A 461,373-nucleotide genomic window follows, 5' to 3' on the forward strand; every position below is an offset into this window, starting at 1 on the left:
CTACCGGAATCATTTCATTTATCATATAAAAGTCATGGATTGTTCTTAATGCTATTTCCTGTCCACCGTTTCTATCTCCTCCAATCGTTATGCCCATTCCAATTTTACCATTTAAAACCTTTGGATTTTTTGCAACTATTGCCCTACTTCTATCCATCATAGTTTTTAGCTGTCCAGTGATATTGCCCTGATAAACCGGAGCTCCCATTATTATTCCATCCGCCCATATTAAATTTTCATAAACTTCATTCATATCGTCCTTATGAATACAGCCCTCTTTTTTTCTTATACAGTAATCGCAATGCATACAGAATTTTATTTCTTTCCGAGCAACTGAAAAATACTTAATTTCGCATCCTTTTTCTTTTAAATAATCCAATGCATAATTCACTGCATAATTAGTACCCTGTAATCTTGGACTTCCACTTATGCCAAAGATTTTCATTATCTCACCATTTAAATATATAAAAAAATAAAAAAATAAAATAATATATTATTTATATTATAATTCTTCTTTTTCCTTCTTTTCGATTACACATTTATTGGATAGCTTTATAGCCAAATCCTCAAAATCTTTTATTGGAAAATCTGAATCAAGCATTAATTTAACTAATTCTCCTGCTTCGATATCCCCACAAGGCAATGATAAACCACAAGGTAGTGCATTTGCTAATTCAACTTTACTTTTTATTGGAAATACGGCTTTATTTTTAAAGAATTCAGCTAATTTTAATTTAAACTCTTGAATATCTTTTAACGGTTCATACAATGGATGGTTTGTTGTTATCATATCTTATCACCAAATAACTATTATTATTATTATTATTATTATTATATAATTTTTGTAATCTGTATTTATAAAATATCTTTTGATAATTTTTTTCCAAATTCATGACATTTTTTAATATGCTCTTCTTTTGGAACAAATTTACATTTTAAACATTCATCATCTATAATCTTAAAGTTTAATTTTTCAAAGGATTTTTTTATAACTTCTGTTGCCATTTCCATCCATCCGTAGGAGCCAAATGCAGCCGCTATTTTACCATCTGGTTTTAACCCTTCTAGGTATGCTAAAAACATTGCAACAGGAGGATACACATTTGAGTTTAATGTTGGGGAGCCGATTAAAATATATTTTGCATCTAAAATCTCCCTCATTATCGTATTCATCGGAGTTCCGGAGATGTTATAAATTTTTACTTCAACCCCATTATCTAGCAATCCATTTCCTATGGCATGTGCTATTTTTTTGGTTGAATCGTACATGCTATCATAAGCTATAACTGCCTTATTTTTACACTCTCCAGACGACCACTCCAAATATTTGTTTAAGATTTTTTCTATTTCTTCTTTCCATATTATTCCGTGGGAGGGGCAAATATATTCAATATCTAAATCATTTACAGTATTAACTGCGTTGGGTATGAGCATTTTATATGGCAATAATATATTTGCAAAATATTCCTTTGCATCTTCAAAAATTTCTTCAATATTTCCAAGTTCATAGTCAAATCTTTCTGATGTTGCTACATGCTGTCCAAAAGCATCATTCGAGAATAAAATTTTGTCCTCAATGCAGTATGTAACCATATTATCTGGCCAATGAAGCATCGGAGTTTTTATGAATTTTAAAGTTCTTTTTCCAATGTTTATCTCATCGCCAGTATCCGCTATTACAAACTCCCAATCATCTGTATTAAATTGAAGCTCCAAATGTTCCTTCCCTTTCTCATTTGTAATGACCTTTGCACCAGATAATTTAACAATTTTATCAATACATCCGCTGTGGTCTTTTTCTGCATGATTTGCCACTATGTAATCAATGTCCCTTGGGTCAATCACTGTTTTAATACCACCTATTAACTCTTCAAACATATAATGTTTTGCAGAATCGATTAAAACATTTTTTTCATCCACTATTAAGTATGAATTATAGGAGCTCCCCTTTGAAGTTTCATATCCATGGAACTCTCTAACTTCCCAATCCACTGAACCACTCCAATATATGCCATCTTTTATTTTAACTACCATGAATATCACCTTGTTGCGGAGCTCCCTACAATATTTAGTATTCATAATATTACAGGGAGCTCCCAAACATAACACACTATAAATTGTAAATAATTATAATATAAAAAAAATAATATAAATTATAATTAAAACTTAATTACATTAAAACCTTCATCTAAATATTTCTTTAAGCTTATATGCCCAAATAAATCATTTTCAACGGTTAGATTATCTTTTATATCGCCCAATACGCCAAACATACTTGCACAGGCTTCACAAACTACAAAATTATCCATTAATTGTTTAGCATGGTTTGAAAATGGGTGTTCTTCATTTAACAAATCCTTCGCCCAATTAACTCCTTCGCCCTCAAATATTATTTTTACATCTTCTCCTTTTTCCTTCATTTCATTTGCAAATAATAGCACATGCAACATCAAAGGCATATTTGGCTTATCGTTGTGAGTGTAAGAAAACACTAAAAATGCATTTTTCATAATATATCGCCCCTTTAATTATTATTTAATTATAATTAGTATTTTTCACACAATATTTCAAAATACTTCGCTGGATGACTGCAAGATGAACATTCTTTTGGTGGTTCATTTCCTTCATGCGTATATCCGCACTTCCTACAAACCCACTCAACCGGTTCATTTTTCTTAAAAACTGTTCCATTTTCAACTTCTTTTAATAATTTATTAAATCTATTCTCATGATGATTTTCAGCAATTGCAATTGCCCTTAATCGTTCTGCAACATCATTCAATCCTTCTTTTTCTGCTATTTCAGCAAACTTCGGATACATTTCAGTATGTTCAAAATGTTCCCCTTCAATTGATGCCATTAAATTTTCAGCAGTATTTCCTAAAACAGTTGGAACTTCAACATCATTTACAGTTATTGAATTCCCCTCAATGTTGTATTTATTTTTTAATTCGGTAATTAAATAGAACAGCCACTTAGCATGTTCCCTTTCATTCTCAGCAGTTAATAAAAATATCTCGGATATTTGCTCATATCCCTCCTGCTTTGCAATTTTTGCATAGCATGTATATCTATTCCTTGCCAAGCTCTCCCCAATATATGCCTTTATTAAATTTACAATTGTTTCGTCCATATTTATACCTCAGTCCAATCCACATATTCCCAAAAAATTACAGAGTAATAATCTGAATATAAAATAAAAAGTAGGATAATTAATTAATTTATTCCAATTTTTTACAGCAAAGCCACCAATCAAGGCATTCTATTTCTCCTTTTTCAGCGGCTTCCTTTCTACTCTTCATTTCTTCAACCGTGGAAGCAGGGGGGACTATTACTTTATCCCCAATAATCTCATTGTTGGGCCAGTTTGCTGGAAGCGCCACTCCTTTATCGGATGTTTGAAGTGCTTTAACTAATCTTATTATTTCATCGATATTTCTTCCAGCTTCCTGTGGATAATATAATATTGCCCTAATTGCTCCCTTATCATCTACAATAAATACAGCTCTAACTGTGTTATTACCTTTATATGGGCTCACCATACCTAATCTTTCAGCCAACTGTCCCCTATCATCTGCGACTACTGGGAATTCAATATCAACATCCAAATTATCCTTTATCCACTCAATCCATTTTAAATGGCTGAATACCTGGTCTATACTTAAACCTATTAATTCAGTATTTAGCTCCTTAAATTGGTCATATCTATTTTGAAATGCCACAAATTCAGTGGTGCAAACTGGTGTAAAGTCCGCAGGATGACTAAATAAAACAAACCATTTACCTTCAAAGTGTTCCGGTAATTTTATTGCTCCTTGTGTAGTTTTAACTTCTACTTCAGGGAATTTCTCACCTATTAATGGCATTTTATATTCTCCAATGCAACATATATCTTCATGCATAATTTATCCCCCCAATATTTTTATGTTTTTTAATTTTAATTAAAATTTACTTTCATTATTCGGTGTCCTTGCAACCAATTTTGGGTCATAACCTTGACATCCACATTCCGGAGTATAACAAGTTACATCATAAAAAGTGCAAATTTCGCCACAATTTGGGCATTTTTCAGGCACCTTATTGGCCTCGGCCTCGAATAAGTATCCACAGTTGGAACATTTCCACCATGCCATAATATCACCTACATTTTAGAATATTAATTTTTAGTAATTAATGAAACATAGACCCTTTGACCCAAATCTTTGTCGAGCATAAACAAACCTCTTTTGTCCCCACCTAATAACTTTAATTTATCTATGATTTCCAAGAATGAAGATTCTTCCTCTACTTGTTCATCTATATACCATTGAAGCATATTAATTGTAGCATAATCCTTTTCAGAAACTGCTAAATCCATTAGGTTATTTATTGATTCGGTTATAATCTGCTCATGCTCGTAGCCATTCTCAAAAACTTCCAATATTGATAACCATTTATTTTTTGGTTTTTCGATGGTCACCAATTCAATTTCTCCCCCTCTTTCAAGCACATAATTATAAAATTTCATGGCGTGGTCGAGCTCTTCTTGATACTGAACTTTTAGCCACTGTGAAAACCCTTTTAATCCCTTGGATTCAGTATAGGCAGACATAGATAAATAAAGATACGCTGAAAACAGCTCTTTATTTATCTGTTTATTTAATGCCTTCAATATATTGTCTTTAATCATAAAATACAACTCACCTACTCAAATTTTCCCTAAGATAGTTTTCAAGTTGCTCAATTGAAGGAGCTCCCAAAAATGCAATTTCCCCATTTATGACGATAGTCGGAACTGTCATTATATTGTATTTCTCTACGGTTCCCGGGTCTTCTGTTACATCGATATATTTTACTTCAATGTCGTCACAACTTACCTTTTTTACAACTTCTTCAACTACTTTTTTAGCAGTAGGGCAGTGAGGACATTGAGGGGAAGTAATTACTTCTACTAACATTTTTCTGCCTTTTTTAATAATAAATACCAAATAATTAAATTTTCCTAAATGCACTTTTACTTAAACCACACTGCGGACATTTGAATGTATCGGGCAAATCTTCAAACTTGGTATTTGGTGTTATATTTTGGGAAGGTTCCCCAACAGATTCATCATATATCCATCCACACATACATTGATATTTTGTCATATTATCGCCCCATATTTTTAATTATAATAATATTGAATATCCATTGACCTCATTATTCTATTTTTATCTCTTTTTCATATTTCCATATGCCGTGAAGATTGCAATATGCATATGCGGTTAATTTCATTACAGTACCTTTATGACCTTCTGATGGAGCTTTTATATGAAATACTACTTCAGGTTTAGCATATTGTGTCAAATCTGCTCTTGCCAAAGGAATATCTCCTATCCTAAGTCCCATAAATTGAATAAAATGTCCGTCATCCATTGGATGTTCGACCCCTGCGGTATGAATTTTAACCTCAAAAATTTCCCCTGTCTTTACTGTATCTTTACACTCAATCATTGGAGTGTGTTTTTTTTCAAAATCAGTTCCTTCTACCATGGTTTTTGCATCAGTGCAACTCATGCTATCTCCTGTTTTATTTTTTTAATCTATATTAAATAAATTATGCAAATGAATATGTATAATATATTTAATAAATATTTAACTATTCGAATTTCGTTATTAACCATTCGAATTTCGTTAAATATTAAAAAATAATACTATTAAAGTTCATACAATATTTTCATAGCTTTTGTGAATGCAGGCATACCCGAAGTAAGAAGCACCACATTTAAAACATCACATATTTCATCTTTTGTAATGTCAAGCTCAGCCATTCCACTTTTCATCTGTTTTTTAGTTGATTTTTCATCCCCTGTTGATGCCGCAATACCAATTGCTATTAATTTCTGGGCTTTATAATCTAAAACCTTTCCAGAATACACTGCATTGTTTAATTTAACAATTGATTCATACAACTCCGGACAGTCCTCTTTAACATGCTTCATTCCTTCTCCCACAAAGACTTCATTTTTCATTTTATCCCCTCGTTTTATTTTATTTTAATTTTTTTTATTATATTCAACATATGCTTTTATTTTTTGGTATTTATATAATTTTTGATATGTGGCCATATAAACTTTATACTATTAGAAAATCTAAATAATAAATTATAAATATTAATATAATTAAAAATGCAGTATATATCATAAATAAGGTGAAATTGTGAAAAAATACATGCCCATTATGGCCCTACTCGGGGTAATTTTATTTTTGAGTATCAGCGGATGTATTAATGACCAAAGTCCTACGGTTATATCATCAGAAGGACCTCCCACAGAAGAAAAAGTTATTAATATCTATGCTGCTTACGGTGGATTAGATACGATTGCAGAAGAATTTGAAAAAGATACAGGTATAAAAGTAAATTATGTTTCAATGTCCTCGGGAGAAGCGTTATCTCGGTTGATGGCAGAAAAGAACAATCCTTCATGTGATGTATGGTTCGGTGGAGGTATTGATGCATTTATAAAAGCAAAAAACGAAAAATTATTAACCTCATATGAATCGCCAAATGCAAAATATATAGATAGTAAATTTGTCGATGAAGAGCATTATTGGACTGGTGTATCCCTTGTTACAATTGGAGTTTTGGAAAATACCCAATTAATTAAAGATAAAAATCTTCCAGAACCAAAAACATGGGATGATTTGATAAAACCAGAATATAAAGGAGAACTCATAGCATCAAATCCAACAATATCTGGAACAGCATATTTCACAATATGTGGAATACTTCAAATGAAAGGAAAAGATGAAGGTTGGATATATCTTGATAAATTTTATGGAAATACTCCATTTTTAACAAAAAGAGGTTCTGGACCTAGCAAAAAAGTTATTTCAGGCGAATATGCTTATGGAGTAGCTCCTGACCCTCATAGTAAAAAAATAAAAAATCCTGACCTACCTATAAAAGCCATATATCTTGACAAGGTGGTTTGGTGGCCTTCACCAGTTGCAATAATTAAAGACAGTAAACATCCAAATAATGCAAAGACATTTGTAGATTGGGCATTGTCAGAAAGAGGACAGAAAATTTTAATGAGTGCAAGTCCAAGAGTTCCTGTAAGAAGCGATATAAAAACCCTTGAAGGAGTTCCAAATCCTAGTGAATTAGATTTCATAGATATGGACTTTGTATATTGGGGGGAGCATAGGGATGAAGTATTAAATGAGTGGAAAAATAGATATCAATCAATAACAACACAATAAATTATTATTATGTATGGTTGCATATTACAGGGAGCTCCCATGAGGAGTTAATTGAATTCTTTTTTCAATTAATATATATCTATATCTTATACATAATATATTTTCTTTTTTGGTGTTTGTATGGGTTATTATAAAAAATTTAAAAAGATGACTGATATAAAATTTAAAAAATATTTGCCCCATATGGTAGGATTTATTTTTTTAATAATATTTGTAATATTTCCGGTATCTTCCGTTCTTTTACAGTCATTTTATGATAATGGATTTACATTGAAATATTATATAGAATTTATTAAAAGTCCATATTATTACGGTATTTTAAAAAACAGTTTAATGGTGGCATGTTTATCAACTACATTGTCATTATTTATGGGATTATTGTTTTCATTGCTTATCTTTAAAACAGATATTAAAGGAAAGATTTTTTTAAAAATTGCAGTATTGCTTCCAATAATTACTCCGGGATTTATAGATTCACTAGCTTATGTGTTTCTATTCGGAAGACATGGGTTAATAACCCATGGGCTTTTGGGATTGGAACCAAATATATATGGCTGGAAAAGTGTGGTTGTCCTTCAATCGATTGATTATACCACCACTGCATTTTTAATAATGTCTGCTGTTTTATTGGGCATATCTTCTAACTTAGAAGATGCAGCTCGAAATTTAGGTTCCAGCGAATTTAAGGTGTTTAAAAATATCACATTTCCTCTACTTCTACCGGGAATATTAAGTGCCGGGCTTTTAATATTTATGAGCTCTATGGCAGATTTTGGAACTCCAATTATAGTCGGTGGAAATTTCAACACTCTTGCAACAGCTTCTTATTTTGAAATAATAGGCAACTTTAATACGGCCATGGCTTCAACATTGAGCGTAATCTTGTTAATTCCTTCTTTAATATTGTTTACATTATACAATAGAATTTACAAAGAGCATGGTCAAAAAACCACAAAAATAAAACCTTATTCAGTAAGTGGTAGCTCCAAACTATTGTTATCCGTACCTCCCGCAGTTTTTGCCATTGTAGTTTTTATGCTGTTTTCAGCAGTATTTTTAGCCGCATTTACAAAGAGTTTCGGATATAATTACACATTTACATTGGAGTATTTTGTAGAGGCATTAAATAAAGGCATGCCTGCATTAAAAAATACTATAATATTTGCACTATCATCAAGTGCATTGGTTGGATTGATGGGCATGATTTTTGCATATATAATTGTAAGAGATAGATTTTTTGGGAGAAAAATGCTGGATTTAATAATATTAATTCCTTTTGCCATTCCCGGAACATTTATTGGTATTGGTTATCTATTGTCTTTCAATACTCAACCCCTGTTATTGACCGGGACTGCTTTAATTATTATTTTAAATTGTGTTGTTAGAAAACTTCCATTTTCATATAAAACTGGATATGCCACACTCACCCAAATAGAAAAATCCATAGAAGAAGCATCTCTTAATTTAGGTGCAGATAAATTAAAAACATTTTATATGATTGTTTTGCCGATGTTAAAGCCTGCAATAATTTTCAGCATGATATATACATTTATTGCCACGGTAAAAACTTTGGGTTCGATTATATTCCTCATAACTGCAAACACAAAGGTTTTATCTGCCATGGTGTTTGAAGCCACCATTAACGATGACTTTGGAGTTGCAGCATGTTATTCTTTAATGATGATAATTTTATCAGTTATCGGAGTTTTATTAATCTGGAAACTAAAAGGTAAAAATTTTATTGCCGATTAATACCTGCCCCATAAAAATACTTCATAAATCCCAATTTTAATAAAGGTGATAAAATGGCTGTTCTAAAACTCGCCAATGTATCAAAGGCATATTCCAATACAAAAATTTTGAACAACATAAATTTTGAATGTGAAAATGAGCTCATCTCATTGCTGGGGCCAAGTGGGTGTGGGAAGACCACCTGCCTAAGGACAATAGCAGGTTTTGAAATACCCAGCAATGGAAAGATTTTTTTAAATGGGAATGATATTACCAATATTCCACCAAATAAGAGAAATATAGGCATGGTATTTCAAAGTTACGCACTTTTTCCCCATCTAAATGTTTATGAAAATGTAGCCTATGGTTTAAAAATTAAAAAATTAAAAAAGAATGAGATAAAAGAAAAGGTTAAAGATGCATTGAATATGGTTAATTTAGAGGGATTTGAGAACTACAATATAAATGAGTTAAGCGGTGGGATGCAGCAAAGGGTGGCAGTAGCCCGGGCATTGGTAATTGAACCAGAAGTATTACTACTTGATGAACCCCTTAGCAATTTGGATGCAAAATTGAGAATAAAAATGAGGAGGGAGTTAAAAAAACTTCAAAGGGACTTAGATATACCTTCCATATATGTTACGCATGACCAGGAGGAGGCACTGACAATATCTGATAGAATAGGCGTTATGAATAACGGCAAAATTGAACAGTTGGATAGGCCTGAAAATATATATACCTATCCAAAAACAGAATTCATCGCAAACTTTATAGGAAATATAAATGAAGTTTCAAAAAATATCCTAACTTATTTAAATATAGACTATGATAAGAAATATAAATATTTTGTGAGACCCGAAAATGTAGTTGTGGGAAAGGGAGATTTTACTGGAAAAATAGTAGATATTGAATATCTTGGCAACCTTGTAAGATATGCCATAAAATATGATGATAATATTATAATTTCTGAAATTCACAATACAAAAACGATTTTAAAAGAAGGGGACGAAGTTTCATTTAATATCGAAAAAGACGATATTTTAAAATTAACTCATAAGATTTAAAAATTCTCCTATCCGTTTTTTATAGGTGTTATTCTTATTTTTAAGTTCAATTGTATTTTATGTTTGTCTTATTATGGTTAATATCAATAACACGGTTAAATAATAAAATAAGATATAAATATAAATAGGTAATGTAATATAACTATATACGCCTCCAATAAACCGACCTACATGAAGCCTGTGGATTACCTTGCTGTGATAGAGGGTTCGAAATTGGAGGTACAATTTTATTACACTCTCGACATGGGTTAGCTACCTGATGTGGCGTATGCTTAGAATGAAGGATCAGTGTTAATGTCGGGAGACAGCTATTCAATATCTAACAGGTACTATTCAATACTATTTAACACATTACATAATTTTAATTGTTATCAATATTCGAATTTTCGAGTGTAGTGTGTGATTATTTTTATACTTTATTTGCATGTTAAAAATATACAATAATTATAAATAACATTTGAACAAATGTTCAATTGAACTGGTGATATAATGTCTTATATTTGTGAAGTTTACAAAGAACATTTAGGTGAGTAAAATGTCAAAAAAACTTAAATTGAAAGGTTTAGATTGTGCAAACTGTGCATATAAGATTGAAAATGCCTTAAAAAAAGAGGGGTTTGAGTCTGCATCAGTTAACTTCGCTACCGGTGAGCTCACCATTGAAGGGGATATAGAAAAAGCCAAAAATATAGTGAAGAAAGTTGATTCAGGGGTTGAAGTAATAGAAAAAGAAGAACATCACCATGACTGCCATGATCACGGTGAAGATCCAAAGAAAATGCTTTACTTCATAGTTCCATCGTTAATTCTTTTTGTAATTGGGGTACTACTTAGGTACTACTACAACTACGACAATATTTTTGTATTTGGAATATTTGTCGTAGGCTATATGTTAGTAGGGTGGAAAGTTCTAAGGAACGCTGTTGTAAACTCCATCCACGGAAATGTCTTTGATGAGAACTTTCTTATGACAATAGCCACTTTAGGAGCCTTTGCTATTGGAGAATATCCTGAAGCCGTAGGTGTTATGCTCTTCTATATGGTGGGTGAGTTCTTCCAGAACTTATCAATAAATCGTTCTAGAAAATCAATTAAAGGGTTGTTAGCATTAAAGGCAGACTACGCAAACTTAAAGATTGGAGATAAGACAATTAAAGTTAAACCTGAGGATGTTAAAGTTGGTGATCTAATCTTAGTAAAACCTGGAGAACGGGTACCATTGGACGGATTGGTGATTGAAGGTTCATCAACTGTTGACTCTTCAGCACTAACTGGTGAAAGTATACCTAGGGTAGTCAAAGAAGGAGATGAGCTCCTATCAGGAATATTAAACTTAAATGGTCTTTTAACAGTTAAGGTTGCAAAGGAGCTCAAAGAATCGACGATTTCAAGAATCTTTGAACTAGTTGAGAATGCAAGTGCAAGAAAAGCAAAAACAGAGCGTTTTATTACCAGATTTTCCAGATATTATACTCCAATAGTCGTAGGTTTAGCAGTACTGATAGCCACAATCCCACCCCTGGTTTTTGGAGAACCTTTATCCAATTGGGTATATAGGGCATTGGTACTATTGGTTATATCCTGCCCCTGTGCATTGATGCTTTCAATTCCTTTAGTCTACTTCGGAGGAATTGGAAAGTCTGCCAGAGAGGGGATACTCGTCAAAGGTTCAAACTTTCTCGATGCACTGGGCAAAGCTAGAATTGTGGCATTTGATAAAACAGGGACTTTAACAAAAGGAGTATTTAAGACGGTACAGATAGTCGCAAAGAACAGCTTTAACAAAGATGAAATCTTAAAATTTATGGCACTGGCTGAAGCTCATTCAAGTCATCCAATTGCAAATGCACTAAAAGAGGCTTATGGAAAAGAAATTAATGAAAACGAGATTAAAGAACATGAGGAAATACCAGGGTATGGAGTTAGAGCCAAAATTAATGGAAAAGAAATAATGGTTGGAAATGATAGGCTTTTGCATAAATTTAACATCGAACATGACACCTGCCATGTAAAAGGTACGGTTGTCCATGTGGTTGTTGATGGAGAGTATGCAGGTTACATAATAATATCCGACGAGATAAAAAAAGATGCTTTAGAAACCATACAGGAGCTCAGAAAACTTGGAGTTAAAAAGATTGTAATGCTTACCGGTGACAGCAAGGATGTTGCAGAAGAGATAGCAAAAAAAATCGGCTTAGATGAGTTTTACGCTGAACTGCTACCTGAGGATAAGGTAAATATTATCGAAAAGCTTGGGGCAGAGAAAGAAAATGGTACCGTTGTTTTCGTTGGAGACGGAATAAACGATGCCCCAGTTATTGCAAGGTCAGATTTAGGTGTTGCAATGGGAGCTCTGGGAAGTGACGTTGCCATAGAAACAGCAGATATAGTTATAATGGACGATAAACCTTCGAAGCTACCTTTAGGAATTAAAATATCAAAGAAGGTACAGAATATAGTTATGGAAAACATAATCTTAATTTTAATCGTTAAACTGTCATTTGTACTACTCGGAGCTCTTGGACAGGTCACAATATGGGGGGCCATATTTGCAGATGTTGGAGTTGCACTACTCGCAGTTTTTAACTCGATGAGGATATTAAAATAGAGAAACTTAAAGTATTTATATAACTATTTTTATTCTATTATTCTTATTCACTACTACTGCATAATTATTAATTAGAATATACTCATGTTACTTATGAGAAGATAAAACCGATAATAGTTGAAGACAGTGGTTTTTTTGTTGAAGAGCTCAATGGGTTCCCAGGTACCTATTCAAAATATGTTCAAGAAACCATAGGAAATGAAAGAATTTTAAAACTTCTCGAAGGTAAGAAAAACAGAAATGCCTATTTTAAAACTGTTATTGGATACTGCGATGAAAATGGAGTTAAATTATTTAAGGGAATTGTAAGATGAAAAGTATCAGAGGAAATCAGAAGTAAAGGATTTGGATTCGCCTATGACAGTGTATTTATTCCTGAAGGAGAAGATAGAACTTTTGCAAAAATGACTGCCGAGAAAAAAGTGGAATATCACATAGAAAAAGAGCTTTTGAGGAATTTAAAAAACATTTAGGGGGCTTAAAAAAATAACGAAGTTATCATTTATGCATCTTTTTTTCCATTCTTCGCATAATTTTTTGTTTATATTTAATTTTTTCAGCAAATCACAATTACCCTTTAAAATGTGTTTTTTAAAATAATTATAATCAATATCATATTTCTTTTTCAAAAAATAATCAAGATAATCATATATTTTTAAATTTTCTTCAAGGGATATGTTGTATTTTAATCGTATATTATACTTCCATAAGTTATCAATTTTTATATGCAGGCCATAACCCAAACAAAAAGAATATTCTACTCTATTTTTTGGTTCAAAGAATTCAAAAACATTGTTGTCATAAAAATGCGTAATCCTCCTCTCTAATTTAGAAATATGGTTTATATCTGGAATTATGCAGCCAAAATAAAAGTTGTCCAAATCAATATTATTTATTATTTTATTTATCATTTTTTTATTATTATTTACCGTATTAAAATCTGTGATTTTATAATTTTCCAAAAATCTTCGATTTTTGTCTCCCAACGGTTCCAAAAATCTTCGATTTTTGTCTCCCAACGGTTCCAAAAATAATTTTCCAAAAATTAAATGGGCATGTGCATTAGGCATTTTTTTCACGCATTATTCTTTTAAATGCTCAATATCATCATCATCATTTGGAATATATTTTAGGATGGAGCTCCCACTTCTCAAACCATAAAGCAGAGCTCTGTCAGTATAGTTCAAAATAACATTCATCAAATCTTTTGAAAATATCCTTAAATGACCTTTTGAGCATGCTATTTCGTTAAATTCTTTAACATCATCAAATCGGACATTTTTTCCAACAACCACAATGGGAACGCTTTCCCCTGAATGAATAAGACTTCCAACAGATGGTGTTGAGTGGTCGGCGGTAATTACTATTAAATTTTCATCCAAATTAATGTTTAAAAGTGGGGCTAAATATTTATCAATCTTTTCAATTACTTTAACTTTATTCATAGGATTTTTTGTGTGTGCAGCTTCATCTGTTTCTTTTGTATGAATATGGACAAAATCATAATCCATTAAATTTATTCCAGTATTTACTGCATTTTCAAAGTCCCCAATGGCCATATATTCCATTTTCAAAAGTTTTGATAGTCCTTTAAAAACAGCACTATCTGCTATAATAATTCCATTCATGCCCCATTTTTCTTTAAATGGTGGAACGGTTTTATATTTTCCAGCCCATTTTGTCAGTAGAAAGTTTGCAGGTTGTTTTTGTTTTCTCTTTCTTTTAATATTTATATCGTGGTTTTCAAGGATTTTATGGCATTTTAATAGATATTTATTTAATGCATTGCATGTGCTTTCCGCTTTTCGATATTCTATATCATTTTTACATAATTCATTTACAGGTGATACTTTCATTACATGCCTATCTTTATAAAATGGGTCAGAATCAGAAATTTTATCAGAAATCCACCCATTTTCTTCTTTTATTTTTAATATAAAATGCACATCATAAGAATATTTTAATTTAAATTCATACCCTTCGACAAAATTTGGCAGTGAATCTATTAATTTCCTTATATCTTCCAGAGGCATATTTTTTGTTCTTCTGTCCCTCACATAATAACCCTTTTCATCATATTTCACAAATCCAAGAGATGCCCTTAAATAAATAGCATTATCTTCCATCCCCATATCTTCCCCAAGTGCCTCAATAACCCCCCTTCCAGGAAAATCGTTAAGAGAATACCCCCATAGTAAAAAATGGGCAACCTCAGTTCCCAATGGAATACCATCCTTATATGGAACCATAAGTCCAGTCATGCCTTTTTCTGCAAGTTTATCCAAGTTTGGAGTTTTGGAATATTCAAGTGGTGTTTTTCCGCCTAAAACTTCCGAGCTCCTATCACCCAACCCATCGAGTAATATTAAAATAGTTCTCATGACATCACCAAAATTAAAAAATTTCTAAAATTTTAAATAAAGTTTTTTACAATCTCAATGTATCTAAAATCCCCTTCATAGCCTTTTTTTATAATTTCAACCGATGATGGATATATAAATTCATTTAATATATTTAATATGTTTTCCTTATCAAAGATAACTTTACCATCCTTATCTCGGTAATTTCCGCTAAATACACATGAGAATTGATTTTTACCCTGTTCCCATTTATAGCCAATAATTTCTTTTATCCTATCTCCTTCCCTTATATCCTTTACAGATAATAGGAGCTCTACGCCAAAATTATCGCATAATTTATGGTATGTCTCTAAAACATCTGTAAATTGGTCGATTTTAAAATCTTTATTGTGATGGATTCTTTCACCACTTATTATTTTCTCACCCAACTGTTTTGCGAGGGGGATTCTTATAATTCTTAAATATGAATGACATCCAATACATGGAGTATAATAATTATATTTTTTTAGTATCTTTACTACAAATCTACCATTAATGGCATTCCATAATTTTGGCTCAAACATAAAATGAAGCGGTAAAAGTGTTTTATTTTTATATAGTTTATTTATCCTTTTGTTCAGGAGCTCCCAATTTTTATAAAATATATCTACCTCCCCATAATCTGTTCCTGTAAATGCCACTATTGGAAGAACAACATTTATGTCGTCATTTTCCATTGCCTTTATTATTGCCGCGGCACTATCTCTCCCTGAAAATTCCCCAATTACTATATTTTTTAAATCTATGCGCCTATTATAGATTATATTCATAGTTTCTTTTGAGAGCTCCAACTCATTAAATGACTTTTTGAAATCAATAAAATTATCTTTATAACCAACTGTGTTCAAGATTTCACCCTATCTTTCTATTATTCTTAATCCTCTCTATTTGTGGTCATTTAAATAATTTTTCAAAAGATTTTTTGTAGATATAATTTCATCCAGTTTCATAAGTTCAATGAGCCAGAAATCGCATTTATTGTCTAATAGTTTGTCTAAAACAGGTTTTAAATTATCCAAATTATCTGGTGCAATATGCCCAATTTTATCTTTTTCGAGCTCATACATGTGAACATTATATATTCTATCAGAAAATAGATCAATAAATTCTATCCTATCTTCATAATTTGTATGGCCGATGTCAAAAGTTATATTGCAGTTGCAAATATCTGCCATTTCAACCAGGTTGTTGGGATTTGATGAAAATCCAGTCCTTAAATTTTCAATGCATAATTTTATATTGTTCCTTTTTGCATAATTGCTTATTTCCGATAAATTATTTATTAAAGTATCCTGATCTGGCTCTCTTCCATTGTGCAAATGAATTGTTAGGTAATCATGCCCTTTTATTTCATCAATTACATTTTTTAATGCCCCTAAACAAGTTTTATTTTTATCTGCTGGATTCCCCAAATCGATTATTGGTGCATGGAATCCTATTATATATTCGTTTTTTATTATTTTTGGACAGTAATGAAGTCCCCAATCAATGCATTTAAAATTTATATCCGAGTTTTGGGTCGAAGTTTCAACCAAAGAATGCCAAGGGGCCTCTCCTAACTTTGAACGCATACAAACACCGAGCATAAAATCACCGTTTAAATATTAATCTTAATGTTGTGTATTAGATTATATAAACATTATCATTAAAAAAATTAATGTTGTAAATTTAAATCTTTGGATTATATTGTTGAAAACATAAAAAAGATGGATAGATTAATATTAAAAAAGAAAAAATAATTTAATTGTTCACTTATTCGATGTTTGAAATAACAATTTTTGTTAATATCATACTTAAATAAGCCGCTCTCTTTGGTTTTACGATTATTGAGGAATGATTATCTTCCCTATGGAATCCTATTAATATGGATGCTGTCCTTTTTTCATCTGCGGGTAAAATTGCAATTGAAACTCTCCTACCATCATTTACAAAGCAGGTTCCGATATCTTGAATTTTCTGTAATTTAATGCCTTCTCTTTTAAATCTCTTATTTATCATTTCTGCTTCGATTACTCCACTATTTACTAATACGGAAAGTAAAGAAGCTGTTTCCTTGTCCATATTTACGCTTTCTATTTCTTTATCGTCTTCATCCCTAAGATTTAGTATAATAAGCCCTTCTTCGTATTTAGGAACTAATATTTTCCCCTGAGCACCTGATATATGCATTCCCTCACCTGCGGATGTTTTCTAATTTATTGTATGGTATATATATTGTATTTAATATATATTAATAAATATAACCTAATGTTTATTATAATATTTATAGGTTATAGTTTAAATATAAATATACCGAATAAAGCATGTTCAAAAAGTCTGTTTTAATAATCAATATATATGTATTGAATATATGAAAACCATCATACTTAAAATATTAATATATTTTAGATAGATTATAATTTACTAGTAATAATATAGAATATATGATAATATGATACATAAAAAAATCTCAATAATGGAAACAAATATAAATTTAAAGGTAGATGATGATAAATATATAAATCTTGCTAAAAACACCATTTTAAGGGAAAGGGCAAATATTCAAAATTATATATTGGATTATCCTGAATTTTTAACGAGCTATACTCCCATAAAGGTTAGCCCCGATGCACCAGCAATAGTAAAAACAATGGCAAAGGCGGGAGAAATTGCAGCCGTTGGACCAATGGCATCGGTAGCAGGAACCATAAGTGAATTTATTGTAAAAAATGCCGTAGAATATGGCTGTAAAAATATAATCTCTGAAAATGGGGGGGATATTGCACTAAAAACTGAAAAATCCGTTGTAGTTGGATTATATGCAGGGAGCTCCCCACTATCATATACAATAGGATTTAAAATAAACGAAGATAAAGCCAATAATGGATATGGAGTATGCACCTCCTCAGGAACTGTTGGGCACTCCGTAAGCTTTGGAAATGCCGATGCCATAGTAGTTTTTGCAAAAAAAGCATCAATTGCAGATGCATCGGCTACAAGTATAGGTAATTTTGCTGTGGGAGCTCCTGACGATGCCATAAATAAATGCCTTGAAAAAGCCGAAGATATTGAATATATTGACGGTGTTTTTGTGGTGATGGGAGAATTTGCAGGTAAAATGGGAAAAATACCACAAATGGTTAAAACGGACGAAAAAATTGTAAAAACTTCAATGGGAGAATATTTTGATATGATATAATTTTGAAATAACCATATGTACTATTTCCACAGTAAATATTGGAGCTCCCATTATAGTTAATCTTCAATAATTGTCCTTTATTTGTCTTATTAGTGTAATTTATTTATGTATCAGAATATGGCAGATAAATTAGCTTTTAATGGATAAGTTAATGAAATAGACCGAAGATTAACTATCAGTTAATCTTCAATAATTGTCCTTTATTTGTCTTATTAGTGTAATTTATTTATGTATCAGTAATATGGCAGATAAATTAGCTTTTAATGGATAAGTTAATGAAATAGACCGAAGATTAACTATCAGTTAATCTTCAATAACTGTCCGTTATCCGTCCTAATTATTGGGTACATTTACCCGTTTTTAGCGTATAATATATGAGGATTTTGTCCTTTTTAATTATGGTATTACGAGAAATCGTCCGAAGATTGACTGCAAATAATAAATAAATGTAAAATCCTTCGGTTTTTAAAGAATTATTTTTTTATCCATTAATTTTTTAATTATCTCTTTATGGACTTCCTCAACTGTTTTATTGTCTGTATTTATTAAAATATATCCGTTTTTTGGTTCAAATAATCTTTCATTTATAATATTCATATATTTTTTATTTACTTTTTGCAATATTTCTTTATTTTCAAATATTTCTTTACTGTCCCTATCCCCCATTCTTTTTAATGATTCTTCAATAGAAACATCTAAATATATTAAAACATCAGGTATTTTTGCAAATCTGTTTATACTTGCAATAAAATCAATATCAATACCTTGAATCGATTGATAAACCATGGAGGAATAAACATATCTATCACAAATTACCATATTTTCTATCAATTTGTGCTCTATTTCTTTAATATGTTCCACCCTATCTCCTGCAAAAAGTAAAGCCAACGATTCCTTTTCGCAGTTTTTACCGCCCAACACCTTTCTAATTAATTGACCTATTTCTCCATTTGTAGGTTCGCAGGTATAAATTCCATTTAAATAATCGGCTAATAATTTTGCCTGAGTGGTTTTTCCGCTTCCATCAATTCCTTCAAACACTATAAATTTGTTCATAATAACACCAAAAACAACAATAACAAATAATCATATTAATTTCGTAATAACACCAACAATAAAAAAAAGTAAATTATAATGAATAATATTAATAATATCTAATATTATTTATAGTAATATCTATATGTTATATTATAATTCCTTTAATAATTCAATTTCTTTATCTAAATCAACAGATTTTACATTTCTTACAGAGAATTCAAGGTCATTATATCCAGTTTTAGCCAATCCAGAAAATACAAATTCACTTCCCAATATATTTTCTAAAATATCTAAATTAGCATCTTTTAACTCATTTAGTGGCGTATTTGTTAATTTTGCCACAGCAGAGCCATATAATTTGCAAGATATGTTGCTTGTTCCATCATCCACTGTAATAGTTGCAGTAATTAATTCTTTTGGAGATACCTCTCCACATTCTTCACAATCATAAACTCCTTCGACTAATGCCACTCTTTTATTACAATTAGGACATAAATATAGCACTAAATTTTGTTTTCTGTAATCTACGACAGCCCCCCTAATTTCCGTAGTATCTTCCTCTTGGAGCTCCTTAATAAATTTCCTACTGGTTTTTATATCGACGGATATTCCCTCTGGATTAATTATTAATTTTCCAATTCTACCAATATTTAGGTCGTAATAGTCCCCATTTTCTTTAACATATCCCCTTACTACTTTTATTACATCTCCCTCTTTAATTTCTAATTCAGCATCACTATCCCATAGAGTTAATCTAATTTTACCAGTTTCATCCTCTAACATTAAACTTCTAACTTTTCCAGTTGAGCCATTTCTTCTTTCAAATGTCCTAAGGTCGTATAAATCTGATACCTTACCAATTACAGAAATATCATTCCTTTTTTCTTCATCTAAACTAAATATATCTTTTATTTTTATAATATTTTCAGAATATTCGGGAGCTCCCACAGTTTCATCTTTAATTATTTCAGTGCCATATTGTGCAGACAAAGAAGCTATAATTTTTCCTTCGTAATTTTCGTAGGTTTTTACCTTACAATTTGTAATTTTTACTCCGTCTCCTTCTTTAATCGAAGCTTCTTTTATTTTATTCATGGCATTTCCCCAGAAAGCCACACCAATAGTCCCAGTGCTATCTGTAATTGTAATTTCTTGAACTTCCACATCCCTATCCCCAAAATTAACGGTTTTTGGATTTGATATATTTATTATTCTTCCCTTTACATTTACAATTTCCCCGTTGCAATTTGGTAAATTTTCAATGGTTTCATCTTTTGCCTCAATTTCCTCAACTTCTGCCTTTCCTATAATTTTAATATTATTTACATTAATGTCAAGTCCCTCTCTAAATCCTTCTTTAACCATTCCTTTTACTTCTACGATATCACCTTTATTTAGGTTTATTTCGGTGTTATCGTCCCAAAGGGTTCCCCTAATTGTGCCAGTTTCGTCTTTTAATATAAATGATTTTACTCTACCGGTTTCGCCGTTTCTTTTTGGAAATTCTCTTACGGCATAGCATATTGTAATCTCCCCCTTAATTGTGGCAGGATTATTTGCTTGGAGCTCCCCTATTTTATAATAATCTTTTACTATGGGATACATGGATTCGTCATAATCTCCTATTTCTATTTTTTCAATTTTTGTATCGGAACCACTATTTAATTCAATTCTATTGTTCCATTGTCTTGAAAAGGCACCTGTTATTTCTATTACATCTCTTATTTCCAAGTTATCTACTATGTTGGCTTTATCATTCCAAAGAGTTAATCTAATGGAGCCCGTATTATCTGCAATAACTATACTTCTAACAGTCCCAGTTGTGCCATCTTTTTTATTAAATTCTCTTAAATCAGTCATATCTATAATTTTTGCTGTTATTTCCACATTTGACTGTCCTTCGGAGATATCTTTAATTAAAAATTTACATTCTTCCTCATCATATTCTTCTTCAATATTAATCCCAATGTCCCTTGCTATTGTATTAATTGCGGCGTCTTCTCCGATTAATCCGCCATGTTCTTGGATTATACTGTCTATTTCTTTAGCCAATTCCTCTTCGGATATTTTTTCTAGTATTTTTTGTTTTATTTTATCAATATTCATAATTCCACCAAATAATTTAATAATATAAATAATATAATAAAAGATTATAAAAATATAGTATAAATATACTATAAATATAATATATAAGACAATAGATCAATAATAAATAAGAATATAAGATATATTGAATATAAATTATACATAAGATAATAATTATATTATGTTTTAATATATATAATGATATTTTATATAATCTTTATATAATATAGTGATTAAGTCTTATAAAAAATCTATAAAATATTAATATTATGATTAACTACAAAAATAAATTAAAAAAATCGATGTGATATTATGATTCAAAAATGTATCGTTTGTGGAAAGGAATATGATATTGACGAAATTATATATACTTGCGAATGTGGCTCATTGTTGGAGATAATCTATGATTATGAGGCAATAAAAGAAAATATATCAAAAGAGGAGCTCCGGAAAAGAAGAATAGGAGTATGGAGATATTTAGAATATTTGCCAGTGAAAGACCCTAAAAAGATTGTATCGCTATGGGAAGGTGGAACTCCATTATATAAATGTGATAATCTTGCAAAAAAATTAGGATTAAAGGAGTTATATGTTAAAAATGAAGGAGCTAACCCAACAGGAAGTTTCAAAGACAGAGGTATGACAATGGGAACAACACGAGCAAATGAGCTTGGAGTTGAAATAATAGGTTGTGCATCTACTGGAAATACTTCGGCATCATTGGCAGCATATACAGCAAAATCTAATAAAAAGTGCATTGTATTATTACCTAGTGGAAATGTTGCACTTGGAAAACTTGCTCAGGCTATGTTTTATGGTGCAAAAGTTATACAAATCAATGGAAACTTTGATGATGCTATGGATATGGTTAAAGAATTGGCATTACAAGGTAAAATATATTTATTAAATTCAATAAATCCATTTAGATTGGAAGGTCAAAAAACCATTGGATTTGAGATTTGCGACCAGTTGGATTGGGAAGTTCCAGATAGAGTAATACTTCCAGTTGGAAATGCGGGAAATATAAGTGCAATATGGAAAGGATTTAAAGAATTTAAAGAAACAGGGATAATAGATAAATTACCAAAAATGACAGGAATTCAAGCGGAAGGAGCTAAACCAATCGTAGAAGCATTTAAGAAAGGAGTAAAAGAAATAATTCCAGAAGAGCACCCAGAAACAATAGCTACGGCAATTAGAATCGGAAATCCTGTAAATTATACAAAAGCAATGGATGCAATATACTCCTCGAATGGATTTGCTGATTCAGTGAATGATGAGGAAATAACAAAAGCTCAAAAATTGCTTGCTCAAACAGAAGGAATATTTGTAGAGCCTGCATCAGCGGCATCAATAGCAGGACTTATAAAATTAATAGAAACAGGCGTTATTGACAAAAATGAAAAAATTGTATGTATCACCACAGGAAATGGATTAAAAGACCCAGATGCAGCAATAAGGGTAAGCGATAAACCTATTGAAATTGAATGTGATATGGACATATTAAATGATGTAATTAATGAATAAATATGCAATAAAATTAATTATATAATATAAAATAATAAAAATGAAAAAAATATATAATATATTATTTATCCTATATTATTATATATTTATAGTCTGTTCGAGAACTTTTTATGATAACGAAGAGACATTATTCTATATTTATTATAAGATTTATCTAATTATAATAAATATCGTAAGATGGCATCAGACATTTAAGAACTCACTTTCCGAACAGAATATATATTAACATTATTCAAAGATAAAAGGCGATATAATGGATAAAACAATAGAAGGAAAAGTATGGAAATTTGGAGATAATATCGATACAGATGCAATATTACCTGCAAGATACTTAGTTTATACCACAGAAGAAGAATTGGCAAAATTTGTAATGGCTGGAACAGACCCAGAATTTGCTGAAAAAGTGGAAAAAGGAGACATCATAATAGGGGGAACAAACTTTGGCTCTGGTTCAAGTAGGGAACATGCACCAATGGGATTAAAAGGAGCAGGTATATCTTTGGTAATAGCTGAAAGTTTTGCAAGAATATTTTACAGAAATTCAATAAATATCGGGCTTCCATTATTGGAATGTAAAGACATCACAAAACATGTGAATGAAGGAGATGTTTTACAAATAAATTTAGACGAAGGAACCATAATAAACAAAACAACAGGAAAAGAGTTAAAAGGTCAAAAACTTCCCGAGTTTATGATGGATATACTTAATGATGGCGGATTAATGCCACATTTAAAAAAGAAGTTATCGTCTAATGAATAAATAACTATATTATTTTTTTATATGGTGGAGCTCCCGAATATATATACCATATTTTTTAATTTTTTAAATTGGTGATTAATTAATGAAAAAACATTTGAATAAACATGGCAAAAAATACCAAGCCTTTTTTGCCATTGGAATATGTTCAATGCTGTTATTTACTGGATATTTTTATAGGGACCCCGATAGAACAATGCCCATTCAAGATAATATTTGTATATCTCCTGCTGATGGGAAAGTTATGTATATTTATGAATATAATGGTTCTCCAATATTGTTTAAAGATGGAAATAAATATGTGTTAAATAATATTTCAAAATATTACCCAAATGGTTGTGTTGTTGTCGGTATTTTCATGTCTCCATTTGATGTCCATTATAACAGAGCTCCGATGAATGGAACTGTAATATTAAATCATCATGTTGATGGAGGATTTTATCCTGCATACGATGAAATAAACTCAAAAAAGAACGAAAGAAATATAATCATTATTAAAAATAAATATGGCGAAAATATAGGAGTTGTGCAAATTGCAGGTATTGCAGCAAGACGAGTAGTTTCTTATGTTAATGAAGGAGATACCGTAGAAATAGGTCAAAAAATAGGTCAAATAAAATTAGGTTCTCAAACAGCAATTATACTTCCAAAAGATAAATACAATATAACTGTAAAAATGGATGAACAAACCTATGCAGGAGAGACCATAATTGCCAAAAGAATAGCCAATTAATATAGTAAGTTCAATAACTCTCTTCCTTATCCGTCCAATTATTACGAATTTCTTAATTTATAAATTTCTTAATTTATAGGCATATGGTAGAGATTTTAGTTTAATATGATATCTAAATTTTTCTCTAAAAAATTTATACGACCTTAAAAATTCCTCCGGAATTTTGGGTCGTAAAAACTCCTTCGGAGTTTTGAGATGGTTTAGTGAATAATACCGAAGATTGACTATATATAGTGTTTTCAGAACGAAAATTCAAACATTATATTTATAAATTATTTTTATATATTTGCTTTTTTTAAATATTTACTATAATTAATAATTTAATTTTTTAAAGTGGGATATTATGGAATTTACAAACGAAATTAGCAATTCTTTGAGAGTTACAAAAGATGAGCTAATTAATACAATACTTGAAAAAGTATATGATATAAGAAAGGAATTGAATTTAAACCATTGTGATATTAATATTGTGAATATAGAATTAAAAGATATAAACAGTAGTAGTGGCGACAATGATAAAAATAATAAAAATTGTTATTTAACAATATATGCCCACACTCGTTCAGATAAATCTTCATTAATAGGTCCGGGGGGATGGGTGATCGGAAAATTGAGAGAAGAATTAAAAGAATTAATTGATAAAAATTTAATTATAATTGTGGAAGATTATGGAGATAAAATAATAAACAATGAAAAAAAAGAAAAAGCCTTAAATTATTTATTGAATATTGGATTAAATAAAGGAGACAATATTGCCGTGCTTGTTCAATGTGAATATGACATTTCAATTATTGATTATTTAAAGAATTATTATACCGTATATGCCCTGTCTTTTGAGGCTGGAACTTTTGTTCTACCATATAAAAATAAGAATATTATTAAGGATTATTTGATATCCAATAAAATACCTCATAAATTTATATCCTGTAAATTAGATAAATCTATTTTATCGTTATTATCCGATGAATTCCCCTGCGATTTAGCCTGTAATAGTTTGATAAATTATGCTGTTGAAGAATGTAAAAATAAAAATATAAAATATTTTATTAATAATCATGGTAAAAATAAATATGATAAAAAATATAATATACGAATCATAAATTTCTTGGAGCTCCATCCATTTAAAAAGTCTTCATTTAAAAATTATTTAAGCTGCCCTTTAATGATACAATCATGTAAAAAGAATAAAAATACCAAAATAAAGTTAATAAATAAAGTAGTGAGCGATACATATGATGGATTAATGGAGCCAACAGGGAGCTCCGAGAAGATTATGAAAATATTAAATTTGTAGTATAATAATATAAATATAATATAAATATGTATTAATACATTATTTACTTTTATTATTAATCATTTGGTGAGTATATGATAATCACTGTGGCGTCTGGAAAAGGAGGTGTTGGAAAAACCACCACCACAGCAAATTTAGGGGTTGCCCTTTCAAAAATAGGAAAAAATGTCCTAATAGTAGATGGAGATATTTCAATGGCAAATCTTGCCCTAATATTTGGATTTGAGAAAAAAAGACCCTCCTTGCATGAAGTTCTTTCTGAGGAATGTGAAGTTGGAGAAGCAATATATAAACATAATTCTGGAGTATCTGTTTTACCTGCTAGTTTATCTATTGAAGGATATAAAAAATCGGATTTGGACATATTTCCGGATGCAATTTCGGAGGTTGCCGACGATTATGATTATGTGTTAATTGATGCCCCAGCAGGATTAAATAGGGATATGGCAATACATCTAGCAATTGCTGATAAGGTTCTTATAGTTCTAACACCTGAATTATTTTCAATAGCAGATGGATTAAAGATAAAACAAAGTAGCGAAATGGCGGGGACTTCAATAATTGGCGCTATTTTAAATAGGACTGGGAGAGATTATGGGGAAATGAAAATTGATGAAATTGAAATGATTGTTCAGGAAAAAATTATATGTGCCATACCAGAGGATGGAAATATAAGAAATTCCACCCTTAAACGAAGAAGTGTAATAGAATATGACCCAAACACCCCCGCATCAAAGGCATATATGGAGCTTGCACTAAAAATAACAGGTTCTTATGTAAGCGTAAATAAAATAGAAGAAATATATAATGAAAATTTGACTTCCAAAATAAAAAGATTTTTTTCAAAATTTAAAAGATAGTTACAGTCTGTTCGAGAACTTTTTACATCTCAAAATCGCAAAGCGATTTTTACGATTTTAAAAAAGCAAAGCTTTTTTATAACAATATCAATTGTATATAGTCAATCTTCGGTCTTTTTCACTAAACCGTGTGCTATTAAAAGATAAATTACACAGGCCCATAGGAACAAACTTTCTGGAAATACCATATATAGTAAAAACCGAAGGTTTTTACATAATGGTTATTATTTATTGGGAGCTCCCAATAAAAGTTTTATAATATTAATAAAAATAAAAAAATATATGGATTTAGTTAAAATTAAGGTATAATATGATAGATTTAAATGATGAAGCAGTCGATTTTAAAATAGTATTAATTGGTCCCGAAAATTCAGGTAAGTCCGCAATAATAAATTCCATTTTTGGAAAATATATTTCTACGGTTTCGGAAGTAGGTGGCACAACCAAAATGCCCATAAAAAAATTTTGGGGCCAGATTAAAATAGGAAAATCCAAGAAAAATCCAAAATTTGCAAAATTATCATTTGTAGATTTAGGAGGATTATATGCGGGTGAAAAAAAATCCCCCATAATGGTGGGCAGAATATTGGATGAAACATACAAAGAAATAGATAATGCCCATTTAATAATTCATGTTGTTGATGGTAAAAAGGGACTTTCAAAAAGTTTTGAAAAACTCCATCATTTACTTAAATATAGATACCAAAAACCAATTATAGTAGTTATATCTAAAAGTGATTTGATAGATGCCAATAATATCAATGATTTAAAAAATCATATCGAGAAACGATTGGAAAATAAAACCATAATTACTTCAACAATAACATACCAAGGCATAACTGAATTACTTAATACCATAATAGAATTATTAAAAAAATAATATTAAAATAATACACATATAAATAATGCTAATATATAAATAATATTTGATAAATAGGATAAAATATAGTAAATCTGCAATTCGTGGCACATACTAATATTAATAATAATTAGTTGATAATTTAGTTATATTTTATGAATAAAGTGGGTAAAATTTAGAGATAATTTTGAGATTTACGACCCCTATTAACACAAATATCTGCTGATTTACTATATGCATATTGTGATATAATATGGGGGAGCTCCCTTAGGTGATAGTATGTTTGAATCGTTAAAAGAAATATTCCAAGGAAAAAAAACAAAATCCTCAAATTTGACATATGGTGTTAGTTCAATTGAAGATTATGAATATGATGAAATACCTGTTCAGATTAATGACGATAGCAATATTATAAAAATGAAAGCATGTGATCTTGAAGATTATAGGGATGCTACTGATATAACAGTATTGGTGGAAGCTGGTTACATTGTCATTGCAAATACTATTGATATGGAAAGAGATATGAATGAAGATTATGCTGCGGTATTAAAATATTTACAGGAAAAAATTGCAGAATGCGATGGCAATATTGTTATGTTAGCACCTAAAAAAATAATGGCCGTTCCAAAAAATGTGGTAATTGAAAAATTAATTAAGGAACCGGAGGATTTAAATAAACCATCTCAAAATGCTGAATCCAGTAGCAGTATTGGGGAATCCAAGAAATAAAAAATGGGGGGAAAATATGGAGGATATTCATATAATGGAAGCACTTGGAAAATCAAAAATAGTAGTAAAAAACGGAAAAGTCGTTGAAGTGGGCGAACCTTTGATAAAATACTGTCCATTATTTGCAAAGCACAGGGGCATAAATGAATTAAATAAAGATACAATTAAAGAAAATATTGAATTTAGAATAAAAGAATTTGGATTATTTACCGAAAATAGAGTTGTTGAAACCAAAGAATATGTCGTGGGTTTTGGAACATCTGAAATATTCTTAACTGCTTTAAAAAATAAATTACTTGATGCCGTGGTAATTGTTAGCGATTGTGCTGGAACAATTATAACTGATAATCCATATTTAGTTCAAGGACTATGTGGGCGAATATCTGGCATAATAAAAACCACACCAATTCCAAAAGTTATTGAAAAAATAGAAAATGCTGGAGGGGTTGTGCTAAATAAAGAAAATGCAGAAATTAACCAGTATAAAGGAGTTAAAAAGGCATTGGAATTAGGCTATAAAAAAATAGGGGTAAGCATAGGTAATTTGGAGGATGCCAAAAAAATTAAAGAGTTGGAAAACCAAATAATTACTAATGCCGAATGTTCTATAAAGGCTAAATCCGACCCAGTTCAAGATGTAAAAATAATAACTTTTGGAGTTCATACAACAGGATATAGCAAATTAGAATTTAAAAAATTTGTCAAATATTTTGATTTGACAACATGCTGTGCTTCAAAAGGTGTTTTAGGGGCAGTTAAAGGTCATGTAAAGATTCAAGTTGGAAAATCCGTTCCGATATTTGCACTTTCTCAAAATGGGAAAGAATTAATAATAGAACGAATGAAAGAATTGGAACGACCATTATTAATTACACCAAATGATGAATTGCCTGTGGTCAAGGGAGATTTTTATATTTAAATATTTATTTTTAATATATTATTACTATTTTCCTATTTTTCTATTTATATATTATAAATTTAAAATAATAAAAAAATAAAACAAGATAAACAAAAATTATTAAATTATTTGCTAAAAATATATTTAAATACTGCTTTTTGGGCATGAAGTCTATTTTCGGCTTCATCATATACAACGGATTGTTCTCCATCGATTACCTCGTCAGTTATTTCCATACCCCTATTTGCAGGTAAACAGTGCATAACAATAGCATCTTTTTTAGCATAACTTAAAAGTTTTTCATTTATTTGATATGGAGGGAATATTTTTAAAACTTCATCGATATTTTTATTTTTATCACTCATACTAACCCATACATCAGTATAAAGCACATCGGCATCTTTTGCACAGATTATTGCATCATCTGTTATAGTTATACTACCCTCCCCCTGTTTATCTATTATTTGTTGTGCCATTTTAACAAATTTTTCATTTGGTTCATAACCTTCGGGAGTGGCAACAAATATATCCATACCCATAATGGCACATCCTAAAATAAGGGAATTGCAAACATTATTTCCATCTCCGAAATATGCAAATTTAAGACCACTTAATTTATTTTTATGTTCTTTGATTGTTAAAAGGTCAGCTAATATTTGGCATGGATGAGATAAATCACTTAAAGCATTTATAACTGGAACATTTCCATATTTAGTAAAGTCTTCGAGTGTACTGTGTTCTTTAACTCGGGCAACAATTACATCTACAAATCTACTTAATACTTTTGCCGTATCTTTTGTGCTTTCTTTCTTACTCACATGAGTTTCCCCCGTGTTTAATGTTAAAGAATGCCCACCCAATTCATTTACAGCAATATCAAAGCTTATTCTCGTTCTTGTCGATGGACTTTCGAAAATCAATGCTACGGTTTTTTCTTTTAAAATATTTTCTGATTTTCTATTTTTTTTAAAATATATTGCATCATTTAATATATTTTCAATATCTTTTCTTTCTAAATTTTCAAGAGTTAGGAGATGCACGGTATCACCAATAAAAAGTATATCTATTACGGCAGGTTCAGGAATTTTTTAACTTCAAAATATTTTATATTATTGATATTTTATGCCGTTATAGCAGATATGGATAATATATAATATTAAAGGAACTGACATTTTGAACATGCTATATACGCCGATATTCTCGTAATATAATTTTATAAAATAATATATTTATAAAATAATGAGATGGTATATTTATATAATATAGTATTTAAACCATATAGTATATTTGGGAGCTCCCTGTTAGTAAAATATTTTATTATCTTTTTAACTCAATAAATTCTCCCTTACTTAATGAATTAACTTCTTCATCCGTTAGTTTTTCATCAATTACCCCATCTCCGATTATTAAACTATGTCCAGTAGGGTCTTCAATTATCAAGGTTGCAGTTTCTTTCCCCTGTTTTATGGCCTCTAATTTTTTAGCAATTTTTTCGGCCTGTTTTTTTTCGGCCTCTGTTTCAGCCCCTCTTGATAACATCATTAAAGATTCTTCCAATCTATTTAATACCCCCTCTACATTGGATACATACCCCTGAGATGCCGCTCCTGGTTTAACTTCAAACCCTAATTCTGGAATTCTTATAAATCCTGTGGAGCTCCTTACCACTCTTTTATTTAAATCTTCTTCATCCTGTATTTTTAAAATATATCTTTTTGGTTCCTTAACATCTGTTGGCATTATATCGCTATTTTTGTAATTACAATTACTGCATATCATTGTAGTTTCAAGAACTTTTCCAATATATGGAATATCTAATTCATTAACTATTATTTTTAATGAATCCTTTGAACCACATATTGGACAATCTATTGTATTCACTGATTTCACTGTTTCACTTGTTCCCAATTCCATGATTTCACCTTTTTTTATTGTGTATCAATTATATTATATATTATGGTTAATCTTAATTAAATGTCCTCATATATTTAATATTCATGGCCATTCATTGTCCACCCTAAGTTATTAAATAAAATCTCTTCGAGATTTTATACAAAATCGAAGATTTTATAAACAAAATCTTTTAGGAGTTCATACCAAAGCATAACTTTTGCAAACAAAATCCTTTTAGGATTTTGTACAAAATCGAAGATTTTGTAAATAACTTTCTTTATTTTTAGTAATATGGAGATTTTGCTTATGGTGGTATGGTAATGAAATTGTCCGAAAATTGACCATAAATGTTCTAATATATTAATCATATTCACTATGTTTTTAATTAAATCATAATAATAATATTATATACTTTATATATGTTATATGGTGCAAAACTATATATATTATATCCACTATGAATAATATTATTCCTATGTGATACTTAATTATTAATCATTATATATGACGGAAGTTATATTCCTGTTGTGGTAATATGTATGAAAAACTCGATGTTATTGAACATGCCATTTTATTAAATCCAGAATATATAAAAATATTCCGAACAAAATTAAAAATAACCCAATCAAAACTTGCGGAAGAAAGTGGCGTTAGTCAATCGCATTTAAGTATGCTTGAAAAAGGAAAGAGAGAAGCCACAAAATCTAATGCTGCCGCCATAACGCTGGGATTATTAAAATGTAGTAATATTTGGGAAAATGAAGACCCAATATTATATTTATTGGATATTCTATCACTAACAAAATTTGAATCCACAATAATTAATTTTATTATAGGGCTTGTTGGTGATGGCAAAAATAATAAAAACAATAGATTTTATAAATTAATTGACGGTTATCCTGTTGTAATTATTGACAAATATTATTTTACCGAATATATGAAAAAAAACTTAAAGGTAATAGATATATTAAGTATTGAGTTTCAAAGGGGGAAAATTAAAGGAAAGGGACAATATTCTGATAGCAAACAGGCAGATATATCATTAGATTGTTCAGAAATAAGGCGACTGGAAACAAAAATATCAAATAGTATTGGTAAGAAGATAATTATACAGATATTTCCAAAAGAGGAAATTCCTCCTATTTATTCAATTAAAAAGGATAGTATTATAATTCATTGTTGGTGACGGTGATATTGTGGGCGATATTATGGGAGCTCCACTATTTAATAATTTAATTTATTATGGTGGGGCCATTATTGTATCAATAATTATTGGTTTATTGTTAAGATTGCCATTAAAAATAGATATTGATTCATTTGAAGCAAATGTCATTTTTCCAACTGTATTTATTGCATTGGGATTATGTGCATTGGTTGAATTTTTGTTTGGCTTAAATCTTATAATGGGTATAATTATTGGATTTATTTCGGCATTATTTTCAAAATATTCGATGAATATATTTTCTGGTGTAGATTATGGAAGTAATTGAAATAATAACTAAACTTATCTATGTATTTATGGCAGGAATTATTTGCTGGTTGAATTTTGTTGTGGTAGATACCATATTTGGACTACCAAAAAAACCGGGCGTTGCCGGTGCCGGCGTAATAGGTAATAAGTTGGCAAAAAGTGGAGGAAATATTAATGGAGGTTATTTTATGGGAAATATTGTATGTTCTCCCGACGCCTCAGCTGGAACCTTAATGGCTAGTATATTTTATTATTTAATGGGTTTTGAAGGAGGACTTATAGCCTCATTATTTGTGTATATCGGCAATAGATTATGCAATGACCCAGGATATGCTGGAACAATTGGAACCATAACTGCCACAATATTAATATGGATATTCTCTGATGCCATTGGCATTATTGAGCCCCAATATTTCATAGCTGGAATGGTGTTTGCAATATTTACAATTCAAGGAGCTTATCCAGTGATGGCATCGAAATTGCTGGGCTCAATAGCTAAAAAGATGAGGGTGGTATAATGGATATTGCCTCAATTACAATTGAAATTATTGCTATTATTATAGCTGTTAAAGTATTTATTACTCGAAGTAGGGCTTTGAAATTGTTGTATATCTGCAATTTAAATTTTTGTATTGCAGGTTTAATAGCTTTGTATATAAAAAGCCCAATGGGAGCTCTTGTAGCTATGGCATATTTTGTGTTTTCCACAATTTCCTCCAACGCCATTGCCCATAGTATAGGAGAAATTAAGAAAATAAAATAGATAAAATAAATTATTAGTGCGAAAAGAAATAAATTATAAATTTACCTTAAAACAATAAACGGTGATTTTATGGAAATTCTACCACTTGTAGCTTTATTCTGCTGTGTTTTTGGTGGAATTGGTGTAATTCTCCATACAGATATACTTAATAAAATAATTATGTTTGCCTTTTTAGAGGCCGGACTTATTGGACTTGTGGCTTCATTCTATTATTTGGATGTGGCAATGGTTTCTTCCATATTAGAGCCAATATCTACCATAGTATTACTACTTGGAGCAATAAAATATACTTATCTTATAAAAACTAAGAAACGATACAGCTCGGAGCTCCCTATACTTTCTAAATAAAAGGTGAGTGTTATGATACCTGATTTAATCACCCTTACGATGTATTGTGGATATATTATGCTAATTGGGGGCACAATGGGTGCAATATTTGGACCCCAAGCTAATGACCCATTTAAGAAACTTCTAAATATGGAAGTGCCTGCCATGGGTGTAGCGTTGATATTATTATCTTATAATCACACGCTGGCACTTATGACATTTCTTACAGTAAATACGATACTTATAATAGTATTTGTTAGAGCAATAATTAAAAATGAGGAAATAGGGAGATAATTATGAACCTAAATCTTGGTAAATTATTAAATTATATATCTAAACCCTCAGTAGTCCCTCGAATGTTTGCGGGATTTTTGTGTATTATCATGTTTGTTGAATTTTTTGCTCCAACTTCATTAAATGATGACCAGCTATACCCAAAAGCCCTTCCTCAGGAGCAAATATTCAAATCCTCATTGGCACCTTATGATAGGGGAGGAATACCATTAGAACAACCTGCAAATATCAAATCCCAATATCCACAGTTTGAACCAACAATTGGAAAAATAACGGCATATTTATCTCCACTGTCGATATGGATAGCAGAAAAAACCCCCTATTTGGGAACTACCATTGTAGCAACACCAGGGGGAATTATTGATGAGATATTATATTATACAAGGGGATTTGATACAATATTAGAATCTTTAACTTTATTGATTTCATTTATGATATTTAGCTATATCTACCTCGGTAGAAATGAGGTGGAATAATGGATATTACGCTATTATATAACAGCACGGTATTTACAGGTTTTATTGTTGGAATACTGTCTTTATTTGCCATTTCCAGCAGTGGAAAAAATAATAATTCTGATTTAGATATGGTAATTTATACCAATATCGTAGAATGTGCCATGGTGGTAATTATAGCCGCAGTAGGAACAGACCTTGCAGAGGCCCTTATACTTCCAGGTCTTGTTATTGGAATGGCAGAATTATTGGCAGTTTCCGAAGTTTTAGTTAATAGAAATGAGCACAGACAAAAAGATAAAGAGATTATAGAAATTAATCAAAGATATAATTTGATTAACAAAAATAACATAAAACAACATAAACTTCTTGAAGAATTTTTGGCCAAGGATGAAGCTCATGCAAAAATATCCATTAATAAAATGGAAGTTCTATATACGGCACCTAAATTTATGGCAATTGTATTGGTAGTTTATGGTGCAATATTAACAGGATTTACGGGCGGAGCAGTTATTGCATGTGGATTGTTATTCTATCTATTGTCCCAGAGAGTTTTAGAAAAAGAAGTTCCATTCCCTAAATTAAAAGTATATTGGGAGGGCATCTCTGGATTTTCTGGAATTATGTGGGCAATATGGATATTTGGTTTTATTGGATTGTATTTATTCCCACAACATTATATATATTTCTTATTAATTGCAGGTTGTGCATTAGCACTTAAAGTTGGCTCAAAATTGGGATTAATGGGAGATTTATTGGATAGGTAAATAACATAAAATAACGGCATATGGACGATATATATTAAATTGGTGATTATATGTTAGAATCAATTGCTGGGTCGTTATATGGATATATCCCTTTTGGAGATATTGTATTTTATATGACGGATTTTTCAATGATTGCATTTGTTGTTGCATTATTTTTTACAATAATTGTAGCACTTACAAAACCCGAAAAACAAATAGAGGCACAAATTGGAGAATTGGGAGATAAATTTAATACAGTATCTTTAAAAGAGATGAAGGCAAGGCGATTAATGGCAGTTATTTGCGGAATAACTACGGCATTTGCCATGCTAACTGGTGATGTGTTTAATTTTGCATTATTCTTAGCTGTAATTGGTATGGCAAATATTGGTATAGTTTCGGCCGTAAAAAAAGAATGGGTATTAACGGCGGCTTTCAATTATGGAATAATTGCAATGATATCTACGCTACCATTATTTGGGGCTGCATCCATTATTCTTGCAAAAACTGGTACGCTATCGATATTTGAATTATCTCGCCACCCCTATGACATATTTTATCAAAAAATTCTTTATGCAGTGGGCATGGTTGGAGAAACTGGTATTGCTCCATTTTATGCAGCTAAGGCTGAAATGTTTAGAGCTCCGGGAGCTCCCTATATTTTAATGATACATTTATCCTCGTTGCTTGTAATAGTTAGAACAGCGGAAATATTACTTAATATATAATTGGTGATTAGATATGACACCAGAGAACAAAAGCGGAATAATATCCATAATTATAGGAATTATTGGATTGGCTATTATAATATTGTATTCAAATAGTGCATTTATTACCTATATGGGGACTGCCCTATTTGTTCCATTTATAATATATGGCATTGGAATAGGATTGAATCCCCCAACAAGAAGAAAAAAAATTGGACAATTGCCATTTAGAGGGTGGTGATATTGAGTGCAATGACTACTACAACAATTATGCAAATTATAAGCGCTTTGAGTTATGGACTATATGCCTTTTTAGTTGGTGGATTATTATTGGGATTCCACAGAAAAATATTGGCAAGAGTTCATGGGAGACCAGGACCTCCAATATTGCAGTATATAATTAATGTTTTCAAATTTTATATAAAAGAGATAACTTTCCCCATTACTTCTGCCAATCCACTATATTTATCTGTGGCATTGATGGACTTAATGGTATGGCTAAGTGCCTTATTTGTGGCTGTGGTATTTAACTATTCATTATTAATTATTGTTGGGTTGTATGTCCTTCAAAAAATAGTTGAACATGGATGTGGGCTTAGTAGTGGTTCGCCATATGGAAAAATTGGAGGAGTTAGAAGTGTATTTTCTGCCGCAGCAGAGGTTCCATTGTTTGCCGTTGTGGGTATCATATTTATATTAACAAATTCCCTATTGGTCGGAGATATATTAAATTATCAAGCAATAAATGGGCCATTATTATTTAAATTACCACTTGCGGCATTTGCATTTTTTGTATTATTGGTATCAAAAGCCCCAACTAGTCCGTTTAGTATAGTAAAAGATAAGGCAACGGTTAGCGGATATATTACGGAGCATTATGGAACTCTTGAATCCATTATATTAATGTCTGATGCTATTGCTTGGTTTGTTCTACTGTGGTTATTTATAGCACTATTTATAGGTCCCGTTATAATTATGAGTCCAATTTTAACTCTCATAGGAATGACAATATTAACATTTATAATATCTATGATTTGTGCCACCACCCCATTATTGACTCCAAATCATTCAGTTATGATTCAGATATTAATTGCATCACTAACAATAATAGACTTGCTTTATAGGGCAACTCACTAATTGGTGATATTATGAAAAATTATATTTATTTATTATTAATTTCTTCAATTGCTATTATTGGAGTTCTTGTAGCAATAAACCTAATCCAAGTGAGTATTTTGCCTGTTTTGGTATTATTTTTAATAGGATTAATATTAACGATGATACTATTGGCAGGAAATAAAAAAATATCCCACATAATTGAACAGGTGGAATTATTGTTTATGTTTGGGGTATTTGTTGGGCTACTGTATGCAGGATATACAATATTTACAACTGGAATAATATTATAATAGATTATAATGTGGATAAATAGCTCTAAAAACAGAAAATAAAAAAATAAAATAAGAATAAAAATAGGAGTAAAAATAAAAATAACAACACACAACCGATACAGGTGGTTCTATGAATGAAGTGCCATTTCATTTATTATTTGGTGCAATAGGGCTTGTAGTCGGGGGATTCGTTGGATTAAATTATAGCTACAACAAATATAATCTCCCCTATGCAATAAAAAAAATTGATTCGTTGGCATTAATATGCTCCATAAGTGGAGCAATTATATTATTAGTAAATCTTCCATATTATTTAAATTACATAATAGGAGCTCCCTTACTTGGAATACCTTTTGGCATGAGACCGGGATATGGCAATATTGAGTTGTATGTTGGACTTATAATATTAACTATCGGAATCCTATTAAAATCATTGTTATTATAAAAGTGATATTATGGACTACGATTTAAAAACTAAACCCAAATCAGAAGATTTGGAATTTCCTAGCGGAAATAAGGAGAAAAATAAATACAAAGAACATTTAGAGCAAAAATATAACGCCATTAAAGGTAATAGATATATTATGGAAGATGTTATAGTTCCCATTGCAAATGCTCTAAAATTGCCTATTGATGATGTCATTGACATATTTGTAAATAAATATGATGGAGCTGGACTATATGAAACCCATGCCTACGGGGAACAGGCAAGAATGGGATGCTTAGGGCGAAAAGTAGATATTGATTTAGGGCTTTGCTGGGTTTGTGATTTCTTTGGTTTAATATCTAAAAAAGATGCCGACTTAATAAGAAAAAAAGTTGTAGAAGATACCATTATGAAAAAAATACCCTATAAAACAGCACTAGAAAATGGTAGAAAAATGGTTGTAGAACTGTTGAAATAACACATATATATGTGGTGTAATTATGATAAAAGAGTTTTTTAGAAAACGGTCAATAAACCTCTGTATAGTAAATACTGGTGGTTGCAATGGTTGCGATATAGAACTTGTATCCACACTTGCACCTCGGTATGATATAGAACAATACGGTGTTTATGTCCATAACAATCCACGGGAGGCCGATATATTAGTAATCACTGGACCAGTTACTCTCCCATGGAAAGATAAACTTGTAGAAATATATGAAAAAACACCAGAACCAAAAATTGTGGTGGCAGTTGGTGCCTGTGCATTAAGTGGCGGGATATTTAAAGAGGGCCATATATATGGTCCAGTTGATAAATTTATTCCTGTTGATGCTAAAATTGTAGGTTGCCCCCCAAGACCTTCTGAAATTATTGAAGCAGTGCTAAAAGTGGCACCCGATGCCCTTGCAGCAAAAGGAATAGCTCTTAAAAATGCTAACAAAGTAGCAAATGTAGAGTAGCATATAAAATGGTATTGATAAAATATATTAAGAAAAATTAAAAAACTGTGATAATATGAATGTAGTGCCAGTAGGACCGATACACCCGGTGCTAAAAGAACCCATAAGATTAAAGTTAATAGTTGAAGGAGAAAAAGTAATTGGTTCTGAGCTTGAAATGGGGTATGTTCATAGGGGAATTGAAAGGATAATGGAGGGAAAACATCACCTAAAAGGTATTCACCTTGCTGAAAGGGTGTGTGGTATTTGTTCATATATTCATACATACACCTTTGCAGAGTGCATAGAAAATTATTCAAAAATAGAAATCCCCGATAAAGCAAAATATTTAAGATTAATCACTTGCGAATTGGAACGGATACACAGTCATTTAATTGCATCCGCAGTTTATAATATTTCTATCGAACATGAAACTCTTGCTATGTGGGGATTAAGTGCAAGGGAGCATGTTATGGATTTATTAGAGATGATAACTGGGAACAGAGTAAATATGGGCTATAATTTAGTAGGTGGTGTTAGGGCCGACATAAATAAAGAAATGATTGATAAAATCCATAAAAAATTAAATGAATTAAGGGAAGACCTTAAAAACCTCGTATCAGCATTTGAAACTGGTCCATTGATTGGATTAAGGGGCAAAGGAATTGGGGTTTTAAAATATGCAGACATTATGAAAACTCGTGCAGTTGGTCCAGTGGCAAGAGCTTCGGCACTTCCAGAATGTGATTGGAGATTAAGACATCCAGTATATAAAGAACTCAAATTTAAGCCGGTTTGGTTTGAAGATGGTGACAATCATGCTCGTATGGCAGTTAGACATCATGAAGTATTGTCAAGTATTGATTTAATAGAGCAAGCTATTGAACTATATAATGAATGTTCTGGAAGAGTTAGGGTAAAACCAGAAATTAAAGGGGGAGAAGGAGAGTGGAGAAATGAGGCCCATAGGGGAGAGGTATGTTATAAAATAGCCACTACAAATAATGGATTAATTAAAAGAATAATGATAAGAACCCCCACTGTGATGAATCTTGAAGCCATGAAAATAATGTTTAAAACTTGCCCAACTATCTCTGATGCTGTAACAACATACACATCAATAGACCCCTGTATATCATGCACAGAACGAACCATTGTATTAGAAGATAAAAAAACTGGAAAAATTAATAATTATTCATTTAATATGCTTTAATTAAAAACTAAAAAAGAGTTGAGATATTATGTCCTCCTCATTGTGGTATCTTTACGAGTTTGTAAGAAAAAAATGGATATCTAACTTCACCTGTGCTAAAACAGATGTAGAAAGCACAATTCCACAGAAAAGATATAGAAAAATACCTGTTATGGTGGAGCTCCCTGAGAAATGTATAAGCTGTGGAGCATGTGCTGGTGCATGCCCATGTTTTGCTATCGAAATGGTTAAAAATGATGAATATAATAAGGAGCTCCCTGTAATTGATGATGATTCATGTATAACATGTGCGTTATGTGTGGAATCATGTCCAACAGGAGTATTAGATATTGGAACAGTTAAGGAAGATACGGACGGTAGAGCTTTCAGTGTTCCAAAATATACAAATTTAATAATTGATGAAGAATTATGTGTTAACTGCGGATTATGTAAAAATGCATGTCCAGTTGATGCCATAGATTATAATGAAAAAACCCATTATATTATTGATAATGACTGTATTGAATGTATGGAATGTATTAAAGTATGCCCTGTTAAAGATGCTATAAAGACATACGACGAAAAATTGTTGAAAGAAAAATTCGATAAAACTCAATATTTAAAATATGATAGATTGACTAAATTAGATAATTTTAATGAAGATATTGAAGATGGCAAAAATAACAACAGTGACAATAATATCGACAATAATAGCAATGATAACAACAATGGAGATATGGACGCAGATACCACTGCTGATATTACTATGAATAACGAGGATATGCCAAGAATAGTAAAAAGCCTATGTATTAGATGTTATAATTGTGTAGATGTATGTCCAGATGGAGTAGATTTAGACAATTACACAGTGAATACCGATAGTTGGGAGGATATTTGTTTAGCCGTTTGTCCCACAACTGCCATGAGAATTGGGGCCGTAGAAAAAATTTCTAAAATAACAGATAAATGTTATATTGTCAATGAAGATGCCTGTATTGGCTGTAGGATTTGTTATAAAGTATGCGGTGTAGATGATACAATAAATATATCTTCTGAAACCCGTATGCCATATATTAATCCCAAATTATGCGTTAGGTGCGGACTTTGTTATAATGAATGCCCTGTTAATGCAATAGATTTAACAGATACAAAAATTGTTGAAAATACCTGCGAAGTAAGAAAAGCAAAAGATGAATTCAGAAATGTCATAAGGCAAGATTTAGATGAGTTTTCAAAGAAATACTTGGCATCTAAATTGGAAATTAATAAAACAATGGAAAAAACCATTAATAAATCTATTACCTGACAATGGGTATTTATATATAAATTTAAAATAACAAATATAAAAATGATTTTTATGCCGACAAATACTCTAAGCATAGATAAAGTGATAAAAAAACACTTTAATAATTTGGAAGTAGATATTCAACTGGAAACACCTTTGCCAAAACGAATGATTAAAATAGATGATTCGGTATGTATTTGCTGTAATATTTGTACAGAAGTATGTCCCGTTAATGCTATGGATGCCAGAGTGTTAAATGCTCCACGAATCAGCAATAAATGTGTATATTGCGAAATGTGTAAAGAAGCATGCCCAGTTGATGCCATAAACATTACTCGAATAGCCGGTAAATTCAATGACAATAATATTATATTAGAGGAGTCCACGGAATACAAAGAGTTAATATATAATCAAAAAAAATGCCTTGCCTGTATGGTTTGTTTAAAAAACTGTCCGTTCTGTGCCATCAGTAAAGCAGGACCAAAGGTAAAATTTAATATGAAAAAATGTAAATTATGTGGGCATTGTGGAAAATTATGTCCTCCAAAAGCTATTAAATTTAAATTATTATAATAATTTATTTTAATATTGCCTATTATATATGTATATTTATAGTAAGTTCAATAACTGTCCCTTATCTGGCTTATTATTGGTAATGGGGTATAGATTAGCTTTTAATCATAGCATATTTATGAAAAAGGCCGAAGATTGACTATATACGCTTTGGAGCTCCCTCTGGATATATACAATTTCTGTTATTAATTCTATTTATTAAATTATTAATGTTTATTTAGGTGGGATTATGATTACTATAAAAAAACCACTGGATGAAATTATAGATACCATCTCTGAAAAAGTAGGTGGTGACAATAAATCATTTAAAGGGATTTTAAAAAATTCAAATGTCTCTGAAAAATATATATGCATAGTGCCCGATGACTGCATAAGATGTAATCTATGTTATATCGAATGTCCAGTTGATGCCATAACAAAACCAACCGTAAGAAAACCTGCGGAAATTATTCCTGATAAATGTGTTAAATGTGAAATATGTGCTATGACTTGTCCAGTTGATACAATAAAAGTATTGGATGCCAATGCCAAAATTGAAAACCATAGCGTAGTTTATACCATTAAGGAACAAGATACAGAACATAGAACCATAAAATTAAATAACTATCATATTGATGTTGAAAAATGTATATTTTGTGGATTATGCGATAAATTCTGCCCCACAAATGCCATAACTGTGGAAAGACGAAAAAGTTTTGATATTGATTTAAATAAATGTGTGGGCTGTAATGCCTGTGCCAGCGTATGCCCTAAAAAAATTATAACTGTTGATAATGAGTTAGGGGAGCTCCCATTTAATAAATCAATTAGTGTGGATAATGATGTATGCGTTAAATGTCTTGTATGTGTGGAAGAATGTCCGATTAACATAATTAAGGAGATAGCCGAAGGAGTAGAAATAGATAAATCAAATTGTATGTATTGTGGAAGATGTGAAGGGTCCTGTCCAGTTCATGCAATTGAAATTAAAAATAAAGAATAATGATTAAAAATAAAATTTGGGGGAAAATTATGAAAGTAAAAGATTTAATGGACACAAATATTTTAAAAATTTATCCTGACTTCACCGCAAAAAAAACTGTTGAATTAATGTATAAAAGAAAAAGATTCAGCACAGCAGTTCTTGACGATGAGGATAGGTTAATTGGGTGGATTATGTCTCTTGATTTGGCAATACTTGATGATAAAACCATTTTGATAAAGGATATCATGCACCCATTGGATAAAATAATAACGCTGCATGAAAATGACCCTGCACGAGATGCCGTTGTAAAAATCGTAAAGCATAAGGTAATTAGTATCCCTGTGCTAAATAATGAGAGAAATGTTATAGGAATGGTTAGAAACTGCGATATAACAAAAACTCTTGCAAAATTATATGATATACCACTTGATAGTTTGTTTAAAACACTCCAAAAAGAGATAAAGGGCATAACTTGGGAGGAACTTATGGATGCCTCAACAATAATTACAAAACAAACCACCAACGAAGAAATTACGGCCGAAGAATATGAAAAAAAATTAAAAAATACCACCTTTGGTCAGGCAATATGGGCATGCGGAGGGCTGGAAAAATTCTTCGCGGGATTAATTAAAATTGGGGAAGTGGCAATAGCAAGAAAAATAGCAAGAAGAAAATAATTTGTATTATTTTGATTTATTTATTATTTTATATAAATTATTACATAAAACACCTATTTCTTTTAAGGATAGCGTATATACCTTTTTACCCAATAAATCATTAAATTCCATTATTTCATTTGAATTTAATAATTCTTTTAATTTATCCCTATCCATGTTAATTTCATGTGCCGAATGAATAAGTGCCTTTTTTGTATTTTTATTTCTATGCTGAAACAATGCCCTATTAAATCCATCAAAAAATTCCCAATTGTCTATATTATGTATTGGTTCATTTTTTTTAGTTATTTTTACAATTGCAGAATCTACCTTTGGTTTTGGAGAAAATGCAGAAGGCGAAACTTTACATACATAATCCACGACAGCCCTATATTGCACGGAAACACTTAATCTACTATATTCTTTTGTTCCCGAGGGAGCTCCCATTCTTTTAGCAAATTCATATTGATACATCAAAACAGCAACTTCAAAATCACAATCTAACAATTTAAATGTAATTGGGGAAGATATTTGATATGGTAAATTTGCCACAACTTTATTAAAGCCCAATTCCTTTAAATTAACTTTTAAAGCGTCATTCCAAATTATTTCAACATTGGGATATTCTTTAATTATATCTTCCCAAAATATTTCTAATTTTTTATCTAATTCGATAACTATTACTTTTTTACATTGTTTAGCCAATTCTTTTGTTAATATTCCTTTTCCCAATCCAATTTCTAAAACTATATCATTTTTATTTATATTGGCTGCATTAATTGCCTTTTTCACTATATTTTTATCTTTTAAAAAACATTGTCCTAATTTTTTATTTTGCTGCATAATTCCACTAAATACCTTGATAAGTTAATTATTTGTGTTTATAAATAATAATATATAATATTACTTTTATAATAATATATGTAATTAATATTTGATTAAATAAATAATATATGGATCATTGTTATTCTTTTGGTGATAGGATGGAAAAAATGATAAAAAAAGCAGTTATACCGGCGGCGGGATTTGGAACAAGATTATTGCCCCTAACAAAGGCAAAACCAAAAGAGATGTTATCAGTAGTGGATAAACCCATAATTCAATATGTAATTGAAGATTTGGCTGATGCAAGCGTTGATAATATATTAATAGTTACAGGAAAGGGAAAAAGTGCAATAGAAAATCATTTTGATAGAAATTATGGGCTTGAAAATAAATTAAAAGAAGGCGGGAAAACAGAATTATTAAATATTATTGGTAAAATAGATAATTTGGCAAATATATTTTATACCAGACAAAAACAACAAAAAGGACTGGGGGATGCCATATACTGCGGAAAAGAATTTGTCGGAAAAGAATATTTTTTAGCACTTGTTGGAGATACAATATATACTGGCAATGTAGTTCAAAAAATGCTTGAAGTGTATGAAAAATACAGATGTTCCGTAATTGTTCTTGAAAGAGTGCCAAAAGAATTAGTTTATAAATATGGGGTAATTTCTGGAAAAGAAATTGAGGAGGGAATATTTGAATTAGATGATTTAGTTGAAAAACCATCTGTTGAGGGAGCTCCCTCAAATTTAATAATCACGGGGGCATATTTATTATCGCCAAAAATATTTGACCATTTGGAAACCATTGAAATTGGTGCTGGAGGGGAGCTCCAATTAACCGATGCAATGAAATCATTATTAAAAGAGGAAAAAATAATGGGTGTTGAGGTGGATTGCACCCGATATGATATAGGAGATATTGAGGGATGGTTAAAGGCAAATGTTGAAATTGCCATGGAAAAAATTCCCAATTTTAAGGATTATTTAAAAGAAGTTGTTAATAAATAATATTCATTTGGGCAGTGTTATGGGAGCTCCCGTGATGCCATAACAAATAATATAATTATTTTTAAAAAAGGTGAAATATTGAAAGTTCTCATAACTGGTGGAGCAGGATTTATTGGAAGTCATATAGTAGATAAATTTTTAGAAAATAACCACGAGGTTGTAGTTTTAGACAATTTAACCACGGGCAATTTAGATAATATTAAACGAAATAATGATAATATTGAATTTATAAATAAAAGCATACGAGATAATGATTTAAATTTTGAAGATATTGATGTGGTAATACATCATGCTGCACAAATAAATGTTAGAACCTCTGTTGAAAATCCTGTTTTAGATGGAGATATAAATATTTTAGGATTAATAAATATTTTAGAGAAGATAAAAAAATATGGGGTTAAAAAAATAATATTTGCATCTTCGGGAGGGGCTGTTTATGGGGAACCAGAATATATGCCCGTTGATGAAAATCATGTCGGAGCTCCAATGAGTCCTTATGGAGTAAGTAAATTTTGTGGGGAAGAATATATAAAATTATACAATAGATTGTATGGCATTGATTATACTATTTTGCGATATTCAAATGTATTTGGGGAACGGCAAGACCCATTGGGTGAAGCCGGAGTAATCTCTATATTTATCGATAAAATGGTTAAAAACGAAAAAGCCACAATATTTGGAGATGGTGGCCAGACAAGAGATTTTGTTTATGTTGGTGATGTGGCAGAGGCAAATTTAAAGGCCTTGGATTGGAAAAATGAAATTGTAAATATTGGAACAGGAATAGAAACCTCTGTAAATGAATTATATTCAGTAATTGCAAATGAATTAAATTATAATGATAAACCAATATATGATAAACCAAGAGAAGGAGAGGTTTATAGAATTTCATTGGAGATAAATAAGGCTAAAAAATTAGGTTGGAAACCTATTGTTGATTTAAAAGAAGGCATAAAAAGAACTGTTGAATGGACGAAAAATAAATAATATAAAAAAATATCGATAATATAAAATTCCCAAAAAAGAGGAATAAATTTCTACGAGGTGCAAAATGAAAGGTATAGTTTTAGCAGGAGGTTCTGGGACTAGGTTATATCCCATTACATATGCAGGAAATAAACATTTAATGCCACTATATAATAAACCAATGATATATTATTCACTGTCAATTTTAATGCTATCTAAAATTAAAGATATTTTAATAATTACAACGCCCAATGACATATCACAATATAAAAAATTATTGGGCAATGGGGCGCACTACGGAATAAATATACAATATAAAGAACAGTCTGAACCAAAAGGACTTGCAGATGCGTTTATTATCGGAGAGGACTTTATTGGGGAGGATACCGTATGTTTGATACTTGGAGATAATATGCTATATGGTAGTGGATTAACTGGATTTTTAATTGATGCGAAAGAAGAAATTTCAAAAAATGGGGGTAGTATTGTATTTGGGCAATATGTAAAAGACCCAGAACGATATGGAGTAATTAAATTTGATGAGCAAGGGGAAATTGAAGAAATTATAGAAAAACCAAAAAATGCTCCATCAAATTATGCTGTTATAGGTCTTTATTATTATGACAACAAAGTTATTGATATTGCTAAAACCATAAAACCATCTAATAGAGGAGAATTGGAAATAACTGATGTAAATAATGAATATTTAAAAAATAAAAAATTAAGCGTAAAATTATTGCCAAGAGGAACGGCATGGTTTGATGCTGGAACTCATGACAGTTTTTTAGAGGCAAGTAATTTTATATCTGCTGTTGAAAAAAGAATGGGATTAATGGTTGGATGTTTAGAGGAAATAGCATATCATAATGGATGGATAACAGACAAAGAACTTTTGAACTTAGCCGAACCGTTGATGAAAACAGAATATGGGAAATATTTAGAAAAACTTGTTAATGAGAAATAATATTTGTATAATTTATATTTTATTTTATAATTTATTTGGTGAAATAATGAAAATAGTAATTACTGGGGGAGCAGGATTTATTGGCTGCAATTTTGTTAGAATGATGGTAAATAAATATCCCGATTATGAAATTAAAGTTTTAGATAATTTATCCTATGCTGGAAGCTTGGATAATTTAAAAGATATTTCGGATAAAATAGAATTTATTAAAGGAGATATCACCAACAAAGAGGCCGTAGAAAACTCATTAAAAGATGCCGATGCAGTTATACATTTTGCAGCTGAATCTCATGTTGATAATTCTATTGAAAATCCAGAAAATTTTGTTAAAACCAATGTATTTGGAACATATAATCTATTAGAATGTGCTAGAAAAAATGATATTGATAAATTTTTACATATTTCCACAGATGAAACTTATGGAAGTATTGAAAGAGGTTCCTTTAAAGAAACCGATAGATTAGATCCTGCATCACCATATTCTGCTTCAAAAGCAGGTAGTGATTTATTAGTTAGTGCATATCATACAACCTATGGATTAAATACATTAATTACTCGTTCAAGCAATAATTTTGGACCATATCAATATCCTGAAAAACTTATACCAGTTTTAATAAAAAATGCGATATACAATAATCCCCTTCCAATATATGGAGATGGATTAAATGTTAGGGATTGGATTTTTGTAGAGGATAATTGTAGTGGTGTTGATGTGGTGTTCCACAAGGGGGAAATTGGAGAGGTATATAATATAGGAGGGGGCAACGAAAAAACAAATCTTGAAATCACCAAATTAATATTAAAAGAATTAAATAAGCCAGAAGAATTAATAACATTTGTGAAAGATAGATTGGGGCATGATAGAAGATATTCGATAGATACAAATAAAACAAAAGCTCTTGGATGGGAACCTAAATGGGAATTTGAAGATGCATTAAAATATACTGTAAAATGGTATTTGGAAAATAAATGGTTTTGGGAATAATTAATTTTTACCCAAAATTATTTAATTTGGTGGAATTATGGAAAAAATAGCAATTATTGGTTTGGGAATGATTGGATATGAAATCACTAAAAAATATAATGAATTGGGATATGATACACATATTATAAATCGTAGTGATAAAGGTTTTTTTAAAAATAATGATAATATAACTAATCATTTTGTAGATATTACCGACGAAAATAAAATAAAAAAAACCATTGAAAATATAAATCCTGATTTTGTTGTAAATACGGCGGCATTTACCAATGTGGATTTATGCGAAACTGAGAAGGAGCAGGCATATAAAACCAACGCTCTTTCTGTTGGATATGTGGGAGCTCCCTGTAAAAAATTAAATATTCCATTGTGCCATATATCCACTGACTATGTTTTTGATGGGGAAGATGGTAATTATGTGGAAAATGATGAAATAAATCCAATAAACTATTATGGATATACAAAAGCTGAGGGGGAAAAGATTTTAAATGAATTAAATCATGATTTAACCTCGATTGTTAGAATTTCAGTTCCTTACTGCATAAGTCCTGTTAAAGTCAATTTTTTTATGTGGGTATTGGACATGCTTAAAAAAGGAGAGGATATGAATATTTTGATTGACCAGTGGAATACCCCAACATTCATAAATGAATTGGTTGATGGTATTGTGATAATTCATAAAAAAGATGCTTCTGGGTTGTTTCATTTTGGAGGTGGCGAAAAAGTAAGCAGATATGAATTTGCCTTAAAGGTTGCCGAAATATTTGAAATGGATAAAACCCCAATAAATCCTGTTGAAAGCTCTGAAATGAATTGGAAAGCAAATAGACCAAAAGATACGACTTTAAATAATGGTAAAATCGAACGAAAATTAAAAATAAAATTGAAAACTGTTGATGAATGTTTAAAGGAAATTAAAGGGAGCTCCTATAAATTTATATCGGAGCTCCACCACTAAATCACAACTATTATATAACATGTCCAACATATTTGACATAATAACGATAGGGTGTCAAATATGATAGACAAAAAAATAATATTTGAAGAAGTAATATTAGATAATTTGGAAAAAGCTAAAAATACCAAAATAATCAATAGGGATATAAATATACCATTACTATCAAATAAAATAAAAGCAATTTATGGAGTAAGAAGAAGTGGAAAGACATACTTCTTATTTCAGATGATAAACAGCAATTATAACAACGATTTTATATACATAAATTTTGAAGATGAAAGATTAATAAATATTACAGTAGATGAATTAAATGATTTCTTAAAAATAGCACTATCTATAAAAGATACAAAGAATTTATTTTTTGATGAGATTCAAAATATTAACAACTGGGAGAAATTTATAAGAAGATTGAATGATGAGGGATACAATGTTTTTATTACGGGCTCTTCTTCTAAATTATTATCAAAAGAGATTGCAACATCTTTAAGAGGTAGAAGTTTAAGTAGGGAGATACTTCCATTAAATTTCAAAGAATTTTTAAAATTCAACAATGTCTATTATAAACCATACCTATCTACTGCGGAAAAATCAGAACTACTATCTTATCAAAATAATTTTTTTGAATTTGGAGGTTTTCCAGAATTAACTTTTTTAGATGACGATGGCTTAAAAAAGGAAATTCTTAAAGAATATTTAGATGGGATATTTTATAGAGATATTGTCGAAAGATATAATATAAGAAATATAAAAGAAGTAAGGGTTTTAAGAAATATTTTAATAAATCTCTATTCAAATGAAATATCTGTTAAAAAAATTACAAATTTTTTAAAAGAATACAACACCAAAATTAGTAGGGAAAGCATTTACACATATTTATCTTATTTTGAAGATGCATATTTAATATTTTCATTGGAAAATTTTTCCTACAAAACAAGAACAACTTCAAATTCAAAATTATATATAATTGATGGAATATGGAATTTTTCATTAAATGTTGGCGGTAAAAATAAAGGTAAAATTTTAGAAAATATGGTTTTCTTGGAGTTAAGAAAAAATGGATTTATTGAAAATGAAAATATATTTTATTGCAAAGGTAGAAACTATGAAGTTGATTTTTTAATATTAAATGGTGATGAAAGGGAGCTCCTTCAAGTTTGTTATGAATTAAATGAAATAAATAATGATAGAGAGTTTGGAGCATTTAAAAAGGCAATTAATGATTTAGGGTTGGAAAATGTCAAATTAAAAGTCATTACACATAATGATGAAGGTTTTAAAAATATAACTGTGGGCGATAAAGAATATACTGTTGAAATACTTCCTTTTTGGAAGTGGAGTTTATTTATATTATAATATAGAATATAGTATATTAATAATGATTTAAGAATAATTAATAAAAATATAGTTAATCTTCAATAACTGTCCATATCCGTCCCAAATCATTAAATAAAATCTCTTCGAGATTTTGTACAAAATCGAAGATTTTGTAAATAAATTTCTTCGTTTTTTAGTACTGGATAAATATTTACATATAATAGGCGATTTAGGGAAATATTTCGAAGATTTACTATAAATAAAAGAAAGGTGTGTGATACTATGCCATTTGAATTTATGAAAACCAAAATTTCAGAAGTGATATTAATAAAACCAAAAATTTTTGGAGACGAAAGAGGATTTTTTTTAGAAACATATGAAAAAGAAGATTTTGAAAATGCAGGCATTAAAGGAGAATTTGTTCAGGACAATCATTCTAAATCTTGTCATGGTGTGTTAAGAGGATTACATTTTCAAAAAGAACCTTATGCACAAGCTAAAATAGTTAGGTGTATTAAAGGAGTTATTTTTGATGTTGCTGTGGATTTAAGGGGGAGCTCTCCAACATTTGGGCAGTGGGTAGGGGTTGTGCTGTCAGAGTATAATAAACATCAATTGTATATTCCAAGGGGATTTGCCCATGGTTTTTGCGTTTTAAGTGATGAGGCAGAGGTAGTATATAAGGTGGATAATAAATATGCTCCTGAATGTGAATGCGGAGTAATTTGGAATGATGAAGATATTGGTATTGACTGGCTTATTGATGAACCAATACTGTCCGATAAGGATAAACAATGGCATACTTTAAAGGAGTTGGATGAGAAGGGTGAGCTCTTTTAATTAGAGAAAGTGAAATTAAAGAAATACTATCAATTTTAGAGGGAGAACCTAACTTAATATATTTCATCTACGGTTCTATAAATAGTGGAAAATCTACTTTAATTAGAGAAATTATAACAAATAAGTTGGATAAATCAAAATATATACCATTTTTTATAGATTTTAGAACAAGGAATGTATTAAATGTGGATAACTTTATTGAATGTTTATTTGAAGTGGATGAAAAATCAAAAGTGGATGATTTTAGAGAGTATGCCAAATCATTGGCTGATTTATTGGTTAATGGGTCTGAGGAGTTAAGCAAGTATTATTTGGGAGCTCCCATAAGAATTCCAAAATCACTTTTTGATAAGATTTTTGCTAAAAAAGATAAATCTGGCGATGTTTATCAATATATGGAGTATTTATTTGCTAAATTAAATGAAAAAGGGAAAATACCAATATTGATATTCGATGTCTTGGAAAACTTCGTTTTCCAAAATCTTTGTCGCTCCGCTCCAAAGAATCTCCAAATGATTAAAGAATTAACATTAAATGGAAATAGATTACTATTGTGGAGTTTATTCCAATTCTTAGTGGCATTAACTAAGGTTCAACACTTATGTCATGTATTTTGTTTAAGTTCTGATAGTTTATTTATTGAGTATGTTTATAATACTGGTGAGCTCGAAGGAAGGGCAAAATATATATTAATAGAAGATTTTGATAAAGAAACATCTTTAAAATTTATGGACTTTTTGGCAAAAGAATTATTAAAATCAGAATTATCAAAAGAACAGAAAGAGTTAATTTATTCCTATGTTGGTGGAAAACCCATTGATATAATCTATACAATTAATGAAATGAAATATAGGAAATTAGAAGATATTTTAAATGAAATGTTAAATGATAGTATTCAAAAATTAGACATGCTTCTAAATAAATTAGATTATATAACACCAAAAATATCCATTGAAAATGAAATTATTGAAATTAAGAAAGAAGATGTTGTTAATGCACTAAAATTATTTAAAACTAAATATGAGATTGATAAAAAGGCTATTAGCACGCCTGTATATATTTACTTAATCAAAGAAAATATTTTATTCCTTAATCCACAAAAAGGGATATTAAAACCGCAGTCATATTTGGTATGGAATGCTATTAAAGAGATAGTTTAATTTTTGTTTATAGGAGCTCCGATGATTTTCATTTAGTTTATATAATAGGTGAGCTCTAACATTATGAAATTTTTAATTTTTTATTATGGGAGCTCCTATAAGTGTCTATATATTTTTAAAGATACATTTCCTTTCATTTTGAAAATTGAATAAATTTAAATATGATAACTGTCGTATATACATAATTAGATATAATACTCCGTATGATTAACAATATGATGGAATTTTTTATAACATTTACTTTAAATTAGGCGTAATGGTGAAATCATGAAAGTAGTAATTTTAGCAGGAGGATTTGGAACAAGATTGTCAGAAGAAACTCACAAGATACCAAAACCAATGGTGGAAATTGGGGGAAAACCAATTTTATGGCATATTATGAAAATATATTCTACTTATGGATATAATGACTTTGTGATATGTCTCGGATATAAAGGATATGTAATAAAGGAATATTTTGCCAATTATTTTTTACACAACAGTGATGTAACAATAGACATTAAGAATAACACTATGGAAATACACAACAACTATTCTGAACCATGGAAGGTTACTCTCGTAGATACAGGACTTAATACAATGACGGGAGGTAGAATTAAGAGAGTTGCCAAATACTTGGATGATGAAACATTCATGCTAACTTATGGTGATGGAGTGGGAAATATTAACATAAAAGAACTTGTTGAATTTCACAGAAACCATGGTAAATTGGCAACAGTTACTGCAACACAGCCCGAAGGAAGGTTTGGGGCATTAAGATTAGAGGATAATAAAGTTACAAGTTTTGCTGAAAAAATGGATAATAAAGACAGCTGGATAAATGGCGGTTTTTTTGTATTGGAACCAGAAGTAATTAACTACATAAAAGATGACACTACAATATGGGAAAGGGAACCGCTGGAAAAATTATCAAAAGATGGGGAGTTAATGGCGTATTTCCATAATGGTTTCTGGAAACCTATGGATAAATTAAAAGATAAGATGGAATTGGAAGAAATGTGGAATTCAGGTAATGCACCATGGAAAATATGGGGTGAGTAATATTGTCTAAAACAATATTATTAACAGGGGCCACTGGGTTCTTGGGAAGTCATTTATTGGAAATGTTGGTAAAAGAAGGGAATAATGTTATCATTTTAAAGCGTAGTTTTTCCAATATATCAAGAATTAGACATCTCTTAGGGGATGTTAAGTATTACGATATTGATAAAGTTGAATTAAAAACACCTTTTGCAGAAAATGAAATAGATATGGTAATACATACTGCCACATCCTATGGTAGAAAAAACGAAAAAATTAGTGAAATTGTAGAAACTAATCTAATGCTTCCATTAAAACTATTAGAATTATGCACATTTTTTAATACTGACACATTTTTTAATACTGACACAATTTTACCTAAAAACTTAAATTACTATGTGTTATCAAAAAAGCAATTTTTAGAATATGGGAAAAGAATAAGTGATGAATGTAAATTAAGATTTATAAATATGAAGTTAGAACACATGTATGGTCCAAAAGACGATAATACAAAATTTATCCCATATATAATTGAAAAGATGTTAAAAAATGAGAAAGAAATCAACCTAACAAAAGGGGAACAGAAAAGGGATTTTATATATGTTGAGGATGTAGCTAACGCATATGCAACTATTCTGTCCAAAATAAATAGTTTTGATAAAAAGTTTTATGATATTGAAGTAGGGACTGGTAACCCAGTTAAAATAAAAGATTTAGTTATGCTGATAAAAAATTTATGTAATTCAAATATAAAATTGAATTTTGGAGCAATTCCATATAGAAAAAATGAAATTATGAACTCTGACGCAAATCCTGAATTTTTAAGGAATTTGGGATGGTTTCCTAAGTTTTCATTGGATGAAGGTTTAAGAAAAACAATATCTTACTATCAAAAACATCTGGTGAAGAATGATGAATAATAATGCAAATGATTCTTTGTGCAAATTTTTCAAAGGAAAAAAAATTCTCATTACAGGACATACAGGGTTTAAAGGTAGTTGGCTAACACAGGTTTTATTGAATTCTGGGGCAGATGTTATAGGGTACTCCTTGAAACCAAACACCGACCCAAATTTATTCAATATTTTAAATTTGGAAAAGAAAATAAAAAATTATTTTGAAGATGTTAGGGACTATAGCAAAATTAAAGAAATCATTGAAAAAGAAAAACCGGAAATTGTTTTTCATCTTGCTGCCCAACCATTAGTTAGAGATAGTTATGATGATCCACTATTTACCTATGAAACAAATGTGATTGGAACTGCAAATATCCTTCAAGCTATAAAAGAGACTAAATGTGTTAAATCAGCGGTAATAATAACCACAGACAAAGTTTATGAAAACAAGGAATGGATTTGGGCATATAGGGAGAATGATGAACTTGGAGGGTATGATCCATACAGTACATCAAAGGCATGTGCTGAATTGGTGGTTAGGTCATATATAAGAGCATTTTTTAATACAAAAGATTATGGAGATAGACACAACACATTAATAGCATCTGTAAGGGCAGGGAATGTAATAGGGGGAGGAGATTGGTCAAAAGATAGATTGATTCCAGATATTATTAGAGCAATATTTGAGAAAGACGAACAAATAATCATAAGAAGTCCTGAAAGTATAAGACCTTGGCAGCATGTGTTAGAACCTTTACTGGGTTATTTATTATTGGCACAGCATCTCTACAATGGAAAAAAAGAATTCGTCGGTGCGTGGAATTTTGCACCAAATGAAGAAAACTTTATAAATGTTGAGAAATTGGTGAAAAAGGGAATCGAGATACTTGGAACAGGAAAATATACTGTAAAACGGGATGATAGCAAGCATGAAATGAAAATTTTAAAGTTAGATGCCACAAAGGCTAAAACTTATTTAAAATGGAAACCTGTATTGAATATTGATGAAACATTGAATTGGACTTTTGAATGGTATAGGAAATATTACGATAATGAAGACATATCATCATTTACAAATAATCAAATAAATTCGTTTTTTGATAGGTGGAAAAATGTCTGATGAAATTAAAAATAAAATTTTAGAATTGGTAAAGGAATATTACGTTAAATCCTATGAAAAATTACCTGATAATAAAGTCCCAGTCTCCGGGAAAGTTTATGATGAAAAAGAGTTGCAAAATTTAGTTGAAGCTTCATTAGAAGGTTGGTGGACAGAAGGTAAGTGGAACTCATTATTTGAAGAAAAATTAAAAAATTTCTTAAATATAGATTATGCTCTAACAGTAAATTCAGGCTCATCTGCAAATCTTATTGCACTTAAAACATTAACATCTATAAAATTAGGGGATAAGCAAATTAAACCTGGCGATGAAATAATTACAGTAGCAGCCGGATTCCCAACAACTGTTAATCCAATTATCGAAATTGGTGCAACTCCTGTTTTTGTAGATGTTGAGTTAGGGACTTATGATGCAAAAGTAGAGGAAATAAAAGAGGCAGTATCTTCAAAAACAAAGGCCATATTTATGGCACATACTTTAGGGAATCCATTTAATATTAAGGCAATTAAAGAAATTTGTGAAGACCATAATTTATGGCTTATTGAAGATAACTGCGATGCTCTCGGTTCAAAATATGATGGAAAATATACTGGAACATTTGGGGATTTAGCAACATTGAGTTTTTACCCTGCACACCATATCACAACAGCAGAAGGGGGGGCAGTTTTGACAAACGACCCACAACTGTATCAAATATCCCGTTCAATAAGAGATTGGGGAAGGGATTGTTGGTGTCCAACAGGAAAGGATAATACTTGTGGAAGAAGATTTAATTGGCAGTTAGGAAAATTACCTTATGGTTATGACCATAAATATATTTATTCCGAAATAGGATATAATTTAAAAATGACTGATTTGCAGGCATCAATTGGTGTGGCACAGATGGATAAATTAGAATCATTCACTAAAAAAAGAAAAGAAAATTTTGAATATTTATATAACAAATTAAAAGAATTTGAAGATTATTTCATTCTTCCTAAGGCAACTGAAAATTCAGAACCATCATGGTTTGGATTTTTACTAACTATAAAAGAAGGTAGTAATATAAATAGAACCAAATTTATGCAGTATCTGAATGATAATGGTATTGGAACAAGATTGTTATTTGGTGGAAATTTAACAAAACAGCCGTATTTTATCGATTATCGTGTTAAATATAGACAAATTGGAGATTTAAAAAATACTGATATTGTAATGAACAACACATTTTGGATTGGTGTTTATCCTGCACTGGAAAAGGGACATTTGGATTATGTTTATGATGTGTTTAAGAAATATTTAGAAAGGTGAAAAAAATGAAAATTCTTATAACGGGAGGATTAGGATTTTTGGGGAGCAATCTTTCACATGAAAGTATAAACCGCGGATATGAGACAATAATAATGGATAATTTTTTTAGAGAAGGGACTACATTAAATTATAACTGGTTAAAGGAGCAGGGGGATTTTACCCTTGAAAATAAGGACATACGACAGTGGTATGATATAGAAGAAATGATAAAAAAATATAAACCAGATGTTGTGTTCCATACAGCAGGTCAAGTTGCAATGACCACATCATTGAATAATCCAAGGTTAGATTTTGAAGTTAATGCATTGGGGACTTTTAACTTACTTGAAGCAATTAGAAAATACAGTCCAGAAACTATGGTATTATTTTCTTCGACAAATAAGGTTTATGGGGATTTAGAATATATCAAATATGTGGAAAAAGAAACAAGATATATTGCCCCAGATTATCCAAATGGATTTGATGAGAATTTATGTTTAGATTTCCATTCGCCTTATGGATGCTCAAAAGGAACAGCAGACCAGTATTTATTAGATTATAATAGAATGTTTGGCATAAAAACAGTTGTTTTTAGGCATTCTTCAATGTATGGAGGAAGGCAATTTGCCACCTATGATCAAGGATGGATTGGATGGTTCGTTAAAGAAGCATTAAGGATTAAGAGCGGAGAAATTGAAGGTGTCGAAATACATGGGAATGGAAAACAGGTGAGGGATGTTTTACATGCTGATGACATGGTAAATCTGTATTTCAAAACTGTTGAAAATATTGATAAATGTGCAGGTGAAGCGTTTAATATTGGTGGGGGGATGAACAATAGTTTATCTTTGTTGGAATTATTTGGATTTCTGGAAGATGAACTAAGTATTAATATAAATATAAACAAAAAGCCTTGGAGATGCAGTGACCAAAAGGTATTTGTTGCAGATGTTGGAAAAATAAATAAATATGCTGGATGGAAACCAAAGATATCTAAGGAAGAAGGATTAAGAAAAATGATTAAATGGTGTGAGGAAATTTTGGGTGAGTAATTATGACAGATAAACCACTGTTATCAATTTGTATTCCTACATATAATAGGGCTGAATTTTTAAAGGATGCATTAGATTCAATATTGAGGCAGATTAACGAGAACAATAAAGATAAAGTAGAGATTTGTATATCTGATAATGCTTCTGAGGATAATACAGAAGAGTTAGTTAATGAATATCAAAAGAAATCACAAATTCCTATAATTTATCATAAAAATGAAAAAAATATGGGTGCTGATTATAATTATTTAAAAGTTGTTGAAATTGCTAATGGTGAGTATTGTTGGTTATTGGGCAGTGATGATATTATTGAAGATGGTGGAATTGATACTGTTTTGGAGGAGATTGAAGGGAATGGGGATGTTGTGGATATTTTTATCGTAAAACAGAAAGGATATGATAAAGAATTAAAGAAGAAAATAAACCTCCGTTCTCCATTAATTAATGATGATGGAAATGATGTACTATTTAATAACTCAGTTAATGCACTAAATAGAGTAGAATTATGGGATTGGGGCTATATCTCAGCAATGGTTATCAATAGAAAAAAATGGTTATCCATTAAAGGATATGAAAAATGGATAGGAAGTGCTTATGTTCATGTTTATATTATTTATTCCATGATGAAGCAGAGTTCAAAAGTTAAATTTATTAATAAATACTTAGTAGGTTGGAGAAGTGATAATGACAGTTTTTTAAATGAATTAAAGGAATATGGTAGATTTAAAATAGATTTAAATTACATATCTATTGCAAAAGAAGTTTTTGGTAAAAATTCCGAAGAATATAAAATAATTGAAAAAATGTTAATTAATACACCAGTATTATCTGGAAGAATAGTATCCTTCAAGTTAAGTGGGTTATCATATAATATATATATCAAAATGTTTAAAGACCTCTATCCCATAGGTCATAAATACCCGAGATTTTGGGTATGGTATATTCCATTATTTTTAACCCCATCTTTTGTATATAAAATTGTGCGACCCATAGTAAAAGGAATAAAAAATACAAAACATAAAATTTAGAGTATATTAAAAAAGGGGATACATTTGGGTACTATAAAGATAATAGCTAAAAATACAACAATATTGTATATTTCCGAAGTTCTTAGCAAATTTTTAGGATTTTTATATGTAATGTACATGGCAAGATATTTAGGGGCAGAAGGATATGGGATCATATCTTTTGCCATGGCATTTACAGGAATATTTGCCATATTTATGGATTTTGGAATAAATCAGCTGAGTATTAGAGATATTTCCAGAGATAAAACAATTACTGAAAAATACTTAGATAATATACTAATGTTAAAGGTTATAATTGGTATTATTGTATATTTATCAATTATAATCATAATGAAAGTTATAGATTACAATACTACAACAATATTTGTTGTATATATTATTGCATTAAGTACTTTATTTAATTCATTTAACCAAACTATTTACTCAATATATCAATCTTATGAGAAAATGGAATACATGGGTATCGGAAAAATTTTGAATAGTATTTTAATGTTCTCGGGTGTATTTTTAGCTGTCTTTTTGAATTTGGATATTGTAAAATTCGCATATATTTACCTAATGGCATCAATAATAAACTTTATATATTGTATATGTGTATTATCTATTAAGTTTGTAAAACCAAAATTAAGTGTAGATTTGAAATTTTGGAGATGGCTTTTAAAAGAGGCGATACCATTTGGATTGGGCGGGATTTTTATAAGCATATATTTTAATATAGATTCAGTAATGTTATCTGCAATGAAAGGAAATATATATGTCGGATGGTATAATGCACCTTATAAATTAATATTAATTTTATTATCGGTTCCTGCAATATATACTGCATCAATACTGCCCACAATATCAAAGAATTTTAATAATATTAATAATTTAAAAAAAATATATTCTACATCCTTTAAATTTCTATTTTCAATGTCTTTATTGATATTCGTTGAAATATATTTATTTGCCGGCGATATCATAAATTTTATTTATGGGATAGATTATAAGCCATCTGTTACGGCACTAAAAATTTTAATATTTGTAATACCTATAATGTATCTTACATATTTATCAGGTAGTTTTCTTAGCGTCACAGGCAAACAAAAATATTTATGCAATGTTGTAATGTTAAATGCAATATTTAATGTCTTGCTGAATTATTTATTAATTCCTCGGTTTGATATTTTGGGTGCATCGCTTGCTACTGTATTAACTGAGTTAATTGGATTATTTTTAATGGTATATTGTATAATTAAATATTTTTTTAAATTATCTGCTATTGATTTGATGCTAAAGCCATTATTTTGTGGAGGGCTTGTATTTTTAATAAGTTATATGTTAAAAGAGTCTGTTGATTGGATATTTTTAAGTATTTTTGGGAGTTTAGTTTATGGGGTAATGTTAATTGTTGCAGATAAACAGATTAAAAAAATAGTATTTGATTTATATAATGAATTTAAAGCTAAAATTTGAATTAATTTGAAAGGAAAATTTGGCTACCTTTATTATCGTAGATTTTGTTTTTACCTCTTAACAGGGGTTTTACATCCGAAAAATTAAAATAATACCATATCATCGTATAACGATTAATATCAAATCCTATATTTTTAATATTTGCATACTTCAGCCAAATGTAAGTATTACTTTCTATATTTTTTATGTGTGGATTTAATCCAATTATTTTTAAAGACCTGTCTCCATAATTGTCAAATGTGGCTCCAACAGATGACGGCAATTCATTATTACGAGAAATATTCTTTTTTCCATACGCAGATGCCCATTTTGCCGCATGTACATCATAAACATCTGTTAATAGCCTATAAAATGCTGATTTGTCTTCTAAATTTCCAAAATTATCTATGGATTTTTGACTTAATGCTATTGATCGCGGATGATTTTTTGTAATTTCTTGAATAAATCCAACATTTAGTAACATTAAGATTATTATATAAATATGCATAATCTTTAAAATATTAGTTGTAGTAATATCTCTTTTAAACCCCTTTAAAATCAATTTAATAAAAAATATGCCTCCTATGGAAAAAAATGGTGATGTAGCCACCAGTGACAGTGTAAATAGTCTATCTGGTCCCATAACTGCAAAAAATGGTAAAACTATCGCCGCCACTAAAATTGCTAAAAAATATAATGAAATTCCAATATATATTAAACCAAATTTAAATTTCGATTTTTTATTAAATAGATTTAATAGGCATTTGATCATTCCCAATATTATAAAAAATGCTACTCCAAAGTTCATATATTTTCGAATTAACAATAACCCGGATACTTGTTTAGTCATCATGTATGCCCCTCTTGATGTATCAGGACTTAAAAATTCTGTCCAAATTGAATTTAAAACATTATTTCCAATACTTATTATTGTACAAAATAATGAAGAATCAGATATATATACATACCAGGACAAGTATAATGTGACATATATTCCAACTAATGAGAAAACCTCTTTTAAGTTATTATTATTTTTATTATATAATCCGGGAATCTTTAAAAACAAAGCAGTAAATAATAATCCTGCCATAAATATGGATGAAGTACCATAATGGGACCAAACTATGCTAAATCCAATTAAAATAGTCAATATTTTTTTTTTAAATTTATTCATATTATTGTATATTGTAATAATAAATAGTATTATGAAAAATTCTGCCATAAATTGCTTAGTAGTAATTGCAAATATCATTATATACCCCATGCTATTTATTATCAGAGAAGATAAAAATGCAATTTTGTCAGCTAAATATATTTTAACAAATATATAAATTGCAACAGGGAATGTAGAAATCCATAGTGGAAATATTACCTTATAAATCCAAATTAAATTAAGGCCACAAATGAAACATATTAATGGTGTGAATATCTTACTGCTCAACACTGAATTGTAATTTCCAAAATTATTATAGTTCCAAAACCCATTTTCTATTGTCGTTTCAGCACCATACATTTCACCATCATAATTAAGCGCATAAGGTGTTATCAACATTATATGCCATACTAATGCAATAGTTATTATCCAAATAGCATAAGGATAATATTTTTTATCAATCCAATTTGTAAATCCGATAATTAAAGCAACTAATGCAATAACAACAATCATAATCATTAACAAAATATTGTTATGGTAATAATTTACCAAATAGGTTCCAAATATTGCCATAAATGGAATTAAACTTAAAAATAAAACCTGTGGATTTAGAATATCTTTTAAATCTATAAAATCGGGATTGTTATAATTTTTATCTCTAAGATATGCAATAATACATAATAAAAACACAACTCCCGCCATAGTTAAAACTATTGGAATTTCTGAGATTGGTTTATCTGTAATACCTAAAATCGGATAAAGCATATTCATTAAAAATCCAACAAACATATCCATAAATAAACTCAGCCCAAGAGCATATAAAAAACTCTCAATACTGTTTAACTTATGCAATCTCAAAATTCTTAATAATAAATAACCTGGAATAAATGACAAATAAATAAATCCTATTAACGGTCTTATAATTGGAGTATTAACTCCCAATTTATTTAGTGCAAATAATCCCAATAAAGATATTTGAAAAAATAAAATAGCCATTAAAAATTTTTTAATCTTCCAATTTTGTAATTTAAATGGATTTTCAAATTTCATGATTATCCCTTAATTTTTTAAATGCCTTAAATATTGTTTCAGGTTTTATATTTTCCATACATATATGTTTATCTGCTAAACACTCAAAACTTTCGCAAGGATAAAAATGACAACTTTTATCTTGAAAAATTATTTTTTTTTCAATATATGGTTCCCATTCATATAAATAGTTAGTACCAGAATATATTCCAATTAATGGTTTGTTAAATGCTGTTCTAACATGGATTGCAAAGGTATCAACACTTATTAACAAATCACACAAATCAATTAATGCAAAATATTCCTTTAAAGATAATTTGCCGGCAATGTTAAAGATATTTTTATTATGCATATTAATGTTTTTACTTATATCGTCATAATCATTTTTTGAACCGCCATAGAGAATTATTATATTTTTATTTTCTTTAATAATTAAGTTATTTAATTTATTCCAGTAACTAAATAACCAATTTTTACATTTATTTCCACTTATAGGATGGCATAATATAACCAAATCTTTATCAAAATTTATAAAATCTAATTTATTCTTTAAACTTTCATAATATTTTTTATCAACTTTTAGCTCCAATTTTCCATTATCAACAGGTAAATTTAATATTCTCAATACATCTAAGTTTCTTTCTACTATATGCTTTGGCTTATTTTCCCAAATAGCTTCTTTATTTAGTAAAAATCCTAATCCTTTACACCCATATCCCATAGAATACTTACCAACTAATGAGACCATAATATTATGAATAGGATTTCCTCTCAAGTCAATAGCTAAATCATATTTTTTATAGTGTTTAATTAGAAATCTTAAAATGTTTTTCCAACCTTCACTATCATTTCTTGATAGCCAGGAAGTATTTAATATCTGAATAGTATCAATATATGGAATACATTCTAAAACATCATTTGTCATTTTTCTGCATAAAACTGTTATTTCGGAATTTGGAAAATTATTTTTTAAATTTCTAAGAAACGAAGATAATAAAACCATATCTCCAATGTGGTCTAACCTTACAACTAAAATTTTTTTTATATTTTCTTTATTAAATTTTTTTCTTTTCTTATAAAAAAATATAGTATCTCCCATACAATCTATAATTTTTATAATTCCCATATATTTTTCTAAATTTTTGGAATTTTTATAAATTCTTTTCATTTTTTCCCCTCATTTCATATTATAAACTTCTTCATAAACCTTCAAATGTTCCTCAGCACATTTTTTCCAACTAAATAATTTAGCTCTTTCTATACCTTTTTTAGATAGTTCTTCTCTTATTCCATCGTTGGTTAAAACTTCATACATTTTATTTGCCAATTCATCAACATCATAGGGATTAACCATTATTCCAGCATCTCCAACAACCTCAGGTAATGAAGAAGTATTTGAAGTAATTACTGGTGTTCCGCATTGCATAGCTTCCAATGGTGGCAATCCAAAGCCTTCATAAAGAGAAGGATAAACGAATAAATCCGCTGCATTATATAAAGCTGGTAAGTCTTCATCTGGAACATAACCAGTAAATATAACATCCTTTTGTAAGTTTAGTTTTTCTATGGTTTCGAAGATGGATTTGTATTTCCAACCTTTTTTACCTGTGATTACTAATTTATGTTTTATACTATGTTTTTTAAGTTTGTAAAGTGCTTTTAATAAGTTTGGAATGTTCTTTCTAGGTTCCAATGTTCCAACATATAAAATAAATGGATAATTTAAATTGTATTTTTGTTTTATATTGTTTATTTCATTTTCTTTTAATGGTTTGTAGTTTTCATTTGCTGCTAAGTGTATTACTTTTATTTTATCTTCTGAGATTTTAAAGTGTTTTATTAAGTCTTGTTTTGTGTGGTGTGAGATTGAAATTATTTTATTTGAAGTGTTCAGGGTTTTTGAGAATAATAATTTATATCTAAAAACTGTTATTTTTGCATATGTTTCTGGAAACTGTAATGGTATAACATCATAAACAGTAATAATTTTCAACTGATTTTTTAATTTAGTGAATAATGATGAGTTTTCGGGACTATGAATTATATCTAAATCTAACTTTTTTTTATTGAGATAATAATTTAAAAACAAATGCCAAAAATAAAAAGGTCTCTTTGGAAATTCTTCAAAAGGATTTTTTATAAAAATTCTATTTAGATCTGGAAATAAATTATTTTCTTCATAATTTATTAAACAAATATTTTCTTTATCAATTTTTGAAAGTTCGTTTATTAGATTATAAACGTAATTTCCTATCCCTGTTAATGGTCTATTTAATCGATCTGAAATAATCCCTATTTTCATTATTCCACCAAATTTTCAATATCTTTAATTAATTTTTCCCAGGAAAATTCTTTATTTTTAATTTTGATATTTTCCGTAAATTTCCTTTCTTTATCATTTTTAAAATAATTGATTATGGCACTAGCCAATTCTTCTGAATTTTCTGACTTAACAATAATGCCTGTTTTATTGTCATCAACAACATCTGGTAACCCACCAACATTGGTAGTAATAACAGGTTTTTCAAATGCATAAGCAGTTTGGATAACTGCACTTTGAGTAGCGGAAATATAGGGTAGAACAACAACATCAGCAGCAGAAAAATAAATTCCAACTTCTTCATCAGGAATATATTTATCAATTATTTTTATATGGTTTTTAATACCTAATTTTTTAATTTCATCAATATATTTGTCCTTATCATCCCAGAATTCACCAACAATTAATAAATTAATATCATCAACTTCGTTTATAATTTTAGGCATGGATTTAATAAGATATATTAATCCCTTATATTCCCTAATGATACCAAAAAACAATATTATTTTTTTATTCCTATCAATGTTTAAAGATTTTCTTGTATCTTCTTTTGATGTCTTTTTTGTTTTAAATATATTATATGTTGGAAGAACGCTTTGTTTTACTTTTGCATTAGGAATTATTTTTTTTAAATTATTATAATCTTCTTTTGAATGAACTATAAAATAATCCACATTTTTAAAAGCCATTTTTATTAAAAACTCATCTATTTTTGTTCTCTCATGAGGTAAAACATTATGGCATATATATAATATTTTTATGTTGGTGAATTTCTTTAATAAGTATGTAATTGTAAAAAATACAAATGTAAAAAATGGATGTACCCATTGAAAAATTACTAAATCAGGATTTTCGTTTTTGATTTTTGAATATGTTTTAATCCAGGTTAATGGATTTATAGTATCTATTATATATTCAAAATTTGTAGTTTCATTTACTTTTATGTTGCTATCTTTATTTATCTGTTCTTTCCCAGGATACAAAAATGATGGATACTGCCTTTTGTAAGAAATCAAAAATACATTATGCCTTTTTGATAATTCATTACATAATGTAGTGTTATAATGGGATATTCCTCCTTTATATGGATATGTAGGACCGACTAAACATATTTTCACAGTTTCACCTTATTTCCTAACCCATGCCTTTAACATCACAGGAAATGCTGTGAAAGGATACTTCAAAACCTTCAACCGAGAAACTCCATGCATCCTTTTTTCAAATACAATTGGAACTTCTTTATATCTTAAACCTTTTTTACCAGCCCTTATTATGATTTCCTGATGAATGCCCCATCTATCAGCATTTAAATCAAGTTGTTTAGCCGCATACTTGCTAACTGCAACTAAACCACTTTGTGAGTCAGTTGTTGGAACTCCCGACATAATCCTTGTTACAGTGGTGGATATGTTGTTGCACATTATTCTAATTTTGTAGTTAATATTTGCCCCATCAGTATATTTACCAATAAATCTTGAACCTACAACTATATCTGCTTCATCATTTATAATAGGTTCGCAAACTGGCAAAATATCTTCCTTTCTATACTGCCCATCGGCATCAAAAATAAAACAAATATCATGCTCAGAATTAATAAAATATTTATAACCTTCCCTAATTGCAACTCCCTTTCCCTTATTCTCTTCAAAGGTAATTACTTCAACACCACATTCCTTTGCAACCTCCGTGGTATTATCGGAGCTCCCATCATCAACAACTAAAATCCCATCAACAGTATCTTTGATATTCTCAATTACCGTCTTAATAGATTCCTCTTCATTATAGGCAGGTATTAATGCTAAAAGTTTCTTATCCATAGTATCATCTTAAAATTTTTAAAAATTAAAAAATATATATCGGAGCTCACATAATTCATTTTAAATCTGAACTAAATAAACTATATATTTAAATTTATTTCAATTTCCCAATTCTTTCCAAATCCTTTTCAACCATCATCTTAACTAATTCTTCAAATTTAACTTTTGGTTCCCATCCGAGCTCCTTCTTAGCCTTTGAATAATCACCAATTAATATATCAACTTCCGCAGGTCTGAAAAATTCAGGATTAACTTTTACCAAAACCTTTCCATTGTTAGCATCTTTACCAATTTCATTAACTCCTTCCCCTTCCCATTCTATGTCGATTCCAACAACCTTAAAGGCATTTTCAACAAATTCCCTAACTGTATGGGTTTCATTTGTTGCTAAAACAAAGTCATCTGGCTTATCGTGCTGTAATATTTTCCACATGCCATAAACATAATCTCCAGCATAACCCCAATCCCTTTTAGCACTTAAATTTCCTAATTCAACAAAATCCTGTAATCCATGAGATATTTTAGCAACAGCCATTGTTATTTTTCTTGTTACGAATTCTGGGCCACGCATGGGGCTCTCGTGATTGAACAGGATACCATTGCTCATAAATAAGTCATAGCTTTCCCTATAATTCTTAATAGTCCAAAATCCTGCCAACTTGGAAACCCCATAAGGGCTCCTTGGGTAAAATGGTGTAGTTTCCTTCTGCGGAATTTCCTGAACCTTTCCATACAATTCAGATGTTGCAGCAAAATAGAGTTTTGAAGATGGTGCATATTCCTTTACTGCATTAGTTACATTTAAAGTTCCACCAATATTAACATCATAGGTAAATCTTGGATTTTCAAAAGAGAATCCAACAAAACTTTGAGCAGCTAAATGATAAACTTCATCAGGTTGCACCGCTTTAACAACATTATCCATGAATAAATTGTCTGTAATATCCCCCCAGTGAATATTTATTTGTTCCAATTCTTCCTTTGGTAGGTGTTCCAAGTTTCCCAAGGAATTTTGGCTATTTCTTCTAACAATTCCATGAACTTCATATCCTTTTTCCAAAAGTAATTTTGTTAAATAGTATCCATCCTGTCCGGTTATTCCCGTAATAATTGCCTTTTTCATACATATCACCCAATAATATTTTTAAATATACCTATTTTCCTTTAACCATTCAACATAATCTTTAACCCCATCTTCAAAATTCCATTTGGGTTCATAATCTAAATATTTTTTAGCATTGGTTAAATCCGCCTGAGTAAAATCTTGATAAAACTCTTCATAAGGGTTGTCAATATATTCAGGTTCGTAATCAAAGCCCAAAACATCATTTAAAACTTCGATAATATGATTAAAGGAAACGGCATTTCCACTACCTGCATTTACAATACAGCTCTCCTTAGCATCCAATGCCAATAAATTTATTTGAACAATATTTTTAACATAAACTTGGTCTCTCTTCTGCTCCCCCCATTTGAATATTCTTGGATTTTTTCCCTCAACCATTTGTTTCGCCAACTGCCAAACCATTGAAGCCATTTTTCCCTTATACTGCTCCCTTGGTCCAAAAACATTAAAATATCTTAAACCAACTATATGGCTGTCAGGATACTTCTCCATATATTTTTTAGCCATGCAGTCGCATATCCATTTTGAAAAACCATATATATTATTTGGTCTTCCAGCATATTCCTCCTTTTGAGGAGATTCAGCATCACCATAAGTTGCCGCAGAGGATGCATAAATGAACTTTATATCATTTTCAACAGAAAAATCTAAAAGTCTTCTGAACCCCTCTGTATTTATTTGCATCATTAATTTTTGGTTGCTGACTGTTGTATCTGTTATAGCGGCCTCATGAAAAATAGCATCAATATCTTTAAATCTATCTAAATCAACATCTAAAATACTATCAGAAACAACATCACCTTCATAACCCAGGAGATTTTTAAAATTCCCACTTGAAAAATCATCTAAAACAACTGTATCATAACCTTTGTCCTGCAATTCCAATGCAATATTGGAACCGATAAATCCTGCACCGCCTGTTATCATAACATTCATTTAATCACCCTATGCTAAAAAAATTAAACTAAATTACAATGTGTTTTATATAATATTTAAAGTTTATCCCTTATATTATAGTTAATGAAAAAGGCAGCCATTTAAAGTTCATCATATCTATTTTTTTTCTATAAAGACGAAATCAAAACCAGCACGAGATTTATTGATAATTTTATAATATATTAATACAATCAAACAATTGTTTGGAAGTATAATTTGAATTAGTCTTCCGTTCCCTGTCATTTCGTATTATTTTTACAGTTTTGCATCCCACACTATTCCCACAAATTATATCGCTTTCACTATCTCCTATCATCCAACTTTTATTAAAATCAATATTCCACTTATCCTTTGCCTTTAAAAGCATTTCATTTTTAGGTTTTCTACAATTGCAAGTTCCATCTAAATGAGGACAATAGTATATATCATCAATTTCAGGCAATAATTTAGTCATATAATTATGCACAATTTTTAAATCATTTTCGCTCATTAAACCTTTTCCAATTCCTTGCTGATTTGTTATTACAATTAATAAATAACCTTTATTTTTAAATTCTATTAAGGCTTCTTTTACTTTTGGTAGCAATTCAAACTCATCAGTGGATTTAACATAATCTCCTTCAAGTTTTTTATTTATGACTCCATCCCTATCAAGAAATATGGCTTTATTTGCTGGATTATTCATTAAATAACTCCTCCAAATTAACTGTTGCAGTTCCTATTTTTCCAACTACTATTGAGCTCGCCTTATTTGCCAATTTAACGGCATCTATTAAATCATGCCCTTTGTCAAGAGCATAGCCAATTGTTGCTATATATGTATCTCCTGCACCAGAAACATCGTGGAGCTCCATGACCTCTGTTGGAATATGATATATTTTTTTATCTTTGGTAATTAGCGTTGAACCTTTTTCACTTCTTGTAATTACTACATTTGCATTATAGTTATCTACAATTTCCATACCTGCTTTTTCAACATCTTTATCGTTGTTTTTTATTTCTCTTCCAACGATTCCTGAAGCCTCTTTTAAATTTGGTTTTATTAAAAACACATTTTTGCACAAGGCAATATTTTCTGGTTTTGGGTCCATTAATATTTTGCCTTTAAATTGTTTTTTTAGGAGCTCCATCAATTCTTCTGTAACTAATCCCTTTGCATAGTCTGAAATTATTAATATATCCGGATTTAATTCTAAAATTTTATCGACAAATAATTTTATATATTTGTTCCCAATATTATGTTTTTCTTCATAATCTACCCTTATAAGTTGCTGATTATATCCCAATGCTACAAACCTATGTTTTACAATGGTGGGTCTTCCATCAGATACAAAAAATGAATTTATATTCATTTTATTACATAATTCCATAATTTGTTTTCCAAAATAATCATTTTTATTATATATGCCCATCAACACAACGGATTCTTTTAACGATACTATATTGTTTGCAACATTTCCTGCTCCCCCAATGGCGTATTTTTCTTCAACCACCTGTAATACTGGCACAGGAGCTTCTGGATTTATTCTTTCAACTTTTCCATAGGTATATTTATCAAGCATTATATCCCCCAAAACACAAATCATTTTTTACCTCCTTTTATAGTTTTTAAAAGTTGTTTCTTAATCAATTAAAATTATTAAGATTTATATTTTTCCAAAACCCATTCAATTACGGTAGTTGTGGAAAATCCTTCAATAAATGGGATTATCTTTATTTTTCCGCCGTATTTTTTAATTATTTTTGATTCGGGTAAATCTTCCACAGAATAATCTCCACCCTTTACATGCACAGCTGGTTTTATAATTTCAATTAGGTCCATTGGAGTATCCTCTTCAAATGGAACTATAAAATCAACCGATTTTAAACTGTCCAAAACATACATTCTTGACTCCAATGGTATAATTGGTCTTTTATCTCCTTTTATATTTTTTATTGATTTATCTGAATTAATTCCAACTATTAATATATCTCCAAATTTTTTAGCATGATTTAAATATTCCACATGTCCTTTATGTAGTATATCAAAACATCCATTTGTAAAAACTATTTTTAAATTTTGATTTTTTAATTCATTTACCATATTATTAAGTAAATTTTTATTTTGTATTATCATAATTTTACCAATTCTTTTTCTACTTCTTCACATATAACATGATATATTGTTAAATGACATTCCTGTATTCTTGGGGTATTATTTGAATTAACTATTAGTGATAAATCAGCACAATCTTTTAATTTCCCTCCGTCTTTTCCAAGTAAAGCTATTGTATATAGCCCCATTTCTTTTGCTTTTTCTATGGCCTTAATAACATTTTCAGAGTTTCCACTTGTGGATATGCCGACTAAAATGTCACCATCATTTCCCAAACTTTCAACCTGCCTTTCAAATATTTTTTCAAATCCATAATCATTACCTATTGCTGTTAATATGGATGTATCTGTTGTTAAGGCAATTGCTGGAAATCCCCTTCGTTCTAATTTAAATCTCCCTACAATTTCTGCTGCAAAGTGTTGAGCATCTGCGGCACTTCCACCATTTCCACATATTAATATCTTATTTCCGTTTTTTAAACTATTTTTAATTATTTCAATAGATTTTTTTAAATTTTCTTCGTTATTTTGTATAAAATTTATTTTAACTTCTGCACTTTCTTTAAATTGGTTATTCATAATATCCACCACATTATAGATTTTAAACATATGAATATATTGACAGTATTTAACCATATGAACGAAATTTTTTAAAAAGATAATATATTTTTATAATGGTTTTAAAATATTCTAAATTAATTTTGGAGCTCCCCTACACACATTTTCCAAACACGCCTCCCCTTATTTTCTACCAAAATCATCGTCAAATCTAATAATATCGTCCTCTTCTAAATATTCTCCCACCTGTATTTCTATAACTTCCAAAGGTATTTTACCATGATTTTCTAACCTATGTTTTAATCCACTTTTTACAAAAATACTTTCCCCACTTCTAACAAGCATTTCATTTCCTTCAATAGTTACGCTTGCTGTTCCTTTTACTACTACCCAGTGCTCGCTTCTATGGTGGTGAAGCTGATAACTTAGTTTTTTACCCTGATGAACCGTGATTCTTTTAATTTTATAAAATAGTCCTTCCTCCAATATTGTATATGTTCCCCATGGACGATATACAGTTGTGTGGAATTGAATTCTATCATCTTTTTTATTTTTTAGGTATTTAACTATATCTTTTACTTTTTGAGATTCCCCCTTATTACATACCAATAAAACATCCTTAGTATCCACCACTATCGTATCTTCAATACCAATTAATGATACAAGTTTTCCGTCTGAGGTATTAATTAAATTATTTTTAGAATCTATGGATATATTATCTCCATATATTACATTCCCTTGGTCATCCTTCTCAAAATATTCATAAAAAGAGTCAAAACTTCCCATATCATTCCAAATAATATTTAATGGAATTACTGCAACTTTATCGGATTTCTCCATAATTCCATAATCCACCGAGATATCTGGAACATTTTCATAAATTTCCTCAACACTATTGAATTTAAAAGCCTCATACACATCTGGACAGTGTTTTTTAACTTCATTTTTAAAAATATTTGCATCAAAAAGAAACATTCCACTATTCCATAAATAATTATTTTCAATATATTGTTTGGCAGTTTTTAAATCTGGTTTTTCTTTAAATTCCCCTACAATATATCCTCCATTCAATTTTTCAGCGGGTTTTATATATCCATATCCTGTATTTGGTTCGGTTGGTTTAATTCCGAATGTAATCATATATTCTTTTGCCAATTCTTGCCCAGACAATACCGCAGATATAAATTCTTCTTCATTTTCAATCAAATGGTCAGATGAAAATACTCCAACTATGGTATTACTATTATTTTCTTTGTTATTTTTGCTATTTTCCAAACCATAATAAATCGCAGGAAGTGTATTTCTACCAATTGGTTCAATTAATATATTGTCCTCATTAAAACCACCATTATTTCCATTGTTATTGATTTCATAACCCAATTCCTCAATTTGCCCCAATACTAAAAATTTATGTTTTTCATTTGTGATTATATATATTTCATCAATATTTGATAATTTTAAACATCTTTCAAAAGTCATTTGAAATAATGATTTATCAAATTTTTTTAATTTTATAAATTGTTTTGGATAGTGCTCCCTACTTAATGGAAATAATCTACTACCCACTCCCCCGGCTAAGATTAATGATTTTATTTTTTGCATTTTTTCACCACGATTATACCGTCTATCCGCATATCGAATTTATATTCTAAAAATAGTTTAATATATATAGTGTTGTGTTTGTTAATAGTCAATCTTCGGACTATCGGGTCTAACAAGGGACAGTTATTGAAGATTAACTATACTCCATATAATTATTATGGAATTTGAAAATATAAAAGCTTTTGCATACAAAAGCTATGCTTTTGTTCAAAATCACAAATCATTTTACAGTCATAAAACGAAATATAAAAAAATAAAAATAAAAATATATTTTAATTTTGTTCTGTATGGGAGCTCCCTACGAAATTTAAAATTTTCCAATAAAATGTTTAATAACATTTATAATTATTTTAACAATTGATATTATTTGCTCAATTGGTGATTTATTATTTTTAACTGCTGTCTCTTCTTTAAGGGCATAATATCCAGATTTTGTTATTTTTGATGTTATGGTATTGTTATTGTATGTATAAGGTATAGTGGTCCATACTTTGGATTTCTCATCATAATATATCATTCGTAATATTTTATCTTTGGTGGTATCTATCTTTATTTTTAGGATTAGAGGTTTGCTAAACTCGGCATCTTTTGGAGATATTAAATATGCCATCGTAGTATTTGGGAGCTCCACCTTATTAATAGATATGTCACCATCTGTGCTAATTTCAGTTTCATCATTTATTATTAACGATGCATTGCCTATTTTTTTTATTACTGTGCCATATATTATATTTGGAGTTGTTGATGGTTTTTTAATACTATTGTTTTCTGATATGGGAGAATTGTTTTCCGGTGTTGAATTGTTTTCTGATATGGGAGACTTGTTTTCTGATATGGGAGACTTGTTTTCTGATATGGGAGCTCCCTGTTTTGGAATAATATAATCCAAGTATATGGTTTTAGTATTTTCATTGTTATATGAGTCTTTTGCAGTTATTTTAAATATATTTTTATTTTCAATTAAATTAATTGTTCCGGTGTATCTGTTGCCATTTTTTGAATAGGTCAATTTATTATTGTTTATATAAATATCAACGGTATAGTTGGAATTATCGTCTATCAATATTTCATAATTTAAATTAGATATATTATATGTCCCCTGATTAGGGGATAGAATTGTTATTTTCGGAGGTTCATTATCTGTGTCATTTATATTATTGACCACAGGCATTACTGGTGGAGCTGGCGTATCCCCTTTGATTATTATTTCTTTATTTACTCCCCCAATACTCAAATATACTGTGGTTCCTTCTGGAATGTTATTTGTTTTGTAGGAATATTTGAAATTCCCATTTTCATCTGCTTTTATGGTTGTAGATGCGATAATTTTTAGTTTTACAGGTTTTGATTGATTTTTAATCTTTCCTCCAATTTTCATATCGTAGGTTCCAGCAGGAACATTTGATTTAGAAACTGTTGCTACGCCATTGCTGTTTGCAGTCGCATCTATTGTAATCCACGCCCCCATATTTACACTTACAGATATATCTCTTACATTTTCTCCAATAACCTTAAATGTATTTGGTGGGGTAGGAATATCTACACCATACATAAGATATCCATAATATGGATATGATACTATTGGATTAACTTCAAACCATGCTTGACAATTTATATCTTCATTTGGATTTGCCATTCCTGTTATTGTTATGGTGTCTCCTACTTTTGGGTTTGAAGGAGTTATTTGAACATCTGAAACTGCTGCATAAATTGGAGAAATTAAAAATCCAAAAATAATAAGCATAAAAAATAATGTTTTTTTAATATAAACCACCCATTATTAACTGTGAATTTATTTTTAATAATATATTATAAAAAATTTAACATATTTATAATTTTACAAAATTTTTAGAAAATATCTATAAAACAAAAAAAAGAAAAATAAATATATTTTATTGCTGTTCTACTGCAACAATCTTTTTATCTACTGTATCGTAGGCTATTCCTATTACATTACTATTAGGTATATTTTGAAGCTTTAATATGGCTGTGCTGTTAGTTGTTGGACTACTATACTTCACTGATGCAGTGCCATTAAATATTGCTTCTGATATGTTTTTCATTTTTTCAGAACTTAATGTTATGAAATCATTGTTTTCCACAATTATTTCGCTTCCACTATTTCCTCCCAATGATACATTAAATAAGTTGTTGTTTGGATTTGTTCCAACCACATTTAATGTTATTCCTGTATTTTTATCTATCATTGCCAATCCATATCTTATATTATTTGAAGGGGTATCATTTATTAAAATATTGTATGTTGAATCATTAGTTATAGGATTTGTTCCAACGAATGTTAATGTCATATTGTATTTCATTACTTCAAATCCACCTACTGCAAGGATTTTAACCTCATTATTGGTAGGCATAACCATATTTCCTTCTGTGATTACTACAACATGGTCTGCATTGCTGTCATCAGCAGAGATGGTAAATGTTGCTTTACCACTTGATACTGTTTCTGTGCTTATATGACTCATGTGTAATGTATCTATTAATCCTGTTGCATCGCCACCCAATAGTTCATTCATATCGTTTCTAAAGGTCTTTCTTGTGGTAATTATATTTAATGAAACATTCTTTCCATTCATATCTGCATTATTGTATGTTATTGTAATGGTATCTCCGTTGTATGCAACTTTATTGTAGTTGTTCATAGCTTCAATAATTGATTTCACACTTACATTATCTTTGAAGTATATTTCTACGGCATTTGTTTTTTTATCTACAACATTTACGGTTGCTGTTATTGTAGGTATGGTTATATTTTTAGTAGTATCGATTGTTATCGTATTACTATTTTGCCCTACAAATTCAATAAATTTACTGTTGCTATTTGCCACAACCTTTATTGCTGGTTTCTCTGCAACTGGCTGAGCTACTGAAACTGTTATTACGGATGAAACATCATATACTCCATCTGATATGGTTAATGTAGTATTATAGGTTCCATCTGCTGGATAGGTTATGTTAATTGTTTTTCCACCATCAAGGTATGAAACACTCTGATTTCCCGGTGCTAACCATGTGAATGTTAAAGGAGCTCCTTCTGGGTCAGATGATTTTGATGCATTTATTAGTATATTTAATCCATCTTCAATATATGTATAAGATATTGTTGGTGGCTCATTTATTGCCTTTACAGTTACCGTAATACTTATCACGGGGTCTTCCTTCATAAATAGTATCAAAATACCATTAGTTGCATCATATTTATAGTATTTTGTTTGATTTCCCGTTCCGTCGTATTCTGGAATGGCCATATTATTTTTAGATATTCCACTTACTGAGTTATTACCGATAGGTATGGCAACTACAACGAATGTATCGTTAGTATTGTTAAATTTAATTTCTGTGTTTATTGTTGATTTATTTGTAGTTTCATCAAATGTGATGTTTTTAATATCGACTGATACATTGTCTACGGCTTTACTTGCAACAACCACTGGTTTTATAAGTGCTTCTGTCAAGGTTGAAGTATTTTGAATTTCTTCTGCCCTATTAAATGCATCTTTAATATTTTCCAAATGAATTGTTGTGTTTACTATTGTAGTCGTATTTGTCGTATTTGTTGTTGGTATTGTAATATCTAATGATTTAGCTCCTACTGTTGTGTTTATAACAAATGCATTGTTTGTAGCATTGTCATCTATTGTAATGCTTGTATTTTCTGCTACTGTTGTATTTACAACCTGTAATGAAACGGAACTATTTCCTGTTGTGGTTATAGTTTCTTGTTTTGGAACTGTAATATCCAATACAAATGTCTTATTTATTTTTGGATAACCATTTAAAGCAAATACAACTTTTGCTTGGTATGATTTTCCATCAGGTAGTGCCGATATATTTGTTATATTATAGTTTATCGTTTTTGCGGTATTTGCCGGGATTGTTAAATTTCCACTCATTGAAACTGCAAGGTTTGCACTTGTTCCCGTGGTAGTATTTGTAATAGATATGCTTGTATTTTGATGATTTGTAATTGTTATTGGTATAACCTCATTTACGGCTCCATTGATTCTTTTTGAAATAGATGCTGGGTCTATATTGAAGTATTTCAAATTTACCTCTTTAGTGGATGGCGTAGATTTCTGGTTGTTATTGTCGTATGCCGTTATCGTGGCAGTATATACTGTTTGCATTAAGTAATTTTTGGATATTGTTGTAGCATATGATTTTCCAGATATGTTTATTTCCCTTTCCGTTCCATCTCCATATTTTAATACAATCTTTTTTAATCCATTATCATCACTTACATTTATTGTATATGATACATCCAATCCATTGGTTGAAACATCAAATTTATTTATTGTCGGTTTATTGTCCTCTTCTGCTGCGGATGGTGCTCCCCCGCCCCCACTTGATGGAGTAGTTTTTATTGTAGTGGCAGACAGTCCAAATTTATTTGCGACATTTGATATAACATTTGAGATAGATGGACTATCACTTGAAATTGAAACCTCTGATGCAAATGTAAGTTTTGAAATTATTTTATCTACTATATCTTCTTTTGGTACTGAAATTGGAGCTATTGCACCTACGAAACCATTACCAAAACTTACTACTGCATCCAATATTGGATTGTTGGTTTTTTCTGCATAAACTACTGCAACAGCTTTGTTTTCAGCGTTTGGGTTTATTTTTGAAACATATGACAGAGCATTTTTTATCACTGTTTCATCATTACCTGATGCAATCATAATATTTGAAGCTCTATTTTGGGCTACTTTTTGAACTGCACTTGGAATGTTCCCCAATAATACTACGGTTTCTGGTTTTATGGATTTCTCCATCGTTTCTATTATTTGATTATCCTTATTTAATCCAGTGTATAATATGGGAGCTCCATAGCTTACAGCCACAGGAATTATTTTTTCATTAAACCCATCTACAACTATTACATTTTTAACCATTTCAGGTTTATCCTGTTTAATTCTATCAAACATCTTTTGTGATGTTTCCACTCTAGTTTCCCCTGCAATTCTTTCCGTTTTTAAGTTTAATGATTTTAAACTATTTTCTACGGATTCACTGACTGCAATCGGTCCCCCGACTATTATTGCCTTATCAATATTTGTTAATTTTCTTTTAGCATCTTCCGATAGCTCATTAGTTGGAGTATATATTAACTCATACCCCATTGCCCTAGCATAAGGTGCTGCAATAACAGCATCTGCTGGCGTAGATACTATAATAGCTATATTATCAGTAGTTGAAGCAAGACTTAAAGGAATTGCCCCAAATACTATCAATAAAGATAGTAATATCGCATGAATTTTCATATTTTCGCCTTCCTTTATTTTTTCGTTATGCATTAATATGTGGCATAGTTATTCATAATTAATATATTCACTCCAATGTATTTATAGTTTTTTGAGTTACCCATATTCCGAATATATAGAGCATACTAAAACCAATTAACACCAAAATTTGTAATAGGTAACTATATTGTAATATCTCTTTATACAGAGTCATTATTGCATATATTAATGGTAAAATAGATATTAATATTAAAAATACTGATTTACTATATGCCTTATTGTATATTATTATTGCCAAGTGGCATAAAGCAAGAAATATAAAAAAATATATATTAATATATGACAGTATATACAATACTCCAAATAGGCCGTCTAAATTAATATTTTTGCTATTATTTTTTGAAAATAATCTGTCTGCTTGTTTAGGTATATTATTGCTAATTACTAATTTTAAGCTATTATATTTAGGATTTAATAATTTATCCAAAAAAATAATATTGGGTATGACAATAACAATAAAAGAGATTATATTCCAAAAATCATAAAATTCATTAATTTTAATAAAAAACCCAATAGACAATAAATACAATACAAATAATATTAATGAGAATTTATATTGTTTCAAGTATGATAATATATATATTATTATATATACAAATGCTATAAAATATCCTTCATAATAATTAACAAGTAATGCCCCAATTATTGCAGAAATTAATGGTGCAATTTCAAATTTCAAATTATCTACAAAACTCTTTGGATTTGGATTTTGTCTTATACCGGAGTTGTAATTGCAAAGCGATTTTGGAGTATTCATAATTTGCCCCCTATTTTATCTTTTGGTCCGATATCTATTGTAGGACATAAATAATTTAATTGATTAATAATTTGTTCTCTTTCAATATATTTTTTATATATTTTTGGAATTGTATCTTTATTTAATTGACTGTCCCCCAAATATAAAATTGAATTTAATGAAATAATATATAAATCTGTATTTTTATTTTTTAATTCTTTATGCAAATTTATTAATTCATTATATCTTAATGCTCCGTCAGTAATGATAATAACATTGCCGCCAACTATATTTTTATTTATTTGATATATTAATTTATTTTCTTTTCGTTTTCTAAAATTTAAATTGGGAAATCCCCTAATAGGTTTTAAATATTTATTTATTGTTTTTTTAACAGAATCTATATTATATACCTGCATCGTTTCTTTAATTGAATTATTGTCAAAAAATATAACGATACATTGTTTTTTTCTAGCTACTACTGAATTTATCATTCCCTGAACTATTGCAGATATATGTTTTACTTTTGATTTGTTTAACTGCAATTCCCGTCTAAATTCACTGCTAACATCTACCAATATATAGGTGGGTGCCTCTTTTTCACTTAAAAATGTTTTAACAATTAATCTATCTTTTTTTGAGGAGGCATTCCAATCAATAAATCTATAATCCTCTCCAACCACATAATCCCTCAATTCTTCAAATTCTACATTTCTAACTCCCATCTTTATATCGTCCAACATTTCTTTTCCAAGCTTAATATTTTTATTTATTTTCATTTGCTTTTTCAAACTATCTATTGAAGGATATACCTCAAAAGCATATTCATAATTTAATTTAATATCTTTGAAATATATATTATTTATATCGGATATTCTAAACTCAAAATCTTTAAAATTGAAACTACCTGTTTTTTTAGGTGTTAGTTTTACCCCATATTCTATTTCTTCCTGTTTATTGACTGTTGTTTTTTCAAAATCCCAATCAAAATAAAAATTATTATTTTTAATTTCAATATTATATGGAATTTTTGAATTATTTTTTATTTTAAATTTTAAATTGATATATTCATTATCAACGAATTCATATTTTGGATTAATCATGGCAATTTCTATTTCTGGATTAAATGATATTCTAATTGTTAATATATACAACAATATACCTATTCCAATCATGACTGGAATTATATTTACATACAAATATCCCTGCACAAATAATAACAATGAAGTAATAACTAATATCTCTTCTTTATTTCCTTTACCCATTTTACCACTATTTTGGAACTTCTATATTTATTATATCTTCCATAATTTTTCCCCCTGTTAATCCTTCCATTTCATATTCTAATTTTACTTTTATCCTATGTATTAACACATATTTAAATAAATATTTAATATCATCAGGTATTACATAATTTCTACCTTCTACGAATGCCAAAGCTTTCGAAGCCATCATTAATTGTTCCGACGCCCTTGGCGATACCCCATATAATAACCTATTATCATTTCTTGATGCATTTGCTATATTGTGTATATATAACATTATTTCAGGGCTCACTTTAACCTTTTTAACACAAATATTGGCCAATCTTAAATCTCTTTCAGAAATTATACTTATTGTATTTTTAAATGTTCCTTCCTGTTTTCTGTTTAACATTTCTAATTCATCTTGTTTATCAATAGCCAAAATATCTATTTTAAACATAAATCTATCCATTTGAGCTTCTGGAAGGGCATAAACACCCTCATGTTCCAATGGGTTTTTTGTAGCAATTACCATAAATGGATTTGGGAGCTCCATGTATTTACCATCTATTGTGATGCTACCTTCTTGCATTGCCTCCAATAATGCCGACTGGGTTTTAGGAGGTGTCCTATTTATCTCATCGGCAAGTAAAATGTTTGTAAATATTGGCCCAGGCCTTAATTCAAAATCTGATTTTTTTTGATTATAAAAATAAAATCCCAATATATCCGAAGGCATGGTATCGGGCGTGAGCTGAATTCTTTTAAAATCTAATCCAAATAATCCTGCAAAGTTTTTTGCGATTATGGTTTTACCAATTCCCGGAAATCCTTCCAATAGCACATTACCATTTGATAATACTGCCACAGTTAATAATTTTATGACTTCATCATTTCCCACTACACTTTTAGTCATCTCTTTTTTAATGGCATTGTAAAATTCTTTTCCATTTATGTCCATTATATCGCCCTTTTAAGTTAATAATTCGTTATATTAATCTTTAATTTTTTGAATCATTTTTGCTAATTTATCGTATTCAATATTATTTTCTTCGGATATCTTTTTTAAATTAATTTTTTTCTTAAATAAAAAATTGAAAATATCCAAATCAATTCGTTTTATTAAATAGAATATTAGCACCATAATTATAAACAGTACAAATTTTGCATCATTTGAAATATTGTTCTGCACATACGATGTCCCAATATCATAAACAGCATTGGTTGAACGATGGGCCTCATCGATGTATATGGTTTTACCTTTGTAATCATTTAATAAATATGTCCAAAAGTCTTTATTGTGGTTTTTCATACCATTTATAAATATATCTGGGTCAGATATTACAATAATTTTTCCATTAGAATAATTAATTTCCTCCATTAGTATTTTGTTTGAAATAGAGCTTGTTCTTATAATCTCCCCATTTTTTGAATCAATATATGATGGTTTGTTTGTTATTATTTTTCCATCAAATCCTTTAATATTGGGGGTAATTAATAAATCGTCATCTTTTAAATAAAATAAATCTTTTGGTTGGTTATTTATTATTTTCACAGGTAATTGTAATTCTTTATATATATTGTTGGTATTTCCTGTATCGTCTGCAATTATAACGACATTGCCCCGGTTTAAAAATTCTTTTATTATAGATATACTTGAATCAGAATATTTGATATCAGAAGCTATTATAATCAATACCCCATCATTAAACTCATATTCTGAATAAGGGAGCATTAATGGAACAGGTTTTCCTGTTGCATATATTATTTTTCCAAATTCAGAGCATCCATTCCATTCTTTATTAAATATATTATATTCTTGGTTGGTTTGAATAAACGGAATAGACAGTGGAAGAGATAATAACGAAATCCCAACAATGGCATAGGATATATATTTAATATAATTATTCATTAAAGTTCCCCCAATATCTTTTTAATTTTTTCAAAATATTCTGTTTTCACAGATTTATCCAATCGTGCTCTTTCATAAGTGATTTTTTCATGTATTGCCGTAATAAAATTTAAGTCAGGATATAATTCAGGATAATTCTCTTTTATTTTAAAAAGGAGCTCCCTTGGAGTTAATTGTTTTGAAATATTATATTTTTTTACCAACTCCCCAAATAATATTTTATATGCCTCTTCAATTAATTCAAATGATAAATAATCATCAATTTGAGTTTCTTCTGCAATATTTAAAGGCTGTTTCCCCGCTTCTTCTTTTTCCGATAAATCAATTATTTTATTATCATTGTCGGAGGATTCTTTATTATTTATTAAATTATTTCTTTTGAAATATATCAATATAATTAATATAATTGCCATTAACATTAATAAATAAGAGAATATCCCAATTCCATCCTCTACGAATAACCTTATTTCATTGGATTTTGAAGGAGCATATATATTGTCCCCGCCATAAGTGGCATAAATTATATAATTTCCAGAATTATTAATTGAAATATTTACATCAAATTTATCTTTTGATTGTATTGTGGCATATTTTGTATTATTAACAAATATATTAATACATTTATAATCATTTGCCCCCTCGGGTCTTTGATTTTGTTCAAAAGACGAAGTCTTTGGTGTGTAAATTTGCCCAACTATTTCTATATTTTCCCCCTTTGAAATAGCATTATTTTTATTATTATTTTTTGTTTCAATTACAATATTCACAGGATATCTTAAAAATTCAACTTTTACGGATTTATTGGATTTTTGATATATTGAAGTTCCATTGTATTTTAACGGTAAATCAGTAATTCCTCCGATATTGGACTGTTTTATTATAGAAAATTTTCCATTATTTAATTTATAATATTTGCCATTCTCCGATATATACCCATCAACTGGATTATCATTTTTATCTACCACCACCCCATTTATTCTGACGGTTTTATTTACGAATGCAATATATTTTGGTTCTGTCAATATGTAGGTGGGAATTTTTGAAACTTCTACAACTACCACATTTGAAGTTAAATTATTTTGTGTATCAAATCTTTGAGATGGTTCAAAATACGAAGTCTTTTGTGTAGCATAAATTTCATAATATCCAGTTTCATTAAAGGAATAATTCATTGAAAATATATTGTCTGTATTATTGACCTCATAAATATTATTTCCTACTGTTAATTCTATTGAAGTATTGGGAGCTCCCCCTCCACCATATATAATTATATTATCAAATAATGCTGGTTTTTCATTTGAAACTTTAATATATAAACCTGTGGAATTAACTGGGAGCTCCATATATCTGCTATCTACAATATTTTTATATTGTTCATATCCCCCAATATATAATTTAATTATGTTCCTTATATTTGAGGTATTAAAATATAGTGTATTATTCTTCTGTTTTAAATTAGAAATATTGTTAATATTATCTAAATTATTGTATAATAATTCAATAGTATCATTTATTTCTACAACTGTTAATTTAGCATTTTTGATACTATTGGTCGTATTTTCATTTAAATCATTGATTAAATTGTAATTTAATTCACATAATTTATTTAAATTATTTGAAAAATTATAAAAAGGACCAATTACCAACATTGATGGAGACGATATATTTTTAGACTGATAATATATAATCTCCTGCTGGGTTAATTTTGTTTTATTGTATACTAAAATAGAATTATTTAAATATGAGGGGTCTTCCTGTACCATCTGTCCAATAATTGTAGAATAATCATTCAATATATCACTGAAATATTGATGAGTATATGAATCGTCTTGTTCTAACAATGAAGGATTTACAGAATTTCCATTTATAGGATTTAATATTATCATTAATATTAAAAAAGCATATATTGTTGTTCGTTTCGAAACTTGTTTTATTGTATTATGCTTTTTTACGCCCAATTTAAATATATTTTTTTTCATACTACCACAACCATAACAATTGAATTACTCTGCCTTATGAAAGGGAGCTCCTCGCCGAAAAATTAAATGGCCTATGGCCAACAATAAATATATTATTATATATTTTATATAATACTAAGTTTATATATATATTATTATATATTTTATATAATACTAAGTTTATATATATATTATTATATATTTTATATAATACTAAGTTTATATTATATATTTTATGCCATTATATTATCATAATATCATACTAACTATCGTGGTGAAATTATTTATAATTACAAACGGAATAATAAAATCATAAGTGGAATATGTATTGCAATTGGAATTTATTTAATATATGAAGGTATTTATTATAATGTAATATCCCATATAAATTTAGGGGTTATAGGAATATTTATTGGACTAATGATATTGTCTTTTGTGCCTTCTAACTTAATTGATATTAAATTATATGATGATTCAATTCATTATTATGGGGAATTTTTTAAAAAATTTATACAAAACAACAATTTAAACGGAAATGCCATATATATTCCCCCATATACAAATTTACCAAATGGTGGTGTATTCATATTAAATGAAGAACATTTTAAAATACATTTGGGCAATTTTGATGAGGAAACATACAAAATTACATCTGGAAATCATTCGGGAATTTTAATTACTCCATTTCCATATTATAAATTTATAAAATCAATAGAGGAATTTTCAAATACTTCTTTTAAAAATTCTGATTTAAATACTACAATATCAATACTATCCTCTACATTAAAATCGCAAGGATTAATTGATACAATAGATTATGATGGTTATGACGAATATGATGAAGTAGATAATGATGAAAGGGAAATAGACAATTACAATACAGATAATAGAAATAACAATAATACTAATAATACTATTACGATAACAATAGAGGATATAAAACTAAAATCATGTTTAAATATGGATGGAAAAACGGCAGGAATTGCATGCCCAATAATTTCATCAATATTATGTTCCATAACTTTAACAACAAATCAACTAATATTACTTGAAGATATCAAAAAAGAAGGAAATTATATAATAATAACAGTTAAAAAAATGGGAACTATTGACGAATATATATGGTGAAAAAATTCCTACACAAAGCTGGCGAATTTTTACGAGAGGTGCAAAAATGCGGGTTAAGGATAGTATTATTTTATATTTCTCGGGATGGGCATTAATAAGTGCATTATTTGCACCATCTGTTGATTTATTTTTTACATTGTTGTTAATCGGATTTTTAATATTTATAGAAATAGGGGATTTTTTTATAGATAATAAAAGTAAAGAAATTTTAAAATCTTTTAAATATGTGTTAATAGCAATATTTGTATTTATTGTTGTGGATAAAATTAAAACCATATTGGTGAAATAAATGAATTTAAAAAGATACTTAGCTAATTTAAAAGAGGGACTGGACTGGAATAATCGAAGTAAATTAAATAAATTTTTAACTATATTTTTTCTTATTTTATTGGTGTCATCATTAATTGCCACAATATATATTATTGAAAATCCAAAACAAACAGAATATTTCACAGAATTTTATATATTGGGTCAAACAGGAAAGGCATATGATTATCCAACCAATTTATTTGCTGGCCAAAATGGAACTGTGATAATTGGTGTGGTGAATCGGGAAGGCAAAGAAATGAATTATACCGTCGAAATTTATTTGGTAAATGCAACATATAACGATATAAATATCACCGAAAATATCACAAATGACACATATGGCACAAACAGCATTATTATAAATAATATAACGAGACTAGATAAATTTGATAATATATTACTATATCCAAAACCAATTGTGGTTGAAGGAAATTGGAGCTCCCAATGGGAAACACCATATATGATTAACATAAATAAATCTGGAAATTACCAATTATGGTTTTTATTATTTGAAAATGAAACATATAAAAATGACAGTGAAACTCAAAAAATATATCATGGCATTAATAACGATATTCTTAGCTTAAAATTAAATATTGAAGTTAAAAAATCATATATGTGGGGTTAATTTATGAAAATTTCAGTAATAGGAACAGGATATGTTGGCTTAATTCAAAGTGTAGGTTTGGCAGAGTTTGGATTTGATGTAGTAGGTATAGATATAGACGAAACTAAGGTAAAACGACTTAATGAGGGTAAATGTCCATTGTATGAAGATGGTTTGGAGGAGCTCCTAACAAATAATATAAATAAAAACTTAAAATTTACAACCTCATACCAGGAGATAAAAGATAGTGATATTATTTTTCTATGTGTGGGGACCCCCCAAGATGAAAAAGGAAATGCAGATTTAAGATTTATTTACTCCGCCACAGAATCGATTAAAAAACAGCTAACAAAGGACAGTTATAAAGTTATAGTTCTAAAATCCACAGTACCAATTGGAACAAATAGAAAAATTAAGGAATCGTTAAAGGATTATATCGTTGATGTTGTTTCAAATCCTGAATTTTTAAGGGAGGGAATTGCAGTAGATGATTTCTTTAATCCTGAAAGAATTGTATTGGGATTTGAAAATTTAGAAAATAAAAAACCAATTGAAGCGATGAAAAAAATATATGGGGAATTTGAAGATAAGGGAGCTCCCATAATTATCACAGATTGGGAAAGTGCTGAAATGATAAAATATGCTTCCAATGCCTTTTTAGCTACAAAAATTTCCTTTGCAAATGAATTATCAAAATTATCCGATGAAGTTGGTGCAGATATAAAAACCATAAGTGAGGCCATGGGAATCGATAAAAGGATTGGAAACAAGTTTTTAAACGCTGGAATAGGCTATGGCGGAAGCTGCTTCCATCCTGATGAAATACTATTTGTGGATTTTGGAGATGGATTAGAATGTATGGCATTTAAAGAACTATTTGACGAGCTCAGTAGAGACAATAATAGAAGTGTGAAAATATTATCCATCAATAAAAATTTAAAATTGGATTTAGCAAATCTAAAATTAATAACAAAAAGAGATTACTCTGATGATTTAATTGTTTTAAAAACGACAATGGGAAGAGAAATAAAAATAACAAAAGACCATCCTGTTGTTGTGTTGAATGGAGATAAACTACATGTTAAATTAGCGGAAAATATTAAAGAAGGGGATGAAATAGCACTACCTAAGGGGGAATTTAATAGTAATAGTAATATTAATAATATAATTACAATCGATATATTGGAAGAAATAAAAAATACCCCATTAATTGAAAAAACATATTTAAATAATAAAAATATGGTGTTAAATGAATTTGAGAATATAAGAGCTCATCTATCAAACAAATATATTCACGATATAAAGAAGAATGGAACCGTAAGAGCAAAGGATATGTTACCAATAAGAAGCATATTAAATAAATATAATTATAATTCAAATAGGCTATTCACCGTTAGAAGCAAATCTACAACAATTCCATCAGTTATAAAAATAGACGGCGATTTTGCTAGATTAATAGGATATTATTTAGCAGAAGGTTGGATTTCAGAGGATGGTAAAAAAAATGGTGCTATTAGAAAAAGAATTAGTTTTTCATTCGGAGCTCATGAGGAAGAATATATCAACGATGTTAAAAATATATTGAATAAATTGGATATAAATTATATCGAAAAAATTAGAAATGGTTCCCATTCCATAATAATATCTTCAAAATTGTTGGCATATATCTTCGAAGAGGCATTAAAATGTGGAAATAATTGTTATAACAAGCAAATACCGCCACAAATATTTAATTCACCATCAGATATTAAATGGGAATTCTTAAAAGGTATTTTAAGGGGAGATGGAGGTATTGTTAAATTAAATAATAACAAGAACCTAAACATTGAATATGGAACAGTCAGTAAAAAATTGGCAAATTCTTTGATGATATTATTACAATCGTTGGGCATAATCACATCATTAAAAAGATGCTACAATAACAAAAGCACAACATTAACCTATATTATAAGGATAAACGGATTAAACCAGGTTAAAAAAATCGGAGAATTATTTGGGGATAAATGGAACAATTACAAAGAAATTGCAGATAATTATGAAAGAAATATAAAACCTATTGGTTATAAAAAATTTGATAACTATGCATCATTAAAGGTTAAATCCGTTGAAAGAGAATATTATGGCGGAGAAGTATATAGTGTAGAAACAGATAATAATTTGTTAATATCTTCTTATGGATTGTTAATTCATAACTGCTTCCCAAAAGATGTTAGGGCACTTATAAATCAGTTTGAAAACCACAATATCTCCCCAAAATTGATTAAAGCCACAGATGAAGTAAATGATGAACAAATAAAATGGTTCTTCGATAAAATTAAAAATTATTATAACAACGATATTAATCAAAAAACCTTTGCAGTGTTGGGATTGGCATTTAAGCCAAATACTGATGATTTAAGAGAAAGCAGAGGTATAAAATTAATTGATTTGCTGTTAGAAGATGGTGCAATAGTTAAGGGCTTCGATTATGTTGAGAAAGCGAGAGAAAATACCATTAATAAATATAAGTTGGATAAATCAAAAGCATTTTATGGATATAATTTATATGTATTAGATGATTTATACGAAACTGTAAAAGATGTTGATGCCATTATAATAACTACGGAATATGATTTCAATGATGAAGATTGGGAAAAAATAAACAAATTAGTTAAGGATAAAGTTGTATTTGATGGTAGAAATATTCTCGATATGGACAAAATAAAGAAATTGGGATTTGAGTATTATGGGGTAGGTAGGAAATGAAATATAAAAATATTTTAATAACTGGAAGTGCGGGATTTATTGGATTTCATTTAAGCAAATATTTATTGGAAAATTATAATAATGTCCAAGTCATTGGGATTGATAATCTAAATAATTACTACAATCCCCTTTTAAAGGAAAAGAGAAATGATATCTTAAAAAATTATGAAAATTACAACTTTATTAAAGCTGATTTTTCTAACTGGAATGATTTGGAAAATAATCTAAAAAATAAAGATATTGATTTAATAGTTCATCTCGGAGCTCAGGCTGGTGTGAGGTACTCTTTGGAGAATCCTTGGGCCTATGAAAAATCAAACCTATTAGGAACGATGAATATATTTGAGCTCGCTAGAAAGCTAAATATAGAAAAGGTTGTTTATGCTTCTTCATCATCAGTATATGGAGGGAATAAAAAGATTCCATTTAGTGAAGATGATATCGTGGATAAACCTGTTTCTTTATATGCTGCAACAAAAAAATCAAATGAATTAATGGCACATACTTACCACCATTTATACGACATTAAGATGATAGGATTAAGATTTTTTACAGTTTATGGGGAGTATGGAAGACCTGATATGGCATATTTTAAATTTGCAAAAAAAATACTGTCAAATGAACCTATTGACATATATAACTATGGAGATATGGAAAGAGATTTTACCTATATATCCGATGTTGTGGACGGCATAATTTCATCAATTGAAAAAGATTTTGATTATGAAATTTTTAATTTGGGAAACTCCCGACCTGTTAAGTTGATGTATTTTGTGGAGCTCCTTGAAAAATACCTTAACAAAGAGGCAGAAAAGAACTTTTTGCCCATGCAAGATGGGGATGTTTTAAGAACTTATGCGGATTTAAATAAAAGCAGTAAATTATTAAATTATAATCCAAAGGTTTCTATTGAAGAAGGGCTGAAAAGGTTTTGTAATTGGTTTTTAGAGAATAAGGAGTGGCTATTGGTGTTGTAAATATGGACTATAAAGAAAGGGCAATAAAAGGTATTAGTTGGAATTTTCTATTATTAATATTGGCGGCTCCCATTGGCTATTTAGTCAGGATGTTATATGCAAATGAAATTCCTAAATTGGAAGTTGGTCTATTTTATGCTGTTTTGGATTTTTGTTGTATGGTTGCTATTTTTAAAGATTTGGGTTTAAGTGCTGCATTAGTTAGGTTTATTCCAAAATTTATACATGAAAAAAGAAATGATTTAGTCAAATCAGCGATAGTAAGTGTTGGTATTTTACAGAGCTCTGTATCGTTGTTAATAACCATTGGAATTATTTTACTTTCTCCTTTAATAGCGAAATATTATATAAACAATCAGGGGCAATTTATAGGGCATTTAGATTTGGTTATTAATGTTTTAATTATTTTGAGTATAGGATATTGGTTTCAGAGTATAATGGATGTCATTAGAAATGCCATACAGGGCTTTCAAAATCAGAAGTATTTTGGAACTAGTAATTTTGTTAAGATTTCTTTAGTTTTGATTTCATCAGTAATATTCATCTATATTTTAGATATACACAATGTTTTTGCTCCAAGTTATGCATACACCATAACCCCAATATTAATGATATTAATCTATGCTTCCATATTTATTAAAAAGATTTTTCCAGAGTTTTTTAAGGGGAGATTTATTTTCTCAAAAAAACTAATTAAAGATTTATTTTCTTATGGGCTACCTGTTATGATGGGTAGTGCAGGGAGTTTAATTTTAGGCTATGTTGATGGAATTTGTTTAACTTACTTTACAGGTTTAAATGCAGTTGCTGATTATAGAAATGTGGCAATGCCTACGGTTAGTATTTTAGGTTATTTTGCAAGTGCTGTTGGTGCAGTCTTATTTCCAATGAGTTCCGAGTTATGGGAAAAGGGGCATAAAGAAGCATTAAGGTATGGAGTTGAAAGGATTTGTTTGTATTCTTTTGTTTTAGTTTTACCGATGGCAATATTGATGGCATATTTTCCAACAGTTGTTGTTAATTTACTATTTAACGCTCAATATTTGCCCGCAGCAGACGCCATAAGAATATTAAGTTTAGGAACCGTTTTTATGACTTTAAATGGGATTGGATTTACAGTATTAAATGGTATTGGAAAGCCTTCATTATCAACTAAAATTTTATATTTTGGGGCGACATTTAACTTAATTTTCAATCTTTTATTAATTCCAAAATTTGGAATTATTGGAGCATCTATAACCACCGTCTTAGGATACTTCATAATGTGGATTTTTCAGATGAAATATTTATCTAAATTTTTAGAGCATAAATTTTTAAATAAAAATTGGATATTAATTATATTCATTGGAATTTTTAGTTTAATTCCAATTATATTCATCAAAGATTTAATCAATAATATGTTTTTAGAGTTGGCTGTTTGCGGAATTGTTTATTTTGGAATATATATGTTGGGAATATTTGGACTAAAAATAATAAATATAAATGAGATTAATGATATTATTGGCAAAATTATAAAGAGGTAAGCAATCATGAAAAATAAAATCCTTGCATTAATCCCCGCAAGAGGGGGAAGTAAAGGACTTCCAAGAAAAAATATAAAACCACTGTTGGGAAAGCCTTTAATTGCTTGGACAATTGAGCAAGCAAAGAATAGCAAGTATGTAGATAAGGTTGTTGTATCTACTGATGATGAAGAAATTGCAGAAATTTCAAGAAAATATGGAGCAGAAGTTCCATTTTTAAGGCCGAAAGAATTGGCAAGAGATGATTCCCCTACAATTGATACAATTATGCATGCAACAAACTGGTTTGAAGAAAGAGGGGAAATTTTTGATATTATTGTATTACTTCAGCCAACATCACCATTAAAAACTACTGAGGATATTGATAATGCAATTGAACTATTTTTAAATAATAAAAATGCTCTATCATTAGTTAGTGTTAAAGAAAATGAACATCCGCCATTTTGGAGTTTTAAAATTGAAAACGACTATATAAAACCACTATTTGGAAATGAATATATTAATAAAAGGAGACAAGAACTCCCAAAATGCCATATACCAAATGGTGCAATATTTATATCCTATATTAAGGTATTAAAAGAATATAGGACATTTTACACTCCAAAAACAATATCCTACATAATGCCACCAGAAAGAAGTGTTGATATTGATAATGAATTTGATTTTCTATTGGCTGAATTTATCTTAAAAAAATAAAAAGTGATACAATGAAAAATTCTGTATATTCCCATCAACTTGTTATATATAAGATCATAAAAAATTTATGTACAAATAAAATATTATATGGCATATTTAGAATTTTAGAAGAAGCCAGATGGGAATACGAATATAAAAGATATCGGGAAAAATACGATATTCATCCAACATTTAGATTCAATGGTCCAGGAATTACTCTTTACGGCAATGGTAAAATAATATTGGGGGAAAATTCATATATTGGTAGATACAGCTCTATTCAATCGGTAGATGGATGTATTGTGAAAATTGGTAATAATTGTGCAATTAGTCATTATGTTATGATTTATACTGCAAATGCTGTTGCTGATCAAGATTTTAATAAGCCCAGAGACCAAAGAAAAATTAAAAAGGGTAATGTAATAATAGAAGATTTTTGTTGGATTGGTGCTCAAACATTTATTACTGAAGGAGTAAATATAGGTCAAAATGCTGCTGTTGTTGGAGCGAATTCTGTTGTTACAAAAGATATTCCCCCACATTCAATTGCAGTAGGATGTCCCACAAAAGTTATAAAATTTAAATCTTATTTAAATGATAAAGACATAATAAAATTAGCAAAAGATTACTGGAACATTTTACATCAAAATCTTAAAAAACATTTACTTACCCAATATGAAGAACTAAATAATTTAGGGGATTAAAATGTGAGACATTCAAAAGGAATTAATTAAAAAGATTCTAAAATATAAAATAACGAGAAAACTAGTAATTAAATATGGCCACACAATAACATGGTTAAAATATGTTAGATATTTTATTAAACCTCCAAAAGTTCCAAAAACTATCTATATTGAGACTACAAATGCTTGTAATTACAGATGTGTAATGTGTCCAAGAGAAACCATGACACATGAAGTAGGGTTTATGGATGACGAATTATATAAAAAAATTATTGATGAGGCATGTAAATTGGGAGTTCAAAGAGTAAGATTGCATTTCTATGGAGAACCACTACTACATAAAAACCTTATTGAAAGAATAAAATATGCAAAAAGAAAAGGACTTTTTGTTGATATCGATACTAATGCAGAACTTTTAACACCAGATTTAAGTGAAAAATTAGTGAATTCAGGAATTGATCAAATTATAATCTCTTTTCATGGATTGACTCCTGAGGAATATAAACATATCACAGGCAGGGACAGTTTTGGAGTTATTACGAAGAACATAACACACTTAATTAAAATTAAAGAAATAAAAAACATTAAAAAGCCAAAGATAATAATCCAAACGACCATTATGGATATAAATTACAAAAATGTTCATAAAGTATTTAATTATTTTCCCAAAGATAAAGTTGAATTTAGTGTAACAAATTGTAATTACAATCCATTATTGATGAAAAATGACTATCGACATATAAAATTTGAATATAACAGAAAAGTTCCTTGCTTATCTCTCTATAATACATTAGTTGTTTCATGGGATGGAAATGTTACTGTATGTTGCTCAGATGTCAATTTTAATCTTTCAATAGGTCACATTGAAGATGGAATTATTAACCTATTTAATAATGATAAGATCAAAAAACTTCGAAAATATCATCTTTTCGGAAAATTTGATAAATTACCATTGTGTAAAAAATGTATTGATCCAATCGCACATTCATTATACATGCCAATAAAAATAAAAGAGAATATAATATGTGGTAAATATGAAAAAAATAAAAATAGAAAATAAATATATTGGTGAAAATGAGCCAGTGTTTATAATAGCAGAGGCAGGGGTTAATCACAATGGAGATATTGAGCTCGCAAAAAAATTAATTGATATTGCATCAGAATGTGGTGCTGATGCCGTGAAATTTCAGACATTTAAAGCTGAAAAGGTAGTTTCAAAAAGAGCTCCGAAAGCAGAGTATCAAACTAAAAATACAGGAACTGATGAGAGTCAGTATGAAATGATAAAGGAGCTCGAATTAACAGAAGATGATTTTTATGAATTATACAAATATTCTAAAAATAAAAATATAATGTTTTTATCTACACCATTTGATTTTGAAAGTGCTGATTATTTAGACGAATTAATGCCATTATTTAAAATATCATCAACTGATTTAAACAATTTACCATTTTTGGAATATATCGCAAAAAAGAAAAAGCCTATAATACTATCCACTGGAATGGGGACATTGGGGGAAATAGATGAAGCTATAAACATCATAAAGAAAGCAAACAATAATGATATAATATTGCTACACTGTGTCACAAACTATCCAGCTAGTTTTGAAAGTTTGAATTTGAGAGTTATTAGAACATTAAAAGAAGCATTTAAACTACCTGTTGGTTTTTCAGACCATAGCTTAGGAATTTATGCCCCAATAAGTGCGGTATCTCTCGGAGCTACTGTTATTGAGAAGCATTTTACATTAGATAAAAATCTACCGGGTCCTGACCATAAGGCATCCCTAAGCCCCGAAGAATTAAAAGAAATGGTAAGTGCAATCCGTTCAATTGAAAAAGCATTGGGAAATGGTATAAAAAGACCCACCTCCGAAGAAGAGAAAATTAAAAAAGTTGCAAGAAGAAGTTTAGTAGCAAATGTTGATATTCCAAAAGGGGCGACAATCAAAAAAGAAATGATAGTCATAAAAAGACCAGGAACGGGGATTGAGCCAAAGTATTTAAATGAAATTATGGGGAAAAAGGTAAAAAGAGATATCAAAATAGATGAGATTTTAAAATTAGGTGATATAGAATGGTAAAAATTTTAAGAACAGCAACTGGATGCATGGCATCGATTAGTTTTATCAATGAATTAATGAAAAAGGGTGTTGAGGTTGTATGTGTTGATGCAAATCCTATTTCTGTTGGATTACATTACTGTAGAAAGAAATATGTAGTTCCAAAAGGAAATGAACCAAATTTTATTCCCGAATTACTAAAAATTTGTAAAAAAGAAAATATAGATGCCATCTTATCAGGTCCAGAAGAAGAAATTATACATATCTCAAAAAATAAAGATATTTTCTTAAATGAGGGAATTTTACCAATTGTATCCGATTATGAAACAATTAAAATAACATCCGATAAGTGGAAGACTTATGAATTTTTTATAAATAACAACATCTCAACTCCAAAAACATATAAATTAGATGAAATTAAAAAAGAAGAAATAAATTTCCCAATTGTCCTAAAACCAAGATTTGGTAGAGGGGGTCTGGGAATATACATCGCAAAAGATATGGGTGATTTTAATTACATTGTAAAGAAATGTAACTCAGATTATATTGCACAGGAGTTCATTGAGGGCATTGAATTCACAATTGATATATTTTCAGATATGGATGGAAATATTTTGTCTGTTGTTCCAAGAAAACGGTTGTCAGTGGAATCAGGCATATCTGTAAAATCTGAGGTAACATACAATGAGACCATAATAAAATATGCAAAAGAAATTGCGGAAAAACTAAATATTAAAGGTCCTGCAAATATTCAATGCATTTTAAAAAATAATAAATCATATTTTATTGAAATAAATCCACGATTTGGTGGTGGCTCAATATTGTCAATAAGGAGTGACCCAACAATAATTGAAAATTTAATAAGAATTGTCAAAGGGGAAAAACCCATACCAAGCAAAGGTTTCAAACAAAACTTACTGATGTTAAGATACTACTCTGAAATTTTTGTTGAGGGGAAACATGAAAGCCATAATATTTGATTTAGATAATACTCTTTATGATTATAGGGATTATTTCTATCAAGTTTTTTTAAAATTATCAGAATATTTTTATAAAAGGTACCAAATTCCAAAAGATGAATTTATTAAAACATCAATGGAGATATTGAACAAAAGAAAAAGCAGATATCCAAAATTATTCAATGAAATATTGAATGTATTAAACATTCCTGAAAACGAAGTTAAGTTTTGTGTTGAGATATTCACTAGTGGAAGATTTCCAATAGTTCCATCTGATGGAGTTTATGAAGTGTTAGATTATCTAAAAAACAAAAATTATTTTTTAGGCATAATTACTGATGGAAACCATATACGTCAAAGAGAAAAAATAAAATCCTTAAAATTTGAAAATTATTTTGATACTGTTGTTTATACAGATATTTTTCAATCTCCAAAACCTTCCCCAACACCTTACCAATATATAATTAGTAAATTTGGTATTAATCCAAAATTATCATATTATGTTGGCGATGACCCTGATGTTGATTTTAGAGGAGCAAAATTCGTTGGATTAAATACTATAAGGGTATTAAATGGAGAGTTTATATATAAAAAGAAAAATAAATTTATAGATTACGAAATAAAGGAAATAAAGGAAATAATTAACATAGTGTAATGTAGGTGGGTCCCCTATGAAAAATAGAAAAATTAAAAAAGTTGCAGTTGTTACAGGAACTCGTGCAGAGTATGGAATTTTGAAACCATTGATTGAAAAAATTAATGACGATAATGACTTAGAATTGCAATTAATGGTCACTGGTATGCATTTGTTAAAAAAATTTGGATACTCTATAAAAGAAATAGAAAACGATGGGTTTCCAATAGCTTCAAAAATAAGAATGTATGATGAAGACTCCCTTGGGGAATTGAGTTATCATGGTGTTTCATTAGGTAGGGCAGTTTCTGAATTCACAAGAGAATTTGTATATCTAAATCCAGATATTGTTTTAGTTATTGGGGATAGATTAGAAGCATTAGCTCCTGTATTATCGGCATCAACTTTAAATATTCCAATTGGGCACATTCATGCAGGGGATAGTACAGACAGTGGACATATTGATGAACAAATTAGATTCGCCATTTCAAGATTTTCCCATTTATTATTTGCACCAACTGAAAAGTGTGTAGAACGTTTAACAAAAATGGGGGAAGAACCATGGAGGGCATATAATGTTGGAGCGTTGGGTTTGGATAGTATTTTATCATACAAGCCATTAACTAAAGAGGAATTATTTAAAAAATTAAATCTTAATGGAGATAATCCAGTAGCAATCATTATATTTCATCCTGTAATTCATGAATACTCAACAATTGACCATCAAATAGAAAGCATTATGAAAGCGGTAATCGAAACAAAAATAAATACAGTAGTTATTTATCCAAATAATGACTTAGGCAGTAAGAAAATTATTGAAATTATTAAAAAATATTCTAATTTTGAAAATATTAAATTATTTGAGAATTTGGAGCACAATATATATATAAGTTTAATGTATCATGCTAATCTAATGATTGGAAATTCAAGTAGTGGGATAATTGAAGCACCATCATTAGGATTGCCTGTTATAAATGTAGGAAGTAGAAATACTGGGAGGGAACATGGGGACAATGTCTTATTTGTAAAACCAGTCAGTAAGGAGATTGTTGAAGCTATTAATAAGGCATTGTATGATATTGACTTCATTGAAAAAGTTAAAAAGAAAAACAATCCCTGGGGAGATGGGAAAACCAGCGAAAGACTGGTTAATATTTTAAAAAATACTGAAATTAATGAGCATTTTATGAGAAAGAGAATCCTATATTAATTAATTGAATTTAAAATAACTAAAAAATATAAAATATAATAGTGGTGATATTATGAAAAATTTTAAAGAAGCATGGGAAAAATTATATGATGAAAATAAATATACTATGAAATTTCCGGATGAACCCACTATAAGATTTTTTGGAAAAATATCTAAGAAAATTGAGTTAAATGGAAAAGGTTTGGATGTGGGCTCAGGAATGGGAAGAAATTGTAGACTCATGTATGAATTTGGTATTGATGCTTATGGTATTGAAATCTCAGAAATGGCGATTAAAAGAGCTAAAGAATATATGAAATTAGGGAATTTTAAGGCACAATTTATATTATATGATGGCATAAGAATACCTTTCGAAGATAGATATTTTGATTATGTAATAAGTCATGGAGTATTGGATTCTATGACATTTGAAAATGCACAAACTATAATTAATGAAATATATCGAGTATTAAAATCAGATGGTTATAGTTGTATAGTGGTGCATAGTGATAAAGATTCTTCATATGGCGAAGGAAAAAAAATAGAAGAAAATACCTTTATTATTAAAGAAGGTTTTGAAAAAGATACTCCTCAACATTATTTCACATTAGATGAAATTAAAGAACTGTTTGGAGAATTTGAAATTATAGATGTTGGATTACATGAAGATATTCAAGTTGATTTAAATACTGGAAACCCGAAAAAAAAGGCTAGCTTTTGGTATATCTATTTGAGAAAAAGGTGAAATTATGAAAATTTTAATCATAGCACCACATCCAGACGATGAGGTCTTAGGTTGTGGTGGAACAATAGCAAAACATTCTGAAAACGGAGATGATGTTTATTTAATAATTGCTACAAAGGCATACACGCCAGATTGGACAGATGAATATATAACAAATAAAGAAAAAGAAATAAAAAAATCAAATGAAATTTTAGGAATAAAAAAAACTTATTTTTTAAATTATCCAACAGTTAAATTGGATACAATTCCACAAAAAGAGTTAAACGATTCAATATCAAAAATAGTTGATAAAATAAAACCAGATATTGCATATATTCCATTTAAAGGAGATTTGAATAAAGACCATCGTTTATTGTTTGAAGCTTCGTTAGTTGCTTTAAGACCATTAAATCATAAGGTTAAAAAAATATTATCCTATGAAATTCTCTCGGAAACAGAATGGGGACAAGAAATAGAAATTTTTAAACCAAATGTATATGTCGATATAACAAAAACTTTTAACAAAAAAATTGAAGCAATGAAAGCATACAAAAGTGAATTAAGGGAATTCCCGCATCCGAGGTCTGTGGATGCAATAGAAACATTGACGAAAAAGAGAGGTTCAGAGATTGGGATTAAATATGCTGAAAGTTTTTACTTAATAAGAGAAATTCAGGGATAACAATGAGATTTAAAAATTGGAAATTTCCAAAAATCGAGCATAATAAACCAACAGAATATAACTGGGTTGTTCAATACCCTGAAAATTTAGAGCTCGGAAAATACACAGATATTGGAGCATTTACATATATAAATTCAAAGTATGGGGTTAAAATTGATGAGTATGTGCAAATAGGTTCTCATTGTTCTATATACTCTGTTTCAACAATAGATAATAAAAAAGGAAAAGTGATAATAAATAAAAATGCAAGAATCGGAAGCCATAGTGTAATTATGCCAAATGTTGAAATTGGAGAAAATTCTATTATCGGAGCATTTAGTTTTGTAAATAAAAACATTCCACCGAATACATTAGCTTATGGCGTTCCAGTGAAACTTATTAGGAAACTAACTGATGAAGAAATTAAAAAGTTATTGAAGGAGATAGAATGAAAATTCCACTATTTAAAATTTACTGGGATAATGAAGATATTAAATCTGTTGAAAAAATTATAAAATCGGGCATGTTTTGGAGCTCCGGTAATGAGATTGAAGAGCTCGAAAATAAGATATCAGAATATATTGGTTCAAAATATTGTGTTACTTTCAACTCAGGAGGTTCTGCACTACATGCTTTAATGAAATCTTATGGATTTAAAGAAGGGGACGAAATAATTGTCCCATCATTTACTTTCATAGCAACAGCAATGGCTCCATTATATGTTGGAGCAAAACCCATATTTGCTGATATTGAAGAGGAAACACTTGGATTAAATCCTGATGATGTTTTAGAGAAAATAACAAATAAAACAAAGGCAATCCTGCCAATTCATTATGGAGGAGTGCCCTGCAAAATAAAAGAGCTTAAAGAGATTGCCGATGATTATGATTTAGTTTTGATAGAGGACGCAGCAGAGGCATTTGGGGCAAAAATTGATGATAAAAATGTGGGAACTTTTGGGGATTCGGCAATATTCAGCTTTTGTCAAAATAAAATCTTTACAACAGGCGAGGGGGGATGCATAACCACCAATAACAAAGAACTATATGAAAAATTAAAGCTTATCGTATCCTATGGTAGAATATCGGAAGGGAATTATTTTGTTGGACAATCAAAAACTGATTATGTTGATATTGGATACAATTGGAGACTATCGACCATTTTAGCATCTCTTGGAATTTCTCAGTTAAATAAAGTTGATAAATTAATAGAATTAAGGAGAAAAAATGCAGAATATTTAAACACTGAGCTCAGTAAAATAAAAGATGTAAATATAATGCCTGTCCCGAATAATTACTTTGCAGTTTATCAGTTATACAGCATTATTTTGAATAATGAATATATTAGGAATGAATTAATGAACTATTTAAAAGAGAAAAATATTTCAACAAAAATTTACTTTGAACCCTGTCATGAATACACTGTATTTAAAAAATTTGTAAATAATATAAACTTACCAACAACACAGCAAATATCTTCAAAAATATTGACACTCCCCATATATCCAAACATGACTAAAAATGAATTAAATTATATCATTGATACAATAAAAGAATTTTTTGAAGGGCGATGACTTATGAATAAATCTCAATTGGAAAATTTAAAATCCTTTTATGACAATAAGGTTATTCTAGTAACGGGAGGAACTGGCTCAATAGGAAAAGAAATTGTAAAAACTTTATTAAATTTTAATCCAAAGGCGATTAGAGTTTTAGATATAAATGAAACAGCACTTTTCGATTTAGAACAAGAACTAAACACTCCTAAAATAAGGGCATTTTTAGGTGATATAAGAGATAAGGATAGATTAAAAAGAGCTGTTGAAGGGGTAGATATAATATTCCATGCAGCAGCATTAAAACATGTTCCCCTATGTGAATATAATCCATTCGAAGCAGTAAAAACAAATGTAATAGGTACTCAAAATTTAATAGATGTTGCGATGGATGAAGAGGTTGAAAAATTCATAACAGTAAGCACGGATAAGGCAGTCAATCCAGTAAATGTTATGGGTGCAACTAAATTATTAGCCGAAAGATTAACCACTTCTGCGAACTTATATAAAGGACATAGAAAAACTGCTTTTTCTGTTGTTAGATTTGGAAATGTTTTAAATTCGAGAGGTTCAATTTTACCATTGTTAAAAGAACAATTAAAAAATGGAAAGGATATTACCTTAACACATCCTGAGATGACGAGATTTATAATGAGTATCAACGATGCTGTAAAATTAGTTTTAAAATCATGCACATTGGCAAAAGGTGGAGAAATATTCATATTAAAAATGCCTTCTGTAAAAATTAAAGATTTAATAGAAGTGGTTGTTGAAGAGCTCGCTCCAAAATATGGATATGATCCAGAAGAGATAAATATTAAAATAATTGGTAAAAGACCGGGCGAAAAATTATATGAAGAGTTGATAGTAGAAGAAGAAATTTATAAATTGGAAGAGTTAGAGGATATGTTTGTTGTTTATCCTTATAAGTCAAATACAGATAATAAAGATAAAAAAATAATTTATGATTCAAAAAATACTAAATTTTTAAGTAAGGGGGAAATTAAGAGAGTATTGTTTGATATTAGATACCTGGGTGATAATTATGAATGATAAGGATACATTTACCAACTACATCATAAACAATTTTCCAAATATAATACCAATTTTATCCAATAACTTTCCATTTAAATTTCCAAAAGTTAAGTATGTTCCTAGTAAGGCTAAATCCAACATAACTATATACAATAGTATAATAAAAGTGTATCTTAATTTGAATGATTTTATAAATAAACTTAGGTCTAAATCCGAATATTTACATGTCACAAAAACTGATGTTATAATAATAGGATACACTGGAAAAATAGTCAATAATCCTAAGGGTATTCCAATCGGAGATTATTCAAACTACTTTATAAAAGATTTCCTTAATAGAAATGATATAAAAACAAAAGAACTATTAATATTTAATTTAAAAGATATCTCAAGAATTATAAATATATTAAATATGCAAAAATATTTAAAACATAATAATAGTGATTTGCTTTTTTTGTTAAAATATCAAACCCCTAAAAAAATTGATCTTGATAATTTAAAGAATATTTGCACAAAATGTATAGAAAATAAATTGTATGAATATATATATTCTGATTTAGAATATTCAGTTATACCTAAGGAAGACCTAAAAAAAAGGATCTCTAACTTAGAGAAATATATTAAATTCATCACATCAAATACATTTGTAAGTTATGTGTTATCCTTAGCACATTCTATAAAATATTATCTTGAGATGTCTTCTCCAAAGATTTTAATAATTAATTCAATAAGTGGTTTAGTAGATAGATTATGTGTGTATGTGGCAAAATATTTGGGTATAAAGATAATATTTTTACCACATGGTATTGGTGAAAATTTATCATCATCCAATTTTATAAATTACTTTAAAATTAATCCTATTCCAATTGATGTATATATCAACCCAACATATGATAAAAAAAATATAACTATAAAATTTAAAAATATAGAAATTTGTAATTACGGGGTAGCAATATATGGGCATACAATTGATAATTATTTTAATGAAATATCATTACCTAAAGACAATAGAAAGCTTACGGTGTTGTATGCTACACAGCCATGGGTTAGAGATGGCATAATTGAGAAAAGAAAATATATTGAGTTTTTGTATAAATTTTTCAATATTCTAAAGCAAATTGATTGTGATATAATCATAAAATTCCATCCACGAGATAACGACAATATTTATAAAAATATACTAAAAAAATTAAATATTAAAAATGTAGAATATAGTTATAAAGCACCACCATTTTTTATTGAAGATATAAAAAAATCTGATGTTTTGTTGACCCATATTTCAGGCATTTGTTATGAGTCAATTTTGGCAGGGACTCCAGTAATTAGTATAATACCTCATGAATTAGAAAAATATTACTATCCTTATGAATCAATTGAGGTTCCAAAATTTACTGAAAATAATCTTAATAAACTAAAAAATTTTTTAAAACAAAAATATGTTGATAAATCATTAAATAATTTACTTGAAATTGAACAAAAAAAAGTTAAACCAAAAATATTAGGTGATGATTCATTAAATTTATTCTTATTTAAAATAAAATCATTATTGGAAAAATGAATGTTATGCAACATTTTTTATAACTCTTATAATCTTATCTACAACAATATCCCAACAATATTCTTTTTTTACTAAATAATAGCCATTTAACCCTATTTCATCCACTTTTTTTTGTGATAATTGTAATATATACTTTAGTTTTTCTGCCAATTCATGACAATTTCCAGGATCTACTAGCCATCCGTTATGATCCTCTTTAATAATATAAGATAACTCTCCAACAGATGTAGCCAACACCGGCAATTTACAAGCCCAAGCCTCTAAAACTGTTAATGGAAATCCTTCATAAAGAGAAGGCAATATAAAGAGATGTGAAGATTCATATTCCCTACTTAAATCGTCTCCAAACATTCTACCTTTAAACACAAATAAATCTTCTAATCCCAAATACCTTATTTTATTTATTAGATTATTTTTTTCATCACCCTCTCCAACAATAACAAATCTCACCTTTCTTGGTAATTCATTCTTAATTAAACTTACTGCATCGACAAGATACATTAAACCTTTTTGAGGATGTAACCTACCAACAAAAAGAATTTTAAAAAATTTATCCTCTTTTTTTGCATTTATGTTTTCAAATTTTTTTAAATCCACACCATTTGGAATATAAATTGGCCTATTTATGTTTTTATATTGTAGGAATTTTCTATCTACTGTTATTTCCACATCATATTTAATAATTCGTTGTAGAAAAACTTCCATTATATATAAAAATTTGCTTTTTAAACCTTTGCCATACATTTTTTTTATAGTTTCTATACCACTTCCATGAACATGATAAACAATGGGAACTCCTAATAAAATACTTAATATTTTTCCAAGAAATCCGGGAAGATTCGCATGAGCATAAATCAAATCATACTTTTCCTTTTTATGGTAATTCAAAATTTCTTTCATCAATTCAAAAATCCATATTATTCTATCCTTAAAACACCAATTCCTTTTTTTGCCAACATGAATGATCCTAAAATTTTCATTTATTTGCTCTATTTTCTCCCCTTCATATCCAACAAGGTTCATAACAAATAAATCAATTTTGACATCATAATCTTTGCTTAACCTTTTTCCTATTTCATAAGCAACAGCTTGCCCGCCGCCCCAAATAGGTTTCCATGCTTCTATAATCATTGCTATTCTCATGTCTAGTCCCCTAAAATATCCAAATATATATTTTCCACATCATGGGTTAATTTTTTCCAATCATATTTTTTAGAAAGTTCCAAACATTCTTTTTGTTTCTTAAAATATAAATCTTTATCTTCTAAAAGCATTTTGATTTTTAATGATAATTCATCAACATTTTCAGGTTCAAATAACAACCCTCCTTTTCCATTTTCAGTAATTTCAACAGTGGGGGGAATGGCAGAATTTACATAAGGTGTTTCAGATGCAACACTTTCTATAGTCACCATTCCAAATCCTTCAACAATACTTGGTAGCGAAAAAATAGTTGAAGATTTAACATGTTTTAGAACATCCTCGTGTTTCTCAACAAATCCTAAAAATTCAATATTATTTTCCAAATGTAGGCTTTTAATCATTTTCCCTAAATTTTCTTTTTCTGGACCAGTACCAATAATTTTTAATTTTACATCTGGAAAATCAGTTTTAATAATATTTATTGACTTAATCAAATCATCAACTTTTTTATATTTAACCAATCTTCCCACATAACATAAAGTATTTTTTTCCTTAGGGACTTTTATTTTTTGATATTCTTCCAAATTAACACCATTATAAACTACGCCTATATTTTTTTCTTTAACCCCTGCTTTTATCAATTTTTCCTTTGTATATTTGCTTACCGCAATAAATTTATCCCATTTTTTTGAGAGAATGTATCTTTCCAGTATCTCGCCAAATATTCCAAAGAATCCTAGGTTTTTTATCCACTCTCCACCAAGCCAAACATCATGATATGTGGCCACTCTCGGAATATTCAACTTTTTTGAGATATTATATGCTACGGGATAAGTAATAAAATTGTATCCCTCTACGATATCAACATCCAACTTTTTTCCAGTTTTTACTGCTTCATTCATAAAACTTAACCTTTCGATGAAACTTCCACCTTGGCTGTATTTCCTCTGTTTTCCGCACCGAATTACACTGATTCCACAAAATTCATCCTTTTGAGATAATCCTTCCTCCCAAGATGTTATAACATATACATTATGATTCTTAGCCAGATTTTTTGCTATATAAAATGCCCTCGCTTCAACACCTCCCTTAACATTGCATTCTTCTGATGAAGGAAAATATTCTGTAATTATTAATATATTCATCAATTTCACCATACCTGATATTTATTAATAACTCATAATATTTGATACATTATATGCCCTTAACAGTATATTATTTACCCTCAATGAATTTTTCAAACATTTCATAATCCCAAGTCCCAAAATATGTATGTTTTCCAGTCAAATTTAAATGATTTAATGTTAAGTTGTCCTTAAAATATAAAAGTTTCGGAGCTCCGGCAAAAACACCAATATTGCCATTATCCACCAATATAAAAAATGGTTTTAAATAATCTATTTTTGGATGGGAATATGCAGTATTTACAATCGTTGGATAATGTTGCCCATCAATAGAGCCAAAAACCCAGCCCTTTATTTTGTCAAATAGTGATTGTTTTATATAAATATATTGACAGGGGAGCTCCCTGCCATTTCGTTCAATAGTGGTGTATCTTATTTTTCTATTATTTAACTCTTTATTAAATAATTTTATGGATTTTGCCAATTTTATTTTATATTTATTTACTAATTCTTCATCGGGCAATTTTTGATATATTACACATTTTTCAATTTCATTGTATTTTTTCAATTTATATAGTGCATTTAATTTTGAAATATATTCTTTTAATTCAATATTATATTTTTTTAAATAATAGCATTTACCAAATATCAATTTTGGAGCATATTTTACATATTCAGCAGGTATATTTTTGGCAATTTCTTTTAATAACAATATTCCCAATTTCTTTTTTTTATCTTTATTTAAATTTATCAATTTATCATTTGGATTAAAATTATTATTTTTTAAAAATAAAATTGACTGGGATTCATTTTTAAACAGTGGAACTTCATTAAAATACAATAAAGACCTAAATAACGGATAGTTTTTTCCATATAATAGCAAATCATTTTTTTCAACAATGCCAATACTTTCAAAATAATCTTTATATTGGAATATATTATTATTTTTATAATAATCACTAAGTATTTTAGAAAAATAAATAACATTATTATCATATTTATTTGAGGATAACTTATATAATATATCGGATAGCATAATACAAACTACTAATTAATATCATTTATAATTTTTGGTGGTAATATGAAATTATTTGGAACATCGGGCATAAGAATGAAAAATCTAACCCCTGAAATCGCATATAAGGTGGGATTTGCAGTATCTCAAATAGCAAAAAATGTTGTAGTTGGGAGAGATACACGAACCACAGGAGATTTAATTAGAAATTCATTATTTGCGGGATTGTTGAATGGAGGGGCCGAAATAGTTGATATAGGTATTGTCCCAACACCTACACTTGGATATAGTGCAAGAAATTACGATATGGGGATTATGATTACGGCATCACATAATCCCTCGGAATACAATGGCATAAAATTATTTAATAAAGATGGGACTTCATTTAGGCCAGAACAAGAGCAGAATATTGAAGATATTATATATAATAAAAAAAACCAAAAGCGAGTTAGTTGGAATTCTATTAAAAAAGTTTGGACTGATGAAAGTGCTTTAAAAAAATATTCAGATTTTATATTGGATAGCGTAGAAATTAATAAAAATTTTTCCGTTGTTGTGGATTGTGCAAATTCAGCTGGTTGTGTAGCTTCACCATATTTATTTACTGATGTGGGAGCTCATGTAATATCTGTAAATGGGCATATCGATGGAAGATTTATTGGAAGAAGTCCCGAACCAAATGAAAAAAATCTTCAAGATACTATGCATATGATTAAAGGATTAAATGAAAATAACAAAGGCAACAAATATATTGGAATTGCCCATGACGGTGATGCCGATAGAATGATAGCAATTGATGAAAAGGGAAGATTAACCGATTTTGATAAATTGTTGGCAGTGTTTTCAAGATACATGGCTGAAAAAACAGGAACAAAAACAATAATTACCACAGTTGATGCCTCAATGGCTATTGAAGAATATCTAAAAGATTTAAATGTAAATGTAATAAGAACTAAGGTTGGAGATGTTGCAGTTTCTGACGAATTGAATAAGCATGATGATGCTATTTTTGGAGGGGAGCCTTCTGGAACTTGGATTCATAAAGATATTCACCTAACTCCCGATGGAATTTTATCTGGTTTAAGATTGTTAGAAATGATGGAATTTTATGATAAAAAATTATATGAATTAATCGATGATGTTCCTTGCTATTCAAATTTAAGAGAAAAACTACCTTGTCCAGATGATAAAAAAATAATCGTTATGGATTTTGTTATTAAAAATGGTGAAAATATATTTGATGCAGAAGTGGAAACAATTGATGGGGCTCGGTTTAGTTTAGATGATGGCTGGGTGCTTATACGACCATCTGGAACAGAACCATTTGTTAGAGTGAGGGTTGAAGCTAAAAATGATATCATTGCAAAAGAACTTTTAGAAAAAGGTATTAAATTAGTTAAAGATGGATTAAATGAAAAAAAATAAATAATATAATTATAATATACTAAATATTATTATTTTTTTTAGAAATATTTTCTAACTTCTTGTACAAATTATTTTTTTCGTCATATATAATCTCCATATGTGGATAAGCTATATTGACATCTGGTTCGGGCCCTATTTTTTCAAGAATTCTCTGCGTAATTTGGGTTTTTATTAGTGCCCATTCCAACGAATTTACTAGATATCTAACTTTTATTTTTATTCCATTCTCAAATAAACTTATACGAATCATGGGTTTTGGATTTGTCTTATTTTTCGCAAATTGTCGGGGTCGCGATTCCCAAATTTTTGCCAATCTTCGCATATCCTCCCCTACAATCCCATCTGCGGCCTCAAAAACTAACTTCTCGGCCTTTTTCCAATTACTTTCGTAAGTAATGGCTATTTCTACACTGTCCCAAATGTAGTGGGAACCTTTTGTATAATTTATTATGGCATTTGTTAATACAAATGCATTTGGAATAACTAAATTTCGTCCTGATGGCTCCATATCCACTTCACTTAAATAAATATGCATGGTGTCTATTTTATAAACATCACCCATACCAACGCCTTTAATATTTATTCTATCATTTATTTTAAATGGTCGAGTTACGACAATATTGACCCAACCTGCAAAATTCATAATTGGTCTTTGTAGTGCAAAAGTAATCCCTGCCCCAATAAGCCCAAGAGACATTATTAATGAACCCAATCCTTGATATAAAATAGATACGGCAACCAATATTGTGGTAAACCATGTAATATACTTGAATACCGACCCCACAACAGGATAATCTCTTAGTTCCCCTTTTTTTTCAAAAAATCTTCGCAGGAGCTCCAAGGATATATCAAGAAATATCATCGTTCCAATAAATAATATTATTAATACCAATATATTACTATAATATTTTTCTAAATTTAACAGATAAGAATATATATTTAGATAGGTTCCCAAAAAATATGCTATAATAATTAATGCAAATATTTTCATTAAAAATTTTAATTTTAATTTGTTGTCCATATTTTTCCCCACGCCTTTTATATTTTATTTATGTATGGTCAAGAACAATTTTTACCACCACAATATTTAACAGAAATAACAAAAAAATACTCTGATTCACGGGTAAGGATTAACATACAGAGCATATATATTTAATATATTTATACCTAAATTAACGAAAAGTGTTCGTCTATTCAGATATATTTTCGCATAAATATTTTAAAGCATCCTCCTCCATAAAGTGCAAATTTCCAGTGAATATTATGCAATGTAATGGAGCTCCGAAATCATATTCCAATAAATCCCCTATTTTTCCATATACCATTTTAGGTTTTAAACTTCCCGCTCTTGCAACAACTACAACCTTTGTATCTTTATTTAATATATTTTCATTTCTTTTTTCTTCAATTTTCAATAATACTTCAAGTCCTTCGTTTGCAGTCATAAATCGTGTGTTATGTGCCTGAATATCCAAAAGACATAGCGTATGATATCCCATTTTTGAGTTTTCTTTTATAACATCGTAGGGGGTTTCAGGGAAATAATTTGGCTCTGGAAATACTATGGAAGTGGTTTTTCCAAATTTATATAATTGTAATCCGGTTATACCAATTGCCGAATATATAGATGGTGCATTTAATATAATTACTTCAATTCCTTTCTTTTTAGCTTCAATTGCAATATCAATATGAGTTGTTGCCACCATTGGGTCTCCTGCTGTAAGAAACATTATATCTTTATCTTTACTTTCATTAATTAACTTTTCTGTTTCTAACTCAACTTTTTCCCTATCCAATATTGTTATTTCTTTTCCAAGTGTTTCCTCTATTTTTTCTATCGTGGTGCCCGTTAAAATAGCAGTATAAAATTCTGCATATATTTTATCTGCCTTTTTAGCAAATTCAACTGTTTTTAGTGTTGTGTCTTTTTCATCATATAATCCTAATCCTGCCAATATAATCATAATATCACCTAAATTTTTATTAATTCAATTGTTATAGTAAATTGACGAACATTTTTCATAATGTTATGTGTAAAGAGAAAACATAATTTCTCCAAATATCAATTCAATATAATTCACGGAGCTCCTGAACGCACTATATATGTTTGAATACATTATATATACATATACATATGATATATGGTGTATATTCCAGTTTGTTTATAATTATTATGCGGCATATACGCTATTATATATATTTATTTGTTAAAATGGTGATACTAATATGGCAAAAGCTACATTTGGCATAAATGAAAATATTGTTAGTTTATTATGTTATTTAATTTGGCCAATTTCTGGGTTAGTTATATTTTTAGTTGAAAAAGAAAATAAATTTGTTAGATTCCATGCCGTGCAGTCTATTATAGTTTGGATAGCAGGTGCAATAATTACTACAATAATATCTGGAGTTGGTGATATATTGATGTTAATTTTGTGGATATTCTTGATGTATAAATCTTACAAAGGCGAATATTATAAATTACCCTACATTGGGGATTTATCTGAAAAACTGATAAAAAAATTAATTTATAAAAATATTATTTAATATATTATCTTTATTTTTATCTTTTTGTTATATTATTTTTAATATTATGAGATACACTAAAAATTAAATAAAAACCGTAGCTTCATAATATATAGTTAATCTTCAATAACTGTTCCTTATCCGGCTTATTATTAAACAAAATCTTTTTAGGATTTTATACAAAATCTTTTTAGGATTTTGTATATTTAATCTACCCTATATCTTACAATGGCACAAACGCCCTTAAAAGCCTTTAAAATTTGATGTCCTTCCTCTGTATCAGTAGATATTATTTTTAAGGTTGAATTTGATTCATCACATAATCTAGCATAGAATTCAATGATATCTTCTTCGCTGTCAATATATAGTGCCCCCTCACAGCGGGGACAGGTTTTTGTTTTTAATATTTCTTCTAATTTCAATATGTCCTCATTTTTTACGGTTTTTTCTTCAACATATTCACAATTATTACATTTTATAGTAATTCGCGAAGTATTGATGCCTTCTGTGATAATAAGAGTATCAACTGCCCCCATTTCAAGATATTTCATTACCTCTTTTTCACCATATACGGCAAGTCCTCCGTCCTCTTTTACAAGCTCCTTAAAGAACCTCTGAACTACCTCTTTTTCCTTCATTAAATCTAAATCCCTCAATAAAGTTGAAGCTTTATCAAGGAGCTCCCTGACACCACTTTCTTCCGTATAACATAAATCAAAAGTTTCAATTATTTTTTGCTTTAACTGGTGGTGTAAATATCCTTTTTCTGCAAATTCATTTTTTGTATTTCCAGGACCGCCCAACAATAATCCGCTTAATTTTTTCTCCTCCAATAATGGAAGGAATATCTCATTGGAATATTCTCCAATTCTAACCATAAAATGGTGTGCAGCATCATCAATTAATCGCTCCAACCTTCGAGCTGACTGCCCTCCTGCTTTAAACTTACCTGGAACTCCACTTGTTAATCTTTTAACAATGGATATGCTGTTTCCTTTTACTATTCCGATTGTGGCTTCATTTCTATCTACAAGAATTACTCCATAAATATCTTTATCTGCCATAAAGTCTTCCAATGGTTCGGTATAAAATTGAGAATCGCATCTATAAATATATGTTTTCACAGGTTCAGGCGGTTCTAAAACATAGGTCTCCATTTTTTCTGTTCCTGGACCACCTCTTGGAATCATTCCTGCAAATATAATTACTCCTTTTTCAAGTGGTTCTTTTAATAATTTTAATCTTTGCAATATTACTTCAATTGCCGACTGGACATTTTTTTTAGTGGTTTTACTTTTGATGTTAGCTGATTGGGATATTTCTTCCCTTAAATGCTGACTTACATCTGAAATTCTCTTTCCTTTCGGAATATACAAACTAATTAATTCTGTCCCTTTTCCTTTTTTATCTTTTAATTCTTTTAGAGCTTTTTTGAATAAATATGTCTCTGTTGAGGAATTACTCATTTAATCACCTGTAATATATTATTATTCTTAAAATTGAAAATATATGATATATTTGGAGCTCCAAATATTAATAAAAATATAAAAATATATTATTATAAAAATATGTGTTAAAAAATGATTTATATTTTTTATTATTTTATTTAATTATTTATCATCTTAATAATTCAATAATTCTTTCCTCTATATCTTCTTTTGGTTTGCCTGTGATACTTGCAAGTCCTTCTGCGAATATAACGGCATATTTCATTACATATTTTCTTTTCTGCTCTTCCTCTTTTTCTTTCCTAATTTTTGAAATATGTTTTTCCATGCCCCTTGCACAAATCATTAAAGCCTGTCTTATTTCGTTAAATATCTCTTCATTTTCCTCTGCACTACATGCTATTGCCTGTTTTCCTGCGGAAGTATATGGTATATGGGTAGATATTAAATTTACAAATACAGTTAATGGGACATCTTCTTCACTCCTAAGTCCGTATCTTCTCCAATTTACACTTTTTACACCACTGGTTAATCCACAGCCAGAGGTATCAAATAACAATGGGACATGGTTGGAAAATCTCATTATTTCCATCTTTCTTCCGGTATCCCCCATTTTTCCAGCATCTCCACCATATGCCAATCCAACTTCCACAGCAAAAGGAACTCCTCCTTTGTATGTTTTAGGTTTTCTTGTTAGCGTGGTTGCAAACTCAGGATTTAGTGTAGATAATGACTTTTTTATATTTTCGTCCCCAATCGGTCTTAACCCTATTGTAGATGGTGCCATAAAGTCCATATCTTGAATTACTCTTACTATTAACTCGGCATTCTTCCAATCCATTTTAGATGGGTTCATTTTCATTACATTTTTTATTTCATTTTTAAATCTGTCTTTTTCTTCGTTTGAAACCATTGCCATATCTATTAGCGTATTTACAAATTCGGAAGGGCTTTTAGTTATGTCCCTTGATTTCTTTTTAAATTCATCCATTAAAGAAGCATTTAAATAATTCTTTTCCGCAAATTCTATAAAGTTTTCAGGTTTCTTTTTAAAGTGTTTTTTAATCTCTTTAATGGTTTCTTCGTCAAGTTTTCCAATTAAATAGTCCATTATTATATATTTTAAATAATGTATTTTTAAATCAGGCAAACTGTCAGGTAGCGTATTTATTATCTCCTCTATGTCAGATATTTCATTTTTATCAACATATTTGTTATATTTGCCATCTTTACCAACATATTGATTAATATTAACATTTAAATAACAATTTACTACAATATCCCAGAATGTGCTACCCCTATAATTTTCAAGAAGTTTATCTCTTAGCATATAATCTTGGAGCTCCTTCAATCTTTTTGAAGTCATTCTTGATAATTCCCCGGTTAGCATACTAGAAATTTTTGTAAATTCTGTTCTTCTTGAAGTATATAATAATTCATCTGGTGTTAATCCATAGGGGTGTGGTTTCATTTCCTCTGGTCTATCCGGTATAATTTCCACAGTCCTATCAAATGTTATGGTCTCCTCTGGGTCTGTTAATACTATTTTAGCATGGGGCGTGGATAAACTAATCCTTCTTAAATATTCAAAAGGACCTTGTTCTCTTCTACTGTATGTTATTTCTTTAAATTCACCTTCTACTTTAATTCCCCTCCAAACTCCGTCTCTTATTTCATGATTTACTACATCTCCTTCGTTTTTTTCAACACTCATTTTTATATCCAATGTGTGGATTTTACCATCTCCTGTGGAGGTAGTAATTCTTAAAGGTTTTCCTGTGGTTATTTGGGCAAATAATAATACACCAGCTGCTCCAATACCTTGCTGACCTCTTGATTGTACCAGCCTATGCATCTTTGAACCTGCGAGCATTTTTCCAAATACTTTTGGAACAAATTCAGGAGGAATCCCTGGACCATTGTCCTCAACAGAAATATGATAATGGTCAGAACCCAGTTTTTTAATTGTTATGTCTATATCCGGTAAAATTTCAGCTTCTTCACAGGCATCAAGGGAGTTTGTAATAAGCTCGTGAATTATTGTTGTCATACTTCTTAATTTTCCACTGTATCCCAACATATGCCTATTTTTCCTAAAAAATTCAGATATTGAATGTTCTTTAAATTCGTCAAATATTCCATCGCTTTCCGTTGCCATGATTTCACCATTAATTATTAAAATTAAAAAATGTTAAAAAAATATTACGATAGCCAATCTTCGAACTTTTTCGCTCAATATTAAATCCAATTATTTAATTATTTAGTGCCCATTGGGACGGTTTTTGAAGATTGACTATAATACACATAATAACTAAATAAAAATATTTTTTAAAATATATAAAGCATATATATTTACAATATATTTAAAGTATGTTGTTGAAAAAAGTAGACAAAAATAATCATAAAAAAGAGGAATTTAAAAAAATATTTATTTAATATAATATTTTTCCAATGGTGGCACAACCTGTTTTTTTCTTGACATAACTCCCTCTAAAAAGGTGCTATTATTTTCTACCGTTGTGTTAAATGCTTTTTCAAATGCTTTATTATCTCCAACTACTAAAACTTCGCTTCCCTCTTTCATTATGTCGGTTATAAGGAATAATATTAAATCATAATTTTCTTTGAATTTTTCTTCAAGTGCTTTGTAAATGTGCTGTTTTTTTGCTTCAACTTCTGAAACATCTATTACTTCAACCTGCCCAATACCTATTTTTTTACCATTGAAATCAAAATTTTTATAATCTAATGATATTATTTCCTCAGGACTCATTTTGCCCACTGATGATTTAGCTTTAAGGAGCTCCATGCCATATTTATTTATGTCATCAATATTTGCTATTTTTGCAAGTTTTTCAGCCAATTGTTTATCTGTTTCTGTGGTTGTAGGGGATTTAAATAAAACAGTATCTGATATAATTGCCGAAAGAAGAAGACCTGCTAAATCAGGCTTTAATTCTTTGTTTTTTCCTCCAATATATGGCATCATATTATTGAAGTATAATTCAGATATAACCGTAGCCGTGGAACCTAATGGCTTTGAAATAAATAATATTGGTTCGCTGGTTGTCATTCCCACCTTGTGGTGGTCAATTATACCAATTAATTTTCCTTCGTCCAAATCTTCTAAACTTTGGGATTTTTCAGCATGATCTACCAAAATAAGTTCTTTTCCTTTTGCTGACTTTATTAATTCGGGTTCCATAATTCCAAATCTTTTTAATATAAATTCAGTTTCGGGGTTGAGTTTTCCCAATCTTGCAGGAGCTCCGTCCATAAAATAAGATAAAACTATTGCCGAACAAATACTGTCTGTGTCTGGATTTGTATGTCCTGTAATATACAACATATTTTCACCATTGATATTTTTTCTATATATTTTATATATCTCATATATTTTATATAAAATTATAATAAATATTAATTAAATAGATAAACATACAACATATACACTATATATTATAAATATTTTGGTGATATAATGGAACAATCAATACAATTCAGAGCAAAAAAAGGAAAATGGACAGTAATTAAAAAAATAAATATTGACGAAAATACAACAGATACAGAAGTTGCAAGATTATTAAATTCCATTGACGAAACAGTTAATAAAAAGGTATATGAGTTTTTACCATTTGATTTGGATAAAATTGAAGAAATTGCTAACGAAATATACGAAAAGAAAAAAGGAAAAGTTAAAGAAGAAGATATAACCAATGCACTTTTAAAATTAAAATCCCCTGCAACAACAAGAAAATTAAATGCCATAACAAAATCAAAAGAGGGAAAGGCAATTGTAAAAATAATATTAAATAATATTGTTTTAGAAAGATTGGGTATAAAAACAAGATTAGAAACTAAATTGATAGATAAATATATGGAGAAAAATGAATAAGTAATAATCTAATTTATAAAATAGGGAGCTCCAAGGAGCTCCCATAAAATAAATAATAATTTTTAATTATTCTAATTCTTTGTATCCTAATGATTTTTTAAGAACATCTACATGTGGCTTTCCATAAGTTACCAATTTTCCTGTTCTCATATCATTTATTACAACAACAGCAGGAGCAAACATTCCTTTATCTATTTTATAGAAGTCGTAGTTTGCTGCTTTAAATGTTTCTAAAAATGGCTTACCGTAATCTTGTGATGAGCATGAAGGAAGTGCTTTACAAAGTGCTTCTACATCATCATTTTCATCACTTTCTATGTAGTAGTATGTTCTACCTCCATATAATACCATATCATTTGTAGCTCCCATCATAGCCAAATCGTCTCCAATAATTGGAGCAACAGGTGCGATTCCAGCTGCAAATTTAACTTTATTAACATCGAAGTGGAGAGCTTCAAGCATTTTATAGGTTCCGTTTTCTACAACTCTACCACTTATTTGTATTGACCCTACAAGTGATGAGGTTGGAGCTACTAAAAGATATACTTTACTTACATCTACACCACATTTTTCAGCAACAAATTCTGCAACTTCTTCATTTGGTAATTGTGATGCTTCCAAACATAAAATAGCAACATCTGCGTTGTCTTCGTAGTTTATTTCTTCGTAGGTTGCTTTTGGTATCTTTGCCAATGCTCTCGCAGGTCCTGAACCCATAGCAAAGAATTTTCCAATGTTAATTGTCCAACCTGCTTTTTGGGATCCCAATGTTGCTATTGCAGGATGTGAGGTTTTAACTTTTACACAAGGTAATACCATCTCATCGGATACGGTTCCAGCTATACTAACTCCAACATGAGCTAATCCTCCTAAACATATTTTTGTAAAGGCTTTTCCTGCCTCTATACTTCCCATAACATTTACTCCACAATCTAAAACTGTTGCCCCATTTTCTAATTTTATTACTTCAATGTTCATTTCTTCCGCTTTTTCAATCATATTTTCTACAATTGGCAAAGATTTTAAATTTACACTTAACATTTTTTCACCAGTTTTATGTTATTGGATATATAATATATAGAGTATGTATTTATAGTAAATCTTCGGTCTTTTTCAATAAACTGTCTCAAAATCGCAAAGCGATTTTTACGATTATATATTATATATTATATATGTATAAATATTTTCCATTAGAAATTTTATTATATTATATAACATATAATATATTTTATATATTCTATTTCTATATTGTATTTATGCATTTTTTACATATTGTATATAATATTTTTATATGTTTTGATTTGATTTTCATGGTGAGAATTTATATGTTAAAAATTATTTATGATGGGATACTAATAAGAGAGGGAAATACAATAACAGAAGCCTCTTCCTCAATAGTATTTATACGGACTAAAAAGAATAACATTATTATAGATACAGCTACAAAGGATAAAAAAGATTTAATTATAAATGAATTAAATAAATTAGGACTGACTCCCGATGACATCACAATAGTAATAAATACCCATGACCATTGGGACCATGTAGAAAATAACGATTTATTTAAAAATGCAAAATTAATAACCTACAAAAATTATAAAGAACTAAATAATGAAGATGAGGAAATTGAAATAGTAGAGACCCCAGGGCATACTTATGATAGTATTTCTGTAATATATGATGATTATATTGTGGCAGGAGATGCAACACCTTTAAAAAATAATATATTGCAGGATATTGAACCAAAATTAAATGTCGATAGTGAGCTTGCAAAGAAAACATTAAAATGGATAAAAAGTTTAAAAAAGAAAATAATTACTGGACACGAAGGGGAAGTAGATTATTATTAATTGGTTATTATTAATTGATAATTAATATACTATTGTCTATCCTAAGTAGTATTTATTAAATAGTGTGTATATTCTCAACTACTATTAAATAAAAACTTTGTATTATGTGGAACTAAATCATATAACATTATGAAATAATAGAATAATAATAATAATAATAAAATAATAAAATAATAAAATATAAAACATATATTAAGAGATACAATAGAGATATAATCTATAAATTATAATTTCGGTGATTAAATGGATGAAACAGTATCAATGAAATGCGGTTTAGAAATACATGTGCAAGTAGATACAAATTCTAAATTATTTTGCACATGCCCTACAAATTACAACGAAGTAGAACCAAACACAAATATATGTCCTGTTTGTATGGCTCACCCCGGGGCAAGACCCATGCCACCAAACAAAAAAGCAGTAGATATGGCAATAATGGTTGCCAAGATGCTTGGTTGTGAGATTGTATTGGATAAAGATATTTACTTCCAAAGAAAACACTATAATTACCCAGATTTGCCAAGCGGATACCAAAGAACTTCTGTTCCAGTTGGGGAGCATGGTAAATTTTTAGGTGTTGGAATTACAGAGGTTCATTTGGAGGAAGACCCAGGACAATATAAACCAGATTTAGGAGTTGTAGATTATAATAGAAGTGGAACTCCACTAATAGAAATCGTATCCGACCCAGATATAAAAAGCCCAGAGGAAGCAAAAGAGTTTTTAAGACAGCTTTTGAGATTATTTAATTATATTGGAAATTTAAGGGGAGAGGGCTCTATGAGGGCTGATGTAAATATATCTGTTAATTATAATGGAGTTCAAGGCAATAGGGTAGAGGTAAAAAATGTTAATTCCATCAAAGGAGTTTATAAAGTTTTAAAATATGAATTTATTAGGCAAAAAAACATATTAAGAAGAGGCGGAGAGATAAAAAGAGAGACTCGAGCATTTATGGAAGCTCAACTTATCACAAAAGCTATGAGAAGTAAAGAAACCGCAGACGATTACAGGCATATTCCAGACCCCGACCTTCAACCCATTGTAATAAATAAGGAATGGGTAAAAACAGTTGAGGAAAAGATGCCAGAAACCCCAATGGACAAAGAAAAAAGATTTGTAGAGCAATATGGCATAAAATTAGAAGATGCTAAGGTTATGGTTGCCGACCTTGCCCTTGCCGATGTTTTTGAAACTGTTGTAAGTGAATTGGGTAAGGAAAAAGAAAATATATCTCTTGCCGTGATTTGGATAAGAAATGAATTAAGAAGGGTATTAGCATATAATAATATAGATTTCCTTGAAAGCAGATTAAAACCAGAACATATAACAGAATTAATACAGTTAATCACCGGAAAAACCATAAGCCAAAAAATTGGTAAGAAAGTTATAGAGATTATGGTAGAAAATAAGGGAGAAAAAACACCAAAACAAATAATTAAGGAGTTAGGTTTAACAGTTATCGATTCTGAGGCCGTTCTTGAAACAGCATGTAAAGAAGCCATTGAAAATAATCCAAAAGCTGTCGATGATTATTTAACTGGAAATGAGGGGGCTCTTAACTTTGTAGTTGGTCAAGTTATGAGAGCAACCAGAGGAAGGGCACAACCAAATAAAGTTGTTGAAATATTGAAAAAATTAATAAATAAATAATTATTTTCTTTTTTACTTTTTTATGATTATTAACAAGGAGCTCCAATATAATCACACTCCAATATAATCACAATATAACTATTGAAATATTCGGGAGCTCCCCACCAAACCCCAATCCACACCACACATAGCGTATGTTATGAACATATTTGATTAGCTTAACAAATTCCTTCGGAATTTTACTTTTGAACACACTATAATTAATCTTTAATATTCCAATCTATATCTAATAATTTACTATATTCACTCATTGCTCTTTTTACATATTCGTCAATATATTTATCCCTATCTTCTTTAAACAATTTACTCCATTTTTCGTCTCCAAATTCTTCCGCACCAAGTGCTATTATGTCTTTAACTCTATTACTTTCTATTTTATGAGGATTTGGACATATTTTTTTATTGTATTCATATATATCTTTAATTAAATTTCGAGTATTTTCCTCTAAATCAAAATCAATACCCATAATTTCATTTACTAAATCTTTAATTACTGGATTTATCCATACTCTATGGAATCTACAAATACCTAAATTTTCAAGGGTTGCCTCCTCCAAAGTTCTTGCAACACTTAATTGAGATAATTTTTCAGGTTCAAAAAATACTCCATATTTATAATGGGTTAAATATTTTCCTTGAATAAGATAGGGCATAAAATTACCAATAGCCCAATACAGCGTTGGAGCCATTTCCCCACTTTTTCCAAATGGGACATAAACGGCATAATCTTCGAATTTTTCCCCTTCTTTTAACCTATCTTTAAATTTATCGTTAAATATTTGAGATGCCTTTCTTTTACCCAATGCAAGTATTTTTCCTATTTCATTTTTTTCAAATGCTATTATATTTACTAATTCCACAGCCTGGGAACTGTTGTAGTTTGAATTATTTAGCATATCTTCCTCAGTTTTAAAATCCGAAGGGCTAAATTTGGGCTTGTTTATTCCAACTTCCTCTGGTTTTAATAGCCCAATATCCAATAACTCAAATACCCATGAGAGGAGCTCCCCCATTTCAATGGCATCATACCCCATAGCATCTATACGATGCACAACTTTATCTGTGGCATGTATATCAAATACCCCTATTTGGGGACCATTTGCACTATATGGTTCATAATCCACTTTTAAACCATCTAACCTATATTTTTTACATAATACAGGACATGGCTCCCCGCAATTTGTCCATTTTTTAGGATTTGTTGATTCTTCGTTGAATTTTCCGACAAAATATGTTAATAATCTTTTATGTAATTCGGTTCTTTCTTCTTTGCCCATATAAATCATTTTCCAATTAAACATTGGTGCTTTATCCTTTAATGATACATAATTACAGCCAAAAGTCCCCCCTGTGTTTATTTCTTTATCAAATCGATATTTTTTAGTGCCTTCGATTATTACCTTTGTGAGTGGCTTTTCATAATATTCTTCCACTATTGCCTTTAATTTACTTTTTAGCTCTTTTTCTTCTTTATTTGATGAATTATTTTTATCCCCACAATATACAACCCCTAATATGTTATGTGCTCGATATAATGCAGAACCTATACCGCCTCTTGCTGCCCAGTCCTCAGAACCTTCAACAAATTTTCCGTTTCTCACTGTTTGAGATAATACTGCACCCATATTTGAGTTAATTGAGGACGGACCTACAATTAATGCCCTATAATTTTTATCTTTGAATTTGTCCAATATGTAGTTATTTAAATCGTAAATATTTGTATAGTTTTTTACATAATCCTCCATATCAATATAATCTATTTCTATGGCATTATTTTCCCCATTTATTACCAATAAACTTGGTTTTTCACATTTTCCAATTATGCCCACATTTTTTAATCCTGTATCTTTAAATTGATATCCTGCTCCGCCCATTGCTGAAAAATGAAATGATTCCCACAATGGAGATTTAAATGAAAATATTAGTCTATTGCCCCCAATTATTGGAAGAACCCCTCTGCCGAAACAAAAAACATTGTTTTCGTCGTATGGATGTAGTTCATATGTTTTGTATTTTTTGTGGAGCTCCATGCCCCAATTTAATGGAAAATATGTCCCATCTATATTTTCATAATTTTTTTCTGAAACATTTATTATAATATTCAAATATACCACCCATTCATTACTATATCTATTTATTATGTATATATATTATTAACAATATAAATATGCCCATATAGTATGTTCAAAAAGTTTGTTCCTTAATATCCTACAATGTTCCTGAACATACTATAAATTTGATGGGTGCAATTTATGAATAATAACGAATTTCGACTATTGTTTAAGCTTTTTGTTTCATTGGTATCATTATCTCTTATTTATACAGTATTTCCGTATTTAGATGTTTTAGCCTTATCCTGTGCATTGGCATATATGTCAAAACCAGTGTATGATAAATTAAAACCAAAATTTGGGAGCTCCATATCTTCAATGATGTGTTTATTGTTTGTCATAGTGCCAATGGTGATTATTGGATTTATTATATTATATCAAATATTGGAGTTCTTACAGTTTTTAAATCTAAATCAATTAGATATACAAAATTTAAATTTAATATCTTTGATAAATTATAAATTAAATTATTTATCCAATATTTTGGGATATAATATACCCATAAAATTGGAAGAAGAAAAATTATCTCAATATATTTCATTAATATTGTCCTATTTGGAACCCCACATATCCACAGCAGTATCTGGATTACTATTATTGCCTGAAATAGCTATAAAGCTCATAATGGGAGTGTTTATAACATTTTACTTTTTAAAAGATGGATACCATATAAAAAATATTGTATTGGACAATATTCCAACAGAATACCAGTTGAAAACTCAATTGTATTTAAAATATCTAAATGAATCCTATCAAAATTTATTTACTGGAACTGCATTAACCTCCGTCGCCATAGTTATTATATCATTTATTGGATATTTTATATTTGGAGTTCAAAATGCTTTATTATTATCCGTGCTTACTGGGATTTTTGCACTGTTGCCCATTGTTGGAGGATGGGGAGTATATATTCCACTTTCATTATATTATTTAATAATAGGAGATTTCGTTACAGCAATTGGAATATTTATATTTGGGTGGGTATTTTTATCCCTTGCTCCTGATTTTGTGATAAGACCCCATATAGTAAAAAAAGAAAGCGATGTTCATCCTGTGGTGGTGTTATTGGCATTTTTGGTTGCCCCTTTGACATTGGGAATTGCAGGATTTGCCATAGGGCCAATATTATTTGGAGCATTTGATGCATTATTTAAAGTAAAATCTAAAATAAAATATGTTGAAAATGAAAAAATAAAGGAGAATAATGCGAGTAATGAGAATGATATAAGCAATATAAGCGATGAGAATAATAGTAAATATGATAATAATAACAAAATAGAAGATAACAGCCAAAATGGAAATAATAAAGATAGTAAAAATTAAAAAGAATAATACAATAATATTAGTGTGGTTCATATTACATATTCTTTAAATATCAACATATAATTTTATGACAAATATATCTATCCATATAATAAATAAAACTTTAAAATTTAATATATTATGAATAATTTGACCCACCCTATTATTATAATTCTATTTAATTTTTAATCCCTTAGAAAAATATATATACTAAAAATATATATATATATATATATATATGTGGGTAAATACCTATCTAATATTAATATTTAAATATCGCATAAATAACCTACACTACACATATATACTTTTTAAAATTTAGGAGGTGAATTCAACGATGTTGAGAAAATCTTTTACTATTTTATTGGCAATTCTTCTTTTAGCATCTCCAGTTAGTGCATTTTTTTCTTTCGATTTTTCAATATCTCAAAGTAGTGCAATTACAGGAGCTACAATTGCGACAGAGGCAATTGCAGATACGATGGTTAGTAATTACATAGATGAAAACCACCCAGAATATTCAGGTGCATATACTGCTGTTTCTTTGATATTTGACCCTATGGGAAAGATAGTTGGTAAATTATCTTCAAATGGAGTAAAATATGCTAATAAATTATATGAATATTCCAAGAAGGCAGATAATGGAAAAAATATTGTAAATTCTGATGATTTAAATAAAATATTTGACAAAGACATAATTGAAGAGTTCGCAAAGAAAGAAAGCAAAGGATATAGTCCAAAGACAGTTGCAGGTAATGCTGTTAATCTCTTAGACGAAGGAGTTGAACCAGAGAATATTAACAAACTGTTTAAAGATGCAGTTAAAAATGATAAAAAACTCGGTTGGATAGATAACAGAATATCTAAACTCAAAGATAAAGGAGTAGAAATAAAAACAACAAACAACATCATCAAAAACAGTGATAAACCAAATAATGCTCTTAAAAAAGCAGTAGATGAAACTAATAAATTATCTAAGATGGGAATATCCAAAAGTTCCATCTCTAAAATAACTAAAAATGCTAACAATATAGATGATTTAACAAAGCAAAGAAAAGTTATTGGAGATTTAAAAAGAAGAAAGATTAGTAAAGAAGCCATAAATAAACTAATAGAAAATGGTTATGATTTAGAAAAATCAAGAGATGTGATTAAAGAGTTAAGAAATAAAGGAATAAAAACTAAGACAATAAATAAACTAATAGAAAATGGTTATGATGTAACAAAATTCAATAAAGAATTTAAAGCTATAACTAACTCAGACCCTAAACTAATGAAAAAATTGGCAAAATACATCAATAGCTGGGATATTAAAAGAATTAATCCATTAGATGTTTCAGGAGGAAGCCAGAAATTGGTTAAAGTGTTTAATGCCAGAGGAATCAGGACAATTGTTAAAGATAAAGATACGGGAGAAATTAGGGGGGAAGTAAATAATTTTGCTGTGCTTAAAGTAGGAAATGATAAATTTGGCTTAAAACATATTATTAATAGACATGAGGCAGATTTTAAAAAAATATTTAATATTAAAGAAGATGATGAGATAATCAAAAAAATAAAAGAAACTCTTGAAAGTCCAAGTGATAAACCGAAATATGGGCTTAACCCAAAAATTGGAAAGTATGGAAAATATGAATACCATATATATAAAAAGTTTGGTGATAATCAATATCTACTTATAGCTCTCGATGATTCTGGAAGTATAACTACTGCAATCCCTACAACTAAATATTCTAAAGTAGAAACTTTTATGGATGGTTTGGAATAAATTAAAAAATAATGAAATTTTTTACATTTAATTTTTTGGTGAAATTGTGGCAATAAACAAATGTTTGATTTTGGAAGTATATCCCTATGAATACGAATTGGGAGCAATACATAGTGGAGATATAGTATTTAAAGTTAAGGATATAGACTTAGAACTTGTGGGATTTAGCATAGATATAGATTTAATAAAATATGCTATGCAAAACATTGGAAAATACATTGAAATGGACATATCAATAGATATCTCTAAAGGCATGAAGAAAATCGATGAAAAGAAAAAAACTATCGAACTATTAAAAAAAGAACCAAGACAGTCTAAATTTATGCCCTCTGATTGTGAATATGGAATTATTGGGAAAATTGTCTCAATGATATATTTAGACTTATCTAACGGAAATAAGGAATATTATAGTAGGATTGACTGTGGATGTTTAGTGGATTATCCGCTTTCTAAATCAGAAATAATGAAATTTGAAACTGGAGAATACAAAATAGGTGATTATGTAATGGTTGAATTAACAAAATTTGATGTTAATTTACCAAATATGTATGACTATAAAATTGTTGTCTATAAATAATACTTCATAGCAGGTCAAAATATATAACCTATACTAAATATAATATCAGTGTGGGTCATATTACATATTCTTTAAATATCAACATATAATTTTATGACAAATATATCTATCCATATATAAATGAAATTTTAAAATTTATAGTGTCCGACATAATAAACTTAACTAATATATGTTTATAACTCATCGTTATCCCTATTTATTGTGTAGAAAGCATAAGTATCCATCCAAGTTTTATAGAATATAATTTAATAGTTAATAAAGTTCCGTATTCAACTATAATTTAGTATGGATATTTGACCTACCCTAGAATAATACAATAATAGTAAATACAATAATAATTATGATTAATAATTAAAATAATTAGAAAATAGAAATAAATAAAAAAATAAGCATATAATTAAATATTATTCGGTATCTCCGCAATTTAAAATTTCATTATTTACTATAAATTTTTTTCCTTTTTTAACTGTATATTTTAACCTATTTTTTAAAGCATTATTTACTAAAAGAGTAGATAACGAAGGATTAGTATCTATACCAATAATTGAAGTTGTAATTCTTGGATTTATTTCTAAAATATATATGTTTTCATTATTTATGATTACATCTACACCAACATATCCGTTAAATCCACCGATTGTTTGAATTGCTTTTTTGCACTGGTTTATTATTTCTTCTTTTAGTGGGTGGTCAATATTTGTCTCCCCTCCACAATAGCATTCTTTAATATATTGTTTATTTAAACATAATGGATATATGGAATGTTCTCCAACGATAAAACTAACAGAATAACTTTCCCCTTCAATAAATTCTTGGATTATGCTATTATTATTTATTACCTGTCGTTCCCCTCCACAACCATCTATTTCCTTAACTATATATTTATCGGGTTGTAATGTTTTTGGTGTTTTTACTGAATCCTTTATTTTTAAGTAAGTTAAATATTTATCTCCTGCTATTTCAACAGCTTTTGATGGAGCTCCTAAATTTATAGTATTTGAACTTTCCAATAATTTTGTTAAATCATATAAAATATTATCACATTCTGGGGCAATAATTAAACCATATTTTAAATTTGTGGTTGGTGAGTTGAGGAGCTCCTTAATTTTTAACTTATAATTTTGTCCTTCCTCTAATGCAATAATATTTAAATTTTTTTCCTGTTTGTAATTTTCCATTATTGTATCATAATATTTTATATCTACAATAGACAATACAGAATAGCCCTGTTTTAAAAAATCCTTTAAAAGTCTATCGAACATTAAACGCCCTTCTTCCAATATATTTTTATCTACAATTTCACCGCTACCTAGGGCATATTCAAAAAAATATATATCCATAATTTCACCATTATTAAAATAGTTATAGTTCGTTCGGGAAAAATATAATAAAGAAATAAATATAGTCAATCTTCGAACTGTTTCACCCTATATTTTGTAAATAGGACTGTGTTATATTACTTCGTCTTATCGCACTTAATTATTTGGGACAATAAAGGGACAGTTTTTGAAGATTAACTATAATTACAAAAAATAAAATATTAATAATAAAATATATTTATTAATGATATCTTTTAATTTCATCAATAATATATCTGCAAGCCAAAAATGCTTCATCTCTGTGCTTTGTAAATACGGTAATGGAAGACACTAAGTCTCCAACTTTTAAAATTCCTTTGTTATGGTAAACTATGGCATCCAGTAACCCAAATTTTTCGATTGCTTTTTGTCTTATTTCCTCAATTATATCATAGTCAATTTTACTTAAATCCATACTCTCCGCAGGAGTTTTTTTTCCTTCTTTAAAATGGTAGTCCCTAACAAATCCACTTAATGAAACAAAACATCCCATTTTTCCATTGTATTCTTTTTTTAATTTTTCCAATTCTTTTTCAAACTCTTCATGGTTTTGATATATCATATTATCCCTCATTTTATTCTTATATATGTATATGTTTATTGTGGTGTAGACTGTATTAAATACCTGTTTTTTTAAGTATATATACTTTATTGATATATTTCGCTTTTACCATATATATTTATTATAATATATCAATTATTGCATTTTTCATAATATTTATATCGGGTTTTACACCAGTCCATATTTCAAAAGATTTTGCACCTTGATAAATTAACATACCAAGCCCATTTATTGTGGCGCAACCTTTTTCCTTTGCCTCTTTTAAAAATAGCGTTTCTTTTGGATTGTATATTAAATCCATTACAACTGCATCTTTTTTGATATTTTGCATGCTTATTGGTGGTTTATTATCGACATTAGGATACATTCCCAAAGAAGTTGTATTTATTATAATATCAAAATTTGCCATGTTGTAATTGTGATTTAATCCCCCATAATATACGGCATTATTTAATTTATTGGACAAATCATTTGCTATTATTTCTGCTTTTTCAACTGTCCTATTTATTATGGTCAAATTATTGTTTTTGGCTAATTCGCAACACACTGCACGAGAAGAACCTCCTGCTCCAATTACTAAAATATTATAATCTTTTACTTCCCCTATTATTTCTTCAATTGATAGCCGGGCCCCTATTCCGTCCGTATTATATCCTATTGCTTTATTATTTTCTATTTTTACAGTATTTACAGCACCAATTAATTTTGCATCGTTGTCAATTTTATCAAGATATTTCATTATTTCTATTTTATGGGGTATTGTGATGTTAAACCCTTTCCAGCCTATGGCTTTTGCACCATTAACCACATCTTTTAAATTTTCTGATTCTACATCAAAAGCCAAATATACATAATTTAAATCTTTATCTTTTATGGCTTCATTATGCATTGTTGGAGATAACGAATGTTCCACGGGATGTCCAATAAGTCCTAATAGTTTTGTTTTTGAGTTTATCATTATTATGCCTTCCTTTCTTTTTATCTATATTATTAGGTTATATTTTTATTATATATATTATATAATACGCCATATTAGGATAAATCAATTTTACCACATATATAATATATTGTTTCCCAAACACATTCTAATATTAGAACAATATACGATATATGATATACGATATACACACATAAAGAATAAAATCATTATTGTTATATAATTTATTTTTATATTTTATTATATTTTTATTCTTTATATTTATTTATGTGATTAAATGGAAGCAATAAAACAAATAAAAATTGGAATTACTGTTATAGGAGTTATTATATTGTTGGCATCATTAGGTTTAATGAGGTATGAAAATTGGGATTTTTTCACTGCTCTATATGTAACAATAATCACAATTACCACGGTTGGATATGGTGATTATGTCCCCCAAACAATTAAAGGAAAACTTATCACGGTTGGATATATAATATTTGGAGCAGGTGCCATGGCATATACTTTTGGGTCTATTGCAGGGTTTTTTATTGAGGGACGATTTAAAGAAATAATATACTTAAAAAAAATGAAGTCAAGGTTAAAAAAAATGGAAGATCATTATATTATTTGTGGATTTGGTAAAATTGGTAAGGTAGTAGCTAAAAAATTTGAAGATGCAAATGTGCCTTATGTAGTAATTGATTCCGACCAATCAATAATGGAGAGTCCATTAGAGCAATATCCTCATTTATCATATGTAATTGGAGATGCTTCCTCGGATGAGATATTAATAAAAGCAGGTGCGCATAAGGCTAAGGGATTAATAACCGCAGTAAATTCCGATGCAGATAATGCCTTTATCACCATATCTGCAAAAGAGATAAATCCAAACATATATATTGTTGCAAAAGCTGATAAAGATAGCTCTGTTGATAAATTAATAAAAGCAGGTGCGGATAGGGCAGTATCTCCATATGACATAGGAGGATTGAGAATCGCAGAACTGTCCCTAAAACCTGAAATTCTTGATTTTGTATCTACTCTTATGGATGCATCACAAGATATGGAAATTGGAAGATATGAAGTATCTCCAAATTCAAAGGTTGTTGGACATTCTCTTTATGAGTGCAAAATAAGACAAACAACTGGAACTACAATTCTTGCCATTAAAAAAATTAAAGAAGATGGCAGTGATGATATTATTATTAATCCAGAGTCCGATGTGATTTTAAAAGAGCATGACATATTATATGTATTTGGAACAAAAGAACAATTAAGAAAACTTAAAGAAATATTATTATAAAATGAAGATAGTATTTAATAATATATATTATTTAAAATAAAAATATAGAGGAGATATAATGAATAATATAGAATCTACTGAATATATTGAATTAAAAGGACGAATTATATCCAAAGGATACATAGAAGCAGAAGCCATAGTTTCAGAGGAATCCATTTCATTTTTAGGGGGCGTTAATGAGGAGGGAGTCATAACTGACAAAGACAGTAAATTAAATGGGCAAACTGTTAAAAATAAAATTTTTGTGTTCCCAACCGGCAAAGGTAGCACAGTAGGCTCTTATGTAATATATGGACTTGCAAAAAACAACATCTTAAAAGGCATAATAAATGCAGATTGTGAGCCAATAGTGGCAACAGGTGCAATATTGGGAAAAATACCTATGGTCGATAAAATAGACATAAGCGAAATAAAAACCGGAGATAAAATAATAATTGATGGGAATAATGGGACAATTAAAATATTTAAAAAATAAAATTTTTTTAAAAAAATATGGAGGGCGTGTAGATATGGCAGACAATAATGATAATAATGGCATAAATAATATAATATTAAATATAGAAAACTTAAATGTCATACTTGGAAATGAAAAAATAGTTGAAGATTTAAGTTTTAAAGTAAAAAAAAAGAATTTTTAACAATAATTGGGCCAAATGGTTCTGGTAAAACCACATTGTTAAAAGCATTGCTTGGAATTCTGCCCCATACTGGGAAAATAGAATGGAAAGACGATGTTAAAATAAGCTATCTTCCGCAACGACTATCTAAAGAAGATTTTGCCTGTGTGCCAATTTCAATTAAAGATTTTTTTAAATTTAAAAATGTTTCAGATAATGTCATTATATCTATGTTGGAATGTGTAGGGTTAGAAAATTGTGAAAAACTTTTAAATGTAAATCCAGGGGAGCTCTCAGGAGGACAATTTCAGAGAATGCTTATTGCGTGGAGTTTAATAGATAATCCCGATGTTTTGCTTTTTGATGAACCAACAACAGGCATAGACATAGGTGGCGAAAAAACCATATATTCTTTGCTATATAAATTTTGGAAAGAAAGAGATTTAACGATATTATTAATTACTCATGATTTAAATATCGTATTTACCTATTCCACAAATTGTTTATGTATTAATAGAAATAAAAAATGTTATGGAGCTCCGAAAGAAATACTGACACCAGAACAATTACAAAAAATATATGGGGCCAATATCAAATTTTATAAGCACACCCATTAATAGAATATAAAAAATTTAAAAAGCGATAATATGCAACAATTTATATTAAGTTTAATCACCGTAATATTTATAGGTGGAATTGCAGGATATTTGGGTTCATTAATGCTAACAAAAAGAATGGCATTAGTTGCAGGACCAATTGGACATTTGGCACTTCCCGGTGTTGCATTGGCTTTAATATATGGGTTTGGTATTTTTTACGGAGCTTTGCTTTCAATAGGGGCAGGTGCATTTATTATATGGATATTTAGTTTAAAATCAAAAATACCTATGGAGGCATTAACGGCAATAGTTTTTGCGTCGGGTGTTGCATTAGGATTTTTATTTTTACCATTGGACCATGCAGAAGAGGCTTTAATTGGAAATATATCAAAAATAACATTATTTGATACAGCATTGGCAGTTTTTTTATCCGTCATTGTATTTTTTATAATTAAAAAAATATACAATAAAATAATATTATCAGAAATATCAAGCGATTTAGCTTTAAGCGAAGGAATAAATGTAAAAAAATACAATTTAATCTATTTAATAGCTATTGCAGTTGTGGCAGCCATGGAGGTTAAAATCGTAGGAATATTATTAACTGCGGCACTTGTTGCAATTCCCGCAGCAACTTCAAAAAATATAAGTAATAATTTAAGTCAGTACTCCATTATAGCCCTTATATTTGGAGCAGTTTCTTCAATGGTGGGGCTATTATTGCATAAAATTATAGGTCTTCCAGCTGGTCCGCTTATTATTTTAACTTCTTTTGTGTTATTTTTAATATCCCTAATGGGAGTTAAAAAATAATATTTATTTTTATATACTTATACACTCAAATATATTTTAAAAATATTTCGATATATTAATTAATCGAAAGTTATAAATATAATGATATTAATAATAAAATTTGCAAATTGTTGTGGTGATAAAATGATTATATGGAATTTAAAATGTCCAAATTGTGGAATGCGGATAAGATATGAAGTAGATGTATGTCCATGTATGGCTTCTGAGGTGGAGCTCCCAAATTGTAATAACTGTAATGAAAAAATGACATATGATATTGCATCATTAAAAGGAAGGAGGAAAAAATAATGGATATAGTCGGAACACTAATTTATGCATTTAATGTTGCTGTTGCTACTCTTGTAGATTATTTAAATTTTAATAGAACCGTAGCTTTAATAATCTCCTTCTTTATTGCAGGGGGCATATCTTCAATGATAAATAAAAATTTCATAATAAAATATTTTGGTTCAGAAACTCCAAAACATATTTCTTATTTGGTCGCATCGGTTAGTGGTTGCCTTCTTGCCGTATGTTCTTGCACAATATTGCCATTATTTGCTGGAATATATAGAAGAGGTGCGGGAATTGGTCCAGCTACGACCTTTTTATTCTCTGGCCCCGCCATAAATGTTCTTGCCTTGTTCTATTCCGCGGCACTTCTTGGTTGGGGAATTGGAGCAATTAGGGGCTCGTTTGCTATAATATTGTCCATAATATTGGGTTTAACGATGGCATTATTATTTAGTTCAGAGGATAAAAAAAGAAAATTCAAAATTTCAGCCGAGGAAATATCAATAAGACCAGCATATCAAACAATAATATTCTTTGGAATTCAGATATTAATGTTATTGGCAATTACGGCATCCCATACACTTATACCTTCCCTAAGTGTTGCGTTGTTTAATATTCCCATATTTGGTGCTGTCCTTGTAAAACATATAATTACAGGGGGGCTATTGATATTATTAATAGGAATTGTGAAATCGTGGTTTAATAAGGAAGAAATAAATAGCTGGTTAAGAGAAACGGTTATATTGGGTAAATTGGTAATTCCGTTATTATTATTTGGTGTAGCTCTTGCAGGGGTATTAAGTGCCTTTTTGCCATCAGAACTGGTAAGTCGATTCGTAGGTGGAAATTCACTATCTGCTAATTTCATTGCATCATTTATCGGAGCTCCGATGTATTTTGCAACATTGACAGAAGTGCCAATTGTAAAATCTTTAATGAGTCTGGGTATGGGGGCAGGTCCTGCTATGGCTTTACTTCTCGCAGGTCCAAGTTTGAGTATTCCTACGATTTTAACCATATCCAGAGTTATCGGCACTAAAAAAGCCCTCACTTATTTAGGAAATGTAATAGTGTTATCAACTATCGCAGGACTTATAACTGGAATGATTTTAGGATAAAATAAAATATAAATTAAAAAAATAAGAAATATATCAATAAAAACAAAATTAAAAAAATAAAAGAGTGATAAAATGAAAATAAGAATATTTGGAACAGGATGTAAAAAATGCACAGAAACATACGAAAATGTTAAAAAAGCTGTTGAGGAGCTTGGAATTGATGCCGAAGTAGTAAAAATAACAGATATAAATGAAATATCTGAGTGGATTTTCGTAGCTCCCGGTGTGGCATTTGATGATTTGGTAGTATTTGAAGGAAAATTGCCAACTGTTGAGGAGGTTAAAAAAGAATTGGAAGATTATATCAAATAAAAATAGTGACAAAAAAGAATAATTTTATTTTAGGGAGCTCCGCGGAGCTCCCTTTTATTTTTTTTCAATTTATATTTATATTATTATATGCAATATTATTTTAGCCCATAAATATAATAATTCAATAAACTAAATATTGTGATATAATGAACCTTAAAGAGTGGAAACCAATTTACAATGAAATAATGGACGATTTTGGATTTAGCAAAGAAAATGACTTAAAAAGTGCATATCTATTGAAAGACATAATAAAAAATACAGGGAATAATATTGAATTATATAATTTAGAAAATATTATAAAAAATAAAATTGTTTATATTTTCGGTGCTGGACCATCATTAAAAAAACATATCAAATCATATAAAAATATAATAAATAGCGAAAAAGAAAAAGATAATATTATAATATCCGCAGACGGTGCAACAAAAGCACTTTTAGAGGAAAATATTATTCCTAATATAATAGTTTCCGATTTAGATGGGGATTTAACCTCTATCATTGAACGAAATAATAATGGTTCTATTGTGGTTGTTCATGCCCATGGCGATAATGTCGAAGCTATAAAAAAATATGCTCCTCAATTGAAAAATATTGTAGGGAGCTCCCAGTTTCCAGAGGAAATTGAAAATTTAATAAATTATGGTGGTTTCACCGATGGAGATAGATGCTGTTTTTTAGCTGAGCATTTTAATGCAAAAGAATTAATATTATGTGGAATGGATTTTGGAGAATATACTACAAAATATTCCCGCCCAAATTTAAAAGAGGATATTGAAAAAGCAGACCCCATAAAAATTAAAAAATTGCAATATGCTGAAAAATTAATCAACTGGTTAAAAGAAAATGGAAATAGCAATATAACATTTATACAATGAATAAATTATGTGGGAGCTCCGATAATTTGTAAAATATAATTTTTATATATAGTCAATCTTCGGGACAATTCCACCAAACCCATATTAAAATACAAAATAACCATAATTAAAAAAGGATTATAAAATATGATATAGGACGGAGTAGGGACAGTTTTTGACTTACTATATTCCTAATTGCATAGAAAACATAATATCCTTTATACAATAATTAACTTATTCTATAAGAAGTCCCCTTCCGTAAGGGATTAAACAAAATCCTTCGGATTTTGTAGCCCTCCGCTTCGCTACGGGAGGATGAATTATGATAAAAACTTTTGGTTTTTATATATTTCCTTCGCTTCGCTCGGAAATGTGAGCAAATATTATTTAGCTAAATACAGAAGAAATATATGGATATAAATGATAATATACTAAGTTTTCTTAAACATGTTGATGAACAATGGTGTAAATAATATATGATGAGAACTTATAAGTTTAGGATTTATCCCTCTAAGAGACTCCAAGAAACAATAGAAGAGCATCTAAACATTTGTAGATACCTCTATAACTATCTTTTGGAACAAAAAACTAAAAATCCGAAACTAAACAAAGGAGATACCCAAAAACTAATAACAGAGCATAAAAAGGAAAATCCTGAACTTAAAAAAGTCCATTCCAAAGTCCTTCAAATTATAAACAATAAACTTTGGGGCAGTCTCAAAGCATTAGGAAAACTAAAACAGAATGGGCATAAAGTAGGTAGATTAAGATTCAAATCATCTAAAAATCACTATAAAACGATAGAATACAATCAATCGGGTTTCAAGGTTGATTATAAAACCAAAAGACTCAAACTGTCCAAGATTGGAGAAATTCATATAAAACTACATAGAAAAATCAAAGGAGTAATTAAAGGAATAATTATAAAAAAAGAACCAACTGGTAAGTGGTTTGCCTTCTTTCAAGTGGAAGAAGAACCTAAACCACTACCTAAAACCAATAAGGTTGTAGGTATAGATTTAGGAATCGATGGTTATGCCATCGATTCAGAGGGGAACAAATTTGAAAATCCAAAGTTTATTGCCAAAACTTTGGGTAAAATAAAAAAAGTCCAAAAGAACCTATCTAAAAAGGTTAGGGGTTCTAATAACTACAAAAAGACCAAATTAAAACTTATCAAGGTTTATGATAAACTAAACAATCAGAAAAATGATTTTCTACATAAATTATCAAGATATTACATAAACAATTATGATAAAATAGTTATAGAGGACTTAAACATTAAGTCCATGATTGAAAACAAAAAAGGTCAGAAAACTCTAAACCGCCATATTCTTGACGGTTCTTGGAAAAAATTCATAAACTTACTTCTCTATAAGGCGGAGGGTGCTGATAGAGAAGTAATACTTATAAATCCTGCATATACTTCTAAAAAGTGTTCCAATTGCGGTTGTGTAGTGGATAGTTTAAAATTATCTAATAGACTCTTTTTCTGTCCAAACTGCGGTTGGAATATTGATAGGGATTACAATGCGTCCCTAAATATATTAAAGTCAGGGCTTGGAGAGTCCGTTGTGCCTGCGGAGGGGAGACCTCTACTCAGAGTTATACCTTATATAAAGGTAATCTCTGGGCAAGTATCCCCTATGAGTCAGGAAGCCCCTTCCGTAAGGGAGGGGTAATTCACTATACAACAATGAATAATTAATAACTAATTTATATTTATCTATAATTTATATTAATTTACGGTGATTTTTTTGAATTCTATAAATGTATTATCCATAGGAGGATATGACCCAACAGGCGGAGCAGGAGTTATAGCAGATGCAAAAACCATCGAAATACTTGACTGTAATCCACTAACAATTACTACTACAATAATACCACAAAACAACCAGAAAGTATATTCTCAATTTAATTTACCAAAGGAGGAAATAGAAAACCAGTTTAAATCAATATTTTCTGATTTTGAAGTATCAACTGTGAAGACTGGTGTAATAAATAAAGATACCATAGATCTAATATTAAAATATCATAAAAAATATAATTTTAAAATTATTTGTGACCCAGTTTTAAAATCCACAACAAACCATAATTTTGTAGATAATGAGTTAATAAAAAAATATTTTTCATTATTTGAAAAATCGTGTATTATTACCCCAAATAAAGAGGAATACGATAAATTAAAGGAGTTTGAAGAATACAATGATTTGAAAAATAAAAACATTTACACACTGATTACCGGCGTAGAAGATAAATTATTATTTAATGATATTGAATTAAGAACCTACGGCGGAAAAAAAATAGACAAAGAATGCCACGGCACAGGTTGTGTATTTTCTTCGGCAATTGCATCATTTATAGCAAAAGATTATGATATCGTAAATGCAATAAGGAGGGCAAAAATCGTAGTTGTGGGTTCTGTAATTTATGCAAATAAAACAAAATACGGTTATAATTCAAATCCAGTTTATATAAATAGGGAAAAAGTTATAAAAAATCTAAATTATGCATTATACCTATTGAATAAGGTTAATTTTGAGGATTTTGTTCCAGAAGTTGGTTCAAATCTTGCAGAGAGCTCCCTATTGCCAAAACGATATAATGATGTTGCAGCCCTTACTGGAAGAATTATAAAAAATAAATTAGGCGGAATATTTGTAGTCGGAGATATTGAATTTGGAGCATCGGAACATATTGCTAAAATAATTCTTGCTGCAAGTAGTTTTGACCCCAAAATAAGGAGCTGTCTCAATATACGATATAGTGAAGATACAATAAACCTATTGGAAGAATATAGTGATTTTTCCATATCTTCGTTTAATAGGGGGGACGAACCTAAAAGCGTATCTTCTATGGAGTGGGGAACTAAATTTGCCTGTGAAAATTATTCAAAACAGAACGATTTCTTGGGAGCTCCCGATATTATATATGATAAAGGAGGAGACGGAAAAGAGCCTATGATAAGGGTATTGGGCAATAACTCCATAGAAGTAGTAAAAAAAGTGATAAAAATTATAAATTTAAATAAGATGCATTGTAAATAATGTATAGAAAATTATATATAAAGAATTGTATGTTAGTTTATTTAATTTATTTAATGGCGCATATCAAGGTGATAATTTGGCAAATATAGTAGTTAAAAAATTAAATTCAACACCAATTGAGGAGCTCCCTGTGGAAATTGTGGAGAGAAAAGGAATTGGGCATCCAGATAGTATTTGCGATGGAATAGCTGAGGCAGTTAGTGTTGCACTTTGTAAAATGTATAAAGAAAAAATGGGGGCAGTATTGCACCACAACACAGACCAGGTTGAACTTGTTGGAGGATATGCTTACCCTTCATTAGGTGGCGGAGACATCGTAAATCCTATTTATGTATTATTATCTGGTAGGGCAACAACAGAAGTATTTGATAAAGAAAAATGCGAAACAATAAGACTTCCAGTTGGAACTGTTGCCGTAAATGCTGCAAGAGAATATATTAAAAATACAATCATAAATTTAGATGTAGAAAAAGATATTGTAGTGGATTGTAGAATAGGACAAGGTTCCGTTGATTTAGTTGGTGTATTTGATAGGGAAAATTCAATACCGTTGGCAAACGATACCTCCTTTGGAGTGGGGCATGCACCATTTAGTACAACAGAAAACCTTGTTTTAAAAACTGAACAATTATTAAATAGTAAGGAAATTAAAAAAGAGATTCCAGCTATCGGTGAAGACATTAAAGTTATGGGATTGAGAGAAGGAAAAAAAATAACTTTAACAATTGCTATGGCTACTGTTGATAAATATGTTAATTCCGTCGAAGAATACGAGGAAATAAAAGCAAAAGCAAAAGCAAAAGTTGAGGAGCTTGCAAAAGAATACGCAGACGGCTATGAAATAGAAGTATTCGTAAATACAGCAGATAGTGATAACTGTATATTTTTAACAGTTAGTGGAACATCCGCAGAAATGGGAGACGATGGTTCAGTTGGAAGAGGAAATAGGGCAAACGGATTAATTACTCCATTCAGACCTATGAGTATGGAGGCTACAAGCGGTAAAAATCCAATAAATCATATCGGAAAATTATACAATATATTGGCAAATATAATTGCAAATGATGTTGCAAAAATTGAAGGAGTAAATGAGTGCCATGTTAGAATATTGAGCCAAATAGGAAAACCAGTAAATGAACCTAAAATATTGGATATAGAATTAATAACTGATGAAGGGTATGATGTGGCAGACATTGAGCCAAAAGCAAACGAAATAGCCGAATATTGGTTAAATAATATTGAAGAAGTAAGAGAAAAATTAATGACTGGAGAAATAAAAACATTCTAAATTAATTAATATATTTTTTATCTTTTATCTTTTTTATTTTTATTTTACTATTTTTTTATATAATAAATATTACTTAAATACTTAAAAAGAGCAATATTACTAGTATTTTAATGATTTTTTTACGACCTTTATTGTAATAATATTATACAATTGTCGAAGTTCCGAAACATTTATATAATATGTGTAATTAATACACATATATAATGATAAATAATGATAAATAGGGTGAAAATGTGGATGAGATAAGACTTCATGGTAGGGGAGGTCAGGGGGCAGTTACAGCCGCCGAAATTCTTGCCATAGCTTCTTTAAAAGAGGGAAAATTTTGTCAAGCTTTTCCATTTTTTGGTCCTGAAAAAAGGGGAGCTCCTGTAACTTCATATGTTAGAATAAGCGATAGCGAAATTAAAACAAGAACTCAAATATACAATCCAAATTATGTGATGGTTCTAGACCCAACAGTTATAAATGACCCTACTGTGGATGTTGTCCAAGGACTGGATGATGGAACCATAATTGTGAATACAAAGGAGCCTATCGAGTTTGAGGGCCAAAATACCTATACAATAGATGCCACCAAACTTGCCATTGAAACTCTGGGGGTTCCAATTACAAATACCGTCATGATTGGAGCATTTTTGGCAATATATGATAATATCTCATTGGATTCAGTTATTTCAATCATATCAGAAAGATTTCCGAAAAAACTTGCTGATAAAAATATATTGGCCGTTAAAAGGGCATATGATGAGATGAAAAAGGTGGTCGTATGACATTAGATTATAATAATATAATCATAGGTGGTGTGCTTCCACCTGGAACAAGCGTAGAAAACAAAACTGGAGGTTGGAGGACCTATAAACCAATTATTGACTACGAAAACTGTAATTCATGTCTTTTCTGCTGGCTCTACTGCCCCGATGGAGTGGTAATTGTTGAGGACGATAAAATAACAATTGACTACGATTTTTGCAAGGGATGTGGAATTTGCGAAGTTGAATGTCCAAAAAATGCTATAAAAATGATAGAGGAGGACTAAAATGCAAGGAATGACCGGACATATGGCAGTTGCCACTGCGGTGAAAAATTCAAGTGTCGATGTGGTGGCAGCATATCCAATTACTCCCCAAAGTGAAATTGTTGAGATAATAGCAAAATTTATTGCCGACGGTGAGATGGATTGCGAGTATATTCCAGTAGAATCCGAACACAGTGCATTGAGTGCAGTAATTGGGGCTAGTGCCTGCGGTGTTAGAACGTTTACCGCATCTTGCGGACCTGGTGTAGCATTATTTCACGAGCTCATCCCATGTGCTTCGGGGCTTAGGTTGCCCATTGTTACGGCAATTACAAACAGGTCTTATTCTGCTCCAATATCAATATGGTCAGACCATATTGATGCCTTAGCTCAAAGAGACAGTGGGGCAATTCAGATGTTTTGTGAAAGTAATCAGGAGGCCCACGATTCTACAATAATGGCATACAAAATATGCGAAAATAAAAATGTGTTATTGCCTGCAATGGTATCTCTTGATGGATTTATATTGTCCCATACTGTTGAACCCGTAAATCCATTAGATAATGAAACAATTAAAAGTTTTCTCCCAGAATTAGATTTAGAATATAGGTTAGACTCTGAAAATCCTTACACAATAGGACCAGTTGGGGGCCCAAATATATACATGGAATTAAAATACCAACAGGAAAAGGCCATGAATAATGCCATGGGCACTATAAGAAAAACATTTAAAGAATTTGAAGAGATTACTGGAAGGAAATATGATTTAATTGAAGAATATCGAACAGAAGATGCAGAAACTGTTATTTTAACGATTGGGGCAATAACTACCACTGCACGATTAATTGTGGATGAGCTAAGAAAAGAGGGGGAAAAAGTGGGGTTGATTAAATTAAAAGTATTTAGGCCATTTCCAAAAGAGGAATTGAAAAAAATACTTTCAAGGTTTGAAAAAATAGGGGTAATTGATAAAAATATAGGCTTTGGTTCGGGTGGAATTGTGGCCCATGAAGTTAAATCCTGCCTTTATGATTTAGATAATAAACCAATCATAAAAAACTTTATTGTTGGACTTGGCGGTAGAGATGTAACTTATGACAATTTTAGAACCATATTTAAGTTATTAGGGGACAATAATTCAAAAGAAATTACTTGGGTGGGTGTTAATCTATGAAAATCACAGATATTCCAAAAGAAGAATATTTAGCACCAGGAGCAAGAGCCTGTGCTGGATGCCCAGAACTTCTTGCTTTAAGGTTGGCTTTAAAAATATGTGGAGAAGACACAATTGTTGTTGCACCTACTGGATGTATGGAAGTTATTACTACAATATATCCTGAAACTGCCTGGCGAGTGCCATTTATACATGTTGCATTTGAAAATGCCGCTGCTGTTGCAAGTGGCATAGAAAATGCCATGAAAAGAAAGGGTAAAAAGACAAATATTGTAGTATTTGCAGGAGATGGAGCTACCGCAGATATTGGTTTTCAATCATTATCGGGAGCCATAGAGCGAGAGCATAATATATTATACATATGCACAGATAATGAGGCATATGCAAATACTGGAAAACAGAGAAGTGGAACCACACCTTATGGGGCATCAACAACTACCAGTCCTGCTGGAAAATACAGTATTGGAAAGCCAGAAGAAAAAAAGAATATGCCTTTTATCGTGGCTGCCCATGGAGCTCCCTATATTGCTACTGCATCAATAGGCTACCCATTTGACTTTCTAAAAAAAGTGAAAAAGGCATTATCAATTAAGGGATTTAAATATCTCCATGTCCATGCCCCATGCCCTACTGGATGGGGATTTCATAGTAAAGATGGAATAAAAATTGCAAAATTAGCTGTTCAATCTGGATTATGGACACTTTATGAAATTGAAAATAAAAAATTTAAGATGAACTATAAAAACAAAAAAATACCTGTGAAGGATTATTTAAATATTCAGAAAAGATTTAAACACCTTTCAGACATTGAAATTGAGCATATACAGAAAAGAACAGATACTAGCTGGGAGGAATTGTTAGAACACAACAATAAAAAAATCTTAATTTAATTATTTCTTATTTATTTAAATATCCAATATTTTGGAAAATTATTTATTATTTACTACTAATTTTTAAGCTCAATACATTTACTCAGGTATTAGTCAATAATGACCATACACGGCACAATATAATATATAATAAAGGGATAGTATGACGAAAGCCAAATTAATTTTAGAAGATGGAACTGTTATGCAGGGCAAAGGATTTGGTGCAGAAGGAGTTGCAGTTGGAGAAATCATATTTTGCACAGGTATGACTGGATATGTGGAGGCATTAACCGACCCATCATATAAAGGTCAGATATTAACCATGACCTACCCGTTAATTGGAAACTATGGCGTAAATGAAGAATGGTTTGAATCTGATGGAATAAAAGTAGGCGGTTTTGTCGTAAAAGAGAACTGTTTAACTCCCAGCCATCATAAATCTAAAAAAAATCTTGATGAATTTTTAAAAGAATATGATGTCTGCGGAATATCCGACCTTGACACAAGAAAATTAACAAAAAAAATAAGGACTTATGGAGCCATGAAAGCAGTTATTGCAGTTGGAGATATCGAAATAGATAATGAAGAATTATTAAAAAAAGTTAAATTGCACAAAAATATTTCAGAATTAAATTTAGTCTCCGATGTATGCGTAAAAAATCCAATAATATTGGGAGGAGGTAAAAAGACTGTGGTTTTAATCGACTGTGGAGTTAAAAAATCCATAGTAAATCAGCTAATTGATAAAAATATAAATTTGGTCATTGTCCCATACAATACAAGTTATAAAGATATATTGGAATATAATCCAAATGGAGTGTTTATTTCAAATGGGCCCGGAGACCCTGCTGTCCTAAAAGAAACAATAAACACCGTGAAAAACCTTATCGGCAAAGTTCCAATATATGGAATATGTTTGGGGCATCAAATAATATCACTGGCACTTGGTGCTAAAACGAGAAAATTAAAATTTGGTCATCATGGATTAAACCAGCCTATTAAGGATTTGGAAAATGGAAGGGTATATATCACTTCCCAAAATCACAACTTTGCAGTTTCTGATTTGCCCGATTGTATGGACATTACACAGATTAATTTAAACGATAACAGCATTGAGGGAATAAAACATAAGGAACTACCAATTGTCGGAGTTCAATATCACCCGGAAGCCAAACCTGGTCCTCATGATACATACGGATTCTTTGACGATTTTAATAAGATTATTAAACAATATTAATATATGTTAATATATAATATTAACTTACATTATTAATTTATATTATATAATTTGGTGGTTTTATGCCAAAAAGAGAAGATATTAAAAAAATAATGATAATAGGTGCTGGCCCAATAATTGTGGGGCAGGCATGTGAATTTGATTATTCTGGTTCTCAGGCATGTAAAGCTTTAAAGGAACTGGGATATGAAATAGTTCTTGTAAATTCTAACCCTGCAACAATTATGACTGACCCCGAGATGGCAGATGAAATATATATAGAACCTTTGGTGCCCGAGGTCGTTGAAAAAATTATTGAGAAGGAACAGCCCGACGCAATACTACCTACCCTTGGAGGACAGACTGCACTAAACTTGGCAGTTGAATTGGCCGATAAAGGAATTCTTGATAAATACGGCGTTGAATTAATTGGTGCAAAATTAGATGCTATTAGAAAGGCGGAGGATAGGGAGCTCTTTAAAGAAGCCTGTAAAAAAGTTGGAGTGGATGTGTTAAAAAGTGAAGTTGCATATACTGTGGAAGAATCCCTAAGTATTGCAGAAAAATTAGGCTACCCTGTGGTAGTTAGACCTGCATTTACCCTTGGGGGAACAGGAGGAGGTGTAGCATTTAATCCAGAGGAGTTAAAATCAATAGCTTCAAAGGGATTGGAATATAGCCTTAAAAATCAAATATTGATAGAAGAGAGCATAATTGGTTGGAAGGAATATGAATATGAAGTAATTAGGGATTTAAACGACAATGTAATTATAGTATGCACCATTGAAAATATTGATCCTATGGGGATACATACAGGAGATAGCATTACAGTAGCTCCAACTCAAACACTTAGTGATGAAGAATATCAATTATTAAGAGACTATTCCATAAAAATCATTAGAGAAATTGGGGTTGAGACCGGCGGAAGTAATATTCAATTTGCAGTTAATCCAGAAAATGGGAGAATTGTGGCAATTGAAATGAACCCAAGAGTAAGCAGGAGCTCCGCACTTGCAAGTAAGGCAACAGGTTATCCAATTGCTAAGGTTGCCGCAAAATTGGCTGTTGGTTTAACTCTTGATGAAATTAAAAACGAAATAACAGGAACTTCCGCAGCATTTGAACCCACAATAGATTATGTGGTTGTAAAGATTCCAAGATGGGATTTTGATAAATTTTCTGGTGTTGATAATACCTTAACAACCCAGATGAAAAGTGTTGGGGAAGTTATGGCTATGGGTAGAACTTTTGAAGAATCATTTTTAAAGGCATTGAGAAGTTTAGACCATTATAATATACAATATCAATTTGATGGAAAAAGATTAAATTATACAAATCCAAAAGGCGGACTAAATAGAATATATGATTTATTTGAGATTTTGAAAATAAAAGAGATAGATGAAGTTTATAAAATAACTAAAATAGACCCTTGGTTTCTGAATAAGATTAAAAATATAATGGAGCTCCGGAGCTCCATAAAAAGTAATACAAATCTTGACTATGAAACACTTTTAAAATTAAAAAAATATGGAATATCTGATAAAATAATAGCCGATATTTCGGGAAAATCGGAGAAAGAGATAAGAAATCTAAGAAAAAAATACAATATAATTCCAAAATACAAAATGGTAGATACCTGCGGTGCAGAATTTGAGGCAAAAACACCATATTACTATTCAACATATAATGACGAGGAGGACGAAATAAAGGAAATAAAGGAAATAAAGGATATTGGCAGTGCAAATAGTAAGAAAAAAATTATAGTATTGGGTTCGGGACCCAATAGAATAGGTCAGGGCATAGAATTTGATTATTGTTGTGTCCATACAATAAAATCCCTAAAAGAGGAGGGTTTTGAAACAATAATGGTAAATTGCAACCCCGAAACAGTTAGCACCGATTTTGATTTGGCAGACAAACTTTACTTTGAACCACTATATCCCGAGGATGTTTTAAATATAATTGAAAAAGAAAATCCTTACGGCGTTGTAATTCAAGTTGGGGGACAAACTCCTCTTAATCTATCGAAATACATTTCTGACAATATGATTGTTGGAACTCCAAAAGAATCCATTGATTTAGTAGAAGATAGAGAGAAATTCTCAAATATATTGAATGAATTAAAAATACTACAACCGCCAAATGGAATAGTATTTGATGAAAAAACAGCCGTAGAAGTGGCTGAAAAAATTGGATATCCTGTATTGGTTAGACCTTCCTATGTGATTGGTGGAAGGGCTATGCATATAGTATATAATAATGAGGAATTAAAAAAGTATATGAAAGAGGCAGTTATGGTTTCACCGGAGCTCCCAATTTTAATTGATAAGTTTTTGGAAGATGCTATTGAAGTAGATGTAGATGCCATTTGCGATGGTGAAGATGTATTTATCGGCGGAATAATGGAACACATAGAAGAGGCAGGAATACATAGTGGAGATAGTGCCTGTGTGATACCCACACAAACATTATCCAATGAAACATTAAATATTATAAAAGATTACACAAAAAAATTATCATTAAAATTAAAAATTAAAGGTTTGATAAATATACAGTATGCCATAAAAGATAATACAGTGTATGTTTTGGAGGCAAATCCAAGGGCTAGTAGAACAATACCTTATTTAAGTAAAGCTATTGGCATATCTCTTGCAAAGATTGCAGCAAAAATCATGGTTGGAAGAAAATTAAAAGATTTAAATGTTGTGGAAAAAATACCCGATAAAGTATGCGTCAAGGAGGCTGTATTTTCATACGGCAAATGGCCAAATGCAGAGATTTCCCTATGTCCTGAAATGAAATCCACAGGAGAAGTTATGGGCATAGATAAGGATTTTGGACTGGCATATTATAAAGCCCAACTGGCTGCTGGTATGGAGCTCCCAATGAATGGAACTGTATTTATAAGTGTAAATGATGATGATAAAAACAAAATAATACCAATAGCAAGAAAGTTTGAAAATTTAGGATTTAAAATAGTGGCAACAGAAGGAACCCATAATATATTAACCAATAACGGAATAGCAGTGGAAAAAGTATTCAAAATAAGCGAAGGGAGACCAAATATAATAGATTTAATAAAATCTAGAAAGATAGATTTAATTATAAATACTCCAAAGGGAAGTGCATCAAAAGAAGACGAATATCTAATAAAAAGAACTGCAATAGATTATAAAATACCATACATTACCACAACCAATGGGGCAAAGGCCACATATAATGCCATTGAAAATATGGGCAATATGGATATTGAAGTGTATAGCATATAGAATAATATAAACAAAAAAAGAAATAAACAAAAAAGAAAGGTGTTAATAATGGAAATAAATATTAACGAAATCTTAAAAAATGAACCATTATACAGTGGAAAGGCAAAATCAATATATGAAATAGACGATGAAAAAGTATTAATTGAATTTAGGGACGATATTACCGCAGGAGATGGAGAAAAGCACGATATAAAAAAAGGAAAAGGTCATTTAAATGCTTTAATATCTTCAAAATTATTCGAACTTTTGGAAGAAAATGGGGTCCCCACACAGTTTATGGAATATGTTGAACCAATATATATGGTTGCTAAAAATGTGGAAATTATATTAATTGAAGTAATTGTAAGAAATATTACAGCAGGTAGTTTATGTAGAAGATACCCATTTGAAGAAGGTAAAGAATTGACCACTCCTATTGTGCAATTTGACTATAAAGACGACGACTATGGGGACCCCATGTTAAACGAGGATATAGCCATTGCACTAAATCTTGCAACTGAGGAGGAGTTAAAAGAGTTAAAAGAGTTGGCACTAATAGTAAATGAAATTCTAAAAAAATTCTTTGACGAAAAGGGCATAATCCTTGTAGATTTCAAAATCGAGATTGGAAGAACAAAAGATGGAAAATTGGTAGTTGCAGACGAGATAAGCCCGGACACCATGAGATTATGGGATAAAGAAACAAAAGATGTTCTTGATAAAGATGTATATAGAAAAGACATGGGCGATGTTGTTGGAAAATACGAAGTTGTAGCAAAAAGAATAGGATGCATTTAAATTAATTAAATTAATTATATTATTATTTTTTTATATCTAAAAAGATGGCTTTATTTTTAAATTGAATGAAAATAGTGTAATATAAAATAGTGTAAGATATTATTGACTCAAAATATATATAATTTTTAACCTATTTTGCAGGAAGTCCCCGTCCGTAAGGGTTGAATAAAAATCCCATGGGATTTTTATAGCTCAAACCTATGGTTTGACAGGATAATTCACCATTGCTAATAGGTTTTAGTGCACAATATTAAAAATTAGGGTAATATTTATATATTAGGTGTAGCATATACACATGTGTAGTTATTACACATTAAGAGGTGATATATTGAATAAAAAGATTGGAGTATTGGGCATGTTCTGTGTGGCACTAACATTGCTATTTGCAGGATGTGTCGACAATCAAACAGTTGATGAATCTACCACAGACGAATTGAAATCAGAAATATCCAAATTAAATGGAGAAATAAACAAATTGAAATCATCTCCAAATATGGTGCCAAATATAAGGAAAAATTTAGAAGGACATTATCCTTCAATAAGTAAAACAGGCACCTACATTGACCCTAACGCAGTAGTTATTGGAAATGTAAAAATCGGAGATGATGTATATGTTGGACCTCATGCACTTATAAGATGTGATGAAATTCCAACAGAAGGAATTATAATTGGCAATAAAGTAAATATTCAAGATGGCGTTATTATACATGCCCTAAGAGGAACAAAAATAGAAATTGAAGATGAGGCTTCACTTGCCCATGGATGTATAGTGCATGGACCTGCTAAAATAGATAAAAATGCATTTATCGCATTTGGTGCAGTTGTATTTGCTGCGGAAATAGGACAAGGTGCATTAATCGGACACAACGCAGTTGTAGATGGAATTGGAGTAGAAGGAGGATTGAAAATACCTGCTGGAAAATTGGTTCCATCTGGGACTGTTGTAATGAAAGATATAGACGGACAAGTAAAAGCATTTTTGCCTGATGGCACAGTATTGACAGATTTAAACGATTTACCTGAGGTAGTGGATTGGTATAAAGCCGTCCCTAAAAAAGTAGTGGATGTAAATATTGAGTTGGCAGAAGGATATTTAAACATGCAGGATTTATATTAATAAAGATATAAAAATAAATAAAATATTAATTTTCTATTTTTTTATTGAAATATATTATGGGAGCTCCCATTAAATAATATATGCTAGAAGACGACAATAATGAAAACTTTTAAAATATCATAGCAAAAAAATGCTTAAAATGTATATTTAAATTAGAAGATTTTTCGAGAGAATATACAGAAAAAACAATACATTTAAATTATTTATGGTTATTTTTTATTTGTAAAACCATATTTACAAGGACTTCAAATGCAAAAGTTTTTTTAGGTTTGACCGAAAAGGGACATTTAGGACTTGGTGCTGATGCCGATATTGCAATATATAAAACACCTGGAACAATGAAAAGAGAAAAGAGAAAATAAAACAATTATAAGTTTTATGCTTCCAGATTAATAAAACATTTCTCCACTTATAAATTTTTTTGTTAATTCATGCTTTGGATTAGAAAATATTTTTTTAGTAGTTCCAACTTCGATAATTTTTCCATCATACATATGGGCGGTGCTATCCGATAATCTTTTAACTTGGAATAGGTTATGTGTTGCTAAAACAATTGTGGTATTATATTTTTTAACGGTGTCTTTTATTATATTTTCGATTAATATGGAATTACTGGGGTCTAAGTTTGCCGTGGGTTCATCCATCAATAAAACTTCTGGTTCAATGACTAATGCCCTTGCCAGTGCCACCCGTTGCTTTTCCCCTCCTGAAAGTGATTTTGCTATTCTATCTTTATAATTAGATAAACCAATATGTTCAAGAATATCTTCTACCTTTTTTTTAATATATTCCTTGGGATATTTTCTAATTTTAAGCCCATATGCTATGTTATTATAGACCGTTGAATTAAACATGACTGGATTTTGAAACACCAGTGTAATTTTTCTTCTAAAATCGATATCCCATTTAACTTCTTTACCTCCTATAAAATATGTTCCATAATCGGGTTTATTAATAAGTGCCAATATTTTAAGTAAAGTAGTTTTTCCTGCACCACTATGCCCCATAATGCAGAAGATTTCTCCTTTTTTAATGTTGAACTCAATATTATTTAGAACTTTTCTTCCACCATGCAATTTTGTGATATTCTTTAACTCCATATAATCTTTCATTAATACCACTTTCTTCTTATTAAATTGGATATCAAATTAACAATAATAATTATACTCATTAAAATTATTCCAAGAGCTATTGCAGTGCTAATATCTGCCCTAACTGTGTGCATCTGTATTGCCGTTGTTAGAATTCTTGTGTTGTAATGTCCCCCATTTACATATATATTTCCACCTATCATTAAAGCTATACCTAATTCAGATATTGCCCTGTTGAATCCTGTGATGGTGGCCAATATAATCCACCCCCAGATTTCTTTAATAATTTGAATAGTAGTTTGAATCTCACTTGCACCAAGGGTCATGCATAACTCCTTAATGTCCCCTTCAACAGACTCAAAGGAATCAATAATTATACTCATAACTATTGGAGTAATAAGAAGAGCTTGCCCCGCAATTATTCCACTTTCAAAATATAGCAAATCGAGAAAGCCCAATGGCCCCTTCGGCACAAAAAAAAGATAGAGCATAAGTCCCCATATCACAGTAGGAATTCCCATAAATGAATTTATAAAATTTTTTATAAAAAATCTTCCTTTAAATTTCTTAAACGCTATAAAAATAGAAATGGGCAATGACCACAATAAAGATAATATTGTGGCACTTCCCGAGATTTTTATGGATCTCCATGCTATTTCCAAAACATAACCGTCCTGTATAAGCACTAATGCGTCCATAAATCCATTTATTAAATATTCAAACATTACATTACACCTTAATATGTTAGCCCGTTATTTCAGTTGAGTCAAATTCAAAGAAATTCCAATTTGTGTCGTATCTGAATTTTGTCGGACATTCTGTGTATTTGCTACCGTCTTTCATAAATCCATACTTTACAATCCACTGGTATATTGGTGCTTCTTTGTTGGTGAGAATTGGAACAGCTGGACTAAATAATGATACTCCAAATTCCTCTTTACCATAATTTCCGATAAAATCTTGTCCTTCATCAGATACAAGCCATTCTGCTAATTTTGAAGATTCTTTAAAGTCTTTACCGTCTATTTGTTTTGGATTTATTAATATTATGGCATAAACATTTGTTAATTCTTCCCCTTTATCGACCAATTTTTCAAGGTTTATTAATCCTTCTTTCTGGTATTTTAAATAGGTTCCTGTATCACTAAGAGTATAGCCCCTCACATTCTCCGAGGTAGTATATTTTAATGTGTCGCCCATGCCTTGACCCGTACTTCTCATCCATCCTTCTTTTTTAAGTTCTTCGTAGTCATAACCTGCGGCGGCCCATAAATTAATCTCTTTTTTGTTGGTTCCTGAGTTGTCATCTCTTGTAACCCATACAGTATTTCCTGCCCTTCCCGCTTCAACTATTTTTTGTAGTGCCTTTTGAGGTTCTAATCCTTTTATGCTCGCAGGGTCATTGTCTGGACCCACAATTATAAAGAAATTGTATGCAAATACCTTTCTATTTACTCCATATCCTTCATTCATGAATTTTTCTTCGGAACCTACTGCATGAACAATTATAGCATCAGATGCTCCACTTTTAGCATCCAATATTGCCCCACCCGTTCCTTTTGGAATGAATCTAACTTCTGTATTATATTTTTCTTTAAATTTTTCAGAAATTGCTTCTGCCAATCCTGTGGCATAAACACTTGTAGTAATAGATAATGTTAATACTTTTGGCTTTTCTGTTTTTATGTTGGTATTGCTATCCGTATTGGTATCGGTATTTACTATGCTGGATTCGGTTGTATCCGCAGGTGTGCCTGAATCCACACATCCTGCCATCATACCTACCAGTAATAATGGTATTAGATATATAACAAGCTTTTTCATAATTTCTCCCTATTTATATTTGTGTATATTACACACTACAAAAAGTTATATGTGTATACTATATATAATTTTTGTTAATTATATTAAATTACTACAAATTTAGGGTTTCAATAATATAAATATATATCGGAACATTATCTTCTGTTCCCTGCATTTATATAACATCATTTATAGAAATATCTAAACTAAAACCACACTAAATCCAAAGCAATAGCTCATATAATATTCCAATGTTTCATATTTGTGGATATATGTTACTATCAACCATTCACATTATTGGAGATATAATTTTTATAGGTCATATTTATCAGAAAATATTAGCTAATTATATTCATTACTACTGTCTTATTATCACGATCATTATAATTTTAATTATTCGGCAACATATTTTTATACAATAAAAAGAGAGAGAGAAAAAATACAATGAACAGGGAAATTTATTTATTCCATATATTCAACCAGCTTTGAAAGATATATTACCCAGCCATCATAAGACATATTTGGATAAGATAAATCAGCATTAGGGTGCATAAATTTGCACAGCGTAATGGTTTTTAAGTGAGGTGCAAAGTTTTTTAATGTAGAAAGACCTTGGGAGCCAATATAATAAGGCACACCTATAAAACATATTAAATCATAATTTCCCTTACCGCAAAAACCATTCCAATTTGAATCTTTTAGATGATTTATTAACTCCACAGCCCCAATATTATAATGGGGTTTAAAATTTAATTTCGAAAGCATAATGTTAGAACCGCCCGTTGATACAACAGTCATGTGTTTTAATTTTGCTATTTTTATTGCATATTCTGCTATCTCTTCGGGTATCACATTTAATAAAGAACCCATGACAAACATGGGATTTTTAGACTGTTTTATTGTTAGTGCAGCTATTTTAGGGGAACAAATTATTGCCTGATTTGGGGAAGATAATGCAGGATTCCATGCAGACATAATATCACCACAAGATTTATATATTGTGTGTATTAATTACACATATATAATGATTAATAATGATATTATATAAAGGTGAGGGTATGTTTCGGGTTGACGGATATAAAAGCAAAAATGTTTCAATTAAAGGATTGAAAATGGATTTTAAAAAAATAAATTTAGATACTGAACATACAAACACAAATTATCCTCCTTCTAAAAATAAAAAAGTTAGTGTAGATTACTCAAAACTTAGGGAGTGGGATTTTAAGTTATTGTCTTATTTTAAACCATTTTATGCTCCATTGTGTAATTTATGTTGTCTATGTACATATGGAAAATGTGATTTATCCAAAAATAAAAAAGGAGGATGCGGTATTAATTTAGAAAAACAACAGGCAAGAATTGTATTATTGGCATGCTGTATTGGGGCATCTACTCATGCCGCCCATGCTAGACATATTGTTGACCACATATTGGAGGAAAATCCAAATTTAAAAATAGATTATGGAAATGCCATAAATATAGTTGCACCTTTATCAACTACCATTACAGGCATCACTCCAAAAACTGCTGATGATTTAGATAAAATATTGGTGTATGTTGAAAGGGAAATAACAAACTTACTGGCTGCCACCCATACAGGTCAAGAGGGTAGTTATTTAGATTTTGAATCAAAAGCTCTTCATGCGGGAATGATTGATAATTTAGCCTTGGAAATAGCAGAATTGGCACAAATAAATTATTATAATTTACATAAGGGTGAGCCCAATACTCCATTAATAGATATTGGATTGGGAGTAATAGATGACCAAAAGCCAATAATATTGTGCATTGGACACAATATAGCACCAGGAGTAGAAATTATTGATTATATTGATGACATGGATTTATCTGAGGATATAGAAGTATGTGGTTTGTGTTGCACTGCAATAGATATCAGTAGATACTCAAAGGAATCAAAAATAGTTGGTCCAATATCGAGGCAATTGATGTTTATAAAATCGGGTATTCCAGATATAGTGGTTTTGGACGAACAATGTATAAGGGCAGATATATTAGAACTATGTGCTGAACAAAATATTCCCATAATTGCAACAAGCGACAAATGTTCATTGGGATTGATTGAAATGACATCCAAAGACGAAAATATTATTATTCATGAGCTATTATCAAATAAACATAAAGGTGCCCTTATAAAAGATATGGCGAAAGTTGGAAAGGTTGCCGTTGGTTTAGCCTTACTGTTAAAGAAAAACCAAAAACCCAAACAGGAACATAGAAACATAGATATTTCTGAACTTATAAATGGATGCACAGAATGTGAATGGTGCAACAGGGTATGTCCTGCCATGCTCCCAATAAAAGAAGCTTTTGTACTGGGTAAAAACGGGGATTTATCCGGGTTTTCAGCCCTTTATGGTATGTGTGTAGGATGTGGAAAATGTATGGGGGAATGTGAGAGGGAGCTCCCAATAATAGATATTATAAGAATAGCTTCAAAAGATAAAATAGCTTCCGAAAGATTTAAAATTAGAGCGGGGAGGGGACCAATTCAAGATATTGAAATAAGAAAAGTGGGAGCTCCCATTGTATTGGGCGATATTCCTGGAGTTATTGTACTTGCAGGTTGTTCCAACTACCATAATGGAGAAAATGAAATAGCCCTTATTACAGAAGAATTTTTAAAAAGAGGGTATATTGTAGTGGCTGCGGGATGTGTGGCCATGGACATAGGACTTTATATGGATAAAGACGGAAAAACACTTTACGAAAAATTCTCTGGCGACTTTGACAAAGGGGGACTTCTAAATGTAGGTCCATGCGTTGCAAATGCTCATGCCATCGGTAGTGCCATCAAAATAGCAAATATATTTGCAAAAATACCCCTTGAAAATAATTTTACAAATGTAGCAGACTATATATTAAACAGGGTCGGGGCATGCGTAATTGCATGGGGTGCCATGAGTCAGAAGGCAGTAGCAATTGCAACCGGCGCGAATAGGTGGGGCATACCTGCTGTGGTTGGGCCTCATTCATCCAAATACAGAAGATTGTATTTAGGAGAATCAGAATTAAGAGAAATTACCGATAAACGAACAAATGAAAAGGTGAAATGCGAACCCGCCCCGTTGCACTTAATATATTGTGCTGAAAGTATGAATGAATGTATGGCAATGGTGGCAAAATCTTGCATAAGGCCTAATGATACCCCAAAAGGAAGATTAATAAAATTAACTCATTATGTGGACATATATAAAAAATACTATGGGTGCCTACCAGATGATTTACACTTATATATTAGAAATGAAAGGGAAATTCCTTATGAAGATAAAAAAGAAATATTAAAATTCCTTAAAGAAAAAGAATGGAATCCAAGAAATGCTCCAAATGAACCTTCCATATTGTAGAGGGCGTGGCTAATTAATCTAACTCTCCTCTATTATCCTTAATTATTTTTAAAAATATTGCATTTTTTTGGCATAATTCTTGACATAACTCACATCCACAACATTTATTTTTATCAATATTGATTAGATCGTTTTCAATAGTTATTGCCTTTGTTGGACATATGTCAATACATATTTTACATAAATTACATTTACTGGAAATGGCTACATCAACATCAATATTATCAGAAATTAATGTTTCCGTAATTGTAGTTACAATGTCATTGTCATCACATACGGTTTTAATAAAAAGAACAGCATCTCGCGGATAAAATTTTTCGGCCGTGACTTTTGCACATTTAACAGCTTCTTTTGCAGGTATCCGTCCAGCCAAATAATGGGTAATTACAGTCCTATCTACATTAAGTAATTTTGCAATCTCTTCATGTGTTAAACCTTTTTCCCGAAGTTTTTTTGCCGTGAGTGCCCTTAAACCTGCCAATATATGTTGAGTCATAATATCACCATTAAATATTAAAATATAAATTTATTATGTAAATCGATGCTCTTGGCATAAATGACAATCCATTAAATGGATAATTATGATATATGGGTCATTGAACATAGGTCATTTATTGTCGATTCACCAAACATACAAATATAGGCCATACGATATATGATAATATATATTATATATTTATCCTCCTTAAAAAATAAAAACTATTTAAAAATTTCATATATCCTACATTCAATTCTTTACGGCTTTGCTACCTTCTCTGGAATCTTTTTATATTATTCCATAATATCGGGAAGCCCATAAATCTGTCATAAGGTCCAACAAGAGGAATATTTTTATTATATTATTTGGTGGCATATATATTTTTGTTCAGATATTACCCTTTATTTGTGCCCTAATTCAAAACCTTTTTCTAGAGCTTTTAAGTTTAATTCTTTAAATTTTGGCGGCACGACATCAAATACGGCATTTTTTAAAGATTCTTTTGATATCGTGTTTGTAATACTAACCAACGCCCCAAGCATTACAACATTGGCAACTATTTTATTTCCAATATCATAGGCCATTTGAGTGGCGGGAATTGGGTATATATTTATATCTTTTCTGTTGGGAAAATTATTCATCATATCTGGGTCATAAATAAGGATTTTTCCAGACTTCAAATCTCTTATATATATGTCCAAAGACTCCTGAGACATTGCAACCAATACATCTAAATTTCTAACTTTTGGATAGTCTTTTGAATTATCAGAGATTACTACTTCTGCGCGGGATATTCCTCCCCTAGCTTCTGGGCCTATTGATTGGGTTTGAAAAGCATAATTATTTTCATACAGTGCTGCCGCCCTTCCCAATATTATACCTGATAAAAGTATGCCTTGGCCCCCAAATCCTGCAAATCTTATTTCTTTTCTCATAATATCGCCATAATAATTAATTTCTTAATTCTTTTAATGTTAATTGGTATTTTATCAACATTTTTCCTTTATTATAGTTAATCTTCAAAAATTGTCCCACATTAGTTCTAAATATTAAGCTTAATGTGGGGTGTTATATATACAGTCCTATCCGTATATCGTAATGCTAAATAGTTCGAAGATTGACTATATTTTATATAATTCATCGGTAAATTCTGGCTGTTCTTTATTCACAAATTCCCCAATCAAAAGTTTTCCATTTAATTCTTCCTCGTTTGATAGATTTTTTGCTTTATTTATCGATATAGTGTTTGATTTAATCAATTTCATAAGCTCTGTGTTGGAGTTCATATTATTCATTCTTCCATAATATGTATAACATTGGGACATTACTTCAATAAATGCTAACCCCTTTGTTTTTATTCCCTTTTTAATGGATTTTACCAATTGGAACGGGTGGTTAGTAGTCCATCTTGCAACATATGAAGCCCCAGAAGCTTCGGCTAATTTACATAAATCAAAAGGTCTTTCTGGATTTCCATATGGCGCCGTGGTTCCTTTTTTTCCAGTGGGCGTAGTTGGAGAAATTTGCCCTCCTGTCATGCCGTATGTATGGTTATTTACACAAATAATTGTAATATCGATGTTTCTTCTACATGCATGTATAAAGTGATTTCCCCCAATAGCCGCACAATCTCCATCGCCAGTAAATGTAATTACATTTAAATCGGGGTCATAAGATTTAATCCCCGTTGCAAATGCAATGGGTCTTCCATGGGTTGTATGCATTGAATCACAATTAAAATATCCGGGAATTCTTGAAGAGCATCCTATTCCTGATGTCATTATTGTATTGTCCATATCCATATTTAAATCATCAAATACCTTGCATGCACAATTTATAATTGTTCCAATTCCGCATCCCGAACAAAACATATGGGGCAATCGGTCTTCTCTTAAATATTTTAAAGCAAAATGTTGTTCCATGATTTACCTCTTTGTTATTATATCAATAATTTCCCCTGGGAGATGTATTTCTCCACCAGTCTTTGGAAGCAATATCACTTCACAGAACCCTTTTGACGCCCTTTCCACTTCCCTCGAAATTTGACCAAAATTCATTTCAGGAACAATAATTTTTTCTGTTTTTTTGGCAATTTCTAATATTTTATTATCTGGGAATGGCCAAACTACCTCTAACCTGAAAAAACCCGCACTAACTCCATTTTCCCTAAGTTCATTTACCGCAGTTTCCGCAGACCTTGACGGAGCTCCATAGGATACCACCACAACATCTCCACAATCATCCATATATTTTTCCTCATAGGATACAATATCATCTAAATTGTCCAATATTTTATCGTTTAATCTTTTGACTAATTTATGATGTTCATTGGGTTTTGATGCTGCATCAGGATATCCTTTTTCATTGTGGGTTAATCCCGTTATATGGGACCTGTACCCTTTACCAAATATGGGCATTTTAGGAATTAAATCCTCCTCCGGATAAAATGGAAGTTTATTAAGTCCCTCTTTTCTTTTAACTATCTCAATTTCTTCTGGTATGGTTAGTTTTTCCCGCATATGTCCTACTATTTCATCACTCATCACAAAGGCTGGGACCCTATATTTTTCAGAAAGATTAAAAGCCTTTATTGTATATTCAAAACATTCTTGAACCGATGATGGTGCCAAGGCAATTATTTGATAATCGCCATGAGAACCCCATTTTGCCTGCATCATATCACTTTGAGATGCCATTGTAGGTTGTCCTGTTGAGGGAGCTCCCCTCTGTACATTGACTATAACAAATGGAGTTTCCGTCATTACTCCATATCCTATATGCTCCTGCATCAAACTAAAACCCGGTCCGCTTGTAGCCGTCATTACCTTTGCACCAGTCCATGATGACCCAATAACAGCTGCTAATGCTCCTATTTCATCCTCCATCTGAATAAATGCTTTCCCAATTTGTGGCAATCTTTTTGCCATTCTTTCGGCAACCTCTGATGATGGTGTAATTGGATAACCTGCAAAAAAATCGCATCCTACGGCAATTGCACCTTCGGCACATGCTTCATTACCTTGCATAAAATAACTACCGGGTTTAAGTTTTCCATTGATATCTAATGTCATTTCTTCACCACAATTGATTGGTCAGGACATATTAATTCACAAATACCGCAATAATTACAATTTTCAATATTTTCGACCATTGATGGATAAATTCCTTTTTTATTTAATTCCTTGGAAACTCCAAATACATTTTTTGGACAGGAATCTATGCAAATATAACATCCTTTGCATAATTCCTCATATATCGATATCATATCATCACCCCAACATAATCTCTAGTCTGTTGTATATTATGTGTATATACTACACATATATAAATGTTATCTTAATTAACTATGGTCTATCTTTGGCGTTTTTCAGCCACATATATTGGGAAAGCTAAATTATAATAAGTTCAAAAACTGTCCCTTTATTGTTCCAAATAATAAGTGCAATAAGACGAAAGGTCAGTAAAAATAAATAATAAGTATTATATTATGTGTATATACTACACATATATAAAATTATATATTATATTAGGGGAGCTCCCGATATGAATATGGCAAAAAAAGCAGTTGATATATTTAAAAATTTGAATAGCAATTCAGAATTGGTATGCCCATTTACCAAGAATTGTTAATACCAATAAATTCAAAATTGATATTCTTGCTGATAAGATAAAAAATTATTTAATTGCATTTAATTTTCTTTTTATTGTATTCTCTTTGTCTATTCTTTCATCAATTTTTAAAGAGCTAACAACTCTTTTTGTATCGCTCAAAACTTCCCGATGGGCCTCTTTAAATGCCTCTAATATCTCGTCCAAATCTCCCTCCAATACGGTCCCCATAGCACTTGGCTCTATTTTTAAATCATATTTTTTAAAAACTTTCAATGCATTTTTAACATATTTTGAAACGCTCGGACCTTCGCCCAATGGAATTATGCTTATTTCTGCAACTACCATTTTACCATCTCTATTTTAATAATAAAAATATTAATTATTATCACACTGTCTTTTTAACTATATTTTACAAATATATTCTTTTTAAATATTAAAAAACGCTCCTGCCGGGATTTGAACCCGAGTCTGCGAATCCGCAGTTCGCAAGCATATCCTAACTAACCCACAGGAGCAACAATTTTAATGCAAAATAAAAAATAAAAATAAATATAACTAAATTATGGTCGGTTCGAGAACTTTTTGCACCAATTGGCGTGTAAAATATATATTGATTTAAATCTCCAATGAAATACTTTGAGATTTTTTGACCTCTGATGAACACAGTTTCCGAACAGCCATTAGTTAATCAACAATAATATATATGTTCTTTATATTTTGTTTTTCCATATTATATAATGTATATGACTATATTTTGACCTTTTTATAAAAATACAGCTAATGCATTTATTCAATAACCATATTTATGTCAATAGTCCGTTGATTACTATGTGTATTGTTATTTATTATATTATCGTATATATACTTATACTTGTGCGATTATTCACATAATTTAACTAATTCCTCTACTAATTCCTTTTGTATTGTTCCTTCATTTCTGTCCCCATATGAGCAGGCCGCCCCTCTAATTCCAACAATATCGCAACCTAATTTTTTTAATATTGCAATTTCTTCTTTTTTTATTGAACCTGCCAATGCACTTTTCAAACCATAGCTCCTGGTTTCTTCGATAAATTCTTTCAATAATTTTTCGTCCAAATGGTCGAACAATGACATGCCATCTTTTAATGCTGTATCGAGCATGGCAACATCACAGCCCGAATCTCTCGCAATTTTTGGTATTATGAGTGGGTCAACAGCTCCAACCCTATATGCATCGGCATAACCTGCTGCAACAACAATTTTATTTTTATCTACTGATTTTACGGCTTTAACAACTTTTTCCATAACATCTACGGCTTCATAATATGTTTTTGTCCCATATAATCCTACTTTTATATAATCTGCACCACTAACAGCAACACCAAGAGCTGCAAGAGATACCGTTCCAGGCTTATATGGAACATCGCCCACAGTAGCACTAACCAGTAAATTTTTTGGAGTTATATTTTTTACTTCTTCTATTACCCATGGGAAATTTGCCCCCAATGAACCCTCAGGAGGGTTCTTTACATCAATTATATGGGCCCCGCCAGCAATAGCTTCTTTCGCTTCTTCGATATTTTTTGGACTTATCAATAATAACATATATTCACCTTTTAAGTATATATTTTGTAATATTTATTATTAATATCATAACATATAATATTTAACGACTATTTATACTAATAGTATATATATTATGCGATAATAGAGATAATACGATGAATGAGATAATGAAATTATTATGTTATATATGTGGTATAAAGTATGCAACCATATATATTGTGTGTTCGAAAACTCAATTCCGAAGCCAAATCCCAAAAGGAATTTGTTAAGCTAATCATAGATTAGTAGCTAAACCAAAGGTTGGGCAAATAAAATTTGCCAAACCATAGGACATTTAAATCAACAGGCATTAGGCAATCAGAGATTGCCTAACCCATAGCGAACAATGTTAGCGAAAGGCCATAAAAACTCAAAGGGTTTTCATTCAACCATAATATAATACTATAAATATATGAATTTATTACTTCAAAAATTCTCGAACATACCATATTAAATAATGGTAGATATTTATACAATATCTAAACCATTTAAAATGGACATAATATTTAGTTAAGCAATGATAATAATATACAAATAATATACAAATTATTTTTATGAAGGTGTTTTAATGGATTTAGCCATTGCCATAGGGTATTTAGCACTGTTGTTTATTTCTGGTTCAATTATCGCTAAAATCGGAGAGAAATTAAAACTTCCAGATATACCATTATTGTTAATATTTGGGTTAATAGCGGGACCTTTTTTAGGCATAATATCCACAGCAGACGCCCAAAATATATTTGAATATGTAGCAAATATTGGATTAATAGTATTGTTATTAGGTGGGGCTCTTGACATGAGGTGGATTGTCTTAAAGAGAGTGTTAAACACAGTTTTAAAGTTAGATGTTATTGGATTAATCGGTGTTTTTGGAATTTCAGGATTATTATTTAATTTTATTTTTAAAATACCATTATTTAGTCCAATTGGTTATTTATATGGTGCTATTGTATGTGCCACCGACCCAGCTACACTTATGCCAGTATTTTCAAAATCAAAAATTGACCCAAAAATAGCTTTAACTCTTGAAGCAGAAAGTGTATTTAATGACCCATTGGGTATTGTAGTTACAACTATAATGTTATCTACGCTAGGTCTTGCAGAGAATTTAAACCCTATTTTGAATTTCATAACTCTTGCAATCGGTGGAGTAGTATTGGGGATAATAGGGGGGAAAATATTTGAAAAAACAGTATTAAAATGTGATTTTAAAGAGTTTGTAGCTCCATTAGGTATTGGGTTATCATTATTGTTGTGGTATTTTGGTGAAGAGCTATTTCCATTATTGTCCTCAGGATACGAAATTAGCGGTTTTATGGCTGTTGCAATAATGGGATTATATTTGGGAAATACACTCACAAAATATGAAAAACAGTCAAAATATATTGAGGAAATTGATGAATTTTGTAGTATGTTATCTACTTTATTTAGGGTATTGATATTTGTATTTTTAGGTGCAAGTATAAGTTTATCGGTATTATCTGAATACTGGATTTTAGGATTATTATGTGCGTTGGGCTCAATATTCATTGGAAGACCATTGGGAGTATTTGCTGCTACCTCAATACCGCCTGCAAGTGATATTAAAGAAAGAATATATTATTCATTGGAAGGTCCAAGGGGCGTAGTTCCTGCGGCACTATCTGCCACCATCTATTCTTTAATAATGACTCACCCCGATGCAATTCCTAGTGCCATCACAGCATACATAGCCCCAGATGCAATAGCTGGTTCAATACTTGTTGCTACCTTTATGACAATACTGTTAAGTGTGGTTTTAGAGGCATCGTGGGCGGAGCTCCTGGGAAAAAAACTATTCAAATATTAAATACATTAAATAATTTATTTTTTTTATCTTTATTTTTATTTTTATTTTTTTATTACATACATCGGTGATTAAATGAAGTTGGACAAATCAAAGCAAAAGGAAATAAATAAAATATGTGTGGTAGGTCTTGGATATATCGGATTACCTACTGCATCAATGCTTGCGATACAGGGGTATAAGGTCATAGGAGTAGATATAGACGAAGAACGGGTAAAAACCATAAGGGATGGAAAATTAATTATAAATGAACAGGGACTTATGACATTATTGACAGGGGCCATAACCTCCGGAAATTTAGTTGTAAAAACTGAACCCGAAGAAGCAGATGTATATATAATATGTGTCCCAACTCCTGCTACGGCTGATAAAAACGGTAAGAAATGTGATTTAATTTGTGTTCTAAGTGCGGTAAATAATATAAAACCATATTTAAAAGACGGAGATTTAATAATAATAGAAAGTACAATACCTCCAAAAACCACTGAAAAAATATACGACGATATATCTAAAAATACAGGTAAAAATATATATATGGCATATTGTCCGGAAAGGGTGCTTCCCGGCAATATATTAAAGGAACTTGTGGAAAATGACAGGACAATAGGAGGAATAAATAAAAAATCCGCACAACTTGCAAAGGAAATATATGCCTCATTTATAGAAGGTAATTTATACATAACAGATTCTACCACTGCGGAAATGGTAAAATTAATGGAAAACACATTCAGAGATGTAAATATAGCACTTGCAAATGAATTTGCAAAAGTATCCACAGAATTAGATATTAATGTATGGGATGCCATCAATCTTGCAAATAAACATCCCCGAGTAAATATATTAAATCCTGGCCCGGGGGTTGGAGGACATTGTATTAGTATAGACCCATGGTTTATTGTAGGGAGCTCCGAGAATGCTGAACTAATTAAGAAGGCACGAAATTTAAATGATGATATGCCTAAATATGTTGCCTCATTGATAATAAAAGAATTTAAAGAAATGGGAATATGCAATCCAAAAGTTGGAATTTTTGGAATTACCTATAAAGGAGATGTGGAGGACACTCGGGAAACACCTGCACGGGCAATAATTGATTATTTATTACAGAATGATTTTGAAGTATCTATATATGACCCATATGCCAAGGATTTTGAATATCCATTAAATACAATAGAAGAAAGCATAAAAAATTCAGATGCCCTTATTTTTTTAACAGACCATAGTGAATTTAAAAATTTTGAAAAAGAAGATATTAAAGAAATATCTCATATGATGAAAAATAAAATTGTAATGGATATGAAAAATACATTAAATCATAATTTATGGGAAGAACAAGGTTTTAATGTTAAATTATTAGGTGATGGAAAATCATGGATTGTTAAGACATTATAAAAATAATATAATATAAAATATTAAAATATATAATTAAAAAATATGGTATAGTTAATCTTCGGTCGTTTTCACTAAACTGTCTCAAAATCGCAAAGCGATTTTTACGACCTCAAAATTCCAGAGGAATTTTTACGATAGGGCAAATAAGAGACAGTTATTGAAGATTAATTATAAATTATGTTGGGTGTAGGTAAATGAAAATAGCAATAATATTAGGAACAAGGCCAGAAATTATTAAATTATCTTCAATTATTAGGGAGCTCCAAAATTTTTCAAAGGAAAATTTTTACAGTTGTAAAACTTGTGAAGCAAATCTAAAACACAATCAATCAAACACCCATAAGGATAATAAAAACATTGAATATTTTATAATACATACAAATCAACATTATTCTAAAAATATGGACGAAATATTTTTTAAAGAATTAAATCTGCCAACTCCGAAATACAATTTAAATGTTGGTTCTGGGACACATGGCGAACAAACCGCAAAAATGATTGACGGTATTGAAAAAATATTAATATCGGAAAATCCCGATGTAGTAATTGTTCAAGGGGATACAAACACAGTTCTTGCAGGAGCTCTATCAGCTTCAAAATTACATATAAAGGTAGCACATGTTGAAGCAGGATTGCGAAGTTATGACCGAAATATGCCGGAAGAAACAAACAGGGTTTTAACAGACCATATTAGTAACTACCTATTTGCACCAACTGAAATAGCAAAACATAATTTATTGAAAGAGGGAATTAATAAAAATGTGTTTGTCGTCGGAAATACTATTGTAGATGCCACAATTCAAAATATAGAAATTGCCGAAAATATATATAAATATAATAATATGTCCATAAAAACCAATATAAATGAAGATTATTTTTTATTAACACTCCATAGGGCAGAAAATACGGACAATAAAGAAAGATTAACAAATATTGTTAATGCCATTATCAAAGCAACGGAGCAATATAATAAAAAAATCATATTTCCAATGCACCCCAGAACGGAGAAAAAATTAAAAGAATATAATTTATTTGAAAATTTACAAAAAAACAGTAAAATAGAAATTATAGAACCAGTGGGCTATTTAGAATTTCTACTTCTTGAAAAAAATGCAAAATTAATATTAACGGATAGTGGGGGAGTTCAAGAAGAGGCCTGTATTTTGGGAGCTCCATGTATAACATTGAGAGATAATACCGAAAGACCAGAAACTATATATATTGGAAGTAATATATTGGTAAATGCCGATATAAATAAAATTTTAGATGGTATCGGCGTAATGGCCAATAAAAAAATAAATGGGAATAATCCTTTTGGAGATGGAAATAGTGGCAAAGCCATCGTTAAAATATTGCTGGAAAATTAATATATGGTTAATTTAAAAAGCCCATGTATTAATTAATCTATTGTTAATAGCAAAATATTTAACTATGGTTAAATTTATTAAGTTATATAAAATATGTGAAATGTAAATAAAACGATAATTAAAGGAAATAATAATAAAGGTGATTAAATGTTTGGATTTGGAAGAAAATTAGGATTTGGAAGAATGGGAAGATGTGGCGGTATGGGTAGAGGATTTAGGCATCAAGCACAAGATAATACCGTAACAACAACGGTGGCCAACACAGAAATGCCATTAAATGAAAAATATGAATATGTTGGAGCTTGTAGATGTGGTTCAGGGGCTCATGCTTACTATAAAGCTATAAATACCGGTGAAATATTGCATGCATCAGCAGTAGCTTATGGGGAAAATACCACGCCAAAAGATACAGAATCAAAAAATACAGTAATATCAGATAGATTAAAACGGCTCGAAGAGGAAATAAAAAAATTAAAAGAAGATTTATAGTAAGTTCAATAACTGTCCTTTATCTGCCCCAAATTAAAATAAATTTCTTTATTTTTAGTAATATGATAGAGAGATTTTAGCTTTAATAGCATCTATAAATTTTTCTCTGAAAAATTTATACGACCTTAAAAATTCCTCCGGAATTTTGGGTCGTAAAAACTCCTTCGGAGTTTTGAGATCGTAAAAATCGCTTTGCGATTTTGAGACAGTTTAGCGAAAACGACCGAAGATTGACTATAAGCAGAAATTAATATAATATATTGGGTGAAATCATTATGGAAATAAAACAATTTAAATGCTCAAAATGTGAAAAAATAATAGAAGTTCCATACGGAACACCTAAACCAGAAACATGCCCTCACTGCGGAGCTCCTTCAACTTTAATCCACAGAATAGACGGAGGGGGAATGGGAATGGGCATGGGACATGGAAGAAGATGCGGATGTAGATAATAATATATTCAATATTTGATTTTTTCTTTTTATTTTTTTTATGTCGTATGTTTTAAAACTCTTTATGATAATAAATAGAATTTCAAAATCTCTTCGAGATTTTTACAATTGTGAAAATTGCCGTGCAATTTTGAGATGTTGCAAATGGATATTATTACAGGTTTTCGGGTATGTATCTTATGTTAACCTTTTTGATTAATAATTTATTTAATTATATATTTAGATTAATGTATAAAATTAAATTTATATATGGTTTGTTATTATATTATGTTAGAGTATTATATTTTTAATATATAAAATAAAATATAATTTATTATTAACAAACTTTCAAACCAGTCTCTCATACAATAATGAAATATATAAAATAGGTGGTTAAATGTCGGAATGCGATGGAAAATGTAATTCATGTTCTTCAGCTAATTCATGCTCAGATACTAAAAAGGCGATGGAAATGCAAAATACAAAAATAAAAGAAAATATGGGCAAAATAAAACATAAAATAGCAATTTTAAGTGGTAAAGGAGGAGTAGGTAAATCCACAGTAACCATAAATTTAGCCGCCGCACTTAGTGCAATGGGCAAAAAAGTAGGGGTATTAGATGGAGATATACACGGACCCAATGTTCCTAAAATGCTTGGTGTAGAACATATGCAACCAATTGGAAACGAAAACGGTATTTATCCAGTAACAAGCCCTGAAGGTATTAAAGTAATATCAATTAGCTACTTTTTACCAGATAGTAAAACCCCAGTAATTTGGAGGGGTGCAAAAATTAGTGGGGCTGTTAGGCAGTTTTTAAGTGATGTAATTTGGGGCGAATTAGATTATTTATTAATAGACACACCACCGGGAACAGGAGACATACAATTAACAATTTTGCAAAGTATTCCAGACATTGACGGTGTGATTACAGTGACAACCCCAGAAGATGTTGCCGTTCTTGATGCAAGTAAATCTATAACCATGGCAAATACGATGAATATACCCATAATAGGAGTAATTGAAAATATGGGTGGTTTCGTATGCCCTCACTGTGATAAGGTTGTGGACATATTTGGAAAAGGAGGAGGAGAAAAAGCTGCCAAAGAGTTGGATGTTAATTTCTTAGGTAGGATTCCATTAGATGTAAAGGCAAGAGAGGCATCAGATAAAGGGGTGCCCATGGTTTCAATGGATTGCACAGCATCAGAAGAATTTAAGAAAATAGTGGAAAAAATAGTGGAAAAAGTTGAAAAATAAAAAATAATTATAATATTAAATTATATTAAAATATAAATATATTCTATTTTATTTTTATTTTTGCATTTCTTTTTTATATGTATATTGTATATGTATATTTCAATATCATATCTTAAAATATAATATTTAAGTATATTAATTATATTAAAATCCAAAATAGTGAAAATATGGATGTTTATGAAGTATTATTCCAAAAATGTTTGGAATATGAAGTAATAATTGATGGTAAAGAAATTCCCCTGTGGAAACTTAAAAAAGAAAATCTTGATAATGCCAATTTTAATGTTAATGTACAGTGGGATAGCCTTCAAGATTTGGCGATAAGTATATATGAATTAAAAAAAGAACAACAAAACTCAAAAGAACTTATAAAATTCCCGATTGAAGAAATATTGGTGGCAATGGCATTTTTAAAATCAAAAACAAAAGGATATTTAATAACTGACGATATTAACAATATAAACACTTGTTTATCTCATTTGAGCGATTTAATAACTGCAAGATTAAATTGTATTTTTAGATATTATTATTTAATGAAAAAACCAGTTAATACAAATATATTCGATAGGGTCGTATTAAAATTCCATCAGCAAAAAAATATAAAAGTTAATAATTTAAATGATTTTCAAAAAATAGTATTTAAACTTAAAAATTTAGATTTTGAATATTGATATTATTTATGGTCAATCTTCGGACGATTTCGCGTACCGTTCCACAATTAAAATGTCAAAATCTCTGTCATATTACTATATAATAAAAAAAGAAATATGCCCAATAATTAGGACGGATTAGGGACAATTATTGAACTTACTATATTCAGGAGCTCCGACTAAAATATGTGATATCATGGTTAAAACAGATATAAAATTAGATTTTGATGAAGAAGAATTTTTAAACAAATATGAAAATAAGATAAAGCAATACATAAAAAATATTCTCTCCTCTAATTCTATAAATAATAACATTTTTGAATTTGATATTGAAGATTTTTTAAGTAGTTATCCGGAAATTTGTGAAATTAATGATATAATAATAGAACAACCAACACAGATCGAAGGAACAATTTTTTATATTTTTAAAGATACATATATGGAGCTCTATGGAGATGATGAAAAAACTTCAAAAGAATTGGAAAAATACCAAATAGCATTTAAAAAACCGCTGGGTTGCGATAAAAAAATAGATGAAATAAACTCCGCAGATATAAATAAATTGGTAGATTTTGAAGGAAATATAATAAAAGCAGCAAAAGTATGTGCATTATTGAAAAAGGCATGTTTTGTATGTAGAAATTGTGGAAATATATCTTATAAAACTATTCATGATTATTTTACATTTCCAAAGAGATTTTGTGATAATAAAAATTGTGGAGCAGAAATGTCATTGGACTTAAACAGCTCTTCCTATATAAATATACAGGAATTGGAAATTCAGCAACCCATAGACATTATGAAAAATCCAGATGACCCACCACGAAGTATAAGGGCATTTCTTGAAAACTCCGACGGAATATACTCTGGAAGGGTGGATGTAGTTGGAACAGTGATGAAAAAATTTACAAAACCAAATATGCCAGTTTTTGAGATATATGTAAAGAGCAACCATATAAAATTAAATGAAAGTTTTCAAAAAATAGAGGTAAGAGATATAATATCCAACACCGAATTAATGGAAACTATGAATGAATTGGGTAAAAAGAAAAATATTGTTGAAATATTATCTCACTATCTCATACCACAAATAAAAGGGTATGAAATGGTTAAAAAATCAATATTTTTACAGCAAATAAAAGGATGCACAAAATTTTTACCAGATGGTTCTCAATTGAGAAAGGATAGCCATATACTTCTTATAACAGACCCAGGAATTGGAAAATCTACAATGTTAAGAAAAATAGCCAGACTATTTCCACAAAACGCTTATGCTTCGGTTACCACTGCAACGGGCGGGGGACTTACGGCTAATGTGGTGAGAGAAAGCACGGAAATAGGAGATGGCTGGGTTGTAAAGCCAGGGGTATTTGTTAGGGCTAATGAGGGAACGGCATGTATTGATGAGCTTACCGTTGAAAGAAATATTATGAAATATATTCTTGAAGCTATGGAATCCCAAACCATACATATTAATAAAGGAGGGATAAATGTAAAATTACCTACAAAATGTGCTGTTCTTGCGGCATGTAATCCAAAACGGGGAAGATTTGATTCAAATTTGGGCGTAATTGAACAAATAAATGTCCCATCCCCTCTTCTTAGTAGATTTGATTTAATATTTCCATTGAAGGATATACCCGATAAAAAAAGAGATGAAGAAATAGCCGAACATATTTTAAATACCCATATTGAAACAGCTACCAAAGATTATAAATTATTAAGCTCGGTAGAAATAGACGGCATTACTGTTAATGAAGAGTTAATAAAAAATTATATAATATATTCTCGGACTTGTGCTTATTTTGAGGAAAACCATTCTTTATTTAGAAGTGATACCGTAGATGAGAAAAAATTAAAAAATCCACATCTCACAAAATCGGCAAAAAAATTAATAAAAAATTATTATATAGATATGCGAAAATTGGGGGAAGGGGACAATCCAATCCCCGTAACCGCCAGACAGCTGGAGGCGGCAATAAGAATATCGGAAATGCATGCCAAAGCAAGACTATCAAAAAAAGTCGAGGAAATTGATGCAAAAGTTGCAATTGGTATTATTGAGGAATGTTTAAACCAAGTTGCATATGACCCCGAGACTGGAAAATATGATATTGGTAAAGCCATGGGACAGCTACCAAAATCAAAAATGGATAAAATGGATAAAATAGTTGATATAATCAGGGAGCTCCAAGCATTATCAGATAACAAATTAGCTTATGAGCAGGATATAACTGAAAAAGCTTTTGAGTTTGGAATATCTGAAAAAGAAGTTGAGGATGCACTGGAAAAATTGAAAAAAAGTGCAGATATTTATTCTCCAAAGTTCGGATACTACAAAGTCTCGTAGAGACTTTGTAGGTCAATAACTCTGAAAGAGTTATTGCAGACTATAAAGTCTCATAAAGAGGTTATAGGTCAATAACTCTGAAAGAGTTATTGCAGACTATAAAGTCTCATAAAGAGGTTATAGGTCAATAACTCTGAAAGAGTTATTGTAGATTATAAGGTTTCGTAATTATTAAGTATTTTTTTAAATTCTTTTTCAACAATATTTATATTATAATTATCTAAATCAATTTTATTTTTAATAGATTTAATATAATTTTTTCGGAGCTCCGAGATTTTTTTAATATTTTCTTTATCAAGTTTATGAGTTTTTATATATTCTCCCATAATTTGCCGAGTAATTTTATCAATATTGTATATTATGTTTTCTTTTTCCGTAATTTCTTTTTTTTCCTTTTTAAATGGTTTATTATCGTTATGTTTTATTTCTAATATTTTTTCAACTATTTTGTTGTAATTTATCTCTTTTGTGGTATCTATTGTTATATCGGGCTTATCCCAACTATATTTAGTGCCAGGCTCATCAAATTTATTAAACATATCAATAATTACTTCATTTGGTATTTTAGCTCCTCTTTGGATATTTCTTTTTAAAATGGTATCTAATGGAGCTTTTAAATAAATCATTATATGATTTTTATTATTTTCTTTGGCAATATTTATTAAATCCCTTCTTTTTGAATTATAATAATTTGTATCATCAACTATAACAGTATAATCCTTTAAAGCATTTTTTATTAAATAATCTGTGGAATTTTTTATAAATTCCTCCTGTTCATTACTCCATTGCGGGAATTGCTCTCTAATTAAATCAGTCCCTAATATAATATTATCTATTCCTTTTTCCCATAATTTTTTAGATAATTTTTTTGAAAATGTGGATTTCCCCGTGCCGGGAAGTCCCGTAAGTATTATTAGCACGATATCCCCGTATTATTCAAATAATTTCAGTTTTATCTTTTTATTTTCATTCATTAAAACAGATACCCTACTATCAAAGGCATCATCTTCCAATTTGTAGAAGCTATTGTTATCCAAAATTTTGCTTAATTCAAGTATTTCCTCATGTTTAAGCATGTCGTCAAGATTTAATCTTTTTCTTGAATATCCTACATTCATATATGATTTTAATTCTATTAAATTAGCATTTGCTTTTTCGTAAATTGGGATAAATTTTTCAATGTCATCGTTATAATCCCTTATAATGGTGGTTCTTAGACAGGTTCTTTTTTTATCATTCAATATGTCAAGAGTATCCATTATTTTATTCCATTGAGTTTCAGTTCCCCTACATATTTTTTTATAGCTATCAAGGTCATAGGCATCGACGGATATATATAATTGAGTTGGATTTATTTCCTCAATAACTTCTGTTAATATACCATTTGACACCACAAATGTAGAAAATCCTTTTTTATGGAATATTTCAATTAGCTCCTTAAAATAGGGATAAATCGTAGGTTCTCCTGAAAGAGATAAAGCCACATGCTTAGGATTTGCCAATTCATTGTATTTCTGTTCCCCAATTCTATCTAATATACCTTTATATCCAGTAATAAGCGTATTATGCATTTTTAATATATTTTCTGCCACTATTTCAGGTTCGTCCCATTTTGGCATTTTATAATTTGAGTTGTTATCCATGCCTATGTCCGAAGGTAAAGCCCTCCAACAAAATATACAACTTTGCTGACACCAAATTACCGAAGGTGTGCATTGAATACATCTATGAGTTGCAATACCATAGAACTTTGATTTATAACAACTTTTATTTTCCAGAAGGGCTTTTTTTACCCAGCCACATAATTTAACTGCTGAATGTTCTTTTATTTGATAGTGTTGTTTTCTTAACACAGTGTAAATTTCATTAGGTATATTTTCGTTTTTTTCCATTTTTTATCACGGCAATATAAATTAATAATAAAAATAATATTATCATGTGAATATATAAAATATATACAGAAATAAAATATAAAACTATAAAATAAATAAAATATAAAAAAACCAAAATTATTTTTATGTCTATTTCAACATATAAAAATAATCATTTAACCAATCTACAACACCTTTTTTAACAAGGTTATTTTCAATGGCATTAATTATTTCATTTACTATATCTATTGGAGCTCCGTTGGTGGTATCAATTTCATAAACCTTGGGGGAGTTATCAAGTGATTCAATGAGGCACACATCTAAACATTCAGCTTCAATATTTTCTTTAATTTTATTAGAGCTATATTTTCTGTTTTTTAATCTCTCCAATATTATTTCAGGGTTGCATCTAAGCACTATCGTATAATCCGCATCAAGTAAATGACTTACATGTCCATCTAATACAATATTTGAATTATTGGTATATTCTTTTTTTAAATATTTTCGGAGCTCCGAAAAATCCACCACAAAAGAGTCCATAGATATATCTTTTTCGATATATAGATTATTATCTTTTACTATTTGGGTTATATCTATGTAATTATAACTAGGGCTATTTTTATTATTTTTATTCAGTTCATCAACCAATATTTTTGATATTGTAGATTTTCCAACGCCGGGTGTTCCTGTTATGGCTATTTTTATTATTTCACCTGATTTTATATTATGTTCAAAAATATATATTATTTAAACGCAATATATTAATATTTATTATTCTGCATTTTTAGAATATCTGTCAAGTTTAATTCCACTCTTAACTGCAATAATTACACTTTCATCTATTTTTCCTAGGGTATAATCCATAGTTTCCAAGTATTTTTTAAAATCAGAAAATTCTTTAATAATAGCCTCTATTGGAATATCTTCCAGGTTGATTATAACTACATCATGTTCTATTATTTTTTTAAGATTGTCAAAATCATCGGGTGCCTTTATTCGTGCCGTGAGTAATTTTGGGGGTATTTTTTCTTTTACTATTTTGATTTTAGGTTTGGATTCTACCTCTGGTTTCTCTTTTATCTCTATTTTAATTTTATTTTTATCAGTAATTTCTTTCAATGGTTCTGGGGCAGGGGGATTTTTTATTACATTTTCTACATATCCCCTATCATTTACCTCCTCAGAAGAATATTCCTCACCAATTACCACATAATCATCATCCACAGGCACCTGAACTGGTGGCCCATCATTTCCAAACAATTTTAGTTTTAATTTATCAATAGCCTTTTTAACCATACTACTTACCTACTTATTTATTTTTAACTTTTATATGATATATTTATAAATATATTTTTAGTGTATATTTAATATATTTTATAACATATATATTATGTATCTTTTTTATATGTTATGTATTTGGTATCCTTTATATATGGTATCCTTATGTATTTGGGAGCTCCCGTAGTAAAAATTATCGATTAACAAATAGTTAATCTTCGGTCTTTTTCAGTTAAATCCATAATAAAGCTAAATTAGTAGCCCCACTTAATATGATAACAGAGGACAGATAAAGGACATTTCTTGAAGATTAACTATAAATACAGAATATATATTATATACTATTAAGTATCCATAAATATAAAGATAATAAAGATAAAAATAAACGAAATATATGCGCCGTATTATGATATACGAATATCAATATTATATGTAAATCTTATATAATTTCAAGGAGGAATATTATGCTATTGACCATTGATAATTTTGATTTTAAAGGAAAAACTGTTGCATTGAGAGTAGATATAAACAGCCCCATAGACCCCCAAAATGAGATAATATTAGATGATGCACGAATAAGGGCATGTTCTGATACAATAACAGAATTATCCAATAATGGAGCAAAAGTAGTAATAATGGCACACCAAAGCCGACCGGGAAAAAAAGATTATACTACCTTGAAATCCCATGCCGAAATACTTTCCAAAGTATTAAATAAAGAAGTTAAATATGTAGATGACATGTTTGGCTCTCATGCCGAGTCTACAATAATTAATATGGAAGATGGCGACATCGTATTGCTTGAAAATGTTAGATTCTATGCCGAAGAAGTTTTAAAAGATTGGAAAAAATGGAAAGACGACACACCTAAAAAACAGGGCAAAACCCTAATGATACGAAAGATACACCATTTATTTGATTATTTTATAAATGATGCTTTTGCAGCGGCTCATAGGGCTCAACCATCTTTGGTGGGATTAGCATATTATGTTCCAGCAATTGCGGGAAATGTTATGTATAATGAAATAAAAACCCTTAGTAAGGTATTAAATAATCCCGAAAAGCCTTGTGTTTTTGTGTTAGGTGGTGCAAAAGCTGATGATAGTATCGAAGTAATTAAAAATGTTCTCAGTGGAAACATTGCAGATAAAATATTAATATCAGGAATTGTAGCGAATATATTTTTGCTGGCAAAAGGCTACGACATAGGAGATAATAAGGCCGTAGTAGAAAGTATGGGATATTTAAATCAAATAGAAATTGCAGAACAGTTAATAGCTACATACGGCGATAAAATTGTATTTCCAATAGATGTTGCACTAAATATCGATGGAGAACGAAAAGAAGTAGATTTAAATCTTAATGAAAAAATAGAATATCCTATTTATGATATGGGTAGTAAAACTATAGAATTATATAATGGCCACATAAAAAATGCTAAAACTGTGGTTGCCAATGGTCCTGCTGGTGTTTTCGAAAATAAAAACTTCATAAAAGGGACAGAAGGTATTTTAAATAGTATGGCTGAAACCGATGCATTTACTATAATTGGCGGAGGACATTTATCTGCTGCGGCGGCGGTTGTTGGATTGGATAAAAAAATGGACCACATAAGCACCGGGGGAGGTGCATGCATTGAGTTTTTAGCAGGAAAAACCCTTCCAGTAATCAAAGTTTTGGAAAATTCATATAATAAATATAGGCAATATGGTAGAAATATATAACTAAAATATGAATAAATTACTATTTTATCATATATATAATATGATAAATATATAACTTAATATTAATATAATTGTTTTATCAATTTTATCAATTTTTTAGAGGAGCTCCATGAATTTAAAAAAATTAGCATCAGAGTTAAAGGAATTTGAAGGCGTAAGTAGGAAAAAAGAAATAAAATCAGTAGTAGAATCATTAAGATATGATGACAGCGAATATTATTTTGATATTATATCAGATTTTGGAGACGATGCCGCAATAATTGGCATAGATGAAGAAAAAGCCATATTATTAGCTGCCGATGGAATTTGGGGAAATTTGTTGGAAAAAGACCCCTATTGGGCAGGTTATTGTGCCGTCCTCGTAAATGCCAATGACATCGCAGCAATGGGAGGAGCTCCCATAGGCATGACAAACATTATAAGCATAAATGATGAAGAAGTTGGAAAGGAAGTTTTAAGAGGCATTAAAGACGGAGTTGAAAAATTTGGTATCCCTATGATTGGAGGACATACTCATCCCGATGCCAAATGCAATGTTCTAGATGTTTCAATTACGGGAATTGTAAAAAAAGACAGCGTATTGAGAAGTGATACAGCAGAAATAGGGGATAAAGTAGTTTTTGCCTATGATTTAGATGGTAAAATACATGAAAAATTTGATTTAAATTGGGACACTACCACAATGAAACCAAAAAAACTTGTAAGAGACCAGTTAAAAGCCCTTGAAATAATCGGAGAAAAAAAACTTGCCACAGCATGTAAAGATATTAGCAACCCTGGAGCTCTTGGAACTCTTGGTATGTTGTTGGAAGTCTCCAAAAAAGGAGCAATAGTGGATATTAATAAAATACCAATGAATAAAGAGGTCCCATTAAACCAGTGGTTAAAAATATATCCTGGCTGTGCCTTTGTATTTACGGCAAAAGAGGAAAACATAGAAAAATTAAAAGAAGTTTTGAAATTTGTAAATATAACTGCGGAAGTTTGCGGTGAAGTAATCGAAGAAAGAAAATTAATAGTTAAAAAAGATGAAGAAGAAGAAATTTTGTTTGATTTTAATAAAGAATATATTTGTGGATGCTAGGAAAAATAAAAAATAAGAGGAGAAATTATAGTCAATCTTCGGTCTTTTTCATAAATATACCACAATTAAAAAGCCAAAATATATTGTTATATTACTAAAAACGAAGTAAATATGCATAATAATTTATGGCACATAAGGACAGTTATATTGAAGATTAACTATGGATGACTTATTGGTGGTAAAATGAAAATAATGATAGATGGAGTATTTTATAATGATGAAATGATTGATTTTAAAAAAATAATGAAAAATCTTGTAAAAGAATTGGGTGATGCCGTAATAGTTAGGTCTTTGGAGCTCCCTGAAATTGGAGCAATTTATGAAGATTCATATTATTATAGATGCGGATTTACATTGGATAAAGAGATTACCGAAAAAATGGATAAAGAAGAATTGGATAAACTAAAAGAAAAAATTATTTCATTATTTCCCGAAAATACCTCTGTCTATAGTTTAATTTGCGAGATATACGAATAGATATACGAATAAATAATAAAATGATAAAATGGATAAGGAAAAACAAACAGTAAAAAAATTTTACGATAATTGGAAAATTGAAAATTTTCCAAAATATATTAATCTTTTAATGGAATTTGAGGAAGATTTATTGATAAATATTATAAATAATTCAGATAATTTTAAAAAAATAAAAAATAATTTAATTTTAGATTGTGGTTGTGGGCATGGTTCCTATTATAATTTAACAAAGGAATATAATGCCATATATTTTGATTTTTCCACAAACTTATTAAAAAAATTTGAAAAAAAACATAACTTAAAAACTAATAAAATATGCGGGGATATTTCTAATTTGCCATTTAAAGACAATTCTTTTGATTTAATATTATGTATAAATGTGCTGGAACATATCAAAGATTACAAAAAAGCATTGATGGAGATTAAACGAGTTTTAAAACCAAATGCCATGGCAATAATCGTTGTAGTGAATAAAGAAAGCTGTATAAATGAAGATATTTTTAATGATTTTGTAGTATATCATAGACCGTTAAAAAAATCAGATTTTAATAATCTAATGGGATTTGACTTAATAAAATGTATATCATTTTATTTTATACCCCCACTATTTAAAATATTTCCCGCATTTATTTTAAAAAGAATATTGTCCATATTTCATAAAGTTGATATTAAATTAAATGAAATATTCAAAAATAAAGGGCAATTTTTGTATATTGAATTAAAAAAGCAGGAGTGATTTATTATAAAATAAATAATAATAGTAAATAATAATTGGTGGATTTATGATTTATTGCTTGGGACCAAAAGGAAGCTATACAGAAGAGGCAGCAGAAATATTTTCAAAAATAATAAAAGATAAAAATATTGAATATTGCAACTCGATATATGAAGTATTTGAACGAGTAGAACAGGGAAATAATAATTGTTATGGGGTAGTTCCTTCTGAAAACTCCATAGAAGGTTCTGTATCTCTTACAATGGATTTACTTTTAGAATTTCCTGTAAAAATATTGGGGGAAGTAGATATAAATATAAATCACTGTTTAATTGGATACAGTAAAGATAAAATTAAAAAAATATTGGCTCATCCACAGGCATTGGCCCAATGTAGAAAATATATAAAAAAACACGATTGGGAAACAGAATCAGTTTTAAGCAATAGTATGGCGGTTAAAAAAGTATATGATATGAAAAACGAAGAATTAGGGGCAATAGCATCAAAAAAAGCTGGAAAATTATATAATTTAAATATTCTTGATACAAATATACAGGATTATCCAAACAACACCACACGATTTATATTAATTGGAAAGGACTGTGAAGATTCAAATGATATATCATTTACTAATAACGACACTACAAAAAAATCTACAATAATAATTGAATTAATCGGGAATAAACCCGGAGCCCTATACAATATATTAAAAGAATTCAATAAAAAAAATATCAATTTAACGAGAATAGAATCCCGACCATCTAAAACAAAATTGGGTAGTTATATATTTTATATTGACTATGAAACACCAGAAAATGAAAAAGAATTAATTAATTCATTGAAAAATTATGTTTCCAATATAAAATATTTGGGGAGCTCCAATATCTTTTCAAAATTTTTATAGTTAATTTTGGGAGCTCCCTTAGAATATCAATTATTTATATTAATAAGTTGCCAATGGCAAGAATTAACATAATTCCCATAAATCCCAAATGAGCCGAATAAATCCCGGTGTTTTGGAATTGGGTTTTTAATATGTTGCATATTGTTCCACATATGGTGAATGGAGTAATTATCTGCAATGCTATTGCCATATAATGTATAATATTATTATCGATAAACAAAGAAGCTACTGTAAATACAAATGCAAGTATAAGGGATGCAAAATGAGGCATTAACCTCATTCCTGTCATTCTAAATGTAGCAAATCCTGAAAGCATACTTCCAAAAATTACGGATAATGATATTAGCGTAATAATTTCATTCATAATATCACCTTATAACCATACTGGTCTAACGGTTGGTTTTGATAAATAGTTAAAGAATGTCGGAGCTCCTGCAATTTCAAATCCATCTTCCAAATTTTTCGCACTTATACCCCTAAATTCTGCACTTAATTCACAGACATATATTTTAATTCCATTATTTAATGCATTTTTAACTAATTCGCTTAATTTTGGGAAAGCTGGATGTTTAACTTTATCGCATTCTCCTTTTTGCCCCATACTTGCACCATCAAGCATTAAAAATATTGTGGGTTTTAACTTCATTTTTAAAGCCACATCTGCCATCATAAAGGTAGAATATGCTTTTTCGGCATTTCCTGTTCCAGTGGTATTTATTATAAATATCTCGTCAATATTAACGGAGGTAGCTCCTTCCTCTTTCTTTTCTCCCTTTTTTATTAATATTTTGTATGTTCCATCAGTTTGTTCCTCAACAGATACAACGACATGTCCCATACTTTTTAATCCTTCGGTCAAATCTACCAAAGCAGGTTTTCCAGCGTTGATTTCAAGGAGCTCCCCTGTTTCCATTTTTTCAAGGATATCGGAAACCATCATTATAGGTCCTGGGCATGTTGCTCCAACTACGCTTATTGTTTTATTTGCCACAATTTCACCCACGAGTATCTTTATTGTATTTCCTTCTTTTTCTATTTTATAGCCTAATTTTTTTATTGAATTTTCAATATCTTTTATTTGATTTTCGCCATCTGTCTCAACAATCAATATTCCGTCTTTCATTTTACTTAAAACAGCATCTACCAATATAGATGGACTTCTTAAACATTTTACAGATATTTTTCTTATCATAACATCACTCCATTAAGTTCTTGATTATGTCGCATTTTGGATATGTTATTTCTATTATTTCATACCCATAATCCTCCAATAACATTTTAATTGTGGTTTTGGTATCCTCTCCCCTACACAAACCACATGCAACTTTTAAATTTTTGTTATTATTATCTATTTTTTTATTTTCGTCTTTGCAAGTTATTATTATTTTCATAATATCTTTTATTACTATATTCTATTGTGTTATGAAATAACACAACCGATAAATATTAAAAAAATAAATTATAATATTAAATTATATTTATTTAATATTATAAACTCAATAATTTTTCTTTTAACTGTTCTTTTTGTGGAGCTCCCATAAATGCCACTTCACCATCTATTACAATAGTGGGCACTGCCATAATTCCATAATCTGCGGCTCTTTTTGGTTCTTCCATAACATTTACATGCTCTACTTCAAAATCTCCCTTAATTTCTGCTAAAACTTCCTCAACTGCTCTTTTAGCTGCCGGACAGTGTGGGCACTGTGGTGATGTGAATACTTCTATTTTTACCATTATTATCCCTCCTATCATTTATTAATTATTATTTAATTTTATGCCTATTTATTATATTTTAATTATGCTATTTAATATTATCCCCAAATTTCTTTAAAGTGCTCTAATGCTTTTATTATATGCTCTAAGTCTGATGGAGGGAATGCGAATACCATTTGATCATCCTTAATTTCTGCGTATTTTCTTGAACCATTACAGCCAAGTGTAGCATTTGATACTCCCCTTATTTTAACTGCGGCTACTGCATCAGCACATAAAGACTGAATACCTGCAAAATCTGCCTGGAATCTACCGCCTCCGACATATAATAATGCTTGAACTAATCTTAATCCTTTTTTAGGTGTTGTAATTACTACAATTGAATCAGGTGTGAAATTAGCTTCATTTAATGGTGCATAAACACCAGCATATTGTGGCTCCTCCACTTTTGGAATTGCTCCAACTGTTTTTACAGCCCCTTCCTCTGTTTCGAAGTTTCCTAATTTGTGGTATAATTTACCTGTTTTTAATGGTTCTGGTGCATCATGGAGAACCCCAATAGCAAAAGCTCCACCTTTACAGGAATGTTTTTCGACTGGTGCATAAAATTTTTTTCCCTCCATTCTTGCAATTTGAATCATTTCGCAATGTCTTGTTGATTCCTCCAATTCTGGTATATTTTCAGGGAGCTCCTCTTTTGATTTTACCAATTTTACAGCAACTGCGGGATATTCTAATCCTACCATTTCTTGAAATTTTTTACCTAATTCCATTAATTCCATAGTATCACCCAATTTATCTATAATATATAATTATTTTTGGAGTATATATATGTTGGCTATTTATGGTTATGTATTTTATCTACACTACTATAAACAACCATCTCATATATAAAGTTTTCGATTTAAATGAGGTTGTCGAAAAATATTAATTATGAATATATAATATGATGGGCGAAACTAATTAAACGAAATCCTTACGGATTTCGTCTATCTTTGGAAGATTGGAAACTAAAGGCAGATTATCTAATGGTGAAAGATTTATAGTTAATATGTACATCGAAACAAACAAGTGAGTTTCGAGCTATAAAATCCGTAAGAATTTTTTTCTTATTTTTTAGTTTCGACTATTCTATTTTATTTTTTTAATCTTTAAAGTAATAACATTACAAGCATTATTAGTAAAATTTTTACAATAATTGATATAGTATAATTAATCATAGCTAATTTTAGACCAAATCTACCAAATAATGCAACATAGGTCCCGATGGAGTGCTTCAAATATATCATAGATATTCCAATTATATTTCCAATTAACAGCGTTAGTAATGCCTGTTTTTCGTTTAGGGCTCCATTTTTTATCAAAATATCTACAGTAGCATATCCTGCGGAGAAATGGGCAAAATTTGCAACTAAAACCATTACTGCTTCTCCCGGTAAATTTAGTATGCCAAATAATGGCGTAAATATCTCTTTTACAATATCCGTTAAACCAAAAGTCATTAGGCAATATATTAGTAATGTAAATATTACAATCATAGGAATTACTTTTTTTAGGAGCTCTACAGATTTCATAACACCTTTCGTAATAACTTCCCTATTGAATATAATTTTTTCATTGTTGTTGGTATTGATGTTTATTGGTTTCCTTTCAAAAAAGATATTTGAATATATAATTCCAATTGAAGCCATTAAAAATCCAGAAAACATATTAAAAAGAACATATATTATTCCTAATTTATATCCGAGAAAGACAATGGCAAGTGGTAGTTGCACCCTAAATATACTTTCTCCCAAAATTATCGGCAATGGGCTTATTATTGCGGTGGCTATTGTCTCTTTATTGTTTATTTTATTATCTTTATAGAATTTGGCAAGCATCGATTTTCCAACTGTTGGATTTATAAAATTCCCCAACAATGCTACTACACACTCCTCAGGTAAATTTGAGATTAAACATAATGGTTTTGTTATTTTCTTAATTATGGATAACAGATTCGTTTCCTCAATGATTCCTGCAATAATAATCCCAACCGATGATAAAATAATTATTTGGGTTAAATAAGATAATATATCCAATGGTATCGCCCTTATGCCTTTTAGTAAATATAAATAACAATAATAAAATAAAAAATAATATGTTGTAAATAAGATTAATTTGCGAATAAAATTAACATTACAATTAGTTCTTCATTTTTTTAATTCTTTCCTTGACTGCCTGCCCAATTTGCATTATTTCTTCATTTTCCAGGGGATTTGGGATTGCGCCCATATCATTTTCATAAATCTTCCTGGCGAGCTCTCTATAAATAGATGAAATTTCACTGTCAGGAGCATATTCAATTACAGTTTTTCCTTCAATCTCACCCTCAGCAATAAGCATGGAATTTGGAATTTTGCCTGTAATCTCAGTTCCTATTTTATTGGCCATTTCTTCAACTAAATCATAAGCATCTAATGAGCCCCTAACATTGTAAATTAATCCTCCCAGCCTACTTCCTCCTTTTTTAGCAAATTCCTTCATGCCTCTGCATATATTATTTGCCGCATACATTGCCATGTAGTCGGAGGAAGTTACAACATAAATTTGCTTAGCCAATCCCATTCTTAAAGGCATGGCAAATCCTCCACAAACAACATCTCCAAGAACATCATAAAGAACTATATCCACGCCTAATTCCTCATATATATCCATTTTCTTTAACAAATCTATTGCTACAATGACACCCCTTCCAGCACATCCGTATCCTGGCTTTGGTCCTCCTGCCTCAATGCAGTATATGCCATTATACCCTTTATGGATGATTTCATCCATTTCAATCTTTTTTCCCTCTATTGCATCCTCTAAACTGAGTTTTTCCATTCCTTTTTCTCTCAGCGTGTCCAATATTGTAGGAATCTCTTCCCCTCCCCTTAAATTTGAAGTGCAGTCGTGTTTTGGGTCGCACCCGATTACCATTACCTTTTTTCCCTCATCTGCAAGTGCCGCCGCTATATTGCATACTGTTGTAGATTTACCAATTCCTCCTTTTCCATAAAATGCTATTTGTTTCACATTATCACCTTAATTCTTATTTTATATAATTACATTAATCTCATTATGATTAGTCCTTACAATCACAATGCCAGCATGTTTGGAATATATCAACAATATCTGCCCAATAGTTTGATAAACTTGGATTTCTCATTGAATACTCTATATTTCCCAATAACAAGTGTGATTTTGGTTCTTTGGAGACAATTTTATAGGTTTCCCTTGCTATATTTACAGAATTGTTGAAGCCCATTTTTGATATTTGCATCATCCGCCTCATATCGAATAATTTTATGCCGTTTCTTAAATATTCAAACATGTTATTTTCCATTCCGCCTACGCACAATTCAATACCATGTTCCTTCATAGCCTTTATTTCTTCCTCAGTAGTTGGATTTATCAATACTTCTGGAGCATATCCTTGATGATTTTCAATAAATCTTGTCATTGAATTGGATATGTGTTTAACAGCATCATCTTTCATCATTAAATTCATTCTTCTAGTTTTTAATATTAAAACAGGGCATTCCATTCCTACGTCTTCAATCAATGTTTGCATTGCCCCTCCATGAACTGAAAATCCACTTGCTATTTTTTTACCTTTTAATTTTTTCCTATATTTTTCAAGTTTTTCATCTGCTTCTTTTTTTCTTTTTTCAATTACATCAGTATCCAAGTCCAGAGCTCCGGCAATAGCATACAAATATTTGGCAAACCCATTTAATGTCGTTAGTGAGTCCTCTATTTTTAGTCGTGGCGGCATAAGATATTTTGTCCCAAATTTCTTCTCGGCATATAATACCCAATCTGCTGGAAAATCTACCAAATTGAGCTCAGCCCTTGGAATGTTTTTTATATCTTCAATGGTGTTGTTGTTGAAATAAACTCCATTAACATGAGCTCCCATCTCTTCCAAAATATCTACAAATTCATCAACTGAATCTGTTCTATGGTATGAAAGTTTGCAAATATTTAAACTCTTTTCAATTTTATCCTGTTCCTCCATTACCTGAGTGGCTAATGAATATAATGCACTTTGCATGCCAACGGGAGCTCTCTTTGCATTCCCTGTGTCGTATATAATCTTTGCATCAATCATATCCCTGACTTCATCCAATGTAATATCGTAATCCTCCCCAATCAAATCTGGGGCACATGTTGATATAATTAATATGAGCTCAGGATGGTATTTTTTATTAACCTCCAAAACCTTTTCTACCAATTTCTCATGACCGCCATAAACTGTATCAACCTCTGTTAAATTTGTGCAAGGTAAATTGTAGGTTATCTCATAAGGTGCAAATGTGTTTATCTTCCTTTGGAATGCACAACCTACTGGTGAATGGAGTATTGGGACACATCCTTTTATTTGGTTTGCAATCCTTAAAGCTCCACAAACCTTCCCAGGAACACCGCTTTGCCTATGCAGTGGAAGGTTTGAGCAAATTCTTATTTTCTGTTCTTTATACTGCATATTGCCACCTATTATGCCTTTGTAATTTCATTTATAATTCTTTCAATAATTGTAGGAGCTCCCCTAAATCCAGCAAGTGGAGTATTATTTAAAGATATTTCATCAACTACTGGATAGGAGAACCTTATTAATGGTATGTTTTTATTTTGTGCCATTTTCTTTTCATAACTGGAACCAAACAGTATCTCAATGTTATTTTCCATAATTTTATCTTCCAGCTCCTTTCTGTCGTCTATAACAATATTTTCCACGATATCCTTAATTTCCTTTATTTTGCTGTTGATATTGTAAAATTTTGAAACGCCCAAGGTATCAATGTCAAACCCTATCTCATCAGACAAAAATTTGGCAAATCCAAATGCCTTATAATCTCCAACTACTGCGGAGCTCATGCCGTAGAATCCTTTTAAATAGAACTGAACCTTTTCAACAGTTTTGATTATCTTCTTCTTTTCCTCTTCAACAAACTCAAAATCAACATTAACATGCTCATTTAGCGAGTTTAAAAATTCCAAGGTCCCATTTAAGCCATATGGATAATCAACAACAACATATGGGATGTCAAATTTCTTTTTCATTAATTCTGCCAATTTAATTCCATCTCCAAAGACGACATTTAATTCAGCATTTGGAGCATTCTTTATGGCATCAAAAGTATCGCAGGTTAAAATAGAATTTATATTAACTCCTGCATTACAGCAAATCCTCCTTATTTCTTCAATATCTTCCTTAGCCTTAAAATCATCGATTTTTATACCAATCAAATTTATTGAGTTTGGAATGGTTTCTTTTTGCTCCATAAATTGAACTAATGATTTTAATGCTTCATCATAACCTGAATATGCCAAACTGTGATATCCTGCTCCGCTAAAATAGATTATATCTTTATCAATTTCATCCTTTGCTAAATTAACAATACTCTCTAAATCTTCTCCTAAAATACCTGATGAACAGCAATCCATAGCAACAATAAAATTTGGTTTAATGGTCTCATATACCTTTTTTATTGCCAATAAGCACTTGTTTTCCGCCCCATAAACCAAATCCCTTTGATGCATTCCAGAAACTGCAATTCTCCAATCGCTGTTATCCTGCAAAACTTCCAACATCATCACACCAGAATGGCATCCAGGTGGTGAGTGTAATATTGAATATCCGTCAAGTATTCCATTGAATGCCCTAATGGCTCCAATCATTCTACAACCCTGCAAAGGTTCCATTGAATCACCAAAATGAATTTTTAGTTTATTAATATTTTAATGTAATTTAACATAAATTATTACATAATATTTATTATTTATTATTTATTACTTGTTATTTATTATCAAATATACATTTATATTATTCAACTATATATCGATAAAATCAAATAAAGAAAAATTAACAAGTTTTTTCGCAAACAATCATTAAATTTATCTTTTCGCAGTCCAGAGTTTCTACTTTAAATGTTAAATTGCATTCATTTGCTATCTCTTTGAATTTTTCCAAATCTATGCCGTTTGAAAAAGGGAGCTCCCTGGCAATTTCTTCATTATAATGGTGGTTGCCAACATTTCCTTCTTTTTTTTCACTTTCAATTAATATCAATTTACCTCCATTTTTTAGAAGTTTAGTCCATCCATTAATGGCTTTTTCTGGATTTGGGAGTGTCCATAATATATGTCTTTCTACAATAGCATCAAAAGAATCATTATCAAAAGGCAGATTTTCGGCATCCCCTAATTTGAATAAAATATCATATCCATTCTCTTCCGCCTTCTTTTTTGCTTTACTGAGCATTCCCTCAGATAAATCCACACCTATAACATCATGCCCGAGCTCAGCCAAAATTAATGATAAAAAACCTGTTCCACATCCGACATCAAGAACCTTTTTTCTATCTCCAAGTATCTCCTGCAATGCACTTCTAACGGCTCTTTTATCTTTCTCCGAGTTTATACCGTGTGCCGATATGTTGTCATATTTTTTTGCATGATTGTCCCATCTTGATTTGATATATTCCTTAATACTCATTGTATCGCCTTTTTATTATTTTTATTATTTTTTATTAATATAAATTAAATTTTATTATATTTTATTATAAATCTTTATTTATTATTATTCCATTACTCTACTTTTTCTTTTCTTGGGTCGAGAATATCCCTTAGTGCGTCCCCAAGAGTATTAAATAATAAAACGCAAATTGACAACACCAAACCCGGATAAATCATCAGCCACGGTGCTGTATCCATGTATGTCATTGATTCTTTCAGCATAAGCCCGAGCTCAGGTGTTGGCGGCTGGACACCCAATCCAAGAAAACTCAAACCTGCAATGGATAAAACAGAGTGTCCTATCATCAGCGTGGCTAGTGGAATTATGGGCATTACTGCATTTGGAAGAATGTGCTTTGCCATTATGTAAAAATCACTTCCTCCAACTGCTTTTGCCAATGAAATATATTCATTTTCCTTTAATGACAAAACCTCACTTCTTACAATCCTTGCATACCCTATCCATCCAAGCAGTGAAAGTGCTAAAATCAGCGTAGCCATGCTCTGTCCAAGCACTGCAATTAAGGTTAATGCAAAAATAATGTTTGGAAATGCCATCAGTGTGTCTATGGTTCTGCTAATTATCTCATCAACAACACCTCCATAATAGCCTGCTATTAATCCGGCTGAGACACCGATGATTAAGGATATTGCCTCAATACAAACAGCTAAAATAAGTGAAATCCTCAATCCATACAATGTCCTTTCCAATAAATCTCTTCCAAAATTGTCTGTTCCAAATGGATGTTCCAAGCTCGATGCTTGGAGTTTTCTATCAAAGTTTATTTCATTTACATCTTTGAATATGTATGGAGAGAGCAATGAAATAATAAATATGACAGCAACACCTGCCAAACATAAAGCAAACTTTTTATTGGCGTTCATTTTTTATACACCTTTATCGTATCTCACTCTCGGGTCTAATATGGCATAAGATATATCCACGATTAAATTAACAAGAACAAATAGAATTCCAAATATAAATACAAGTCCAGAAACCGCAGGATAATCTTTTGCATTGATTATATCGATAAAATAACTTCCAATACCTGGCCATCCAAATATACTTTCAATTATGACGGCACCTCCAAGTAAATAGGCTGTTTTCATCCCCATTAATGTTATAACTGGTAGAAAGGCATTTTTTAATACATGTTTCAATACAACAACCTTATTTGAAAGTCCCTTCGCCCTTGCAGTTAAAATATAATCACTACTCATGACTTCAAGGATGCATGTTCTCAAAACCCTTGCTAGAGAACCTGCCATGCCTAGACCAAGAGCAAAGGAAGGTAGTATTAAACTATCAAGCCCATTATATCCAAATGCACTAATAATTTTAAGTTTAACAGAAAATACCCATATTAACAACAATGCCAACCAAAAGCTTGGGATAGCCATTTTTAATGATGCATAAGCTCTGACTATATTATCAATTATGCCATCTTTGTTAAGTGCAGATAATATACCCATTACAACCCCCAGCACAAAATAAACAGTAGTAGCACCGACCATAATCATAACAGTATATGGAAATCTTGCCATAAACTCATCTATAACTGGCTCGCCATTTTGAAGGGAAACTCCAAAATCTCCTGTTAATGCTTTGCTAAGCCATATTACATATAAATCATAAAAAGGCTTATCTAGTCCAAGTTTTTTCTCATATTCTTTAATTGCATTTTCATCAGGACTGGAATCTGGTGATTTCTGCTCCAATATGATTTCTGCGGGATTCCCCGGGGAAAAGTAAAGTAATGAAAATGAAATCAATGAAACAGCTATTGCCATTGGTATTGCCAAAAATAACCTCCTTAATATAAAATTTTTCATGAGCTCACCTTAAAAAATAAAAAGAGATAATTTGTTTATTTGATTATTTAGTTATTTTTTATTTAATTACAACATTGCTTAAATCAATATATCCCACATCAGCATCAAATCTAAATCCTTCGACATTGTCTTTAAATACAAATGCTCTCGGTCTAACATAAACTCCTGTAGCCGGGCAGAAATCATATTCTATATTCCAGAGCTCATTCCATGCATTTTTAATTTCTTCATCATTTCCAGTGTAGATTATATTAATTAATTCCTTAACTCTGTCATTTACTCCAAATTTACATCCGTAGTTATCATAGCCATCGTCGGTGCATCTCCATTTTAAGTATCTAACCGGTGGAGCTACCCATGGATGACATCTGCAAATATCGAAATCTCCTTTCTTAGCCCTTTCTTTTCTTGCCTTGCTTTCTAAACTTGCAATTTCCACATCAATTCCTAAGTCTTTCAAGTTTTTCTGAATATAAACTGCGGTATCTCTTTCCATCTGTCTGTCTCCTGTTACAAGGGCAAGTTTTAATGGTTTTCCATCCTTATCCAATATGCCATCTCCATCGGTGTCTTTGTAGCCTGCCTCTGCAAGAAGTTGTCTGGCTTTTTCTGGATTGTATGAGTATGGTTTAGCATTTTTTGGACCGTTCTTAAATTCTGGCAATAGTAAATGCCCTGTTGGTTGTGGAATTCCATTGAATAGATTTTTAGATATTCCTTCTCTATCAATTGCATAGGCAACTGCCTGTCTAACCAGCAAACAGCCTTTAATGGTTATATTTATATTTGGTGCATTTTTTTTCATTTCATCTACTAATAATAAAAGGTCTTTAATTTTACCAACTTTATTTATATTTCCTTTGTTTTCTAACTCTCCAATGTTTTTATTATAGACTACCAACTGGTGAATCATAATTTCCTTAACTTCGGTATTATCGTTTAAATATTTTGCCATTTCAATTAATTCATTTTCGTTAAATTCTGGTATATATACACTTCTTACTATGGTGTGGAAATATTTTGAGCTTAATTTGATATTATTTAATATCTTTTCGTATGTATCGGAATTAGCAATAATTTTATGGGTTTCAGGTGTTGAAGCACTTAAACTTATCATAATTATATCTAATCCCAACTCTTTAAATTCTTTTAAAAGATTTTCGTTTAAATATACTCCATTGGTTTGCAAATCGCATCTTAAATTATTATTTTTTGTAAATTCTATTGCTTTTTTAACTTTATTGGGATATGTAAGGGGTTCTCCATACTGGCTTATCGTTATACCTGTGTGTCCCTTTGTATTTGGATTGTTGGGGTCAATTCCATAAATTCCAGATTTTACGCCTACCAATTTAGAATAACAAAAAATACAATTATGGTTGCATTTTTGGGTTATTTCAATGGACGGGTGATGGTGCGGGTCTTTATTATTTAAATCCAATCCTTCACAACCTATGCAATGTTTTGTTATTTTTAAATTTTTTACAATATTTTCTAATTTATCGCAAATTTCATTTCTTAAAACTATTTTCACGGTCTCACGAACTTATTTTTTATATATTATAATTCTCTATAATGGGAGCTCCCCATAATAAATTATTCTTTTAAATGTTTTAATATATGTCCTGTTTCATTTTTAATAATTTTTGATGCTGTTTTACATGCGCCCAATGAACCAGGAATAGAATAAATAATTTTATTTTTATATATTCCTGCGGAGCTCCGAGACAGTACTGTTGAAAATCCAATTTCCTCATAACTTAATTGATGGAATATTATTTTAAATCCTTGGAGCTCCTTATCATATAAATTATTTAAAACATCCGGGGTATTATCTCTGCTGGATATGCCTGTCCCACCTGTGATTACAATACAATCAATATCGCAAAAATCGATTAAATGGTCAATAGTTCCCTCCAACATATTTTTATTATCTGGTATCAGCGTATGGGCAGTAGCATTTAATTCCTTTTTTAAATAATCTCCTGATTTATCGTCAATTTCGTTTCCAACCACTAATTCGTTATATCTGCTATCACTAACGGTTATTATAGCATATTTTACATTTTTTAATCCTTCGTGCATATTATCACTTTTTTATTTTTTTTATAATATTTTATTTAATTATATTATATTTATTATCTCCTCAATACGCATCTGTCTGCTTTTTGTTAATATCTTACTTTTTAATTTATATTTTTCAATAGGGGTTTTAACCAACTCACTAATTTTATTTAATGCCTCCTGCAATGTATTATATTTAAAATATTGATTATTAAAACTTTTTTTAACTCCTGACCTAATCTGCCATACTCCCACAGGAGCATAATAATCTGGTGTGATTTCCCTAAATACTACAATTTTACACTGTCTTTTTCGTTTAACCAAATATTCCATAATGCTAAGACGAGAGGCATAAAATGCCCCTGTTGTTTCTTTTGCATATCCTTTTACCTTTAAATCTTCATAATCCTCCAATACAATTGGGACCCCACTACTGCCACTATCCCCAAATAATGAACCTTTTTGCCAAACTTCCATTAATTCATAGGCATAATAATCTGGCATTAATAATATTGTGTAATTATTTCCAAGGAGCTCCCCATAATATACTTCATAATCATTTATTAATGGATAATCTATTATTTTATCTCTTAAATATTTACCAATGGTATCTTGAACTCCTGTAATGCTCCACCGTGTAGGGACAAGCTTTTTATCAATTCCCAAAAGCCCCGCTGACATTAATTTAACTATATAATATTCGTCAAATCCCCCATAATTATATAATGATATAATTGAATCTACTGCCTTTAACTCATCATTGACTACATAATCACTTTTTTTAGGTATTTTGGGATTTTCTGCCACAACAAACTTTAATAAATCACCTTTTGGAGATATCGGGGGAGCAAATCCACTATGACTTATATTAAAATTTGGTTTCTTTTTTAATGTGATTTCACTATCCACAGGTTTTAAAGACATTGCGAGCTCTTGTATGGATTCCATTGTTCTATTGTTTATATTATTATCACTTAAATTATATTTATTATATTTATTTTCTTTTTGTTTATTGATATTGACATTTGAGATAGTTTCGCCCATTACCAGCATAGAGCGATATTTTATAATTGCTTTAATAGATTTATCCTCCCATTTTAACGGACTATCCATAAATGAAGTATCCCCCTCTATCGGAGGAACTAGAGGACCTATTCTAATATTTGGATAATTATATTCTCCAACAAATATTGAAGGCGGAGAGGCTCCAAATATTTCGGTTTTATTTAATTTTTTATCAAATTTCTTTTTGATGTCCTCAAATGCTCTGAGTTTTTCTAAAATAGAACATTTTGATTTTCCACATAATAGCTTCCTTCCTTTGCATACAGAGCACATTTTTGAATTAAATGCCATATTTTCACTATAATTTCACTATAATTCAAGAGTTTTTCCAGTATGGCCGTAGATAAAATTATCAAGTTTGCTTAATTTCTTTAAAGCCTTAAAGCCGGTGCAGTGCATAGGCATTATAAATTCTAAATCTGAATTCTCAAAATATTCATAAACTGTTTGAATATGATTTTTGGAAGATGTTATTAAATGAAAACCCCCTATAACTCCCCTAATTTTATTTTTATTTATTTTTTTGGCATATTCTACTACATTTATAATTCCACTGTGGGAACAGCCCGTTATAATTACGCCATCTACAATAATAAACATATCATCATATGTAGAATCTATTTCATAATTTGGATTTTTCGATATATTTTTTATTTTATCATTTTTTTGGGAGCTCCCTGTTTCCAATTTTTCATTTTCTTTTAATTTATAAAATAATTCTGGTTCAAAATAGTTGTTTCGTTCAATTTTGCCAGATATTATTAAATTATTATTTTTATCATGATATGGTTTTTCTATTAAATTTAAATAATCATAATTTTTTAAAAACTTTTTTATGTCTTTATCTATTCCAATATATGTCCCATTATTTGAATATCTTTCAAGAAAAGCATCAGGATGGACATATATCGGAATATTAATATCTTCGGTGTTATTAATTATATCTTTTAATCCATCGGTATGGTCATAATGACCATGACTTATAATTATACCATCAAAATTGCTATTTTCATTTAGGAGCTCCATATTTTTCTTTAATATATATGGATTTTGACCTGCATCAAATAGTATTTTTTTATTATCCGACTTTACAAGTATGGATAGTCCGTGCTGTGCAATATATTTTTTGTATGCTGTGTTTTCTACAATAATTTTTATTTCCATAAATATCGACCCAAATAATAATATATTTAATATATCTAACCATATATAATATATAATGTAAATTTATATGGGAGCTCCTTACAGAACAGACTTTTCGAACACACCATATAATATATGAAACCATATAAAATAAATAAGAATAATAAAAATTAAAAAATTAAAAAATAGTGAGATATTATGAAAATTTTCGGAATTGTAGATATATCGACAATAGATTACCCAAAAATGTGCTCCGCGGTTGTTTTTTTATCTGGTTGTAATATGCTCTGTGGATATTGCCATAATTATGAGCATATGTTAGACAATACACGAAACATAGACATGTCCCCCAAAGAAGTATTTGATAAAATCGATTTAATATTTGCAGATGCACTTGTAATAAGCGGTGGAGAACCCACACTTCAACCAGAGGGGGTAAAAGAACTATGCAAACTTGCAAAAAATGAAGGATTAGCCGTGAAATTAGACACAAATGGGACAAGCGTAGATATTGTAAAAGATATTATTGATAATAAATTAATAGACTACATTGCCCTTGATGTTAAATGTGGTTTTGATAAATATGAAAAAATAGCCCGTTATAATGGTAGCATAATTAAAAAAAATATACTTGAAATAATAAACTATTGTATATCAAATAATGTATTTATTGAATGTAGGACCACGGTTGTGCCAGATTTAATGGATAAACAAGATATTGTTGAAATAGCAAAAACTGTAAAGGATTGTAATTTATACGCCATTCAACAGATGGACTGCCATCATAGTTATACAGAGGAATATCAAAAAATGAGGCATATAAAAACAGATGAACTTATGGAGTTGGGAAAAATTGCCGAAAAATATGTTGGTGAAGACACATCCATTATTATAAGATCAAACAATGAAGTATTTAAAGTTAAAACTGGTAAATAATTATATTATTAGATAATATATGATATATAATACTGGGAGAATAGTTAAAATAAAGAAATAAAATTAATAATTATTAAATAATAGAGACATAAAATAATGCGATAAAAAAGAAAAATATAATAAGGTTATATTATGGAAGTATTAAGTAATTGTGTAGGTTGTGGTGAATGCGTAGTATTTTGCCCTGTTGATGCCATAACTACCTATGGAATAGCAATTATTGATAAAGACCTATGCACAGATTGCGGAATATGTGCCAAATACTGTCAAATAGATGCTTTGAAAAATATTTAAAAATAGAATATGTGAAAAAATGATTACAACTCCCCGATATATTGTTATCGAAGAAAATGGAATTAATTTATTAAATGACATACTTTTAAAACTTAATTTAAAAAATCCATTGGTTATTACCGGGAAACGAACTAAAAAATATATATCTAATTTTGATTATTTTTATTATTTTGATTATATTGATATCAAACGAAATGAACCCAATAAAGAATTTATTGAAAATATTTGTAATTTCGACTGTATAATTGGAGTAGGAGGAGGGAAGGCGATAGATGTTGGAAAATACATAGCATATAAATATAATAAACAATTTATTTCCATTCCTACCACAGCATCAAATGACGGAATAGCTTCCCCCATAATATCCCAACAAGGTAAATCAATTACAGCAGAATCCCCCATAGCAATAATTGCAGATTTAAATATTATAAAAAAATCACCTAAACGGCTATTAAGTGCGGGAATGGGAGATATAGTATCAAACATTACAGCAGTTCTTGATTGGAAGTTATCCTATAAAGAAACAAAAGAACCATACAGCGAGAGCTCCGCAATATTTTCAAAAACCATTGCAATGGAATTGGTGGAATTCGTTTTATCGAATGATAAAAATAATTTGGAAGAATATCCAAAAAAATTAGTAAAAGCACTTATTGGTAGCGGAATTACCATATCAATAGCAGGTTCCACTCGTCCAGCCTCTGGAAGTGAGCATCTTTTTTCTCATTCTTTGGATATTATAACTAAAAAATTAAATTTAAATATTAATGGAATTCACGGGGAGCAGTGCGGTATTGGGACCATAATATCAGCATATTTACATCTTATTGAGGGAAATATTACAATAGGAGAATATGAAAATATAAAATTATCACTTGAAAAAGTTGGAGCTCCGACAATAGGAGAACAATTAGGATATGATAAAAATATATTAATTGATGCCCTTGCAAATGCTCATAAAATTAGAAATAGATGGACAATATTAAGGAACGGTATTTCAAAGGAAAAAGCAGAAAAAATATTGAAAAAGACAGATATTATTTAAATTTATTATATATTTTATTATTCATTCCTAAGTGCCTTTATTGGGTCTAATTTAGATGCCTTATATGCTGGATAAAGTGCAGAGATTAACGAAGTTGCTATTCCAAATAAAACTCCCAATATCACATAAACTAAACAATCCACCGTTAAAGATGCTTTTAATAAATAACACACAATGAGGTAACCAATTCCCAAACTTAAAAATGCCCCAATAAAACTTCCTATAATGCCAAGTATTAGTGATTCATAAAGGAATATTATCATAATACTTTTTTTCGGAGCTCCGATACTTTTCATAACTCCAATTTCTTTTGTTCTTTCAATTGTGCTCATAAGCATTACATTTCCAATACCTATTCCCGCAACCAATAGTGATATTCCTCCCATTCCCATTAAAAACATAGAAAGCATGTTCATGGCATCATTTACAGATTTAAGTATTGTATCCATTGACAATATTATTACTTTCTTTTCTTTTTTGTTCATAATTAGTTCAGTTTCGTTTTTAATATTATTTATATTATCTTTATTTTTAACATAAAGCACAACCATTGAATAATTGCTCCCATAAAATCTATTGTATGTCTTTTGAGATAAAATGATGGAGTTTTGAGAAAGTATAAAAAATGAACTATTGTATATTCCCTTTATCCTATATGATATATTATTTATTGCAACGGCATCATTTTTATTAACTTCGTTAAAATCTGAAAACATACTATCCGCATAAACGGTTGTATCAGAAAGCTTATTATCTACTCCCAAATTTAAATATTTAATATCTTCTTTTTTTATTCCGTAAATAGAAGCATATGTTTTTTTGTTTTTGCCTTTTATATAAATAATATCATTTTTTGTGCATATTGGTATTACAACACAGTCCAATTTTTTTAATTTAGTTATATCCTTTTTTGTAAAATGTAAATAACCTTCCCCAGAATTTGGAAATACCACAACAAAATTAGCAACACCTTCAAAATTTTTGGATATCCCCTGCTTTAATCCGCCGCCCAATATGCCTAATGAGGATATAGCCATAACTCCAATAAGTATTCCTAACAATGCTAAAAAACTTCTAAGTTTATGCCGTTTTAAATTCCTCTTAGCCATTTCAAAATACATGTTATTCCTCATTTTTACCAATAATCTTAAAAGTCCGAATTAATGAAAGAAAAAATACCAAATATACAAGGTATTCCACTGAATCCACATGGTGATAATATATTGTAAATAATGTAAAAAATATTAACCCTAATGTTCCTGCTATAAATGAATTTAATAATACAATTTTCCAGCATTCTTTTAAAACACAATCTGTATTTAAATCTTTTTTAAAATTAAGATATATTGAAGCAGGAATAGACAGTAAGGCACCAATTACATAAATAAATATTTTAAATCCATTAAAATGGTCATAATCTCTGGGATAACCAAAATAATCAGGAGTAATAAACACATTGGCCATCCAATACAATGGATAAGATATTAAAAACCATATTATTATGGAAATTGCAATTGTTTTTAGTTTTGATAAAAATGACATACTTTTATTCTGTAAATCATGTATTTTAAAAAACAAGCCCATTACTAAAACATACCCCATAACACCATCGGATAGATAAAACAAATCTATTGGTATATCTACATTCGTATATATTTTTAAAATATACATACCCATTTTTAAAATCATAAGCAATAATGTTATTTTTAATAAATACTTAATCAATATATTATTTTTTAATAAACCCCCTTTTATTTTTCTATTCTTAATCATAGGATTATTAATACTGTAATAAGATACTAAAAGCACAGCAAGTATTAAACCAAAAAACATGGCAAAATAGTTAATATCTACAAATAGATAGTTGTAATATTCAGGGCTTTTAATGAATAATAACGAAAATAATATTTGGTTTCCAACAACACTAAACAAAAGCCATACCATAGCAGATATAATAACTATTTTTTTAACATCAAATGACATACTATCCTTTTTAACATTAATCATAATCCCACCATGCTATTTTTTGTTGTATTTCTATTTTTTTCTATTTTATGACATTACTACTCCTCAACTATTTTTCCATCCCTAATATCTATTATCCTATCGGCAACTTTTCCAACATTTATATCATGAGTAACTACAACAACGGTCTTTCCAGATTTGTTTAATTTTTTTAGGAGCTCCATAACTTTACCCCCAGTTTTTGAATCCAACGCCCCAGTTGGTTCATCGCACAATAGAACAGGTGCATTATTTGCCAAAGCCCGAGCTATTGCCACTCTCTGTTGTTGTCCTCCGCTTAATTGGTTTGGTCTGTGGTTTGCAAATTGTTCATCTAATTCAGCCATTTTTAGACATTCCAGTGCTCTTTTTTGTTTTTCCTCTGAGCTCATTTCACTTCGGTATTTAAATATTAAGGGGAGCTCCACATTTTCCAATGCACTTAATAGGGGAATTAGATTAAACTGTTGAAATACAAATCCAATTTTCATTCTTCTAATTTCAGTTAATTGATTATCGTTTAAATCGTTGGTTTTTACATTATCTATATACACTTCTCCCTCATCTGGTTTGTCTAAGCATCCGATAATGTTTAATAGCGTAGATTTCCCGCTTCCACTTGGTCCCATAATTGCTACAAATTCCCCTTCATCTATTTTTAAACTTACATTATTTAGTGCGTAAATTGTTTCTCCACCTAAATTGTAGGATTTTACCACATTTTTTAATTCAATCATTTTTTATCCCCTTATTCATTTTTTCTTACAAATCCCCTATATATTAGATAAATAACCCCAATACAGAATAAAACCCCAATTCCTATTATTATATAGTTAATGAATCCTCCATTGCTTCCATAATTTTCATTATTACTTATTTGCCCATTTTCAGATATTGAAATATTTTTCTCCATTTTAATTAAATTATTATCTTCATCCCTATATGTAATTATAATCGGAACCCCACTTACATTTTCATTAATTTGGCAGTGTAATTCAAAACTTCCATAATCATCAGCATTTAGTGTTCCTACGAAGTAGTTTTCATAAGGTCTTACAGGAATAATATCATCTGTTCTTTTAATGCTGACCAGTACACTTTTTGCTTTGGTAGTTCCTATGTTGGATAAATCCCCTGTAATAGTTTTTTCATTCATTCCCCCTACATTTACGCCCGTTAAAACTAATTGCACTTTTCCAATAACATTTATGGAAATATTTTTGTTTATCTCATTTCCATCAAAAATTATTTTTATTGGAATTTCTTTAATGCCTATTTCGTTTATTTTTGTTTTAAAGGAAATATTTTCTTTTTCTCCGTGTTTGATAAATAAACTTTTTTGATTATTGCCCAAATAATATTTTCCAATTGTAATGATAAAATTAGCATCTTTATAGTTGTTCTTTATTGATAATGTAAAGTTATTTACCTCCCCCACAGGATAGTTGTATTTATTTACTTCCAATTCAACAACATTCTTTGGAATAACTTTAAATATTAAATTTCCAGTCTCTTCAACAATTTTTTGGTTTTTGTAATTATATGTGATTGTATTGGAATCCCCTTGTTCTGTCTCTGTTTTATCGGTTAGTTGTAAATCATCATAAGGATTGCTGTGGGTTAATTTATAGGGTAGTTTTACAATACTATCTCCACTTGCATAAATTTTAACATCCATTAGTCTTGTTTCACCAGGTTTTATATGGTCAATATATCCCTCTGATAAAGCATATATATGGTTGTCATCGTTGTTAAATTGCATTTTTATGTTTTGTGCTGTTCCTGTCCCTTTATTTGTTATTTTTAGGTAAATTTTATTTACTCCTTCGTTTATCGTTGGTGGGTTTTCGATTGTGATTGTTGGAGCTCCCCTAACTGGAATAGTAAATATCCTATTTTCTGAATATTGTTTATTATCCTCTGTGTAGTTGCAGTATGCCACAATTTTATAATCCTTTGATGGTGCATCATCTTTAATTTTTATTATAAAATGCCCCACTCCTTTTTCAGATGGAAATAATTGTCCTTCACTGTCTTTTCCTTTGATTATTTGTATATAATCTTTACTTTCTCCATAGGGATAAATACCTATTATAGTGTTGTTTATCTCTTTTTCTGGTGTAATTACAACCCACAAATCATAGGTTTTTGACGGCTCTAAATATTGATTTTTATAGTCAATGCTTGTAAATTCCACCGCATTTAATGTATTTAAAATTAAAAATAAAGATAAAATGGATAAAAAAATAAAAAAAGATTTTTTCATTATTTCACCTTATAAGAATTTAGCCACACTGTATAGCTGGTATGCCCCAAATAATACTGTTGGAATTAATGCAACTATAAATGCTTTCTTTAACTCCAAATTCCTTGCATATTTTATTCCATAAGTCCATAAGCTCAAATTCCACAAACTAACTGCAATACCTACTAAAAGATTTGTATATATCATTGTTTTTGGAAGTATTGAAGACATCACCTGTTTTACAACTGCTGGATTTTGGAGCTGTGCTACTGTTAATGTTGTAATATGAGCACTTGAAAGAAAATAATAACCAATTGGTATGGTAATACATAGAGCAATTAAGTTTGCTATGAATCCATAGCCCGTAAATTCGAATGTTCTTTTAAATGAGCCCACTCCTTTGAATGCCATTGAAATTATATGCATAACTGCGGCTATTAATAACCATGATATAAATCCTCCTACTAGCGAAGATACTGCGGTAATTATTATCATCATTGACATCATACCTTGCATATCTGATGGAAATATTTTAAACATTATTGATGTTGTATAGTAAGAATATGCCGACATTAACACTGAGAATATAAGAACTATGAGAAAAGGTGTTTTGAGAGATACTTCTTTATTTAATAGATATTTGAAAAAATCGTTTGGATTTAAGATTAGTTCTTTTAGGTTCATTTTCTCCCCTCTTTATTTTTTTAATAATTAATTGGTATTTAGTTATATTTAAATATTATGTTAATATAATTATGTTAATAAATAATTTGCTATTTCTGGAGTAATATAAACCTCTACGAAAGCTGCTATAATTATTAATACTATTGAAATTAGTGCCAATTTTAAGAATTCTTTTATATCTTCTTCTGTTATTGGTTTTTCTTTCTTATCTAAGAGATAAAGAGTTATTTCATAAGGAATTTTAAAGCCAACTGCTCCTGCAATAATAAACCCTAAAAATTCAAAAATTGCATGAGGTATAACATAAGCAACAATATCGATTAGTTTTACATTTGAAAGTAATATTGGAATTGATAATCCATTAAAGAATAATATATAAAATGTTGATAATCCAAATGTTAACGAGCCTAATAAAAGCATTAAATATACTTTTAAGTTATTTTTTAATATTAAGATAAATTCTTCCAAATTTGATATTTTCTGATGTTTTAGAAGATTATTATTTTCTAAATTTGAATTGGTTGGTTGTTGATTGATATATATTCCACATAATACGCCTATTATTATACATGATAGAGACATAAATATACAAAATTTGTTTTTAATTGTTCTCATATTGTGCCTCAACAAAAATTACTATTTGATACTACTCCTACATATAAAATACATATAAAATAATTGCTACAACCGTTAATAAACTAGTAATAAAAATTATCCCTAAATTTTTTTTAAATTGAATCCTACTTGGAGTTTCTTCATTTGAACTATTTTCTCCAACCTTAGATAAAGTATTACATAACATCATAATCATTAAATTCATCATTAAAATCAGTGCGGATATACCCAGTATTCCATTTGCTCCAATTGGGTCACTTTCAGAAATCATCCAACTAAGAATCCCCAATGCTATACACATCATTATAGTTATGCTCGAAAACATAAATATGCGACTTATAATAAAATGAAATGGCATGTTAATCCATTTTTTTTGTATATAATAAAATACGCATAACACGATACTAACAGCAATAAATGTTATTATTACTGTTGTATTAGGGTAATTCATTAAATCCATTATATCACCATTATACAAAATAAAAAAATAAAAAACTATTAAAATGGGTGATTATTTCATTAAAACATACGCACTTACCGTACTTGATACGCCAGCAGCAAATACTACTGCACCAATGCCTGATGCAATAGAAGGGATAGCAAATATCGATATCACTGACCCTGCAAAAGCCATATCTTGTAATTTTCCCATAAGTCTGTCATACTCGTTTTTGGTTATTTTTCCCTCATCATACAATTTTTGAGTATATGCTCCAATTTTTCCATCTGATAACTTGCTAATTTCAGACACTGCAGCAGGTGTAGCAAACACAGCTCCCACCATACAAACCATAGCAATAGCAGCGAAACCTTTAAGTAAGTTTAACTTCATAGCTTATTCACCTCCTTTATGGTGGTTAAGTGTTCATTCGGTTGGCTCCGAACATCTGGCACATGTTCATCATCGCCAACCTTTTTTCATTTTTCCTTAATGTTTTTAAATAGTGTTTTAATATTTTCTTTAATACCCATATAATTTTTCATTTTTTTCATAACAATAATTAATGAAAACTACTATATATATATATATAACGATTTGAATTAAATAGTAAAGTATTTATACGGCAATAGGTTTCCTAATTCCTTATTTATTTAATAAATAATTAGCAATTTTAGGAGTAATATAAACCTCTACGAAAGCTGCTATGATTATTAATACTATTGAAATTAGTGCCAATTTTAGGAATTCTTTTATATCTTCTTCTGTTATTGGTTTTTCTTTCTTATCTCTTAGATACTGAATAACTTCATACGGGATTTTAAAACCTGCTACTGCTGATATAAGCATTGCTGGAATTTCAAATATACCGTGTGGAATTACTGTTATAATCACAAAAAACCAATTTTTTATTAATGCTAATGCTTTGTATTGAATTGCTAGTGCAAATCCATTATATAATAAATTACAAATTACTGGGATTAAAAAAATACCCCCTACTAAATTATAAAACACTATTTTAATATTATTAACTAAAATTCCAAAAAATGAATAGGTCGGTAAAACACTGCATGAATTTATAGATGTACTTTTGAATATATCAAGCGGTATGAATAAACCATAAATAAATCCTATTATGAATAACACGATAGGTAATGTTTTATATATTTTCATAGTATTCCACTATCAAATTTTTTCAATAAATATATTTAACACACGATATCCCATAGAAAAACAAACTCCTCCTCCATAACTTATTATAAATATTAAAATTATACTTTCTGTCTGCGTATATGTCATAGGAAATACAATTAAATATTTAATAACTATTGCTGAAAATATAACAACTAATGGAATTAAAAATAAAATTATTTTAAAAAACTTTTCTAAATTATTTTTTTCAAATATTACATACTTATCATCTTTATTTACTAAATATTTTGAAGAATAAAGACCAATTAGCATACCAATTGCAATGAACATTGTTGAAATATCAAATATATTTTTTAATAAACCCCAGCCATAATTTAACCAGAAATTAAAAACTAGTATGGGAACTATCCATAATAATAAACCTTCAATCATTAAAGTTATTCCAACAATAATTGGATTATTTATATATGAGTGTGTAATATCTTTCATAAATATCACCAAAAAATAAAATTAAAATAAAATATGGGTATTATAAAGCAATTCCACCTACTATCATAGGTATTCCAACAATAGCACCTGCTCCTGTGCAGCATGCGGCAGCGCCACCTGTTATTAAAGCACCTGAGACTATTATATGTTCTGGAGCTAAAAATGCGTTTACTCCCAATAATGTCTTTCCTGTGGTGGAACCGTGGTATGCTTCATCAGCACTGTGTGCGAGTTCATATCCAGTATATGCAGAATTAAGGACAGAAGGGGTAGCAAACACAGCTCCTACCATGCAAAGCATAGCCACAGCAGCGAAACCTTTAAGTAAGTTTAACTTCATAGTTTGTTCGCCTCCATTATGGTGGTTAAGTGTTCATTCGGTTGGCTCCGAACATTCCCTCAAATGTTCATCATCGCCAACCTTTTTTCATTTTTCCTTAATGCTTTTAAAGAGTGTTTTAATATTTTCTTTATTATCCCTATAATTTTTCATTTTTTTCATATTATTAATAAATGAAAACTACTATATATATATATATAACGATTTGAATTAAATAGAAAAATATTTATACGGCAATAGGTTTCCTAATGCTCTATCTATTTTAATATTATATTTGCTATTTCTGGTGTAATATATACTTCTACAAATGCGGCAATGATTATATTATTGATAGGGATGCTAATTTTAGTTAAAAACATTTAGAAATTTTTTATATTTTTCTCATTTGTGGTTTTAGCCAAATATAATAGTTAACAACTGCAAACTTATTAATAATAGTAATATCATTATTGTAAGAGATAATGATTTTAAAAATTTTACACAATATAGCTGTTTTAACCCCTCTGCCCAAAGTAATGAGCTCCAAATACATGAGATAATATTAATTAAGATTAATACATAATATACTTCATTAGGAATTAATGCTTCACTTACTGCAAGTAAATATTGCGGATGATTTTGAATAACATGTATTATTTCTGGAGAAATATTATACATACAAGCAAGCCATATAATTAAATAGGCAATGTTTCCAAATATTATTGGTAAGAATCCATAGCCAACAATTTCTAATGTTTTCTTGAAATTTCCAATTTTTTTAAATAATAGTTTTGCACCAATCCAAAATATAGAGGTTATTATAAATAATAATAAAAAAGATATACAAACTCCAAAAACAAAAAACATTACAAGCATAGTCAATATAATAATCTTTTCATCATTTTGAAATATATTCCAAAATCTTAAATATGGTAAAGATGATTGTAAGAATATAGTAAGTCCAAATACTAATGTAATAAATATTGGAATTTTTAGATTATGTTTATTTTTTACAGTTTTTTCAAAAAATATTTTGGGAGTTAGTAAAATACTTTTTATCATAATTCATCACCTTATTAACTTTAATAAAATATTTGCTATTTTTGGAGTAATATATACTTCCACATAAGCCGCTATAACAATTAAAAAAATAGATATAAATGCCAATTTTAAGAACTCTTTAATATCTTCCCCTGTTATTGGTTTTTCTTTTTTATCTAAGAGATAAAGAGTTATTTCGTAAGGAATTTTAAAGCCTGCCGCCCCTGCAATAAACATCGCAGGAATCTCGAAGATTCCATGTGGAACAATATATAAAAAAGATTGCGTGTCAAAATCAGAAAGGAGTATTGAGTTACATATGCCATTAATAAACAATCCAATAAATGTTGTTATTCCAAAGGATAAAAAACCTAAAACAAGAATAAATGTGGATTTGAGATTATTGATAAGTATTGAAATGAAATTATTAAAATTTGAGATATTTCCTCTAACATTATTCTCTTTTGATAGTGGTTGATCGCTATCATCCAATGAAATATTTATTAATTCCCCAAATACTATCCCTAAAATAAACGAACTGATTGATAGTATAATACAATACTTGTTTTTGATTATTAAATTTAGAACTTTCATAAATCTTCCCATCGTTCATTTGTCCAATACTTTTTTTAATATAATCATCTTAGATAAAGCTAACAGTAATGAGAGATATGCCATTAATTCCCACCAGGGAAAATTTGGTTCGAGATTTAGTGTATAATAGATACCCATAATCATAAACACGATACTAGTGCATATTATCGAATGAATATCCCTTAAATATTCTTCTAAAATCTTCTTTTGAGATTTATCATGGTGAGATATTTTTACAGGTGTAATAAATACGGAGACGATATTATCATCAACGTGAGATATTTTTATATATGTGATAAATGTAGTGACAATCGTAGCAATCATGATAATTGTATTGAGAATGATGGGTAATATTAAATCTTGAACTATATAATAAACTTCAAAAGTTATTGTTAGTAAGCATAATAGGCATAATTCAATGAGTGGGGCATTACAAATAGTTAATAGTATTTTTTTTATTTTTTTGATAAATTTCAAAATCCCACCAATTATTAAAATTTAAAAAATATATGAAATTTAATAAAAAATATGAGAATCACCAATAAAGACCACTAGCAATCCTCCTAATAGAGTATGTAGCAGTAAATGTCCAATAACCAACTCGCAATTTTCCCCCATTACGTACCTCGTCGATGAATCCTGCAAGGTCTTTAGCATCATCTTTGTCAAGATATGGGCTTTTAGTTAGTCCGCCAGTAGCATCAGCCATGCTTTTCCACATATTCATGTATTTTTCTAGTTTAGCTTTGTTTTCCGGTGTAACTTCACCACTATCATAGGCTGCTTTAGTATATTGAAAATATACATTTTTTGTAACTCCATTTTGGAAATTATTTGAAGTCATAGGTGTAGCAAACACAGCTCCTACCACACATAGCATGGCAACAGCAGCGAAACCTTTAAGTAAGTTTAACTTCATAGCCTATTCACCTCCTTTAAGTTTTTAAGGGAGTAAGTTCCAAAGGCTCAGAACCTATAAATGTTCATCACAGCCAAAGGGTTGGCTCCGAACATCTCGCACATGTTCATCATCGCCGACCTTTTATTTTTCATTTTTCCTAAATACTTTTAAAGTGTGTTTTAATATTTTTTTTATTACCCCCCATAATTTTTCATTTTTTTCATAACAATAATTAATGAAAACACCTACATATATATATATATAACGATTTGAATTAAATAGAAAAATATTTATACGGCAATAAGTTTCCTAATGCCTTAGTTATTTAATATTAAATCTGCTATCACCTGAATGAAATGAAGGTGAGCTATAAAACTCGAAGAGTTTTATTCAATTTTTGGTGTAATATAAACTTCTACGAAAGAAACTTCTACGAAAGCGACTATAACGATTAATATTATTGAAATTAAAGCTAATTTTAAGAATTCTTTTGTATCTTCTTCCGTTAGTGGTTTTTCTTTTCGCTTGCTACGCAAGCGAGCAACGAAAACCAAAGATTTTCGTCTAATTTATCCATTAAATATTGGATAACTTCATACGGTATTTTAAAACCTGCCACTGCTGATATAAGCATTGCTGGAATTTCAAATATGCCATGTGGAAGGATTAAACCAGCAATAAGTTTTAACGGTTCATTAGTTTGAAAAGTAGAACCAATTAAAACGCCAACATTAAAACCATTAAATATTAAGTTTATAAAAGTAGATAAACCGAAGGTTATAGAACCTGCCAACATTAAAAAGATAACTTTTAAATTATTTATTAAAATTGTAGGAAATTTGAATTTTATATTTAACTTTTGATTTATTTCTTCTCCTTTGTAGTTTTTTGAAAAGTCGTTTATGAATAAGTCGTTTATGAATATAATGACTGAGATGAAACCTATTGAGAAGATTAGGATTGTTAGTATCGATGGTAGTTTTTTCATGGTTTCACAAATTATTGTAATTAATTATAAGTTGTCATTAGTTCTAAAAAATTTAATAAAAAATATTGTTATCTTTAATAAAATCATAATAACTAATAATCCCATAATCAATGTTTTATAATGGGATTCTAAATTAAACATTAAAATAAGAAGAATTCCAAATAATATATACCAAATATGCCAATATAATTTACGATATGTTTTTTTATTGTTGTTCATAGTTTTCCCCAATAAAGAAAAAATATATTTAGTATGGGTCAAAATATATATAACCTATACTAAATATAATATTATAAAAAAGACGATATTATGAAGGCTGAGGAAGTGGTAAATTGAACAAAAACCTAACGGTTTTTGTAGCTCTTCGCTCCTTCGGAAAGATAGGATATAACAGTGAAGGAATGTTTAAAGGCTTTAAATTACATTTAGCAGTAGATAAGTTAGGAATACCATTAAGAATAGAATTTACCACAGGAAATACTCATGATTATAAAGTAGCTGATAAATTATTAGTATGCACTAAGAAATCATGTGCAGATGCAGGCTATGATAAAAGATTTAAAAAAGTGATGGAATTATACGAAAACGAACGGATAACTGCCCACAATTCAAGAAGATTAGTGGGGAAGAAAAATAAAAAGAAGCTTCCCAAATTGATATCTAAGAATTAGGGTTAAAATAGAACATACCAATTCCATATTAAAAAACAGATTTATGAATAAGTATTGGATTAATATCAAAGGTTATATTCTTAAAAAAGTATTCTGTCTCTGTGCAGTAGTTTCTGCACAGGTTTTAGCATTATATAACCTCATTATGTGGTTATCCTTATATGAAAGTCTTAGAGGTTAGAGTGTAATATGATCCATACTATTAATTATATTTAAAAAATTATTTAGAATTGATAATATGTTTAAAAAAATTATAATTTTAATAGGAATTTTTAGTTTATTTGGGAATGGTTTATGGTGAAATCTGGAATGATATAAAATATCCTGAAAATAATTCCACCACCAAAGATACTAATGTGATATTTAATAAGATACTAATGTGATATTTAATAAGATACTAATGTGATATTTAATTTTCTAGAAGATTTTGAGAAAATAAATAAAATAAAAATTGAAATTCTTGCATATTATGTGGATAATACAAATAATAATATATCTTATGATAATGTTTATGTAGATAATGTAGAATTGTGGAAATTAATAAGTAAGGATAATGGAAATTCAACAACAATATTTAAGATTAATTACCACAAAGCAGAAAATATTTTGAATGATAGATAATTAACCTAACAGTTGATAAAAATCCAACAAATGATAAAATTCAAATTAAATATATTAACTTAACAGTGGATTATACCTGACTCAAACATCAAAACACCAATCCCAACTCCTGCAATAATTATCAGCATTTTAGCAATATCTATTATAATACTAAAAGATAGATAAGATGACCCATAAAATCTCTTCAACATACATTAGTGGATAATCTAACTCCTTTATATATCTCAATCTTAACGATGCAAGGTATCATTTACCTTTATCTTTAATTTAACATTTAACATATTGCCATCCAAGAAACATATTTATCTTCTTTTAAATCCCCAATAATTTCCACCTGAATATCTTCAACATAGGGCTGGTTTTTCATAGCCTCTTCAATAGAGATTTTTCAAGTATTTCTTTATTTTTTAAACTTATAGGAGCTCCAACGAATTGATGAAACGGAGCTCCTAATGTAATACCACTTCAAAAACTGCCCTTTCCCTATCTGATAAATTTTTAAAGTAGCTATTAACGATTTGGAAATAAATCCATGTGACATTACCGTCTTAACCGATAGAGAGTTTAAAGACTTTGAAATAATAAAAATTTTTGAACGATATGGTTGCAATTACATAAGTTTTATTCCGAAAAATATTAAGGTTAAATACTATCTCGAGTATGGATATAAAAAAGAGGGGGATTGGAAGTTCAATTACTTTATTGACTACAAAACTATTCCAAAATTAGTTATTGCAGAAGACGAGATAATTACAAACAACGAAAGAAAAAAGTATATTATACCTTTTTAACCAACATAGACTTCGAAAATTCAAAATCCTATATAAACATATAAAAAACGATGGAACATCGAAACAAGATTTAGAATGCTTAAAGATGTAATTATAAAAACGAATATCCTCTCTAAAAGCTAAGTTGTTCCTTTTTATGATTAGATGCGTTATTCATAATTTATGGATTAAAATACGAAATGAAAAAGAAAGTGAAAGTATGTCTCTAAAATTCCTCATCATCGAAGTGGGTAATCTATTAGCTAAATTTGATTATTTAAATGTAGTTATGAGTAATACTCAGTTGTGCATGTTTAATGCATATTCGTAGATACTGATATAAGCATATAGTTATATATTCATACATTTAAAATTATTTAAAATATATTAAAATTAATCAATATATCGGAAAGTTTAAATATAATAATTTCTATTTAATATATTTGTAAATATCAAAAATAAAAATAAAAAATAATAAAAAAAGGTGAAATAATGAAAGATTTGCCTGTAATTGGGAAAGACCCTTTGGGAAGGACAATAAAAGATTTTACAGTAATGCCTTGGTGGGGTGTAGATAGAAAAAGTATAGAATGGTACCCTAAAATAAACTACGATGTATGCACAGGCTGTGGTATATGCTATATTACATGCGGAAACAGAGTAGTATTTGATTGGGACAAAGAAATGAAAAAACCTGTTGTTGCAAGACCATACAACTGTGTAGTTTCATGCACCACATGCGGTAATCTATGCCCTCATGATGCATTAATATTCCCAGATAGGGAATATATGCATGAAGTTATTATCAAAGAAAAAATTCTTAAAAAAGCTGCCAATAAATTAAAAGAACATGATTTAATATAAAATAATATAAATTCTTTTATTTTTTACAATATAAAATTTTGGTGAGTTCTATGAAAGAAATGATGTGTGAGATGATGAAAAATATGAAACCTGAATTTATGATGGAAATGATGGATGAAATGATAGATTCAAATATGGCAGAAAATTTTGCACCTAAGATGATGCCTAAATGTCTAAATAATTTTTTATCAAAGATACCTGAAAAAGAAAGAGAGGAGTTAATAAAAAAAATCGTTGATATTATAACATCCAAATACTACGATGAAGGCATAAATTCAACCTTTGTAAAAGAATTTGAAACTGATGTAAATATCAAAGGATTAAAGGTAGCATCAAAAGGGGGAAAAGGTTCAGTGGGGGACAAAATTAATCCTATGGATTTATTTTTATCCGGATTATGCGGTTGCACAGCCATTGCAGTGGGGAGGACCTTGGAGGAGCTCAGTATTAAGGGAACAGTTAAGGTAGATGGTTCTGTTAAAAAAAGTTTTGAAAAAGGATGTATTGAACAAATTACATTGAACATCCATGTAAAAATTGAAGATAGCAGTAAGTCAGAAGAGGAGCTCACCACATAATAATTCCATAATTATATGATTAAGTAATATTTTTAAATGACACAACCAATATTATTTATACCACTTCATATAAATGATAATTTAAATTATCATAATCACAATTATCATAATAAAAAGTGATACTATGTTTGTAGATAGAGAGCATGAACTCACATCAATTGAAGAAAAATTAAACAGCAAATTGTTTTGAATTTACTTTAAATATATTTTTCTAAATTTATCTGCGATTGAGAAAAGATTATAATATATTCTAGATAAAAAGGGATTATAATTAATATTCAGGTATGATTTTGATTTATAATTGCATAATTATATCATTGTAATTATCCAATCAATATGATTGAATTTTAGGAGCTATATAATTTAAAAAATGTATAATTGTATATCATTTAGTTCATATTTTATGAAATAAAATTCAATAATAGAAAATTTTATATACTATATTATGAACAAATAATTATGTATATGGAGGTGAAATCTTGAAAAAAGCAATAGGCATATTAGGTGTAATATTCACAATATTCATATTGCTGGCATCTCAGGCGAGTGCAGCAAAAAGTAATGCAGAATCAGCATCAGCATTTAAGTCAAATGGAGTTAAAAATGTAATAATCTTGATAGGGGATGGAATGGGATTCAGTCAGTTGAAACTAACTAAGCAGTGTTATGGTCATTTAAGTATGGAAGATATTCCATCCACAGGTTTTGAGCTCACCGACTCATTAAGTGGTGAGGTTACAGATTCAGCAGCAGCTGGAACAGCAATTGCCACAGGATTTAAAACTTACAATGGGATGATTTCAACAATAAAAAAAGGCGAAATTAAAAATGTGACAACATTATTGGAATTGGCAGAACTATGCAATAAATCCACAGGATTGGTATCAACAGCAAGAATTACCCATGCAACTCCTGCGGTATTTGCTTCCCATGTTGAAGATAGGGACATGGAAAAAGAAATATCTAAACAGCTAATAGAGCACAAAGTAAATGTAATGTTTGGTGGCGGTAAAAAAGAATTTGACAGCGATACCTTGAATATGGCAAAAAATTATGGATATAATATTGTTTATGATAAAAAAGGATTAGAATCAGCAAATGGAAATTATATATTGGGATTGTTCTCAGATAGTCATATACCTTATGTATTGGATAGAGATGAAAATACACCAGGATTATTAGATATGACTAAAAAAGCAGTAGATTTATTAGAAAAAGACAATGATGGATTCTTTTTAATGATCGAAGCTGGAAGAATTGACCATGCAAGCCATGCCAATGATATTGCGTCAGTGGTGGCTGAAACAAAAGAATTTGATGATGTTGTAAATTACTGCTTAGATTATGCAAGGAAAAACAAAGATACTTTGGTTATTGTTCTTGCCGACCATGAAACTGGTGGACTGGCTGTGGGGACAGGATACGGTAATCCAGTGAATGAAGAAAAAATATTAAACATAAAAGCAAGCACCGACAAAATGGCAAAAGAAATAAAAAGCGGAAAGGACCCGAAAGAAGTTTTAAAAGAATACGCAGGAATAACATTAACCGATGATGAAGTTAAATTGATAAATGATGCTAGGAGCTCCGATAACAAGTATGCCCTTGGAAATACCATAGCAGAAATCATTGATGAAAAGGTTGGAGTTGGATTTGTATCCCACAAACACACCGGAGCTCCTGTGCCATTAATGGTGTATGGAAAAGGTTCTGAGAATTTTAGGGGATTTTTACACCATGTAGATACAAGTAAGGAGACGGCAAAATTGATGTTGTTTGGAAATACCAACAAATACATAAAGAACTACGGCGTAAGCAGTTTAAAAGGAGATGCAAATGGTGATTTTGTAATCAACAAAGATGACGCATACGTTACATTAATGTCCTATGTTGGGGAAGAAGTTGATACACAGAATGAAGAAAAATTAGATATGGATAATAATGGATTGATTGATTACATGGATGTTGCCATTATAATGAATAAGGCGGAATCCTACTAAGTAGTTTAAATTCAAACCATCTATTATTGTTATTATTTTATTTTTTCCTTGTATTTAAGAGATTTTGATTATTTTAGTTTATGGTTATATTGTATTTTGAAACCTCATCAAAATATCCCAAAATTGATAGATATCCATTATTGTTTTCATCATTTTGTACATATTTATCACCATAATATCTTTGATGAGGATAATTGGAGATACCATAATAATATATTTTAACCTTGAATTTTTCCCCATTATTTATGTTTTCAAGGTTTTTTACGCCGTACCCTATCAATGTGTTGTTTTCATTGTAAAAATTTACTTTTATGTAGATTTGCGTATTATCATCTGCGATATTCTCTCCAATTAACTCCACATAAGGTCTTCCATTGTCTGACATTAGTTTTTGACTGATTATTTTAGTATCATTTTGATGACTAATCATAGGATAATAATCTATACCAAAAATAGGGAATAACTTGCATTTTGAAATTGTGTAGTTGTTATACACCCAATCGTTGTTGTTGGTTTTAAACTTGAATGTCTCATTTGGTTCTATATTGTATAAATGAACCATATTTTGACCTATTAGTGTGTTATTTTTATCGTAGTATTTTATAAAAACATATCCATCAACAGATTTATTATTAGTATTTTCGCCTATAACTTCGATAATCTGGCTGTTGTTGTGTTTTAAAATATTGTATCTAATTTTAACAGGTACTCCGTGGTTTCCATTTTCATTGTAAAATAGCGTATCTTTATAACATTTTACCGATAAATTAACTGTTGATACGGAATCAACATAGTTTGAAGGACATTTTATTTTTGCTTTAAATGTTTCGCCCGGATTTATATTATCAAATTTTTCTTTGAAACTACCTATTACATAGCCATCTGAATCATACAATTTGGCATAGATAACACAATTACCTGAGATATTTCCAATATTTTTACCAATTACCTCTATGTATGCGTTGTTGTGGTTATTATTGTTGTTATTCCCCTTATCACCATTGTTTTCAAATATTAACTTATAATTAACTATCTGAATTAGGTTTTGCTCCTCCATCATATCTTCAAATGGTATTGCATTTCTAGGGTCATTGATGGAGCTCCATACAAAATAAATAGATGATGCTATTATGATTATCAGTACAATATTTATCAAAATCGATATACTTAGAAGTATATTTTTACCATTCATACATACATCCCTTTGCAAAATTATATTTAAATAAATTGAATATTTTATTATTTGATAATATCATATTGTAATTGATATATAAATATGTTATTACTAAAAAAAGTAAATTGTTGAATATTAAAAATGTCTTTAATTAAAAATTTTAATAAAATGTATGAAAAATAAAAAAATAATATCAATCAATAAGTTGTTAATATTAAAAATAGAGATTAAATATCTTTAACTTCATTCCAGCAATTTTTTACAACTTCAACAGAGTGTTTAAATGCATAAGTTCATCATCGCTTATTTTTATAGGAACTACTTCTTCTATTCCGTTTTTTCCAACTTTAATGGGAGCTCCACTACATACATCTTTTATTCCATTCATTTTTTTCATAGCCACTTTCAAACAACGCCTTTTGAGTCATTACATTAACGGGATTTGTTAATATACACAATTTTGTGTCGCAGTCTTTTGAGGTAATATAATATGGTATAGAATATACCCATTAATAAAATAATAGATGCTAATCCAAAAAACAGTAAAAATGGCGTATTTCTATATTTTTTATGCGTTATATATTTTATAATGAGATAACTATCCGGAAATAAATAAATCATTAGATTGTTCATTAATGTGTTATTGTCCATTTACACAACCTCGTAAAAATAAATATAAAAATAAATATAAAAATAAAATATTATTTAAATTTATTATATTTTTTTGTGGTTTTATGGAGCTCCGTAATAATACTCCGTAATAATAATTTTATAATATATAAATATATAAATATATTTTACTTTTTTAAATACTCCTTTTTAATAGCAAAGTAAATCAAAAATAGAACACTAAAACGGTTAATATTAAACTATATCTATTTATTTCTATTATTAAAGCGTATATCTCGGCATTAACACTATTTCATCATTCTAAGCTGTACGCCATGTCCGATAGCTAACCCTGCCGAGAATAATATACGAATTTTTGCTGTATTGTATTCATACTATGGGAATCTTCCCTATCTTACAACTCGCCCAAAAATTCATTTAAAAAAATCATATACCTTCAATTTCGAACCCGCTATCATAGCAAGGTTATCCATAAGCTCCATGTAGGTCGGTTTATTGAAGATATATATTGTATGCTTTTAAACTATATATATCTTTTGAATTTTATAATAAATATAAAAAATATTTTAGGAGTTTTAGGAGCTCCCCCACATTTATAATCTCACTTTTATATAAATTAATTTAGGAAACGATATATAAAATAAACATGCATAATAATGCATGTCTAAAAAATATTATTGCCACGAGGGGGAGGGAGAAAATGAAAAATAACATATTTAACCGTAAAACTAAAATATTAATAACAATGGGCCCATCTATCGAACGAGTGTTGGAAAAATCAGCAAATATAATTGATGGAGTTAGGTTTAACATGTCCCATGCTAAGATTGAGGAGATGGATAAATATATGGAAATATTGAATAAAAACAATATTGCAAAATTAATGGATTTAAAGGGAAATAAATTACGAATTAAAACAACCAACATATCAAGTATAAAAGCGGGAGAAACAGTAATAATTGGTAAAGATGTAATATTGTCCCACCACCCAGTAAATGAGGTGGAAATTGGGCATTTTATACTAATAAATGATGGAAAGGTTAAATTGAAAATAGATAATATTAAAGATAATTTAATATATGCAACGGCGATAGTTGGGGGAGAAATAAAACAAGGCAATGGAATAAATACTCCGGATTCGAGTTTAAAAATGCCAATAATCGCCATTGAAGATATTGAACATATAAAATATGCGATTAAACATGATTTTGAATATATTGCACTATCATTTGTTAGAAATAAAAACGATATAATCAATTTAAAAAATATTTTACAAGAGTATAATGGAAATATACCAATAATAGCTAAAATAGAGACAAAAGAAGGTTTAAAAAACATAGAGGAAATATCAATATATGCAGACGGAATTATGGTTGCTAGGGGGGATTTAGGTGTTGAAATTCCTATTGAAAATATTCCTGTAAAACAGAAGGAAATAATAAGGACGGCAAATAAACACGGAAAAATAGTAATAACTGCAACTCAAATGCTTGATTCAATGGTAAATAATCCATACCCAACGAGAGCGGAATTGACAGACATTGCAAATGCTATATATGATGGAACAGACTGTATAATGCTATCAAATGAAACATCAATAGGAAAATACCCTATAGAAGCTATTAAGGTAATGGATAATGTTGCAAAAATATCTGAAAAAGATATCGATAAATTTGGGAGAAAAACAAAATTGGGGAGTTGCTCAACTTCAATAGGCATAGCTTATGCCACATATGCACTTTTTGAGCAATTACGCCCCAAAATAATATTAACGCCCACATGGTCGGGAAGTAGTGCCAAACTTATATCCAAATTTAAGCCTTCAATTCCAATAATTGCACCTACGCCCAATATAAAAACATTTAGAAAATTAAGACTCGTATGGGGCGTTACTCCTGTTCTTTCAGATGAAGTTCATAGTATTGACGACATTTTAAATTTATCAAAAGAAATAGCTAAAAAATATATTGATACTGGAACATATATTATAACTTTGGGGCATCCAATTGGCATGAAAAAGACCAATTTAATTAAAGTGGAAACAATTGAATAGAAAAATAATAATGATAATAATGCAATAATAAAAATAACATAGTTAAGTAATATGCTAATAATAATATAACTAAACTATTTTAAAGGCTGATGCAATGATAATCCTAGATTTTGAAACAAATACCCGCAAACCATATGATGTGATAGAAGTAGGAGCGATAAAAGTTGCTTTTATTGATGGAGAATATAAAAAGATAGATGCTTTTCATCGTTATTATTATTCAAAATATGGCATAAATCAACGAGCTTTAGAGGTGCATAGATTAACACCACAAAAAATAAAAAATTTAAGAGGCGGTGAAAATTATGCTAAATATTTTAGACAGGATAATGAATTTATAGAGTTTTGCCAAGATTGTAATACTTTAGTAGCACACAATATCACTTTTGAACTTAGATATTTAGGAGATATGGTAACTTTTGATAATCATATTTGCACAATGGCACAAAATAAACATATAGTAAGAGCTGTCGATATTAGGGGCGGGTTGAAACCTCCAAAACTTATTGAGGCGTGTAATCATTATGGGATAGATTTTGATGAAGAACAATATCATAGTGCCATTTACGATGTAACAAAAACATTAGAAGTTTTAAATTGTATGGATAACCTAACTTTATAAAATTAAATGCAAGAAGCTACAAACAGAAAGGGGAGGAATACGCTACAAAGTGTGAAATTCTAACTTTTTGATGATAAAATACATCTATAGTTTATCAAACTTATATGAGTAAAATCGCTCATTCATCAAGTCAATCGTTAGATGATGAAAGATAAAAATAATAATAAAAATAATAAAAATATAAATATATTAAATATTCAACATTCTTTCAATTGATTTTTTTGCCTGTTCAATGACCTCTTCATCAAGGGTTATTTCATATTCTTCATTGATTAAACATTTTTCTACTTTTTCAAGTGTCATTTGTTTCATCGGGTCACAAATAGCATCTTTTCTAAGCGGTATCAATTTTTTTGTTTTACCTGCCTTTTTTAATTCATGGTTTAACCTAACTATCATATCGCATTCTGTTCCTATTATTATTTCTTCTGCTGGAGTTTCCAGTACAAATTTAACCATTCCGCCTGTGCTCAATACGGCATCGGCCAAATCTTGAACCTCAGGGGCACATTCTGGGTGTGCTATGCATACAGCATTAGGATATTGTTTTTTCGCGGCTATAACATCTTCTTTTTTAAATTTCTGATGAACATAACAACCTCCATCTTTTGGGATGCAGATTATTTCTTTATCTGTTCTTTTACTTACAAAATATCCTAAATTATTGTCTGGTCCAAATAATATTTTATCCTCTTCAAATGAATTTATTACTTTATCCGCATTTGCAGATGTGCAAGTTGAGTCAGCTATTGCCTTTGCAGAAGCAAGGGTATTTACATAAATTACAACTTTTGCATTAGGGTGTTCTTTTTTTGCATCCAATATGATTTTTGGAGGTAATTGGTGTGCCATTGGACATTCTACATCCTTAATCTCAGGAATTAAAACTTTTTTATCCTTATTTAATATTTTTGCAGTTTCAGCCATAAAATCTACGCCACAAAATACAATAATATCCGCAGTGGTTTCTTTGGCAATAATACATAATTCCAATGAATCCCCCACAAAATCAGCAATATTTTGAATTTCTTCTGGCTGATAATTATGTGCTAATATTATAGCATTTTTTTCTTTTTTGATTGTGTTTATTCTTTCTATTATATCCATATTATTCCTCACTAAATTGTTTAAATATTAATCGTAATATAATTATTTCAGTTATTTTTTATTATTTATTAATTTTATTTATTATTTTTAAGCACTCAATAATCATTTTTTTAGATATTTCATCCAATATATATGGGGTTATGGGAGCTCCGTCTCTAATATACCTACCTGTGCCAACCACAATGTGCCCTTCATTTTCTATATTCACATAATTTACAGGGCCATCAGAGTAAATGGCATCTCCAACTTTTACAGTTTCCTCTATGCCAAATACTCCATTTGTCCCTATTGTTTTTATGTTGTTTTTTTCGCAATGCTTTATAATTGCTTCTCTGATGGGAGTGGTATCTCCTCCAGCTATGCAAATAATTGCAACATCTCCTTTTATCGATTGAACGGTTTCAATAGTTATATTTTCACAAACTGCTACGACTTTATCACTGAAAAAGTCTTCGGCAAATTTTGCCTTATTTTCTCCAATTTTTGCCCCATATTTTCTATGGATTATATCATTTTTAGCAATATTGGCACCATCATATGCAAATATTTGGAGGGGTCCTCCCCTATGGACTTCGATTAAATCCATTATTACTCTGATGCCCAATCTTCCACAGCCAATAACCGATACTGTGCCTTTTGGAACAAGTTTTTTTTCTAATTCTGTTATATTTTCATTAACCATAATAATCATTATTGGTTTATTGTATGACTATATTATAATCATTACTAGTTTATATTATTTATAGGTTTATATATTATATACTATGTATATTAATGCCACAGATTTATTATATATTATTTTTTACTATTTTTCATAATTATAATTATAATTATAATTATATGCATTTAAAAGCCCAACACAGCCTGTAATCATGACATCTCCCCCAGGATATACATATTCCCCATACTCCTTAAATAATGCCCTATTTGGGCCAGATATTAGTATCTTTTCAGGATTTATTCCCCCTACAACTGTTGCACCATGGCCCCTATCATTGAATATTTCTTCATTGGTGAGTGTGCCATTTATCATCTTATTAACTATTTTGTTTAATTTTACGGGCGTTAATAATCTTGTATGGTGCTCAAATAATGCTTTTATTTTTCCATCTTTTATACTAACTCCCAAGGTGTGCCCATTTCCAATATCTAAACCAACAAATTCATTTATATCGTTTTCTTTCGCATAATGAAGTATGCCACATATCGATGCAACTTTACTATCCATTACAAATCCGCTGTGTCCACTATTTTTTAGATATTGTATAATACTATTAAATCTTGAAAATTGATTTAATTGCTCTGTTTCTTGTTTAAAAATATATTCAAACGGATTATCTGTTATTTGCAATAATTCTTTGAAATAATTAAATCGTGTAATTCTATCACTTTGTCCTTTTACAAAACCATGGTCTTGACATCCAACACATACAAAATCAGGACGGAACTCTTCCCCAAATTCTTTAAATATATTTTCTAACATTTCAAAATTTAAATCGCCGAATATAATATTTGGATTATCTATTTTATCCTTTATTATTATTCCCCTTCTTCTTACGACATCTAAATCATCTCTAATTGTAGGAGCCGCATTTTTAGATATTTCTATTTTATATCCTTGTTCTTGGAGCTCCGAGATTGCCCTATTTACAGGACCTCCTCCCATAATACTACCATCAATTTTTAAATCCTCATTTGTATTTTTTATTTTATTTGCAATAATACTTGTTGGAGATGGAAGTATAAGTTTAATGGCATTTTCTATATTATTTTTATTTTTTTCAGTGTTAAAATAAATTATATCCTGAGTCCCTTTTCCAATATCAATACATAATATATTCATTTAACCGCCTCTTTTACCCTATTTATTATGTAATATAAATTTTGCAACTTCTTTAACAACATCTATTATTTTTTTTGTAGTGATATATGATATAGCATTGGGATGGTATTCAATGGAAATATATTCTTCAACAATCTTTGCCTTTCTTTTTGCTAATTGAAGGGCAACTAAATGCTCTACACTATAACCATCTCCAAAATACATATCATTCAAAAAATCCCCCTTGATAATCCTAAATCCACTTTGTATGTCTTTAAATATATGAAAGTTTAAAGCATAAATTGACACCATAACAGACATAAAAACACTTGCAAGATAATTTGAAATAATTCTATAAAATGGTATATGTTTATATCGCCTAATGCCAAAAACTGCATCAGCATCTTTTTTCTTTAATTTTTCAAACATTGGCAGTATATCTTTGGGTTTATGTTGGTAGTCCCCATCAATGTAGCAAATATATTTATATCCTTTTTCCAGAGCAAATTTAGTCCCCTGTTCTAAAGCCTTCGCCTTTCCTTCATTTGTGCTTTTAAATATGGTATATATTTTAACATTATTATTTTTGTTTTTATTGTTATTATTACTTGTTGTTTTATCAATATATTCTTTGACGATTCGTTTTGTATTGTCCGTAGAACCATCATCTACAACTATTGAATCAAGATTTAAATTAGATAATTCACTTAGAACTTTTAATATATTTTTCTCCTCATTATATGCAGGTATAACCACAATTAAATTTTTCATGCTTAATCCTCAAAATAGCTATTTATATATTGATAAAAAGAATTATAAAATAAGATTATAGTAAATTCAATAACTGTCCATTATCTGTCCTAAATCATTGGAATATTTCTCTGTTGCTGTATCGCCATAAGAGATTTTATATCCTTCAACTAATGGTACTGGAAATTGTTCGAAAATTGACTATATATTTGCATAATTATTTGATAAATCGCAATTGATTAATATCATTAAAGATCCGAAATATTAAGGAAAAAACTTTTAAGTAAAATATACATAATCACTTAATATCGTAAAGGAATATTATCGTTATTGCAACAATTGCCCCCATTATAAGCCCCATTACTATATACCACATATTATTACTTGATGCGCCGTTTTCAATATTTGTAATATTTTTTGACAGATTGTTATCTTTGTTAATATTTGTGGTTATATTTTCGAAACTTGATGTATTGGGGGAGCTCCCATTTTCAATATTTTTAATTATTGTGTTGTTTATTGTATTATTTTCAATTTCAATTGATTCATTATTTATGGTAGTTTCTGAATTGGGGGCCATATTGGATTTATCTGTTATATTTATAATATTGTAAATCATAATTTTACTAACTAATGAATTATTTAAATAATATCTTAATGATACCACTATTTTATAATTATCCAATTTTTTACCAGTAATTATTCCAGTAAGGTTTCCTGTTGCAGTATTTTCCACATATGGCATATATATAGAACTATTATTGAAATCAACATTATCGGCTTTTGCCGTTAAACTAAAATTAGTAAATGGTTCCAAATTACTAATATTATAATTAACATAAATTATATCAAGATAAACAATACCATCATTAGTCATTTTTCCATAACCAACATCTATTTGCTCATGGCCATATGACATAGTTAAGATTAAACTAAATAATAATCCATATAGTACATATTGTCGTTTTTTCATAATATCACTTGCGCATATATATGCAATAAAAAATATATGGTGTGTTTAGGGCTCTTTATGATACTCCGCCGAGATTAAATAAAAACTCGAAGAGTTTTTATTTAATTATTCGTATGATGGGCCAGGGCGAATTAATATGCTAAATTCTTATAACTGCAATGAACAACCGTTTTGAATGTACATAATTAAATATATCATTTGATATCATATGGATGCCACATATAATTTATGTTATTAATGTTGATTTATTATATCGTTTAATTCCTGCCTTTAATTCTTCCTATTCTTTCATTTAACTTTTGCACTTCTTCCCTTGTGAGTTTTGTAGAGCATTTTATGGAATTTAATTCATTCTTCAACTGAATTACTTTACAAAACAATATCCCATTTATTATTAAGCTAATAATTGCCATGCCCAAGGCTAAGGTTGCATCTATCATTTTTTTCCACCAAACAATCCTTTAATGAATTTTTTAACCAATGATTTTTCCTCGGTTTTTTTAGGGACATATTCTTTTCCCGTTAGTTTTGCAGCAATTTGCATTATTGCCTGTGAAGCGGGTGAATCGGGGTATTTTAACACAATTGGCTCACCAAACGCAGCACTTCTTCTTATATTGGGGTCTTCTGGAATAATACCCAATATTGGGACTTCGAGTATGGTTTCAATAGCTTTTGAGCTTAATTCCGTATCCTCCAATGAAGCCCTATTAATTATGGCTCCAAGTATGTTAGTTTCAAATCGTTTTGAAATTGCCACTACCTTTAAGGCATCAGAAATAGAAGATATTTCAGGATTTACTAACAATATAAGATGTTCAGCAGCCGATATTGCAGTTAATGCCTCTTTACCAATTCCCGCTGGGCAATCTAATATCATAATGTCACACATTCCATACAATTTCGTTAAAACATCTGCTAATCTTTCAGGTTTTGCCTTTCTAAATGCATCCAATGAAATCCCAGCAGGAACAACCTTAACACCATTGGGGCCATCATAAATTGCATCCATAATATCGGCACGACCTGCTAAAACATCATTCAAAGTTATTGATTTTCCATCTAATCCCATGACAAGCTCTAGGTTTGCCATAGCAATATCCAAATCAAGTACAATTACATCTTTTCCAAATTTTGTTAATGCAACAGATAAATTTGCCGATGTGGTGGTCTTACCAGTTCCTCCTTTACCTGATGCTATTGCAATAGTTATTGCCATTCTTTTCACCCGACATTATATTCTTATTTTTGGCCATACTATATTTTAATTTATCAACTGCATTAATTATGTCTTTATTTTTAATGCCAATAGCCGCGTTCATTACAACATAATCGTATGGGAAATTTCCCAAATAACAATTTCCAAATTTATCGGAGCTCCTAACTCCCCTCGGACCGGTGATTCTTAAATTATATAATTTACCTGCTATTTCAACAGGGTCTGAATTCGTAGTAATGCATATAGATAATGGACTATCAATATTTAAAACTTTGTTATTGGTATTATTGGCAAGTTCGACTAGTAGGTCATGCAATAATTTTCTACTTTCTTTCTGCTGTTTCATAAGTTCTTTATAGTTATTTAGTCCAATTGATAACAATGAAACTAGCGTATTCACTATCGGGGTTGCACATGCTCGTCCAGGATATGTTTTTGATATTTCATTTATGAATTCTTTATCTTTTGAATAAATTATTCCCCCTCCAATCGGAGTTAATAAATTTTTATCGGAAGAACTTATAACGGCATCTACCCGATATTTAAATGCCTTTTTTAATCTATCAATATAATATTGATTTTGAATGGCATAGGCACCATTAATAATATGGGGAATATTATATTCTTCACAAATCTTTGCTATTTCTACGATATCATCACTTTTCCGAGGGGGGAAGAAGGTTAAAGTGCTTAATACACAAGGTATTTCTTTTTTATTATTTATATTATATTTAGTAGTATAAATATTGCTGTCCCCATATTTATCATTTTTATTTATTTCTTTTTTTATGGCATTTTCGATATCTTCAACAGGAACGAAGACAGATTCACCGTCTTCGGATAGAACCGTTTCAACCAATCTCATTTTTAATCCTGAAAAAGATACGGCTTTTATTGGGCTTTTATGTGCTGCGTATGGATAAATTACAGTATTACAACCATATTTTTTTCTTAATGCACTTAAACATAATGATATAGACATGCCTGTTGCTATGGGGGTGGCTATTGCTGAAACATTTAGCCCCAATTTTTTTAAGAAACTTGTTAATATGCTATTGGTTAATGAATACATCACACTTGCACCAGGTGCTTTTGGCTGTGGATCGATTAAATTTCCACTTCTTCCCACCCCATGACAAAAACCAGAAACTAATCTATTGTGGATATTTGAAGAGGTTCTAGCCTCCCGCTCCCCTATTCTTATAGATTTTGGGTCTTTATCTGTATCCATTAAAGATAGTAATTTTAAAAAAAGTTCTATCTCTTCATCACTCATTGCCTGTTTGGGAATTACTCTATGATTAAAAATATCTTCAATATTTTTTAAATTATCATTTAATACGAGTTTTCCCCTATTTTCCATATTTTTTGGAATTATTCCACTAATATTTAAATCAATCATATTAACATCATCATATTATATCATATATTTTATATTTAATGAATATATACATTATTAAATATTGTGTAATATTATTTTATTATTTATTATTTATTATTTATACCTTATAATTTATATTATTATATATTTTATAATTATATATAAATTAAATAAAACACCACCAAAATAAGGGATATTATGAAAATAGCAATAACTGGAAAAGGAGGAGTTGGAAAAACATTTATTTCTGCCACATTATCAAGATTATTTGAAAAGGACAATTATAATGTGGTGGCTGTTGATGCCGACCCAGATATGAATTTAGCATGTGCATTAGGTATTGATGAAGAGATAATTCCACTATCAAAAATGGACGATTTAATTGAGGAGAGGACTGGGGCAAAAGTCGGAGAATATGGGAGCGTATTCAAAATAAATCCTATGGTATCAGATATTGTTGAAAAATATGGCTACACGGTAAATGATGCAAATATCAATTTAATAGTTATGGGAACTATTGAAAAAGGCGGAGATGGCTGTGTATGTCCTGCATCCGTACTACTGAGGAGATTACTGAGACATCTAATTTTAAAAACCGACGAAGTTGTTATATTGGACATGGAAGCAGGAATTGAACATTTAGGTAGAAAAACTACTGAAAATGTTGATTTAATGATTGTAGTCGTAGAGCCATCCAAAAAATCACTTCTTACGGCAAACAGAATTAAAAAACTTGCAAAAGATATTGGAGTATCAAATTTATACTGCATAGTAAATAAAATAAAAAATAATGAGGAAAAAAAGCAATTTGAAAAAATATTTAATGAACAGGTAAATATTCCTATTTTGGGCTATATCCCCTACAGCAATGAAGTTTCAAAATGTGATTTGCAGGGAGCTCCACTTAATTTAAATTCCGAAGTAGGTAAAGATATCAAAAAAATATACGATAAAATTAAAAAAATAAAAAATAATAACACAGAGGAATAAAAATGGACATAACAACATTGACAAAATTAGCCATTCCTATTTTAATTATTATTGTATATACTGTAAATTTAATTAAAGGTATGCAACAACCCAAATTAAACAACGGCATTATTATATCCTTGTTATTATTAAATATGGCAATAATTTTGTCAATGTTTTTTATAAATACTACAAATTTAATTATGATTTCAATTATTTTAACTTCATTAATTTCTTCCCTATTGTTGTTAAATAAAAATATATTTGAATTGGCCGTAAAAATTTTAAAAATGGATTTGCAATGGGACGATATTGTTCATAGAACGGTATTTCCTATGTCTTTATATATTTTTATAAATCCTATTATTTATTTTACAATGAATGGAAATTTGGCCATTTTTTTAAATGGGGCATTAGACGCTATTTTTAATTTAATAAATATATTGGGATTTCAATTGTTATTATTTATTTTTGCATTTATGGGTATAGGTTTTGGAACTCGCAGAAGCTTAAAACAATGTATAAATAGGTTGGGCGTGGGAGCTCCCAAAATTTTATATATAATATTTGGATTGGTTGGCATATTTATTATTAATTTTTTGGTGTGGGAGCTCCCAATATACCTCACTGATTTAATGTCCTCCCAAATAAAAAATACCGTTGTAAATGCGCTAATTAACCAGTCTTCTAATGTGGAGTCCGCCGTTCAGGCTATGAAAGAAGCTATTCCCTCACTGTATGAAGTAATAATAATGGTTATTGTGGTTGGTGTTAGTGAGGAGCTCCTTTTTAGGGGAGCTCTCCAACCAAGATTTGGTAATTTATATACAAGTTTATTATTTTCGGTGTTGCATTTCCAATATTTATCAATTTTGGCATTTGTAAATGTGTTTTTAATAAGTTATTTATTTGGGATTATTAAAAATAGGACAAATACTTCCACCACCATATTAATACACATGATTTATGATTTTATAGCTTTTGGGGGACTATATTTATTGTATAATATAATATAATATAATATAATATAATATAATATAATATAATAAAGAATAAAAATTAGAATAAAAAAGAAAAAATAAAAATTATTCATCGGAATTATTTAATAATTTATTGTATGATTTTTCGGCATTTTCATAAACTTTTTCTTCATTAATATTTACCATTTTTCCATTATTTAATACAATTTCCCCGTCAATTATAACCATATCTACAACCCCATTAAAGGAATAAACCAAATGGGAATAAATATTTTCATTTGGTATTAAATAAGGCTTATTTATGTCTATTATAACAACATCGGCAAGAGCTCCCTCCACCAACTCACCGGCATTTAAACCTAAGGCGTTAGCTCCGTTTTTTGTGGCAAATTCAAAGGATTGAGATGCACTAACCACAGTAGGATTTAACGAATTTCCCTTATGAATAAGTGATGCCATTTTTATTTCTTCAAATAAATTTAAATTGTTATTACTACCACAACCATCTGTTCCCAAAGTTATTAATACGGTATTTTCCATTAATTTAGGAATTGGGGCTATACCAGATGCTAATTTTAAATTACTTATTGGATTATGCGATATGGCAATATTTTTATTTTTAATTATTTCAATTTCTTTATTGGATAGATGGACATTGTGGGCAGATATTACTTTTACACCGTTAAAAAATCCAAATGAATCCAAATATTCAAAAGGTCTTTTATTAGTCATTTCTTCTACGGTTTTTATCTCATCAATAGTTTCATTTAAATGTATATGTAGTGGAACATTGTATTTTTTTGCCAAATTATGGGATTCTTGTAGGAGCTCCATAGAACAGGTATATGGTGCATGTGGCGATACAGTTGGATTTATTTTTGGATTATTTAATTTTTGTATATTTTCAACAGTATTGACTGTTTCTTTTAATTCATTTTCCCTTTTCTCTTCGTCAAATAAATCAATCATTCCATAGCCCAAATATGCCCTAATTCCTGTTTCTTGAACTCCCTTTATAATTCCATTCATATAAAAATACATATCGTTGAATGTGGTTGTTCCGCTTTTAATCATTTCCATACATCCAAGCATTGTTGCATCATAAACAATTTTTTCATTTAGATTTGCCTCCATTTTCCAAATATAATTATTTAACCAGTCCATTAATGGCAAATCATCAGCAACTCCCCTAAATAATGTCATTGGTGTATGTGTGTGGGTATTTACTAATCCGGGAATTATTATTTTATTTTTTCCATCTATTATTTTTAAGTCCTTTCTGTTTAGGTTTTCCTTTTGTATTAGGTTTTTTCCTATTTTTTTTATCTTATTTTTTTCAATTAGAATGTCTTGAACTTTGTTATTTATGGTGGCATCTTGAATTAATATCATAATATCACTTTTTTATTTTAATTTATTTTTAAATATAATTAGATTATATAAATTATATATTAACATTAACATATCGTTGTTCTGGTTCTTACACTGCCCCCACCATCTCCTACTGGAACACTTTGACCTCCTTTACCACAATAGCCAATACTTAATTTAAATTCATTTGTAATGGCATCAATATTATGTAATATATCTAATATCTCCCCGCTTAATCCAGCATCTCGTAGTGGTGTGGTTAATTCTCCTTTTTCTATCATAAAAGCCTCAACAGAATTAAATTGGAACAATCCTTTTCCTGTATCTACCTGACCTCCTCTTGAACCTTTTAAATATATTCCATCTTTGGTATCTTGAAGGAGCTCCTCAAAATCCCAGTCCATAGGTTTTATGTAGGTGTTGCTCATTCTTACAATAGGTTTGTTTAATCCCTGAGCCCTACCGTTGCCTGTTAGTTCCATATCCATTCTTCCCGCAGTTTCTCGCGAATGTAAATATCCTTTTAATACTCCATTTTCGATTATTGTAGTTTTTTGCCCCTTCACTCCTTCGCTATCATATTTGTAGTATCCAAATGAATTATCAATATTTGGATTATCAATAACGCTAACAATTTCACTACCTACAACTTCTCCAATTTTATCTTTAAATACGCTATCATTTTGTAATACCAAATCAGCCTCCGAAGCATGTCCCACAGCCTCATGGATAAATACTCCTGCAAGATCTGGGTCTAATACTACATTAAACTCTCCCTTTGGACATTGTTTCGCTGTTAATAATCTTAGCGCTCTTTCTTTTGCATTTGTTGATAATTTTATTATTTTATCATAATTTATTACCTCAAAGCCATCGCCCCCTATTCTTTCAGAAGCATATTGTAGATTATTACTATTATTATTTCCTGACGCAACAGCAGTCATATACATAAATACCTTTGTTCTGTCTGATTCTATCTTTGTTCCTTCGCTACTCATAAATAATGAATACCCTGTGGCGTCGGAGTAAGATACCGATGTAGATACTATTTTATTACTGCCATTTGTGTTTGTAGTATTTTCATCAATCAAATTTTTATGGGATTCCAATAAATATTCCTTTTTTTCTTCTGTGGATATATCTTTCGGATTTATTTTAATATCTGATTTAATATAATCGGTATTCGTTGGAGTTTCTTTTAAAATAACTTTCTTTTTTGATTCATTATTTGCTATTTTGGCAACTTTATAGGCTTTCTGTATTAATTCTTTTATTTCCTTTAAATCTGTTGTATCAGCAGTTGCATAACCCCAACCATTTTCATAAAGCATCCTAACACAAACTCCCGATGACATTCCAGAGGATACTTCCTCAATTGTGCCATCTTTTAGTGTTATATGATTAGACTCGCCGTAGTTTAATCTAATATCGCAGTAAGTTCCTAAATCTATTAAATCCTCCAATTTTTCCAAATCCCCATTAGGGAATTCATATTCTTTTATTTGTTCCAATATCTCACCATAAATACTAAATTATTAATAATATAAATTATATTATATTAGTAATTACAATAGTATAATATCATTATTATATTATTCTATTTTTTAGTATTCTATTTATATTGTTAGTATAATCAGGTGGTGAAAATATGTTGTTAGGAACTCCTCTTTTTTCGAATGGAACAAAAATACTACTATTAGGTAGTGGTGAATTAGGAAAAGAAGTAATAATAGAAGCTCAGCGATTAGGTATAGAATGTGTTGCCGTTGATAGCTATGATAATGCCCCTGCAATGCAAGTTGCACATAGAAGTTATGTAATAGATATGAAAGATGGAGATGCTTTAAAGGCAATTTTGGAAAAGGAAGTTCCAGACTATATTATACCAGAAATAGAAGCCATAAATACAGATATACTCATAGAGATGGAAGAATTTGGACATCAAGTTGTACCTACGGCAAATGCCGCAAAAATAACAATGGATAGGGAAGGAATAAGAAGATTAGCTTCCGAACAATTAAACATACCCACAGCAAAATATGAATTTGCGGAATCGTTGGAAGAATTAAAAAAAGCTGTAAAAAAAATAGGAGCTCCCTGTATCGTAAAGCCAATAATGTCGTCATCTGGAAAGGGACAAAGCACAGTTAAAAGTGAAAAAGACGAGGATATAGAATATGCATGGAATTATGCCCAAGCGGGAGCAAGGGGCATAGGTAAAAAGGTAATAGTTGAAGAATTTATTAACTTTGATTATGAAATAACGCTGCTCACAGCAAGAACTGCTCACGGAACAGTGTATTGCCCACCAATTGGACACATTCAAGATGGGGGTGACTATATTGAAAGTTGGCAACCTCATCCTATGAGTGAGGAAATGATAAAAAAAGCCCAGGAGATGGCAAATAAAATAACCACAGTATTGGGTGGAAACGGCATATTTGGTGTAGAGTTATTTATTAGGGGGGACGAAGTAATATTTAGCGAAGTATCTCCGCGACCACATGATACTGGAATGGTTACAATGATTACCCAAAATATGAGTGAATTTGAAATACATTTAAGAAGTATATTGGGGCTTCCTGTGGATATTCAATTAATTACAGCAGGTGCAAGTAGTGTTATTAAATCAAAAATACATAAATATGCACCACAATATGACATCTCCGATGCTGTGAAAGTTCCAAATACAAAATTAAGAATTTTCGGAAAACCACTCGCAAAAGTAGGTAGAAGAATGGGAGTTGCGTTGGCATCTGCAAATACAGTTGAAGAAGCACGAAAAAATGCTAAAAAATGTGCCAATGGAGTAATTATTAGATAATATTGATATCAGCATGCATACATAAGGAATATAATATAAATAAAATGTAAAATATATTTTATAATATCTTTATTTTTTCATTTATTAAATAAAATACAGTTAATGCCCATAAAATCATTATAATTATTGCCTCTTTTTTTTCAAATTTATAATCCATAATCGGAGCAAATGGGCGAACTCCTGCTGGTGTAAGGCTATCTCCAACTATATGGGATAAATAGCCCAATGCAATAGGGACAATATAAAATTCCATTCCATTATAATTCAAAAGAACTATTTTAGAAACTATTAAATGCACCAACAAAGCCACAAAAACACATATTGGGACAACCCTCCCAAGTAATTTATTATTTGTAATCATTACCAAAGCCAATAAACCTGCAAGAGTTGGAGATAATGCCGACAATTTATATGTTATAAATCCCAAAATAGAGGATACTATACCCATACAATAAATAGTATGGGTAAATCCCCTGTGGTTTGAGTGATTTGGTATTAAATAAACTAACAATACAGCAACAGCACCAACAAAAAAACCAATATCAAAATATTCTGGCTTAAATAAATAGGTTAAAACTGATATTAATGTTAATCCTCCTGCTAAATATAGCCCCCTATCCACTATATCGGATTTTACATCGTGATCTAAATCTGGATATAGGGCTCCTGCCACCAATAAAAAAATTTGTTCAGGAGCTCCCAAAAATGGCAACCCAAAAATTATTCCAAATATTGTATGTCCTTTCCAATTCATAATATCACATTTACCATATTTTTTATTTTTTTTAATAATTTTATCAATTATATATAATGGTTTTATCATATAATATCATATATAGTCAATCTTCGAACAATTTCCTGTAATGCATAGTTAAAGAATATAAAATCTCTATTGCATTACAACAACAGAGAAATTCGTTTACAAAAGCTATGCTTTTGTATAAAATCCTAAAAGGATTTTATACTCAAAATTGGGACAAACAATGGACAGTTATTGAAGATTAACTATAATATTGGTGAAAAAATGGATATGATAACTATTGCTATGAATATTGCTAAAAACATTGAAAAAGGAGTTAAACCCCTAATCGGCTGGGAGAAAGGCACCGAAATAGTCAAAATCGGAGCAGATGGAACTCCAACAAAAAGAATTGACTTAATAGCCGAAGATATTGCCATAAATTCCATCGAAAAACAATGTAGTGCTATTTTAATAAGCGAAGAAATAGGACATAAACAAATAGGAGATAATCCCAAATATGTTATTGTATTGGACCCAATTGATGGAACATATAATGCTTTAAACGATATACCAATATATTCCGTTTCTATTGCCATATGCAAATTAAATGATAGAAATATTGATGAATTAACCATAAATGATTTGGAAGTGGGAGTTGTAAGGAACATATCTACGGGAGAGGTATATTTTGCCAAAAAAGGTAGCGGGGCTTTTGTATTTAAAAATAATATTCAAAAAAGAATATATACTTCAAAAATCACTAATTTAAGCGATGCTTCGGTTGGAGTTTTTGCCTACGGCCTAACAACCAATACCTTAGATTTTATTAAAGATAGAAGAGTAAAAAGAATAAGAATATTTGGTTCCGCAGCTTTGGAGCTATGTTTTGTTGCTCGTGGCTCATTAGATGCCTTTATAAATGTAAATGAAACCACTCGTTTATGCGATATTGCGGGAGGTTTTGTAGTTCTTAAAGAGGCAGGAGGCATAATCTCCGACAGAGACGGAAGAATTATAAATATGCCCCTTAATATTAATGCAAAAAATTCATTTATATGCTCCAATGATAAATTACATAAAAAATTTGTATCAATATTTGGAAATAAATGGAAATTAAAGCCCACAAAATTTGGAATAGTATCAAGAGCCGATAAAAAAGAGGCTATTGAGTTGGTGTATGAAATTATAAATTATCTTGATTCAAAAAATATAGATTATGAATTAGAACAGGATATTTACAATAAAATATATAATACAAATAATAACAATATTGAAAATAAAGACAAATATTTAATGAAAGATGTTTCAGAAATATCACATATGATATCAATAGGAGGAGATGGGACCGTATTAAGGACATCGCGAATTGTAGAAGGTAATGAAATACCAATAATTACAGTAAATAAGGGGACCGTTGGATTTTTGGCGGAATTTGATGTGGAGGGTATATTTGATATTATAGAAGACATAATAAATGGAGATTATGAAATTGAAAAAAGAACCAAATGTTCGGGACATATAAAATATAAAGATAACAATCAAAAAACACTCCCCAGTGCCCTTAATGAATTGGTAATAACTACAAAAAGCCCTGCAAAAATGATACAATTTGAAGTTTATGTAAATGGAAATTTTGTAGAAGAGATAAGGGCAGATGGTCTTATAATATCCACCCCCACAGGTTCTACGGCATATTCTCTTAGTGCAGGGGGACCAATAGTAGAGCCCCAAGTTGATGGCTTTGTGATAGTTCCAATATGTCCATTTAAATTATTTTCAAGACCCATTGTTGTAAATGGGAGCTCCGAGATAAAAATAAAAATTATAAAAAAGGAAACGCTAGTTGCCGTAGATGGGACGATAGAAGGCGAATTAAAAAAAGGAGACGAAATAATTTTAAGAAAATCCGATTCATACACATATTTTGTAAAAGGAAGAAACTTTTACGAAACACTTAGAAAATTAAGTGTAATTGATGGAGGAGCTAGATAATTAATTTTATAGGGCTCTTTATAATATATTTATAATAAAATATATTTATAATAACTATAAATATATAGATATTATTTTAACTCTTCAACATTTACAAGGGCAATTAATTCTACTCCAATTTCTTTTAAATTTTCTTTTGCCCCTTCATTTCTATCCACAATTACAAATACTTTATCCACAATGCCACCATTTTCTCTAACCTCCTGTATTGCTTTTATAACACTTCCACCCGTTGTAGTAACATCCTCCACCATAATTACGGTATCTCCATTATTTAATGTCCCTTCTATTTTAGATTTAGTTCCGTAGTCTTTTGCTTTTTTTCTTATAATTATTAAATCTTTTTCAGTTTCAAGAGATACTGCTGTGGCTATTGAAACAGAGCCCAACTCTACTCCTGCTATTTTTAAATTTGGATTTTTTTTGTCTTCTTCGATGTAAATATTTATTAATTGTGCAACAGTCTTTAAAATCTTTGGATTTGTGGTTGCCTTTTTGATATTTACATAATAATTACTTTTTTTTCCAGATGCTAAGGTAAAATCCCCAAACTGCACACATTCGACTTCTTTTAATAATTTTATTAGTTTATCTTTTAATTTATTTTTCATAATTTCACCCAAAAAATATCTAAAATAATATATAAATATATAAATTATTATATTGTATATAATATCGTATATAATATATTAAATAAATATTCTATACCAATATTTATATTATGCTGTAATATCCTTATTTATATCCCATATATTGGGGGGATTTATTATTATGATTATTATTATATTAAAATAGGTGATTATTTGAAAAAACTAATATTGCTACTTTTGTGCATCTCATTAGCCTCAAACTATGCTATTGATGCCATTAATCCAGTTATAATAGTGAATAAAGACAGTCCAGATGCAAATTATGCCAATATATTAATGAATGAAATATATTCATACAGAACCGTTGAAATTATTGATGGAAATATTGCAAACATAACTGAAAATATATATTACTCAATTCCATCAACGGGTGAGTTTAATATTAATACTGATAATGGCATAATATATGCTCAATTTAATATCGAAAATGACAATAATATAAAATATAAACAAATCAAATATAGCGAAATATTAAACAGCCCAAAAATAAACGAAAATGTAAATTTTTTAGGGAATGAATATACTGTGCTGGATTACAATAACGATGAAATAATACTTTCAAAGGAAATTAAAGACATAACAACAAATGAATCTTTTGAATATAGTGGATATAACATAATATTAAAAGCACTATCCATGGATAATTCAGAATTACTTATAGACATATTAAAAGACAATAATTCAATAGACTCTAATGTAAAAATACATATTAACGAACTATATACTGTTAAAAACTCCAATTTGTCAATATATTATGATAATATTACAAAATATACAAAAGAATACGGATTTTCGTTTAAATTATATGATAGTATTAAATTAGTTGATGGCGAATCGTTTGTATTAGATAATAATTATGGCGTACATATTGATAACAACGAAATAACGCTGGAATACCGTAATCCCGAAGATATTCAAACGAATTTTGAAATAATGAATTATAAATTAAAATCAGTAAATATTAAAAATGGAATAGCGATATTTAATATATTATACAACAATAATTATGAAATAAATAAAGATACCGTAGATGGAACAGAACATATTGGAAATAACTTATATCTTCTTAAAAAGGATGATAAATTAACCATATATAAAAATGGAAAAGAATACCAAAATCTAACAGATTATTTTGGTTCAGAAGTTGCAGTAGATGGAGGGGAGCTCCTAAAAACTAAAAGTGATTTAATATTAATTGGCGGTCCAGTATCAAATAATGCCACTAAAAAAATAGAAAATCTATTAAAAATAAGCATAACAAATGAAAACCCCGGAGCTAACACTGGAATAATTCAAAAAATAGAAAACCCATACAATCCAGAATATAATATTTTCGTTTTAGCAGGTTCTGATAGATTTGGAACAAAAGCAGCAGTTTTAGCAGTATCCGAAGGATTGTATAAAAATGAAGATACTATGATTGTTAAATTAAATAATGATAATACAATTACAAAAATTAATAATTAAAATATTTATAAGATTATTTAATGAAATAAGTCGATGCAACAAAATTATAAAGGAGCTCCCTAAAATATAAAAAGATATAAAAGTAAAAACCGAAGGTTTTTACATTTTTTTATATATTTATTATTTTTATTTATTTTTTTATATCGCTTTCTCCCGGTGGAAGCACTTTTAATATGTCCTCGTCATCAATAGAATATTCTTTAAATTCATTTTTAAGTTCTTTTATCAATTCTCCTTTTTTCTTTTTAGCAGGTTTTATCAGCACATATTTTTTAAAGTTCTTAACGGTTTCAGATGGTGCCGTAGTTATCCTATCCTCTCCATCATATTCAATTATACCAATTCCAAGGTCAAGAATGGCACTTCTTATGAAATTCCTCTTTCCCCTAACCATAAATGCCCCTTTTGAAAGATATTCCCCACTTTCCGCAGTTTTGGATATTTGGTCAGGTTTTACCCAATAAACATCGGCACTACCAAGCCCCAATTTCCAAGCTTTTGAGTGAGATACGGCATATTTTGCTGTTTCGCTTATTAAATGGTTTCTTTCTTCTTCCGATAGCTCTTCAATTGTTTTATTGCCTTTTGATTTATCAACTTTTATAACTGTAAAGGGAGCTCCTGCCATTTGAGTATGGAATACAATATCGTCTTTTTCGGTATATCTTTTTATTAATGATTCATTTGTTGAAGCATCTTTACCCGCAATAACAAGATAATCATTAATAACAGTCCATTTGAATTTTTCATACCATTTTCTTTTCTTTCTTTCCTTTTTAACCATCGTGGTTTCTTCTTTTTCTTTCAGCGTTTCCATTTCTGATTCTTCCTGTATTTTTAATTTTTTAAGTTTCTTTTCAGAAATCTCTATTGCCGTATGAACTCCTTTTATTTTATGCTTAAATTTTTTGGATTTTCCATAATAATTATCAGCATTTTCAAAAGCATTTTTTCGTATATCCAATATTACATTTTTTGTTATGGGAGCTCCGTCCCCATAATCCACAGTTAAATTTAATATTATTTCTCCGTTTTTCTCATTTATGGATACAATTTTGCCCAATATAGGATTATCTTTATTTTGCTTAACTATTTTCTTAATTTCTTTCCATTCCAATTTTTCCCGTGCCGATATTATGGTATTTAATATTTCATCTACCATAGCATAGTTGGCATAAATCAAATCTCCTTTTAATTTATTTTCTATATCCTGTTTCTCATATTTCTTTAAGGATTCAATTTGACTATTTAATATTCTTTCCTGCCTATTTACCATTTTTTGGATTTTGGTTTCCTGTTTTTTGATTTCTGTTTTTAATATAAATATTGAAAAATAATCGTCCATTGCGGTTAAAAAGTTATCATAATATTTTTTATCATAATTTGCATATTTCAATAGTTCAATCGGCGAAATAGAAAAATATTTATCATCTTTTAGCACAATATGTGGCTTTTTCTCATTAAATACTTTATCAAAAAATAATTTTGTCCCATCATATAATTTGTTTATCCCCTCATCTGTTGGATTTTTGATATTTTTATCCATATTTGATAAATTACATATTTCTTCGGCATAAATTCCAGCAAGTCCAAATATCCGGGATATTATTCTTACACATTCGGCATCTCTATTTTCCTCTTTTTTAAATTCCTCATTAAATATGTTTTGAGCTACGGCATATTTTAAATTAAATGGTGTTAAATCCCTTTGTGGTGGAAATTTATATATTTCTTTTGGAACTATTTTTCTAGTGCTCCATCTTTCTATTTTTAATGGCAATATAATTGTATTTTCTTTATCCAATAAAATTACATTTCCGTCCCCAAATAGCTCTATAACTAATATATATTCTATTTCATTCCATTGAAATTTAATTTTAATAATCCTATCAAAATTATGCTGTTCAACGGATACAATTTTTATGTTTTTAAGATGCTTTCTAAGTAGCATGGCAAAAGATGGAGGATTTCGTGGTTTATCTCTGCTGTATTCTGTAAGTGTAATATATTTATGTTTTCCAACTCCGACTACAATTTCTCGCGTCCCAATTTCAGGAATATGGATTTTTAAAATTAATTCTTTTCCCTGTTGAGAATTTACTAAAAATGCTTTATCAAGCTTTCCGTTTATAATCTGTTGGAGCTCCTGCACTGCAACAAATATATCTACATTAGTTAATTCTGTTTTCATAATTTCACCGAAATAAAATAATATAATAAAGCATAATAACATAATATATAACATAATAAAATATGATATATATAGTAAATAAGTAATAATATATTGTATATAACATAGATATATTTAATGATATAAAAATTAAATTAATAGTAGCTATAATCGTGAAAAAATGAAAATAGGAATTATTACAGAAGAAAGGGACTGGATTACCTGTTCGTTGGAACGAGTTTTAATTAAAAGGGATATTACTCCGATATATATAAAACCTTCCAAAATAGTTTCATTTACTGGAATGGACATAAAATTTAAATGTAATAATGAAAATCTATTAAAATTAAATTGTGCTTTTGTTAGGGACCTCGGTGATGGGACTGATTATTATAGATTTGATGCCCTAAAATATTTGGGGGAAGTTATGCCGTTGATAAATCCAGCAGAAGGACTGGAAAATGCAGGAAATAAATATAAAACTTCAATGATTTTGGATAAAAACAACATACCACACCCTAAAACCATCATTACAGAAGATTTAGATAAAGCACTAATGTGGTCAGAAAAATTTAAAGATTGTGTCGTAAAACCAATATTTGGCAATAGAGGGAAAGGCATTATTAGATTGGGAAATAAACCAATAATTAATAAAATAAATCTATTAAAAGAATTTAAGAAAAAATACGGCTTATTTTATATTCAGGAATTTATACGAAATCCAAATAATGTATATAGAGATATAAGGGCATTTGTTATTGGAGATAAGGTTGTTTCTGCAATGTATAGGACCTCAAATAATTGGCTAACCAACATACACCAGCAGGGAACTGGAAAACCTTGCGAAATTACACCAGAAATCGAAGAATTAGCGATTAAAGCAAAAGATTCTATGGGGCTTATATATGGTGGTGTGGATTTGATGGAAAGTAAAGATGGGCTAAAAGTAATAGAAGTTAATGGAGCTCCCTCATGGGAAACTCTTTCGAAAGTTTCAAATGTAAATGTCACTGAAAAATTAATAGATTTCGTGTTGAATAATGTTAAAGATAGATATTATTAACAAACCCGTAAATATATTTCTCTGTTGTTGTATCGTAATAAAAGATATATTATATACACACCTTAACTATACGATACGGGAAATTGTTCGAAGATTGATGAAGAGTGATTATATTACGCCATGCCCTGCCTTAGCAAAGTCCATACCATAGCGCTTCCTCCATAATGACCTTCGCCACCAATTTTTCTGAAATATTTAGTTTATTGATATATAATTTTTGATTTCCTGCATCAAAAAACCACCATATTATATTGGCCCAAAACATCCACATTTAATTTTTTAGTTTTTATTTAATAAATTTTTAGTTCAAATTGGCAAAATTCGTCCCCCAATCCTGCACAGTGAGTTTCTATCGCTTGAACTTTTTTATTAAAAATTTTTTCCAAGCATCCTGCAATCAATCCTCCTTCAAAATGACATAATGTTTCCCCACATTCTGGCAATCCGTTACAACATATACATTCATTAACTCTAATTTGCAATGGATTTTCTCCGACTATCTCTAACATTCCTATTTTGTGATCCTTGCAAAATATAATAACCTCTTCGACAGTTTTTGGATTCAATTCATGCCCCAATTTTTTGCCCGCTTCATAAACTATTTCATAATGTTCTTTCCCTACTGATTTTTTCAAATCCATAAATCTAACTAACCTAAAAACTGTAATATCTATATTCCTACCGAACTCTTTTCTATGTGATGTTGAAAGCTGGTTTATATCATATTTTGGCATGTTATCACACTATACTGGTTTTAATGATGTATCGCGCCATTATATAGTTATCGCAAATATATAATGGTATCGTTTTTTTAATAGTGTAAAAAATAATAATATAAATTATAAAAAAAAACGGTTTTTAAAAACCCAATATTCATAAAAAAATATTATTAAAAAATATTATTATTTATTATTTTGTCCCAATTTAATAAATTCGTCAAACAAAAACATGGCATCATGAGGTCCAGGAGCTGCCTCCGGGTGATATTGAACACATAGTAAATTATCTCCTTTAAGTCCTTCCACAGTATTATCATTTAGATTTATCGAATTAATACTAATTCCTTCTTTTGATATGTTTTCTGATGCATATCCATGATTCTGAGATGTTATATATACTAATCCATTTTCTTCCACTGGCTGGTTTCCTCCCCTATGTCCAAACTTCATTTTATAAGTTTTTCCACCCAATGCTAAGGATATAATTTGATGTCCTAAACAAATTCCTGTAATTGGTATTTTTCCAAGGAGCTCCTTTACAATATTTACAGTATCTTCCATATTATCTGGGTCGCCGGGACCATTTGATACCAGTACAAAATTAGCACCATAATTTAATATTTCCTTAGCAGGGGTATTATATGGCACCTGTATCACAGTGCAATTTCTTTCCAACAGGCAGTCGATTATACTTGTTTTAACTCCGCAATCAATTAAAACACATTTTGATATTTCTTTATCGTCTTCTACCTTATGGATTATTGTTTCTTTTGTAGATACATTAGGCACCAAATCAATTTCCGATAAATCTTTATGATTTTTAGCCATTTCCACATATTTATTTATGTCATTTTCGTTTATTGGTTCTGTTGAAGTTTTTAAAAGTGCCTTTACAACTCCTTTTGACCTAATTCTTTTTGTAATAAATCTTGTGTCAATATCACTTATTCCGGGAATATTGTATTCTTTTAAGAAATTATCTAATTTTTCACTGGTCATATCTTTTACAACAAATCCTTCGGCTTTTATTCCATCAGATTCGAACCATTCTTCATCTACTCCATAGTTTCCTTCCAATGGATAAGTCATTGTTATTATTTGACCACTATATGATGGGTCTGTTAGAATTTCCACATATCCGGTCATACAGGTATTAAATACTAATTCTCCTAAAACTTCGCCTTCTGCACCGAATCCTTTTCCTTTTAAAAATGTCCCGTCTTCTAAAACTAATATTCCATACATATAATCCACCAAAAAATTGTATAATAAATATAAAATTTATAAAATTATAAATTAGTATAAAAAACCATATAGTCAATCTTCGAACAATTTTCCGTACCGCATAGTTGAAGAATAATATATAATATATAAAATCTCTTTGAGATTTTACTTAATAATTTGAGACGGATAAGGAACAGTTATTGAAGATTAACTATAATTATAAATATATTAAATATATAATATGTCCAAATGTTATTTTATTACATTATATAATACTATTTATCATACTATTGTTTTTATATTTTGTTATATATATCTACACAATAAATAATACAAAAATATATAGAATATGGTAAATCGACAAATACCATATATATTATTATATATTTTATTATATTATGTTAATTAATATGTCTAATCTAAAACAATTAAATTTATTAGGTGATTTTATGCCAAAAATACTTATAACCGATTCAATTCATGATGATGCCGTGGAATTATTAAAACAGGCAGGAACTGTGGAAGTGGCGACAGACCTCACTGTTGAAGAATTAAAAGAAAAAATAAAGGATGCTGATGCACTTGTAATAAGAAGTGGAACAAAAGCAACAAAAGAAATAATTGATGCTGCGGATAATTTAAAAGTAATTGCTAGGGCTGGTGTTGGCGTTGATAATGTTGATTTAACAGCAGCAACAGAAAAAGGAATTATTGTTGTTAATTCACCAGATGCTTCTTCAATTTCAGTTGCAGAATTGGCCTTGGGTTTAATGCTTTCTTCGGCAAGAAATATACCTCAGGCTACGGCATCATTAAAAAGAGGAGAATGGGACAGAAAATCATTCAAAGGTATGGAGCTCTACGGAAAAACTCTCGGTATTATTGGATTAGGTAGAATTGGACAGCAAATAGCAAAAAGAGCGGAAGCTTTTGGAATGACTGTTGTAGCTTATGACCCATATATACCTGTGGAAGTTGCTAAAAATATGGGCATCGAACTTATGGAAGTAAATGATTTATGTAAAGTTAGTGATTTTATAACTCTTCATGTTCCATTAACTCCAAAAACAAAACATATGATCGGAAAAGAACAAATTTCATTAATGAAACCAAATACAATTATTGTAAATTGTGCAAGAGGCGGACTTATTGATGAAGAAGCCCTATATGATGCCATAAACAATAAAAAAATAGGAGGAGCCGGACTAGATGTATTTGAGGAAGAACCACCAAAAGATAATCCATTATTAACACTTGATAAATTTATAGGGACTCCTCACCAAGGAGCTTCAACGGTAGAAGCTCAAAAAAGTGCTGGAACTGTGGTAGCTGAACAGGTTGTAAAAATATTGGCTGGAAAACCTGCGGATAATATAGTAAATCTCCCAAGAATGCCAACAGATAAAATGAACAAATTAAATCCATATATGGCACTTGCTGAAAAAATGGGGAATATGATTATACAGCTTCTCGATAAATCCGTTGAAAAAGTAGAATTAACATATAGTGGCGAATTAGCATCAGAGGATACAGAAATGGTAAAAAGGTCATTCTTAATGGGCTTATTATCTCCAATATTACTTGCAGGTGTTAATTTGGTAAATGCTCCAACCATAGCCAAAAATAGAAATATAAAAATCGTAGAGGGAACACTTTCAGAGTGCGAATATGGAAGTAGCATAAAAATAAAAGCAGAAGGAAAAGAAGAATGTATATCATTGGTGGGCTCACTTGTTGAAGGAGCTCCTGTGCTCAAAGAAATAAACAACTATAAAATAGATATAAAACCAGAAGGTATTGTTTGTGTAATTAAACATATGGATAAACCAGGAATAATAGGAAAAGCGAGCACACTATTGGGAGATTATGGAGTAAATATTGCAGGAATGCAAGTTGGAAGACAAGAACCAGGAGGAGAAAGTGTTATGGTTCTTAATTTAGACCATGTTATCACAGAGGAAGTGATAAGTAAATTAAAAAATATTGATAATATAATAGATGCTAAAATAATTAAGTTATAATTAACAATTATTTTTAATTTTTTTATGAATATATGGGGGAGCTCCGAAATTAATTATTTAATTATATTATTTTATTTATAGTCTATCTTCGGTCTTTTTCAATAAATCGCCCCCTATTAAAGCTAAAATCTCTATATTACAAATAAATGAAGAAATTCATAATAAGTATGACGGATAAGGGACAGTTATTGAACTTACTATATTTTCTACAAAATCTAAGATTTTTGAATTCCAGAGAAATGGTGGTATTATTAATGAAATAATTGCAGGACTTCTTATTGCTCTTATGTATGGCGTAGGCACATTTTTAGCAAAAATAGTTTCTGAAAAGGACCCACTATTGCAATGGATAATTGTAAATATTTTAGGCATTATATTTTGTATATTTATTATTATAAAATACCCTCAAAAATTACAACTTCTCCAAGGAGATATTTTATTATATGGAATTGCATCTGCAATACTGATACTACTTGGGAGCTTATTATTATATTATTCGCTACATAGTGGAAGAGCAAGTATAGTCGTAACCTTGTCTGCGATAGGTCCAGCTATTACCATGATATTAGCCATAGTTTTTTTAAAGGAACAGGTATCTAATTTGCAGATATTTGGGATAATATTGATAATTATAGGTATTATTTTTATTTCAATGAATTCATACAAAATTTAATTATTACTCCAATTCCACAATCCAATTTTACTATCTTTTGCTTTTTGCTCATGCTCTAAAAATTTACTTTTTAATTCAAAATTGCTAATATATACCCTAGCATAACCATTTTTTACAAGTTCTTCATTGAAATTAACATTGTCTACATAGATATATGCCAAATATCTTCCATATCTATCTTTTTTTTGTGATTTTCCATCAAATACTACTATTACTGTTTTATTATCCAACATATTTTTTGCATATTTTGTTGCCTTTTTACCCCATATTTTTAAATAAGTAATATTTGTTATTGGTCTGCCATCGCCCATAATATATTCACTAGGTTTATTTTTTATATATGTTTCAGGAGTATCCACACCCAATAGTCTTATTCTATATTTAGTTCCATTTTTTAACATTACATCGACAGTATCTCCATCAACGACTTTTACTATTTTTCCTTCAAACTGTTCATTGGGAGTATTATAATAATTATAATTATATTCTTTATCCGATAAACATCCTGAAATCATAGTTAGCAATAATGCCGATATTAATATAATAGCATATTTTTTAATAATATCACCGTTCATATTTTATGAATATATATTCAAAATAGAAGCATATTTATATTAGTAATATCTTATCTTATTGTCAAATGTGAGAATTATATATTACAATATTAAACAGCATACCTAATTACATGCAATTAATATATATGCAATAAAAGGCAAAAATTGTGTCCCTAAACACACACCATATATTATATTTTATATTATATAGGTCATATATTTACTATTCGTCCGTCATACCTTAAAAAAATAATCTATTAAATTCTGGTGAAATAGATGAAAAATATGTCTTTAATATATGAATATATTGCAGAAAAATTTATAATGCTTTTCGCAATGTTTTCAAGTTTTGTCATATTGGCAATTATTGTATTTTTAATAACCAATGGATTACCAACATTTTCCACAGTTAGTCCGATTGATTTTATATTTGGGACAAAATGGGACCCATATAATGGATTATATGGAATTTTTCCAATGATAATGGGAACCGTCCTTGTAACACTTTTAGCATTGGTTTTTGCCGTACCCCTGGGAGTGGGTTGTGCCATATTTTTATCAGAATTAGCACCAAACTGGGCTCAAAAAATATTGCGACCGTCAATTGAAATTCTTGTGGCAATACCCTCAGTAGTATATGGATTCGTAGGTATGGTTTTACTTGTTCCATTTATAAGGGAAACCTTTAATGTAAATCCGGGGTTTAGCTGGCTTGCGGCATCTATTATATTGGCAATTATGATAATTCCAACCATTACAGCAATATCCGAAGATGCTTTGAGTTCAGTGCCAAGAGCATTAAAAGAAGGAAGCCTTGCCCTTGGAAGCACAAGATGGCAAACAATAAAAAAAGTACTAATTCCTGCATCTATTAGTGGTATTATGTCAGGAATTATATTGGGAATGGGTAGGGCAATAGGTGAAACCATGGCAGTTTTAATGGTTGCAGGTAATTGGGCATTGGTCCCACACTCAGTATTTGACCCAGTTAGGCCACTAACGGCACATATCGTATTAAATATTAAAGAGGCTGTCGCAGGAAGTGCCATTTATTATTCGATGTTTGCAACGGGTATGGTATTATTTATTATAATTATGATATTAAATTTATTGTCCCAATATCTTGATAAAAAATATAGAATCAAATGGGAGTGAACTACTCCAACCTTACGGACGGAGCTTCCTGCTTCCGACCCGTAGTCTCCACAGGCGTCACTTCGGACTGTCCCAGCCCTAGGCTACCTTTTCTTTTCGGTAGCAATAAATATTGTGAGAATAGTTATATAAATAATCTTCGGCTTTCATCCCCCCCCTTACGGAAGGGGACTTCTCGCCGAAACAAGTTAAATATTTTATTATTAAAATTAAAATTTTATTAACTGTATTCATTTAAAAAATAAAATGATACAAAATAATAATGCAATATAATACAAAATAATAATACAAAAATAATGATATATCAAATATATGAATTATATTACTATAAGGTGAAACCTTGAATCATTCTCAAAAATCAAAAATTGAGGAAAAAATTGTATTTTCATTGCTATATCTTTTTGGACTTTCAGTGATAGGTATCTTATTCATTATTGTAGGATATTTATTTTACATGGGGGCAGGAGCATTGAATATGCAGTTCTTCTTTGGAGATGCTAACCCAATAGGTGTAATACTGGGACAAGAACGGACTTTCGATGGAATATGGAATGCAATTAAGGGAACTTTGGCTCTTGTTGCCGTATCTATTTCATTTTCAATACCTTTTGGAGTGCTTGGTGCCATATATTTACATGAATATGCATCAGATAATTATCTTACTCGATTAATTAGATTTTCTTCGGATACTCTTGCAGGATTTCCTTCGATTGTATTCGGGCTTTTTGGATATGCAATTGCCATTAAATCAGGAATTGGTCCAAGTCTATTAATTGGGGGTTTAACTTTATCATTTATGACATTACCAATTATTATTAGAACCACAGAAGAAGGATTAAAATCAGTTCCCCCTGGATTAAGAGAGGGTAGTTTAGCATTGGGAGCCACAAAACTACAAACAATAAAAAAAGTTGTAATTCCAACTGCATTACCTCAAATAATTACTGGTATTATATTGGGTATGGGTAGAAGTGCAGAGGAAACTGCTGCAATTATGTTCACCGCTGCAACAGCCTTTGGATTTAGTATTGATTTATTCAGTAGGGTATCAGCATTACCATTTAGTCTATATGTTCTTGCTACGGAATACTCCAACGCCGAGGAGCTCCAACAGGCTTATGGTATTGCCTTGGTGTTGGTTGTAATGATGTTCATATTATTTGGATTTGCAAATATCATTAAAAATAAATTTAAAATCGATAGGATGTAATGGGTGATACAATGGACACAAAAATAAAAGTAAATAACCTAAATTTATGGTATGGAGAAAAACAGGCATTAAAAAATAATTCTATAACAATATATGATAAAAAAATAACGGCATTAATTGGACCTAGTGGTTGTGGTAAATCTACATTTTTAAGATGCCTAAATAGAATGAATGATTTAATTCCTATTGTGAAAATAGAGGGGGAAGTATTATTAAATGGAAAAAATATATATGCCAAAGATGTTGATGTTGTGGAGCTCCGAAAAACCGTAGGTATGGTTTTCCAAAAACCAAATCCATTTCCAATGAGTATTTATGATAATGTTGCATATGGTCCAAGAATACACGGAATTAAGAAAAAAAGCGAATTGGATAAAATTGTAGAAGAATCCTTAAAAAAAGCGGCACTATGGGATGAGGTAAAAGACGATTTAAAAAAATCTGCATTAGGTTTATCGGGAGGACAGCAGCAAAGATTGTGTATTGCGAGAACAATTGCAGTTAAACCAGATGTAATATTAATGGACGAACCAACATCAGCCCTTGACCCAATATCCACATTAAAAATTGAGGATTTAATGGCAGAATTGAAAAAAGAATATACTATTGTAATTGTTACCCACAATATGCAACAGGCAAGTAGGATTTCGGATTATACGGCATTTTTCTTAATGGGAGATATAATAGAATTCGATAAAACTGAAAAAATATTCCTTGAACCATCTGAAAAAGAAACAGAGGACTACATTAGTGGGAGATTTGGATAATTCTATATATTACATCCTATTTTATTTATAGTCAATCTTCGAACAATTTTCCGTATCACATATGTTAAAGATATATAAAATCTCTTATTATGAACAATAACAGAAAATATTTTAATAATTTGGGACGGATAAGGGACAGTTCTTGAAGATTAACTATATATTAGATAATTAAAAAAAATAGTAAAATAAAATAATAATAAATAATAAAAATAATATTGGTGGAATTTATGGTTAGAAATGCTTATGATACCCAAATAGAAGAAATAGAGCAGGATGTAATTAAAATGGGGGAATTATGTATTGAATCGTTGGAAAAATCAGTACAGGCATTTTTAAAATCGGATAAAGAGCTTGCTAAAAAAATTAGAGAAGGAGATAATGTCATAGATTTAATGGAAATGGAGATAGAGGAAAAATGTGTTTCAATCATGGCACTTCAACAGCCCGTAGCATCAGATTTAAGAAGACTATTGACAGTATTAAAAATAATATCAAAACTTGAAAAAATAGGAGATAATGCCTCAAAAATATCTAAAATTACATTGAGATCCAACACTAAAATGAATAAAGATAGTGAAATATTAAATGTTATGGTGCTATATCTTAAAGATATGTTAAAGGATATATTAAAGGCATATCAAGAAAAGAACGAAGAATTAGCAAGAGAAGTATATAAAAGAGATAAAAAAATAGATAAATTATTTGAAGAATTATATGGGGAAATGATAAGGCATATTATAGAAAATCCATCTCATACATCAAAGGTAACAGAAATAATATTTGTTGGAAAATATTTGGAAAGAAACGGAAATCTAATAGCCTCAATTGGAGATAGAATAGTTTATATGATTACGGGGGAAAGAATAAAAGAAGAAGAATTCGATTATAAGCATTTTGAATAAAAATAATTAATAATTAGTGTGGGTCATTTTATATATTCTTTAAATATCAATACACAATTCTATGATAAATATATTTATCCATATATAAATGAAACTTTAAAATTTATAGGGTATGAATATTTGACCCATCCTATAAAAATAATTAATAATTAATAATTTTTTAGAAAAAGTAATATATCATTATTTTTTTCTTTTTTTCCATTCCTCAATAGGTATTGAATATTTATCTTCAATCTGTTTTCTATATAATGTATTGTAAGTGCAGAATGGTATTATCTTGTTATCCGGCAATGCGTAATGTATAATACACCTTTGAACCCTTTTAGCATCAAAATTGTATGGGTCCATAAAATGCATGCATCCAATTAAAATCGTATTAAAATGGAATTTCGAAAGGGCATTATAATCCCCCTTTAATATTTTTATTAAGGTTTCCATAAATTTTACATTTGATGGCGTTTTTGAAGAATCCACTAAATTAGGCAGTTCTTTTGTGATTTTTAAAAGTATTTTTCCTTTTTCTATATTGGATAATTCATTAGTTTTATCCTGGTGGTCATCATAAACCTCTTTAAGAAGTTCTATAAAACCTTCAACATTAAAGAATCTTGTTATAGGTATGAGCTCATCATTTTCTACAAATACATAGGTTGCAGCTCCACAGTGTTGGTGAGCTCCTAATTTTACTACTTGACTATTTTCCCAGAGCTCGACAAACAGTGAAATTGGCACCACAAATGGCACAGGATAAAAATCATCTCTTAGAATTTCTCCGTTTGTCTGTTCCCCCACAAGTTTAATAAAATCTGGAATGGTTATTCTTTGTTCCAATCTTTTATTTTCATCAGTTCTTCCAGTGAAAGAAACTGGCTGAACATTTACATTTCTGACAACATCTCTGTTTTTAGCTGCGAATCTTATTATATCTCCTATCTGGTCATCATTAACCCCTTTTACAAGTGTTGGAACCAAAACAACACTATTAAAATTGGCTTTTCTACAATTTTCTATAACCTTTAATTTCAAAGGTAGTAGATTTTTATTCCTTGCAATTAAATAGGGTTTTTCTGTTAAGCCATCAAATTGTAAATAAATTGTGGATAATCCAGCTTCTTTTAATTTTTTAATATACATAATATTTTTTAATTTTATGCCGTTGGTAGCAACTTGAACATGGTTGAATCCGAACTCCCTAGCCATTTTTATTAATTTCGGTAAATCTTCCCTAATTGTTGGTTCTCCACCGGCGAATTGTATTGCAGGACAGGGGAGCTCCTCGCTTCTCAAATTAATTATCATCTTTTTTATTTCTTCAATGGATGGTTCGTATATTTTTTTAGTTCTATTTGCATTTGCAAAACATATAGGGCAGTTTAAATTACACCTATTTGTTACATCTAAATTTGCAAGTATGGTTGTAGATTTGTGATTTGGACATAATCCGCAGTCAAAAGGACATCCATCTTTAACCTCAGTATTTGAATTTTTTATTCCATTTCCAATATATTCATACTTATTATATTTTTCATATATTTCGCCATCATTCCAATAAATATCTCTAAATTTTCCATGTTTTGGACATTCCTTTTCTATTATTATCCTCTTATCCTCTTCAAATATCTCTGCATTTATTTTCTTTAAACATGTAGGGCATAAAGATATGGTTTTCAAAATAATCACCCCCACCACATGGAATTAAAATACTAAATAATTATTACATACTAATGATTATAATAATTTTTAAGATACATGAATTATGTACATGTCATTGTGATATTTTAGTAATATTTAATCATTTCGCTCATCAATATCGTCATTGACAACTATTTTAACAGGTAAGAACGGTATCTTAATTTCTTTCTTTTTAATTTTTTTATCGAGCATTATCACTTCGTTTAATTTATTTTGGAGTCCTTTTGATAATTTTTTTACGAGCTCAGATGGAGACACCGCTGAATAAATATATGGTTTTTTACCCAACCCTTCTTTATCCAACTTTTCTCTGACTACAATTCCACTTTTATACATTTCCAAAATTGCCTCCCTAATGGTGGAAGGATATATTCCTGTTCCATGAGCTATTTCATCTACTGTGCTATTTCCATATTTTCTGAGATAAATATATATCTTAGCCTTTACTTCACTCGATAAAAGGCTTGCTAAATTATCTATTAATGATTTGTCTATGTTTTCAATGGTTTTTTTGATTACAATTGATTTATTTTTTTCCTCGTTTTTGACCTTTTCTAAAATTTCTTTTATCTCATATTCCATCTTTTTTTTATTTTTTCCGTCATCCAATTCGTTTCCCTTATTTTCTGGATTTTTCGTATTCGTATTTATGTTGTATTCATTCATTGATTTATTTTTATTGCACATACCACCACCTCATATAGATAATATACATATACATATACATATACATATACATATACATATACATATATATATACATATACATATACATAATGTCCTTATCCATGGGTCATAATATAATTTTTATAATATAAATGCATGATGGTATAATGTTAATCTAAATATTTAATCCGGTGAAAATATGGTTGAATTGCTGGCACCTGCACGAGATTTAACATGCTTAAAAACTGCCATTAATTATGGTGCAGATGCAGTTTATTGTGGTTTAAAAGAGTTAAACATGAGATTTACAGTTAAAAATTTTAATAGAGATGAATTAAAGGAAGGAATAAAATTTGCACACGAAAATAATAAAAAAGTCTATTTATGCACAAATACCGTTGTTTATGAAAATGATTTGAAGAAATTAAATGATATTTTTGATTTTGCCAATAGTTCAGAAGTTGATGCAGTAATAGTTAGCGATTTGGGAGCAATGGAACTGGCAAAAGAGTATGGTCTTAGAATCCATGCAAGCGTTCAAACAAATATTACTAACTCATTAACTGCTAAATTTTATTCAAAATTTGCAAAAAGGATAATTTTATCAAGGGAATTAACATTGAACCAGATAAAAGATATTAGAAACAATTTAAAAAATAATAATGAGAATGATAATGGCAAATATAACAATAATTATTATAATTTAGAGCTCGAAGGATTTATTCACGGAGCTCTCTGTGTTGCACTAAGTGGAAGATGTTTTTTAAGCTCCTACCTATTTAACAGAAATGCAAATTGTGGGGACTGCCTTCAACCATGTAGGAGAAAATGGAAGCTAATAAATGAACATAATGATGGCACACACGAACTTATTTGTGAAGGTAAATATTTACTATCTCCAAAAGATATTTGCACAATTGAGCATGTCCCGGAGCTAATGGAGGCATTGGATAGCTTTAAAATAGAGGGCCGGGCTAAAAATGCCGACTATGTAATGAGAACCACAAAAACATACAGAGATGCAATTAATTCAGTAATTGATGGAACCTATGATGAAAAAATCCCATACTTCAAAAGGGAGCTCCAAAAAATATATAATAGAGAATATGACACAGGATTCTATTTCAGGGATTTAACTACAAATCATGACTTCCAACATGAAAAAGAGGGGAATTTATCACCATACACAAAAATAGAAATCGGAACAGTGGTAAATTTCTATAAAAAACCAATGGTAGCGGAAATAAAGTTAATTGGAGATTTAAAAATTGGAGATAATGTATTAATAATTGGAAACAAAACAGGCTGTGTGGAAGAAACAATATCCTCAATACAAATAAATAGTAATCCAAAAGATATAGGGCAAAAGGGGCAAAATATTGGCGTAAAATTAAATAATATTGTGAGAGAACGAGACAAAGTATTTATCCTAAAAGAAAAAGAAATAGTAAATAAAGAAAATTAAAAAGATGATATTTTATGGAGCTCCAATATTTTACTATTCACTTTCAAAACTAAAATATATTAAAAATAATATCAATAAGAAAAAATAACATTAAATAAGAATATATTGGAAAAATTGGCAATAAAAACATATATTAAAACAAAATTATTAACAAGCATGTGGGAAATTAGAAATGAGCATAAAATAATTATAAAAAAATAAAGAATTATTGGTATAAAAATGGCATGCTGTCATCTACACCAGGAATAAAGTTTGTTGTTTTTCTTATTTTTAATTGGGTCCTATGATAAATATGGGCCACTGGGATCTCTATTGGACATACATCTTCACATTGACCGCAGTTTATACAGCTAAAACTCATGTGGGATAGTCTGATACCTTGGAACATTATCGGGTCCGGTGGAATTTCCCCTTTGTCCATGTAATCTTGACTTAAAGCACACTCCTTACAGAAACATAGTGGGCAAGCATCTCTACAACCATAGCATTTTATACATCTGCTCCAATATTCTTTCCATTTTTCGGGGGAATAGTATTTCTCTTCAAGTTGTTCCTTCTGGGCGGATTTGGCAAGACCAATCATAATTTTTTCAATTTTTCCCCTAATTTTAATACCTTTTTCAGAAGGGGTTTTAACCATAATATATCCTTCTTTTTCAGCATTTTCAATTAATTCTTTTCCTTTTTCTGAACATGCTTCAACAAAAGTCCATCCATCTTCTGCCCCCCAGTTTCCACATGCAAGATCTGCATTTCTTGGAATTTTTAATTCGCATCTCTGGCAGTTTTTTCTCCTTCCAAATCCTTTATCTTCTAAATCATGCATTTTAATGGCTTTATGGGTTCCATCCTTTAATTCTATTATGAATTTACCACTATCTATCTCTTCCTTGATAACATCTTCAGGATTTACGCCATAAAACATCTCAATCATTTTTCTTGCAGTAATTGGGGGAATTGTTCCACCACAATTTAAACCTATTGTATAGATATTGTCTTTATCTATTTGCTGTCTTTTTTGGAGCTCATTTATGGCCATGGCATCACATGGTTTTACAGCTACTGCTAATTTCAAATCATTTAAATGTTTACTTATAATATTTCCAAAGTTTGTTGGGGCACAATGTAAAGAACCGCAAGTTTCTATAAGTTCCTCTGAATTTTTTACAAGAGTGGGTATTCCATCATAAACATCCTCTCCCTTTTTTAGGGCTAAAACTCCATCAACAATTTCTTTATCCAAAAGATATTTGAATAATGCAGACACCGCCCCACCACATTCAGCATGTTTTAATATGTTTTCATCTGTTGATTGGATTAAGTATTTCATGGTCATCACCATTTCGAATATATAAAAAAATAAAAAAATTTATATGATTATTGTTTATCAATTTTAACTGCACATACTTTAAATTCTGGTATCTTACAGTTTGGATCTACTGCGGTGTTAGTTAATAGGTTTGCGGCACTTTCTGCAAAGTGGAACGGCATAAATACCACTCCCTTTTTGATATTTTTAGTGACTCTTACCTTAACTTTTACTTCGCCCCTCCTAGATGAAACCTTGACAAGTTCATTATTTTTAATGTTTAATTTTTCAGCATCTTCGGGGTGTATTTCTACGAATCCCTCGTTTATCTCTGAGGTAATGTGCTTACATTTTCTCGTCATTGTTCCTGTATGGTAGTGGAATACAATCCTTCCAGTGGTCAAAATCATCGGATATTCTTCATCTGGAAGCTCTGCGGCTTCCCCATATTCGATGGCAAATAATTTACCTATTCCATCTGGCGTAAGGAATTTTTCAGTATGTAGTATTGGAGTTCCTTTACTATCTTCTGTTTTACATGGCCAGTGAATGCCATCTGTGCCTAATCTTCCGTAGGTAATTCCTGCATACTGTGGCGTAGCTTTTCTAATCTCATTAAATATGTCCTCATGCGAAGTATAGTTAAACATTTCGCCATATCCCATCTTTTCAGCAAGTTTTTTAATTATAATCCAGTCTTCAAGGGCCTCCCCTGGTGGATTTACTGCTTTTCTTATTTTCTGAACTCTTCTTTCAGTATTTGCAAATGTTCCGTCCTTTTCAGCCCAACACGCAGAGGGTAAAACAACATCTGCCATTTGGGCTGTTTCGGTTAGGAATATATCCTGAACAATGAGGAAATCTAGGGATTCAAATGCATGCTCTAAATGGTTTATATCTGGGTCAGAAACCATTGGGTTTTCCCCCATTATATACAGACATTTTAATTCATCTCCGCATTTTTCAATCATTTCTGAAATTGTGAGTCCCACATCATGACTTAATTCGGTGTTCCAAAGTTCTTCGAATTTACCATATATTTCGGGGACATTTACCTTTTGGTATCCAGGATATACATTAGGTAGAGCTCCCATATCACAGGCCCCCTGAACATTGTTTTGTCCCCTCAATGGATTAACTCCGGTTCCTCTTTTTCCAATATTTCCCGTTATAGATGATAAATTACAGCAACATTTAACATTATCTACACCATGTATGAACTGAGTCACGCCCATACAATATAATATCGATGACTTTTCAGAAGTTGCATATATTTTTGCCGCTTCCACTATTAATTCAGGTGAAACCCCACAAATCTTTGAAACATATTCGGGAGTGTATTTTTCCACAGACTTTTTTAACTCTGCGAATCCTTTTGTCCTATTTTTTATGAATTCATTATCGATTAAATTATTCTTTATTATTACATTTATCAAACCATTTAATATGGCAGCATTTGTTCCAGGAGTTATTTGGAGAAATATGTCGGCCTGCTGGGCAGTCATCGTTTTTCTCGGGTCAACAACTATGACCTTAGTTCCGTTTTCTTTTGCCCTAATTATTCTTCTCGCAATTATCGGATGCTGTTCAAATGTGTTTGAACCTATAATAAATATACAATTTGCTTCTTCAATATCTTCAATTGAGTTTGTCATGGCACCAGACCCAAAAGCTTCCCCAAGACCTGCAACAGTTGCAGAGTGTCAAATTCTCGCACAATGATCTATATTATTTGTTTTCATCACTGCTCTTGAAAATTTTTGGAATATATAATTATCCTCATTCGTACATCTTGCAGATGAGAAAAAACCCACTTCATCAGGAGTATATTTCTTTAATTTACTTGCAATTAAATCCAAAACCTCTTCCCAGCTGGATTCAACAAATTGACCATCTTTTTTAATTAATGGTTTTTTTAGTCGCTCGTCACTATGAACAAATTCATGGCAGTAATTTCCTTTAATACATGTTTTTCCTTCATTTACTGGATGTCTTTTAAACGGATGAGTCCCGACGATTTTATCATCTTTTACGGTCAAATCTATTCCGCATCCGCATCCGCAGTATGGACATACTGTATGGACCATTTTAAATTCGGTCATTATATCCACCTTTCTTTTAACTTATTGGATTATTTAATTTATTATATTATATTTTAGTTTTTGGGAAACTTTTGGTATTTTTTTTTCTATTATCTACTCCACAAGGGTTCGTAAATAATATATGGTGCCTAATTATTAATTTGATGTAATTAACTATTATATTAAAATCAAAATAAATATTCAAAATAAATATTTAAATAAAAAGTATTTATGTATCTATGGTGACTCATATATATGTGTGTGTCGGCAAATGCTTCATACACATTATTTATATTAACATAATTGGTTTAGACTTCCTGTATCAATATCCAATATATATCCTCGAACATCCATATTTTTTGGAATTGCTGGATGGTTTTTTATTAAATCTACTCCCTTAATGATATTATCTTCCTCAGAATCAATTTTGCCAAGCCATTGCTCTAAATTCGGAGTGAAATATGGATTTGCCCCTCTTTCAAGCATTTTATTTTTGACATCATTGACATCAACTGATTTCATTCCGCAGTCCGTATGTCCGACTACCATGATTTTATCCACATCAAGTAGGTATATGGCTACCACAAGTGATCTCAATGTATCGTCCATTATCATATTTCCTGCATTTTTAATTACTTTGGCATCTCCTCGATCTATTCCTAGTTTTTCAGAAAGAAAATTAACCAACCTGGTATCCATGCAACTAATAATTGCAAGTTTTTTCTTAGGCTTTGCATCGTCACTCAAAGTATAACCTCCAGCATATATATGGTTTTTGTGTTTATAGTATATAATTTATTGTATTACATATTATAGATTACATATTTGGACATATACATAGATTAAAGCTTATTAACTCCAATTCCAAAAATTTTTGGTTTCCACAGTTTTGGTACTCCCATAAATCCAAAATATTTGTAATGTTTTGATATAACTCCATATAGTGCTATTTTATCTCCTTTTTTTACTCCCTCAGGAAGTGGAACGATAAGAAGAGATAATATTTTTCCAGTTTCGTCCTTAATTCTAATCGTAGGTTTTGGAGAAATACCATATGTTATTTTTTCCACGGTCCCCACAACTTTAACCTGCTGGTTTAACATTTCCTTGTTAATATCGCCTATTTTAGTTGTAGATAGCTTCTTTTCATACTCGGGAATTAATTCCTGAGAAATGTTATTGTTCATTTTTGAGATTATCAAAGGAATAATCGTCAATGCTATAATAAATGGTAATGCACATAATAATACCCATATATCTTTGGAAATTATTGTGGCCCATATTGTTATTGCCGACCAGATTATCAAAGATAATGCGGCGGAAGGCATTGTTTTTGCATGCTTTATAACATTGTCTATATTAAATTTTTTTACCATATGCATAGTGATACACCATTGATACAAATATTACTGCCCCAATTATGTTTCCTATTGTAGCAGGTAACTCATTCCATAACCACCATCCTGAAAAGGACACATTTGCACCAAGCATCATTCCAGCAGGAATAAAATACATGTTTGCAACACTGTGCTCGAATCCAGATGCTACGAACGCCATTATTGGGAACCATATCATAAGGAATTTACCAAATACACTTGTGGCACTCAAAGAGCCCATAACTGCAAGGTTAACAAGCCAATTACATCCAATACCTTTTACGAGACAGGAAAGCCATCCTAATGCTCCGCCAGCCATGTAGGGAAGGACTTTAGCTTCAGCTATTTTAATTGCAGTTTGACCAAACGAATTAACTGCCCATTCGCCAGTTGTAGTATTAAATGATCTAAGTGGGCCATATACCATCACTGCAACATATATTAAAGAACCTATGAGGTTTCCAAAATATACCCAAAACCAGACTTTTAAAAGCTGGAAATATGATGCCTTTTTTTGAGATATTGCCACAGGTAATAGCATCATATCCCCAGTAACAAGTTCCATACCAGTCAATATAATTAATATAAGTCCAACCGGGAACACTGCTGCACCTATAAGCTTTGCAATTCCTAATCCAAGATATTGGGATACTCCAGTAGAACATATTGTGCAAAGTCCTGCTCCCATGGCGATATATGCTCCTCCCATAATTCCTCTTAAAAATAATTGATTAGCTCCTAACTTTCCTTTATATCCTCCTACATTTCCTGCCAATTCAACTGTTTTATCTGGTGGGTTAAAATCCATAAATATTACCTCTTCCCAAGTTTTTTTATTTTATTTATATTATTTCAATTTCACAATAAAAAAATAATGGTTAAAACCATATCAATTTATTGTAGTTTTGTGGGGCGCCAACAACACATATGGTGTTAGTATAATATATATATTCTGATTTAAATCATTTAGAAAAGTATAAATAACAGTAGTTTTTTTGACAATATGTAATTTAAAGTAATTAAATAATATAAAAAAAGAAATTAAAAGAAATTACTCACAATAATATAAAGAAACATTGTTATTAAGTTAGATTAATTTATAAAAAAATAAAAAAAAATAATATATGGGTTTTTATTAATCTACTGCCCACTGTCCTTCAATATCCTTAACAGCGGTTCCATATCCCATCAATTTTACATTATTTCCATCGTATATGGCAGTGGTTTTAAATCCAATTATGGCAATAGCCTTCATAGATTTTGCTTTTTCTTCCATTATTTTTAACAATTTATCCATATCATGGCCTTCCACGACTTCTGAAACTATATCTATATAATAAAGCTCTATTCCAGGAATTTCATTTGTAGTTGTTATCAAAAATGAATCCAATTCCATAATGACACCTCGATATGTGAATATGGCGCCCCACAAATCCATATAATTGTATTATTTTTCCAGTATATATATTTTTGCTTTTATCTGGCGAGTATAATCAAACCAGATACATTCTTTTTATATATTCTTCGAAGCCATATAAATTTGAAATATTAAATTTACTGTGGAGCTCCCAGAAATAATATGAAATAATCCTATATTCCACCACCAATCCTTCTTCATAATTATTATATTGAAATTTTTTTAGCGGTTTATCATTCGATTTTCATAAAAATACATTATATATTTTTCTTTTCCGAATATTGCTCTACTATTTTATAAAAAAATTTTCCATTAACTATATTTACATTTAACACATTCCGCAAGAAGTCCCCTTCTGTCTTAAAAACCTTCGGTTTTTAAAAAATGAAGATTATTTACAATTGATATGATAATTTGAATTATGATAATTTAGATTATCATACTGTTAAAGCAATATGAGTAATAGTGGCTATGTATTAAATCACTTGTTAAAGAAGAGAATTTTAAGGATTATAAACATTCTTGCATGGGAATAATCCTCCTCTGGTTCTCATATAGTATGATTTACTAAAAAAATATCAATGCATGCATCGTAAATTCGAAGATAAAAAAGTTTGAAAGAATACGCTAAATAAAATATCAACGATTACTAAGATGTCTCCGATAGTGGCTTCTAATTCGCCTAAATTTTCATATTTATTTTCTTTAAGTGTATTAACAGCCTATTTAACTTTTATATTTGGAATTTGTTTAGAATATTCTTTATCCATTAAGTATAATTGATATCTTATAATTTCTCTCATTTTCATAGCAGGTTTTAAACAGTATTTTTCAAATTCTTCTCTTTCAATGTCTTCTGCTTTATTCACATTAGGGAAAAGTATCTTTAAAAATCCAGTGCATAATCGTTTAATAGCCTCTATGTCTCTTGTATCTGCATTAGGTGGTATTTCCAAAATATCATCTACAACTGCCCTATACTGTATATCATCCCTTAATCGATGCAATACTTCTGTGAAATACTCCACATTAAATGACCAACCTTCTGCTTTCAACCCTTCTTTAATTCTTGGGAGCTCCCATCCTTTAATAAATCCATGAAACCTATCTAACAATGCAGATTCTTTGAAAATGTCTGGTAGTGTTGAGAATACATTTTTATATTCATTCTGAAATTCCTTAGGAATGTTTCCAAGTAATACCAATCCCGCATTTCCTATTCCTCGATAATCCCCTACCCTATATTCCCCAGATTCAAGGTATCCTTTTAATGCACCTTGCAATTCATTTTTATCAGGAAAACTTACATAATTATTTCACCATACATGTGGAAATGAGTTATAATGCTTATAATTATGATAATTTAAATTATTATTTTATGTTGATTAAAATAAACGATGATGCCTAAAATATTCCAAACGCCTGAACTCTAAAATATCTTTGTAATTATCCACAAAGATTTTATTATCTACAACTGGTTTCAACTGTTCAGTTAAGCAAAAGTAATTGCCATCCATTTTAAAATATTCACTTTCTGTTTTCATCAAAAACCTTATTGGATTTTCCTTTGCTAATTTTATATATTTCCATTTATCCCATTTTTTAAAATTTTTGGTTCTCTCATGCCGTTCCATATCTAAGGAATTCTCTGGATTATCGTAAAATTCTTTAAAGCTTCTGTAAATATCTTCCTCACCGCATTTTAAAGATATGTGATTATTTCTTATAAAGGATTTTAAAAGGGGGATTTTATAGGTTTTCGTCATTCGTGTTCTTTCCATCATATTTAAAAAATCTCCTGCAATTTCTTGGACTTCCTTTTCCTCCTTAGGGAGCTCCCCAAATTTATCTAAAAAACCCAAATAATTTCTAAATATATTGAGTTTAGAATTAATCCTGATTTTTTGATATAGGTTATTATCTATATGCCTAAACATTTCAACTCTATTAGGTTTATGTCCTAAATGCTCCTTTATTCTTTGGTATTCCTGATATACTACCTTTAATGTTTCGCAATCGTATCCCATATTAATCATCTCTAATTACTTCTTTTAAAATAAGTTTTTTTGAAAATCCTCCTCTTTCTTTGAATTTTTTATTTTTTACTTTTATAACCTCCTCGGAGCTCATTCTAAAATATGACATAATGGCATCACAAACTTCTAAAATGTCTGCCATTTCCTCAGAAGATGGATTTTCTTTAAACTCTTCAATTTCTTCTATTAATTTATCATATAATCGTTTTATATATTCTTCATCATTCGCAGTATATATTATTGGATTATGACCGCTTTTTTTAATAATCTCTGGAATTTTATCCCTTATAAGTTTGTTATATGTTGTTTTTTTCATAATATATCATCTATCCTGTTAATATTATATAATGTCAATAAATTTACAATATTTCCCAAATCCAATGGCTCAACTTATATATTACTTTGAATATTTTGCCCGGGAGCTCCTGCCAGTGTGTCAAAAATATATTTAAGTAAAGTATGTGGTGTAATATATATTACTATCTAAATATTATATTCACCATTCTATATGTATTGGTATTGATTACCAGTTAATAGGGACATATGGTTTAAAATAGAAGGCAAACTCAGGAGAGACCTAAAAGAAGAAATTAAAAGATTGTAGAAGAAAATAATTTATTAAAAAAATAGCAATAAATTATTTATAAGATTATACGATATGGTATTATATAAATTAATATATCGGTGCATAAGTAATATTTATAATATAAAGGAGCTCCCTTAAACGGAGGAGATAAGATGGAAACAACAGATGAGATAGGACAGGTAACTATTAAAGATGTATATTCAACATCAGAAGAAGAAAAAGAAAGTAGAAGGTCAAAATTTGCCCATGCTACAAAAGTACATCCATGCTATAATGAAAAATTGCACCACAAAATAGGGAGAGTGCATCTTCCAGTAGCACCAAAATGTAATATTGCATGTAGGTTTTGTAGGCGAAGTGTGGGTAGCGAATGCTGTGAAGATAGACCAGCAGTAGCTAGTCGTATAATGAAGCCATCAGAAGTTGAGGAATATATGACTGAAACACTTAAAAAAATGCCAAATTTAAAAGTTGTGGGTATTGCAGGTCCAGGAGATAGTTTATTTAATAAAGAAACTTTTGAAACTTTTGAAATTATTGATGAAAAATTTCCAGACTTAGTAAAATGTTTATCTACAAATGGATTATTGCTTCCAAAATATGTTAAAAAAATAGCGGATTTGAATATAAAAACCATTACAACCACGGTTAACGCTATTGACCCAGAAATACTTAAAGAAATTGTAGATTGGGTATATTATGAAAAGAAAACCTACAAAGGCATTGATGGAGCAAAATTATTAATTAAAAATCAGAAGGAAGGAATTAGAAAAGCAGATCAGGAAGGACTAGTCGTAAAAATTAACACGGTTCTTATTCCCGAATTAAATTTAAACCATGTAAAAGATATTGCAAAAGAATTTGAAGATATTGCATATTTGCAAAATGTAATCCCTCTTATACCAATGTATAAAATGGACCATTTAAGCAAACCAACCTGTGAGGAAATAAGTAAGGTAAGGGACGAAAGCGAAGAACATTTACAACAATTTAGAGCTTGTCAGCAATGTAGGGCAGATGCCGCAGGTCTTTTAACTGAAAAGGAACATTTAGAAAATAAAAAAGGAATGAAATTAAATATTTACGATTTAAAACATTTCTCACATTAAATATAAAATAAATATTAAAATAAACTAAAAAATATTAAAATAATATAAAATAAAATAATCGAGTGAAAATTTATGGAAAAAGTAGTAATTACAATAACCGGACAGGACAGGACAGGAATTGTGGCAAATATATCCAATATTTTAGCTAAAAACAATGTAAATATATTAGATATTAGACAATCTATAATGGATGACTTATTTACAATGATAATGCTTGTAGATATTTCAACATCTGCAAAAAATTTTATGGACATTGAAAAGGAATTAAATGAAGCAGGTGAAGAAATAGGAGTTAAGGTAATAGCACAACATGAAAATATTTTCAAATATATGCATAGAATTTAATGTTAATGAATTAACAAATAAACCCCCAATATTATAAGCATTAGCCCAGAAATTATATTGATTATTTCAAAATTAGAAATTTTTTCAATAATTTTTTTGCCCTCCATACCTAATGTGCTTAATAATATAATGGGAAGACCATATCCCAAAGAATAAATTAACAGTGCAAAAAATCCAAATAATATATCTTCTTTTGAGGCCGTATATGTCAATATACCGGCTAAAACTGGGTCTGCACATACATTTGCGCCAAATCCATATGATATACCCAATATAATTGAAGTTAATATTTTATATTTAAATGATGTTTTTTCATTTAATTTTTTTATAATTTTTACAAATATATTCTGTTTTGACCTAAATGAAAATCTTTTTTTTAACAATATTGTTATTCCAAATAATATTGCAATTATCCCTGCCAAATACTTTATTTTTGAAAATCCTATCATAATTCCAAATATTGACGAAACTGCACCCAATAAACTAAAAACTATGGAAAATCCCAGAACAAAACTTAAAGATATTATAAATGCCTCGGTTTTAGATTCGGAAATTCCAAATGTGTATGCAAATACAATAGGTAATACAGTCATTACGCAAGGACCTAATGCCGTAAAAATCCCCGCAATGAATATTAAAAATAAATCCATATTTCCACCCATAAAATAAAAAAATTAATCTATAAAATCGGAGATTTTAAATATAAAAGCTCTGCTTTTGTTCAATATCCAAAGGATATTGTATATTTTCTCCCAGAGGTCGAAAATATACATAAAATCAGGAGATTTTAAATATTTTCTCCCAGAGGTCGAAAATATAAAATAAAAAAATAGTAATTAGTTATTGTATATCTTTTTTGCCTTTTCCTTTATTTCCTCTGGCTTGTATCCAATGGTTTTATCAACAATTTTTCCATCTTTAATATATACGATGGTAGGCAATGCCCTTACGCCATATTGATTTGCCAAATTTTGATTTTTATCTGTGTCTATTTTTATTACTTCAATTCCTTCATTTTCAAGGTCTTTTATTGTAGGTTCAAGGGCCTTACAATATCCGCACCAGTCGGCATAAAATTCAAGCATAACCGTATTGTCTGTAATATTTAAACTTATCTCATGGTTTTCATTGTTATTTGTCCCATCTGCTGTCCCCACACATCCAGCAAATAATATCATTGAAGATAGGGAACACAATATTAACAGTTTTATATATTTGCTCATTTTATCATCTAAAATTTAAATATTCTCAGTTTCATATATTTTTTTAACCCTACCCACTTCGCCACCAGTTAAACGAACTTTAATTCCATGGGGGTGCGATGGTGATTTTGTTAATATATCTTTAATTATACCTTTTGTTAATTTGCCTGATTTTTGGTCTTTTTTCAATACAATTGAAACACAACCGCCTATTTTAATATTTTTTCTTGTAGTTCCTGACATATTTTTCCTTTATATATTTTTATTATCTTCCTATTTATTATATTCTATTATACTTTTTCTTCCAATTCTTTCTTTAAATCCATTGCTATTTTAACCCATTCTTCTTTATACGGTGTTTCTGATGCCATCATAACAAGACTTTTTCCATGATATGCTTTTCTAACCCGCATACCCTCAGGAAATACTCTATTCATAAAGTCCAATATCTTTAATTTAAAATCATCCTTTGCATCATGAATAACCATATCCAAATCAATATCCGAATCAGTTAGTAATTCAAATCTTGATGGTTGGTCTATTATATTTATTTTATCAAACAATTCATGGGCATAAGTTTCATCTGTTATTTTTAGCAAAGATATTGTTTTATTTGGGTCTTTTTCGTCTGGTTTTGATTCCTCCAAACTAACAATATCTCTTAATTTTATTAATTTTGATGTTGTTTTTGGGAGAGCTCCAATAATAAATAGTGGCTCTTCTTCCATACATATCATTTTTACTTCAATTAATGATTTTCCGATTACCAAATCTTCAAGTGCAGTTTGAACTATTTTATCATATATTTTTTGGCCTGCTTCGTCTTGACATTCAACATAAATTTTAGCCATGATATCACTCCAATTATATGTATATGTATATATGTGCATATAATTATTAATAAATTATCTATAAATATATAGTCAATCTTTGGCCTTTTTCACTAAACCGTCTCAAAATCGCAAAGCGATTTTTACGATCGTATAAATTTTTCAGAGAAAAATTTAGAGATCCCATAATGAAAAGCTAAAATCTCTACTCCATTACCAATAAATAAAGAAATTCATTTACAAAATCTTCGATTTTGTACAAAATCCTAAAAGGATTTTGTTTACAAAAGCTATGCTTTTGTATAAAATCTCGAAGAGATTTTATTTAATAATTTCTCAAAACTCCGAAGGAGTTTTTACGACCTCAAAATTCCAGAGGAATTTTTACGATAGGATGGATAAGGGATAGTTATTGAAGATTAACTATAAATAATACTTATTTTATACTATAATAAAATAATTTATAATAAATACTATATTATTATTTTTAGTTGATTATATTATTATTCTTATTATTTTTCATTATTAACAATATTACATAATGTTTTTATGATATATAATATTTTTATTTAATTTAAAAATTAATCAAAATTAACTGTGATACAATGGGAAAAAAAGATAAACGATGGGTAATGCAAAGAAAAAACGATTTTTACTACAAACTTGCAAAACAAAATCATTACCGTTCAAGAGCATCATATAAATTACTTCAATTAAATGAAAAATTTGAAATAATTTACGAAGGAGATAATGTTGTGGATTTAGGTTGTGCCCCCGGTGGTTGGTTGCAAGCCTCCTATGACCTTGTGGGGGAAGATGGCTTTGTAATTGGTGTGGATTTACAAAAAGTAAAGCCATTAAGGGAAGAAAATATTGTAGCTATTCAGGGCGATATGACTAAAAAAGAAACAATAAATAAAATAATAGATTTAATGCCCTCTAAGGCTGATGTTGTAATATGCGATGCTTCACCGAATATTAGTGGAGTTTGGGAAGTTGACCATTCTCGTTCTATTGAATTATCTTTAATGGCACTAATTGCTACAACTCATTTATTAAGAAAAAACGGTAATTTTGTGGTAAAAGTATTCCAAGGTAGTTTATTTGACCAGTATGTCCAATTATTAACAAAATACTTTAAAAAAGTCCAAACCACAAAACCTAAAGCCTCCCGTTCTGTTAGTGCCGAAGTTTATGTAATTGGAAAAAAATTTTTAGGAAAAAAATTTGATAAAAATACAGATTTTCCGATTATTAAATTAATAGAGGATAATGAATTTTTAGATAGGTATATTGAAGAAACACATGAAAAAAAAGAGGGCAATGAAACTTCTGACAATGATGAGGACAATAACAAAAACGGGCTTATGATTAAAAAAATCAAGGAGCTCCGAGGAAAAAGAAGTAAATTATAATATTTAATTAATTTATTTCCAAAGTTCCAATTCTTTTCTTTTAATATCTTGCCTATGTCTTTCAAGGTATTTATACATTTTAGAGTGAGAATTTCCCCTTAATATCATATTTATGGCTTCTTTTGCTATTTGAACAGATTCATAATCTCCCAATACGGCAATTGTTTTTCCATAAACAGATACATCTGTATCAGTTAATTCTTCAATATATCTTCTGGATTTTCCACCACTTCCGATTACTCTTCCCTTTAATCTTTTGACAGCATTATCTGAACTGGCATGTTCTGTAATATCTATTATTTCAATAATATAATCATCAGAAATTAATTTTAATGATTTTTCAGGATTAAATCCCCTGCCTATTGCCTTTATTATGTCCCTTGCTTTCCAAGTTGCCAGTGGGTCTTCCTGTTCTTTTGTGGAAAATATTGTTATTTCTCCATCTTCTTCAATATCAATTTCTACTTTTAATTCTTTTTCTATTCTATTTTTAATTTCTCCGCCTTTTCCTACTATAACTCCAATTCTTTCTTTTGGAATTTTTAAAACTTCAACATTCATAGCTGTATCCATAATTATCACTTAAAACTATATTATTAAAATTTTTTATTTTAAAAAAATATTTGTATTATATTATACTGAGTTATAAATTAATAAAAAATATATAAAAATTAATATAAAAATTAATATCCTATTGCTAATTCTTCTTCAATTGGTCGGAGCTCCTCCCCAGTTATATATTTAAATAATTCTTTATAATTGCAGGAAACTCCTTTTTTAATAAAGTAATTACAAACATTTTTTATATCTCTAATCAATAAAGATTTTGAAAGGGGATGCTGTATTACAACACCCTGGGAAAAGTCAATATAAACAGGCTCATTATCTTTAATCAATATATTATACTCCGATAAATCCCCATGAACAATTTGGGCATCATTGTATAATATTTTTAAATCTTCCACAATGGTATTATATAATTTGGAGTAATCTATATCTCCATTGTAATCTTTTAATCGAGGGGCTGGAATATCTCCATCGCCCACCAATTCCATTAACATTACATTGTCCCGTTTTAATATTGCTTTTGAGCTATTTACATATTTATTTGCTCTTAATAGATTTCTATATTCTTTATCTACCCAGGCATGTATTATCTGTCTGGTGGAGCTCTTTCTTAAATGAAATCGTGGGTCTCCTTGGATATATTTCCACATAGTTTTAAAATCACAGGTTGAAACTCGATAAACTTTTACAGCACAATATTTATTATCCTTAACTGCTAAAAATACTATTGATTCCTTTCCAGAATTAATTATTCCAAGATATTCATCAACATGATTTGCATTTAAAAGTCCGAACAGTGCCAACTGGGTTTTTTTATCAAATACACTATTTTCAGTTTTGAAATCTTCCAAAAATTTCTTTTTTCTTTCAATTATTTTTTTCTGGTATTCGTTATCCAGTCGTTTTTCCTGTTTATTGGGGTTTTCCATAATATCCCCCATTTTAATCATATGCTTGTTTTAAATATCCTTTTTTAGATAACCAGCTTACCTGTCCTTTTGTATATCTCCAAATAATATCACATTTCTGGTCGGATTGAACCTCCCAAGGCACTACTATTACGATATCCCCTTCTCGGACCCATATTTTTCTTTTTAATTTTCCTGGGATTCTACCCATTCTTGTATGTCCGTCCATACATCTTACTCTTACTCTACTTGCTCCAAGCATTTGCTCTATTATTCCCAATATTTCATTGTTTTCTTCCCTTGGAGTTCTAACTCTTGTGGGTTGCTGTGGCGCCATTGGCTTCTTCTGCAATTTATCACCTATTTTTTTTATTTTATATTCATTGTTATATTAATATGAGCTAATTAGTTTATTTTATTATTCTATATAATATGTTCAAAAACTTGTTGCAAATATATTATTACCGATATTTTTAAAATTTTATTTAATATTATGGCCCATATTGAACAAATTTTTTGAACACACCACAATTTGTGTTTCATAAAAAAATAATTATATACTATAATTACCATATCATTATTGTCTTAAATATGAATGGTAGTTTATATATAAATAGTTATGGTGGAAAAATGTGCATATTTTGTAAAATTGTAGATGAAGAAATACCTGCAAAAATAGTTTATGAAACAAATACTACAATTGCCTTTTTAGATGTCAATCCAAAAACCAAGGGGCACACAATTATAATACCTAAATCTCATTATGAAACTTTTGAGGAGCTCCCTGACAACATACTAATGGATTTAATGAAAACTATTAAAGAAGTAATAAAATTATTAAAACCATTAAATTATGAAGGATACAATATTTTAAATAATAATAAACCAATTGCAGGTCAGGAAATTCCACATGTTCATTTTCATTTAATACCAAGATACAGCAATGAACAGGAAGAAATTATAAAAATGTCAAAATCTATAAACTGCGATTTAGATGAAATATTATCGTGTGTTCAAAAAGATTAGTTTTAACCGTTAGCCCATATAAACAAATGGTTTATACATATAGACCTTATTTTCTTATTTTATAATTTATACGAGATATTAATAGCAATTATGGTTACAATATATTTATACACTAAAATATTCCAAATCATAAACTAAACAATTTTTTCGGAGCTCCCTTTCAATTGATTATGATATTAGATTTTCTAATCAAGATATTATCATTAAAATATGTAAAAAGAAAAATATATATAAAATAAAATAACAATATTACCAAAGATATAATTATATAGTACATTAAAAAATCTAATAGGGCGATAGAATGAGTGCTGAAATTTTAAATAAACTTGCAGAATCTGTTGTAAATCTAGATGAAAATGGAGCCTTGAATGCAGCGCATGATGCATTAAAAACTGGAATTCCTGCACAGGTGGCCATAATTGAAGGGTTGTGTGAAGGCATGAAATTAGTCGGTAAGAAATATGAAGAAAAAGAGTATTTCGTTCCAGAAGTATTAATGGCCTCAAATGCCATGAATAAAGCCGTAGATGTCTTAAAACCACATGTAATAATAGATGAAGACGATATTCCTGCTAAGATTGTAATGGGCGTAATTCAAGGAGATATTCATGAAATAGGAAAGAATATTGTAGCAATGATGACAGAAGCAGGAGGTTTTGAAATTCATGATTTAGGTAGAAATGTACAGTGTGAAAAATTCGTAGATTATGCCATAGAAAATAACGCAGATATAATCATGATGTCTACAATGATGACAACCACAATGTACAATATGAAAAAAGTTATTGGTATTCTGGAAGAAAAAGGTGTTAGGGATAAATTTATAGTAATGATAGGTGGAGGTCCGGTATCTTCTGCTTTTGCAAAAGAAATAGGTGCAGATGCATATACTGAAAATGCTAACGAAGCGTTAAATGTTGCCAAAGAACTCTATAAAAAACGAAATAATGGACAATAAATAGGTGAAAAAAAATGACTCCAAAAGAAAGACTTTTAGGGGCAATTACTGGAAGCGGTATTGATAGAATACCTGCGGCCCCACTTATTGGAAACTTTGCTGGAAGAATGGCAGGGTATACCGTAAATGAAATTGCAAAAGATGGAACTAAATTGGCTAAATCCTTAGAATACACATACAACATGATTAAACCAGATTTGGTAACAATATTAACGGATTTAAGTATAGAAGCTGAGGCCATGGGTTGTGAATTGGAGTATTTTGATAATGATGTCCCAGTAGTTAAAAGGCATGTATCACTCGATGAGATATCCATTCCGAATCCTGAAAAAGACGGAAGAATGCCCGAATTTTTAAAATGTATTGAGCATCTTGTGGAAAAAATTGGAAATGAAGTATTTATTGGAATGTGTGTCCCAGGACCATTTACAATAACGGGAAATGTTCACGGAGCAGAGAGTATGATGATGGATTTGGTAATGAATCCAGATGTTGTTAAAGAGGAAATAAAACTGGCAACAGAAACCTCAAAATTATTTATAAATGCATGCATGGATAGGGGAGCGATACCTTTAATTTGTGATCCAATAGCATCTGGTTCATTAATAAGCCCGAAATTTTATGAGGAGTTTGCACTAAATCCCTCCAAAGAGATTGTAGATGAAATACACAAACGTGGATTACCAGCAGTATTGCATATTTGTGGGGACTCAAATCCAATACATGACCTTATGGCTGAAACCGGGGCAGATTTTTTAAGTGTTGATGCCAATGTTAATTTAAAAGAAATGAAAGAGAAAGTAGGTAAAAAAGTAGGTATAATTGGAAATATAGATCCTGGAAGCACCATATACCTTGGAAGTAAGGAAGAAGTCATTAATGAATGCAAAAAGGCAATAGAATACGCATCAGACAATCCAAAAGGATTTATTCTTGCATCGGGTTGTGAAATACCATTAGAATCTAAGAAAGAAAATGTAAAGGCAATAGTTGAAGCATCAGAAGTCTATGGAAAAATCTAGTAAAAATCCGATAAATATTAAGATGTTATTTAACAATACCAACAATTTTAACCATATTTTTTTAAAGATGGATTGGGTGTTTTTATGACGCCAAAAGAAAGAATTGATAGTGTCCTTGATGGGGGGACCAATATTCCCTCCGTCCCAATAATAAGCCCATATTTTTTAAATCTTTCATTAAACAAAGACAAAGAACTGTTTAATTTTCATTTAAATTTATATGAGAGATATAAACCAGATTTAATCACATTAATACATGAAAATGTAAGTTTAGAAATTGAAACTTTAAAAATACTGGGAAGGAAAATAAAAGATACATATATAACTGTTGCTTTGGACTGTCCAATATCTTACCTATCTGCAATTGACGATAACTTCATGATAAATCTTTATTTAAAAAAAGAAGAAATTCATTCAAAAATGGACAATTATGTGGAATATCTCAAAGAAAATATTGGAATAATTATAGAAAATGAAGGAATTCCATTTTTAGGAGACCCCACTGCTCCATTCATTGGACCAAAGATGTATGAAGAGTTTGGAATACCCTATTTAAAAAAAATATTTAGATTTATAAAATCTTACGGAGCTCCGGTATTTTTACATATATGTGGCGAATTAACTCCAATTATTGACCAGTTGAAAAAATTGGATATCGATGTTTTAAGTTTTGAAGATAGTTTGGGTGTTGTAGGAGCTCTTGACTGTGTATTGATGGGAAATATAAAGCCTAAGGATATGCTGAATGATTGCATAGACTCTAAAATAAATCAGGTTATAAAAAATAAGGGAAAACAGCACATAATAGCGACAGGTTGTGAGTTGCTTCCCAATACTCCCGAAAAAAACATTATTAAATTAATTAACTCGAGGGTGGATTATGATTGACATTGAAGAAGAAGTTAAAAATAGAACTTTGATAGCACCAATGGGTGGGTGTTATATTGCAAAACTTTATGGATGCGGTAAGAAGCACCATTTTTGTAGAAATGGGGAAATTTTTGGTAAAGCACTTTGTAAGGCAAAGGAACATTTTGGCCATGATATTATCCATCTTTCCTCAGATATATATGTTGAAGTGGAAGCCATGGGATTGTACGATTGGAGCTGTATATCTGAGGGCTATGGGAAGATGGATGAAGATTTTGATTTGGATAGTTTAACGATTGATTTAGATGGTGGGAGAATTCCCGAATACAGAAAGGCAATTGAATACTGCAACTCAAAAAATAATACGGCATTTGTAAGCGTAAGTGCCCCATTTACTCTTGCAGCAATTCTGAGAGGCATTGATAGATTTATGATAGATTTAATAAAAAATGAAAAATTTGCTAAGGATTTGATTAAAAAAACTACAGAGATATCCAAAATTGTTATAGAAGATATAAATGAGATTGCACACCCTTTTGTTGTTGATGCGGTGTCATCTTCCTCCCTTATTAGTCCAGAATTTTATAGAAAATTTGCTTTTAAACCGATAAAAAAAGTAATGAAGGCATGTGATTTTCCCATCTTACACATGTGTGGAGACATAAACCCAATATTAGATGATGTTAAAAAAACAGGAACAAAAATTATAAGCTTTGATGATAATTTAGATATTTCTAAAGCCTTTGAGGCATTTAAAGACTTAATTGTTTTTGGAAATATTGACCCTTCAATGATGTATTATTCAAAAGTAGATAAAGTAGAAATGGAAGTAAAGAAATGTATGGAAGCTAAGGGTGGTGATTTCATATTGTCCACTGGATGTAGCCTCCCAGTGGGAGCTCCAAAGAAAAATTTAGAGGCGTTAGTGCATTATGGGGGGTGTTATGATGTATAATATTACATACATAAAAGAGGATGGAACTAAAAAATCAATTAAAGTTAAAGAAGGAACCACAATACTTGAAGGAGCGATAAAAGCGGGAGTTTATATTGATGCTCCATGTGGAACGGGGAAATGTGGTAAGTGTAAAGTTTTAGTGGAGAAAGGTTTAGAAAATATTGATAAGGATAGTATTGTGGAAGATGAGTATGCACTGGCATGTGTGGCAAAAGTTTATGGGGACATATCAATTAATGTTCCAAATTTCCAAGGTGTGGTTTGTAAGGATATCACCAACGAAGTTGGTGAGCTACAAACTCGAAGAGTTTGTTCAATTACCGAACAATGTAAAGGTGAGCTACAAAATCTCGAGGGATTTCATCCGATGTCTTTAAACCCCGATATTGGAATAAATAAAATTACTACAACAGTATTGGAATCATCTAACTATAACCTAACATTAGATGCAATAAATAAGCTTAATTCTATGAAGTTATCGGACGAAGTAACTTTAATATTAAAGGGAGATAATGTCGTTAATGTAGAAAAAGATTTTTCTGGAATTTATGGGCTTTCAATTGATATTGGGACTACATCTGTTGTTGTATATCTTGTTGATATTTCTAAAGGTATTGTTTTAGATAATATTTCTTTTTTAAATCCTCAGAGGCAGTTTGGGGCAGATGTTGTTTCAAGAATAGCATACAACAACGGAATTTTACTGCAAAAAACACTTATAACTGAATTAAACGATTCTATATCAAAATTATGTTCAAACAATAACATAAAAATGGATAATATTTATGAAGTTAGTGTGGTAGGAAACACTGCTATGATACACTTCTTTTATGGAATAGTCCCAAAAAATCTTGCAACCCATCCTTATGTTCCAACATTTAAAAACTCACCATATCTTCCTGCAAAAGAGTTGGGGCTAAACCTAAGAAACGCATACATTTACACACTTCCGATAATAGGAGGTTATGTTGGGGCAGACACAGTTGGAGCAATTTTATCATCTGAAATGCATAAAAAAGATGATATAAGTCTCCTTATAGATATTGGCACAAATGGGGAAATTGTTTTAGGGAATAAAGAAAAGTTATTAACCTGTTCATGTGCAGCAGGTCCTGCATTTGAGGGTGTCAGCATAGAGCATGGGACAAATGCTAGAGAGGGGGCAGTATGTAGAGTAAAAATAGATGAAAATAACATATACTATGAGACCATAGGAAATAAAACGCCCCCTATTGGAATATGCGGGTCTGGAATAATAGATATTGTAGCTGAATTTTTAAAATCCGGATTAATTAATAAAACCGGTAGATTTACTGGAGAACATAAAAACTTAAAGGAAAATAAATTTATCATTGAAGATTCTATTTATTTCACACAGGGCGATATTAGGGAAGTACAGCTTGCAAAAGGGGCAATATATGCAGGAATAAAAATTCTCTGTTATGAATATGGAATAAGTATGGAAGATATATCTAATGTATATGTTACTGGAGCATTTGGATGTCATATCGATGTTGAAAATGCAAAGATTATCGGACTTTTACCGGATTTGGATAATATATTGAGTATTGATAATGCTGCTGGAAGGGGGACTATAATGGCTTTACTATCTAAAAAAATTAGAAATGAAGCCGATAAGTTGGCAAAAAATACGAAATATATTGAATTAAGTAGTCATGATAATTTTGAAAGTGAGTTCATATCTGCCCTTGGGTTTTAACCATTATATTTTTATACACTCTTTTATTCACGAATCCTTCGGCAGAAAGCCCATGACTCCGTAGTGAGCGAAGCTCACGAAGGGCTATAAAATCCTTCGGATTTTGTTCAATTAGTCGTGGGAGTAATACAGATTATATATTATCTTATAGGTTTTATCCCAATTATAGTAGTTATTAGAAAAAGAGTGGAAACTAATTTATCGTCATTAACTGGGCATCTCAAAGAAGCTCTTATAAAAAAATAAAAATTAAGGGCATTTAATATTAATTTAATATATATTAATGTATTATCATATCTACTTATTTTAAATATTTTGGCGTAGCTAAAAATACACCAATGTGAACATCTTCGTCATAATAAATTGTATCTATTTCCTTTAATTTTTCTTTTATTTCTTCCCTGTCGGATTCTAATGGGTTGTATTTTTTCGATGCCACTGTAAAATTCCAAAATCCGCTGGGGTATGTTGGAATAGTACATACCAATGGTTTGATAATTCCAAATCCTGCTTCTTTTAAGTAATTTCCAACATCTTTTATTAAATCTGTATTAAATAATGGGCTCTCTGTCTGCTGAACCATTATACCATCATCGGTAAGACATTTAAATACATTTTTATAGAATTCTTCTTCAAATAATCCTTTTGCAGGTCCAACTGGGTCAGGGCAATCCACCAATATTACATCATATTTCTTTTCTGTTTCGGCTACATATTTAATTCCATCAGTGAATAATGTATTTACCTTTGGATTATCAATTTCACAGCTTAATTTTGGCATGTGTTCTTTACAGGCTTCAACAACCTTTTCATCGAGCTCCACAAAATCAATGGATTCTACTGATGGGTGTTTTACAACTTCCCGAACTGTTCCGCCATCTCCACCACCTATAACAAGAACGGTTTTAGGATTTGGGTGAGTAAATAGTGCTGGGTGACTTATTAATTCGTGATATATAAATTCGTCTCTTTCTGTGGTTTGATAGGTATTGTCCAATATAAGAACTTTTCCAAAATCATAGGTATCTATAATTTGGATTTCTTGAAATTCTGATTTTCCCGTATAAAGCACATCCTTTACTTTTGTGGATAATTTAAGACTTTTTGTTTGATATTCTGAATACCATAAATCAAATTTCATAATCCTCCCTCTTAAATTTGATACTCCTCTAATTTTAGAATTATAGTCAATCTTGGTCTTTTTATTTAATAATAAGCCGGATAAGGGACAATTATTGAAGATTAACTATATAAGGGGAGCTCCTTAATTATTAACTTACTTAAAAATAATAAATTTATTCTACCATACTTCCTCTTTTTATATCTATTATATCAAATTTAGCAGGTTTTAAAAAATCCCTTATTGCCGGAATAGCATCTTCTGGATTTACATGCTCTCCACAGGTAAATATATCCATTGCCGCATATCCTATTTCTGGCCATGTGTGGATACTAATATGACTTTCCGCAAGAACTGCAACTCCCGTAACTCCTTGTGGCGAAAATTTATGGGTTCTTATGCAAATAAGTGTTGCCCCGCATGAATTGGTGGCATCCTCCAACATTTTTTCTACCCCTGCCTGATTGTCTAATGCCTGTTTATCACAATCCCAGAGCTCCATTATTAGATGTTTTCCCAGATGTTTCAAATAATCTCACCTTTTTTCTTTTTATATATTTTATTGTATATTTTATATTGTATATTATTTATACCACAGTGCAACAGCTGCAAAGGCACAGCCAATATTTTCCACAGTGCATTCAGATGCTAAGGATATGATTTTATCAATTTCCCAGCCTCTCATTTCAAATCCTGTCTTTGCCATTTCTCTTACAGTATCTTCTGTTTCTTTTTTTCCACCGATTGCACTATATTCCATTATTAAACCGCATAATTCCTTATCCTTCGGTATTGCCACAGAAACTGCTGCTGATACGGTTTCGCCTTTTATATCGCTTGTTTTATATCCGTATGCCGTAGGAACTAATGAACCCATCGGAATATCTGGTAATGGAACTACCTCTGCTTTTGGTGGCATAATACTACTAATTTTAATTAAATTTACATTACATATTCCTGCATCCAAAAGAGCCATATCAAAAGCATTTAATGGATTATTTGTATCTCCCTTTCCTGCAACAAGGGAAATTGTATTTGGAGCCTTATATGGGGAATGAATTGGACTTATATTATCGTTCAAAAAAAACACCTCTATTATTTTTTTTAGTTTTTTAGTTTTTTTAGTTGGTTTTCACTGTATATTTTATGTTTCGTTATACTTCTTTATTTAAATTATTTATAGATGGTTAAAATTTAAAACTTATTAATAAAATAATATAAAATACTTCAAATACTACATATTAATAATATATAAAATATTCGGTTATGGCAAATACAATATACAAATAAAAAATATTAATAAAAAATAAACAATTATTTCCGTGATATTGTGAAAATACTTATAATTACTGGAAAACAGGCATATTCAAAAGTAAAAGATGCCGTAAAAAAATATAATTTTATAGATGTTCATGAGGCAACCGTATCAATTGCAGCATTTTTAACACCAAATATGATTATAAAAGAAATTAAAATGCTTGAAAATATAAAAAATGATAAATTATGCAATATTTATGATTATATATTAATTACCGGATTAGTTAGGCATGATTTAAGCAAAGTATATGATGAAACCAACATATTATGTTATAAATCTACCAGAGAGGCATCGGATATCCCATTATTAATTGATAATTTAAATGAAATATCGTTATCTACTACGGATTATGCAGATAATCAAATAACAAAATTCGTAAAAATGAAGGCAGAACAGGAAATTAACGAAATAGAATTAACACCAATAATAGACAATGATGGAAAAGAAAATATAATTATAGGAAATTTAAAAGTTGGCAATAGATATCCCATGAGAGTATTGGGGGAAATTATACATACACCTTGGCTAAGCGATAAGGAATTAGAAGAAAAAATAACATATTACCTAAATAGTGGGGCAGATATGATTGATTTAGGTATGATTAGCAATGAAAATCATTCTAATGAATTAAAAAGAATAATAAATATAGCAAGAGATTTAACAGATAAACCAATTAGTGTAGATACCCTTAACACCAAAGAACTAATAACTGCCATAAAGTTGGGCGTAGATATGATATTAAGTGTAGATGGCGGAAATTCTGAGGAATTAATCCCCTATTTAAAGGATAGTAATACCACAGCAGTAGTTTTGCCAACAAACTATAAATTAAATTCAGTTCCCGAAACAATTGACAATAAAATAAATCAATTGGAAAAAAACATAAAAAAATTAATGGACAATGACATACAGGTTGTAGCCGACCCAATATTAGAACCAATTAACAATAATGGTTGCAATTTTACGGAAAGTATTATTGCCTGTAAATTATTTAAGGAAAAAAATAATATTCCAATGTTCTTTGGAGTGGGAAATGTATCGGAATTATTTGATGCCGATAGCAACGGAGTAAATGCAACCCTCACGGCAATAGGTTCTGAAATCGGGGCAAATATATTATTTACGCCAGAAGCCTCTGGTAAATGCAAATACTCTATTAAAGAGTTAAAAATAGCTTCAAAGATGATGTTTTTAGCAAAAAAAAGAAAATCGCTTCCAAAAGATGTGGGATTTGATTCAATAAATTATAAAGATAAAAAATTTGATGAACTAATTACATTTAAAAATTATAACAATATTCCCATAATTGAAGCAAAAGAAAATAATAAACAGATTTTAGACGAAGGAAGCTTTAAAATAGAACTTGATAGAAAAAATAAACAAATAATTGCCATATATTTTGATAGGAGAAAAACACCCCAATTAATTATTAAAGGGAGCTCCTCAAAAGAAATTTATGACACTGCATTAGAACATAATCTTATTAAAAAAATAGACCACGCATCATATTTTGGTAGGGAGCTCCAAAAAGCAGAAATCGCCTTAAAGATTGGAAAAAAATATAATCAAGATTTTGAATTGTTTTATAATGAATTTTGGAAATAACTTTTAAAAAATAAAAAAAATAAGAAAATAAATAATTTATTTATTCTACCAATAACCTTGCGGTTTCTGGTGAGTATCTCCATTTTGCAGGTAATACTTTTGTGTTTCTGTAATATTTTACCAATCTTCTTATTTTGGATTCCGTTAATTGTAATCCTCTTTTAGAGTGAATATCTTTTGTATTCTCTTCTAAGTGGTTTCTTAAGTTAATGGCCTTTTTCATTAGATTGAATAAATCTTCTGGTATTTCAGGATAAACATTGTTATCTTTCATAATTTGAGCTACTGATTTTCCAGTAACTAATTTTACATCAGGAATTCCATAGGAATCTCTCAAAATTAATCCAATCATTGCGGATTGTTTTCCTTCTTTTGCCATTTTAACTATTACTTCTTCGGTCTCCTCAGCGGTTATGTTTGCCCATGCAGGAACTTCTGTTCTTAATGGTCTTGTTGAACCGGAGGAACCTCTTTTTCCAGAGTGTAATCTTGCCATACTATACACCTTTTTATTTTTTTGGTTTTTATTGTAGTTAATCTTCGGACTGTTCCACTAACTCATTTCCACTTATTTAACGCCATATAAATTTCCATTGGAAAATTTAGAGATTGTAAAATCAAAATAGAACAAATAAGGGACAGTTCTTGAAGATTAACTATATGCCGATGATTCCCAGCTCTTCAAGCTTTACGACTAAATAGGATATGGGAATATAATATATAAATGTTTTGTATATGGTATATAGGGGAGCTCCTAACCTCCCACATTTATTATTTTTATAGTTGTTCCTGTTCCTGCTCTGGTTCTTGTTGTGGTCTAACTCTCGCCACTGTGATATATCCTGTATGTCCCACCATTCTCGTAGATGGTCTAACTCCTTTTTCTGAAATATCCATATTTCTAACAATACATTCAACAGTTAAAATATCTAAAAATCCTCGTTCTTTTAAAGCTTCAACTCCTTTTTTAGCCTGTTCGATATAAGGAACATACATAGCTATTCTTCCTTTTGAAGGATTTAAAGCTTTTTTAGCATGTTCTACTACATTCCACGGGTCAGGCATATCTAAAACCAATACATCAATATTGGTTTCTTCAATTCCTTCGGTTATATCCCCTATTTTTTGAATTACATTACATAATCCGCTTTCTTTTATTTCGTTTGTTTCTATTATTTCTTCTTTTTCGCTTTCGGTTTGTTCCTCTTCATCAATTCCAATTATTTTTTGGTTTTCTTTCACTGCCCCCACAATTTCTAAATTTGTTCTTGCTATTTTTGCAGCATCTGCTCTTTTTTCATAGGTAATTACTTTACCATTTTTACCAACGGCATTTGCTAAATATATCGTTAAAGCTGCGGAGCCTGTTCCGGCTTCTACCACTGTCTCCCCGTCCTCTATACCGCAATATGCTATTATCATACCAATATCTTTTGGCAACAGCGTAGTTACACTTCTTTTCATTTTCTTAATAATATCGTAGGTTGTTGGCTCGACTAAATAAAATTCGTGGCCATTGTGGGACTTTATTGCTGTTCCTAATGGTTTATCCGATATATTAATTACGCCCAAATCATTTCCAAACTCATTTACTTTGTTTTTTAATAAATATTTTTTTTCTCTTTCGTCAATTATTAATTTTTTAGTTTTCAAAATTCCACCAGTTTAGTTTGTTTTAATTCTATATTGGTTTTAATGCGTTTTGAATCTTTAATTTTATCTACGGTATTTTTATCTTCAATTTTTTTTAATAATTTTTTTGAAGTATTCCAACTTTTTCTTGCAATTTCAGGGAGCTCCCTGTTTTTTTCAACATAATTTGCCAAATATTTTTGTGTTATTTTATCACTTGGATAGCCACTACCAATCTCACCATATATCTTTTTATATTCTTCTATTTTTCTATCTCTTATTACTTTCGCAATTATCGATGCAGCTGAAACAATTTTATAATTTTCGTCGGCCTTATGTTCGGCTATAATTTTAATATTATTTTCGTCATTTACTATTAATTTAGATTTTATTTGATTTGCAAATGCCTTTTCATTGCTACTACAAGCATCAATATATATTTCTATTTGCGGAGTGGCTGTTTGAATTTTACTATTTTCCTTATAATTCGGATATTCTTCCTTTAAAACAGAATTTATTAATTTAGTGAAAGCCATTAATTCTATTTTATTTAAATTTATGGTATTCATTAATTTATCAATAGTTTTTGCTTCAAGAATTTCATATCTTACATCATAATTATTTATAATCATCTCAAATAGCTCTTCTCGTCTATTTTTACTATGTTTTTTACTATCTTTAATATCCAACTTTTCAAAGTTTTTTAGGTCTTGCCCTTTAATTTTTACCAATGCAATAACCATAGGTCCCAAAACAGGACCCCTACCAGCTTCATCTAATCCAATTATTAGTTTATTATTATCATTCATTGTATCAATATTATCCTTATCAATATTATCATTATCATTCATTGTATCACGGAATATTATATATACTTTAAACTACTTATTATATTTGCAGTTGATTATATGATACTGTGGAGACAGTCCCACCTATAAGGCGACCGTATTGAGATGCCATCAGGTTTCAGTGAATATACGATTTTCCAAAGGTGGGTATATTTTATGTCTTAATCTAAATATTATATTGCTATTCTCTAAATTATTACAATTATTGTTATTATGTACGCTTTTTTTTATTTTATACACCCAATATTTAAAACCGAGGTGAAATATTGTTAAAAAATATGGATAATTCTTTTGATATTTTAGATATTAAAGCAAGAGAAGTTATAGACTCAAGAGGAAACCCTACCGTAGAGGTTGAGGTATTAACCGCAGGTGGATATGGTAGTGCCATAGTTCCAAGTGGTGCATCAACGGGAACCCATGAAGCCGTAGAATTGAGAGACAAAAGCCAGAGATTTGGTGGAAAAGGAGTTTTAGTTGCTGTGGATAATGTCAATAGTATTATTGCACCTGAATTAATCGGATTTGATTCAAGAACGCAAAGGGAAATTGATACCTATATGATAGAATTGGATAGAACGGCAAATAAAGGAAAATTAGGAGCTAATGCAATACTTGCCGTATCAATGGCAGTGGCAAAAGCAGCAGCAAGCACGGCATCACTTCCATTATACAAATACATTGGTGGATGTAATTCATATATTATGCCTGTTCCAATGATGAATGTTATTAATGGAGGGGAGCATGCGGGAAATGCCCTTGAATTCCAAGAATTTATGATTATGCCCGTTGGAGCAGATTCAATCAGCGAAGCCATAAGAATGTGTGCTGAAACATACCACACACTAAAAAAAGTGATAGTTAGCAAATATGGGAAAAATGCTTCAAATGTTGGAGATGAAGGAGGATTTGCACCACCGGTAAGCGATATAAGGGAAACACTTGATTTATTAACCGATGCCGTTAAAATGGCAGGTTATGAAGATGAAATTACATTTGCTTTGGATTGTGCGGCAAGTGAATTTTACAATAAAGATGATAACAAATATATTGTAAAGGGAGCTCCTTTATCTTCCGACCAACTTATTTCATTATATAAAGAAATATGTGATGAATATCCAGTAATATCCATAGAAGACCCACTTGATGAGGAGGACTTTGAAGGATTTGCCTCACTTACCAAAGAATTAAAAGGAGTTCAAATAGTTGGGGACGATTTATTTGTTACAAACACAGAGAGATTGAAAAAGGGAATAGAAATGGGAGCTGGAAATGCCTTATTATTAAAGGTAAATCAGATAGGAACACTATCAGAATCAATAGATGCGGCAAATCTTGCTTTTAGAAATGGATATGGTGTGGTTGTATCCCACAGAAGTGGGGAAAGTGAGGATAACACAATTGCAGATATTTCCGTTGCTTTAAATGCGGGACAGATTAAAACGGGAGCTCCTGCGAGAGGGGAAAGGACAGCCAAATATAATCAATTAATTAGGATTGAAGAAGAAATAGGATATCCTAAGTATGCAGGTAAAAATATTAGATGTCCTTTTTAAATATTTTTTTTATTAAATATTTTTTATTAAATACCTTTAACTTCATTCCAATATCTTTTTACAATTTCAACAGATTTTTTAAAGTCGTTAAATTCCTTTTCATCCAATTCAATAGGAACAATTCTTTCTATTCCTTTTTTTCCAATTACTACGGGAACACCAATACATACATCTTTTATACCATCTAATTCACCGTCAAGGTATGTGGATAATGTTAAATATTTTTTATTATCATTTGCAATGCATCTAACCACATTTAACACCGCAGATGCTGGACCATACTCAGAACCTCCTTTTAATTGTATAATCCGTTTTCCCCCATTTTTAACAAAATCCACCACTTCATTATATGGAAAATCCTTATATTCTGGCAATCTTGTTATTGGTATCCCCCCTATCGCCGTGGAGCTAATTAATGGAACCATACTATCCCCATGCTCCCCAATTATTCTGGTTCTAACATCTCCGATATGTGCATTAAAATATTTTGCAATTGCCACCTTAAACCTCATGGAGTCAAGATGAGTCCCCAAACCAAAAACTTGGCTTTTATCATATCCACTTTCAATAAGTGCCTTATGTGTCATCACATCAACAGGATTTGTAATCATAAATAATTTTGTATCGCAAGTTTTACCTATATCTTTTGCATATCTTTTTACAATTCCCGCATTTTTTTTAGCTAAATCCAACCTTGTCATATCTCCTGTCCTCGGAGCTCCGGCTGGAATTATTGTAATTTTACTATTGCAAACTACCGAAAGATCTTTCTCATCATGAACAGAGATTTCAACATCTAATTCTTCTGCGGCTATGGCATCGTATATATCCAATTTAAGTCCCTTTAACTTATCCAGTGATTTTTCCCGTGATATTAAATTAATATGCCTTACATATTTTTCCTTTGCAAGTAATACAGATATTGCAGTTCCTATTTTTCCTGACGCCCCTATTATTGATATTTCCATATTATCACCTCTCTTTTTTAATTCTTGTTTTAATGATTTTGATTTTGTAATTATCTATGTGCCATAAAATATATATAATATAATTGTTGTAATACTTATTATAAAATTATTATTATCTTATAGTATAAATATTAAAAAAATAATACTCCACAGAAAGAATAAATTTATATATTATATAATAATTAAATTAAGATAAGTTTATACATTATAAAATTTAATTTAATTGGTGAAAATATGAATGGCATAATTCGATATACCAACAATAAGGCAAAAACATTATTTAATATTGATGAAATTGATAAACAGGCGATAGCTATTTTGGCAAATGCTCCATTAATGACTGAAAAGGAAATGAGAATAGCCACAAATAGATTAAAAATTATGGCGAAAAAGAAAAAAATTAGGGGCAGAAGAAACATAGGCGATATATTAGATGATTGGGCATATAAAGCATATACTACCACAATGGAATCAATCCAATAGAGATAATCGTATAATTCAATGATGAATTTTATCAAATTTGGGCGAAATGATAAATACCCATATTTTTTTTGTTTCTTCATGGCATAATGTATGCTTTAAATATTCGCCTCATTGGGAGCTCCCTGTGCCTAAGGTTTTTTATGGGTGGTATAGTAGTATATTGTATATAGTATAATACCAACTTTTACCAGCTTAATTTAAAAAATATTTGAGGCGATATATTGAATAATAATATTAATAATGAATACAGCAGTTCAGTTCAAATTGCAAAAAATGCTACTGTATTGGGCGGCGTAATACTTGAAGACTATGTAAATGTTTGGTATGGTGCAGTTATACGGGCAGATGTGGATAAAATAACCATTAAAAAAGGTTCCAACATTCAAGATAATTGCGTAATTCACTGTTCAAAAGGATATCCAACCGAAATAGGAGAATATGTATCGGTTGGACATGGTGCTGTTGTTCATGGTTGTAAAATTGGCAATAATGTGATTGTTGGTATGAATGCCACCATACTTAACGGTGCAAAAATAGGAAACAACTGCATCATTGGGGCAAATACACTTATTACACAGCATAAAGAAATACCAGATAATAGTCTTGTTGTGGGAGCTCCCGGGAACGCAATAAGAACAATTACGGAAGACGAAATATTGGATATTAAAGATAATGCACTGAGATACATAGAATTGTCTAAAAATATGCAATAGTGAATTACCCCTCCCTTACGGACGGGGTTGAACGAAAACCTTTCGGTTTTCGTAGCCCTCGCCCTTCGGGCAAGGCTTCCTGACTCATAGGGGATACTTGCCCAGAGATTACTTTCATATAAGGTATAACTCTGAGTAGAGGTTTCCCCTCCGCAGGCACAACGGACTCTCCAAGCCCTGACTTTAATATATTCAAGGATGCGTTGTAATCCCTATCAATTTTCCAACTGCAGTTTGGACAAAAAAAGATTCTATCGGATAATTTTAATTTATCAACAACACAACCGCAGTTGGAACATTTTTTAGAAGTATGAGCAGGATTTATGAGTATTACCTCTCTACCAGCACCCTCCGCCTTATAGAGAAGTAGATTTATGAATTTACGCCAAGAACCGTCAATAATATGACGATTTAAGGTCTTCTGGCTTTTTCTGTTTTTAACCATGGACTTAATGTTTAAGTCCTCTAAAACTATTTTATCATAGTTATTTATGTAGTATCTTGATAATTTATGAAGGAAATCATTTTTCTGATTGTTCAGTTTATCATAAACTTTAATAAGTTTTAATTTGGTCTTTTTATAGTTATTAGAACCCCTAACCTTTCGAGATAGGTTCTTTTGGACTTTCTTTATTTTATCTAATGTTTCATCTATGAATTTGGGATTTTCAAACTTGTTCCCGTCTGAATCAACGGTGTAGGCATTAATTCCCAAATCTATACCTACAACCTTATTGGTTTTAGGTAGTGGGTTAAGTTCTTCTTCCACTTGAAAGAAGGCAAACCATTTATCAGTTGGTTCTTTTTTTATGATTACTCCTTTGATTACTCCTTTAATTTTTCTATGTAGTTTTATGGAAATTTCTCCTATTTTAGATAAGTAAAGTTTGTTATCCTTAATCTTAAAACCTGATTGATTGTATTCTATCGTTTTGTAATGGTTTTTAGATGATTTGAATCTTAATTTACCTACTTTATGACCATTCTGTTTTAGTTTTCCTAACGCTTTAAGATTCCCCCAAAGTTTATTATTTACTATTTTCGAGCGTAGCGAGAAAATCGTATAAAAATCTCGAAGAGATTTTTTGAGATTTGAAGGACTTTAGAATGGACTTTTTTAAGTTCAGGATTCTCCTTTTTATGCTCTGTGATTAGTTTTTGAGTATCCATTTTGTTTAGTTTCGGATTTTTAGTTTTTTGTTCTAAAAGGTAATTATGGAGGTATCTACAAATGTTTAAGTGCTCTTCTATTGTTTCTTGGATACTCTTGGATGGGTAAATCCTGAACTTATAAGTCCTCATCATTGGCATCACAGTTTGATTACTTATAAATAGTAGTAGTTTATGCTAAAAACTATATAAATGTTTTGCCCGCATTTCCGAGCGAAGCGAAGGAAATATATAAAAACCGAAGGTTTTTATCATAATTCATCCCCCCGTAGCGAAGCGAAGACCTAAAACCTAACGGTTTTAAGTTTTCCTCACTATTGTTCGGAAATGCTACAAAATCCGAAGGATTTTGTTTAATCCCTTACGGAAGGGGACTTCTTGCGGAATAAGTTAAAAATGGCAAAAACTTATATACGGTGTGCCATATACTATTTTCGCAATATTATGATTTTATATATTATTATATTTATTAATATATATTTATTATTAATAAATATTAATATGGTTCGTTAGGGAGCTCCTTGCAGCCATAAAATTCATACGATATGATTTTAATATTATGGTTTAATACATAGATTTTATGGCTATTGAACATATTATAAATTATTTTGTTTTTTCAATGATTTTTATTAATAAATTTAAAAAAGGATATGAAAATATTATTTGAGGATATTATGATAAAATTTGGTGAGGCAATTCTTGGAACTGATTTAAAGGCTATTGTAAATGTAATAATAGGAAAAGGAACTGAAATAGATACAGCATTTACAAATGCCCTCACACGGAGACCTTCTCCAATATTTGCCAATTTAAGAGATAATTTAATAGTAAGACCACTAACAATAGTAGTCCCACAGAACGATATTAATTCAGAAATTCAGGTGGAGCTCCTCAATGGAGTAATACAATATGGAGTGGCTAAGGCAATAGCAGATATGGGCGAAAAAGAAGGAATTGACAATGATTTAAAAGCCGTAATTACTGTATCTGTTCCCGATGTTCCATTTACTACGATAAATAAAAGAAAATTATTTCAATATTATTATGGGGCCACAAAATTAGCAATAAATAGGGCATTATCAGAATATCCTTCGGCTGAAAAAATTAAAAAGGAAAAATACAGGGCATTGCACCCATTAGTTGGATTTAGAGATATAAAATTAGAACGACCCCCCTATTTACAGGTTGCCCTTGATGTGCCAACCATTGAAAGTATGGAAAATATCGTTGAGTCATTACCTCAAAGTGATAGAATAATAATAGAGGCAGGAACTCCATTGATTAAAAAATACGGAATTGAAGTAATAGAGCAAATTAGAGAAATATTTGATGGATTTATCGTAGCTGACTTAAAAACATTAGATACGGGTAGGATTGAGGTAAGAATGGCTTTTGAAGCTACTGCAAATGCTGTTGTTCTTAGCGGACTTGCACCAAAATCTACAATATTAAAAGGTATTCATGAATGTCAAAAGTGCGGTATAATGAGTTATCTTGACACCATAAACTTAAATAATCCAGTAGAATTATACAATAAATTAGAATTAAAGCCAGATGTATTAATGGTGCATAGGGGAATTGATGAAGAAATAAATAAAGATAATAATAAAAATAGGAGCTCCCTATCAAAAGAAGATTTTGATAACAATATAATTTTAGGAGTGGCTGGCGGAGTTTCTGCGGAAACCGTTGAGGATTTAAAAAATAAATACGATATATTGGTTGTTGGAAGAGGAATTACAAAATCAAGAGAACCTGCACGAGTTGCAAGGTCAATAGTCAATAAATTGGGGGACGATATTGAACAATATAGGCTTTACCTTGATGAAGACGAAGATATTGCATATTAAAGATAGTAATACAATAAAATAATGTTATATTGTGTGAGATATTAATAGATAATAAAATATTATATTGTGTGATATGATGCCCATAATATCTATAAATGATACCGTTGGATTTTTGGATAAAATAAAGGATAATATAAATAATAATAAAAAAATCCAATTTTCCTGTGTGCTTTCCTCCATAGAAACTACAAAATATGTTCCAATATCTGGAGTTCATAAAGATGTCATAGAATACACACCCGCAGCGGATATGGAGCTTGTAATGATGGGCAAAAGTTTATCGATGCCTAACCCTCCAATTGATGCCACAGGTTGCCCAACTCCTGCAACTATTACTCGGGCAAATGTGGTATTAAATAACATTCCAGTTTTAACCATTGATGCAGGTAGTGCCATAAAACCAAAAATACCCCATATGTCAGTTGATAGCACTCCCACAGGCGATATTTATAAAGGTAAAGCCATGCCTAATTCAAAAGAATTATTTAAAATCGGGGAGCTCCTTGGTAAAAACATAATATCCGATACATTAATTATTGGAGAATGTGTTCCAGGAGGAACCACAACGGCATTGGGCGTATTAATGGGATTAGGATATGATGCAAAAAACAAAATATCCTCGGGCTCTGTGGATAATCCCATTGGTTTAAAATTAAAAGTCGTAGAAACAGGATTAAAAAAGGCAAAATCAAATAATGTATTTGAAGTATTAAATGCCGTCGGGGATAAAATGATGCCAGTAGTGGCTGGAATGGTATTTTCCTCAATTAATCAAAATAAGCCAGTAATTTTAGCAGGAGGGACACAGATGGCTTCTGTACTCTCAGTAATTCAAAAAATTGATGAAAAATATAAAAAAGAGAATATTTTAAATTCCGGACTTGTAGCACTGGGAACTACGGAATTTGTTTTAAATGATAAAAATGCCGATTTAAAAAGCCTCGTAGAACAGATAAATCAAAATGTTCCATTATTTGCTTCAAAATTCAATTACGAAAACTCAAAACTTGATGGTTTAAAATCATATTGTTCTGGCTCTGTAAAGGAAGGAGTTGGAGCTGGGGGCATATCTTTATACAGTTATGTTTCTGGTTTAACTCCTGAGGATATTAAATTATATGTGGAGGAACATTATTCTAATTGGTTTAATAATATTTAAAAATTTTCTGAAAGAAAATCTTTATAATCTTAAACTTGTTTTGCAGGTTAGATATAAAGATAGAGCAATAGTTTAGGTGGTATGACATGACGACTAAAAATAATAAAAACACAATGAAAACAAAAGTTTTAGTATTGGCAGATGATGCTCAAACATCCCCCTCGAAATTATTTAGATTTATAAACTCATTAGATTATGATATAAAAGTAAAAGAAACCTGTTTTGGAGGATATATTGAAGGTGAATGGGGCGTAGTTGAAGAAGTTGCCGAAAAAGTCAGAAATTTAGAAAAAAATAAAATATTTTGTAGGGACAGAGGATTTCCAATATGGGATAAAAGAAGATGTAGGGCATATAGGGGAGGTGGAGCTAGGGAAGGTTTTCACCAGTTAGAGGCAGAACAGAAAAATTTAACGATAATTTCAAAGGCATTGGATGAATTGGAAAAAGAAGAAAATAAAAAATTAGATGCAGAAGAAATAAACAGAGAATATGATAATATTATTAAACGAGATAAAAAAATTAAAGTAGACTTATTTAAAGAAATAGTTGAGGAAGAATTATCTTCAAAGTAATATAATATTATTATTTTTACTATTTTTATATAATTTTTAATGTTGGTGAGTTTGAATTGAAAAGACAATTATATATAAAAGGCTCAAATTTTGAAAGAGAGCTCAAAAAATTATTTGAAAATAAAGGTTTTGCCGTAATTAGAAGTGCGGGAAGTCATGGTGTGGACATAGTGGCTGGAAAAAAAGGAAAAATATATGCTTTTGAATGTAAGGCCACATCAAATGAAAAATTTTATATTTCAAATAATGATGTCGATAAATTAATAAATTTCTCGGAGCTCTTTGGAGCTATACCTTATATAGCTCTAAAAGTAAAATTACCAGGGGAGCTCCAACGGAAATCGGATAAAAAGATATTATTTATAAATCCATATCTTTTAGTTAGTTCGGGAAAAAATTATTCATTGGATTATCATAAAATATACCCAATATCGGAAAAAATTGAAGATTTATTATAGTCCTTCGGAAAGCATGTTTATCGGAGCTCCAATATTATAATTTAAAATTTACTCAATCTTTTAAGCATCATTCCCTCAACTTTAATGGGATATGTTCTTCTTGCAAAATTAACGGCTGCATCTAATCGCTCCTCTGAACTTGAATATATGGTATATAATATATCCTCTTTATTTACCTTATTTCCTGTTTTTACCCCTAAAAAAATTCCTGCTTTTTTATCCTTTGGGCATCCTGCCTCTTTTGCCAATTTTGTTATTAATTTATTCGATATTCCCGTAACATATCCATCTTTTGGTGAGCGAATATCCATTGTATATTCTCCCAATTCAATTTCCTCCGGCTTTGTTATTGTTCCCCCCTGTTCAACCACTATTTCATTGAATTTTTCAAGTGCTTTTCCAGATTCCAATATTTCCCACGCCACTTTTTGACCTTGCCCAATTTGTGCTCTACCCCCGAGCTCCAATAATACTCCTGCAAGAGATACTGATTTTTCAATTAAACTATTTGGTGCTGATTTTGGGTCGTGCAATGCCATTAGAGCCTCTTTTATTTCAAGAGCTGGACCTATTGCCCTACCTATTGGCTGACCACCATAGGTTAAAACACATTCAACACGAATACCGAGGAGCTCCCCCAACTCTATAAATTTTCTTGCCAACTGGTTTCCTTCCTTTTCATTTTTTATTTTAACTCCATATCCAACAGGTATATCTATTACCGTATAATCAATTCCAGTTGCTATCTTTTTAGCCATTACACTTGCCAATAATTGAGGTTGTGGGTCTATTGATAAGGGCCTTTCCACATTTATAATAATATCGTCAGCAGGTGCTAAATTTACAGCTCCGCCCCATGCCAAACATCCTCCTGTTGTTTTTGCCACTCTTTGTATTTCCTCACAGCTTAAATTTACATTTGTTATTACTTCTAAAACATCAGCTGTTCCAGCTGCGGAGGTAATTGCTCGAGAAGAGGTTTTTGGAATAGTCATTCCGGCCGCTGCCACTATGGGAATAGTTAAAAGAGCATATTTGTTACCTGGAACGCCCCCAATACTATGGACATCTACAACGGGTCTTTTTTCCCATTGTATTGTGTCCCCTGTCTCCGCCATTCTTTTTGTCATCGCTACTATTTCCTCCGTATTCATTCCTCTTATGTATGTGGATACTAAAAATGCAGAAAGTTCGACATTGGTTAATTTTTTTGAAACTATTTCATCAATAATGGTATGAATTTCATCAGCAGTTAAGGTTTGACCATTCATTTTTTTTCGTATATATGAGACAGACTGTGGTTTTTGAGCATGTCTTACTCGAACCTCTTCACCTTCATTTAATTTTACATCTTTAATATATTTGCTAACTCCTACTTCGCCCGGTTTAATCATTGTTTTTGTTGATTGAAGTGTCCCGATAAAAGAACATGTTTTGGATTCTATTAATACTCTGTCTTGTGAATAATATGCTGTGCCTTTTATATCCTCCTCATTTATAATCACGGCATTAGCCTCTAAATCCAAGTCTAAAAATTTAACTTCTAAAAATAGCATAATATCCCTCCAATAATTATATATTATAATTTGTATTGGACAGTATATAAAAATATGTGTAAAAATAGAGATAAAATTTAAAAAAAATAAAAAAATAAAATAAAATAAAAGGAACTCCTTGGAATTTCAAACTTGCTTCGCAAGTTTTATGACTTTAAAATTTTCCAAGAAAAAATTTTAAAGCCCCCATAAAATATTAACAAATTGTGCTTCCTACTGGAAGGTCTTTTTCAGGCGATAATAAAGCCACTTCCTCATCACCAGCAGCCAATACCATTCCTTGGGATTCAACGCCACATAATTTAGCAGGTTTTAAATTACATACTAATACAATTTTTTTACCAATTAATTCTTCTGGCGTGTAATGTCCTTTAATTCCAGCTACAACCTGCCTTTTTTCGTCTCCAATATCTACAATTAATTTTAAAAGTTTTTTGGACTTAGGAACTTCCTCAGCTTCCAATATTTGAGCAACTTTTAATTCAATTTTAGCAAAATCATCAATACCAATTAATTCCATTTTTTCACCGTTTTTATTTTTCTTTGTATTTTTCTTTTTATTCTTTGTATTTTTACTATTTTCTGATTTTAATAGTTTTTCCTTTACCATTTTAATTGTATCATTTTCAATTTTTGAAAATACAACGATTGGCTTTTTTAATTCATTTCCTCTTATTTCTAAATCCATCTCTTCATTCATTAAATCCAATAATTCATTTGTTTTATTTGGCATAAATGGATACAATAAATAAGCAATATGCTTTGTAATTACTCCGCAAACAAACATTATTTGTTTTAATCTATTTTCATCATCAACTGTCCAAGGCTCCATTTTTTGGAAGTAGTTATTTCCTTCTTTTGCTAAATGTATTATATCAACCAGTGCATCTTTTAAATTACAATCCATCATATTTTTATTATATTTTTCAATGGTTTCCGAGCATTTATCAAGTAAAGCCAAATCTTCTTTATTCAATTCCTCTTCTGGTTTATCTATAACAGGTAAGGCTCCAAATTTTCTATGGGAGAATACTAAAGCCCTATGTGTGAAGTTTGCAATGATTGCAATGAGCTCCGTATTTATCCTTTTTTGGAATTCATCAAATGAAAAATCACAATCTCTATTTAATGGAGCATTTGCCATTAAAAAGTATCTCAAATAATCGGAATCAAAGTATTTAATAAAATCATCGACCCAAACAACCCACTTTTTACTGGTGCTCATCTTTTTTCCTTCAAGAGTTAAATAGCCACCGCTAAATATTGAATTTGGTAGGTTGTATTCACCATGCCCAAGCAACATCCCTGGCCAAAATACGGCATGATGCACAGTAATATCCTTACCTATGAAGTGCCATATTTTTGTGTTCTGGTTTTCTGTGTTATTATCATTATTTTTTAACCAGTATTCTTTCCAAATATCGCCCATCATCTTTGTAAATGAGATATATCCAATAGGAGCTTCCAACCAAACATACATAACTTGGTTTTCGTCATCTGGAATTGGCACTCCCCATTTTATACCTCGGGATATATCCCAATCATGGAGCTCCCTAATCCAACTGTATGCCATATTTTTTATATGGTCGGGCATATTTGAATTTTTTACATAATTGTCCAAATTATCAGATAAAGCACTTAATTTAAAGAAATAGTGGGTGGTTTTTTTAAGCTGGGGAGTAGCATTACAAATTACACAGTAAGGATTTACCAACTCGGTAGGTTCAAGATGCCTTCCGCAAACTTCACAGTGGTCTCCTCTTGCCTCACCCTCGCAAAATGGGCAACTTCCTTCAACATACCTATCTGCTAAAAATTTATCGCAATCAGGACAGTAAAATTGTTCTATTTCTTTTTCATAAATATATCCATTTTCTTTAAGTTTTTTGTAAAATTCCTGAGCATTTTGTATATGGGTATCGCTGTGGGTTTTTCCATAGCTATCAAACTCTACGCTTAAATTGTCCAAATCTCTTTTTATTTCATTATGATATTTATTTACAATATCCTCGGGTTTTACTCCTTCCTTTTCCGCTGTAAGTGTGATGGGAACACCATGATTATCTGTTCCCCCAACATGAATTACATCATTGCCCTTTAATTTCAAATATCTTTTTATTATGTCCGCAGGTATGTATGTGCTTCTAGCATGTCCCAAATGAAGTGGTCCATTTGTATATGCCAATGCCGTAGTTAAAAGGTATTTATTATTCATTTTTTACCTCTGTTATTTATTATCATTATTATATTGCATGATATTATAAAATATTGAATTATAAAAGATTGTAAAAATGTAAAAATTATAAGCATCTTAATATAACTAATATAATTAAAATAAGAAATATATAATATTTGTTATAGGTTGTCCCTGTTTAATAAATGTCCTATTGATAAATTTTACATATAATAGGATTATTTAATATAGATAATACATCATTTAAATCCTTATTTTCACATATGCAAAACACAGTATTGCCCAGCATAGCCTGAGAAGCCCCCACTGTAAAATTTAAATCATTGCAAATATTTATTATTTTATCCGTTGCTAATCCCGTATTTTTTGCAAAATAATAGGATAAATCCATAAAATTATGAAGTGTTGGATTTTTTAATAATTTTAATAATAATTCATCGCCTATTTTATTTATTTTCTCTATCCATTGGGGATTATTTATAATTTGACTGGTCTCCTTTTTCCCAAGTATTTCAACAACAACATTATAATTATCTATATTTTTTATAGATATTTTTTGAACTTTTTGAGTTTTAAAATTTGGAACTCCAGGGAGTTCCCTCACAACAAAACCTTTTGTCCGTTGTGCTATTACATCACCAAGCCCAGTTCCGCATTTGACTTCTGATATGTGTGCCATTTCTAATGAATTATTATTTTTATTATTATCTTTATTTAATAAATTAGCAACTCCCAAGGCACAGGCACCAGAGACGCCCAGCCCACTGCTTAATGGAAAATCTGATTTATGGGATATTTTATAATTATCAATATTACATTGATTAATTACTTCTATTGTTGGACGCAAATTGATTTTTTTGTTGTTAAAGTATATTTCATTGTCTCCTTTTGTTATGGTGGTATCTACGCCCTTATTTAATGTTATTCCTGCACCAATTGAGCCTATTTGTAGTATATTTTTATTACTGTCCTTATATATTTTAAAAAATCCAGTTATATGGGATGGCACAAACATATTTTTATCACTATTTCTTGTATTATATTATTTATTCTTCTATAATTTATTATATCCTAATATCTATCAAATACATATCTATAATAAATAGGGAGCTCCCATGAAATAATTATAATTCACCAACAACCTTACTTTTAAGAGTTTCAATGTCATCAGCACATTTTCCCTGTGCCATTTTGTCTTTCCCTCCCCCTTTTGCTATTTTTCTTAACAATTCTCCCATTTTTATTTCTACTTTTTCGCCACATTTGCATAAAATATATCCACTATTGTTCAATAATATAACAATAGAATTATCCTTTTCATTTACTAAATTATCGGCAATAGACATTAACTCCTTAGGAGCTCCCTCAACTTTTTCAACCAATAAATCATATTTTCCAACTTTTTCAAATTTATCATTGAGATTTCCTTTTTCCAATTCTCCAATTTTTTTATGGAGCTCCTCAATTATTTTCTTTTGTTCCTTCCATTCTTCGAAAAATCTATTTACGGTTTTTGGCAAATTTTCACATGGAACTCCCACAATGGAAGAGGCATTTAATAAAATATCCTCCATCAGACTTACCTCATTTACGGAATTTATACCGCTGGTATATTCCAATCTTTCTACTCCATCTTGAATTCGTTCTGTTTTAAGTATTTTTATATATCCTACTTCGGAAGTGTTTTGGCAATGCGTTCCACCACATGCTTCAACATCTACGCCCTCAATATCCAATATTCTCAATATATTTCCTGGAACTACTCCTCCCTGATATATTTTAAATCCATATTTCTGCTCTGCTTCATTTCTGCCCATAACCGTAGATTTGACTGGTATGGCATCCAATACTATTTGATTTGCTATTTTTTCTATTTCCTTTATTTCTTCCCTGGTTATTCTTTTGTAGTGTGTTATGTCCAACCTTGCTTTATTTGATTCAACATTTGAACCAGTTTGCCAAATATGTTTTCCAAGCACTTTTGAAGCTGCGGCATTTATTATGTGGGTTGCCGTGTGGTTTCTCATTAAATTTAATCTATTTTCCCAATTTAATTTTGCTATTATTGTGTCCTCTTCATTTAATCCATCAGTATTTTCCACAGTATGGCACACTATACCGTTATTATTTTTTTGAACGCTTATTATTTTTTTATTTCCTATTAATCCAATATCGTATTTTTGTCCCCCTCCTTCTGGATAAAATACTGTTTTATCAAGTATTACGACATTTCCGATTATTTTTAAAATTTTTGCTTCAACTTCTTTTTGATATGGGTTGCTGTAAAATAATAATTCTGTTTCTGGTATATCATCTAAATTTATAGATATTGTGGATTTTTCTGCTGTATTTTCTCCTTTTTCTGATTTGCTGTCTTCTTTCTTTTCCTCGTGTCTTTCTGCCACAATGGTATAGAAATTATCTGGAACAGTTATTTTTATTGTTTTATTGCCTTTATTATTTTTACTTCCTTTTTTATTAATCTCTTCTACAATGTCCCTTACAACCTCTGGCGGTAATCCCTTACTATCATATAATTCAATTAAATCGTCAAGGGTTATTTCATCTTTGGATTTGGCAATTCTTTCCACAGCTCCCTTTCCTTTGGTAATTGTTTGAATATATTTATTTTCCTCCTCTTCAAGCACATCCATAATATATTCTTTCATATCCATTAATTCGGGATATATTTCCTTTAAATTTTCAAGTTGCATGGCTACAATGTCCTTTAATGATAAAGACAATCCAACATTTTTAATATATCTAAGTGTTTTTCTAACTAATAACCTTGCTAAATAGCCATCTTTTACATTTGATGGAACAATACCATCTCCAAGCATAAAGGCAAGACATCTGGTATGGTCTGCAATGGCATAAATATTTTCAATAGGGGATAATATACTATCAAGCTCATTTACATCTAAATTTAATTTTTCAGCAACTTTTTGCCTCAATATTCGTAAATCCCCTACATTTTCTATATCCATTAATCCAGCAAGAGTTGCACTTTCTGCAAGGATTTTTGGGCCTATGTCATTCATGTTTATATTTGCATCATCCATTAATTTACCAATAATATCTCCAAATACTGCTTCATATACAGTAGGTGTTCCTTTTGAAGCCCATACAAATCTTTCAAGACCATATCCAGTATCAACTATTTTTAAAGGCATTTCTATATAGTCTCCTTGTTCTGTTTTTTCATACTGCATAAATACAAGGGTTGCCAACTCTACACCGTGGGTAATTACTTCATAACATGGTCCAGCATTTCCTCCGCCTTCCCACCAGCTTTCTATAAATGTTATGGAGCTCCCATCTATTCCTAAATTTGTAAAGAAATTATAGCATAATTCCACAGTTCTATCTGTCCAATATTTGAAATCTTCGTCTGTGTTAAAGGCATGATGTCCCCCCATTGTAAAACAGGTCATATGTCGCCCTGTTCTTCCAACATTGTCTATATCATTTAACCTTATACATGGTTGGGCTATCACAAGGGGGTTAGCTACTGGTTTTACTATTCCTTTTGTTACCCAAGGCTGAAATACTGCAATAGATGCTATTGTTAATAATATATCATCTCTCCACCTTCTCGCACTAACGGGGTATCTTTTTATTGGAGTATGTCCGTTTTTATCAAAGAAATTTAAAAATTCTTTTACCATCTCATTGTAAGTATATTCTTTATTTGTGATGGAGCTCCCTATAAATGAATATTCATCGCAAGGGCTATCTCCACAAGTCTCTCTTTTAGGGTCCAAAGTCCAAAAATATTGATTGCATTCTTTGCATTGTTTTCTGATAAATCCTTTTTCTTTAAATAATTGCACATTATAATCATGTTTAATTTCCATTATATCTCCTTTTCCGTTTATTATTTGATTAATTATGTTTATTTTATTATAGTTACTATTCTTTAATTTTATAAAAATATTGTCCTTATCGTATGAACTTATTTTTATAATTTTATAATATAATAGTAATTGAATAACTTGAAAAAAAGACAGGATTTTAAATTTAAAAAAGTTAAAAAATAGTATGTTAAAATGTATATTTTTATTTATTTTTATTTTTCACAGATTCATATATTGAAGCTTGTAATCCATGGAATTTAACAGCCCCTATTGTTTCTCTTTGGTCTATTTCTTTATCCTCAAATGAAACTAATTCTTGGCTAAATAGTGCATAATTGCTTTCTTTTCCTACAACTCTGATTGAACCAGCATATAATTTTACAACCACTTTTCCACTTACTCTTTCCTGTGTTTTATCAATGAAAGCATCTAAATCCAACCTAAGTGGTTCATGCCATAATCCTTTATATATTAAATCTGCATAAGTGGAATCTACTATTTCTTTAAATTTAATCTCTTCTCTGGTTAGTGTTAATTGTTCAAGTGCCTTATGTGCCGTAATAAGCATTATAGCCCCCGGACATTCGTAGTTTTCTCTTGATTTTAATCCTAAAATCCTATCCTCAATTATATCTACTCTACCTACCCCATTTCTTCCAGCAATTTTATTAGCTTCCCTTATTAATTCCACTGCATCATATTCTTTATTATTTATTTTTACCGGAATACCATTTTCAAATTCTATCTCAACATATTCTGGCCCTGTGCATTCCATTGGATTTTTAGTCCAACCATAAGCTTCCTCTGGTGTTTCAAACATTGGGTCTTCTAATTCTCCCCCCTCCACACTTCTTCCCCAAAGGTTTTCGTCAATACTATATTTTTTGCTTTCTGTTGGGATTGGTATTCCGTGTTTTTTAGCATATTCTATTTCTTCACTTCTTGTAAGGTTTAAATCCCTAATTGGAGCAATTATTTTAACTTCTGGTGCTTTTGCCCTCATAATTGATTCAAATCTAAATTGGTCATTTCCTTTTCCGGTGCAACCATGAGATATTGCCTCTGCATTTAATTCTTTTGCCAATTCTACTAATTTTAAACCTATAAGGGGTCTTGCAAGTGCTGTTGATAGTGGGTATCCTTCATATATTGCATTTGCTTTAATTGCTCTGAATATATATTCTTTTGCAAATTCCTCCTTAGCATCTATGGTATAATGGGCAAATACTCCGTATTCTTTTGCTTTTTCCACTGGTTTTGTTATTTCCTCCTCTGGTTGTCCCACATCTACACAGGCAGTTACTACCTTATAATTATAATTTTCTTCCAATAGTTTTAAACAACAACTTGTGTCTAATCCACCAGAATATGCCAAAACTGCTATTTTTTCTTTGTTTTCGTTTGTCATTATCTCACCATTTCTTTTTTTGGTTTAGTAAATCGACCGATAGGTCAAGCAATGAAATCCGCAGGATTTCATCTAATCTTTGATTTACTTCACCTTTTTTATTATGCTTTATATATTGTTTTTATCATCTAATCATTTGATTCAAAATATAAATATTTTGTAGATTTTTATTATTAATCATCTTTTAGTTTTATTTAACAATTCTGCTACGGCAAAACTTGGAGTAGCAAGAGATACATCTTTATTATATCCTTCTTTTATTGATATAATATTATATTCTTGTCTTAGGGCATCAATTAATATTGGCTCCCCCAATCCAGTAATAACAATATTGTTAATATTATATTTAGTTGCTACCTTATCCACATTAGATTTTATTAAATTTAAAAGTTTTGCATAAAATTGTTTTGCAACTTCATTTATTTCTTCTTCGCCTATTTGTTCCAAATCCCCACATAATACTTTTGACAATCTAATTTTACAATTTTGTTTATTTGTAGGAGCTCCGTCAGGAGTGTCGCAGGTGTAATCATTTGTAGTTATTTTATCCATAATAATATTAATATCTCCCGTAATGGCAAAATATTCAGAAGATACATTTATTGTTGTATTTTCATTTTTACATTTGTATTCCACAGTATTACTTAAAAATGAAATTGGAGTTCTAAGTGTTCCGACATACAATAATTCGTTATTAATTAATCTATCAAGGTCTGTTTTTTGTGCCACTATTTTTCCATTAACTATTGGTATTATGTCCGTAGTTGTTGAACCCATATCAATTAATATACAATTATCATTTGGACATATGTTATTTTTTACAAATTCCGCCGTAGCCGTCCAATTTGATGCTGAAACCTTTATATGCTGTTTCACAGCCTCCGAGGGCGTTAAAAAATTCCCATCTACATCAAAAATAAATATTTCTTTATTTGGAAAGGCATTTTTCACAGAATTTAATATATCAATTACTCCTTCTTTTTTAGTTTCATAGGAATCCGCAAGTTCTGCTGTCATTACAAGTGCTATTTTTGTAATGTCTTTATGATTATATTTTGCCAATAAATTAGTCAATTCTTTATTGTTTCTCCACATTGGAAAATATATATGGTGTATTTTATAAGTTCCATCTGATTTCATTTCTGTTATTTTGGTGTTAGCTCCGCCTATATCTATTCCAAGTATCATATTATCCCATATCACAATTTTTATTATTATTTTTAATCAATAATCATATCAATTATATATAATTAATATAAACTACATTTAATAATATTTAAAATAATAAGAATAATAATAGAGAATAATAAGAGAGTAATAATAAGAACAATAATAAAAATAAAATAATAATTCATTAACTAACTAAAACACGGTGAATTTATGAAATACATCACAGAAGGAAACACCAAATTAAAAATACCCGAAGATGCCACAATATCAAAAAAGGATAAAATATTTTATAATCCAATAATGGAAGTAAATAGGGACATATCAGTTTCAATAGTACAAAGTTTTTTAAATAAGTACGATAGAGATGAATTTTTTATTTGTGACCCTTTGGGGGGAAGTGGAGCTCGGGGATTAAGGTATGCCAATGAATTAAAAATAAATTCAGGAACAGGAGCTCCTCACATCACCATAGGAGACATAAACCCAAATGCCATATCGTTAGCACAAGAAAATGCAAAATTAAATAATTTAAACAATGTAAATATAGTTCATAAAGATGCAAATGTGCTTCTTTCGGAGAATTTTAGAAAATTTAATGTTGTAGATATTGACCCATTCGGAGCTCCCTCCCCATATTTAGATAGTGCTATAAGAAGTATTATAACCAAAAATGGTATATTATGTATGACTGCCACAGATACGGCTGTGCTTTACGGCTCATATAGAAAAACATGTATAAGAAATTACGATGCCACACCATTAAAAGGAAATAAAGAACTTGCCATTAGGTTGTTGGTGGGACATGCCATAAGAATGGCATCAAAATACGATATTGGTCTTAAACCAATTTTTTCACATTTCACGGCACATTATGTTAGAACTTTTTTAATGACTGAAAGAGGAGCTAAAAAAGCCGATGAAGCCGTTGATAAATTAGGATATGTTAAAAATATAGAGGAAGAATATATTATTAAATCCAGAAAAGAAGGCAATAGTGATGGTTTCTGTGGATTGTATTATTTGGATAATTTAACAGATGAAAATATAACAAAAGATGCCATAAAAATTGCAGAAGAAAGAAATTACTCAAAAGAAAGCGTTAAAGTAATGAAAACCGTATATGAGGAAAGTTTAATAAATAATGTTGGTTGTTATGATGTTCATAAAATATGTAAAAACATAAAAAAGAAAGTGCCTCCTGTCGACATATTAATGAGTGGATTAAATGAAATGGGCTTTAACGCGTGTAGAACTCACCATAACCCACATAGTATAAAATCTGATGCAAAATTAATCGATATTGTTGAATTTATTTATAAATACGATGGAAATAAATGAAACTATGAACCTGGAATAATTACATTAAATAGCAAATTCCGGTATAATGATTGAATTGCAAAAGAAACCATGGAAATATTGAAAAAGAAATAAAAATAATACATATTTTAATTTTTTAAATAGTTCTTCCTTTTACTTTATTTATGTCAAATTTAGCCGTATCTGCAACAGCCATTACTGCAATCACTCCCGCTTGAACTGGGTCGGTAATTACTAAATCTGCCACTTTTGGCACACTTCCAACCATATTTAAAGATATAATTTGTATATCTGTTTTTTCTTTTAATGTTTTAACAGCCTCGGTTATTTTTCCACCCATAATCGAACCAGCCAAAACCAACAATTCGACTCGCGGGAGATTTTCCACAGATAGCACTGCATCAGCCAAATTATCTTCTCCTACAACAGGCATTGTATCTATACTTATTCTTTCCCCTCTTATATTGTGCCTATCCGCCTCACTTATTGCCCCCATTGCTACCTGCGATACCTGAGCTCCCCCCCCAATTATAATAATTCTTTTACCAAATATTTTTTTAAGTGTATCGTGGAGCTCCACTGATTTTATACATTCCATAGAATTTAATGTGTCAATTAGTAATTTTTCATTGTCAATATTTTCAATTTCCATATATATTAATCCAATATCACTATTTTTTACAAACTGTTGAGTATATAATATATTCCCCCCTAATTTTGATATGATTCCTGTTAAATTATGTAATACTCCTATTTTATTATCTGCTCTTACAGTTAGCCCTAATTCTTTACTGTCCATAATATTGCCTTTAATTTAATATATTTAATTATATTTCGGATTTCTTGCCATTTCCATCAATTTTTCCACTCTTTCCTGTGTTGGCGGATGTGTTGAAAATAATTTCATTATACTATTGCCCCTAAATGGATTTACTATAAACATATGTTCTGTTGCAGGATTTCCATGTTCCATAGGATATCTGCTAACTCCTCGTTCCAATTTTTGAAGTGCATTTGCTAAATATATAGGATTTGAATATTTGGCTCCCCCTTCATCTGCATAAAATTCCCTTTGCCTTGATATTGCAAATTGAACTATTGTAGCCCCAATTGGTGCAAATATTATAAATAATAATGAACCGATAAATCCTAATGGATTGTCTTCATCATCACCTCCAAATCCAAAAATCATTCCCCATTGCATTACATTTGCCAAATACATAATAGAACCAGCTAATACCGCAACAATTGAACTTATTAATATATCCCTATGTTTTATATGACTCATTTCATGGGCTATAACCCCCTCTAATTCCTGCGGAGTTAGTATGTCCATAATACCCGTAGTTACTGCAACAACTCCGTTTTTTGGATTTCTACCTGTTGCAAAAGCATTTGGGGTAGCACTATGCACTATTGCAATTTTTGGTTTAGGAACGCCCGCCCTATTTGCCACAGTTTCAACAATCCTATGAAGTGCAGGGGCTTCTCTTTCATCGACAATTTTTGCCCCATAACTTGCCAATACCATTTTATCGCTATAAAAATATGCTATCAAATTTGGTATTAATGCAAATATTATAGCAAATATTGGCGATACATTAAATAATGTAAATGCACTATATAATATGCCTGTTAAAACAGCCATTAATATTCCTACTTTTAAAGTTGAAAACATTTTGTATTCACCATTTGGTTTAATGTTTTTTAAATTTATTTTATCTATATATTTAATATATATTTATATATTTTTAATCTTTTTGCTAGATTGTTGTAGTTAATTTTAGTTAATTTGCTATTATTTTTTATATATTATAATTCTTATTTATATTCCATATGCTCCGTTTTTTGGATAATATTTAATAAATATATATACATATATTGTGAATCGATAATTAACTGACCTTAACCGTCTAAAATGATTAAGGAAATAAAATATGTTAGTAATAATTAAAGTGTAGTTATGTCTTATTTATATATGGATTTAATGTAAAATATTCGTTGATTTACTATAAGAATATATCTATATATTTATCCAATATTGCGAAAATATTAATATTATAAATATCATAATTGTATTGTATATATAATATATTCATACTATTATATGAGACTGTTAATGTAGCATATACATACATAAAAAATATATGTAAAATCTACAAAACATATGATGTAAATTATGAATTATAAAAACATAAAATAGGTGGCACAATGGCAAAAGTCTTAATAAATGGATATGGTTCAATCGGAAAAAGAGTAGCTGATGCTGTATCAATGCAAAAAGATATGGAAGTAATAGGAGTTACAAAAACAAGACCGAACTTTGAAGCCGATATGGCAGTTCAAAAAGGATATGATTTATACAGTGCAGTTGAAGGTAGAGAATCATTATTTGAGGAAAAAGGAATAGATATTCAAGGAAATATATTTGATATTATTGAGGAGGCAGATATTGTTGTAGATTGTGCCCCGGGAGGAATTGGTAAAGATAATATCGAAAATATTTACAAAAAATACAACAAAAAGGCAATAGTCCAAGGAGGGGAAAAAGCACCATTTGTAGAGGATAGCTTTAACTCGTTATGGAGCTATGATAGATGCTATGGTAAAAATATTATTAGGGCAGTATCTTGTAATACCACAGGATTATGTAGGACGCTATATGCCATAAACTCCACAACAGACATATTAAAGGCAAGAGTTGTATTAATTAGAAGAGGAGCTGACCCGAACGATGCAAAAAGAGGACCTATTAATGCAATAGTGCCAAATCCTCCAACAGTTCCATCTCACCACGGACCAGATGTAGGAACAGTAATTCCAGAATTCAAGGATAAAATAATTACTTCGGCAATAATTGTTCCTACTACGCTAATGCATATGCACTCTTTAATGGTTGAAACCACTGGAACAACCAAAGACGATGTTATTGATGCCATCGAAAAAACTCCAAGAATATTTACAGTTAGTGCGGAAAATGGATTGGATTCAACTGCCACAATTATAGAATATGCAAGAGATATTGGAAGACCTAGATATGATTTATGGGAAATTCCAGTATGGGAAGAAAGTGTAAATGTTGTAGATAATGAAATATTTTTAATGCAGGCAGTTCATCAAGAAAGCGATGTAATCCCCGAAAATATCGACTGTATAAGGTCAATGTTAAAAATGGAAGAAGATAATATTAAATCCATTGAAATGACAAATAAAGCTATGGGAATATTGAAATAAAATATTATTTTTAATAAATTTTTTTTATATTCTATTTTTTTATATTTATTAATTTAATTTACACAATTTTAGGGAAATTATGAAAACAACATATTTGGATATTTTAAAAGAAAAATTAAATAAAGATTCGGTGGTTGAGGAAATCTCAAAGAATAGTAAAAATAGAAAAAATAAAGAAATTTTAGCTTTTAAGGTGCTTATATCCACAGTATTAAGTGCAAGAACTAAGGACGAAACCACAGATGAAGTTTCAAAAAGGCTATATAAAAAAGTTAAAAATATAGACGATTTAATAAATATTGATATTGAGGAGCTCCAAGAATTAATTTATCCAGTTGGATTTTATAAAACCAAAGCAAAACATTTAAAAGAGTTAGCTTTGATGGTAAAAAACAATTACAACGGCAAAATACCAAATGATATTAATGAGCTGGTAAAACTTCCAGGAGTGGGGCGAAAAACTGCAAATTTAGTTATTACGCTGGCTTTTGACGACTATGGTATTTGTGTGGATACTCATGTCCATAGAATAAGCAACAGGTGGAATTTTGTAAATACTCCCTCTCCTGAAAAAACTGAGATGGAGCTCCGTAAAAAATTGCCAAAAAAATATTGGAAAACCATCAATAATTCACTGGTTGTATATGGTAGGGAGGTTTGTGCCCCAATTCCAAAATGTAGCAAATGTATTCAAGAAATAAAAGAAACCTGTCCTTATTATGATAAATTGATTTACTTTAATAGTTTGTTAAATAAATATAATTTTAGAAAAATATCCAAATCCAATATTCCAAATGAAAAGGGAACCTATATTTTAAAAATAAAACTAAATGGTAGTAAAGTTATTGAATATGGAAAAACTAAAAAAGAAAAATTCCAACGAGGATATTATTTTTATGTTGGTTCTGCCATGGGGAGCTCCTCAAACTTAAAAAATAGAATAGGGAGACATCTTAAAAATGAGAATGAGAAAAAACTCCACTGGCATATTGATTATTTGTTAAAATATGGCAATGTAAAAGAGATATTTATTACAAATAATGCCGTTGAATGCGAAGTTTCAAAAGATTTAAAGGAAAAATTTGAATTTATAAAGGGATTTGGTTGTTCTGACTGTGGTTGTGATAGTCATTTATATTATTTAAAACCGTGAATATTATTGGTATTATTGTTAATATTTATAATTTTACAGTTCTTGAAGCACTTCTTCCAGCCCAACACTGAATACATATACCAACAGGAAGCGAAGCCGTATGACAGCCATTTATTTCAATAAATACATCTAATGCCGTGGTATTTCCCCCCAGCCCCATAGTTCCAATACCTAATTTGTTTATTTTTTCCAATAATTCTGCCTCTAATTCTGCCACTTCGTTATCATTATTTCTTTCCCCAACTTTCCTCAATAATGCTTTTTTTGCCAATTTTAAAGATATATCTGCTGTTCCACCAATTCCAACACCAACCAATATTGGGGGGCAAGGTTTTCCTCCTGCACTTGCTATTGTTTCCAATACGAATTTTTTTATCCCCTTTACTCCTTCCGATGGAGTTAACATTTTTAGGGAGCTCATATTTTCACTACCTGCTCCCTTTGGAAATACTCTTATTTCTATTTCTCTGTCAAGTTGTTCTGTAAATTCTATGTTTATAAAGGGAGCTCCCAAACCGCAATTTGTTTTAAAATTTTCTCTTATCAATGGATGCACCACATTAGGCCTAAGTGGGACTTCTTTTGTGGCTTTTTCCACTCCCTTTTTAATTTTATCAGTAATTTCCATAATTTCAGTAGAATTGATATTTTTACCAACTTTTAAAAATAATATTGGGACTCCTGTATCTTGACACATTGGAATATTTTCTTTCTCTGCAATTTCTATATTTTTTAATATTGCACCAAGAGTATTTTTTGAAAGCTCATTTTCTTCAATTTTTTCTGCCCGTTTCAATGCTTCTTTTACATCATTAGGCAAATGGATAACTGCTTCTTTAAAAAGTTCTACCACAATATTTTCAATATTATTGTCCATAAAATCACCATAAATAATAAATAAGCCTATAAAATAAATATTATAAAAAATAAAATTACAATAACTTATGATTATTGAATTTTCTAATGAAAATGGAAATAAAAAAAATGGAATATTAATATTAAATATTATTCTTTAAAATAAGCCAATATATCCTTTTCAGTAATTATTCCAACTAATTTACTTCCATCCATAACAGGTAAAGCCCAGGTATTTTCTTTTTCCATTATTTCTACGGCCTCCCTTAATGGTGCATCGTTGCTTATTGTAGGATTTTTCTTCCCATTTATAATATCTTCAACCCTCATATTTGTTAATTCCCTTATATTTCCTGTTTTTAATTTTTCAAATACCATATCACTACCTAAAAACTCTATGAAGTCTTTTGAAGTAATTTTCCCTATTAATTTTCCATGGGATACTACTGGCAATCTCCTAAATTCATTTCTAACCATAGTTCGTGCTACATCTTTTATTCTTTCTCCCCCTGATGCAACAACAGGATTTTTAGTCATGTAGTCTTCTACGGTTTCTTTTTCGCCAATATCTTCTTTTAAACTTTTAAGAATAATTCTTTCTGTAATCATGGATATTAATTTATTATCTTTATCCACAATAGGAGCTCCCCCAATATGCTTCTCAGAAAAAGTATTCAATACATCTTTTAATCTCGCAGTTTCTTTTACACATATTGGATTTGAAGCCATTATTGATTTTACGGGTTCATTTATTGCAGCATATAAATTTCTGTTGTGTTTTGATTTAACCAAATTATATTTTGAACCTCCACCCATAAAATCCACAATATCTACGGAAGATAAAACACCCTCTACCCTATTGCTTCCAGCATCTACCACGGCAATTCTTCGAATATCCGATTCATCCATAATTTGTAAAGCATCTCTTATTGTCGTAGATGGATATATCATTATGGCATTATTGCCTTCTATTATTTTTGTTATTTTCATTGCACTCCCCTCGCTATTATATTATATATTGCATATGGTAAGTCAAAATTTATATTAAGTCCATATATAAATAAGATATAACTACAATTAATATTACTCATAGATTTTATTTTCTTAATCATTTTGGGCGGATTCCAATTTCTATGGTTTTTATTTATTAATATGTTTTTATTTTTGCTCTAAGCAATCATCACAAATATATTGACCATTTATGTAATGCACATTACCATGATATCCGCAAACCTCACAAATTCCTTCTGTGGTTGTGGTGGTCTCTTCATAAGTGTTTACATAATTATCGGCCTCGTCATAAGTGTCTTCTATTTTAGAGGCTTCCTTCATTATTTCAAACAATTTAGGAGATATGCTAATAATATCACTAACTGTAATTATTCCCAATAATTCATCATTTTCAATTACTGGAAGTCTTTTGATATTTTTTTTAGCCATTAATTCCGCGGCATCCATTATACTATCATTAGGAGATATTGAAATAAGTTTTAATGATGCTATCTCCTTTACCAATACATCTTTTGACCTTAAATTTTTTGCCACAATATTTTTTAACATATCTGTTTCTGTGATAATTCCAACAGGTTTTGACATGCCACCTACAATGGTCAAAGCCCCAATATCTTTTACCTTTAATATATTTGCAACTTCATAGCAGGTTGCGTCTAAGGATACCGTTTCTACGGGCGTATTCATTACTTCTGAAACCCTCAAATTAATTTCCATAATATCACCAAATTATTTAAGTGTAAATTTAAATTGTAATTAATAATAATGAATAATATATATTATTATTTATAAATAATTTGTTATTTAGTTTATAATATATTCAAAATTATTCGTTGGAAGGAGCTCCCAAATTATATTAAAAATTTAATCTATATGCGGCCCCCTGCCCAATACCTTCGTTTACCATAATTTCAATCCATTCAATTGCACTATCTTCGTTTAATTCTTTTAATCTGTTTTTTATCCGTTCTGCAAAATAAATAGACAATTCTTCGGCAGTGGTGGAGGTTAATGGCAATAAAACCACATCCTCCGATGGTATTTTATATTCTTTTGTTTTATTTTGTTTACAGAATGTAAATGTGATAGAATCGTCTTCTTCATTGGTCGTATATTTTAAATGAGGATGATTTATAGGAACTAATAATTTATGGTCTAATTCCCCATAAGTTTCTTTAACTATATTTTTCAAGGTTTTGAAATCACATACAAACCCAAACTCACCGGAGGGAGCTCCACATAATTTTACATCTACATAATAAGAATGCCCGTGAATTACTCCACAACTACTATGTCCAAATACGATATGTGCTGATGCAAATCTTAATCCTGCGTATATTCCGTTTAATTCTAAAATCATGATTTTTCCTCGTTTTAATTATAATTTTATATAAAAATGATAATATTAATATCATAATTAATACTAATATGACATCATATTATTTAAATTTTTAAAATTTCCGATAGGAAATTCAAAATCTCTGATTTGGGTATAGAAGCTTCGCTAATATCTAAAAAAATAGGAATATAATACACACATAATAGATTATGATAATTATTATAATAATTCATTAAAAAATTAAAAGAAAAAAGAATAATAAAGAAAAGAATAAAAGAAAGTAAAATTATTCTACTATTAATTTTATTGCATCCACAGGACAGGATTCAACACATGCACCACATCCATTACATAAATCTGGATTTAATAATTTTATTACTCCATTTATTACCTGCATAATTAATATACTATCTTCATCAGGTCCTGCACCGCCATGCACATTATCGTCCTTTGCATTTACTGGGCATGAAATTACACAATTTCCGCATCCATGACATTTTTCAGGATATACTTCCAATTTATACATTCAACCACCTATGTATCTATTTAATAGTTTTTTTATCTAATTGTATTTTTATCTGATTATATTATTTTATTATTAATCTTGTGTATCGTCCTTTTTATGACATGTTTGATTTGTTATATATTTTACTATAATATGGCCACCATGTGGATCTCAGAACGCATCATACATAATTTTAGGATAAGGAACCGATATTATTTATTACTTTTTTAATCTTTCAAATGAACTTTGCCATGCTAATGACTGAACATTTTCCATGTTTATGTTTGTTCTTTTAACTGATATTACATCAATTGGGCAGGCTTGCACACAGGCACCACATAATATACATGCCTCTTGAACTACTGCAACTGGCTCAGGTCTTTGACCTACATCTGTATGTGGTGGGAAGTATAATACTTGACATGGACATACTGCCACACAGGCACCACATGCATTACATTTTTCTGCATCAATGCATAATTCTCCTTCAAATGGTTTTTCCACAACTAATGCATCAGCAGGACATACAATTTCACATTTACTACAGGATACACATTTATCTTCATCAATTATTGTCTGTCCTTTGATTTCTTTGTATATCTCTGGCGTTTTAATTCTAACTGCCAATGGACATTTATAACAAATTACCTCAATAGCATCATGAGGACATGCCTTTTCACATACTTTACAATATACACATGTTTCGGTATCTACTACAATATCTGAAAATGGTTTTATGCTTGTTGGGTCATCATTAGGTATTAGCGTAATTGAATCAGCTGGACAATATTCAGCACAAATGCTACAATATTTACATTTATCTTTGTTAATTGTGATTTCTCCCAATACTAATGTTTCTCTATTAGGGAGCTCCCTTTCAACATGTATTGCATCTTGCGGACATACAAGTTCGCACTGCTCACATAAAACACATGCATCTTGATTTAATGTAATGCTTCTTTTTATTTTTGGATATTGAGGATATTCTTTTGTAGATGTTCCATTTATCTCTAACTCCATAGCATTAAATGGACATGCTGATGCACACATACCACATAATACACAGTCGGTGCTAATATCTAATTTTAAATCACTTACCACTCCTTTATAAACTGCTCCCAGGGCTCCCATAGATATTGCCTCGGTTGGACATATATCTTTACAGATTCCACAACCTACACAGGATTTATCATTCCAGTTTAAAACCCTTTTTTCTTTTGCTCCATCTCTTATTATCTTGATAGTAGAATCGCTTTTTTCTTTCATAACTTCTATTGCTACCATTTTATCACTTCGGAATTACACACATATTACGGTTATTGTTATTATAATTAGATGATTTTATTATTTAATATCAATATGTTCGGGACATATTTTTAAACATTTCCCACATAAAACACATGACTTATTGTCTATGTTAATTAAATAATTAGTATTATTTATGGAAATAGCATCATATTCGCATTCAAGACAGCCCCCACAAAGAATACATGTATCGCTGTTTATCTCAATAGCCGTGCTATCGCCATATATATTTTTTATAATTCGATTTGTTAATTCTTTATCCCTACTAAGAGTATTTATTATAAATATGCCCTGTTTAATGGGGAGCTCCACAATTTCATTTGCAACGGCCAAAACTTTTTCAGAAGGATATCTACCATTTACATAATGGGATACAGCAGACCTATCTATTTTTAGATATTCTGCTATTTCTCTTTGTAGTTTTCCTTCTTTTTTTAGTTTTATCGCAATTATTGCTTTAATACCTGATAAAATGTGTTCGGGCATATTTTTATCTCATTGTAGATTTATTGTATATATGGATAGATATTATAGATAGGTTAGTAATATACACATTTATTTTAATAGTATATATAATATATTTCTTATGTCAAATCATAAAATATATATAGTGATGTGAGAGTAGCACACATTAATAAATATTTACAATGTTGTTTCAAATTTCACATCTGCCACAACATGCCAAACCCCCGGAGAATATTTTTTTATTTTATTTAATTTATAGTCAATAATTTTATAGTTGTTTTTTTCCGCAATATTTTTTATTTTTGAATATGGTTCTTTATCCAATATCTTTTCCGCTATTGTGTCATGATAATGTATTATACCGCCATCTTCTTTCAAATACTCAAATGCCTTATCTAAAAATTCACCAGTTTTTAATACATACCCCATAATTATTCTATCTGCTGTATTTCTTAGGTTGGCTTTCCTATTGTCTCCCAATATTGGTATAATTTTATTATTATTATTATTATTATTATTATTGTTCTTATCATTATTGTTATTATTATTGCAGTTACCATCATTTAATTTATTTAATTTTATATTTTCCACCAAATAATGATAAGAATCAGGATTTAATTCAAGGGCATATATTTTTTTAGGTTTTGAATATTTTGCCATTGGTATGGTGAAATATCCTATTCCTGCAAACATATCAATTACTACTTCATTTGGGTTGGATATATCTGCCATTCTTTTTCTTTCGTCAATATTTCCCATACTCCACATTATCTTTGAAACATCAATTTTAAATAATATATTATATTCTTTTTGTATCGTTTCTGTTTCATTTCCATATATTATGGTTGTTTTTGGTTGTCGGAGCTCCCCCTTAATATTGTCATATTTTAATATTGTTTTGCACTTTGTTTTATTTACTAATTGATTTATTTCTTCAGTAGATATATCGGTTTTTACCAATAATATATCTCCGATTTTTTGATATTTTTTTATCATATTCTCACAATTTATATATAATAATTATAAATTATAATTAAAGTTAATGGTGTGATATTATGGATTATGTATGTGATTATATTATTAAAAACTACTACCATGTTAAAAATGAAAATGATAAAAAAAACAGTGAATCATTTAAAATAATAGAAATTGGAGTTGGATATTATTTCAATATAGCAAAATCACTTAATAATCATGAAAATTTAAATTTAATAGTAATAGATGCAAATAATGATGCGGTGGAGAAGGCAAAAAAAGAAGGATTAAATGCCTTTGTTGATGATATATTTAATCCAAAATTGGATATTTATAAAGATGCAGATTTAATATACTCCATAAGACCCCCGAGAGATTTACAACCGTTTATATTGAATATATGTAAAAAATACGGTATTTCATTATTAATAAAACCACTTTACGGCGAAACTCCGATAAATGATTTAAAATTAATTAATTATAAAGGAAATGCATTGTATTGTTTCAATCCATATTAATTTTCTATTTATAATTATATTATATATTTATATATATTACTATATTATTATATTATAGGAACTCCTTATATTAAACTTATAACATATATAATATTAAATTATGGTGATATTATGAACAATAATATAAAAAACATTCCAATTACAGATAATCACATACATATAGATGGAGTAAATGGATATGGTGCTGAAAAGGTTGCAAAAATCTTTAAAAACGCCGACGGAAAGGTAATGATAGTTTTAAACAAACCTGCCTTTAACAATGATTTAAAAAAGCCCATGGACATATTGATAAAAGATATTGAAACCATAAATAAAACCGTAGATGGTGTAAAAGCTTATGGTTTAGTTGGGGTGCATCCCGCAGAACTAACTGTGATGATAAACAATGGCATAGAATTGGAAGAGGCAAAAAACAAAATGATTGATGCATTGGATTATGCAAAAAAACTCATATCAGAAACGGATTATTTAGTTGGAATTGGGGAGGTTGGAAGACCACATTATCCAGTAAGTGCTGAAATATGGGAATCTTCAAATGAAATATTATTATATGCTATGGAAATTGCGAATGATTTAAATTGTGCCATTCAAATACACGCCGAAAGCACATCGGAAGAGCAATTTAAAAAGTTAAATAATATGGCAAAATCAGTTAATTTAAATCCAAATAAGGTAATAAAACATCATAGTGATAGCTCTGCCCTAAATTATGAAAAATATAATATATTTCCTTCGATTGTGGCAACAAATCAAATTAATGAAGCAATTACCAAATCCCATAGGTTTGTTATGGAAACAGATTATATTGACGATTTAAAAAGACCAGGAGTAGTGCTTGGAATTAAAACAGTTCCAAGAAGAACAAAAAAACTGATTGATTTAGGGTTAATTGATGAGGAAATTTGTTATAAAATCCATAAAGACAATATTGAAAAATTATATAATATTGAAATTAATTTATAATTATATATGTTTTTATATGTTGTGGGAGCTCCCATATATACAACCCAATAATTATTTATTTACGGACTTTAAAACTCTAAATCCCCCTTTAATTGTGATTATTTCCACATTTCCATATATTTCTTCCATATATTTTGTTATGGATTTTGCCCCATGTTTTGTTTGAATTACAAGCCAAATACTACCATTTTGCTTTAAAATTTCTTTTCCGTCTTTTATTATCTGTTGTATTATATCTTTTCCTGCCTTTATTGGAGGATTTGAGATAATTAAATCATATTTTTTATTTTTTACATTTTGATATAAATTGCCCTGGACTATTGTTATTTTGTCTTCTTCAAGATATTTATCAATATTATTTAGCTTTAAATTCTTTTTTGCAAGATTTACTGCCCTATTATTTATGTCTGTCATAGTGATGCTATTTACTTCATTTGCTATGGATATTCCCACAACACCATAACCGCATCCTATATCTAGAATATCATAGTTTTTACCTAATTGTAGGGCTTCTACCAATATTTTAGTCCCTTTATCTATCTTTTTAGGGGAGAATATTCCAGAATCTGTTTTAAATGTAAATTTTTTATTTCTAATTATTCCTTCAATGGTGGTTTCATTTCTTGCTGATTCGGGGTTTTCAGAAAAATAGTGCATAATTTCACTTTTAATTATTTTTATATATTATAAATTATTAATACTTTATAAATTAAGTATATCGTATAGTATATGGTTTATAATGTATTGATGTATAATAGTTTAATGTATAATAGTACATAGAGACAATATATAATATATTTTATAAATAAATGGTGATTTTATGGATTATTTCTCTGAGATTTATGATAATATCGATGAAAAAACAATGATAAAAAATGATAAAAAATACATAATTGGAACATATGGGAGATATGGAATCGTCCCAGTAAAGGGATATGGGATGATTGTAGAAGACATCAACGGAAAAAAATATAAGGATTTTCTTGCTGGTATTGGCGTAAATAATGTAGGGCATTGCCATCCAGAAGTAGTTAAAACATTGCAAAAACAGGCGGAGCTCCTTATTCATACATCAAATTTATACCACATAATACCACAAGTTCAACTCGGTAAAAAATTGGTGGAATTAACTGGAATGGATAAAGCCTTTTTCTCAAACAGTGGGGCTGAAGCCAATGAAGCCGCAATAAAACTTGCTCGAAAACATGGGAAAAACAACAACATAGGAGAGGGAGAAATTATTACTATGGAACATAGCTTCCACGGTAGAACTTTAACCACAATAACGGCAACGGCAAAACCAGCATATCAAGAAGGATATGAACCACTCCCAAAAGGATTTAAATATGTTAAATTTAATGATATTGAAGCACTAAAAGAAGGCATATCAAATAAAACAACGGCAATAATGTTGGAACCTATTCAAGGGGAAGGGGGCATACATATAGCAGATAAAGAATATTTAAAAGGAGTTAGAGACATCTGCAATGATAAAAATATAGTGTTAATATTTGATGAAGTTCAATGTGGTATGGGGAGAACAGGAAAAATGTTTGCATATGAACATTATAATATAAAACCAGACATATTAACATTGGCAAAAGCTCTCGGTGGTGGAGCTCCGATAGGTGCAACAATTGCAACGGAAGAAGTGGCGACTGCCTTTACACCAGGAAGTCATGGAACCACATTTGGAGGAAATCCATTAGCCTGTTCTGCATCTTATGCATCAGTTAGAGTATTAGAAGGACTTTTAGAAAATACTCAAAATATGGGAGAATATTTTATAACTGAATTAAATAAATTAAAAAATAAATATGGATTTATTAAAGAGGTTAGAGGAATAGGATTAATGATAGGAATAGAACTATCATTTAATGGTGGAGATATTGTTAAAAAAATGCTTGAAAAAGGTTATTTAATAAATTGCACATCAGATGTGGTTTTAAGATTTTTGCCACCGCTTATCGTGGAAAAAACAGATATTGATGGATTGATTAATGCCTTAGATGAAGTATTTTCAGAAATATAGTCAATCTTTAATTAAATATCATTTATTAGTCAAGGTACCTAAGCATTCTTTAACTGTATTTTATAGTTTAAAGGAATATTTGCTTTTATTCAACACCAAGTGTTCGAAGATTGACTATAATAAAATAAATGGAGCTCCAAGGAGTCTCAAACTTGCTTCGCAAGTTTTACGGCTTTAAAATTTCCCCTTGGAAAATGTTAAAGCTCCCAAAATATCAATATTTTTTTCAGGGGGTATTATGAATAAAAATTTTAAGATAATATCTGTATTATTTTCAATTTTCTTAATTTTGTATGGCTATATAGGGGGAATAGGTATATTTATAAATCTAGACCCTACAATTAATAAAGATATTAATGAATTGCCAACTTCATACAATGATTCAATATTTGACTATGGAGCTCCTAACTCCAAATTTAAAAATTATCATAAATCGGTATATTTACCAAAAAATTATTATAAAATAGCCGATGAAACCTATCCAGATGTAAAAAATAAAGATATTGATTCATTATATGTGGTATTAATGAATATTAAATTACCTAATTATAATCGGAACGATTACGACTGCTCCGATGTTTCGGCACAGTTGGACTGGATTTTAGAAGGACATGGTTTTAAAACATATCTTGCATCATCTCCATATTCATTGGATAAATATGGAAATATTAATAACAATTCTGGGCACATGTGGTTAATAGTGCAATTAGACAGTGGGGAAAAAGTTGCTATTGAAAGCACATACTTTACACAGCATTCGTTCCATCCTCCAGGAATAATATTAAGGAAAGATATGAAATATAAAAAATATTCGTATTTATATCGGGATTATATAGGATATATAAAAAAATATTCAAATAGCAATTATATACTACCCAATAATTTTGAAGGATATCTTCTATCGTACAAACCTCCAATAGATGAGAATTATATAAATAAATGTGATTACTACTATTACCATCCTAAATTTATACACGATACACCTGATGAATATATTGAAGGTTATTATGATGGCAATGTTAGATATTATATGCCATTATCTGAGTTTGATTGGTGGTCCGATGATTATAATGGATATTTTAAAAACCAGCTTGATGGCTAAAATTAATATAAATTAAATATGTATATTAATTGAAAATATTAACAATTTCTTTTATCTTTTATTTTCTTTTTGTTTTAATTATTATTTCTTCTTTTTTATAAACAAAACTATCTTTTTCTATATCATTATTAATTAAGCAATTTGCACCAATCCAGCTATTACTTCCTATTTTTACACCAGGCATAAATGAAACCTGTATTCCTGTTTTTACATTGTGGCCGATTATTGCCCCAAATTTTCTAACACTTTTAACTTTTTCCTCTTTAATATTTACCATTACTGGTTTGTTATCGAATCTTAAATTTGCTGTAATGGTGTTGCAACCCATATTACAATTTTCTCCTATTATGCTATCTCCAATATATGATAAATGTGGCACTTTTGAATTTTTCATTATTATGCTTCCTTTTATTTCTGAGGAATTACCCACACCTGTATTTTCCATTAAAACAGTATTTGGTCTTATGTGTGCCAATGGTCCAACAATTGCACCAGATTTTATTATTGCAGGTCCCTCTATCACAGTATTTGGTTTTATTTCCGTCCCTTCCTCTATTATTACGGCTCCTTCAATTACCACATTTTTCCCGATTTTTCCTTTTATGTCTGTTTTTATGTTTTTTAGAATATGGGTATTTGCATCTAATAAATCCCATGGTTTGCCTATGTCATTCCAATATCCGTTTAATTTAATTCCTTTTATATTATTTTCTTTAATTAGTTCCTTAATTGCATCAGTTAATTCTACCTCTCCCCTCTCTGATGGCCGTAATGTTTCCAATATATCAAATATTTTATTTTCAAATTTGTAAATTCCCGCATTTATTAGATTAGATTTTGGATTTTTTGGCTTTTCCTGTAATTCTATTATATTATTTTGATTATCCACTACAATAACCCCGAAATTACTTGGATTATCTACCTCATTTAGTGTTATTATGTTTTTAACATCATCATTTACTATATTTGTTAAATCGTCATCAAATATTATGTCTCCATTTATTACTAAAAAATCTCCGCTTATATGATTTTTTGCCATTAATACGGCATATCCTGTTCCGTCTATATCCGTCTGTTCTATAAATTTTATTTTATCATTGTTTTTGAAGTGGTTTATTATTATTTCTTTTTCATATTTCACAATTAAATATATATTTTCCACCAGTTTATCAATTTTATTAATAATTCGTTCTAAAATGGGAGCTCCCCCAACTGGCAACATTGGCTTTGGTATATTTTCTGTTAATGGCATTAATCTTGTTCCTTTTCCAGCACATAATATTACAGCATCCATATTTTCCCCTATTTTTGTTTTTATAATTTTATAATTATTTTTATTATTTTTATTGTCGTTTTTATAATTATCATTTATATATTATATATCACTAACCATATTTATCTTTAAATATAATTTGAGTGTGAAATAATGAATAATATACTTAAAAATGAAAATAATAACCCATACCATAGCGATAATATCGACCATTTAAAAAAATTATTTAAGGAAAAAAATAATATTCTATTTTTATGTCATCATAATGCAGACCCCGATGCAATTGGAGGAGCCCTAGGATTAAAATATCTTGCAAATAGTTTTAATAAAAATAAAAACCCCAATATAATCATATCTACAAATTCAGTTAGTAAATTAACTCGAAATATATTGTTGGAATTAAATGAATCTGTGGAAATTGTTAATTATCCTAAATTATTGGACATTGTTTGTTTTGTAGATACGGCAAGTTTAAATCAAGTTATGATTGACGAAAATAAATTATTGGATAAAAACATAATTTTAATTGACCACCACAAAAAAACAGATTTAGTAAATATATGTGATTTGGTAATTGTTGATGAAAATTCTACCTCTGTGTGCGAAATTGTTGCCAATATATTTAAAAAAATTAATATTTATCCCCCTAAAAATATAAGAACAGCTTTATTATGTGGTATTGTTTATGACACAAAACATTTAAAACTTGCTACGGAGGGGACATTTAATATAATTTCATGGCTAATAAAGGACATAAGTTTTCAAAAAATATTGTATCTTCTTACACAGGAAAGCGATGAAAGTAAAAAACTGGCACATTTGAAGGCATGTAGTAGGATGGAGCTCCATACCATAAAGCAGGGTAATCAGAAATATATAGTTGCATTGTCCAACTCCTCATCTAATGAAGCATCTTGTGCTAAAACTATGGTTTCCATTGGGGCAGATATTGCCTTTGTTGTTGCCGTTAGAAAAAAAGATAAGGAAATAAGAGTAAGTGCTAGATGCAGAAAACAACTTTCAAAACAAGTCCATTTAGGTGGTTTAATGGAAAAAATAGCAAAGAAATTAAATGGAAGGGGAGGAGGTCATGCAGAAGCCGCAGGTTTAAATGCAAATTTTGAAAAGGGAGCTCCCAAGGACGAAACTATAAAAAAAGTATTAAATTTATGTTTAAATTCGTTTGAAAAAGAATTGATTAAAAAATAATTATAAAATTAAAATACGGTGAAATTATGAAACTTGAAGAAAACCAAATATTTAACAATTATTTTAAAAATTTATCAGATAGAGAGAGGGCAGTTTTTGAAGGGGGTATTACTATGGGGGCCCTATTCCATCAATTTGTGGGAGCTCCCATAAGTTCAAAAAATAAGGAAATAATGGAAAAATCTATTGAGGAATCTATGAAAAATCAACCTTGTGTTGAGGATATTTGGGTGGAGATTTTGGGAGCTCCGAAAGATAAATATGTTTCATTAGATGGCAATATGTTAATCGTTAAATTAAAAATAAAAATAAATAATACTACGGCAATATTGGGGTTAAAATATATAAAAGAACTGGATTATCCTTTAATGTATGTTGAAGAGATTTTATAATTTTTATTTAAAATTATAATTGTAATCAATATACTACTAAAAATTAGTGCAATAGTTGGAATTGGTGTTTTTACGGGTTCGGTTATATGAATATTTTTTAATTTATAATATGGTGTGTAGTTGGGAGCTCCCATATTATTTCCAACCATTTTTAAAGTGTTATCCCCATTATTTAAATAATTTGTAATGTCAATAGAAATTGATTTTTTATAACTTCCCGAACCCGTGTTATTGTTAGATTTGCTTATTGTGTATATTTCTTTATTGTTTATAAATATTTTAACCACAGTATAGTTTTTAATGTTTCCAAAATGGGTAAATGATATATTATAATTATCATAGTTTGAAATTTTATTTATGGTAAATGATATATTTTTTTCTGGAATATTTGAATTTATTGATATTTCAGAGGTATAATATGCATTTATTGGAACAATTATTATTAAAACCAATAATATTATTAAAATATTAATTAATTTCATAATTTACCCCATAAATATAGTTAATCTTCGATAACTGTCCATTATCCGTTCCATATCATCCAGATTTCTTTGGGTTTGGTGGTTTGTTAGAGAAATTTAATTTAACTATATATAATTATTTAGTGAAATTGTCCAAAGATTGACTATAATATTTATTTTATTTTTACTAATTTTGCATTTCCTTTGATATGGATTATTTTAAAATATTTGCTGTTGTTAAAAAATCCACCATCGTATTTTCCTAAGTATTCAGGCATATAAATATAACTAATATTCTCCTTTTTGCAACTATTTAATATTGTTGTATAATTTTTATTGTCGATTGCTGAAATTATGCTGTCAAATGAAGTATTACCAACCGTGGCATTGTTGGACTGGAATTTATAAAAATAAAATACTGGCTTATTTTTCGTATATATTGGTAAAAACTGTCCTGCATCTTCACCAAAGTTTAAAATTATTTGGTTTGTTATGTTGTGTTTGTTCATATATTCAAAGATTTTTAAATCATTGTTGTGTATTACGAAACTATCTTTCTGTTTTTCTGATATTATTTCATAATTTGTATATGCTGAAATCGTAGAAAATAATAATATAGAAATTATGAAAAGTGGTTTTAATATATTGTATGTGCTTATTTTGGTTTTTTTATTGGATTCTATTAGTTTATATATTGCATATAATCCTGCACCATAAAATATTGGCATAATTATTTGAATATGAATTGCCATTCTTGCACTATCGTATTGACTGCTAAAAAATGGAATAGGTATATGGATAAATTTTATATTTATTATATTTAAAATTAATAAAATTAATAGTAAGATAAACGGAGCTCCGTTATTTAAATTATTATTTTTTGTTTTACTTAAATTATATATTCCAATAATTAATAAAACCGTAAATATAAGGGATATGAAAACCGTATTTGTATTATCCAATATACCTGTTTTTGATGAATTTGTCCAAATATATAAATAAATTATTCCCATTCCTGCTAAAATGTTTCGTATTATCGCCGAAATAGGTTCAGGAGTAAAATTTGTAGATTTTCCATAAGATACAATATTTTCTGCCATTTTTGAATATATCAATAATACCGCCGATAGTATTGACAATATAAGGGAGCTCCAATATTTTACTATATTTTTATAATATTTTAGATATAAATCATAAATAGATAGAGATATTAAAAATAATACCAATATAATTAATGGGAATGTATGAATATATACTAATGATATTGTAATAAATGAAAATAATATTAAATATATATTATTTTTTGTAGTTCTATATTTCAATATAAAGAAAATACAAATTAGCATTAAGGCATACCCCAATGTATTTGGAAGCAATACCCCTACAATTCTATAAACTACATTAGTTAATGGCAAAAACAAGGCAATCCAACAACCCAGTCCTTTTTTAATTGCTTCCCCTATTAAATAATATCCCAATACAAATAATAGTAATATATAGAATTTTATAAATTGAATAGAATTTAATATATCACTTACCGAAGAGGATAAATAATAAACCAGGGAATGAAATCCTGCGGGATAACTTACATAATATTTATATGGAATTTCATTAGTTTTATAGAATATTGTTTTTTCTTCAATCATTGCCTTTGATTTATAGGAATGAAATTGTGTATCTGTTGTATTTGCTGGATTTGGGGGAAATATATTGTATCCCATAAAAATTGTAAATAATAATATTATAGATAATATTATATATTTTCGTTTCAAGGCTTGTTTTATTGCATTATATTCTTTATTGAAATTGAGTTTTTTAGTTTTAAGATAATATATTGAAAAAATTAGCAAAGGCATAATATATAAAAATTTATATATTGAAATATTTAATAACGATAAAATATAGGTCATTATTATAACATAAGAAACAGTTAAAAACGGTGTTGTAAATAATTTTTCTTCATTTTTCAATGGATTTACAAAATAGATTAATATTAACAGTGTTATGGGGTAGATTATATCCATTATTTCCCTTTTATAGATTACTTATGGAATTAGCATATTGAACAGATTTATTCCCTAAAATTACTATGGCTTTATTTGCCGATATTCCTGCATTTTCTGGATGAGATTCTTTGACATTCCATATATAATAGTATGCTGCAATAGCTGCAACTGCAACTGCTGCTGCCACTAAGATACCTATTTCCATTGAAACCTGTCCTTTTTTAGAAAAAAGTTTTTTAATTAACATAAAACACCAAAAAAAAGAAAAATTTTAATTATTTTATAGATTACTAAGACTATCGGTATAGTTTGTAGCTACATTTGCTAATTTAGAGGATGATGTTTGTGCTGCAGCTCCTGAGTTGGCTGCACTACTTTTAACATTAGATACATAGTAATATGCTGCAATAGCTGCAACTGCAACTGCTGCTGCCACTAAGATACCTATTTCCATTGAAACCTGTCCTTTTTTGGAGGTTAATTTTTTTAACAATTTCATAATATCACCTATATTTCTAATATATATATACATTCTACAATATTATATGAGATTATTGTCATATATAAATATTATTATTTTATTCCAGGGGGATTCGCAAATCTTTGATTTGGGTATAAATATCATAACGATTATGGTATATCTTCGGAGCTCCCATATTTATATGTCAACTGGGAGCTCCCTGACCAACCCAAATTATTATATTTTGTAAAAAAAGAAACTAATCATATTTTTTAAGATAAAAAAATAAAAGAAAATCGTAAAGATTTTCTGTATCCTTTGCTCAGGATAAAAAGAATTATTTATTTATTTATTTATTTATTTATTTATTTATTTAATTTAGTAGTTTTTAATTAATTCTAATGCTGCTTCTCTTGTAGCTGCTCTGTCCCCACCTGCAACAACTAAAACATCGTTTCCGTTTGCTGCGTTATCAACTACTGCCAATGTTGCTGGGCTTGTGTTATCAATTGTAATTTTACCAGCTGTTTGTAAAGCTTCTGCTAATTTGTTTACAACAGGTCCCCCAACTACTATTAAGTTTTTGTCTGCTGTGTCTAATGTAACTTCACTGTCCAATTTTGCAATTGGTGCTGTTACTGGAACCATTTGTTGTGCAGTTGCTTTGAGGTCATTTAATTTGATATCTGCGTTTAATACTGATGCTTTTTGTCCAACGCTTAATGTTGCATCTTTTGATACATCCATCTCATATTTTGCAAATAAACTAGGTGATGAGTCATCGTCTGTAAATTTCAAACTTGCGTAATTGTTTACAAAGTCTGCTGATTTTCCATCTTTCAATGTTTCTATTTTATCTCCATCATATTTTAATGCAAGACCAATAACCTTGTTTGTACCATCTGTTAAACTTTTTTCTTTTGAATTTCCTGCATTAAGTTGTGTCTTATCTTCCTTTAAGTCATTATCGGATAAATCAAGGTTTCCTGCATTATCTGTTACAGCATATAATTTCCAATCTTTTATATATTCATCTCCTAAGTCATAACCTTTTACATCTTTTGAGATTATCAATGATGCGTACCCATAGTTTCCTCCAACATCTTTGAATGCATCATATACATTTACTCCAATATCTCCACTTCTTAATTCAAATGGTGCTTGGTCATCTTTGGATGCAACTTCTTTTCCATCTTTTAATATTGCAACATCTACTTGTGGATTTCCCCCTCCAAGTGGTATTAAGACACTTTTAACTTTTACGGTGTATCCGTTTCCTAAATCATAGGATTCGCCTTCTTTAATATTTCCATCGTATGCTTTTTTACCTAAATATATTGTAGCATCGTCAGTATCCACAATTGTTGTAGCATCTCCAAGGAAAGGTATTTCCATTCCAAGATATAGGTCTTGATCATTTGCCATTGCATCTTTTCCGTCTTTAAATGCAACAGTACCATATACTAAGTTTCCTTTGTTAATATCATAATCATCTGCTCCATTTTTGAGAACTGACGCCAACAAAAATTCTGTTGCATCTGCTGAATCATCATCACTAACATCAGAAGGATCTATATCTTTACTTCTTGTCAAGGTGGATAATCTCGGTAAATTTTCAATTAACCCTGCACCTGCTGCATCAGCTACAACATTGCTGTTACCCACTATAGTAGTAGTTCCCAAACTTGTTGTATAACTTCTTTTTGATGTTGTAAATATTGCGAATTGATTACCATTTGCATAAGCATTTAAATTACTTGTTAAATCAGTTTCAGATGAAACATGAACATTTAATTCTGCACTTCCATCTGTAACTGCTCCTGTTTTGTAGCACATTGAACCGATTTTTGCTCCAATATTTGTTGCTGAAACAACATCGCTTGTTGCTGCGTTTGAACCTACTACAATATCTACATTTGGCTGTCCGTCTTTAACTGCATTTGCCATAAATCCTGAAACATCTCCTGATGTTGTAGCTGCTGCCATAGCACCACTTGCTAATGCGGAAGCTACCATAGCTCCTCCTACTGCCATTGCTCCTATTTTCTTTAAGCTCATACTCATATTTATTACCTCTTTATTTTATTTTTTTGGTTGGTATAATTTTTCACAAATAACACTTGTCATTATGAGTATATATACTTTACCAGTCGAAACAGTTATAACAATAGTTTCACCACTACAACTCATATATTATAACGATAAAAAGAAAAATAAACCTAAAAACCAGTTATTTTAAAAAAATAAAAGGTTGCAAATAATTGCAACTATTTTAAAGGAGATTTATTATGCATTTAAAAATAGTATATTCTATTGCCCTATTGTATTCCCAAGTATAAATAAAATTTTAATTTCTATTTTTTAACTCATCTCTAATATCCTTCAAAATTTCTTTTATTTCCTCCTGCCCATTTATTATTGTGTCTTGTCCCTTTATTATTGTGTCTTGTCCCTTTATTATTGTGTCTTGTCCCTTTATTATTGTGTCTTGTCCCTTTATTATTGTGTCTTGTCCTTTTTTAACTTCCTCCAAAACTCCAAAAATCATTTTAATATATTTAACTCCTTCATCTAATTTTTTATTAAGTTCTAATAAATCATCTGCGGAAATTCTATTAATCCCTTTTGGGAATTCAATAAATGCGTTTAGTTCTTTTTCTTCAATTTCTTTTATTTTGATTAAATTGTCTTTTTTCTCCAAAAACTTTATACTCCTTTTAAAAAATTCTTTTAATTCCTCATCATCAAAGTTCGCTAAAATTCTAACTGTTTCGTCTTTATAATTATAAACTACCCCATCAATACCCAAACCTCTTCCAATATCTTCTATTCTATCTCTAAATCCCACATGTTGAACTTGTCCGCATATTTTTAACTCATAGGTTGTTGCCATACTTTCACCAGTTAGTAATTTATAACCCAGTTTATTTATATTTATCTGATATCGGTGGGAAGAACTCTTTCAATAATATTTTACTTCATATAGTTATCAATGACTATTTTCTATTTTCGTTATTCTTCCGTATAATAATATTCTCCAATTTCTTTTTGATATTGGTCTCTTTGGCTACCTTCTTTATTTACCCTTGGTCTTCCTGTTTCTGCATCTCTCCTAAATGTTATATTCATCTCCTTTAAAAATTTATTAGCTCCACTTCTTTTATCCAATGGTGCCGAACCTTTCCCTATTTTTCCAGCTTCTCCACTAAATACTATAAATCTATCGGAAATATAATCTTGGAATAATATATCGTGGTCTATTACAAACATAGCCCCTTCTTTTTCGTCCGCCATTCTCCTAATTGTTCGAGATACTACCAACCTCTGCTCTACATCTAAAAACGCAGATGGTTCATCAATTAAATAAATATCTGCATCCATACTTAAACAGGAAGCTATTGCCACTCTTTGCAATTCCCCCCCAGATAAATTTTTTACTTCGAAATCCATTATTTTTTCTAAACTAAGGGGCTTAATTATTTCAGATTTATAAAATGAAGTGTTTATATTTGCCACACTCATTAATAAATCCCTCACTGTCCCATCAAAATCTGTTGCAATATATTGGGGTTTGTATGATATTTTTACCTCTTTTGCTGAAACCGTACCATTATCTGGTTTTATTATTCCTGCAAGTATTTTGGCAAAAGTAGTTTTACCTATTCCATTTGGTCCCAATATACCTACAACCTCTCCCTTATGAATTGTCCCTCCCTCTACGGTTAAATTAAAATTACCAAGGGTTTTTGATACCTTTGAATAATTAAGCAATTCTGGACGATTTGTATAATTTATAGGTGGTCTTTTTTCAAATACTATTGGGCTTTTTCTAACTCTTATATTTTCCTCCCTTAAAAATCCATCAAGATATGTATTTATTCCTGTTCTTGTTGCCCGGGGGTGAGTTACAACACCATAAGCCGATGGAATACCATACATAATATGGATATTATCCGAAAGATAATCTAAAACTATTAAATCGTGCTCTACTGCTACAACCTTTTTATTTTCGGCAATTTTTCTTATAATTTTTGCAGCATTAAACCTCTGCCTAACATCAAGCCATGAGGAAGGTTCATCATAATAATAAATATCCCCTTCCCTTAATGACGCCGCAGCAATTGCTACCCTTTGGAGCTCCCCTCCGGAAAGTTGGTCAAAACTTCTATCAAGTAAATTATTTAATTCAAGAACTTCTATTATTTCATTAAACATCCTCTTTTCATCTACTTTTTTTAGGAGCTCCCCTACGGTTCCCTTTACAACCTTTGGAAGAGCATCAATATATTGCGGTTTATGGATAGGAATTATTTCTTTTTTTGATAATTTTTCAAAATATGTTTGGAGCTCCGTGCCTGAAAACCGTTTTATAACTGTTTCATATTTTGGCTCTTCATCTAAATTATTTAAATTTGGAGTTGTAATTCCGCTTAATATGGATAATATTGTAGATTTACCAACACCATTTGGACCCAATATACCAACCACTCCATCTCTTGGAGTAATTAACCCATACAACCTAAATCTATTTTTACCGTAGGAATGTATTATTTTATCCTCTGTAAGCTCCCCTGGAAGTCCAATTATATTTATTGCAGCAAATGGGCATCTTTTTACACAAATACCACAACCACCACATAATTCTTCTGAAATTATCGGTTTTCCCAAATCTTCGTCCATAACAATGGTTTCTTCGTCCATTCTAACTCCCGGGCAGTATTTCATACATTCCGTAGAGCATCTTCGGGGCTGACATCTATCATAATCTAAAATTGCCAATCTTCCTGTCATTATATCACTTTTTTTAAATTTTAAATTTTGTTTTCTATTTCTTAACTTATTTTTTTAACTTATTTTTTGTATATTGTACTAATCCACCAGCATCTAAAATTTCTTTTTCTATCCCTTTGGGAGCTCCACAATTTAACATCATAGAATTTATTTTTATTGTTTCATTTTGCAAATCAATTTCTATTGTGTCGCCATCTTTTAGGTTTTGGATTTGTTCATTTATTCCTTCGCAAGTTATAGGTATTAATCCTATATTAATACAATTTCTATAAAATATCCGTGCAAAACTTTCAGCAACTACTGCCTTTATTCCGGTGTGTTTTATGGATATTGGTGCCTGTTCCCTACTACTTCCACAGCCAAAATTTTCACCTGCAACAATTATATCGCCGTCTTTTACCTTTGTTGAAAATTTTTCATCAATTCCAGCCATGCAATGAGATGCCAACTCCTTTGGGTCTGTTGTTTTAAGGTAGGCCCCGGGAATTATGGCATCGGTATCAATATCATCACCAAATAAATGAATATTTCCTTTTATTATCATAGTATCACCATATAATCTTTGAGGTTAAAATCTTTGATTTGAATATAGAGAAGCTTCGCTTCTATCTCTAAATTTCCTTTGGAAATTATTGAGTGAATTTTTATAATATGTAATGGATATACAATCACAATATTCATTATATATTAATCATAATCATTTTAATTATTAACCATAAATAATTTACCTAATTTTTATATATTGTGGTGTTATCATGCTTTTAGATATTGATTATAATTCAAAAGAAAACCGTATTTATATATATACTACAAAGAAAATAATTAAAAAAGATTTTAAACCATATTTATACATAGATGCCGATAAAAATACCATAAATAAGTTTATAGATGAGGAAGAACCACAACTTAAAGAATATATAACGGCAATAGAAAGAGTAAAAAAAATTATTATAAATTTAAATGACATTGAAAATCCATATAAAAATAGGACAGTAGAAAAGACTTTATCAAAAATAACAACAGACCACCCCAAAGACATTCCAAAATTACGAAAATTGCAAAAAATAAAGGCTAATCAGAGATTAGCCAATTTTCCCAATGGGAAAATAGGAACAACCTACGAACATGACATTCCATTTACAAAACGGTATTTAATTGATAATAATAAAAATATTGATTTATTAAATTATAATAATATACCAGATTTAAAAGCCGTATCTTTTGATATGGAGGTGCATTTTAAAGATAGGGAGCCAGAACCTGAAAAAGATGCCATATTAATGACAAGTTTTTACTCACACGATAAAAAAATAAATAAAAAAATAAAAAAAGTAATTACCTACAAACCATTTGAGCATGAAAGCGTTGAAATTGTAAAGGACGAAAAGGAATTAATTAAAAAAACCATGGAGCTCCTAAAACAATATAATATAATATACACCTACAACGGAGATAATTTTGATTTCCCATATTTAAAAAGACGGGCAGAACATTTAAAAATACCATTAAATTTTGGAGAAAATCATAAATTAAAATTATCAAAAGGGGGCATGAATTTAAAAAGTGCAATTTCTGGAATTGTGCATATTGACCTTTACCCCATAGCAAGAAGAACCTTAAATTTAACCAAATATAAATTAGAAGATGTTTCAAAAGAATTATTTAACATAGAAAAATTAGAGGTTGGACATCATAATATAGTGCCACTATGGAACAATAATAACCCCAAATTAGTAGAATACTCACTCCAAGATGCAGAATATACATATAAAATAGGGGAATATTTTTTGCCATTAGAAATTATGTTTTCAAATATTGTTGGCCAATGTTTATTTGATATAAGTAGAATGAGTAGTAGCAATATGGTAGAATATCTACTTTTAAAGCATTCATTCAATAAAAATTATTTGGCACCAAATAGACCTTATGGCAATGAATACCAAAACAGATTAAAAGAAGGTTATGAGGGAGGATATGTAAAAGAGCCCATAAAAGGCATGCATGATAACATAGTTAGCATGGATTTCAGAGCTCTATATCCATCTATAATAATAAGCTATAATATAAGCCCCGATACAATAAACTGCCCTTGTTGTGGTGATACCAACGATAAAATATTGGGTTATTGGTTCTGTAAAAAAAAGATAGGTATTATACCTGAAATTCTAAAAGATTTAATTGAAAGAAGGAAAAATATTAAAGATGTTTTAAAAAATAAAAATACAACAGAGAATAATAAAGACGATAATAACAAAAACAACAACGAAAATTATAAATTATTAAATTATGAACAACAATCAATAAAAATTTTAGCAAATTCATTCTATGGTTATATGGCTTATCCGCGGGCAAGATGGTATTCCAAAGAATGTGCCGAAGTAATTACTCATTTAGGTAGGGCATATATACGAAAAACAATAGAGGAAGCGGAAAATAACGGATTTAATGTAATATATGCAGATACTGACGGATTATATGCGATATTAGACGAAAATAAAAATAAAAATACAAATAAAGAAAATATATTAAATAAAACCATCAAATTTTTAAATGAAATAAACAGGGAGCTCCCCGAAAAGATGGAGCTCGAATTTGAAGGATACTACAAAAGAGGTATATTCATAACTAAAAAAAGATATGCCTTAATTGATGAAAACAATAAAATTATAGTAAAAGGTTTGGAATTTGTAAGAAGGGATTGGTCAAATATAGCCAAAAAAACCCAAAAAAAAGTATTAAATACACTTTTAAAAGAAGGAGATGTAGAAACTGCAAAACAGATTATTAAAGATACAATAAATGATTTAAAAAATCTACCCCAATCGAAGATTGGTGAATCCCCGGGGGGAGATAAAAAAATAAACCCCAAAGATTTAATAATATATAAACAACTAACAAAAGATATTAGCGAATATTCCACAGCCACACCCCACATAGCAGTTGCCAAAAAAATGAGAGACAGAGGAGATAGGTTAAAAATCGGTGATGTAATTGGTTTCGTAATTGTAAATGGGAGCTCCCCAATAAGTGAAAGGGCTACCATCCCAGAACAAGCCACCAACTACGATGCAAATTATTATATTGATAATCAGGTGCTACCCCCAGTATTAAGAATTATGGAAGCTATTGGAATTACCAAAGATGAGCTAAAAAACAATAATAAACAAATTACACTTGATAATTTCTTTTAAATAATTATATTATAAAATGTCCTGTATTAAAAAATAAATATAAAATTATCGTGATATTATCCGATGAATTTCACTTCGTGAAAATTCATTACTAATATCACCTAAAAATAAAAAAATCGGTGATATTATCTGCTAAAAATCACAGATTTTTAGACTAATATCACCTAAAAATAAAAAAATCGGTGATATTATGACAATATTAATAACAAATCTATCCTATTCAATAGATAATAATTTAAATGTATATAAAGATGTAGATATTTTAATAGATAATAACAATATAAAAATCGGAAAATTTTTAATGGAAAAAGAAAATATAAACCAAAAAGATTTAAAAATAATAGATGGAAAAAATAAATGTGCCATGCCTGGATTGACAAATACTCACACCCACATACCAATGACATTATTAAGGGGCATCTCCGACGATATGATTTTACAGGATTGGCTAAAAGAAAAAATATGGGTAAATGAGGCCAAACTCACAAAAGAAGCCGTTTATTATGGTTCATTGTTGGGCTGTCTTGAAATGTTAAGATTTGGAATTACTTCATTTAATGATATGTATTTTTTCAGTGAAGAAATATTAAAAGCCACAAAAGAAATTGGATTAAAGGGAACAATTTGCTATCCAATAATTGATTTTGGAACTCCTGAACATGACAATTTAGATAAATTATTAAATGGTGCGGAGAACTTTATAAAAAAATATAAAGACGAAAAAACCGTTAAACCTGCAATAGCTCCACATGCTCCATATACATGTTCAGAAAACACATATATAAAATGTAAAGAAATAGCAAATAAATATAATACGATTTTACACACCCACATATCAGAAACTAGATATGAAGTGGTGGAAATGGAAAATAATAAAAATATAAGGCCTGTGGATTATTTAAATAACCTAAATATATTGGATAAAAATACAATTGTAGCACATTGTGTATGGATTACAAAAGACGAAGCAAAAACATTGGCAAAAACAGAAACAAAAATATCCCACTGCTCAACAAGTAATATGAAGCTGGCAAGTGGTGGAGTTATGCCATTGGTGGAGCTCCTTCAACACGGCGCAAATATATCACTTGGAACCGATGGTGTAGCAAGTAATAATAATATGGACATATTGGAACAAATGAAAATAACTTCATTACTACATAAAGCCCATAGATGGGACCCAACAGTAGCCGACATAGATACAGTTTTAAAAATGGGAATTAATAGCCAATCTATTGGATTTGAAAATAATGATATTATATTAATTGATTTGGGAGCTCCACATATGCGACCAATACATAACATAAAATCAAATATAGTTTATTCTGCAAATGGAAATGATGTTGATACAGTAATTGTTAATGGAAAAATATTGATGGAAAATAAAAAATTCATATTTGAAGATGCAGTTATAAATAATATATATAATAAAGTAAATAAGATAGTAGAAAAATTTATTTAATAGGTATTTGGGTGAATTATGAAAATTGATATGCATGTTCATACTATAAATTCAAGATGTTCAATAAATCCAATAAAATTATTAAAAAAAATCTGTAATTTAAAAAAAATAACCCCAATTACGGCTGATCACAATGTATTAACTAAATTAGATTTTGCCATAGCAGGGGAAGAAATTGGCACAAATAGAGGAGAATTTATAGGGGCCTTTTTAAATGAACAAATAAATGAAAAAGATATATTTGAAGCCATGGATAAGGTAAAAGAACAGGGTGGAATAATATATTTGCCCCATCCATTTGACCAAAGGCGACGAAGGGCATTATGTAGATTTGACATATTACACGATAAAGAATTCATAAAAAAAATAGACATAGTTGAAATATTTAACAGCAGATGTTTAAATAACCACCCAAATAATGAAGCAGAAGAATATGCTGAAAAATACAATATATTAAAAGGAGTAGGTAGTGATTCACATTTTCCATGGGAGATAGGAAATTCATATATGGAATTAGATGAATTTGACAAAGATAACCCAAAAGAATTTTTAAAATCACTGAAAAATGCAAATAAATTCCATACAAAATTGGGAACTCCTGCAAATATATTGTTATATAGTAAAATATCAAAAAAGATACATAAAATTGCAAAATTTTAATTTAAGTATAGTCAATCTTCGAACTGTTTCACCCCATATTTTCGTAAATAAAACTATATTCTATTAATATATCATATTCAACTAATATTTGGGACAATTAAAGGGACAGTTATTGAAGATTAACTATAAATATACTGGTATAATGCAGATATACTCACATAAGTAGTAGAAAATCGCATTGTGATAATATATGGACATAGATATAGATATGTTAAAACGAAACAAAAATCAAAGATTGTTGAATATCCTGCCGAAAATATCGGAACGATTAAATATAACCGAATCTGATTTAAAAAATGCCATCAATAGGAAAATAATAGCTCATGACACATATAAAAATCAAAAATATATATTATTTAAAAAAAAATATAGGCATATCGAAAGAGGAACAATATTATTTTTGAATGAAAATTTGGATTATATAATGGGATATCCAAAAATTAGGAGGGCAATGGTATTGGACCCAACTTTAAAAAATTATTTTATAGATAAAATTGCAATAGAGGAAAAATTAGATGGATATAATGTTAGAATAGCAAAAATAAACAATACTGAAATTGTGGCAATTACTCGGGGCGGTAGAATATGCCCATTCACTACAAAAAAGGCATTGAAATTTATTGATACAAAAATATTAAATGACTATCCTGACATTATGTTATGCGGTGAAATGATAGGGTTAAATAATCCATATGTTCCATATTATTATCCTGAAGTAGATAATAATATAAACTATGAGGGAGATACTAGCGATAATAGCAACGACATTGAAAATTTAGGATTTTATATATTTGATATACGAAATAAAGAAACTAATAAATCATTGACAATATCCCAAAAAGGGGAGCTCCTTAAAAAATATAATCTCCCCCACATACAACCAATAGATATAGTCAATAAGGAAGAAATATCTAAAATCAAGGAAATAATATTAAAATTAGACCATGAAAAAAGAGAAGGAATAATTTTAAAAGACCCTGATATGGTTATAAACCCCATAAAATATACTACTCATCATACTCAATGTAGCGATTTATCCATTGCTTTTACATATATGTATGATTTAGGCATTAATTTTATGTTTAGTAGGTTAGTTAGGGAAGGATACCAATCCATAGAATTTAACGAAAATAAAGAAGAAATGGAACAAAGGGCAAAAGAAATTGGAGAATCAATATTATATCCAATGATAAATACCATTAAAAAGGTTTCAAAAAATGAAACTATTAGAGAAGATTTTGAAATATTTATGGATAATGAAGAAGATTTAAATGAGTTCTTAGTATATTTAAAAAAATTACATATTGCATATGTTATACTAGAAAAAGAACAAATTAATAACTCCATTATCAAAATTAAAATTGGTAGATTATATAATTCCACAAATGATAAAATAAAAAGCCATTTAAATGGAAATCTATGGTCTGATTAATCCATAAAATATCCAATGATGAGAGTCATCCCTGCTGATGCTGTAATTGATGAGACCTGGGGTAGCTGAGGATATTTTTTTATAACAAATATATGTTTTTAATAATTTTATAATATTAATCCTTACTTTTTTTTATTTTTTATTTTTTATTTTTTTTATAAATTGTTGTATTATTAAATAATTATAAGAATAATGATAATAATATACCTTTTAACGAACAACTTTTTTAACATACTATAATCCAAAATTAGCTAATTCTGAGGGAAAAATATGATATATAAATTAAATGGTATCGGACATGACTCTAACAGTTATTTAATTGTTGGAAAAAAGAATATATTAATTGACCCTGGAACTCCGGGCACTTTTGACTTAATAAGGGGCGAAATAGAACAGATTACAAAAAATATTGATTATATAGTCAATACTCACTGCCATTATGACCATGCAGGAGCTAATTATTTATATGAAGAATACTTTAATGCCCCAGTAATTATAAGCGATAAAGAATTAAAAGATTTAAAAAACGACACCCCTACAACAGTATCAAAATTGTTTAGAAGTAAATTAATACCTCCAAAAGAAATAATACCAATAAATGATGCCAAAATTACAGAGGAATTAAAATTTTGCGGCATTGAATATATTGAAACCCCAGGGCATACTGAGGGAGGAATAACAATAATATATAAAAATTCAATGATTACAGGAGATACGCTATTTGCATATGGCGTTGGAAGATGGGATTTTCCGACTGGAAATATTATTGATTTAAGAAATTCAATAGCAAAATTGGAAGTAATTGCCAACCAAAAAAATATAATTGAAATACTACCCGGACATGGTGAAAAAGGAGATTTAAGTGCTTTCAATAATGCCAAATTATTTTTATAATATTTTTATAATAAATTTTTTATGACAACTAAAACTATAACTAAAAACCAATAAAATATCGTGATAATTTATGTTTTCTGCCTTAATACCTGTATCTCCACTAAATGCTGTAAAAACACGACTTAAAGATTTTTTAACGCCCGATGAACGAATTGAATTAATAAAAAATATGTTATTAGATGTTTATGAAGGCATAAGCCCAATATGTGATAAAATATATGTTGTTAGTAAGGATAAAGAAATATTGGAGTTTTTAAAACCCTACGCCGTAATACCAATTATGGAAACAGAAAATATAAAAGGACTAAATGATGCTTTAAATTATGCCTTTAATTATATTGAGGAGGACAATATTATAATAACTCCCGCAGACATTCCATTAATTAAAAAAGAGAATATTAATAATATAGTAAAAGAATGTAAAGAAAATTCAGTAATATTGTGCCCTTCAAGAGGGGGAGGAACTAACTTAATGGTATTAAATCGGAGCTCCATAAAAACCAGATATGAAGGATTTAGTTTTTTGAAACATATTGAGGAATGCAAAGAAAATAATATAAATCCTATAATTTTTCCATCTTTTTATATTTCAATAGATATAAACACAGTGGAGGATTTGGGGGAAATTTTAATTCATGGTGGGGGGACATATACATACAACTATCTAAAAAAGTTAAATATAAATGCAAAACCCAAACATTCATCTGCGGGTAGATTTGAAGTAATTCGACAAAACACAGAATAAAAGCAATGTTCCATATAATAGTAATAGCAAAATCGAAGATTTTGCCTAATTCATATTTTTTTAAAAATTGTAGGTTAATCGATATAAATTAAAAAATATATCTAAAAAAAATAATATCCGCCTTTCGTTGCCCCCGTATAACAAGGGGAGATAATGAACACAAAAAAGTTTTCATTTAATTCGGCGGGTTTATCGTAATTATCTTAATGCTAATTTTATATCGTCAGCTTTAACTGTTTTTCTTCCTGCATGTTTTGATAAATCTGCTGCTGATTTAGCAATATCCATTGCAATTTCTTCTAATGCTTCTGCGAGGAGTATAGCTGCTTCTCTGCTTACTCTTTCAGCACCTGCATTTTTTAATATTCTTTCCATTGGAGCTACTGGTATTTCTGCCATGTATATCACCTATTTTTTTATATGGTATGTATTTATTTGTATTAACATTAATAAAATGATAATATCACACTATTTAAACTTTTCGGTTATATTTGTATTTTATTTTAATATTTATTTAATATTATACCTTAATATTATATTGTGGGCATTATTAAATTATATTATTATATTGTAGTATAATAATTATTATCCGCAATTTATATTTAAATTTATTATTTTTTAACAGTATATTCAATAACAATTCCATCATCTAATTTATAACAATTTTTTAGCGCTAATTTGATGCACTCATCAACTGTTTTAAAACCATCTCCATCTACAAAAGTGGGAGCTCCCTTACCCCCAAATATTTTTGGAGCAATATATACCCTAACTTCATCTACAAGATTGTTCTCAAACATGCCCCAATTTAGAGTCCCCCCTCCTTCTAATAGTATGTTTTTTATTCCTTTTTTATACAACAATTCCATTAATTTTACCAAATCTACTTTATCAATTCCTGTTTTAATAATAATTATATTTTTTTTCGCTAACTCCCTTATTTTTTCATTTATATTCTTATTTTCCCCCATATTTTCCGTTGTGGCTATTATGGTTGTTGCGTCATCATTCAATACACGGGCATTTAATGGAATTCTTAAATTACTATCTACCACAATCCTAATTGGATTATCCTCTTTTTTTGCATTTATTTTATGAACGGTAAGTCGCGGGTCATCTTTTAAAACTGTGCCAATACCAACCATTATGCCATCTACGGACTTTCTTATTTTATGCACCCTTTTTAAATCATCCTCTCCTGAAATCCTTGAATCATTTTCTATTGTGGCAAGTTTTCCATCAAGGGACATCCCCACATTTGATATTACGAAAGGTTTTACATTTATATTATCTGTATTGTTATTTTTATTATTATTTTCTATTTCTATATTTTCAGTGTTTATTTCATTATTCATTCTCTATCTACCATTATTACCTTGTTTTTTAGATAACTATGCAATCCTTCAATATCTTTTAAATCTCCATGACTATATCTTAAAATATTCTTCCTTATCTCATTATTAACTTTAATCCCCCTAATTTGGAATTCTTTAATTATTTCTTTTGCATAATCTCTTCCAGCCCTATCAAAATCAGTTAATAAGATAACTTCTTTGATATTATGCTTTACAAGCTCATCTGCAATCTCAAAAAAAGGAATATTAGAAACTTTTATAAAATATCCATCAATACCCAAATTTTTTAAAGATAATATGTCATTTTTTCCCTCAACAAGTAATGGTGTGCCTTTTTTACTTTCTTCTTTAAGTTCCTCAATTATTTCAATTAGTTTTTCCAAATACTCTTTTCGTTTCATACTATTTCCCAAAAATATTATGGTAGGTTTAAAAGTTTGTCCCATATAGCCCTAAAAAATCTAATGTGCCACAAAATATAATAAACTATAAAATTTATAATTAAAATTAGTTAGGAATAGGAATAGGCTGAGATTTATGCTTATTTGATTCAATTCTATTTAATATTTCTTCTATTTTTTCAATTGGCACAGTTAATTCTTTTGAAATGTCTTCTTTTTCTTTATTTTGTTCAATTGCCATTAGAACCTTATCAAGCAATTCATAGGTTATACCCAATTCTTTTTCATCGGTTTGACCTTCCCACAATCCAGCTGATGGAGCTTTATTTATTATTTCATCTGGAACACCCAAATATTTAGAGAGCTCCCTAACTTCTGTTTTAAATAGGTTTCCGATTAATAAAAAATCACTTCCCAAATCGCCGTATTTTGTCCCATATCCCATATATATTTCCGATTTATTTGAAGTTCCTGCCACAAGAAGATTATTTTTATTTGCAAAATAATATAATATACACATTCTTATCCTTGGTTTAAGATTTCCATCAGCCATTTTATCAAATTCTTTTGTTGGAATATATCCCCCTGCACCAAAAGATTTTAAAACATCGGTTATATCAGATACAGTATATTTTATTCCAAGTTGATTTGCTAAAAGCTCAGCATGTTCTTTATCCTGTGTATTTGAGTTCTTTTCGGGCATTATTACTCCCAATACATTATCCTTTCCTAATGCCTTTACACATATCGTAGCCACAAGTGAGCTATCAATACCACCACTTAAACCTAAAACTACACCTTTTGCATTAGCTTCCCCTACTTTTGACAGTACAAAATTTGTTAATTTATTTGTTAATTCTTCGCAGTTCATTGTTCCACCTATATTAATATGATACTATGATAATATAATAATATATAATATATTTAATACGCAGTTAGAATATATAATTAACATTAAATAAATATTTTTGTGTGTAATTATGGAAAAAATGGAAAATATAAAGAATAATAAAATAAACGAAATAAAAGACATTGAAAATTTACGCCTAACTTCTGGAAAAATAATAAATAAAAATGTTCATCAAATTGGCATAATTGCATTAGGTTCATATTTGGAAAATCATGGCACAGTTCTTCCAATTGATACGGATATAAAAATAGCCTCATATATTGCCTTAAATGTAGCAATACAAACAGGGGCAAAGTTTTTAGGCTGTGTGCTACCCTCTACGGAGTACGAATATGTTAAACATGGAATACATAACACACCAAATGAAGTAGTTGAATATATTGACTTTTTAGTGGAACAAGGTAAAAAAATAGGCATAAATAAATTTCTAATAATAAATTGTCATGGTGGGAATACCCTAATAAATGAATTAATAGAGGAGCTCCCATATAAATCAGATATTAAATTAAAAATAAAAAATATAACGAGTACCCATGCATCAACAGAAGAACTATCCGTTGGATATGTTATAGGAATAGCCGATAAAAGCAAATTAAAAGAACATAATCCAAAAGATTATCCTGAAATAGCAATGATAGGACTAACAGAAGCTAGGAAAAATAATAAATATATTGATAATGAAGCTAAAATAGCCGAAAAAAAAGGTATAACTATTAATGAGGATTTGGGAAATAAAATATTAAAAAACGCAATTAACGAATGTATTTTAGAGGTAGAATTATTACTAAATAATAAATAAAATTTTATATCTTATCAATACTATCAAAATCTATCAATTACTATCAAATTGATAGTTAATAATATATACTATCAAAATCTATCAATTACTATCAAATTGATAGATGGTGAATATTATGAAACTTCCAGAAGTTTTAGAATATACAAAGGAGGACGAAAAAAAAGCATTATATTATTATAACGATGAAATTATAGGGTATATTAAAAAATACAATATTATAGAATATATTCATTGGGACAACTTAAAATATAAAAAGGGACTGCCCATTGAACCGAAATATCTTTGGATTTTATTAAATATGGATAGAAAAATACATTTTAAAGAGTTAAATTTCCATAATTGGACTTTTAAATATTATATAAATGGTAAAATTCAGCAATTTTTAGGGGCGTTTGATAGATTAAAAAATATAGAATTTTCCAAGAAAATAAACGATTTAATTAATGATAAATACAAAATAAATGCAATAATTGAGGAATCCATAGCATCAAGTCAAATTGAAGGGGCAAAAACAACCACAAAAATGGCAAAAGAAGTTATAAAAAGCGGTAAAAAGCCCAAAAATAATGACGAAATTATGGTATATAATAACCATGTGGCTATGAAATATATTACAAATGAATTAAAAAATAAAGATTTCACAATTGATGAAATTTTAAAAATACATGATTTAATTTCAAAAGATTTAATTGAAAATAAATATGTGGGAGAATTTAGAACTATCGATGATGTAATTGTTAAAGACATAAAAACTAACAAAACATTACATATTCCCCCAAATCATGAATTAATTGAACCTTTAATAAATGAACTATGTAATTTTGCAAACAATAAAGAGGATAGCACACATCCAATAATTAAAGGAATAATCATCCACTTTTTGATTGGCTATATTCACCCATTTGTTGATGGGAATGGTAGAACTGCAAGGGCTTTATTTTATTGGTATATGCTGAATAGTAGATATACGATTTTTGAATATTTGAAAGTTTCAGAGTTTATAAATAAATCAAAAGGGAAATATAAAAATTCATATTTATATGTGGAATCCCATAAATGCGATGAATATGAGGGCGATTTAACTTACTTTATTGGTTATATATTGGATTGTATTGAAAAATCCATAAATAAATTTAATGAGGAACTTAAAGTATTAGAAAACGAATTAAAACATAATAACATATATAATAATTTATTGAATGATTTAAAGAATAATAATTTAAATCTACGACAATTAGGTATTTTAGAGGAAATAATTAAAAATCCTAAAAAGAAATTTACTATAAAATATATTGTAAATAGCTATGGTGTAGCATATGCCACGGCAAGAAATGATTTAAATATTTTTGCAGAATTTGGGATACTACAAAAGAAAAAAGCGGGAAAAGAATTTATATATGTCCCAAATATTGATTTTTGATATTTTAAGTTAAAAAAATGTTATATATTAAAAGTATGTGTTAAAAAGGAGCTCCTGCCCCGACATAAAAAAATAATATGGATTGGAGCATAAATAGCTCGTTTATCCTCTGGACTCCTTAGCTTTTGGTCTTAATTTTGTGTATCCACATTTTCTACATTTTGTAGCTTTCCATGGATTTCTTGCCGTGCATCTTAAACATATTTTTTTATGAAACACTCTGTTCATAGCTTCTTCAAATGCCATATTCTCACCAAATTATCATTTATTCGTTTTTTAGGTTTTATTATCAATTGCTACTTTTCCCTATTATCTCTTATTCTTTTTATATCTTTTGGAATTATCTTCAATATATTTGTTTTGAATTTCAATAATTTCCGCGGAGCTCCTGCCCCGATATTTTTCAAGCAATTCTTCATTAAGGTCAATGAATGTATCTGCCCATTTGAAACCATCTAATAAAGAGAGGGCATCATTTTTATAGTTTGCGATATATAGTGTAGCAATAAATGCTTCCAAAGTTGTTAATTTACAGGGTTTTCCATAATTTACAGGATTTCCCGCAATTAAAAGAGGCAAACTTCTTTGATTTTTTGCATTAGTTATACTGAATACTTTTTCAGCCTGTTTCCATGAGCAGTCAAGAGCCATTATTCCGTATTTTTTAATTATGTCCCTGTCATCAACAGAAACAGTAGTTTCAGCATAAGGATTTAATAACAAACTATTTCTAGGAAGTTTGTATGTGTTTTTTATGATTTTTGCATATCCAAGCTTACCCATTTTTAATGCTGTGCATCTTTTCGGGTCGCACTGGTTAGCATGGTATATATATAAGTTCATAAAAATAGCACCAAATATAAAATATAATATTAATATTACCATATATGGAATTATAATATATAAGTAAGTAGGATAATATAATATATAAATATATAAGATATTTAAGATATATGCATGATTTAAGCATAAATATACATCGTTGTAGGTTAAATTATGAATAATAACAATAAAATAGGATTTTTACTATCAAAAGAATTTGATGAATCTAAAAATTTTCTAAAAGAAAATTTTTACGATGGTAAAACTTATGAAATAAGTTTGACATTACCAAAACATGAATTAACTTCCTTATTAAATACAAGCGGAAAATACCCCATAACCACAAAAAACAATTATGTTATTGTTGATGGGCTAAATGAAAAAGAAGGAGCAAATATAATAGATAAAGGGGCATATATAAATGAATGTCATCTAATATTATTCGGAGCTCCGTCGTTAAATGAATTATATGAAAAATTAAATAATTTTGATTTTCGTTCTGCATACCCCATACTACCAGAACATAGTTTTGCAGTTAGAACGCTAAAAATTATACAAAATAATAATATTGACAGTGGCATAACTTCAATGGACATAGAACGAAAAGTAGGGGCAATTATTAAAAATAAAACTAATTCACCAGTTAATTTAAAAAATCCCGATAAAACCATAAAAATAATAATATTGGATAACATAATTTATTTTGCAATATTAATAAATGAAAGAAATAAAGAATATTATTTAAAAAATAGACCGCATTTAAGGGCATATTTCCACCCCGGTTGCATACTTCCAAAATTGGCAAGGTGCATGGTCAATATGGCACAGTTAAAAGAAGGAGATATAATTTTAGACCCCTTTTGTGGAACTGGTGGCTTTTTAATAGAGGGAGGATTAATTGGCTGTAAATTAATTGGTAGCGACATAGATAATAGAATGGTTCAAGGTGCCTTATTGAATTTAAAAACCTATGAATTGGATAACAATGTAATATCAATTAAACAGTGGGACGCCTTAGATGCTAAAAACTATTTAAAATCATTAAATATTGAAAAAGTAGATACTATAATTACGGACCCTCCTTATGGTATGTCCACAGCTAAAAAGGGAGACATTGAACATATTTTAAATAATTTAAAAGAATGTTTAAAAGATGGAGGATATTTGATATTTGCATCGCCAACGATATTAAATTTGGAGGATTTGGAGTTAGAGGGATTATATTCCATATACATACATAAAAGTTTAACAAGATATATCCACATATACAAAAAATAATAAAATATATTTTTTATAAAAAATATTCTTTTTTTAAAATTTCTACAAATTTATTGATTGTCTTATCAATGCCGTTTTTCTGTCTTTGAATTATATTTTTTTTAGATATTAAATCCCCCTCAATATCTGTTGTAAATAAATATTCATTTTTATCCGATATTATACAAATGCCCCCTCTCCCAACTCCTGCGGTGGTGGCTATTGCAATATTACAGTTTAACGAGTTTTTAAGACCTTTTGCCAATATATGAGCTACCTTTAAATCGTTCTTTTCCGTGTATGCCTTTGAATAACTATATTCATAATCACATTTAGGTAGGGGAGCTCCTAAATTTAAAAGTTTTTCAGCCCCTTCAATAGATGGAATAAATGAGGAGGAGATTATTTTTACATTTCCATTAATAATATTATAATATCTGTGGTTTTTGCATTCCTCATATCCAGAGGCTATTTTATGTATTGTAGTTCCTATTTTTCCAAGTGTGAAGCATTCTGCTGTGGCTACTGTTATCATTTTATCATTATTTTAATTTTGCCTTATCCAGTGCATTATGAACTATGGTTATACAATGATTTGCATGGAGCTCCAAGGGAGATAATGATACTTTTAGAGCTCCGATATCTTCTAAAAATTTCTCATCCTCTTCCCCTATTCCTATGTGGTCCCCTAAAATAAATACTATATTTTTATTTTCCGCATTATTTTCCTTATTAAATATATTTTCAATATCTTCCCCATCTTTATGTAAATAATATATTTCTTTTCCTTCGTTCTTTTTTTCTAAAATTATGTCCTTAAATTCTTTTTTTGCTATGTATATTCCGCTGGTGCTTTCTTTCCATAGTTGCATTGGGCTTTTATCCAGTGCTTTTTTTATAAATAGTGCTATACTTCGCTCGTCTGGGCTCACCCGTTTTAATTCTGAACCTACAAATTTTATGGCTACTGGTGGGTTGGGAGCTCCGTAATGAACAGAATAAAATATAGTATCTCTCCTTAAATCATGGGATAAAAAAAAGGCACTACTTACACATCTACATACTAAATCCATTCTACCGGAGCTCCCTGGCAAATCTTTTAAATTTATCTCTCCGTTGGTAATTGATTTATTTGCCTTAAATATAAATTCTATCATCGTTTCACCTGTTATATTTTAACTCTAATTTTACCGTCGCCTCGAATATATGGGCCATAAACCCGAAGGTTTTATTTAATCAAATTTAAATTTTGCTATTATATATTAATATCGATACCACAGGGAGCTCCCTTTGCAACACAAATATCACTAAAAAATAAAAAAATAAAATATAATTTAAAAACAAAAACAAATTATTCATTTAAATTCAATACATCAAAAGTATTGTATATTTTTCCATCTTTTTTGTCTGCTATATATTTTACAGCTAAAACCACTCCACTTACAAATGCCTGTCTGCTACTTGCCTTATGTGTGAGCTCCAACCTTTCTCCATCTCCTGCAAATATAACGGTGTGGTCTCCAACAACATCTCCGCCCCTAAGAGCATGAATGCATATTTCTTCTTTTGTTCTTTCTCCAACTAATCCCTCTCTACCATATATTGCCTTTGAGTCTCTGTTTAAATTATTTTGTATTATTTCCAATGCCCTTAATGCCGTTCCACTTGGTGCATCTTTCTTAAATTTATGGTGCATCTCCACTATCTCAATATCATAATCTCCTATTTTTTGAGCCAATAATTCCAATGTTTTAAAGAATATATTTACTCCAATGGCATAATTTTGGGAGATAACTGCTCCAATATTGTTTTTATTTATTATCTCTTCCATTTCTTCCATTTGCTCATTTGTAAATCCTGTTGTCCCAACAACTAAATTTACATTGTTTTCCGAGGCTATTTTTACAGTATTTACACAGGGTGCAGGAGCTGTAAAATCTACCAATACATCTGGCCTGGTTTCTTTTATAACTTTTTCAAGGTTATCGGCTGTTTCTAATGGAGCTCCGATATTTCCAATGCCGATTAATTCCCCAATGTCAATACCTTTTTTAGGGTGGTTCGGCACATCTATTGCCCCAACAACTTTATAATCTTCTTTATTTTCGCATAGTGTTTTTATTATGGAGCTCCCCATTCTTCCAAGAGCTCCTGTGACCATTACTTTAATCATTTTTTCACCATATTATTTTTTAATTTTCTTTTTAACTTCTTTTCTTTAATGTATGGTATTTTATATATGTTATTACACTCAAAGCATAAAATATTTACGCAACAATTTTTACTATTAATCCTTATAGCTGAATTTGTTCCATATATCAACAATGACCCGCAATTTTTACATATTCTTCTTTTCCATTTTTTAGGAAATGGTATTCTCATTTTCATTGCAAGTTTTTTACTTAATTGAATGTATTTTTTTACCCTATCCTTATTGCCTTTTTTAAATTCCTGATCCGCAAGATTCATTAAAATATCAATTCTTTCTAAAACTATGTTTTTTGCCTTTGCAATGTCTTTTTTTCTTCTCATTATTTCACAGGGTGATTTTAAAAGTTATTTTGTAAATAGTACTATATTATATGGTAATGTGTAATTGTATAAGTTTTTTGATAGTCTTGATAATATTTTTAGGATTTTGTAAGTATTATTATCGCAGAGTAGGTGATTTTTCTGTGTTAAATATATATCACCAATTATATATAATAGATTTATATTAATATATTATTATCTTTAATATTTATGGCCCATATATAAAGTATTTATGGAAGGGGGTTTTCTCGTCAACTTTTGATAAAATATAATGTTAATAAATGAGGTTAATAAATACATTTAATAATGAATATTAAATCAAACAATGTAAATAAAGGTGATTGTATGTATCCGGCAACTGTTGTAAGGGATTTAATGATAAGGGGAATATATGAAGTAAAATTAAACGACACCATTGAGGATGTTGTTAAAGTTATGGGTAAAAACGGCATATCTTCGGTAGTAGTTTCAGACGATAATAACACATACTGGGGAATAATAACTGAAATGGACATATTAAAACATTATAGTGAAAATTTGGAGAAATTAAAGGCAGAGGATATAATGGCCACCAAAATTATTCATATCAGCCCAATAGCTCCACTTGAAAAAGCTGCACAGATTATGGCAGAAAAAAAGATACATCATTTATATGTGGTTTCGGAGCTCCGGGAAGATAAAATCATAGGGACAATAAGTGCAGGCGACATTATAAAAATGATGCATGAATCATTGGAATAATTTATTAATTTATTGTATTTTTTTTATTAATTCATATTTGCAGGGGGTGATATTTATGAAGCATAATAATAATAATAACTCAAATACTATAATAGACGCCCACAAAAAAATAAAAAATATGGAAATAAGGGGGGCGGGAAGGATCGGGAGAGCCGTAGCAAGTGCTTTAAAAGAATATTCTTTAACAATTCAAAATATAGAGAATAACGAATTTAAAGAAAAAATGATTGAAGCAGGAGACATATTAAAATCAGCACGACCAACTGCGGTATCCCTCCCAAATGCTGTAAATTATGTGTTAAGTGGATTAAATACCAATAATCCAAAGGAAAACATAATATTGAATGCCGAAGAATTTATAAAATCCTCCTCAGAAGCTACTTCAAAAATTGGAAAAATTGGCTCCAACAGAATAAAAGATGGATGGACAATATTAACTCATTGTAATTCGGAAGCCGCAATTAGTGTAATAAAAACAGCACATAACAGCGGGAAAAATATAAAAGTTATATGCACAGAGACACGACCAAGAAACCAAGGATATTTAACAGCAAAGGCGTTGGCGGACGAAGGTATTGACACCACATTAATAGTGGATAGTGCTGTAAGATACCACATTAAAGATGTGGATATTGTGGTGGTGGGTGCCGATGCCATAACCTCAAATGGTTGCCTTGTAAATAAAATAGGGAGCTCCCAAATAGCTTTAATGGCATATGAAAGAAAAATACCATTTTTAACAGCCGCAGAAACTTATAAATTTCACCCTAAAACAATAATCGGGGAAACAATAGAGATTGAGGAAAGGGCAGTTGGTGAAATACATGAATTTGAGGAAAAATATAAAGATAAAATAAAATTAAGAAATCCAGCTTTTGACATTACTCCTTCTCAATATATTGACGGAATAATAACAGAAATAGGAATTATTCCGCCACAGGGAGCTTGGCATATAATAGAAAAATATTTTGGAAATGTATTTAAGGAAACACTTTAATATTAAAATGATAATTAATATAATTAAAAAATATCCATATGAACTACGGTGAAATTGTGAGTAAAGTTAAAGATATAAATTTAGCTCCTGAGGGAGATTTAAAAATGGAATGGGCTAAAAACTATATGCCTGTATTAAATTCCATAAGGGAAGAATATTCAGCAGACAAACCATTCGAAGGCATCACAATAGGAATGGCACTTCATTTGGAGGCAAAAACTGCAATACTTGCCGAAACTCTAATGAATGGAGGGGCAAAAATTGTAATTACTGGCTGTAATCCATTATCTACACAAGACGATGTTGCTGCAAATTGTGTAAAAAAAGGAATGGAAGTTTATGCTTGGAGAGGAGAAACTGACGAAGAATATTATGAAAATTTAAATAAAGTTCTTGATGCCAAACCTGACATTGTAATTGATGATGGTGCAGATTTAATATTTTTACTTCACACTCAAAGACAGGAGCTCCTTGATAGCATCATGGGAGGTTGTGAGGAAACCACCACAGGAATAATAAGATTAAAAGCTATGGCAGACGAAGGGGCTTTAAAATTCCCTGTTGTAAATGTAAATGATGCCTACACAAAACATTTATTTGACAATAGATATGGAACAGGCCAAAGTGCTATTGATGGAATATTGAGAACAACAAATTTACTTATTGCCGGCAAAAATGTTGTAGTAGGAGGCTACGGCTGGTGCGGTAAAGGAGTAGCTATGAGAGCCGCAGGAATGGGGGCAAGTGTGATAATTACGGAAGTAGATGCCATTAGAGCATTAGAAGCTAAAATGGATGGATTTAGAGTAATGACAATGAACGAAGCTTCAAAAATCGGAGATATATTTATAACTACAACAGGATGTAAAAATATTATCGGAGCTCCACACTTTTTGGTAATGAAAGATGGTGCAGTTCTTGCAAATGCTGGACATTTCGACAATGAAATAAACAAAGAAGAATTGAGTTCATTGGCAAAATCAGTTAAAACAGTTAGATACAATATTGAAGAATATGATTTAGGAAATAAAAAAATATATCTTCTTGGAGAAGGTAGGCTGGTAAATCTCGCCTGTGGAGATGGACACCCATGCGAAGTAATGGACATGAGCTTTGCGAATCAGGCACTTAGTGCAAAATTCATATTAGAAAATAATGGAAAACTTGAAAATAATGTATATGAAATACCTTATGAACAAGATTTAAGAATAGCTTCATTAAAATTAAAGTCAATGGATGTTGAAATAGATGAATTATCCCCAGAACAGAGAAAATATTTAGCTGACTGGAAAGAAGGAACTTAATTAAAATAATATTTCTTTTTATTTCTATTTTTTTAATGTTTCCCTCCTTGTTTTAATCTCAAAATCAAAGGATTTTTTCTGATTTCTTCGCTTTGCTCAGAAATGGATGTGTCTTTTAGATGACGATTATAGTATTATCCAGGAGGAGCTCCTATACTACTCGCTATGCTCGTAAGACATAGAACAAAAAATTAAAAATATTAATATGAGATATTAAAAAAATAATAAAATAATTTAAATCAATAAATTAACTCCTTCCATAACTGCCTCAACCGATGCCCTAATTATATCACTTTGAGATTTTTTAACCTCTACAACTTCATTTCCTCTTCTCAATTTAACAACCACTTCAACTAGTGCATCTGTCCCCTTACCTATGGATGAAACTTGATAATCTATTAATGAAATATCTGCAAATCCACTTAAAGCCTTTCTAAGTGCATTTATGGAGGCGTCAACAGGTCCAACCCCGTAGGCTGTTTCAATTATTGATTTATGTTTATTATCTTCGTCGGCAAAGTCCAATTTAATTGACGCCAATGGAGTTATTTTATTTCCAGATACTACTGTTAATTCATTTAATATAATTTTTTCGTCAATCTTATGCCCCTTAACTTCATTAATTACAGTTTTTAAATCGATATCTGAAATATATTTCCCCAAATCTCCAAGATTTTTAATTTTAGAATATACTTCCTCAAATTCCTCATTATTTAATGATACTTCCATTAAATTAAGCTTATATTTTAACGCCGATTTTCCACTGTGTTTTCCCAATATAATTCTTCTTTTATTCCCGACTTCTTCGGGAGATAATGGTTCGTAGGTGCTGGTGTGCTTCATAAGTCCATCTACATGTATTCCTGCTTCGTGGGCAAAAGCATTATCTCCAACAAGGGATTTATTTGGGGAAACAGGTAATTTCATTAACCTTGAAACAACTCTGGAAGTTTCATATAATTTTTCTGTGATTATTTTTGTTTTTTCGTTGTATAAATTATGTAAAGCCATTACAACCTCTTCAAGTGAAGAATTACCTGCCCTTTCCCCTATTCCATTAATTGTTAGATGACACTGCTTAGCTCCCCCCCTTATGGCACATAAAGTATTTGCCGTAGCCATTCCAAAATCATTATGACAATGTGCTGAAATTGGTATATTTATGCTGTTGCTTAATGTTTTAAATAATTCTATTGATTTCTCGGGTGTTAATATTCCAACAGTATCGCAAACGCATGCCCTATCTGCTCCAATCTCTGCACCCTTTGAAAATAACTCTATTAAGAAGTTTATATCACTTCTTGTGGCATCTTCTGCTGACAATTCCACAATTAAACCGTGGTCTTTACCATATTGCACAGCCTCCAATGCCGATTGCAATGTTTCTTCGCTGGTTTTTTTCAATTTATATTTCATGTGGAGCTCCGAGGTTGGAACCACTAAATGAACACTATCCACATCACATTCAAGGGCATGGTCTATGTCTATCGGTAGAGCTCTAACAAATGAACATATTTCAGCATTTAAATTTTGCTGAGATATTAATTTTATGCCTTCTCTCTCTCCTTTTGAGGTTATGGCACTACCTGCTTCTATTATATCAACATTTAATTCATCTAATTTTAAAGCTATTTCAAGCTTCTCCGATGGTGTTAATGAAACCCCTGGCGTCTGTTCTCCGTCTCTTAATGTTGTATCCAATATTTTTATCATATAATCAACCCAATTGTGATAATATTTATAATCTATAATTTACATTTACAAGTTATAATTTATAATTTATATGAGAGTATAATAAAAACATATTTATACTTATAATAATTATTACTATTGATTTAAAAAGATATTTAATATTTTATTATTTTAGTATTAATATTTTCCTTATTTATTATTTTTTTATATGGTATGTTAATTCATTGCATATACTAAATTTATTAGATTATATCTAATTAATACTAATTCGGTGTATTATTATGATTACAGTTATGAAATTCGGCGGAACCTCAGTAGGAGACGGACAGAGAATAAGAAATGTTGCAAAAATAATAGTGGATAAATCAAATAAAGAAAATACTGATATTGTCGTAGTTACCTCGGCAATGTCTCAAATAACAAACGCACTTGTAAATATGTCAAAACAGGCCCTTAATGTTAGGGATATTGCTAAAATAAACAATTTTGTTGAAGAATTAAAGGAGAAACATGCAATTGCAATAGACGAAGCAGTGAAAAACGACGACATAAGAACAGAAGTAAGGCATGTAATAAACAGCTCCATTGATGAGTTGGGAAAAGTATTGGTTGGTGTTTCATATTTGGGTGAATTAACCCCGAAATCAAAAGATTATATTCTTTCATTTGGAGAAAGATTATCTGCACCAATATTAAGCGGAGCAGTACGAGATTTGGGAAAAAATTCATTATTTTTATTAGGTGGTGAAGCTGGACTTATTACTGATGAAAATTATGGCTGTGCAAGACCCATAAAAATAAAAATTAAAGAAAAAGTAAATCCACTATTGGAAGAAAATATAATCCCAATAATTACAGGATTTGTAGCAGGGACAGAAAACGGAGACATTACTACATTTGGAAGGGGCGGAAGCGATTATTCGGCTGCTCTTGTTGGTGCTGGTTTAGATGCCGATACCGTAGAGATATGGACTGATGTGAGCGGCATATTAACATCAGACCCAAGAATTGTTAAAAATGTTAAAAGAATACCAAAAATGTCATATATTGAAGCTATGGAGTTAGCATATTTTGGTGCAAAGGTATTACATCCCCGAACAGTTGAGCCATTAATGGAAAAAAACATACCCCTTAGGATTAAAAATACATTTGAGCCAGAAAATGAGGGAACATTTATTACAAATTGCAAAGAATTAAGCAATAGTGTAATGAAAGCCGTATCTGCAATAAGAGATGTATTTTTAATAAATATCTTTGGAGCTGGTATGGTAGGAGTTAGTGGAACAGCTGCAAGAATATTTTCAGCACTTGGAAGGGCCGATGCAAATGTATTATTAATTACACAGGGTTCTTCTGAAACTAATGTTTCTGTGGTAATATATGGTGATGAAGTTGATGCCAACAATTGTATGAAGGAGCTCCGGAAAGAATTTAAAAATAGCAATCTTGTAAAGGACATTAGTATAGATGAAAATGTTGCTGTAATTTCTGCGGTTGGTGTAGGTATGAAAGGCAGCAAAGGTATTGCAGGAAAATTATTTGGAGCTGTGGCAGAAAGTGGGGCAAATATAAAAATGATAGCCCAGGGTTCTTCCGAAGTAAATATATCATTTGTAATTGGAGAAGAAGAGCTTGAAAATTGTTTAAGAATATTGCATGGTAGATTTATAGAAAATGCAGAAAATTAAAAAACGAGGGAGCTCCCACAACGAAAAACCATGGAGCTCCCAAATACATATTAAAAATTTTATTTTTAATTCTTTTTTAAAATATTAAATATAAAAATAGTTAAAAAAATATTAATTAAATTATTCTTCCAATATAACCTTTTCTTTATGTTTTGGATTGGTTTTTTCCTTATCTGATTCAATCTGTTTTTTAACTGATTCCAAAGCATCTTTTAATACTTCAATGAAATCCCATCTTTGTTTTTCAGATATAAGTTGAATATCTTCTCCCTCCACCCCTATTCTTTTTAATGTTGCCTGTTTTCCTTTTGCAAAATATAATTTTTTAGGAGTTTTTACATAGGCCTTAACTGTATAGTTTGGAACTCCTCCTTTGTCATGTTCTTTTTTAACTACAACTTTTATCCAGTGGAGATGTTTGGAGTATTTTGCAATTTTTTGAACTTCTGTCACCAACATTCTTTCTGTAAGTTCTTTCATATACTCATCAAAATCACCGTGGAGCTCCACCTCTACAACTGATTCTTTTCTTAGGCTTTGGAGATATTTCATTATGTCCAATCTTGTAATCATTCCCCTTAATGTTCCATTTTTAAGAACTGGAATTCCTCTTATATCGTGATGTTCCATTAATTTTGCCGCATCAGTCACAGAATCATCTACATTACAGGATATTAAAGGAGAATTCATAATTATTGACACAGGTTGGGCCATTCTTGGAACTTTATCTCCTGCCATATCTCCAACAGTCATTTTTTTCTTTGGTTTATATATTTTATAAAGTATATCTTCTTCTGTAATCATTCCTGTTGGTTCTGCATCTTTATCAAGAATTACAAGCCTACTTATATCATATTTCCTCATTAGGCTTCTTGCCTTTCCTATGCTCTCATTGTAATCAATTGTTATAGGACTTTTTGACATTAATTTATTTACTTTAACATCTTCCAACAATTCAGAAGTTGCAACTCTTTTCATTATGTCGTGGTCCGTAATAATTCCCACTAATTTTCCTTCATCATCTACAAGAGGGGCAGCTCTTTGTCCGCTGGACAATACCTCACAAACAGCATCCATAAAAGGAGTATTTTGGTTTATGCAATGTGGTTTAAACATTAAACTACTTATTTTTTCATCTAATGATGTGGCAAGAAGTAAATCATGCATTATAACCATATTTATATTATTTTCATCATCTAGGACAATTAAATTGTGAAAATTATTTTTATCCATTATCCCTATTGCTTTTGATATTGGGGTTTCTGGTGTTATTGTGTGTACATCTTTTGTAGCTACTTCTATTACTGGTTCATTTAGCATATCCCTCACCTCGATAATTAAAACTATTAAACCCTATGCTCTTGTTTATGATATTATTAACAGATAATGATATTATTATAATATTATATAATAATTACTATTTATTTCTATTTATTTATCATTGATTTAAACATATTTAATCCATCATCTGAACCAAGGAGCTCCTCACTTGCCCTCTCAGGATGAGGCATTAATAAAACACAATTTCCTTTTTCGTTGCATACTCCTGCAATATTATCAACAGAACCATTTGGATTGGCCTCCTCTGTGATATTTCCATGTTCATCACAGTATTTAAATACAATCATGTTTTTTTCATACATTTTTTGAAGGGTTTCTTCATCTGCATAAAATCTACCTTCTGCATGTGCCACAGGTATTTTTAAAACATCTCCAACATTGTAGTATTTTGTGAATGGTGTGTTGTTATTTTCAACTCTGATATATACCCATTTACAAATAAATCTTGCACTTTCATTATTTGTAAGAGTTCCGTAGGAAAATCCAGCTTCTAAACCTATTTGAGCTCCATTGCAAATACCCAATACTGGTTTTCCGTCATCTACCATTTTTTTCAGAGCTCCCACAATAGGAGTTTTTGAGCTTATTGCTCCAGCTCTTAAATAATCGCCGTAGGAAAATCCTCCGGGAATAACTGCACCGGCATAATTATCTATATTTTTTTCGGAAAACCATATTAAATGGGGAGCTCCCCCTGCTAATTTTATAGCATGACATACATCATTATCACAATTTGTTCCTAAAAATTTTGCAACTGCAATGTCCATATTATCACATTTGTATATTGATTTGATTTTATTTTTTTAATAATATTTATTATTCTTCCCTTGTTAATTCAGAAGAAAGCACTTTTAAAAATTCTTTTGTTAATATTTGAACTTTTTCAGTTCTATCTGCAACTTCTAATATTTTCTGTCTTACTCTCTCTCCGTCGCAATTTTCAACATCTCTCGCTTTTATGGTTTTTCTTTTATCTTTTGCAGCATTTTCTTCTGCAAGTCTTGTAGTTGTGACTATGTATTCTTGTAATATTTCTACAATTTTTACAACTGATTCAGCTGAAACATTCATATCTGTATTTTGTTTCATTATTCTTTTAACTGTTCCTTTGGGTATCATGTTATGGCCTCTCGTTATGTATTAATAATACTATATCATATGTATTGCAATTTATATATACTTTATTGTATTAGCTGGAGTTTTCAACGATTTTATAATAAAATAGCAAAAATAAAAAATAAAAAATAAAAAAATAGAAATATTATATAAAAATAAAAAATATGATAGTCATTTGTTATTTCAATACTGCCCCTTCATTTGCCGAAGATACTAATTTAGCATATCTTGATATATATCCTTTTTTAACTTTTATTTCTGGTTTTTTCCAATTAGCTAATCTTTCTTTTATCTCTTCTTCGCTTATTTTTAAGTTTATTTCTTTTGCCATCATATCAATAGCAATTATATCTCCTTCTTCAATTATGGCTATTGGACCTCCTGCCATTGCCTCTGGTGAGATATGTCCAATACATGGACCTCTACTTCCCCCACTAAATCTACCATCTGTAATAAGTGCAACAGAGTCATCTAATCCCATACCACAAATAGCAGAAGTTGGAGACAACATTTCTCTCATTCCCGGACCTCCTGCTGGACCTTCATATCTTATTACAACAACATCTCCTTCTTTAATGTCCCCCCCAAGTATTGCGTCAATGGTTTCCTCCTCTGAATTAAATACCCGTGCAGGCCCCTCGTGTTTATACATCTTTGGATTTACAGCACTAATTTTTACAACACAGCCATCAGGTGCTATATTTCCTTTTAATATCCTTAATCCTGCGGTCTCATGCACTGGTTTATCCACTGGTCTAATTATATTATAATCAATGTATTTTACCTCATTTATTATCTCTTTAATAGATTTACCGCTTACAGTGTTAGCATCCCTTATTTTTTGCTCCAATATTTTTAAAACAGCTGGAATACCTCCTGCCCTATGCAAATCGCTTATAAAGTGGTCTCCCCCCGGCCTTAATGAAGCAATATGTGGCACCTCGTCGCATAACCTATCAAAATCGTCAAGAGTTATAAACTCTGGTGCTATTTCATAAGCCAAAGCTGGAATATGAAGTGTTGTATTTGAAGAACCTCCCAAAGCCAAATCAACCAATATTGCATTTTCAAATGATTCCTTTGTTAATAAATCTGTTGGTTTTATATCTTCTTTTACCAAATCAACTATTTTCATACCGCTTCTTTTTGCAATTCTCACCTTTTCGGCATCTGTTGCATGTGTAGTAGCACACATAGGAAGGGATAAACCAAGTGTTTCGGTTAAACAGGCCATACTATTTGCCGTAAATAATCCAGCACAGCTACCAGCTCCCGGACAGGCACAGGTTTCAATTTCCATTAATTCCTCTTTTGTAATTTTTCCAACATTATATTCTCCAACTCCTTCAAACACACTTATAAGGTCATACTTTTTACCGTGGAGCTCCCCAGGTTGCATAGGTCCGCCAGTTATTACTATGAATGGAATATTTAATCTTAGAGCCCCCATAATCATACCAGGAACAATTTTATCACAGGACGGAATAAGCACCAATCCATCAAATCCATGAGCTTTCGCCATACTTTCTACTGTATCAGCTATTATCTCTCTTGATGGTAATGAATATCTCATTCCCTCATGTCCCATAGCTATACCATCACATACGGCCATAGTGTTAAATTCAAAAGGTGTTCCGCCGTTTGCATAAACTCCCTTTTTTGCAGCTTCTGCCAATGTATTTAAATGAATATGCCCGGGAACTACTTCTGTAAAGCTATTTACTATACCTATGAATGGTTTTTCTATTTCTTCGTCCGTATATCCGCATGCCTTTAATAAACTTCTGTTTGGAGCTCTGGAAACTCCCTTCTTTAAGTTATCACTTATCATATTATCACCATATAAAAAAAATGAAATATAAAAAATTAAAAATGTATATACTATATAAAAGCTAATTAATAATATTAAAATATTTTTATAAAATTCTTTGGTTTGGGAGCTCCGTGTAATTCAACATTTATTAAATATTTAACGATGTCCCCAAAATAAAAAAAATACGATAATCAAGATTATCGTTTTAATATATTTTTTAAATATTATTTCCCTGTTCAACAATTTCTTTAATGTTATCTACAACATAACGCACTTGTTCCCACGATAAACCATAAACACTCATTTTTATTTCTTTTGTAGTTCCTCTTTTTATGCCTCCAATTCCCCTCTTTTTCAATTCCTCGTAAAAGAAATAACCTCTTCTTTTATCCTTCTGTGCTATTTCGTCCAATATTGGAGTTTCAAATTTAATTAAATCATGTTGTTTTGGTTTTATGCCCAGTTGATTAAATCCTATTTTTTCTAATTCATCAACTACAAACCGTGTTTTTTTAACTTCATTATCCCAGTTTTTAACTCTCTCGGCAACATGTGAGAAACTTGCCATAAGTGAAATAAGTGGAGCTCCCCTACTGGTGCAACCTAACATTTCAATTTCTTTTACTGGATGGGTTTTTGATGTTCTAAATACTTTATCAGCATATTCTCCCTTTATAGATACCAAACCGCAAGGACTGGCTGAAGCCATGCTTTTATGTCCAGATATTGCCAAAAAGTCTGCATTTAGTTTTTTTCCATTTACTGGCAATCTTCCCACAGAATAGGCACAATTTAATAAAAATGGGTATCCTTTTTGTTTTGCTATTTTTCCAACTTTTTCAGCATCTGCAAGATTTCCATAATTTCCATCTACATGAGTTAATAATATTAATCCTATTGGTTTATTTTTATCCTCCAAATTATCAATAACTTCCGCATATTTCTCGGGATTAACTCTAAATGTAGGATAACCATCATGCTCAACTATTTCACTATTTAATTTTGCCCTTTCCAATGCTACAAAAGAAGTATAATGTGCATTTCCATCAAGAACTACGAAATCTCCTTCATTACATACAGAGTGCATAACTATAAATTTACTTTCCCTTGCTCCATGCGTCGGACGAGTAAAATCCATTCCTAAAAATTTGGATACATCATGCAAATATTCGCAAATTGGAGGTGTTTCTACTTTATCCAACCTTCCACCACAGTAATCACATACACTGTATCCATCCCAATATTCATATATTGCTTTTTTTGATTCTACTGGGAGCTCCCCTCCTCTTTGTATTGGATTTAAATCTATTAATTCTCGTCCCATCGTTCGCCTAATATTTTTATATTTGTCAAAATTTATATTTAATTCGTCCATATTAGCACCAATATTTAAGTTGTCATATAAAATATATATAGTCAATCTTCGAACTGTTTCACCCTGTTTATGCAAATAAGACTATATTCTATTAATACGCCTTATTGCACTAATTATTTGGAACAATTAAGGGGCAGTTTTTGAAGATTAACTATAATTTGCAAAATATATATATAATATTAATTTAAGTAGTATATTACTAAAAATTGTACATGTTATTAATATTTATTAATATATTTATATTGTCTTTTTATTTGCAATATTATATTATAATTTAATATATTTACTTATAATTATTATTATTATTATTTAACCATTATTAATTATTATTTAATTTATTATTTAATTTATTTGGTGATTTTATGAACGGAGCAGAGGCTATGATAAAAGCACTTGAAGCTGAAAAAGTCGAAATATTATTTGGTTATCCCGGGGGAGCTCTACTACCATTTTACGATGCACTACATCATAGTGATTTAATACATCTTTTAACACGACATGAACAAGCCGCCGCCCATGCCGCAGACGGATATGCCAGAGCAAGTGGCAAAGTTGGAGTATGTATAGGAACATCTGGACCAGGTGCAACTAATCTTGTTACAGGAGTGGCTACAGCACATTCTGATTCCTCTCCAATGGTGGCATTGACAGGGCAAGTTCCAACAAAATTAATAGGAAATGATGCATTTCAGGAAATAGATGCCCTTGGATTATTTATGCCCATTGTGAAGCATAACTTTCAAATTCAAAAAACTTGTCAAATACCAGAGATTTTCAGAAGTGCTTTTGAAATAGCCCAGACTGGAAGACCTGGACCCGTGCATATCGATTTACCAAAAGATGTTCAAGAATTAGAATTAGATATTGATAAACACCCAATACCGTCAAAAGTAAAATTAATAGGATATAATCCAACCACCATTGGACATCCGCGACAAATAAAAAAAGCAATTAAATTAATCGCTTCTGCTAAAAGACCGATAATTTTAGCAGGTGGTGGAGTACTATTAAGTGGAGCTAATGAAGAATTATTAAAATTAGTGGAATTATTAAACATACCTGTATGTACAACTTTAATGGGTAAAGGTTGTATATCTGAAAATCATCCCCTTGCCCTTGGTATGGTTGGTATGCATGGGACAAAACCAGCTAATTATTGTCTATCTGAAAGTGATGTTTTAATATCCATTGGTTGTAGGTTCTCCGATAGAATTACAGGAGATATAAAAAGTTTTGCTACAAATGCAAAAATTATCCATATTGATATAGACCCCGCCGAAATTGGCAAAAATGTAGCCGTAGATGTGCCAATTGTGGGAGATGCTAAATTAATATTAAAAGAATTAATAAAACAGCTGGATTATATCATCAATAAAGATAGTAAGGAAAATAACGATAAAGAAAATATATCACAATGGATAGAAAATGTTAATTCATTGAAAAAATCCTCAATTCCTGTAATGGATTATGATGATATTCCAATAAAACCACAAAAAATAGTAAAAGAACTTATGGCCGTTATTGACGATTTAAATATTAATAAAAATACCATAATTACAACCGATGTTGGACAAAATCAAATGTGGATGGCCCACTACTTTAAAACCCAAACTCCACGGTCATTCTTATCCTCGGGAGGATTAGGAACTATGGGATTCGGATTCCCCTCTGCAATTGGGGCAAAGGTTGCAAAACCAGATAGCAAAGTAATTTGTATAACTGGTGATGGCGGATTTATGATGAACTGTCAAGAGCTCGGCACAATAGCCGAATACAATATCCCTGTTGTAATTTGTATATTTGACAATAGAACCCTTGGAATGGTTTATCAATGGCAAAATTTATTCTATGGAAAAAGACAATGTAGTGTTAATTTCGGGGGAGCTCCTGATTTTATAAAACTTGCAGAAAGCTACGGTATAAAAGCTAGAAGAATTGAATCACCTAATGAAATAAATGAAGCACTTAAAGAAGCCATAAATTGTGATGAACCTTATTTATTAGATTTCGCAATTGACCCCTCATCAGCTCTTTCAATGGTGCCACCAGGAGCAAAATTAACTAATATAATTGATGCAGTTCAAGAGCATCCAAATGAAAAAATCGTATGTTTCGATGAAATAAAGAGAAGATATATGGAAAATAAAAGAAATAGGAAATAAAATAAAAAATATAATCTAAAATTTAATGGATTAATGGAAATGGCAAAACAAAGACGATAAATAAAATAATTTAATAAATTAAATAGAAATGGGCCAATAGAATAATATATTTTATTTTTTCTATATGGTTTTTCCTATGGTTATATATTATATGATAACCCGTACGGTGATTTTATGAAAAATACTCATATTATTTCGGTTTTAGTATTAAATAAACCGGGAGTTCTTCAAAGGATTTCAGGACTATTCACAAGACGATGGTATAATATATCAAGCATCACGGTTGGAAGCACAGATTCCACCGACATATCCCGAATGACTATTGTAGTAAAAGGAGACGACAAAGTCGTAGAACAAGTCGTAAAACAGTTGAATAAACTTATTGAAGTAATAAAAGTTATAGATTTAGATGAAGAAGAATGTGTTGAAAGGGAGCTCTGCCTCATAAAAATATATGCACCAACAGAAAGTAGTAAGTCCCAAGTAATTCAATATGCCAATATATTTAGGGGCAATATTGTAGATTTAAGTCAAGAATCCCTAACTGTGCAAATAACAGGAGATAAAACTAAAATAAGTGCATTTATTAAGTTGGTTAAACCCATGGGGATAAAAGAAATATCCCGAACTGGTTTAACTGCACTTATGAGAGGTCCGAAAATATTAAAGTCCAATAAAGCATAAATATTAAATATTTATTTTTCTTTCACTATTTTTTAATTATCTGTTATTATACTCTTACAATTTATCATTGGAGGCGATTTTATGAATATAAATAGAATGCATGGTGCAGGCGGACAGGTCATGCAAAATTTAATTAAAGAAACAATTTTGGGAAATTTAGACAATACTTCTGTAAATGGAGGAATAGGATTAAATGATTTAGACGATGGTGCTACCATCCCATTAGGTGACAAAGAAATTGTTTTTACAGTTGATGGGCATACAGTTAGCCCAATATTTTTCCCAGGAGGGAATATTGGAACCCTTGCAACTTGCGGAACAATTAACGATTTATCTGTTATGGGGGCTAAACCATTGGCTTTATCTTTATCAATAATTCTCCCCGAAGGTTTTGAAATAGAAAAACTAGATAAAATCATGAAATCAATAAATAAAAGCTGTAATGAAGCAGGGGTTGCCATAATTACCGGAGATACAAAGGTATCAATGGTAGAGGATATTATAATTTCCTCCGCGGGAATAGGAATTGTGGATAAAGGAAAAGCAATTAGGGATTGCGGAATGAAAGAAGGGGATAAAATCATAGTTTCAGGAAATATCGGAGAGCATGGCATGGCAGTATTATTATCTAGGGAGGGTTTTGAGTTTGATACAGAATTAAAATCAGATGTTGCACCACTTAACGATATTATAGCTTCGGTATTAAATGAAAATATTAGAGTTAATGCAATGAAAGACCCTACAAGAGGAGGATTGGCTGATTCATTAAATGAAATGGTTGAAAAAAGTGGATTAGGCATATATATTAATGAAGAAGATTTGCCAATTAGTGATGAAATCGTAGCTCTATCTGATGCCCTTGGTATTGACCCCCTCACAGTAGCCAACGAGGGAAAAGTTGTGATGGCAGTCCATAAAGACGATGCTGAAAAATGCTTAGAAATATTAAAAAAGCACCCCTTGGGAAAAAATGCAAAAATAATAGGGGAAGTTGTATCAGAACATAAAAAAGTAGTTATGAAAACCATTGTCGGTAAAAGAATTATAGATACTCCTGTTGGTGACCCAATACCCCGAGTATGTTAAATGCCCCAATACATAAAGAATAAATACAATTAAACCCGATATTTATATGACTGGCATACATACACCACATACTACTTAAAGGTGATATTATGAAAAATTTTTTAATAATTACCACTGCGTTATTGTTTTTAACTGTGGGGCAAATCTCGGCACAGGAGATTCAAAACAATAATCCTGATGAATTATTTAATAATATGGGACATTTGGCTGATAAATATGGGGGTTTATTAAATGAAATTTCTTTGCCAATTGCATCAAGTGAAAGAATAAATATGTATATAACTATGAATTCTGGTGAAACTCTAAAAGTTTATGTAATTGTAGAAAATGGAAAATTAACAGCATTTGATAAAGGCGAACTTGAAAATAATACATTGAATATATATACTACTGAACAAACTATTAATAATATATTAAATTCGGATGCTCCTGTTGAAGAATTATTATCTTCAATTAAAAATGAGAATATTAAATTAGAAGGAGTAGGAATATTTAATTATATAAAAATAGAGATATTGAATATGTTGTTTAAATTATTTTAGTATTATTGACAACAGTAAATATTAAATAATTTTTTTTATATTATTTTATCTTTTTTATCTGCATATTTTTTATATCAATATTTGCTTTGAGAAACGAAAAATAAACTGTTTTTGGCTATTCTATAATATGCATATTTTTAATATTAATATATAAAAATAATTTGGTGTTTTTATGATTGGATTTAAATTAACTCCAAAAAATAGGTATAGTGTATCAAAATTATATCCCATAATTGGCGGAAAATTATTTAAAAATTTCAATGAAATAATGGAGCATATAAAAAATGGTAAATTAAATATTTTAATTTATTCATTTACTTCATTACAAAGAGATAAAATAGCAAAAGAAATTGAAATTATTAATAAAATTAAAAAAGAAAAAAAATCAACGCATCCAATTTTAATTGCAGGTGGTCCGCATCCTTCGGGAGCTCCCAACGACACATTAAAAATAGGATTTGATTATGTAATTGTTGGAGAGGGGGAAATAACACTACCAAAGATAATAAGCAAATTAAACCAAAATAAAGAGCTAAACAATAAAATAATCATGGGAGAGCCAATTAATGATTTAGACGAATTTGATAAAATAAATCCAATGACACCAGTAGAAATAACAAGAGGTTGCCCCCATAAATGCGGTTTCTGTCAAACTCCTCAAATATTCGGCAATAAAGTAAGGCATAGAAGTATTGATAATATTTTAAAATCAATTAATCCAAATAGTGATGTTAGACTAATCACCCCCAATGCCTTTTGCTATGGCTCAGAAACTGGAACAAAACCAAATATTGAAAAATTAGAATTGTTATTAAAAAAATTAAGGGAAGGAAAAGGAAAACTATTTTTTGGAACATTTCCATCAGAAGTTAGGCCCGAATTTATTCAAAAAGATACCATTGAGTTAGTTGCCAAATATTGCCATAACAAATATTTACATTTTGGAGCTCAAAGCGGTAGCGATGAAATGTTAAAATTAATAAGGAGGGGGCATACTGTAAATGATGTTTTAAATGGGGTTGATTTATGCAAGGATTATAATTTAATTCCAAAGGTGGATTTTATATTTGGATTTCCCAATGAAAATGAATTTCATAGAAAGGAAAGCATGGAGCTCCTAAATTATATAATAAAAAAAGGCGGAAAAGTTCATGCACATTATTTTATGCCTTTGGTCGGAACGAATTTTGAGGGGAGCTCCCCGACACCACTTGATAAAAAAACATTAAAAACATTAGGGCAATTATCACAAAAAGGGCTTGTTAGTGGTTCGTGGAGTTATCAAAGAGATGTGCAAAATATACAATAATATGACATAGGCATGTGTGTTTTGGGAGCTCCTATCACTATAATATATAGTTATATATTTATTTCTTTTTTATTTATCGTGTTATATGTATTTCTAAATCTCGCAACATCCTATTGGCAGTTTTTTCTTGCGTATAAGTAATAAGATGATTTAAATTAACATGTCCTGTCATTTTTGCGATTAGTTGTGGCGAGGTATTCATTTCAGCAAATTTTGTTATAAATGCATATCGTAATGAGTGAGTGTTGATTCCATAATGATTTCTTAACCATTGATAAATCCTCATTCTTGGTTTTTTTGCATTTTCTAAATCTAATATTACACCCCTTATCAATTCAATATCTTCTTTTTTAACCATTGACGGAAAATACATATCCCTATATGCTATGCTCTTTTTTGTTTTTTCCACTTTTACCGAAACTTCAATTGGTTTATTCCAGTTTATTTTATCTTTATTTTTACATATCCACAATATACCCTCAATTGCCTCTCCTATCCTACAACCATTTCTTAACTGAAATAGGGCAATTATTAAATAAGCTATGCTTTTTATATCTTTTTTATATTTTAACCCTGTTTCCTTGATTCTTTCAATTTCTTCAACAAATAAATTGTATGTTTTATCAAAATCCAACCCTCTATCCCATGTTCCTTTCTTTTTTTTATTGTCCATATTATCACCAATATTTATTGTTATTTTATATTATTATTTGATAATATATAAAAATGTTGCCTTATGAACCATAAGGCAATAGTTGGTAAAAAATTTCTGAACCAAACACCTATTTTTTAGAAAGTAAATTATAATAAAATTACATATAATTATATAACTATATAATTATAAAAACATATTAAAATAAATATTAATATTTATATTAATATATAGAATATATAGAATATATAGAATATATGGAATACAATATTTATAAAATAAAACATAAATAATAAAATAAATATATAAAAAATATAAAAAAAGGTAATTTAATGATAGAATTAAAATTCCACCGCTTTTTAAAATGGGACGAAATAAACGAACTAGTTGAAAAGGCAAAAAATACAATGGTTGTCGTAAAACTGCCAAACAGTATATTCAATAGTCCTAAAATGGAATATAAAATAAATTTTATGAAACAAAATCATATTATTGTTGAAATAGATAATGAAAAAAGAGGAAGAAATAAAAAAATAAACAATGAATTAAAGGAAAAAATATTGGAACTATATAAAGAAGGATATACAATAAATCAAATTGCTGAAATAATGAAGCTCCCAAAATCCACATTATTTACAAATGTTAAACAGGAGATTAACGAAATAAAAACCAACAGTAAAAAAGAGGAGCTCCAAACGATAACCTATCAATATAAAGAATATCTTATTAAAAATGATTTATATAACCCATATATCGAAACTCAATTTATGGAATTAAAGGTTTATGTGGATAACGAGGATATCGAAACCGCATATAATAAATTAAAAGAGATATTACAATATATAAAAACTCAAAGAAAAAATAAAAAATAATTTATAGTATGTTCAGGAATTTTTACACTAAATATTATGTTCTTAATATTTTATAGCATTACAGCAAATACAGCAAGATACGATAGGACACATAGAGAACATACACTTTTCAAACACACCATAATAAAAAGAAAAAAGAAAAAAAGGTGAAATTATTAACACAATAGGCAAATCTTTTAGAATTACGGCATGGGGGGAAAGTCATGGAAAGGCATTAGGTGCTGTCGTAGACGGATGTCCTTCAAATTTACCACTAACAGGGGAGGACATTCAAAAGGAGTTAAACAGAAGAAGGCCAGGATATAGCTTATTTTCCACACCAAGAAAGGAGGGGGACAAGGTAGAAATATTGTCTGGAATTTTTGAGGGAAAAACTACTGGAACTCCCATATCTGCAATAGTATATAATACAAATCAAAAATCAAAAGATTACAGTCATTTGAAAAATACACCAAGACCGGGACATGCTGATTTATCGTATAAATTAAAATATGGAAATTATGATTATAGGGGAGGGGGTAGAAGTAGTGGAAGAACAACAATAGGGCACACAATAGGGGGAGCAATAGCAAAAAAACTATTGGATTATACTCACAATATAAAAATAATAGGATATACCACAAAAATAGGGAATATCGAAGGAGATTTTAATTATTATAATAGTATTGAAAATAATGAAAAAATGATAAATGAGGAATTAATAAATAAAATAGAAAATAATCCATTAAGATGCCCTTCCTCAAATGCCGATGAAATGAAAGATTTTGTATTAAATGCAATGGAAAATAAAAACAGTGTCGGAGGAGTAATTGAATTAATTGCCCTAAATGTTCCAGTTGGAGTTGGAAACCCAATATTTGGTAAATTAAATGGGGAGCTCTCAAATGCAATAATGAATATTAATGCCGTTAAAGGTGTGGAGATAGGTAGGGGATTTGAAAGTGCGGAGCTCCTTGGAAGTGAAATGAATGATGAATATTATTATGATGAAAACAATAATATAAAATTAAAAACAAATAATTGTGGTGGTGTGTTGGGCGGCATAAGTTGCGGAGCTCCCTTAGTAATCAGGGTGGCAGTTAAACCAACGCCATCAATATCCGCAGTCCAAAGCACCATAAATATAGAAAATAAAACAACAGAAAATCTTGAAATAGGGGGACGACATGACCCAATAATTGTTCCCAGAGTAATACCTGTTTTGGAATCAATGGTGGCAATTGCGTTAAGTGATTTAATGATTAGAGGTGGATTTATTCACCCCTGTAAATTATAAATATTAGAAACGGGATATAATATTAATAATTAATTATTTATATTTTTATATTTTATTCTGATAATTTTAATTTTATATATTTATTTTTTACAACCATATAAACCAAAAAAAGAAAACGAGGTAAAATCATGAAAACCATCACAAGAGAAGATGTTTTAGTTCCAGCAGGAGTCCCTGAAAATATGAAAGAAGAATATATATCAAATTATCTTAACATGACAAAAAACACAGGAAAATTAATGCTTTTTGCAGGAGACCAAAAGATTGAACATTTAAATGATGACTTCTATGGAGAAGGAATACCATTAGATGATGCAACACCAGAACATTTATTTAAAATTGCATCAAAAGCAAAAATAGGAACATTTGCAACCCAATTAGGATTAATTGCAAGATATGGTAAAAAATATAGCGACATAAATTATTTAGTAAAAATGAACTCAAAAACCCATCTTGTAAAAACGAACCAAAGAGACCCAATTAGTAAAGCTTTGGTATCTATTGAGGACATTGTAGAATTTAAAAAGAATTCGGGATTAAATATAGCTGGTGTAGGATATACAATATATATTGGTAGTGAATTTGAAAGTGAAATGTTGGTTGAAGCTTCAAAAATTATATATGAAGCCCATAAAAATGGATTAGTTGTAGTATTATGGATATACCCAAGAGGTAAAGCTGTTAAAGATGAGGGAGACCCACATTTAATAGCTGGTGCAACAGGAGTTGGTGCATGTTTGGGAGCTGACTTTGTAAAAGTAAATTATCCAAAATGTGAAAACCCAGCCGAGGTATTTAAAGAGGCAATATTGGCAGCAGGGGAAACAAAAGTTATATGTGCGGGAGGGAGCTCCATTGACCCCAAGGCATTTTTACAGATGCTTTATGACCAAATACATATAAGTGGTGCAGGTGGAAATGCCACAGGAAGAAATATACACCAAAAAACATTAAAAGAAGCTGTGAATTTATGTAATGCAATATATGCAATTACAGTGGAAGGAAAAACAGTAGAGGAAGCATGGGAAATATATAATAAATAAAAAATAGTAAAAATTGAAATATAAATTATAATAAATTATATTCTTCTTTTTCGTTTTATTTTTATTTTTTTAAGTTATCGATAATTTATAGGTTAGCCTAAAAATTATTATTATCAAAGATTTTTTGACATTCAAGTTTCTTTATTCTTTATTTTCGCCATTATATATTTGTTTTTTTATAATTTCGTAGGCTTCTTTTAAATCTCCAGATTCTAAAAGGGCATCTTCAATAATCTCAACAGGCATACCTTTTTCTTCAAAAAATTTAATTGCTTCTTCAAAAAATTTGGAATTTTTTATAATTTCTTTGGAGAGCTCCTTTTTTAATTCCATATATTCGTCTTCACCCATGTTTATTTTTAACATTTCGCTATCCCTATATGGACAAGGTTTTGATATTTTACAACACCAAACCAAACTACCAAAACATGTGTTTTTACCTTTGCCTAATCGTGTTTTTTTTCCAAAATTTTCCTTTATTTTTACAAACTCATCAGGAGTCATTTTTAATATATTTAATGAATTATAAATTGGACAGCCTTTTACAGGAGGACAGCAAAATGCCAGTCCCCTTAAATCTCCGCCTCTACACACATGAGAGGGTGCATTTTCCCACATAATTATCACCATATATAATATAATCCATATACCTGTATTATAGTATGTTTCTATTATCCCTTGTGTCTTACTGTATTTAACATAATACCACATAAAATGCCAAGAATATAATAAAATAATAAGATGGGGCGTAAAAATTACTTAACATACCATAACTAACAATGGACAAAATATCCAAAATCATAATATTTTAATATATAAAAAGTTTCAACGAATATGGATATAATATAACAAATAAGATTATTAGATATATAAAAATTTGCCATGGTGGAATAATGAAAAAGATAGAATTTGATAATATTACCTCATTAATAATAACAAATGAAAAAATTGATTATACGGGAATAGAAATTGAACCATTATGGGCATATAAAAATTTCGATATTCAAAAAGATAGTATAGTAGCATTTCAGGGGGGGCTATGTGTTAGCATAGACAATATGAAAGACCTGAAAGACATTAAAGAAGAAGCTAAACATGGCGACATATTAATAAAATCATCAAGAGCCATTAATTTTATAGTGGAACATTTTGATAATCCTGACTTAAAAATGGCATATTTAAGACAGAGAATCTTAATAGCAAATACAAAAGAGGTAATTGAGGAAATAACCAATAATACAAAAAAAATAATACGAAAAGGAGACGACTTATATTATAATAATGGAAAATTATCTGTATCAATAGCATGTCGGGGAATATCCTCATCAAAAATACATTTGGGCATAAATATAGCCAATGAAGATACTCCCAACTACATAAATACATCTTCATTGGACGATTTAGGGATTAACATAATGGATGATGCAAATATCAATAATATAATGGAAAAAATAGCCATAAAATATGGAGAAGAAATGGAAAAAATAGAAAAGGACATAAGAAAAACACAATGCATATAATATAGATATATTAGTACAGCATATGTTTCTGATACATATTTATTTTTTCATTATTAAAAATCAAATAGTAAATAATATATAAACTAAATAACCTATATAACAATATATAAAATAAACATTATTTCATTAAATTCAATATTTTGGTGATATTATGAAAATATCCGTATATGGTGCAGGTAATCAGGATTTATATATAAATAAGCTAAATTTGCCAGAAAACTATGGTGGGGAAGCCCCCTATGGGGGAAGTAGGATGGCAATAGAATTTGCCAAAGCAGGGCATGATGTAATTCTTGCAGAGCCGAATAAAAATATGTTAACAGAAGAACAGTGGAAAATTGTAGAGGATGCGGGTGTTAAAGTTATATCCGACGACATAGAAGCTGCAAAACATGCTGAAATAGCAGTGTTTTTCACACCATTTGGGAAAAGGACAATAGAAATAGCAAAAAATATAATGCCTCATTTACCACAAAATGCAGTAATCGCAAATACTTGTACAGTATCGCCCCCCATATTATATGCTGCATTGGAGGTGGAGCTCCGAACTAAAAGAAAAGATATAGGTATCTCATCTATGCATCCTGCAGCAGTTCCCGGAACCCCACAGCATGAGCATTATGTGATAAGTGGAATATCAACAAACGGGACAGCTTATGCATCAGAAGAACAAATAAATAAATGTGTTCAATTGGTGGAAAGTGTAGGTAAAAAAGTATATATTGTTCCAGCCGATGTTTCTTCAACTGTTGCTGATATGGGTTCCCTTGTAACTGCGGTTACTCTTGCAGGGATTTTAGACTATTACAGTATAGGTAAAAAAATAATAAAAGCACCTGAAAAAATGATTGAGCAGCAAATTATCATGACATTGCAAACCATGGCTTCACTTGTAGAGACCTCTGGCGTTAGGGGGTTATTGAAAGCTATTAACCCAGAACTATTAGTTAGAAGTTCTTCGTCAATGCACATAATAGAACAGCAAAAAGAATTGAGTGAATCATTGGAAGTATTAAAAAATTTAGATGAAAACTTGTCAAAAGAATCCCAAAATGCCACCATAAATCCAACCACTCTTGTTGCATCTCAGGCACTCGTAAAAGAAATAGAGACACTTATAGGAGGGGCTGCGGCAAATGGTGCTATTAAAAGAAGCATGCGAAAACTATTCACTGATAAATAATAAAATAAGTAATTGGGGCTATCGTATCATGTCAAAAGAGCCAAAAATCGTTGTTATGGGTTCCGAAAATGTGGGTAAAACTACAATTATGGAAAAATTAATAGGAAATATTGGAAAGGTTGAATACAATGGAACTACTGTGGAATAGATTATGGAAATATTATATTAAATAATAGGAAAATACATTTATTTGGGACTCCTGGGCAGCCACGATTTGAGTTCATGAGGGAACTTACTTTAAATGGGGCTTATTTTGTATTGCTTATAGTCGATGCTACAACGGGTTTAAAAGACATCGACAAAAAAATAATAAACACAATACATTTAAGAAATATTCCCTATGCTGTATTTATCAATAAAATTGATTCTTGTAATGATGAAATATTAAATAATTTAAAAAAGGAAATAAATGAATTATGCCCTAACTGCGAACATATTATGAAAGGTTCTGCATTAAACGATAAAGGAATTTCAAAACTTAAATTAATTTTAGAGAATATTTAAAATAAAATACTAAAAACATAAACTATATAATATATAATAAATATAAAACTATATATCGAATATCATGTAATGGTGAAATTATGATAGATAGAATACTTTCAGATTTAAATAAAACAGAAGGAATAAAGGGTTCAATGGTAGTGGGTAAAGATGGTTTAGTAATAGCATCCCAGATGCCGAGCGGAATAGATACAGAATTAATTGGAGCAATGTCTTCTGCGGCATATGGTTCTGCTGAAAGAACGGCGTCAGAGATAAACCAAGGGACATTGGAACAAATGATGATTGAGGGGGAACACGGTAAAACGCTAATGACTGATGCAGGGGAAGGAATTTTAGTAGTATTAACCGATTCGAAAGTTAATTTAGGATTAATTAGAATAAACATTAAAAGAAGCACTGAAAAAGTTAAAAGTGCATTATAAGATATATATCAATATATCTTATGAAATAATTTGTTTTTTAAAATAATTTTATATATTCTATAATTTTATACTCCCAATGTATTCAGGAGCTCCTTAAATCAATATACCTCCAAATCAATATATTAATATATTATGTTTGATGGTTGTAATCATTATTTTTATGGCATTGTAAACAAACTTTTGAATAAGTATAACAAAACCAAAGTGAAAATATGATAAAGATATTAAAAGTAGGAGCAGGTCAAAATTATCCTGAATCGCTATTTATATATGGAAAAAATGTGTGCGGTTAATGGTATATTTTCCCCATTAAAAGAAAACCCACAGTTTCGGCATTGATGTCCGTAGCATTTATGAAAAAACATAACTCATAGATAATAAAAATAAAACCGTTCATAAATATAGTAATTCCAGATGGTTTATCAAGTCAGGAAGAAGGATTTTTAATGGGCTAACTTCCGAAGTTGTGTTATATGGGATTATTAAAATACATACACAGATTTAAAGAGAGGAATATTATGTATTATATCCATAAAGAAATAAAAAACCCATTAAAAGATGGAATTGAATTAGCAGAAGAATTGCAAAATAATATTGAAGACCCATCTTTGATGATTTTAGTAACTTCGATAACCAAAAAAGAAAAAATTGAGGAGCTCCTAACGGGATTAAAACAAAACCTTCGTTTAGATAATTTAATAGGTTGCACCACCGCAGGTGAATTTTCAGAGAACTATGAAACAAAACAGGGAGCTCTTTTGTTAGCATTTAATAAATCATGTAAGGTGGCAGTGGGTCGTATGCCACAGGGGACACCTGCCCGAGAAAATGGTAGTTTATTGGCAGAAGATATAAATCAGAAATTAACAGAAAAATATCCTAAAATTGACATGCATGAAAAATTTTTAGGATTTGTATTTCACGATTGGAATGATGACGATGAAAATGAGGTAATAGAAGGATTATCCAGCAAACTGTCCTTTCCAATAATCGGCGGAACAGCTGCGGACAGTATGGAATTCAAAAACATGTATCAAATATATCAAGATAAAGTATTATCGAACCATACTGTATTTGGGGCAGTATCTCCGAAAAAGAAATTTAACATATTATATGGTCATGGATATGAACCGACCGAATATTATGCTAGAGTTACTAAAACTGATGGATATATCATAGAGGAACTCGATGGAAAACCAGCTTATGAAGTATATTCTAAAATGGTTAGCAATATATTAAATGTACCATTAGAAACCATTAATAAATATATACCAAATGAAAACAGCAATCTGGATTTTACGATATTATATCCTCCAGGAATTCAAGATATTTATGGACATCATAAATTATTATTTATAAAAAAGATAGAGAATAATAATATAATAGTTAGCCAGAGGATTAAAGAAGGGACATTTCTCACATTAATGAAAACATCAGTACAAAAAACCAAAGAATCATTAATTCATGAAATCCAGAAAAAAACCAGAGGATTTAAACTACCATTTACATTTATTATAGAATGTGTGGCCCGTAAAATTATAAAAAATCCAAAAGCATTTGAACACCCCTTCGTTTCAGAGGATTTTGAAAAATGGATTAGTCCGAATGAAAATATATTAAATGAAAAAGAAGTATTTAAAACCTGCATAGGATTCAACAGCTATGGAGAAAGTATTGTAAATGGGGTTATGAGATTCCACAATGCCCTCACTTTTACAGGCGTATCTTTTGATTTAGAGAGCACATCTAAAATTAACTGGAAATCTAGTTTAAAATATTTTGAATTCAGCGAAGAAGAATTAAAAATAATACTGGAATTAATAGATTCAAGATTAAGTGCAAAAGACTTGTTGAAAAGATTGGACCTGTCCCAGACTAAACTTTACGCTACATTAAATGACTTAGAAGATAGGAATATTATAAAATCGCAAGGTAAAAATCCAAAGAAATATTATATTGAAAATATATTAAAGGTATTAAAAGATGTTTCCGATAGATTGGATTGTCAGTACCAATATAAAAAAGAAAAAAGAAATAAATTATTATCTAAATTCTAACATATTTATTAGTTAATAATTTTAAGGTAATATTTATACATGTATTTTTTTTATATCTTACAGTATTTTCAAAATAAAAAAAATCGAAAACTATATATATTATAAATATATAATATATCATTAGGGTATTTGGGCTAAATTTGATGTAGAATGCCATATTTCCGTTGGTTTTCTCATTATCATTGAATAACATAATATTAAAATATTTTCCATAAATAATACAATATATAATGTGTTCAATTTTGTTCATGAAGGATTACTGCAAAATACCTGGGCACATTAAAAATTACTTAGAAAAGAAGGGGTTCTTTCTAATATTGGGCGTTAATTTACAGTGCCTAATGAAGTTTTAATTATATACATTATTTCATCAATATTATTTTTAGTAATATATCTTATGTCAATCTTTTTTAACTCCAACACAAAACCTTTTTTTAAAATTCTCTCATATAAGGGGCATTTTGTCAATATTGATTTTCCATCATCTAATTTTATTATATTATTTATCTTTTTAACAATTTCATTTGGATTATTATGTTCTATAAATACGCCTACCCCTTCATTATCTTTATAATATGAATTTTCAAACTCTTCTTTTATAATATTTGAAAAAACCACACATTTTTTGTATGTTTCTCTGGCCCTAAGTGCTTCTTCTTTAATAGAACCATGTATATTTGGGACCTTATATGTTTTTAATAGATGTTTTAAATTCTCCAATTTATTATTTTCTTTTAATTGCTGTTTTATATCTCCACTAATTCCCATAAATCCGCCATATTCACAATTTATTATTTTGGGAGCTCCGGTTGAACATACTATAATATCACCATATCCACAATTACCACCCACTCCGCCAGAAATATCCTCTACAAAAATAACATTATTTTCCGAACATATTTTTTTTATTTCTTTAAGTGGCTGAACTGCAAGATAACCTGCCAATGATGTTAAAAATAGTGCTTTTATATTATTTTTCTTTATTGTTTCGTCCAAAACATTAATATCGACAATTCCATCATTCGTAGTTAATTTTAATACATTATGGTTAAACGATTTTGGATAATTGATAAATCCTTTCCAGCCCCCCATATCTGGAACCAATATATTGCAACAATTGTTTAAATCATAAATTATTTTTGATGCAATGAATATTGAAGCATTTCCAGATGGCAATATATGTAATTCTTTATCATATTGTAATAAATCATTTAAAACATTATTTAATTCATTTATATTTCCTTCTTTATTTAATTGTGATTCTATGCATGGTTTTCTATGTGGAATTATCATAAGCTCACCTTTTTTTAAAATTAATTATAAATAATAATTAAATAAATTAAATAATAAAATTAGAATTAGAAAATAATAAAATTATTAATATATGTCATTGTATATTTTTTATATTTATTGTGTGTTCGAAAAGTCAAATTCCAAACAAAAGATTAAGTAAATCAGAGATTTACTAAACTATAATTTGTTCTTTTATGTTCCATGATATCCCCTTAACAGATAATACAAATATCGTCCTATATATGTATCCTACACGAGGTAGAATATAGTAAGTTCAAAAACTGTCCCTTTACTGTCTCAAATAATTTTGGATAGGATATATTAATAGAATATGGTCTTATTTACATAATTATAGAGTGAAACAGTTCGAAGATTGACCATAATATAAAAAGTTCTTAGACATACCATAAAAATATTGTATATTTCGCAGGGAGCTCCGAAATTTTTCATATTAACAACATATTAAATAAGCTGTTTATAATATAGTCAATAACTATATATATTAGTTTTTTTAATAATACCTATTATATTTTTAAATGGTGATAAAATGGACCCAAAAGTAAGCTATTTTAAGACTTTCATATCGGCTGCAAAAACAAAAAGTTTTTCAAGAGCCTCTAAAAAATTAAGCGTAACGCAAGGAACGGTTAGTAATCATATATCCGCCCTTGAAAAATATTTTGATGCTCAATTATTTTTAAGAACTCCCGAAGGTGTAGATTTAACACCAGAAGGCGAAATACTATATGAAAAGGCAGAAAAAATACTAAATAATATTAATGATGCAAGACAGTATATGAGAATACTTCACGAACACCCAGAAGGTACTGTAAGAATAGCTGCAAGTACAACCCCAGGGGAAAATTTAATACCAAATATTATTCAATCATACAGGGCAGAACATAAAGATGTAGATTTTGATGTTCAAATAACTGATTCAGAAAAATGTTTTAAATTACTTGAATCTGGGCAGGTAGATATTATTGCTGTTGGAAATTTATATGATAAAAGTTATGAAAGTGTTATTATTGGTAAAGATAGATTGGTATTAATAGTGCCACCAAACCATCGACTGGTAAAAAAAGGAGTTGCTAAATTATCGGACTTATTAAAAGAAGAATACATTGATAGAGAGGAAGGCTCTGGAACTAGGGAGGCCTTTAAATTAGCATTAAATAATAAAGGATATTCTACAATGGATTTAGATATTATAATGTCATTGGGAAGCAACTCTTCAATTATAACTGCTGTTTCAGAAGGATATGGCGTAGGAGTAATTTCAGAAATACCTGCAAAAAATGCCGAAGAAGGAGGGCATGTGAAAATTATTCCAATCGAAGATTTAGATTTAACTCGATATTTATATCTTGTGAAAGGAAGAAAGCCAAAAAATCCAAGTGCAGTTAAATCATTTTGGGATTTTGTGAGTGAATAATTAGGGATTATGGCATATATTATAAAACACATTATAATATAAATTATAAAACACATTATAATATAAAGATAATTATTAATATATGTTGGTATTAATACTGTCATATGATAATTTACATATATCTCTTTTTATGGTTAAATTAACATTATTTGGTGAAATAAATGTTTAAAGCAGTAATGAATGCAAAAAATTTTAAAAAAATAATAGATTCCATAAGCAATTTAGTAGATGAAATTTGTTTTGAAGTTGATGAACTAGGTATTAAAGCAAATGCCATGGATCCCTCTCATGTGGCATTAATTAGTGTAAATATACCAAAAGAATCATTTGACGAATATGTTTCAGATACTCATGACATAGGCGTTGATTTAGAAGCCCTTAAAAAAATAATGAACAGGGCAAAACCCAATGAAAAATTAATGTTAGAACTGGATATGGAAAAAAATAAATTAGATATCATATTAAAAAATGAAGGCACAAGAAAATTTTCAATTTCATTGTATGATGTATCATCTTCAAATGTAAAAGTTCCAGAAATAGGATACCCCAATGAAGTTATGATTAAAGCGGGAACGATTGTTGAATCTTTAAAGGATGCAGAACTTGTAAATGACCATGTTAGTTTAAAAATTACAGAAGATGGTAAATTTATAATTTATTCCAAAGGAGATATTAACACAAATGAAACAGTTTTAGATAGGGATAACGAATCAATTATTGAGTTAAAAATATCAGAATCCTCAAAAAGCACCTATAATTTAGCATATTTAAAAGATATAACAAAGGCAACTTCCTCAGAAGATATTTTGCATATTCATCTTGGCACAGATATGCCCGTAAAAATAGAATATATAATAGGAGATACAAAATTAATATATTTATTAGCTCCTAGAATAGAATCTTAAATCATAATTCAACATTATATATTATTTTATATATCATTAGAATATAGTAAATCTTCGAACTGTTTCACCCCGTTTATGCAAATAAGACTATATTATATAATATATCCTATCCAAAATTATTTGGGACAGTAAGGGACAGTTTTTGAACTTACTATAATTGCATAATTATTATATTTTTGTGTGGAATTATGTATAATAAAATAAAAAACACATTTTTTAATGAATTAAATAGTGATTCATTATTAAAATTATCAGATGATTTTTATGATGACATTAGAAGTTATTTAAATTCTATTGCCAACAGCGAAAATCATAAAATGGAATATAAAAGGGCATTAAATTATTCTTCAAAATTAAGAAAATTAAGAATATATAAAGCACTTTTCGAAAAAAATTTTCCAAATGAAGATATGGGAGCTCCCTCAAATATACTGCAAAATCTTACAAAAGAAGAAGAAATAATATTAAAATTAATCGATAATATTGAGTATATAAACTCATATAATGACGATACACCAAAACCTATAAATACTCAAACCGATATTGATATAGTGAGAGTTAATACAGGGTTCCCAGAATTCACAGACGGGAAACGAAATTATAACTTAAACAAAAACGATGTAATTACACTGGATAAAAAAATTTCGAGTATTTTGGAAAAACACGATATCGTTAAAAAAATAAGCAGTGGTGAATAATATGGCTAAAATGAAAAAGAAAATAAAAAGATATTGCCCATACTGTAAAGTTCATACATTACATACAGTAGAGAGAGCAAAAAAGAGAAAAGCAAGTGAATTAACTTGGGGACAGAGACAATTCAGAAGAGTTACAGCAGGATACGGGGGATACCCAAGGCCTTTACCAAGTGGAGCAAAACCGATTAAAAAATTAGATTTAAGGTATAAATGCTCAGCATGTGGAAAAATGCATGTAAGAAGTAACGGCGGATATAGGGCAAGAATGTTTGAATTAGTAGATTAAATATAATATAAGGAAATAATATAATATAAATATATAAAAATTAAAATAAATAACAGTTAAAAGGTGAAATATTGGCATTAATTCCAAAACCAAGAAGTAGATTTTTAAAAGTGCAATGTCCTGATTGCAGTAGCACTCAAACAATATTTGGATGCCCTGCAACAGATGTAGTATGTATTACATGCGGAAAAGTACTTGCAAAACCAAGAGCATCAAAAGGATTAATTAAAGCTAAAATATTGGGCGTATTAGAATAATTTAATTTTTTATATGCTTATTTTTTATTGCCAAATCTTTGATTCTTCAAAATGGCTTTGCCATTTTTACAGTCGTAAAACTTTTCCTCTGGAAAAGTTTGAGATGGTTCAAAAGACGAAGTCTTTTGTATATTTTATTTAAAATTTTTATATATTTTTCATAAAATATAAGATGTTCAAAAAGTTGTTCACCATATCTCAAAAAAGATTATTGAGGTATATTTAAAATATTAATAATATTTTATCTGCAATGATATTTATTGATGCAAACAGTTAATTGAACATACCATAAATTAGGCAAAATCTTCGAATTTTATGGCTCGTATCTTTGACATGGCAATTTATTCATTTTTACTCGATATTTTTCAAAAATAGTTCTTTAGAATATATTTTTTTTACGGTTATACTCTATTCGGAAAGTTTGTTCATTGGAGGTCAAATCTCAAAGTATTTTAATGGAAATTTAAACTAATATATATTTTACGATAATTTATTAGTGCAAATAGTTCTCGAATGGACTATAAAAGCAAACTTTAAAATATACTATATAAATGTTTATATATCATTTAATACATATCCATAGGACACCTACGAAATATTGGCACATTGGCAGGATTTATTTATATAGTTCGTTCGGGAGCTCCTTACAATGATGCTGTTTTGATGTCCTATTTTATGGCATACGATAGACAAATCAAATAAATTCCTTACAGAATTTGACTTTTTGAACACACAATTATATATTTTATTATACACATACATTTATTATTAATTAAGCGGTGAGATTATGAAAAAAGATTTTCCAGAAGAAGGAGAAATTGTTATTGGAACAGTTATTGATGTTAAACCATTTGGGGCATTCGTGGAGCTCCTTGACTACCCTAAAAAAGAGGGTATGATACATGTATCAGAAGTATCCTCTGGATGGGTTAAAAACATCAGGGATTTTGTTAAAAAAGGACAAAGAGTAGTAGCAAAAGTTACAAGGTCCCAAAAAAGAAAATCACAAATAGACCTTTCATTAAAAAGAGTGACTGACCAACAGAGAAAAGTTAAAATTCAAGAATGGAAAAGACTTCAAAGAGCTGAGAAGCTTCTTGAATTTGCAGGGAAAAAATGTGGTAAATCAATTAAAGAGGCATGGCAAGAAGTTGGGTATTTATTGGAAGAAGAATTTGGGGAAGTATATGATGCCCTTGAATATCTTGTTATAGAAGGTAAAGAGGCATTAAATGAACTTGATATTTCCGAAGAGTGGGCTGATGCACTATATGAAATTGCAAAGGAAAACATAGAATTAACCAATGTTAAAGTAGAGGGAGTATTAACGCTAACTACTACGGATGCCGAAGGTATTAAAAAAATTAAAAATGCCATTAAAACAGGATTAAAAGCTAACCCTTATGAGGATGTAGAAGTTGATATAAAATACATAGGAGCTCCCCACTATAGAATTGAAATAAAATCACCAGATTATAAAAGTGGTGAAGAAGTTTTAAAAATTGTTTCAAATTCTGCAATAGACTATATTAAAAAGAATAATGGAGACGGTAGTTTTATTAGAGAAAATGCTTAATTTCATTATATATAATATTATATAATGGCATATAATCTTATTCTCTATTTTAATTTATTCATTTATAGTCAATCTTCGAACAATTTCAGTATCGTATAATTAAATAGTTATAAAATCTCAATGATATGATGTAGAAACATATAAATCTACTAAATATTTTGGGGCGGATAATGGACAGTTTTTGAAGATTAACTATATTGGCACATAAAAATTTAAAACATAAAAGAGGGCGAAAATTTGCGTATGAAAAAATGTCCAAACTGTAAAAATTATACATTAAATACTATTTGTCAATGCGGTGAAAAAACCATCACAGTTAAACCACCAAGATATTCTCCAACGGATAAATATGGAAAATATAGAAGAATGCTAAAAAAATCAATTAAACAATAAAACATTTATATTATTAGATTAATTACTAATTACTAATTATCGTAGGATATTGTGGAACTATGGAGGATAGCAGTTCATTAATAAAAAGGTGCAATGAATATTTAACGGAGCTCCAACAATTCAGAGAATATTTGTTGGAATTAAGGGCAAATAAAACAAACATAGATAAATCCACATATGATGAAATTACCAATAAACTAAAAGAAAATTTAGAGATTTTAGAAGATTTAAAGGAAAAAATGGAAATTTGCGGATTTGATACCCCATATATGGGAGTTGGAACTCTAAAAGGCTGTGATGATAGCGATATTTATGAAATAAAAAATTATTCTTCACATCTAAGAAGGATGGTTGATGAAAAAAAAGGGGCATTGGAAAGAGTAAGATATGCAATAATATCCCACAAAATGGCAATTGGAAATTTATCGGACGATGCAGGAAATAAAAATATAATATTTTTTTTACCATATGGCGGAGCATATAAAGAATTACTTATGCAGTTGCCATCTATATTTATTAAATCCTACAAAAAAATTTTAAATATTTTTGAGCTAAATCATAAGGGAGTATTAAGCTCCATAACAATGAGCATTGTTGTAATCGAAAACGGAAAAAGAAAATTTAAAAGAATTAAAATAGAAGATGAAGATTATGATGCATACATTGAAAAACATTATGGCGATGCCCTAATAACTTCATTGAAGAAAAATTATTCAAAAAATAAGCTAATAACTGATAGTTATGTTAAAAAAACAATAGTATTAGCTTATTTACTGACTTATGCCGACGATATAGAAAAAGAAATAAATAAAAGATTAAATAATACACTATCAAAACACCAGCGAGATATGATAGTTAAATATTTGGAAATTACATCTAATTATGATTGTGAATATATTGACGGTGGAGTTATTGATTTTAGAAGGATGGACGAAATAAGATTAAAAAAACAAGAGCTAAATGAAGAATTGGAAAAATGCGGACTATTCAAAGATGGAAAAATAATTGATGAACTACAAACTGCCCTAAATATAGAAAAAAATATTTATGATGAAGTTTGCTATGAAATTCCTATAAAATATTTATCCAATGATTTATTTAAATATTATTTATATAATACTCCGGACGAAAGAAGTAGGTCAAATATGTTCCCCTCAATATTGCTGACCCCTGCAATGTCTCAATTAACATGGGCAAATATGGGAGATAATATAAATCCAAAATCTGTTCTTGATTTAAAATTTTTACTTGAAAGGGAGCTCCCAAATTATAAAATTTCTTTGAAAAATGTTGGCGGTGTTGCATTATATTTAATTCATGACTGGGATGCTGTTAAAAAATATGGATACAACAAAAAAGATATTGAGAGTATTCTAAAAGATATTGCCCCATTAAGTGATTTAATGTCTAATTTAAAAGAAAAAAACATAGATATCGAAAAAATTGAGAAATACAACACCATAAAGAAAAAAAGAACAAAAAAATTCCTCAATGCCCTTAGTAAATTATAAATATTCAGTGATTGCCTATGTTAAGCCCGATTATTTTATTTTTATCAATTATTATTGATAGGATTTTTGGGGAGCTCCCTGAAAAAATACACCCTACCGTATGGATAGGTAATATCATATCTTTTTTTGAAAAAATATTGAAATCCACCCATTCAAAAAATAAATATAAAGATTTTATATTTGGAACCCTTACCACAATATCCGTATTATTTATAGTATTTGGAGCAATTTACGGAGTTGAAATATTAATAAACAACATACAAAATATTTATATTAAATATATAGTTTATTCTTTTCTTATTTCCACCACAATAGGCTATAAATCATTATTGCAGTTCTCTAAAACTCCATTAAACCATATCAAAAACAAAGATATTGAAAGTGCAAAAAAATCAGTTCAATGTATTGTAAGCAGAAATACGGACAAATTAGATACAAAACATATATTGTCTGCATCAATTGAAAGTGCATCAGAAAATATAACCGATAGTATTATAGCCCCATTATTTTATGCCATTTTCTTTGGATTAGAGGGGGCTTTTATTTACCGTGCCATAAATACAATGGATGCAATGTTAGGTTATAGAAATAAAAAATATGAATATTATGGAAAATTACCTGCAATTTTAGACGATATAGCAAATTTTATACCTTCCCGAATTAGCGGTATTTTGTTGGTATTATTTGCACCATTATACGGCGGAAACATTAAAAAGGCACTAAATGGATTTATAAAAGAAGGTCATAAAACACCATCACCAAATTCAGGCTACACAATGGCAGTAATGGCAAATAGTCTAAATATGACCTTGGAAAAAATAGGATATTATAAATTAGGAAATGGAGAAATAACATTAAAAAAAGCATATAATTCATTATTTTCAATAGATGTTGTAATTTTCTCCTTTATAGTGTTGTATAGTATATATTATGTTATTTTTTATTATTTTTAATATCTCAAAACTCCTTTGGAGTTTTTACGATCGTAAAATTCCTTTGGAATTTGAGATTTTATTTATCCTCCTCCACCCCCATATATTTAACAACCAATTCTCCATATTTTAAATATTCTTTTTCAACAGGGAGCTCCCCTTCAAATATTCCTTTACAATTTTCTTTAAACCATATATCATAGGTTAAAACTAATTCACCATTTTTCATTTGTGGGGAATATGGTCGAAGTCTGCAAATTAAAGGTCTAACCTTATAAATGGAACATCTATTTTCTTTTAAAAATATACATTTTCCTTTAACTGACTTCATTTCTCCATATAATCCATCAAAAGAGCTTAAATATTTATCAACTACTTCTTTAAAGGATAATCCCAAATGTCCTGCAATATTTGCTATATCTTTTTTGGTGATTTGTGGAGTATCACAGCAACCGCCACACATCCTACAACTCCACGCAAAACCGCCTAAATCTTGTTTAATTTTCATATTATTTCCTCAATTTTAGTTAATCTTTAATAAATTGACTATATTTTTTTACAATTTTTGCAGGGAGCTCCTGCTAATGCATTCAATGCACAATATATATTTAAATAATATTTTTCTGGAATTTTATACAATAAATAGCCAAATATAACTCCTACCATTACATCAACTACCCAATGTTGTCCAGTAATTAGCGTAGATATTGGTATTAATATACCCAATGCAATAAATAAATATTTTATTTTATGCTTTTCCCCTACATAGTGTAAAGCTATAAGCACGGAATAAGCCGTATGTAGTGATGGAATTTCATATTCTGGGCGAGTGGTAATATACAAATAATGTAAATTTATTAAATCCTGCCCAGCCCCAACTTGAAATGGTGCTTTAACAATAAAAATAGCATAAATAATACCTGCTATAATCCAACCTAATGCTATATCAATCATTATTTTATCGGACTTTAACAAATCCTTTTTATACAATAAATAAAATCCAATACCACCAATTACAGAAATAGGAAAAAAATCAATATAAATTATTTTAAAAAATTCAATAATAATGGGATTTAATGATTGAACAACACCATAAAAATTAGAATTACATAAAGGCAATTTTAATAAATAATATGTTAAATCGTATGGTGAAACTAATTGATAATACCACATATAACCCCCCCATAAGACATAAGCCAAAGGATAAACCATTATTCTTATCAATATTTTTTTATTCATACGATTTAACACCATTTATATTTTTTTATATATTGTATATTATATATTAAATATATTAGTTTATAGTTAATCTTCAATAACTGTCCATTGTTTGTCCTAGATAGTCCGAAGATTAACTACGGTGAAATTGTCCGAAGATTAAATATGTTTATTATATTTATTTTATTATTCAAAATAATTATTTAAATCAACTACACATTTTAACATTAAATCTGAAGTTTTTTCCAAATCCTCAATATCAATCATCTCAACGGGGGTATGAATATATCTAGAAGGAACAGAAATAACTCCAGTAGGCACTCCATCCTGAGTTAATTGTATTGAAGTGGCATCGGTAGTTCCACCGTCTCCAACTTCATATTGAACAGGAATGTCGTATTTTTTACTTACTTCTTTTACCATCGTTATAACTTTTGGGTGAGCTATTAAACCTCTTCCAGCAGCATCAACTATTCCAAATACTGGACCTTTTCCCATTTCAACAGCAGCATCCTCCATTGTTATACCTGGGTGGTCCCCACATATTGTTACATCAAGTGCAAATGCAACATCTGGGCTTATACCAAATGCCGAAGTTTTAGCACCTTTTAACCCAACTTCCTCCTGAACTGTTCCAACCAAATATAATTGACAATTTAATTCCATATCTTTTAATTTTTTTGCCACATCCAACAAAACAGCACATCCTGCCCTATCGTCAAAGGCTTTTCCTGTAATTCTATTGTTCCCAAGAACATCAAATTCAGTTTTAAATGATATCCATGAGCCTATTTCAACCCCCATATTTATGGCATCTTCTTTATTTTTTGCCCCAATGTCTATAAACATAAATTCTGATTTCATTAATTTATTTCTTTCTTCCTCTTTCATTTTGTGGGGCGGTTTTGAACCTAAAACACCAATTATATCTCCCTTATCCGTATGAACAACTACTTTTTGATTTAAAAGCATCTGGTCATTAATTCCCCCAATTTTTACGAATTTTAAAAATCCTTTATCATCAATATATTTAACCATTAAACCAATCTCGTCCATATGTGCTGCAATCATTATTTTTTTTCCAGTATTTCCTTTTTTGGCTATGAGATTTCCAAATTTATCAACGAATACTTCATCGCAATATTTTTTAAGTTCTTCTTCCATATAATCTCTTATTCTATCTTCTCTTCCGGATATTCCTTCCATCGTCGATAATTCTTTTAAATAATTAACCACAGTCATATTTTCACCATATTTTATTTTTGATTATAAAAATTAAAATTAATTAAATTAACTTATTATATACCATTATCAAATTATATTATATAATTTTATTTATTATTAAAAAATATTAAATATTTCCCTGTAATTCAAAATAATTTTTTTGTTTTACTATTATTATGGGAGCTCCTAGATTTCCCAATTTATTTTTTAATTCTTTGTCATTTGTGCATACCACAATTTTGTTATTTTTTTCTTTCTGTTCTTCCACATAATTAACAATTATATCGTCTGCATATTTTCCGTTGCTATATTCTTCTTCGTTGTATTTTTTAATCAAAGATAATAGAATATTTATTGAAAATTTTTCTTTTCCCTTTAATTGAGTTTTAAGTTTTTCCAATTCCTCTACAATACATTTTAATATTATTATTTCATAATTTGTAGTCAATACCCTATTTAATTCATAATCTATGTTTATTTTATGCTTTATAGCATATATTAAAAAATTTGTGTCAAATATTACTTTGGTTTTTGTCATTAATCTCTACCTATTATTGAATTAACAATTACAGTCCGCCGATTTACTATAATTATTTATTATTGTTAGTATTGTTAATTTTTTAGGAGCTCCTTATTATTGAATTTCCCATATTTTTTTCAACAGTTATCGTGTTATTTGCCACCTGTTCTAATTCTGAATGATGAGATATTACAAATATCTGGGAGAGAGACTTTATATTTCTAAATACCCTTAACAAATTATGTCTCCTATTTTCATCAAGGAACGCTGTTGGTTCATCCAATATTATACAATTCAAATCACTACAAACGGCTTTTGCAATTCCAATTCTAATTGCAAGAGCCACGGCTATTTGCTCCCCTCCACTTAGCGTCTTTACTGGATTATCATCTACTGTAATATCATAATCATTTTTAATTTCTATGTGGCTATATGGTAATTCAAATTCATTAAATACTTCATTGGTATGTCTTTGAATAATAGGTATATATTTTTGCCTTAAATATTGTTGAAATCCATTTTTTGAGAAAACGGCTTCTCTTATGTTAGCTAAATTATGTATAGCATTGTTTAGCTGTTCCTTTTTAGATTCTAATTTTTCCAATTGTTTTAATTTATTTTCAAATTCAGATAATAATTTATTTTCATTTTTAATTGTTGTATCTAATTTAATAATATCCTCATTAATTTCATTAACTTTGTTATTTATTTTATTATAATCCTTTTTAATATCTTCAAATTCCTCTATATTGTATTGTAGTTTTTCAATTGATAATTTAATATTTTGTATTTCGTTGTTTAAATTGTTTAAATTATTGTTTTCTTTTTTCAATAACTCATTAACTTTATTTCTTATTTCTTCAATAGATACGGCATATTTATCGGCATAATTCTTTAACACTGCATAAGAATCATTATATTGATTATATCCGTCTTTATATTTTATTAGCTCTTTTTCGTTGCTGTTTTTTTCAATTTCTAATTGGGAATTCGTTGCAACCTTATCTTTTAAATTATCTATTTCTTTATTTACGACATTTAATTTTTTCATGTTTTGTTCTTTATTTCTAATTAAATTTAACAGCTCATTTAATTCCCCTACCTTATTATTTAACTCTTTTTTTGTATTTAATATGGATTTATTTGTATTGTTTCCAATTATATCTAATAATTTGTTTTTATTGTCTACCAGTTCCTGCTCATTGCTATCTTTTAAAAAATTCTCACAGTATTCATATTTTTTATAATATTGTTCTAATTCTTTTAATTTATTTTCTTTTGTTTTAATATTTTCTATTATTTTGTTATATTCTTCTAAATCTTTTCCAATAACATTTAAATCATTATTTAACTTAATTAATTTATTTTCTTCTTCTATTAAATTATTGTTTTTTTCTTTTAATTGTCCATATTTATTTTTTAAATTATTTATTTTATCTAATTTGTCCTTTATGTCTTTTTTTTCAGATAAATATTTGTTATATTTTATTTGTAGTTTATTTGATTTTTGTTTTCTTTCCTCTATTAATTGATTGTATTGTTTTAGGAGCTCCTGTTTTTTCAACCCATCAATATTTGATTGACATACTGGACATTTATCCTCTGTTGTTCCTTTAAGTTTTTCTATGGCGTCTTTTGTTTGGTTTATTTCTGCATTATTTTGTGCTATTTTCTCTTTTAACAGGTCTATTTTATTAACAATATCCTCATATTTTGTTTTAATTTCTTTTTCCTTATTTATCTCTATATCAATATTATTAAAATCTTTTAAATCCTGTTTAAGTTGTTTTATTTTATATTCAGTAGATTTAATTTGTTGTTTTAAGTCGTTTTCCTTTTCTTTTATTCCGCTTAATTCCATTAATTTATTATTTAATTCCTTGGATTTCTTTGACAATTCCAAATATTTTAAATAATTTTCTTTATTTTTATTTAATTCCTTTTTACTGTTTTCAATTTTAGTCAGTTCTTTATTTAATAATTCCAAATCTTTTAATTTATTTAATATATCATCTAATTTATTTAATTCTTTGTTTATATCATTAATTTCCTGTTCTATTTCACTATTTGATTTATTTTTTGGATTTTTATCAATTAATTTTTTATCGATTTCTTTAATGGTTTTTTCTAAACCTTTCATTTCCCCATTTAACTCATTGAATTTATCGTAATATTTTTTGTATTGCAATAGTTCATTTGCCAACTTTTTTAATTTATTTTCTATTTCCTTGTATTTGGAGTAATTTAAATAGTTACTATTTAAAATATTATTGTGGGTATTTATGGCTCCCAAATCACTTATTAAAATTTTAATATTATTTTCAGAAGTTTCGACCCCATATTTTAATTCTTTTAAATTATTTTGTAAATTATTATTTTCTATTTCCTTTTTTTCCCATTTTTTTAGCAATTTTTCCTTCCTGTCTCGGAGCTCCACAGCATGATTAAATTTATCTTGGAGCTCCTTTAAAATTTTTGAATTTTTTTCCATATTTTCTTTTAAATTATTTATATTGGTATTTATGTCCTCTTTTTGTATTAATTCCCCTTCAATCTTTTTTAAATCTAATTCCATATTTTTTAATGGTGTTTTGAGTTTGTCCCATACTTGCTCATATCTTTCAATACCCAATAATTTTCCTATTAATTTTTTTCTTTCCGCGGGCGTAATTTGAATAAGTGAAGATATATCTCCCTGTTTTATATATATGGCATTTGAAAATACCTCGTCGTCCATATTGAGTATTTCCTTTATTTTATTATTGACTTCATCGTTGTTTTCAGAATATGGTTTATCATTTTCGTAAAGATAATTTATATTTTTCTTGCCCCTGCCCCTAATAACTTTATATCTTTTACCATTTATTTCAAATTCAAACGATATTGAAAAAAAATCGGTGCCTCTTTTTATTGCATCACTCAATTTAATTCTACGAGGTGCAAATAAGGCGTAATTCATAGCTTCAAATATAGATGATTTTCCACTTCCATTTTCTCCTATTATTGTGGTAATTCCCTGTTTAAATGATATGTCGGTATTACTATGGCTCCTAAAATTTTTAATATTAATATTTTTTATAATCATAATCCCACCTTATTTTATATAATAATTATTAATATAGTCATATAATTCGTTATCCCCTTTTAAAGCTTCATAATATAATCCCTGCACAAATTCTACATCATATTTTTTATTTCTAAGGAATTCCCTAAACATCTCATCAGTTTTGTTGTTGATATCTAAAAACATACTTGTTGTATCAATATCCTCCTCAATTATTGATAATCTACTATACAGTGCCTTTTTATTCATTAATTCCCTTAAACTACCCAGCAATTCTCGGGCAACTCCGCAAATAACTATTGGTTTTGTTGTGTCATTATAATTATTTAATTCATTTACCAAATTTTCAAAATCATTTTCATTTTTTATTTCTTTGTCAATTATAAAATCCCTGCATTTGATGTTTATTTTATCCACGCAACTTATATCAAAATCATTTTTACTTATATCTACTAAATAAAAGCCTTTTCCCTCTTTTTTGTAGTCTCTGTATTCGTCATAATCTGTTATTTCTGTGGAACCACTCCACCCTAAAACCTGACTGCCATCGGTGTTATTACTGTTATTATTACTGTTATTAATGTTGCTATTATTTGTATTGTTATCTTTATGTTGCAAATCTACTGTTTTAAGTATTCTTTTATGAATATGCCCTCCTGCATAGTAATTAAACCCTCTTGGAAGATTATTGACTTGGAGCTCATACGATGGTATATCTGAGTAGGAATATATACTTTGATGAAAAATTAATATTTTATTTTTATAATTCTTTGATTCTTGCTCTATTAATTTATAGTCATCAAATAACTCCGTGGTTTTTCCAATACTGGCATAATCCGAACCACCAATAAATATTTCTTTATTATTTTTTTTAAATATATGATATTTTTTCCCTGTAAATGTCCGTAATTTATCTTTTAACATATTTTTTAATATCAAATAAGGGCTTCCTTTGGTTATTCTTGATGGAACATCATGATTACCATGAATTATATATACTGGAATATTACATTCTTTTAATTTCTCAAAAGCTTTTATTGCCGTATATAGTGCATTTATTGGCGGAGTAGATTGCTCAAATAAATCCCCACTATGCACAACAAAATCTGGTTTTATATTAATTATTTCATCTATACACATATTAAATGCGTTATACATATCTTTTTCTCTTTCATCTAAATTATATTGTCTGTATCCTAAATGATTATCTGATATATGTACAAATTGCATAATTTCACACTCCCCCTTATATTTAATAAAAGTATATCAAATTAATTATATATTTTAAATATCTTATATTTGTATTTATTATTTATTATATTATTATATTATTATATAGGGAGCTCCAAGGAGCTCCCAAAATTGGTGAAATTATGATAGGATTAAAAATTGAAGATGCCTTAAAATTAAATAAAGACCTTAAAAAATACATAACATATAAAAACGGAAAAGCCAGAATTGACTTTAAAAATAAAGAAGCACTTTATTTATATAATAAAACAATATTGGAACATCTATTCGGGCTAAATATGGAATTCCATAAAGATGCCCTAATTCCAACCCCAATAAATCGATATTTATTTATTAAAAACATATTTGATGAAAACCCCCATATAAAGAATGTTTTGGAAATAGGCACTGGTTCGGGCATAATTTCCATTCTTATAGCAAAACATTATAATTGTAAAATATATATGACAGATACAGTTGAAGAATATGTGGATTTAGCCCAAAATAATATTGAAAATAATTATAAAAATATCAAAATCAATAACCCAGATGATATCACAGTAATAAATTCAAACGGAAAAATAATAAATGGAATAAAAGAACTTGAAAATATAAAATTTGATTTAATTATATCCTATCCTCCGTTTTATGATGATAATTCAGTAGCTTCAAAAAGGAGTTTTGGAGGTGCAGATGCCACTTCAATTGAATTAATAGGCGGTGGAAAATATGGCGAAAAATTTTCATGTGATATTATAATGGAGGGGAGCTCCCGATTAAATAAAAATGGATTAATTGCCATAATGCTACCAGAAAAACCAATAGAACGGAGAAAAGCCATTGAAAATAAAATAATTGATATGGGATTAATATTAAAATCCGATGACATAAAAACAGGGAAAAGAGTGAGGCATATAATTAAAGGACAGTTTCCATCCTTGTTTTAATGGATGTCTCAAAAATTTCCCCTGGAAAACTTAGAAATGTCTTTTAGGTCCCCTATGATTCTTACTTTCTTTTATGGTTTTTATCCTTATATATCTTTCGATTTTTATCAAGAGGTAATTAAAATATAATTAAAAATATAAATAATATATACTATATAACATAAACAGTATCTCATATTTATGATATAATACAATAAATAATTATAATTTATATCACTAATTCATGTTACAATTTAAAATATATATTAAAAATATAACGATATAAAGTGAAACTATGGGACGAAGATGGACTGCATATAAAATACACCCTAACGAAGTGTTAGATAACGAATTTAGTGAAAAAGCCCTTATTGTAGATGGAAACAAGATATATAAAGTTAGATTGATGGGGAAAGTGCAAAACCTTAAAGATAATTCGAACAATATCTTTTTTGAAATTGATGGAGTATCAATAAGAGATTTTGATAAAAAATCAAAGGACATTAAGGAAGAGGATTTTGTGGATATTATCGGAAGAGTCGGAGAATATGAAGGAAGTAGATATGTTGCATTAGAAATTTGTAAAAAAATAACCGATAATCTACCCAACTCTGAGAGTTGTGAAGTTTCTGGCGAAACTCTACCCAATTCAGAGAATTGTGAAGTTTCTGGCGAAACTCTACCCAATTCAGAGAATTGTGAAGTTTCTGGCGAAACTATCAATAAATGGAAAGAACTAAGAGCTCTTGAAATAGAAAAAACAAGAAAATATATGGAAGATGAAGAAGAATCCCAATATCAACCTAAACAATCCTCAACAGCAGAAGAAGAAGTTTTAGAGGATTTATATGAATCTAATGATATGAAAAATGAAGTAATGGACATAATTAAAGAACAAGAAGGTATCTCGTATGAGAAATTATTGGAATCCGTTGATATTGGTGAAGAGGAACTCGATAAAATATTGGAAGAATTAATTGACGATGGAGAAATCTACGAACCAACTCCTGGAATTTATAAGGAATTATAATTTATGCGGGCGATATTTTGAAAAATAAAAATATATATTTAATATTTGGGGCCTTGGTAGCATTATTGATATTATTATCTGTTGGGGCTCTAACAATGGCCATATTATTCATGCCAGATGGTAGCGGAAATAATATATTTTCATTTTGGAGTGATGAAGTTTCAATTATAGAATTAACTGGCGAAATTAGTTCCAATGGTGGAGATGGGGGAGTATTTGGAGGATATTCTCCAAGTGCTGATGAATATATTAGATTATTAGATAATGCTGAAAATAACGATGGCGTAAAAGCAGTTGTATTAAAAATTAATTCTCCAGGAGGAGAAGTGGTGGCAAGTGAAAAACTTGCAAGAAAAGTAAAAGAAGTTTCTGAAAAAAAGCCCGTTGTGGCATATATTGAAACTATTGGGGCTTCTGGTGCATATATGGCAGCAGTGCCTTCCGATTATATTGTAGCCGAAAAACATTCAATGGTTGGAAGTATTGGGGTAATAATGGGACTATCTCATTATTATGAGCTTTATGAAAAAATTGGAATAAATACTACCACAATAAAAGCAGGAAAATATAAAGATATCGGCTCACCAAATCGACCAATGACAGATGAAGAAAAAAAAATGTTAGAATCTATGACGGACGAAATGTATGGAGATTTTATAAAATGGGTTGCTGAAAATAGGGGAATGGACATAAATAAAACCTACGAAGTAGCAGAAGGTAAAATATATACGGGAAGCCAGGCTAAAAAAGCAGGATTAGTAGATGCCGTTGGTGTTGAACAGGATGCCATTGATAAAGCTTCTGAATTAGCAAATATATCCAATCCTACCGTAGTCTATTATGATGCAAATAAACCAGCTGGATTATTTGGTTTATCTATTAATGATATTGTATATCATTTGGGTTATGGTATTGGCAGGGGTTTAAATCCAAACATAGAACAGAAAACTATTAAATTAAGTTATTAATATTAATTATAAAATTATTTATTAAAATATATTTTCTATTTTTTATTATTTTATTGTCTTCTTTGTTTATTAATTATTAATTTATCTAAATTTGGTGTAAATTATGGTAGAAATTTTATTTAGTGTATTTATTCTATTATTGGGTTTGGCATTACTTAATTATGGTAGTGATTGGTTTGTAGTGGGGAGCTCCAAAGTAGCAAAACATTTAAATGTTTCAAATTTTGTAATTGGGGCAACAGTTGTTGCTTTTGGAACCTCATTACCTGAAATAATAACAAGCGTTTATGCATCATATATTGGCTCCACAGGAATAGCCGTAGGAAACTCATTAGGTAGTAATATAGCCAATGTTGGATTAATATTGGGATTAAGTGCCCTAATTGCTCCAATATATATAAGAAAAGAAAATATTTTAAAAAACGGATATATTTATTTATTATTTACAATCATAGCATTTATATTAGGCTATGATGGTTTTAATTCAATTGATGGTATATTATTATTTATAATGCTAATTTCATACATAACATATACTATTAAAAAAGGAGGATGTTGCGAGGAAATGGGGGAAAATAATGGGAGCATAGTTAAATCAGTGTTATTTACTATTTTAGGACTATTGGCAGTTATAGTTGGAAGTAGCCTATTTGTAAGTGGTGCAAAAGATATTGCATTGTTTTTAGGCATATCTGATAAAATCATTGGATTTACCCTTGTTGCTTTTGGAACCTCATTACCTGAATTGGTGGTTTCAATTACCGCAGTTAAAAGAAAACTGGGAGATATGGTAATTGGAAATATTATTGGTAGTAATATAGCAAATATTGGCGGTGCATTGGCATTGGCTTCCATAATAAGCCCACTCCCAAAAGTTCCTTTTGAAATGACTGTAAATTTACTTTTAACCTCATTGATGGTATTATTTATGTCCAAACATATTCTGGAATTTATTAAGAAAAATAAGGATAAAATACATAACAAAAAAGATAATAACGATAATGAAACCATTTACTCAAAAATAAATAGAATTGATGGAACAATATTAATTTTAATTTATTTAGGATTTATATTATTTATTTCCAATATATTATAAATAGATAGATATATAGATAAATAGATAAATAATAACACATCGTGATACAATGAAACAAATAAAATTAAAAATAAAATTAAATGGAGTATTTAAAGAATATTTCGTTCCAAATAATATAACTGTTTTAGAAGCATTAGAATACATAAATAAAACATACAACGAAAATATACAATATAGGGCATCATGTAGGGCAGGACAGTGTGGAAGTTGTGCCATGACGATAAATAACGAACCAAAACTTGCCTGTAAAACAAAAGTAGAGCATAACACAACAATAGAACCATTGAAAAATTTCATTGTGATTAAAGATTTAATAGTAGATAGGGAACAATATTATAAAAAATTGAATAATATAAGAAATTATGTAGAAAATGAAAAGGAAATTTTTTCTGGCGAAAATATTCAAAATAAAGAAGATACAATAAATGATTCGGAGAATACAGAAAATAATAAAATAGATACCTTAAAAGACAAAACAATAACAGCAATAAACAGCGCCGGGGACATAACCAATATAAAAAAAATAAGGGGTTGCATAGATTGCCTGTCTTGTCTCTCAAAATGTCCAGCAAAGGAGTTTTCAGAATACCCTGGTCCAACTTTAATGAGACAGATTGCAAGATTTGCATTTGATAAAAGAGACAATATAAACAGGTGTGAAATGGCATTTTTTGAAAATTTACCAAATTGCACAACCTGTGGAAAATGTGTTGAAGTGTGTCCAAAAGAAATTGACATAGTACATAATGCCGTGGAAAAATTAAGGGCAAAAGCCTTTGAAAATGGATATTATTTAAAGGAGCATATGGAAGTTCGAAAAAATGTATTAAATAAAAATAATAACAACAGGTCTATAATTAAAGAGAAAACTCCATTGTTGGAAGAAGTGCATAATGAGTATATTGTTGAACATGAAAAAATGAGGGTGGCCTTTTTTACGGGCTGTTTGGTGGATTATAGACTTCAAGATGTGGGAAAAAGTGCTATAAAAATATTAAATGCTCATGGAATTTCTGTAATTATTCCAAAAAATCAAATTTGTTGCGGTTCTCCATTTATACGAACAGGTCAAACGGATGTGGCCAATACTTTAAAAAATCATAATTTAAATATATTTAACAATTTAGAAGTTGATGCCATAATTACTGTATGTGCGGGGTGCGGTAGCACACTTAAAAACGATTACAAAGAAAAAGAATTTAAAGTTATGGATATCACCGAAATATTAAACAAAGTGGGACTTATAAACTATAATCCACTTAAAGACCATACAAAATTAATAGGAATTCCAACAGAGGAACACGATAAAAAAATAAAAATAACATATCATGATCCATGTCATTTGAGAAGGGGACAAGGCATATTTGTTGAACCACGAAAAATATTAAGACATATTCCAAATTTGGAATTTATTGAGATGGAGCTCCCTGACCAATGTTGTGGTGCTGGTGGCGGTGTAAGAAGTGGAAAACCAGAATTAGCAAGTGCAATAGGAAAAAGAAAAGCTAAAATGATAGCAGATACAGATGCCGATTTTGTAATTACTGTATGTCCATTTTGCGAATACCATATAAAAGATAGCATAAATAAATACAATAAAGAAAATGATATTAAAAAAGATACTAAGGTATTAAATATAGTATCTCTACTTGATAAGGTGATTTAAGTGGAAGATAATAATAATAATAATAATAATAATAATAATATAGATATATCCGAAATTATAAATAAATTAAAAAATAAAGAAATAAAGCCATATCAATTAGATGAATTATTTAATTCAGAAGAAGCCGTAAAAATAAGAAGAAAATATATTGAAGATATGGTAAATATGGAGCTCCCTCAAATTTCAAATTATACAATTGACGAAAAAGAGGCTTCCAAAAAAAATATAGAAAATATGATAGGGGCAATACAAATACCGCTCGGCTATGCTGGACCATTAAAAGTAAATGGAAAACATGCCAATAAAGAATATTTCGTTCCACTTGCTACCACAGAGGGGGCATTGGTTGCTTCTGTAAATCGAGGTTGTAGTATAATCTCAAAATGTGGGGGTTGCACAGTTAGAGTAATAGGAGACAAAATGACAAGAGCTCCCGTATTTACTACAAAATCCATAGTCGATGCAATGGAATTAAAAGAATGGATTGAAGCCAATTTCCAAAAAATAAAAGAAATTGCAGAAACCACCACCCGTCATGGGAAATTAAAGAGTATTAGTCCCATATTAATAGTTGGAAGATTCGTATATCCAAGATTTACATACAGCACAGGCGATGCTATGGGTATGAATATGGTAACCATTGCCACAGAAAAAGCCTGTGAGTTCATAACCAGCCAAATCAGAGAGGAAAAAAATATAATCGTTCATATGGCGGCACTAAGTGGAAATGTTTGCACAGACAAAAAACCAGCAGGAATAAACCTCATAGAGGGAAGGGGAAAAACAGTCATAGCAGAGGTTTATTTAACCAATGAGGAAATAAAAAAATACTTAAAAACCACGGCAAAAGCAATTGAACAAGTGAATATGTATAAAAATTTAATTGGTTCAGCCATAAGTAACTCCATGGGATTTAATGCCCATTATGCCAATATTGTAGGGGCTTTATTTCTTGCTACGGGGCAGGATGAAGCCCATATTGTAGAAGGGAGTTTAGGAATAACTGTTGCAGAAAGTGATGAAAACGGACTATATTTCTCAGTTACACTCCCAGATTTGCCGGTTGGAACAGTTGGAGGCGGAACAAGAATTGAAACCCAGAATGAATGTTTAAAAATTATTGATTGCAACGGGGGAGGTAATGCCTTGAAGTTTGCTGAAATAGTCGGGGCTACTGTTCTTGCCGGTGAGTTATCGTTGATGGGAGCTCTGGCATCAGGACATTTGGCAAAGGCGCATTCTGAATTAGGCAGATAAAAAAATAAAATAATTATAATAATTATAATAATAAGGAATACAATATTATAAAAATAGAATAAGATAGAATAAACCAATATAATAATAAAGGGATATTATGGATTCATTTCTAACGGAAACTCAAATAAAAGTATTAAAATTAAGAAAAAAAGGACTAACCCAGGAAAAAATTGCCGAGCAACTTAATACCAGTAGGGCAAATATAAGTATGATAGAAAAACGAGCAAAGGAGAACATTGCAAAAGCCAAAGAAACATTGAAAATATATAATAATATCATAGCCCCATTAAAATTAATCATACCAGAAGGAACAGATGTTTTAGACATTCCAAAACAGATATTGGAAGTTTCGGATATAAATGATATTACTATACCTTATGCTCAATTGGAGATGCTTGAATTAATACATAAAAGTGTGCCAGAATGCCTATATAATCGAGTAGTTAAAAAATCATTTACTATAAATATACTTGAAAATGGAGAATTGTCATTTATGGGATAATATGAAAATAATTAAAGAAATACCTGAAAAAAATATAATTAAAGTTATGCCCGAAAACTTAGATGATTTATGGCACCTATCAAATATAATTTTAAAAAATAATGCTGTTTCTGCAATGACGGAGAGACGAACAGAAGATAAAGGGGATAAATTAAGGGCAGATAGAGGGACAAAAAGAAGAGTTTATTTAGGGGTTAAAGCAGAAAAAATAAAATTTGATGAAAATACCAATAGATTAAGGGTCAGTGGCCCAATAATCCATGGTCCAGAGGATGTTCCAATTGGCTCATATCACACCATAGACATAGAACCACTTAAAGATGTATCCATACAAAAAAACTGGAAAAAATGGGATTTACAAAGGTTAAAAGATGCCGAAAATTCTGCAAAAAAACCAAAAATTATAGTTGTGATTATGGACGATAGCGATGCTACCGTATTTATAATCAGAGATTATGGGGTAAAAGAGATAGGACATATAAAATCAAGATTATCTAAAAAATTAGACTACAAAAGGCAAGACCAAGAAAATATAAATTATTACAACGAAATACTTGAAGTAATGTCGCCATACGAAGGAAAAATACTTGTAGCAGGTCCGGGATTTACAAAAAACAATTTTCAAAAATATCTGTCTGAAAAACACAAAGATATGCTCCAAAGGGTTGTATTTGAATCCACAAACCATACTGGACGATTAGGACTTGCAGAAGTTTTAAAATCTGGTATCGTGGATAGAATTTATGGGGAAGCTCGCCTTAGTAAGGAAACTCAATTGGTAAATAAATTATTAGAAGAAATTTCAAAAAAAGGACTTGCAGTTTATGGTGTTGATGATGTTAAAAATGCTTTAAATTATTCTGCAATTGAAACTTTATTAATTACAGATGAATTTTTAAGAAAAAATAGGAGAATTTTAGAGGATTTAATTAATTCTGTTGAAGCTATTGGTGGGAGCTCCATTATAATCTCCACAGAATATGATGTAGGAAAACAGTTGAAAGCACTTGGTGGAATAGGAGGTTTATTAAGGTTTCCTATTGAATAATTTTTTTATAATTATCTAATTATAAAATCATATATCATTCCAATTAAAGCACTTATTAAAACCACACTACCAAAATATTTTAATGTTATTTTTAGCCCATATCCTTTTTTCATAGTTAATAACAGGGGAAGCCCCAAAGTTGGAGCAGATATTAAAAATGAAATTATCAATCCTTTTTGAATTCCTTCAATCGCAACAGATTTTATAATTGGTATCATTGCATGAGGACATAAAAAAATAAATACCCTAAGTATTGAAACATAAAAATATGAATAAATATTATTTGAAAGAATTAATAATATGGCATCTTTTGAAATAAAAGTAATAATAATCCCAGATATCAAAAATCCAAGCACCATTGAGGGAAGAAATTTTTTTAATTGCCCAATGAATATTTCAAAAAAATTTTCATGATAATTTTTATTTTTAACAATTATATCATAGTTGATAATGGGAGCTCCCTCATTATAAAACAGCAAACCCACCAAAATAGATAACATCAACGATGCCAATATTTGAATAATTGTCATTTCATAGCCTAACATGGACAATGTTAGCATAATGGTTATGGGATTTATTGAGGCAGCTGACACGATAAATGCCATACTCATTCCTAAATTTGCATTTTTTGAATTTAAGGCATTTGCTACGGGAATACCACTTGCAGAACATAAAGGCAGTATTGCCCCAATAAATGATAATATTAGTAGGGAGATAATACTGCCATCCAAATTATGGAGTATTCTTTTTTTAAAATTACTATTAATATTCATTTTTATGATGGTCGATAAAATAAACCCAAATAAAATATATGGAAGTGCCATCCAAAAAAAATTAAAAGAATGTTCCAATATAATAAATATTGTATTGATATTAATTATATTAGTTATATTAGTTATATTTATTATCATTTTTTCCACACTTTGAACAGTCACCGCAGGATTTTACAGCATTGACGGTTTTTATTTTTCTTATTCCTTTTTTTGTTAATTGAATACTGGTTCCCAATGGACAAATATATCTACACCAAAATCTTGGAATTAACAATAATCCCAATAATAAAGCTCCCACTATAACATATAATCGGGCAAAATATGCATTTCCGGCCGCTAAATATGCTAATTTTAAAGAAGTCATTAGGTCAGAAGTATGAATTGGTATGTAATACCTTGGATTTCCATAAAATATGGCAATTATGGCACATACAAAGAACAGATATTTTAAAAAATTTAATATTGTTTTAGTTTCCAACGATAATTTAAATGGTTTTTTTGAAATTTTTCTTCTAATTTTATATAATATATCATTTAATGACCCGAAGGGGCAAATTTTACTACAAAAATCAGCCTTAAATATAATCATATATCCAACAATAAAAGCTACAAAAGGTTTTCTATAATATTTAGATGGACAATCTACCACAGGGCACATATCACAGGCTAAAAAGGGAATTACATAAGGGCACCTGAGCATTACCAATACAATAGTTTCCAATGATACAATGAAAAATAAATATTTCATAATAGTTGGAAACCATTTTTTTAATTTTATTTTATTAAAATCCATAGTTTCACCAAATATACCATAAAAATAAATTAACCATAAATATAGTTAATCTTCAAAAACTGTCCTATATTAGTCCAAAATAATTAAGTAGAATGGGATATAACTACGAAATACAGTTTTATTTTCACCATCATAGTGTGAAACAGTTCGAAGATTGACCATAATAACATTAATAAAAAATTAAAAGAGAAATAAATTTAATTAGCAGGAGTTAACTCTTTATACTCCGAATAATAGTTATTTAATAATTCATTACCTTTTTTAGATTTTACCGGATAGAATCCATGTTTTTCCAATATATTTTGTCCTTCATCAGAGAGCACAAATTCCTTATATTTATATGCCAAATCTTTTTCTTTTGAGTTTTTCATAACTCCTACTGTGAAAACGCCTTTTTGTATATCGAGGTATTCTCTGGGAATATCTATAACTTCAACATTTCCCTTTATTCCCTCCAATGTTATGCATCTTCTTTCAACTAATGCAGCATCACATTTTCTATCTACAACAGCATCCAACATCTTCCTATAACAATCATAATCTTTTGAACTTTTTTCATAAATTTTTTCGATTAATTCTTTTTCGGGTTTTAATGCTTTTATTGCTGGAATCGTTGCTTTTGAGTTTGTGTAAACTATAACATCTTTTTCCAATAAATCTTCTAATTTAGTTATATTCTTAGGGTTTCCTTTCGGAGTTATTATTACCCATTCTGTAAATTGGTAGATTTTATAGTCTGGTTCCATTAAACTTTCGTTTGTTAATATTTCTGAATGACTGATACTTCTTGGTAAAAATACATCTGTATAGGCACCATTTTCTATTGCTTTCCTCAAAGTTCCAGCTGATGCTCCTGTAAATTCAACTTTACAGTTATATTTTTTTTCAAATTCTTTATTTACTTCTTGAAGTGCTTCTGTTGGGCCTCCGCAACTATAAACTACCAATGTCGGAGTTTCTGTTGTCGTTGTTGTTCCTGTTTTTGAAGCATCGGAGACACAGCCACTAAACATAAGGCTTATCCCAATAATTCCAATTAATATTATTGTTAATTTATTCATATTTGCACCTATTAATTTTTCTAATGTGTCATTAATAATGTATGAGGTTAAATTTACTAAAATAGTATATATAAATTTCTATTTAATATTATTAATAATAAAAAAAACATATTAATTAAATTAATACTAGTATTTTCAGATGAGTTTTAGTTAAATATGATTTTGAAATTATCTTTAAAGAGTCATATGAGAAGCCCCAAATAAAATAAAAATAAAAAAATAAAAGTATTCCTCCTAAAAAGGTTCGGAATACCTATAAAATTGCCAAATATATATCTTAAAATTTGCAAAGCAAATTTTTACGATATCTCTAAAATCTTTAAGTTATCACTTAAATGTGCCTTCCCAACATCAGATTTAGATTTTAAAACTTTTCCTACCATATAGGCATAATTTCCGCTTATTCGTAGTTTTTCAACCAATTTATCGGCATAATTCGGATTTACAGATATAAACAATCCACCCGCGGTTTCGGCACCATATCCTTTTAATAATTGATGTCCAAACGATGAAGACAGATAGTCGGTTTTTTTAATAATCGGAAGAAGATTTATCTCTATATCGACATCACTTTGTTCAGCCATTTCTTGACTATGTCCCAATATTCCAAAACCCGTAATATCCGTCATTGCATTTGCTATCTTTTCATTATTTTCCCGCTCCAATTCTCGCAGTGCCATTAGTGCCCCCCGATTTGAAGTAGTCATTAATTCAATAGCCTTATCAATTATTCTTTCCTTTTCTTTTGCAGTTATTTCCAATAGGTCTTCATATTCTTCCCCTACTCGAGATAGTGCCATAGCCGACTGTGTGCCCAATGGTTTTGTCAATATTAATATATCTCCTTCTTTCGCCCCTCCTTTTGTAAGTATATCCTCTTTTCTACCTACGCCACTAACAGAGCCCCCAATTATCGGAGCAGGGTTTAATATGGTATGTCCGCCGATTATTGTTGTATCATCAGCCCTACAAAAGTCCTGAAATCCTTTTAACATTTCTTTTGCACATTCTATCGGAAGATTTTGAGGAATTCCCATTATTACCAATACACCAATTATATCCAATACGCCCATAGCATAAACATCGCTTATAGAGTTGCATGCTGCTATTTTGCCCTGTGTATATGGGTCATCTACAATGGGAGTAAAAACATCTACGGTTTTTACTATTGCAAGGTTGTTTCTAATAATTACGGCGGCATCATCACCTAATCCAACGAGGGTTTTTTCTAAATCTTCTTTTGATATAATGTCTTTTACCAGTGCCTCTAATTCTGTGTTGGGAAGTTTGCAAGCTCATCCATGGAGCTCCACCATTTGAGTTAATTTTATATCTTTTGATTTAATATTATCACCAAATTAATATTTAATATAAATATTATTTATGTTAGTTATATATATATAATTCTTCACAATTATAATATATAATTTATAAGTATTTTTAATTTTTAATGTGGTTTATATGATTGATATACCCAATTATAAAAATATGACTTCTAAAACTATTGTTTTTGATTTGAATGGTACTCTTGCAATAGATGGAATAGTAAATGATGAGGTAAAAGAATTATTAATAAAACTATCCAAAAAATATAATATTGTAGTGATTACGGCCGATACATACGGAACTCTTAGAAATGAATTTAAAGAGTATGATTATACCATTGAAATTATAAAAAATACAGAAGAAAAAGGCGAAAAGGCACAAAAATATTCTCCATATATTGCCATTGGAAACGGAAATAATGATATAGAGATGTTTAAAAACTCTGAGCTATCTGTAGCCATAATTGGAAAAGAAGGTTGTAATGGCAAATTATTATTACACTCCGATATTGTGGTACATAATATAGTTGATGCAATAAATTTATTTTTAAATGAAAATAGATTGATTGCAACCCTCAGAAAGTGAACTACCCTGTCCGTAAGGGCGGGGTCTTCCCGCCGACATTAGATAAAAATATAATAAAAATATAATAAAAATAACTAATAATAGAGTAATTTTTTAATTTATTATAATTCTTCAATTTTCTTTTTATTTCGTGGCATACATATTATTTCCCTTACTTCACTATCAAAAAAGTTTTTCATAATTGAAGGTTTTAAAACTATTGCCGTATCTACTCCCTTACTTCTCCCCCCTATAGCTATAACTTCCTCTTTTGTAGGTATTAATCCTGCATCTGCTGCCATTAGAGATACCTCATAAGCCACTTTTAAACCATGCCCAAAATTTCTTAAAGTTTGGGCAATAATTTCAACAGGATTTGCTCCACCAAATTTAGTTGAAATTGCTCTTTCTACACCACTAAGAGCATGACCTCCCATGAATACTTTTGCCCCCTGCTCATTTAGTTTTTTTATGGTTTCTTCATCAATGGACATTTTATCCACTTCATGAAACCCTTGATGGTAGGATACGGTTGATACAGATATATTTAGCTTTTTTTCTTTTATTATTTCCAATAATTTCAATGCTGAATCTCCCGTTGTAGATGATATTACTATATTTTTAATATTTAATTCTTCTGCCCTATTCACTGCCAACTTTAAAGTCTCCTCTGTGTTCGGAGCTCCTGCATATTCAAAATAAGTAATGGATTTTTCCATAATATCACCGATTTTTTTATTTTTAGGTGATATTAGTCTAAAAATCTGTGATTTTTAGCATATAATATCACCGATTTTTTTATTTTATTTTTTTATGGTTTCTTTATTTTTTAAATCATATTCCATTAAATCTTCTGCTACAATAATTTTGAAATTATTGTCATTATATTCATTATTATTTTTAATAATATTTTCTATTTCATTATAATATATTTCAATATTGTCATCATATCTCGCCGAGATATGGGTCAATATCACCGTATCCACACAGGCAATTTTTCCGATATTTACAGCATCTTCTATGGTGGAGTGCATGGTTTCAACTGCATTATTTTTCTTGGAGCTCCCAAATGTTGCCTCATGAATTAATACTGTACAACCAATTGAGTTTAAAAACTCCCCAAAATCTTCAATTGGCATGGTGTCTCCACTATATGCTACGCACATGCTATCTTTTGGAGGTAAAAGCACATCATTTGGGTATATGATTTTTCCATTTTTCAATTTTACTTCGTTGCCATCTTTTAATGATTTTAAATCTGGTCCAACTTCTACGCCTAATTCCATGGCTTTCTTTAAATTTAATTGTGGTTTCTTTTTCTCTTTAAGAATATATGCATAACAAGGTATAGAATGATTTACTGGATAGGCATATGCCATATATTTTTCACTATCTATTATTTTCATTGGTTTTTTGGAATTTATCTCATGGACAGTTATTTTAAAATTAATGGAATGATATCCAATTTTTAAAATATTTTCAATTGTATTTTTTATTTCAGGCGGACCATATATATTTATTGGTTCTGTTCGTCCATTAAATCCAATTGATTGAAGAAGCCCTGCAAGTCCTAATATATGGTCACCATGAAGATGAGATATGAATATATTATTTATTTTCATGGGTGATATGTCTGTGTATATCATTTGTCGCTGAGTTCCCTCCCCACAATCGAATAAAAAAACCTCGCCATCGTATTTAATTCCTACTGAAGAATGATTTCTATGTTTTGTTGGAATAGCCGCACCAGTGCCTAAAAAAATAATTTTCATAATATCGCCCAGATGGTTTATTATAGTAAGTTCAATAACTGTTCCTTATCCGTCCAATTATTAATAAATTTCTTCATATATTGGTAATAGGTTAGATTTTAGCTTTTCATCATAGCATCTCTAAATTTTTCTCTGAAAAATTTATACGATCGTAAAAATCGCTTTGCGATTTTGAGACAATTTAGTGAAAAAGACCGAAGATTGACCATATTTATTTATTTGAAAAGTAAAAAGTTCTCAAACCTATTTATATAGTTAATCGACATAAAGTGTCCCTTAATTGTCCCAAATAATTTGAGTTGGATATGGCATATTAATAGAATAGAGTCTATTAGTACATAAATATTAGGAAAATCGTTCGTCGATTTACTATAATGGAGCTCCTGAATACCCCTAAAAAATGATTAAATTTATTTTATATTTTTTCATCGGCCATATTTTTTAAATCATTATCATCTATGGAATTTACCCAGTTTTTAACATCATTGCACCAAGTTTCCATAGCATTTTTAATAGCATTTTTTATCTCTTCAAAAGGAATTGCCATATATACATAAAAATAGCCCCCTTCTTTAAGATTAATTTGTTTCCTCTTTGCAAGACCTGCATTTACAAGACTTTGGACAGCTCTTTGAACCGTGCTTCTATCTCTATTAAGTTTTTCAGATATATCATTTACCTTCAAAGCTCCATTATTTAATAATGTAAAATATACTGAAACATCAAATGTCTTTATACCAAATACGCAACACATTATACTACTCAAAGTAAATGTTGAACATGGAGTTTTAATCATTAATTTAGCCATAATACCACCGATTCTAATTTATTAAGTTATGTAGTGATAAATTATATATATATTTATCATTATAATATACACCACCAGTATATTTATAGTGTGTTCGAAAAATGTGTTATAAGGATTTAGTTTATTAGATTATACTATTTAATATTTTAACATAACATTATATTATTGACTGTAAAAAGTTCTCGAACGCCATATATAATTCAAATATATAATAAAATAGATATGGGGGCACAAATATGAAAATAAAAGAAATAATGAATCCAACAGTGTATAAATTAAGTGAAACCTGCACATTAGCCGAAGCATTCAATATGATGCAAAATAAAGGGATAAAAAGAATATTTGTAGAAGATTTTAACAACAAGATAGTCGGGGTATTAAGTTATGGTGACATAGCAGAGGCAATTGTGAAAAATTCCAATGAATTATTGGATATTATGGCCAATAATATAAAAAATATTTCATTGAAAGAGGTTTTAACCATTAATGAAAACCACGACATAAAAGAGGGGGCAAAAATTATGGTTCATGCAGGTGTATCTGCTTTATTAGTTATAGATGATAATAATAATTTCGTTGGAACCATATCGCAGACAGACATACTTAGATATACGATTAAAGAAAATATATTATAATTAATAAATAATAATAATAATAATAATAAATTAAAAATAATAAAATAGAGGAAAATTATGAAAATATTAGTAGTGATTGCACCAGAAAATTTTAGGGATGAAGAATTATTTGAACCATTGCATATATTTAATAAAAATAATATTGATTTCGATGTAGTATCTACTACAAAGGGAGAACATACCGGTATGTTGGGCGGAAAAATAACAACAACCACGAATATTGACGAAATAGATGAAAAAGATTATTGTGGAATTGTTATAGTGGGTGGCTCGGGTTCAAAAGAATATTTATGGAATAACAACAATTTGATAAATCTTGTAAAATCGTTTTATGAAAATAATAAAATAGTTTCAGCAATATGTATATCTCCCGCAGTTCTTGCCATCTCCAACATATTGAAAAATAAACGAGCCACAGTATTTCCATCAAATGATGCAATTGAGGAGCTCCTAAAAGGTGGTGCAATATATATTGATGAAGGTGTTGTTGTTGATAAAAATATAATTACAGCAAAAAATCCAGATTATGCAACTGATTTTGGAATAAAAATTGTAGAATTGTTAAATATAGTTAATCTTCAATAACTGTCCCTAATTCGTCCTTTGTTATATAATTATTACTATGAATACTGATTTAGTTTCAGTAATGTATTAACTGAAATAGTCCGAAGATTTACTATAAATAATTGGCATCAGGTTCAAAAGTTCTCATCACATTAAGGGAAGCCCCAATCAGCCGGGGATAACATCATCATTTGCCAATATTTTATTTTAATTATTTAACGATATGAATAGTTTTTTCATATTCTTCTTCAACATTATTATTTTCTGAAATATATCTGTCTAAAATATTTAATATGCCTTTAATCAATATTTTTTCATTAATCGGGTCTAGTTCAATATTAGAACTAATAATACAATAAAGAGGAATCCCATTTTTAACTATTGAAATGATATATTTATATCCATCTTCTGATTTAATACTTATCTTCTGTAAGTTATTTATTCCCCCATTATTATTTCTAGCATATTCAAACAATGCGCTATATTTTGCTGCTATTTCGTCAGGATTTTTAATTGTAGATATAATTGGAAGTCCCTCTTCACATGCAATAGTGATATCGGACAAATTATTTTCCAAAGCTAATTCTATTAACTCATATTCATTTGATGCATTATACATTTCTTGTTTTTTTGGAGTAGAACTTTTCTTTAATTCAAGAAGTCCTTCAATAACCTCATTTTCAAGCTGTTCTTTCTCATTTTGTTTTATTATATGTTGTTGTAGTTTATATACTTTCCATATTACCATGACAATTAAAAAACCTGAAATCGATGCCAAGAATAATATATAAATAGATTCCATAAATCATCCCTCCCTCTATTTTATTATAATATTAACTTCGGGCGTTATATCCAATATATTCTCCCGAATCATACTATTTATTTTATCAATAATATAGGGAATATTTATTTTCTTTTTGATAAATCCCATTTTCTTTTTTGGCATTATTTCAATATTGCATCTACATATATATCTATTGTCATATTCCACAGATACATCTAATGAATATGAAGAAATATTTTCTTCATTGCTAATTATTTTATGTATTTTCTCCTCAAAATCCTTTTTTAAATTTAATAATTCTTCAGGAGTTGGTTTAGATATTAAATTAATATAATTATCTATTAGCTCATCATCTGGCATCCGTATGCCCAATTTTTTCATTAATTCTTCTTTTGATAAATGTTCTTCTTCCTCTTTCTTTTTTTCATTATTTGCAAGTAATGAATCCATAAATTCATTTAAGTCTTCGTCTTCTTCGCCATTGTTTTCTGTGGTAGTTTGAATATTTTGCATTAAATTCATTTTAGGACAATATTCTTTTAATATATTTATTTTATTAATATCATAATCAAATATATCTACCACTGAATTAGGATTATTTAACAAATCTTCGGCTAAATTTTTGGAACTTTCGCCACATAAAACTCCATTATTATCTTCATATGCCATCAATATGGGCGTATTATTGTCATAAATGATATATGCTTTTTTATATTCGTTATTGTCTTTATTAAATACCTCAATTAATTTATATCCACTTAAATATTGTTTGTATTCATTTATGCTTACCCCCATATTTAATGGGGCCCCCTCAGGAATATTTAAAACAACTGTGTCATAATCTTTATTATTGGAATATATATGGTCTGTGTTTTTTATGGTGGTTTTCTCTTCTTCTTTTGGAGCTCCTATTTTAAATATTTCCCCAAACATATCTTTCATAACATTTAATTTATTATCATTATACTCATATACTTCAACCATACAATCCTGTTCTTTCATTTTAGAGATTAATTCTTCTGCTTTTTTTCCAGTGGTCTCATCCATCCCATCAATATGATAATATCCAATTTTTTGCCCGCCTTCTACAAAAATATATCCCTCTTCAAAGCCACCATCCTTTTTTACAGATATTCTCAAATATCCAGTTAAATTTTTAGCGATTTGCTCTATTTCCCCATAGTTACTTGCCGCCTTTATAAAATTTCCTTCGATTACATTAATATTCATTTTTATCCCTGCACTGTGGTAACAATAATAATCCCAATATATTCAAAATATAATATTTATTATATTATAGTCAATCTTCGGTCTTTTTCACTAACTCCTCTATTAAAGCTAATATCTTCATATTACCAATATATGAAGAAATTATAATAATAGGACAGATAAGGGACAGTTATTGAAGATTAACTATATTTATCAATGAGTTCCTAAATACGCCATATATTATTAATATATATTATATGTATATATAATATATATAAATTAATAACATAAATCTTTAACTTTTTTCCATAAAATATTATTTTTATCAAAAAATTCAATATATCTTTTTTTATCTTCGCTATTTATACCTTTCCAGTCAAATAATATATAGTCAAAATCTTGCATCTGAATTAACTGTTGTAGCACCTTTTCAGATATTTTTGCATATTTTGGAATTATATATCCGACGAAACATTTATTTGATAATGATAATTTTGTAAATCTTGGGGCATAATGCCCTCCGCCAAAGGCTATCACCTTATCCAATTTTTTATAAGATTTTGATTCAATTGATGATATGGTATCAATTATGGCATTTGCCATTATTTCTCCTGCCTCATCTATTGCCCATTCTTTTTCGGAGCTCCCTATTTCAACAAAAACAGAGGGGACATCTAAATCAGTTGGTGCATGGTGGATTGCCTCAAATGAAACATCAAAACCTAATTTTTTATATTTTTCTAAATTATTGTATTTATTGATATTTACTAATAAAATAGTGTTTAAAATAGCATCACAGCAACAAACCTCCTCAATATTTCCGCCGTGGCTGTTGTCTGTTGTTAAATTTCCAGAGGTATGAACTGTTAAAGTTGGTTTTTCACTAACACTTCTATGTTTGGATAAAAAAATATAATAATCATAATCTTGGGGGAGGTCTTTTTTGGATAATTCTGTTAATTTTTTAGGAGTTTCAAAAAAATCAATTATACAGTTATTATTTATATTATTTAATTTTTCTAAATTGTTTCTTATATTTATTCCAGCTTTATCTTTTGAAGAATTTATAAATAAATATTTCATTTTTTCCCTTATTTTATTTATTATATATATTGGCATATTAATATATTAATGCAGTTTATGGAATATGAGTTTAATAAGTATTTTAAACCCAGTTATTACATTTGTTCCCCTTGCCATTGAATATTCTGTATATATTGTTTTTATGGGAACTTCTTTAAATTTTAATTTATTTCTTTTAATCAATACGACAAATTCAGAAGAAATTTCATACCTATTACTTTTCAATTGTTCGGCAACTATTTTTGCACTATTGTATGAAAAGCCCCTTAATCCGCTTTGACTATCTGTTATAAAATGTCCGCCCATTAAATATGTTAAAAAATTTAAACCCCAGTTGCCCACCCTTTTAATAATTGGCATATTTTTTACTTCATCTCTATCCATTAATCTACTACCAATTACTACCTCATATTCATCTTCTAAAATTGGTTTTGCAATCTTTTCAATATCTTTGGGGTCATGCTGACCATCTGCATCAAAGGTAACTATTACCTTTGGATTATATAATAATGCACAGCCAATACCTGTTCCAAGAGCTCCCCCCAATCCCCGATTTATAATATGTTTGCATACTATAACGCCCCCTTCATCTTTTGCAAGATTATATGTTTTATCGGAGCTCCCATCATCTACAACTATTATATTATTATATCCTTCATCTTTTAATTTTTTTAATGTGCTTTTTATTAATTCTTCTTCGTTGTATGCTGGTATTACAATGTAAATATCCTCTTTCATAATAATGCCCCCCATTATGTATTAATTATATATTATACTACTATTTTTATTTATCTTTGATTTATTTTTATCACTATGTGGGGCTTAAAATCCCATCATCGTTCCAGCATTATAAATTATAATACCTACAATTGTAGCCACAAATGTTTGGAATAATATTGAAAATGTAGTCCATTTTATGCTTTTTGTTTCAACATAAAATGCAGCAATTGTGGCCACACACGGGACATAAAGCACAGATACAATACATAGCACAAAAGCATTTAATGGTGTCAGGATATTTGCATAATTTCCACCATATACAATATCCATAGTAGATACTACCAACTCTTTTGCCACAATTCCAAACAATAATGCCAGAGCCCCCCTCCAATCTATGCCCATTAATAAGGTTATTGGTTCTAATGTCCTACCAATCGCAATAGCATAACTATTATCAACAGTAGGATAATTCAAAAGCCAATAAAATGCAACAGAACCAGCAACAATTACAGTCCCTGCTTTTTTTAAGAAAGATTTACTTTTATCCCATGTTGATTTTAATATATTATTCCAATCAGGAGTTCTATATGGCGGGAGCTCAAATATAAATTCCTCAGATTTTCCTTTTATTAATTTGCTCAATATATATGATACTGTCCAAATTACTCCAAACATTATACTTATTATAGCAATAGTAAACAATACTGTGTTTTCTGGGAAAAATGCCGCTGCCATAAACCCAATAATTATAAACCGTGCAGAACATGGCATCATTGGAGCCATTAATAAGGTAATTAATCTCTCTTTATGATTTGACATAAACCGAGATGCCATTAATCCTGGAACTGTGCAACCAAAACTAACAATAAATGGGATAATGGATTTTCCACCCAATCCCATTTTTGACATGTATTTATGCATAAGTGCGGCTACTCTGGACAAATATCCTGTATCCTCCAATAATGACAATGAAAGCATAATTAATACAATCATAGGAAAAAATTCCAACACACCACCAACTCCTGCCAGAGCTCCATCAACAACAACACCAACATATTGCGGAGGTAGGGCATAAGTTAAATAATTTCCAACATATTCGAATATCATGGCCACATATCCTGAGAATATATTTCCAACACCAAAAACAAAACTATACATAAGATACATTACAATACCGAAAATGCAAAGTCCATATATCGGATGTAATACTATGGGGTCAATATCATCATATACCTGATTTTGTTCTTTTATTACATCTTTTAAAATTTTATCAGATTTTTTATATCTTTGTTCTACAATGTAGCTTTCAATATCATGTTTAATCTCAGACTCAATTTTTTCCGTTATTTGTTGCACAAAATCCATCAATTTTGGGTTATTAAATGATTCTAATACATCAGGGTCTCTTTCAAATAATGATAATGCTATCCATCTTTTTGGAACTGTTTTAAATTTATCGGGAATGGCATTATTGGGATAATATTCATTTATTTTTTCCACAACTTTATTAATCCCATCTTCAAGAATATCAGAATATTTGATTATAGGTGGTTCTTTGTATTCATAACTATATATTGCATTTTTTAATTCTTCCACTCCAATTCCAAATCTACCTGAGGAAGTGATTATAGGTAAATTTCCTAATTTCTCACTTAATTTTTTAATATCGAGTTGTAATCCGTGTTTTTCGGCTTCGTCAATTAAATTTAAACATAATATGGGAAATTTTCCAAGTTCGAGAAGTTGTAAAGTTAAATATAAATTTCTATTAATATTGGGGGTATCAACTACATTAACCACAATGTCACTGTATTTTAATATATAATCTCTTGCTATTTTTTGGTCTATTGAATCAGACATTAAAGAATATATCCCGGGCAAATCTACAACTGCATATTCTTTATTACTACCATCTTTTAAAATTCCTTCTTTCTTTTCTACTGTAACTCCTGCCCAATTTCCTATCTTCTGTCTCATTCCAGTAAGTAAATTAAATAATGTGGTTTTTCCAACATTTGGCTGACCCACCAATGACACGGTATTTTCCATATATTCACCAATATATAATTATAATCTATTTCTATATGTTTATAATCGTTAAAAAATATTAAGATATCGGCATGATTATTAGGGGAGCTCCATAAAATAATAACATCTCAATATATATGTCCTTACAATAATAATTATATTGATTACATTTATTTATGACATTTTTTATTACATCCCGAGCATGAAGATTTTGCGATAGAATGCATAATTTTATCAAAATATTTTTTTAATAATTTTATCAAATTCATTTAATAAACCCACTATATAGTAATAATTAATTAAATATTAAACATTATAATTCGGACAATATAACAATATATTATCTCATTCAACAAGTATATAATTTGCTATTTCTTTACCTATTGCTATTTTTGAATTTCCTACCCTTATTATCATTGGGTCAATATTTGAAGAAATGATGGTTATTTTTGAACCTATCCTAATTCCTAATTCACATAATTTTTTAAAATCTCCATTCATATTTAAAACAGTGTATGTCCCAGGAGATTTATTTGATAAAGATTCCACCATACCACCAATATTATATATACTAAATATTATTATATATTTCAATTTGCCAAAAACAAATTATTTGGCCCTGGAAAAATTAAAATATTTGATTTTGATATATTATTTTATAAAATTCCTTTGGACTTTTAATTTATTGAATATCATATAAATTAAAAATTTAATTTTCTTTTTAATTTTTTGCCCCACTTAAAAAGCTATGAAAACCCGAAGGTTTTCATTTAAACCATTCTTTCGGTTAATTATAGTAAGTTCAATAGCCGTCCTTATCTGTCCTAATTATATGTGGTTTTATGTTTTTTAGTAATATAGTAGGCTATTTTGGCTTAATTGTAGAGTATATTTATGAAAAAGACCGAAGATTAATGATATTTATTTTTTTAATATTTCTGCCTTATCAGATTTTCCTACTATCACTTTATCAACTTTTGTAAATATACCATTTTCGACAACCCCTGGAATATTGTTTAATTGTTTTTCAACTTCTTCGGGATTATTTAAATCAATAAATACATCAATAATCATATTTCCATTATCTGTAATCACTGGGCCCATTTTTTTATCTGCCATCCTAATTGAAGGTGCTGAATTCATTTTCAATAATTCATTTAATACGGAAGAATATGCAAATGGAAGAACTTCAAGAGGAACTGGTGTATTTTCCCCCAATGAATCCACAAGCTTACTTTCATCCACAATAATTATGAGCTCTTTTGCACAATAATCAATTATTTTTTCTTGAGTATGGCAACCACCGCCACCTTTTATAACATTTAATGTCTCTTTATTCACTTCATCAGCACCATCCACCGCAATATCTAACTCTCCATATTCGTCAAGAGATACCAATGGGATGCCATACTGAATAGCCATCATTCGAGATTCGAATGATGTTGGAACTCCAAATACATTTAAACCCTCTTCCGATATTTTTTTGCCCAATTCCGCGATAAATAAATTTGCCGTAGTCCCTGAGCCCAATCCTACAATCATTCCATCTTTTATAAATTTAAGGGCCTCATTTACTGCATTTAATCTTGGGTCAGCTTCTACTTTAACTGCTTTTTTTCTTGCCATATTTTCACCGATTTTTTATATCTATGTTGTTTTATACAAAATAGTTGTTAAAATAATATATAAAGATTACACCATAAATATATCGTATTCGAAAAGTTTGTTTAATTTTAAATATATATAGGTTTATAGTAAGTTCAATAACTGTCCCTAATCCGTCCTAAATTTAAGTAATGAATTAGTGATTTTAGCTTTTAATAATACGAATAGTTTAGTGAAAAAGTCCGAAGATTAATTATGGTGTAAATATGTGCCAACATAAAATTAGTATATTAAAATATTATGATGTAAATTGTTCCTAAATATATTTATTATATAACTATACGCCACAAGATTGGCATATTAAATATAATTAGTGCAAGGAGCTCCTAAACTACCCTTCCTTAAACTACAAAAATAAGAAAATTAAAATAATTAATAAAAATATATTACAATCTCATAGGGATATTTTTATCCATACAATATTTTTTTAACTCTCCAACAGTGTATTCTCTGTAATGCAAAATACTTGCCATAAGTGCAGCATCTGCTTTACCATATTCAAATACCTGATGAATATGCTGGGGAGCTCCGCAACCACCACTTGCTATAACTGGTAATTTTATATGGGTAGAAATTGATTTAGTTAATTCAATGTCATATCCGTCTTTTGTCCCATCTGCGTCCATACTTGTTAAAAGTATTTCTCCTGCACCTAATTCCTCAGCTGTTTTAGCCCATTCAATAGCATCAATGCCGGTTTCTTTTCTACCTCCATAAATAAATACTTCAAACCAGCAATATTTATTTTTATCAACTTTAACGACATTTTTATCTTCAAGCTGTTTTGAATCTAAATCCTCCTCATTAACATAATGTCTTTTTGAATCAATTGCCACCACAACACATTGGGCACCATATAATTCACTTGATTGTTTTATCAAATCTGGATTGTGTATTGCCGCTGTATTAACTGATATTTTATCAGCTCCTGCCCTAAGTATTCTCCTAAAATCGTCGGTGGTTCTTATTCCTCCTCCAACGGTTAATGGAATAAATACTTGGTCAGCTGTTTTTTCAACTAAATGCTCAATTATATCCCGTTTTTCATGAGATGCCCCAATATCCAAAAATACTAATTCGTCAGCTCCCTGCTCATTGTATATTTTTGATAACTCTACTGGGTCACCTGCATCACGGAGCTCCACAAAATTTGTTCCTTTAACTACTCTTCCATTTTTAATGTCCAAACATGGTATAATTCTTTTTGTTAACAATTTATCCACCAAATATAATTTATAGATATGTTATATAGTAAGTTCAAAAACTGTCCCTTTATTGTCCCAAATATTGAGTTGAATAGGGCATATTAATAGAATATAGTCTTATTTACGAAAATATAGTGGAACGGTTCGAAGATTGACTATAATCTTTTTGGATTAAATTCTTCTATATCAAAATCGTCCATATCAAAATCGATGTCCTCATCCGATTTATCCTCCAAAGGTTCTTCCCCAATAATTGCGCCCCTTAAATCTTTTGCAATATTCAATGCTCTTTCTGTTGCAATTCCTTCTTCAATATATGCTCCTGCTAACTCATCGGATAATTTTATAAGTTCTTTTCTAAATTTGGAATTTTTAATATCTATTATGGGGACATTATCTATATATTGTTTTTCAACTTTTTTATCATAAGGCAATATTGCCAACAATTTATCAACAACTTCTTCAAATTGAACATTCCCCATATCCATATTTACTACTGTTCCTATAATGCCAATATCTAATTCATCCAATAAGTCTGCTGTTTTTAATGTATTTGCTATTCCTGGAATACTATCATTTGATACCATTATTATATTATTTAGTCTTTCCGATCCCACAAATAATAGATTTCCTTCTGTTATATTGGGCGGCAAATCATATATAACTACATCAAATTCTTTTTCCATTAAATTTATTAATTCCACGACTTTTTCAGGGTTTGAATTGGTATTGAAAGCTTCTGGTGTGGCATCACATAATATCAGTGATAATGTATCATATTGTTGAATCATATCTTCCAATGGAATGTCTCCATTTAGGTATGCATTTAGGGTATTTACATTATTTTCAAATCCAAATAACATCGGAGCAGTAGTTCCGTATAAATCACAATCCACATAAATAGTTCTTACGATTTTACTTAAATGATATGCCATATTTGTAGCGATTGTGGTTTTTCCGGTTCCTCCTTGAATGCTATAAAATCCTATTTTCAAAATCATCACCCTGGGTTCCAAAAATATAGAAAAATCCAATGACATATATCAATGTTTTTATATCAATGTTTCATGAAATTCCACATATTCATTATATTAAATCGACAAGATAATAAATCGATAGATAATTTGTGTTAATTTTATATACAATTAACTATGTTATTCCAATGAAGGACATTCAATTGTCGATTCACCATATATATTTAGGCCCCCAAACATCTATAAATACATTATTTTAATTATTGAGCCCCAATCGTTTTGGAGGATTTTCTATTACAATTTTATTTAAATCATTATTATATTCCTCTATCGAATATTTAGAGAATAATTTATTATTTATATCTTTAATATTTTTGTTATATATTGTTATTTTTATGTTTTCATTGTATTTTGTAGTTATATTGCCCTTTTTTATAACAATATTATTTGTAGTATATTTATTACTCCAGTCTGCATAATTTTTAAATGAACAAATCCAAGTATAATTATCTTTTAAGGCATATATTTTATTTTTATCATAATATATGCTATCTGCAACATATACTCCAAATTCTTCATTGTGTGGTTCAAGATAATATTCTTTAATATAATGAACTCCATAAACTTCATTATTTAATAATCCCGGAACTTTAATTATTGTAATATTATTTTCTTTTGATATTTCTTTATGGCCAGGGATTACAACATAATCCACCCTGTCACCAATGTTTAATTTCCAAAACATATTTTTATTTTCCTTTCCAAATACCATATTGTAAAGTGTTTTATCATTGGAATACAATAATAATCCATCTACATTTTCACTTAGTGCATAGGCATAATTCTTTACAAACCAATAATTAAAATATTCGTATCTATTATTCATTTCGGTGTCATTTGCGGGTGAGACGGAGCTTCCTTCATAATACCAGTTAGAATTATATTCGTCGTTATCATTCCAATTGGGTTCTCCTTTTTCGTAGTGGTAATAGTTATTTTCAGATTCTGCTCCTTTCTGCCAATAACCTGTATTATTTGGTCCTTCATAGCTTATGGTTTCAGGATAATATCCACCCGTTGGGTCATTTTCAAATGTTTCTGGTGCTTTATCAACATATATCATAGGATAATGACTCATTGCCAATATATCTAAGTTTTTAGCGTTGTATTTAGTTTTTACATCTGATGGAGTATATTGAATATGAGTATATTGATTATTATACCATTTTTTAAACCAGTAATTATTTAATAAATCATTCAATTCATTATTGTCCACAATATTTTCTTTTTTAATGTCTTTTATATTCTCAGAACCTGTTGAGATATATGTAATATTGATATTCAATAATTCCGACAACGATTTAATTGAATTTATTTTTTTAGTTAATAATTTGTCGTCAATCATATCTACTTTTATCTTTCTTTTTGCAACACTTATGGCATATTCTCCATTTTCGTCTGGAACCACTTTTTGCACTGCCACACCATTAATAACCACTTGTTCATATTTTGGTGGAACTTTATTTATATATGCAAAACTTCCATTATTCTCTGAAACATAATTTCCAACAAAATCTAAAATATCTTTATCATCTGGATTTATTGGATTTGTCATCAATATTTTTTTAGGTTTGATTCCATAAATTCCTTTTTCTGCATCTATTGGCATAAGGATTTTTTTAGGCATAGCAATTATTTTTTCATCGTCATTACCCATAAATATATTGTCGTTTGAAGATAAATAATTTTTATCCGTATAAAATATTACAATATTTTCGTTATTCAGGTAGTAATCAAACTGTTTTTCACTAGTTATTGACGATAGGGGAATATATTCAATTGGTATGGTGGAACTCCACTTATAATTCATAGCATTACATCCATTAACCAATAAAAATATAATTCCAACTATGAATACATATTTTTTCATAAAATCACCGAAAGGGATTCATCAAAGCGATTTAATAAAATTTGGTTTTTATTATACTATAATCTATATCCGAGTATATTCTTTTTAATTAATATGATATAATTATTTATTATGATATTATATATCCCTTTAGGTCAAAATATTGTCAAATCATATTATTTGATAAAATTAATAATTTAGAAAATAAATAATTAAATGTATATTATAAATGTATAAAAAATAAAATATATCATATATGGTGTGTAGGGAGCTCCCAAAATTCCTTCGGAACCAAATCTTTGATTCTTCAAAATCGCAAAGCCATTTTTACAGTCGTAAAACTTTTCCTCTGGAAAAGTTTGAGATGGTTCAAAAAAAACATATGGTCTTTTGTAGATTATTATGATTATAACAATTTTCCTTTGGAAAATTTTAAAGCTCCATGAACAAACTTTTTGAATACGCCATAATTCATAGTATTTTCAATGAATTTTTGCAGTTAAATATTCTATTATTATTTTAAGTATACTATTTTACATAACCTAAAAATTTTTTTTTGGATATATTAGAACACACTTTTGAACAAACTATACAAGAAAACCATATTATATATATAGTAAAAACATCAAAATTATATTATTTATTATATATATTTAAAATTAGTTGAATTGTTATATTATATACTATGTAGATATTATATATTATTATATTATGTGAGACTGGCAGGGAGTTGGAGGGATAATATGATGATAGAAATAGGCACAACAAAATATGTTATTTATGCAAAAGTTATAGTTGATGGATATGTTGAAAAACATGATATTATTGGAGCAATATTTGGTCAAACCGAAGGACTTTTAGGAAGCGACCTTGATTTAAGGGACCTCCAAAAAAGTGGAAGAATTGGGAGGATAGATGTTGAACTTGAAAATATAAATGGAAAATCATACGCAAAACTAATTTTTCCATCTAGTTTAGACAGAGTTGAAACAGCAATAATTGCTGCCACAATTGAAACACTTGATAGAGTAGGGCCATGTATTGCAACAATTAAAGTATTAAATATAGAAGACATAAGAATCAAAAAGAGACAATATATTACGGATAGGGCAAAAGAACTTTTAAAATCAATAGTTGATACTACAATAGATACCTACGAAATAGCCGAAGAAATAAAGGAATTCGTAAGGTCAGAAGAAATAATCGAGATGGGAAATGAAAAGTTACCATCTGGCCCAAATGTTGAGGATTCAGATACCATAATTATTGTTGAAGGGCGTGCTGATGTTCTAAATTTATTACGATGTGGCATAAAAAATGCCATAGCGGTTGGAGGAACATCCATTCCAGAATCCATTATAGAATTATCTAAGAAAAAAACCACCACAATATTTACAGACGGGGACCGCGGGGGAGAACTAATATTAAAAGAGGCCATTCAAACTTGCGATATCGATTATGTAGCCAGAGCTCCGAAGGGTAGGGAAGTAGAGGAGCTCACCAAAAAAGAAGTGGTAAAATATTTAAGGTCCAAAATACCAATAGAACAATATATTCAATTTCATTCCAACAAATGTAACGAATTATTAAAAAAAAGCAAAGAATATAGGAGTAATACCATAAATAACAATAATGACAGTGGTAAAATATCAATTGATTCAATAATCTCTGAAAACGCGACAAACGATATAGGGGAGCTCCCTGTATCCAAAACTTCGAAAAATGAAAGGAATAATACCAAGGTTATTGACGAAAATATTGAGAAAAATAATCAAAATATAAAAGAAGACAATAATATAGAGATTAAACAAAGCGATATTTCTGAAATATTAAAAAAAGATTGTTCTGAACAGTGGGAATATATTGAATCACTATTAAATGACATATCCAACACAGACAATATAAAAATAATAACCAACGACAATATTATAAAAACCATACATTACAGCGAATTAGATAAAATAGATAAATCAGATATTCAAATGGTTATGTCAGATATGCCAATTACTCAAAAAATAACAGATTTATTCCATGAATGTTCTCCGATAATAATTGGAAGAGATATAAATATTACAAAAAAACCGGCAAAGTTAAAAGTTTTTTCTCATGACATGCTAAAAAACATGGTATGTTTATAGTTAATAGCGAAACATGTGGTATCGAAATCTCTGATTTCGAGTAATAATAATCGGAGATTTTTATCTGATGTTATGTCAAAACATGGAGCTCCCGGTATAATAATAAATCCCAAATCAATATCACATTTATGTATTGTAGTTGCAATTAATTAATATTTTAAGACCTAGGAATTATAATAATGTCAACATCTTGCGTTATATTGTATTGACATAAAGGTTATTATTATAGTATTAATAACCATTGTAGTGTATGGCCCTTATTTTGGACATACATACGCGTAATTATTGTAGATTTACCGCTCCATATATATGAACAAACTATTGAATACCCCATAATTTCCTGAAAACTGCGTTTTCAGAGGATTTACGAGGCCGTAGTTAGTAAAGAAATCCGAAAGAATTTCTTCTGATTTTATTAGCTTTGTTGAAAATATACTTAATCAGCATAATTAACACTTAAAAGTTTATATTTCCTTGATTATTTTGGACGAATAAAAAACATATAATTGTCTATTTAATATAGCTAAACTCCTTAAATTTAATATTCGGTGATTACATGCAGAAGGATGAGCTCATCCAACTACATCAGATTTTGGTATATATGAGAAAAGACCTAAATAATAAATTTGGAAATACTATTGAAAAATATTTCGAAAATTACGATAATTTAAAAATATTTCCCCATCATATCCACAGAACAAAAGCAGAACATGTTTATGCCATATTTTTATTAGCTAGTAGTATAGCAAAAATACTATCAGAACATGGCGATGTTCCCAGAAGTGTTTCAAGTAGGTTAAAAGACACAAGTGATAAGATAGAGCGGGAAATTATCCGAAAAAAGAGGAAAATATCTTAATCTGCAAAGGGGGAAATCGTGGATGAATATTTTATGTTTTTTATAATAATATCATGTATATTGTTAATCCCAGAAATACTAAAAAAATTCAATATCCCTGGCATCACTTCCGTAATGTTGGCTGGTATTATTATAGGCCCATATGGAATTGGACTAGTTAAATTGGATGCAGCATTAGAAATATTCGCAATGTTTGGAGCAATATTTTTAATGTTTTTAGCCGGAATGGAATTAGACAATAAAACATTAAAAGAAGAATTTAAAAATTCAACATTTATAGCATTTTCTTCGTTAATTTTACCTGCTATTGGAGGATATGCCATAGGAAAACTTTTTGGATTAAATACCATTGGGGCCCTACTATATGCAGCAATATTTTCGTCCCATTCTATTGGAATAATATATAGTTTAATGGATGAATTGAATATGATAAAATCACGGTTTGGAACCACGGCATTAAGTGCTACAATTCTTGTTGATTTGTTTAGTTTGATAGCTTTATCTGCAATAATAAAAATGAGCTCTGCAACTCAAAATTTAGATATAGTATATTTCATATTGATGGTATTTGGATATATTATTTCTCTTTTAATATTCATACCATTTATTTCAAAAATAATATTCAAAAAATTTGCTAAATTGCATGTGCAAAAAATACATTTCGTATTATTTATAATATTTATATCAATACTTGCGGGAGAATATATCGGCCTACATCCAATAATTGGGGCGTTTATAACTGGAATTGCAGTTTCAGAAGCGTTATCAAAAGAAGAACATGATAAACTATTAAATAATAATTTAAATGCAATAGGTTATGGTTTCTTTATACCGATATTTTTCCTTACGCTGGGCATGACGACAGATATTAGTGTATTATATGATTTAAACAATATATGGTTAATATTGGCAACAATAATAACAGCATCGGTTTTAAAAATAGGTTCTGGATATACATCTTTCAGAATATTGAAATATGACAAGATAAAAAGTTTATGTGGTGGGTTATTGACCATGCCCAAAATATCTGCATCATTAGTTGCTGCATCTGTTGGACTTGAACTTGGAATTTTATCACGAGAATTTTTCGTGGCAATAGTGGTTTTATCAATTCTTAGCTCCATGATAACCCCAATTTTTGTAAAAAACCTCGTAGTTAAAAATAGTTCGGCATTTGTGGACAAATGCAACGAGGAAAAGCGATAAAACGACAAGAAAATTAAAACATCTTTAAATAATAATATATACATAAAAAATACACAAATATATATTATATATTTATAATATTTTTTTCTATTCAAAGAACATTTAAAAACACAATTACAACAATAAATTATTTAAAATACAGATAATTATTTTTTATAGTAAACATAGATAACCTTTTTAAACACATACCCACTACAAATTAGTGGCACTTATTTATATATAATATCTATAACTATATCATTAAAATATTCTAATGAACTTAATGAATATAACAATACAATTATATTTTAAACAAAATAATAAAGGAGATATGATGAAAATAGTTTTTGCATTAGGTGGTTCTGTATTAATGCCTAAAGAAGGGGCATCGGTAGATAAAATAAAAGAATATGCTGATGTGTTTAAAAAAATGAAGGATGAAAATAATGAAATATGTATTGTGGTCGGAGGAGGAAACACGGCACGGACTTACATTTCTGTTGCAAGAGAATTTGCAAATGAATCATTTTGTGATGAAATTGGAATACTTGCCACAAGAATGAATAGTATGTTGTTAATATCTGCACTAGATAATTATGCCGTTAAAAAAGTGCCTGAAAATTTCAAGGATGCGGAAATAATATTAAATTTAAATAAAATTGTGGTAATGGGGGGAACACATCCAGCACATACAACAGATGCTGTTGCGGCATCACTTGCGGAATATATTGATGCCGATATGCTTGTAGTAGCTACAAATGTAGATGGAGTATATGATAAAGACCCGCGAAAACATGCTGATGCTAAAAAAATAAAACAATTAACTACAAAAGAATTATTAAATATTACTGGTTCAGCGTCAATTGAAGCAGGGAGCTCCACGATTATTGACCCATTGGCATCAAAAATTATCGACAGGGCAAAATTAAAAACCATTGTTATTGAGGGAGCTCCCGAAGAGATTTTAAAAATACTAAATAATACCCACAGCGGAACAATAATAAATCCATAGGTGATAATATGGCAGTAGAAAAACATAGCCATTGTATAATGTGCGGAGTATCAATTCCGCCAGATGAAATATTATGCTCCGAAAAATGTAGGGAAGCATATACTAAAAAGAGAAAAAAAATGATTAGAACTCAGCAAATATATTTATTAATTGTATTTGCCGTAATTGCAATATTCATATTAACAAAATTCTTTTAATTTATAGTGAATCAACAGTTAGATGTCCTTTAATGGTCAAAAACATAGGAATTTATGTTAATTATTTAATAAATAAAGTATAATTTAGTAATTTAACAGGCAGGCATCAAGCCAAAAGTCCATTGATTTACTATATTATGGTTGTTGTATTTATCCCCACGATACCACAACCTTTATATATTGCCTCCTCCATCTTTACTGTGCGAGTAAGATAATTAGCGAGGTAGGGTAGCCAGGCCCATCCCGCCGGGCTCATAACCCGGAGATCCGAAGTTCGAATCTTCGCCTCGCTATTTTTTTATGTAATGTAAGAATTATTAATTTAAATATATTATTTATCCATTTTTGCCATATGAATAAATTAATTAGCGAGGTAGGGTAGCCAGGCCCATCCCGCCGGGCTCATAACCCGGAGATCCGAAGTTCGAATCTTCGCCTCGCTATTTTTTTATACAACATAATAACCATAAATTTAAATCTATAATTTATTAAAAATCCATATAATAAAATCTATATAATATCGAATATGTCCCAATTGACAATTATAGGTTTATTTTTGGATATTGCCTAAAATAAAGTAGTGAAATTTTCATTTAAAAATTATTAATATATTTATCTTCCAGATATGTTAAATATGTTGAATAATGTTGAAGTGCAATATCATAATTTTCCATATTGAATTCAATATTCTCCCTATTTTCAAATGATTTTAAATTGTCAATTTTTTGGATTTTTTCCATAATTTGTATATCTGATGGATTATACTCCATAACTTTTTGATAATATGAAATAGATTCCGCATATTTTTTATTATTGTATAACCCATTCCCTTTTTCGATGTATTTTATTATTTTATTATTTTTTTCTATTTCATCAGCATATTGGCCATTGGTTAAATTATTTAATTTAATATATTCTTTTAAAGATAAAGTATAATTTCCATTTTTATATTTTTGTTCAGCTATTTCAACTGATTCAATAATTTCTGATAAAGTATTTATTTTATCAATAATATCTTCTTTATTGTTGTCTGCATACATTTGTGCTTTTTTATAATATTCTATTGCAGAGTAGTAATTTTTATTAGATAGTGCTTTATTTGCAATTTTGACATTCTCATTATACACCATCAACCCATTGAATTCTATCTTTTCCTTTAATTCCTCATTTTTAAAAATTTCATGAGCACAATTATAATATAAATGTGCTTTTTCATATGCATTATGGAGGCACAATCTATCTCCTTTCTTAATTAATTTTAAATACTTCTTTATTTTTTCACAATTTGATTTAGCTTCTTTATCTGCGGGACATATTGATAAAATCATATTAAATATATTTAATGCGGTTTTGTACCTATTTTCATTAATGGCATCATATCCCTCATTCATTAGATTTTTAATTTTATCAATAAATGTCCTACATAAATCAATTTTATCGATTATCTCTTTATTTTTGGGCTCAATCTTTAATATATCGCCATATATTACAGTGGCTTTTTGATAATCGCCAAAATTATATAATTCATCCCCTTTATTTTTTAATCTATCTATATCGTCCAATATTTTTTCACAATATTCTGCCCCTTTCATACCTTCTATATTATTGGGCTCAATCTTTAAAATTTTATTATATATTGCATAGGCTCGAGTATATTCTTTGCAATTTAATAAATTAGTCCCATTATTTAGTAATAAGTTAATTTTATCGATATTTTCATTGCACTTTTTTACTTTATATTTTATATCTTTATCATTTGGCATTAATGTCAATAATTGATTATAATAATTCAGAGCATTTTGATAATTACCCAATTTCAATTCATTATCGCCATTTTCTTTTAATTCCAAGCATTTGCTAAATAATTCTATATTATTATTTAATTCATCATGCTCTTTTTTACTAAATTCCATATTAAGTTCTTTTATTTTTAAAAAATTGCATAATGCCAACCCATAATTAAATTCACTAATTGCATTAATTCCTTCTTCATTATATATTTCATATACTATCTTTTTAAGTCCACATATCTCATTTAAAGCCCCTTCATCATATGGATAGGCATCCAAAATTTCTCGATATATATTATATGCAAGTTCATATTCTCCCTTATTTTGTAATTTTTCCCCCCTTTGCCTCAATATTTCTATTCTATTTAGTTCCCTCCGTATATCTCCCAATACATCATGAATATCCATATCACATGGACATAACTCCAATAATTCACTGTATGCATCTATTGTATCATGATATCTTTTAGAATTGTATAATTCATCGCATTTCTGTTTCAACAATTTAATTTTTTTGATTATGTCATTAAGTTCATTAACTTTATGTACATATTTCTCGTCGTCCGGATTTAATTTTAATATTTTTTTGTAGTTATCTACTGCCAAATTATATCTATAAGTCTTGTAAAATAAATCCCCCTTCTGTATCCATTTTATAATATTATTGATACGATATTCCATATATTTTATTTTTTGGTCTTTTGGATTCAGTTGAATTATATTTTTACATAATGGGATACATTTTTCATAATCTCCGTTTTGATAGTTTAGAGAAATATCCTTATATAGACATATAATTTTATTAGATGCCTCTATTTTTAATTTAGCAGTTTTATTGGTTGGATTTATAGATATAGCTTCTAAATATTTATCAATAGCTTCTAAATATTTGCCTTTAAAATATAATTTATTTCCCTCATTAACTAAATCTTTATCTTTTCCCAGCACAGTATGAATAATATTTTTAATGAACATATTTTCCCTTTTTATATTGCATTGTTAATATATAAAAAAATGAATATATTTGTTGAAATTAGCTATTTTAATAATATCTTGTCAATTTATCGATATTACATAACATACCACAATAATAATAAAACATGAAAATTATTGTTAGATGGATATGGATGTTTAATATATTAATTATTTGCACAAATATTATATATAATGGGGCCTACAAAGATATCAATATATTAATACCATTATTATTTCTATATATTTTATTTTATAAGGTGAATTAATGAGAACTATAATAATAGGAAGTGGTGCTGCTGGACTCACTACTGCATCTACGATAAGAAGATACGATAAAGAAATGGAAATAACCGTAATAACAATGGATAAATATATAGCATATTCCCCATGTGCTATACCTTATGCAATATGTGGCGAAATTCCATCATTTGACGATATAATAATGCACACACCAGAAGAATATAAAAAAAATAGATTAATTGATGTAATCACTGAATCCGAAGTATTAACAGTTAATTCAGAAAATAATAATATAACATATAAGGATAGCAATGGCAAAATAAATGAATTATCATATGATAACCTGGTAATAGCAACAGGCGGTTCCTCGTTTATTCCTCCTATTGAGGGCATAGATTTAGAGGGGGTATTCAAACTAAGAACAATTGAAGACGGAATGAAAATAAAAGAATATGCTGAAAATTCGAAAAGTGCCGTAGTTGCAGGTGCAGGAGCTATTGGATTAGAAATGGCATATGCCTTAAAAGTTATGGGTCTTGATGTGGTTGTAATTGAAATGGCTCCGCAAGTGCTTCCAAGAGCATTAGATATTGACATGGCTGAAACCGTTAAAAAATATTTGGAAGATATTGGCATAAAATTCATAATTGGAAAACCATTGGCAAAAATAATTGGAGAGGATAAGGTTAGAGCAATATATGCCGACGATAGAGAGATTGATACAGACATGATTATATTGGCAACAGGAGTTAGATCAAATACGGAGCTCGCTAAAATGGCGGGCTGTGAAGTAGGAAGATGGGCAATAAAGGTAAATGAAAAAATGGAGACTTCAATACCTAATATATATGCTGTTGGAGATTGTGTCGAAGTTAAGGATTTTATAACTGGGCAGACAACTCTTTCGCCATTTGGAACCACAGCAGTTAGGCAAGGTAAAGTTGCAGGTAAAAATATTGTAGGAATTGAAGCTAAATTTAATCCAGTCTTAAATGCCATGGTATCAAAAATAGGAGATATTGAAATGGCTGGAACTGGTATGAGTGAGCTCGGTGCTCACCAAAATAGGCTCAAAGTAGTAGTTGGAAAATCAAAGGCACTAACCAGAGCAAGATACTACCCAGATGGAAAATTAATAGAAGTTAAATTAATATGCGATAATAACAAGCACATTGTCGGATGCCAGATTGTAGGGGGCGAACGAGTTGCTGAAAGAGTAGACGCCATTTCAATAGCTATTGTAAATCATATGACTTGTAAAGAGCTCGCAGATATGGAATTCTGCTATGCGCCCCCTGTTTCGATGGTAATTGATCCATTAGCTCTTGCAGCTGAAAATGCATGCGATAAATTTAAAAAGATTAAAAAGGAATAAAAATATATTATTATTTGTTTAATAATATATTAATAACAATTAATTATATTCAATAAATAAAGAAAAAATTAAAAAGGGGATATTATGGATATGGAAATGCTTGTTGGATTAATCGATATCATCGAACAAAAAGGAGTGGGAATTCAACTATCCGTAGAAGGTCAAAAAACCGTTGAAATAACAATAAATGATAAAAAAATAGATATTAATATAACAAATCCTTCAAAAATAGGGGATTTAATAAAAGAATTAAATCTAAAATAAATAATATTAACTATCATTTATCTTATTTTATTTTTATTTAGATTATCAAAATTATTTTAAAAAATTATTTTAAAAACAAAAAAATTAAAAGATAAATCCGTTAAAAGATTATAAATCTTTAACTGCTGGAACAACTTTTTTACCGATTAATTTAATGCTGGTGTCTTTGTTTGGTCCAATTGGGGAACCTGCAACAATTTGTGTTACTCCCATTTTTCCAAGAGCTGCTATTTTTTCAACTACTTCATCAGGTGTTCCGTATAAGGAGAATGCTTCTAACATTGTATCATCTACTGTTCCAAATGCTGTTCCGAAGTCTCCTTTTTTCAATGCTGCACTAATTGTTGCTACTTTTTCTTGGTCAATTCCATGCCTTTCTAAAACCATTGGTGGCGAACCTGCTGCAATGAAAGCTACAACTGGGCTTGCTGCTCCTTTTGCTTTATCTGCGTTTTTATCAACTGACATACAAGCATAAGCTGCAACATCTACTTCATCCATGCTTCTTCCTGCTGCTTCTGCCCCTTTTCTAATTAATGGAACTGCTGCTTCGAAGTCTTTTGGATTTGATGCGTTAATTAATACACCATCTGAAATCATACCTGCTGTTTCAAGCATTTTTGGTCCTTGAGCTCCCATGTAAATTGGGATTTTTGTTGATGGCTTAATTGCTAAAACTGCTCCTTCTTCTAATCTTTCTCCATCCATTAAAGCTTTCATATCTGCAATAGCTTTTTTAATTGTGGATACAGGTTTTGTCCATTCAATTCCCAAAGCATCAAATGTAGCTTTATCTCCGGGACCTATTCCTAAAACAGCTCTTCCTGTTGATACTTCGTCCAATGTAATCATTGCTGATGCTGTAACAGCTGGGCTTCTTACATAGGGGTTGGTTACACCAGGTCCTATTTTAATTTTGTTTGTAGCTGCTGCGATTGCTGTTAATGCCATATATACATTTCTGTTGTTGTAGTGGTCTGTAATCCAGCAGTATTCAAATCCATTATCTTCTGCCAATTTTACATAGTAACTTAATTTTGTTATGGGTTCATTAGGAACAAATTCAATACCAAATTTCATTTTTTCACCTTGGTTTTAAATTATTTATGGCAGTGAAGCAACCCTTAAATGAGACTTAAAATTTATTCATATTATGCCATAATATTTATGTATTATTATGGTATTTATTATCCGATTATTGTTGGGCATTATGCTTCAATATACGATATTATATATTTTGTTCATCATTATATATATTTGCCATCGAACACAAATAGAAAAGTATATATATCATTGCATGATGCTGTAATTTTTAAAATACCCATTAATTAATGTAATATGGGATATAACTTAAATTAATAGTATTATTTTTATGTTATGGTTGTAATAGAGGTATTAAATATTATGTATAGTTAATTTTAAAATATTTTGTTCATCACATCAAAGATGCGGACCAGAAAATCTGAAGGATTTTATTTATAGTTCGTTCGGGAACTTTTTACATGCCATAATATTATGGAATTGTATAGTCAATCTTCGGTCTTTTTCACTAAACTGTCTCAAAATCGCAAAGCGATTTTTACGACCTCAAAATTCCATAGGAATTTTTACGATAGGATAGATAAGGGACAGATATATTGAAGATTAACTATATTATTGTAAGGGAGCTCCCAGGCATACTATTATATATACACATACAATTATTATCATTTGGTGATTTAATGGATTTTGATAGTTATGCGGATAATTACAGCAAAAGTATCTCAAAAAAACAATGTTTAGAATTATTTGAAGATAATGAAAATCTTTTTAATATTTTGAATTGTGCAAATAAAATCAATAAAAAAATAAACGGAAACACCATAACATATGTTGTAAATAGAAATATTAATTTTACAAATATTTGTGTGGGAGATTGTAAATTTTGTGCCTTTAAGGTTGATGAAAACCATAACGATGCCTATTTTATTAATCCAAAAGAAATTGGAAAAAAAGCTTTTGAGGCAAAAAAATTGGGATGCACAGAGGTATGTATTCAGGGCGGACTACGCAATAATATAGATGTGGAGCTCCAATCCAACATATTAAAAGAAGTTTGTTCTGCCACAAAACCACTTGGAGGAATACATATTCATGCGTTTTCGCCCATGGAAGTAAAATTTGCATCCGAAAATTCTGGATTAGACATTAAAGAAGCACTAATGATATTAAAAGAAAACGGATTAAACACAATGCCGGGAACTGCTGCGGAAATATTGGATGACAATATTAGGGCCGAATTATGTCCTTCGAAATTATCTACCAAGGAATGGATAAAAATAGTAAAAACAGCACATAAAGTAGGAATTAAAACAACTTCTACTATGATGTATGGACATATTGAGGAATATAAACACATTGTAAATCATTTATTTATTTTAAAAGAAATTCAGGAAGAAACTGGCGGAATTACGGAATTTGTACCACTTAGTTTTATGCATAAAATGGCACCAATATATTATGAAGGAAATGCAAGAGGAGGGAGCTCCGGGATTGAAGATTTAAAAGTTTATGCCATTAGTAGAATGTTATTTGGAGATACTATTAAAAATATTCAAGTTTCTTGGGTTAAATTGGGAATTAAATTGGCACAAATGGGATTAAAATGCGGTGCAAATGACTTTGGGGGGACACTTATGGAAGAAAATATTTCAAAATCAGCCGGTGCAAGTTATGGAACTTATATGGGTGCCGAAGAAATTAGAAATGTTATAAATGCCATTGGTGGAGCTCCCAGAGAAAGAGATACATTTTATAATATTTTAGAGTAAATAAAATAAAAACAGGTGAAAAATTGGAAATAAAAAGAAGATACTGCCTAAATAAAAAAGAAATAAAAAAATTAAAAGAAGAACTAAATAATATATTTGAAAAAGAAATAATACCAAATAAAGCAAATATAGAAATAGCGATAACAGAAGATTATGAAATGGTTTTAGCAAATAACGAACCAATAGCATTTAAAATAAATAATAAAGTATATCCTACCTTAAAAACAATATTAAAACACAATTTAAACAGTGGTAAAGTTGTTGTAGACATGGGAGCTCTGAGATTTATAGCAAATGGTGCCGATGTTATGGCTCCTGGCATAGTAGATGCGGATGAGGAAATAAAAGAAGGAGATATAATTTTTGTAGTTGATGAAAACCACAATAAACCATTATGTGTTGGTATTGCTTTAATGGATGGCAAAAGCATGAAAGAATCAAATAAAGGCAAAGCAATAAACACTATTCATTATATTGGGGACGATGTTTGGAACTTTTAAAAATAAAAATATTAGTAATATAAATGAAGTAATATAAATAAAAATAAATTAAAAAATAAGGAATACAATGGAAAAAAATCCCACAATTAAAATAAAAGATATAACTATAAAAATTCACCCAAAAGTTTATGAACCTGCGGAAGATAGCGAATTATTAATAAATAATTTAACAGAAGTCAAAAATAAATCAGTTTTAGATGTCGGAACAGGGACAGGGATTCAGGCAATAAATGCAAAGAAGCAGGGGGCTAAAAAAGTAATTGGAATAGATATAAATCCTTATGCCATAGAAACAGCAATAGAAAATATAAAATTAAATAAATTAGATGCCAACAAAATATCATTTATTGAAAGCGATTTGTTTAATAGTATAAAGACAGAATATAAATTTGATGTAATTTTATTTAATGCCCCTTATCTCCCTACAACAGAGGAGGAAAAATTAGAAAAATACTTAAATTATGCCTTTGATGGCGGTATTGATGGAAGAAAGGTATTGGACAGATTTATTAAAGAAGTATCTAATTATTTAAAAGAAAATGGAGTAATTCAAATAGTGCAATCTTCATTAACCGGGGAGGAAAAAACCATCGAGTTATTAAAAAAATATGGATTTAAGGCAGAAAAAACAGCATCAATGAAATTTCCATATGAAGAACTACAAATAATAACAGGTTGGAAAAATGGAAAATAAAAATAATAAAATAAAGGCAATTGATATTATAAACACAATAGAAGAATTTGCACCAAAAGAATTGGCAATAGAAAGGGATAACATAGGGCTTCAAGTTGGAAATGATATAAATAAAGAAGTTAAAAAAATCGGGATAGCATTAGACCCTTCTTTAAGTGTGGTAAAAAAAGCAGAAAAAGAGGATATTGATTTTTTATTTACCCACCATCCAATATTAAAAGACCCGATAAGAACAATTACAGGCGTTATTTATGAAAAACTAAAAATATTATCGAAAAATGATATTATATTATATTCAGCACATACAAACCTTGATATATGTAAAAATGGTTTAAATGATGCTCTTGTTGATTTATACAATTTAAAAGATGTAAATAATTTATATGATAATGGACTTGGTAGAGTTGGATTATTTGATGGCTCTTTCCCGGAGCTCCTTGATATAACAAAAAATAATATATGTAAAAATCCTGTTGTGGTGGGAGCTCCCAACCTCACCAAAGATAAAAATTTAACCGTGGCCGTGTTGTCAGGTTATGGATTATCCCAGAGCTCCATAAATTTCGTATCAAATAAAAATATTGATGTATATATTTCAGGGGATTTAACCCACCACTCAAAAATAATTGCAGAAGAAAACAATTTATGTATTATCGATGGTGGACATTATGGAACAGAAGTTTATGGGCTGAAATTTATTAAAAAATATCTTGAAAATAGGTTAAATATTCCTATTGTGTCCCTTGATTTTTAATTTAATCAAAACATATTTATACTTTTATTTTCATATTTTTATAAACTAAATATCATTATTTATAATCATTTGTAATTAATTATCATTATTTATAATTAATTATCTATATAATTACATATAATAATTTGTGATGGTGTTATTATGGAGCTCACCATAGTTCAGAAAGAAATTCTTCAAGAATTAATTGCAATATACGAAGAAAAAAATAAAGCAGTGAAAGGGACAGAAATAGCCATTAAATTAAATAGAAACCCCGGAACAATTAGAAATCAAATGCAAGCTTTAAGGGCTTTAAATCTTGTAGATGGAGTTCCGGGACCAAAAGGAGGCTATGTTCCAACAGGTCAGGCATATAGGTCAATAGGTCTTTTATGCGATAAAAAAGACATCACTGTGCCAATATATAAAGATAATAAACCAGTAGAAGGAGTATTTGTTGAAAAAATAATATTTGATACAATAGCTCATGAAAAATCTTGTTCTTCTATGATACATATAAGGGGAGATACCAAATTATTTAGTGCTGGAGATATTGTAAAAATTGGACCTACTCACCACAATAAAATAACAGTTGTTGGTAAAATAGCGGGGAGAGACGATATAAACCATATATTACTAATTGATGTAATTGGAGTTATGAGTGTGCCAAATATCCCTGTGGAAAGCATATTACATAATAAAAAAGAAATGATATTTTTAAAACCAACCGCAACAATAAGGGAGGCCTCAAAATTATTATACTCTAAAAATATCCATGGTGTGCCAATAGTTAGTGATGAAACTAATCAACTACTTGAAGGAATTATAACACTTCACGATATTGCCAAATCTTTGGCAGAAGGACTTGAAAATGGCACAGTGGATAAAATTATGGTAAAAGATGTTATTACCATATCTACAAAAGATAAAATATTTGATGCCATTGAAAAAATGGACAAACATAAAGTAGGTAGATTAATTGCCGTAAATGAAGATAATAAAGTTGAGGGCATTATTACTAGAACAGATATTATGGATTTATTAAATGGAGCTCCCCTCCTAAATGTTTGATATAATTATTAAAAAATTAAAATAATAGGAGAGGTTTGCTTAAATGCCTTCTTGCAGATACAGGCACTTCGTAAAACCCTTCAATTACATCTCTTTTTATTTCTATTAATTTTATGTCGTTATAAGGTATAGTTTTTTTACATTTATTGCATTTATATCCACTACCTTTTCCTTTTGATTTAAGTGTTCCCCCACATTCACATTTTTTGTCTTTAATATATTGTTTAGCTAATTTTATTATTTTTATTTTTTCTATGTTTATCTCAAATGGACTATCTCTAACAGTTCCATATACTGCCACTAAATCCCCCATTTTTAAAGCCCTGATAATATTTCTAAATGATTTTGTTGGCTCATAAGCTATACAATTTATTGTACCAGTATGGTCTTTAATTTCAAATAATACAATATTTTTTATATTTTTTGGATTGCTTGAAACTTCTCCATACACCCTAACTCCCGTATTGGCATAAATATCTTTAATTTTAAAATTCCGTAAATGAATGTCTGTTCCTTGGTTTGTTAAATATATTCTGTATTTATCTATTTCTTCACTATTTACCATGTTCATAGCTTCCAGTAATGTCTCTTTTTTAGTTCCCCTAATTCCATATAATACGGGACATTTTGTATTTGGAGCTATTATTTGTTTATTTCCATCTACATTATTGTATGTGTATGGAATAGTTTTTTTATCCATTTCAACTACTGAATTACTGTCTATTGTTCGTTTTGTTCCCCATTTTTCTTTTTTTCGGTATGTTAATAGCTCGTATGTAAATGGTGGATTTGATGCAATACTTCCCAGGGCCCCTATAATTCCTAGACCTTTTTTGTAAATTATATACTCTGCCCCCACTTTGTCTAAAATTTCTTTTGTGTAATTTATATCTACAATGTCTTTTAAAACTTTTTTATAATAATTGTTTAAAATTTCTTTATTTTTATTATAATTTTCTTCGCTTAAAAACACAATACCAGGATTTGTGCCTTCGCATTCAAAATCTGAATATTTTTCCACTAGGTTTATAACTGTTTCCTTTATATATTCTATGTCTCTGTTGGATAATGGAGCTCCATCATTTTTACCCAACACCCTTAAAGAAACTCCTCCATTTCCACGAGTTTTATATTTAACCATAGGATTCATTCTTATAAGCTTTGGAATGTCCATTTTATATTTTTTTTCTAATTGTTCCATCAATAAAGTTCCTATATAGGTTGTGCAATATTTATCTCTGCTGTCTGTGTCGTCAATGCCTATAAACATAATCTCACCAAGTTAAAATAAATAATATAATGAATAATAGTGTAAATAAAATACTAAATAACAATAACATAATAAAATAGTATATTACATATATATAATATATATTAAATTTTATACTCAATTTTAAAGGTAGATTATGAAAACTATTAGAAATAACAACATAGTAAGGCAAAATAAACAGGAAACTGCCAAAAACATAGCAAAAGTTAGAAATAAAAAATTAAAGAAATACAGGGAGCTCCGAATAAATTCACTATTGGAGGAAATGCCATTAAATTTAAATTGCTATTTGCTTAATTTAAAAATAGATGGAGTCATGAAAAAATATCCTGAAGATTTTATAGTTGAAGAAATAACTCCAGAAGGGATAGTTTTGGAAGCTGGAAAAGACATAGGATTTAAAGAGGAAAATAAACATGATTGGAATGGTTCATTTATCCATTTTACGATGGAAAAAATAAACTGGAATACTATGGACGCTATAAGGGAGTTGGCAAGAAGAACAAAAACTAAACGGAAAAATTTTGGTTTTGCTGGAACAAAAGATAAATTTGCCTTAACTACTCAAAGAGTAGGCTGTTTTGGCATAAAACCAGAGAAACTTGAAGAGATAAAAAACTCCATCAAAGATATAACCATAAGAGACATTCAAAAAACAAACATAAAATTAAGAATGGGCCATTTATGGGGCAATAAATTTACAATAAAAATAAGATTAAATGAAACCGATAAATATTATAATGATATTTCTAAATATGAAGAAATATTGAAAAATAAAAATTTAGACTATATTTTAAATTACTATGGAACTCAAAGATTTGGAACATTCCGACCCATTACGCATATTGTGGGTAAATTTATATATAATCGGGATTTTGAAAGTGCTTTTTATACATACTGTGGAGCTCCAATAAATGAAACAGGCGTTGTAAAGGAAGCTCGAGAGATGGTAGATAATGGAGAATTTGAGAAGGCTTTAAAATTATTCCCTAAAAAAAGTTATTATAATGAAATAAAAATGATAAGACACTACATTAAAACAGGGAATTATAAAGAATGTTTTAAAGTATTACCTCCACAATTAAGTAGTATGTTTGTAAATGCATATCAATCATATTTATTCAATGAAATGATAAATATTAGACATAGGGATTATTCATTTGATATTCTTGATGGAGATGTGGTGGAGGAGGGAGCTCCCACAGGGAATATACTTGGTAGTGATACAATATTAAGTGATGGAATTCAAGGAGATATTGAAAAATATATTATTGAAAAAGAAAATCTTGATTTAAAAAAGTTTAAAATTGAAGATTATGGAAACTTCCCTGGAACTCGCCGAAAATTAATCACAAAAATTTATGATTTTGAAAGTTCAATAGATAAAGACAATAATATAATCTCCATATCATTTAAAATGGAGCGAGGAAATTATGCTACGGTTGTATTGAGAGAAATCATATCTGAGATTTAAATGGAGAGTGAAAAGGGAGCTCCCCTATAATGCACCATATAATTTAAAATTAAAAAATAATATATATTTTTCAGTATATGGCTAACGCCACCCTGTTTTTAAAAATGTTAAAATTTCTAAATTTTCCTTTGGAAAATTTATACAATCCGTCCGGGATTCAATAATCTCTGATTATTGCATATCGTAAAAATTCCGAAGGAATTTTAAGAAATAATAAAAAAATAATAAATAAATTATTCAGTTTGTGTTTCAACAACTTCCTTTTTTACTTCTTCCTTTACCTCTGTTTCAGCAGGTGCTTCAACAACAGGAGTTGCAGATTTACCAAATTCCATTACTTCGGATTTGTATATTTCTACTCTTTTCATAGGCATTATTCTTTTACAGGTTGCATATATTTTTGAACCTAATCCGCCCAACAACATAGCTTGAACAAATTCTGGGAATGTTGAGTTTCTAGCCATATTTACAATGATTTGTTCCATTTTCTTTCTTATGTCTGTTTTATGGTGGTCTCTTGCTCTAACAGCAGTTAAAACCATAGCTTTAACTCTTATTTTATATCCATCTTTTGTTCTAATATCTGTTATTGTAACTATTTTACTTCTTCTTCTTCTAACTAATGACTTTAAATACTCTCTTGTAGTGTTATGTCCTACAAATTGTGTTGTTGCATTATTTCCAGCAACACCATCTACTTTGAAGTATAACCTAACCATATGTTTTGAGTGGTCATTTGTTAAATCTTTTAAACTGGTCTCTGTAACTCTACCCAATAAATTAGATGGGTCATTTGCTGGAGTTGTTCCAAGTAAATCGCCACCAAATGATTGAGGGGTTCTTATTTCATACCATGATTTAGTTTTCCAAGTATCTCTGGCTACTCTTCTCCCTTTACCAGACCTTGCTTTCATTCTTGCCATAATTGCACCTCATAAGGTATTCTATTCACTAATAATGATAATAATAAGGAATTATACAATATTTTCAGTCAAATCTTCAAAATCCCTAAGTGGTTTTGCTGAGTCGGAATATATTCGCTTTATTTTTATTGCGAGTTCCCGCTTAAAAGTTCCTTTTTCGGTTTTTATTTTCTTTATCCTGAAAAATAACCTTCCAACCCGATACAGTGTTTTATTGTCAAACACATAATCATTGGGGACTAAAACGCTAACCGAATGAGTAGTGACCCCATCATTTATTGATATTCCTACTTTTTTAGGGATATTTAGAGATTTAACCCATAGGGTTGTTATTTCCTCTACTTTTGAAGAGGAAACTCGTTTTGTGGTATCAATACCCGTGATTTCAACATCCTCATCATAAACTACGAGCCTATCGCCTATTTTTAAATTTTCATCAGTCGGCAATTGAATAGTTTTTTTTTCGGATTCTCCATATCTACTTATAATAACATGAATATCCTTTAATTTTATTCGCTCTTCGATATGGTGGACATGCCCACAATCTAAACATCTTACAGTTATTTTAAAATGTTTTTTAGATTCTTCCCGTTTTAATTCAACATGGGGCGTTACATCATCACATATTGGGCATTGAAGTAATATATCATCCATTTTTAATCACTAATATAATAATCTATATCGCAGTCATATTTATTGATTATTTATCTTCTTTTTCCCCATCTTCTTCCTCTTTGGAATTGCTGAGGTTTAACTTTAACTTTAACACTCATTGCTTTTTCCAAAAATTCTTCGTAGGTGAATGGAACATCTTCCCCAATTAATCCTCTGTTTTTCATATATTCTCTTGCTATAAGATAATATACTAATGAAACAGATTTTCTACCTTTGTTGTTTGTAGGTATTATGAAATCGATAAATGAAGTTAAATGCTCTGTGTCACACATTCCTACAATAGGTATTCCAATTTCTATTGCTTCTTTTAATGCCTGTCTGTCTATTCTTGGGTCACTTAAAAACAAAACTTCTGGTTCAAGGAATTTTCTTGATGAAGGGTTGGTAAGTGTTCCAGGAACAAACCTTCCAGCTGCTGTGGTTATTCCTGTTGTTTGACCAAATTTCTTTAAAGGACCTACTGAATAGATTCTTCTTGAAACTGCCAATATTTCTTCTGGTTCGTATTTTGACAAAAATTTAGCTGCTAATCCTATTCTTTCGTCTGTTTTTCTAACATCCAAAACATAGAGACCGTCTGCTCTTACCCTATATATGAATCTTTTCATATCTTCTGTCTTTTGCTGGGTTCCGATATGGATTCCAGACGCCAAGTATGTATCTAATGTTGTTAATAGATTATCATCTGCCATTCGTATTCCTCCAAAAAAGTGGTTTTACGGCTTAAAAACAAAAGCCTTATAGTATATCGTATTCTTATTTTGTTTGTAGATATATATTTTATTGCATTATGCAAAGCTTTAAACTATTTAAAAAAGTTAAACAATAGTGTAATATTATATGTAGTATATATAGTTTTCCAATAAATAATAAAAAGCTTCTGAACATACCCTATATATATGATGGTAAATAATATATATTTTAAATTAATTTAAAATAACCTATTATGAAATACTGATTTATTTTTAGTATTGTTGTTTTTAATTATGATTATATAATTTTATGAATATTGTATGGATATTATAATATTATTAATATTATAAATTCATTGTATCTATATAATTATTATATTTTGGTGATTTTTATGATAAATTTAACATTTACAATATTTGGAGCATTTGCCACGGAAAAAGATGGCGAAATTAATTCAATCGATGATATTGATTATTATAAAATATTTGATAACAATAACAGGATTAAAATATCATATGATTTGAAAAATGGAGATTATACAATAATCGAAGAATTAAAAGAACAGTGGAATTTGGAAACCGACGATATAAAAGTAGAATTAGCCGGAAATACACCCCTACCAATTGGAATTTTTGTAAGACGAAATTTATATGAAATTGGATTAAAATATGGAGAAGGATTATTCAACAACTATGAAGAATTTTTGGAAAAAATGAATTTATGGAGCTCCGAACTTACAAAAATGAACATGAAACAATCAGCAGGAGAAAGGGATAAATTAATTATTCAAACAGTAAGTGCCTTAGACGATTTGGACGAATCATTGAACCTATTTTCCGAAAGATTTAGAGAGTGGTATTCATTATATTTCCCTGAAATGGATAATTTAATAAAAAAACATGAATTATATGTAAGCACAGCTTATGAATACACAGAACGGGAAAATTACACCAGAACAAGATTAAAAAAATCCATGCCTTCGAATCTTGCTAGAACGCTATCCACCGTATCAAAACAGTCAATGGGAGCAGATTTATCTGAAACCGATATAATGACCATAAAAATGTTTGCAGGACAGATAAAATCTATGTATGAATTTAGAGAAGAATTAATAAACTATTTAAATGAATTGATGGAGGAAATAGCACCAAGTTTGACAAAAGTTGCAGGGGCCTCATTGGGTGCAAGATTAATAAGTTTAACTGGTGGCATAGATAGATTATCAAAACTACCTGCATCTGCAATACAAGTGATGGGGGCAGAAAAAGCACTATTTGCTCATTTAAGAGAAAGAGCTTTGCCGCCAAAGCATGGTGTAATATTCCAACACAGTTTATTACAGGGAGCTCCTTGGTGGGTAGCCGGTAAAGTAGCCAGGGCAATAGCTAACAAATTGGCAATTGCTGTTAGAGCTGATGTTTATGGAAATTACATCGGAGATATGTTATTGGAAGATTTAACTAAAAAAGTAGAATCTATTAAGGAAAGAAATCCAGAAGCTAAAAAAAGAAGAAGAAAACCAGTAGATAGGAGAGATGATAGGGGTAGAGGAGATAAAAGAGATGATAGGGGTAGAGGAGATAAAAGAGATGATAGAAGAGGAGGGGATAGAAGAGGAAAAGATGATAAAGGTAGAGGGGATAGAAAAGGAAGAGATAAAAAAGATAGAGGAGATAAAAGAGAAGATAGAAGGGGAGGGGAACGAAAGAGAACAGATAAAAGAGAAGATAGAAGGGGAAAAGGTAGTAAAGAATCCAAACCTAAAAAAGAATATAAAGAAAAAACTAAAAACACTTCCGAAAAAAAAGATAAAAAAGATAAAAAAGTTAAAACTGAAAGAAAAATCATAGGCAAAACTTCATCAAAATATTAATAAATTTACATAACTTAGAGGTTAAAAAAATGGAAAAAGTAAAACTTAAAGAAATATTTAATAATATTTATGAATTAAAGTCAGATGATGGATTGAAAAGAATAGCCACAAAATCGTTGGTCCCGTCAAAAAGAATATACGGGGAAAAATTAATTACTGGCGAAGATAATTTAGAATATAGAATATGGAACCCAAATAGAAGTAAATTGGGTGCTGCAATAGTAAATGGATTAAAAACAATGCCAATAAAAAAAGGCTCAAAAGTGCTGTATTTGGGAGTATCCGCAGGAACAACACCATCGCATGTTGCAGATATAACCGAAAATTCCCCAGTTTACTCAGTAGAATTTGCACCGAGAATTATGAGAGAATTTTTAGATGTCTCCAAAGATAGAAAAAATTTAATCCCAATACTTGGAGATGCTACAAACCCAGTTGAATATTCAAATGTAGTTGAGGAAGTTGATGTGATTTTTGAAGATGTAGCACAACCAAAACAGGCCGAAATTCTTGTAAATAATGCAAAATGGTTTTTAAAAGAGGGCGGCTATGGAATGATTTCAATTAAAGCGAGAAGTGTTGATGTACTAAGAAACCCCAAAGAAATATTTGAAGAACAAAAACAAATATTAATAGAAGGGGGTTTTGAAATAGTAGATGAAGTGAATATTGAGCCTTTTGAAAAAGACCATATATTATTTGTTGGGATTTGGAATAAACAATAAATTTTAAGCAAATGTTCGCCGATTTACCCCCCCTATTTTTTTAAATATTTTTGGTGATATAATGAACAATAATTTAAATCCTAAAAAAATAATTGAAATGGATAAAAAATTTGTATGGCATCCATATACCCAAATGAAAGAATACAACCAAAACCCCAATAATATAATAATTGAAAGAGGTGAAGGAAATTATTTAATAGATATACGAAATAAAAAATATCTTGATGCTGTTTCTTCTATTTGGTGTAATTTATTAGGACATAGTGAAAAAAGAATAATAAATGCAATTAAAGAACAGGCAGATAAAATATGCCATTCCACATTATTGGGTTGTGGAAATGTTCCATCAACAATATTGGCGGAAAAGGTAATTAATATTACTCCCCCGCATTTGAAAAAAGTATTTTATTCAGAAGATGGGTCGGAAGCTGTTGAAATAGCTGTAAAAATGGCTTTTGAATATTGTCAATTGAAAGATAGTAAAAATAATAAAGATAATAATAACAATAACCAAACAGCACAACCTCAAAGGACAAAATTTGTTTCTGTAAAAGAGGGATACCACGGGGACACAATTGGAACAATGAGTGTAGGGGGGAGCTCCACATTTCACGGTATGTTTAAACCGTTGTTGTTTAATGGATATTTTGCAAATACTCCTTATTGTTATAGATGCCAATATCATAATTTTAAAGATACAGACGATAGAAACAAATGCGGTTGTGAAATGGACTGTTTAAAGGAAATGTTAAATTTAATAGAATCCCACAAAGAAGAACTATTTTGCGTAATTCTTGAAGCTGGAGTTATGGGCTCAGCAGGTATAATTCCATATCCAGATGGATATATCGAAAAAGTTGCAGAGCTCTGCAAAAAACACAATATTATATTAATATTAGATGAAGTTGCCACATATGGGAGACTTGGAAAATATTTATTTTCAGACAATGAAACCCTTAAAAAATTAAATAAACCAGATATAATATGTATAGGAAAAGGAATAACTGGCGGTTATTTACCATTAGCTTTAACAATTACAACGGAAGAAATATATAATGAATTTTTAGGGGATTTTAAAGACTGTGTGCAATTTTTCCACGGGCATACCTATACAGGAAATCAACTATTATGCGCCTCTGCAATTGCTACCCTTGATGTATTGGAAGATGACAAAATATTTGAAAATACAAAGGATAAAATAAAATACCTCCATAATTCAATGGACAAATTAAAAGAACTGAATAATGTTGGAGATATTAGGAAAAAAGGATTTATGATAGGTATAGAACTTGTAAAAGACAAAGAAACAAAAGAGCCATTCCCATATGAATTTAAAGCAGGATATAAAGTCGCAGATAAATTACTTGAAAAAGGAATATATATGAGACCAATATTTAACACAATTATAATAGTCCCCCCTTTAACCATAACCGCCGAAGAAATATCATTTTTGGTTGATGGATTATATAATTCAATTAAAGAAATTTTTGAATAATATTTTTTTATTCATATCTTAACATACCATAATTATAAATAACAATTTAATACCATAAAATATTATGAAAGAATTATATCGACAGCTAATTCATTTAATATTTGGTTTAATAATAGCATTTGCAGTACTATGTTTTGGAAAAATAATAATATATCCATTATTTATTATATTATTTATTGGAATATTTTTATATTTTTATTTAAAAAATAACTACCTTATTATAATCTCGGAGCTCCATGAAATTTGTAGTAGAAATAATGAAAATGGAAGGGGGGCCATATTATTTATAATTGGATTATTAATTATGTTAATCATAATACCAGATATTAAAATAATATTTTATTCTATTCTTGTGCTTGCAGTGGGGGATTCCTTAGCCACAATAGTAGGAATTAACGGAAAATTAAAAATAAAATATTTTAAAAAAACCGTAGAAGGATTTTTGGCGTTTTTTATTTCCTCTTCATTGATATTATATTATGGATTTGGAACTGTTGGAATAGTTATGGCATTTATTGGTGCCTTTATGGAGTTAATAAGCGAAAAAATTAAAATAGATGATAACCTATTATTGCCTGTTGGTATTGCCATTATGTTAGAATTAATAAAACATTAAATAAAATATATGATATGTTTTAGAACATCATTATTTAACATAAAATTATCCTATAAAAAGACATACTTTCCGAACAGACTATAAAAAAGTGAAAATGAGATATTATGAATATACAACTTAAATTAAAAACATTATACTGTATTGGGGCCATTCAATTTATGTTATTTCTACTTGCCATATATACTGGAAGATATTTGGTGGGTGCATGTATATTCCCATATTATCCTGTGTTCGTAATTTCAAAGCTTAAAAAAAGACAAAAATTTGAAAATCTTGAAAAATTGATGTAAAATGTTTGTAGTAAATAATTTATCTTTATAATAATATTGAAAGGAGGCATAATATATTACAATAATCCAAATAAAAACTCTTCGAGTTTTTATAATATATAAATATAAATATAAATATTATTTTTTATTTTTAATCATTTCAGTTAAATGGAGTCTTAAAATTTCTTTTCTATCAATAGATATAATATCTTCTTCTGATATCGAATAATTAATTAGATATTTATCAATATTGTCCGATACCCATCTATCTATTTTTCGCCATTCTTCGAATTTTTCATTTGTGATTACCGAAGCGCCAAATCCTTTAATATAATTTATAATTATATTCAGGACTCCTTCTTCCGAATTTGTCAATATTGTATAAGTCCCAGCTATTGGAGAGGATGATTTTTTAAATCTAGGTATTATTGTTACCACTTCAAAGTGGAGCTCCCTTATAATATCTCTCAATTGCGATATATATTTATGAGTAATGCTACTGGTATCTATAATAATAAATCTTTTTGAAAATATTGGCATATTATATTTTTCAAATATCTCTTTATTTTCATTGTATTTGATTATTGATGAAATAAACTCCTGTTGCAAAATATATTTTTTTAAATCATCCTTGTCCTCAAATGTCTTTGAATACCATGTTTGAGTATATTCAATTTTTTCACTTTTATTTTTTAATTGGTCATGATTTTCTAGTATTGCATTTATTCTTTCTTTTGGGACTTGTTTTATTTTTTTGTTATTTCTTAGATTGTCCCATAATTCATCAATGGAAATTGCACCATTTACTGGCATATTAAATATTGTATCATATAGTAATGCCTCCTCAAAGGTATCCAAATTATATTTTAATTTAATTTTTTCCAGTTTATCGTAAAATTCTAATGATTCTTTACTGTGCATACCTAATTCTAATGATTTATGGTATTCTTCGGCGGTTTTAAATCCTTCCTCTAAACATAGATGGTATTCTTCGGCGGTTTTAAATCCATTTTTGTAAGCATTTTTGTAGGCATTTGCATTTCTAAATCCGGCCAATAAAGCACTTTTAAATTCCTCAAAATCCTCAAAATTATTTTTGATGGCAAAATAATATAAATCGGCATTATTGGCAATATCGTACTCCTCTATAAACCCACTATCCCCATAATAATTGATGTATTTACATTCATTAAGTGTATTATTATAAAGGAGCCCCATATGTTCCAATTCTTCTAATCCTTTTAAATATCCTAATTTTTTAGCATTTCGGTAATCGTGAGTATTATCAAAACCGGCTTCTTTAAATTTAATGTATTCGTTACATTTTGAAAATCCAAATTCTTTCCCTTCATAATAATCATTTCCATTATTATATCCTTGTTTAGAACCTATTAGATAGTCCCTCAATTTATTATATCCTTTATTGGGTATCCAATACAATACGCCCCCGACCATGACGAAAAATTTTCCAGAGTTCGATTCTTTTTCATTATAAACGCATACAAAACCAGATCCGCATTTCTTGGCAAACATTATAAATTCTTTGATACTTTTCAATTTAATCATGGGCATTGGATTCATTTCTTCTACTTGAACATGCTCAATATTATCCGCAGTTATTTTTAATAATTCATCATTATACATAATCATACCACAATTTATTATATATACAATTGCTTAATTTTAGTTAAGTATTGTTTATTAATACTAATTATTTTATATATTTTATATTATTCTTTTTAACATATTTATATAATAATCGATATAATCGATATAATTAGTATATAATATAAATTAATAGTTAATTAGTGATATATTATGGTTCCAAAAACACATCCAAGATACAAATCATTATTAAACAGAGAAAAAGTGGTGGAAGCATTTGATAAGGGAATTCTTGCAAAAGCAGGATTAACGGCACATGGGAGAGGCGAATCTTTTGATTATCTCATTGGCGAAAAAACCACTACCGAAGCATTGCATTCTATCAAAGTTGCGTCAGCAGTGTTATTATTGGCAGAAAATCCTGTTATATCCATAAATGGAAATACTATTGCACTATCAAAGCATGATATTGTGGAACTCTCCGAAGAATTAAATGGAAAAATAGAAGTAAATTTATTTTATAGGACAAAAGAGAGAGAAGAAAACATAAAAAAAGCATTTGAGGAAGATAAAGAAATATATAATAAAATAAAGAATAAAAAAATAAAATTACTTGGTTTGGACCCTGCAACTACAAATAAACAAATAAAGAATTTAGATAGTTTAAGGGGAAAAGTTTCAGAAGAAGGAATTTATAGTGCTGATGTTGTTTTAGTTCCTTTGGAAGATGGAGATAGAACAGAAGCATTAGTAAATATGGGAAAAACTGTTATTTGTATTGATTTAAACCCCCTTTCACGAACAGCAAGAAAATCCACAATAACAATCGTAGATGAATTAACTCGATGTATTCCTTTATTAACAAAATATGTAAAGGAATATAAACAAAAAGATAAAAAAGAACTTGAAAACATTGTAAAAAATTATGATAATAATCAAAATCTAAAAAGTATATTGAATTATATATCAAATAGATTAAAAAATATGGAAATTTAAATATTATTTTTTATTTTATTTTTTTATTATTTACTATCCAATTTATCCAAATATCTTGAAGCACTTGCCAAAGCTACAGCTCCTTCTCCAACTGCCTTTGATACTTGCAAAATACCCCCTGCAATATCTCCGCAGGCGAATATTCCTTCTATGTTGGTTTTGCAGTTTTTATCCACTTTTACAAATCCTCTTTTTGTTAATTCAATCCCACTATCTTTCAAATATTCTGAATTTGGAATATGTCCCATAGTAATAAATATGCCCTCGGATTTTATTTCTTTTTCATCCCCATTCAAAGATATTAATAGCCCCTCTACCTTATTTTCCCCAATTATTTTTAAAGGTTTAGCATTTGTGATTAATTCAATATTTTCTGAATTATTTAATCTTTCCAGCATGATTGGTTCGGCAGCCTTTATTTCTGGTTCTTCTGTTATAAGTATTACTTTTTTTACGATGTCTTTTAAATTTAGTGCTGACATAACCGCAGGAGTTCCTTTTCCAACTACAATTACTTCTTTACCAACATAAAAGAAAGCATCGCAAGTTGCGCAATAGCTTACCCCTTTTCCTACGAATTCGTCCTCATTTAATCCTAATTTTTTATCCTTTGTTCCTGTTGCCAATATTATGGCGTTTGCTTTATATGTTTCATTATCTCCCATTATCTTAAATGGTCTTGCTGTTGTATCAATATTTTGTATATTGTCGTGGATTATATTTAATCCAAATTTCTTTGCATGATTTGAAAAATTTTGGGCTAATTCATATCCTTTTATATTTTCAAATCCAGGATAATTTTCAACGGCTCCTGCCTCGGCTATTTTCCCTCCTTCGTTTTCCTTTTCGATGCATGCCATATTTAATTTTGCCCTCATTCCATATATCCCTGCGGTTAAACCTGCGGGACCTGCCCCAATTATTATTAAATCATAAACCATGATTTCACCTTTTTTATTTTTTGAAAAGCCCCTTTATAAATATTTCAAATGAGTTAAAATCGGTGATTTCTTTACCGTTTAAATACTCATTTAAATAGATATTGGAAATTCCATATGCGGAGCTCCCATAAAATTCTTTATGCATATTATTATATGATCTTATTTTATTTAATTCTTCCACAAAATCATTGTTTAAATAAAATACTTCATTGGGAGCTCCTTCATTCATTACAGGTTTATTTGATAATGAAGAAGGACTTCTTGTAATTACTGCGGAAGCTTCTGATAATATATTTGCCTGTTTCATGCCCTCTATACTTGATGCCGGCTCTATTATTGTGGATTTATCTTTATTTATTGCCTCTGGCAAAAATGACACCTTTACCCTTAACCAGTTGCTGTTCTCTGGATTGTCTTTTATTATTTCTTTTCCCTTTTTAGATAAATTTGAATTATTTAAATAATATTCAAAATGTTCATTACATAAATCCCTTAATTTATTGTCCATTTTTTTGGTGTGTGTATAATGATAATTAATTTTACTAACTTCGCCATTATTGTTTAGATTATTTAATTTATAATCATAATATTTTTTAAAATTATCCCCTGCTTCTTTTGTCAATATTAAAGCGTCTTCATATGATATATTAGTTTTATATTCTATAAGTTTGGCATATTCATATGTTTCAAGAATTATATTTGTGACATATTTCTTTTTAGTTTTTATAGCGATTGAAACAAAATCCTCAAATGTGGGATGTCTCAACAGCATTTTTCTAACTTCTTCTATTGTGGTATTTTTGTTTAAACTGTTTATTTCCTTAGAAGTTAAAAGGCAAGGTCCTGTGGTAATGTTTTTATATATCTCATCCCCAATCATTCCGATAAATCTATATTCTGGTATATTTGTAAATATATTTGTATAAACTTGTTTTAAATTATGTTTCTCAATTACCCTACTCCAATATTGAGGATAGCTATTTTTCCGATATATATTCATTATCTCGCTTCGATTAACTGCCATAATCCCACCTTAAATCATAATAAATTATAGTGGACCATAATAATATTTTTAAATTATTTACCATATTAGATTATTTGATGTCGTTATTATATATGTTTATGGTTATGTCATTATAATACACTATTGATTATTAATATATATGTTTTTAGTATATATATTTTTCTAAGAGATTAAAAATTAGATATAATTGTAAAATAAATAATTATTATAATTTGATAGCTTTATCGTATCCTTCTGTTAAATCGATAACAGAAACTCAAATTGTCATATACTCCATTTTTTATCATCTGGGCTAAGCTCCAATGCTTTATTATGGTACTTGATGGCTTTATCGTATTCTTCTTTTAATTGATAACAGAAACCCAGATTGTCATTTATCTGCCATTTTTCTTTATCGGGGCTGATTTCCAGTGCTTTCTTATAATATTTAATGGCTTTATCGTATTCTTCTTTTAACCGATGACATAAACTCAAATTGTTATATATGCTCCATTTCTTATCATCTGGGCTGATTTCCAGTGCTTTCTTATAATATTTAATGGCTTTATCGTATTCTTCTTTTAACAGATGACATAAACTCAAATTGTTATATATGCTCCATTTCTTATCATCTGGGCTGATTTCCAGTGCTTTCTTATAATATTTAATGGCTTTATCGTATTCTTCTTTTAACAGATGATCACGGAAACCTAGATTGTCATTTATTTGCCATTTTTCTTTATCGGGGCTGATTTCACATGCTTCATTATACTCTTCAAGGGCTTTATCGTATTCTTCTTCTGAGTGATAACAGAACCCCATATTATTATTCATCTGCCATTTTTCTTTATCGGGGCTGATTTCCAGTGCTTTCTTATGGTACTTGATGGCTTTATCGTATTCTTCCTTTAATAGATAACAGAACCCCATATTATTATTTATATGCCATTTTTCTTTATCGGGGCTGATTTCCAGTGCTTTCTTATATTCCTCAATGGCTTTATCGTATTGTTTATTTTTTAAATATTCTATTCCTTTTTTTATAATTTCTTCCCAAAACATATAATCACCAGTTAAATTAATTGTTAGAAATCATATGATTTGATATTGTTATGATATATGTTTGTGGTTATGTCATTATAATACACTATTATTTTGTTAACATATATGATTTTGGCAGGTATTTTTCTAAGAGATTAAAAATTAAATATAATTATAATCATAAAAATGTTTTTAGTATATATATTTTTCTAAGAGATTAAAAATTAAATATAATTATAATAATAAAAAAGATAAATTTATTTTTTAATAAATTTCTTTGCAATATCTATTATATTTTCAGATATTACATATTTTGTATTTTCTTTTAATACATCTCGGGATACTTCCAACGCTTTATATAATTGTGCTTCGTCCTTGAAGTATTGTTGTGCCGATTCTGCAACAATTTTTATTGCCTTTGCCTGCCCTTCTGCTTCTATCCTTAAACTCTGGGCAATACCTTCTGCTTTTAATATTTTACTTTGTTTTTCTCCTTCTGCTTCTAATATCGCCGCTCTTTTTAATCTTTCGGCTTTCATTTGCTGGGTCATTGCATTTTTTATGTCTGTTGGTGGCTCTATTTCTCGGAGCTCCACCTTTTCAACTTTAACTCCCCATGCATCTGTATCCTTGTCAAGGGTTTCAGATAATTTTGTGTTTATATACTCCCTATTATTCAACGCTTCATCAAGCTCCATACTTCCGATAATTGCCCTAAGTGTGGTTTGAGTAAGGTTTATTATGGCATATTGATAATTTTGAACTTCCAATAGTGCTCTTTTTACATCTATTACCCTATAATATACCACAGCATCAATTGAAACGGCCGCATTATCTCGGGTAATCATTTCTTGAGAAGGAACATCTATTACTTTTGTTCTTACATCTACCCGTACAGGATTTTCAATTAATGGAATAAGTAAATTTACCCCCGGAGCTAGAACCCGTGAAACTTTACCCAATCTAAATACTAAACCAAGCTCATATTGATTAACTATTACCATTGATTTTATGATAATATACAATATTATCAATCCAACAAATATTTCCAAATACATGATATACACCCATTTTATTTTTTATTTTCATTTATATATGTTCAATATCGTCAATATTTTCGACTATCAAACTCACACCTTCAATACCAACTATTTTAACGATGTCCCCCTTTTTCAACCGTTTCCCTGCTGATTTTGACTTTATATACCATTGTTCATTATCTATTATGATAGAACCATAATTCTGGTCATCTAAGTCCTCCGTTAGTGTGATTTCCCTACCAATAAACCTATCTGCCCCTATTTTTATGTCTGCTCCTACCCCATACACAAGCCTATACATAATATATATTGTAATTAGTCCTGACAATATTGCCGTTGGTAATGCCAACGATGGCAAATATATTAAAAATACCCCATATATCAATAAAGCTATTCCAATTGCAGGAAAATAAAGCCCCGGAGTAATTACCTCTAATAGTATTAATCCCAATCCAATCAACATAAATATTTGCCCTAAACTCATGCCCATATAATCACTTTTTATATTTTAGTACGACATATAATAAGTAATATAGTGATATAATTAATATATTATATATAATTTTATTTGTTTATTAATTATACTAATTTTAATAGTATTATATTATTATTTCATTGTATTTATAACAGATAGTGAAAAAATGGATTTAACTGCTACACCAATTAAAACTAAATATATAAAAGAAAATGATGATTTTGTAGAGGAAGTAATTAATTCCTTGAAAAGAGATATTAATGAAGGAAAAATAAACATCGAAAATGGAGACTTCATAATATTGAGTGAAAAATTTGTTTCCACAAGTGAAAATAATTTGGTAGATGAAAAAGAAGCATCTCCAAAATTTTGGGCATATTTTTGTTATTATTGGTCAAAATATCTTTGGGGCTATATTTTGGGCCCATTGTTAAAAACACGAAAAGATAGAATAAAAAATTTAAGAAAGATGCCGAAAAAAGAAACAATAAGGCATAAACAAATAGTAATAGATAATGTAGGGCTTAGATATGCCTTAAAACCTGCATCAGAAGGGGGCATTGATTTAACAAATGTCCCGGGAACTTATGCCTCTTTACTACCTGAAAATCCAAAAAAGTCGGCGGAAAAAGTATATAATGCCATTAAAAAAGAATTATCCGTTGATGTTGTTTTAATTATAATTGATACAGATGCCACATATAGATTTTATAAATGGTATATCACTGCCTTACCAATAGCATCAGAGGGCATAATATCAAAAGTTGGAGTATTGGGCTACATCATTGGTAAATTAGGCGGATTATTTAAAATAGGAGGATTATGCGGAGCCACACCACTAACAATAGTTGGAAATGAAATTCATAAAAAATATGATTTAAGGGAGCTCCTCTATATATCCAATCTTGCCGATACCTCCCAAGTGCCTTTTGTAAAATCTATCCACGATGTTATGAAAAAACATAATTCGTTTGAAATCACGGCGGAGATATTACGGGAGATGGAACATACTCCGATAGTTTTAATAAAGGATAAAAATAAAGATAAAAGAAGATAATAAAAAATTAAAGGTGGAATAATGAAGGCTGTTTGTGTTTTAAGTGGTGGGTTGGATTCTGCTGTATGTATGGCAATGGCAAAATCCGAAGGTTTAGAATTATATAGTATAACTTTTGACTATGGGCAAAGGGCAGTTAAAAAAGAAATAATAGCTTCAAAAAAACTATCTGAATTATTTGGGGCAGTTCATAAAGTTGTGGAGCTCCCCTTTGTAAAAGATTTTTCTAGTAGTGCATTAACAAAAAAGGAGGAAGAAGTCCCAACAATTAAAAACAGCGAATTAGATAATTTAGAAAAGGCGACAGAAACCATGGAAAAAGTATGGGTTCCAGCTCGAAATATGATATTATTTTCAATTTCTTCGGGATTTGCTGAATTTGTTGATGCCAAATACATATATACAGGATTAAATGTAGAAGAGGGAGCAACTTTTCCAGACAACACAGAGGAATTTTTAAATAGATTTAATAGTGTTCTTGAATATGGGACACTTAATAAGGTAAAAATGAAATCTCCACTATATAAATATAGCAAAAAAGAGATTGTAAAAATAGGAAAGAAGTTGGAGGAAAAATTAAATGTAGAATTCCTTAAATATAGTTATTCATGCTACCACGATAATAAAACCGATTTTTTACATTGTGGAACTTGTGAAAGCTGTATGAGGCGAAAAAGAGCATTTAAAGAAGCTGGGGTTGAAGACCCTACGGAATATATATTATAATATAAATAATAAGTAATAGATAATAAATACCAAATAAATTATAATAACAATATAGTTAATCTTCAACAACTGTCCCCAATCTGTCCTATTGTAAAAATTCCTCTGGAATTTTGAGGTCCCCCGGGATTCAATAATCTCTGATTATTGCATATCGTAAAAACTCCTTCGGAGTTTTGAGAAATTATTAGGCATATCTATGTTTTTTAGTAATATATTATAGGATTTGCCCTTAATTGGACATACTAACATGAAAACGACCGAAGATTGACTATAAATTGATAAATAAATGGTGATATATTATGTATATTGGAAGATTTTTAGTGGTTGGAAAAACACAGCAAGGAAAACCATTTGTATCTTATAGGGTATCAAGTAGGAGTTTCCCAAACAGAAAAGCCGTAATAAATAATACCAACGACACAGTGGCAATTTTACCAAATGATTTAAATGATATGTTTGCAAATCCATATATCGCATATAATTGTATAAAAATAGTAGGAAATACAGTAATAGCAACAAATGGAACACATACAGATATTATTGCAGATAAAATTAAATTGGAGCTCCCTATCAGAGATGCTTTGGCACTATCTTTAATTGCCATGGACTATGAAAAAGATGACTACAATACGCCAAGAATAGCCGTAGTTTTAAATGAAAATACAGCATATATGGGGTATGTAGCGGATAATGATATAAGAATAAAAGAAGTCCCCCTTAAAGATGGATTGGCATATTATTTAAGCACCTATGAATGTTGTAGAATTAGCACGGAACATCAAAATATTGTAGTTGATGGAGAAAATCCAGAAGAAATTTGTAAATTTGTTATGGACTATGAAAAATTTGAAAAACCGGTGTGCTGTGCAACGGCAACTATTGATGGAGATATCGAATTAGGAACTCTTTAATATTATTTTTTTATGTGTTATTTGGGAGCTCCCCAAATACCATATACCAATATTCTATTTTTTCATAATAACTTATTTATATAATTGACATATATTTTGCATATATCTTTTTTCAAAACTAACGAATATTATATTTATTATTTATTTGGTGAGAATATGATACTTTTAGACGAGAATACTAAGGCAGTAGTTCAGGGAATAACGGGGAAACAAGGTAGTTTCCACACAAAAAATATGGTAGAATGCGGAACAAATATTGTAGCAGGAGTTACCCCTGGAAAGGGAGGAATGGAATTATATGAAATACCAATATATGACACAGTGTTAGAAGCAGTTAAAAAACATGATGCCAATGCATCAATTATATTTGTTCCAGCCCCATTTGTAAAAGATGCGGCCTATGAAGCAATTGATGCAGGAATTAAGCTAGTAATAATTATTACAGAACATGTGCCTGTTAATGATGCCATAGATATAATTAGTTATGCTAAATCAAATAATGTCCATGTGATTGGACCAAATACTCCGGGAATGGCATCTCCAAAAGTTGGAAAATTAGGGATTATTCCAATGAATGTTATAAAAGAAGGAAAAATAGGAATGGTTTCAAGAAGTGGAACACTCACATATGAAATAGCAAATGAATTATCCAATAATGGATTTGGACAGTCCTCCTGTATTGGTATAGGGGGAGACCCAGTAATAGGATTAAGTTATATAGAAATATTGGAAATGTTTGAAAATGACCCCGACACAGATGCAGTAGTAATGATTGGTGAAATAGGGGGTAGCAATGAAGAAATAGCTGCTGAATATGTAAAAACAATGAAAAAACCAGTAATTGCATATATTGCAGGTCAGACTGCACCAGAAGGTAAAACCATGGGACATGCTGGAGCCATTATTGAAAAAGGAGTGGGAACAGCAGAAAGTAAAATGAAAACACTCGAACAGGCAGGGGCCTTCGTAGTTAGAACAATTTCAGAAATACCAAAAGTATTAAAAGAAGTATTGTAGTTAATCTTCAATAACTATCCCTTTATTGTTCCAAATAATTTTGGATAGGACATATTAGAATCTAGTTTATTCACATAATATTGAGTGAAAAGGTTCGAAGATTAACTATATATTAATCTTCAATATCCCTTATCTACATTATATTTTATAATATTTTTAGTGAAAAAGACGGTAATGACTAAAACTAAAATATAAAATGGAGCTCCTTTTATTCAAAAAATCCCTTTTATTCAAAAAATAAAAAAATTAATATTTAATTATGCAGTCATAGATTCCCAAAACTCCCAAATCATTTAATTCATTTAATAAATCTTCTTTTTTATTTTCATTTATTAATATTATGGCAATTCCGCCTCCCCCCGCACCAGATAATTTAGCACCATATCCTAATTTTTGCCCAATTTCTACGATTTTATTTAGTTTTTCAGTGGATACTCCCAATTTATTTAATAATTTATGATTTTCCACCATTAATTTTCCTAACTCTTCCTTATTTTTCACAAATTCGGCTTTTTCTACAATTTCTCCAATCTGTTTAAATATCTGCCTTTTTTGTGGATGTTTTGCCACTTCATTTACTAATTCGGCTGTTTTTTTAATTCTTCGTTCGGAATGCACTATTAAAAATTGACAACCTGCCAATAAATTATTAAAATCATTATTTTCAATTGGTTTAATTTTGTTGTCTTTTATTTTCAGAGCTCCCCCATATATTATGGTGGATGTGTCCGTTATACTTGCTATACCTTGAACCTCTTTTTCTACGGTATATGCTATTTTTGATATTTCTTCTTTTGATAATATTAAATTATGCACTGTTAAAATAGATTTAATAATAGTTATTATAATTGATGCCGAAGAACCCAACCCACAACTAATGGGAATATTTGAAGTGATGGTTAATTTAAATGGCTTTATATTATTATTTATAGGATTTAATTTCATTAAATTTTTATCCATTAAGTAATTAACTGTATTTTTTAGAGTAGATGCCACATATTTTAAATCATTATCGTAGTTGCTTAGATTTATATTTAGAATATCCTGCGGATTTATTTCTACTTTTTTGTTTAAATCAATTAAATCAATTATTATTGGTTCTGGTGTTGTTGGTTGTTGGTTGTTGATAATATAATCATAACACTCCAATAACCCACTAATTTTTAAATCAACTGCCATTGAAAGTGCCATATATCCACCCACTACGGCATGCTCACCAAATAATATGACTTTTGAAGGCGTTTCTATTGTGGTTATTTTGCTATCATTGTTGTTGCCGTCATATTTAATATTATTAATATTACCAATATTATTCATTATCCCCACCGTCTAAGCCTATTTAAAATTACTTTATCTTTATTGCTAACTTCACCATCAAAATCAGCCGTTAAATATCCTTTTGTCCCAAATGTGTTTTTTAATTTTCCAGTTATATTTTTATCTGGGAGCTCCACCACCTCACCAATTAATTTTTCAGCCGAAGATTTAGAATTTGCCAACCCCTCTATAAATACTCTATTTTTATCTATTTTTATATTTCCTGTTCTAATTACTTCTTTTTTAATATTCAAGTCTTTCATTGATTTAAATTCTACTATTTCCCCCCTACCGCATATTCTTAGTGTCGTAGGTGGTAAATCCAACCTTGTAATAAGTATATTGTCCCCTATTTCTGCCATTACTTTCTCGTCAAGCTCAAATGAACAGTAGCATTCATCCCCTTTTTGTATTTCTTTTAATATTATATTTTCCTCCTTTCCTTTAAATTTGATTTTTTTAAATGGAACCACAATTGCTGGAACAATTAACATTCCTACATTTAAATGAACCTTCATTTTTGGTTTTATGTTGTATCTAAATATGTCGGACATTTTTATTTTAGCCACAATTTTATCCACTATTTCCAATTTAGAATTTGAGGATGTGAGAATACAGCCCCTATAAATTTGCTTTGCATCTACTCCATGAAGTGCCATTCCAACCCTGTCCCCCATCATTGCCTCCTTTTCTTCCTTTTTAAATCGCTGTATGCTTTTTACCTTTATATTATTCATATTTATTGGCATAATTTTTAAGTCATCCTGCCCTACGGATACTTTTCCTTTTAATATTGTTCCAGTTATTACTGTCCCAATTCCCTTTATTGGGAAGGCGTGGTCTATTGGCATCTTAAAATATTCGTCGGAGCTCCTTGTTATATTCAAACTATTCAATGTTTTATGAATAGTATTTTTTAGATTATCGATATTTTTATTTTCTTTTGCAGATATTTCTATTATTTGACTATCTTTTAAATTTTCCGTAGAATTTAATACTGCACTTACTATTGATTTTGTTCTTTTTATTTCTTCTTCTGTTGCCAGATCTATTTTTGTAATTACAGCAATGGTAGGAATGTTAAAATAATCTAATATTAGTAAATGCTCGCCTGTTTGTGTTTTTGGTCCTTCTTTTGCATCTACAACCAATATTGCCAGATCTATTATATCTGCTGCACTAACTACTGCCTTTATTAAGTCGGCATGTCCTGGTGCATCCACCAATGTGATAATATAATCGGGCATATTAAATGAAGAAAAACCTATATCAATTGTAATTCCTCGTTTTTTTGATTCTGGTAATTTATCCAATGATGAAGTTGATGCTATTTCTGTTAAAACTCTTGCTAATGTCGTTTTTCCGTGGTCAATGTGTCCAAATATTCCTAAATTTATATTTTTCATATTATATCCCTTTATCTAATATATCCAATATATAACATATATATTATGTATAATCTATATAACATATATAGTGAATCGACAATTATATATTCAATAAATATCTTTTTCTAATCCTATAATCAGTTTTTAATCAAATAATGGTGTAATTAACCCATATATACATCATATTAAATGTAAATACCATTAAATGTAAATACCCATTGATTTATTATAATTAATATTAAATAAAATGAGGCATTATCATAAATATAGTTTATTGTTTATATCATATTATACATATCATTATTTAGTTAATCTTCAATAACTGTCCTTATTCGTCATATCGTAAAAATTCCTCTGGAATTTTGAGGTCCCCCCGGGATTCAATAATCTCTGATTATTGCATATCGTAAAAATCGCTTTGCGATTTTGAGAATTATTAAATAAAATCCTTTTAGGATTTTATACAAAATCGAAGATTTTGTAAATAAAATCTCTTAGAGATTTTGTAAACGAATTTCTTCATATATTGATAATATAGTAGAGATTTTAGCTTTTAGGACGGTTTAATGAAAACGACCGAAGATTGACTATAAATAAAAGGTGAAAAATTGATACCAGATTCATTAAAGAAAGAAATATTAATTATGGGTTGCGGAAATCTTATATTTGCCGATGATGGCTTTGGATATGAAGTAATAAATAAGTTGGAGAGCATGGAGCTCCCTGAAAATATTGGATTAGTAGATGCTGGAACTAGTGGCTCAGCTTATTTGATGTCTATGTTGGACGAGGAAAGTAGTGTAAAAAAGGTAATACTTGTAGATATTATTGATTTTGAATTGCCTGCTGGAACATTGAAAAAGTTCGGAGTTGAGGAGCTCCCAAATATTCCAAAATATAATTTTGATGCCCATGATATGCCACTTGCTCCATTTTTAGTAGAGGCCCAGAAAAATGGAATAGAGGTAGTAATTATCGGATGTCAATTGAAATATGTATCCAACCCAGATATTGTAGTGGGATTAACCGAGGAAGTTAAAAATAGCTTAGACGATGCCGTAAAAATGGTTTTGGAAGAAATTTAGTATTTTTTACCGAATAGTTTCGTTTCTTTTTTCTTTTTTTATTCATTCCGTTATTCTTTTACTAATATTATTATTTTTTTATCTTATTGTATATTTCACATCATATTTTTTTATTATAATAAATTAAAATAATATATACTACTATTACTAATATTATATTGCGCCATGTGCCGATTAAATTATAAAATATAACCATGAATAATAAACATATTTAAGGTGATATAATGTATGAATGGAAGTTAAATGATATTGTAGATAATGGATTATGTGCCAAATGTGGAACATGTGTTGTTGTATGTCCTAACAATATATTAGAATTCGAGGAAGTTCCAAAACTAACCGAAGAATGTTTAAGAAAAGGATATGGAATGTGCCATGATGTATGCCCGAGAGTTTCATCAGGTAAATACCAAATAAGCATTAGGGAAAACTTTAAAGAAGAACATTACTATGGAAAAGGAGATATAGAAGGGCAAGACGGTGGAGTAGTTTCAACATTTTTAAAACATTTATTGGAAAACAAAAAAATAGATGGTGCAATTGTAGTTGGAGACGAGTGCTGGAAACCTGTTTCATTAATTGTTCAAAATCCCGAAGATATAGAAAAATCAGCGAAATCAAAATATGCTGTATCAACACTTGAAGCCCTAAGGGAAGCCGGAGAAATGGGTATTGAAAAGGTAGCCGTTGTTGGATTACCATGTCAAATAGCAGGCCTTAGAAAACTTCAATATTTCCCATATTTAGCAAAATATGATGGGGAGCTCGGCAAAAATGGAAAATTAGCAAAATTACCAAAAATAGAATATCTTATTGGATTGTTATGCACAGAGAAGTTTGAATATGATAAATTAAAAGAAGCCCTTGCAAAGAACGATATAAAAATTGAAGATGTAAAGAAATTTGACATCAAAAAAGGTAAATTAATTATAATTACAGAAGATGAAGAGTATAAAATACCTTTAAAAGATATTGAAATGAATGCCGGCTGTAAAATGTGTAGGGACTTTGATGCTGAAATGGCCGATGTATCAGTTGGATGTGTTGGAAGTCCAGACGGCTACTCAACAGTGACCATCAGAACAGAGAAAGGGGAAGAAATTAAAAATGCAGTGGAGTTAAACGAAGGTGTAGAATTAGCCCCTATTGAAAAATTAAAAGAATTAAAACTTAACAGATTCAAAAAAGAACTCGAAAGAAGAAAAGAAAATAATGAAAAAATATCATTCTATTGGCTTGCTGATTATGCGGGAGTAGGTAAAAGAGCAGATAACGACTACTTTATAAGAGTAAGAGCAAAACCTGCTGGATGGTATTCGTTGGATGAAGTTAAAGAGATAGTAAAAATAACTGAAAAATATGACGGCAAAATAAAGATGACAAATAGAGGAGGCTTCGAAATCCACCATATAACTCCATTTTATGCAGAAGACATGGCCCTGGAACTTGCTGAAAAAGACCTAATTACAGGTTCGGAAGGACCACTTGTAAGGGCAACTCTTGCATGTCCGGGGGAAGGAAACTGTGGAAGTGGATTAATAAATACCACAGAATTATGTTCAATTATCGAAGATAATTTCATAGAACATCCTGCACCATATAAATTCAAAATTGCAATAAGTGGATGTCCAAATAAATGTGTAAGACCTCAAATCCACGAAATAGGTATTGCAGGCGTTAAATTCCCAATAACTAATGAAGAAAATTGTAATGGATGCGGAAGATGTGCCGATATTTGTAAAGTCGAAGCAATAGACATTAGGGGAGATACATCATATACAAACTACAATATATGTATAGGTTGTGGAAAATGTATAAAAGGCTGTCCAAATGAAGGTAGAGATATGAAAGAAGAAGGATTTATGGTATTCGTTGGCGGAAAATCAGGTAGGGAAGTAATTGAAGGAATAAGCATGAAATTAATGAGTATAGAGGAAATAGTAAATTTAATTGATAAAGTATTAATTGTATACCATAAATATGCCCAAAAACCGCAAAGAGAAAGATTGGGGGCAGTTATGGCAAGGGTTGGAAAAGGAAAATTCTTAGAAGAAGTTAAAGAATTGATGGAGAAAGAATAATCATTTCAACTTTGCTTTTTCTTACTCTACTATCTTCTTTACCTTAATTAATTATTATTTTAACTATTATTTTAACTATTTATTATTTTTTTATTTTATAGGGGGATTTTATGGACTATAATGTTGTTTTTCATATTGAAGAGGATATATTAGAAAGGCTCAATATTGCCCTCAACATGAGCTCCAATCTATTAAGGAATATAAAAACCGCTAAAATTGCAATGGTTTCAACCCACAATGCTCCAAAGCTATTTTTAAAAAAAAACTTAACTGGGGATGTATGTGAAAGGATAAAATTTTTGGCATCTAAAAATGCAAAATTTTTTGTGTGCCGTAATGCCTTGGAGGGCTTAGGTATCCATGAATCAGAACTTATTGCTGAATGCGAGGTAATTCCTGCGGGAATAGTTAAGCTCATAGAACTTCAAAATAACGGTTTTGCATATATTAAACCTTAATACATGATGGCATATCATAATCCACATTAAATTAAACTTTTGAATATATTAATTTCTTTTTTAACATAACAATACTTATAATACTTATTTTTGAAAAAAATGTAAGAAATTATCCTGGTGATATGATGAATATTAAGGAGCTCGGTAAGATGATGGAAGAACTATTGGGATTAAACTATCCAGCAGTTGCCGTAAAACTTGCAAAATCCCCTGGTGATATACCAGAAGGATACAGTGAGATAAAAGATAAGATAAGACATTGTGAAATGGTTCAAAAAGTAAGAAAAGAAGGCATAAAATTCTATGCCACAAATGAAAATCATTTATGTAAAGGGGGAGCTCATAATATTGGGGTCAATCAAAGTCCCAATATAGAAGACTTGGAAATAAAATTGCATGTGAAACTGGGAAATTTTAAGACCTATGAAAGTTCAAAGAAAACCATGGAATTAGTTCCGAAAATTAGAGAACAAATGTATGCAAGTGTTTATGCACCGCTAAGTGATGCAGATTTTAAACCTGATTCAATAGTTGTGGTTACCACTCCAAAGATTGGACTTAGGCTATCTCAGGCATTATTATACAGCAAGGGTGGGAGAATCCATGCAAGCTTTGCAGGAACTCAGTCTTTATGTGGCGATGCAGTTGCAGCAGTTAAACTCAGTGGGACAGCAAATGCAACATTGGCATGCAATGGCTCAAGAAAATATGCAAAAATCGAAGATAATGAGATGGTGGTTGCATTTCCTCCATCGGAATTAGAAAATATAATTGACGCATTGAAACATTTTAGAGAAGTATGGGGATAAATACATAAATTAAATATGCTTTGATACAGCTATTTTTATATTTTTTATAATTTTTTCGTAAATTTAATGGAATCTTTTGCAAGTATTTGCTACTGCCATATTTTGATTAAACATTTACAGCAAATATGCAATTTAAAAATAGTTTTTTCTTATTATGTTTTTTCCCAAATGTTGTAAAACCATATGTCTATTTAATAACTTTACAATATAAAATAGGAGCTCATCAAGAAATATATGTTTTTACTATTTATGTGAGCTCTAATATAATATAAATTATGATAAACAGAAATTGAAAATAAAATTCACCATATCCACTATGGAATATGGTGATATATGCTCCCTACACACTATGGAATAAGGATTAAAAAGATAAGAAAAATAATAATGAGTATTGCAACATAATATTATATATTGCAATTATAAAAACCTATGCGATCTAATAATTTATAAAATTAGCTTCTTAATTCAATTTCAATTTGAACAGCTTCTGGAATTCTTATTTTCATGATGTGTTTCATGGTTCTTTCGTCTGCTTCTATATCAATTACTCTTTTATGAACTCTCATTGTCCATCTATCGAATGAAGAAGAACCTTCTCCATCTGTTGATTTTCTTGTTGTAACTTTTAATGTTTTTGTTGGCAATGGGATAGGTCCAGCCATATCTACTCCTGTTTTTTCCGCTATTGTTTTTATGTTGTTGCATACTCCGTCTAATTCTTGATAGGAGGTACTACTTAATTTAATTCTTGCTTTTTGCATAATATTGCCTCTATTTATTTTATAGTATTTAATATAAAAAACTGATTTACGCCCTAAAAAATTAAAACCCTAAAAAAGGTTAAAAAAATATAGATATTATTAATAATTATTTGAATCAATTATTAAATTATTTGTTTTTAGCTTTTACATCAATACACATACCAGCTGCTACTGTCATTCCCATATCTCTAATAGCGAATCTACCGAGTTGTGGAATTTCTTTAACATTTTCAATAACCATTGGTTTTGTTGGCATGATTTTAACGATTGCTGCATCTCCTGCTTTTAAGAAGTCTGGGTTTTCTTCTTTAACTTCTCCTGTAGCTGGGTTCAATTTCTTTTGGAGCTCCATGAATGTACATGCTACCTGTGCTGTGTGAGCGTGGAATACTGGTGTGTATCCTACGGTCATAACTGATGGGTGCTGTAATACAACGATTTGAGCTGTGAATTCTTCTGCTACTGTTGGGATGTTGTCTGGGTGTCCTAAAACATCTCCTTTTTTAATGTCTTTTTTACCTACTCCTCTTACATTGAATCCAACATTGTCCCCAGGTTCTGCTTTTGGTAATTGTTCGTGGTGAGCTTCAATTGTTTTGATTTCTCCACTTACTCCAGCTGGTTCAAATACAACTTTGTCCCCTGGTTTCATAACTCCTGTTTCAACTCTTCCTACTGGAACTGTTCCTACTCCTGTAATTGTATATACATCTTGAATAGGCATTCTTAATGGTAAGTTTGTTGGTTTTTCAGGTGGGTTGAATGTATCGATTACTTCAACTAGCGTTGGACCTTTGTACCATGGCATTTTATCAGATTTTTTAACATTGTTGTCTCCAACGAATGATGCTACTGGAACAAAGTGTATGTTAGCTGGGTTGTATCCTAACATTTTTAATAATTGGTTTGAAAGCATATCTACCATAGCTTTGTATTCTTCTTCACTGTAATCTACGGTATCCATTTTGTTAATTGCAACAGCTAACTGGTTTACACCTAATGTTCTGATTAAGAAGATGTGCTCTCTTGTTTGGGGTTGAAGACCTGTTTTAGCATCATTTACATCACATACCAATACAGCTGCATCAGCTTGTGAAGCTCCTGTAATCATGTTTTTAATGAAGTCTCTGTGCCCTGGGCAGTCCACAATTGTTACATCGTATTTTTTACTCTCGAATTTCTTGTGAGCAATATCGATTGTAACTCCTCTTTCTCTTTCTTCTTTTAATCCATCCATAACATATGCAAATTCGAATCCTGCTTTACCTTTTTCAGAAGCTTCTCTTTTTAATCTTTCTATTATTTGCGGGTCAATTGTTCCACTGTCCAATAATAATCTTCCTACTGTTGTGGATTTACCAGCATCTACGTGTCCGATAAATGCAACATTTAGTACGGGTTTTTCTTTTGCCATTTTATCACCAAGTTTTATTTAAAATATATATTTTTAACATATATAATATTTTATAATATCAACAACTATAAATTGTAATATCCATTATGCCAAAGGAGTATATATATTTTATGGTATAATGGATACCCAATATAGTTATTATTATCTTATTTTTTTATTTTATTAATTTATAGTATGTTTTAATATATAGTATGTTCGGAGCTCCGAGAATTAAAACAAAGAATTAAATAATGAATAATATTTAATCTGTTTTTAATCCTTTTCTTGTCCTAATTTCTTTTACAATTTGTGGCTGTAATTCAGTAGGAACTTTTTCAAATCCTCCGAATTCAATACTCCACAAACATCTACCTTGGGTAGCTCCCCTAATAGCACCAGCGAATCCAAACATTTCAGAAACAGGAGCTTTTGATTTGATTGTGGTCATATCTCCTTCCTGTTCCATGTCCAATATTTGTCCTCTTCTGTTGCTGAGCTCCTTCATAGCATCTCCCATGTAGTCTTGTGGTGTGCTGATATATACATTTTGAATAGGCTCTAATAATCCAACATTAGCCTGAGCAATAGCATCTCTTACACCAGTTCTTACAGCAGGTATCAATTGAGCAGGCCCTCTGTGAATTGCATCTTCGTGGAATACTGCATCCATTAATTTAACCTTTACGCCTTGACATTTTTCAGCAGCTAATGGACCATTCTTTACAGCCTCTTTAAATCCTTCAATGATTAACTCCCTAGCTTCGTCCAATTGAACAATACCTCTGGTCATGTTAAGAAGAACATTTCCTTCGTATATTGTCATTACTCTTTTAGCTTCTTCTCTGTTCATTCCTATTTCAACCAATTTGGTTTCTACTTCTTTTGGAGTTTTCTTTTTAAAGTCTTCGTCTTTAATAAGTCCTTCCACATGAGCATTATATACACATTCGTCCAATGGTTCAGCTACGAAGTATAATCTGTTGTGTTTGTTTGGAGATTTACCTTCTACCTCTGGCGATACACCATTTACAGCTTCCC

Annotated in this window: 462 protein-coding genes, 3 tRNA genes and 5 pseudogenes (2 of these 470 running past the window's edge); 236 read left to right on the forward strand and 234 right to left on the reverse strand. The window is 29.6% G+C overall.

What is annotated here, in order from left to right; translation table 11 throughout:
* The 12 genes from MAEO_RS01600 to MAEO_RS01655 form a co-directional block, all read right to left on the reverse strand.
* A protein-coding gene (locus MAEO_RS01600; RefSeq protein ID WP_011973041.1) for a flavodoxin family protein crosses the window boundary here: on the reverse strand, positions 1 to 445 show its 5' portion. The gene continues 149 nt to the left of window position 1, outside the view; 445 of the gene's 594 nt are visible here — the first part of the coding sequence; it begins with the start codon at positions 443 to 445; the stop codon falls past the left edge of the window.
* Between the two features lie 57 nt (positions 446 to 502).
* Positions 503 to 790, reverse strand: a complete 288-nt coding sequence (locus MAEO_RS01605; RefSeq protein WP_011973042.1) for an MTH865 family protein — start codon at positions 788 to 790, stop codon at positions 503 to 505.
* Between the two features lie 65 nt (positions 791 to 855).
* The gene (locus MAEO_RS01610) at positions 856 to 2,034 is read right to left on the reverse strand and encodes an FprA family A-type flavoprotein (RefSeq protein ID WP_011973043.1); all 1,179 of its coding nucleotides are present in this window, start codon (positions 2,032 to 2,034) and stop codon (positions 856 to 858) included.
* A gap of 125 nt (positions 2,035 to 2,159) precedes the next feature.
* Positions 2,160 to 2,510 carry a DsrE family protein gene (locus MAEO_RS01615; protein ID WP_011973044.1) on the reverse strand — a complete coding sequence of 117 codons (351 nt, stop codon included), beginning with the start codon at positions 2,508 to 2,510 and terminating at the stop codon, positions 2,160 to 2,162.
* A gap of 35 nt (positions 2,511 to 2,545) precedes the next feature.
* Positions 2,546 to 3,133 (reverse strand): rubrerythrin, encoded by a 588-nt coding sequence (gene rbr / locus MAEO_RS01620; protein ID WP_011973045.1) that lies wholly within the window; start codon positions 3,131 to 3,133, stop codon positions 2,546 to 2,548.
* A gap of 88 nt (positions 3,134 to 3,221) precedes the next feature.
* On the reverse strand, positions 3,222 to 3,866 hold the full coding sequence (locus MAEO_RS01625) for a peroxiredoxin (RefSeq protein WP_198002426.1): 645 nt from the start codon (positions 3,864 to 3,866) through the stop codon (positions 3,222 to 3,224).
* Positions 3,867 to 3,941: 75 nt separating this feature from the next.
* A complete protein-coding gene (locus MAEO_RS01630) occupies positions 3,942 to 4,133 on the reverse strand; it encodes a rubredoxin-like domain-containing protein (RefSeq protein WP_011973047.1) in 192 nt (63 codons plus the stop codon).
* A 23-nt stretch (positions 4,134 to 4,156) separates the two neighbouring features.
* Complete coding sequence (locus tag MAEO_RS01635; RefSeq protein WP_011973048.1) at positions 4,157 to 4,669, reverse strand: ferritin; 513 nt, start codon at positions 4,667 to 4,669, stop codon at positions 4,157 to 4,159.
* Positions 4,670 to 4,679: 10 nt separating this feature from the next.
* Positions 4,680 to 4,937: a thioredoxin family protein gene (locus MAEO_RS01640; RefSeq protein ID WP_011973049.1), complete on the reverse strand. Its 258-nt coding sequence runs from the start codon at positions 4,935 to 4,937 to the stop codon at positions 4,680 to 4,682.
* A 34-nt stretch (positions 4,938 to 4,971) separates the two neighbouring features.
* Entirely contained in the window at positions 4,972 to 5,127 is a 156-nt protein-coding gene (locus MAEO_RS01645; RefSeq protein ID WP_011973050.1) for a rubredoxin, read from the reverse strand.
* A 52-nt stretch (positions 5,128 to 5,179) separates the two neighbouring features.
* Complete coding sequence (locus tag MAEO_RS01650) at positions 5,180 to 5,536, reverse strand: class II SORL domain-containing protein (RefSeq protein WP_011973051.1); 357 nt, start codon at positions 5,534 to 5,536, stop codon at positions 5,180 to 5,182.
* A gap of 140 nt (positions 5,537 to 5,676) precedes the next feature.
* A complete protein-coding gene (locus MAEO_RS01655; RefSeq protein WP_011973052.1) occupies positions 5,677 to 5,991 on the reverse strand; it encodes a carboxymuconolactone decarboxylase family protein in 315 nt (104 codons plus the stop codon).
* Positions 5,992 to 6,178: 187 nt separating this feature from the next.
* Here MAEO_RS01655 and MAEO_RS01660 point away from each other — a divergent pair, with 187 nt between their 5' ends.
* The 5 genes and pseudogenes from MAEO_RS01660 to MAEO_RS07780 all read left to right on the forward strand — a co-directional run.
* Complete coding sequence (locus MAEO_RS01660; RefSeq protein ID WP_232202533.1) at positions 6,179 to 7,225, forward strand: ABC transporter substrate-binding protein; 1,047 nt, start codon at positions 6,179 to 6,181, stop codon at positions 7,223 to 7,225.
* A gap of 120 nt (positions 7,226 to 7,345) precedes the next feature.
* Positions 7,346 to 8,977, forward strand: a complete 1,632-nt coding sequence (locus tag MAEO_RS01665; RefSeq protein ID WP_011973054.1) for an ABC transporter permease — start codon at positions 7,346 to 7,348, stop codon at positions 8,975 to 8,977.
* A gap of 53 nt (positions 8,978 to 9,030) precedes the next feature.
* A complete protein-coding gene (locus MAEO_RS01670) occupies positions 9,031 to 10,020 on the forward strand; it encodes an ABC transporter ATP-binding protein (RefSeq protein WP_011973055.1) in 990 nt (329 codons plus the stop codon).
* 535 nt (positions 10,021 to 10,555) lie between these two features.
* On the forward strand, positions 10,556 to 12,628 hold the full coding sequence (locus MAEO_RS01675; protein WP_011973056.1) for a heavy metal translocating P-type ATPase: 2,073 nt from the start codon (positions 10,556 to 10,558) through the stop codon (positions 12,626 to 12,628).
* Positions 12,629 to 12,732: 104 nt separating this feature from the next.
* Positions 12,733 to 13,118 (forward strand): annotated as a pseudogene (locus MAEO_RS07780) (XTP/dITP diphosphatase); the annotation flags it as partial.
* Here MAEO_RS07780 and MAEO_RS01680 read toward each other — a convergent pair.
* The 5 genes from MAEO_RS01680 to MAEO_RS01700 all read right to left on the reverse strand — a co-directional run bounded on the left by MAEO_RS01680 (position 13,087) and on the right by MAEO_RS01700 (position 17,196).
* Positions 13,087 to 13,698 carry a hypothetical protein gene (locus MAEO_RS01680; RefSeq protein ID WP_011973057.1) on the reverse strand — a complete coding sequence of 204 codons (612 nt, stop codon included), beginning with the start codon at positions 13,696 to 13,698 and terminating at the stop codon, positions 13,087 to 13,089. The pseudogene MAEO_RS07780 and the gene MAEO_RS01680 sit on opposite strands and share 32 nt — an antisense overlap.
* Before the next feature lie 12 nt (positions 13,699 to 13,710).
* On the reverse strand, positions 13,711 to 15,009 hold the full coding sequence (apgM, locus tag MAEO_RS01685) for a 2,3-bisphosphoglycerate-independent phosphoglycerate mutase (protein ID WP_011973058.1): 1,299 nt from the start codon (positions 15,007 to 15,009) through the stop codon (positions 13,711 to 13,713).
* A gap of 32 nt (positions 15,010 to 15,041) precedes the next feature.
* On the reverse strand, positions 15,042 to 15,797 hold the full coding sequence (locus tag MAEO_RS01690; RefSeq protein WP_048062436.1) for a hypothetical protein: 756 nt from the start codon (positions 15,795 to 15,797) through the stop codon (positions 15,042 to 15,044).
* A gap of 114 nt (positions 15,798 to 15,911) precedes the next feature.
* Positions 15,912 to 16,613 (reverse strand): sugar phosphate isomerase/epimerase family protein, encoded by a 702-nt coding sequence (locus MAEO_RS01695; protein WP_011973060.1) that lies wholly within the window; start codon positions 16,611 to 16,613, stop codon positions 15,912 to 15,914.
* 166 nt (positions 16,614 to 16,779) lie between these two features.
* Positions 16,780 to 17,196: a hypothetical protein gene (locus MAEO_RS01700; RefSeq protein ID WP_011973061.1), complete on the reverse strand. Its 417-nt coding sequence runs from the start codon at positions 17,194 to 17,196 to the stop codon at positions 16,780 to 16,782.
* Between the two features lie 262 nt (positions 17,197 to 17,458).
* On the opposite strand from MAEO_RS01700, the gene MAEO_RS01705 reads away from it, so the two are divergent.
* Positions 17,459 to 18,205: a UPF0280 family protein gene (locus tag MAEO_RS01705; protein ID WP_011973062.1), complete on the forward strand. Its 747-nt coding sequence runs from the start codon at positions 17,459 to 17,461 to the stop codon at positions 18,203 to 18,205.
* 465 nt (positions 18,206 to 18,670) lie between these two features.
* Here MAEO_RS01705 and tmk read toward each other — a convergent pair whose 3' ends face one another.
* Together tmk and MAEO_RS01715 are read right to left on the reverse strand one after the other, a co-directional pair.
* Positions 18,671 to 19,261: a dTMP kinase gene (gene tmk, locus MAEO_RS01710; protein WP_011973063.1), complete on the reverse strand. Its 591-nt coding sequence runs from the start codon at positions 19,259 to 19,261 to the stop codon at positions 18,671 to 18,673.
* 132 nt (positions 19,262 to 19,393) lie between these two features.
* A complete protein-coding gene (locus MAEO_RS01715; protein ID WP_011973064.1) occupies positions 19,394 to 21,349 on the reverse strand; it encodes an OB-fold nucleic acid binding domain-containing protein in 1,956 nt (651 codons plus the stop codon).
* Positions 21,350 to 21,640: 291 nt separating this feature from the next.
* Between MAEO_RS01715 and thrC the strand changes: the two genes are divergently transcribed.
* From thrC to MAEO_RS01755, 8 genes are all read left to right on the forward strand, one after another.
* Positions 21,641 to 22,855, forward strand: coding sequence for a threonine synthase (gene thrC, locus MAEO_RS01720; RefSeq protein WP_011973065.1), 1,215 nt, complete (start codon positions 21,641 to 21,643; stop codon positions 22,853 to 22,855).
* A 253-nt stretch (positions 22,856 to 23,108) separates the two neighbouring features.
* On the forward strand, positions 23,109 to 23,615 hold the full coding sequence (locus tag MAEO_RS01725; protein ID WP_011973066.1) for a 3-isopropylmalate dehydratase small subunit: 507 nt from the start codon (positions 23,109 to 23,111) through the stop codon (positions 23,613 to 23,615).
* 82 nt (positions 23,616 to 23,697) lie between these two features.
* The gene (locus MAEO_RS01730; protein ID WP_011973067.1) at positions 23,698 to 24,345 is read left to right on the forward strand and encodes a phosphatidylserine decarboxylase; all 648 of its coding nucleotides are present in this window, start codon (positions 23,698 to 23,700) and stop codon (positions 24,343 to 24,345) included.
* 343 nt (positions 24,346 to 24,688) lie between these two features.
* Positions 24,689 to 25,639, forward strand: a complete 951-nt coding sequence (locus MAEO_RS01735; RefSeq protein ID WP_011973068.1) for a hypothetical protein — start codon at positions 24,689 to 24,691, stop codon at positions 25,637 to 25,639.
* Positions 25,640 to 25,713: 74 nt separating this feature from the next.
* Positions 25,714 to 26,499 (forward strand): cell division ATPase MinD, encoded by a 786-nt coding sequence (gene minD / locus MAEO_RS01740; protein WP_011973069.1) that lies wholly within the window; start codon positions 25,714 to 25,716, stop codon positions 26,497 to 26,499.
* A gap of 310 nt (positions 26,500 to 26,809) precedes the next feature.
* On the forward strand, positions 26,810 to 27,379 hold the full coding sequence (locus MAEO_RS01745; protein WP_011973070.1) for an Era-like GTP-binding protein: 570 nt from the start codon (positions 26,810 to 26,812) through the stop codon (positions 27,377 to 27,379).
* A gap of 258 nt (positions 27,380 to 27,637) precedes the next feature.
* A complete protein-coding gene (gene sepF, locus MAEO_RS01750) occupies positions 27,638 to 28,087 on the forward strand; it encodes a cell division protein SepF (RefSeq protein WP_011973071.1) in 450 nt (149 codons plus the stop codon).
* A gap of 16 nt (positions 28,088 to 28,103) precedes the next feature.
* Positions 28,104 to 29,006, forward strand: a complete 903-nt coding sequence (locus tag MAEO_RS01755; RefSeq protein WP_011973072.1) for a methanogenesis marker 8 protein — start codon at positions 28,104 to 28,106, stop codon at positions 29,004 to 29,006.
* Between the two features lie 104 nt (positions 29,007 to 29,110).
* Here the strand turns inward: MAEO_RS01755 and argF are convergent, their stop codons facing one another.
* Together argF and MAEO_RS01765 are read right to left on the reverse strand one after the other, a co-directional pair.
* Positions 29,111 to 30,025: an ornithine carbamoyltransferase gene (argF, locus tag MAEO_RS01760; protein ID WP_011973073.1), complete on the reverse strand. Its 915-nt coding sequence runs from the start codon at positions 30,023 to 30,025 to the stop codon at positions 29,111 to 29,113.
* A 277-nt stretch (positions 30,026 to 30,302) separates the two neighbouring features.
* Positions 30,303 to 30,899 carry a ZPR1 zinc finger domain-containing protein gene (locus tag MAEO_RS01765; RefSeq protein WP_011973074.1) on the reverse strand — a complete coding sequence of 199 codons (597 nt, stop codon included), beginning with the start codon at positions 30,897 to 30,899 and terminating at the stop codon, positions 30,303 to 30,305.
* A 514-nt stretch (positions 30,900 to 31,413) separates the two neighbouring features.
* On the opposite strand from MAEO_RS01765, the gene MAEO_RS01770 reads away from it, so the two are divergent.
* The 20 genes from MAEO_RS01770 (at position 31,414) to MAEO_RS01865 (ending at position 43,091) form a co-directional block, all read left to right on the forward strand.
* On the forward strand, positions 31,414 to 32,064 hold the full coding sequence (locus tag MAEO_RS01770) for a helix-turn-helix domain-containing protein (protein ID WP_011973075.1): 651 nt from the start codon (positions 31,414 to 31,416) through the stop codon (positions 32,062 to 32,064).
* A gap of 10 nt (positions 32,065 to 32,074) precedes the next feature.
* Positions 32,075 to 32,368: an energy-converting hydrogenase A subunit A EhaA gene (locus tag MAEO_RS01775; protein ID WP_011973076.1), complete on the forward strand. Its 294-nt coding sequence runs from the start codon at positions 32,075 to 32,077 to the stop codon at positions 32,366 to 32,368.
* A complete protein-coding gene (locus tag MAEO_RS01780) occupies positions 32,355 to 32,867 on the forward strand; it encodes a hypothetical protein (RefSeq protein ID WP_011973077.1) in 513 nt (170 codons plus the stop codon). Before MAEO_RS01775 ends, MAEO_RS01780 begins: the two co-directional genes overlap by 14 nt.
* Positions 32,867 to 33,112, forward strand: a complete 246-nt coding sequence (locus tag MAEO_RS01785) for a DUF2109 domain-containing protein (protein WP_011973078.1) — start codon at positions 32,867 to 32,869, stop codon at positions 33,110 to 33,112. Before MAEO_RS01780 ends, MAEO_RS01785 begins: the two co-directional genes overlap by 1 nt.
* Positions 33,113 to 33,181: 69 nt before the next feature.
* Complete coding sequence (locus MAEO_RS01790) at positions 33,182 to 33,460, forward strand: DUF2108 domain-containing protein (RefSeq protein WP_011973079.1); 279 nt, start codon at positions 33,182 to 33,184, stop codon at positions 33,458 to 33,460.
* 12 nt (positions 33,461 to 33,472) lie between these two features.
* Entirely contained in the window at positions 33,473 to 33,733 is a 261-nt protein-coding gene (locus MAEO_RS01795; RefSeq protein ID WP_011973080.1) for an EhaE family protein, read from the forward strand.
* Between the two features lie 2 nt (positions 33,734 to 33,735).
* Positions 33,736 to 34,209 (forward strand): EhaF family protein, encoded by a 474-nt coding sequence (locus tag MAEO_RS01800; RefSeq protein ID WP_011973081.1) that lies wholly within the window; start codon positions 33,736 to 33,738, stop codon positions 34,207 to 34,209.
* Positions 34,209 to 34,955 (forward strand): EhaG family protein, encoded by a 747-nt coding sequence (locus MAEO_RS01805; protein WP_011973082.1) that lies wholly within the window; start codon positions 34,209 to 34,211, stop codon positions 34,953 to 34,955. The genes MAEO_RS01800 and MAEO_RS01805 overlap by 1 nt, the downstream gene beginning before the upstream one ends.
* A gap of 50 nt (positions 34,956 to 35,005) precedes the next feature.
* Complete coding sequence (locus MAEO_RS01810) at positions 35,006 to 35,662, forward strand: membrane protein (RefSeq protein ID WP_011973083.1); 657 nt, start codon at positions 35,006 to 35,008, stop codon at positions 35,660 to 35,662.
* Between the two features lie 13 nt (positions 35,663 to 35,675).
* The gene (locus tag MAEO_RS01815) at positions 35,676 to 35,882 is read left to right on the forward strand and encodes a hypothetical protein (protein ID WP_011973084.1); all 207 of its coding nucleotides are present in this window, start codon (positions 35,676 to 35,678) and stop codon (positions 35,880 to 35,882) included.
* Between the two features lie 11 nt (positions 35,883 to 35,893).
* On the forward strand, positions 35,894 to 36,778 hold the full coding sequence (locus MAEO_RS01820; RefSeq protein ID WP_011973085.1) for a respiratory chain complex I subunit 1 family protein: 885 nt from the start codon (positions 35,894 to 35,896) through the stop codon (positions 36,776 to 36,778).
* An 11-nt stretch (positions 36,779 to 36,789) separates the two neighbouring features.
* On the forward strand, positions 36,790 to 37,050 hold the full coding sequence (locus MAEO_RS01825; protein WP_011973086.1) for a hypothetical protein: 261 nt from the start codon (positions 36,790 to 36,792) through the stop codon (positions 37,048 to 37,050).
* Positions 37,051 to 37,162: 112 nt separating this feature from the next.
* Complete coding sequence (locus tag MAEO_RS01830; RefSeq protein WP_011973087.1) at positions 37,163 to 37,477, forward strand: DUF2104 domain-containing protein; 315 nt, start codon at positions 37,163 to 37,165, stop codon at positions 37,475 to 37,477.
* 10 nt (positions 37,478 to 37,487) lie between these two features.
* Entirely contained in the window at positions 37,488 to 37,937 is a 450-nt protein-coding gene (locus MAEO_RS01835) for a DUF1959 domain-containing protein (protein WP_011973088.1), read from the forward strand.
* Positions 37,938 to 37,959: 22 nt separating this feature from the next.
* Positions 37,960 to 38,421, forward strand: a complete 462-nt coding sequence (locus MAEO_RS01840; protein WP_011973089.1) for an NADH-quinone oxidoreductase subunit B family protein — start codon at positions 37,960 to 37,962, stop codon at positions 38,419 to 38,421.
* Between the two features lie 55 nt (positions 38,422 to 38,476).
* Positions 38,477 to 39,613, forward strand: coding sequence for a hydrogenase large subunit (locus tag MAEO_RS01845; protein ID WP_011973090.1), 1,137 nt, complete (start codon positions 38,477 to 38,479; stop codon positions 39,611 to 39,613).
* A gap of 28 nt (positions 39,614 to 39,641) precedes the next feature.
* Positions 39,642 to 40,898: a 4Fe-4S binding protein gene (locus MAEO_RS01850; RefSeq protein WP_011973091.1), complete on the forward strand. Its 1,257-nt coding sequence runs from the start codon at positions 39,642 to 39,644 to the stop codon at positions 40,896 to 40,898.
* A 51-nt stretch (positions 40,899 to 40,949) separates the two neighbouring features.
* On the forward strand, positions 40,950 to 41,450 hold the full coding sequence (locus tag MAEO_RS01855; protein ID WP_198002421.1) for a 4Fe-4S binding protein: 501 nt from the start codon (positions 40,950 to 40,952) through the stop codon (positions 41,448 to 41,450).
* 229 nt (positions 41,451 to 41,679) lie between these two features.
* Entirely contained in the window at positions 41,680 to 42,432 is a 753-nt protein-coding gene (locus tag MAEO_RS01860) for a 4Fe-4S binding protein (RefSeq protein ID WP_011973093.1), read from the forward strand.
* A gap of 29 nt (positions 42,433 to 42,461) precedes the next feature.
* Positions 42,462 to 43,091 (forward strand): CBS domain-containing protein, encoded by a 630-nt coding sequence (locus MAEO_RS01865; protein WP_011973094.1) that lies wholly within the window; start codon positions 42,462 to 42,464, stop codon positions 43,089 to 43,091.
* Between the two features lie 6 nt (positions 43,092 to 43,097).
* Here the strand turns inward: MAEO_RS01865 and rsmA are convergent, their stop codons facing one another.
* Entirely contained in the window at positions 43,098 to 43,913 is an 816-nt protein-coding gene (gene rsmA, locus MAEO_RS01870) for a 16S rRNA (adenine(1518)-N(6)/adenine(1519)-N(6))-dimethyltransferase RsmA (protein ID WP_011973095.1), read from the reverse strand.
* Between the two features lie 149 nt (positions 43,914 to 44,062).
* Between rsmA and galU the strand changes: the two genes are divergently transcribed.
* The 15 genes from galU to MAEO_RS01945 all read left to right on the forward strand — a co-directional run bounded on the left by galU (position 44,063) and on the right by MAEO_RS01945 (position 59,936).
* Positions 44,063 to 44,911 carry a UTP--glucose-1-phosphate uridylyltransferase GalU gene (galU, locus tag MAEO_RS01875; RefSeq protein ID WP_048062440.1) on the forward strand — a complete coding sequence of 283 codons (849 nt, stop codon included), beginning with the start codon at positions 44,063 to 44,065 and terminating at the stop codon, positions 44,909 to 44,911.
* Positions 44,912 to 44,989: 78 nt separating this feature from the next.
* Positions 44,990 to 45,898 (forward strand): SDR family oxidoreductase, encoded by a 909-nt coding sequence (locus MAEO_RS01880; RefSeq protein WP_011973097.1) that lies wholly within the window; start codon positions 44,990 to 44,992, stop codon positions 45,896 to 45,898.
* A gap of 64 nt (positions 45,899 to 45,962) precedes the next feature.
* The gene (gene rfbA / locus MAEO_RS01885; protein WP_011973098.1) at positions 45,963 to 46,841 is read left to right on the forward strand and encodes a glucose-1-phosphate thymidylyltransferase RfbA; all 879 of its coding nucleotides are present in this window, start codon (positions 45,963 to 45,965) and stop codon (positions 46,839 to 46,841) included.
* A gap of 46 nt (positions 46,842 to 46,887) precedes the next feature.
* Entirely contained in the window at positions 46,888 to 47,826 is a 939-nt protein-coding gene (gene rfbB / locus MAEO_RS01890) for a dTDP-glucose 4,6-dehydratase (protein WP_011973099.1), read from the forward strand.
* Between the two features lie 37 nt (positions 47,827 to 47,863).
* Complete coding sequence (locus MAEO_RS01895) at positions 47,864 to 48,781, forward strand: SDR family oxidoreductase (RefSeq protein WP_011973100.1); 918 nt, start codon at positions 47,864 to 47,866, stop codon at positions 48,779 to 48,781.
* A gap of 60 nt (positions 48,782 to 48,841) precedes the next feature.
* Entirely contained in the window at positions 48,842 to 50,134 is a 1,293-nt protein-coding gene (locus tag MAEO_RS01900; RefSeq protein ID WP_011973101.1) for an ATP-binding protein, read from the forward strand.
* 243 nt (positions 50,135 to 50,377) lie between these two features.
* On the forward strand, positions 50,378 to 50,935 hold the full coding sequence (gene rfbC, locus MAEO_RS01905) for a dTDP-4-dehydrorhamnose 3,5-epimerase (RefSeq protein WP_011973102.1): 558 nt from the start codon (positions 50,378 to 50,380) through the stop codon (positions 50,933 to 50,935).
* Positions 50,935 to 52,095: an ATP-binding protein gene (locus tag MAEO_RS01910; protein WP_048062350.1), complete on the forward strand. Its 1,161-nt coding sequence runs from the start codon at positions 50,935 to 50,937 to the stop codon at positions 52,093 to 52,095. The genes rfbC and MAEO_RS01910 overlap by 1 nt, the downstream gene beginning before the upstream one ends.
* 267 nt (positions 52,096 to 52,362) lie before the next feature.
* Positions 52,363 to 53,136 carry a glucose-1-phosphate cytidylyltransferase gene (gene rfbF, locus MAEO_RS01915; protein WP_011973103.1) on the forward strand — a complete coding sequence of 258 codons (774 nt, stop codon included), beginning with the start codon at positions 52,363 to 52,365 and terminating at the stop codon, positions 53,134 to 53,136.
* Positions 53,137 to 53,138: 2 nt separating this feature from the next.
* Positions 53,139 to 54,035 carry an NAD-dependent epimerase/dehydratase family protein gene (locus tag MAEO_RS01920; protein ID WP_011973104.1) on the forward strand — a complete coding sequence of 299 codons (897 nt, stop codon included), beginning with the start codon at positions 53,139 to 53,141 and terminating at the stop codon, positions 54,033 to 54,035.
* On the forward strand, positions 54,028 to 55,131 hold the full coding sequence (gene rfbG, locus MAEO_RS01925; RefSeq protein ID WP_011973105.1) for a CDP-glucose 4,6-dehydratase: 1,104 nt from the start codon (positions 54,028 to 54,030) through the stop codon (positions 55,129 to 55,131). Before MAEO_RS01920 ends, rfbG begins: the two co-directional genes overlap by 8 nt.
* Positions 55,124 to 56,422 (forward strand): lipopolysaccharide biosynthesis protein RfbH, encoded by a 1,299-nt coding sequence (gene rfbH, locus MAEO_RS01930; protein ID WP_011973106.1) that lies wholly within the window; start codon positions 55,124 to 55,126, stop codon positions 56,420 to 56,422. The genes rfbG and rfbH overlap by 8 nt, the downstream gene beginning before the upstream one ends.
* Before the next feature lie 5 nt (positions 56,423 to 56,427).
* Positions 56,428 to 57,453, forward strand: coding sequence for a GDP-mannose 4,6-dehydratase (locus MAEO_RS01935; protein WP_011973107.1), 1,026 nt, complete (start codon positions 56,428 to 56,430; stop codon positions 57,451 to 57,453).
* Between the two features lie 2 nt (positions 57,454 to 57,455).
* Positions 57,456 to 58,481 (forward strand): glycosyltransferase family 2 protein, encoded by a 1,026-nt coding sequence (locus MAEO_RS01940; RefSeq protein ID WP_011973108.1) that lies wholly within the window; start codon positions 57,456 to 57,458, stop codon positions 58,479 to 58,481.
* Between the two features lie 24 nt (positions 58,482 to 58,505).
* Positions 58,506 to 59,936: a flippase gene (locus MAEO_RS01945; protein WP_011973109.1), complete on the forward strand. Its 1,431-nt coding sequence runs from the start codon at positions 58,506 to 58,508 to the stop codon at positions 59,934 to 59,936.
* 1 nt (position 59,937) lies between these two features.
* On the opposite strand, the gene MAEO_RS01950 is transcribed toward MAEO_RS01945, so the two are convergent.
* The 19 genes from MAEO_RS01950 to MAEO_RS02045 all read right to left on the reverse strand — a co-directional run bounded on the left by MAEO_RS01950 (position 59,938) and on the right by MAEO_RS02045 (position 83,745).
* Positions 59,938 to 62,118 (reverse strand): DUF2206 domain-containing protein, encoded by a 2,181-nt coding sequence (locus MAEO_RS01950; protein WP_011973110.1) that lies wholly within the window; start codon positions 62,116 to 62,118, stop codon positions 59,938 to 59,940.
* Positions 62,108 to 63,265, reverse strand: coding sequence for a glycosyltransferase family 9 protein (locus MAEO_RS01955; RefSeq protein ID WP_011973111.1), 1,158 nt, complete (start codon positions 63,263 to 63,265; stop codon positions 62,108 to 62,110). Before MAEO_RS01955 ends, MAEO_RS01950 begins: the two co-directional genes overlap by 11 nt.
* Positions 63,266 to 63,274: 9 nt before the next feature.
* Positions 63,275 to 64,399 carry a glycosyltransferase family 4 protein gene (locus MAEO_RS01960; RefSeq protein ID WP_011973112.1) on the reverse strand — a complete coding sequence of 375 codons (1,125 nt, stop codon included), beginning with the start codon at positions 64,397 to 64,399 and terminating at the stop codon, positions 63,275 to 63,277.
* Positions 64,399 to 65,535: a glycosyltransferase family 4 protein gene (locus MAEO_RS01965; protein WP_011973113.1), complete on the reverse strand. Its 1,137-nt coding sequence runs from the start codon at positions 65,533 to 65,535 to the stop codon at positions 64,399 to 64,401. Before MAEO_RS01965 ends, MAEO_RS01960 begins: the two co-directional genes overlap by 1 nt.
* Positions 65,536 to 65,544: 9 nt before the next feature.
* Positions 65,545 to 66,234, reverse strand: a complete 690-nt coding sequence (locus MAEO_RS01970; protein ID WP_011973114.1) for a glycosyltransferase family 2 protein — start codon at positions 66,232 to 66,234, stop codon at positions 65,545 to 65,547.
* A 94-nt stretch (positions 66,235 to 66,328) separates the two neighbouring features.
* Complete coding sequence (gmd, locus tag MAEO_RS01975; RefSeq protein ID WP_011973115.1) at positions 66,329 to 67,357, reverse strand: GDP-mannose 4,6-dehydratase; 1,029 nt, start codon at positions 67,355 to 67,357, stop codon at positions 66,329 to 66,331.
* Between the two features lie 21 nt (positions 67,358 to 67,378).
* The gene (gene rfaD, locus MAEO_RS01980; RefSeq protein ID WP_011973116.1) at positions 67,379 to 68,296 is read right to left on the reverse strand and encodes an ADP-glyceromanno-heptose 6-epimerase; all 918 of its coding nucleotides are present in this window, start codon (positions 68,294 to 68,296) and stop codon (positions 67,379 to 67,381) included.
* Positions 68,297 to 68,468: 172 nt separating this feature from the next.
* Positions 68,469 to 68,981: a D-glycero-alpha-D-manno-heptose-1,7-bisphosphate 7-phosphatase gene (locus MAEO_RS01985; protein WP_011973117.1), complete on the reverse strand. Its 513-nt coding sequence runs from the start codon at positions 68,979 to 68,981 to the stop codon at positions 68,469 to 68,471.
* Complete coding sequence (locus tag MAEO_RS01990) at positions 68,974 to 69,882, reverse strand: bifunctional heptose 7-phosphate kinase/heptose 1-phosphate adenyltransferase (protein ID WP_011973118.1); 909 nt, start codon at positions 69,880 to 69,882, stop codon at positions 68,974 to 68,976. The genes MAEO_RS01985 and MAEO_RS01990 overlap by 8 nt, the downstream gene beginning before the upstream one ends.
* A gap of 53 nt (positions 69,883 to 69,935) precedes the next feature.
* Positions 69,936 to 70,412, reverse strand: coding sequence for a D-glycero-beta-D-manno-heptose 1-phosphate adenylyltransferase (rfaE2, locus tag MAEO_RS01995; protein WP_011973119.1), 477 nt, complete (start codon positions 70,410 to 70,412; stop codon positions 69,936 to 69,938).
* Positions 70,409 to 70,969, reverse strand: a complete 561-nt coding sequence (gene gmhA, locus MAEO_RS02000; protein ID WP_011973120.1) for a D-sedoheptulose 7-phosphate isomerase — start codon at positions 70,967 to 70,969, stop codon at positions 70,409 to 70,411. The genes rfaE2 and gmhA overlap by 4 nt, the downstream gene beginning before the upstream one ends.
* Before the next feature lie 162 nt (positions 70,970 to 71,131).
* Positions 71,132 to 72,541 (reverse strand): mannose-1-phosphate guanylyltransferase/mannose-6-phosphate isomerase, encoded by a 1,410-nt coding sequence (locus MAEO_RS02005; RefSeq protein ID WP_048062441.1) that lies wholly within the window; start codon positions 72,539 to 72,541, stop codon positions 71,132 to 71,134.
* A 316-nt stretch (positions 72,542 to 72,857) separates the two neighbouring features.
* Positions 72,858 to 74,294, reverse strand: coding sequence for a hypothetical protein (locus MAEO_RS02015; protein ID WP_011973122.1), 1,437 nt, complete (start codon positions 74,292 to 74,294; stop codon positions 72,858 to 72,860).
* 148 nt (positions 74,295 to 74,442) lie between these two features.
* Entirely contained in the window at positions 74,443 to 77,835 is a 3,393-nt protein-coding gene (locus MAEO_RS02020; RefSeq protein WP_048062352.1) for a cell wall-binding repeat-containing protein, read from the reverse strand.
* Positions 77,836 to 77,902: 67 nt separating this feature from the next.
* Positions 77,903 to 78,631 (reverse strand): hypothetical protein, encoded by a 729-nt coding sequence (locus MAEO_RS02025; protein WP_011973124.1) that lies wholly within the window; start codon positions 78,629 to 78,631, stop codon positions 77,903 to 77,905.
* Positions 78,628 to 79,875, reverse strand: a complete 1,248-nt coding sequence (locus MAEO_RS02030) for a DUF58 domain-containing protein (protein ID WP_011973125.1) — start codon at positions 79,873 to 79,875, stop codon at positions 78,628 to 78,630. The genes MAEO_RS02025 and MAEO_RS02030 overlap by 4 nt, the downstream gene beginning before the upstream one ends.
* Positions 79,876 to 79,882: 7 nt before the next feature.
* Positions 79,883 to 80,809, reverse strand: a complete 927-nt coding sequence (locus MAEO_RS02035; RefSeq protein WP_048062442.1) for an AAA family ATPase — start codon at positions 80,807 to 80,809, stop codon at positions 79,883 to 79,885.
* Positions 80,810 to 80,848: 39 nt separating this feature from the next.
* Complete coding sequence (locus tag MAEO_RS02040) at positions 80,849 to 81,766, reverse strand: DUF4350 domain-containing protein (protein WP_011973127.1); 918 nt, start codon at positions 81,764 to 81,766, stop codon at positions 80,849 to 80,851.
* On the reverse strand, positions 81,766 to 83,745 hold the full coding sequence (locus tag MAEO_RS02045; RefSeq protein WP_011973128.1) for an Ig-like domain-containing protein: 1,980 nt from the start codon (positions 83,743 to 83,745) through the stop codon (positions 81,766 to 81,768). Before MAEO_RS02045 ends, MAEO_RS02040 begins: the two co-directional genes overlap by 1 nt.
* A 399-nt stretch (positions 83,746 to 84,144) precedes the next feature.
* Between MAEO_RS02045 and MAEO_RS02050 the strand changes: the two genes are divergently transcribed.
* The 19 genes from MAEO_RS02050 to MAEO_RS02140 all read left to right on the forward strand — a co-directional run bounded on the left by MAEO_RS02050 (position 84,145) and on the right by MAEO_RS02140 (position 102,749).
* On the forward strand, positions 84,145 to 84,852 hold the full coding sequence (locus tag MAEO_RS02050; protein WP_011973129.1) for a hypothetical protein: 708 nt from the start codon (positions 84,145 to 84,147) through the stop codon (positions 84,850 to 84,852).
* A gap of 46 nt (positions 84,853 to 84,898) precedes the next feature.
* Positions 84,899 to 85,141, forward strand: coding sequence for a hypothetical protein (locus MAEO_RS02055; RefSeq protein WP_048062443.1), 243 nt, complete (start codon positions 84,899 to 84,901; stop codon positions 85,139 to 85,141).
* Positions 85,142 to 85,789: a DUF1616 domain-containing protein gene (locus tag MAEO_RS02060; protein ID WP_011973131.1), complete on the forward strand. Its 648-nt coding sequence runs from the start codon at positions 85,142 to 85,144 to the stop codon at positions 85,787 to 85,789.
* 3 nt (positions 85,790 to 85,792) lie between these two features.
* A complete protein-coding gene (locus tag MAEO_RS02065) occupies positions 85,793 to 88,513 on the forward strand; it encodes a nucleotide sugar dehydrogenase (RefSeq protein WP_011973132.1) in 2,721 nt (906 codons plus the stop codon).
* Positions 88,510 to 89,490 (forward strand): NAD-dependent epimerase/dehydratase family protein, encoded by a 981-nt coding sequence (locus tag MAEO_RS02070; protein WP_011973133.1) that lies wholly within the window; start codon positions 88,510 to 88,512, stop codon positions 89,488 to 89,490. The genes MAEO_RS02065 and MAEO_RS02070 overlap by 4 nt, the downstream gene beginning before the upstream one ends.
* Before the next feature lie 2 nt (positions 89,491 to 89,492).
* The gene (locus tag MAEO_RS02075) at positions 89,493 to 91,013 is read left to right on the forward strand and encodes a flippase (protein ID WP_011973134.1); all 1,521 of its coding nucleotides are present in this window, start codon (positions 89,493 to 89,495) and stop codon (positions 91,011 to 91,013) included.
* A gap of 6 nt (positions 91,014 to 91,019) precedes the next feature.
* A complete protein-coding gene (locus MAEO_RS02080; RefSeq protein WP_011973135.1) occupies positions 91,020 to 91,709 on the forward strand; it encodes an acylneuraminate cytidylyltransferase family protein in 690 nt (229 codons plus the stop codon).
* Positions 91,710 to 91,720: 11 nt separating this feature from the next.
* Entirely contained in the window at positions 91,721 to 92,392 is a 672-nt protein-coding gene (locus MAEO_RS02085) for an acyltransferase (protein ID WP_011973136.1), read from the forward strand.
* 148 nt (positions 92,393 to 92,540) lie between these two features.
* A complete protein-coding gene (locus tag MAEO_RS02090) occupies positions 92,541 to 93,431 on the forward strand; it encodes a radical SAM/SPASM domain-containing protein (protein ID WP_269593228.1) in 891 nt (296 codons plus the stop codon).
* A complete protein-coding gene (gene neuB / locus MAEO_RS02095; RefSeq protein WP_011973138.1) occupies positions 93,406 to 94,455 on the forward strand; it encodes an N-acetylneuraminate synthase in 1,050 nt (349 codons plus the stop codon). The genes MAEO_RS02090 and neuB overlap by 26 nt, the downstream gene beginning before the upstream one ends.
* Positions 94,449 to 95,414, forward strand: a complete 966-nt coding sequence (locus MAEO_RS02100) for an ATP-grasp domain-containing protein (protein ID WP_011973139.1) — start codon at positions 94,449 to 94,451, stop codon at positions 95,412 to 95,414. Before neuB ends, MAEO_RS02100 begins: the two co-directional genes overlap by 7 nt.
* A complete protein-coding gene (locus tag MAEO_RS02105) occupies positions 95,395 to 96,048 on the forward strand; it encodes an HAD family hydrolase (protein ID WP_011973140.1) in 654 nt (217 codons plus the stop codon). Before MAEO_RS02100 ends, MAEO_RS02105 begins: the two co-directional genes overlap by 20 nt.
* Positions 96,049 to 96,064: 16 nt before the next feature.
* Positions 96,065 to 97,237: a UDP-N-acetylglucosamine 2-epimerase gene (gene neuC, locus MAEO_RS02110; protein ID WP_011973141.1), complete on the forward strand. Its 1,173-nt coding sequence runs from the start codon at positions 96,065 to 96,067 to the stop codon at positions 97,235 to 97,237.
* Positions 97,238 to 97,289: 52 nt separating this feature from the next.
* Complete coding sequence (locus MAEO_RS07730) at positions 97,290 to 97,961, forward strand: class I SAM-dependent methyltransferase (RefSeq protein ID WP_011973142.1); 672 nt, start codon at positions 97,290 to 97,292, stop codon at positions 97,959 to 97,961.
* 4 nt (positions 97,962 to 97,965) lie between these two features.
* Positions 97,966 to 98,622, forward strand: a complete 657-nt coding sequence (locus tag MAEO_RS02120; protein WP_011973143.1) for a PIG-L deacetylase family protein — start codon at positions 97,966 to 97,968, stop codon at positions 98,620 to 98,622.
* A 2-nt stretch (positions 98,623 to 98,624) separates the two neighbouring features.
* The gene (locus MAEO_RS02125) at positions 98,625 to 99,053 is read left to right on the forward strand and encodes an acyltransferase (RefSeq protein WP_011973144.1); all 429 of its coding nucleotides are present in this window, start codon (positions 98,625 to 98,627) and stop codon (positions 99,051 to 99,053) included.
* Positions 99,050 to 100,174, forward strand: a complete 1,125-nt coding sequence (locus MAEO_RS02130; protein WP_011973145.1) for a DegT/DnrJ/EryC1/StrS family aminotransferase — start codon at positions 99,050 to 99,052, stop codon at positions 100,172 to 100,174. The genes MAEO_RS02125 and MAEO_RS02130 overlap by 4 nt, the downstream gene beginning before the upstream one ends.
* 3 nt (positions 100,175 to 100,177) lie before the next feature.
* Positions 100,178 to 101,209: a UDP-N-acetylglucosamine 4,6-dehydratase family protein gene (locus MAEO_RS02135; protein ID WP_011973146.1), complete on the forward strand. Its 1,032-nt coding sequence runs from the start codon at positions 100,178 to 100,180 to the stop codon at positions 101,207 to 101,209.
* On the forward strand, positions 101,202 to 102,749 hold the full coding sequence (locus tag MAEO_RS02140) for a glycosyltransferase family protein (protein WP_011973147.1): 1,548 nt from the start codon (positions 101,202 to 101,204) through the stop codon (positions 102,747 to 102,749). The genes MAEO_RS02135 and MAEO_RS02140 overlap by 8 nt, the downstream gene beginning before the upstream one ends.
* 3 nt (positions 102,750 to 102,752) lie before the next feature.
* Here MAEO_RS02140 and MAEO_RS07735 read toward each other — a convergent pair whose 3' ends face one another.
* The 3 genes from MAEO_RS07735 to MAEO_RS02155 form a co-directional block, all read right to left on the reverse strand.
* Positions 102,753 to 103,892, reverse strand: a complete 1,140-nt coding sequence (locus MAEO_RS07735) for a glycosyltransferase family 4 protein (RefSeq protein WP_011973148.1) — start codon at positions 103,890 to 103,892, stop codon at positions 102,753 to 102,755.
* Between the two features lie 2 nt (positions 103,893 to 103,894).
* Positions 103,895 to 105,037: a glycosyltransferase family 4 protein gene (locus MAEO_RS02150; protein ID WP_011973149.1), complete on the reverse strand. Its 1,143-nt coding sequence runs from the start codon at positions 105,035 to 105,037 to the stop codon at positions 103,895 to 103,897.
* A gap of 70 nt (positions 105,038 to 105,107) precedes the next feature.
* Positions 105,108 to 106,052, reverse strand: a complete 945-nt coding sequence (locus MAEO_RS02155; RefSeq protein WP_011973150.1) for a hypothetical protein — start codon at positions 106,050 to 106,052, stop codon at positions 105,108 to 105,110.
* Positions 106,053 to 106,097: 45 nt separating this feature from the next.
* Between MAEO_RS02155 and glmM the strand changes: the two genes are divergently transcribed.
* Positions 106,098 to 107,456 carry a phosphoglucosamine mutase gene (glmM, locus tag MAEO_RS02160; protein ID WP_011973151.1) on the forward strand — a complete coding sequence of 453 codons (1,359 nt, stop codon included), beginning with the start codon at positions 106,098 to 106,100 and terminating at the stop codon, positions 107,454 to 107,456.
* Positions 107,457 to 107,475: 19 nt separating this feature from the next.
* Here the strand turns inward: glmM and MAEO_RS02165 are convergent, their stop codons facing one another.
* Positions 107,476 to 108,477, reverse strand: a complete 1,002-nt coding sequence (locus MAEO_RS02165; RefSeq protein WP_011973152.1) for a mechanosensitive ion channel family protein — start codon at positions 108,475 to 108,477, stop codon at positions 107,476 to 107,478.
* A 169-nt stretch (positions 108,478 to 108,646) separates the two neighbouring features.
* Positions 108,647 to 109,420 carry a diphthine synthase gene (dph5, locus tag MAEO_RS02170; RefSeq protein WP_011973153.1) on the reverse strand — a complete coding sequence of 258 codons (774 nt, stop codon included), beginning with the start codon at positions 109,418 to 109,420 and terminating at the stop codon, positions 108,647 to 108,649.
* A 262-nt stretch (positions 109,421 to 109,682) separates the two neighbouring features.
* Between dph5 and MAEO_RS02175 the strand changes: the two genes are divergently transcribed.
* Complete coding sequence (locus MAEO_RS02175; RefSeq protein ID WP_011973154.1) at positions 109,683 to 110,003, forward strand: DUF4870 domain-containing protein; 321 nt, start codon at positions 109,683 to 109,685, stop codon at positions 110,001 to 110,003.
* A 185-nt stretch (positions 110,004 to 110,188) separates the two neighbouring features.
* Here MAEO_RS02175 and prf1 read toward each other — a convergent pair whose 3' ends face one another.
* The 3 genes from prf1 to MAEO_RS02190 form a co-directional block, all read right to left on the reverse strand.
* Entirely contained in the window at positions 110,189 to 111,448 is a 1,260-nt protein-coding gene (prf1, locus tag MAEO_RS02180; RefSeq protein ID WP_011973155.1) for a peptide chain release factor aRF-1, read from the reverse strand.
* A gap of 151 nt (positions 111,449 to 111,599) precedes the next feature.
* Positions 111,600 to 113,588 carry a DNA topoisomerase VI subunit B gene (locus tag MAEO_RS02185; protein ID WP_011973156.1) on the reverse strand — a complete coding sequence of 663 codons (1,989 nt, stop codon included), beginning with the start codon at positions 113,586 to 113,588 and terminating at the stop codon, positions 111,600 to 111,602.
* A gap of 270 nt (positions 113,589 to 113,858) precedes the next feature.
* On the reverse strand, positions 113,859 to 114,779 hold the full coding sequence (locus MAEO_RS02190; protein ID WP_011973157.1) for a manganese-dependent inorganic pyrophosphatase: 921 nt from the start codon (positions 114,777 to 114,779) through the stop codon (positions 113,859 to 113,861).
* Positions 114,780 to 114,911: 132 nt separating this feature from the next.
* On the opposite strand from MAEO_RS02190, the gene MAEO_RS02195 reads away from it, so the two are divergent.
* Positions 114,912 to 115,325, forward strand: coding sequence for a DUF2666 domain-containing protein (locus MAEO_RS02195; protein ID WP_011973158.1), 414 nt, complete (start codon positions 114,912 to 114,914; stop codon positions 115,323 to 115,325).
* 66 nt (positions 115,326 to 115,391) lie between these two features.
* Here MAEO_RS02195 and mch read toward each other — a convergent pair whose 3' ends face one another.
* Positions 115,392 to 116,366, reverse strand: coding sequence for a methenyltetrahydromethanopterin cyclohydrolase (gene mch / locus MAEO_RS02200; RefSeq protein WP_011973159.1), 975 nt, complete (start codon positions 116,364 to 116,366; stop codon positions 115,392 to 115,394).
* Between the two features lie 284 nt (positions 116,367 to 116,650).
* Here mch and MAEO_RS02205 point away from each other — a divergent pair, with 284 nt between their 5' ends.
* Together MAEO_RS02205 and gatB are read left to right on the forward strand one after the other, a co-directional pair.
* The gene (locus MAEO_RS02205; protein ID WP_011973160.1) at positions 116,651 to 117,175 is read left to right on the forward strand and encodes an MBL fold metallo-hydrolase; all 525 of its coding nucleotides are present in this window, start codon (positions 116,651 to 116,653) and stop codon (positions 117,173 to 117,175) included.
* 243 nt (positions 117,176 to 117,418) lie between these two features.
* On the forward strand, positions 117,419 to 118,828 hold the full coding sequence (gene gatB / locus MAEO_RS02210; RefSeq protein ID WP_011973161.1) for an Asp-tRNA(Asn)/Glu-tRNA(Gln) amidotransferase subunit GatB: 1,410 nt from the start codon (positions 117,419 to 117,421) through the stop codon (positions 118,826 to 118,828).
* Between the two features lie 200 nt (positions 118,829 to 119,028).
* Here gatB and MAEO_RS02215 read toward each other — a convergent pair whose 3' ends face one another.
* Positions 119,029 to 120,933 (reverse strand): aldehyde ferredoxin oxidoreductase C-terminal domain-containing protein, encoded by a 1,905-nt coding sequence (locus MAEO_RS02215; protein ID WP_011973162.1) that lies wholly within the window; start codon positions 120,931 to 120,933, stop codon positions 119,029 to 119,031.
* Between the two features lie 147 nt (positions 120,934 to 121,080).
* On the opposite strand from MAEO_RS02215, the gene MAEO_RS02220 reads away from it, so the two are divergent.
* The 3 genes from MAEO_RS02220 (at position 121,081) to MAEO_RS02230 (ending at position 124,586) form a co-directional block, all read left to right on the forward strand.
* Positions 121,081 to 122,262: an AI-2E family transporter gene (locus tag MAEO_RS02220; RefSeq protein ID WP_011973163.1), complete on the forward strand. Its 1,182-nt coding sequence runs from the start codon at positions 121,081 to 121,083 to the stop codon at positions 122,260 to 122,262.
* A gap of 316 nt (positions 122,263 to 122,578) precedes the next feature.
* Complete coding sequence (locus MAEO_RS07990; RefSeq protein WP_011973164.1) at positions 122,579 to 124,009, forward strand: hypothetical protein; 1,431 nt, start codon at positions 122,579 to 122,581, stop codon at positions 124,007 to 124,009.
* A gap of 46 nt (positions 124,010 to 124,055) precedes the next feature.
* A complete protein-coding gene (locus MAEO_RS02230) occupies positions 124,056 to 124,586 on the forward strand; it encodes a hypothetical protein (RefSeq protein ID WP_011973165.1) in 531 nt (176 codons plus the stop codon).
* A gap of 404 nt (positions 124,587 to 124,990) precedes the next feature.
* On the opposite strand, the gene mfnD is transcribed toward MAEO_RS02230, so the two are convergent.
* From mfnD to aroE, 3 genes are all read right to left on the reverse strand, one after another.
* A complete protein-coding gene (mfnD, locus tag MAEO_RS02235) occupies positions 124,991 to 125,926 on the reverse strand; it encodes a tyramine--L-glutamate ligase (protein WP_011973166.1) in 936 nt (311 codons plus the stop codon).
* Between the two features lie 220 nt (positions 125,927 to 126,146).
* Positions 126,147 to 126,506, reverse strand: coding sequence for a molybdenum cofactor biosynthesis protein MoaE (locus tag MAEO_RS02240; RefSeq protein ID WP_011973167.1), 360 nt, complete (start codon positions 126,504 to 126,506; stop codon positions 126,147 to 126,149).
* Between the two features lie 121 nt (positions 126,507 to 126,627).
* Complete coding sequence (gene aroE, locus MAEO_RS02245; protein WP_011973168.1) at positions 126,628 to 127,464, reverse strand: shikimate dehydrogenase; 837 nt, start codon at positions 127,462 to 127,464, stop codon at positions 126,628 to 126,630.
* 256 nt (positions 127,465 to 127,720) lie between these two features.
* On the opposite strand from aroE, the gene MAEO_RS02250 reads away from it, so the two are divergent.
* The 20 genes from MAEO_RS02250 (at position 127,721) to MAEO_RS02335 (ending at position 147,092) form a co-directional block, all read left to right on the forward strand.
* The gene (locus MAEO_RS02250; RefSeq protein ID WP_011973169.1) at positions 127,721 to 128,731 is read left to right on the forward strand and encodes a potassium channel family protein; all 1,011 of its coding nucleotides are present in this window, start codon (positions 127,721 to 127,723) and stop codon (positions 128,729 to 128,731) included.
* Positions 128,732 to 128,816: 85 nt separating this feature from the next.
* Positions 128,817 to 129,206 carry a DUF126 domain-containing protein gene (locus MAEO_RS02255; RefSeq protein WP_048062449.1) on the forward strand — a complete coding sequence of 130 codons (390 nt, stop codon included), beginning with the start codon at positions 128,817 to 128,819 and terminating at the stop codon, positions 129,204 to 129,206.
* Between the two features lie 34 nt (positions 129,207 to 129,240).
* A complete protein-coding gene (locus tag MAEO_RS08085; protein WP_262290164.1) occupies positions 129,241 to 129,369 on the forward strand; it encodes a hypothetical protein in 129 nt (42 codons plus the stop codon).
* Positions 129,370 to 129,404: 35 nt separating this feature from the next.
* Positions 129,405 to 129,965, forward strand: a complete 561-nt coding sequence (locus MAEO_RS02260) for a metal ABC transporter ATP-binding protein (protein WP_011973171.1) — start codon at positions 129,405 to 129,407, stop codon at positions 129,963 to 129,965.
* 30 nt (positions 129,966 to 129,995) lie between these two features.
* A complete protein-coding gene (locus MAEO_RS02265; protein ID WP_011973172.1) occupies positions 129,996 to 130,760 on the forward strand; it encodes a metal ABC transporter permease in 765 nt (254 codons plus the stop codon).
* A gap of 123 nt (positions 130,761 to 130,883) precedes the next feature.
* Positions 130,884 to 131,048 (forward strand): hypothetical protein, encoded by a 165-nt coding sequence (locus MAEO_RS07910; RefSeq protein WP_011973173.1) that lies wholly within the window; start codon positions 130,884 to 130,886, stop codon positions 131,046 to 131,048.
* Positions 131,048 to 132,151 (forward strand): permease, encoded by a 1,104-nt coding sequence (locus MAEO_RS02270; protein ID WP_011973174.1) that lies wholly within the window; start codon positions 131,048 to 131,050, stop codon positions 132,149 to 132,151. Before MAEO_RS07910 ends, MAEO_RS02270 begins: the two co-directional genes overlap by 1 nt.
* A 72-nt stretch (positions 132,152 to 132,223) precedes the next feature.
* Complete coding sequence (locus MAEO_RS02275) at positions 132,224 to 132,463, forward strand: MTH895/ArsE family thioredoxin-like protein (RefSeq protein WP_011973175.1); 240 nt, start codon at positions 132,224 to 132,226, stop codon at positions 132,461 to 132,463.
* Between the two features lie 146 nt (positions 132,464 to 132,609).
* On the forward strand, positions 132,610 to 133,338 hold the full coding sequence (locus MAEO_RS02280; protein ID WP_011973176.1) for a 6-hydroxymethylpterin diphosphokinase MptE-like protein: 729 nt from the start codon (positions 132,610 to 132,612) through the stop codon (positions 133,336 to 133,338).
* Between the two features lie 455 nt (positions 133,339 to 133,793).
* Complete coding sequence (locus tag MAEO_RS02285) at positions 133,794 to 134,999, forward strand: RNA-guided endonuclease InsQ/TnpB family protein (protein WP_011973177.1); 1,206 nt, start codon at positions 133,794 to 133,796, stop codon at positions 134,997 to 134,999.
* 75 nt (positions 135,000 to 135,074) lie between these two features.
* Positions 135,075 to 136,364: a thiamine-phosphate synthase family protein gene (locus MAEO_RS02290; protein WP_011973178.1), complete on the forward strand. Its 1,290-nt coding sequence runs from the start codon at positions 135,075 to 135,077 to the stop codon at positions 136,362 to 136,364.
* 76 nt (positions 136,365 to 136,440) lie between these two features.
* Entirely contained in the window at positions 136,441 to 137,652 is a 1,212-nt protein-coding gene (locus MAEO_RS02295) for a methionine adenosyltransferase (RefSeq protein WP_011973179.1), read from the forward strand.
* A 233-nt stretch (positions 137,653 to 137,885) separates the two neighbouring features.
* Positions 137,886 to 138,425 carry a pyruvate ferredoxin oxidoreductase subunit gamma gene (locus MAEO_RS02300; RefSeq protein WP_011973180.1) on the forward strand — a complete coding sequence of 180 codons (540 nt, stop codon included), beginning with the start codon at positions 137,886 to 137,888 and terminating at the stop codon, positions 138,423 to 138,425.
* Positions 138,422 to 138,691: a 4Fe-4S binding protein gene (locus MAEO_RS02305; protein WP_011973181.1), complete on the forward strand. Its 270-nt coding sequence runs from the start codon at positions 138,422 to 138,424 to the stop codon at positions 138,689 to 138,691. Before MAEO_RS02300 ends, MAEO_RS02305 begins: the two co-directional genes overlap by 4 nt.
* A 1-nt stretch (position 138,692) precedes the next feature.
* Entirely contained in the window at positions 138,693 to 139,844 is a 1,152-nt protein-coding gene (gene porA, locus MAEO_RS02310; protein WP_011973182.1) for a 2-ketoisovalerate ferredoxin oxidoreductase subunit alpha, read from the forward strand.
* On the forward strand, positions 139,841 to 140,734 hold the full coding sequence (porB, locus tag MAEO_RS02315) for a pyruvate synthase subunit PorB (protein ID WP_011973183.1): 894 nt from the start codon (positions 139,841 to 139,843) through the stop codon (positions 140,732 to 140,734). The genes porA and porB overlap by 4 nt, the downstream gene beginning before the upstream one ends.
* Positions 140,735 to 140,876: 142 nt before the next feature.
* The gene (carA, locus tag MAEO_RS02320) at positions 140,877 to 141,950 is read left to right on the forward strand and encodes a glutamine-hydrolyzing carbamoyl-phosphate synthase small subunit (RefSeq protein WP_011973184.1); all 1,074 of its coding nucleotides are present in this window, start codon (positions 140,877 to 140,879) and stop codon (positions 141,948 to 141,950) included.
* A gap of 62 nt (positions 141,951 to 142,012) precedes the next feature.
* Positions 142,013 to 145,198 carry a carbamoyl-phosphate synthase large subunit gene (gene carB / locus MAEO_RS02325; RefSeq protein WP_011973185.1) on the forward strand — a complete coding sequence of 1,062 codons (3,186 nt, stop codon included), beginning with the start codon at positions 142,013 to 142,015 and terminating at the stop codon, positions 145,196 to 145,198.
* 48 nt (positions 145,199 to 145,246) lie between these two features.
* The gene (purC, locus tag MAEO_RS02330; RefSeq protein WP_011973186.1) at positions 145,247 to 145,975 is read left to right on the forward strand and encodes a phosphoribosylaminoimidazolesuccinocarboxamide synthase; all 729 of its coding nucleotides are present in this window, start codon (positions 145,247 to 145,249) and stop codon (positions 145,973 to 145,975) included.
* Positions 145,976 to 146,303: 328 nt separating this feature from the next.
* Entirely contained in the window at positions 146,304 to 147,092 is a 789-nt protein-coding gene (locus MAEO_RS02335) for an LbetaH domain-containing protein (protein WP_157196817.1), read from the forward strand.
* A 389-nt stretch (positions 147,093 to 147,481) separates the two neighbouring features.
* On the opposite strand, the gene MAEO_RS02340 is transcribed toward MAEO_RS02335, so the two are convergent.
* From MAEO_RS02340 to cdhB, 4 genes are all read right to left on the reverse strand, one after another.
* A complete protein-coding gene (locus tag MAEO_RS02340) occupies positions 147,482 to 148,204 on the reverse strand; it encodes an ABC transporter ATP-binding protein (RefSeq protein WP_011973189.1) in 723 nt (240 codons plus the stop codon).
* Positions 148,204 to 148,908 (reverse strand): ABC transporter permease, encoded by a 705-nt coding sequence (locus MAEO_RS02345; RefSeq protein WP_011973190.1) that lies wholly within the window; start codon positions 148,906 to 148,908, stop codon positions 148,204 to 148,206. Before MAEO_RS02345 ends, MAEO_RS02340 begins: the two co-directional genes overlap by 1 nt.
* Positions 148,909 to 148,927: 19 nt before the next feature.
* The gene (locus tag MAEO_RS02350; protein ID WP_011973191.1) at positions 148,928 to 150,007 is read right to left on the reverse strand and encodes a substrate-binding domain-containing protein; all 1,080 of its coding nucleotides are present in this window, start codon (positions 150,005 to 150,007) and stop codon (positions 148,928 to 148,930) included.
* A 441-nt stretch (positions 150,008 to 150,448) separates the two neighbouring features.
* Positions 150,449 to 150,961 carry a CO dehydrogenase/acetyl-CoA synthase complex subunit epsilon gene (cdhB, locus tag MAEO_RS02355; protein WP_011973192.1) on the reverse strand — a complete coding sequence of 171 codons (513 nt, stop codon included), beginning with the start codon at positions 150,959 to 150,961 and terminating at the stop codon, positions 150,449 to 150,451.
* An 83-nt stretch (positions 150,962 to 151,044) separates the two neighbouring features.
* On the opposite strand from cdhB, the gene cdhA reads away from it, so the two are divergent.
* Positions 151,045 to 153,351, forward strand: a complete 2,307-nt coding sequence (gene cdhA, locus MAEO_RS02360) for a CO dehydrogenase/acetyl-CoA synthase complex subunit alpha (protein ID WP_011973193.1) — start codon at positions 151,045 to 151,047, stop codon at positions 153,349 to 153,351.
* A 13-nt stretch (positions 153,352 to 153,364) separates the two neighbouring features.
* Here cdhA and MAEO_RS02365 read toward each other — a convergent pair whose 3' ends face one another.
* The 8 genes from MAEO_RS02365 to MAEO_RS02400 all read right to left on the reverse strand — a co-directional run bounded on the left by MAEO_RS02365 (position 153,365) and on the right by MAEO_RS02400 (position 159,028).
* Entirely contained in the window at positions 153,365 to 153,847 is a 483-nt protein-coding gene (locus MAEO_RS02365; RefSeq protein ID WP_011973194.1) for a 4Fe-4S binding protein, read from the reverse strand.
* A gap of 383 nt (positions 153,848 to 154,230) precedes the next feature.
* Positions 154,231 to 154,764: a 2-oxoacid:acceptor oxidoreductase family protein gene (locus MAEO_RS02370; RefSeq protein ID WP_011973195.1), complete on the reverse strand. Its 534-nt coding sequence runs from the start codon at positions 154,762 to 154,764 to the stop codon at positions 154,231 to 154,233.
* Positions 154,765 to 154,950: 186 nt separating this feature from the next.
* Positions 154,951 to 155,751 carry a thiamine pyrophosphate-dependent enzyme gene (locus tag MAEO_RS02375; protein WP_011973196.1) on the reverse strand — a complete coding sequence of 267 codons (801 nt, stop codon included), beginning with the start codon at positions 155,749 to 155,751 and terminating at the stop codon, positions 154,951 to 154,953.
* Between the two features lie 3 nt (positions 155,752 to 155,754).
* Positions 155,755 to 156,900 carry a 2-oxoacid:acceptor oxidoreductase subunit alpha gene (locus MAEO_RS02380; RefSeq protein WP_011973197.1) on the reverse strand — a complete coding sequence of 382 codons (1,146 nt, stop codon included), beginning with the start codon at positions 156,898 to 156,900 and terminating at the stop codon, positions 155,755 to 155,757.
* Positions 156,897 to 157,094, reverse strand: coding sequence for a 4Fe-4S dicluster domain-containing protein (locus MAEO_RS02385; protein WP_011973198.1), 198 nt, complete (start codon positions 157,092 to 157,094; stop codon positions 156,897 to 156,899). The genes MAEO_RS02380 and MAEO_RS02385 overlap by 4 nt, the downstream gene beginning before the upstream one ends.
* A 410-nt stretch (positions 157,095 to 157,504) precedes the next feature.
* Positions 157,505 to 157,786, reverse strand: a complete 282-nt coding sequence (locus tag MAEO_RS02390; protein WP_011973199.1) for an MTH1187 family thiamine-binding protein — start codon at positions 157,784 to 157,786, stop codon at positions 157,505 to 157,507.
* A 96-nt stretch (positions 157,787 to 157,882) separates the two neighbouring features.
* A tRNA-Arg gene (locus MAEO_RS02395) sits at positions 157,883 to 157,956 on the reverse strand.
* Between the two features lie 364 nt (positions 157,957 to 158,320).
* Positions 158,321 to 159,028 (reverse strand): (5-formylfuran-3-yl)methyl phosphate synthase, encoded by a 708-nt coding sequence (locus MAEO_RS02400; protein WP_011973200.1) that lies wholly within the window; start codon positions 159,026 to 159,028, stop codon positions 158,321 to 158,323.
* A gap of 568 nt (positions 159,029 to 159,596) precedes the next feature.
* Here MAEO_RS02400 and MAEO_RS02405 point away from each other — a divergent pair.
* The 8 genes from MAEO_RS02405 (at position 159,597) to MAEO_RS02435 (ending at position 168,793) form a co-directional block, all read left to right on the forward strand.
* Complete coding sequence (locus MAEO_RS02405; protein ID WP_011973201.1) at positions 159,597 to 160,856, forward strand: cation:proton antiporter; 1,260 nt, start codon at positions 159,597 to 159,599, stop codon at positions 160,854 to 160,856.
* A gap of 72 nt (positions 160,857 to 160,928) precedes the next feature.
* Positions 160,929 to 162,245: a nucleotide sugar dehydrogenase gene (locus MAEO_RS02410; protein WP_011973202.1), complete on the forward strand. Its 1,317-nt coding sequence runs from the start codon at positions 160,929 to 160,931 to the stop codon at positions 162,243 to 162,245.
* A gap of 194 nt (positions 162,246 to 162,439) precedes the next feature.
* Entirely contained in the window at positions 162,440 to 163,612 is a 1,173-nt protein-coding gene (gene wecB / locus MAEO_RS02415; protein ID WP_011973203.1) for a non-hydrolyzing UDP-N-acetylglucosamine 2-epimerase, read from the forward strand.
* A gap of 147 nt (positions 163,613 to 163,759) precedes the next feature.
* Positions 163,760 to 164,101 (forward strand): hypothetical protein, encoded by a 342-nt coding sequence (locus MAEO_RS07740; protein ID WP_011973204.1) that lies wholly within the window; start codon positions 163,760 to 163,762, stop codon positions 164,099 to 164,101.
* A 275-nt stretch (positions 164,102 to 164,376) separates the two neighbouring features.
* On the forward strand, positions 164,377 to 164,553 hold the full coding sequence (locus MAEO_RS07915) for a hypothetical protein (protein WP_011973205.1): 177 nt from the start codon (positions 164,377 to 164,379) through the stop codon (positions 164,551 to 164,553).
* Positions 164,554 to 164,929: 376 nt separating this feature from the next.
* Entirely contained in the window at positions 164,930 to 165,793 is an 864-nt protein-coding gene (locus MAEO_RS02425) for an Mrp/NBP35 family ATP-binding protein (RefSeq protein ID WP_011973206.1), read from the forward strand.
* Positions 165,794 to 165,960: 167 nt separating this feature from the next.
* Positions 165,961 to 166,464 carry a hypothetical protein gene (locus MAEO_RS02430; protein ID WP_011973207.1) on the forward strand — a complete coding sequence of 168 codons (504 nt, stop codon included), beginning with the start codon at positions 165,961 to 165,963 and terminating at the stop codon, positions 166,462 to 166,464.
* Positions 166,465 to 166,639: 175 nt separating this feature from the next.
* On the forward strand, positions 166,640 to 168,793 hold the full coding sequence (locus MAEO_RS02435; protein ID WP_011973208.1) for an ATP-binding protein: 2,154 nt from the start codon (positions 166,640 to 166,642) through the stop codon (positions 168,791 to 168,793).
* A 152-nt stretch (positions 168,794 to 168,945) separates the two neighbouring features.
* Here MAEO_RS02435 and pstK read toward each other — a convergent pair whose 3' ends face one another.
* The 4 genes from pstK to MAEO_RS02455 all read right to left on the reverse strand — a co-directional run bounded on the left by pstK (position 168,946) and on the right by MAEO_RS02455 (position 171,960).
* Positions 168,946 to 169,713, reverse strand: a complete 768-nt coding sequence (gene pstK / locus MAEO_RS02440; protein ID WP_011973209.1) for an L-seryl-tRNA(Sec) kinase — start codon at positions 169,711 to 169,713, stop codon at positions 168,946 to 168,948.
* A gap of 12 nt (positions 169,714 to 169,725) precedes the next feature.
* Positions 169,726 to 170,685, reverse strand: coding sequence for a 4-demethylwyosine synthase TYW1 (gene twy1 / locus MAEO_RS02445; protein ID WP_011973210.1), 960 nt, complete (start codon positions 170,683 to 170,685; stop codon positions 169,726 to 169,728).
* A 129-nt stretch (positions 170,686 to 170,814) separates the two neighbouring features.
* A complete protein-coding gene (locus MAEO_RS02450) occupies positions 170,815 to 171,312 on the reverse strand; it encodes an adenylate kinase family protein (protein ID WP_011973211.1) in 498 nt (165 codons plus the stop codon).
* A 123-nt stretch (positions 171,313 to 171,435) separates the two neighbouring features.
* Positions 171,436 to 171,960 carry a hypothetical protein gene (locus MAEO_RS02455; protein ID WP_011973212.1) on the reverse strand — a complete coding sequence of 175 codons (525 nt, stop codon included), beginning with the start codon at positions 171,958 to 171,960 and terminating at the stop codon, positions 171,436 to 171,438.
* Between the two features lie 446 nt (positions 171,961 to 172,406).
* Here MAEO_RS02455 and MAEO_RS02460 point away from each other — a divergent pair, with 446 nt between their 5' ends.
* From MAEO_RS02460 to pheA, 5 genes are all read left to right on the forward strand, one after another.
* Complete coding sequence (locus MAEO_RS02460) at positions 172,407 to 173,666, forward strand: phosphoglycerate kinase (RefSeq protein WP_011973213.1); 1,260 nt, start codon at positions 172,407 to 172,409, stop codon at positions 173,664 to 173,666.
* A gap of 109 nt (positions 173,667 to 173,775) precedes the next feature.
* The gene (locus MAEO_RS02465; RefSeq protein ID WP_011973214.1) at positions 173,776 to 174,750 is read left to right on the forward strand and encodes a methanogenesis marker 2 protein; all 975 of its coding nucleotides are present in this window, start codon (positions 173,776 to 173,778) and stop codon (positions 174,748 to 174,750) included.
* 183 nt (positions 174,751 to 174,933) lie between these two features.
* Positions 174,934 to 175,227 carry a hypothetical protein gene (locus tag MAEO_RS02470; protein WP_011973215.1) on the forward strand — a complete coding sequence of 98 codons (294 nt, stop codon included), beginning with the start codon at positions 174,934 to 174,936 and terminating at the stop codon, positions 175,225 to 175,227.
* Between the two features lie 28 nt (positions 175,228 to 175,255).
* On the forward strand, positions 175,256 to 175,963 hold the full coding sequence (locus MAEO_RS02475) for a class I SAM-dependent methyltransferase (RefSeq protein WP_011973216.1): 708 nt from the start codon (positions 175,256 to 175,258) through the stop codon (positions 175,961 to 175,963).
* Between the two features lie 46 nt (positions 175,964 to 176,009).
* Positions 176,010 to 176,846 (forward strand): prephenate dehydratase, encoded by an 837-nt coding sequence (gene pheA / locus MAEO_RS02480; protein WP_011973217.1) that lies wholly within the window; start codon positions 176,010 to 176,012, stop codon positions 176,844 to 176,846.
* A gap of 34 nt (positions 176,847 to 176,880) precedes the next feature.
* Here pheA and MAEO_RS02485 read toward each other — a convergent pair whose 3' ends face one another.
* From MAEO_RS02485 to MAEO_RS02560, 16 genes are all read right to left on the reverse strand, one after another.
* Complete coding sequence (locus MAEO_RS02485; protein ID WP_011973218.1) at positions 176,881 to 177,210, reverse strand: DUF5400 domain-containing protein; 330 nt, start codon at positions 177,208 to 177,210, stop codon at positions 176,881 to 176,883.
* Between the two features lie 9 nt (positions 177,211 to 177,219).
* Positions 177,220 to 178,038 carry a sulfurtransferase TusA family protein gene (locus MAEO_RS02490; protein WP_011973219.1) on the reverse strand — a complete coding sequence of 273 codons (819 nt, stop codon included), beginning with the start codon at positions 178,036 to 178,038 and terminating at the stop codon, positions 177,220 to 177,222.
* 4 nt (positions 178,039 to 178,042) lie between these two features.
* Complete coding sequence (locus tag MAEO_RS02495; RefSeq protein ID WP_011973220.1) at positions 178,043 to 178,237, reverse strand: hypothetical protein; 195 nt, start codon at positions 178,235 to 178,237, stop codon at positions 178,043 to 178,045.
* 97 nt (positions 178,238 to 178,334) lie between these two features.
* Positions 178,335 to 178,583: an MJ0307 family thioredoxin gene (locus MAEO_RS02500; RefSeq protein WP_011973221.1), complete on the reverse strand. Its 249-nt coding sequence runs from the start codon at positions 178,581 to 178,583 to the stop codon at positions 178,335 to 178,337.
* Positions 178,584 to 178,660: 77 nt separating this feature from the next.
* Positions 178,661 to 179,344, reverse strand: coding sequence for a DUF169 domain-containing protein (locus MAEO_RS02505; RefSeq protein ID WP_011973222.1), 684 nt, complete (start codon positions 179,342 to 179,344; stop codon positions 178,661 to 178,663).
* 369 nt (positions 179,345 to 179,713) lie between these two features.
* Positions 179,714 to 180,640 (reverse strand): nucleoside recognition domain-containing protein, encoded by a 927-nt coding sequence (locus tag MAEO_RS02510; protein ID WP_011973223.1) that lies wholly within the window; start codon positions 180,638 to 180,640, stop codon positions 179,714 to 179,716.
* 103 nt (positions 180,641 to 180,743) lie between these two features.
* Positions 180,744 to 181,616 (reverse strand): nitrogenase iron protein, encoded by an 873-nt coding sequence (nifH, locus tag MAEO_RS02515; protein WP_011973224.1) that lies wholly within the window; start codon positions 181,614 to 181,616, stop codon positions 180,744 to 180,746.
* Between the two features lie 49 nt (positions 181,617 to 181,665).
* Positions 181,666 to 183,069: a nitrogenase component 1 gene (locus tag MAEO_RS02520; RefSeq protein ID WP_011973225.1), complete on the reverse strand. Its 1,404-nt coding sequence runs from the start codon at positions 183,067 to 183,069 to the stop codon at positions 181,666 to 181,668.
* A gap of 11 nt (positions 183,070 to 183,080) precedes the next feature.
* Positions 183,081 to 184,289 (reverse strand): nitrogenase component 1, encoded by a 1,209-nt coding sequence (locus MAEO_RS02525; protein ID WP_011973226.1) that lies wholly within the window; start codon positions 184,287 to 184,289, stop codon positions 183,081 to 183,083.
* Between the two features lie 160 nt (positions 184,290 to 184,449).
* Positions 184,450 to 185,082, reverse strand: a complete 633-nt coding sequence (locus tag MAEO_RS02530; RefSeq protein ID WP_011973227.1) for a class I SAM-dependent methyltransferase — start codon at positions 185,080 to 185,082, stop codon at positions 184,450 to 184,452.
* Positions 185,083 to 185,174: 92 nt separating this feature from the next.
* Positions 185,175 to 185,987, reverse strand: coding sequence for an ABC transporter permease (locus tag MAEO_RS02535; RefSeq protein WP_011973228.1), 813 nt, complete (start codon positions 185,985 to 185,987; stop codon positions 185,175 to 185,177).
* A gap of 3 nt (positions 185,988 to 185,990) precedes the next feature.
* A complete protein-coding gene (locus tag MAEO_RS02540) occupies positions 185,991 to 186,935 on the reverse strand; it encodes an ABC transporter permease (RefSeq protein ID WP_011973229.1) in 945 nt (314 codons plus the stop codon).
* Positions 186,936 to 186,993: 58 nt separating this feature from the next.
* Positions 186,994 to 188,469: an ABC transporter substrate-binding protein gene (locus MAEO_RS08140; RefSeq protein ID WP_011973230.1), complete on the reverse strand. Its 1,476-nt coding sequence runs from the start codon at positions 188,467 to 188,469 to the stop codon at positions 186,994 to 186,996.
* 62 nt (positions 188,470 to 188,531) lie between these two features.
* Positions 188,532 to 189,020, reverse strand: coding sequence for a MogA/MoaB family molybdenum cofactor biosynthesis protein (locus MAEO_RS02550; RefSeq protein ID WP_011973231.1), 489 nt, complete (start codon positions 189,018 to 189,020; stop codon positions 188,532 to 188,534).
* Positions 189,021 to 189,059: 39 nt separating this feature from the next.
* Positions 189,060 to 190,355, reverse strand: a complete 1,296-nt coding sequence (locus MAEO_RS02555; protein ID WP_011973232.1) for an Nre family DNA repair protein — start codon at positions 190,353 to 190,355, stop codon at positions 189,060 to 189,062.
* Between the two features lie 18 nt (positions 190,356 to 190,373).
* Positions 190,374 to 191,228, reverse strand: coding sequence for an MBL fold metallo-hydrolase (locus tag MAEO_RS02560; RefSeq protein WP_011973233.1), 855 nt, complete (start codon positions 191,226 to 191,228; stop codon positions 190,374 to 190,376).
* Between the two features lie 177 nt (positions 191,229 to 191,405).
* Between MAEO_RS02560 and MAEO_RS02565 the strand changes: the two genes are divergently transcribed.
* The 3 genes from MAEO_RS02565 (at position 191,406) to MAEO_RS02575 (ending at position 193,482) form a co-directional block, all read left to right on the forward strand.
* A complete protein-coding gene (locus tag MAEO_RS02565; protein ID WP_011973234.1) occupies positions 191,406 to 192,143 on the forward strand; it encodes an anaerobic ribonucleoside-triphosphate reductase activating protein in 738 nt (245 codons plus the stop codon).
* A gap of 132 nt (positions 192,144 to 192,275) precedes the next feature.
* Positions 192,276 to 192,437: a DUF362 domain-containing protein gene (locus MAEO_RS02570; protein ID WP_011973235.1), complete on the forward strand. Its 162-nt coding sequence runs from the start codon at positions 192,276 to 192,278 to the stop codon at positions 192,435 to 192,437.
* A gap of 19 nt (positions 192,438 to 192,456) precedes the next feature.
* Positions 192,457 to 193,482, forward strand: coding sequence for a sn-glycerol-1-phosphate dehydrogenase (locus MAEO_RS02575; RefSeq protein WP_011973236.1), 1,026 nt, complete (start codon positions 192,457 to 192,459; stop codon positions 193,480 to 193,482).
* A 17-nt stretch (positions 193,483 to 193,499) separates the two neighbouring features.
* Here the strand turns inward: MAEO_RS02575 and MAEO_RS02580 are convergent, their stop codons facing one another.
* The 17 genes and pseudogenes from MAEO_RS02580 to MAEO_RS02655 form a co-directional block, all read right to left on the reverse strand.
* Positions 193,500 to 194,603, reverse strand: a complete 1,104-nt coding sequence (locus MAEO_RS02580) for an ABC transporter permease (protein ID WP_011973237.1) — start codon at positions 194,601 to 194,603, stop codon at positions 193,500 to 193,502.
* Between the two features lies 1 nt (position 194,604).
* Positions 194,605 to 195,489 carry a hypothetical protein gene (locus tag MAEO_RS02585; RefSeq protein WP_011973238.1) on the reverse strand — a complete coding sequence of 295 codons (885 nt, stop codon included), beginning with the start codon at positions 195,487 to 195,489 and terminating at the stop codon, positions 194,605 to 194,607.
* Between the two features lie 56 nt (positions 195,490 to 195,545).
* Positions 195,546 to 196,223 (reverse strand): ABC transporter ATP-binding protein, encoded by a 678-nt coding sequence (locus tag MAEO_RS02590; protein ID WP_011973239.1) that lies wholly within the window; start codon positions 196,221 to 196,223, stop codon positions 195,546 to 195,548.
* A gap of 11 nt (positions 196,224 to 196,234) precedes the next feature.
* Positions 196,235 to 197,752, reverse strand: coding sequence for a COG1361 family protein (locus tag MAEO_RS02595; RefSeq protein ID WP_011973240.1), 1,518 nt, complete (start codon positions 197,750 to 197,752; stop codon positions 196,235 to 196,237).
* 9 nt (positions 197,753 to 197,761) lie between these two features.
* Complete coding sequence (locus MAEO_RS02600) at positions 197,762 to 198,415, reverse strand: YIP1 family protein (RefSeq protein ID WP_011973241.1); 654 nt, start codon at positions 198,413 to 198,415, stop codon at positions 197,762 to 197,764.
* A 69-nt stretch (positions 198,416 to 198,484) separates the two neighbouring features.
* Positions 198,485 to 198,997, reverse strand: coding sequence for a stage II sporulation protein M (locus tag MAEO_RS02605; protein WP_232202536.1), 513 nt, complete (start codon positions 198,995 to 198,997; stop codon positions 198,485 to 198,487).
* 70 nt (positions 198,998 to 199,067) lie between these two features.
* Positions 199,068 to 199,301 carry a hypothetical protein gene (locus MAEO_RS08005; RefSeq protein WP_232202537.1) on the reverse strand — a complete coding sequence of 78 codons (234 nt, stop codon included), beginning with the start codon at positions 199,299 to 199,301 and terminating at the stop codon, positions 199,068 to 199,070.
* Between the two features lie 240 nt (positions 199,302 to 199,541).
* Complete coding sequence (locus MAEO_RS02615; protein ID WP_011973244.1) at positions 199,542 to 199,862, reverse strand: hypothetical protein; 321 nt, start codon at positions 199,860 to 199,862, stop codon at positions 199,542 to 199,544.
* 252 nt (positions 199,863 to 200,114) lie between these two features.
* Entirely contained in the window at positions 200,115 to 200,642 is a 528-nt protein-coding gene (locus MAEO_RS02620; protein ID WP_011973245.1) for a stage II sporulation protein M, read from the reverse strand.
* Positions 200,643 to 200,654: 12 nt separating this feature from the next.
* A complete protein-coding gene (locus tag MAEO_RS02625) occupies positions 200,655 to 201,110 on the reverse strand; it encodes a hypothetical protein (RefSeq protein WP_048062355.1) in 456 nt (151 codons plus the stop codon).
* A 40-nt stretch (positions 201,111 to 201,150) separates the two neighbouring features.
* Positions 201,151 to 201,411 (reverse strand): hypothetical protein, encoded by a 261-nt coding sequence (locus MAEO_RS02630; protein WP_232202538.1) that lies wholly within the window; start codon positions 201,409 to 201,411, stop codon positions 201,151 to 201,153.
* A gap of 296 nt (positions 201,412 to 201,707) precedes the next feature.
* Positions 201,708 to 201,806, reverse strand: a pseudogene (locus MAEO_RS08145) (stage II sporulation protein M); the annotation flags it as partial.
* A 37-nt stretch (positions 201,807 to 201,843) separates the two neighbouring features.
* Positions 201,844 to 202,491 carry a YIP1 family protein gene (locus tag MAEO_RS02635; protein WP_011973249.1) on the reverse strand — a complete coding sequence of 216 codons (648 nt, stop codon included), beginning with the start codon at positions 202,489 to 202,491 and terminating at the stop codon, positions 201,844 to 201,846.
* 6 nt (positions 202,492 to 202,497) lie between these two features.
* A complete protein-coding gene (locus MAEO_RS02640; RefSeq protein WP_011973250.1) occupies positions 202,498 to 203,064 on the reverse strand; it encodes a stage II sporulation protein M in 567 nt (188 codons plus the stop codon).
* 15 nt (positions 203,065 to 203,079) lie between these two features.
* Entirely contained in the window at positions 203,080 to 203,541 is a 462-nt protein-coding gene (locus MAEO_RS02645) for a hypothetical protein (RefSeq protein WP_011973251.1), read from the reverse strand.
* Positions 203,542 to 203,599: 58 nt separating this feature from the next.
* Positions 203,600 to 203,983 (reverse strand): hypothetical protein, encoded by a 384-nt coding sequence (locus tag MAEO_RS07745; protein ID WP_011973252.1) that lies wholly within the window; start codon positions 203,981 to 203,983, stop codon positions 203,600 to 203,602.
* 368 nt (positions 203,984 to 204,351) lie between these two features.
* A pseudogene (locus MAEO_RS02655) lies at positions 204,352 to 204,953 on the reverse strand (stage II sporulation protein M).
* A 332-nt stretch (positions 204,954 to 205,285) separates the two neighbouring features.
* Between MAEO_RS02655 and MAEO_RS02665 the strand changes: the two are divergent.
* On the forward strand, positions 205,286 to 205,624 hold the full coding sequence (locus MAEO_RS02665; protein ID WP_011973254.1) for a transposase: 339 nt from the start codon (positions 205,286 to 205,288) through the stop codon (positions 205,622 to 205,624).
* Between the two features lie 402 nt (positions 205,625 to 206,026).
* Positions 206,027 to 206,245, forward strand: coding sequence for a hypothetical protein (locus MAEO_RS02670; protein WP_048062358.1), 219 nt, complete (start codon positions 206,027 to 206,029; stop codon positions 206,243 to 206,245).
* A 150-nt stretch (positions 206,246 to 206,395) separates the two neighbouring features.
* Here MAEO_RS02670 and MAEO_RS02675 read toward each other — a convergent pair.
* Positions 206,396 to 206,775: pseudogene (locus MAEO_RS02675) on the reverse strand (dihydroneopterin aldolase family protein).
* On the opposite strand from MAEO_RS02675, the gene MAEO_RS07790 reads away from it, so the two are divergent.
* From MAEO_RS07790 to MAEO_RS02690, 4 genes are all read left to right on the forward strand, one after another.
* A complete protein-coding gene (locus tag MAEO_RS07790; RefSeq protein ID WP_011973255.1) occupies positions 206,764 to 207,036 on the forward strand; it encodes a hypothetical protein in 273 nt (90 codons plus the stop codon). The pseudogene MAEO_RS02675 and the gene MAEO_RS07790 overlap by 12 nt on opposite strands.
* Before the next feature lie 471 nt (positions 207,037 to 207,507).
* Positions 207,508 to 207,879: a 4Fe-4S dicluster domain-containing protein gene (locus MAEO_RS02680; RefSeq protein WP_011973256.1), complete on the forward strand. Its 372-nt coding sequence runs from the start codon at positions 207,508 to 207,510 to the stop codon at positions 207,877 to 207,879.
* A 50-nt stretch (positions 207,880 to 207,929) separates the two neighbouring features.
* Positions 207,930 to 208,457 (forward strand): OsmC family protein, encoded by a 528-nt coding sequence (locus tag MAEO_RS02685; protein WP_011973257.1) that lies wholly within the window; start codon positions 207,930 to 207,932, stop codon positions 208,455 to 208,457.
* Positions 208,458 to 208,936: 479 nt separating this feature from the next.
* Entirely contained in the window at positions 208,937 to 210,457 is a 1,521-nt protein-coding gene (locus MAEO_RS02690; RefSeq protein WP_011973258.1) for an alkaline phosphatase, read from the forward strand.
* 73 nt (positions 210,458 to 210,530) lie between these two features.
* Here MAEO_RS02690 and MAEO_RS02695 read toward each other — a convergent pair whose 3' ends face one another.
* Both MAEO_RS02695 and MAEO_RS07865 read right to left on the reverse strand, forming a co-directional pair.
* The gene (locus tag MAEO_RS02695; protein ID WP_011973259.1) at positions 210,531 to 211,649 is read right to left on the reverse strand and encodes a hypothetical protein; all 1,119 of its coding nucleotides are present in this window, start codon (positions 211,647 to 211,649) and stop codon (positions 210,531 to 210,533) included.
* 241 nt (positions 211,650 to 211,890) lie between these two features.
* Positions 211,891 to 212,040: a hypothetical protein gene (locus tag MAEO_RS07865; RefSeq protein WP_232202539.1), complete on the reverse strand. Its 150-nt coding sequence runs from the start codon at positions 212,038 to 212,040 to the stop codon at positions 211,891 to 211,893.
* A 921-nt stretch (positions 212,041 to 212,961) separates the two neighbouring features.
* Here MAEO_RS07865 and pyk point away from each other — a divergent pair.
* Positions 212,962 to 214,314, forward strand: coding sequence for a pyruvate kinase (gene pyk, locus MAEO_RS02700; protein WP_011973261.1), 1,353 nt, complete (start codon positions 212,962 to 212,964; stop codon positions 214,312 to 214,314).
* 94 nt (positions 214,315 to 214,408) lie between these two features.
* Entirely contained in the window at positions 214,409 to 214,936 is a 528-nt protein-coding gene (locus tag MAEO_RS02705) for a 3'-5' exonuclease (RefSeq protein WP_011973262.1), read from the forward strand.
* Between the two features lie 189 nt (positions 214,937 to 215,125).
* Here the strand turns inward: MAEO_RS02705 and nadA are convergent, their stop codons facing one another.
* The 8 genes from nadA to spcS all read right to left on the reverse strand — a co-directional run bounded on the left by nadA (position 215,126) and on the right by spcS (position 222,209).
* On the reverse strand, positions 215,126 to 216,043 hold the full coding sequence (gene nadA, locus MAEO_RS02710; RefSeq protein WP_011973263.1) for a quinolinate synthase NadA: 918 nt from the start codon (positions 216,041 to 216,043) through the stop codon (positions 215,126 to 215,128).
* A 61-nt stretch (positions 216,044 to 216,104) separates the two neighbouring features.
* The gene (locus MAEO_RS02715) at positions 216,105 to 216,734 is read right to left on the reverse strand and encodes a hypothetical protein (RefSeq protein ID WP_011973264.1); all 630 of its coding nucleotides are present in this window, start codon (positions 216,732 to 216,734) and stop codon (positions 216,105 to 216,107) included.
* A gap of 114 nt (positions 216,735 to 216,848) precedes the next feature.
* A complete protein-coding gene (locus tag MAEO_RS02720) occupies positions 216,849 to 217,886 on the reverse strand; it encodes a DUF1786 domain-containing protein (RefSeq protein WP_011973265.1) in 1,038 nt (345 codons plus the stop codon).
* An 18-nt stretch (positions 217,887 to 217,904) separates the two neighbouring features.
* Positions 217,905 to 218,636, reverse strand: coding sequence for a glycosyltransferase family 2 protein (locus MAEO_RS02725; RefSeq protein ID WP_011973266.1), 732 nt, complete (start codon positions 218,634 to 218,636; stop codon positions 217,905 to 217,907).
* A gap of 277 nt (positions 218,637 to 218,913) precedes the next feature.
* A complete protein-coding gene (locus tag MAEO_RS02730; protein WP_011973267.1) occupies positions 218,914 to 219,588 on the reverse strand; it encodes a hypothetical protein in 675 nt (224 codons plus the stop codon).
* 257 nt (positions 219,589 to 219,845) lie between these two features.
* Entirely contained in the window at positions 219,846 to 220,028 is a 183-nt protein-coding gene (locus tag MAEO_RS02735) for a hypothetical protein (RefSeq protein WP_011973268.1), read from the reverse strand.
* A complete protein-coding gene (gene minD, locus MAEO_RS02740) occupies positions 220,025 to 220,807 on the reverse strand; it encodes a cell division ATPase MinD (RefSeq protein ID WP_011973269.1) in 783 nt (260 codons plus the stop codon). The genes MAEO_RS02735 and minD (MAEO_RS02740) overlap by 4 nt, the downstream gene beginning before the upstream one ends.
* Entirely contained in the window at positions 220,776 to 222,209 is a 1,434-nt protein-coding gene (gene spcS / locus MAEO_RS02745; RefSeq protein WP_011973270.1) for an O-phosphoseryl-tRNA(Sec) selenium transferase, read from the reverse strand. Before spcS ends, minD (MAEO_RS02740) begins: the two co-directional genes overlap by 32 nt.
* 177 nt (positions 222,210 to 222,386) lie before the next feature.
* Between spcS and MAEO_RS02750 the strand changes: the two genes are divergently transcribed.
* Both MAEO_RS02750 and MAEO_RS02755 read left to right on the forward strand, forming a co-directional pair.
* Positions 222,387 to 223,178, forward strand: a complete 792-nt coding sequence (locus MAEO_RS02750; RefSeq protein ID WP_011973271.1) for an ATP-binding protein — start codon at positions 222,387 to 222,389, stop codon at positions 223,176 to 223,178.
* A gap of 2 nt (positions 223,179 to 223,180) precedes the next feature.
* Positions 223,181 to 224,173 (forward strand): CPBP family intramembrane glutamic endopeptidase, encoded by a 993-nt coding sequence (locus MAEO_RS02755; RefSeq protein WP_011973272.1) that lies wholly within the window; start codon positions 223,181 to 223,183, stop codon positions 224,171 to 224,173.
* Between the two features lie 69 nt (positions 224,174 to 224,242).
* Here the strand turns inward: MAEO_RS02755 and MAEO_RS02760 are convergent, their stop codons facing one another.
* Positions 224,243 to 225,529, reverse strand: a complete 1,287-nt coding sequence (locus MAEO_RS02760) for an amidohydrolase (protein ID WP_011973273.1) — start codon at positions 225,527 to 225,529, stop codon at positions 224,243 to 224,245.
* Between the two features lie 65 nt (positions 225,530 to 225,594).
* Positions 225,595 to 227,019 (reverse strand): TldD/PmbA family protein, encoded by a 1,425-nt coding sequence (locus MAEO_RS02765; RefSeq protein WP_011973274.1) that lies wholly within the window; start codon positions 227,017 to 227,019, stop codon positions 225,595 to 225,597.
* Between the two features lie 140 nt (positions 227,020 to 227,159).
* On the opposite strand from MAEO_RS02765, the gene purT reads away from it, so the two are divergent.
* Positions 227,160 to 228,332: a formate-dependent phosphoribosylglycinamide formyltransferase gene (gene purT, locus MAEO_RS02770; protein ID WP_198002428.1), complete on the forward strand. Its 1,173-nt coding sequence runs from the start codon at positions 227,160 to 227,162 to the stop codon at positions 228,330 to 228,332.
* Between the two features lie 58 nt (positions 228,333 to 228,390).
* Here the strand turns inward: purT and MAEO_RS02775 are convergent, their stop codons facing one another.
* Entirely contained in the window at positions 228,391 to 229,086 is a 696-nt protein-coding gene (locus tag MAEO_RS02775; RefSeq protein ID WP_048062458.1) for a metal-dependent hydrolase, read from the reverse strand.
* A gap of 270 nt (positions 229,087 to 229,356) precedes the next feature.
* Here MAEO_RS02775 and MAEO_RS02780 point away from each other — a divergent pair, with 270 nt between their 5' ends.
* Positions 229,357 to 231,066: a bifunctional NADP phosphatase/NAD kinase gene (locus tag MAEO_RS02780; protein WP_011973277.1), complete on the forward strand. Its 1,710-nt coding sequence runs from the start codon at positions 229,357 to 229,359 to the stop codon at positions 231,064 to 231,066.
* Between the two features lie 71 nt (positions 231,067 to 231,137).
* On the opposite strand, the gene pyrE is transcribed toward MAEO_RS02780, so the two are convergent.
* Positions 231,138 to 231,677: an orotate phosphoribosyltransferase gene (gene pyrE / locus MAEO_RS02785; RefSeq protein WP_011973278.1), complete on the reverse strand. Its 540-nt coding sequence runs from the start codon at positions 231,675 to 231,677 to the stop codon at positions 231,138 to 231,140.
* A 192-nt stretch (positions 231,678 to 231,869) separates the two neighbouring features.
* Between pyrE and MAEO_RS02790 the strand changes: the two genes are divergently transcribed.
* Complete coding sequence (locus MAEO_RS02790) at positions 231,870 to 233,183, forward strand: S-layer protein (protein WP_011973279.1); 1,314 nt, start codon at positions 231,870 to 231,872, stop codon at positions 233,181 to 233,183.
* Between the two features lie 130 nt (positions 233,184 to 233,313).
* Here the strand turns inward: MAEO_RS02790 and rqcH are convergent, their stop codons facing one another.
* Entirely contained in the window at positions 233,314 to 235,374 is a 2,061-nt protein-coding gene (rqcH, locus tag MAEO_RS02795; RefSeq protein WP_011973280.1) for a ribosome rescue protein RqcH, read from the reverse strand.
* Between the two features lie 160 nt (positions 235,375 to 235,534).
* Between rqcH and mptN the strand changes: the two genes are divergently transcribed.
* Positions 235,535 to 236,416, forward strand: a complete 882-nt coding sequence (mptN, locus tag MAEO_RS02800; RefSeq protein WP_011973281.1) for a tetrahydromethanopterin:alpha-L-glutamate ligase — start codon at positions 235,535 to 235,537, stop codon at positions 236,414 to 236,416.
* Between the two features lie 290 nt (positions 236,417 to 236,706).
* Here the strand turns inward: mptN and MAEO_RS02805 are convergent, their stop codons facing one another.
* A complete protein-coding gene (locus MAEO_RS02805) occupies positions 236,707 to 237,150 on the reverse strand; it encodes a V4R domain-containing protein (protein ID WP_011973282.1) in 444 nt (147 codons plus the stop codon).
* 168 nt (positions 237,151 to 237,318) lie between these two features.
* Positions 237,319 to 238,380, reverse strand: coding sequence for a glutamine-hydrolyzing carbamoyl-phosphate synthase small subunit (gene carA / locus MAEO_RS02810; protein ID WP_011973283.1), 1,062 nt, complete (start codon positions 238,378 to 238,380; stop codon positions 237,319 to 237,321).
* Between the two features lie 428 nt (positions 238,381 to 238,808).
* On the opposite strand from carA (MAEO_RS02810), the gene serA reads away from it, so the two are divergent.
* Positions 238,809 to 240,380: a phosphoglycerate dehydrogenase gene (gene serA / locus MAEO_RS02815; protein ID WP_011973284.1), complete on the forward strand. Its 1,572-nt coding sequence runs from the start codon at positions 238,809 to 238,811 to the stop codon at positions 240,378 to 240,380.
* A gap of 247 nt (positions 240,381 to 240,627) precedes the next feature.
* Complete coding sequence (locus MAEO_RS02820; RefSeq protein WP_157196819.1) at positions 240,628 to 241,053, forward strand: EamA family transporter; 426 nt, start codon at positions 240,628 to 240,630, stop codon at positions 241,051 to 241,053.
* On the opposite strand, the gene ecnA is transcribed toward MAEO_RS02820, so the two are convergent.
* Positions 241,050 to 241,628, reverse strand: coding sequence for a calcium-activated nuclease EcnA (ecnA, locus tag MAEO_RS02825; protein ID WP_011973286.1), 579 nt, complete (start codon positions 241,626 to 241,628; stop codon positions 241,050 to 241,052). The two genes, MAEO_RS02820 and ecnA, sit on opposite strands and share 4 nt — an antisense overlap.
* 255 nt (positions 241,629 to 241,883) lie before the next feature.
* Here ecnA and pstC point away from each other — a divergent pair, with 255 nt between their 5' ends.
* From pstC to phoU, 4 genes are all read left to right on the forward strand, one after another.
* On the forward strand, positions 241,884 to 242,762 hold the full coding sequence (gene pstC, locus MAEO_RS02830; RefSeq protein WP_011973287.1) for a phosphate ABC transporter permease subunit PstC: 879 nt from the start codon (positions 241,884 to 241,886) through the stop codon (positions 242,760 to 242,762).
* A gap of 340 nt (positions 242,763 to 243,102) precedes the next feature.
* Positions 243,103 to 243,972, forward strand: a complete 870-nt coding sequence (gene pstA / locus MAEO_RS02835; RefSeq protein ID WP_011973288.1) for a phosphate ABC transporter permease PstA — start codon at positions 243,103 to 243,105, stop codon at positions 243,970 to 243,972.
* 11 nt (positions 243,973 to 243,983) lie between these two features.
* Complete coding sequence (gene pstB / locus MAEO_RS02840; RefSeq protein WP_011973289.1) at positions 243,984 to 244,739, forward strand: phosphate ABC transporter ATP-binding protein PstB; 756 nt, start codon at positions 243,984 to 243,986, stop codon at positions 244,737 to 244,739.
* A gap of 227 nt (positions 244,740 to 244,966) precedes the next feature.
* Complete coding sequence (phoU, locus tag MAEO_RS02845) at positions 244,967 to 245,641, forward strand: phosphate signaling complex protein PhoU (protein ID WP_011973290.1); 675 nt, start codon at positions 244,967 to 244,969, stop codon at positions 245,639 to 245,641.
* 180 nt (positions 245,642 to 245,821) lie between these two features.
* Here phoU and tes read toward each other — a convergent pair whose 3' ends face one another.
* Entirely contained in the window at positions 245,822 to 247,312 is a 1,491-nt protein-coding gene (gene tes / locus MAEO_RS02850; RefSeq protein ID WP_011973291.1) for a tetraether lipid synthase Tes, read from the reverse strand.
* Positions 247,313 to 247,429: 117 nt separating this feature from the next.
* A complete protein-coding gene (locus MAEO_RS02855; RefSeq protein WP_157196850.1) occupies positions 247,430 to 247,915 on the reverse strand; it encodes a helix-turn-helix domain-containing protein in 486 nt (161 codons plus the stop codon).
* Between the two features lie 283 nt (positions 247,916 to 248,198).
* Here MAEO_RS02855 and MAEO_RS02860 point away from each other — a divergent pair, with 283 nt between their 5' ends.
* Positions 248,199 to 249,464, forward strand: coding sequence for a peptidase U32 family protein (locus tag MAEO_RS02860; RefSeq protein ID WP_011973293.1), 1,266 nt, complete (start codon positions 248,199 to 248,201; stop codon positions 249,462 to 249,464).
* 205 nt (positions 249,465 to 249,669) lie between these two features.
* On the opposite strand, the gene MAEO_RS02865 is transcribed toward MAEO_RS02860, so the two are convergent.
* The 9 genes and pseudogenes from MAEO_RS02865 to MAEO_RS02910 form a co-directional block, all read right to left on the reverse strand.
* A complete protein-coding gene (locus tag MAEO_RS02865; RefSeq protein WP_011973294.1) occupies positions 249,670 to 250,794 on the reverse strand; it encodes a Coenzyme F420 hydrogenase/dehydrogenase, beta subunit C-terminal domain in 1,125 nt (374 codons plus the stop codon).
* Positions 250,795 to 250,841: 47 nt separating this feature from the next.
* Entirely contained in the window at positions 250,842 to 252,875 is a 2,034-nt protein-coding gene (locus MAEO_RS02870) for a formate dehydrogenase H subunit alpha, selenocysteine-containing (RefSeq protein WP_011973295.1), read from the reverse strand.
* Between the two features lie 273 nt (positions 252,876 to 253,148).
* Positions 253,149 to 253,601 carry a beta-class carbonic anhydrase gene (locus tag MAEO_RS02880; RefSeq protein WP_011973296.1) on the reverse strand — a complete coding sequence of 151 codons (453 nt, stop codon included), beginning with the start codon at positions 253,599 to 253,601 and terminating at the stop codon, positions 253,149 to 253,151.
* A gap of 95 nt (positions 253,602 to 253,696) precedes the next feature.
* Positions 253,697 to 254,236 carry a hypothetical protein gene (locus tag MAEO_RS02885; protein WP_011973297.1) on the reverse strand — a complete coding sequence of 180 codons (540 nt, stop codon included), beginning with the start codon at positions 254,234 to 254,236 and terminating at the stop codon, positions 253,697 to 253,699.
* The gene (locus tag MAEO_RS02890) at positions 254,214 to 255,038 is read right to left on the reverse strand and encodes a formate/nitrite transporter family protein (protein ID WP_011973298.1); all 825 of its coding nucleotides are present in this window, start codon (positions 255,036 to 255,038) and stop codon (positions 254,214 to 254,216) included. The genes MAEO_RS02885 and MAEO_RS02890 overlap by 23 nt, the downstream gene beginning before the upstream one ends.
* Positions 255,039 to 255,365: 327 nt before the next feature.
* Positions 255,366 to 255,626: a selenium-binding protein gene (locus MAEO_RS02895; RefSeq protein WP_011973299.1), complete on the reverse strand. Its 261-nt coding sequence runs from the start codon at positions 255,624 to 255,626 to the stop codon at positions 255,366 to 255,368.
* A gap of 743 nt (positions 255,627 to 256,369) precedes the next feature.
* Positions 256,370 to 256,945 (reverse strand): annotated as a pseudogene (locus MAEO_RS02900) (BREX system Lon protease-like protein BrxL); the annotation flags it as partial.
* Between the two features lie 87 nt (positions 256,946 to 257,032).
* Positions 257,033 to 257,674 carry a hypothetical protein gene (locus MAEO_RS02905; protein WP_048062362.1) on the reverse strand — a complete coding sequence of 214 codons (642 nt, stop codon included), beginning with the start codon at positions 257,672 to 257,674 and terminating at the stop codon, positions 257,033 to 257,035.
* A 1-nt stretch (position 257,675) separates the two neighbouring features.
* Positions 257,676 to 257,999 (reverse strand): nucleoside triphosphate pyrophosphohydrolase, encoded by a 324-nt coding sequence (locus MAEO_RS02910; RefSeq protein ID WP_011973302.1) that lies wholly within the window; start codon positions 257,997 to 257,999, stop codon positions 257,676 to 257,678.
* 422 nt (positions 258,000 to 258,421) lie between these two features.
* Here MAEO_RS02910 and MAEO_RS02915 point away from each other — a divergent pair, with 422 nt between their 5' ends.
* Both MAEO_RS02915 and MAEO_RS02920 read left to right on the forward strand, forming a co-directional pair.
* Positions 258,422 to 259,378 carry a radical SAM protein gene (locus tag MAEO_RS02915; protein ID WP_011973303.1) on the forward strand — a complete coding sequence of 319 codons (957 nt, stop codon included), beginning with the start codon at positions 258,422 to 258,424 and terminating at the stop codon, positions 259,376 to 259,378.
* 72 nt (positions 259,379 to 259,450) lie between these two features.
* Positions 259,451 to 259,723, forward strand: a complete 273-nt coding sequence (locus MAEO_RS02920; RefSeq protein ID WP_011973304.1) for an ACT domain-containing protein — start codon at positions 259,451 to 259,453, stop codon at positions 259,721 to 259,723.
* 2 nt (positions 259,724 to 259,725) lie between these two features.
* Here the strand turns inward: MAEO_RS02920 and MAEO_RS02925 are convergent, their stop codons facing one another.
* From MAEO_RS02925 to MAEO_RS02940, 4 genes are all read right to left on the reverse strand, one after another.
* Positions 259,726 to 260,373 (reverse strand): cytochrome c biogenesis CcdA family protein, encoded by a 648-nt coding sequence (locus tag MAEO_RS02925; RefSeq protein WP_011973305.1) that lies wholly within the window; start codon positions 260,371 to 260,373, stop codon positions 259,726 to 259,728.
* A 186-nt stretch (positions 260,374 to 260,559) separates the two neighbouring features.
* Positions 260,560 to 260,946: a thioredoxin family protein gene (locus tag MAEO_RS02930; RefSeq protein ID WP_011973306.1), complete on the reverse strand. Its 387-nt coding sequence runs from the start codon at positions 260,944 to 260,946 to the stop codon at positions 260,560 to 260,562.
* Between the two features lie 15 nt (positions 260,947 to 260,961).
* A complete protein-coding gene (locus tag MAEO_RS02935) occupies positions 260,962 to 261,168 on the reverse strand; it encodes a YwbE family protein (protein ID WP_011973307.1) in 207 nt (68 codons plus the stop codon).
* 47 nt (positions 261,169 to 261,215) lie between these two features.
* Positions 261,216 to 261,776 carry a methanogenesis marker 17 protein gene (locus MAEO_RS02940; protein ID WP_011973308.1) on the reverse strand — a complete coding sequence of 187 codons (561 nt, stop codon included), beginning with the start codon at positions 261,774 to 261,776 and terminating at the stop codon, positions 261,216 to 261,218.
* A gap of 584 nt (positions 261,777 to 262,360) precedes the next feature.
* Between MAEO_RS02940 and MAEO_RS02945 the strand changes: the two genes are divergently transcribed.
* Positions 262,361 to 263,170 (forward strand): RlmE family RNA methyltransferase, encoded by an 810-nt coding sequence (locus MAEO_RS02945; protein ID WP_011973309.1) that lies wholly within the window; start codon positions 262,361 to 262,363, stop codon positions 263,168 to 263,170.
* Positions 263,171 to 263,182: 12 nt separating this feature from the next.
* Here MAEO_RS02945 and MAEO_RS02950 read toward each other — a convergent pair whose 3' ends face one another.
* The 3 genes from MAEO_RS02950 to eif1A form a co-directional block, all read right to left on the reverse strand.
* Complete coding sequence (locus MAEO_RS02950; protein ID WP_011973310.1) at positions 263,183 to 263,743, reverse strand: KH domain-containing protein; 561 nt, start codon at positions 263,741 to 263,743, stop codon at positions 263,183 to 263,185.
* 110 nt (positions 263,744 to 263,853) lie between these two features.
* Positions 263,854 to 264,666: a serine protein kinase RIO gene (locus MAEO_RS02955; RefSeq protein WP_011973311.1), complete on the reverse strand. Its 813-nt coding sequence runs from the start codon at positions 264,664 to 264,666 to the stop codon at positions 263,854 to 263,856.
* A 13-nt stretch (positions 264,667 to 264,679) separates the two neighbouring features.
* Positions 264,680 to 264,982, reverse strand: coding sequence for a translation initiation factor eIF-1A (gene eif1A, locus MAEO_RS02960; RefSeq protein ID WP_048062462.1), 303 nt, complete (start codon positions 264,980 to 264,982; stop codon positions 264,680 to 264,682).
* Between the two features lie 293 nt (positions 264,983 to 265,275).
* On the opposite strand from eif1A, the gene MAEO_RS02965 reads away from it, so the two are divergent.
* The 6 genes from MAEO_RS02965 to MAEO_RS02990 all read left to right on the forward strand — a co-directional run bounded on the left by MAEO_RS02965 (position 265,276) and on the right by MAEO_RS02990 (position 271,199).
* The gene (locus MAEO_RS02965; protein WP_011973313.1) at positions 265,276 to 265,671 is read left to right on the forward strand and encodes an HIT family protein; all 396 of its coding nucleotides are present in this window, start codon (positions 265,276 to 265,278) and stop codon (positions 265,669 to 265,671) included.
* Positions 265,672 to 265,972: 301 nt separating this feature from the next.
* Entirely contained in the window at positions 265,973 to 266,629 is a 657-nt protein-coding gene (locus MAEO_RS02970) for a corrinoid protein (protein ID WP_011973314.1), read from the forward strand.
* Between the two features lie 14 nt (positions 266,630 to 266,643).
* Positions 266,644 to 267,651: a uroporphyrinogen decarboxylase family protein gene (locus MAEO_RS02975; RefSeq protein WP_011973315.1), complete on the forward strand. Its 1,008-nt coding sequence runs from the start codon at positions 266,644 to 266,646 to the stop codon at positions 267,649 to 267,651.
* Between the two features lie 84 nt (positions 267,652 to 267,735).
* The gene (locus MAEO_RS02980) at positions 267,736 to 268,539 is read left to right on the forward strand and encodes a uroporphyrinogen decarboxylase family protein (RefSeq protein ID WP_011973316.1); all 804 of its coding nucleotides are present in this window, start codon (positions 267,736 to 267,738) and stop codon (positions 268,537 to 268,539) included.
* The gene (locus tag MAEO_RS02985; protein ID WP_011973317.1) at positions 268,532 to 269,476 is read left to right on the forward strand and encodes a uroporphyrinogen decarboxylase family protein; all 945 of its coding nucleotides are present in this window, start codon (positions 268,532 to 268,534) and stop codon (positions 269,474 to 269,476) included. Before MAEO_RS02980 ends, MAEO_RS02985 begins: the two co-directional genes overlap by 8 nt.
* Complete coding sequence (locus tag MAEO_RS02990) at positions 269,466 to 271,199, forward strand: ASKHA domain-containing protein (RefSeq protein ID WP_232202540.1); 1,734 nt, start codon at positions 269,466 to 269,468, stop codon at positions 271,197 to 271,199. Before MAEO_RS02985 ends, MAEO_RS02990 begins: the two co-directional genes overlap by 11 nt.
* A 301-nt stretch (positions 271,200 to 271,500) precedes the next feature.
* Here the strand turns inward: MAEO_RS02990 and speE are convergent, their stop codons facing one another.
* The 3 genes from speE to MAEO_RS03005 form a co-directional block, all read right to left on the reverse strand.
* Positions 271,501 to 272,340: a spermidine synthase gene (speE, locus tag MAEO_RS02995; RefSeq protein ID WP_011973319.1), complete on the reverse strand. Its 840-nt coding sequence runs from the start codon at positions 272,338 to 272,340 to the stop codon at positions 271,501 to 271,503.
* A 154-nt stretch (positions 272,341 to 272,494) separates the two neighbouring features.
* Complete coding sequence (speD, locus tag MAEO_RS03000) at positions 272,495 to 272,848, reverse strand: adenosylmethionine decarboxylase (RefSeq protein ID WP_011973320.1); 354 nt, start codon at positions 272,846 to 272,848, stop codon at positions 272,495 to 272,497.
* Between the two features lie 54 nt (positions 272,849 to 272,902).
* On the reverse strand, positions 272,903 to 273,400 hold the full coding sequence (locus tag MAEO_RS03005; protein WP_011973321.1) for a pyruvoyl-dependent arginine decarboxylase: 498 nt from the start codon (positions 273,398 to 273,400) through the stop codon (positions 272,903 to 272,905).
* Between the two features lie 249 nt (positions 273,401 to 273,649).
* Here MAEO_RS03005 and MAEO_RS03010 point away from each other — a divergent pair, with 249 nt between their 5' ends.
* Positions 273,650 to 275,242: a dihydropteroate synthase-like protein gene (locus tag MAEO_RS03010; RefSeq protein WP_011973322.1), complete on the forward strand. Its 1,593-nt coding sequence runs from the start codon at positions 273,650 to 273,652 to the stop codon at positions 275,240 to 275,242.
* Between the two features lie 40 nt (positions 275,243 to 275,282).
* Here MAEO_RS03010 and MAEO_RS03015 read toward each other — a convergent pair whose 3' ends face one another.
* The 3 genes from MAEO_RS03015 to rnhB form a co-directional block, all read right to left on the reverse strand.
* On the reverse strand, positions 275,283 to 275,738 hold the full coding sequence (locus MAEO_RS03015; RefSeq protein ID WP_011973323.1) for a 30S ribosomal protein S15: 456 nt from the start codon (positions 275,736 to 275,738) through the stop codon (positions 275,283 to 275,285).
* 281 nt (positions 275,739 to 276,019) lie between these two features.
* A complete protein-coding gene (locus MAEO_RS03020; RefSeq protein ID WP_011973324.1) occupies positions 276,020 to 276,895 on the reverse strand; it encodes a tRNA (adenine-N1)-methyltransferase in 876 nt (291 codons plus the stop codon).
* Positions 276,892 to 277,725 carry a ribonuclease HII gene (gene rnhB, locus MAEO_RS03025; protein ID WP_011973325.1) on the reverse strand — a complete coding sequence of 278 codons (834 nt, stop codon included), beginning with the start codon at positions 277,723 to 277,725 and terminating at the stop codon, positions 276,892 to 276,894. Before rnhB ends, MAEO_RS03020 begins: the two co-directional genes overlap by 4 nt.
* Before the next feature lie 263 nt (positions 277,726 to 277,988).
* Between rnhB and eno the strand changes: the two genes are divergently transcribed.
* Complete coding sequence (gene eno / locus MAEO_RS03030) at positions 277,989 to 279,278, forward strand: phosphopyruvate hydratase (protein WP_011973326.1); 1,290 nt, start codon at positions 277,989 to 277,991, stop codon at positions 279,276 to 279,278.
* Positions 279,279 to 279,304: 26 nt separating this feature from the next.
* Here the strand turns inward: eno and MAEO_RS03035 are convergent, their stop codons facing one another.
* Entirely contained in the window at positions 279,305 to 280,246 is a 942-nt protein-coding gene (locus MAEO_RS03035; protein ID WP_011973327.1) for a malate dehydrogenase, read from the reverse strand.
* A 234-nt stretch (positions 280,247 to 280,480) separates the two neighbouring features.
* Between MAEO_RS03035 and MAEO_RS03040 the strand changes: the two genes are divergently transcribed.
* Both MAEO_RS03040 and MAEO_RS03045 read left to right on the forward strand, forming a co-directional pair.
* Positions 280,481 to 280,729 carry a hypothetical protein gene (locus MAEO_RS03040; RefSeq protein WP_011973328.1) on the forward strand — a complete coding sequence of 83 codons (249 nt, stop codon included), beginning with the start codon at positions 280,481 to 280,483 and terminating at the stop codon, positions 280,727 to 280,729.
* Positions 280,730 to 280,950: 221 nt separating this feature from the next.
* A complete protein-coding gene (locus MAEO_RS03045) occupies positions 280,951 to 281,442 on the forward strand; it encodes a gamma carbonic anhydrase family protein (RefSeq protein ID WP_011973329.1) in 492 nt (163 codons plus the stop codon).
* Between the two features lie 4 nt (positions 281,443 to 281,446).
* Here the strand turns inward: MAEO_RS03045 and MAEO_RS03050 are convergent, their stop codons facing one another.
* Together MAEO_RS03050 and MAEO_RS08015 are read right to left on the reverse strand one after the other, a co-directional pair.
* Positions 281,447 to 282,502 (reverse strand): RNA-guided endonuclease InsQ/TnpB family protein, encoded by a 1,056-nt coding sequence (locus MAEO_RS03050; RefSeq protein ID WP_332244313.1) that lies wholly within the window; start codon positions 282,500 to 282,502, stop codon positions 281,447 to 281,449.
* Entirely contained in the window at positions 282,478 to 282,753 is a 276-nt protein-coding gene (locus MAEO_RS08015) for a helix-turn-helix domain-containing protein (protein WP_332244314.1), read from the reverse strand. Before MAEO_RS08015 ends, MAEO_RS03050 begins: the two co-directional genes overlap by 25 nt.
* 533 nt (positions 282,754 to 283,286) lie before the next feature.
* Between MAEO_RS08015 and MAEO_RS03055 the strand changes: the two genes are divergently transcribed.
* The 4 genes from MAEO_RS03055 (at position 283,287) to hjc (ending at position 286,654) form a co-directional block, all read left to right on the forward strand.
* The gene (locus MAEO_RS03055) at positions 283,287 to 284,462 is read left to right on the forward strand and encodes a bifunctional 5,6,7,8-tetrahydromethanopterin hydro-lyase/3-hexulose-6-phosphate synthase (RefSeq protein ID WP_011973330.1); all 1,176 of its coding nucleotides are present in this window, start codon (positions 283,287 to 283,289) and stop codon (positions 284,460 to 284,462) included.
* A gap of 76 nt (positions 284,463 to 284,538) precedes the next feature.
* Positions 284,539 to 285,621, forward strand: coding sequence for a nicotinate mononucleotide-dependent phosphoribosyltransferase CobT (cobT, locus tag MAEO_RS03060; protein WP_011973331.1), 1,083 nt, complete (start codon positions 284,539 to 284,541; stop codon positions 285,619 to 285,621).
* 113 nt (positions 285,622 to 285,734) lie between these two features.
* Positions 285,735 to 286,196: a methanogenesis marker 6 protein gene (locus MAEO_RS03065; protein WP_048062467.1), complete on the forward strand. Its 462-nt coding sequence runs from the start codon at positions 285,735 to 285,737 to the stop codon at positions 286,194 to 286,196.
* Between the two features lie 56 nt (positions 286,197 to 286,252).
* Entirely contained in the window at positions 286,253 to 286,654 is a 402-nt protein-coding gene (gene hjc, locus MAEO_RS03070) for a Holliday junction resolvase Hjc (RefSeq protein ID WP_011973333.1), read from the forward strand.
* 41 nt (positions 286,655 to 286,695) lie between these two features.
* Here hjc and MAEO_RS03075 read toward each other — a convergent pair whose 3' ends face one another.
* The 6 genes from MAEO_RS03075 to mfnF all read right to left on the reverse strand — a co-directional run bounded on the left by MAEO_RS03075 (position 286,696) and on the right by mfnF (position 296,857).
* Entirely contained in the window at positions 286,696 to 288,210 is a 1,515-nt protein-coding gene (locus MAEO_RS03075) for an AMP phosphorylase (RefSeq protein ID WP_011973334.1), read from the reverse strand.
* Positions 288,211 to 288,406: 196 nt separating this feature from the next.
* Entirely contained in the window at positions 288,407 to 290,425 is a 2,019-nt protein-coding gene (gene metG / locus MAEO_RS03080; RefSeq protein ID WP_011973335.1) for a methionine--tRNA ligase, read from the reverse strand.
* Positions 290,426 to 290,594: 169 nt separating this feature from the next.
* On the reverse strand, positions 290,595 to 291,419 hold the full coding sequence (locus tag MAEO_RS03085; protein ID WP_011973336.1) for a pantoate kinase: 825 nt from the start codon (positions 291,417 to 291,419) through the stop codon (positions 290,595 to 290,597).
* A gap of 109 nt (positions 291,420 to 291,528) precedes the next feature.
* A complete protein-coding gene (gene alaS / locus MAEO_RS03090; RefSeq protein WP_011973337.1) occupies positions 291,529 to 294,261 on the reverse strand; it encodes an alanine--tRNA ligase in 2,733 nt (910 codons plus the stop codon).
* 202 nt (positions 294,262 to 294,463) lie between these two features.
* The gene (locus tag MAEO_RS03095; RefSeq protein ID WP_011973338.1) at positions 294,464 to 295,669 is read right to left on the reverse strand and encodes an argininosuccinate synthase; all 1,206 of its coding nucleotides are present in this window, start codon (positions 295,667 to 295,669) and stop codon (positions 294,464 to 294,466) included.
* A gap of 177 nt (positions 295,670 to 295,846) precedes the next feature.
* On the reverse strand, positions 295,847 to 296,857 hold the full coding sequence (gene mfnF / locus MAEO_RS03100) for a (4-{4-[2-(gamma-L-glutamylamino)ethyl]phenoxymethyl}furan-2-yl)methanamine synthase (RefSeq protein ID WP_011973339.1): 1,011 nt from the start codon (positions 296,855 to 296,857) through the stop codon (positions 295,847 to 295,849).
* A gap of 192 nt (positions 296,858 to 297,049) precedes the next feature.
* Between mfnF and MAEO_RS03105 the strand changes: the two genes are divergently transcribed.
* Entirely contained in the window at positions 297,050 to 298,177 is a 1,128-nt protein-coding gene (locus tag MAEO_RS03105; RefSeq protein ID WP_011973340.1) for a tRNA (guanine(10)-N(2))-dimethyltransferase, read from the forward strand.
* Between the two features lie 115 nt (positions 298,178 to 298,292).
* On the opposite strand, the gene MAEO_RS03110 is transcribed toward MAEO_RS03105, so the two are convergent.
* Positions 298,293 to 298,955 carry a DUF5612 domain-containing protein gene (locus tag MAEO_RS03110; protein ID WP_011973341.1) on the reverse strand — a complete coding sequence of 221 codons (663 nt, stop codon included), beginning with the start codon at positions 298,953 to 298,955 and terminating at the stop codon, positions 298,293 to 298,295.
* Between the two features lie 24 nt (positions 298,956 to 298,979).
* On the reverse strand, positions 298,980 to 299,834 hold the full coding sequence (locus MAEO_RS03115; protein ID WP_011973342.1) for a zinc metalloprotease HtpX: 855 nt from the start codon (positions 299,832 to 299,834) through the stop codon (positions 298,980 to 298,982).
* Positions 299,835 to 300,367: 533 nt separating this feature from the next.
* On the opposite strand from MAEO_RS03115, the gene MAEO_RS03120 reads away from it, so the two are divergent.
* Together MAEO_RS03120 and MAEO_RS03125 are read left to right on the forward strand one after the other, a co-directional pair.
* Positions 300,368 to 301,390 carry a type II glyceraldehyde-3-phosphate dehydrogenase gene (locus MAEO_RS03120; protein WP_011973343.1) on the forward strand — a complete coding sequence of 341 codons (1,023 nt, stop codon included), beginning with the start codon at positions 300,368 to 300,370 and terminating at the stop codon, positions 301,388 to 301,390.
* A 79-nt stretch (positions 301,391 to 301,469) separates the two neighbouring features.
* Positions 301,470 to 302,543: a DUF123 domain-containing protein gene (locus MAEO_RS03125; RefSeq protein ID WP_011973344.1), complete on the forward strand. Its 1,074-nt coding sequence runs from the start codon at positions 301,470 to 301,472 to the stop codon at positions 302,541 to 302,543.
* 25 nt (positions 302,544 to 302,568) lie between these two features.
* Here the strand turns inward: MAEO_RS03125 and MAEO_RS03130 are convergent, their stop codons facing one another.
* From MAEO_RS03130 to MAEO_RS03165, 8 genes are all read right to left on the reverse strand, one after another.
* The gene (locus MAEO_RS03130) at positions 302,569 to 303,420 is read right to left on the reverse strand and encodes a fumarate hydratase (protein WP_011973345.1); all 852 of its coding nucleotides are present in this window, start codon (positions 303,418 to 303,420) and stop codon (positions 302,569 to 302,571) included.
* Positions 303,421 to 303,548: 128 nt separating this feature from the next.
* Positions 303,549 to 304,388 carry a CBS domain-containing protein gene (locus tag MAEO_RS03135; RefSeq protein ID WP_011973346.1) on the reverse strand — a complete coding sequence of 280 codons (840 nt, stop codon included), beginning with the start codon at positions 304,386 to 304,388 and terminating at the stop codon, positions 303,549 to 303,551.
* Between the two features lie 168 nt (positions 304,389 to 304,556).
* Positions 304,557 to 305,126, reverse strand: a complete 570-nt coding sequence (locus MAEO_RS03140; RefSeq protein ID WP_011973347.1) for a CBS domain-containing protein — start codon at positions 305,124 to 305,126, stop codon at positions 304,557 to 304,559.
* A gap of 139 nt (positions 305,127 to 305,265) precedes the next feature.
* The gene (locus MAEO_RS03145) at positions 305,266 to 305,769 is read right to left on the reverse strand and encodes a 6-carboxytetrahydropterin synthase QueD (protein WP_011973348.1); all 504 of its coding nucleotides are present in this window, start codon (positions 305,767 to 305,769) and stop codon (positions 305,266 to 305,268) included.
* A 265-nt stretch (positions 305,770 to 306,034) separates the two neighbouring features.
* Positions 306,035 to 306,274, reverse strand: a complete 240-nt coding sequence (locus MAEO_RS03150; protein WP_011973349.1) for an ATP-binding protein — start codon at positions 306,272 to 306,274, stop codon at positions 306,035 to 306,037.
* Between the two features lie 198 nt (positions 306,275 to 306,472).
* Complete coding sequence (gene fwdF, locus MAEO_RS03155; RefSeq protein WP_011973350.1) at positions 306,473 to 307,537, reverse strand: tungsten-dependent formylmethanofuran dehydrogenase subunit FwdF; 1,065 nt, start codon at positions 307,535 to 307,537, stop codon at positions 306,473 to 306,475.
* Between the two features lie 60 nt (positions 307,538 to 307,597).
* A complete protein-coding gene (locus tag MAEO_RS03160) occupies positions 307,598 to 308,044 on the reverse strand; it encodes a 4Fe-4S dicluster domain-containing protein (RefSeq protein WP_011973351.1) in 447 nt (148 codons plus the stop codon).
* 156 nt (positions 308,045 to 308,200) lie between these two features.
* The gene (locus MAEO_RS03165; RefSeq protein WP_011973352.1) at positions 308,201 to 309,019 is read right to left on the reverse strand and encodes a class I SAM-dependent methyltransferase; all 819 of its coding nucleotides are present in this window, start codon (positions 309,017 to 309,019) and stop codon (positions 308,201 to 308,203) included.
* Between the two features lie 59 nt (positions 309,020 to 309,078).
* Between MAEO_RS03165 and MAEO_RS03170 the strand changes: the two genes are divergently transcribed.
* Complete coding sequence (locus tag MAEO_RS03170) at positions 309,079 to 309,516, forward strand: UPF0146 family protein (RefSeq protein WP_011973353.1); 438 nt, start codon at positions 309,079 to 309,081, stop codon at positions 309,514 to 309,516.
* A gap of 111 nt (positions 309,517 to 309,627) precedes the next feature.
* Positions 309,628 to 310,479 (forward strand): TatD family hydrolase, encoded by an 852-nt coding sequence (locus MAEO_RS03175; RefSeq protein ID WP_011973354.1) that lies wholly within the window; start codon positions 309,628 to 309,630, stop codon positions 310,477 to 310,479.
* Positions 310,480 to 310,530: 51 nt separating this feature from the next.
* Here the strand turns inward: MAEO_RS03175 and MAEO_RS03180 are convergent, their stop codons facing one another.
* A complete protein-coding gene (locus MAEO_RS03180) occupies positions 310,531 to 311,136 on the reverse strand; it encodes a class I SAM-dependent methyltransferase (RefSeq protein ID WP_011973355.1) in 606 nt (201 codons plus the stop codon).
* 163 nt (positions 311,137 to 311,299) lie between these two features.
* Here MAEO_RS03180 and MAEO_RS03185 point away from each other — a divergent pair, with 163 nt between their 5' ends.
* Both MAEO_RS03185 and MAEO_RS03190 read left to right on the forward strand, forming a co-directional pair.
* Complete coding sequence (locus tag MAEO_RS03185) at positions 311,300 to 312,511, forward strand: aspartate aminotransferase family protein (protein ID WP_011973356.1); 1,212 nt, start codon at positions 311,300 to 311,302, stop codon at positions 312,509 to 312,511.
* 238 nt (positions 312,512 to 312,749) lie between these two features.
* Entirely contained in the window at positions 312,750 to 313,613 is an 864-nt protein-coding gene (locus MAEO_RS03190) for a hypothetical protein (RefSeq protein WP_011973357.1), read from the forward strand.
* A gap of 58 nt (positions 313,614 to 313,671) precedes the next feature.
* On the opposite strand, the gene glmU is transcribed toward MAEO_RS03190, so the two are convergent.
* Positions 313,672 to 314,907, reverse strand: coding sequence for a bifunctional sugar-1-phosphate nucleotidylyltransferase/acetyltransferase (gene glmU, locus MAEO_RS03195; protein WP_011973358.1), 1,236 nt, complete (start codon positions 314,905 to 314,907; stop codon positions 313,672 to 313,674).
* A gap of 132 nt (positions 314,908 to 315,039) precedes the next feature.
* On the opposite strand from glmU, the gene MAEO_RS03200 reads away from it, so the two are divergent.
* Together MAEO_RS03200 and MAEO_RS03205 are read left to right on the forward strand one after the other, a co-directional pair.
* Complete coding sequence (locus MAEO_RS03200) at positions 315,040 to 316,095, forward strand: DHH family phosphoesterase (protein WP_011973359.1); 1,056 nt, start codon at positions 315,040 to 315,042, stop codon at positions 316,093 to 316,095.
* Positions 316,096 to 316,121: 26 nt separating this feature from the next.
* On the forward strand, positions 316,122 to 316,487 hold the full coding sequence (locus tag MAEO_RS03205; RefSeq protein WP_011973360.1) for a dihydroneopterin aldolase family protein: 366 nt from the start codon (positions 316,122 to 316,124) through the stop codon (positions 316,485 to 316,487).
* On the opposite strand, the gene MAEO_RS03210 is transcribed toward MAEO_RS03205, so the two are convergent.
* The 8 genes from MAEO_RS03210 to hacB form a co-directional block, all read right to left on the reverse strand.
* Positions 316,454 to 316,969, reverse strand: coding sequence for a hypothetical protein (locus MAEO_RS03210; RefSeq protein ID WP_011973361.1), 516 nt, complete (start codon positions 316,967 to 316,969; stop codon positions 316,454 to 316,456). The two genes, MAEO_RS03205 and MAEO_RS03210, sit on opposite strands and share 34 nt — an antisense overlap.
* Before the next feature lie 152 nt (positions 316,970 to 317,121).
* Positions 317,122 to 318,972, reverse strand: coding sequence for a DUF6541 family protein (locus tag MAEO_RS03215; RefSeq protein WP_011973362.1), 1,851 nt, complete (start codon positions 318,970 to 318,972; stop codon positions 317,122 to 317,124).
* Between the two features lie 10 nt (positions 318,973 to 318,982).
* Positions 318,983 to 319,201, reverse strand: a complete 219-nt coding sequence (locus tag MAEO_RS03220; protein WP_011973363.1) for a class III signal peptide-containing protein — start codon at positions 319,199 to 319,201, stop codon at positions 318,983 to 318,985.
* A gap of 33 nt (positions 319,202 to 319,234) precedes the next feature.
* Complete coding sequence (locus MAEO_RS03225; RefSeq protein ID WP_011973364.1) at positions 319,235 to 319,453, reverse strand: class III signal peptide-containing protein; 219 nt, start codon at positions 319,451 to 319,453, stop codon at positions 319,235 to 319,237.
* A 339-nt stretch (positions 319,454 to 319,792) separates the two neighbouring features.
* Positions 319,793 to 321,478, reverse strand: coding sequence for an S-layer protein (locus MAEO_RS03230; RefSeq protein WP_011973365.1), 1,686 nt, complete (start codon positions 321,476 to 321,478; stop codon positions 319,793 to 319,795).
* A gap of 283 nt (positions 321,479 to 321,761) precedes the next feature.
* Positions 321,762 to 322,307 carry an acylphosphatase gene (locus MAEO_RS03235; protein WP_011973366.1) on the reverse strand — a complete coding sequence of 182 codons (546 nt, stop codon included), beginning with the start codon at positions 322,305 to 322,307 and terminating at the stop codon, positions 321,762 to 321,764.
* Positions 322,308 to 322,426: 119 nt separating this feature from the next.
* Positions 322,427 to 324,205: a ribosome biogenesis/translation initiation ATPase RLI gene (locus tag MAEO_RS03240; RefSeq protein WP_011973367.1), complete on the reverse strand. Its 1,779-nt coding sequence runs from the start codon at positions 324,203 to 324,205 to the stop codon at positions 322,427 to 322,429.
* Positions 324,206 to 324,251: 46 nt separating this feature from the next.
* Positions 324,252 to 324,749 carry a homoaconitase small subunit gene (gene hacB, locus MAEO_RS03245; protein ID WP_011973368.1) on the reverse strand — a complete coding sequence of 166 codons (498 nt, stop codon included), beginning with the start codon at positions 324,747 to 324,749 and terminating at the stop codon, positions 324,252 to 324,254.
* Between the two features lie 211 nt (positions 324,750 to 324,960).
* Here hacB and MAEO_RS03250 point away from each other — a divergent pair, with 211 nt between their 5' ends.
* From MAEO_RS03250 to cofC, 6 genes are all read left to right on the forward strand, one after another.
* The gene (locus tag MAEO_RS03250) at positions 324,961 to 327,396 is read left to right on the forward strand and encodes a DNA-directed DNA polymerase (RefSeq protein WP_011973369.1); all 2,436 of its coding nucleotides are present in this window, start codon (positions 324,961 to 324,963) and stop codon (positions 327,394 to 327,396) included.
* Between the two features lie 190 nt (positions 327,397 to 327,586).
* Positions 327,587 to 328,858, forward strand: coding sequence for an amidohydrolase (locus MAEO_RS03255; protein WP_011973370.1), 1,272 nt, complete (start codon positions 327,587 to 327,589; stop codon positions 328,856 to 328,858).
* A gap of 18 nt (positions 328,859 to 328,876) precedes the next feature.
* Positions 328,877 to 329,518: a PHP domain-containing protein gene (locus MAEO_RS03260; protein ID WP_011973371.1), complete on the forward strand. Its 642-nt coding sequence runs from the start codon at positions 328,877 to 328,879 to the stop codon at positions 329,516 to 329,518.
* A 208-nt stretch (positions 329,519 to 329,726) separates the two neighbouring features.
* Complete coding sequence (locus MAEO_RS03265) at positions 329,727 to 330,950, forward strand: RNA ligase (protein WP_048062469.1); 1,224 nt, start codon at positions 329,727 to 329,729, stop codon at positions 330,948 to 330,950.
* 270 nt (positions 330,951 to 331,220) lie between these two features.
* The gene (locus MAEO_RS03270; protein ID WP_011973373.1) at positions 331,221 to 331,844 is read left to right on the forward strand and encodes an MBL fold metallo-hydrolase; all 624 of its coding nucleotides are present in this window, start codon (positions 331,221 to 331,223) and stop codon (positions 331,842 to 331,844) included.
* A gap of 70 nt (positions 331,845 to 331,914) precedes the next feature.
* Positions 331,915 to 332,589 carry a 2-phospho-L-lactate guanylyltransferase gene (gene cofC, locus MAEO_RS03275; protein WP_011973374.1) on the forward strand — a complete coding sequence of 225 codons (675 nt, stop codon included), beginning with the start codon at positions 331,915 to 331,917 and terminating at the stop codon, positions 332,587 to 332,589.
* Positions 332,590 to 332,787: 198 nt separating this feature from the next.
* Here the strand turns inward: cofC and MAEO_RS03280 are convergent, their stop codons facing one another.
* The 4 genes from MAEO_RS03280 to MAEO_RS03295 form a co-directional block, all read right to left on the reverse strand.
* Positions 332,788 to 332,988, reverse strand: coding sequence for a histone family protein (locus tag MAEO_RS03280; protein WP_011973375.1), 201 nt, complete (start codon positions 332,986 to 332,988; stop codon positions 332,788 to 332,790).
* Positions 332,989 to 333,200: 212 nt separating this feature from the next.
* Positions 333,201 to 333,839 (reverse strand): 2,5-diamino-6-(ribosylamino)-4(3H)-pyrimidinone 5'-phosphate reductase, encoded by a 639-nt coding sequence (locus MAEO_RS03285; RefSeq protein ID WP_048062470.1) that lies wholly within the window; start codon positions 333,837 to 333,839, stop codon positions 333,201 to 333,203.
* 101 nt (positions 333,840 to 333,940) lie between these two features.
* On the reverse strand, positions 333,941 to 334,345 hold the full coding sequence (locus MAEO_RS03290; RefSeq protein WP_048062471.1) for a toprim domain-containing protein: 405 nt from the start codon (positions 334,343 to 334,345) through the stop codon (positions 333,941 to 333,943).
* 106 nt (positions 334,346 to 334,451) lie between these two features.
* Positions 334,452 to 335,216 (reverse strand): NAD+ synthase, encoded by a 765-nt coding sequence (locus MAEO_RS03295; RefSeq protein WP_011973378.1) that lies wholly within the window; start codon positions 335,214 to 335,216, stop codon positions 334,452 to 334,454.
* A gap of 109 nt (positions 335,217 to 335,325) precedes the next feature.
* On the opposite strand from MAEO_RS03295, the gene arfB reads away from it, so the two are divergent.
* Both arfB and MAEO_RS03305 read left to right on the forward strand, forming a co-directional pair.
* A complete protein-coding gene (gene arfB, locus MAEO_RS03300) occupies positions 335,326 to 336,054 on the forward strand; it encodes a 2-amino-5-formylamino-6-ribosylaminopyrimidin-4(3H)-one 5'-monophosphate deformylase (protein WP_011973379.1) in 729 nt (242 codons plus the stop codon).
* 115 nt (positions 336,055 to 336,169) lie between these two features.
* Positions 336,170 to 337,474 carry a Fic family protein gene (locus MAEO_RS03305; RefSeq protein WP_011973380.1) on the forward strand — a complete coding sequence of 435 codons (1,305 nt, stop codon included), beginning with the start codon at positions 336,170 to 336,172 and terminating at the stop codon, positions 337,472 to 337,474.
* A 102-nt stretch (positions 337,475 to 337,576) separates the two neighbouring features.
* On the opposite strand, the gene MAEO_RS03310 is transcribed toward MAEO_RS03305, so the two are convergent.
* Together MAEO_RS03310 and MAEO_RS03315 are read right to left on the reverse strand one after the other, a co-directional pair.
* Positions 337,577 to 337,720: a 50S ribosomal protein L40e gene (locus MAEO_RS03310; RefSeq protein ID WP_011973381.1), complete on the reverse strand. Its 144-nt coding sequence runs from the start codon at positions 337,718 to 337,720 to the stop codon at positions 337,577 to 337,579.
* Between the two features lie 63 nt (positions 337,721 to 337,783).
* The gene (locus MAEO_RS03315) at positions 337,784 to 338,317 is read right to left on the reverse strand and encodes a DUF367 family protein (RefSeq protein WP_011973382.1); all 534 of its coding nucleotides are present in this window, start codon (positions 338,315 to 338,317) and stop codon (positions 337,784 to 337,786) included.
* Positions 338,318 to 338,470: 153 nt separating this feature from the next.
* Here MAEO_RS03315 and MAEO_RS03320 point away from each other — a divergent pair, with 153 nt between their 5' ends.
* Complete coding sequence (locus MAEO_RS03320) at positions 338,471 to 339,574, forward strand: methyltransferase domain-containing protein (RefSeq protein WP_011973383.1); 1,104 nt, start codon at positions 338,471 to 338,473, stop codon at positions 339,572 to 339,574.
* Between the two features lie 13 nt (positions 339,575 to 339,587).
* Here the strand turns inward: MAEO_RS03320 and MAEO_RS03325 are convergent, their stop codons facing one another.
* The 4 genes from MAEO_RS03325 to MAEO_RS03340 form a co-directional block, all read right to left on the reverse strand.
* A complete protein-coding gene (locus MAEO_RS03325) occupies positions 339,588 to 340,088 on the reverse strand; it encodes a UPF0254 family protein (protein ID WP_011973384.1) in 501 nt (166 codons plus the stop codon).
* A 7-nt stretch (positions 340,089 to 340,095) separates the two neighbouring features.
* Positions 340,096 to 340,710, reverse strand: a complete 615-nt coding sequence (gene trmY, locus MAEO_RS03330) for a tRNA (pseudouridine(54)-N(1))-methyltransferase TrmY (RefSeq protein ID WP_011973385.1) — start codon at positions 340,708 to 340,710, stop codon at positions 340,096 to 340,098.
* 194 nt (positions 340,711 to 340,904) lie between these two features.
* Entirely contained in the window at positions 340,905 to 341,726 is an 822-nt protein-coding gene (dapB, locus tag MAEO_RS03335; RefSeq protein WP_011973386.1) for a 4-hydroxy-tetrahydrodipicolinate reductase, read from the reverse strand.
* Positions 341,723 to 342,085, reverse strand: coding sequence for a ribonuclease P protein component 4 (locus MAEO_RS03340; protein ID WP_011973387.1), 363 nt, complete (start codon positions 342,083 to 342,085; stop codon positions 341,723 to 341,725). The genes dapB and MAEO_RS03340 overlap by 4 nt, the downstream gene beginning before the upstream one ends.
* A gap of 345 nt (positions 342,086 to 342,430) precedes the next feature.
* Here MAEO_RS03340 and MAEO_RS03345 point away from each other — a divergent pair, with 345 nt between their 5' ends.
* From MAEO_RS03345 to MAEO_RS03355, 3 genes are read left to right on the forward strand one after another with little or no spacing between them, the layout of a single operon-like run.
* Entirely contained in the window at positions 342,431 to 342,826 is a 396-nt protein-coding gene (locus MAEO_RS03345) for a CBS domain-containing protein (protein WP_011973388.1), read from the forward strand.
* A gap of 55 nt (positions 342,827 to 342,881) precedes the next feature.
* Positions 342,882 to 343,823, forward strand: coding sequence for a ribose 1,5-bisphosphate isomerase (locus MAEO_RS03350; protein WP_011973389.1), 942 nt, complete (start codon positions 342,882 to 342,884; stop codon positions 343,821 to 343,823).
* A gap of 56 nt (positions 343,824 to 343,879) precedes the next feature.
* Complete coding sequence (locus MAEO_RS03355; RefSeq protein WP_048062366.1) at positions 343,880 to 345,127, forward strand: adenosylhomocysteinase; 1,248 nt, start codon at positions 343,880 to 343,882, stop codon at positions 345,125 to 345,127.
* Positions 345,128 to 345,361: 234 nt separating this feature from the next.
* Here MAEO_RS03355 and MAEO_RS03360 read toward each other — a convergent pair whose 3' ends face one another.
* The gene (locus MAEO_RS03360) at positions 345,362 to 346,840 is read right to left on the reverse strand and encodes a (R)-citramalate synthase (protein ID WP_011973391.1); all 1,479 of its coding nucleotides are present in this window, start codon (positions 346,838 to 346,840) and stop codon (positions 345,362 to 345,364) included.
* Between the two features lie 260 nt (positions 346,841 to 347,100).
* On the opposite strand from MAEO_RS03360, the gene MAEO_RS03365 reads away from it, so the two are divergent.
* Positions 347,101 to 348,507, forward strand: coding sequence for an aspartate kinase (locus MAEO_RS03365; protein WP_011973392.1), 1,407 nt, complete (start codon positions 347,101 to 347,103; stop codon positions 348,505 to 348,507).
* A 120-nt stretch (positions 348,508 to 348,627) separates the two neighbouring features.
* Here the strand turns inward: MAEO_RS03365 and MAEO_RS03370 are convergent, their stop codons facing one another.
* The 5 genes from MAEO_RS03370 to pscS form a co-directional block, all read right to left on the reverse strand.
* Positions 348,628 to 349,827: a CBS domain-containing protein gene (locus tag MAEO_RS03370; RefSeq protein WP_011973393.1), complete on the reverse strand. Its 1,200-nt coding sequence runs from the start codon at positions 349,825 to 349,827 to the stop codon at positions 348,628 to 348,630.
* 107 nt (positions 349,828 to 349,934) lie between these two features.
* A complete protein-coding gene (purQ, locus tag MAEO_RS03375; RefSeq protein WP_011973394.1) occupies positions 349,935 to 350,615 on the reverse strand; it encodes a phosphoribosylformylglycinamidine synthase I in 681 nt (226 codons plus the stop codon).
* Between the two features lie 49 nt (positions 350,616 to 350,664).
* Entirely contained in the window at positions 350,665 to 350,967 is a 303-nt protein-coding gene (locus MAEO_RS03380) for a histone family protein (RefSeq protein WP_011973395.1), read from the reverse strand.
* A 175-nt stretch (positions 350,968 to 351,142) separates the two neighbouring features.
* Positions 351,143 to 352,795 (reverse strand): dihydroxy-acid dehydratase, encoded by a 1,653-nt coding sequence (gene ilvD / locus MAEO_RS03385; RefSeq protein ID WP_011973396.1) that lies wholly within the window; start codon positions 352,793 to 352,795, stop codon positions 351,143 to 351,145.
* A 199-nt stretch (positions 352,796 to 352,994) separates the two neighbouring features.
* On the reverse strand, positions 352,995 to 354,152 hold the full coding sequence (gene pscS / locus MAEO_RS03390) for an O-phospho-L-seryl-tRNA:Cys-tRNA synthase (RefSeq protein WP_011973397.1): 1,158 nt from the start codon (positions 354,150 to 354,152) through the stop codon (positions 352,995 to 352,997).
* Between the two features lie 362 nt (positions 354,153 to 354,514).
* Between pscS and MAEO_RS03395 the strand changes: the two genes are divergently transcribed.
* The 5 genes from MAEO_RS03395 (at position 354,515) to MAEO_RS03415 (ending at position 359,935) form a co-directional block, all read left to right on the forward strand.
* Positions 354,515 to 356,314 (forward strand): acetolactate synthase large subunit, encoded by a 1,800-nt coding sequence (locus MAEO_RS03395; RefSeq protein WP_011973398.1) that lies wholly within the window; start codon positions 354,515 to 354,517, stop codon positions 356,312 to 356,314.
* Between the two features lie 174 nt (positions 356,315 to 356,488).
* Positions 356,489 to 356,998 carry an acetolactate synthase small subunit gene (gene ilvN, locus MAEO_RS03400; protein WP_011973399.1) on the forward strand — a complete coding sequence of 170 codons (510 nt, stop codon included), beginning with the start codon at positions 356,489 to 356,491 and terminating at the stop codon, positions 356,996 to 356,998.
* A gap of 81 nt (positions 356,999 to 357,079) precedes the next feature.
* Positions 357,080 to 358,084: a hydrogenase expression/formation protein HypE gene (hypE, locus tag MAEO_RS03405; protein WP_011973400.1), complete on the forward strand. Its 1,005-nt coding sequence runs from the start codon at positions 357,080 to 357,082 to the stop codon at positions 358,082 to 358,084.
* 89 nt (positions 358,085 to 358,173) lie between these two features.
* Positions 358,174 to 358,626, forward strand: coding sequence for a hypothetical protein (locus MAEO_RS03410; RefSeq protein ID WP_011973401.1), 453 nt, complete (start codon positions 358,174 to 358,176; stop codon positions 358,624 to 358,626).
* A gap of 172 nt (positions 358,627 to 358,798) precedes the next feature.
* Positions 358,799 to 359,935: a TIGR04013 family B12-binding domain/radical SAM domain-containing protein gene (locus MAEO_RS03415; RefSeq protein WP_011973402.1), complete on the forward strand. Its 1,137-nt coding sequence runs from the start codon at positions 358,799 to 358,801 to the stop codon at positions 359,933 to 359,935.
* Positions 359,936 to 360,008: 73 nt separating this feature from the next.
* Here the strand turns inward: MAEO_RS03415 and MAEO_RS03420 are convergent, their stop codons facing one another.
* Positions 360,009 to 360,608: a site-specific integrase gene (locus MAEO_RS03420; RefSeq protein ID WP_011973403.1), complete on the reverse strand. Its 600-nt coding sequence runs from the start codon at positions 360,606 to 360,608 to the stop codon at positions 360,009 to 360,011.
* A 311-nt stretch (positions 360,609 to 360,919) separates the two neighbouring features.
* On the opposite strand from MAEO_RS03420, the gene MAEO_RS03425 reads away from it, so the two are divergent.
* The 3 genes from MAEO_RS03425 (at position 360,920) to MAEO_RS03435 (ending at position 363,778) form a co-directional block, all read left to right on the forward strand.
* Entirely contained in the window at positions 360,920 to 361,459 is a 540-nt protein-coding gene (locus MAEO_RS03425) for a helix-turn-helix domain-containing protein (protein WP_011973404.1), read from the forward strand.
* 154 nt (positions 361,460 to 361,613) lie between these two features.
* On the forward strand, positions 361,614 to 362,735 hold the full coding sequence (gene aroC / locus MAEO_RS03430; RefSeq protein WP_011973405.1) for a chorismate synthase: 1,122 nt from the start codon (positions 361,614 to 361,616) through the stop codon (positions 362,733 to 362,735).
* A 128-nt stretch (positions 362,736 to 362,863) separates the two neighbouring features.
* Positions 362,864 to 363,778: a beta/alpha barrel domain-containing protein gene (locus MAEO_RS03435; RefSeq protein WP_011973406.1), complete on the forward strand. Its 915-nt coding sequence runs from the start codon at positions 362,864 to 362,866 to the stop codon at positions 363,776 to 363,778.
* Between the two features lie 141 nt (positions 363,779 to 363,919).
* Here MAEO_RS03435 and MAEO_RS03440 read toward each other — a convergent pair whose 3' ends face one another.
* Entirely contained in the window at positions 363,920 to 364,396 is a 477-nt protein-coding gene (locus MAEO_RS03440) for a methanogenesis marker 9 domain-containing protein (RefSeq protein ID WP_011973407.1), read from the reverse strand.
* Between the two features lie 275 nt (positions 364,397 to 364,671).
* On the opposite strand from MAEO_RS03440, the gene MAEO_RS03445 reads away from it, so the two are divergent.
* The 6 genes from MAEO_RS03445 (at position 364,672) to MAEO_RS03465 (ending at position 369,467) form a co-directional block, all read left to right on the forward strand.
* Entirely contained in the window at positions 364,672 to 365,298 is a 627-nt protein-coding gene (locus MAEO_RS03445; RefSeq protein ID WP_011973408.1) for a DUF366 family protein, read from the forward strand.
* Positions 365,299 to 365,449: 151 nt separating this feature from the next.
* Positions 365,450 to 366,481 carry a H(2)-dependent methylenetetrahydromethanopterin dehydrogenase-related protein gene (locus tag MAEO_RS03450; RefSeq protein WP_011973409.1) on the forward strand — a complete coding sequence of 344 codons (1,032 nt, stop codon included), beginning with the start codon at positions 365,450 to 365,452 and terminating at the stop codon, positions 366,479 to 366,481.
* 28 nt (positions 366,482 to 366,509) lie between these two features.
* Entirely contained in the window at positions 366,510 to 366,629 is a 120-nt protein-coding gene (locus MAEO_RS08115; protein WP_332244310.1) for a GTPase, read from the forward strand.
* Between the two features lie 74 nt (positions 366,630 to 366,703).
* Positions 366,704 to 366,985, forward strand: coding sequence for a GTP-binding protein (locus MAEO_RS08120; protein ID WP_332244311.1), 282 nt, complete (start codon positions 366,704 to 366,706; stop codon positions 366,983 to 366,985).
* Between the two features lie 80 nt (positions 366,986 to 367,065).
* On the forward strand, positions 367,066 to 367,410 hold the full coding sequence (locus tag MAEO_RS03460) for a roadblock/LC7 domain-containing protein (protein WP_011973410.1): 345 nt from the start codon (positions 367,066 to 367,068) through the stop codon (positions 367,408 to 367,410).
* A gap of 518 nt (positions 367,411 to 367,928) precedes the next feature.
* Complete coding sequence (locus tag MAEO_RS03465) at positions 367,929 to 369,467, forward strand: FIST N-terminal domain-containing protein (RefSeq protein WP_011973411.1); 1,539 nt, start codon at positions 367,929 to 367,931, stop codon at positions 369,465 to 369,467.
* A 324-nt stretch (positions 369,468 to 369,791) separates the two neighbouring features.
* On the opposite strand, the gene MAEO_RS03475 is transcribed toward MAEO_RS03465, so the two are convergent.
* Positions 369,792 to 370,760 carry a PLP-dependent aminotransferase family protein gene (locus MAEO_RS03475; RefSeq protein ID WP_011973412.1) on the reverse strand — a complete coding sequence of 323 codons (969 nt, stop codon included), beginning with the start codon at positions 370,758 to 370,760 and terminating at the stop codon, positions 369,792 to 369,794.
* A gap of 547 nt (positions 370,761 to 371,307) precedes the next feature.
* Here MAEO_RS03475 and MAEO_RS03480 point away from each other — a divergent pair.
* From MAEO_RS03480 to cbiB, 9 genes are all read left to right on the forward strand, one after another.
* The gene (locus MAEO_RS03480) at positions 371,308 to 372,195 is read left to right on the forward strand and encodes a selenium metabolism-associated LysR family transcriptional regulator (protein ID WP_011973413.1); all 888 of its coding nucleotides are present in this window, start codon (positions 371,308 to 371,310) and stop codon (positions 372,193 to 372,195) included.
* Between the two features lie 161 nt (positions 372,196 to 372,356).
* Entirely contained in the window at positions 372,357 to 373,100 is a 744-nt protein-coding gene (locus MAEO_RS03485) for a DNA polymerase sliding clamp (RefSeq protein WP_011973414.1), read from the forward strand.
* Between the two features lie 188 nt (positions 373,101 to 373,288).
* Complete coding sequence (locus tag MAEO_RS03490; RefSeq protein WP_011973415.1) at positions 373,289 to 373,798, forward strand: DNA replication complex GINS family protein; 510 nt, start codon at positions 373,289 to 373,291, stop codon at positions 373,796 to 373,798.
* Position 373,799: 1 nt separating this feature from the next.
* Positions 373,800 to 374,084: a 50S ribosomal protein L44e gene (locus MAEO_RS03495; protein ID WP_011973416.1), complete on the forward strand. Its 285-nt coding sequence runs from the start codon at positions 373,800 to 373,802 to the stop codon at positions 374,082 to 374,084.
* 71 nt (positions 374,085 to 374,155) lie between these two features.
* Positions 374,156 to 374,341, forward strand: a complete 186-nt coding sequence (locus MAEO_RS03500) for a 30S ribosomal protein S27e (RefSeq protein ID WP_011973417.1) — start codon at positions 374,156 to 374,158, stop codon at positions 374,339 to 374,341.
* A gap of 787 nt (positions 374,342 to 375,128) precedes the next feature.
* Positions 375,129 to 375,917, forward strand: coding sequence for a translation initiation factor IF-2 subunit alpha (locus MAEO_RS03505; protein WP_011973418.1), 789 nt, complete (start codon positions 375,129 to 375,131; stop codon positions 375,915 to 375,917).
* A gap of 237 nt (positions 375,918 to 376,154) precedes the next feature.
* Positions 376,155 to 376,310, forward strand: coding sequence for an RNA-protein complex protein Nop10 (locus MAEO_RS03510; RefSeq protein WP_011973419.1), 156 nt, complete (start codon positions 376,155 to 376,157; stop codon positions 376,308 to 376,310).
* Between the two features lie 59 nt (positions 376,311 to 376,369).
* Complete coding sequence (locus tag MAEO_RS03515) at positions 376,370 to 377,821, forward strand: DUF530 family protein (RefSeq protein WP_011973420.1); 1,452 nt, start codon at positions 376,370 to 376,372, stop codon at positions 377,819 to 377,821.
* A 17-nt stretch (positions 377,822 to 377,838) separates the two neighbouring features.
* Positions 377,839 to 378,774, forward strand: a complete 936-nt coding sequence (gene cbiB / locus MAEO_RS03520) for an adenosylcobinamide-phosphate synthase CbiB (protein ID WP_011973421.1) — start codon at positions 377,839 to 377,841, stop codon at positions 378,772 to 378,774.
* A 58-nt stretch (positions 378,775 to 378,832) separates the two neighbouring features.
* Here the strand turns inward: cbiB and MAEO_RS03525 are convergent, their stop codons facing one another.
* The 6 genes from MAEO_RS03525 to MAEO_RS03550 all read right to left on the reverse strand — a co-directional run bounded on the left by MAEO_RS03525 (position 378,833) and on the right by MAEO_RS03550 (position 386,009).
* Positions 378,833 to 379,261 carry a YkgJ family cysteine cluster protein gene (locus MAEO_RS03525; protein ID WP_011973422.1) on the reverse strand — a complete coding sequence of 143 codons (429 nt, stop codon included), beginning with the start codon at positions 379,259 to 379,261 and terminating at the stop codon, positions 378,833 to 378,835.
* Positions 379,262 to 379,299: 38 nt separating this feature from the next.
* Complete coding sequence (locus MAEO_RS03530) at positions 379,300 to 379,926, reverse strand: phosphatase PAP2 family protein (protein WP_011973423.1); 627 nt, start codon at positions 379,924 to 379,926, stop codon at positions 379,300 to 379,302.
* A 231-nt stretch (positions 379,927 to 380,157) separates the two neighbouring features.
* Positions 380,158 to 381,213, reverse strand: a complete 1,056-nt coding sequence (locus MAEO_RS03535; RefSeq protein ID WP_011973424.1) for a M42 family metallopeptidase — start codon at positions 381,211 to 381,213, stop codon at positions 380,158 to 380,160.
* Between the two features lie 109 nt (positions 381,214 to 381,322).
* Positions 381,323 to 381,733: a type II toxin-antitoxin system VapC family toxin gene (locus MAEO_RS03540; protein WP_011973425.1), complete on the reverse strand. Its 411-nt coding sequence runs from the start codon at positions 381,731 to 381,733 to the stop codon at positions 381,323 to 381,325.
* A gap of 82 nt (positions 381,734 to 381,815) precedes the next feature.
* A complete protein-coding gene (locus tag MAEO_RS03545; protein ID WP_011973426.1) occupies positions 381,816 to 384,800 on the reverse strand; it encodes an AAA family ATPase in 2,985 nt (994 codons plus the stop codon).
* 9 nt (positions 384,801 to 384,809) lie between these two features.
* Positions 384,810 to 386,009 carry a DNA repair exonuclease gene (locus tag MAEO_RS03550; RefSeq protein ID WP_011973427.1) on the reverse strand — a complete coding sequence of 400 codons (1,200 nt, stop codon included), beginning with the start codon at positions 386,007 to 386,009 and terminating at the stop codon, positions 384,810 to 384,812.
* Between the two features lie 143 nt (positions 386,010 to 386,152).
* Here MAEO_RS03550 and MAEO_RS03555 point away from each other — a divergent pair, with 143 nt between their 5' ends.
* From MAEO_RS03555 to MAEO_RS03590, 8 genes are all read left to right on the forward strand, one after another.
* Positions 386,153 to 386,956: an RlmF-related methyltransferase gene (locus MAEO_RS03555; protein WP_011973428.1), complete on the forward strand. Its 804-nt coding sequence runs from the start codon at positions 386,153 to 386,155 to the stop codon at positions 386,954 to 386,956.
* 274 nt (positions 386,957 to 387,230) lie between these two features.
* Complete coding sequence (locus MAEO_RS03560) at positions 387,231 to 387,965, forward strand: OB-fold nucleic acid binding domain-containing protein (RefSeq protein ID WP_011973429.1); 735 nt, start codon at positions 387,231 to 387,233, stop codon at positions 387,963 to 387,965.
* A gap of 95 nt (positions 387,966 to 388,060) precedes the next feature.
* Positions 388,061 to 388,933, forward strand: a complete 873-nt coding sequence (sppA, locus tag MAEO_RS03565) for a signal peptide peptidase SppA (RefSeq protein ID WP_011973430.1) — start codon at positions 388,061 to 388,063, stop codon at positions 388,931 to 388,933.
* 103 nt (positions 388,934 to 389,036) lie between these two features.
* On the forward strand, positions 389,037 to 390,029 hold the full coding sequence (locus tag MAEO_RS03570) for a calcium/sodium antiporter (protein WP_011973431.1): 993 nt from the start codon (positions 389,037 to 389,039) through the stop codon (positions 390,027 to 390,029).
* Positions 390,030 to 390,078: 49 nt separating this feature from the next.
* Positions 390,079 to 391,695 carry a fumarate reductase (CoM/CoB) subunit TfrB gene (gene tfrB, locus MAEO_RS03575; RefSeq protein WP_011973432.1) on the forward strand — a complete coding sequence of 539 codons (1,617 nt, stop codon included), beginning with the start codon at positions 390,079 to 390,081 and terminating at the stop codon, positions 391,693 to 391,695.
* A gap of 39 nt (positions 391,696 to 391,734) precedes the next feature.
* A complete protein-coding gene (gene hmgA / locus MAEO_RS03580) occupies positions 391,735 to 392,952 on the forward strand; it encodes a hydroxymethylglutaryl-CoA reductase (NADPH) (protein WP_048062474.1) in 1,218 nt (405 codons plus the stop codon).
* A gap of 97 nt (positions 392,953 to 393,049) precedes the next feature.
* The gene (locus MAEO_RS03585; protein ID WP_011973434.1) at positions 393,050 to 393,454 is read left to right on the forward strand and encodes a Tfx family DNA-binding protein; all 405 of its coding nucleotides are present in this window, start codon (positions 393,050 to 393,052) and stop codon (positions 393,452 to 393,454) included.
* A gap of 1 nt (position 393,455) precedes the next feature.
* Positions 393,456 to 394,502: an mRNA surveillance protein pelota gene (locus MAEO_RS03590; protein WP_011973435.1), complete on the forward strand. Its 1,047-nt coding sequence runs from the start codon at positions 393,456 to 393,458 to the stop codon at positions 394,500 to 394,502.
* Between the two features lie 11 nt (positions 394,503 to 394,513).
* Here the strand turns inward: MAEO_RS03590 and MAEO_RS03595 are convergent, their stop codons facing one another.
* From MAEO_RS03595 to selD, 4 genes are all read right to left on the reverse strand, one after another.
* Positions 394,514 to 395,413 carry a permease gene (locus tag MAEO_RS03595; RefSeq protein ID WP_232202541.1) on the reverse strand — a complete coding sequence of 300 codons (900 nt, stop codon included), beginning with the start codon at positions 395,411 to 395,413 and terminating at the stop codon, positions 394,514 to 394,516.
* On the reverse strand, positions 395,394 to 396,068 hold the full coding sequence (locus tag MAEO_RS03600) for a 4Fe-4S binding protein (RefSeq protein WP_011973437.1): 675 nt from the start codon (positions 396,066 to 396,068) through the stop codon (positions 395,394 to 395,396). The genes MAEO_RS03595 and MAEO_RS03600 overlap by 20 nt, the downstream gene beginning before the upstream one ends.
* Positions 396,069 to 396,265: 197 nt before the next feature.
* Positions 396,266 to 397,129 carry a substrate-binding domain-containing protein gene (locus MAEO_RS03605; RefSeq protein WP_011973438.1) on the reverse strand — a complete coding sequence of 288 codons (864 nt, stop codon included), beginning with the start codon at positions 397,127 to 397,129 and terminating at the stop codon, positions 396,266 to 396,268.
* 299 nt (positions 397,130 to 397,428) lie between these two features.
* On the reverse strand, positions 397,429 to 398,475 hold the full coding sequence (gene selD / locus MAEO_RS03610) for a selenide, water dikinase SelD (RefSeq protein ID WP_011973439.1): 1,047 nt from the start codon (positions 398,473 to 398,475) through the stop codon (positions 397,429 to 397,431).
* Between the two features lie 115 nt (positions 398,476 to 398,590).
* On the opposite strand from selD, the gene MAEO_RS03615 reads away from it, so the two are divergent.
* A complete protein-coding gene (locus tag MAEO_RS03615) occupies positions 398,591 to 399,040 on the forward strand; it encodes an HAD family hydrolase (protein ID WP_011973440.1) in 450 nt (149 codons plus the stop codon).
* 101 nt (positions 399,041 to 399,141) lie between these two features.
* On the opposite strand, the gene MAEO_RS03620 is transcribed toward MAEO_RS03615, so the two are convergent.
* From MAEO_RS03620 to MAEO_RS03630, 3 genes are all read right to left on the reverse strand, one after another.
* Complete coding sequence (locus MAEO_RS03620) at positions 399,142 to 399,738, reverse strand: pyruvate kinase alpha/beta domain-containing protein (RefSeq protein ID WP_011973441.1); 597 nt, start codon at positions 399,736 to 399,738, stop codon at positions 399,142 to 399,144.
* A gap of 84 nt (positions 399,739 to 399,822) precedes the next feature.
* The gene (rnz, locus tag MAEO_RS03625) at positions 399,823 to 400,791 is read right to left on the reverse strand and encodes a ribonuclease Z (RefSeq protein WP_011973442.1); all 969 of its coding nucleotides are present in this window, start codon (positions 400,789 to 400,791) and stop codon (positions 399,823 to 399,825) included.
* A gap of 415 nt (positions 400,792 to 401,206) precedes the next feature.
* Positions 401,207 to 401,599, reverse strand: a complete 393-nt coding sequence (locus MAEO_RS03630; protein ID WP_011973443.1) for a helix-turn-helix domain-containing protein — start codon at positions 401,597 to 401,599, stop codon at positions 401,207 to 401,209.
* Between the two features lie 236 nt (positions 401,600 to 401,835).
* On the opposite strand from MAEO_RS03630, the gene MAEO_RS03635 reads away from it, so the two are divergent.
* Positions 401,836 to 402,234 (forward strand): CBS domain-containing protein, encoded by a 399-nt coding sequence (locus MAEO_RS03635; RefSeq protein ID WP_011973444.1) that lies wholly within the window; start codon positions 401,836 to 401,838, stop codon positions 402,232 to 402,234.
* Between the two features lie 57 nt (positions 402,235 to 402,291).
* On the forward strand, positions 402,292 to 402,819 hold the full coding sequence (locus MAEO_RS03640) for a DJ-1/PfpI/YhbO family deglycase/protease (RefSeq protein ID WP_011973445.1): 528 nt from the start codon (positions 402,292 to 402,294) through the stop codon (positions 402,817 to 402,819).
* Positions 402,820 to 403,009: 190 nt separating this feature from the next.
* On the opposite strand, the gene MAEO_RS03645 is transcribed toward MAEO_RS03640, so the two are convergent.
* The 10 genes from MAEO_RS03645 to MAEO_RS03690 all read right to left on the reverse strand — a co-directional run bounded on the left by MAEO_RS03645 (position 403,010) and on the right by MAEO_RS03690 (position 414,396).
* Complete coding sequence (locus tag MAEO_RS03645; protein ID WP_011973446.1) at positions 403,010 to 403,600, reverse strand: hypothetical protein; 591 nt, start codon at positions 403,598 to 403,600, stop codon at positions 403,010 to 403,012.
* Between the two features lie 15 nt (positions 403,601 to 403,615).
* Positions 403,616 to 404,812: a DUF2226 domain-containing protein gene (locus MAEO_RS03650; protein ID WP_011973447.1), complete on the reverse strand. Its 1,197-nt coding sequence runs from the start codon at positions 404,810 to 404,812 to the stop codon at positions 403,616 to 403,618.
* A gap of 258 nt (positions 404,813 to 405,070) precedes the next feature.
* Complete coding sequence (locus tag MAEO_RS03655) at positions 405,071 to 405,874, reverse strand: D-aminoacyl-tRNA deacylase (RefSeq protein WP_011973448.1); 804 nt, start codon at positions 405,872 to 405,874, stop codon at positions 405,071 to 405,073.
* A gap of 45 nt (positions 405,875 to 405,919) precedes the next feature.
* Positions 405,920 to 406,612: a glycosyltransferase family 2 protein gene (locus MAEO_RS03660; RefSeq protein ID WP_011973449.1), complete on the reverse strand. Its 693-nt coding sequence runs from the start codon at positions 406,610 to 406,612 to the stop codon at positions 405,920 to 405,922.
* 84 nt (positions 406,613 to 406,696) lie between these two features.
* A complete protein-coding gene (gene feoB, locus MAEO_RS03665) occupies positions 406,697 to 408,643 on the reverse strand; it encodes a ferrous iron transport protein B (RefSeq protein WP_011973450.1) in 1,947 nt (648 codons plus the stop codon).
* Between the two features lie 324 nt (positions 408,644 to 408,967).
* Positions 408,968 to 409,174 carry a FeoA family protein gene (locus MAEO_RS03670; protein ID WP_232202542.1) on the reverse strand — a complete coding sequence of 69 codons (207 nt, stop codon included), beginning with the start codon at positions 409,172 to 409,174 and terminating at the stop codon, positions 408,968 to 408,970.
* A gap of 369 nt (positions 409,175 to 409,543) precedes the next feature.
* Positions 409,544 to 410,248 carry a ribose-5-phosphate isomerase RpiA gene (gene rpiA, locus MAEO_RS03675; protein WP_011973452.1) on the reverse strand — a complete coding sequence of 235 codons (705 nt, stop codon included), beginning with the start codon at positions 410,246 to 410,248 and terminating at the stop codon, positions 409,544 to 409,546.
* A gap of 425 nt (positions 410,249 to 410,673) precedes the next feature.
* Positions 410,674 to 411,501, reverse strand: coding sequence for an imidazole glycerol phosphate synthase subunit HisF (hisF, locus tag MAEO_RS03680; RefSeq protein WP_011973453.1), 828 nt, complete (start codon positions 411,499 to 411,501; stop codon positions 410,674 to 410,676).
* Between the two features lie 146 nt (positions 411,502 to 411,647).
* Positions 411,648 to 412,487: a MinD/ParA family ATP-binding protein gene (locus MAEO_RS03685; protein WP_011973454.1), complete on the reverse strand. Its 840-nt coding sequence runs from the start codon at positions 412,485 to 412,487 to the stop codon at positions 411,648 to 411,650.
* Between the two features lie 235 nt (positions 412,488 to 412,722).
* On the reverse strand, positions 412,723 to 414,396 hold the full coding sequence (locus tag MAEO_RS03690) for a hypothetical protein (RefSeq protein WP_011973455.1): 1,674 nt from the start codon (positions 414,394 to 414,396) through the stop codon (positions 412,723 to 412,725).
* 728 nt (positions 414,397 to 415,124) lie between these two features.
* Here MAEO_RS03690 and dnaG point away from each other — a divergent pair.
* From dnaG to MAEO_RS03725, 7 genes are all read left to right on the forward strand, one after another.
* Complete coding sequence (gene dnaG, locus MAEO_RS03695) at positions 415,125 to 416,513, forward strand: DNA primase DnaG (RefSeq protein ID WP_048062478.1); 1,389 nt, start codon at positions 415,125 to 415,127, stop codon at positions 416,511 to 416,513.
* Positions 416,514 to 417,069: 556 nt separating this feature from the next.
* On the forward strand, positions 417,070 to 417,372 hold the full coding sequence (locus MAEO_RS03700; protein ID WP_011973457.1) for a UPF0058 family protein: 303 nt from the start codon (positions 417,070 to 417,072) through the stop codon (positions 417,370 to 417,372).
* A gap of 18 nt (positions 417,373 to 417,390) precedes the next feature.
* Entirely contained in the window at positions 417,391 to 418,578 is a 1,188-nt protein-coding gene (locus tag MAEO_RS03705; protein WP_011973458.1) for a cation:proton antiporter, read from the forward strand.
* 313 nt (positions 418,579 to 418,891) lie between these two features.
* A complete protein-coding gene (gene pyrH / locus MAEO_RS03710) occupies positions 418,892 to 419,569 on the forward strand; it encodes a UMP kinase (protein ID WP_011973459.1) in 678 nt (225 codons plus the stop codon).
* An 8-nt stretch (positions 419,570 to 419,577) separates the two neighbouring features.
* A complete protein-coding gene (locus tag MAEO_RS03715) occupies positions 419,578 to 419,766 on the forward strand; it encodes a DUF2116 family Zn-ribbon domain-containing protein (RefSeq protein WP_011973460.1) in 189 nt (62 codons plus the stop codon).
* A 217-nt stretch (positions 419,767 to 419,983) separates the two neighbouring features.
* Positions 419,984 to 420,059 (forward strand) — tRNA-Met (locus MAEO_RS03720).
* A 74-nt stretch (positions 420,060 to 420,133) separates the two neighbouring features.
* Positions 420,134 to 420,209 (forward strand) — tRNA-Met (locus MAEO_RS03725).
* Between the two features lie 150 nt (positions 420,210 to 420,359).
* Here the strand turns inward: MAEO_RS03725 and MAEO_RS03730 are convergent.
* On the reverse strand, positions 420,360 to 422,531 hold the full coding sequence (locus tag MAEO_RS03730) for a tetratricopeptide repeat protein (RefSeq protein ID WP_011973461.1): 2,172 nt from the start codon (positions 422,529 to 422,531) through the stop codon (positions 420,360 to 420,362).
* Positions 422,532 to 422,796: 265 nt separating this feature from the next.
* Here MAEO_RS03730 and MAEO_RS03735 point away from each other — a divergent pair, with 265 nt between their 5' ends.
* Both MAEO_RS03735 and MAEO_RS03740 read left to right on the forward strand, forming a co-directional pair.
* Entirely contained in the window at positions 422,797 to 424,146 is a 1,350-nt protein-coding gene (locus MAEO_RS03735) for an NAD(P)/FAD-dependent oxidoreductase (protein WP_011973462.1), read from the forward strand.
* Between the two features lie 84 nt (positions 424,147 to 424,230).
* A complete protein-coding gene (locus MAEO_RS03740) occupies positions 424,231 to 424,410 on the forward strand; it encodes a hypothetical protein (RefSeq protein ID WP_011973463.1) in 180 nt (59 codons plus the stop codon).
* A gap of 108 nt (positions 424,411 to 424,518) precedes the next feature.
* Here MAEO_RS03740 and mer read toward each other — a convergent pair whose 3' ends face one another.
* Positions 424,519 to 425,490 carry a 5,10-methylenetetrahydromethanopterin reductase gene (gene mer, locus MAEO_RS03745; RefSeq protein WP_011973464.1) on the reverse strand — a complete coding sequence of 324 codons (972 nt, stop codon included), beginning with the start codon at positions 425,488 to 425,490 and terminating at the stop codon, positions 424,519 to 424,521.
* Positions 425,491 to 426,131: 641 nt separating this feature from the next.
* On the opposite strand from mer, the gene cofH reads away from it, so the two are divergent.
* The 5 genes from cofH to MAEO_RS03770 all read left to right on the forward strand — a co-directional run bounded on the left by cofH (position 426,132) and on the right by MAEO_RS03770 (position 430,218).
* Positions 426,132 to 427,220 carry a 5-amino-6-(D-ribitylamino)uracil--L-tyrosine 4-hydroxyphenyl transferase CofH gene (gene cofH / locus MAEO_RS03750; protein WP_011973465.1) on the forward strand — a complete coding sequence of 363 codons (1,089 nt, stop codon included), beginning with the start codon at positions 426,132 to 426,134 and terminating at the stop codon, positions 427,218 to 427,220.
* Positions 427,221 to 427,243: 23 nt separating this feature from the next.
* Positions 427,244 to 427,720 (forward strand): RNA-binding protein, encoded by a 477-nt coding sequence (locus MAEO_RS03755; protein ID WP_011973466.1) that lies wholly within the window; start codon positions 427,244 to 427,246, stop codon positions 427,718 to 427,720.
* 67 nt (positions 427,721 to 427,787) lie between these two features.
* Entirely contained in the window at positions 427,788 to 428,414 is a 627-nt protein-coding gene (locus tag MAEO_RS03760) for a HemK2/MTQ2 family protein methyltransferase (RefSeq protein WP_011973467.1), read from the forward strand.
* Positions 428,415 to 428,424: 10 nt separating this feature from the next.
* Complete coding sequence (locus MAEO_RS03765; protein WP_048062479.1) at positions 428,425 to 429,168, forward strand: Nif3-like dinuclear metal center hexameric protein; 744 nt, start codon at positions 428,425 to 428,427, stop codon at positions 429,166 to 429,168.
* 141 nt (positions 429,169 to 429,309) lie between these two features.
* Positions 429,310 to 430,218 (forward strand): CBS domain-containing protein, encoded by a 909-nt coding sequence (locus MAEO_RS03770; protein ID WP_011973469.1) that lies wholly within the window; start codon positions 429,310 to 429,312, stop codon positions 430,216 to 430,218.
* A gap of 16 nt (positions 430,219 to 430,234) precedes the next feature.
* Here the strand turns inward: MAEO_RS03770 and MAEO_RS03775 are convergent, their stop codons facing one another.
* Positions 430,235 to 431,488 (reverse strand): tRNA(Ile)(2)-agmatinylcytidine synthase, encoded by a 1,254-nt coding sequence (locus tag MAEO_RS03775; protein WP_011973470.1) that lies wholly within the window; start codon positions 431,486 to 431,488, stop codon positions 430,235 to 430,237.
* Between the two features lie 136 nt (positions 431,489 to 431,624).
* Here MAEO_RS03775 and truD point away from each other — a divergent pair, with 136 nt between their 5' ends.
* Complete coding sequence (gene truD / locus MAEO_RS03780; protein WP_048062372.1) at positions 431,625 to 432,962, forward strand: tRNA pseudouridine(13) synthase TruD; 1,338 nt, start codon at positions 431,625 to 431,627, stop codon at positions 432,960 to 432,962.
* A gap of 233 nt (positions 432,963 to 433,195) precedes the next feature.
* Here the strand turns inward: truD and MAEO_RS03785 are convergent, their stop codons facing one another.
* Genes MAEO_RS03785 through rpsB form a run of 3 tightly spaced genes read right to left on the reverse strand, consistent with a single transcriptional unit; the run spans position 433,196 to position 435,252 of the window.
* Positions 433,196 to 433,885, reverse strand: coding sequence for a 30S ribosomal protein S3ae (locus MAEO_RS03785; protein ID WP_011973472.1), 690 nt, complete (start codon positions 433,883 to 433,885; stop codon positions 433,196 to 433,198).
* A gap of 51 nt (positions 433,886 to 433,936) precedes the next feature.
* Complete coding sequence (locus MAEO_RS03790) at positions 433,937 to 434,539, reverse strand: HVO_0476 family zinc finger protein (protein WP_011973473.1); 603 nt, start codon at positions 434,537 to 434,539, stop codon at positions 433,937 to 433,939.
* 50 nt (positions 434,540 to 434,589) lie between these two features.
* On the reverse strand, positions 434,590 to 435,252 hold the full coding sequence (rpsB, locus tag MAEO_RS03795; RefSeq protein ID WP_011973474.1) for a 30S ribosomal protein S2: 663 nt from the start codon (positions 435,250 to 435,252) through the stop codon (positions 434,590 to 434,592).
* Between the two features lie 392 nt (positions 435,253 to 435,644).
* Here rpsB and MAEO_RS03800 point away from each other — a divergent pair, with 392 nt between their 5' ends.
* The 5 genes from MAEO_RS03800 (at position 435,645) to MAEO_RS03820 (ending at position 440,252) form a co-directional block, all read left to right on the forward strand.
* On the forward strand, positions 435,645 to 437,126 hold the full coding sequence (locus tag MAEO_RS03800; protein WP_011973475.1) for a hypothetical protein: 1,482 nt from the start codon (positions 435,645 to 435,647) through the stop codon (positions 437,124 to 437,126).
* A gap of 29 nt (positions 437,127 to 437,155) precedes the next feature.
* Entirely contained in the window at positions 437,156 to 437,851 is a 696-nt protein-coding gene (locus tag MAEO_RS03805; RefSeq protein ID WP_011973476.1) for a fibrillarin-like rRNA/tRNA 2'-O-methyltransferase, read from the forward strand.
* A gap of 61 nt (positions 437,852 to 437,912) precedes the next feature.
* A complete protein-coding gene (gene bioA / locus MAEO_RS03810) occupies positions 437,913 to 439,346 on the forward strand; it encodes an adenosylmethionine--8-amino-7-oxononanoate transaminase (protein WP_011973477.1) in 1,434 nt (477 codons plus the stop codon).
* Positions 439,347 to 439,410: 64 nt separating this feature from the next.
* Positions 439,411 to 439,962 carry a diacylglycerol/polyprenol kinase family protein gene (locus tag MAEO_RS03815; RefSeq protein ID WP_011973478.1) on the forward strand — a complete coding sequence of 184 codons (552 nt, stop codon included), beginning with the start codon at positions 439,411 to 439,413 and terminating at the stop codon, positions 439,960 to 439,962.
* Between the two features lie 104 nt (positions 439,963 to 440,066).
* Positions 440,067 to 440,252 (forward strand): hypothetical protein, encoded by a 186-nt coding sequence (locus MAEO_RS03820; protein WP_048062373.1) that lies wholly within the window; start codon positions 440,067 to 440,069, stop codon positions 440,250 to 440,252.
* Between the two features lie 117 nt (positions 440,253 to 440,369).
* Here the strand turns inward: MAEO_RS03820 and MAEO_RS03825 are convergent, their stop codons facing one another.
* Positions 440,370 to 441,875 carry a hypothetical protein gene (locus MAEO_RS03825; RefSeq protein ID WP_048062374.1) on the reverse strand — a complete coding sequence of 502 codons (1,506 nt, stop codon included), beginning with the start codon at positions 441,873 to 441,875 and terminating at the stop codon, positions 440,370 to 440,372.
* A 171-nt stretch (positions 441,876 to 442,046) separates the two neighbouring features.
* Between MAEO_RS03825 and MAEO_RS03830 the strand changes: the two genes are divergently transcribed.
* The gene (locus MAEO_RS03830; RefSeq protein ID WP_048062375.1) at positions 442,047 to 442,832 is read left to right on the forward strand and encodes a 4-phosphopantoate--beta-alanine ligase; all 786 of its coding nucleotides are present in this window, start codon (positions 442,047 to 442,049) and stop codon (positions 442,830 to 442,832) included.
* Between the two features lie 26 nt (positions 442,833 to 442,858).
* Here the strand turns inward: MAEO_RS03830 and trxR are convergent, their stop codons facing one another.
* The 5 genes from trxR to MAEO_RS03855 form a co-directional block, all read right to left on the reverse strand.
* Positions 442,859 to 443,773 carry a F420-dependent thioredoxin reductase gene (trxR, locus tag MAEO_RS03835; RefSeq protein ID WP_011973481.1) on the reverse strand — a complete coding sequence of 305 codons (915 nt, stop codon included), beginning with the start codon at positions 443,771 to 443,773 and terminating at the stop codon, positions 442,859 to 442,861.
* A 13-nt stretch (positions 443,774 to 443,786) separates the two neighbouring features.
* A complete protein-coding gene (locus MAEO_RS03840) occupies positions 443,787 to 444,797 on the reverse strand; it encodes a hypothetical protein (RefSeq protein WP_011973482.1) in 1,011 nt (336 codons plus the stop codon).
* Positions 444,798 to 445,061: 264 nt separating this feature from the next.
* Complete coding sequence (locus MAEO_RS03845; protein ID WP_011973483.1) at positions 445,062 to 445,838, reverse strand: tetratricopeptide repeat protein; 777 nt, start codon at positions 445,836 to 445,838, stop codon at positions 445,062 to 445,064.
* 236 nt (positions 445,839 to 446,074) lie between these two features.
* Positions 446,075 to 446,875, reverse strand: coding sequence for an SPFH domain-containing protein (locus MAEO_RS03850; RefSeq protein ID WP_011973484.1), 801 nt, complete (start codon positions 446,873 to 446,875; stop codon positions 446,075 to 446,077).
* A gap of 31 nt (positions 446,876 to 446,906) precedes the next feature.
* On the reverse strand, positions 446,907 to 447,347 hold the full coding sequence (locus MAEO_RS03855) for an NfeD family protein (RefSeq protein WP_011973485.1): 441 nt from the start codon (positions 447,345 to 447,347) through the stop codon (positions 446,907 to 446,909).
* A gap of 151 nt (positions 447,348 to 447,498) precedes the next feature.
* On the opposite strand from MAEO_RS03855, the gene MAEO_RS03860 reads away from it, so the two are divergent.
* From MAEO_RS03860 to sucD, 4 genes are all read left to right on the forward strand, one after another.
* Complete coding sequence (locus tag MAEO_RS03860) at positions 447,499 to 448,389, forward strand: coenzyme F420-0:L-glutamate ligase (protein ID WP_011973486.1); 891 nt, start codon at positions 447,499 to 447,501, stop codon at positions 448,387 to 448,389.
* 21 nt (positions 448,390 to 448,410) lie between these two features.
* Complete coding sequence (gene queC, locus MAEO_RS03865; RefSeq protein ID WP_011973487.1) at positions 448,411 to 449,115, forward strand: 7-cyano-7-deazaguanine synthase QueC; 705 nt, start codon at positions 448,411 to 448,413, stop codon at positions 449,113 to 449,115.
* 299 nt (positions 449,116 to 449,414) lie between these two features.
* Positions 449,415 to 450,026, forward strand: a complete 612-nt coding sequence (locus tag MAEO_RS03870) for an IMP cyclohydrolase (protein WP_011973488.1) — start codon at positions 449,415 to 449,417, stop codon at positions 450,024 to 450,026.
* A gap of 156 nt (positions 450,027 to 450,182) precedes the next feature.
* A complete protein-coding gene (gene sucD, locus MAEO_RS03875) occupies positions 450,183 to 451,043 on the forward strand; it encodes a succinate--CoA ligase subunit alpha (protein WP_011973489.1) in 861 nt (286 codons plus the stop codon).
* A 246-nt stretch (positions 451,044 to 451,289) separates the two neighbouring features.
* On the opposite strand, the gene mvk is transcribed toward sucD, so the two are convergent.
* Together mvk and selB are read right to left on the reverse strand one after the other, a co-directional pair.
* Entirely contained in the window at positions 451,290 to 452,360 is a 1,071-nt protein-coding gene (gene mvk / locus MAEO_RS03880) for a mevalonate kinase (protein WP_011973490.1), read from the reverse strand.
* Positions 452,360 to 453,766: a selenocysteine-specific translation elongation factor gene (gene selB / locus MAEO_RS03885; RefSeq protein ID WP_011973491.1), complete on the reverse strand. Its 1,407-nt coding sequence runs from the start codon at positions 453,764 to 453,766 to the stop codon at positions 452,360 to 452,362. Before selB ends, mvk begins: the two co-directional genes overlap by 1 nt.
* Before the next feature lie 590 nt (positions 453,767 to 454,356).
* Here selB and frhD point away from each other — a divergent pair.
* The 4 genes from frhD (at position 454,357) to MAEO_RS03905 (ending at position 458,181) form a co-directional block, all read left to right on the forward strand.
* Positions 454,357 to 454,833 (forward strand): coenzyme F420-reducing hydrogenase, FrhD protein, encoded by a 477-nt coding sequence (gene frhD / locus MAEO_RS03890; protein WP_011973492.1) that lies wholly within the window; start codon positions 454,357 to 454,359, stop codon positions 454,831 to 454,833.
* 224 nt (positions 454,834 to 455,057) lie between these two features.
* Positions 455,058 to 456,914 (forward strand): Coenzyme F420 hydrogenase/dehydrogenase, beta subunit C-terminal domain, encoded by a 1,857-nt coding sequence (locus tag MAEO_RS03895; RefSeq protein WP_011973493.1) that lies wholly within the window; start codon positions 455,058 to 455,060, stop codon positions 456,912 to 456,914.
* A gap of 110 nt (positions 456,915 to 457,024) precedes the next feature.
* Positions 457,025 to 457,372, forward strand: a complete 348-nt coding sequence (locus MAEO_RS03900; protein WP_011973494.1) for a DsrE family protein — start codon at positions 457,025 to 457,027, stop codon at positions 457,370 to 457,372.
* Positions 457,373 to 457,497: 125 nt separating this feature from the next.
* On the forward strand, positions 457,498 to 458,181 hold the full coding sequence (locus tag MAEO_RS03905; RefSeq protein WP_011973495.1) for a DUF169 domain-containing protein: 684 nt from the start codon (positions 457,498 to 457,500) through the stop codon (positions 458,179 to 458,181).
* 452 nt (positions 458,182 to 458,633) lie between these two features.
* On the opposite strand, the gene rpsJ is transcribed toward MAEO_RS03905, so the two are convergent.
* From rpsJ to MAEO_RS03920, 3 genes are all read right to left on the reverse strand, one after another.
* Positions 458,634 to 458,942 (reverse strand): 30S ribosomal protein S10, encoded by a 309-nt coding sequence (gene rpsJ / locus MAEO_RS03910; protein WP_011973496.1) that lies wholly within the window; start codon positions 458,940 to 458,942, stop codon positions 458,634 to 458,636.
* 127 nt (positions 458,943 to 459,069) lie between these two features.
* A complete protein-coding gene (gene tuf / locus MAEO_RS03915) occupies positions 459,070 to 460,356 on the reverse strand; it encodes a translation elongation factor EF-1 subunit alpha (RefSeq protein WP_011973497.1) in 1,287 nt (428 codons plus the stop codon).
* 241 nt (positions 460,357 to 460,597) lie between these two features.
* Positions 460,598 to 461,373: the end of an elongation factor EF-2 gene (locus tag MAEO_RS03920; protein WP_011973498.1), read on the reverse strand. Its footprint extends 1,408 nt past the window's final position; the window shows 776 of its 2,184 coding nt (coding positions 1,409-2,184); its start codon lies beyond the right edge, outside the window; its stop codon occupies positions 460,598 to 460,600.

Source organism: Methanococcus aeolicus Nankai-3 (assembly GCF_000017185.1).
Lineage (GTDB): Archaea > AGJL01 > Methanococci > Methanococcales > Methanococcaceae > Methanofervidicoccus > Methanofervidicoccus aeolicus.

Coding starts and splice junctions, on each gene's coding strand:
- MAEO_RS01605 (WP_011973042.1), bottom strand. CDS start 790: ATGATAACAACAAACCATCCATTGTATGAACCGTTAAAAGATATTCAA.
- MAEO_RS01610 (WP_011973043.1), bottom strand. CDS start 2,034: ATGGTAGTTAAAATAAAAGATGGCATATATTGGAGTGGTTCAGTGGAT.
- MAEO_RS01615 (WP_011973044.1), bottom strand. CDS start 2,510: ATGAAAAATGCATTTTTAGTGTTTTCTTACACTCACAACGATAAGCCA.
- rbr (WP_011973045.1), bottom strand. CDS start 3,133: ATGGACGAAACAATTGTAAATTTAATAAAGGCATATATTGGGGAGAGC.
- MAEO_RS01625 (WP_198002426.1), bottom strand. CDS start 3,866: ATGCCATTAATAGGTGAGAAATTCCCTGAAGTAGAAGTTAAAACTACA.
- MAEO_RS01630 (WP_011973047.1), bottom strand. CDS start 4,133: ATGGCATGGTGGAAATGTTCCAACTGTGGATACTTATTCGAGGCCGAG.
- MAEO_RS01635 (WP_011973048.1), bottom strand. CDS start 4,669: ATGATTAAAGACAATATATTGAAGGCATTAAATAAACAGATAAATAAA.
- MAEO_RS01640 (WP_011973049.1), bottom strand. CDS start 4,937: ATGTTAGTAGAAGTAATTACTTCCCCTCAATGTCCTCACTGCCCTACT.
- MAEO_RS01645 (WP_011973050.1), bottom strand. CDS start 5,127: ATGACAAAATATCAATGTATGTGTGGATGGATATATGATGAATCTGTT.
- MAEO_RS01650 (WP_011973051.1), bottom strand. CDS start 5,536: ATGAGTTGCACTGATGCAAAAACCATGGTAGAAGGAACTGATTTTGAA.
- MAEO_RS01655 (WP_011973052.1), bottom strand. CDS start 5,991: ATGAAAAATGAAGTCTTTGTGGGAGAAGGAATGAAGCATGTTAAAGAG.
- MAEO_RS01665 (WP_011973054.1), top strand. CDS start 7,346: ATGGGTTATTATAAAAAATTTAAAAAGATGACTGATATAAAATTTAAA.
- MAEO_RS01670 (WP_011973055.1), top strand. CDS start 9,031: ATGGCTGTTCTAAAACTCGCCAATGTATCAAAGGCATATTCCAATACA.
- MAEO_RS01675 (WP_011973056.1), top strand. CDS start 10,556: ATGTCAAAAAAACTTAAATTGAAAGGTTTAGATTGTGCAAACTGTGCA.
- MAEO_RS01680 (WP_011973057.1), bottom strand. CDS start 13,698: ATGCCTAATGCACATGCCCATTTAATTTTTGGAAAATTATTTTTGGAA.
- apgM (WP_011973058.1), bottom strand. CDS start 15,009: ATGAGAACTATTTTAATATTACTCGATGGGTTGGGTGATAGGAGCTCG.
- MAEO_RS01690 (WP_048062436.1), bottom strand. CDS start 15,797: ATGAATATAATCTATAATAGGCGCATAGATTTAAAAAATATAGTAATT.
- MAEO_RS01695 (WP_011973060.1), bottom strand. CDS start 16,613: ATGCTCGGTGTTTGTATGCGTTCAAAGTTAGGAGAGGCCCCTTGGCAT.
- MAEO_RS01700 (WP_011973061.1), bottom strand. CDS start 17,196: ATGCATATATCAGGTGCTCAGGGGAAAATATTAGTTCCTAAATACGAA.
- MAEO_RS01705 (WP_011973062.1), top strand. CDS start 17,459: ATGATACATAAAAAAATCTCAATAATGGAAACAAATATAAATTTAAAG.
- tmk (WP_011973063.1), bottom strand. CDS start 19,261: ATGAACAAATTTATAGTGTTTGAAGGAATTGATGGAAGCGGAAAAACC.
- MAEO_RS01715 (WP_011973064.1), bottom strand. CDS start 21,349: ATGAATATTGATAAAATAAAACAAAAAATACTAGAAAAAATATCCGAA.
- thrC (WP_011973065.1), top strand. CDS start 21,641: ATGATTCAAAAATGTATCGTTTGTGGAAAGGAATATGATATTGACGAA.
- MAEO_RS01725 (WP_011973066.1), top strand. CDS start 23,109: ATGGATAAAACAATAGAAGGAAAAGTATGGAAATTTGGAGATAATATC.
- MAEO_RS01730 (WP_011973067.1), top strand. CDS start 23,698: ATGAAAAAACATTTGAATAAACATGGCAAAAAATACCAAGCCTTTTTT.
- MAEO_RS01735 (WP_011973068.1), top strand. CDS start 24,689: ATGGAATTTACAAACGAAATTAGCAATTCTTTGAGAGTTACAAAAGAT.
- minD (WP_011973069.1), top strand. CDS start 25,714: ATGATAATCACTGTGGCGTCTGGAAAAGGAGGTGTTGGAAAAACCACC.
- MAEO_RS01745 (WP_011973070.1), top strand. CDS start 26,810: ATGATAGATTTAAATGATGAAGCAGTCGATTTTAAAATAGTATTAATT.
- sepF (WP_011973071.1), top strand. CDS start 27,638: ATGTTTGAATCGTTAAAAGAAATATTCCAAGGAAAAAAAACAAAATCC.
- MAEO_RS01755 (WP_011973072.1), top strand. CDS start 28,104: ATGGAGGATATTCATATAATGGAAGCACTTGGAAAATCAAAAATAGTA.
- MAEO_RS01765 (WP_011973074.1), bottom strand. CDS start 30,899: ATGGAATTGGGAACAAGTGAAACAGTGAAATCAGTGAATACAATAGAT.
- MAEO_RS01770 (WP_011973075.1), top strand. CDS start 31,414: ATGTATGAAAAACTCGATGTTATTGAACATGCCATTTTATTAAATCCA.
- MAEO_RS01780 (WP_011973077.1), top strand. CDS start 32,355: ATGGAAGTAATTGAAATAATAACTAAACTTATCTATGTATTTATGGCA.
- MAEO_RS01785 (WP_011973078.1), top strand. CDS start 32,867: ATGGATATTGCCTCAATTACAATTGAAATTATTGCTATTATTATAGCT.
- MAEO_RS01790 (WP_011973079.1), top strand. CDS start 33,182: ATGGAAATTCTACCACTTGTAGCTTTATTCTGCTGTGTTTTTGGTGGA.
- MAEO_RS01795 (WP_011973080.1), top strand. CDS start 33,473: ATGATACCTGATTTAATCACCCTTACGATGTATTGTGGATATATTATG.
- MAEO_RS01800 (WP_011973081.1), top strand. CDS start 33,736: ATGAACCTAAATCTTGGTAAATTATTAAATTATATATCTAAACCCTCA.
- MAEO_RS01805 (WP_011973082.1), top strand. CDS start 34,209: ATGGATATTACGCTATTATATAACAGCACGGTATTTACAGGTTTTATT.
- MAEO_RS01810 (WP_011973083.1), top strand. CDS start 35,006: ATGTTAGAATCAATTGCTGGGTCGTTATATGGATATATCCCTTTTGGA.
- MAEO_RS01815 (WP_011973084.1), top strand. CDS start 35,676: ATGACACCAGAGAACAAAAGCGGAATAATATCCATAATTATAGGAATT.
- MAEO_RS01820 (WP_011973085.1), top strand. CDS start 35,894: ATGACTACTACAACAATTATGCAAATTATAAGCGCTTTGAGTTATGGA.
- MAEO_RS01825 (WP_011973086.1), top strand. CDS start 36,790: ATGAAAAATTATATTTATTTATTATTAATTTCTTCAATTGCTATTATT.
- MAEO_RS01830 (WP_011973087.1), top strand. CDS start 37,163: ATGAATGAAGTGCCATTTCATTTATTATTTGGTGCAATAGGGCTTGTA.
- MAEO_RS01835 (WP_011973088.1), top strand. CDS start 37,488: ATGGACTACGATTTAAAAACTAAACCCAAATCAGAAGATTTGGAATTT.
- MAEO_RS01840 (WP_011973089.1), top strand. CDS start 37,960: ATGATAAAAGAGTTTTTTAGAAAACGGTCAATAAACCTCTGTATAGTA.
- MAEO_RS01845 (WP_011973090.1), top strand. CDS start 38,477: ATGAATGTAGTGCCAGTAGGACCGATACACCCGGTGCTAAAAGAACCC.
- MAEO_RS01850 (WP_011973091.1), top strand. CDS start 39,642: ATGTCCTCCTCATTGTGGTATCTTTACGAGTTTGTAAGAAAAAAATGG.
- MAEO_RS01855 (WP_198002421.1), top strand. CDS start 40,950: ATGCCGACAAATACTCTAAGCATAGATAAAGTGATAAAAAAACACTTT.
- MAEO_RS01860 (WP_011973093.1), top strand. CDS start 41,680: ATGATTACTATAAAAAAACCACTGGATGAAATTATAGATACCATCTCT.
- MAEO_RS01865 (WP_011973094.1), top strand. CDS start 42,462: ATGAAAGTAAAAGATTTAATGGACACAAATATTTTAAAAATTTATCCT.
- rsmA (WP_011973095.1), bottom strand. CDS start 43,913: ATGCAGCAAAATAAAAAATTAGGACAATGTTTTTTAAAAGATAAAAAT.
- galU (WP_048062440.1), top strand. CDS start 44,063: ATGATAAAAAAAGCAGTTATACCGGCGGCGGGATTTGGAACAAGATTA.
- rfbA (WP_011973098.1), top strand. CDS start 45,963: ATGAAAGGTATAGTTTTAGCAGGAGGTTCTGGGACTAGGTTATATCCC.
- rfbB (WP_011973099.1), top strand. CDS start 46,888: ATGAAAATAGTAATTACTGGGGGAGCAGGATTTATTGGCTGCAATTTT.
- MAEO_RS01895 (WP_011973100.1), top strand. CDS start 47,864: ATGGAAAAAATAGCAATTATTGGTTTGGGAATGATTGGATATGAAATC.
- MAEO_RS01900 (WP_011973101.1), top strand. CDS start 48,842: ATGATAGACAAAAAAATAATATTTGAAGAAGTAATATTAGATAATTTG.
- rfbC (WP_011973102.1), top strand. CDS start 50,378: ATGCCATTTGAATTTATGAAAACCAAAATTTCAGAAGTGATATTAATA.
- rfbF (WP_011973103.1), top strand. CDS start 52,363: ATGAAAGTAGTAATTTTAGCAGGAGGATTTGGAACAAGATTGTCAGAA.
- rfbG (WP_011973105.1), top strand. CDS start 54,028: ATGAATAATAATGCAAATGATTCTTTGTGCAAATTTTTCAAAGGAAAA.
- rfbH (WP_011973106.1), top strand. CDS start 55,124: ATGTCTGATGAAATTAAAAATAAAATTTTAGAATTGGTAAAGGAATAT.
- MAEO_RS01935 (WP_011973107.1), top strand. CDS start 56,428: ATGAAAATTCTTATAACGGGAGGATTAGGATTTTTGGGGAGCAATCTT.
- MAEO_RS01940 (WP_011973108.1), top strand. CDS start 57,456: ATGACAGATAAACCACTGTTATCAATTTGTATTCCTACATATAATAGG.
- MAEO_RS01950 (WP_011973110.1), bottom strand. CDS start 62,118: ATGAAATTTGAAAATCCATTTAAATTACAAAATTGGAAGATTAAAAAA.
- MAEO_RS01955 (WP_011973111.1), bottom strand. CDS start 63,265: ATGAAAAGAATTTATAAAAATTCCAAAAATTTAGAAAAATATATGGGA.
- MAEO_RS01960 (WP_011973112.1), bottom strand. CDS start 64,399: ATGAAAATAGGGATTATTTCAGATCGATTAAATAGACCATTAACAGGG.
- MAEO_RS01970 (WP_011973114.1), bottom strand. CDS start 66,234: ATGGATAAGAAACTTTTAGCATTAATACCTGCCTATAATGAAGAGGAA.
- gmd (WP_011973115.1), bottom strand. CDS start 67,357: ATGAAAAAGGCAATTATTACGGGAATAACCGGACAGGATGGATACTAT.
- rfaD (WP_011973116.1), bottom strand. CDS start 68,296: ATGAATGTTATGATAACAGGCGGTGCAGGATTTATCGGTTCCAATATT.
- MAEO_RS01985 (WP_011973117.1), bottom strand. CDS start 68,981: ATGAATAATCCAGCAAATAAAGCCATATTTCTTGATAGGGATGGAGTC.
- MAEO_RS01990 (WP_011973118.1), bottom strand. CDS start 69,882: ATGATTTGTGTTTTGGGGGATATAATGCTTGATAAATATACCTATGGA.
- rfaE2 (WP_011973119.1), bottom strand. CDS start 70,412: ATGATAATACAAAATAAAAATTTACTTAATAATATGGTAAATGAATTA.
- gmhA (WP_011973120.1), bottom strand. CDS start 70,969: ATGAATAACCAATTTAAAGAAAGTGCAGAAGTTAAAATAAATTTTATA.
- MAEO_RS02015 (WP_011973122.1), bottom strand. CDS start 74,294: ATGCTTATTATTTTTGGATTTTTAATTTCTCCAATTTATGCAGCAGTT.
- MAEO_RS02020 (WP_048062352.1), bottom strand. CDS start 77,835: ATGAAAATTCATGCGATATTACTATCTTTATTGATAGTATTTGGGGCA.
- MAEO_RS02025 (WP_011973124.1), bottom strand. CDS start 78,631: ATGAATACTCCAAAATCGCTTTGCAATTACAACTCCGGTATAAGACAA.
- MAEO_RS02030 (WP_011973125.1), bottom strand. CDS start 79,875: ATGGGTAAAGGAAATAAAGAAGAGATATTAGTTATTACTTCATTGTTA.
- MAEO_RS02040 (WP_011973127.1), bottom strand. CDS start 81,766: ATGAATAATTATATTAAATATATATCCTATGCCATTGTTGGGATTTCG.
- MAEO_RS02045 (WP_011973128.1), bottom strand. CDS start 83,745: ATGAAAAAAAATATATTTAAATTGGGCGTAAAAAAGCATAATACAATA.
- MAEO_RS02050 (WP_011973129.1), top strand. CDS start 84,145: ATGATATTGTCTTTTGTGCCTTCTAACTTAATTGATATTAAATTATAT.
- MAEO_RS02055 (WP_048062443.1), top strand. CDS start 84,899: ATGCGGGTTAAGGATAGTATTATTTTATATTTCTCGGGATGGGCATTA.
- MAEO_RS02060 (WP_011973131.1), top strand. CDS start 85,142: ATGAATTTAAAAAGATACTTAGCTAATTTAAAAGAGGGACTGGACTGG.
- MAEO_RS02065 (WP_011973132.1), top strand. CDS start 85,793: ATGAAAATTTCAGTAATAGGAACAGGATATGTTGGCTTAATTCAAAGT.
- MAEO_RS02070 (WP_011973133.1), top strand. CDS start 88,510: ATGAAATATAAAAATATTTTAATAACTGGAAGTGCGGGATTTATTGGA.
- MAEO_RS02075 (WP_011973134.1), top strand. CDS start 89,493: ATGGACTATAAAGAAAGGGCAATAAAAGGTATTAGTTGGAATTTTCTA.
- MAEO_RS02080 (WP_011973135.1), top strand. CDS start 91,020: ATGAAAAATAAAATCCTTGCATTAATCCCCGCAAGAGGGGGAAGTAAA.
- MAEO_RS02085 (WP_011973136.1), top strand. CDS start 91,721: ATGAAAAATTCTGTATATTCCCATCAACTTGTTATATATAAGATCATA.
- neuB (WP_011973138.1), top strand. CDS start 93,406: ATGAAAAAAATAAAAATAGAAAATAAATATATTGGTGAAAATGAGCCA.
- MAEO_RS02100 (WP_011973139.1), top strand. CDS start 94,449: ATGGTAAAAATTTTAAGAACAGCAACTGGATGCATGGCATCGATTAGT.
- MAEO_RS02105 (WP_011973140.1), top strand. CDS start 95,395: ATGAAAGCCATAATATTTGATTTAGATAATACTCTTTATGATTATAGG.
- neuC (WP_011973141.1), top strand. CDS start 96,065: ATGAAAAATAGAAAAATTAAAAAAGTTGCAGTTGTTACAGGAACTCGT.
- MAEO_RS07730 (WP_011973142.1), top strand. CDS start 97,290: ATGAAAAATTTTAAAGAAGCATGGGAAAAATTATATGATGAAAATAAA.
- MAEO_RS02120 (WP_011973143.1), top strand. CDS start 97,966: ATGAAAATTTTAATCATAGCACCACATCCAGACGATGAGGTCTTAGGT.
- MAEO_RS02125 (WP_011973144.1), top strand. CDS start 98,625: ATGAGATTTAAAAATTGGAAATTTCCAAAAATCGAGCATAATAAACCA.
- MAEO_RS02130 (WP_011973145.1), top strand. CDS start 99,050: ATGAAAATTCCACTATTTAAAATTTACTGGGATAATGAAGATATTAAA.
- MAEO_RS02135 (WP_011973146.1), top strand. CDS start 100,178: ATGAATAAATCTCAATTGGAAAATTTAAAATCCTTTTATGACAATAAG.
- MAEO_RS02140 (WP_011973147.1), top strand. CDS start 101,202: ATGAATGATAAGGATACATTTACCAACTACATCATAAACAATTTTCCA.
- MAEO_RS07735 (WP_011973148.1), bottom strand. CDS start 103,892: ATGAGAATAGCAATGATTATAGAAGCATGGAAACCTATTTGGGGCGGC.
- MAEO_RS02150 (WP_011973149.1), bottom strand. CDS start 105,037: ATGAATATATTAATAATTACAGAATATTTTCCTTCATCAGAAGAATGC.
- MAEO_RS02155 (WP_011973150.1), bottom strand. CDS start 106,052: ATGCTATCCGATATATTATATAAGTTATCCTCAAATAAATATGATAAT.
- glmM (WP_011973151.1), top strand. CDS start 106,098: ATGAAATTATTTGGAACATCGGGCATAAGAATGAAAAATCTAACCCCT.
- MAEO_RS02165 (WP_011973152.1), bottom strand. CDS start 108,477: ATGGACAACAAATTAAAATTAAAATTTTTAATGAAAATATTTGCATTA.
- dph5 (WP_011973153.1), bottom strand. CDS start 109,420: ATGATTATATTGGCAGGATTAGGATTATATGATGAAAAAGACACAACA.
- MAEO_RS02175 (WP_011973154.1), top strand. CDS start 109,683: ATGGCAAAAGCTACATTTGGCATAAATGAAAATATTGTTAGTTTATTA.
- prf1 (WP_011973155.1), bottom strand. CDS start 111,448: ATGAGTAATTCCTCAACAGAGACATATTTATTCAAAAAAGCTCTAAAA.
- MAEO_RS02185 (WP_011973156.1), bottom strand. CDS start 113,588: ATGGCAACGGAAAGCGATGGAATATTTGACGAATTTAAAGAACATTCA.
- MAEO_RS02190 (WP_011973157.1), bottom strand. CDS start 114,779: ATGTTGTATATTACAGGACATACAAATCCAGACACAGACAGTATTTGT.
- MAEO_RS02195 (WP_011973158.1), top strand. CDS start 114,912: ATGGAACAATCAATACAATTCAGAGCAAAAAAAGGAAAATGGACAGTA.
- mch (WP_011973159.1), bottom strand. CDS start 116,366: ATGTTAAGTGTAAATTTAAAATCTTTGCCAATTGTAGAAAATATGATT.
- MAEO_RS02205 (WP_011973160.1), top strand. CDS start 116,651: ATGTTAAAAATTATTTATGATGGGATACTAATAAGAGAGGGAAATACA.
- gatB (WP_011973161.1), top strand. CDS start 117,419: ATGGATGAAACAGTATCAATGAAATGCGGTTTAGAAATACATGTGCAA.
- MAEO_RS02220 (WP_011973163.1), top strand. CDS start 121,081: ATGAATAATAACGAATTTCGACTATTGTTTAAGCTTTTTGTTTCATTG.
- MAEO_RS07990 (WP_011973164.1), top strand. CDS start 122,579: ATGTTGAGAAAATCTTTTACTATTTTATTGGCAATTCTTCTTTTAGCA.
- mfnD (WP_011973166.1), bottom strand. CDS start 125,926: ATGGATATATATTTTTTTGAATATGCCCTAGGTAGCGGTGAAATTGTA.
- MAEO_RS02240 (WP_011973167.1), bottom strand. CDS start 126,506: ATGATATATCAAAACCATGAAGAGTTTGAAAAAGAATTGGAAAAATTA.
- aroE (WP_011973168.1), bottom strand. CDS start 127,464: ATGATAAACTCAAAAACAAAACTATTAGGACTTATTGGACATCCCGTG.
- MAEO_RS02250 (WP_011973169.1), top strand. CDS start 127,721: ATGGAAGCAATAAAACAAATAAAAATTGGAATTACTGTTATAGGAGTT.
- MAEO_RS08085 (WP_262290164.1), top strand. CDS start 129,241: ATGGCAGACAATAATGATAATAATGGCATAAATAATATAATATTAAAT.
- MAEO_RS02265 (WP_011973172.1), top strand. CDS start 129,996: ATGCAACAATTTATATTAAGTTTAATCACCGTAATATTTATAGGTGGA.
- MAEO_RS07910 (WP_011973173.1), top strand. CDS start 130,884: ATGATTATATGGAATTTAAAATGTCCAAATTGTGGAATGCGGATAAGA.
- MAEO_RS02270 (WP_011973174.1), top strand. CDS start 131,048: ATGGATATAGTCGGAACACTAATTTATGCATTTAATGTTGCTGTTGCT.
- MAEO_RS02275 (WP_011973175.1), top strand. CDS start 132,224: ATGAAAATAAGAATATTTGGAACAGGATGTAAAAAATGCACAGAAACA.
- MAEO_RS02280 (WP_011973176.1), top strand. CDS start 132,610: ATGAACCTTAAAGAGTGGAAACCAATTTACAATGAAATAATGGACGAT.
- MAEO_RS02285 (WP_011973177.1), top strand. CDS start 133,794: ATGATGAGAACTTATAAGTTTAGGATTTATCCCTCTAAGAGACTCCAA.
- MAEO_RS02305 (WP_011973181.1), top strand. CDS start 138,422: ATGACATTAGATTATAATAATATAATCATAGGTGGTGTGCTTCCACCT.
- porA (WP_011973182.1), top strand. CDS start 138,693: ATGCAAGGAATGACCGGACATATGGCAGTTGCCACTGCGGTGAAAAAT.
- porB (WP_011973183.1), top strand. CDS start 139,841: ATGAAAATCACAGATATTCCAAAAGAAGAATATTTAGCACCAGGAGCA.
- carA (WP_011973184.1), top strand. CDS start 140,877: ATGACGAAAGCCAAATTAATTTTAGAAGATGGAACTGTTATGCAGGGC.
- carB (WP_011973185.1), top strand. CDS start 142,013: ATGCCAAAAAGAGAAGATATTAAAAAAATAATGATAATAGGTGCTGGC.
- purC (WP_011973186.1), top strand. CDS start 145,247: ATGGAAATAAATATTAACGAAATCTTAAAAAATGAACCATTATACAGT.
- MAEO_RS02340 (WP_011973189.1), bottom strand. CDS start 148,204: ATGAAAGATTATATGGAGTTAAAGAATATCACAAAATTGCATGGTGGA.
- MAEO_RS02345 (WP_011973190.1), bottom strand. CDS start 148,908: ATGTTTGAATATTTAATAAATGGATTTATGGACGCATTAGTGCTTATA.
- MAEO_RS02350 (WP_011973191.1), bottom strand. CDS start 150,007: ATGAAAAAGCTTGTTATATATCTAATACCATTATTACTGGTAGGTATG.
- cdhB (WP_011973192.1), bottom strand. CDS start 150,961: ATGTCTGCATGGAATCCTGCATTATCTTCCCCAAATCAGGCAATAATT.
- cdhA (WP_011973193.1), top strand. CDS start 151,045: ATGTTTCGGGTTGACGGATATAAAAGCAAAAATGTTTCAATTAAAGGA.
- MAEO_RS02365 (WP_011973194.1), bottom strand. CDS start 153,847: ATGACTCAACATATATTGGCAGGTTTAAGGGCACTCACGGCAAAAAAA.
- MAEO_RS02370 (WP_011973195.1), bottom strand. CDS start 154,764: ATGAGAAAAGAAATAAGATTTGCAGGATTTGGGGGCCAAGGCATACTT.
- MAEO_RS02375 (WP_011973196.1), bottom strand. CDS start 155,751: ATGGAACAACATTTTGCTTTAAAATATTTAAGAGAAGACCGATTGCCC.
- MAEO_RS02380 (WP_011973197.1), bottom strand. CDS start 156,900: ATGACATTAGATATCAATGGAAAACTTAAACCCGGTAGTTATTTTATG.
- MAEO_RS02385 (WP_011973198.1), bottom strand. CDS start 157,094: ATGATATCGATATATGAGGAATTATGCAAAGGATGTTATATTTGCATA.
- MAEO_RS02390 (WP_011973199.1), bottom strand. CDS start 157,786: ATGGTAGTTGCAGAAATAAGCATAATTCCATTGGGCGAAGGTCCGAGC.
- MAEO_RS02400 (WP_011973200.1), bottom strand. CDS start 159,028: ATGTTATTATTGATAAGTCCAAAAAATATCGAAGAAGCGAAAGAAGCT.
- MAEO_RS02405 (WP_011973201.1), top strand. CDS start 159,597: ATGGATTTAGCCATTGCCATAGGGTATTTAGCACTGTTGTTTATTTCT.
- MAEO_RS02410 (WP_011973202.1), top strand. CDS start 160,929: ATGAAGTTGGACAAATCAAAGCAAAAGGAAATAAATAAAATATGTGTG.
- wecB (WP_011973203.1), top strand. CDS start 162,440: ATGAAAATAGCAATAATATTAGGAACAAGGCCAGAAATTATTAAATTA.
- MAEO_RS07740 (WP_011973204.1), top strand. CDS start 163,760: ATGTTTGGATTTGGAAGAAAATTAGGATTTGGAAGAATGGGAAGATGT.
- MAEO_RS07915 (WP_011973205.1), top strand. CDS start 164,377: ATGGAAATAAAACAATTTAAATGCTCAAAATGTGAAAAAATAATAGAA.
- MAEO_RS02425 (WP_011973206.1), top strand. CDS start 164,930: ATGTCGGAATGCGATGGAAAATGTAATTCATGTTCTTCAGCTAATTCA.
- MAEO_RS02430 (WP_011973207.1), top strand. CDS start 165,961: ATGGATGTTTATGAAGTATTATTCCAAAAATGTTTGGAATATGAAGTA.
- MAEO_RS02435 (WP_011973208.1), top strand. CDS start 166,640: ATGGTTAAAACAGATATAAAATTAGATTTTGATGAAGAAGAATTTTTA.
- twy1 (WP_011973210.1), bottom strand. CDS start 170,685: ATGGAAAAAAACGAAAATATACCTAATGAAATTTACACTGTGTTAAGA.
- MAEO_RS02455 (WP_011973212.1), bottom strand. CDS start 171,960: ATGGTTAAAAAGGCTATTGATAAATTAAAACTAAAATTGTTTGGAAAT.
- MAEO_RS02460 (WP_011973213.1), top strand. CDS start 172,407: ATGCTATTGACCATTGATAATTTTGATTTTAAAGGAAAAACTGTTGCA.
- MAEO_RS02465 (WP_011973214.1), top strand. CDS start 173,776: ATGAATTTAAAAAAATTAGCATCAGAGTTAAAGGAATTTGAAGGCGTA.
- MAEO_RS02470 (WP_011973215.1), top strand. CDS start 174,934: ATGAAAATAATGATAGATGGAGTATTTTATAATGATGAAATGATTGAT.
- MAEO_RS02475 (WP_011973216.1), top strand. CDS start 175,256: ATGGATAAGGAAAAACAAACAGTAAAAAAATTTTACGATAATTGGAAA.
- pheA (WP_011973217.1), top strand. CDS start 176,010: ATGATTTATTGCTTGGGACCAAAAGGAAGCTATACAGAAGAGGCAGCA.
- MAEO_RS02485 (WP_011973218.1), bottom strand. CDS start 177,210: ATGAATGAAATTATTACGCTAATATCATTATCCGTAATTTTTGGAAGT.
- MAEO_RS02490 (WP_011973219.1), bottom strand. CDS start 178,038: ATGATAAGAAAAATATCTGTAAAATGTTTAAGAAGTCCATCTATATTG.
- MAEO_RS02495 (WP_011973220.1), bottom strand. CDS start 178,237: ATGAAAATAATAATAACTTGCAAAGACGAAAATAAAAAAATAGATAAT.
- MAEO_RS02500 (WP_011973221.1), bottom strand. CDS start 178,583: ATGGTAAAAATAGAAGTATTCACATCACCACAGTGCCCACACTGTCCG.
- MAEO_RS02505 (WP_011973222.1), bottom strand. CDS start 179,344: ATGGAATTAATGGAATTAGGTAAAAAATTTCAAGAAATGGTAGGATTA.
- MAEO_RS02520 (WP_011973225.1), bottom strand. CDS start 183,069: ATGCAGTATAAAGAACAGAAAATAAGAATTTGCTCAAACCTTCCACTG.
- MAEO_RS02525 (WP_011973226.1), bottom strand. CDS start 184,289: ATGGAACCTTTGCAGGGTTGTAGAATGATTGGAGCCATTAGGGCATTC.
- MAEO_RS02530 (WP_011973227.1), bottom strand. CDS start 185,082: ATGAGTATTAAGGAATATATCAAATCAAGATGGGACAATCATGCAAAA.
- MAEO_RS02535 (WP_011973228.1), bottom strand. CDS start 185,987: ATGAACGCCAATAAAAAGTTTGCTTTATGTTTGGCAGGTGTTGCTGTC.
- MAEO_RS02540 (WP_011973229.1), bottom strand. CDS start 186,935: ATGAAAAATTTTATATTAAGGAGGTTATTTTTGGCAATACCAATGGCA.
- MAEO_RS02550 (WP_011973231.1), bottom strand. CDS start 189,020: ATGCACGAAGGATTAAAAAATGTAAAATATGCTATAATAACCGTTAGT.
- MAEO_RS02555 (WP_011973232.1), bottom strand. CDS start 190,355: ATGGCATTTAATTCAAAAATGTGCTCTGTATGCAAAGGAAGGAAGCTA.
- MAEO_RS02560 (WP_011973233.1), bottom strand. CDS start 191,228: ATGGAAATAAAAATTATTGTAGAAAACACAGCATACAAAAAATATATT.
- MAEO_RS02565 (WP_011973234.1), top strand. CDS start 191,406: ATGAAAATTTTCGGAATTGTAGATATATCGACAATAGATTACCCAAAA.
- MAEO_RS02570 (WP_011973235.1), top strand. CDS start 192,276: ATGGAAGTATTAAGTAATTGTGTAGGTTGTGGTGAATGCGTAGTATTT.
- MAEO_RS02575 (WP_011973236.1), top strand. CDS start 192,457: ATGATTACAACTCCCCGATATATTGTTATCGAAGAAAATGGAATTAAT.
- MAEO_RS02580 (WP_011973237.1), bottom strand. CDS start 194,603: ATGTATTTTGAAATGGCTAAGAGGAATTTAAAACGGCATAAACTTAGA.
- MAEO_RS02585 (WP_011973238.1), bottom strand. CDS start 195,489: ATGATTAATGTTAAAAAGGATAGTATGTCATTTGATGTTAAAAAAATA.
- MAEO_RS02590 (WP_011973239.1), bottom strand. CDS start 196,223: ATGATTGAATTAAAAAATGTGGTAAAATCCTACAATTTAGGTGGAGAA.
- MAEO_RS02595 (WP_011973240.1), bottom strand. CDS start 197,752: ATGAAAAAATCTTTTTTTATTTTTTTATCCATTTTATCTTTATTTTTA.
- MAEO_RS02600 (WP_011973241.1), bottom strand. CDS start 198,415: ATGAACCTAAAAGAACTAATCTTAAATCCAAACGATTTTTTCAAATAT.
- MAEO_RS02605 (WP_232202536.1), bottom strand. CDS start 198,997: ATGTCTCTATCATGTATAATAATAGGCGTATTATGTGGAATATATATC.
- MAEO_RS08005 (WP_232202537.1), bottom strand. CDS start 199,301: ATGATTTCTGAAAGTGACCCAATTGGAGCAAATGGAATACTGGGTATA.
- MAEO_RS02615 (WP_011973244.1), bottom strand. CDS start 199,862: ATGAAGTTAAACTTACTTAAAGGTTTCGCTGCTATTGCTATGGTTTGT.
- MAEO_RS02620 (WP_011973245.1), bottom strand. CDS start 200,642: ATGAAAATATATAAAACATTACCTATCGTGTTATTCATAATAGGATTT.
- MAEO_RS02625 (WP_048062355.1), bottom strand. CDS start 201,110: ATGAAAGATATTACACACTCATATATAAATAATCCAATTATTGTTGGA.
- MAEO_RS02630 (WP_232202538.1), bottom strand. CDS start 201,411: ATGCTTTGCATGGTAGGAGCTGTGTTTGCTACCCCTTCTGTCCTTAAT.
- MAEO_RS02635 (WP_011973249.1), bottom strand. CDS start 202,491: ATGATAAAAAGTATTTTACTAACTCCCAAAATATTTTTTGAAAAAACT.
- MAEO_RS02640 (WP_011973250.1), bottom strand. CDS start 203,064: ATGAAAGTTCTAAATTTAATAATCAAAAACAAGTATTGTATTATACTA.
- MAEO_RS07745 (WP_011973252.1), bottom strand. CDS start 203,983: ATGAAGTTAAACTTACTTAAAGGTTTCGCTGCTGTTGCCATGCTATGT.
- MAEO_RS02680 (WP_011973256.1), top strand. CDS start 207,508: ATGAAAGATTTGCCTGTAATTGGGAAAGACCCTTTGGGAAGGACAATA.
- MAEO_RS02685 (WP_011973257.1), top strand. CDS start 207,930: ATGAAAGAAATGATGTGTGAGATGATGAAAAATATGAAACCTGAATTT.
- MAEO_RS02695 (WP_011973259.1), bottom strand. CDS start 211,649: ATGAATGGTAAAAATATACTTCTAAGTATATCGATTTTGATAAATATT.
- pyk (WP_011973261.1), top strand. CDS start 212,962: ATGAAAAATAACATATTTAACCGTAAAACTAAAATATTAATAACAATG.
- MAEO_RS02705 (WP_011973262.1), top strand. CDS start 214,409: ATGATAATCCTAGATTTTGAAACAAATACCCGCAAACCATATGATGTG.
- nadA (WP_011973263.1), bottom strand. CDS start 216,043: ATGGATATAATAGAAAGAATAAACACAATCAAAAAAGAAAAAAATGCT.
- MAEO_RS02715 (WP_011973264.1), bottom strand. CDS start 216,734: ATGATTATTATGGTTAATGAAAATATAACAGAATTAGAAAAAAAACTT.
- MAEO_RS02720 (WP_011973265.1), bottom strand. CDS start 217,886: ATGAATATATTATGTATTGATATTGGAAAAGGGACTCAGGATATAATT.
- MAEO_RS02725 (WP_011973266.1), bottom strand. CDS start 218,636: ATGAAAAATTTAATTGTGGTTATACCTGCATATAATGAGGAGAAAAAT.
- MAEO_RS02730 (WP_011973267.1), bottom strand. CDS start 219,588: ATGAAAAAACGACAATATGTACTATATGGATTATTATTTAGTTTAATC.
- MAEO_RS02735 (WP_011973268.1), bottom strand. CDS start 220,028: ATGATAGATGCAACCTTAGCCTTGGGCATGGCAATTATTAGCTTAATA.
- minD (WP_011973269.1), bottom strand. CDS start 220,807: ATGGCAATAACTATTGCAATAGCATCAGGTAAAGGAGGAACTGGTAAG.
- spcS (WP_011973270.1), bottom strand. CDS start 222,209: ATGATTGATTTAAATATTAGTGGAATAATTCCAAAAAATATGGAAAAT.
- MAEO_RS02750 (WP_011973271.1), top strand. CDS start 222,387: ATGAAAATAGCAATAACTGGAAAAGGAGGAGTTGGAAAAACATTTATT.
- MAEO_RS02755 (WP_011973272.1), top strand. CDS start 223,181: ATGGACATAACAACATTGACAAAATTAGCCATTCCTATTTTAATTATT.
- MAEO_RS02760 (WP_011973273.1), bottom strand. CDS start 225,529: ATGATATTAATTCAAGATGCCACCATAAATAACAAAGTTCAAGACATT.
- MAEO_RS02775 (WP_048062458.1), bottom strand. CDS start 229,086: ATGAATTGGAAAGGACATACAATATTTGGAATAATTTTTGGGTTGCCA.
- MAEO_RS02780 (WP_011973277.1), top strand. CDS start 229,357: ATGGATATGATAACTATTGCTATGAATATTGCTAAAAACATTGAAAAA.
- pyrE (WP_011973278.1), bottom strand. CDS start 231,677: ATGAAAAATAAATTAAAAGATAAACTAATAAAATTATTAAAAGAAGTC.
- rqcH (WP_011973280.1), bottom strand. CDS start 235,374: ATGAAAACAGAATTAACTAATGTAGATATATTTGTTGCAGTGCAGGAG.
- mptN (WP_011973281.1), top strand. CDS start 235,535: ATGAAAATAGGAATTATTACAGAAGAAAGGGACTGGATTACCTGTTCG.
- MAEO_RS02805 (WP_011973282.1), bottom strand. CDS start 237,150: ATGCCAAAATATGATATAAACCAGCTTTCAACATCACATAGAAAAGAG.
- carA (WP_011973283.1), bottom strand. CDS start 238,380: ATGTATGGAATATTAGTTTTAGAAGACGGGACATTTTTAAAAGGAAAA.
- serA (WP_011973284.1), top strand. CDS start 238,809: ATGCCAAAAATACTTATAACCGATTCAATTCATGATGATGCCGTGGAA.
- ecnA (WP_011973286.1), bottom strand. CDS start 241,628: ATGAACGGTGATATTATTAAAAAATATGCTATTATATTAATATCGGCA.
- pstC (WP_011973287.1), top strand. CDS start 241,884: ATGAAAAATATGTCTTTAATATATGAATATATTGCAGAAAAATTTATA.
- pstB (WP_011973289.1), top strand. CDS start 243,984: ATGGACACAAAAATAAAAGTAAATAACCTAAATTTATGGTATGGAGAA.
- phoU (WP_011973290.1), top strand. CDS start 244,967: ATGGTTAGAAATGCTTATGATACCCAAATAGAAGAAATAGAGCAGGAT.
- MAEO_RS02855 (WP_157196850.1), bottom strand. CDS start 247,915: ATGGAATATGAGATAAAAGAAATTTTAGAAAAGGTCAAAAACGAGGAA.
- MAEO_RS02860 (WP_011973293.1), top strand. CDS start 248,199: ATGGTTGAATTGCTGGCACCTGCACGAGATTTAACATGCTTAAAAACT.
- MAEO_RS02865 (WP_011973294.1), bottom strand. CDS start 250,794: ATGAAATACTTAATCCAATCAACAGATGAAAACATATTAAAACATGCT.
- MAEO_RS02885 (WP_011973297.1), bottom strand. CDS start 254,236: ATGCATATGGTAAAAAAATTTAATATAGACAATGTTATAAAGCATGCA.
- MAEO_RS02890 (WP_011973298.1), bottom strand. CDS start 255,038: ATGGATTTTAACCCACCAGATAAAACAGTTGAATTGGCAGGAAATGTA.
- MAEO_RS02895 (WP_011973299.1), bottom strand. CDS start 255,626: ATGGAATTGGATTCATTTTTGATAACAACTACAAATGAAATTCCTGGA.
- MAEO_RS02905 (WP_048062362.1), bottom strand. CDS start 257,674: ATGGGATACGATTGCGAAACATTAAAGGTAGTATATCAGGAATACCAA.
- MAEO_RS02910 (WP_011973302.1), bottom strand. CDS start 257,999: ATGAAAAAAACAACATATAACAAACTTATAAGGGATAAAATTCCAGAG.
- MAEO_RS02915 (WP_011973303.1), top strand. CDS start 258,422: ATGGAAACAACAGATGAGATAGGACAGGTAACTATTAAAGATGTATAT.
- MAEO_RS02920 (WP_011973304.1), top strand. CDS start 259,451: ATGGAAAAAGTAGTAATTACAATAACCGGACAGGACAGGACAGGAATT.
- MAEO_RS02925 (WP_011973305.1), bottom strand. CDS start 260,373: ATGGATTTATTTTTAATATTCATTGCGGGGATTTTTACGGCATTAGGT.
- MAEO_RS02930 (WP_011973306.1), bottom strand. CDS start 260,946: ATGAGCAAATATATAAAACTGTTAATATTGTGTTCCCTATCTTCAATG.
- MAEO_RS02935 (WP_011973307.1), bottom strand. CDS start 261,168: ATGTCAGGAACTACAAGAAAAAATATTAAAATAGGCGGTTGTGTTTCA.
- MAEO_RS02940 (WP_011973308.1), bottom strand. CDS start 261,776: ATGGCTAAAATTTATGTTGAATGTCAAGACGAAGCAGGCCAAAAAATA.
- MAEO_RS02945 (WP_011973309.1), top strand. CDS start 262,361: ATGGGAAAAAAAGATAAACGATGGGTAATGCAAAGAAAAAACGATTTT.
- MAEO_RS02950 (WP_011973310.1), bottom strand. CDS start 263,743: ATGGATACAGCTATGAATGTTGAAGTTTTAAAAATTCCAAAAGAAAGA.
- MAEO_RS02955 (WP_011973311.1), bottom strand. CDS start 264,666: ATGGAAAACCCCAATAAACAGGAAAAACGACTGGATAACGAATACCAG.
- eif1A (WP_048062462.1), bottom strand. CDS start 264,982: ATGGCGCCACAGCAACCCACAAGAGTTAGAACTCCAAGGGAAGAAAAC.
- MAEO_RS02965 (WP_011973313.1), top strand. CDS start 265,276: ATGTGCATATTTTGTAAAATTGTAGATGAAGAAATACCTGCAAAAATA.
- MAEO_RS02970 (WP_011973314.1), top strand. CDS start 265,973: ATGAGTGCTGAAATTTTAAATAAACTTGCAGAATCTGTTGTAAATCTA.
- MAEO_RS02975 (WP_011973315.1), top strand. CDS start 266,644: ATGACTCCAAAAGAAAGACTTTTAGGGGCAATTACTGGAAGCGGTATT.
- MAEO_RS02980 (WP_011973316.1), top strand. CDS start 267,736: ATGACGCCAAAAGAAAGAATTGATAGTGTCCTTGATGGGGGGACCAAT.
- MAEO_RS02985 (WP_011973317.1), top strand. CDS start 268,532: ATGATTGACATTGAAGAAGAAGTTAAAAATAGAACTTTGATAGCACCA.
- MAEO_RS02990 (WP_232202540.1), top strand. CDS start 269,466: ATGATGTATAATATTACATACATAAAAGAGGATGGAACTAAAAAATCA.
- speE (WP_011973319.1), bottom strand. CDS start 272,340: ATGAAATTTGATTTATGGTATTCAGAATATCAAACAAAAAGTCTTAAA.
- MAEO_RS03015 (WP_011973323.1), bottom strand. CDS start 275,738: ATGGCAAGATTACACTCTGGAAAAAGAGGTTCCTCCGGTTCAACAAGA.
- rnhB (WP_011973325.1), bottom strand. CDS start 277,725: ATGAATGATAATGATAATATTGATAAGGATAATATTGATACAATGAAT.
- MAEO_RS03035 (WP_011973327.1), bottom strand. CDS start 280,246: ATGGAAATATCAATAATAGGGGCGTCAGGAAAAATAGGAACTGCAATA.
- MAEO_RS03040 (WP_011973328.1), top strand. CDS start 280,481: ATGAATGGCATAATTCGATATACCAACAATAAGGCAAAAACATTATTT.
- MAEO_RS08015 (WP_332244314.1), bottom strand. CDS start 282,753: ATGCCAATGATGAGGACTTATAAGTTCAGGATTTACCCATCCAAGAGT.
- MAEO_RS03055 (WP_011973330.1), top strand. CDS start 283,287: ATGATAAAATTTGGTGAGGCAATTCTTGGAACTGATTTAAAGGCTATT.
- cobT (WP_011973331.1), top strand. CDS start 284,539: ATGCCCATAATATCTATAAATGATACCGTTGGATTTTTGGATAAAATA.
- MAEO_RS03065 (WP_048062467.1), top strand. CDS start 285,735: ATGAAAACAAAAGTTTTAGTATTGGCAGATGATGCTCAAACATCCCCC.
- MAEO_RS03075 (WP_011973334.1), bottom strand. CDS start 288,210: ATGCTATTTTTAGAAGTTAAATTTTTAGACTTGGATTTAGAGGCTAAT.
- metG (WP_011973335.1), bottom strand. CDS start 290,425: ATGAATAATAAATACCTTTTAACTACGGCATTGGCATATACAAATGGA.
- MAEO_RS03085 (WP_011973336.1), bottom strand. CDS start 291,419: ATGTTTGTGCCATCCCATATAACTGGATTTTTTAAAATATATAAGGAC.
- alaS (WP_011973337.1), bottom strand. CDS start 294,261: ATGGAAATTAAACATGATTATAATGTGCAATTATTTAAAGAAAAAGGA.
- MAEO_RS03095 (WP_011973338.1), bottom strand. CDS start 295,669: ATGACAAACGAAAACAAAGAAAAAATAGCAGTTTTGGCATATTCTGGT.
- mfnF (WP_011973339.1), bottom strand. CDS start 296,857: ATGATACTTGGAATAGATATAGGCGGAGCTAACACCAAAATAACAGAA.
- MAEO_RS03105 (WP_011973340.1), top strand. CDS start 297,050: ATGAAATACATCACAGAAGGAAACACCAAATTAAAAATACCCGAAGAT.
- MAEO_RS03110 (WP_011973341.1), bottom strand. CDS start 298,955: ATGGACAGTAAAGAATTAGGGCTAACTGTAAGAGCAGATAATAAAATA.
- MAEO_RS03115 (WP_011973342.1), bottom strand. CDS start 299,834: ATGTTTTCAACTTTAAAAGTAGGAATATTAATGGCTGTTTTAACAGGC.
- MAEO_RS03120 (WP_011973343.1), top strand. CDS start 300,368: ATGGCAAAAGTCTTAATAAATGGATATGGTTCAATCGGAAAAAGAGTA.
- MAEO_RS03125 (WP_011973344.1), top strand. CDS start 301,470: ATGAAAACAACATATTTGGATATTTTAAAAGAAAAATTAAATAAAGAT.
- MAEO_RS03130 (WP_011973345.1), bottom strand. CDS start 303,420: ATGGACAATAATATTGAAAATATTGTGGTAGAACTTTTTAAAGAAGCA.
- MAEO_RS03135 (WP_011973346.1), bottom strand. CDS start 304,388: ATGAAAATAACAAAAATAATAGAAGGCAATAATGCCATAATGATATAT.
- MAEO_RS03140 (WP_011973347.1), bottom strand. CDS start 305,126: ATGGAAATTAATTTGAGGGTTTCAGAAGTAATGAATACGCCCGTAGAA.
- MAEO_RS03145 (WP_011973348.1), bottom strand. CDS start 305,769: ATGATTTTAGAATTAAACGGAATATACGCAGGATTAAGATTTGCATCA.
- MAEO_RS03150 (WP_011973349.1), bottom strand. CDS start 306,274: ATGTATAAATTGGAAGTATATCCTGAAAAATGTCATGGATGCGGAAAT.
- fwdF (WP_011973350.1), bottom strand. CDS start 307,537: ATGGTAGCAATAGAAGTTATGAAAGAAAAAAGCGATTCTACTATCAAG.
- MAEO_RS03160 (WP_011973351.1), bottom strand. CDS start 308,044: ATGCCCGAACACATTTTATCAGGTATTAAAGCAATAATTGCGATAAAA.
- MAEO_RS03165 (WP_011973352.1), bottom strand. CDS start 309,019: ATGATAAAAAAATATCAAAAAATCGGAGATATATTATTGGTAAAAACC.
- MAEO_RS03170 (WP_011973353.1), top strand. CDS start 309,079: ATGGATTATGTATGTGATTATATTATTAAAAACTACTACCATGTTAAA.
- MAEO_RS03175 (WP_011973354.1), top strand. CDS start 309,628: ATGAACAATAATATAAAAAACATTCCAATTACAGATAATCACATACAT.
- MAEO_RS03180 (WP_011973355.1), bottom strand. CDS start 311,136: ATGCACTATTTTTCTGAAAACCCCGAATCAGCAAGAAATGAAACCACC.
- MAEO_RS03185 (WP_011973356.1), top strand. CDS start 311,300: ATGGATTATTTCTCTGAGATTTATGATAATATCGATGAAAAAACAATG.
- MAEO_RS03190 (WP_011973357.1), top strand. CDS start 312,750: ATGAATAAAAATTTTAAGATAATATCTGTATTATTTTCAATTTTCTTA.
- glmU (WP_011973358.1), bottom strand. CDS start 314,907: ATGGATGCTGTAATATTATGTGCTGGAAAAGGAACAAGATTAATGCCA.
- MAEO_RS03200 (WP_011973359.1), top strand. CDS start 315,040: ATGAATAATATACTTAAAAATGAAAATAATAACCCATACCATAGCGAT.
- MAEO_RS03205 (WP_011973360.1), top strand. CDS start 316,122: ATGAAACTTGAAGAAAACCAAATATTTAACAATTATTTTAAAAATTTA.
- MAEO_RS03210 (WP_011973361.1), bottom strand. CDS start 316,969: ATGAAATTAATTAATATTTTAATAATATTATTGGTTTTAATAATAATT.
- MAEO_RS03215 (WP_011973362.1), bottom strand. CDS start 318,972: ATGGATATAATCTACCCCATAACACTGTTAATATTAATCTATTTTGTA.
- MAEO_RS03220 (WP_011973363.1), bottom strand. CDS start 319,201: ATGTTAATTAAAAAACTTTTTTCTAAAAAAGGACAGGTTTCAATGGAA.
- MAEO_RS03225 (WP_011973364.1), bottom strand. CDS start 319,453: ATGAAATTGTTAAAAAAATTAACCTCCAAAAAAGGACAGGTTTCAATG.
- MAEO_RS03230 (WP_011973365.1), bottom strand. CDS start 321,478: ATGAGTATGAGCTTAAAGAAAATAGGAGCAATGGCAGTAGGAGGAGCT.
- MAEO_RS03235 (WP_011973366.1), bottom strand. CDS start 322,307: ATGGCAACAACCTATGAGTTAAAAATATGCGGACAAGTTCAACATGTG.
- MAEO_RS03240 (WP_011973367.1), bottom strand. CDS start 324,205: ATGACAGGAAGATTGGCAATTTTAGATTATGATAGATGTCAGCCCCGA.
- hacB (WP_011973368.1), bottom strand. CDS start 324,749: ATGATAATAAAAGGAAATATTCATTTATTTGGTGATGATATTGATACC.
- MAEO_RS03250 (WP_011973369.1), top strand. CDS start 324,961: ATGCTTTTAGATATTGATTATAATTCAAAAGAAAACCGTATTTATATA.
- MAEO_RS03255 (WP_011973370.1), top strand. CDS start 327,587: ATGACAATATTAATAACAAATCTATCCTATTCAATAGATAATAATTTA.
- MAEO_RS03260 (WP_011973371.1), top strand. CDS start 328,877: ATGAAAATTGATATGCATGTTCATACTATAAATTCAAGATGTTCAATA.
- MAEO_RS03265 (WP_048062469.1), top strand. CDS start 329,727: ATGTTAAAACGAAACAAAAATCAAAGATTGTTGAATATCCTGCCGAAA.
- MAEO_RS03270 (WP_011973373.1), top strand. CDS start 331,221: ATGATATATAAATTAAATGGTATCGGACATGACTCTAACAGTTATTTA.
- cofC (WP_011973374.1), top strand. CDS start 331,915: ATGTTTTCTGCCTTAATACCTGTATCTCCACTAAATGCTGTAAAAACA.
- MAEO_RS03280 (WP_011973375.1), bottom strand. CDS start 332,988: ATGGCAGAAATACCAGTAGCTCCAATGGAAAGAATATTAAAAAATGCA.
- MAEO_RS03285 (WP_048062470.1), bottom strand. CDS start 333,839: ATGTCCCTTGATGGAAAACTTGCCACAATAGAAAATGATTCAAGGATT.
- MAEO_RS03290 (WP_048062471.1), bottom strand. CDS start 334,345: ATGAAACGAAAAGAGTATTTGGAAAAACTAATTGAAATAATTGAGGAA.
- MAEO_RS03295 (WP_011973378.1), bottom strand. CDS start 335,216: ATGAACTGCGAAGAATTAACAAATAAATTAACAAATTTTGTACTGTCA.
- arfB (WP_011973379.1), top strand. CDS start 335,326: ATGGAAAAAATGGAAAATATAAAGAATAATAAAATAAACGAAATAAAA.
- MAEO_RS03305 (WP_011973380.1), top strand. CDS start 336,170: ATGAAACTTCCAGAAGTTTTAGAATATACAAAGGAGGACGAAAAAAAA.
- MAEO_RS03310 (WP_011973381.1), bottom strand. CDS start 337,720: ATGGCATTTGAAGAAGCTATGAACAGAGTGTTTCATAAAAAAATATGT.
- MAEO_RS03315 (WP_011973382.1), bottom strand. CDS start 338,317: ATGAACTTATATATATACCATGCTAACCAGTGCGACCCGAAAAGATGC.
- MAEO_RS03320 (WP_011973383.1), top strand. CDS start 338,471: ATGAATAATAACAATAAAATAGGATTTTTACTATCAAAAGAATTTGAT.
- MAEO_RS03325 (WP_011973384.1), bottom strand. CDS start 340,088: ATGATAACAGTAGCCACAGCAGAATGCTTCACACTTGGAAAAATAGGA.
- trmY (WP_011973385.1), bottom strand. CDS start 340,710: ATGATAGAATTTATATTTAAGGCAAATAAATCAATTACCAACGGAGAG.
- dapB (WP_011973386.1), bottom strand. CDS start 341,726: ATGATTAAAGTAATGGTCACAGGAGCTCTTGGAAGAATGGGGAGCTCC.
- MAEO_RS03340 (WP_011973387.1), bottom strand. CDS start 342,085: ATGAGAAGAAAAAAAGACATTGCAAAGGCAAAAAACATAGTTTTAGAA.
- MAEO_RS03345 (WP_011973388.1), top strand. CDS start 342,431: ATGTATCCGGCAACTGTTGTAAGGGATTTAATGATAAGGGGAATATAT.
- MAEO_RS03350 (WP_011973389.1), top strand. CDS start 342,882: ATGAAGCATAATAATAATAATAACTCAAATACTATAATAGACGCCCAC.
- MAEO_RS03360 (WP_011973391.1), bottom strand. CDS start 346,840: ATGATAAAAATATTGGATACAACATTAAGAGACGGAGAACAGACGCCA.
- MAEO_RS03365 (WP_011973392.1), top strand. CDS start 347,101: ATGATTACAGTTATGAAATTCGGCGGAACCTCAGTAGGAGACGGACAG.
- MAEO_RS03370 (WP_011973393.1), bottom strand. CDS start 349,827: ATGCTAAATGAACCAGTAATAGAAGTAGCTACAAAAGATGTACACACA.
- purQ (WP_011973394.1), bottom strand. CDS start 350,615: ATGGACATTGCAGTTGCAAAATTTTTAGGAACAAATTGTGATAATGAT.
- MAEO_RS03380 (WP_011973395.1), bottom strand. CDS start 350,967: ATGATACCCAAAGGAACAGTTAAAAGAATAATGAAACAAAATACAGAT.
- ilvD (WP_011973396.1), bottom strand. CDS start 352,795: ATGATAAGTGATAACTTAAAGAAGGGAGTTTCCAGAGCTCCAAACAGA.
- pscS (WP_011973397.1), bottom strand. CDS start 354,152: ATGGACGAATTAAATATAAATTTTGACAAATATAAAAATATTAGGCGA.
- MAEO_RS03395 (WP_011973398.1), top strand. CDS start 354,515: ATGAACGGAGCAGAGGCTATGATAAAAGCACTTGAAGCTGAAAAAGTC.
- ilvN (WP_011973399.1), top strand. CDS start 356,489: ATGAAAAATACTCATATTATTTCGGTTTTAGTATTAAATAAACCGGGA.
- hypE (WP_011973400.1), top strand. CDS start 357,080: ATGAATATAAATAGAATGCATGGTGCAGGCGGACAGGTCATGCAAAAT.
- MAEO_RS03410 (WP_011973401.1), top strand. CDS start 358,174: ATGAAAAATTTTTTAATAATTACCACTGCGTTATTGTTTTTAACTGTG.
- MAEO_RS03415 (WP_011973402.1), top strand. CDS start 358,799: ATGATTGGATTTAAATTAACTCCAAAAAATAGGTATAGTGTATCAAAA.
- MAEO_RS03420 (WP_011973403.1), bottom strand. CDS start 360,608: ATGGACAATAAAAAAAAGAAAGGAACATGGGATAGAGGGTTGGATTTT.
- MAEO_RS03425 (WP_011973404.1), top strand. CDS start 360,920: ATGATAGAATTAAAATTCCACCGCTTTTTAAAATGGGACGAAATAAAC.
- MAEO_RS03435 (WP_011973406.1), top strand. CDS start 362,864: ATGAAAACCATCACAAGAGAAGATGTTTTAGTTCCAGCAGGAGTCCCT.
- MAEO_RS03440 (WP_011973407.1), bottom strand. CDS start 364,396: ATGTGGGAAAATGCACCCTCTCATGTGTGTAGAGGCGGAGATTTAAGG.
- MAEO_RS03445 (WP_011973408.1), top strand. CDS start 364,672: ATGAAAAAGATAGAATTTGATAATATTACCTCATTAATAATAACAAAT.
- MAEO_RS03450 (WP_011973409.1), top strand. CDS start 365,450: ATGAAAATATCCGTATATGGTGCAGGTAATCAGGATTTATATATAAAT.
- MAEO_RS08115 (WP_332244310.1), top strand. CDS start 366,510: ATGTCAAAAGAGCCAAAAATCGTTGTTATGGGTTCCGAAAATGTGGGT.
- MAEO_RS08120 (WP_332244311.1), top strand. CDS start 366,704: ATGAGGGAACTTACTTTAAATGGGGCTTATTTTGTATTGCTTATAGTC.
- MAEO_RS03460 (WP_011973410.1), top strand. CDS start 367,066: ATGATAGATAGAATACTTTCAGATTTAAATAAAACAGAAGGAATAAAG.
- MAEO_RS03465 (WP_011973411.1), top strand. CDS start 367,929: ATGTATTATATCCATAAAGAAATAAAAAACCCATTAAAAGATGGAATT.
- MAEO_RS03475 (WP_011973412.1), bottom strand. CDS start 370,760: ATGATAATTCCACATAGAAAACCATGCATAGAATCACAATTAAATAAA.
- MAEO_RS03480 (WP_011973413.1), top strand. CDS start 371,308: ATGGACCCAAAAGTAAGCTATTTTAAGACTTTCATATCGGCTGCAAAA.
- MAEO_RS03485 (WP_011973414.1), top strand. CDS start 372,357: ATGTTTAAAGCAGTAATGAATGCAAAAAATTTTAAAAAAATAATAGAT.
- MAEO_RS03490 (WP_011973415.1), top strand. CDS start 373,289: ATGTATAATAAAATAAAAAACACATTTTTTAATGAATTAAATAGTGAT.
- MAEO_RS03495 (WP_011973416.1), top strand. CDS start 373,800: ATGGCTAAAATGAAAAAGAAAATAAAAAGATATTGCCCATACTGTAAA.
- MAEO_RS03505 (WP_011973418.1), top strand. CDS start 375,129: ATGAAAAAAGATTTTCCAGAAGAAGGAGAAATTGTTATTGGAACAGTT.
- MAEO_RS03515 (WP_011973420.1), top strand. CDS start 376,370: ATGGAGGATAGCAGTTCATTAATAAAAAGGTGCAATGAATATTTAACG.
- cbiB (WP_011973421.1), top strand. CDS start 377,839: ATGTTAAGCCCGATTATTTTATTTTTATCAATTATTATTGATAGGATT.
- MAEO_RS03525 (WP_011973422.1), bottom strand. CDS start 379,261: ATGAAAATTAAACAAGATTTAGGCGGTTTTGCGTGGAGTTGTAGGATG.
- MAEO_RS03530 (WP_011973423.1), bottom strand. CDS start 379,926: ATGTGGTATTATCAATTAGTTTCACCATACGATTTAACATATTATTTA.
- MAEO_RS03535 (WP_011973424.1), bottom strand. CDS start 381,213: ATGACTGTGGTTAATTATTTAAAAGAATTATCGACGATGGAAGGAATA.
- MAEO_RS03540 (WP_011973425.1), bottom strand. CDS start 381,733: ATGACAAAAACCAAAGTAATATTTGACACAAATTTTTTAATATATGCT.
- MAEO_RS03545 (WP_011973426.1), bottom strand. CDS start 384,800: ATGATTATAAAAAATATTAATATTAAAAATTTTAGGAGCCATAGTAAT.
- MAEO_RS03550 (WP_011973427.1), bottom strand. CDS start 386,009: ATGCAATTTGTACATATATCAGATAATCATTTAGGATACAGACAATAT.
- MAEO_RS03555 (WP_011973428.1), top strand. CDS start 386,153: ATGATAGGATTAAAAATTGAAGATGCCTTAAAATTAAATAAAGACCTT.
- MAEO_RS03560 (WP_011973429.1), top strand. CDS start 387,231: ATGGGACGAAGATGGACTGCATATAAAATACACCCTAACGAAGTGTTA.
- sppA (WP_011973430.1), top strand. CDS start 388,061: ATGGCCATATTATTCATGCCAGATGGTAGCGGAAATAATATATTTTCA.
- MAEO_RS03570 (WP_011973431.1), top strand. CDS start 389,037: ATGGTAGAAATTTTATTTAGTGTATTTATTCTATTATTGGGTTTGGCA.
- tfrB (WP_011973432.1), top strand. CDS start 390,079: ATGAAACAAATAAAATTAAAAATAAAATTAAATGGAGTATTTAAAGAA.
- MAEO_RS03585 (WP_011973434.1), top strand. CDS start 393,050: ATGGATTCATTTCTAACGGAAACTCAAATAAAAGTATTAAAATTAAGA.
- MAEO_RS03590 (WP_011973435.1), top strand. CDS start 393,456: ATGAAAATAATTAAAGAAATACCTGAAAAAAATATAATTAAAGTTATG.
- MAEO_RS03595 (WP_232202541.1), bottom strand. CDS start 395,413: ATGATAATAAATATAACTAATATAACTAATATAATTAATATCAATACA.
- MAEO_RS03600 (WP_011973437.1), bottom strand. CDS start 396,068: ATGGATTTTAATAAAATAAAATTAAAAAAATGGTTTCCAACTATTATG.
- MAEO_RS03605 (WP_011973438.1), bottom strand. CDS start 397,129: ATGAATAAATTAACAATAATATTAATTGGAATTATTGGGATAAGCCTT.
- MAEO_RS03615 (WP_011973440.1), top strand. CDS start 398,591: ATGATTGATATACCCAATTATAAAAATATGACTTCTAAAACTATTGTT.
- MAEO_RS03620 (WP_011973441.1), bottom strand. CDS start 399,738: ATGGAAAAATCCATTACTTATTTTGAATATGCAGGAGCTCCGAACACA.
- rnz (WP_011973442.1), bottom strand. CDS start 400,791: ATGAAAATTATTTTTTTAGGCACTGGTGCGGCTATTCCAACAAAACAT.
- MAEO_RS03630 (WP_011973443.1), bottom strand. CDS start 401,599: ATGGCTAAATTAATGATTAAAACTCCATGTTCAACATTTACTTTGAGT.
- MAEO_RS03635 (WP_011973444.1), top strand. CDS start 401,836: ATGAAAATAAAAGAAATAATGAATCCAACAGTGTATAAATTAAGTGAA.
- MAEO_RS03640 (WP_011973445.1), top strand. CDS start 402,292: ATGAAAATATTAGTAGTGATTGCACCAGAAAATTTTAGGGATGAAGAA.
- MAEO_RS03645 (WP_011973446.1), bottom strand. CDS start 403,600: ATGGAATCTATTTATATATTATTCTTGGCATCGATTTCAGGTTTTTTA.
- MAEO_RS03650 (WP_011973447.1), bottom strand. CDS start 404,812: ATGAATATTAATGTAATCGAAGGAAATTTTATAAAGGCGGCAAGTAAC.
- MAEO_RS03655 (WP_011973448.1), bottom strand. CDS start 405,874: ATGAAATATTTATTTATAAATTCTTCAAAAGATAAAGCTGGAATAAAT.
- MAEO_RS03660 (WP_011973449.1), bottom strand. CDS start 406,612: ATGAAAGAGGATATTTACATTGTAATACCAGCATACAACGAAGAAGAA.
- feoB (WP_011973450.1), bottom strand. CDS start 408,643: ATGGAAAATACCGTGTCATTGGTGGGTCAGCCAAATGTTGGAAAAACC.
- MAEO_RS03670 (WP_232202542.1), bottom strand. CDS start 409,174: ATGGTGGAATCTTTATCAAATAAATCTCCTGGGACATACACTGTTTTA.
- rpiA (WP_011973452.1), bottom strand. CDS start 410,248: ATGGCAAGAAAAAAAGCAGTTAAAGTAGAAGCTGACCCAAGATTAAAT.
- MAEO_RS03690 (WP_011973455.1), bottom strand. CDS start 414,396: ATGAAAAAATATGTATTCATAGTTGGAATTATATTTTTATTGGTTAAT.
- MAEO_RS03700 (WP_011973457.1), top strand. CDS start 417,070: ATGCAGAAGGATGAGCTCATCCAACTACATCAGATTTTGGTATATATG.
- pyrH (WP_011973459.1), top strand. CDS start 418,892: ATGAAAATAGTTTTTGCATTAGGTGGTTCTGTATTAATGCCTAAAGAA.
- MAEO_RS03715 (WP_011973460.1), top strand. CDS start 419,578: ATGGCAGTAGAAAAACATAGCCATTGTATAATGTGCGGAGTATCAATT.
- MAEO_RS03730 (WP_011973461.1), bottom strand. CDS start 422,531: ATGTTCATTAAAAATATTATTCATACTGTGCTGGGAAAAGATAAAGAT.
- MAEO_RS03735 (WP_011973462.1), top strand. CDS start 422,797: ATGAGAACTATAATAATAGGAAGTGGTGCTGCTGGACTCACTACTGCA.
- MAEO_RS03740 (WP_011973463.1), top strand. CDS start 424,231: ATGGATATGGAAATGCTTGTTGGATTAATCGATATCATCGAACAAAAA.
- mer (WP_011973464.1), bottom strand. CDS start 425,490: ATGAAATTTGGTATTGAATTTGTTCCTAATGAACCCATAACAAAATTA.
- cofH (WP_011973465.1), top strand. CDS start 426,132: ATGGATTTTGATAGTTATGCGGATAATTACAGCAAAAGTATCTCAAAA.
- MAEO_RS03760 (WP_011973467.1), top strand. CDS start 427,788: ATGGAAAAAAATCCCACAATTAAAATAAAAGATATAACTATAAAAATT.
- MAEO_RS03770 (WP_011973469.1), top strand. CDS start 429,310: ATGGAGCTCACCATAGTTCAGAAAGAAATTCTTCAAGAATTAATTGCA.
- MAEO_RS03775 (WP_011973470.1), bottom strand. CDS start 431,488: ATGTTTATAGGCATTGACGACACAGACAGCAGAGATAAATATTGCACA.
- truD (WP_048062372.1), top strand. CDS start 431,625: ATGAAAACTATTAGAAATAACAACATAGTAAGGCAAAATAAACAGGAA.
- MAEO_RS03785 (WP_011973472.1), bottom strand. CDS start 433,885: ATGGCAAGAATGAAAGCAAGGTCTGGTAAAGGGAGAAGAGTAGCCAGA.
- MAEO_RS03790 (WP_011973473.1), bottom strand. CDS start 434,539: ATGGATGATATATTACTTCAATGCCCAATATGTGATGATGTAACGCCC.
- rpsB (WP_011973474.1), bottom strand. CDS start 435,252: ATGGCAGATGATAATCTATTAACAACATTAGATACATACTTGGCGTCT.
- MAEO_RS03800 (WP_011973475.1), top strand. CDS start 435,645: ATGATAAATTTAACATTTACAATATTTGGAGCATTTGCCACGGAAAAA.
- MAEO_RS03805 (WP_011973476.1), top strand. CDS start 437,156: ATGGAAAAAGTAAAACTTAAAGAAATATTTAATAATATTTATGAATTA.
- bioA (WP_011973477.1), top strand. CDS start 437,913: ATGAACAATAATTTAAATCCTAAAAAAATAATTGAAATGGATAAAAAA.
- MAEO_RS03815 (WP_011973478.1), top strand. CDS start 439,411: ATGAAAGAATTATATCGACAGCTAATTCATTTAATATTTGGTTTAATA.
- MAEO_RS03820 (WP_048062373.1), top strand. CDS start 440,067: ATGAATATACAACTTAAATTAAAAACATTATACTGTATTGGGGCCATT.
- MAEO_RS03825 (WP_048062374.1), bottom strand. CDS start 441,875: ATGTATAATGATGAATTATTAAAAATAACTGCGGATAATATTGAGCAT.
- trxR (WP_011973481.1), bottom strand. CDS start 443,773: ATGGTTTATGATTTAATAATAATTGGGGCAGGTCCCGCAGGTTTAACC.
- MAEO_RS03840 (WP_011973482.1), bottom strand. CDS start 444,797: ATGGCAGTTAATCGAAGCGAGATAATGAATATATATCGGAAAAATAGC.
- MAEO_RS03845 (WP_011973483.1), bottom strand. CDS start 445,838: ATGTTTTGGGAAGAAATTATAAAAAAAGGAATAGAATATTTAAAAAAT.
- MAEO_RS03850 (WP_011973484.1), bottom strand. CDS start 446,875: ATGTATTTGGAAATATTTGTTGGATTGATAATATTGTATATTATCATA.
- MAEO_RS03855 (WP_011973485.1), bottom strand. CDS start 447,347: ATGGGCATGAGTTTAGGGCAAATATTTATGTTGATTGGATTGGGATTA.
- MAEO_RS03860 (WP_011973486.1), top strand. CDS start 447,499: ATGGATTTAACTGCTACACCAATTAAAACTAAATATATAAAAGAAAAT.
- queC (WP_011973487.1), top strand. CDS start 448,411: ATGAAGGCTGTTTGTGTTTTAAGTGGTGGGTTGGATTCTGCTGTATGT.
- MAEO_RS03870 (WP_011973488.1), top strand. CDS start 449,415: ATGTATATTGGAAGATTTTTAGTGGTTGGAAAAACACAGCAAGGAAAA.
- sucD (WP_011973489.1), top strand. CDS start 450,183: ATGATACTTTTAGACGAGAATACTAAGGCAGTAGTTCAGGGAATAACG.
- mvk (WP_011973490.1), bottom strand. CDS start 452,360: ATGAATAATATTGGTAATATTAATAATATTAAATATGACGGCAACAAC.
- selB (WP_011973491.1), bottom strand. CDS start 453,766: ATGAAAAATATAAATTTAGGAATATTTGGACACATTGACCACGGAAAA.
- MAEO_RS03895 (WP_011973493.1), top strand. CDS start 455,058: ATGTATGAATGGAAGTTAAATGATATTGTAGATAATGGATTATGTGCC.
- MAEO_RS03900 (WP_011973494.1), top strand. CDS start 457,025: ATGGACTATAATGTTGTTTTTCATATTGAAGAGGATATATTAGAAAGG.
- MAEO_RS03905 (WP_011973495.1), top strand. CDS start 457,498: ATGAATATTAAGGAGCTCGGTAAGATGATGGAAGAACTATTGGGATTA.
- rpsJ (WP_011973496.1), bottom strand. CDS start 458,942: ATGCAAAAAGCAAGAATTAAATTAAGTAGTACCTCCTATCAAGAATTA.
- tuf (WP_011973497.1), bottom strand. CDS start 460,356: ATGGCAAAAGAAAAACCCGTACTAAATGTTGCATTTATCGGACACGTA.